Origin of the sequence: Carnobacterium sp. 17-4, from assembly GCF_000195575.1 — a bacterium.
Classification (GTDB): Bacteria; Bacillota; Bacilli; order Lactobacillales; family Carnobacteriaceae; genus Carnobacterium_B.
The window spans coordinates 1,881,271-2,342,643 of record NC_015391.1 but is presented as its reverse complement, the minus strand read 5'-3'; the positions used below and the strand labels follow the sequence as shown (position 1 = coordinate 2,342,643).

At 35.0% G+C, this 461,373-nt stretch carries 420 protein-coding genes, 5 pseudogenes and 1 riboswitch (2 of these 426 cut by a window edge); of the genes and pseudogenes, 314 read left to right on the top strand and 111 right to left on the bottom strand.

Annotated features, from left to right (window positions below; translation table 11 throughout):
* The 5 genes from CAR_RS11095 to CAR_RS11075 form a co-directional block, all read left to right on the top strand.
* Nucleotides 1-805: the 3' portion of a NupC/NupG family nucleoside CNT transporter gene (locus CAR_RS11095; RefSeq protein WP_013711830.1), read on the top strand. It extends 374 nt beyond the left edge of the window; 805 of the gene's 1,179 nt are visible here — the last part of the coding sequence; the start codon falls outside the window, past its left edge; its stop codon occupies nucleotides 803-805.
* A gap of 140 nt (nucleotides 806-945) precedes the next feature.
* Complete coding sequence (locus tag CAR_RS11090; RefSeq protein ID WP_013711829.1) at nucleotides 946-1,695, top strand: sulfite exporter TauE/SafE family protein; 750 nt, start codon at nucleotides 946-948, stop codon at nucleotides 1,693-1,695.
* A 125-nt stretch (nucleotides 1,696-1,820) separates the two neighbouring features.
* On the top strand, nucleotides 1,821-2,195 hold the full coding sequence (locus CAR_RS11085; protein WP_013711828.1) for a hypothetical protein: 375 nt from the start codon (nucleotides 1,821-1,823) through the stop codon (nucleotides 2,193-2,195).
* 53 nt (nucleotides 2,196-2,248) lie between these two features.
* A complete protein-coding gene (locus tag CAR_RS11080) occupies nucleotides 2,249-2,506 on the top strand; it encodes a hypothetical protein (RefSeq protein ID WP_013711827.1) in 258 nt (85 codons plus the stop codon).
* Between the two features lie 351 nt (nucleotides 2,507-2,857).
* Nucleotides 2,858-3,268, top strand: a complete 411-nt coding sequence (locus CAR_RS11075) for a cupin domain-containing protein (protein WP_013711826.1) — start codon at nucleotides 2,858-2,860, stop codon at nucleotides 3,266-3,268.
* A gap of 123 nt (nucleotides 3,269-3,391) precedes the next feature.
* Here the strand turns inward: CAR_RS11075 and CAR_RS11070 are convergent, their stop codons facing one another.
* The 4 genes from CAR_RS11070 to CAR_RS11055 form a co-directional block, all read right to left on the bottom strand.
* Nucleotides 3,392-3,676 carry a hypothetical protein gene (locus CAR_RS11070; RefSeq protein WP_013711825.1) on the bottom strand — a complete coding sequence of 95 codons (285 nt, stop codon included), beginning with the start codon at nucleotides 3,674-3,676 and terminating at the stop codon, nucleotides 3,392-3,394.
* A gap of 306 nt (nucleotides 3,677-3,982) precedes the next feature.
* A complete protein-coding gene (locus CAR_RS11065; RefSeq protein WP_013711824.1) occupies nucleotides 3,983-4,591 on the bottom strand; it encodes an alpha/beta hydrolase in 609 nt (202 codons plus the stop codon).
* A 38-nt stretch (nucleotides 4,592-4,629) separates the two neighbouring features.
* Nucleotides 4,630-5,622 (bottom strand): ring-cleaving dioxygenase, encoded by a 993-nt coding sequence (locus CAR_RS11060; protein WP_013711823.1) that lies wholly within the window; start codon nucleotides 5,620-5,622, stop codon nucleotides 4,630-4,632.
* A 42-nt stretch (nucleotides 5,623-5,664) separates the two neighbouring features.
* Nucleotides 5,665-6,600 (bottom strand): ring-cleaving dioxygenase, encoded by a 936-nt coding sequence (locus CAR_RS11055; protein ID WP_013711822.1) that lies wholly within the window; start codon nucleotides 6,598-6,600, stop codon nucleotides 5,665-5,667.
* 365 nt (nucleotides 6,601-6,965) lie between these two features.
* Here CAR_RS11055 and CAR_RS11050 point away from each other — a divergent pair, with 365 nt between their 5' ends.
* Nucleotides 6,966-7,616 carry an NADPH-dependent FMN reductase gene (locus CAR_RS11050; RefSeq protein WP_148229424.1) on the top strand — a complete coding sequence of 217 codons (651 nt, stop codon included), beginning with the start codon at nucleotides 6,966-6,968 and terminating at the stop codon, nucleotides 7,614-7,616.
* Nucleotides 7,617-8,357: 741 nt separating this feature from the next.
* Here CAR_RS11050 and CAR_RS12865 read toward each other — a convergent pair.
* Nucleotides 8,358-8,675, bottom strand: coding sequence for a hypothetical protein (locus CAR_RS12865; RefSeq protein WP_052303148.1), 318 nt, complete (start codon nucleotides 8,673-8,675; stop codon nucleotides 8,358-8,360).
* 567 nt (nucleotides 8,676-9,242) lie between these two features.
* Here CAR_RS12865 and CAR_RS11035 point away from each other — a divergent pair.
* The 3 genes from CAR_RS11035 to CAR_RS11020 all read left to right on the top strand — a co-directional run bounded on the left by CAR_RS11035 (nucleotide 9,243) and on the right by CAR_RS11020 (nucleotide 11,461).
* Nucleotides 9,243-10,019 carry a DUF2785 domain-containing protein gene (locus CAR_RS11035; RefSeq protein ID WP_013711817.1) on the top strand — a complete coding sequence of 259 codons (777 nt, stop codon included), beginning with the start codon at nucleotides 9,243-9,245 and terminating at the stop codon, nucleotides 10,017-10,019.
* A 324-nt stretch (nucleotides 10,020-10,343) separates the two neighbouring features.
* On the top strand, nucleotides 10,344-10,964 hold the full coding sequence (locus tag CAR_RS11025; protein WP_013711816.1) for a histidine phosphatase family protein: 621 nt from the start codon (nucleotides 10,344-10,346) through the stop codon (nucleotides 10,962-10,964).
* Nucleotides 10,965-11,002: 38 nt separating this feature from the next.
* Nucleotides 11,003-11,461: an NUDIX hydrolase gene (locus CAR_RS11020; protein WP_013711815.1), complete on the top strand. Its 459-nt coding sequence runs from the start codon at nucleotides 11,003-11,005 to the stop codon at nucleotides 11,459-11,461.
* 15 nt (nucleotides 11,462-11,476) lie between these two features.
* On the opposite strand, the gene CAR_RS11015 is transcribed toward CAR_RS11020, so the two are convergent.
* The gene (locus CAR_RS11015) at nucleotides 11,477-11,911 is read right to left on the bottom strand and encodes a GNAT family N-acetyltransferase (RefSeq protein WP_238526698.1); all 435 of its coding nucleotides are present in this window, start codon (nucleotides 11,909-11,911) and stop codon (nucleotides 11,477-11,479) included.
* A 120-nt stretch (nucleotides 11,912-12,031) separates the two neighbouring features.
* Between CAR_RS11015 and CAR_RS11010 the strand changes: the two genes are divergently transcribed.
* Both CAR_RS11010 and CAR_RS11005 read left to right on the top strand, forming a co-directional pair.
* On the top strand, nucleotides 12,032-12,646 hold the full coding sequence (locus tag CAR_RS11010; protein ID WP_013711813.1) for an HAD-IA family hydrolase: 615 nt from the start codon (nucleotides 12,032-12,034) through the stop codon (nucleotides 12,644-12,646).
* Nucleotides 12,647-12,761: 115 nt separating this feature from the next.
* Entirely contained in the window at nucleotides 12,762-13,646 is an 885-nt protein-coding gene (locus CAR_RS11005) for an SDR family oxidoreductase (protein WP_013711812.1), read from the top strand.
* Between the two features lie 97 nt (nucleotides 13,647-13,743).
* On the opposite strand, the gene CAR_RS11000 is transcribed toward CAR_RS11005, so the two are convergent.
* The 4 genes from CAR_RS11000 to CAR_RS10985 all read right to left on the bottom strand — a co-directional run bounded on the left by CAR_RS11000 (nucleotide 13,744) and on the right by CAR_RS10985 (nucleotide 18,718).
* Nucleotides 13,744-14,583 carry a hypothetical protein gene (locus CAR_RS11000; protein WP_013711811.1) on the bottom strand — a complete coding sequence of 280 codons (840 nt, stop codon included), beginning with the start codon at nucleotides 14,581-14,583 and terminating at the stop codon, nucleotides 13,744-13,746.
* 292 nt (nucleotides 14,584-14,875) lie between these two features.
* A complete protein-coding gene (locus tag CAR_RS10995) occupies nucleotides 14,876-15,757 on the bottom strand; it encodes a hypothetical protein (RefSeq protein ID WP_238526697.1) in 882 nt (293 codons plus the stop codon).
* Between the two features lie 346 nt (nucleotides 15,758-16,103).
* Nucleotides 16,104-17,633 (bottom strand): MFS transporter, encoded by a 1,530-nt coding sequence (locus tag CAR_RS10990; RefSeq protein WP_013711809.1) that lies wholly within the window; start codon nucleotides 17,631-17,633, stop codon nucleotides 16,104-16,106.
* 296 nt (nucleotides 17,634-17,929) lie between these two features.
* Nucleotides 17,930-18,718, bottom strand: a complete 789-nt coding sequence (locus tag CAR_RS10985; protein WP_013711808.1) for a helix-turn-helix domain-containing protein — start codon at nucleotides 18,716-18,718, stop codon at nucleotides 17,930-17,932.
* A gap of 516 nt (nucleotides 18,719-19,234) precedes the next feature.
* Between CAR_RS10985 and chvE the strand changes: the two genes are divergently transcribed.
* From chvE to CAR_RS10945, 8 genes are all read left to right on the top strand, one after another.
* The gene (gene chvE / locus CAR_RS10980) at nucleotides 19,235-20,317 is read left to right on the top strand and encodes a multiple monosaccharide ABC transporter substrate-binding protein (RefSeq protein ID WP_041556994.1); all 1,083 of its coding nucleotides are present in this window, start codon (nucleotides 19,235-19,237) and stop codon (nucleotides 20,315-20,317) included.
* A gap of 63 nt (nucleotides 20,318-20,380) precedes the next feature.
* Nucleotides 20,381-21,910: a multiple monosaccharide ABC transporter ATP-binding protein gene (mmsA, locus tag CAR_RS10975; RefSeq protein ID WP_013711806.1), complete on the top strand. Its 1,530-nt coding sequence runs from the start codon at nucleotides 20,381-20,383 to the stop codon at nucleotides 21,908-21,910.
* Nucleotides 21,911-23,128: a multiple monosaccharide ABC transporter permease gene (mmsB, locus tag CAR_RS10970; RefSeq protein ID WP_013711805.1), complete on the top strand. Its 1,218-nt coding sequence runs from the start codon at nucleotides 21,911-21,913 to the stop codon at nucleotides 23,126-23,128. It abuts the gene before it with no gap.
* A gap of 31 nt (nucleotides 23,129-23,159) precedes the next feature.
* Nucleotides 23,160-23,477 (top strand): PTS sugar transporter subunit IIB, encoded by a 318-nt coding sequence (locus CAR_RS10965; protein ID WP_013711804.1) that lies wholly within the window; start codon nucleotides 23,160-23,162, stop codon nucleotides 23,475-23,477.
* Nucleotides 23,478-23,739: 262 nt separating this feature from the next.
* The gene (locus tag CAR_RS10960) at nucleotides 23,740-24,831 is read left to right on the top strand and encodes a GntR family transcriptional regulator (protein WP_013711803.1); all 1,092 of its coding nucleotides are present in this window, start codon (nucleotides 23,740-23,742) and stop codon (nucleotides 24,829-24,831) included.
* A 112-nt stretch (nucleotides 24,832-24,943) separates the two neighbouring features.
* Complete coding sequence (locus CAR_RS10955; protein WP_013711802.1) at nucleotides 24,944-25,177, top strand: hypothetical protein; 234 nt, start codon at nucleotides 24,944-24,946, stop codon at nucleotides 25,175-25,177.
* Between the two features lie 16 nt (nucleotides 25,178-25,193).
* Nucleotides 25,194-25,373, top strand: a complete 180-nt coding sequence (locus tag CAR_RS10950) for a hypothetical protein (protein ID WP_041556643.1) — start codon at nucleotides 25,194-25,196, stop codon at nucleotides 25,371-25,373.
* A 263-nt stretch (nucleotides 25,374-25,636) separates the two neighbouring features.
* Nucleotides 25,637-26,116 carry a DUF5626 family protein gene (locus CAR_RS10945; RefSeq protein ID WP_013711800.1) on the top strand — a complete coding sequence of 160 codons (480 nt, stop codon included), beginning with the start codon at nucleotides 25,637-25,639 and terminating at the stop codon, nucleotides 26,114-26,116.
* A 17-nt stretch (nucleotides 26,117-26,133) separates the two neighbouring features.
* On the opposite strand, the gene CAR_RS10940 is transcribed toward CAR_RS10945, so the two are convergent.
* Entirely contained in the window at nucleotides 26,134-26,649 is a 516-nt protein-coding gene (locus CAR_RS10940; protein ID WP_041556641.1) for a helix-turn-helix domain-containing protein, read from the bottom strand.
* A 176-nt stretch (nucleotides 26,650-26,825) separates the two neighbouring features.
* Nucleotides 26,826-27,197, bottom strand: a complete 372-nt coding sequence (locus CAR_RS10935; RefSeq protein WP_013711798.1) for an iron chaperone — start codon at nucleotides 27,195-27,197, stop codon at nucleotides 26,826-26,828.
* 320 nt (nucleotides 27,198-27,517) lie between these two features.
* Between CAR_RS10935 and CAR_RS10930 the strand changes: the two genes are divergently transcribed.
* The 5 genes from CAR_RS10930 to CAR_RS10910 all read left to right on the top strand — a co-directional run bounded on the left by CAR_RS10930 (nucleotide 27,518) and on the right by CAR_RS10910 (nucleotide 32,457).
* Nucleotides 27,518-27,994 (top strand): DUF2975 domain-containing protein, encoded by a 477-nt coding sequence (locus CAR_RS10930; protein ID WP_013711797.1) that lies wholly within the window; start codon nucleotides 27,518-27,520, stop codon nucleotides 27,992-27,994.
* Between the two features lie 15 nt (nucleotides 27,995-28,009).
* On the top strand, nucleotides 28,010-28,222 hold the full coding sequence (locus tag CAR_RS10925; RefSeq protein WP_013711796.1) for a helix-turn-helix domain-containing protein: 213 nt from the start codon (nucleotides 28,010-28,012) through the stop codon (nucleotides 28,220-28,222).
* Between the two features lie 113 nt (nucleotides 28,223-28,335).
* Nucleotides 28,336-30,084 (top strand): sensor histidine kinase, encoded by a 1,749-nt coding sequence (locus CAR_RS10920; protein WP_013711795.1) that lies wholly within the window; start codon nucleotides 28,336-28,338, stop codon nucleotides 30,082-30,084.
* A gap of 2 nt (nucleotides 30,085-30,086) precedes the next feature.
* A complete protein-coding gene (locus tag CAR_RS10915) occupies nucleotides 30,087-30,812 on the top strand; it encodes a LytTR family transcriptional regulator DNA-binding domain-containing protein (RefSeq protein ID WP_041556639.1) in 726 nt (241 codons plus the stop codon).
* Between the two features lie 163 nt (nucleotides 30,813-30,975).
* A complete protein-coding gene (locus CAR_RS10910) occupies nucleotides 30,976-32,457 on the top strand; it encodes a carbon starvation CstA family protein (protein ID WP_013711793.1) in 1,482 nt (493 codons plus the stop codon).
* Nucleotides 32,458-32,573: 116 nt separating this feature from the next.
* Here the strand turns inward: CAR_RS10910 and CAR_RS13275 are convergent, their stop codons facing one another.
* Complete coding sequence (locus CAR_RS13275; protein ID WP_052303168.1) at nucleotides 32,574-32,909, bottom strand: DUF975 family protein; 336 nt, start codon at nucleotides 32,907-32,909, stop codon at nucleotides 32,574-32,576.
* Between the two features lie 848 nt (nucleotides 32,910-33,757).
* Between CAR_RS13275 and CAR_RS10900 the strand changes: the two genes are divergently transcribed.
* From CAR_RS10900 to CAR_RS10855, 10 genes are all read left to right on the top strand, one after another.
* Nucleotides 33,758-34,804, top strand: a complete 1,047-nt coding sequence (locus CAR_RS10900) for a PTS transporter subunit IIC (protein WP_013711791.1) — start codon at nucleotides 33,758-33,760, stop codon at nucleotides 34,802-34,804.
* 38 nt (nucleotides 34,805-34,842) lie between these two features.
* The gene (locus CAR_RS10895) at nucleotides 34,843-35,769 is read left to right on the top strand and encodes a 2-dehydropantoate 2-reductase (protein WP_013711790.1); all 927 of its coding nucleotides are present in this window, start codon (nucleotides 34,843-34,845) and stop codon (nucleotides 35,767-35,769) included.
* A 185-nt stretch (nucleotides 35,770-35,954) separates the two neighbouring features.
* Complete coding sequence (locus tag CAR_RS10890) at nucleotides 35,955-36,821, top strand: YtnP family quorum-quenching lactonase (RefSeq protein ID WP_013711789.1); 867 nt, start codon at nucleotides 35,955-35,957, stop codon at nucleotides 36,819-36,821.
* Between the two features lie 264 nt (nucleotides 36,822-37,085).
* Nucleotides 37,086-38,306: an acyl-CoA dehydrogenase FadE gene (gene fadE, locus CAR_RS10885; protein ID WP_013711788.1), complete on the top strand. Its 1,221-nt coding sequence runs from the start codon at nucleotides 37,086-37,088 to the stop codon at nucleotides 38,304-38,306.
* Between the two features lie 173 nt (nucleotides 38,307-38,479).
* The gene (locus tag CAR_RS10880) at nucleotides 38,480-39,370 is read left to right on the top strand and encodes a LysR family transcriptional regulator (RefSeq protein WP_013711787.1); all 891 of its coding nucleotides are present in this window, start codon (nucleotides 38,480-38,482) and stop codon (nucleotides 39,368-39,370) included.
* A 267-nt stretch (nucleotides 39,371-39,637) separates the two neighbouring features.
* On the top strand, nucleotides 39,638-40,816 hold the full coding sequence (locus tag CAR_RS10875; protein WP_013711786.1) for an acetyl-CoA C-acetyltransferase: 1,179 nt from the start codon (nucleotides 39,638-39,640) through the stop codon (nucleotides 40,814-40,816).
* 50 nt (nucleotides 40,817-40,866) lie between these two features.
* On the top strand, nucleotides 40,867-41,988 hold the full coding sequence (locus CAR_RS10870) for an acyl-CoA dehydrogenase family protein (protein ID WP_041556637.1): 1,122 nt from the start codon (nucleotides 40,867-40,869) through the stop codon (nucleotides 41,986-41,988).
* Nucleotides 41,989-42,031: 43 nt separating this feature from the next.
* Nucleotides 42,032-42,886: a 3-hydroxybutyryl-CoA dehydrogenase gene (locus tag CAR_RS10865; protein ID WP_013711784.1), complete on the top strand. Its 855-nt coding sequence runs from the start codon at nucleotides 42,032-42,034 to the stop codon at nucleotides 42,884-42,886.
* Nucleotides 42,887-42,901: 15 nt separating this feature from the next.
* The gene (locus CAR_RS10860) at nucleotides 42,902-43,687 is read left to right on the top strand and encodes an enoyl-CoA hydratase-related protein (protein ID WP_013711783.1); all 786 of its coding nucleotides are present in this window, start codon (nucleotides 42,902-42,904) and stop codon (nucleotides 43,685-43,687) included.
* Nucleotides 43,688-43,722: 35 nt separating this feature from the next.
* Nucleotides 43,723-45,060: an acetyl-CoA hydrolase/transferase family protein gene (locus tag CAR_RS10855; protein WP_052303147.1), complete on the top strand. Its 1,338-nt coding sequence runs from the start codon at nucleotides 43,723-43,725 to the stop codon at nucleotides 45,058-45,060.
* A 62-nt stretch (nucleotides 45,061-45,122) separates the two neighbouring features.
* Here the strand turns inward: CAR_RS10855 and CAR_RS10850 are convergent, their stop codons facing one another.
* The 7 genes from CAR_RS10850 to CAR_RS10820 form a co-directional block, all read right to left on the bottom strand.
* The gene (locus CAR_RS10850) at nucleotides 45,123-46,124 is read right to left on the bottom strand and encodes a LacI family DNA-binding transcriptional regulator (RefSeq protein WP_013711781.1); all 1,002 of its coding nucleotides are present in this window, start codon (nucleotides 46,122-46,124) and stop codon (nucleotides 45,123-45,125) included.
* A 35-nt stretch (nucleotides 46,125-46,159) separates the two neighbouring features.
* Complete coding sequence (locus tag CAR_RS10845; protein WP_041556635.1) at nucleotides 46,160-47,209, bottom strand: aldose epimerase family protein; 1,050 nt, start codon at nucleotides 47,207-47,209, stop codon at nucleotides 46,160-46,162.
* Nucleotides 47,193-48,713 carry a UDP-glucose--hexose-1-phosphate uridylyltransferase gene (gene galT, locus CAR_RS10840; RefSeq protein WP_013711779.1) on the bottom strand — a complete coding sequence of 507 codons (1,521 nt, stop codon included), beginning with the start codon at nucleotides 48,711-48,713 and terminating at the stop codon, nucleotides 47,193-47,195. The genes CAR_RS10845 and galT overlap by 17 nt, the downstream gene beginning before the upstream one ends.
* 15 nt (nucleotides 48,714-48,728) lie before the next feature.
* Nucleotides 48,729-49,727 (bottom strand): UDP-glucose 4-epimerase GalE, encoded by a 999-nt coding sequence (gene galE / locus CAR_RS10835; RefSeq protein WP_013711778.1) that lies wholly within the window; start codon nucleotides 49,725-49,727, stop codon nucleotides 48,729-48,731.
* Nucleotides 49,724-50,902, bottom strand: coding sequence for a galactokinase (locus CAR_RS10830; RefSeq protein ID WP_013711777.1), 1,179 nt, complete (start codon nucleotides 50,900-50,902; stop codon nucleotides 49,724-49,726). Before CAR_RS10830 ends, galE begins: the two co-directional genes overlap by 4 nt.
* Before the next feature lie 160 nt (nucleotides 50,903-51,062).
* Nucleotides 51,063-51,596, bottom strand: coding sequence for a 5' nucleotidase, NT5C type (locus CAR_RS10825; protein WP_013711776.1), 534 nt, complete (start codon nucleotides 51,594-51,596; stop codon nucleotides 51,063-51,065).
* A gap of 41 nt (nucleotides 51,597-51,637) precedes the next feature.
* The gene (locus tag CAR_RS10820) at nucleotides 51,638-52,351 is read right to left on the bottom strand and encodes a GntR family transcriptional regulator (protein WP_013711775.1); all 714 of its coding nucleotides are present in this window, start codon (nucleotides 52,349-52,351) and stop codon (nucleotides 51,638-51,640) included.
* 171 nt (nucleotides 52,352-52,522) lie between these two features.
* Between CAR_RS10820 and CAR_RS10815 the strand changes: the two genes are divergently transcribed.
* From CAR_RS10815 to lacC, 9 genes are read left to right on the top strand one after another with little or no spacing between them, the layout of a single operon-like run.
* Nucleotides 52,523-54,292, top strand: coding sequence for a glycoside hydrolase family 35 protein (locus CAR_RS10815; RefSeq protein ID WP_013711774.1), 1,770 nt, complete (start codon nucleotides 52,523-52,525; stop codon nucleotides 54,290-54,292).
* 19 nt (nucleotides 54,293-54,311) lie between these two features.
* A complete protein-coding gene (locus CAR_RS10810; protein WP_013711773.1) occupies nucleotides 54,312-54,797 on the top strand; it encodes a PTS system mannose/fructose/N-acetylgalactosamine-transporter subunit IIB in 486 nt (161 codons plus the stop codon).
* Nucleotides 54,798-54,822: 25 nt separating this feature from the next.
* Nucleotides 54,823-55,710: a PTS mannose/fructose/sorbose/N-acetylgalactosamine transporter subunit IIC gene (locus CAR_RS10805; RefSeq protein WP_013711772.1), complete on the top strand. Its 888-nt coding sequence runs from the start codon at nucleotides 54,823-54,825 to the stop codon at nucleotides 55,708-55,710.
* Entirely contained in the window at nucleotides 55,697-56,506 is an 810-nt protein-coding gene (locus tag CAR_RS10800) for a PTS system mannose/fructose/sorbose family transporter subunit IID (RefSeq protein WP_013711771.1), read from the top strand. The genes CAR_RS10805 and CAR_RS10800 overlap by 14 nt, the downstream gene beginning before the upstream one ends.
* Nucleotides 56,507-56,530: 24 nt before the next feature.
* Complete coding sequence (locus tag CAR_RS10795; RefSeq protein WP_041556633.1) at nucleotides 56,531-56,938, top strand: PTS sugar transporter subunit IIA; 408 nt, start codon at nucleotides 56,531-56,533, stop codon at nucleotides 56,936-56,938.
* A gap of 17 nt (nucleotides 56,939-56,955) precedes the next feature.
* On the top strand, nucleotides 56,956-58,137 hold the full coding sequence (locus CAR_RS10790; protein ID WP_013711769.1) for an SIS domain-containing protein: 1,182 nt from the start codon (nucleotides 56,956-56,958) through the stop codon (nucleotides 58,135-58,137).
* Nucleotides 58,138-58,157: 20 nt separating this feature from the next.
* A complete protein-coding gene (nagA, locus tag CAR_RS10785; RefSeq protein WP_041556631.1) occupies nucleotides 58,158-59,318 on the top strand; it encodes an N-acetylglucosamine-6-phosphate deacetylase in 1,161 nt (386 codons plus the stop codon).
* Nucleotides 59,319-59,330: 12 nt separating this feature from the next.
* Nucleotides 59,331-60,320, top strand: a complete 990-nt coding sequence (gene lacD / locus CAR_RS10780) for a tagatose-bisphosphate aldolase (RefSeq protein ID WP_013711767.1) — start codon at nucleotides 59,331-59,333, stop codon at nucleotides 60,318-60,320.
* 13 nt (nucleotides 60,321-60,333) lie between these two features.
* A complete protein-coding gene (lacC, locus tag CAR_RS10775; protein ID WP_041556629.1) occupies nucleotides 60,334-61,272 on the top strand; it encodes a tagatose-6-phosphate kinase in 939 nt (312 codons plus the stop codon).
* A gap of 137 nt (nucleotides 61,273-61,409) precedes the next feature.
* On the opposite strand, the gene CAR_RS10770 is transcribed toward lacC, so the two are convergent.
* The 5 genes from CAR_RS10770 to CAR_RS10750 form a co-directional block, all read right to left on the bottom strand.
* Nucleotides 61,410-62,036 (bottom strand): GAP family protein, encoded by a 627-nt coding sequence (locus CAR_RS10770; protein WP_013711765.1) that lies wholly within the window; start codon nucleotides 62,034-62,036, stop codon nucleotides 61,410-61,412.
* Between the two features lie 271 nt (nucleotides 62,037-62,307).
* A complete protein-coding gene (locus CAR_RS10765) occupies nucleotides 62,308-63,114 on the bottom strand; it encodes a TPM domain-containing protein (protein WP_013711764.1) in 807 nt (268 codons plus the stop codon).
* A 176-nt stretch (nucleotides 63,115-63,290) separates the two neighbouring features.
* Entirely contained in the window at nucleotides 63,291-64,547 is a 1,257-nt protein-coding gene (locus CAR_RS10760) for a metal ABC transporter solute-binding protein, Zn/Mn family (protein ID WP_013711763.1), read from the bottom strand.
* A gap of 107 nt (nucleotides 64,548-64,654) precedes the next feature.
* Nucleotides 64,655-65,623, bottom strand: a complete 969-nt coding sequence (locus CAR_RS10755; protein WP_013711762.1) for a ZinT family metal-binding protein — start codon at nucleotides 65,621-65,623, stop codon at nucleotides 64,655-64,657.
* Nucleotides 65,624-65,978: 355 nt separating this feature from the next.
* Nucleotides 65,979-66,833: a DegV family protein gene (locus CAR_RS10750; RefSeq protein ID WP_041556627.1), complete on the bottom strand. Its 855-nt coding sequence runs from the start codon at nucleotides 66,831-66,833 to the stop codon at nucleotides 65,979-65,981.
* Nucleotides 66,834-67,102: 269 nt separating this feature from the next.
* On the opposite strand from CAR_RS10750, the gene CAR_RS10745 reads away from it, so the two are divergent.
* From CAR_RS10745 to CAR_RS10715, 7 genes are all read left to right on the top strand, one after another.
* Nucleotides 67,103-68,926, top strand: coding sequence for a tellurite resistance TerB C-terminal domain-containing protein (locus tag CAR_RS10745; RefSeq protein ID WP_013711760.1), 1,824 nt, complete (start codon nucleotides 67,103-67,105; stop codon nucleotides 68,924-68,926).
* Nucleotides 68,919-70,247: an ATP-binding protein gene (locus CAR_RS10740; RefSeq protein WP_013711759.1), complete on the top strand. Its 1,329-nt coding sequence runs from the start codon at nucleotides 68,919-68,921 to the stop codon at nucleotides 70,245-70,247. Before CAR_RS10745 ends, CAR_RS10740 begins: the two co-directional genes overlap by 8 nt.
* Nucleotides 70,247-72,328: a DEAD/DEAH box helicase gene (locus tag CAR_RS10735; RefSeq protein ID WP_013711758.1), complete on the top strand. Its 2,082-nt coding sequence runs from the start codon at nucleotides 70,247-70,249 to the stop codon at nucleotides 72,326-72,328. Before CAR_RS10740 ends, CAR_RS10735 begins: the two co-directional genes overlap by 1 nt.
* A 467-nt stretch (nucleotides 72,329-72,795) precedes the next feature.
* Nucleotides 72,796-74,721 (top strand): BglG family transcription antiterminator, encoded by a 1,926-nt coding sequence (locus CAR_RS10730; protein WP_013711757.1) that lies wholly within the window; start codon nucleotides 72,796-72,798, stop codon nucleotides 74,719-74,721.
* Nucleotides 74,722-74,733: 12 nt separating this feature from the next.
* Nucleotides 74,734-75,018 (top strand): PTS sugar transporter subunit IIB, encoded by a 285-nt coding sequence (locus tag CAR_RS10725; RefSeq protein WP_013711756.1) that lies wholly within the window; start codon nucleotides 74,734-74,736, stop codon nucleotides 75,016-75,018.
* A gap of 10 nt (nucleotides 75,019-75,028) precedes the next feature.
* The gene (locus CAR_RS10720; RefSeq protein WP_013711755.1) at nucleotides 75,029-75,478 is read left to right on the top strand and encodes a PTS sugar transporter subunit IIA; all 450 of its coding nucleotides are present in this window, start codon (nucleotides 75,029-75,031) and stop codon (nucleotides 75,476-75,478) included.
* A gap of 3 nt (nucleotides 75,479-75,481) precedes the next feature.
* Nucleotides 75,482-76,816 carry a PTS galactitol transporter subunit IIC gene (locus CAR_RS10715; RefSeq protein WP_013711754.1) on the top strand — a complete coding sequence of 445 codons (1,335 nt, stop codon included), beginning with the start codon at nucleotides 75,482-75,484 and terminating at the stop codon, nucleotides 76,814-76,816.
* 297 nt (nucleotides 76,817-77,113) lie between these two features.
* Here CAR_RS10715 and CAR_RS10710 read toward each other — a convergent pair whose 3' ends face one another.
* The gene (locus tag CAR_RS10710; RefSeq protein ID WP_013711753.1) at nucleotides 77,114-77,818 is read right to left on the bottom strand and encodes a helix-turn-helix transcriptional regulator; all 705 of its coding nucleotides are present in this window, start codon (nucleotides 77,816-77,818) and stop codon (nucleotides 77,114-77,116) included.
* Nucleotides 77,819-78,014: 196 nt separating this feature from the next.
* Between CAR_RS10710 and CAR_RS10705 the strand changes: the two genes are divergently transcribed.
* From CAR_RS10705 to CAR_RS10690, 4 genes are all read left to right on the top strand, one after another.
* Nucleotides 78,015-78,374 carry a RidA family protein gene (locus CAR_RS10705; RefSeq protein WP_013711752.1) on the top strand — a complete coding sequence of 120 codons (360 nt, stop codon included), beginning with the start codon at nucleotides 78,015-78,017 and terminating at the stop codon, nucleotides 78,372-78,374.
* Between the two features lie 71 nt (nucleotides 78,375-78,445).
* Entirely contained in the window at nucleotides 78,446-79,513 is a 1,068-nt protein-coding gene (locus tag CAR_RS10700; protein ID WP_013711751.1) for a PTS sugar transporter subunit IIC, read from the top strand.
* A 57-nt stretch (nucleotides 79,514-79,570) separates the two neighbouring features.
* Entirely contained in the window at nucleotides 79,571-80,842 is a 1,272-nt protein-coding gene (gene serS / locus CAR_RS10695) for a serine--tRNA ligase (RefSeq protein ID WP_013711750.1), read from the top strand.
* 119 nt (nucleotides 80,843-80,961) lie between these two features.
* On the top strand, nucleotides 80,962-82,329 hold the full coding sequence (locus CAR_RS10690) for a D-serine ammonia-lyase (protein WP_041556625.1): 1,368 nt from the start codon (nucleotides 80,962-80,964) through the stop codon (nucleotides 82,327-82,329).
* An 807-nt stretch (nucleotides 82,330-83,136) separates the two neighbouring features.
* On the opposite strand, the gene CAR_RS10685 is transcribed toward CAR_RS10690, so the two are convergent.
* The gene (locus CAR_RS10685) at nucleotides 83,137-84,297 is read right to left on the bottom strand and encodes an ROK family protein (RefSeq protein WP_013711748.1); all 1,161 of its coding nucleotides are present in this window, start codon (nucleotides 84,295-84,297) and stop codon (nucleotides 83,137-83,139) included.
* An 805-nt stretch (nucleotides 84,298-85,102) separates the two neighbouring features.
* On the opposite strand from CAR_RS10685, the gene CAR_RS10680 reads away from it, so the two are divergent.
* The 24 genes from CAR_RS10680 to CAR_RS10560 all read left to right on the top strand — a co-directional run bounded on the left by CAR_RS10680 (nucleotide 85,103) and on the right by CAR_RS10560 (nucleotide 119,283).
* Nucleotides 85,103-86,416: an ABC transporter substrate-binding protein gene (locus CAR_RS10680; RefSeq protein WP_013711747.1), complete on the top strand. Its 1,314-nt coding sequence runs from the start codon at nucleotides 85,103-85,105 to the stop codon at nucleotides 86,414-86,416.
* A gap of 78 nt (nucleotides 86,417-86,494) precedes the next feature.
* Nucleotides 86,495-87,436 carry a carbohydrate ABC transporter permease gene (locus CAR_RS10675; RefSeq protein ID WP_013711746.1) on the top strand — a complete coding sequence of 314 codons (942 nt, stop codon included), beginning with the start codon at nucleotides 86,495-86,497 and terminating at the stop codon, nucleotides 87,434-87,436.
* Nucleotides 87,437-88,279, top strand: a complete 843-nt coding sequence (locus CAR_RS10670; RefSeq protein WP_013711745.1) for a carbohydrate ABC transporter permease — start codon at nucleotides 87,437-87,439, stop codon at nucleotides 88,277-88,279.
* Nucleotides 88,280-88,509: 230 nt separating this feature from the next.
* The gene (xylA, locus tag CAR_RS10665) at nucleotides 88,510-89,820 is read left to right on the top strand and encodes a xylose isomerase (protein WP_013711744.1); all 1,311 of its coding nucleotides are present in this window, start codon (nucleotides 88,510-88,512) and stop codon (nucleotides 89,818-89,820) included.
* A 27-nt stretch (nucleotides 89,821-89,847) separates the two neighbouring features.
* Complete coding sequence (locus CAR_RS10660) at nucleotides 89,848-91,467, top strand: glycoside hydrolase family 43 protein (protein WP_013711743.1); 1,620 nt, start codon at nucleotides 89,848-89,850, stop codon at nucleotides 91,465-91,467.
* A 180-nt stretch (nucleotides 91,468-91,647) separates the two neighbouring features.
* Nucleotides 91,648-93,126, top strand: coding sequence for a xylulokinase (xylB, locus tag CAR_RS10655; RefSeq protein ID WP_013711742.1), 1,479 nt, complete (start codon nucleotides 91,648-91,650; stop codon nucleotides 93,124-93,126).
* A 38-nt stretch (nucleotides 93,127-93,164) separates the two neighbouring features.
* Nucleotides 93,165-94,199 (top strand): aldose epimerase family protein, encoded by a 1,035-nt coding sequence (locus tag CAR_RS10650; protein ID WP_013711741.1) that lies wholly within the window; start codon nucleotides 93,165-93,167, stop codon nucleotides 94,197-94,199.
* Between the two features lie 1,302 nt (nucleotides 94,200-95,501).
* Complete coding sequence (xylA, locus tag CAR_RS10645) at nucleotides 95,502-96,812, top strand: xylose isomerase (protein WP_013711740.1); 1,311 nt, start codon at nucleotides 95,502-95,504, stop codon at nucleotides 96,810-96,812.
* A 338-nt stretch (nucleotides 96,813-97,150) separates the two neighbouring features.
* Nucleotides 97,151-99,508, top strand: a complete 2,358-nt coding sequence (locus CAR_RS10640; RefSeq protein ID WP_013711739.1) for a phosphoketolase family protein — start codon at nucleotides 97,151-97,153, stop codon at nucleotides 99,506-99,508.
* 929 nt (nucleotides 99,509-100,437) lie between these two features.
* Nucleotides 100,438-101,847: an MFS transporter gene (locus CAR_RS10630; protein ID WP_148229462.1), complete on the top strand. Its 1,410-nt coding sequence runs from the start codon at nucleotides 100,438-100,440 to the stop codon at nucleotides 101,845-101,847.
* Between the two features lie 143 nt (nucleotides 101,848-101,990).
* A complete protein-coding gene (locus CAR_RS10625) occupies nucleotides 101,991-102,839 on the top strand; it encodes an aldo/keto reductase (RefSeq protein ID WP_013711737.1) in 849 nt (282 codons plus the stop codon).
* Between the two features lie 39 nt (nucleotides 102,840-102,878).
* On the top strand, nucleotides 102,879-103,382 hold the full coding sequence (locus CAR_RS10620; RefSeq protein WP_013711736.1) for a cupin domain-containing protein: 504 nt from the start codon (nucleotides 102,879-102,881) through the stop codon (nucleotides 103,380-103,382).
* A gap of 65 nt (nucleotides 103,383-103,447) precedes the next feature.
* Nucleotides 103,448-103,861 carry an SRPBCC family protein gene (locus CAR_RS10615; RefSeq protein WP_013711735.1) on the top strand — a complete coding sequence of 138 codons (414 nt, stop codon included), beginning with the start codon at nucleotides 103,448-103,450 and terminating at the stop codon, nucleotides 103,859-103,861.
* A 226-nt stretch (nucleotides 103,862-104,087) separates the two neighbouring features.
* Nucleotides 104,088-104,996: an AraC family transcriptional regulator gene (locus CAR_RS10610; RefSeq protein ID WP_013711734.1), complete on the top strand. Its 909-nt coding sequence runs from the start codon at nucleotides 104,088-104,090 to the stop codon at nucleotides 104,994-104,996.
* A 3-nt stretch (nucleotides 104,997-104,999) separates the two neighbouring features.
* The gene (locus tag CAR_RS10605; RefSeq protein ID WP_013711733.1) at nucleotides 105,000-106,193 is read left to right on the top strand and encodes a Gfo/Idh/MocA family protein; all 1,194 of its coding nucleotides are present in this window, start codon (nucleotides 105,000-105,002) and stop codon (nucleotides 106,191-106,193) included.
* Nucleotides 106,194-106,221: 28 nt separating this feature from the next.
* Nucleotides 106,222-107,295, top strand: a complete 1,074-nt coding sequence (locus CAR_RS10600; protein WP_013711732.1) for a Gfo/Idh/MocA family protein — start codon at nucleotides 106,222-106,224, stop codon at nucleotides 107,293-107,295.
* A complete protein-coding gene (locus CAR_RS10595) occupies nucleotides 107,237-108,103 on the top strand; it encodes a sugar phosphate isomerase/epimerase family protein (RefSeq protein WP_041556621.1) in 867 nt (288 codons plus the stop codon). Before CAR_RS10600 ends, CAR_RS10595 begins: the two co-directional genes overlap by 59 nt.
* 77 nt (nucleotides 108,104-108,180) lie before the next feature.
* Nucleotides 108,181-109,263: a Gfo/Idh/MocA family protein gene (locus CAR_RS10590; RefSeq protein ID WP_013711730.1), complete on the top strand. Its 1,083-nt coding sequence runs from the start codon at nucleotides 108,181-108,183 to the stop codon at nucleotides 109,261-109,263.
* A 580-nt stretch (nucleotides 109,264-109,843) separates the two neighbouring features.
* Entirely contained in the window at nucleotides 109,844-110,629 is a 786-nt protein-coding gene (locus CAR_RS10585) for a hypothetical protein (protein ID WP_013711729.1), read from the top strand.
* A gap of 310 nt (nucleotides 110,630-110,939) precedes the next feature.
* Nucleotides 110,940-113,078 (top strand): type IA DNA topoisomerase, encoded by a 2,139-nt coding sequence (locus CAR_RS10580; RefSeq protein WP_041556619.1) that lies wholly within the window; start codon nucleotides 110,940-110,942, stop codon nucleotides 113,076-113,078.
* Nucleotides 113,079-113,656: 578 nt separating this feature from the next.
* A complete protein-coding gene (locus tag CAR_RS10575) occupies nucleotides 113,657-113,959 on the top strand; it encodes an ArsR/SmtB family transcription factor (protein WP_013711727.1) in 303 nt (100 codons plus the stop codon).
* Nucleotides 113,956-115,620, top strand: a complete 1,665-nt coding sequence (locus CAR_RS10570) for an FAD-dependent oxidoreductase (RefSeq protein ID WP_013711726.1) — start codon at nucleotides 113,956-113,958, stop codon at nucleotides 115,618-115,620. The genes CAR_RS10575 and CAR_RS10570 overlap by 4 nt, the downstream gene beginning before the upstream one ends.
* Before the next feature lie 118 nt (nucleotides 115,621-115,738).
* Nucleotides 115,739-117,493 carry an ABC transporter ATP-binding protein gene (locus CAR_RS10565; RefSeq protein WP_013711725.1) on the top strand — a complete coding sequence of 585 codons (1,755 nt, stop codon included), beginning with the start codon at nucleotides 115,739-115,741 and terminating at the stop codon, nucleotides 117,491-117,493.
* Nucleotides 117,493-119,283, top strand: coding sequence for an ABC transporter ATP-binding protein (locus CAR_RS10560; RefSeq protein WP_013711724.1), 1,791 nt, complete (start codon nucleotides 117,493-117,495; stop codon nucleotides 119,281-119,283). The genes CAR_RS10565 and CAR_RS10560 overlap by 1 nt, the downstream gene beginning before the upstream one ends.
* Nucleotides 119,284-119,453: 170 nt before the next feature.
* Here CAR_RS10560 and CAR_RS10555 read toward each other — a convergent pair whose 3' ends face one another.
* Both CAR_RS10555 and CAR_RS10550 read right to left on the bottom strand, forming a co-directional pair.
* Nucleotides 119,454-120,236, bottom strand: a complete 783-nt coding sequence (locus tag CAR_RS10555) for a YibE/F family protein (protein WP_041556617.1) — start codon at nucleotides 120,234-120,236, stop codon at nucleotides 119,454-119,456.
* Nucleotides 120,233-121,333 carry a YibE/F family protein gene (locus CAR_RS10550; RefSeq protein ID WP_238526696.1) on the bottom strand — a complete coding sequence of 367 codons (1,101 nt, stop codon included), beginning with the start codon at nucleotides 121,331-121,333 and terminating at the stop codon, nucleotides 120,233-120,235. Before CAR_RS10550 ends, CAR_RS10555 begins: the two co-directional genes overlap by 4 nt.
* Nucleotides 121,334-121,542: 209 nt before the next feature.
* Between CAR_RS10550 and CAR_RS10545 the strand changes: the two genes are divergently transcribed.
* The 3 genes from CAR_RS10545 to CAR_RS10535 all read left to right on the top strand — a co-directional run bounded on the left by CAR_RS10545 (nucleotide 121,543) and on the right by CAR_RS10535 (nucleotide 126,757).
* A complete protein-coding gene (locus CAR_RS10545; protein WP_041556615.1) occupies nucleotides 121,543-123,894 on the top strand; it encodes a helix-turn-helix domain-containing protein in 2,352 nt (783 codons plus the stop codon).
* 264 nt (nucleotides 123,895-124,158) lie between these two features.
* Nucleotides 124,159-125,358, top strand: coding sequence for an amidohydrolase (locus CAR_RS10540; RefSeq protein ID WP_202945015.1), 1,200 nt, complete (start codon nucleotides 124,159-124,161; stop codon nucleotides 125,356-125,358).
* 7 nt (nucleotides 125,359-125,365) lie between these two features.
* Complete coding sequence (locus CAR_RS10535; protein WP_013711719.1) at nucleotides 125,366-126,757, top strand: MFS transporter; 1,392 nt, start codon at nucleotides 125,366-125,368, stop codon at nucleotides 126,755-126,757.
* A 147-nt stretch (nucleotides 126,758-126,904) separates the two neighbouring features.
* Here CAR_RS10535 and CAR_RS10530 read toward each other — a convergent pair whose 3' ends face one another.
* Nucleotides 126,905-128,338 (bottom strand): MFS transporter, encoded by a 1,434-nt coding sequence (locus tag CAR_RS10530; protein WP_013711718.1) that lies wholly within the window; start codon nucleotides 128,336-128,338, stop codon nucleotides 126,905-126,907.
* Between the two features lie 425 nt (nucleotides 128,339-128,763).
* On the opposite strand from CAR_RS10530, the gene CAR_RS10525 reads away from it, so the two are divergent.
* Nucleotides 128,764-129,414: a sugar O-acetyltransferase gene (locus CAR_RS10525; RefSeq protein WP_013711717.1), complete on the top strand. Its 651-nt coding sequence runs from the start codon at nucleotides 128,764-128,766 to the stop codon at nucleotides 129,412-129,414.
* Nucleotides 129,411-129,794 (top strand): VOC family protein, encoded by a 384-nt coding sequence (locus CAR_RS10520; RefSeq protein WP_013711716.1) that lies wholly within the window; start codon nucleotides 129,411-129,413, stop codon nucleotides 129,792-129,794. The genes CAR_RS10525 and CAR_RS10520 overlap by 4 nt, the downstream gene beginning before the upstream one ends.
* A 116-nt stretch (nucleotides 129,795-129,910) precedes the next feature.
* On the opposite strand, the gene CAR_RS10515 is transcribed toward CAR_RS10520, so the two are convergent.
* Nucleotides 129,911-131,125, bottom strand: a complete 1,215-nt coding sequence (locus CAR_RS10515; RefSeq protein ID WP_013711715.1) for an AraC family transcriptional regulator — start codon at nucleotides 131,123-131,125, stop codon at nucleotides 129,911-129,913.
* Between the two features lie 139 nt (nucleotides 131,126-131,264).
* Between CAR_RS10515 and CAR_RS10510 the strand changes: the two genes are divergently transcribed.
* Nucleotides 131,265-132,986 (top strand): glycoside hydrolase family 3 protein, encoded by a 1,722-nt coding sequence (locus tag CAR_RS10510; protein WP_013711714.1) that lies wholly within the window; start codon nucleotides 131,265-131,267, stop codon nucleotides 132,984-132,986.
* 108 nt (nucleotides 132,987-133,094) lie between these two features.
* On the opposite strand, the gene CAR_RS10505 is transcribed toward CAR_RS10510, so the two are convergent.
* From CAR_RS10505 to CAR_RS10485, 5 genes are all read right to left on the bottom strand, one after another.
* Nucleotides 133,095-133,799 (bottom strand): Crp/Fnr family transcriptional regulator, encoded by a 705-nt coding sequence (locus tag CAR_RS10505; RefSeq protein WP_013711713.1) that lies wholly within the window; start codon nucleotides 133,797-133,799, stop codon nucleotides 133,095-133,097.
* Between the two features lie 90 nt (nucleotides 133,800-133,889).
* A complete protein-coding gene (locus CAR_RS10500; RefSeq protein ID WP_013711712.1) occupies nucleotides 133,890-135,794 on the bottom strand; it encodes a heavy metal translocating P-type ATPase in 1,905 nt (634 codons plus the stop codon).
* A 17-nt stretch (nucleotides 135,795-135,811) separates the two neighbouring features.
* A complete protein-coding gene (locus CAR_RS10495; RefSeq protein ID WP_013711711.1) occupies nucleotides 135,812-136,033 on the bottom strand; it encodes a heavy-metal-associated domain-containing protein in 222 nt (73 codons plus the stop codon).
* A gap of 210 nt (nucleotides 136,034-136,243) precedes the next feature.
* Complete coding sequence (locus tag CAR_RS10490) at nucleotides 136,244-136,465, bottom strand: heavy-metal-associated domain-containing protein (protein ID WP_013711710.1); 222 nt, start codon at nucleotides 136,463-136,465, stop codon at nucleotides 136,244-136,246.
* A 147-nt stretch (nucleotides 136,466-136,612) separates the two neighbouring features.
* Nucleotides 136,613-137,311, bottom strand: coding sequence for a Crp/Fnr family transcriptional regulator (locus CAR_RS10485; protein ID WP_013711709.1), 699 nt, complete (start codon nucleotides 137,309-137,311; stop codon nucleotides 136,613-136,615).
* Nucleotides 137,312-137,508: 197 nt separating this feature from the next.
* Here CAR_RS10485 and CAR_RS10480 point away from each other — a divergent pair, with 197 nt between their 5' ends.
* The 15 genes from CAR_RS10480 to CAR_RS10405 all read left to right on the top strand — a co-directional run bounded on the left by CAR_RS10480 (nucleotide 137,509) and on the right by CAR_RS10405 (nucleotide 152,501).
* Nucleotides 137,509-138,639 carry an acyl-CoA dehydrogenase family protein gene (locus CAR_RS10480; RefSeq protein ID WP_041556613.1) on the top strand — a complete coding sequence of 377 codons (1,131 nt, stop codon included), beginning with the start codon at nucleotides 137,509-137,511 and terminating at the stop codon, nucleotides 138,637-138,639.
* Between the two features lie 11 nt (nucleotides 138,640-138,650).
* On the top strand, nucleotides 138,651-139,439 hold the full coding sequence (locus CAR_RS10475; RefSeq protein WP_041556977.1) for an electron transfer flavoprotein subunit beta/FixA family protein: 789 nt from the start codon (nucleotides 138,651-138,653) through the stop codon (nucleotides 139,437-139,439).
* Between the two features lie 17 nt (nucleotides 139,440-139,456).
* The gene (locus CAR_RS10470; protein WP_013711706.1) at nucleotides 139,457-140,425 is read left to right on the top strand and encodes an electron transfer flavoprotein subunit alpha/FixB family protein; all 969 of its coding nucleotides are present in this window, start codon (nucleotides 139,457-139,459) and stop codon (nucleotides 140,423-140,425) included.
* Nucleotides 140,426-140,612: 187 nt separating this feature from the next.
* Entirely contained in the window at nucleotides 140,613-140,810 is a 198-nt protein-coding gene (locus tag CAR_RS10465) for a hypothetical protein (RefSeq protein WP_041556611.1), read from the top strand.
* A gap of 356 nt (nucleotides 140,811-141,166) precedes the next feature.
* On the top strand, nucleotides 141,167-141,589 hold the full coding sequence (locus tag CAR_RS10460; RefSeq protein WP_013711704.1) for a PH domain-containing protein: 423 nt from the start codon (nucleotides 141,167-141,169) through the stop codon (nucleotides 141,587-141,589).
* A 155-nt stretch (nucleotides 141,590-141,744) separates the two neighbouring features.
* On the top strand, nucleotides 141,745-142,635 hold the full coding sequence (locus CAR_RS10455; RefSeq protein ID WP_013711703.1) for an SDR family oxidoreductase: 891 nt from the start codon (nucleotides 141,745-141,747) through the stop codon (nucleotides 142,633-142,635).
* A 221-nt stretch (nucleotides 142,636-142,856) separates the two neighbouring features.
* Entirely contained in the window at nucleotides 142,857-143,510 is a 654-nt protein-coding gene (locus tag CAR_RS10450; protein ID WP_013711702.1) for a uridine kinase family protein, read from the top strand.
* A gap of 655 nt (nucleotides 143,511-144,165) precedes the next feature.
* The gene (locus CAR_RS10440; RefSeq protein WP_041556608.1) at nucleotides 144,166-144,873 is read left to right on the top strand and encodes a VIT1/CCC1 transporter family protein; all 708 of its coding nucleotides are present in this window, start codon (nucleotides 144,166-144,168) and stop codon (nucleotides 144,871-144,873) included.
* Nucleotides 144,874-145,198: 325 nt separating this feature from the next.
* On the top strand, nucleotides 145,199-146,032 hold the full coding sequence (locus tag CAR_RS10435) for an ABC transporter permease (protein WP_013711700.1): 834 nt from the start codon (nucleotides 145,199-145,201) through the stop codon (nucleotides 146,030-146,032).
* Nucleotides 146,025-146,804 carry an ABC transporter permease gene (locus CAR_RS10430; RefSeq protein WP_013711699.1) on the top strand — a complete coding sequence of 260 codons (780 nt, stop codon included), beginning with the start codon at nucleotides 146,025-146,027 and terminating at the stop codon, nucleotides 146,802-146,804. Before CAR_RS10435 ends, CAR_RS10430 begins: the two co-directional genes overlap by 8 nt.
* Before the next feature lie 112 nt (nucleotides 146,805-146,916).
* Nucleotides 146,917-147,957, top strand: a complete 1,041-nt coding sequence (locus tag CAR_RS10425; protein ID WP_013711698.1) for an ABC transporter ATP-binding protein — start codon at nucleotides 146,917-146,919, stop codon at nucleotides 147,955-147,957.
* Between the two features lie 29 nt (nucleotides 147,958-147,986).
* On the top strand, nucleotides 147,987-149,033 hold the full coding sequence (locus CAR_RS10420) for an ABC transporter substrate-binding protein (protein WP_041556606.1): 1,047 nt from the start codon (nucleotides 147,987-147,989) through the stop codon (nucleotides 149,031-149,033).
* Between the two features lie 79 nt (nucleotides 149,034-149,112).
* Nucleotides 149,113-150,819, top strand: a complete 1,707-nt coding sequence (locus CAR_RS10415; RefSeq protein ID WP_013711696.1) for an adenine deaminase C-terminal domain-containing protein — start codon at nucleotides 149,113-149,115, stop codon at nucleotides 150,817-150,819.
* The gene (locus tag CAR_RS10410; protein WP_013711695.1) at nucleotides 150,816-152,135 is read left to right on the top strand and encodes an amidohydrolase; all 1,320 of its coding nucleotides are present in this window, start codon (nucleotides 150,816-150,818) and stop codon (nucleotides 152,133-152,135) included. The genes CAR_RS10415 and CAR_RS10410 overlap by 4 nt, the downstream gene beginning before the upstream one ends.
* Before the next feature lie 84 nt (nucleotides 152,136-152,219).
* Nucleotides 152,220-152,501 (top strand): YkvA family protein, encoded by a 282-nt coding sequence (locus tag CAR_RS10405; RefSeq protein WP_052303146.1) that lies wholly within the window; start codon nucleotides 152,220-152,222, stop codon nucleotides 152,499-152,501.
* Nucleotides 152,502-152,872: 371 nt separating this feature from the next.
* On the opposite strand, the gene CAR_RS10400 is transcribed toward CAR_RS10405, so the two are convergent.
* A complete protein-coding gene (locus tag CAR_RS10400) occupies nucleotides 152,873-154,117 on the bottom strand; it encodes a helix-turn-helix domain-containing protein (RefSeq protein WP_041556604.1) in 1,245 nt (414 codons plus the stop codon).
* Between the two features lie 135 nt (nucleotides 154,118-154,252).
* Between CAR_RS10400 and uidA the strand changes: the two genes are divergently transcribed.
* The 3 genes from uidA (at nucleotide 154,253) to CAR_RS10385 (ending at nucleotide 159,454) form a co-directional block, all read left to right on the top strand.
* Nucleotides 154,253-156,067, top strand: coding sequence for a beta-glucuronidase (gene uidA / locus CAR_RS10395; protein ID WP_013711692.1), 1,815 nt, complete (start codon nucleotides 154,253-154,255; stop codon nucleotides 156,065-156,067).
* Between the two features lie 68 nt (nucleotides 156,068-156,135).
* On the top strand, nucleotides 156,136-157,095 hold the full coding sequence (locus CAR_RS10390; protein WP_013711691.1) for a sugar kinase: 960 nt from the start codon (nucleotides 156,136-156,138) through the stop codon (nucleotides 157,093-157,095).
* A gap of 598 nt (nucleotides 157,096-157,693) precedes the next feature.
* Nucleotides 157,694-159,454, top strand: a complete 1,761-nt coding sequence (locus tag CAR_RS10385; RefSeq protein WP_013711690.1) for a glycoside hydrolase family 3 protein — start codon at nucleotides 157,694-157,696, stop codon at nucleotides 159,452-159,454.
* Nucleotides 159,455-159,648: 194 nt separating this feature from the next.
* Here CAR_RS10385 and CAR_RS10380 read toward each other — a convergent pair whose 3' ends face one another.
* A complete protein-coding gene (locus CAR_RS10380) occupies nucleotides 159,649-160,413 on the bottom strand; it encodes an IclR family transcriptional regulator (RefSeq protein WP_013711689.1) in 765 nt (254 codons plus the stop codon).
* Nucleotides 160,414-160,773: 360 nt separating this feature from the next.
* On the opposite strand from CAR_RS10380, the gene CAR_RS10375 reads away from it, so the two are divergent.
* From CAR_RS10375 to CAR_RS10350, 6 genes are all read left to right on the top strand, one after another.
* Nucleotides 160,774-161,424, top strand: a complete 651-nt coding sequence (locus CAR_RS10375; RefSeq protein WP_013711688.1) for a bifunctional 2-keto-4-hydroxyglutarate aldolase/2-keto-3-deoxy-6-phosphogluconate aldolase — start codon at nucleotides 160,774-160,776, stop codon at nucleotides 161,422-161,424.
* A gap of 66 nt (nucleotides 161,425-161,490) precedes the next feature.
* A complete protein-coding gene (uxaC, locus tag CAR_RS10370; RefSeq protein WP_041556602.1) occupies nucleotides 161,491-162,903 on the top strand; it encodes a glucuronate isomerase in 1,413 nt (470 codons plus the stop codon).
* Between the two features lie 28 nt (nucleotides 162,904-162,931).
* Nucleotides 162,932-163,981: a mannonate dehydratase gene (uxuA, locus tag CAR_RS10365; RefSeq protein ID WP_013711686.1), complete on the top strand. Its 1,050-nt coding sequence runs from the start codon at nucleotides 162,932-162,934 to the stop codon at nucleotides 163,979-163,981.
* A 98-nt stretch (nucleotides 163,982-164,079) separates the two neighbouring features.
* Nucleotides 164,080-164,925, top strand: a complete 846-nt coding sequence (locus CAR_RS10360; RefSeq protein WP_013711685.1) for an SDR family oxidoreductase — start codon at nucleotides 164,080-164,082, stop codon at nucleotides 164,923-164,925.
* Nucleotides 164,926-165,038: 113 nt separating this feature from the next.
* Nucleotides 165,039-165,878, top strand: coding sequence for an HAD family hydrolase (locus CAR_RS10355; RefSeq protein WP_013711684.1), 840 nt, complete (start codon nucleotides 165,039-165,041; stop codon nucleotides 165,876-165,878).
* Nucleotides 165,879-166,275: 397 nt separating this feature from the next.
* Nucleotides 166,276-166,785 (top strand): hypothetical protein, encoded by a 510-nt coding sequence (locus tag CAR_RS10350; RefSeq protein WP_013711683.1) that lies wholly within the window; start codon nucleotides 166,276-166,278, stop codon nucleotides 166,783-166,785.
* Nucleotides 166,786-166,897: 112 nt separating this feature from the next.
* Here the strand turns inward: CAR_RS10350 and CAR_RS10345 are convergent, their stop codons facing one another.
* Nucleotides 166,898-167,551, bottom strand: coding sequence for a 2-keto-4-pentenoate hydratase (locus CAR_RS10345; RefSeq protein WP_202944997.1), 654 nt, complete (start codon nucleotides 167,549-167,551; stop codon nucleotides 166,898-166,900).
* A 338-nt stretch (nucleotides 167,552-167,889) separates the two neighbouring features.
* Nucleotides 167,890-168,855: a glycosyltransferase family 2 protein gene (locus tag CAR_RS10340; protein ID WP_013711681.1), complete on the bottom strand. Its 966-nt coding sequence runs from the start codon at nucleotides 168,853-168,855 to the stop codon at nucleotides 167,890-167,892.
* Nucleotides 168,856-169,082: 227 nt separating this feature from the next.
* Here CAR_RS10340 and CAR_RS10335 point away from each other — a divergent pair, with 227 nt between their 5' ends.
* Both CAR_RS10335 and CAR_RS10330 read left to right on the top strand, forming a co-directional pair.
* Nucleotides 169,083-169,634 (top strand): GNAT family N-acetyltransferase, encoded by a 552-nt coding sequence (locus CAR_RS10335; protein ID WP_013711680.1) that lies wholly within the window; start codon nucleotides 169,083-169,085, stop codon nucleotides 169,632-169,634.
* Between the two features lie 90 nt (nucleotides 169,635-169,724).
* Nucleotides 169,725-170,063 carry a thioredoxin family protein gene (locus tag CAR_RS10330; protein WP_013711679.1) on the top strand — a complete coding sequence of 113 codons (339 nt, stop codon included), beginning with the start codon at nucleotides 169,725-169,727 and terminating at the stop codon, nucleotides 170,061-170,063.
* 64 nt (nucleotides 170,064-170,127) lie between these two features.
* Here the strand turns inward: CAR_RS10330 and CAR_RS10325 are convergent, their stop codons facing one another.
* The 4 genes from CAR_RS10325 to CAR_RS10310 form a co-directional block, all read right to left on the bottom strand.
* Nucleotides 170,128-171,354: an NAD(P)/FAD-dependent oxidoreductase gene (locus CAR_RS10325; protein WP_013711678.1), complete on the bottom strand. Its 1,227-nt coding sequence runs from the start codon at nucleotides 171,352-171,354 to the stop codon at nucleotides 170,128-170,130.
* Nucleotides 171,355-171,377: 23 nt separating this feature from the next.
* A complete protein-coding gene (locus tag CAR_RS10320; protein WP_013711677.1) occupies nucleotides 171,378-172,175 on the bottom strand; it encodes an SDR family NAD(P)-dependent oxidoreductase in 798 nt (265 codons plus the stop codon).
* A gap of 189 nt (nucleotides 172,176-172,364) precedes the next feature.
* Entirely contained in the window at nucleotides 172,365-173,291 is a 927-nt protein-coding gene (locus CAR_RS10315; protein ID WP_013711676.1) for a YsnF/AvaK domain-containing protein, read from the bottom strand.
* Nucleotides 173,292-173,521: 230 nt separating this feature from the next.
* On the bottom strand, nucleotides 173,522-174,370 hold the full coding sequence (locus tag CAR_RS10310; protein WP_013711675.1) for a MurR/RpiR family transcriptional regulator: 849 nt from the start codon (nucleotides 174,368-174,370) through the stop codon (nucleotides 173,522-173,524).
* Between the two features lie 131 nt (nucleotides 174,371-174,501).
* Between CAR_RS10310 and gnd the strand changes: the two genes are divergently transcribed.
* The 5 genes from gnd (at nucleotide 174,502) to CAR_RS10285 (ending at nucleotide 180,872) form a co-directional block, all read left to right on the top strand.
* Complete coding sequence (gnd, locus tag CAR_RS10305) at nucleotides 174,502-175,398, top strand: phosphogluconate dehydrogenase (NAD(+)-dependent, decarboxylating) (protein WP_041556598.1); 897 nt, start codon at nucleotides 174,502-174,504, stop codon at nucleotides 175,396-175,398.
* A 194-nt stretch (nucleotides 175,399-175,592) separates the two neighbouring features.
* Nucleotides 175,593-177,059, top strand: a complete 1,467-nt coding sequence (locus tag CAR_RS10300) for a PTS mannitol transporter subunit IICB (RefSeq protein WP_013711673.1) — start codon at nucleotides 175,593-175,595, stop codon at nucleotides 177,057-177,059.
* Between the two features lie 50 nt (nucleotides 177,060-177,109).
* On the top strand, nucleotides 177,110-179,215 hold the full coding sequence (locus CAR_RS10295) for a BglG family transcription antiterminator (protein WP_013711672.1): 2,106 nt from the start codon (nucleotides 177,110-177,112) through the stop codon (nucleotides 179,213-179,215).
* A 20-nt stretch (nucleotides 179,216-179,235) separates the two neighbouring features.
* On the top strand, nucleotides 179,236-179,679 hold the full coding sequence (locus CAR_RS10290) for a PTS sugar transporter subunit IIA (RefSeq protein WP_013711671.1): 444 nt from the start codon (nucleotides 179,236-179,238) through the stop codon (nucleotides 179,677-179,679).
* A gap of 266 nt (nucleotides 179,680-179,945) precedes the next feature.
* On the top strand, nucleotides 179,946-180,872 hold the full coding sequence (locus CAR_RS10285; protein WP_013711670.1) for a metallophosphoesterase: 927 nt from the start codon (nucleotides 179,946-179,948) through the stop codon (nucleotides 180,870-180,872).
* 247 nt (nucleotides 180,873-181,119) lie between these two features.
* Here the strand turns inward: CAR_RS10285 and CAR_RS10280 are convergent, their stop codons facing one another.
* Nucleotides 181,120-182,007, bottom strand: coding sequence for a fructose bisphosphate aldolase (locus CAR_RS10280; protein ID WP_013711669.1), 888 nt, complete (start codon nucleotides 182,005-182,007; stop codon nucleotides 181,120-181,122).
* Between the two features lie 204 nt (nucleotides 182,008-182,211).
* Between CAR_RS10280 and CAR_RS10275 the strand changes: the two genes are divergently transcribed.
* The gene (locus CAR_RS10275; RefSeq protein ID WP_013711668.1) at nucleotides 182,212-183,648 is read left to right on the top strand and encodes an MDR family MFS transporter; all 1,437 of its coding nucleotides are present in this window, start codon (nucleotides 182,212-182,214) and stop codon (nucleotides 183,646-183,648) included.
* 277 nt (nucleotides 183,649-183,925) lie between these two features.
* Here CAR_RS10275 and CAR_RS10270 read toward each other — a convergent pair whose 3' ends face one another.
* The 5 genes from CAR_RS10270 to CAR_RS10250 all read right to left on the bottom strand — a co-directional run bounded on the left by CAR_RS10270 (nucleotide 183,926) and on the right by CAR_RS10250 (nucleotide 189,138).
* A complete protein-coding gene (locus CAR_RS10270) occupies nucleotides 183,926-185,503 on the bottom strand; it encodes a bifunctional metallophosphatase/5'-nucleotidase (RefSeq protein WP_013711667.1) in 1,578 nt (525 codons plus the stop codon).
* Between the two features lie 26 nt (nucleotides 185,504-185,529).
* A complete protein-coding gene (gene phnE / locus CAR_RS10265) occupies nucleotides 185,530-186,339 on the bottom strand; it encodes a phosphonate ABC transporter, permease protein PhnE (RefSeq protein WP_013711666.1) in 810 nt (269 codons plus the stop codon).
* Nucleotides 186,340-186,351: 12 nt separating this feature from the next.
* The gene (gene phnE, locus CAR_RS10260) at nucleotides 186,352-187,173 is read right to left on the bottom strand and encodes a phosphonate ABC transporter, permease protein PhnE (RefSeq protein ID WP_041556596.1); all 822 of its coding nucleotides are present in this window, start codon (nucleotides 187,171-187,173) and stop codon (nucleotides 186,352-186,354) included.
* 12 nt (nucleotides 187,174-187,185) lie between these two features.
* Nucleotides 187,186-187,971, bottom strand: a complete 786-nt coding sequence (gene phnC, locus CAR_RS10255; protein ID WP_013711664.1) for a phosphonate ABC transporter ATP-binding protein — start codon at nucleotides 187,969-187,971, stop codon at nucleotides 187,186-187,188.
* 108 nt (nucleotides 187,972-188,079) lie between these two features.
* The gene (locus tag CAR_RS10250; RefSeq protein WP_013711663.1) at nucleotides 188,080-189,138 is read right to left on the bottom strand and encodes a phosphate/phosphite/phosphonate ABC transporter substrate-binding protein; all 1,059 of its coding nucleotides are present in this window, start codon (nucleotides 189,136-189,138) and stop codon (nucleotides 188,080-188,082) included.
* 374 nt (nucleotides 189,139-189,512) lie between these two features.
* Between CAR_RS10250 and CAR_RS10245 the strand changes: the two genes are divergently transcribed.
* The 8 genes from CAR_RS10245 (at nucleotide 189,513) to CAR_RS10210 (ending at nucleotide 198,672) form a co-directional block, all read left to right on the top strand.
* On the top strand, nucleotides 189,513-191,585 hold the full coding sequence (locus CAR_RS10245; protein ID WP_013711662.1) for a copper-translocating P-type ATPase: 2,073 nt from the start codon (nucleotides 189,513-189,515) through the stop codon (nucleotides 191,583-191,585).
* Nucleotides 191,586-191,713: 128 nt separating this feature from the next.
* Complete coding sequence (locus CAR_RS10240) at nucleotides 191,714-192,328, top strand: YdhK family protein (RefSeq protein ID WP_041556594.1); 615 nt, start codon at nucleotides 191,714-191,716, stop codon at nucleotides 192,326-192,328.
* A 516-nt stretch (nucleotides 192,329-192,844) separates the two neighbouring features.
* Nucleotides 192,845-193,768 carry a 1-phosphofructokinase family hexose kinase gene (locus CAR_RS10235; protein ID WP_041556592.1) on the top strand — a complete coding sequence of 308 codons (924 nt, stop codon included), beginning with the start codon at nucleotides 192,845-192,847 and terminating at the stop codon, nucleotides 193,766-193,768.
* 415 nt (nucleotides 193,769-194,183) lie between these two features.
* On the top strand, nucleotides 194,184-195,446 hold the full coding sequence (locus CAR_RS10230; RefSeq protein ID WP_013711659.1) for a dicarboxylate/amino acid:cation symporter: 1,263 nt from the start codon (nucleotides 194,184-194,186) through the stop codon (nucleotides 195,444-195,446).
* 29 nt (nucleotides 195,447-195,475) lie between these two features.
* Nucleotides 195,476-196,396, top strand: a complete 921-nt coding sequence (locus CAR_RS10225; protein WP_202945014.1) for an ATP-grasp domain-containing protein — start codon at nucleotides 195,476-195,478, stop codon at nucleotides 196,394-196,396.
* Nucleotides 196,397-196,527: 131 nt separating this feature from the next.
* Nucleotides 196,528-197,145 carry a PepSY domain-containing protein gene (locus tag CAR_RS10220; protein WP_013711657.1) on the top strand — a complete coding sequence of 206 codons (618 nt, stop codon included), beginning with the start codon at nucleotides 196,528-196,530 and terminating at the stop codon, nucleotides 197,143-197,145.
* Between the two features lie 118 nt (nucleotides 197,146-197,263).
* Nucleotides 197,264-197,917, top strand: a complete 654-nt coding sequence (locus tag CAR_RS10215) for an ABC transporter ATP-binding protein (RefSeq protein WP_013711656.1) — start codon at nucleotides 197,264-197,266, stop codon at nucleotides 197,915-197,917.
* The gene (locus CAR_RS10210; RefSeq protein WP_013711655.1) at nucleotides 197,914-198,672 is read left to right on the top strand and encodes an ABC transporter permease; all 759 of its coding nucleotides are present in this window, start codon (nucleotides 197,914-197,916) and stop codon (nucleotides 198,670-198,672) included. The genes CAR_RS10215 and CAR_RS10210 overlap by 4 nt, the downstream gene beginning before the upstream one ends.
* A gap of 51 nt (nucleotides 198,673-198,723) precedes the next feature.
* Here the strand turns inward: CAR_RS10210 and CAR_RS10205 are convergent, their stop codons facing one another.
* The 4 genes from CAR_RS10205 to CAR_RS10190 all read right to left on the bottom strand — a co-directional run bounded on the left by CAR_RS10205 (nucleotide 198,724) and on the right by CAR_RS10190 (nucleotide 203,638).
* Nucleotides 198,724-200,115, bottom strand: coding sequence for a dihydrolipoyl dehydrogenase family protein (locus tag CAR_RS10205; RefSeq protein ID WP_013711654.1), 1,392 nt, complete (start codon nucleotides 200,113-200,115; stop codon nucleotides 198,724-198,726).
* On the bottom strand, nucleotides 200,112-200,546 hold the full coding sequence (locus CAR_RS10200) for an RrF2 family transcriptional regulator (protein WP_013711653.1): 435 nt from the start codon (nucleotides 200,544-200,546) through the stop codon (nucleotides 200,112-200,114). The genes CAR_RS10205 and CAR_RS10200 overlap by 4 nt, the downstream gene beginning before the upstream one ends.
* Before the next feature lie 447 nt (nucleotides 200,547-200,993).
* Nucleotides 200,994-201,839, bottom strand: a complete 846-nt coding sequence (locus CAR_RS10195) for a DegV family protein (RefSeq protein ID WP_013711652.1) — start codon at nucleotides 201,837-201,839, stop codon at nucleotides 200,994-200,996.
* 161 nt (nucleotides 201,840-202,000) lie between these two features.
* On the bottom strand, nucleotides 202,001-203,638 hold the full coding sequence (locus CAR_RS10190) for a peptide ABC transporter substrate-binding protein (protein ID WP_013711651.1): 1,638 nt from the start codon (nucleotides 203,636-203,638) through the stop codon (nucleotides 202,001-202,003).
* Between the two features lie 242 nt (nucleotides 203,639-203,880).
* Between CAR_RS10190 and CAR_RS10185 the strand changes: the two genes are divergently transcribed.
* The 7 genes from CAR_RS10185 to CAR_RS10155 all read left to right on the top strand — a co-directional run bounded on the left by CAR_RS10185 (nucleotide 203,881) and on the right by CAR_RS10155 (nucleotide 209,235).
* A complete protein-coding gene (locus CAR_RS10185) occupies nucleotides 203,881-204,384 on the top strand; it encodes a general stress protein (protein WP_013711650.1) in 504 nt (167 codons plus the stop codon).
* 97 nt (nucleotides 204,385-204,481) lie between these two features.
* The gene (locus CAR_RS10180; protein WP_013711649.1) at nucleotides 204,482-204,988 is read left to right on the top strand and encodes a cysteine hydrolase family protein; all 507 of its coding nucleotides are present in this window, start codon (nucleotides 204,482-204,484) and stop codon (nucleotides 204,986-204,988) included.
* A gap of 174 nt (nucleotides 204,989-205,162) precedes the next feature.
* The gene (locus CAR_RS10175) at nucleotides 205,163-205,504 is read left to right on the top strand and encodes a GNAT family N-acetyltransferase (RefSeq protein WP_041556590.1); all 342 of its coding nucleotides are present in this window, start codon (nucleotides 205,163-205,165) and stop codon (nucleotides 205,502-205,504) included.
* A 97-nt stretch (nucleotides 205,505-205,601) separates the two neighbouring features.
* A complete protein-coding gene (locus CAR_RS10170) occupies nucleotides 205,602-205,967 on the top strand; it encodes a DUF2512 family protein (RefSeq protein WP_013711647.1) in 366 nt (121 codons plus the stop codon).
* A 226-nt stretch (nucleotides 205,968-206,193) separates the two neighbouring features.
* A complete protein-coding gene (locus CAR_RS10165) occupies nucleotides 206,194-207,111 on the top strand; it encodes an alpha/beta hydrolase (RefSeq protein ID WP_041556589.1) in 918 nt (305 codons plus the stop codon).
* 37 nt (nucleotides 207,112-207,148) lie between these two features.
* The gene (locus CAR_RS10160; protein ID WP_013711645.1) at nucleotides 207,149-208,564 is read left to right on the top strand and encodes an alcohol acetyltransferase; all 1,416 of its coding nucleotides are present in this window, start codon (nucleotides 207,149-207,151) and stop codon (nucleotides 208,562-208,564) included.
* Nucleotides 208,565-208,569: 5 nt separating this feature from the next.
* Entirely contained in the window at nucleotides 208,570-209,235 is a 666-nt protein-coding gene (locus CAR_RS10155; RefSeq protein ID WP_013711644.1) for a DUF6320 domain-containing protein, read from the top strand.
* A gap of 307 nt (nucleotides 209,236-209,542) precedes the next feature.
* Here the strand turns inward: CAR_RS10155 and spxA are convergent, their stop codons facing one another.
* Nucleotides 209,543-209,947 (bottom strand): transcriptional regulator SpxA, encoded by a 405-nt coding sequence (gene spxA, locus CAR_RS10150; RefSeq protein WP_013711643.1) that lies wholly within the window; start codon nucleotides 209,945-209,947, stop codon nucleotides 209,543-209,545.
* Nucleotides 209,948-210,216: 269 nt separating this feature from the next.
* Here spxA and CAR_RS10145 point away from each other — a divergent pair, with 269 nt between their 5' ends.
* A complete protein-coding gene (locus CAR_RS10145) occupies nucleotides 210,217-210,864 on the top strand; it encodes an NAD(P)-dependent oxidoreductase (RefSeq protein WP_013711642.1) in 648 nt (215 codons plus the stop codon).
* A gap of 71 nt (nucleotides 210,865-210,935) precedes the next feature.
* Here the strand turns inward: CAR_RS10145 and CAR_RS10140 are convergent, their stop codons facing one another.
* The gene (locus CAR_RS10140) at nucleotides 210,936-211,799 is read right to left on the bottom strand and encodes a PPK2 family polyphosphate kinase (RefSeq protein WP_013711641.1); all 864 of its coding nucleotides are present in this window, start codon (nucleotides 211,797-211,799) and stop codon (nucleotides 210,936-210,938) included.
* Nucleotides 211,800-211,968: 169 nt separating this feature from the next.
* On the opposite strand from CAR_RS10140, the gene CAR_RS10135 reads away from it, so the two are divergent.
* Complete coding sequence (locus tag CAR_RS10135) at nucleotides 211,969-212,388, top strand: pyridoxamine 5'-phosphate oxidase family protein (protein WP_013711640.1); 420 nt, start codon at nucleotides 211,969-211,971, stop codon at nucleotides 212,386-212,388.
* A 53-nt stretch (nucleotides 212,389-212,441) separates the two neighbouring features.
* On the opposite strand, the gene helD is transcribed toward CAR_RS10135, so the two are convergent.
* Nucleotides 212,442-214,688 (bottom strand): RNA polymerase recycling motor HelD, encoded by a 2,247-nt coding sequence (gene helD / locus CAR_RS10130; RefSeq protein WP_148229422.1) that lies wholly within the window; start codon nucleotides 214,686-214,688, stop codon nucleotides 212,442-212,444.
* Between the two features lie 644 nt (nucleotides 214,689-215,332).
* Here helD and CAR_RS10125 point away from each other — a divergent pair.
* The 4 genes from CAR_RS10125 to pepF all read left to right on the top strand — a co-directional run bounded on the left by CAR_RS10125 (nucleotide 215,333) and on the right by pepF (nucleotide 221,508).
* Nucleotides 215,333-216,202, top strand: a complete 870-nt coding sequence (locus CAR_RS10125; protein WP_013711638.1) for a manganese catalase family protein — start codon at nucleotides 215,333-215,335, stop codon at nucleotides 216,200-216,202.
* Nucleotides 216,203-216,637: 435 nt separating this feature from the next.
* Complete coding sequence (locus CAR_RS10120; protein WP_013711637.1) at nucleotides 216,638-218,308, top strand: peptide ABC transporter substrate-binding protein; 1,671 nt, start codon at nucleotides 216,638-216,640, stop codon at nucleotides 218,306-218,308.
* Between the two features lie 11 nt (nucleotides 218,309-218,319).
* Nucleotides 218,320-219,549: a peptidase T gene (gene pepT, locus CAR_RS10115; protein ID WP_041556588.1), complete on the top strand. Its 1,230-nt coding sequence runs from the start codon at nucleotides 218,320-218,322 to the stop codon at nucleotides 219,547-219,549.
* 147 nt (nucleotides 219,550-219,696) lie between these two features.
* Nucleotides 219,697-221,508, top strand: a complete 1,812-nt coding sequence (pepF, locus tag CAR_RS10110; RefSeq protein ID WP_013711635.1) for an oligoendopeptidase F — start codon at nucleotides 219,697-219,699, stop codon at nucleotides 221,506-221,508.
* Between the two features lie 506 nt (nucleotides 221,509-222,014).
* Here pepF and CAR_RS10105 read toward each other — a convergent pair.
* The 5 genes from CAR_RS10105 to CAR_RS10080 form a co-directional block, all read right to left on the bottom strand.
* Nucleotides 222,015-222,293, bottom strand: a complete 279-nt coding sequence (locus CAR_RS10105; protein ID WP_013711634.1) for a hypothetical protein — start codon at nucleotides 222,291-222,293, stop codon at nucleotides 222,015-222,017.
* A 183-nt stretch (nucleotides 222,294-222,476) separates the two neighbouring features.
* Nucleotides 222,477-223,460, bottom strand: a complete 984-nt coding sequence (locus tag CAR_RS10100; RefSeq protein WP_013711633.1) for a permease prefix domain 1-containing protein — start codon at nucleotides 223,458-223,460, stop codon at nucleotides 222,477-222,479.
* Nucleotides 223,461-223,462: 2 nt separating this feature from the next.
* A complete protein-coding gene (locus tag CAR_RS10095; RefSeq protein ID WP_041556587.1) occupies nucleotides 223,463-223,792 on the bottom strand; it encodes a PadR family transcriptional regulator in 330 nt (109 codons plus the stop codon).
* A 624-nt stretch (nucleotides 223,793-224,416) separates the two neighbouring features.
* On the bottom strand, nucleotides 224,417-225,229 hold the full coding sequence (locus CAR_RS10085) for a hypothetical protein (protein WP_013711630.1): 813 nt from the start codon (nucleotides 225,227-225,229) through the stop codon (nucleotides 224,417-224,419).
* A complete protein-coding gene (locus CAR_RS10080) occupies nucleotides 225,216-225,539 on the bottom strand; it encodes a PadR family transcriptional regulator (protein ID WP_013711629.1) in 324 nt (107 codons plus the stop codon). The genes CAR_RS10085 and CAR_RS10080 overlap by 14 nt, the downstream gene beginning before the upstream one ends.
* Before the next feature lie 158 nt (nucleotides 225,540-225,697).
* Here CAR_RS10080 and CAR_RS10075 point away from each other — a divergent pair, with 158 nt between their 5' ends.
* Nucleotides 225,698-226,141: a DUF4275 family protein gene (locus tag CAR_RS10075; protein ID WP_337999051.1), complete on the top strand. Its 444-nt coding sequence runs from the start codon at nucleotides 225,698-225,700 to the stop codon at nucleotides 226,139-226,141.
* A 209-nt stretch (nucleotides 226,142-226,350) separates the two neighbouring features.
* Here CAR_RS10075 and CAR_RS13245 read toward each other — a convergent pair whose 3' ends face one another.
* Nucleotides 226,351-226,527: a hypothetical protein gene (locus tag CAR_RS13245; RefSeq protein WP_013711627.1), complete on the bottom strand. Its 177-nt coding sequence runs from the start codon at nucleotides 226,525-226,527 to the stop codon at nucleotides 226,351-226,353.
* A 222-nt stretch (nucleotides 226,528-226,749) separates the two neighbouring features.
* On the opposite strand from CAR_RS13245, the gene CAR_RS10070 reads away from it, so the two are divergent.
* From CAR_RS10070 to CAR_RS10060, 3 genes are all read left to right on the top strand, one after another.
* Nucleotides 226,750-227,169 carry an Hsp20/alpha crystallin family protein gene (locus CAR_RS10070; protein WP_013711626.1) on the top strand — a complete coding sequence of 140 codons (420 nt, stop codon included), beginning with the start codon at nucleotides 226,750-226,752 and terminating at the stop codon, nucleotides 227,167-227,169.
* 186 nt (nucleotides 227,170-227,355) lie between these two features.
* Nucleotides 227,356-228,477, top strand: coding sequence for an NADH-dependent flavin oxidoreductase (locus CAR_RS10065; protein ID WP_013711625.1), 1,122 nt, complete (start codon nucleotides 227,356-227,358; stop codon nucleotides 228,475-228,477).
* A 213-nt stretch (nucleotides 228,478-228,690) separates the two neighbouring features.
* The gene (locus tag CAR_RS10060) at nucleotides 228,691-230,097 is read left to right on the top strand and encodes a uracil-xanthine permease family protein (protein WP_013711624.1); all 1,407 of its coding nucleotides are present in this window, start codon (nucleotides 228,691-228,693) and stop codon (nucleotides 230,095-230,097) included.
* A gap of 87 nt (nucleotides 230,098-230,184) precedes the next feature.
* On the opposite strand, the pseudogene CAR_RS10055 reads toward CAR_RS10060, so the two are convergent.
* A pseudogene (locus tag CAR_RS10055) lies at nucleotides 230,185-230,976 on the bottom strand (nuclease-related domain-containing protein); the annotation flags it as partial.
* Nucleotides 230,977-231,208: 232 nt separating this feature from the next.
* Between CAR_RS10055 and CAR_RS13185 the strand changes: the two are divergent.
* From CAR_RS13185 to CAR_RS09810, 50 genes are all read left to right on the top strand, one after another.
* The gene (locus CAR_RS13185) at nucleotides 231,209-231,358 is read left to right on the top strand and encodes a hypothetical protein (RefSeq protein WP_013711622.1); all 150 of its coding nucleotides are present in this window, start codon (nucleotides 231,209-231,211) and stop codon (nucleotides 231,356-231,358) included.
* Between the two features lie 135 nt (nucleotides 231,359-231,493).
* Entirely contained in the window at nucleotides 231,494-232,405 is a 912-nt protein-coding gene (locus CAR_RS10050; protein ID WP_041556584.1) for an aldo/keto reductase, read from the top strand.
* Nucleotides 232,406-232,675: 270 nt separating this feature from the next.
* A complete protein-coding gene (locus CAR_RS10045; RefSeq protein ID WP_148229458.1) occupies nucleotides 232,676-234,736 on the top strand; it encodes a methyl-accepting chemotaxis protein in 2,061 nt (686 codons plus the stop codon).
* Nucleotides 234,737-234,827: 91 nt separating this feature from the next.
* Complete coding sequence (locus tag CAR_RS10040) at nucleotides 234,828-235,277, top strand: chemotaxis protein CheW (RefSeq protein ID WP_013711619.1); 450 nt, start codon at nucleotides 234,828-234,830, stop codon at nucleotides 235,275-235,277.
* 32 nt (nucleotides 235,278-235,309) lie between these two features.
* Nucleotides 235,310-235,792, top strand: coding sequence for a chemotaxis protein CheD (locus CAR_RS10035; protein ID WP_013711618.1), 483 nt, complete (start codon nucleotides 235,310-235,312; stop codon nucleotides 235,790-235,792).
* Nucleotides 235,793-235,816: 24 nt separating this feature from the next.
* Nucleotides 235,817-236,839: a protein-glutamate methylesterase/protein-glutamine glutaminase gene (locus CAR_RS10030; protein WP_013711617.1), complete on the top strand. Its 1,023-nt coding sequence runs from the start codon at nucleotides 235,817-235,819 to the stop codon at nucleotides 236,837-236,839.
* A complete protein-coding gene (locus CAR_RS10025) occupies nucleotides 236,839-237,609 on the top strand; it encodes a CheR family methyltransferase (RefSeq protein ID WP_013711616.1) in 771 nt (256 codons plus the stop codon). Before CAR_RS10030 ends, CAR_RS10025 begins: the two co-directional genes overlap by 1 nt.
* Before the next feature lie 38 nt (nucleotides 237,610-237,647).
* Nucleotides 237,648-239,702, top strand: coding sequence for a chemotaxis protein CheA (locus CAR_RS10020; RefSeq protein ID WP_041556582.1), 2,055 nt, complete (start codon nucleotides 237,648-237,650; stop codon nucleotides 239,700-239,702).
* The gene (locus CAR_RS10015) at nucleotides 239,692-240,288 is read left to right on the top strand and encodes a chemotaxis protein CheC (protein ID WP_238526695.1); all 597 of its coding nucleotides are present in this window, start codon (nucleotides 239,692-239,694) and stop codon (nucleotides 240,286-240,288) included. Before CAR_RS10020 ends, CAR_RS10015 begins: the two co-directional genes overlap by 11 nt.
* A 15-nt stretch (nucleotides 240,289-240,303) precedes the next feature.
* Nucleotides 240,304-240,666, top strand: a complete 363-nt coding sequence (locus CAR_RS10010) for a response regulator (protein ID WP_013711613.1) — start codon at nucleotides 240,304-240,306, stop codon at nucleotides 240,664-240,666.
* Between the two features lie 13 nt (nucleotides 240,667-240,679).
* Entirely contained in the window at nucleotides 240,680-241,081 is a 402-nt protein-coding gene (locus CAR_RS10005) for a chemotaxis protein CheW (protein ID WP_041556581.1), read from the top strand.
* 16 nt (nucleotides 241,082-241,097) lie between these two features.
* Complete coding sequence (gene fliM, locus CAR_RS10000; protein ID WP_013711611.1) at nucleotides 241,098-242,093, top strand: flagellar motor switch protein FliM; 996 nt, start codon at nucleotides 241,098-241,100, stop codon at nucleotides 242,091-242,093.
* The gene (fliY, locus tag CAR_RS09995; protein WP_013711610.1) at nucleotides 242,093-243,172 is read left to right on the top strand and encodes a flagellar motor switch phosphatase FliY; all 1,080 of its coding nucleotides are present in this window, start codon (nucleotides 242,093-242,095) and stop codon (nucleotides 243,170-243,172) included. Before fliM ends, fliY begins: the two co-directional genes overlap by 1 nt.
* Nucleotides 243,173-243,682: 510 nt before the next feature.
* Nucleotides 243,683-243,985: a flagellar biosynthesis anti-sigma factor FlgM gene (gene flgM / locus CAR_RS09990; protein WP_013711609.1), complete on the top strand. Its 303-nt coding sequence runs from the start codon at nucleotides 243,683-243,685 to the stop codon at nucleotides 243,983-243,985.
* The gene (locus CAR_RS09985) at nucleotides 243,985-244,353 is read left to right on the top strand and encodes a flagellar motor switch protein (RefSeq protein WP_013711608.1); all 369 of its coding nucleotides are present in this window, start codon (nucleotides 243,985-243,987) and stop codon (nucleotides 244,351-244,353) included. Before flgM ends, CAR_RS09985 begins: the two co-directional genes overlap by 1 nt.
* 12 nt (nucleotides 244,354-244,365) lie before the next feature.
* The gene (gene flgK / locus CAR_RS09980; RefSeq protein WP_013711607.1) at nucleotides 244,366-245,784 is read left to right on the top strand and encodes a flagellar hook-associated protein FlgK; all 1,419 of its coding nucleotides are present in this window, start codon (nucleotides 244,366-244,368) and stop codon (nucleotides 245,782-245,784) included.
* A 3-nt stretch (nucleotides 245,785-245,787) separates the two neighbouring features.
* The gene (flgL, locus tag CAR_RS09975) at nucleotides 245,788-246,708 is read left to right on the top strand and encodes a flagellar hook-associated protein FlgL (protein ID WP_041556580.1); all 921 of its coding nucleotides are present in this window, start codon (nucleotides 245,788-245,790) and stop codon (nucleotides 246,706-246,708) included.
* 808 nt (nucleotides 246,709-247,516) lie between these two features.
* The gene (locus CAR_RS09970) at nucleotides 247,517-248,677 is read left to right on the top strand and encodes a flagellin N-terminal helical domain-containing protein (protein ID WP_013711604.1); all 1,161 of its coding nucleotides are present in this window, start codon (nucleotides 247,517-247,519) and stop codon (nucleotides 248,675-248,677) included.
* Between the two features lie 99 nt (nucleotides 248,678-248,776).
* Nucleotides 248,777-249,148, top strand: a complete 372-nt coding sequence (locus tag CAR_RS09965; protein ID WP_238526694.1) for a flagellar protein FlaG — start codon at nucleotides 248,777-248,779, stop codon at nucleotides 249,146-249,148.
* A gap of 4 nt (nucleotides 249,149-249,152) precedes the next feature.
* Nucleotides 249,153-250,643 (top strand): flagellar filament capping protein FliD, encoded by a 1,491-nt coding sequence (gene fliD, locus CAR_RS09960; protein ID WP_013711602.1) that lies wholly within the window; start codon nucleotides 249,153-249,155, stop codon nucleotides 250,641-250,643.
* Nucleotides 250,644-250,905: 262 nt separating this feature from the next.
* A complete protein-coding gene (locus CAR_RS09955) occupies nucleotides 250,906-251,271 on the top strand; it encodes a flagellar cap protein (RefSeq protein ID WP_148229420.1) in 366 nt (121 codons plus the stop codon).
* A gap of 33 nt (nucleotides 251,272-251,304) precedes the next feature.
* On the top strand, nucleotides 251,305-251,670 hold the full coding sequence (gene fliS, locus CAR_RS09950; protein ID WP_148229419.1) for a flagellar export chaperone FliS: 366 nt from the start codon (nucleotides 251,305-251,307) through the stop codon (nucleotides 251,668-251,670).
* Nucleotides 251,671-252,092: 422 nt separating this feature from the next.
* Nucleotides 252,093-252,473: a flagellar basal body rod protein FlgB gene (gene flgB / locus CAR_RS09945; RefSeq protein WP_041556579.1), complete on the top strand. Its 381-nt coding sequence runs from the start codon at nucleotides 252,093-252,095 to the stop codon at nucleotides 252,471-252,473.
* Between the two features lie 28 nt (nucleotides 252,474-252,501).
* Entirely contained in the window at nucleotides 252,502-252,939 is a 438-nt protein-coding gene (gene flgC / locus CAR_RS09940) for a flagellar basal body rod protein FlgC (RefSeq protein WP_013711598.1), read from the top strand.
* A gap of 26 nt (nucleotides 252,940-252,965) precedes the next feature.
* Nucleotides 252,966-253,286, top strand: a complete 321-nt coding sequence (fliE, locus tag CAR_RS09935; RefSeq protein WP_013711597.1) for a flagellar hook-basal body complex protein FliE — start codon at nucleotides 252,966-252,968, stop codon at nucleotides 253,284-253,286.
* A 27-nt stretch (nucleotides 253,287-253,313) separates the two neighbouring features.
* Nucleotides 253,314-254,888 (top strand): flagellar basal-body MS-ring/collar protein FliF, encoded by a 1,575-nt coding sequence (gene fliF / locus CAR_RS09930; protein WP_013711596.1) that lies wholly within the window; start codon nucleotides 253,314-253,316, stop codon nucleotides 254,886-254,888.
* An 8-nt stretch (nucleotides 254,889-254,896) separates the two neighbouring features.
* The gene (fliG, locus tag CAR_RS09925; protein ID WP_013711595.1) at nucleotides 254,897-255,901 is read left to right on the top strand and encodes a flagellar motor switch protein FliG; all 1,005 of its coding nucleotides are present in this window, start codon (nucleotides 254,897-254,899) and stop codon (nucleotides 255,899-255,901) included.
* Entirely contained in the window at nucleotides 255,885-256,643 is a 759-nt protein-coding gene (locus CAR_RS09920; RefSeq protein WP_013711594.1) for a FliH/SctL family protein, read from the top strand. Before fliG ends, CAR_RS09920 begins: the two co-directional genes overlap by 17 nt.
* Before the next feature lie 2 nt (nucleotides 256,644-256,645).
* Nucleotides 256,646-257,977, top strand: a complete 1,332-nt coding sequence (fliI, locus tag CAR_RS09915) for a flagellar protein export ATPase FliI (protein WP_041556964.1) — start codon at nucleotides 256,646-256,648, stop codon at nucleotides 257,975-257,977.
* A gap of 11 nt (nucleotides 257,978-257,988) precedes the next feature.
* Complete coding sequence (gene fliJ / locus CAR_RS09910) at nucleotides 257,989-258,432, top strand: flagellar export protein FliJ (protein WP_238526693.1); 444 nt, start codon at nucleotides 257,989-257,991, stop codon at nucleotides 258,430-258,432.
* A 56-nt stretch (nucleotides 258,433-258,488) separates the two neighbouring features.
* A complete protein-coding gene (locus CAR_RS09905) occupies nucleotides 258,489-259,955 on the top strand; it encodes a flagellar hook-length control protein FliK (RefSeq protein ID WP_041556577.1) in 1,467 nt (488 codons plus the stop codon).
* A gap of 13 nt (nucleotides 259,956-259,968) precedes the next feature.
* Complete coding sequence (locus tag CAR_RS09900; RefSeq protein WP_013711590.1) at nucleotides 259,969-260,397, top strand: putative flagellar hook assembly protein; 429 nt, start codon at nucleotides 259,969-259,971, stop codon at nucleotides 260,395-260,397.
* Complete coding sequence (locus tag CAR_RS09895) at nucleotides 260,397-260,777, top strand: TIGR02530 family flagellar biosynthesis protein (RefSeq protein ID WP_013711589.1); 381 nt, start codon at nucleotides 260,397-260,399, stop codon at nucleotides 260,775-260,777. The genes CAR_RS09900 and CAR_RS09895 overlap by 1 nt, the downstream gene beginning before the upstream one ends.
* A gap of 73 nt (nucleotides 260,778-260,850) precedes the next feature.
* A complete protein-coding gene (locus CAR_RS09890) occupies nucleotides 260,851-261,720 on the top strand; it encodes a flagellar hook-basal body complex protein (protein WP_013711588.1) in 870 nt (289 codons plus the stop codon).
* Nucleotides 261,721-261,744: 24 nt separating this feature from the next.
* The gene (locus tag CAR_RS09885; protein WP_238526692.1) at nucleotides 261,745-262,011 is read left to right on the top strand and encodes a flagellar FlbD family protein; all 267 of its coding nucleotides are present in this window, start codon (nucleotides 261,745-261,747) and stop codon (nucleotides 262,009-262,011) included.
* The gene (locus CAR_RS09880; RefSeq protein ID WP_013711586.1) at nucleotides 262,008-262,817 is read left to right on the top strand and encodes a motility protein A; all 810 of its coding nucleotides are present in this window, start codon (nucleotides 262,008-262,010) and stop codon (nucleotides 262,815-262,817) included. The genes CAR_RS09885 and CAR_RS09880 overlap by 4 nt, the downstream gene beginning before the upstream one ends.
* Nucleotides 262,810-263,544 (top strand): flagellar motor protein MotB, encoded by a 735-nt coding sequence (locus CAR_RS09875; RefSeq protein ID WP_041556575.1) that lies wholly within the window; start codon nucleotides 262,810-262,812, stop codon nucleotides 263,542-263,544. Before CAR_RS09880 ends, CAR_RS09875 begins: the two co-directional genes overlap by 8 nt.
* 5 nt (nucleotides 263,545-263,549) lie before the next feature.
* Nucleotides 263,550-264,017: a flagellar basal body-associated FliL family protein gene (locus CAR_RS09870; protein ID WP_013711584.1), complete on the top strand. Its 468-nt coding sequence runs from the start codon at nucleotides 263,550-263,552 to the stop codon at nucleotides 264,015-264,017.
* Between the two features lie 24 nt (nucleotides 264,018-264,041).
* Nucleotides 264,042-264,434: a flagellar biosynthetic protein FliO gene (locus CAR_RS09865; RefSeq protein ID WP_041556574.1), complete on the top strand. Its 393-nt coding sequence runs from the start codon at nucleotides 264,042-264,044 to the stop codon at nucleotides 264,432-264,434.
* Nucleotides 264,431-265,201, top strand: coding sequence for a flagellar type III secretion system pore protein FliP (gene fliP / locus CAR_RS09860; RefSeq protein ID WP_041556572.1), 771 nt, complete (start codon nucleotides 264,431-264,433; stop codon nucleotides 265,199-265,201). The genes CAR_RS09865 and fliP overlap by 4 nt, the downstream gene beginning before the upstream one ends.
* Nucleotides 265,202-265,211: 10 nt before the next feature.
* Nucleotides 265,212-265,475 (top strand): flagellar biosynthesis protein FliQ, encoded by a 264-nt coding sequence (gene fliQ, locus CAR_RS09855; RefSeq protein ID WP_013711581.1) that lies wholly within the window; start codon nucleotides 265,212-265,214, stop codon nucleotides 265,473-265,475.
* 10 nt (nucleotides 265,476-265,485) lie between these two features.
* The gene (fliR, locus tag CAR_RS09850; protein WP_041556570.1) at nucleotides 265,486-266,238 is read left to right on the top strand and encodes a flagellar biosynthetic protein FliR; all 753 of its coding nucleotides are present in this window, start codon (nucleotides 265,486-265,488) and stop codon (nucleotides 266,236-266,238) included.
* Between the two features lie 20 nt (nucleotides 266,239-266,258).
* Nucleotides 266,259-267,326 carry a flagellar biosynthesis protein FlhB gene (flhB, locus tag CAR_RS09845; RefSeq protein ID WP_013711579.1) on the top strand — a complete coding sequence of 356 codons (1,068 nt, stop codon included), beginning with the start codon at nucleotides 266,259-266,261 and terminating at the stop codon, nucleotides 267,324-267,326.
* A 28-nt stretch (nucleotides 267,327-267,354) separates the two neighbouring features.
* Nucleotides 267,355-269,436: a flagellar biosynthesis protein FlhA gene (gene flhA / locus CAR_RS09840; RefSeq protein WP_013711578.1), complete on the top strand. Its 2,082-nt coding sequence runs from the start codon at nucleotides 267,355-267,357 to the stop codon at nucleotides 269,434-269,436.
* A 97-nt stretch (nucleotides 269,437-269,533) separates the two neighbouring features.
* Entirely contained in the window at nucleotides 269,534-270,250 is a 717-nt protein-coding gene (locus CAR_RS09835) for a sigma-70 family RNA polymerase sigma factor (protein WP_013711577.1), read from the top strand.
* Entirely contained in the window at nucleotides 270,243-271,001 is a 759-nt protein-coding gene (locus CAR_RS09830) for a flagellar hook-basal body complex protein (RefSeq protein ID WP_013711576.1), read from the top strand. Before CAR_RS09835 ends, CAR_RS09830 begins: the two co-directional genes overlap by 8 nt.
* 12 nt (nucleotides 271,002-271,013) lie before the next feature.
* The gene (locus tag CAR_RS09825) at nucleotides 271,014-271,769 is read left to right on the top strand and encodes a flagellar hook-basal body protein (RefSeq protein WP_041556568.1); all 756 of its coding nucleotides are present in this window, start codon (nucleotides 271,014-271,016) and stop codon (nucleotides 271,767-271,769) included.
* A gap of 117 nt (nucleotides 271,770-271,886) precedes the next feature.
* Complete coding sequence (gene ftsE, locus CAR_RS09820; RefSeq protein ID WP_013711574.1) at nucleotides 271,887-272,603, top strand: cell division ATP-binding protein FtsE; 717 nt, start codon at nucleotides 271,887-271,889, stop codon at nucleotides 272,601-272,603.
* 232 nt (nucleotides 272,604-272,835) lie between these two features.
* Nucleotides 272,836-274,605 carry a methyl-accepting chemotaxis protein gene (locus tag CAR_RS09815; RefSeq protein ID WP_013711573.1) on the top strand — a complete coding sequence of 590 codons (1,770 nt, stop codon included), beginning with the start codon at nucleotides 272,836-272,838 and terminating at the stop codon, nucleotides 274,603-274,605.
* A gap of 250 nt (nucleotides 274,606-274,855) precedes the next feature.
* Nucleotides 274,856-276,550 (top strand): methyl-accepting chemotaxis protein, encoded by a 1,695-nt coding sequence (locus CAR_RS09810; protein WP_013711572.1) that lies wholly within the window; start codon nucleotides 274,856-274,858, stop codon nucleotides 276,548-276,550.
* A 264-nt stretch (nucleotides 276,551-276,814) separates the two neighbouring features.
* On the opposite strand, the gene CAR_RS09805 is transcribed toward CAR_RS09810, so the two are convergent.
* A complete protein-coding gene (locus tag CAR_RS09805) occupies nucleotides 276,815-277,258 on the bottom strand; it encodes a YaiI/YqxD family protein (RefSeq protein ID WP_013711571.1) in 444 nt (147 codons plus the stop codon).
* Between the two features lie 119 nt (nucleotides 277,259-277,377).
* Here CAR_RS09805 and CAR_RS09800 point away from each other — a divergent pair, with 119 nt between their 5' ends.
* The 3 genes from CAR_RS09800 (at nucleotide 277,378) to CAR_RS09790 (ending at nucleotide 278,753) form a co-directional block, all read left to right on the top strand.
* A complete protein-coding gene (locus CAR_RS09800) occupies nucleotides 277,378-277,785 on the top strand; it encodes a secondary thiamine-phosphate synthase enzyme YjbQ (protein ID WP_041556959.1) in 408 nt (135 codons plus the stop codon).
* Between the two features lie 100 nt (nucleotides 277,786-277,885).
* Nucleotides 277,886-278,329: a MarR family winged helix-turn-helix transcriptional regulator gene (locus CAR_RS09795; protein ID WP_041556567.1), complete on the top strand. Its 444-nt coding sequence runs from the start codon at nucleotides 277,886-277,888 to the stop codon at nucleotides 278,327-278,329.
* Nucleotides 278,322-278,753, top strand: a complete 432-nt coding sequence (locus CAR_RS09790; RefSeq protein ID WP_013711568.1) for an organic hydroperoxide resistance protein — start codon at nucleotides 278,322-278,324, stop codon at nucleotides 278,751-278,753. The genes CAR_RS09795 and CAR_RS09790 overlap by 8 nt, the downstream gene beginning before the upstream one ends.
* 90 nt (nucleotides 278,754-278,843) lie before the next feature.
* Here the strand turns inward: CAR_RS09790 and CAR_RS09785 are convergent, their stop codons facing one another.
* A complete protein-coding gene (locus tag CAR_RS09785) occupies nucleotides 278,844-279,347 on the bottom strand; it encodes an arginine repressor (RefSeq protein ID WP_013711567.1) in 504 nt (167 codons plus the stop codon).
* A 242-nt stretch (nucleotides 279,348-279,589) separates the two neighbouring features.
* Between CAR_RS09785 and arcA the strand changes: the two genes are divergently transcribed.
* From arcA to CAR_RS09645, 28 genes and pseudogenes are all read left to right on the top strand, one after another.
* On the top strand, nucleotides 279,590-280,828 hold the full coding sequence (gene arcA / locus CAR_RS09780; protein WP_013711566.1) for an arginine deiminase: 1,239 nt from the start codon (nucleotides 279,590-279,592) through the stop codon (nucleotides 280,826-280,828).
* A 46-nt stretch (nucleotides 280,829-280,874) separates the two neighbouring features.
* Nucleotides 280,875-281,891, top strand: a complete 1,017-nt coding sequence (gene argF, locus CAR_RS09775; protein WP_013711565.1) for an ornithine carbamoyltransferase — start codon at nucleotides 280,875-280,877, stop codon at nucleotides 281,889-281,891.
* A gap of 134 nt (nucleotides 281,892-282,025) precedes the next feature.
* Complete coding sequence (gene arcD / locus CAR_RS09770; protein ID WP_013711564.1) at nucleotides 282,026-283,453, top strand: arginine-ornithine antiporter; 1,428 nt, start codon at nucleotides 282,026-282,028, stop codon at nucleotides 283,451-283,453.
* 15 nt (nucleotides 283,454-283,468) lie between these two features.
* Complete coding sequence (arcC, locus tag CAR_RS09765) at nucleotides 283,469-284,410, top strand: carbamate kinase (RefSeq protein ID WP_041556956.1); 942 nt, start codon at nucleotides 283,469-283,471, stop codon at nucleotides 284,408-284,410.
* A gap of 129 nt (nucleotides 284,411-284,539) precedes the next feature.
* The gene (locus CAR_RS09760) at nucleotides 284,540-285,262 is read left to right on the top strand and encodes a Crp/Fnr family transcriptional regulator (RefSeq protein ID WP_238526691.1); all 723 of its coding nucleotides are present in this window, start codon (nucleotides 284,540-284,542) and stop codon (nucleotides 285,260-285,262) included.
* Nucleotides 285,263-285,478: 216 nt separating this feature from the next.
* On the top strand, nucleotides 285,479-286,336 hold the full coding sequence (locus tag CAR_RS09755; RefSeq protein WP_013711561.1) for an ROK family protein: 858 nt from the start codon (nucleotides 285,479-285,481) through the stop codon (nucleotides 286,334-286,336).
* Nucleotides 286,337-286,369: 33 nt separating this feature from the next.
* Nucleotides 286,370-287,365 (top strand): LacI family DNA-binding transcriptional regulator, encoded by a 996-nt coding sequence (locus CAR_RS09750; RefSeq protein WP_013711560.1) that lies wholly within the window; start codon nucleotides 286,370-286,372, stop codon nucleotides 287,363-287,365.
* 195 nt (nucleotides 287,366-287,560) lie between these two features.
* A complete protein-coding gene (locus tag CAR_RS09745; protein WP_041556563.1) occupies nucleotides 287,561-288,550 on the top strand; it encodes a LacI family DNA-binding transcriptional regulator in 990 nt (329 codons plus the stop codon).
* A gap of 209 nt (nucleotides 288,551-288,759) precedes the next feature.
* Nucleotides 288,760-290,043: a sugar ABC transporter substrate-binding protein gene (locus CAR_RS09740; protein ID WP_013711558.1), complete on the top strand. Its 1,284-nt coding sequence runs from the start codon at nucleotides 288,760-288,762 to the stop codon at nucleotides 290,041-290,043.
* A gap of 96 nt (nucleotides 290,044-290,139) precedes the next feature.
* Nucleotides 290,140-291,405, top strand: a complete 1,266-nt coding sequence (locus CAR_RS09735) for a carbohydrate ABC transporter permease (protein ID WP_013711557.1) — start codon at nucleotides 290,140-290,142, stop codon at nucleotides 291,403-291,405.
* 2 nt (nucleotides 291,406-291,407) lie between these two features.
* Entirely contained in the window at nucleotides 291,408-292,256 is an 849-nt protein-coding gene (locus CAR_RS09730) for a sugar ABC transporter permease (protein ID WP_013711556.1), read from the top strand.
* Between the two features lie 73 nt (nucleotides 292,257-292,329).
* On the top strand, nucleotides 292,330-294,393 hold the full coding sequence (locus CAR_RS09725; RefSeq protein WP_013711555.1) for a beta-galactosidase: 2,064 nt from the start codon (nucleotides 292,330-292,332) through the stop codon (nucleotides 294,391-294,393).
* 194 nt (nucleotides 294,394-294,587) lie between these two features.
* A pseudogene (locus tag CAR_RS09720) lies at nucleotides 294,588-295,967 on the top strand (sucrose-specific PTS transporter subunit IIBC); the annotation flags it as partial.
* Nucleotides 295,968-295,995: 28 nt separating this feature from the next.
* On the top strand, nucleotides 295,996-297,417 hold the full coding sequence (locus CAR_RS09715) for a glycoside hydrolase family 32 protein (RefSeq protein ID WP_238526690.1): 1,422 nt from the start codon (nucleotides 295,996-295,998) through the stop codon (nucleotides 297,415-297,417).
* Between the two features lie 123 nt (nucleotides 297,418-297,540).
* Complete coding sequence (locus tag CAR_RS09710; RefSeq protein ID WP_013711552.1) at nucleotides 297,541-298,200, top strand: undecaprenyl diphosphate synthase family protein; 660 nt, start codon at nucleotides 297,541-297,543, stop codon at nucleotides 298,198-298,200.
* Nucleotides 298,201-298,404: 204 nt separating this feature from the next.
* Nucleotides 298,405-300,447: a BglG family transcription antiterminator gene (locus CAR_RS09705; RefSeq protein ID WP_041556559.1), complete on the top strand. Its 2,043-nt coding sequence runs from the start codon at nucleotides 298,405-298,407 to the stop codon at nucleotides 300,445-300,447.
* Nucleotides 300,447-300,728 carry a PTS sugar transporter subunit IIB gene (locus CAR_RS09700; RefSeq protein WP_013711550.1) on the top strand — a complete coding sequence of 94 codons (282 nt, stop codon included), beginning with the start codon at nucleotides 300,447-300,449 and terminating at the stop codon, nucleotides 300,726-300,728. The genes CAR_RS09705 and CAR_RS09700 overlap by 1 nt, the downstream gene beginning before the upstream one ends.
* A gap of 45 nt (nucleotides 300,729-300,773) precedes the next feature.
* The gene (locus tag CAR_RS09695; protein WP_013711549.1) at nucleotides 300,774-302,126 is read left to right on the top strand and encodes a PTS ascorbate transporter subunit IIC; all 1,353 of its coding nucleotides are present in this window, start codon (nucleotides 300,774-300,776) and stop codon (nucleotides 302,124-302,126) included.
* Between the two features lie 372 nt (nucleotides 302,127-302,498).
* The gene (locus tag CAR_RS09690) at nucleotides 302,499-303,293 is read left to right on the top strand and encodes a histidinol-phosphatase HisJ family protein (RefSeq protein ID WP_013711548.1); all 795 of its coding nucleotides are present in this window, start codon (nucleotides 302,499-302,501) and stop codon (nucleotides 303,291-303,293) included.
* Between the two features lie 163 nt (nucleotides 303,294-303,456).
* Nucleotides 303,457-304,851 (top strand): glycoside hydrolase family 1 protein, encoded by a 1,395-nt coding sequence (locus CAR_RS09685; RefSeq protein WP_337999050.1) that lies wholly within the window; start codon nucleotides 303,457-303,459, stop codon nucleotides 304,849-304,851.
* 217 nt (nucleotides 304,852-305,068) lie between these two features.
* Complete coding sequence (gene celB, locus CAR_RS09680; RefSeq protein WP_013711546.1) at nucleotides 305,069-306,349, top strand: PTS cellobiose transporter subunit IIC; 1,281 nt, start codon at nucleotides 305,069-305,071, stop codon at nucleotides 306,347-306,349.
* Between the two features lie 171 nt (nucleotides 306,350-306,520).
* On the top strand, nucleotides 306,521-307,237 hold the full coding sequence (locus CAR_RS09675; protein ID WP_013711545.1) for a GntR family transcriptional regulator: 717 nt from the start codon (nucleotides 306,521-306,523) through the stop codon (nucleotides 307,235-307,237).
* A gap of 79 nt (nucleotides 307,238-307,316) precedes the next feature.
* Nucleotides 307,317-309,971, top strand: a complete 2,655-nt coding sequence (locus CAR_RS09670; protein WP_052303165.1) for a sigma-54-dependent transcriptional regulator — start codon at nucleotides 307,317-307,319, stop codon at nucleotides 309,969-309,971.
* Nucleotides 309,972-310,128: 157 nt separating this feature from the next.
* Nucleotides 310,129-310,446, top strand: coding sequence for a PTS sugar transporter subunit IIB (locus tag CAR_RS09665; protein WP_013711543.1), 318 nt, complete (start codon nucleotides 310,129-310,131; stop codon nucleotides 310,444-310,446).
* A gap of 31 nt (nucleotides 310,447-310,477) precedes the next feature.
* Complete coding sequence (locus CAR_RS09660) at nucleotides 310,478-310,807, top strand: PTS lactose/cellobiose transporter subunit IIA (RefSeq protein WP_013711542.1); 330 nt, start codon at nucleotides 310,478-310,480, stop codon at nucleotides 310,805-310,807.
* A gap of 128 nt (nucleotides 310,808-310,935) precedes the next feature.
* Nucleotides 310,936-312,354, top strand: a complete 1,419-nt coding sequence (locus tag CAR_RS09655; RefSeq protein ID WP_041556557.1) for a glycoside hydrolase family 1 protein — start codon at nucleotides 310,936-310,938, stop codon at nucleotides 312,352-312,354.
* Between the two features lie 101 nt (nucleotides 312,355-312,455).
* Nucleotides 312,456-313,217 (top strand): sugar phosphate isomerase/epimerase family protein, encoded by a 762-nt coding sequence (locus tag CAR_RS09650; RefSeq protein ID WP_013711540.1) that lies wholly within the window; start codon nucleotides 312,456-312,458, stop codon nucleotides 313,215-313,217.
* Nucleotides 313,218-313,417: 200 nt separating this feature from the next.
* A complete protein-coding gene (locus CAR_RS09645) occupies nucleotides 313,418-314,590 on the top strand; it encodes a hydroxymethylglutaryl-CoA synthase (protein WP_013711539.1) in 1,173 nt (390 codons plus the stop codon).
* 333 nt (nucleotides 314,591-314,923) lie between these two features.
* On the opposite strand, the gene CAR_RS09640 is transcribed toward CAR_RS09645, so the two are convergent.
* Nucleotides 314,924-316,210 (bottom strand): hydroxymethylglutaryl-CoA reductase, degradative, encoded by a 1,287-nt coding sequence (locus CAR_RS09640; protein ID WP_013711538.1) that lies wholly within the window; start codon nucleotides 316,208-316,210, stop codon nucleotides 314,924-314,926.
* A 167-nt stretch (nucleotides 316,211-316,377) separates the two neighbouring features.
* Nucleotides 316,378-316,989, bottom strand: coding sequence for a 50S ribosomal protein L25 (locus tag CAR_RS09635; RefSeq protein WP_041556555.1), 612 nt, complete (start codon nucleotides 316,987-316,989; stop codon nucleotides 316,378-316,380).
* 318 nt (nucleotides 316,990-317,307) lie between these two features.
* Between CAR_RS09635 and CAR_RS09630 the strand changes: the two genes are divergently transcribed.
* The 8 genes and pseudogenes from CAR_RS09630 (at nucleotide 317,308) to CAR_RS09600 (ending at nucleotide 325,098) form a co-directional block, all read left to right on the top strand.
* A complete protein-coding gene (locus tag CAR_RS09630) occupies nucleotides 317,308-317,946 on the top strand; it encodes an SGNH/GDSL hydrolase family protein (RefSeq protein WP_013711536.1) in 639 nt (212 codons plus the stop codon).
* 29 nt (nucleotides 317,947-317,975) lie between these two features.
* On the top strand, nucleotides 317,976-318,746 hold the full coding sequence (locus tag CAR_RS09625; protein WP_013711535.1) for a MurR/RpiR family transcriptional regulator: 771 nt from the start codon (nucleotides 317,976-317,978) through the stop codon (nucleotides 318,744-318,746).
* 123 nt (nucleotides 318,747-318,869) lie between these two features.
* Nucleotides 318,870-320,174 (top strand): annotated as a pseudogene (locus CAR_RS09620) (PTS transporter subunit EIIC); the annotation flags it as partial.
* Nucleotides 320,157-320,474 (top strand): annotated as a pseudogene (locus tag CAR_RS13475) (glucose PTS transporter subunit EIIB); the annotation flags it as partial. The pseudogenes CAR_RS09620 and CAR_RS13475, both read left to right, overlap by 18 nt.
* A 34-nt stretch (nucleotides 320,475-320,508) precedes the next feature.
* Nucleotides 320,509-321,837, top strand: coding sequence for a 6-phospho-alpha-glucosidase (locus tag CAR_RS09615; RefSeq protein ID WP_013711533.1), 1,329 nt, complete (start codon nucleotides 320,509-320,511; stop codon nucleotides 321,835-321,837).
* Between the two features lie 245 nt (nucleotides 321,838-322,082).
* Nucleotides 322,083-323,633, top strand: a complete 1,551-nt coding sequence (locus CAR_RS09610; protein ID WP_013711531.1) for a gluconokinase — start codon at nucleotides 322,083-322,085, stop codon at nucleotides 323,631-323,633.
* Between the two features lie 260 nt (nucleotides 323,634-323,893).
* Complete coding sequence (locus CAR_RS09605; RefSeq protein ID WP_013711530.1) at nucleotides 323,894-324,658, top strand: threonine/serine ThrE exporter family protein; 765 nt, start codon at nucleotides 323,894-323,896, stop codon at nucleotides 324,656-324,658.
* Nucleotides 324,655-325,098, top strand: a complete 444-nt coding sequence (locus tag CAR_RS09600; RefSeq protein ID WP_013711529.1) for a threonine/serine exporter family protein — start codon at nucleotides 324,655-324,657, stop codon at nucleotides 325,096-325,098. The genes CAR_RS09605 and CAR_RS09600 overlap by 4 nt, the downstream gene beginning before the upstream one ends.
* Before the next feature lie 85 nt (nucleotides 325,099-325,183).
* Here the strand turns inward: CAR_RS09600 and CAR_RS09595 are convergent, their stop codons facing one another.
* Complete coding sequence (locus CAR_RS09595; protein WP_013711528.1) at nucleotides 325,184-326,011, bottom strand: aminotransferase class IV; 828 nt, start codon at nucleotides 326,009-326,011, stop codon at nucleotides 325,184-325,186.
* Between the two features lie 151 nt (nucleotides 326,012-326,162).
* Between CAR_RS09595 and CAR_RS09590 the strand changes: the two genes are divergently transcribed.
* The 23 genes from CAR_RS09590 (at nucleotide 326,163) to CAR_RS09480 (ending at nucleotide 350,068) form a co-directional block, all read left to right on the top strand.
* The gene (locus CAR_RS09590; protein WP_041556553.1) at nucleotides 326,163-326,795 is read left to right on the top strand and encodes an NUDIX hydrolase; all 633 of its coding nucleotides are present in this window, start codon (nucleotides 326,163-326,165) and stop codon (nucleotides 326,793-326,795) included.
* A 136-nt stretch (nucleotides 326,796-326,931) separates the two neighbouring features.
* Nucleotides 326,932-328,023 carry an ABC transporter permease gene (locus tag CAR_RS09585; RefSeq protein WP_013711526.1) on the top strand — a complete coding sequence of 364 codons (1,092 nt, stop codon included), beginning with the start codon at nucleotides 326,932-326,934 and terminating at the stop codon, nucleotides 328,021-328,023.
* 15 nt (nucleotides 328,024-328,038) lie between these two features.
* Nucleotides 328,039-328,719: an ABC transporter ATP-binding protein gene (locus CAR_RS09580; RefSeq protein ID WP_013711525.1), complete on the top strand. Its 681-nt coding sequence runs from the start codon at nucleotides 328,039-328,041 to the stop codon at nucleotides 328,717-328,719.
* 46 nt (nucleotides 328,720-328,765) lie between these two features.
* Complete coding sequence (locus CAR_RS09575; protein ID WP_013711524.1) at nucleotides 328,766-329,218, top strand: MarR family winged helix-turn-helix transcriptional regulator; 453 nt, start codon at nucleotides 328,766-328,768, stop codon at nucleotides 329,216-329,218.
* Nucleotides 329,219-329,271: 53 nt separating this feature from the next.
* Nucleotides 329,272-330,783, top strand: a complete 1,512-nt coding sequence (locus CAR_RS09570) for a phytoene desaturase family protein (RefSeq protein WP_013711523.1) — start codon at nucleotides 329,272-329,274, stop codon at nucleotides 330,781-330,783.
* A gap of 45 nt (nucleotides 330,784-330,828) precedes the next feature.
* Nucleotides 330,829-331,689 carry a phytoene/squalene synthase family protein gene (locus CAR_RS09565; RefSeq protein WP_041556551.1) on the top strand — a complete coding sequence of 287 codons (861 nt, stop codon included), beginning with the start codon at nucleotides 330,829-330,831 and terminating at the stop codon, nucleotides 331,687-331,689.
* Between the two features lie 92 nt (nucleotides 331,690-331,781).
* Nucleotides 331,782-333,287 carry a phytoene desaturase family protein gene (locus tag CAR_RS09560; protein ID WP_013711521.1) on the top strand — a complete coding sequence of 502 codons (1,506 nt, stop codon included), beginning with the start codon at nucleotides 331,782-331,784 and terminating at the stop codon, nucleotides 333,285-333,287.
* The gene (locus tag CAR_RS09555) at nucleotides 333,277-334,689 is read left to right on the top strand and encodes an aldehyde dehydrogenase family protein (RefSeq protein WP_013711520.1); all 1,413 of its coding nucleotides are present in this window, start codon (nucleotides 333,277-333,279) and stop codon (nucleotides 334,687-334,689) included. The genes CAR_RS09560 and CAR_RS09555 overlap by 11 nt, the downstream gene beginning before the upstream one ends.
* A gap of 11 nt (nucleotides 334,690-334,700) precedes the next feature.
* Nucleotides 334,701-335,810, top strand: a complete 1,110-nt coding sequence (locus tag CAR_RS09550; RefSeq protein ID WP_238526689.1) for a glycosyltransferase family A protein — start codon at nucleotides 334,701-334,703, stop codon at nucleotides 335,808-335,810.
* 4 nt (nucleotides 335,811-335,814) lie between these two features.
* Nucleotides 335,815-336,306, top strand: coding sequence for a glycosyl-4,4'-diaponeurosporenoate acyltransferase (locus tag CAR_RS09545; RefSeq protein ID WP_148229416.1), 492 nt, complete (start codon nucleotides 335,815-335,817; stop codon nucleotides 336,304-336,306).
* Between the two features lie 136 nt (nucleotides 336,307-336,442).
* The gene (locus CAR_RS09540) at nucleotides 336,443-337,249 is read left to right on the top strand and encodes a motility protein A (protein ID WP_013711517.1); all 807 of its coding nucleotides are present in this window, start codon (nucleotides 336,443-336,445) and stop codon (nucleotides 337,247-337,249) included.
* A complete protein-coding gene (locus CAR_RS09535; protein WP_013711516.1) occupies nucleotides 337,246-337,995 on the top strand; it encodes an OmpA/MotB family protein in 750 nt (249 codons plus the stop codon). Before CAR_RS09540 ends, CAR_RS09535 begins: the two co-directional genes overlap by 4 nt.
* Nucleotides 337,996-338,128: 133 nt before the next feature.
* Entirely contained in the window at nucleotides 338,129-338,575 is a 447-nt protein-coding gene (locus CAR_RS09530) for a CopY/TcrY family copper transport repressor (RefSeq protein ID WP_013711515.1), read from the top strand.
* A gap of 18 nt (nucleotides 338,576-338,593) precedes the next feature.
* Nucleotides 338,594-341,041, top strand: a complete 2,448-nt coding sequence (locus CAR_RS09525) for a heavy metal translocating P-type ATPase (protein ID WP_013711514.1) — start codon at nucleotides 338,594-338,596, stop codon at nucleotides 341,039-341,041.
* Nucleotides 341,042-341,090: 49 nt separating this feature from the next.
* The gene (locus CAR_RS09520) at nucleotides 341,091-341,300 is read left to right on the top strand and encodes a heavy-metal-associated domain-containing protein (RefSeq protein ID WP_013711513.1); all 210 of its coding nucleotides are present in this window, start codon (nucleotides 341,091-341,093) and stop codon (nucleotides 341,298-341,300) included.
* A gap of 307 nt (nucleotides 341,301-341,607) precedes the next feature.
* Entirely contained in the window at nucleotides 341,608-342,945 is a 1,338-nt protein-coding gene (locus tag CAR_RS09515) for an aminopeptidase C (RefSeq protein ID WP_041556546.1), read from the top strand.
* A 115-nt stretch (nucleotides 342,946-343,060) separates the two neighbouring features.
* Nucleotides 343,061-343,642 carry a TetR/AcrR family transcriptional regulator gene (locus tag CAR_RS09510; RefSeq protein WP_013711511.1) on the top strand — a complete coding sequence of 194 codons (582 nt, stop codon included), beginning with the start codon at nucleotides 343,061-343,063 and terminating at the stop codon, nucleotides 343,640-343,642.
* Between the two features lie 116 nt (nucleotides 343,643-343,758).
* A complete protein-coding gene (locus tag CAR_RS09505; protein ID WP_238526688.1) occupies nucleotides 343,759-344,835 on the top strand; it encodes an ABC transporter permease in 1,077 nt (358 codons plus the stop codon).
* Nucleotides 344,835-345,518 (top strand): ABC transporter ATP-binding protein, encoded by a 684-nt coding sequence (locus CAR_RS09500; RefSeq protein WP_013711509.1) that lies wholly within the window; start codon nucleotides 344,835-344,837, stop codon nucleotides 345,516-345,518. Before CAR_RS09505 ends, CAR_RS09500 begins: the two co-directional genes overlap by 1 nt.
* 236 nt (nucleotides 345,519-345,754) lie before the next feature.
* Nucleotides 345,755-346,954 carry a dicarboxylate/amino acid:cation symporter gene (locus CAR_RS09495; RefSeq protein WP_013711508.1) on the top strand — a complete coding sequence of 400 codons (1,200 nt, stop codon included), beginning with the start codon at nucleotides 345,755-345,757 and terminating at the stop codon, nucleotides 346,952-346,954.
* 175 nt (nucleotides 346,955-347,129) lie between these two features.
* The gene (locus tag CAR_RS09490) at nucleotides 347,130-348,806 is read left to right on the top strand and encodes a formate--tetrahydrofolate ligase (RefSeq protein WP_041556543.1); all 1,677 of its coding nucleotides are present in this window, start codon (nucleotides 347,130-347,132) and stop codon (nucleotides 348,804-348,806) included.
* Nucleotides 348,807-348,841: 35 nt separating this feature from the next.
* Complete coding sequence (locus CAR_RS09485) at nucleotides 348,842-349,474, top strand: cyclodeaminase/cyclohydrolase family protein (RefSeq protein ID WP_148229415.1); 633 nt, start codon at nucleotides 348,842-348,844, stop codon at nucleotides 349,472-349,474.
* A 30-nt stretch (nucleotides 349,475-349,504) separates the two neighbouring features.
* The gene (locus CAR_RS09480; protein ID WP_013711505.1) at nucleotides 349,505-350,068 is read left to right on the top strand and encodes a 5-formyltetrahydrofolate cyclo-ligase; all 564 of its coding nucleotides are present in this window, start codon (nucleotides 349,505-349,507) and stop codon (nucleotides 350,066-350,068) included.
* Between the two features lie 91 nt (nucleotides 350,069-350,159).
* Here CAR_RS09480 and CAR_RS09475 read toward each other — a convergent pair whose 3' ends face one another.
* Nucleotides 350,160-350,597, bottom strand: a complete 438-nt coding sequence (locus CAR_RS09475; RefSeq protein ID WP_013711504.1) for an acyl-CoA thioesterase — start codon at nucleotides 350,595-350,597, stop codon at nucleotides 350,160-350,162.
* A 202-nt stretch (nucleotides 350,598-350,799) separates the two neighbouring features.
* Between CAR_RS09475 and CAR_RS09470 the strand changes: the two genes are divergently transcribed.
* Both CAR_RS09470 and CAR_RS09465 read left to right on the top strand, forming a co-directional pair.
* Nucleotides 350,800-351,930: an exonuclease SbcCD subunit D gene (locus CAR_RS09470; RefSeq protein WP_013711503.1), complete on the top strand. Its 1,131-nt coding sequence runs from the start codon at nucleotides 350,800-350,802 to the stop codon at nucleotides 351,928-351,930.
* A gap of 1 nt (nucleotide 351,931) precedes the next feature.
* The gene (locus tag CAR_RS09465; protein ID WP_013711502.1) at nucleotides 351,932-354,991 is read left to right on the top strand and encodes an AAA family ATPase; all 3,060 of its coding nucleotides are present in this window, start codon (nucleotides 351,932-351,934) and stop codon (nucleotides 354,989-354,991) included.
* A gap of 60 nt (nucleotides 354,992-355,051) precedes the next feature.
* On the opposite strand, the gene CAR_RS09460 is transcribed toward CAR_RS09465, so the two are convergent.
* A complete protein-coding gene (locus tag CAR_RS09460) occupies nucleotides 355,052-355,609 on the bottom strand; it encodes a hypothetical protein (protein WP_041556541.1) in 558 nt (185 codons plus the stop codon).
* 352 nt (nucleotides 355,610-355,961) lie between these two features.
* On the opposite strand from CAR_RS09460, the gene CAR_RS09455 reads away from it, so the two are divergent.
* From CAR_RS09455 to CAR_RS09435, 5 genes are all read left to right on the top strand, one after another.
* The gene (locus CAR_RS09455; RefSeq protein WP_013711500.1) at nucleotides 355,962-356,828 is read left to right on the top strand and encodes a glycosyltransferase family 8 protein; all 867 of its coding nucleotides are present in this window, start codon (nucleotides 355,962-355,964) and stop codon (nucleotides 356,826-356,828) included.
* A gap of 111 nt (nucleotides 356,829-356,939) precedes the next feature.
* Nucleotides 356,940-357,788, top strand: a complete 849-nt coding sequence (locus CAR_RS09450) for a glycosyltransferase family 8 protein (protein WP_013711499.1) — start codon at nucleotides 356,940-356,942, stop codon at nucleotides 357,786-357,788.
* Between the two features lie 381 nt (nucleotides 357,789-358,169).
* Nucleotides 358,170-359,930, top strand: a complete 1,761-nt coding sequence (locus tag CAR_RS09445; protein ID WP_013711498.1) for an ABC transporter ATP-binding protein — start codon at nucleotides 358,170-358,172, stop codon at nucleotides 359,928-359,930.
* Nucleotides 359,917-361,698, top strand: coding sequence for an ABC transporter ATP-binding protein (locus CAR_RS09440; protein WP_013711497.1), 1,782 nt, complete (start codon nucleotides 359,917-359,919; stop codon nucleotides 361,696-361,698). Before CAR_RS09445 ends, CAR_RS09440 begins: the two co-directional genes overlap by 14 nt.
* A gap of 235 nt (nucleotides 361,699-361,933) precedes the next feature.
* Nucleotides 361,934-362,686 (top strand): acyl-[acyl-carrier-protein] thioesterase, encoded by a 753-nt coding sequence (locus tag CAR_RS09435; protein ID WP_013711496.1) that lies wholly within the window; start codon nucleotides 361,934-361,936, stop codon nucleotides 362,684-362,686.
* 46 nt (nucleotides 362,687-362,732) lie between these two features.
* Here the strand turns inward: CAR_RS09435 and CAR_RS09430 are convergent, their stop codons facing one another.
* Nucleotides 362,733-363,698, bottom strand: coding sequence for an asparaginase (locus tag CAR_RS09430; RefSeq protein ID WP_041556539.1), 966 nt, complete (start codon nucleotides 363,696-363,698; stop codon nucleotides 362,733-362,735).
* A gap of 213 nt (nucleotides 363,699-363,911) precedes the next feature.
* Here CAR_RS09430 and CAR_RS09425 point away from each other — a divergent pair, with 213 nt between their 5' ends.
* Nucleotides 363,912-365,363: a DEAD/DEAH box helicase gene (locus CAR_RS09425; protein WP_041556945.1), complete on the top strand. Its 1,452-nt coding sequence runs from the start codon at nucleotides 363,912-363,914 to the stop codon at nucleotides 365,361-365,363.
* Between the two features lie 175 nt (nucleotides 365,364-365,538).
* On the top strand, nucleotides 365,539-366,639 hold the full coding sequence (locus CAR_RS09420) for a diguanylate cyclase (RefSeq protein ID WP_041556538.1): 1,101 nt from the start codon (nucleotides 365,539-365,541) through the stop codon (nucleotides 366,637-366,639).
* A gap of 184 nt (nucleotides 366,640-366,823) precedes the next feature.
* Here CAR_RS09420 and CAR_RS09415 read toward each other — a convergent pair whose 3' ends face one another.
* A complete protein-coding gene (locus tag CAR_RS09415) occupies nucleotides 366,824-368,452 on the bottom strand; it encodes an ABC-F family ATP-binding cassette domain-containing protein (RefSeq protein ID WP_013711492.1) in 1,629 nt (542 codons plus the stop codon).
* A 253-nt stretch (nucleotides 368,453-368,705) separates the two neighbouring features.
* On the opposite strand from CAR_RS09415, the gene CAR_RS09410 reads away from it, so the two are divergent.
* Nucleotides 368,706-369,173, top strand: a complete 468-nt coding sequence (locus CAR_RS09410; RefSeq protein ID WP_013711491.1) for a Dps family protein — start codon at nucleotides 368,706-368,708, stop codon at nucleotides 369,171-369,173.
* Between the two features lie 49 nt (nucleotides 369,174-369,222).
* On the opposite strand, the gene CAR_RS09405 is transcribed toward CAR_RS09410, so the two are convergent.
* Nucleotides 369,223-370,266 (bottom strand): hypothetical protein, encoded by a 1,044-nt coding sequence (locus CAR_RS09405; RefSeq protein ID WP_148229414.1) that lies wholly within the window; start codon nucleotides 370,264-370,266, stop codon nucleotides 369,223-369,225.
* Nucleotides 370,267-370,417: 151 nt separating this feature from the next.
* Between CAR_RS09405 and CAR_RS09400 the strand changes: the two genes are divergently transcribed.
* The 4 genes from CAR_RS09400 to brnQ all read left to right on the top strand — a co-directional run bounded on the left by CAR_RS09400 (nucleotide 370,418) and on the right by brnQ (nucleotide 374,765).
* On the top strand, nucleotides 370,418-371,380 hold the full coding sequence (locus CAR_RS09400) for a phosphoglycerate dehydrogenase (protein WP_013711489.1): 963 nt from the start codon (nucleotides 370,418-370,420) through the stop codon (nucleotides 371,378-371,380).
* Between the two features lie 295 nt (nucleotides 371,381-371,675).
* A complete protein-coding gene (locus CAR_RS09395) occupies nucleotides 371,676-372,545 on the top strand; it encodes a transporter substrate-binding domain-containing protein (RefSeq protein ID WP_238526687.1) in 870 nt (289 codons plus the stop codon).
* Nucleotides 372,546-372,562: 17 nt separating this feature from the next.
* Complete coding sequence (locus tag CAR_RS09390; RefSeq protein WP_013711487.1) at nucleotides 372,563-373,243, top strand: amino acid ABC transporter permease; 681 nt, start codon at nucleotides 372,563-372,565, stop codon at nucleotides 373,241-373,243.
* A gap of 163 nt (nucleotides 373,244-373,406) precedes the next feature.
* The gene (gene brnQ / locus CAR_RS09385; protein WP_013711486.1) at nucleotides 373,407-374,765 is read left to right on the top strand and encodes a branched-chain amino acid transport system II carrier protein; all 1,359 of its coding nucleotides are present in this window, start codon (nucleotides 373,407-373,409) and stop codon (nucleotides 374,763-374,765) included.
* A gap of 80 nt (nucleotides 374,766-374,845) precedes the next feature.
* Here brnQ and CAR_RS09380 read toward each other — a convergent pair whose 3' ends face one another.
* Nucleotides 374,846-375,325, bottom strand: a complete 480-nt coding sequence (locus CAR_RS09380; RefSeq protein ID WP_013711485.1) for a nucleoside 2-deoxyribosyltransferase — start codon at nucleotides 375,323-375,325, stop codon at nucleotides 374,846-374,848.
* 150 nt (nucleotides 375,326-375,475) lie between these two features.
* Between CAR_RS09380 and CAR_RS09375 the strand changes: the two genes are divergently transcribed.
* From CAR_RS09375 to uvrC, 3 genes are all read left to right on the top strand, one after another.
* Nucleotides 375,476-376,654 carry a 3D domain-containing protein gene (locus CAR_RS09375; protein WP_013711484.1) on the top strand — a complete coding sequence of 393 codons (1,179 nt, stop codon included), beginning with the start codon at nucleotides 375,476-375,478 and terminating at the stop codon, nucleotides 376,652-376,654.
* A gap of 25 nt (nucleotides 376,655-376,679) precedes the next feature.
* Nucleotides 376,680-376,940 carry a hypothetical protein gene (locus CAR_RS09370; protein WP_041556535.1) on the top strand — a complete coding sequence of 87 codons (261 nt, stop codon included), beginning with the start codon at nucleotides 376,680-376,682 and terminating at the stop codon, nucleotides 376,938-376,940.
* A 124-nt stretch (nucleotides 376,941-377,064) separates the two neighbouring features.
* Entirely contained in the window at nucleotides 377,065-378,837 is a 1,773-nt protein-coding gene (gene uvrC / locus CAR_RS09365) for an excinuclease ABC subunit UvrC (protein ID WP_041556533.1), read from the top strand.
* 71 nt (nucleotides 378,838-378,908) lie between these two features.
* Here uvrC and CAR_RS09360 read toward each other — a convergent pair whose 3' ends face one another.
* Nucleotides 378,909-379,256 (bottom strand): iron-sulfur cluster biosynthesis family protein, encoded by a 348-nt coding sequence (locus tag CAR_RS09360; RefSeq protein ID WP_013711481.1) that lies wholly within the window; start codon nucleotides 379,254-379,256, stop codon nucleotides 378,909-378,911.
* Between the two features lie 89 nt (nucleotides 379,257-379,345).
* Entirely contained in the window at nucleotides 379,346-379,690 is a 345-nt protein-coding gene (locus CAR_RS09355; protein WP_013711480.1) for an iron-sulfur cluster biosynthesis family protein, read from the bottom strand.
* A 192-nt stretch (nucleotides 379,691-379,882) separates the two neighbouring features.
* Between CAR_RS09355 and CAR_RS09350 the strand changes: the two genes are divergently transcribed.
* Complete coding sequence (locus CAR_RS09350; protein ID WP_013711479.1) at nucleotides 379,883-380,353, top strand: Rrf2 family transcriptional regulator; 471 nt, start codon at nucleotides 379,883-379,885, stop codon at nucleotides 380,351-380,353.
* A gap of 35 nt (nucleotides 380,354-380,388) precedes the next feature.
* Nucleotides 380,389-383,211, top strand: a complete 2,823-nt coding sequence (locus tag CAR_RS09345; RefSeq protein ID WP_013711478.1) for a YhgE/Pip domain-containing protein — start codon at nucleotides 380,389-380,391, stop codon at nucleotides 383,209-383,211.
* A 51-nt stretch (nucleotides 383,212-383,262) separates the two neighbouring features.
* On the opposite strand, the gene CAR_RS09340 is transcribed toward CAR_RS09345, so the two are convergent.
* The gene (locus tag CAR_RS09340) at nucleotides 383,263-383,994 is read right to left on the bottom strand and encodes an amino acid ABC transporter ATP-binding protein (protein ID WP_013711477.1); all 732 of its coding nucleotides are present in this window, start codon (nucleotides 383,992-383,994) and stop codon (nucleotides 383,263-383,265) included.
* Nucleotides 383,987-385,441 carry an amino acid ABC transporter substrate-binding protein/permease gene (locus tag CAR_RS09335; RefSeq protein ID WP_041556531.1) on the bottom strand — a complete coding sequence of 485 codons (1,455 nt, stop codon included), beginning with the start codon at nucleotides 385,439-385,441 and terminating at the stop codon, nucleotides 383,987-383,989. Before CAR_RS09335 ends, CAR_RS09340 begins: the two co-directional genes overlap by 8 nt.
* A gap of 187 nt (nucleotides 385,442-385,628) precedes the next feature.
* Here CAR_RS09335 and CAR_RS09330 point away from each other — a divergent pair, with 187 nt between their 5' ends.
* Nucleotides 385,629-386,189 carry a GNAT family N-acetyltransferase gene (locus tag CAR_RS09330; protein ID WP_041556529.1) on the top strand — a complete coding sequence of 187 codons (561 nt, stop codon included), beginning with the start codon at nucleotides 385,629-385,631 and terminating at the stop codon, nucleotides 386,187-386,189.
* Nucleotides 386,190-386,240: 51 nt separating this feature from the next.
* Here the strand turns inward: CAR_RS09330 and CAR_RS09325 are convergent, their stop codons facing one another.
* The 3 genes from CAR_RS09325 to CAR_RS09315 all read right to left on the bottom strand — a co-directional run bounded on the left by CAR_RS09325 (nucleotide 386,241) and on the right by CAR_RS09315 (nucleotide 388,069).
* Nucleotides 386,241-386,759 carry an LURP-one-related/scramblase family protein gene (locus CAR_RS09325; RefSeq protein WP_013711474.1) on the bottom strand — a complete coding sequence of 173 codons (519 nt, stop codon included), beginning with the start codon at nucleotides 386,757-386,759 and terminating at the stop codon, nucleotides 386,241-386,243.
* 115 nt (nucleotides 386,760-386,874) lie between these two features.
* Nucleotides 386,875-387,039 (bottom strand): YvrJ family protein, encoded by a 165-nt coding sequence (locus CAR_RS09320; protein WP_238526686.1) that lies wholly within the window; start codon nucleotides 387,037-387,039, stop codon nucleotides 386,875-386,877.
* A gap of 121 nt (nucleotides 387,040-387,160) precedes the next feature.
* Nucleotides 387,161-388,069 (bottom strand): Cof-type HAD-IIB family hydrolase, encoded by a 909-nt coding sequence (locus CAR_RS09315; protein ID WP_041556527.1) that lies wholly within the window; start codon nucleotides 388,067-388,069, stop codon nucleotides 387,161-387,163.
* A 225-nt stretch (nucleotides 388,070-388,294) separates the two neighbouring features.
* On the opposite strand from CAR_RS09315, the gene CAR_RS09310 reads away from it, so the two are divergent.
* The 5 genes from CAR_RS09310 to CAR_RS09290 all read left to right on the top strand — a co-directional run bounded on the left by CAR_RS09310 (nucleotide 388,295) and on the right by CAR_RS09290 (nucleotide 391,965).
* On the top strand, nucleotides 388,295-388,978 hold the full coding sequence (locus CAR_RS09310; protein WP_013711471.1) for a uracil-DNA glycosylase: 684 nt from the start codon (nucleotides 388,295-388,297) through the stop codon (nucleotides 388,976-388,978).
* 100 nt (nucleotides 388,979-389,078) lie between these two features.
* Nucleotides 389,079-390,059 (top strand): phosphate acetyltransferase, encoded by a 981-nt coding sequence (pta, locus tag CAR_RS09305; RefSeq protein ID WP_041556526.1) that lies wholly within the window; start codon nucleotides 389,079-389,081, stop codon nucleotides 390,057-390,059.
* Between the two features lie 149 nt (nucleotides 390,060-390,208).
* Nucleotides 390,209-390,847 (top strand): NAD(P)-dependent oxidoreductase, encoded by a 639-nt coding sequence (locus CAR_RS09300; protein ID WP_013711469.1) that lies wholly within the window; start codon nucleotides 390,209-390,211, stop codon nucleotides 390,845-390,847.
* Nucleotides 390,848-390,964: 117 nt separating this feature from the next.
* The gene (gene tsaE / locus CAR_RS09295; protein WP_013711468.1) at nucleotides 390,965-391,444 is read left to right on the top strand and encodes a tRNA (adenosine(37)-N6)-threonylcarbamoyltransferase complex ATPase subunit type 1 TsaE; all 480 of its coding nucleotides are present in this window, start codon (nucleotides 390,965-390,967) and stop codon (nucleotides 391,442-391,444) included.
* Nucleotides 391,441-391,965: a GNAT family N-acetyltransferase gene (locus CAR_RS09290; RefSeq protein WP_013711467.1), complete on the top strand. Its 525-nt coding sequence runs from the start codon at nucleotides 391,441-391,443 to the stop codon at nucleotides 391,963-391,965. Before tsaE ends, CAR_RS09290 begins: the two co-directional genes overlap by 4 nt.
* Before the next feature lie 179 nt (nucleotides 391,966-392,144).
* Here the strand turns inward: CAR_RS09290 and CAR_RS09285 are convergent, their stop codons facing one another.
* From CAR_RS09285 to CAR_RS09265, 5 genes are all read right to left on the bottom strand, one after another.
* Nucleotides 392,145-392,876, bottom strand: coding sequence for an amino acid ABC transporter ATP-binding protein (locus tag CAR_RS09285; RefSeq protein WP_013711466.1), 732 nt, complete (start codon nucleotides 392,874-392,876; stop codon nucleotides 392,145-392,147).
* On the bottom strand, nucleotides 392,869-394,326 hold the full coding sequence (locus tag CAR_RS09280) for an amino acid ABC transporter substrate-binding protein/permease (protein ID WP_013711465.1): 1,458 nt from the start codon (nucleotides 394,324-394,326) through the stop codon (nucleotides 392,869-392,871). Before CAR_RS09280 ends, CAR_RS09285 begins: the two co-directional genes overlap by 8 nt.
* Before the next feature lie 185 nt (nucleotides 394,327-394,511).
* Entirely contained in the window at nucleotides 394,512-395,066 is a 555-nt protein-coding gene (locus CAR_RS09275) for a 3'-5' exonuclease (protein ID WP_337999042.1), read from the bottom strand.
* 134 nt (nucleotides 395,067-395,200) lie between these two features.
* Entirely contained in the window at nucleotides 395,201-397,837 is a 2,637-nt protein-coding gene (locus tag CAR_RS09270) for a cation-translocating P-type ATPase (RefSeq protein ID WP_013711463.1), read from the bottom strand.
* 518 nt (nucleotides 397,838-398,355) lie between these two features.
* On the bottom strand, nucleotides 398,356-399,117 hold the full coding sequence (locus tag CAR_RS09265; RefSeq protein WP_013711462.1) for an exodeoxyribonuclease III: 762 nt from the start codon (nucleotides 399,115-399,117) through the stop codon (nucleotides 398,356-398,358).
* Nucleotides 399,118-399,265: 148 nt separating this feature from the next.
* On the opposite strand from CAR_RS09265, the gene CAR_RS09260 reads away from it, so the two are divergent.
* The 11 genes from CAR_RS09260 (at nucleotide 399,266) to CAR_RS09210 (ending at nucleotide 411,042) form a co-directional block, all read left to right on the top strand.
* Nucleotides 399,266-400,177 carry a Gfo/Idh/MocA family protein gene (locus tag CAR_RS09260; protein WP_013711461.1) on the top strand — a complete coding sequence of 304 codons (912 nt, stop codon included), beginning with the start codon at nucleotides 399,266-399,268 and terminating at the stop codon, nucleotides 400,175-400,177.
* Nucleotides 400,178-400,287: 110 nt separating this feature from the next.
* Complete coding sequence (locus CAR_RS09255; RefSeq protein WP_013711460.1) at nucleotides 400,288-401,667, top strand: TrkH family potassium uptake protein; 1,380 nt, start codon at nucleotides 400,288-400,290, stop codon at nucleotides 401,665-401,667.
* Between the two features lie 11 nt (nucleotides 401,668-401,678).
* Nucleotides 401,679-402,350, top strand: coding sequence for a potassium channel family protein (locus CAR_RS09250; RefSeq protein ID WP_013711459.1), 672 nt, complete (start codon nucleotides 401,679-401,681; stop codon nucleotides 402,348-402,350).
* A 537-nt stretch (nucleotides 402,351-402,887) separates the two neighbouring features.
* Nucleotides 402,888-403,826, top strand: a complete 939-nt coding sequence (murB, locus tag CAR_RS09245; protein WP_013711458.1) for a UDP-N-acetylmuramate dehydrogenase — start codon at nucleotides 402,888-402,890, stop codon at nucleotides 403,824-403,826.
* A gap of 177 nt (nucleotides 403,827-404,003) precedes the next feature.
* Entirely contained in the window at nucleotides 404,004-404,546 is a 543-nt protein-coding gene (locus tag CAR_RS09240; RefSeq protein WP_013711457.1) for a helix-turn-helix domain-containing protein, read from the top strand.
* Between the two features lie 74 nt (nucleotides 404,547-404,620).
* Nucleotides 404,621-405,715, top strand: a complete 1,095-nt coding sequence (locus CAR_RS09235; protein WP_013711456.1) for an ABC transporter ATP-binding protein — start codon at nucleotides 404,621-404,623, stop codon at nucleotides 405,713-405,715.
* Nucleotides 405,716-405,725: 10 nt separating this feature from the next.
* Entirely contained in the window at nucleotides 405,726-406,541 is an 816-nt protein-coding gene (locus CAR_RS09230; RefSeq protein ID WP_013711455.1) for an ABC transporter permease, read from the top strand.
* Entirely contained in the window at nucleotides 406,538-407,371 is an 834-nt protein-coding gene (locus tag CAR_RS09225) for an ABC transporter permease (protein WP_013711454.1), read from the top strand. The genes CAR_RS09230 and CAR_RS09225 overlap by 4 nt, the downstream gene beginning before the upstream one ends.
* Entirely contained in the window at nucleotides 407,368-408,441 is a 1,074-nt protein-coding gene (locus CAR_RS09220) for an ABC transporter substrate-binding protein (protein ID WP_013711453.1), read from the top strand. The genes CAR_RS09225 and CAR_RS09220 overlap by 4 nt, the downstream gene beginning before the upstream one ends.
* A 482-nt stretch (nucleotides 408,442-408,923) precedes the next feature.
* Entirely contained in the window at nucleotides 408,924-409,595 is a 672-nt protein-coding gene (gene rpiA / locus CAR_RS09215) for a ribose-5-phosphate isomerase RpiA (RefSeq protein ID WP_013711452.1), read from the top strand.
* A gap of 145 nt (nucleotides 409,596-409,740) precedes the next feature.
* A complete protein-coding gene (locus CAR_RS09210) occupies nucleotides 409,741-411,042 on the top strand; it encodes a pyrimidine-nucleoside phosphorylase (RefSeq protein ID WP_041556524.1) in 1,302 nt (433 codons plus the stop codon).
* 46 nt (nucleotides 411,043-411,088) lie between these two features.
* Here CAR_RS09210 and CAR_RS09205 read toward each other — a convergent pair whose 3' ends face one another.
* The gene (locus tag CAR_RS09205; protein ID WP_013711450.1) at nucleotides 411,089-411,298 is read right to left on the bottom strand and encodes a hypothetical protein; all 210 of its coding nucleotides are present in this window, start codon (nucleotides 411,296-411,298) and stop codon (nucleotides 411,089-411,091) included.
* Nucleotides 411,299-411,477: 179 nt separating this feature from the next.
* Between CAR_RS09205 and CAR_RS09200 the strand changes: the two genes are divergently transcribed.
* The 3 genes from CAR_RS09200 (at nucleotide 411,478) to CAR_RS09190 (ending at nucleotide 413,403) form a co-directional block, all read left to right on the top strand.
* A complete protein-coding gene (locus CAR_RS09200) occupies nucleotides 411,478-412,197 on the top strand; it encodes an AzlC family ABC transporter permease (protein WP_013711449.1) in 720 nt (239 codons plus the stop codon).
* Nucleotides 412,190-412,513, top strand: a complete 324-nt coding sequence (locus CAR_RS09195; protein WP_013711448.1) for an AzlD domain-containing protein — start codon at nucleotides 412,190-412,192, stop codon at nucleotides 412,511-412,513. Before CAR_RS09200 ends, CAR_RS09195 begins: the two co-directional genes overlap by 8 nt.
* Nucleotides 412,514-412,617: 104 nt before the next feature.
* Complete coding sequence (locus CAR_RS09190; protein ID WP_013711447.1) at nucleotides 412,618-413,403, top strand: GNAT family N-acetyltransferase; 786 nt, start codon at nucleotides 412,618-412,620, stop codon at nucleotides 413,401-413,403.
* A 67-nt stretch (nucleotides 413,404-413,470) separates the two neighbouring features.
* On the opposite strand, the gene fni is transcribed toward CAR_RS09190, so the two are convergent.
* From fni to CAR_RS09160, 6 genes are read right to left on the bottom strand one after another with little or no spacing between them, the layout of a single operon-like run.
* A complete protein-coding gene (gene fni, locus CAR_RS09185) occupies nucleotides 413,471-414,541 on the bottom strand; it encodes a type 2 isopentenyl-diphosphate Delta-isomerase (protein WP_013711446.1) in 1,071 nt (356 codons plus the stop codon).
* Nucleotides 414,542-414,583: 42 nt separating this feature from the next.
* Nucleotides 414,584-415,660 carry a phosphomevalonate kinase gene (locus CAR_RS09180; protein WP_013711445.1) on the bottom strand — a complete coding sequence of 359 codons (1,077 nt, stop codon included), beginning with the start codon at nucleotides 415,658-415,660 and terminating at the stop codon, nucleotides 414,584-414,586.
* Between the two features lie 44 nt (nucleotides 415,661-415,704).
* On the bottom strand, nucleotides 415,705-416,691 hold the full coding sequence (gene mvaD / locus CAR_RS09175) for a diphosphomevalonate decarboxylase (protein WP_013711444.1): 987 nt from the start codon (nucleotides 416,689-416,691) through the stop codon (nucleotides 415,705-415,707).
* Nucleotides 416,684-417,628, bottom strand: coding sequence for a mevalonate kinase (mvk, locus tag CAR_RS09170; protein ID WP_013711443.1), 945 nt, complete (start codon nucleotides 417,626-417,628; stop codon nucleotides 416,684-416,686). The genes mvaD and mvk overlap by 8 nt, the downstream gene beginning before the upstream one ends.
* 52 nt (nucleotides 417,629-417,680) lie before the next feature.
* Nucleotides 417,681-419,039, bottom strand: a complete 1,359-nt coding sequence (locus CAR_RS09165; RefSeq protein ID WP_013711442.1) for a tripartite tricarboxylate transporter permease — start codon at nucleotides 419,037-419,039, stop codon at nucleotides 417,681-417,683.
* A gap of 27 nt (nucleotides 419,040-419,066) precedes the next feature.
* Nucleotides 419,067-419,312 carry a hypothetical protein gene (locus CAR_RS09160; protein WP_013711441.1) on the bottom strand — a complete coding sequence of 82 codons (246 nt, stop codon included), beginning with the start codon at nucleotides 419,310-419,312 and terminating at the stop codon, nucleotides 419,067-419,069.
* 217 nt (nucleotides 419,313-419,529) lie between these two features.
* Between CAR_RS09160 and coaA the strand changes: the two genes are divergently transcribed.
* Nucleotides 419,530-420,453 carry a type I pantothenate kinase gene (gene coaA / locus CAR_RS09155; protein WP_013711440.1) on the top strand — a complete coding sequence of 308 codons (924 nt, stop codon included), beginning with the start codon at nucleotides 419,530-419,532 and terminating at the stop codon, nucleotides 420,451-420,453.
* Between the two features lie 117 nt (nucleotides 420,454-420,570).
* Nucleotides 420,571-422,121 (top strand): glutamine-hydrolyzing GMP synthase, encoded by a 1,551-nt coding sequence (guaA, locus tag CAR_RS09150; protein ID WP_013711439.1) that lies wholly within the window; start codon nucleotides 420,571-420,573, stop codon nucleotides 422,119-422,121.
* Nucleotides 422,122-422,186: 65 nt separating this feature from the next.
* Here guaA and CAR_RS09145 read toward each other — a convergent pair whose 3' ends face one another.
* Nucleotides 422,187-423,191: a DarT ssDNA thymidine ADP-ribosyltransferase family protein gene (locus CAR_RS09145; protein WP_013711438.1), complete on the bottom strand. Its 1,005-nt coding sequence runs from the start codon at nucleotides 423,189-423,191 to the stop codon at nucleotides 422,187-422,189.
* Complete coding sequence (locus CAR_RS12860) at nucleotides 423,188-424,141, bottom strand: macro domain-containing protein (protein ID WP_052303144.1); 954 nt, start codon at nucleotides 424,139-424,141, stop codon at nucleotides 423,188-423,190. The genes CAR_RS09145 and CAR_RS12860 overlap by 4 nt, the downstream gene beginning before the upstream one ends.
* 545 nt (nucleotides 424,142-424,686) lie before the next feature.
* Here CAR_RS12860 and CAR_RS09135 point away from each other — a divergent pair.
* Both CAR_RS09135 and CAR_RS09130 read left to right on the top strand, forming a co-directional pair.
* Nucleotides 424,687-425,484 (top strand): nucleotidyltransferase domain-containing protein, encoded by a 798-nt coding sequence (locus CAR_RS09135; protein ID WP_013711436.1) that lies wholly within the window; start codon nucleotides 424,687-424,689, stop codon nucleotides 425,482-425,484.
* Nucleotides 425,485-425,914: 430 nt separating this feature from the next.
* Nucleotides 425,915-427,453, top strand: coding sequence for an ABC-F family ATP-binding cassette domain-containing protein (locus CAR_RS09130; protein ID WP_041556521.1), 1,539 nt, complete (start codon nucleotides 425,915-425,917; stop codon nucleotides 427,451-427,453).
* 114 nt (nucleotides 427,454-427,567) lie between these two features.
* Here CAR_RS09130 and CAR_RS09125 read toward each other — a convergent pair whose 3' ends face one another.
* From CAR_RS09125 to CAR_RS09110, 3 genes and pseudogenes are all read right to left on the bottom strand, one after another.
* Entirely contained in the window at nucleotides 427,568-427,888 is a 321-nt protein-coding gene (locus CAR_RS09125) for a DUF898 family protein (RefSeq protein ID WP_041556519.1), read from the bottom strand.
* Between the two features lie 299 nt (nucleotides 427,889-428,187).
* Nucleotides 428,188-429,024 (bottom strand): endonuclease/exonuclease/phosphatase family protein, encoded by an 837-nt coding sequence (locus CAR_RS09115; protein WP_013711432.1) that lies wholly within the window; start codon nucleotides 429,022-429,024, stop codon nucleotides 428,188-428,190.
* Between the two features lie 12 nt (nucleotides 429,025-429,036).
* Nucleotides 429,037-430,689 (bottom strand): annotated as a pseudogene (locus CAR_RS09110) (PTS transporter subunit IIBC); the annotation flags it as partial.
* Nucleotides 430,690-431,012: 323 nt separating this feature from the next.
* Here CAR_RS09110 and CAR_RS09105 point away from each other — a divergent pair.
* The 4 genes from CAR_RS09105 to CAR_RS09090 all read left to right on the top strand — a co-directional run bounded on the left by CAR_RS09105 (nucleotide 431,013) and on the right by CAR_RS09090 (nucleotide 436,076).
* The gene (locus CAR_RS09105; protein WP_013711430.1) at nucleotides 431,013-433,298 is read left to right on the top strand and encodes a glycoside hydrolase family 65 protein; all 2,286 of its coding nucleotides are present in this window, start codon (nucleotides 431,013-431,015) and stop codon (nucleotides 433,296-433,298) included.
* A 15-nt stretch (nucleotides 433,299-433,313) separates the two neighbouring features.
* Nucleotides 433,314-433,985: a beta-phosphoglucomutase gene (pgmB, locus tag CAR_RS09100; RefSeq protein ID WP_013711429.1), complete on the top strand. Its 672-nt coding sequence runs from the start codon at nucleotides 433,314-433,316 to the stop codon at nucleotides 433,983-433,985.
* The gene (locus CAR_RS09095; RefSeq protein ID WP_041556515.1) at nucleotides 433,972-434,973 is read left to right on the top strand and encodes an aldose epimerase family protein; all 1,002 of its coding nucleotides are present in this window, start codon (nucleotides 433,972-433,974) and stop codon (nucleotides 434,971-434,973) included. The genes pgmB and CAR_RS09095 overlap by 14 nt, the downstream gene beginning before the upstream one ends.
* A 77-nt stretch (nucleotides 434,974-435,050) precedes the next feature.
* A complete protein-coding gene (locus CAR_RS09090) occupies nucleotides 435,051-436,076 on the top strand; it encodes a LacI family DNA-binding transcriptional regulator (protein ID WP_013711427.1) in 1,026 nt (341 codons plus the stop codon).
* A 103-nt stretch (nucleotides 436,077-436,179) separates the two neighbouring features.
* Here CAR_RS09090 and CAR_RS09085 read toward each other — a convergent pair whose 3' ends face one another.
* Nucleotides 436,180-437,370: an NADH-dependent flavin oxidoreductase gene (locus CAR_RS09085; protein ID WP_013711426.1), complete on the bottom strand. Its 1,191-nt coding sequence runs from the start codon at nucleotides 437,368-437,370 to the stop codon at nucleotides 436,180-436,182.
* Between the two features lie 153 nt (nucleotides 437,371-437,523).
* Between CAR_RS09085 and CAR_RS09080 the strand changes: the two genes are divergently transcribed.
* Nucleotides 437,524-437,898: a winged helix-turn-helix transcriptional regulator gene (locus tag CAR_RS09080; protein ID WP_041556514.1), complete on the top strand. Its 375-nt coding sequence runs from the start codon at nucleotides 437,524-437,526 to the stop codon at nucleotides 437,896-437,898.
* A gap of 96 nt (nucleotides 437,899-437,994) precedes the next feature.
* Here the strand turns inward: CAR_RS09080 and CAR_RS13270 are convergent, their stop codons facing one another.
* Both CAR_RS13270 and ndk read right to left on the bottom strand, forming a co-directional pair.
* On the bottom strand, nucleotides 437,995-439,515 hold the full coding sequence (locus tag CAR_RS13270; RefSeq protein ID WP_013711424.1) for a GIY-YIG nuclease family protein: 1,521 nt from the start codon (nucleotides 439,513-439,515) through the stop codon (nucleotides 437,995-437,997).
* A gap of 166 nt (nucleotides 439,516-439,681) precedes the next feature.
* Nucleotides 439,682-440,083, bottom strand: coding sequence for a nucleoside-diphosphate kinase (ndk, locus tag CAR_RS09070; protein WP_013711423.1), 402 nt, complete (start codon nucleotides 440,081-440,083; stop codon nucleotides 439,682-439,684).
* 272 nt (nucleotides 440,084-440,355) lie between these two features.
* Between ndk and CAR_RS09065 the strand changes: the two genes are divergently transcribed.
* Nucleotides 440,356-440,808 (top strand): hypothetical protein, encoded by a 453-nt coding sequence (locus CAR_RS09065; RefSeq protein ID WP_013711422.1) that lies wholly within the window; start codon nucleotides 440,356-440,358, stop codon nucleotides 440,806-440,808.
* A gap of 50 nt (nucleotides 440,809-440,858) precedes the next feature.
* On the opposite strand, the gene gpmA is transcribed toward CAR_RS09065, so the two are convergent.
* Nucleotides 440,859-441,545, bottom strand: a complete 687-nt coding sequence (gene gpmA, locus CAR_RS09060) for a 2,3-diphosphoglycerate-dependent phosphoglycerate mutase (protein WP_041556512.1) — start codon at nucleotides 441,543-441,545, stop codon at nucleotides 440,859-440,861.
* 238 nt (nucleotides 441,546-441,783) lie between these two features.
* On the opposite strand from gpmA, the gene CAR_RS09055 reads away from it, so the two are divergent.
* The 4 genes from CAR_RS09055 to CAR_RS09040 all read left to right on the top strand — a co-directional run bounded on the left by CAR_RS09055 (nucleotide 441,784) and on the right by CAR_RS09040 (nucleotide 447,316).
* Entirely contained in the window at nucleotides 441,784-442,569 is a 786-nt protein-coding gene (locus tag CAR_RS09055; protein WP_013711420.1) for a glucose-1-dehydrogenase, read from the top strand.
* A gap of 619 nt (nucleotides 442,570-443,188) precedes the next feature.
* A complete protein-coding gene (locus CAR_RS09050) occupies nucleotides 443,189-444,169 on the top strand; it encodes a glycosyltransferase family 2 protein (RefSeq protein ID WP_013711419.1) in 981 nt (326 codons plus the stop codon).
* Nucleotides 444,144-444,560, top strand: a complete 417-nt coding sequence (locus tag CAR_RS09045; RefSeq protein WP_041556510.1) for a GtrA family protein — start codon at nucleotides 444,144-444,146, stop codon at nucleotides 444,558-444,560. Before CAR_RS09050 ends, CAR_RS09045 begins: the two co-directional genes overlap by 26 nt.
* Before the next feature lie 8 nt (nucleotides 444,561-444,568).
* Nucleotides 444,569-447,316: a YfhO family protein gene (locus tag CAR_RS09040; RefSeq protein ID WP_013711417.1), complete on the top strand. Its 2,748-nt coding sequence runs from the start codon at nucleotides 444,569-444,571 to the stop codon at nucleotides 447,314-447,316.
* Between the two features lie 54 nt (nucleotides 447,317-447,370).
* On the opposite strand, the gene CAR_RS09035 is transcribed toward CAR_RS09040, so the two are convergent.
* The 3 genes from CAR_RS09035 to CAR_RS09025 all read right to left on the bottom strand — a co-directional run bounded on the left by CAR_RS09035 (nucleotide 447,371) and on the right by CAR_RS09025 (nucleotide 449,392).
* Nucleotides 447,371-448,078 (bottom strand): MgtC/SapB family protein, encoded by a 708-nt coding sequence (locus tag CAR_RS09035; RefSeq protein ID WP_013711416.1) that lies wholly within the window; start codon nucleotides 448,076-448,078, stop codon nucleotides 447,371-447,373.
* Nucleotides 448,079-448,247: 169 nt separating this feature from the next.
* A complete protein-coding gene (locus CAR_RS09030; protein ID WP_013711415.1) occupies nucleotides 448,248-448,817 on the bottom strand; it encodes a chromate transporter in 570 nt (189 codons plus the stop codon).
* On the bottom strand, nucleotides 448,814-449,392 hold the full coding sequence (locus CAR_RS09025; protein ID WP_013711414.1) for a chromate transporter: 579 nt from the start codon (nucleotides 449,390-449,392) through the stop codon (nucleotides 448,814-448,816). Before CAR_RS09025 ends, CAR_RS09030 begins: the two co-directional genes overlap by 4 nt.
* 273 nt (nucleotides 449,393-449,665) lie before the next feature.
* On the opposite strand from CAR_RS09025, the gene CAR_RS09020 reads away from it, so the two are divergent.
* Together CAR_RS09020 and gorA are read left to right on the top strand one after the other, a co-directional pair.
* Entirely contained in the window at nucleotides 449,666-450,520 is an 855-nt protein-coding gene (locus tag CAR_RS09020; RefSeq protein ID WP_013711413.1) for a glycosyltransferase family 8 protein, read from the top strand.
* 62 nt (nucleotides 450,521-450,582) lie between these two features.
* Nucleotides 450,583-451,935 (top strand): glutathione-disulfide reductase, encoded by a 1,353-nt coding sequence (gene gorA / locus CAR_RS09015; protein ID WP_013711412.1) that lies wholly within the window; start codon nucleotides 450,583-450,585, stop codon nucleotides 451,933-451,935.
* A gap of 84 nt (nucleotides 451,936-452,019) precedes the next feature.
* Here gorA and CAR_RS09010 read toward each other — a convergent pair whose 3' ends face one another.
* Both CAR_RS09010 and CAR_RS09005 read right to left on the bottom strand, forming a co-directional pair.
* Complete coding sequence (locus tag CAR_RS09010) at nucleotides 452,020-452,247, bottom strand: hypothetical protein (RefSeq protein ID WP_013711411.1); 228 nt, start codon at nucleotides 452,245-452,247, stop codon at nucleotides 452,020-452,022.
* 141 nt (nucleotides 452,248-452,388) lie between these two features.
* On the bottom strand, nucleotides 452,389-452,616 hold the full coding sequence (locus CAR_RS09005; protein ID WP_013711410.1) for a hypothetical protein: 228 nt from the start codon (nucleotides 452,614-452,616) through the stop codon (nucleotides 452,389-452,391).
* 287 nt (nucleotides 452,617-452,903) lie between these two features.
* Nucleotides 452,904-453,004, top strand: a riboswitch (purine riboswitch).
* Between the two features lie 166 nt (nucleotides 453,005-453,170).
* Between CAR_RS09005 and CAR_RS09000 the strand changes: the two genes are divergently transcribed.
* Both CAR_RS09000 and CAR_RS08995 read left to right on the top strand, forming a co-directional pair.
* Nucleotides 453,171-454,634 carry an NCS2 family permease gene (locus CAR_RS09000; RefSeq protein WP_013711409.1) on the top strand — a complete coding sequence of 488 codons (1,464 nt, stop codon included), beginning with the start codon at nucleotides 453,171-453,173 and terminating at the stop codon, nucleotides 454,632-454,634.
* A gap of 193 nt (nucleotides 454,635-454,827) precedes the next feature.
* Nucleotides 454,828-455,304: an AI-2E family transporter gene (locus CAR_RS08995; RefSeq protein ID WP_148229452.1), complete on the top strand. Its 477-nt coding sequence runs from the start codon at nucleotides 454,828-454,830 to the stop codon at nucleotides 455,302-455,304.
* Nucleotides 455,305-455,489: 185 nt separating this feature from the next.
* Here CAR_RS08995 and CAR_RS08990 read toward each other — a convergent pair whose 3' ends face one another.
* Nucleotides 455,490-456,242, bottom strand: coding sequence for an NAD-dependent epimerase/dehydratase family protein (locus CAR_RS08990; RefSeq protein WP_013711407.1), 753 nt, complete (start codon nucleotides 456,240-456,242; stop codon nucleotides 455,490-455,492).
* 83 nt (nucleotides 456,243-456,325) lie between these two features.
* Nucleotides 456,326-456,523 carry a CsbD family protein gene (locus CAR_RS08985; protein ID WP_013711406.1) on the bottom strand — a complete coding sequence of 66 codons (198 nt, stop codon included), beginning with the start codon at nucleotides 456,521-456,523 and terminating at the stop codon, nucleotides 456,326-456,328.
* A gap of 256 nt (nucleotides 456,524-456,779) precedes the next feature.
* Between CAR_RS08985 and tsaB the strand changes: the two genes are divergently transcribed.
* From tsaB to tsaD, 4 genes are read left to right on the top strand one after another with little or no spacing between them, the layout of a single operon-like run.
* The gene (tsaB, locus tag CAR_RS08980; protein ID WP_013711405.1) at nucleotides 456,780-457,502 is read left to right on the top strand and encodes a tRNA (adenosine(37)-N6)-threonylcarbamoyltransferase complex dimerization subunit type 1 TsaB; all 723 of its coding nucleotides are present in this window, start codon (nucleotides 456,780-456,782) and stop codon (nucleotides 457,500-457,502) included.
* Nucleotides 457,486-458,064, top strand: coding sequence for a ribosomal protein S18-alanine N-acetyltransferase (rimI, locus tag CAR_RS08975; protein WP_052303143.1), 579 nt, complete (start codon nucleotides 457,486-457,488; stop codon nucleotides 458,062-458,064). Before tsaB ends, rimI (CAR_RS08975) begins: the two co-directional genes overlap by 17 nt.
* Before the next feature lie 11 nt (nucleotides 458,065-458,075).
* The gene (gene rimI / locus CAR_RS08970; RefSeq protein WP_013711403.1) at nucleotides 458,076-458,546 is read left to right on the top strand and encodes a ribosomal protein S18-alanine N-acetyltransferase; all 471 of its coding nucleotides are present in this window, start codon (nucleotides 458,076-458,078) and stop codon (nucleotides 458,544-458,546) included.
* A gap of 48 nt (nucleotides 458,547-458,594) precedes the next feature.
* On the top strand, nucleotides 458,595-459,614 hold the full coding sequence (gene tsaD / locus CAR_RS08965; RefSeq protein WP_013711402.1) for a tRNA (adenosine(37)-N6)-threonylcarbamoyltransferase complex transferase subunit TsaD: 1,020 nt from the start codon (nucleotides 458,595-458,597) through the stop codon (nucleotides 459,612-459,614).
* Nucleotides 459,615-459,690: 76 nt separating this feature from the next.
* Here the strand turns inward: tsaD and CAR_RS08960 are convergent, their stop codons facing one another.
* Nucleotides 459,691-461,373 carry the 3' portion of an ABC-F family ATP-binding cassette domain-containing protein gene (locus CAR_RS08960; protein WP_013711401.1) on the bottom strand. Its footprint extends 264 nt past the window's final position, so the window shows 1,683 of its 1,947 coding nt (coding positions 265-1,947); its start codon lies beyond the right edge, outside the window; the stop codon is at nucleotides 459,691-459,693.

The window sequence follows — 461,373 nt, the reverse complement described above, 5'->3', positions numbered from 1 at the left end:
GCTAGGTACAGAGAAAGCAGAGTCGTTTGTAGCGGTGGCAAATATGTTCCTAGGCCAAACAGAATCTCCTTTCTTAGTAGCCAAATACCTGCCAAATATGACGAAATCAGAGCTGATGACGGTTTTGGTTTCAGGAATGGGCTCAATGTCAGCTTCTATTTTAGTAGGGTATAATTTGCTAGGTATTCCTATGAAATGGTTACTGATCACAACTGCCTTGGTGCCATTTGGGTCAATGCTGGTTGCTAAAATTTTGACACCTGAAACAGAAGTCAGCCAAGTATCAGACGTAACCTTAGACCGTAAAGGATCTAATACGTCAATTTTTTCTGCGATGGCTGAAGGAATCAATAATGGTTTACAAATGGTTCTAGGTATCGGTGCTAGTTTGATTGCTGTGATCTCAATTGTAGCCTTATTAAATAGTATTTTAGGTCTAGTAGGAACGAGTTTTACAGAGGCTTTAGGTTATGTCTTTCTGCCGATTGGTTGGTTGATGGGGCTAAATGGTTCTGAAGCAATGATCGCCGGGCAAATTTTAGGTACAAAAATGTCTATTAATGAATTTGTCGCTTATGCCGATTTAGCGCCTATGATGGCTGAATTATCTGACAGAGCAGTAGCTATGTTATCCATTGCTGTAGGTAGTTTTGGAGCATTTGCTAGTATCGCGATTTGTGTAACAGGATTATCAGTATTTGCACCAACTAGAAAAAATGATCTATCTAAACTTGCTCTACGAGGAATGCTAGGCGGATTTATTGTTCCTATCCTATCTGCTATGTTTGTTGGATTATTTTTATAAGAACTCAGTATACTTTTTATATTGAACTAAAAAGTCATTAACTCTAAATAGTTAATGGCTTTTTTGCTTAATATAAAGGGTCAAAATTTAATTATGATACAATAAAGATTAACTATTTAATTGTAAAAGGAGTTTTTTTAATGTCTGTTTCTGTCATTATTTTAGTTATTTTAATCGTTTTTTTAGGTTCATTGACCCGTTCTACTTTTGGGTTCGGAGATTCAGTTATTTCTATGCCTTTATTAGCGTTACTTCCACTTCCTATTCATACAAGTGTTTCTCTTATTGGTTTAACGGGTTTGTCTGTGGGGCTCATGGCCATATTTTCTGCATGGAAGTATATTGATCGCCGTATTCTTATTCTTCTTTCAATTAGCACTTTTATCGGAATTCCTATTGGGCTTTATCTAGTCAAAAATATGCCTCAAGAAAGAGTAACACTAATTCTAGGAGTTTTTCTTCTTTTCTACGGTGTTTATTCACTGATAAAACAACGATTCCAACTGGAGTTACCTAAGAATTGGAAAGAAAGCAATTTTTTGCCATTGCCTTTTGGCCTTCTTTCAGGTGTTCTTGGAAGTGCCTATAACATGAACGGAATTCCTATTGTAATTTATGGAACCTTTCGAGATTGGGAAATGAAGACTTTTCAAAGTACTCTACAAAGTCATTTTATTATTTCAAGTCTTTTAATAGTTACTGGACAAGCGTTAGGGGGATTGTGGTCAAAAGAGTTATTTATCTTTTATATTGCTTCGATTCCAGCAATTTATCTAGCCCACAAAATTGGCAAGGGAATTCGACAACGACTTCCGGTTCATCGATTTGAAACTCTCTTATTCTTTTTCATTATTTTTTTAGGAATAATGCTCTTATTAAGCGTATCCTAAAAGAACAAATAACTTGACTGGGGAAAAATAGCGCTTTCGAAATAGACGTAATAACGTTATAATTGCTTCATAACTAAACAAATCATTTAACAACTTGATGTAGAGAATAAAAGGAGGATTTAAAAATGAGCGATCGTGATAAGCAAAATAAGTATAATCAACAGAGTAATATTTCAAATTCTTTATATGCTAGAGTAAATGTCGGTCAAGATGCCGATAAAAACTCACTAGATAGTGCTGAGCCTGTACACACAGGTGGAAGTATGAACAATGATGATGAAAGAGTAAGCGATAATAGTACATTTACTCATACTTTATTATTTTACGTTATTGGGCTATTAACGTCTGCTATCATTGGATTTGGTATTTTCAAGTTATTTCAAAATTATTTTTATGGTGAAGGATTAAACCAATCGTTACCATCATTTTTGCTGATTGCGGGTTCTCTTTTGATTGGTTTTATTATCTCAGGAGCAGCTCTTAAAAAAATAAAAGGTTAGTTAGTAATAGGGCTCTTTGGAAAAAAACAATAAACTGAATAGGAGATTACTTTATGAGGAAAATAGCATTGCTCATTTATGCCTCACTTATTTTTGTAGTAATCGGTTGTTCAGCGATGTCCAAAGATAAGGCCGAACAACTAGTTATAGAAGAGTACAGCAATCAGTTAGGTGAGGCTACGATTATTTCGACAGTAGAAATAGATAACGAGTACCTAATTGAATGGGAAAATAAGAATGATAAATATAGAGGTACAAGTAAGGTTTCAGCAGATGGAGAAATAACAATGATAGAAGCGGAAATTGAGTAAGTGTAAAAAAAAACTTCTTTTTCATAAAGAAAATTGCTTTATTAATTTATAAGAATAGTTATGTAAGGTATATACCGACTTAGTTTCATCTCTTATTGCGGTTTTTAAAACTAAAAAATAAGGTTTAATCATTTAGAATACATAAAAAGTAAAAGTTAAACGAGCAATGTTGCCAATGAAGAATGGCAATATTGCTCGTTTGTTAGTTGATAAAATGAAAGATGTGTTGACAGATTAGTTTTAAGAGTTTAAAGATGACTTTTTAATTTGGAAACGCTACAATAAATATGAAATCCTGTGTAAAATAAGTAGATAATTACTAGTAACTAGATTAAAAGGAGTGGATTAGCAATGGAATTTAGAGATCATGGCAAAAAGCCTTATATGTTTGACATTGAAGAGGCAACTATCCAAAATAATAATTTCCGTACCACGATTTGGACAGGTGAAAATCTACAACTGACGGTGATGTCCATTAAGGAAAATGAGGAAGCAGGATTAGAAGTTCATGAAGGCATTGATCAGTTCATACGTATTGTAGAAGGTCAGGGCGTATGTAAAATTGGTGAAACCAAAGATAATTTAAACTTTGAAAGAGCCATTACCAAGAATGATGCTGTAATGGTGCCTGAAAATATGTGGCACAACATCATCAATACAGGTGGCAAACCCTTAAAATTTTATACATTATACTCTACACCAGAACACAAAGAAGGAACAATTCATATTTCGCGCGAAGATGCACCACCACAGGTTGATTAAGAGTAGATAATTTTGATAAATATAAAGTGAAAAACAGATAAGGTGCTGCAAACAATTGCGCACCTATCTGTTTTTTATACTTTTAAAAGGAGTGTGGTTTAAGCTTTGACAATAATATTAATATTAGCCAATAAACCCTTTACTGGCTAACACTTTAGCGGCGTGTTTATCTGCCGGTACATAACCTTTTTCAAGTAAGTCATTGATGTACAATCTATTGTAGATGAAAGCAAAAATTAAGCTGGAGAAGTCCAATGAAAAGGCAGCGCAAACGAGTTGAATAAAGAACCATTTAAAATCTCCACGAAAGAGAGCAGGCATAAAAGCAAAAAATAAAGTTGTCCATGAAAAACCGACTTTTATGCGCTTCATTTGGCTAGTATGTGGATTAGTTAAAGATATTTTCATCAGTATCACGTTCCTTTCGTTTATTATAAAGTATAACATATGTCTAAAACGAACAGGACTAAACAGAACTCAGAGTGATTTTTTTTAATTGTTCAAAAAATAGAATGCTATATCCAATTTTGTCTTGTTTGCTTAATTTATCAAACCATTCCTTGGCTTGAGTTTAATAGTTTTTTTAAGTGTCTTATGGTCAATTTGTTATCTCATTGAACCAAGTTAGTAATTAAAAAATAATAAGCCTTAAACGAATAAATCATTCGTTTAAGGCTTATTTTGTTCAGATTAAGTTAGTTAAATCAGTATTTTTTAAGCGTAAGTTAGTTGGTACCATTTGGCTGCAGCAGTAACTTCGCTATACGTTAATTGATGTTGATTACTTTCCCAGTGAATTTCAACTTTTGCATGTGCTTTTTCCAGTGTAGCATACAATTCTTCTGACTCTTTTGAAGGGCAGATTGGATCGTTTGTTCCAGCACTGATAAAGACAGACTTACTTGATAAATCGGGTAAAGAAATGCCTCTTCTAGGGACCATCGGATGGTGGAAAATAGCTCCAGACAATGCATCACCATAATGAAAGAGAAGACTAGCAGCAATGTTTGCTCCATTTGAATACCCTATAGCTAAAATGTTTGTGCGGTCAAACTCATATTGACTAGCAGCTTCATCAAGAAATGCATTTAATTCTTTTGTACGGAAAATTAAATCTTCTTCATCAAAGATTCCTTCAGCAAGTCGGCGGAAAAAGCGTGGCATACCATTTTCCGAAACATTTCCTCGGACACTTAAAAGATTTGCATCTGGATCGATTTCTGTTGCAAGAGGAAGCAGGTCACGTTCAGTGCCTCCAGTTCCATGTAGCAGAAGCAAAGTCGGTTTCGTTTGATCTTTTCCTTTAATAAATAAATGTTTCATACTATTCCTCCTTCATTATTCTTTCCCTAATAGGTTGTTTAATCTAGATACTCTTTTTCAAATACTTTTGTGCTTCGTACAGTATCAATAGGACGTACCAATGATTCAATACGATTACGGTCATTTCTAAAAGCTGGTGGTAAAGCAAGTGTTTCACCTAAAATTTCAATGGATTCTTCATCATCAATAAATCCAGGTTCATCTGTAGCTAGTTCAAATAAAATACCAGGATAGATATTTGTATACGTTGATTCAAAATAGAAACGATCGACATATCCTGAATTTGGCAGCCCAAAACTTTGCATCCGTTCCGTCCAATAGTCAAGATTCTCACGATTTTTTGCACGGAAAGCAACATGGTGTACGCTGCCGTATCCTTGTCTTCCACGTGGCATACTCGTATTTGATTCAACAATGATTTGAGCGCCGTTACCACCAAATTCCCCAACTTCAAATTGGTGGTAATCCCCCTCGACTGCGATTTCCTTGAATAAAAGAACTTTTTCAAGAACTTGCTTCATATAGTCAAAATTTGAAACTCTAAAGAAAATAGGACCTAAACCAGTAATGGCAAATTCGTCAGGGACAGGACCTTTATGCCAAGGTTTTCCAGAAGCGACTCCAGTATCTTTTTCATCCGAGATTAATTGATATTGTTGTTCATCAAAATCTTCAAATGTTAAAGTTTTAACCCCAAACATTTCTTTGATTTCTCCATGATTAACAGCATATTTATTAAATCGCTTAAACCAATAATCTAGCGCTGCATCAGTTGGTACACGAAAAGAAGTTCTTGAAATGTCATCCGTTCCTTTTGATCCCTTTGGAACATTCGGAAAATCAAAGAAGGTCATATCCGTTCCTGGACTGCCACTTTCATCTGCGAAAAATAGGTGATAAGTGTGAATGTCATCTTGGTTGATTGTTTTTTTAACCAAGCGAAGACCTAAGACATTTGTATAAAAGTCATAAATTTTTTCAGCGCTACTTGTTATTGCGGTTACGTGGTGAATTCCTGCAAATTCGTTCATAGATTATTCCTCCAATTAGTTAATTTAGTTTTAAAATATCGTTTAATCCAATTCTCTGACTTCAATTGGAATCAGCTTAGGGGTTAATTTTTCTCGGGCACTTTCATACTGAGTTGGTAGCTTTAAGCTTTGTCCCATTGTCTCATAAGATTCATCATGTGCAAAACCAGGAGTATCGGTTGCTATTTCAAATAAAATATCGCCATATTCTCTAAAATAGATAGCGTTAAAATAGTTGCGGTCTTTTATTTCTGTTACACCGTACCCTTTGTTATAAACATAGTCTTGCCAATCAACGTGATCGGCTTCATCTTTTGCGCGCCACGCAATATGATGGACAGTCCCAACGCCCATTATCCCTTGAGCAAGTGCACTTTGTTTAACATCGATAATATTTCCAATTTCTCCATAAGCTCTCAATCGAATAAGATCGTCTTCTTCGGCAATTTTTTCCAAACCCATTGTTTCTTGAAGTGTTTCAATCGTTGAAATTGGATCAGTTGAATACAATATCGCTCCGCCAAACCCTTTTATTGCTACATCAGGTGTTACTTCTCCAAAAGTCCAATTATTAAGTTGACCATCTGCACGTTCAACTAATTCTAGTTGTAAACCATGGTAGTCTTCAAATTGTAAATAGGTTTCACTAAAACGACTTGTTTTTTCGTAACGGATTGCAAATTTGCTTAATCTATTCTCCCAATAAGATAAGGATCCAACTGGAATAGCGTAAGTGGTCACGCCAACTTGACCTCCCCCAATTTTTCCTTGTGCAGCTCCAGCCCAAGGGAAGAAAGTAATAATAGTCCCCGGCTTTCCACCGTCATCTCCAAAATATAAATGATACGTGCTTGGATCATCAAAATTGACAGTTTTTTTAATAAGTCGCAAACCTAAAATACCGGCATAGAAATCAATGTTTTCTTGAGGGTGCCCAACGATAGCTGTAATGTGGTGAATACCTGCTGTTTTCTTCATATCAATCGCTCCTTATAGGTTTAATAATTGAACTACAGATTTTAAATGTTATAAAGCTACATGTAATGATTAAATTTAACTACGAATTAATATATTACTAATTCGAGGTAATTGTAATACGATTACTGTATTTTGTCAAATAGAGCAAACCGATTTTGTTTTTTTACAGCCTTTTATAGTAGAAACCTTAATTTAGAGGCGTATAAAAAAGAAAATTCACTTATTTTTAGTAAAAATCTCTAATTAAGAATAAATAGACTTGTAATATTTTTTTATCTATGGCATACTAGTAAATGTACTTACGAAATGTAAGTGTTAATTGGTGGGTGACCTTCAATTAAATGATCTGTAATGGAGGAAACGCATTGACTAACAAATCGGTATTTACTCGAATGAGCGAAGTTTTATTTGGGAAGAATGAACAAACAACAAAAATAGAAGAAAAGAGGAATAAAATTATGAAAATCGGTATTATCTCAGGAAGCGTACGTGAAGGAAGAAACTCAGCAGCGGTAACAGAATGGATTCACGAATTTGCAGTAAACAGAAACGACGAAGGTGTCGAATATGAAATGGTTGCTTTAGCAGATTACGATTTACCATTATTGGGAGCTAAACTTCCTGAAGACCGCCAAGCAGCAGCAGGCGCAGCAATTCAAGCATGGTCTGAAAAAATGGCTTCATTTGATGGATATGTATTTATCACTCCAGAATACAACCATGCAGTAGGTGGGGCATTGAAAAATGCTTTAGATTTCTTGAAACCAGAAGTTGCTAATAAAGCAGCTGCATTAGTTGGATACGGTAGCCTAGGTGGCGCACGTGCTCACGAAAATATGCGTTCTATCTTAGGAGAATTAAGTGTTGCTACTGTGCACACGACAACAAACTTCTCGTTAATAGCAGATTTTGAAAACATGAGCGTTTTCAAACCAAATGACTACAATAAAGTTAATGCACAAGGCATGTTTGCTGACTTATTATTATGGACTAAAGCTCTTAACACAATTAGATAAGAAAAAAAAAAAGCCTATTCTCTACCAAATTTGGTAGAGAATAGGCTTTTTTGTGCTTAGTTATTAAAAGTTAGAACTGTAACTCACTTTTTTCAAAAGTTAAAACTTTATTTATCCATTTATTAAAGAAAAAGTTGCTTATATATAAGAAAAAAATCAAAAATAATCTCATATCAGAATTGAAGTGATGTAAATAAAACAAAATGATATTTGTACCTCCAACGACAAAAAATGTTTCTATCGTAAAAATAATCTTTAACTTTGTAAGAGTTTTAGAACTAAATTTTTCTAACTCGTAATCTTCTAAAGAAATACTAGTTAAAAACCATATAATTTTAGGGTTGTATTTTTTGAAATAAAAAAATACTAAGTTGATTAACCGTGCAATGAAGATTAATATAAGAGAAATTTGGATAATAAGATAAAACATGTAATGATGTCTCCTTTTTATTTAATAAACTGATCATAACAGTAGTCAATTGGGATTGACTTAAAAAAGAATACGAATAAACTATTCAACTAGTTTTAGCTTTTCTATAGTCCGTTTTTTATATGTTTTTCAGTAAAGGTCCTAAGGAATGAATAGCAATAGAGTGCTGTTCTACTTTTTGTTTTGCCCAAAAATCATCTCTTATGTAGCGAGGAATGATAAGTGCATGGAAATGAGTTCCTTCCATCATAGAATGACCATTATTTTTTATAGAGGTAACTCCTAAAACGTCAAAGTTAGGTTCAATGCTTTTAGTTTTGTATTTGTTGAACGTAGACAAGGAAGCTTACTATAGTTAGTACAATCAAAATAGCTAACGTAATCAAAGGTTGATTGCTTAAAGAAGTAACCTCTTGTTTTTCTGCTTTATAATGAGGATTGACTCTTTTTATATTATAGTCTGTATTTGTGCTCATGAAACTTCCACTAGGGAGATTAAATAAGAATAAAATAATATAAAAGATGCCCGATAATAAACTTATAGGAACATCCCAAATAATGTGTACTAGAAATGCTACAAAAATTGGAATTATACTTAGCAAAACTAAATTTATTACTTTTCTTTTCAACATAACGCCTCCATATAATTAGATTAAAGTTTAACAAAGACCTGTGAAGTAGTATTTGTATAGTAGCAGAACAATAGACTACTACTGTTTCGAAATGAATCAATTTGACAATGAAAAAGGAAGCGCTTGTCAACTCAACGTAGAATCTCATCTGAGTAGACACAATAAGTCTGAATTCGGTTAACTCAGAAATGTTTTTCATTTGAGTTGACGCAACAAGCCTTAGTTCGGTTAACTCAAAAGTGTTTTTCATTTGAGTAAACACAATAAGTCTTAATTCAATTAACTCAGAGTAACTTTCTATTTGAGTAGACATAACAAGCCTCAGTTCAACTAACGGAGACTAAAAATCCATTCTAACTGATTAAATCTAAGTAGTAATACCATAAGAATCTATTTAAACAACCTAGAAATTTAATTTTATTAAAAAATATTGTTCTTTTAACATAAGATTAATATACTAAAATAATTAGAATGTTATATTCTTAATTTAATTATGCTTTAATTCTAACTGATTTTATTTGTATTAGATATAAAAAGACAACGAATATTTTAAGGAGTAAAAAAATGCTAATTAAAAAATTGGAAGAAAAAAATTATAATAACAGCGAGTTGCTTTTAAAAGAGATGTTGCTAAATATAGGTAATACCAACCCATATTTTAGAGATAAATTAATTTATAATGCTTTTTTAGAAATGATTACTAAAGATTATTTAACGAAGGATCAATTAAAAAAATTATATAATCAATTACTATCTAATCAGTATTTATTGTATAAAATTGGATCTAAGAATAGTGACTCGGTTTATAAACGTTCATTTTCAGCACTTGTTCTAGGACTTTTAATAAATAAAGACAAAGAACAGCAGTTTCTTGAAAAATCTCAGATTTCTTTTTTATTAGATAGGACTTGTTTTTACCTTGTAAATGAACAGGACAAACGTGGCTTTACTGAAGATAAAGGTTGGGCACACTCGATTGCACATTGCGCTGATTTATTAGACGAGATCATTACTCACCCATTATTTGAACAAAGCATGTATGAAAAGACGGTAGAAGCACTAGTTTTCTGTGTAAATAGTCCTTTTGTTTATGAGGATGATGAAATAGAAAGACTTTCAACTCCTTCTGCTGTTTTGATTAATCGTTATGGATTCTCTCAGGAGTTTATCCATAGAGTAGAGAATTTGATTAATGTTTTTTTTACAAAGAAAACCTACAGTCATTTAGATACTCGAATAATTAGTAACGTTCGTAATTACTTAAGAGCTATATATTTTAAAGTTAATTTGGAAGAAAATAAACAACTATTGGAAGGATGCTTAAAGCGAATAAGTACATAATAAAATAGAGTTACATTTTTATCCTATACATTGAGTTTGAAATATTTAAAGGTGGGAATGTGTATGCAAACTGCTAAAAAAGTTGGTAAAAAGCTCGTAAAATATATTAAACAGAACGGGTACTATTTAATAGCATTAATTTATATTGTAACTGTTACGGCATATAGTTCTAGGTTGATTTTCAATTATGGTGAAGGGGAATTTTATCTGTTTTATATATTAGGTTATTTGGTACTCATTTTTCTTCTTAAACTATTTTCAAAAAAACCATGGAAGAAGAAAGCTAGAAAGTAAAAAAAGTTATAGAGTATAGGAGGAATAGAAGTGAGAGATATTTATTTTGTTCGGCATGCTGAGTCAGATATTAGAGTTCATGATGAGTTTTCAAGACCGTTAACTGAAAAAGGTATACAAGATAGTGCGTTAGTTACCAATTATTTGAAAGATAAGAATATTCAATGCATCTATTCTAGTCCGTATGTCAGAGCAGTTGATACAGTTAAAGATTTATCTGAAATGCTTGCTATTGATGTAACGTGCATTGATGACTTTAGGGAACGCGGTATTTCTAGTTGGATTGAGGACTTCAATACTTTTAGTCAGCGACAATGGAATGATTTTGACTATAGATTGTCTGATGGAGAATGTCTAAGAGAAGTTCAATTAAGAAATGTAAAGGCGTTAATGGAACTAGTACAGTTACATCCGGAAGCAAATTGTATCATTGGGAGTCATGGAACGGCTCTAAGTACAATTGTCAATCATTTTGATCCTCATTTTGGTTTCGAAGACTTTTCAAAAATAAAAGGGTTAATGCCTTGGATTGTAAAAATTACGTTCAAAAATCAGATTTCTATAAAAATAGAGTCAATTGATGTGTTTAAGAATAATGAGATCACAACTATCAGTTTGAGTGAATCTATTTTGACGGATAATTTTAAATGAGTTTGGACTCACAAAAAGTAGTATTAAGGAGATGCTGAATGGATTACATACCTTGGATTAGAAATTATATTGGCAATCAAGAGATCATCTTAAATTTTTCAGGTGGAATCATAACAAATCAAAAAAAAGAAATTTTGTTACAGTTAAGAAGCGATAAAAAATTGTGGGGCTTACCTGGTGGTGCTGTTGAAAAGGGCGAATCAGTTGAACAGACTGCAATCAGAGAAGTGCTAGAAGAGACAGCTTTGCATGTAGAAGTTGTAGCGTTGCTAGGTGTTTATTCCAATTATTTTGATACATATCCTAACGGTGATAAAGCTCAAACCATTACAACAATGTTTATTTTTAAACTAGTTGAAGGCAACCTTTCTCTCGAAAATAGTGAAACATTAGACTTAGGATTTTTTTCTAGAACCAATCTACCAGAAATAGCCAATCAACAGCACAGAGACGCAATAAAAGACTACTTTTCTGGAGATTTAGGTTTTTATCGTTAGTTCAAATAGACGCTACTAAATAATCTTCAGGAATCTTTTTTGATTTTTGTCACTACTATAGCCAATAGACTCGTAAAACTTATGAGCTTCGATTCTGGTTTCTCCAGAATTTAATCGTACGCCAATTAAATCACGTTCGCGAGCTACTTGTTCGATTCTTTGCATTAATTGTTTTCCAATCCCTCTTTGTTGATAGTTTTGATTAATTGCCAAAGCCAATACATTTAGCATAGGTTCAGAATAGAGAGTTTCATATAATTCGGCATGCACGTACCCTACAACTAACTCCTCCTCTTCAGCAACGTAAAAAATATGGCGGTTAGGGTTAATTAGTAACTTTTTCATCTGTTTTTTAGTAAGTTCTATGGAAATGTCATATCCTAGAGACTCCGCATTAATTAAGTTGATCGCTTCAACATCAGTTAGTTTCATGTTTCGAACTCGAATCATAATTGGCCTCTTTTCATAAAGAATGATAAGGTTATTTTATCATAATAATTGTAATCATAAGTACTCTCACTAAGATTTTTAAGGAAAACTAGAAAAGTTATTCATTGGGGGAAAAGGAAGATGTTTAAACACGTAATTTGGGATTTTGATGGGACTCTTTTTGATACTTATCCAGTAATGGCAAAGATTTTTAAAGATTTACTGGAGAAAGAAGGAATAGAAGAGCCTTTAGATGAAATTATGCAACACATGCAAGTATCTATGTCAGCTGCTGTAACATATTATGAAAAAAAGTATGCAGTAAGCAGTGATTTTATAAAGGACTATAAAATTCTACAAAAAACTAAGGGAATTGAAATTGCTAAACCATTTAATGATATTGAGGATATTTGTAAATATATCCATTCAACGGATAGAAAAAACTATTTGTATACTCATAGAGGGGCATCGGCAATAACGTTGTTGAAAAAACATGGTTTATCTGATTATTTTTCTGATTTTATTACTTTTGATCAAGGTTTTGAAAGAAAACCAAATCCTGATGCGCTTAATTATTTGATTAAGAAGCATGCTATACATCCTGATGAAGCACTAATGATTGGAGACAGAGAGATAGATCTATTAGCTGCAAAAAATGCTGAGATCAGCGCTTGTTATTTTAACGAGAGAAAAGAAAAAAATGAATATGCTGATTACACAATTGATCACTTTCAGCAATTGTATTCTATTCTTTAGGTTCTTTAACATAAGTTGTAAGGAATAATGCGTATTATTGGAAAACGTTTTCCTTGTACCGTTATACTTCTTAATGAGTTAACCAATCTATTAAATCTTTTAGGAGGAATAGTATATGGTACAAGAAACATATTTGATTACAGGTGCAGGAACAGGATTTGGAAAAGGTATTGCTTTTGGTCTGGCTGAACAGGGGGAAAAAGTTATCGCCGGAGTCGAAACAATGTCTGAAGTATCCGCATTGTTAAATGAAGCAGAAGAAAAAAAAATTGAGGTACAAGTTGAGAAGTTGGATGTAACCAATCCAGCAGACAGAGAAAGAGCGTGGACGTGGGATGTCGATGTCCTCTTGAATAACGCTGGAATTTCAGAAGGCGGATCGCTGGTAGATATACCAGAAGAACAATTACGCCGTCAATTTGAAGTAAATGTATTTGGACCAATGTTATTGACCCAAAAAATAGCTAAAGCAATGGCAAAGAAACAACGAGGGAAAATCATATTTATGTCTTCTGTTTCAGGGCTAATGGCAGACCCAATATCAGGCCCTTATGGCGGATCAAAATTCACATTAGAAGCCTTTGCCGAATCGCTAAGCAAAGAACTTCAAGAGTTTAATGTGCAAGTGGCAACTATCAATCCGGGACCATTCTTGACGGGATTCAATGATCGAGAATTTGAAGCATGGAGAGCTTGGAGAGACAATCCAGAAGAGCGTCTATTTGATTACGAGCAATTAGCATTTCCTTATGAACAATTTGATCCCGAAGAAGTTATCAAAGAGTCCATAAAAGTGTTGACTGGAGAAACGAATGACTATCGAAATGTTATTCCTAAAGCAATGGGATCTATGGTTCAAAAGAGACAAAAAGAACTATGGGATAAAAAGACAGATGAAAATCTAGGTGAAAGACATGAAATGGTCCAAAAATCAATAGATATTGAACCGGCTACAACACCAACAAAAGGGATTGTAAACAAGATAAAAGATAAATTGTAAGCTAAGCAAAAAAGAATTGCCCCTAGGTGGCAATTCTTTTTTTGCTTTTTATCATAATATGAATGATTCTTTGTTTGGTAAAGATAATGGTTTGAATTTATGATCGCTTCATCGAAACTACCATTTCTAAAGCTTCTAATGGGACTCGAGTAGTTTTCAGTTGGTAGATGATATTGTTGTCTTGCCAACGGATATCAACGTGAACTTCTTCTCCACCTTGCGGGTATTGTATATAAACGATACCTTGATCCTTAGGAGCTGGAAGATAATGGTCTTCCAAATAAGCTACTATTTTTTTGGCAATTCCAGGATTATTCATTTGATCTTCGCTGACAGAACGGATAGAAAACAACCAATTTCCTTCTTGCCAACTAAATTGCTGAGTCCCAGCAGCGCCTTCGCCATACCCGGTAATCCCATACCCCAAATCAGAGCTGCCTTCCTCGTGTGGTTCTACTGATTTTCCATTTAAGAAAGTACCCAATTCTTCACTTGCTAAAGCTGGATTTTCATAAACTGTTCCAGTGATTTCGGCTAATTCTCCTTGGACATCCGTATAACTAACGGTATAGTTATCTCCTTCATTAATTATTAAATCTGCTGTAACCGAAGAAGGTTCAGTGGTTGGAAAAGTTGTTGGTAATAAGACAAGCTCAGGAATCATTTCCAATTCAGAAGATAGATCAATAGGCTCGTTTGAAGGCATTCCTTGGCTTTCTTGATTAGTAGAAGAGCTGGTTGCTTCTTCGCTACTTGAACTGCTGCTTGTTTCAGAATTATCTGAGCTGCTTTCGCTGCTAGTAGTGTCCGTGCTGACTACCTTTGATTCATTGGTAGATGCTGACGTGTCAGTTGTATCATCATTGTTTGAACATCCTATCAATATCATTCCGCATAATCCCATTATTAAAAATTGAGGAATTGTCTTTTTTTTCATATAAAGTCCTCCTTTAGTTAGTTTAAGGATAACGCTTTCTATATTTAAGGTAAACTAACTTGCTCTATGAACACTGAAGATAGAACGATTATCTGTAAATCATTGTTTACTTACAGATACAACATATGTTATAAACAAGTATTCAAAATCCTATATATTGTGTTTAAAGTTGCGAATATGGAAAAGTAAAGTCTAATCAAACAAAATAATTAAAAATATAGATTCTAAAAAATACGCCCTTTAAAATAAATGACGTATTTTTAGAATCTTAATGGCTTGTTGTCGAGTTCTTTTAATATAAAATTTCGGACTCTGCGACTTGTTTTTGAATCTCTTCTTTGTTAGCTTCAAGTTTATGTTGTAGTTCTTTAATAGTTGTTCCGAGGTTTTCAAGCATTTCAACATTTCGTCCAATTTTGTCTTTGGTATCCCAATCAGAAAAAATATTATCAAAGAAAATATCGAAAGTTTTACCCATACCGCTAAATTTTTCATAGCTAAGGTAAGTATCTAAAGAAACATCTTTTAATTCCTTTGCATAACTTCCTAGGAGCTGTTCTAGTTGGTTCATTTTAGCTTCAGCTTTATCAATTTTATCGTATTTCATCATATCGACGATAAAACTACTGTCTGTAAACATATCCCAGGTTGAAAAAGAATCAGCTGAATCTAAGTCATCTAAAGCAATATCGATTCCATTCAAGACTCTTTCTCCGGCTGCAGATGCTTCCTCAAGTTCAATTAATTCTTGTTTAAGTTGAACACGTTTTAGTTCTTCATTACTAATTTTTTCACGAAAATCACTATCTTGTTGGTATAAAAGTTCTTTTAACTGATTGAGTTCAGCAGTAGTTTGGTTAATAATTGATTGAACACTAGCTAAATCTTCTCTGGATTCTAACATTAAAGCTAAGGACAAATCTAATTCCATTTTGGCTATCAGTTGATCTTGTATTTCTTTATCTAATCTTTTTTCGTAATTTCCAATTAACCGTTTTAAGAAAGTAGACAACGATTCAGTTTGTAATTTTTCGATATCTTCGCTTTCTTTATCAAATTTTGCTTTTGCAGATTCATATCGTATAGTATTTTCTTCAAATCTTATTTTTGAACTTTTCTTTTTTTTTAATAATGATTTTAATTTTGCTTGTAAGGCTTCATATTTTTCTATCATTAAATCCACTCCTATGTACATTTTATTTAAAAACGGTAAAAGCATCTTTCGAGTCTATTATGACTTAAGAGGATAAGAATCTCAATAAATAAAAAGTTCAATTTTAAATTTGGCGGATTTGAGTCATCACCAATTTTATTAGTAGTAGCATTAACGTTCTTACCACCTGACTATTTAAATAGTCTACCGACAATGGTTCGCTATCTCTTTGGTTCTTCAATTGCAATAGCTTCTTTAACGGCTATTATTTTGAACAAACTATTACCACAAGATTAATTGAGTAACGCTGAACAGCATTCTTGAAACGTAAAAAAAGGGAGGTGAATTTAATTCACCTCCCTTTTTATTATTCTTGTTTAAGAGTATCGGCTAATAACATGCTTCCTATAGGTTCAGTTGGATTTGGAGTATTAGGGATATCTGTATCTTCATCTTCTTTCAGTTTTGCGATTTTCAGTTGGACTTGTTCCATTGCTTTAGCATCAAGCTTATAAAACTTCATTAAGACTAATGAAATTGAAATTGCAAAGAATGGCAGTACAGCAAACAGTAAGAGTGATATTAAACGTAAATCAGGACTTAAAGCTGTTTCTTGTGAAGGGTACACTTCACTGAATCCGATTCCTGCCAATATCCAACCAATTACCATTGGAGCCAGAGAAGAAGCTACAGAGTCTGTTAGTGAGAAGATGGTACCAATAACACCAGCGACATAACGACCAGATTCACTTGTTTCGTAATCGCTTATGTCTGCGCCCATTGTCAGAACCAAAGAAGCAGGTGAGCGAGAGAAACCACGGGCAAGGGTGTAAATAGCAATGAATAGAACCGATTTCAAAGTTAAATTTCCAAAATTAACATCACCTGGTTGCATACTGAACAGCATAATGCCTAATGCTACGAAGAAACCAGCGGCTAATGATAAGTACATTACATACGCACCACGCAACCCTCTTTTACGAGCTAACGCAACAGCACCAAATGTGATCAACAAGTCTGGGATGATTGTAATCAATGCTACTTGCCCAGACAATCCGTAGTTTCCAAGTAAAATTCCGAATAAGATAATCATTGAAACTTGATCACTCATCAATTGGACAACAAACTTTACAAAAGCCGCGGCCATAGAAAGTATTTGCAATGGACGATTTCCTTTTAAAATATGTCCATAGTCTTTTAAGGTCGTTTCTTTTGTTTTTTCACCAAGACCAAAATATTTCTTTTGGTCTTTACCAGCAATCCCAATAGCAGCTAGGATACATAGAACTAACGATATGATCACAACTGTCACAGCCAATTCTTGGAAGAAACCAAGAGTAAAGCCGCGGTATTTAGGCGATAGGTAATTTGAAACAAATATTTGACCACCTGTAAACACTAGGATCATAAAGATACCATCAGAAATATTAAACATCGGTCTTTGTTTTGGATCGTTTGTTAATACGGATTGACCAGCCTTTGTAACAGAGGCTTGTAGAGAATAGCCAATCTTATGAACCAGCAATGCGATAATCAAAACAATTAAACGAGCTGATTCTGGCAATAAATGTGTTGTAAACAGAACTGCGAATGACAAGATTGTAATGAAGTTACCCAATAACATCAATGGACGATATTTACCAAACTTCGTCTCAGTCTTGTCAATAAACATCCCTAAAGCAGGGTCAATTACACCATCAAAGATACGAATATAACCTAATACTTGACTAATGAAAAGCGCTGCTAAACCTACTAAACCAGTAGAGTAATACGTTACAAATCCAAACGCGAATAGATAAATATTTGTTGAAGAATTATTTAAAGAGAAAAGAACAATCTGCCACCATTTAGCTGTATGGTACTGGTTCTTAGTTGGTAAAGTTGTTGATTCTGACATAATGATACCTCCATTTATAATAGTATGATTTTTAAACGATCAACCAATGTGTGTTTAAGAATATATTTCTCAAGTTTAGAGAGACAAAGACTAGTGTAATGACGTAGTATGGAATGATAGCGATTTCATAAAAGGGTATATTTTCCTAAAGCGATAGAAAAACATGGATTCCTTTCATCATATTTTTAAAAAATTCAATAAAAAATAAGTTTACGGAAGCGCTTTCTCTTCTTTCGTAAGCTTAGTATAGTTTCTTTTATTTTTTTAGGCATTAACTCTCTGTGCAATTATTTGAACTATATTTGCATTTTTGAATCCGCATAATTAGCAGGTGCTGTTCCGGTTAGTTTTTTAAATACCTTACTAAAATAAGAACTGCTGTTATACCCCAAACGTTCTGCAACTTCTCCGACACTCATTTCTTTTCCTTGTAGCAATAGCTTAGCAGCTTCAACTTTTTGCTGATTGACGTATTCGCTAATAGTATATCTTGTCTCTTTTTTAAATTTCCGAGCTAAATGAGAAGCGTTAACATGGAAAGTTTCAGATAAGATGGTAACATTTACCTCCACTGAAATATGATTGCCAATGTAAGCAACAACTTCTTTAATCAGTTGGGAATAGTGCAATGTTGAAAAGTTGGCAACTAAATCACAAAATTCATCAAACATTTTAGGGCTGACAATATACTCTAAATACTCTGGTGTTGGTGCTTGTTCAATTTGAAGGGCATATTTTTCAGAGACCAAATGTAAATAAATCGCAGGAACTCCACCTAAAGCAGCGCCAATTCTACATAGCGTATTCCGGATAATCATTCCATTTTTACGTGTGCGTAAAAAATCATTATGAATAATTGGGTTTGCGTAGTAATAAGGATGAGTTATTTCCGAATCTACATAGTTTTTTGCTTTATCCAACAATTTTTTGTTTCCGGTTTGGATGGCTTGAATCAACAGTGAATCTCTTTCCATTGATTTTTCTATATACTCCATAGAATTCCCTTTTTTTTGGATATTAACTGCTGATAAGATACGGTAAAGATTTGTTCCATTATCGTCTTCATTTAAAAAATCTCGTTCCATTGCTATCACCTCAAAATGATTTGTTTTTATTATAAGTATAGCGAAAACAACAATTAAAGACTATTTAGTACGGATAGTTTTAATAGTGAAAATAATACTTACTAAATGAACAAAGTGGTTGATGATCATTTAAGTTACACTATCTCATAATATTATAGAATGTTATAACAGTTTCAGTAAATATCTGTTTAATGTATTAACAAGTGAGCATATAAGATTCGAAAATATTTATACGTACAATATTATTAAAAATGTTTACATGTACGTATAAGTGAGTTATACTATTTTATGAAAGCGCTATTAAAATAAAAAGTAGGAGAATTTATAATGACAAAATAAGCAAAATTTATTGAATTAACATACTGTTTAATCATTATATTTTAAAATCCATATTTGAATTTTAAAAGGTGGTGGAGCAAATTAAATCTAATTAGAAAGGAATTAATTTTTTAATAGTTGGGAAATTTTAGTAGTAAACCATAAAATAAAAAATAGTGAGGAGAAACAATAATGACTATAAAGAATATGAAAAAAATAGTTTTAACTTTAGTAGGGCTTCTATCAGTTTTTCTATTAGCAGCATGTGGCAGTTCTGAAGCAGATGATTCAAAAGCGTACATCGGTATTTCTATGCCAACACAATCAGCAGAGCGATGGATTGATGATGGTAATAACATGGTTACAAAACTAGAAGAATTAGGCTACAAAACAGATTTGCAATATGCTGAAGATGTTGTAGGTAATCAAGTTTCCCAAATTGAGAATATGATTACAAAAGGTGTGGATGTTCTTGTAATCGCTTCCGTAGATGGTTCGGCTCTAACAGATGTATTACAAAAAGCAAAAGATGAAGGAATTGAAGTTATTGCATACGATAGATTACTGATGAATAGTGAAAATGTAGATTACTACGCAACATTTGATAACTTTGGAGTTGGAGTTATAGGTGCATCATATATTGAAGAGGCACTAGGGTTGAAAGATGGTGAAGGACCTTTTAATGTAGAACTATTTGGTGGATCTCCTGATGATAATAATGCTGTTATTAACTTTGATGGAGTAATGTCTGTGTTTAAACCTTATCTTGATAATGGTCAATTAGTTGTTCCAAGTGGACAAACTAAATTTAATCAAATCGCAACATTGCGTTGGGACGGTTCAACTGCACAGTCTCGCATGGATAACCTTTTAAGTGCTAACTATACTGACAAAACTTTGGATGCTGTTTTATCTCCATATGATCCTATTAGTTTAGGAATTATCTCATCATTAAAAGGTGTGGGTTATGGTTCTGATGAATTATCGTTACCAGTTATCACAGGGCAAGACGCTAATTTACCAGCAATCAAATCTATGGTAGCAGGTGAACAAAGCCAAACAATTTTTAAAGATACTAGAGAATTAGCATCTGTAACGATTGAAATGATAGAAGCCATTGTAAATGATGAAGAAGTAGAAGTTAATGACACAGAAACATATGATAACGGGACAAAAGTTGTTCCTACATTTATGGTAGAACCAGTTTCAGTTGATATTGAAAATTATCAAGAAGCCTTGATTGATAGTGACTACTATACAGAAGCAGAAATTAATGAGTAATAGATCACTTAAAATCTAAATTATTTTTTTTAAGAAACTCTAAGTAAGATTAGGAGGGATTATATGTCAGATATTATACTGGAAATGAAGAATATCACTAAAAACTTTTCTGGAGTTAAAGCCCTAGATAACGTTAATCTTAAAATAAAAAAAGGGGAAGTTCATGCTTTATGCGGAGAAAATGGAGCAGGAAAATCTACGCTCATGAAAATTCTTAGTGGTGTTTATCCTTCTGGAGATTACTCTGGAGATATTGTTTATAAAGGTGAAGTCTGCCAGTTTAAATCAATATCCGATAGTGAACAAAAAGGAATTGTGATCATTCATCAAGAATTGGCACTTATTCCTTTCTTATCAGTGAAAGAAAATATTTTTCTGGGAAATGAACAGTCAAAGAAAGGGATCATTGATTGGAACGTAACAGAAAAGAAAGCATCTAATTTATTAAATATAGTTGGGTTGACCGTTTCACCTAATGCTTTAGTTACACAGTTGGGAGTTGGGCAACAACAGCTAGTTGAAATAGCTAAGGCTTTCTCTAAGAATGTTCAGTTATTGATACTAGATGAACCTACAGCAGCTTTAAACGAAGACGATAGTGCAAATCTTTTGGAGCTTATCAAAGAGTTTAAGAAGCAAGGGATAACGTCAATTATAATTTCTCATAAATTAAATGAAATAACAGCTATTGCAGATAATGTAACTATTATCCGGGATGGAAAATCTATTGAAACTTTATCAAATGAGCAAATTGATGAAAATCGGATTATTAAAGGGATGGTTGGTAGAGATCTTACGAATAGATATCCTGATAGAGAACCTAGAATAGGAAATAAAATATTTGAAGTGAAAAATTGGAATGTCTATCATCCACTTGATAGAACGAGAAAAGTGAATAATAATCTTGATTTTCACATTAAATCTGGAGAAATTGTTGGTATTGCTGGATTGATGGGGGCAGGAAGAACAGAATTTGCTATGAGTGTTTTCGGGAAATCTTATGGTTCTAATATTAGTGGACAGATTATAAAAGATAATAAGGAAATTAAGATTAATAATGTATCCGATGCCATTAAAAACCGTATTGCTTATCTTTCCGAAGACAGAAAAAATTATGGATTGAACTTACTACAAGACATTAAAGAAAATGTTACGTTGGCAAGTTTATCTAAAATTTCGAATAAGGGCGTTATTGATAAAGAAAAAGAAATCATTGAAGCTGAGAAATACAGAGATAGTATGAGAATAAAAACGAAAGATATTTATCAAAATGTAGGAAGTTTAAGTGGAGGAAATCAGCAGAAAGTTGTACTAGGTAAGTGGTTGATGTCTGAGCCGGATGTTCTTTTTCTTGATGAACCTACTCGTGGGATTGATGTAGGTGCAAAATTCGAAATCTATTCTATTATTGAACAGATGGCTAAAGCCGGAAAAGCGATTTGCATTATTTCATCAGAATTACCTGAGATATTGGGAATGTGCGATCGAATTTATACAATGAATGAAGGTCGCTTTACAGGTGATATTCCTAAAGAAGGAGCTACACAAGAGGATTTAATGAAACTGATGACTGCAGAGGAGGCAATGATTTAAATGGAAGAGACAAGTGGAAAAAAAGTACTATCACCAGAAAGTAATAAAGAGAAAAAAACAGCAAAAGACATCGTGTTGGATATTCTTAGTAAATACAGTATGATTTTTATTTTGATCGCTATCTTAATTGCATTTCAAATTTTAACGGATGGTATCCTTTGGAAACCATTAAATATTACCAACTTGATATTGCAAAATAGCCATGTATTAGTTTTAGCTATAGGAATGTTACTAGTTATTTTATTAGGAGACGTAGATTTATCAGTAGGATCAGTAGTAGCGTTTGTTGGAGCTGCCTCTGCTGTTATGATGGTTCAATGGCAATGGCACCCGATGATGGCTATCTCAGTTTCTTTATTAGTTGGTGGATTAATAGGAGCTTGGAACGGATTTTGGGTCTCTTATATTGGGATTCCAGCCTTTATTGTTACACTTGCAGGTTTACTATCCTTTAGAGGACTAACGCAAGTTATCCTTGGAGGAACCACACTTGCACCTTTTCCGACATTTTTCACTAAATTGAGTTCTGGTTATATTCCTGATTTTATTGGTGGAGGTGAATTGCATGTAACTTCAATCTTGATAGGATTAATTTTATCCTTACTTGCAGTTTGGAACATGTGGAAAGCACGTAAAAGAAAGAAAGATAATTTGTTTGAAGTAGAATCTACTATATGGTTTATTACTAAAGTGGTAATTATGTTTGCTTCAATTATGTTGTTAACTACTGTACTTGCTTCATATAAAGGATACCCAGTTATATTAATTCTTTTAGCAGTTTTAATTATGATTTATGGTTTTTTAACCACAAAAACAACTCTTGGAAGACAGATTTATGCTATAGGAGGAAATCGAAAAGCTGCTGAATTATCAGGTGTTAAGACAAAGAAACTAACTTTTTGGATCTTTGTTAACATGGGAGTTCTTTCTGCACTAGCTGGTTTATTAGTTGCTTCTCGTTTAAATGCAGCTACTCCAAATGCTGGTAATGGTTTTGAATTGGATGCTATTGCAGCAGTATATATAGGAGGAGCATCAGCATCTGGAGGTATTGGTACAATTCTTGGAGCAGTTATAGGTGGATTAATTATGGGGATTTTGAATAATGGAATGTCCATTATGGGAATTGGAATTGACTGGCAACAAGCTATTAAAGGTTTAATATTATTATTAGCAGTTGCGTTTGATGTATACAGTAGAAAAAGAAAAGCAACTTAATAGGTAAATAAAGATTAGGAGTGAATGACTTTTGGAAAATAAAACAATACTTCTTATCTGTACAGCAGGTATAACCACAGGATTACTTGTAAAAAAAATTCAAAAGCTTATAGAAGATGAAGGTAAAGACTACCATATTTATTCTGCACCTGCGATTGTTGTAGAGAGCATTTTAAAAGAACAAAAAATTGATGCTTTATTAATGGGTCCCCAATCCCGATATGAAATATCAAGGTTAGAAGAATTGCTCAATTATAAAAAGGTGCCTTATAGACTAATTGATAATGAAGATTATGAGATATTGAATGCACAAGCTATTTATAATAAGTTAAAGACAATGATCCAATAAAGATAGTTAGAAATAAAAATTCGTCAAAGATACTTTTAATCATTAGAGGTATCTTTTAAATAACTAGAATAGGTAAGTCAACAGAAAAAGTTGACTGCCTATTTTTTTAATCTATGATTTCTCAATATTAGAATAGATTTTTGTTTCTTAATTGGAGTTCTATTTTTATAAATGACTAAAAAATTAAAATAGATGTAGTATTGTAACCATATAAGGCTTCCTGTACTATATATGTACGTACAAGCTCGAGGAGGAGGATATTATGGCAAGTGAACCAAAGTATATAATGATAAAAAATAAATTGAAGCAACATATTCTAGAGGGAGGGTATGCTGTAGATAGTAAAATACCTTCAGAGTCCGAATTAAAAGATATGTTTAGTGTCAGTAGGCATACTGTACGACAATCTATTTCAGACTTAGTAAACGAGGGATACTTAAAAACGGAACAGGGATCTGGAACATACGTAAGCAATCAATACCAATTAAAAACAAAAGATACATCACAAAAAATAATAGGTGTCATTACAACATACTTATCTGATTATATTTTCCCGTCTATTATTAGAGGGATAGAGGATGAACTAAGTAAAAAAGGATATGCTTTATTGTTATCTAGCACTCAAAATAATAGAGAATATGAAAAAAATAGTCTTGAAATGATGCTTGAAAGAAATATTGATGGTTTGATCGTTGAGCCTACAAAAAGTGCTGAATTAAGTCCTAACTTAAACTACTACTTACGTATGCAAGAGAGAGGAATTCCGTATGTGTTTATCAATGCTTCATATGGAGAACTGGAAGCACCCGTGATAAGTATGAATGACACGTTAGCAAGTGAAAAACTGACTTCTCATTTGCTGGAACTTGGACATACACGCATTTCTATGATAACAAAAACAGATGACTTACAAGGAAAAGATCGAATGAAAGGATTTATTAAAGCTCATAGTAAAAGTAACCAAACGATGGATAGCAGATTGATGATTACCTTTGACACTGAGAATATAAAGGAACTATCAGAAAAAATTGACCATCTATTACAACTTGAAAATTTCCCAACAGCTTTTGTTTGTTACAACGATCAAATAGCCATAAAAGTGATTGACCATATTTTAGATATTGGTAAGAAAATACCTCGAGATATTTCAATCGTTAGTCATGATAATTCATTTTTGAGTACGGCAACAGATACAAAGTTAACTTCTATTGATCATCCTAAAGAAAAATTAGGAAGAGATGCTGCAAATTGGATTATGCAGGCAATCGAAAAGAATTCATTTAACCAACAATCAATTATATATGAACCTGATTTGATAAAACGTACTTCTACAAGTAAGAACATAATCGAATGATACTTTTTAATCATAAGAAGGTTATATCCTAGAATGTCTAGTATAGAAAATTGTATACTGGTTTTTATTCTTTAAGATTTTAAGTGGTCACTATTATATAGGAGGTACATTTATGGAAATAAGAGAAGCCAATGTAGAAGATGCATTAGAACTCTTAGAGGTCATAAAAAATGTAGAAGAGTCTGGGAATATGTTATTTGAACCAGGAGAACGTACTATCTCTATTGATGGCGTTAAAGAGATGATTGGTAGACTGAATAAGCTTCCTAGTGGTGCATTATTAGTAGCTGTAGAAAACCAATGCTTATTAGGGGATATGATAGTTTTTAAATTATTATTTATCTAGTATGGGAGGGTTTTTTTTGGAATTTTCAGATTTTCTTTTTCAATTTTACGGAATAGTCATTATTGCATTTTGGCCGGTCATTTTTATATTTTTAATCTATACTGTATTAAAATTTATAAAATTAACTAAAGAGCGAAATAATTATTTAAGTGAAATTAGCCAAGAACTAAAAAAATACAATGAAAAACTATCCTAACTGAAAGAAACAGATTAGAATAGTGCATGTTACATATAAAAAGGAATTAAATAGTATATTACCAGATGGAGTTCTTCATCTGGTTTTTAGTCGATGTTATCAGTAATTTTAAGTTTTCAACTAAATGAAAAGGTGCAGAGTAATTATGGATAGTATATTTTTTTGTAAGTAGTATAAGAATGATTAATAAAAAAACGCTTACTTAACGCTGTCGTATCTGTTATATTATAGTTGTTATTAAAAAACTATCTGGAGGGATTTATTTGAAGAAATTAGTCTTTATTTTAGGTTGTTTTACTATTTTTTGTTTTGGTGCTAAAGAGGTACAGGCTGCAGAGACAATAGTTTTAACTGAGAACACTGTTATCTATGATTTAGAACAGGGTGGCTTACAGCAGTTTGAAGTTGAAAATGATTTAGGTGAGAGCTACATTATTATAGTTGAAAAAGAACCACAATTTTTATTAGCAGCGAGTAGTGTTAGTAATGGTACATACAAAATTACAAAAGAACGAACGTTACAATGGAAAGCAAGTTATAAAATTGATGTAAGCAACAATAAAATTACTCGAGCACACTCAGGTTCAGCAACTGCATATACTGGGAGCTTTAAAAGTTTACTTCTAAAAGTTGATAGTTCTACGCAAGCTACTTATTATTTAAAACGAACACTATTGGGTCTAGAATCTTCTATAAATTTAAGAGCTAAACTATCCGGAAGCAGTATTGCTGTTACGTATTAATTAAACCAGGTTTTTGTTTATTCGCCAAGGTATTCAACAGTGGTTGTTCCCCATCCTAAGTAGTCTCCAACAACACTGTAAATAGCAAATAGATTAACAAATAGACAACAAGCACACGCTAGGTAAACAAACTTATACAGTGTGTTTGTTTTTTTATTTCGTTTGATCACAACTGGAGCCACAAGAAGACCTAATGGAGGAATCAAACATCCAATAAAAGCAATAGTTAACAATAGTAGTCCTTCATCTTTTTCAACAAATCCACGTATAAAGTCTAATTTTTGGTGATTTTCTTCAATTTTAATTTCATTTTCATGTATTTTATTTTTAAGTTTTTGATTTTCTTTAAGCAAATCATCAATCGAAACTTCATAATACACACTTAATTTAACTAAATTATCTAAATCTGGATAACCATTCCCGGTTTCCCATTTTGAAATTGACTGTCTGGATATCTGTAAATGTTCAGCAACATCTCCTTGCGAAAATCCTTTGCTAACTCTGCTTTCTTTCAAGCGTTCTCCTAAGGCCATATGTCGTTCTCCTTCTTGATTATTTTCTTCTATCATACCGAAAATAACGGTTGTTGACTATCAACTAATGGTTGCTTTTAGCACCTATTGGTTTACATAGAGAATTAAAGAGATAAATATAGTTGTTATGAATGATTTAAAATAAATAAAAACCCATAGAAATTCTCTAAGGGTTTTTATTTACGCCAAAAAGTTGAGCAATCTGCTTTATCTGAAATGTTAAATTCGATTATTTTTTCAAGTAATGCGAAATCTATCGGACTGTTCCACTGGATACGAAAAATTTCCTTAGTGGGATTATAGCCAGCTTGTACAATTTTATTAGAAAATTGACGTATCCCTGCCTTTTCAGGAGCAACAGACATATGTTGTTTAGCTACACTAAATCCAATAATAAATGTTTCATGATCGGTAAACATAGGCTGATTCCATGCAATTCTTGGTTTCAAGTTTGGGAAAGTCTTAGCTACCCAGTTCAGTACTTCTTCTGTTCGATCTCGATGTTCAATATTATCAATTTTTGATAAATAATCTGAAAAATCTTCCATCTTATCCCTCCTAAAATAAATATCGTTTAGAATTGATATTTAATTGTAGTTATTAGCAATTATTATGTGAAAATAAATTAAGATTAATACCGCTTACCTAATCCTTATTTTAACTATATATTTTACAATCGAAAGAGTCAAATTTCTATTATGAGCCGCTGTTTACATAAAACTAGTAGTCATTTATAAAAAAAATTACTAGTTTGGCATATTAAAAAATTGTTTAACAATAAATACATCTTAAAATGATATTTATTTATTGTTAAACGATAAATAAGGTGCTAAAATAATAGTTATACTAAGTAAGGGAGGTTTTAGTCATGAAACGAGGTACAACATTATTTTTAAAAGCAGCGTTAATTTTAATCGGTCTTCCTGTTCTTGCCTTGAGTATAGTTGGATTTTTTTGGTTAATGAATAATCCGGCAAATCCAGATTATGATCAGTTACTCTATCCTATTGTAATTGGTATGTATGTATCTACCGTACCGTTTTTCATCGCTTTATATCAAGCTTTTAAACTGTTAAATCATATTGATAGGAACCAAGCGTTCTCTGAACTAGCAGTTAAAGCGATTAAAAATATCAAGTTTTGTGCTTTAATAATCTGTGGTTTATATGTGGTGATGCTGCCATTTGTTTTTGGGGTAGCACAAACGGATGATGCACCTGGGCTTGTTTTAGTTGGAATGGTTCCAGTCTTTGCATCGTTTGTTATCACAGTGTTTGCTGCTGTTCTTCAACGTCTTTTACAAGAAGCCATTGATATTAAAAAAGAAAATGATTTAATAGTCTGATCTGAGGTGAATAATATGGCAATTATAATTAATGTTGACGTGATGTTGGCTAAACGTAAAATGAGCGTAACAGAACTTTCAAGTAAGGTTGGTATTACGATGGCGAATCTTTCTATATTGAAAAATGGGAAAGCGAAAGCCATTCGATTTTCAACTTTAGAAGCAATCTGTAAAGCATTAGATTGCCAGCCAGGAGATATTTTAGAATATAAAAATGATGAACAATAAAATAAATAAAACACCAGAGCTTTGCATCAAGTGATGTAGTGCTCTATTTATTTGTGTGCATAACTAGTTTTTGTAAGGTAAACTAAAGGCATCAAACTATAGGAAGTGAAAAGATGTTCAACTTATTTATTTTAATGCTTGAACGTGGCGGATTAATTATTATTTTGGCATATATATTAATGAATATCCCTTATTTTAAAAACCTTTTAGGAAATCGAAGAAAACTAAGTACGATGGTTCAGCTGATTATAGTATTCGGAATATTTGCTATTATTTCTAACTTTACTGGGATAGAAATTCGTGGCAATCAAATTATGATTGATCAACCGTTTTCTGATTTATCACCTCATTCTTCTTTAGCGAATACCCGTGTATTAACGATTGGTGTTGCAGGTTTGATAGGAGGGCCGATTATAGGTGTGAGTGTGGGTATTGTTTCAGGTGCTATACGCTATCTCCAAGGCGGAATGGACGCTTATATCTATGTGATTTCTTCAATTTTAGTTGGCTTATTTTCCGGATTATATGGGTTGAAATCTATTCGAAAAAATACTTATCCAAAAGTTGGTGAGGGACTTGCCATTGGTGCAGCAATGGAAGCCCTTCAAATGGTCAGTATCATTTTTCTAAGTACACGATTTCAAGAGTCAATAGACCTAGTGCAGTTTATTATGTTGCCAATGATATTGACGAATAGTATTGGAACGGGAATTTTCTTATCGATTATTGACTCAACACTGAGGCAGGAAGAACAGACAAGAGCAGTCCAAACGCATGATGTTTTGCAATTGGCTAATGAAACAATGCCTTATTTTCGTTCTGGTATGAGTGAGGAATCTTGTACGCAAGCAGCAAAAATTATTCAAAAACTGATCAAAGTTTCAGCCGTTAGTATTACCAACAAAGACAGTATTTTGGCACATGTTGGTGCAGCCAGTGATCATCATTTTCCTTCGAAGAAAATAGTAACTAGCTTATCTAAAGAAGTTTTGCGAACTGGAGAAATCAAAGAAGCACATTCTTATCATGAAATTGGATGCGTTCATCCTGACTGTCCATTAGAAGCAGCAATCGTTATTCCGTTGAAATCAAAGAACAAAACGGTTGGAACGTTAAAGATGTACTTCACTGATGCCTCAAAACTTACCTTTGTTGAAAGACAATTAGCTGAAGGTCTGGCAACTATATTTTCCAGCCAAATTGAACTTGGAGAAATGGAATTGCAAAGCCAGCTCTTACAAGATGCAGAAATTAAATCGTTACAAGCTCAAGTAAATCCGCACTTTTTCTTTAATACCATCAATACCATTTCTGCACTGATTCGAGTGGATAGTGAGAAAGCTCGTGAAATGCTACTACAGCTCAGTACTTTTTTTAGATCTAATTTACAAGGTGCCAGAACGAATGTGATTCCTTTAGAAAAAGAACTCCTTCAAGTGGAGGCGTATATGAAATTGGAACAGGCACGTTTTCCAGATCGCTACCAAGTGGAAATGAATATAGAAAAAGGTCGGAAGAACATTTTATTACCTCCATTCGTGATTCAGATATTAGTAGAAAACGCCTTCAAACATGCATTTAAAAATCGGAAAGTGGGTAACCTAGTCCATGTGACGGTTAATAAAGTGGATCAAGATATCCTTATAAGTGTACAAGATAATGGATATGGAATAGATAGGGATAGACTTAAGAAATTAGGTAAAGTAAGTGTCCCCTCCGAACAAGGGACCGGTTCAGCTTTGGAAAATTTGAATAAACGGTTGATTAGTTTATTTGGTGATAGAGCTCAATTAAATATCAAATCTTCAGAACAAGGAACCATTGTAATGTGTAGAATACCTTATCAAGGAGTGGAGGGATAAAGATGCAGACACTAATAGTGGACGATGAACCTTTAGCTAGAGATGAATTAGCATATTTATTGGAACGCTGCGAAGGAATCACAACAATCATTGAAGCGGAATCTATTGAAGAAGCATTGGAGAAAATGCTGCAGTATGAAATTGATTTGATTTTCTTAGATATTCATTTGACTAGTGAAAGTGGATTAACGTTAGCAAATAAAATCAATCAATTAAAAAATCCTCCTATGATTATCTTTGCGACAGCTTATGATGAATATGCACTTAAAGCATTTGAGTTAAATGCAACGGACTATGTTTTAAAACCATTTGAATTGCCTCGAATTCAGTACGCTGTGCAAAAGGCCTGGGTTAGTTATCAAAAAGAACAAATTCATTTGCAAAAGAATAAGCCAGAATGTTTGAAGACGATTCCCATTCAAATGGATGAACGCATTTATATTGTTAAAATAGATGATATCATTGCAGTTGCTGTGGATAATGGCATCACAACTATTTATACAATTGAGAAAGATTACATTGCAAATGAACCTTTAAATGCCTATGAAGAAAAAGTAAAAGGACATGCCTTTTTGCGTGTGCATCGTTCTTATTTACTTAATGTGAAAGAAATTTTAGAAATACAACCGTGGTTTAACCACACCTTTCTTGTTACGATGAGTAATCAAGCTAAAATTCCTGTGAGCAGACATTATATGAAGCAATTTAAAGAAGAAGTTGGGTTGTAGTGCTCATTAATTGAATGAATTTGAGAACTGCAGGCGAGCATGTTAGCCTGCAGTTTTGCTATGTCAGCTTGAATTGAATCATAAGCCTCATTTTTTATAGTACAGTAGGGCTATTAAAAAAAGTGGTAACTTTTTATTTAATACTATAAGGAGGCAGAATAGCATGATTACATTGTTGGGTGGTATTGCGTTACTAATTTTAGGGTATTTTGTTTATGGAAAGTATATTGAAAAGAATTTTGGGATTGATCCAGATCGTACAACTCCTGCAGAAGCGTTAAGGGACGGATATGATTTTATTCCGATGTCTAAATCAAAAAATGCTATTATTCAATTATTAAATATTGCAGGAACGGGACCTATTTTTGGTCCTATAATGGGAGCGCTTTATGGACCAGTGGCTTATATTTGGATAATCGTGGGTTGTATTCTAGGAGGGGCAGTACATGACTATATGCTGGGTATGATTTCTTTACGAAATGACGGCGCCCATTTGCCAGAATTAGCCAGCAAATACTTAGGAAAACCAGTAAAACATGTCGTTAATATTTTTTCTATGCTGCTTTTGATGTTAGTAGGTACTGTTTTCGTTACTTCACCGGCTAACTTGATTGAAAGTATTACTCCCGATTGGTTAACATTAGGAGTAATTATTGGATTGATTTTTGTTTATTACCTAATCTCGACTATTTTGCCAATAGATAAAGCGATGGGAGCTGTTTACCCTTATTTTGGAGCAATTCTGATTATCAGTACACTAGCTATTGGATTAAGTTTAATTTTTGGTGGACATACTATTCCGAACTTAACACCAGGCACGATGCAAAATTTCAATCCAGAAGGTACACCAATTTTTCCTGCTTTGTTCTTTACCATTTCTTGTGGAGCTTTATCTGGTTTCCATGCTACACAAGCACCAATGGTTTCTAGAACATCTAAAAATGAAAAAGAAGGTCGCTTTACTTTTTATGGCATGATGATTGCTGAAGGTGTAATTGCGATGATATGGGCAGCAGCTTCTATGTCGTTATTTAACGGACAAACGCTCAGCCAAATGATCAATAATGGAACGCCTTCACTTGTAGTCAACCAAGTATCTTACATGCTACTAGGCAGTGTGTTTGGGACAGTTGCGATTATAGGAGTAATTGTGTTGCCGATTTCTTCAGGACTTTCTGCATTTAGAAGTTTACGGACAATAACAGCAGATTACTTGCATATTAAACAAGATACACTGAAAAAAGTATTGATGGTAACCATTCCTTTATATATTATTTCATTAATTCTAACGCAAGTTGATTTTAATATTTTATGGAGATATTTCAACTGGGCAAATCAAGTTACAGCAGTAATCTCTTTATTAGTCTCAACACGTTATTTGTATTTGAAAAATAAAAATTATTTTGTGACTCTTCTTCCCGGAATATTTATGCTCTATGCTTGTGTGGTTTATATATTTAGTGAACCAATTGGCTTGGGTATGGGTTTGAGCACATTAACGTATATCTTAAGTACAATCTTAACACTTGGTATAATAGCCCTTTATTGGGAAACAGGTAAAAAGCAAAAAAGAGATTTAGATCCATCAGATGAATTATTGAACGATCAATTGCCAATAGGAACATTTTCATCGCATAATCAATAAATAAAGTTAAAGGATAACAAAATGAAAAGAGCTAAACCTCCATTTTTAAGGAAATTTAGCTCTTTTTGATTCTAGTAACCATTACCAATGGATTTGTTAATAGTTTTGAATGGTGTCTATGCAATAGAAACTTTAACATTTGATAATAGTTTCATACGTTCATCATAAAATTTTGCGTAAGTGGTCCATTTGTAAGGCGTTAACCAGATATAAGGTATACCAAATGTAAATAATGCTAAAATATCCCAAAGAAGGAAAGATAGATCCATTATAAACCAATCCATCTTGAAGCCCTCCATTAATTCTTCACTTTTAGAAAGAGCTTCTTTATAACTTAGATCATCGTTGTCTATCAATATATAGGTAACAAGAGTGTAAGAGTAACTTTTATATATACCAGGTATGATTAAGAAAAGTGACCAAAATAAGATAGAAATTTCTCTTAGCCACATAGTTAAAATATAACGTTTACCGTGTGTTTTAAAAATTTCTATTATATCTTTTTGAAAAGAGAAAGGTTCGTTTCGATTAAATTTTAAAATCCCTATATCAATGAATGGGTGAAAAGAAGAAACAAGAATACCGATAAATAGTGAAACCAAAAAAAATTTAAGTAGACTTAAGTCGTCAATTTCTTGGAGTGCACTATGTATGTTAATTAGGATTGGAATACTGGTTATTAATACTATCACCAAAAAGTTTTGTTTCAAGGTTCCTCGTGCAAATTTTTTTATATATTTTCTGTCCAAATAAAGTTCCTCTTTTCTCTATTTTTAAAAACATGTTTTCCTTTTTTTAGTTTACCAAAACGCACAAATAAATAAAAAAACAGTTTTTATTTATTTGTGCGTTTTCTACGATCGACTTAAATGATAATGTTTTTTTATGTTTATATATACACTAAATAGAAAATAAGTATAACAGGTATAGGTTGGAATTCATGAAAAAATACTATATTGATAAAAAATGAGCAAATAAATTAATCTAAAATGTGGAAAATTAATTAACTCTGCCAATACGATTATAAACTAAATATATTAGCATTGGGTAATTATCATTATAAGTATATTATCCTATTAAAATAAAGGTTTATCAACACTGTTTTTAAAATAAAATAACATTTGAATTTATTTTAAAATAAATAGCATGTTTTTTAAAAGACAAAAAAGTAAAAATAAGCATTGAAATAATTTTTAGTTTGTGATAAATTTAACTAGTAAAGAATATTAGTGAATTATTTAACAATGTTATACATGTTGATTAATTATTCATATAGTAAACATAAGAAAGGTTGAGTTTAATGGAAGAAAGAGTAAAATATACTGGTAAAGATTATTTGAACAAAGTATTAGGAGGAACAGCATCTGGAATCGTTATTGGGCTAATTGCCAATGCGATATTGGGGTCCATCTTTAAAGCACTTATTCCTTATGGTTCTATATTTGTATTGTTATCAAGTGTAGTGACAATTATGCAATTTATTACACCAGCTATTATTGGAGTTCTCGTAGCCATGCAATTTAAAATGAATGGAATGGAAAGTGTAATTGTTGGTGCAGCAGCCTTCTTAGGATCAGGTGCTTATAAAGTTACCGAAGCTGGTGTTCAACTGGTTGGTATTGGAGACTTGATTAACGTTATGCTAGTTTCCGCTATAGCAGTTTTTGTTACGCGGTTGTTGCAAGGTCGCTTAGGTTCATTGACCTTGATTCTTATGCCAATTATCGTTGGTGCTGGTGTAGGAACGATTGGTCTGATCATATTGCCATATGTGGGCATCATTACTTCTTCAATTGGAGAACTGATCAATAGTTTTACAACTCTACAACCTTTATTGATGGTAATCTTAATTTCTGTAGCATTCTCAATTTTAATTATCTCACCAATTTCAACAGTAGCAATTGGAATTGCAATAGGTGTTGCTGGATTAGGAGCTGGGGCTGCTGCGGTAGGTGTGACAGCTTGTACAGCAATTTTAGTCATTGGTTCTTTGAGAATTAATCAATCTGGAACAACCTTGGCGATCTTACTTGGTGCTATGAAAATGATGATTCCTAATTTGATCAAATATCCAAAAATAATGATACCAGTAGTTATAAATGCAGTTATCTCAGGTATTGGAGTATATGTGTTAACGATTCATGGAACTCCGCAAACGGCTGGGTTTGGAATTGTAGGATTAGTTGGACCTATTCAAGCCTTTAACATGGGAACTGGTTTACTTAATGTTATGTTAGCTTACTTTGTAATACCTTTTGTTGGAGGATTTATTATCGATATGGTGTGTAGTAAATTCTTACACATCTATGAAGATGAGATCTTTAAATTTATCCCTGCTTCAAATTAATTAACTAATAGATAACGAAAAAATGGAGGAATAATAAAATGAAGATAGCAATTGCAGGTTCAGGAGCTTTAGGATGCGGATTTGGATACATGATGAAAAAAGATGGAAATGACGTTACATTAATCGATTTTTGGGATGACCATATTAATGCTATCAAAGAAAACGGTTTGTCCATTACAGTAAATGGAAAAGAAGATAATGTCATTATCCCAATAGGGAAGCCAGAAGAAATCAAAGATACATTTGATACAGTCTTTATTTTTACTAAATCAATGGGATTAAGACAGATGTTAGAAAAAATCAAACATATGCTGACAGAAGATACAAAAGTTGTGTGTTTGTTAAATGGACTAGGTCATGCGAAAACTATTTCAGAATATATTCCTCAAAAAAATATTATTATGGGAACAACCTTGTGGACTGGTGGAATAGATGCTCCAGGTAAAACTCACTTTATGGGAGAAGGTCCAGTTGAAGTTCAAAACAGTGATGAAAATGAAGAAGAAGGTACGCGTGAAGTTGTAAAAATGATGGCAGATTGTGGATTGAATGGAGTATACAGTCAAAATGTTAACTTTACAACTTGGAGAAAAGCTTGTGTGAATGGGACGATGAATGCTCTTTGTTCATTGTTAGATTGCAATATCAAAGAACTATTCGAAACTTCCCAAATTGACCAATTAAATAAAAAAATTGTCAGTGAATTTTCTCGTGTAGCCGAAACTGAAGGCGTTCATATAGATGTTGAAGAAACTGTGAATTATTTAAAAGGGACAGCTGAAAAAGTGGGCGAACATTATCCTTCTATGCACCAAGATTTAAAGAACAAGCGTCTAACTGAAATCGACTTCTTAAATGGAGAAGTTGCAAAACAAGCTGAAGCTAAAGGATTTGAAGCACCATATAGTCAATTGATTACTCAATTAATTCACGCAAAAGAAGATATCTTGGGAATCAAACGTTAAAAATATCTCTTAAAACAGGTTCGAAGTAAAAACTTTGAACCTGTTTTTTTGTTGAAAAAGTTCTTCTCATGAACATTTTTATTAAACAATGTGAATTCAAAAAAAATTTCTTTGAAATAACAAAAAAGTATGCGTATAATCAATTGAAATGATTGGAAACGTTTTTTTACATAAGGAGGATATCAATGGATACTTTGAAATTTCATGAAATGACATTAACATGGATGGATGGTGGAATCACTTCTATGGATGGAGGAGCGATGTTTGGTGTAGTGCCTAAACCATTATGGTCACGAAAATACCCGGTCAATGAAAATAATCAAATTGAGTTGCCAACGGATTCGATCTTAATCCAATATCAGAATAAGAATTACTTGATTGATGCTGGAGTAGGACATGGAAAGTTGTCAGACAAACAACGACGCAATTATGGGGTTGTGGAAGAGACAAAGATAGAAAAGAGCTTAGCAGAATTAGGAATGACAGTGGCTGATATCAACGTAGTATTGATGACACATTTACATTTTGACCATGCCGGCGGATTAACACATTCGGAAAATGAGGAGCTCGTTTCTACTTTTCCAAATGCAGATATTTACGTTAATGAGATTGAATGGGATGAGATGAGAAATCCAAATATTCGCTCCAAAAGCACGTATTGGAAAGAAAATTGGGAGCCAGTTCAAGATCAAATCATTACGTATCAGGAATCGCTTGAAGTAGTGTCAGGAATTGAGATGATCCACACTGGAGGACACAGTGAAGGCCATGCATTAATCAAACTAACACAAAATGGTGAAACATTATTGCATATGGCTGATATCATGCCAACACATGCACATCAAAATCCTTTATGGGTCTTGGCTTACGATGATTATCCAATGACGTCTATATTCAGTAAAGAAAAATGGATGAAAGAAGCTTATGAAAACCATTATAAATTTATTTTTTACCACGATGCGTATTATCGTATGATTGTATGGGATGAGACTGGAAAAAATGTAGTAGATTCATTGAAGCGAAGTAAACAAGCATATATTACCTTTAACTAAAACAATCAACACTATTTAAAAGCTGATTTTAAGAATCTGTTTTTAGGTAGTGTTTTTATTTTTGTCATTTATTTTAAAAAACATCAACAACATTTTGAAAAAAAGCAATAACTATAGGTTTGGAGAATGACGTTAAGTTCTTCTTATACCTTCTATAATTTATGGTAAGTAGACTAAAATTTGAAAATGGCCTAAATTAAGCATTGTAAGCGGTTGAAAAAATAAAACCTAATAAAAATTAAAAATAATTAAGGGGCGATTAAAATGATGAACACAAAGACAATGGAAAGACCAGTTGATTTAGCTACTTTTTACCCATCAGATCTTTATGAGTATTCAAGCGCATTAACAGATGGAGAATTAACAGTTTTAAAAGAATTACGTGAGGCTCTTGAAATAAATTTACGTCCTGTACTAAGCGAGTATTGGGAAAAAGCAGAATTTCCTTTTGAAGCTTTTGAAAAAATCGGAAAAGTAAGAATGATGGATAATCCATTGTTATTTGAAGGTCGTGAAAGTACACGTAAACCAAGCGAATTATACAATGTTTTTAGATATTTTGAGTTAGCTAAACTAGATGCTTCTATCGCAACATTCTACACGGTTCATGGCGGATTATTCTACGCAACTTTGTTACAAGGTGGAAATGATGAACAAATCGAACGTTGGGCTGAAAAAACAGCTTCTTATGAAATTCAAGGTTGCTTTGCTTTAACCGAACCGGAACACGGTTCAGACATTGCTGGCGGACTAGCAACTACTGCACGTAAAGAAGGCGATACTTGGATCATCAACGGAGAAAAACGTTGGATCGGTGGAGCTGGATCAGCGGACGAAATAGCTGTATTTGCTCGTGATGAAGCGGATGGAAAAGTTAAAGCCTTCATGGTTCCTGGTAAAGCTGAAGGGGTACATGTTCAAAAAATCGAAGGGAAAATTTCACTTCGTATGACACAAAACGGACATATTACATTAACGGATGTAAAAGTTGGAGAAGATCGTAGATTGCAAAATGTGAATTCATTTAAAGATGTAGCCGGTATTTTACGTATTACACGAGCAGATATCTCGCATTTGGCGACAGGATTGACAGCAGGGGCATTTGAAGCCGCTTTACGTTACGTCAAACAACGTGAACAATTTGGTAAAAATTTAGGTTCATTCCAATTGGTTCAAGAAAAATTGTCTATCATGCAAGCAAATGTAACTGCTAATTTAAGTTTCTCTGTACGCTTAGCTCAAATGCAAGAAGAGGGCAATTATCGTGAAGTAAATTCTTCAATGGCAAAAATGCATAATGCTTTACGCATGCGGGAGACTGTTGCATTGGCTCGCGAAGTAGTCGGCGGAAATGGGATTACACTGGAAACGGATGTTGCTCGATTCTTTGCAGATGCAGAAGCTATTTACTCATACGAAGGAACACATGAAATCAATGCTTTAATTGTTGGAAGATATTTGACAGGTGTAGGTGCTTTTGTTTAAACGTTATTAAAAACTCAGAAAACGGGATCAATAATCCTTGTTTTCTGAGTTTTTTTGTCTACTTTTGCATAAACATCTTTAACCATGGTATTCTATACATAGGTATAATTATTTCTTATGACATAAACTGGTCCCAAAAGGAATAATCAAAAGAAAAAGGGGAATAACAGGAATTGGATATTACACAATTGAATTATTTTATCAACATTGTTGAATGCGGTTGCAATTTATCGTTAGCTGCAAAAAAAATTCATATCTCGCAGTCAGCTTTAAGCCAAATGATCACTAATTTTGAAAAAGATGAAGAATTAAGTCTTTTTTATCGTAAAAATGGAAGATTAGAAGAAATGACGCCAAGTGGCATTAAGTTATACCGGTATGCTTTAGATATTTTGAAAATGCATGATGAAATGAAAAATATGATTCGTAAAGAATCATCCAAACAAAAAGGAACGATTCGTTTAGGTGTACCTTCTTTGATTTTACGTGTTTTCTTTTCCAACTTCTTCTCTAAATTCATCGTAGAAAACCCAGAAATTAAAATAGAGATTGTAGAAGATGGCTGTAATGAGTTGAGAAGGATGTTTTTGCAAAAAGATTTAGATTATGTCGTATTGATAGAACCAACGAATCTTGATCCGAAAGCTTATGAAGAACATGTGATTCAAATTGATGAATTAACAGCTTTTATGTCAGCAACTCATGATTTAAGCAAGAAGAATAAAATTAATTGGACAGAAATTGATGATTACCCAATTGCTACATTTAATGAATCATTTGTGACCAACGATTTAGTTAAACGAACATTTAAGGAACAAAATTCAAATGCAGAAATCATTTTTACTTCTTCTTCGTGGGATTTTTTAATTGAAACAACTCGTTACTCAGATACAATTGCTATCTTACCTTCACCTATTGGTCGCTATTTAAACAGCGAGGATTATGTGGAGAAATCATTTAAGAACCCGATTCCTTTTAATGTTCTATTGTGTCGTCCTATAAAAACTAATTATTCAGTTGTTGAAACAAAGTTACATGAATCTGTTTTAAGTTATTTTTACTGATTCATGAAATAAACATTGCAAATTAGTTTGAAATTGTGCAAAAAATTTCTTTACTCAAATACGAAAGACCCGATGTTTTTATCCGGTTCTTTCGTTTTTTTGTTTTTTTATGAACACCCTTTCACAAAGGTATTAACAAAACTTATTGAATCTGTAATATATACTTGTTAGACGTTTAGGCTCAATCCATTTATTATGATGATGTAAACGCTTCATATGAACTTGAAGACTTAATAAAAACATGGAAATTATTTGGAGGGAATTTTAATGACAGAAGCAGTAATCGTAACAGCATTAAGAACACCAGTTGGATCATTTGGAGGAGCTTTTAAAGATGTATCAGCCGTTGATCTAGGAGCTGCTGTTGTAAAAAGAGCAATTGACAGTATTGGATTAGATCCAGCAATAATTGATGAAATGATATTTGGAAACGTTTTAAGTGCAGGTTTAGGTCAAAATGTTGCTAGACAAGTAGCTATAAAAGCTGGGATCCCAAAACATGTTCCATCTTTTGCTATCAATAAAGTATGTGGATCGGGATTAAAAACGGTTGCTTTAGCAGCACAATCAATTCTTTCAGGAGACAATGAAATTGTTATTGCTGGTGGAACCGAAAGTATGAGTCAAGCACCATACGTATTGCCTGATGCACGATGGGGTAAACGAATGGGTAATGGTCAAATGATTGATACAATGTTGAAGGATGGTTTAACGGATGCCTTTACCGATATTCATATGGGCATAACAGCTGAAAATATTGTTGGAAAATATCAATTTACTCGTGAGCAACAAGACGAATTAGCGGTTCGCAGTCAAAATAATGCTGAGAAGGCTGTAACCTCTGGCCGATTCAAAGAAGAAATCGTTCCAATCGAAGTACCTCAACGCAGAGGAGAACCTAAAGTAGTCGATACAGATGAACACCCACGTTTTGGTACAACAAATGAATCAATGGCGAAATTAAAACCCGCTTTCAAAAAAGATGGTTCAGTAACTGCAGGAAATGCCTCAGGATTGAACGATGGTGCAGCAGTCTTGATCGTTATGAGCCGTGAAAAAGCAGATGAATTAGGATTGAAACCTCTAGCTACAATCAAGTCATATGCAAGTGCAGGTGTAGATCCAAAAATCATGGGATGTGGTCCAATTCCAGCTACTCAAAAAGCATTGAAAAAAGCTGGTTTAACAGTAGAAGATATAGATTTGATCGAAGCAAATGAAGCTTTTGCAGCACAAGCATTAAGTGTCATAACAGATTTAAAATTCAACACTGATATTGTTAACGTCAATGGTGGTGCTATTGCTTTAGGACATCCAGTCGGAGCTAGCGGTGCTCGTATCTTAGTCACTTTACTTCACGAAATGGAAAAACGCGATTCAAAACGTGGATTAGCAACGTTATGTATTGGCGGAGGACAAGGAATGTCACTAATCGTTGAACGTTAAGAAATAAAAAATGTATGGCTAGTAGAAAATTTAAAAAGGAGTATCCAAACATGATGAATGAAACAATGAACCATTTGATTAGTCGAGTAGCTGATTTTTCTAAAACAGTCATACGACCAAATGCTTCTGAATACGATAAAACAGAAGCATTTCCTGAAGAACAACTAAATCAATTAAGTGATATGGGCGTTTTAAGGATGCCGTTTGATCGATTGCATGGGGGACTTGGGGGATCATTTAAAGATTTGTTGGAAGTCATTCGGATCGTATCAAGAGATTGTGCGTCAACAGCTAGTATTTTACTGACTCAAACATCTATGAGCCTTTGGCCAATCTATCAGTATGGCACTGAACGACAAAAACAGATGCATCTGCCTGCTATGCTGAGTGGAGAAACCTTTGGTGCATTTGGACTAAATGAGTTAGGGATGGGCAATGATCTTGAAAATATGGAAACTCTTGCAGTTGAAAAAGAAAATCATTGGGAACTAAGTGGAGCTAAAGCATTTGTTTCAAATGCAGGAAAAGCAAACGCTTATTTAATAGGAAGTAAGACCATAGCTAAAGATGGAACAAGTGGATACGGTATCTTTATTATAACAGCTGAAATGCGTGGGCTTATTATAGGAAATAGAGAAGAAAAGATGGGCATACGTGCTCTTCCGGTGGCTTCACTTGAATTTGATCAGATATGTGTTTCAAAAGAAAATTTATTGGGTGGTAGCTGTAATGGAGAAGAGCAATGCCAATCTATCAGCGATCATATGCGACTGTCCATTGCCGCTCAAGCAATAGGAATCGCTGAAGGATCTTTTGAACGAGCGTTAAACTATGTTAGTCAAGATCGTAAGTTTGGGCAACGACTGATCGATCTACGCAACACACAATTTAAACTCGCTGAAATGTATACAGAATTACAAGCTGCGGCTGCACTGTTGGATCAAGTAGCGAAAAACGATCAACTTGATTCAATAATGGTCGCTATGGTTAAATTGAAAGCTGCAAATACTAGTATCGAAATGACTGAAATGGCCATTCAAGTAACTGGCGGTTACGGATACATGCGGAACAACGATATCGAACGTTACGTCAGAGATGCTAAGTTAACAGCCTTTTATGGTGGCAATTTAGAAACACAAAAAGATACAATTGCAAAAAAATGGATCAACTGATCACAAGGAAAAGGACTAGTTACTTATTTAGAGGAGTGAGATGATGGAAATCAAAAAAGTTATGGTGATCGGATCAGGACAAATGGGCAGTGGTATTGCGCAAGTTATGGCACAAGCTGGATATGATGTTATCTTGAACGATATAAAAGAAGAATTTGTGCAACGAGGATTCACTAAGATTGAAAAAGGATTAACTCGTGAAGTTGAAAAAGGGCGTAAAACAGAAGCCGAAAAAGAACGTATTTTAGCTCATTTTACACTTTCAACAGATATTCAAGATGCAAATGAAGCACAATTAGTCATTGAAGCAGCGACAGAAAATAAAAAAATCAAATTGTCTATTTTTAAAGAACTAGATGAAATTACAGATAAAGAAACGATTTTAGCAAGCAATACGTCTTCTCTTTCGATTACAGAAATTGCTGCAGCGACAAATCGTCCTGAAAAAGTTATTGGATTGCACTTCTTTAATCCGGTTCCTGTTATGAAATTAGTAGAGATCAATCGAGGTTTGGCAACAGATGATGAAACAACAGCCACTATTAAAGCGCTGAGCGAGAAAATCGGAAAAATTACGATTGATATTAAAGATTCGCCAGGGTTTGCCGTTAATCGTATTTTGATACCAATGATCAATGAAGCTATTTTTACGGTGCATGAAGGCATAGCAACACTTGAAGAAATCGACGAAGCAATGAAACTAGGTGCAAATCACCCAATGGGTCCAATTGCTTTAGCAGATTATATCGGATTGGATGTTTGTTTAGCTATTATGGAAGTTTTGTACACAGGATTTAATGATTCCAAATACCGTCCTTGTCCGTTGTTGAAAAAATATGTAGAAGCTGGCTGGCTAGGTAGAAAAACCGGTAAAGGGTTTTATGATTATGCTTCATAAGGAGAGGACAACGAAATGACAGAATATAATACACTTACTTTAGAAAAAGCAGAAGGAATCGCCACTTTAAAAATCAATCGACCTAAAATGTTAAACGCATTAAGTCAAGAAGTCTTAGAAGAAGTGTCTGTTGCACTTGATGAAGTGGAGAAAGATGGTGCGATTCGCGTGCTAATCGTGACCGGTTCAGGTACTAAAGCGTTTGTAGCAGGTGCGGATATCAAAGAAATGAAAGAAAAAAATGCAGTTGAGGGAACAATTTTTTCTTCCTTAGGGAATGCGGTTTTTTCAAAATTGGAACAATTACGTCAGCCTACTATCGCTGCCGTTAATGGATTTGCTTTAGGCGGAGGATGTGAACTTGCTTTAGCTTGCGACATTCGAATCGGCGCTGAAAATGCAAAATTTGGACAACCTGAAGTAGGGTTGGGAATCATCCCTGGATTTGGCGGAACCCAACGCTTGCCACGCCTTGTTGGAACTGGGAAAGCTAAAGAATTGATTTACACAGGAGCAAATGTCGCAGCCGAAGAAGCTTATCGAATTGGTTTACTGAATAAAGTAGTAGCAGTTGAAGACTTGCTAGAAGAAACAAAAGCGATGGCTGAAAAAATAATCAAAAATTCGCCATTAGGTGTAGAAGGCAGTAAAAAAACAATCAATCAAGGCATGCAAATGAGTATACAGCAAGGATTAGCATTGGAATCTGAAGTTTTTGGAGCTTTATTTGCTACTGAAGATCAAAAAGAGGGTATGACTGCTTATGTTGAAAAGCGTAATGCACAATTTGAAAATAAATAAAAGAAAATCATTCATCTGATTGGGGGATTTTAGACATGTTAAAATTATACGAGAAAATGTATGAAAAGAAAAAAACAACAGCACAAGAAGCGGTACAATTGGTCGAACCAGGTGATGGGATCATTTTCCCCATCATGCCAGGTGAACCTCCAGCATTATTGGAAGCGTTACCTAGCAATGGGACGTTAAAAGGAAATACTTTATACCGTATGCTGCCAAGCTTTCCGACAGTGGATATCTCGCCATCTAAGCTAAAACAAGTATCAATATTTTTATCAGGTATGGACAGAAAAGGGTTTAATCAAGGTAACATTGATTTACTGCCAAATCACTTTTCGGATATCCCGGCATTGCTAAAAAAACGTACGGATCGTCCAGTAATCATGGCGACAGTATCGTCAATGGATGAAGACGGTAACTTCTCTTTAGGAACAAGTCCTTCCTATGTTGCTTCATTGATTGAAGATGCAAAAACCATCATTCTTGAAGTCAACAAGAACATGCCACGTACATTTGGTGCCAAAAACACCATTCATATCAGTGAAGTCGCCGCATTAGTTGAACACGATTTTGAATTGCCAACTTTACCTAGCCCTAAATTAAGCGAAAAAGACTTGGCTATCGGCAAAATAATTGCTGAAACGGTGAAAGATGGAGATACGGTTCAAATTGGTTTTGGTTCAATGCCAAATGCTGTAATGGATTACTTGATGGATAAACGCAATTTAGGTGTTCATAGTGAAATGCTTCCAGATAAAATTGTGGAACTCTATGCAAAAGGCGTAGTCAACAATAAATATAAAACTACTTATCCAACAAAAACAGTTTCTACGTTCGCGATTGGCTCAAAACAATTATATGAATTTATGAATAACAACAGAGATATATTAATGTTGCCATGTGATATGACGAATGATATTCGTGAAATTGCTAAAATTGATAATTTAAAAGCCATCAATTCGACAGTTGAAGTTGACTTTTTAGGACAATGCAATTCAGAAACGGTGAAAGGTTCGTATTATTCATCTACAGGTGGGCAAGCTGACTTTACTAAAGGAGTTAGACTAGCTAAAAATGGTTGTGGAATCATCTGTTTGTATTCGACTGCTAAACATGACACTATCTCTACAATTGTACCTGAATTAGCTTTAGGATCAGCTGTATCAACTTCTAAAAATGATATCGATACAATTGTAACGGAGTATGGAAAAGCTGAATTAATTGGGAAAACTGTACAAGAAAGAGCAGAAGCCTTGATTGAAGTAGCACATCCTAATTTCCGTGAAGAATTGCGTCAAAGAGCAATTGAAAGACACTTCATTGTGGAAGAAGTGAATGTAAGAGAAGAAACGATGTCTCTTATGGAAGGCTAAGTATAATAGAGAAAGAACATTCTTAAGGTTCAATTTTGAACGCTAAGAATGTCCTTTTTTAATTATCGATTTAATTTAGTGCTTTCGCGTAGAATTAAATCTGTCGATAAGGTTACTTTTTTTGCGACCGTTCTTTCGGTAGTCAATTTATCTAACCATAGATCAAAACCGGTTTCGCCCATTAATTCGGTATAGACTTTTACTGTACTTAACGTGGGGTAGATGTATTTAGCTACGCTTATATCGTTGAATCCGATAAGGCTAACTCGTTCTGGAACTGAGATGCCTGCTTCTTGTAAAGCCCTCAAACAACCGATTGCCATGGAGTCATTCGAAATAAAAAAGGCATCTGGTAAATCGTCTTTTAAGGTTTCAATGGCTTTTTTCATCAGCTCTTGACCAGATGCGACATTAAAAGAACCTGTGAACACATGGTTTTCCTTGTATATTCCAGCTTGTTTCATGTAATTCTCAAAAATCGTCGTTCGTTTATCAATAATCGGTTTAGATCGATCGCCAAAATTTTCTTGTCCAGCGATCAAACCAATGTTTTTGTAATCGTTTGTACAAAAGTAATCCATAACAGAATTTACTGCTTGCTCAAAATCGATGACAACCGAATCTAATTTATGATGGAGTTGATCAAAATCAACAAAACAAATATTTTCTGTCCATGAAGTGAGTTTATTTACTTGAGAATCGCTAAATTTTCCAATCGCTATGATGCCTTCGATAGATGAATTCATTTCAAAATCTGTATTTTGAAAAATACGAACAATCTCATAGTTCATTTCTTCTGCTCTTTTTTCTACACCTAAACGGATAGACAAGTAATAGAGATCATCTAGCTCCTCTTTTTCTGTGTACCATTGAACGATGGCTAATTTGCCTTGTTTGTTTGCTTTTTTCTTTTGGTATTTTGTATATTCCAGCGCTTCAGCAACTTCAAACACTCGTTTTTTTGTTTCGTCGCCTACTGATAATGTCTCGTCATAATTGAGTACACGAGATACGGTTGCGCTTGAAACACCTGCTTGTTCGGCAATGTCTTTAATTGTTGCCATGTTCTCACCACTTTCTTTTCCATTCCATTTATTTATTATAGCATTGTATCAAAGTGGTAAGTTGTTTCAGCTTGAAAAATGTCAGTTGGTTGAAGGATGATATTTCCGAAATTTACTTGGTTGATCGCGTCCGGTAGTTGTTGAGTTTCTAAAGTGATACCTGCATAGTGTTCAATTAATGTTCCTTCTTTTGTATGTTTTCCATCTAATGAGTCCGTCGCATAAATGACAACGGCGTCTTGATCTGTAAACATCTGTACGCGTCTGCCACTAATTGGGTCATACAAAACAGCTTCCGGTTTTTGGGATTGGTGTTCAAGAATAAATGGATGATCATATCCAGATACTAATTTATTTTGAGGATGTGAACTCTCAAACCCTTTGTTTATTGTGTCTGCTGTTGTGAAATCGAACGGTGTTTTATTGACAGGCAACAAGTTTCCGGTCGGAATAGAATCCTCTCTGAGTTCAGCGAACAGATTACTCGTTAAGGTTAATTGATGCTGTTTGATTGTGTGCGTTGGGTTACCTGTTAAATTAAAGTAGACGTGATTAGTCGGATTAAACAAGGTGGCTTCATCAGTTGTGGCATGATAATTGACTTTCCAATCGTTTGATTCCGTCAATGTATACGTCACTTGTATTGCTAAGTTGCCAGGATACCCATTTTCATTGTTGAGACTCTTGTATGAGAAAATCAATTGAGCTTCATTTTCAGTGGAATTAGTTTTTACTGTCCAAATTTTTGTATCCAAACTATTTTCTCCGCCATGCAAATGATTGCCTTTTTCATTTGTTTCGAGTTGGTAGTTTTTTCCTTCCAATGTAAACTTACCTTTATCAATCCTTCCGGCAACTCTTCCAACTGTTGCACCATAAAAAGGGCGATGAGATACGTACTCATCTACCATATCATAGCCGAGTACGATGTTCTGTAAAAGGCCATTTTTATCAGGCACTCGAATAGCTGTTACTGCCGCGCCATAGGTCATAGCTGATAAGGAGACACCATGACGATTCGTCAAAGTATATTCCTGAATGATCTGTCCTGACAGTTCTCCAAAATCTTTAATTGAAATTTTCAATTTTTTCTCCTCCTTTTGAATGAGCAAAACTATTTATAAATCGTTTGAAAGCAGCTTTTCCTTCAGAATTCTGTTTATACACTCCGGCGTCTTCTAATACTCTCAGAAAAATAGATCCAACAGCATCTTCGATGATTTTTCCAACCGTTTCTTTTGTGATTTTTTTTGTTCTTTTTAATTCATTTGCCCATTTTTGATGAGAGATATCTAATTGATGAGGTTCATCTAATAAGAAATGTTCAACTTCAGCAAGTTCTTTTTTCAGTCTTGGTGGCAAGATAGCTAAGCCCATTACTTCGATCAGCCCGATATTTTCTTTTTTAATATGCTGAACATCAGGATGAGGATGAAAAATCCCTTCAGGATACTGTTGCGATGTACGATTATTGCGCAACACCAAATCTAATTCATATTTTCCTTCTTTATATCTTGCAATAGGCGTAATCGTATTATGGAGTTCTCCATTTGTTTGGGCTAAAATATCCGCTGCTTCATCTGAGTATAAACGCCATTGATCTAAAATAAGAGTGGCTGCTTCAACTAATTCAGTTTGATCAGAACTTCTTAGACGGATGACGGACATTGGCCATTTGACAATCCCGGCTTCTACAGAAGGATAATCTGTTAATGCAAAAGGAAAGTCTATACGTGCTTCTGCCATAGCAAAAGTGTGTCGGCCACCTTGGTAATGGTCATGAGATAGAATGGAACCTCCTACTATTGGCAAATCAGCATTGGACCCCACAAAGTAATTTGGAAATTGTTCAACTATACTCAAAAGTTTTGTGAAAGTAGCTTTTTCTAACTTCATAGGTTTATGTTCTTGTGATAAAAAAATACAGTGCTCTTCATAATAAGCGTAAGGGGAATACTGTAGACCCCAGTTCTCATTAATTAAAGGTAAACGGATGATGCGATGGTTACTTCTGGCAGGATGGTTTAGATGTCCTTCGTAACCTTCATTTTCCATACATAAAAGACAAGTAGGGTATCCAAAGGAGGCAGGAGCTGTTTTAGCTAAAGCAATCTGCTTAGGATCCTTTTCTGGTTTTGATAAATTGATCGTAATCTCTAAATCACCAAAAACAGTAGATTTGATAAATTTGATATTCTTCTCAATTGCCCTTGTCTTAATGTAATCATTTTCTTGACTGAGATGGTAAAAATAAGTTGTAGCAGCTTCAGGACTTCCTTGATAAAACTCCCAAAATGTTCGGTTTACTTCAGAAGGTAGGGGAGTAATAAGGTTCATTATCTTTGCGGATAGAATATCACTTTCAGCTTCATTATTTCCAATTATTTTTTCTTGAACAGCGTAATCGACTAAAGAGTCCATTGTTTCCAAACGATTTGGCAATGGCGTAGAAGCTTTTATTTCTGAATCTAAAGCTTGTTTTCCAAGCAAGGAGAGCAATTGATTTTGTTTAAGAAGAACATCTAACGGATGAATTTCTTGATTTTGATAACCGATTTGAATGAAATCGGTTATTGATTGATCGATCATATACATTCATCCTTTCTAATTGTGTATGTCTGCATAGCCATGAGGAGAGTTTGTATGCCAATTCCAAGCTGATGCTATGATATCATTTATATCTGTATATTGAGGCTTCCAGCCTAAAATAGTTTTTGCTTTCTCACTTGAAGCAATCAATGTGCTAGGGTCTCCAACTCGACGTGCAGCTACTATTGCAGGAATCTCTCTTTCAGTAACTTCACGTGCTGTGTTCAGTATTTCTTTTACCGAAAAACCGGTACTGCTGCCTAAATTAAATATATTGCTTTGTTTTTCTGACTTTAAATACTCCAATGCTAGAATATGCGCTTCTACTAAATCGACGACATGAACATAATCTCGGATACAAGTACCGTCTGGTGTAGCATAATCGTCTCCAAAAATAGTTAATTCTTCTCTTTGACCTAAAGCTGTTTGTAAAATAAGAGGTACCAAATGTGACTCAGGCGAATGATCTTCACCAATGCTGCCATCTAATTTTGCTCCAGCTACATTAAAGTACCGTAAAGCTACAAATTTCATATCGTAAGCTTTGTCACACCATTTCAATATCTTTTCCATCATCAACTTCGTTTCTCCATATGGACTTTCAGGATTTGTATCTGCAGTTTCCTTAATTGGGACTTCTTTTGGCTCACCGTAAGTAGCAGCTGAAGAAGAGAAGACAATTGATTTAACAGCGAATTTCTGCATGGTTTCTAAAGTTACTTGAGTACCATAAACATTATTATTAAAGTATTGTAGAGGTTGCTGCATTGATTCTCCTACTAAAGAATTCGCTGCAAAGTGAATAACTCCTTCAATCGATTCTTTTTCAAAAACAGATTCCATAAAGGATTTGTCACGAATGTCTCCTTGGTAAAATCGGGCTTTTTTATGAATCGCATCTCGGTGTCCAGTTTGTAAATTGTCGATTACTGCTACTTCATATTGTTGTTCAATTAATTGATCAACAGCATGGGAACCGATATAACCAGCTCCTCCTAATACTAAGACGGTCATACTGATTCCTCCTCAAGCAATTTAGGGCCATCACTAATTTGAGCGATATAAAACTCGCCAGGGTAGCCAATTTGACTTAAATATTGTTTTCCAACTTGGTCAATAAAATCATCTATCTTATCATTTTCAACGATTGCGATGGCACATCCGCCAAATCCTGCACCCGTCATTCGTGCACCTAAAATTCCTGGTTGATCCCAAGCAGCTTGAACTATTGCGTCCAATTCTGGTCCAGTCACTTCATAATCATCTCTCAAGGAAATATGTGATTCATTCATTAATTGGCCAAACTCTTCCAGATTTCCAGCCTTTAAAGCTACGGCTGCTTTGAGTGTCCTCTGGTTCTCAGTTACGGCATGTCGTGCTCTTTTTAGAATAGTTTCATTTGAAAGAATAGATTGATGCTCAGCAAATGTTTGTTCATCCAACGCACCTAATGAAGAAACAGTAAGAACTTTTTGCAATTCTGCTAATGCTTGATCGCATTCGCTGCGTCGTTCATTGTATTTAGAATCAGCTAACTCACGTCTTTTTTTAGTGTTCATGATAACAATTGAATGCTTTTCTAACACAACTGGAATCAATTCGTATTCTAAAGTATTGCAATCTAGTAAAATAGCTGTATCTTTTTCACCTTTACCTACTGCAAATTGATCCATAATACCTGAATTAACCCCGATAAACTCGTTTTCCACTCGTTGTCCAGTTTTAATCAACTCTAATCGATCAATGTCTAAATCAAATAGCGTTTGTACTATAAATCCTGTCAGTAATTCAATCGAAGCAGAAGAGGAAAGACCAGCTCCGTTTGGAATATTGCCGTAATAAAGGATATCCAATCCTTGGTTGATAGCATAACCTGACTCTTTTAAGAATTTAATCATTCCTTTAGGATAATTTGTCCATTTATCTGCTTGATTGTATTCTAAGCTATCTAAATCAATCGAAATAACTCCTAATTCAGAAAAGTTTTCAGAATAAAAATTAATAATCTGATCTTCTCTTTTTGAGGCTAAACCATATGTTCCTAAAGTAATTGCGCAAGGAAAAACATTGCCACCGTTGTAATCAGTGTGTTCTCCAATTAAGTTAATTCTTCCTGGAGAGAAAAACGCTTTCATATCTGTTTGTCCAAAAAGTTCGTTGAATCTTTTTTTCAGTTTAGTTAAATTCATTTTTTATTTCCTCCCTATTAATGTTTGGTTACCCTTAGTTTAAATAGTTTAGTAAATAAACGCAAGTAAAATTTAGTAAAAGTATTAAAAGAATAAAAATTATCGTTTTGAAATGTAATAAAAAAACTGCCACAGGGAAAAACTGAGACAGGTTTAAAAATTATTCAGAAAGTTGTTGGAAAAAATCTTTAACAGCTTTCCAATTCTCAACACGATTGAGGAAGTTTATCTTTTTATTGTGGTGTGCTGTAAAAAGTAATCCCGTTCCTGAAAAGTTGTTAAAGTGACCGATATTATCATCAATTAAGTAATCAGCATGTATGATGCTTTTATTGCCACAAAAAACAATATTTTCTTTTTGGATAGAAGGGAAGTGAGTTTGAAGCCAATAAAATTTATCATCAAAACTATTTGGAAAGTCCATAGCGGCAGTAGTAATGAAAATTTCATGCTCTTGCATTAAGTCGCTTATCACATGTTGAGCATTCTCAATTACAGGTAAATCTTTAAAGAAACCTTTAGTATTTCGTATATAACGCATAATCTTATCAGTCTCTGGGTAAAGCTCACTGACATACTGTCCATTTAAATCGCTAATGGTTAGCTCAGCTTCATAGAGCTCGTTGTATACCTTTAAATCATTGCTATAAAAATCTGCGATGACTTCATCCGTATCAATTGCAATTCTTGCCATAATTTTTAGCTGCCCCCTAATAGATATAGTTTTTCCATTTTTTAATATTGATCTTTAAATGAAGAGAGCTCTATTTTGTAATAGTTCCACTTTTTATAACTGACGACCACTTCTGCAACAGTTCCATCTTGTAAAACAGTTTTCTTTTCTTGTCTGATAGTAGGTTCGTTAGTTGTCATTTGTAATAATTCTGCAACCCAATCATCTGTTGGGAAGCAAATTTCGTTGGTTTCTTTTGATTCCTCATCGTACATGTAAATGTCAAAGTCGCTTTTAAAACGATTATAAATAGAATCATAATAGTTAAGACTAGGAATGTCCTTTTTAATAAATTGACTAGGAATATAAGAAAGATGCAATAAAAATGGGTCTTCATTAACTTTTCTTAATCGAACAATTTCAAAATAGTCTTCTTTTTTTCGTAGCTGTAATTCTTTTCTCTTCTCTTCATTATGTTGAATTTCTAAACTTAAAACCTCAACCGATTCTGGTTCACCAGCGTAAATTTCAATGTCTGAAAATTCTACAAGTTTCCGTTTACGGGAGCGAGAAACATATGTGCCTTTTCCTTGGAAACGTATGAGATAACCATCGTTAACTAATTCTTGAACTGCTCTAATAACAGTGATTGAACTAACATTATAAAGTTTAACTAATTCCGCTTCACTGTAAAAGCGATCGCCATGTTTAAACTCACCAACTTCAATTTTTTTGAGCAAATCATCTTTAATCTGTTGATACTTTGGGATTTTCATTCCATTCTCCTTTATATACCATTTGCTTAATATACTAACTTAAAAAAAGTGATTTTACCATTTATTTCTTTTTTAGTAAATATTTTCTATTTTTACTAAAATAAAGATTGACAGGCACTAACTTAGTATATTAATATATTAAGTGTAAACGCTTTACAAGGAGGTAGTCAAATGAATACATTTGAAATAAAAGAAGATTTTTTACTAAACGGTGAGCCATTCAAGATAACATCTGGTGCTGTTCACTATTTCCGAGTTCTTCCTGAGGACTGGTATCATTCATTATATAATTTAAAAGCTCTTGGCTTTAATACAGTCGAAACGTATATTCCTTGGAATGTACACGAGCCGAAAGAAGGAGAATATCAATTTTCTGGTCAGTGGGATATAAAAAAATTTGTCCAACTAGCAGAGGAGTTAGGTTTATTCGTTATTCTTCGCCCATCACCTTATATTTGTGCAGAATGGGAATTCGGTGGATTGCCAGCATGGCTACTAACGTATAAAGATATGCTTATACGTTCTTCTGATCCAGTATTTATTGAAAAAGTTTCTCGCTACTATAAAGAGCTTCTTAAACAAATTACGCCTCTTCAGGTGGATCATGGTGGTCCAGTCATTATGATGCAGTTAGAAAATGAATACGGTTCATATGGTGAAGATAAAGAATATTTGAGAACGCTTTATGAGTTGATGTTGAAACTAGGCGTAACCATTCCTATTTTTACTTCAGACGGAGCATGGAGAGCTACGCAAGAAGCCGGAACGATGACGGATCTAGATATTCTGACTACAGGAAATTTCGGTTCTCGTTCAAAAGAAAACTTTAAGGAATTAAAAGAATTTCATGAATCAAAAGGGAAAAAATGGCCTTTGATGTGTATGGAGTATTGGGATGGTTGGTTTAATCGGTGGAATGACCCAATTATAAAAAGAGATGCCCTAGAGTTAACTCAGGATGTAAAGGAAGCTTTAGAGATTGGTAGCTTAAATCTTTATATGTTCCATGGAGGAACGAACTTTGGCTTTATGAATGGTTGTTCAGCACGATTACGAAAAGATCTTCCGCAAGTCACGTCATATGATTATGACGCACCTTTAAATGAACAAGGTAATCCAACTGAAAAATATTTTGCTTTAAAAAATATGATGCAAGAAAGTTTTCCGGATATTGAACAACACCCTCCATTGGTGAAAGATAGTATGAGCATTACGAATATTCAGGTTGGTGGAAAGGTAAGTCTACTCTCTATTGTTGATCGGATCGCTAAAAAACAAGAATCTAGATATCCAAAAACAATGGAAGAACTAGGACAACAATATGGGTATACACTATATAGAAGTTATGTGAAAAAAGATAGTGATGAAGAATTTTATCGTGTAATAGATGGCAGCGACCGTCTTCATTTTTTCCTTAACGAAGAAAAAATAGCTACACAGTACCAAGAAGAGATTGGAGAAAAGATATACGCTTCACCTATCTCTGGTTCTAATCAGCTTGATGTACTAGTAGAAAATATGGGACGTGTCAATTATGGACACAAGCTATTGGCTGATACACAACAAAAAGGGATTCGAAGAGGGGTCATGTCTGATTTACACTTTATCACCAATTGGGAGCAATACAGCTTAGATTTTTCAGAACCGTTGTCTATTGACTTTGATAAGGAATGGAAAGAGAATTCTCCATCGTTTTACCAGTATAAAGTGACTATTGATGCACCAGAAGATACATTTATTAATATGGAGTTGTTTGGCAAAGGAATCGTTCTAGTAAATGGGTTTAACATTGGACGATTTTGGAATGTAGGGCCAACTCTATCACTATATGCTCCAATGTCTCTCTTTAGAAAGGGAGAAAACGAAATTATTGTTTTTGAAACAGAAGGAATCTGGTCAAAATCAATAAGTTTAGAAAAGGAACCAAAATTTAAAAAATAGACTAAGGAGGAAAATTAGTATGAGTATAACAGCTGTAAGAATAGATGGAAGGTTGATTCATGGACAAGTTGCAAATCTTTGGACCACAAAACTAGGTATCAGCAGAATTATGGTTGTAGATGATGGCGTAACAACTAATGCAATTGAAAAGAGCGGGTTGAAATTAGCCACTCCAGCAGGGGTGAAGCTAAGTATTTTATCAATAGAAAAAGCAGCTGCAAATATTCTAGCTGGAAAATATGACTCACAGCGATTACTAATCATCGCAAAAAAACCAGATAGATTATTAAAGCTAGTTGAATTGGGTGTACCTATAAAAAAAATCAATGTTGGAAATATGTCTCAATCTGAGGAATCAAAATCCATTACAAGATCTATTAACGTCCTAGAAGAAGACATTGAGAATTTTAAGAAACTCGATGAAAACGGTGTGGAATTGGTATCACAAATGGTGCCGAATGATCGCGAAGAAAAATTCATGGATTTACTAAAACAACACATTTAAAGAAGAGATAGAGGAGGAAAAAATAATGGCAGTTGCATGGTGGCAAATTATATTGTTAACGCTTTACGCAGGATATCAAATTTTAGATGAATTACAAGTTTATACTGGTCTTGCTCAACCGGTATTCGCTGGATTAGTAGCTGGTTTAATTATGGGAGATGTTACAACAGGACTTATTATTGGTGGGAGCATGCAATTAACAGTTTTAGGTATTGGTACATTTGGAGGGTCTTCAAAAATCGATGCTAACTCCGGTACGGTATTGGCGACAGCCTTTTCAGTAGGAATTGGTATGAACCCTGAACAGGCCATTGCAGCAATCGCAGTTCCAGTAGCTGGATTAATGATTCAAATGGATATCTTAGGAAGATTTGCAAATACATTCTTTGCACATCGTATTGATACAAAGATTGAAGAAATGGATTATAAAGGAATTGAACGCAACTATCTGATGGGCGCATTATCTTGGTCATTATCTAGAGCTATTCCAGTACTATTAGCGCTAAGTCTTGGCGGAAGCTTCGTCAATTCTATTGTTAGTGTCTTGAACAACCAATTATTATGGTTGGGTAATGGATTAGCTGTAGCCGGAGCTGTTCTACCTGCTGTTGGTTTCGCTATCTTATTAAGATACTTACCAGTTAAAAAACATTTACCTTACTTGATTTTAGGCTTTGTCATTACGGCGTTGTTAACGACTGTATTTGGAAATATTCAAGTACTTGGCGGATCTGTAGCTGGTGTAGTAGAAGGATTTGCGAATACATTTACAGGCATGCCAATGTTAGCTATCGCATTGATAGGATTTGCATTTGCCTTTAAAGAGTACAAAAGAACTACAGAAGCTCCGAAATTTCAACAAATGAATGGTTCAGTATCAGAGGAAGGAGAAATAGAAGATGACGAAATCTAATTATAAGTTAACCAAAAAAGACTTTAACCAAATCAATAGAAGAAGTTTGTTTGGATTTCAACTTGGTTGGAACTACGAACGTATGCAAGGATCAGGGTATTTATATACGATTTTACCTCAATTAAGGAAAATGTATGGTGATGGTACACCAGAATTGAAATCAATGATGAAAACACATTCTCAATTTTTCAATACAAGTAACTTTTTAAATACGATCGTTACAGGAATCGACATGGCGATTGAAGAAGAGGAAGGCATTGCTGGTCAAGAATCAATTGCTGGGCTAAAGGTTGGTTTAATGGGACCATTCGCGGCAATTGGAGATTCAATTTTCGGAGCTTTGCTGCCAACTATTTTTGGAGCATTAGCTGCTAACATGGCAGTAAATGGAAACCCTATCGGTGCATTAATCTGGATGTTGGTTAACTTCGCTGTAATGTTCTTCCGGTGGAAGCAACTAGAAATTGCTCATAAAGAAGGAGTCTCACTTGTTACAACGATGCAAAGCCGACTTACTGCTATCACAGATGCTGCTACATTATTAGGGGTATTCATGGTGGGGGCTTTAGTTGCAACTATGATCAATGTTCGCTTATCTTGGACACCTGTCATCGGTGACTTAGTTATTGACGTACAAAACAATGTGGATATGATTATGCCTCGTCTTTTGCCAGCAGTAATTGTTGGAGCTGTCTATTGGTTACTAGGCAAAAAGAATATCACATCTACTAAAGCTATTTTTATTGTATTAGTAGTATCTATCGCTTTGTCAGCACTAGGTGTTATTTCAAAATAAGAATTAAGTAAAGGAATGAATAGAATGAACAATTTGATACTGGTAAGCCATGGAGATTTCTGTAAAGAATTAAAAAAGAGTGCAGAAATGATTTTAGGCTCACAGGAAAATATTTTTACAGTATCTTTATTGCCACACGAAGGTGAAAAAGAATTTACTGAAAAATTTGATACAGTTGCTGATCTGCTAGATGAGAATTATATTGTATTCTCTGATTTGTTGGGCGGTACTCCCTGCAACATTGTTTCAAAAAAAATTATGAGTGGTTCTAAATTTAATTTATATACTGGTATGAACTTGCCAATGATTATCAGTTTCGTAAATGCGACGATGACTGGCAATACTCATACTATTTTAGAGGAAACCAAAGAAAGTATCGTTAAAGTAAATGATTTACTAGATGCAGATGATTTTGATGAAGAAGATGAATAGAATGGAGTGAAGTAAACATGCAACTATTTACTAAATCACGAGATGAATTAAAGGATCTTGGAGCGACGATCACTACTCAAGAAATTAGGCAACAGCCTGGGCTTTGGGAAGAGGCCTGGGACAATTATCAAAATCAAAAAGAAACAATAGACTCTTTCTTACAACAAATAAAAAAAGAGACATCTAGTAAAATACGTATAGTTTTTACTGGAGCTGGCACATCAGCTTATGTTGGTGACACCGTTTTACCATACTTAAATAATGCTGGTAACACAGATTCATTCATTTTTGAAAGTATTCCAACAACCGATATCGTTGCCTCTCCAAAGGATTATCTGCATGAAGAGGATTGGACGGTGTTAGTTTCATTTGCAAGGAGCGGAAACAGCCCTGAAAGTATTGCAGCAGTTGCTAATGCTAACCAAGTTGTGAGAAATATTCGACACATCACCATTACTTGTGCAGCAGATGGAGCTTTAGCAAAAGCTGCCTCTAAAGATGAAAAAAATCTTTTGCTATTGATGCCTGAACGGTCTAATGATCAGGGGTTCGCTATGACAGGAAGTTTTACTTGCATGACGTTAACTGCCTTACTGGTTTTTGACCAATCTTCTTTAGAAGAAAAAGCAAGTTATGTTAATACTGCCATTAAAATGGGTAACGAAGTAGTATCAAATGAAGATAAATTAGCTAATATAGTTGCAGCTGACTTTAATCGCATTGTTTACTTAGGATCTGGCAGCTTAGCAGGATTGACCCGTGAGGCTCAGTTAAAGGTATTAGAGTTAACAGCTGGCAAAATCAGTACTATGTTTGATTCATCTATGGGATTTCGTCATGGCCCTAAATCATTTGTAAATGAACAAACACTGGTTTTTGTCTTTGTAAACAATAATCCATACACACGTAAGTATGATTTAGATATTTTAGAAGAAGTATACCAAGACCAAATTGCACTACAAACAATTGCTATCGCACAGCCTGTAGAAGGACAAAATTTTTCTGGTACAACATTCGATTTTGACAAACAGCATACTTTATTACCAGAAGGGTATCTTGCTTTACCTTTTATCATGGCAGCGCAAACTGTGTCATTGCTTTCTTCTATTAAAGTTAAAAACACACCGGATACTCCTTCTAAATCTGGAACCGTTAATCGAGTAGTCAAAGGCGTAACGATACACGAATACAAGATATAAACAGAAAAAGGGATGAAAAAATGGGGAACTATTATATATATGCGAGCCGATTTTTCTTGCCGAGCGGAATAGAAAATGAAGGGTATTTATCAGTTAATGAGGGGAAATTTGGATCCTATATAAAGGAACTGCCTAATAAGAATGAAACAATCCTAGATTATTCAGGAAAATGGATTGCTCCTGGACTTGTGGATACACATATTCATGGATTCATGGGTCATGACGTGATGGATAATGACTTTGAAGGCATTAAAGCAATGTCAGAAGGCTTGTTAAGTTGCGGAGTGACATCCTTTTTACCTACTACTTTAACTTCAGATGTTGAAACATTAAATCAAGTGAGCCAGACAATTGGAGATCGCTATCAAGAAGTAAAAGGAGCTAAAATTCGGGGGATTTTCTTTGAGGGACCGTTCTTTACAGAAGAACACAAAGGGGCACAAAATCCTCGGTTCTTCCAAGATCCAAGTATAGAGATCTTTCATCATTGGCAAGAGTTATCACATGGATTAATAAAAAAAATAGCTATTGCTCCAGAAAGAGAAGGAGCTGTTGGCTTTACAGAAAAAATAGTCAAAGAAGGTGTGGCTGTTGCTCTTGCGCATAGTTCTGCAACATATGAACAAGCTGAAATGGCTGTTTCTTCTGGTGCTTCTATCTTTGTTCACACATACAATGGAATGAGTGGTATGAACCATAGAGAACCAGGAATGGTTGGAGCAGCAATGACGACAAAAGATACTATAGCTGAGTTGATTTGTGATGGGCATCATGTTCATCCAGCTGCGGCAGAAGTTTTAATAAAAGCTAAAACACCAGAACACATTGCATTGGTCACCGATTGTATGAGAGCTGGTGGGATGCCAGAAGGAGATTATACTCTAGGGGAATTTCCAGTTGAAGTAAAAGATGGAGCAGCTCGTTTAAAAGAAAACGGAAGTCTAGCTGGAAGTGTTCTAAGATTGATGGATGCTGTTAAAAATATTTGTGATTGGGATATTGCTACAATTGAAGAGACTATTCGAATGGCTTCTATTGTTCCAGCAAAAAGCTGTCATATCGATGATCTTTGTGGCAGTTTGCAGACTGGGCAGGATGCAGATTTCTTAGTATTGGATACTCAATTGAATTTGCATGAAACGTACTTAAACGGGGTATCAGTATATAAAAATGATAATTAAAGGATGAAGAGAATGCTGAAAATTTCAAAATCAAAAAAAGAAGCAATGGATCGTTTATCTACAAAAGAGGGATATATTGAAGCCTTGGCTATTGACCAACGAGGTGCTTTGAAAAAAATGATCACATCAGAAGGCCAAGAGCCAACGGATGAAAGTATTATTGAATTTAAAAAATTAGTATCTGAAGAGTTGACTCCGTATGCTTCTTCTATTTTATTGGATCCTGAATTCGGATTGGAAGCAGCAGCTGCACGTCATTCTGAAGCAGGTTTGTTGTTAGCGTATGAAAAAACGGGCTATGATGTTACAGTATCAGGACGGTTGCCTGACTTATTAGCAGATTGGTCTGTGAAAGGGTTAAAAGATAAAGGCGCTGACGCTATCAAATTCTTGCTTTATTATGACGTTGATGAAGATTCTAAAATAAATCATCAAAAACATGCTTTTGTAGAACGTTTGGGAAGTGAATGTTATGGAGAAGATATTCCTTTCTATTTAGAGCTACTATCTTATGACAAGGACATTCAAGACAATAATTCGAATGAATACGCTAAAGTAAAACCTCATAAGGTAAATGATATGATGAAAGAATTCTCTAAACCACAATATAAAGTTGATGTGTTAAAAGTTGAAGTACCCGTAAATATGAATGCTGTTGAAGGTTTTGGTGAAGAAATAGTTTATACCAAAGCTGCTGCTGCTGTGTATTTTAAAGAACAAAGCGAGTCTACTCATTTACCATTTATTTTCCTTAGTGCAGGTGTATCGGCTAATTTATTCCAAGACACTCTTTATTTTGCAAAAGAATCTGGGTCTACTTTTAATGGCGTTCTTTGTGGAAGGGCAACTTGGAAAAATGGTGTCCATCATTTTGTAGCAAATGGAGAAGAGGCAGCTAGAAAATGGCTTCAAACAGAAGGTAAAGAAAATATTGAAAGTTTGAATAAAGTAGTAGAGCGTACCGCTACTTCATGGCATGAAAAAGTAGAAGTTAGCGAATAAAGGGGGGACAAATTTGATACTGACGGTAACAATGAACCCTTCTATCGACATTTCGTATTCCATTAAAGAACTTAAACTAGATGACATTAACCGAGTCTCTCAAGTTTCAAAAACAGCAGGAGGGAAAGGTTTGAACGTTACCCGTGTTGTTCATGAGCTTGGTGGACCGGTTAAAGCTACTGGAATAGTAGGAGGACATCTTGGAAATCAACTCAAAGAACAGCTAGATTTAACTGATATTGAGCATGATTTCTATCCTATCTTACAAGAAACTAGAAATTCAATCGCTGTATTGCATGATGAGCACAACCAAACCGAAATACTTGAGTCTGGTCCAACGGTGAAAGAAGCTGAGGTTGAAGGATTCGTAGAGGTTTTTCAGCGGTTATTGAGTAAAACCAACTTGTTAACTATTTCTGGAAGTTTGGCAAAAGGATTGCCAACTGATTTCTATGTTCGGCTTATTATGTTGGCAGAAGAAAAAGGTATTGATACTTTGCTAGATACTTCTGGAGAGGCTTTGAAAGAAGTACTAAAAGGAAAGACAAAACCTAAATTGATTAAGCCAAACTTGACTGAACTCAGCGATTTATTACAGATGCAACTGGATAGCAAACAACCAGAAGTATTAAAGCAAGCTTTAAATCATTCACTGTTTGCAGGAGTTGAATGGATTGTTGTGACTCTAGGAGGCGATGGAGCCATCGTGAAACACAATGATTTGTTTTATCGTGCAACGATTCCAAAGATTGATGTCATTAATCCAGTTGGGTCTGGTGATGCAACGATTGCTGGATTAGCTTACGCCTTAAGTCGTTACGATTCTGATGAGAAAACAATAAAGACTGGAATGACAACGGGCATGTTAAATGCTTTAGAACCTGTTACTGGACACATTAATACAAAACATTTTCAAACACTCTATAGCCAAATAATTGTTGAACCATTTTAAAAAGATTGAAAAAAATTAAAATCAATTTGGTGAAAGTTGTTGTGCTAGACAGTTAAAGACAAAAGATGTCAAAAAAACTTTAATATAAAAAAATCCGTAGCCACTTAATGAAGGGTAACGGATTTTTTTGTATCCAATTATAAGCTGAAAAAGGCGTTTATTGCATATGTTATTAATAAAAAGGCAATAATGAAAAATAAAATGGGAAGTAGAAAAGCTGAAACCATTTGTAGCACAAAGTTCATACGTGTGTATATCTTTTCAAAGGTTGTTTGAAAACCTACAAACAGAAAATACAAGGCAAATAAAGGCCAAGAAAAAATAAGGTTATAGATTAGTAGTAGCAATAATAATTGACCAAGTGTCGGTTGAAATTGCTGAACAACTGTCAAATAGGCAATAAAAGGAGCAGCTGTTGAAAATTCAACGACCGTAGTTGTAAAACCAATACCTATCAAAGAAGCTGGAGTGATTTTTTTTTCAGAAAACTTCAATTCTAGTTCTTTTGACTCATTATCACTCTTATCCATAAGAAACTGTCTAGTTTTCCAATTGATTAAAAAAGAACGAATACTGTACCAAATAAGAATACTACCAGCAATAAAGGCTAAGACTGCAGTTGGAAATTTAAGCATCGTCCAATAGGTTGTCAAAAACTGTTCATTTAAAATGGATACACCGGTATAGAAAACGAAACTAGCTAAATAGTTTGTTAAAAACAACGTTACAATGTAATACCAAATGTGGTGTGTTTTTTTTAACAAACCTTGTAAAGTAAATTGTTGGGCAATAGCAAAAGGGTTGAAAGAATCTATAAAACTAGTAACAACGGTCAGACTAATAAGTGAAAAAATAATAATCTCCTCCTAAAAATAAAAAAAGATACACGCAACTTCTACTCCTGCAGGGCCTATCGGAGTAGAAAATACGTGTATCCTAGGTTTACTCGGCAGCAAACCAAACGTTATCAATTTAATTGCTATAGTAACAAAAATTTAGATGACCTGTCAATAGTACTAATAGATTTGAGTAATTTTAAAATTTCCGGCTAGAACCACCGCCGCCAGAACGACCACCGCCACCGGAACGTCTACTTGACTTTTTACTGCTTCCAGAACGAGTTCTATTTCTTCCAACTTTTGAACTCCCGCCACTACCAGGTGTGAAAATAACAAAACCGATACATACAATAATAATAAGCACGTTAAATGGTTTTAAACTCTTAAAAAAACGGATAGTGGAGGGAATAAAACCATTATCGCGTGGAGGAGTGATGGGTGTTTCCGTGACTACTGGAATGCTAGAAGTTTCAATTTCATAATGGTATTCATTGTTTATTTCGGTTGTAGTATCTCTAAAGATTTCTTGTAGACCAGCATCGAATAAATTGTTGCGTAAATAAGCTAGATTATCATCTAATATTATTCCAGTTTTCCCATCTGTTAAAGTACCTTCTAAACCATATCCCACTTCAAGCCGAATTTCTCGTTCCTCTGCTGCTAATAAAATCAAAACACCATTTTCATAGTCACTATTTCCAATTTTCCATTTTTCAAAAAGGTCGACACTATAGTTTTCAATTGTTTCTCCATCTAATGATTTGATAACTGCTACGATTATTTGAGGTTTCTCAATAGTTTGGTTGTATTGTTCATTTATCGTTAGAATAATTTCTTTTGTCTCTGGAGTCAAAATCCCAGCTTCATCATAATAATAAAAATCAGGCGAAACTTCTGGTAATTCAGCTGCAGCTGCTGGTTGAGCGTGTAAGAATAAGAGGGAAAATAAGGCAGTAAAAACAATCCGAATTATAGGGAACGGTTTATCATTAAAAGTATGCATAGTTTTATCGATTCTCCATTTCCTTAAAAAAAGGCTAGAATGTCTTTTAGAGTTTTAGTGTACCATATGTTAAATGTTTCTTAGAATTTAAGTATTAAAAAGAGAGAGAACTCCTTTGTGAAAAAAGGGGTTCTCTCTCTTAAAATAATAAACTATTACAATTATTCAATCACCAATCAATGAATGCTTAATTGTAAAGCCTCCAAATTCTTACGCATTAAACTTAGATAGTCCATTCCTTCGTCTTGCATTTCTTGAGAGACACTTTCAAGGTCATATAAAACTTCTATATCAGTATCTGTTTCTTGTCCTACTGTTTGTGCAATAGAAGAGTCTGCACCTTGTTGGTAATAAATAACTGGAACGTCATATTCCTTAACTAATTCACTGATTTCCGCAATACGTGAGGGGCTAGGTTCTACTTCAGTAGAAATGCCTCCCACAGCAATTTGTTCTAAGTTGTATCGCTGAGCAATATATCCGAATGCTTGATGTTGAACGACAAACACACGATTAGTTGCAGAAGACAAAGCTGTTTTATACTCTTCATCTAATTTTTGAAGTTCTAAAATAAATTTTTCAGCGTTTTCTTCATATATAGCTTTTCCCTCAGGGTCAGCTTGAATCAATGCCTCTTTGATTACAGTCACTTGGTCTTGAGCTAATACTGGATCTAGCCAGATGTGAGGATCTGAACCTTCATGATCATCGAGAACGATCTCAACAGGAGCTGATTCAGCGTATGGAGTACCAGCTTTGTCAGAAAAGACAACTTTGACGTCAAAACTTTCGCCAGTTGTTTCATACTCAAATGTTTCCTGTGTTTGATCTGAGATGGCCTTCCAGTCTGCGTTAGCTTCACGAATATACCACTGTAGTTTAGTTGAATCTTTCATCTCAGTTGAATCGGAAACAAGTTGAACAATATCTCCAGTATGGTAGTGACCAACTAGTCCATTAACTTCAACGGTAGTAGGCAGATCTCCATCCACATCCACTTCAAGGGACTCATCACTGTGATCACTGCTATCTGTATGCTCATGTTCATGCGTTTCAGTACTAATAAAATTATCAGCATCAGCTGTACGAACAGCAATAAGGTCTTCACTATCAAGTGAACTCATCAGGCTACCAACCCAAGGCTCCATTTCACCACTACTGTAAACAAACACATCTGCATCATTTATAGCAGCAACATCTCGAGCACTTGGTTCAAAACCGTGAGCATCAGTTCCAGGTTTTATGATCATAGAAACATCAGCGCGATCACCAGCTACTTCTTTTGTAAATTCATAAACTGGGTAAAAAGTGGTAACAACTGATAATTCTGAGCTATTCTTTGCTTCGCTGTTAGATCGCTCTAGTCCACATCCAAAAAGGATCACACCTGCAACTAAACTGAGCATACTTGAAACAAACCATTTTCTTTTCATATTTTCCTCCTGAATCCATCTGCTAAACGCATTTAACAAATGGATTGCTATCATTTATTTAAAATTTGTTTATGGATAGTACATTTAAAGACTGATTTCAAAATAGTTTAGTGAGCTAACATATCTTGAACAAGTCCAGTTGCATCTAAGTCAGCAGGATAATAAGTTGGCCAGTTATCCATTTCTTCTAAAACTGTGTCTCTGTCATCTCCCCAGAATAAATGATAATGGTGAGATTCTTCCGGGAAAATATTGTGGTCACTAAATTGAATGTATTCAGGCATTTCGTCTGAACCGTCAACTAATTTAAAGACAAAACGTACGCCTCTATTTCCTTTTTCGTAATTAAGTATTTCATAGCCATCATTTTCGTAAGTTCCCGAATAGTCTTTCTCATCATCATAAAAAGTAACTTGATTTCCCTCAATAACAACTTGATCAACAGTCGTTTCATATCCAATAGTGTAGTAGTCTTTGTATTCTGCAGCAGTCATAGCGTCACTTTCTTCCGCTTTATGTTCAAAGACCTCATCTAAATCACCAGACTGAAGGTAAGGAAAGACAGATTGCCATTCTCCTTCAAAATCGGATAGTTCACGATTTTCTACTTGATCATCTTCAAAATAGCCTGCATAGATTTGTTTGCTCGCTTCATCATGACCATGGTGGTCATCAATAACAATTTTAGCAGGTTCCGATTCAGCATAAGGCTCATCATTATCATCTACTAAGGCAGCTTTGATTTCTAACCCATCAGCAGTAGCTTCTCCAATAAAGTCTTTAGTTCTTTGACCAGAAACAACTTTCCACTCGCTTTCTTCGTTTTCTCTTGTATACCACTGCCACTGAGTTGTTTCAGTTTCTTTTTCTGGCAGAGCACTTAGTTCAACAGAATCACCTGTATGGTAATGATCTGCTAAACCATTGATTTCAATAATTTGATTTTCATAACTTTCAGTAGCTAGATCACTCATACTACTTTGTGACTCTTGGTCTGAAGCAACATTGTCTCCACATGCTACTAATAGAATACTAACAGCAACCAATCCTATGTACTGACTTAACTTTTTTTTCATTTATTTCGTCCTCCAATGTTTTTAAATCGTAATCATTACGTTTTAAAACTTAACATTTTTCTATACATATTGTCAACAAAATTATATAAACTTTTGTTTTAGTCTAAGAAAAATCGAAAGATTATTACTTATAATTACTGACAGGACGGGAAAGAAACGAGTTTTAATCCTTATATGAAATCCAAGGATTTATTTAGATAAATTAGAATTCAAAAAAAAGTTGGGAACTATTTCAAAAACATTTAATAATAAAAGCTTCTAAAAAACCTGCTATACCAAATCTGTAAGTGAACAGATTTAGCATAGCAGGTTTTTTTGATTAAATAATTTAATTTAAAAAGATTTTCTTTATGAGCTATTTCTTTTCGATTCCAATAATACCAAAAGCTCCAGGTCCACCATGGCTTGAAATAACAGCACCAGCTGAGAACCAAGAAGGGTCATTGTAACCTGCTTCTTGTAACAAAGATTTAGCAAGTTGTTTATGGTCTTCACTCAATCTTTTTGTCCCACCAATAATCAAAGTTTCTGGATCAATGTCATAGTTTTTAATGAAATCTTTAACGGTATTTTTCAAACAGCGATCAAATGATCCACGATATTTTTTCGAAGCCACTAAATAGCCGTCCTTAAGAATAATAGTAGGGTGAAGGTTCAAAAGAGAGGCACCAAGATAGGCTACATTTGAAACTCGTCCTCCAGCTTTCAGATAAAGTAATGACTGAGGCAAGAAAACAAAACGTGTACGTTCACGGACATCTTCCACAAAAGCAACAATCTCTTCAGCAGTGGTATTTGGATTATTTTCAATGAATTTTGCAGTTGCAACAATCACAGCAGTTAAGCCGCCAGAAACATTTTTACTATCAACGATATGGATATTTTTAAAATCTTCAGCTGCAATATTGCAAGAAGTATAAGACACTGTTGTGACTGCTGAGTAAGCAATATGGATAATGTGAGCTTCTGGAAAATTTGCAAAGATTTGCTCGAAAGCAAGACTGTTATCTTGTGGAGTAGTTCCCGCAGTTTTTGGTAAGGTACCTGTTTGATCATAAAAACGATAAACATCTTCAACGTCAAAACTTCCGTCATCAAAGGTCTCCGAACCCATAGTAACATGCATGGGAATAACATGAATATTGTAACGCTCGATAAGCTCTGGAGATATATCAGAACCGCTTTCGGTGGTGATTATAAATTTTGTCATAGTTGCCTCCTGTTTTAATTTCTAGTATACGTAGTTATGGTAATCATATCATAAGCAAAGAGGAAGTTATACTGATATTAAGCGTTTCTTTCGATTTTTGATAATTGTAATGGTCACATAAATTTTTGATCCATATTTTTCTATTAGGATACTGATATAAAGATATATATTCCTTAAACAATGGGATTTGAGTTCTTGAATCTACATGTCAGTAGACGTATACTTAGAGGATATTCTGCCTAGTAAATTGGAAAGGGGGAGTTCTAAAAATGTTTGAATTTCTAAACAATTTATTTCAAAAAAAGCAACTAACCGAACAACAAAAAATGTCCATAATCGAACTAGTAGATAATGAAGAATCCTTTATTAATCCAAGAGATGTTATTGTGAAAAAGAAACAGTTTAAAAAGGATGAAAAAAAAGCATGGGCAAGATATATTACGCCCTATATAAGAATGAATGATAATTTCACCCCTCAATTAGAACGAGAAATTGATGCATTATTTAATAGAATATGTGATGTTGTTGATGTGGAATTGAAAAAGAAACGTAAAAATATCAAACATGTGAAGTCTGAGCATTACTATTATCGGGAATCTGTTTTTGACGAAATTTATCGGCTATCCAAAGATGTAGTCTGTTCATATTACAGACAAGAGAGTAAAGCATCGGCTGATTTTATATCTTATCTAATAAAGACTATGCTATCTAAGGATATCTGTCACTTTCTTATGAAAGAAATCGATGAACACCGTCAAAGCCTTCCCTTTCCGGATGAAGAAACGAGAGAACAATTTAGATTAACCTCCTTTGGTACAAAAATTATCTGGTGGGATCCATCAGGAGAGTTACGAAATGAACAGATATTTAATAGTACTGAAATGAATTATTTCAATAAATTAATGAAAAGACCCACCAAGTTTACTGAACTACCAGCCCTTATGACCCTTTGTTTGCAGAAATACACAGAACTGTTACAAATTGTATTAGATGACTTAGAAGATGAAACAATTAGCTGGAAAATAAAGCCTAATAATTATTTCAGGCAATATTTCCAGTTGCCAATGGATGATTCTCGTCTTTGGAATGAAACCAATCGTCTATCAGCTGATATCTATCTCTTTACTGAAAACAGTATTCGCAAAGAAATCGAAGGGTTTCGTTTGTTAGCTGCTGAAGAGAGCCAACAAAGTCTGCAAAAGTATTTGCCAAAAGAAACCGTTCAGAAAATCCAAGAGAATCTGAACCAAAAGACTGATTTAGACTTTGATTACCCAACCATAATAAGTTTGAGAACGGTGTACAAGACTGCATGGAATGAAGCGGCTAATTTTATTATTGATCAACCAGTTGGAAAAGTTAGTATGTTTCTTGAAGATATAGCCAAAGATCCAGATTTGAAAAAAATAGCCACTAAGGTAATCAAAAATAGCACCGATTCGAATAAACACAGGGTAGTTATTTTCTTAATGGAAAAGAGGGAATTGCCATTAATAAAAGCACAACAAAAGCAACGTGATGACTTCATTCATTCAACCCGACAAGAAGAGTATCAAGAGTTGTTGATTGCCCAAGAGTTAGTTTACGAAAATCTACCAGCATTGTTGGATAAACTAGCGCAGCCGGCACGAAGAAAAATCAAGTTGGACAATGAATTGATCACCGCATCCAATTCAGCGCTGTATAATATCATTGATATGGTGGATGATTATTTGGGTGAGGAAGAAATAAATCCAGATAGAGTTCCAAACACTCTTGTTTACAAGGAGATATCGGTGGCAACAGAGCAGTTGGAATCTAACAATGCTGTGTCTGTCTCTATTTTAGAAGAGGCGAATGCGAATGAACAAGAAGTAAGCCAACCAACGGAGCAAATGGAATTCTTGAGCTACTTAGTGCGAAACAATGGAATATCTTTAGAAAAGTTTAAACAACAAGCTGCTAACAAAGGCAAGCTCTATCAAGCATATCTTAATGAATTAAATGAAATTTTATACGAAGTATTTGATGATCAAGTATTAACTATTTATCAACAGCAAATACTTATTGAGGATGATTTTATGGAAGAAATGAGGGAATGGATCGATGGTTGAAAAGAAACTGAGAAAGAAGGATGCCCAAGCAATTATTGACTCTTTAGAAGCTGGTGTTGTTCCCATTAGAGGAGTACAGCACGTACTAGTAGGGAGAAGCAATGAAGTCGAGGAAATTATCGCCACCTTACAAAAATTAGAAGACGGCAATAGTGATTTGCGTTTTTGGGTGGGGGATTTTGGATCTGGGAAAAGTTTCGTTTTGCGGACGATCGAATCGTTAGCACTTCAAAAGAATTTCGTGGTATCCACAATTGATTTAACTCCAACACGACGTTTTTACGATTCGTCTGGAAAAGCTCTAGCGCTTTATAATGAAGTCGTCAATAAAATAACGATCAAGAATAACCGTAATGGGAATGCAATTGAAACAATCGTACAACAATGGATTCAAGGACTACTCGAGCAGATTGCTGCAGAAAGTGAGCTTGCCGTTGCTACATTGCTAGAAAAATCTAATTGGAAATTAGTGGAAAACATCATTTTAAAGACAACGAACTCTTTTTACTCATCGGGATTATCCTATGAGTTTGGGCAAGCGCTGATGAAATATTTTGAAGGAGTTGCAGAAGACAATGTTTCTCTTCAAATTGAAGCTATTCGATGGATTCGTGGGGATATCACGACCAAAACAGAAGCTTCTAAAGAATTAGGGATCAAAAATATCATCAACGATTCAAATTATCTTATTGCATTAAAAAATCTAGCAGAATTATTTTTGAAAATTGGTTATAAAGGATTTGTCATCAATTTTGATGAATCAGTCAATTTGTACAAATTACCTCGATCGCTGACAAGGGAAAAAAATTATGAAATGATCCTCAATTTGTATAACGAAACAAAAACGAATGAAGCAAAAGGATTATTTATAAATTTTGGAGCAACGAAAAATACGGTGTATGATGAGCGAAGAGGCTTAGCAAGCTATGGCGCTTTGAAAACACGATTTGGCAATGAGCTGATGAAAAATAAAGCTTATATTAATGTAAATAGTACCGTTATCGATTTGAAGCCACTGACTCCTGAAGAAATTTTTATTCTTTTGAAAAAGCTGTTGGAAATATACAATGTCGCTAATCAAACTGCTTTAATTGTAAAGGATGGCGATATTGAAGAATACATGGAAGCACAGTTGAACCGCCCAGGTGCAGAGGCCTTCTTGACACCGCGTGCGGTAATTAAAGATTACATTGAAATTTTATCTCTACTACGCCAAAACCAGGAGTACTCCTTTACTCAAATTCTTACTGAACGCTTTGGAATAAAGACTTCCATGGTGGAGAAAGACACTGATGACCATGATGAAATAGAGGTTTACTGATGCAAGCTTTTGATAGTTTAAAAAGAGATATTCAACACTATATATACGATAAAGGCTGGTCAAAATTAACTAGAATACAAAGTGCATCTATCAAACAAATCGCTGATACAGATCATAATCTCATTTTGTCTGCGCCGACCGCTTCAGGAAAAACAGAAGCAGCTTTTATTCCGGCAGTAAATGGTGTGGAAGATTGGGATGCTGGACTTAAGATATTGTACATTTCACCATTAAAAGCCTTAATAAATGACCAATTTCAACGCATTAGTGAACTATGTCTATATTTAGATGTTCCAATTACCAGATGGCATGGTGAGGCATCCCAAGCACAAAAAAGAAAGGTTGTAAAAGATCCAAAAGGTATTCTACTGATTACACCCGAGTCTATTGAAGGTATGCTAGTGAACCGTCCTGGTGAAGCACAACAGTTATTTCAAGGGGTAGAATGGATTATCATTGATGAACTGCATAGTTTTCTGGGAACGGAACGTGGGATCCACCTTCAATCCCTGATACAGCGGATTAGTCTATTCATGCAGAATCCACGATTCATTGCAATGAGTGCGACCCTAAGCAAGATAGATTTTAGTTATGCAAAAGATTTCTTTGGAAGCAATCGCAACACAGATATTCTCGTAGACTCTGATAAAAATGATCTACTCGTTACAATAGACTATACAAGTGGCGAAGCAGGCCCATTTATTTCAAGAAAATCTTTAGCCGCTATCTATCAGTATTCCCAAAAAGAAACGATGTTGGTTTTTCCAAATTCGCGGAATAAAGTAGAAGAAATCACCCATAAATTGGAAAAAATGGCTACGAAAGAGAATTTTCCTATTCGATACTTTGCACATCACTCATCAGTGGATAAAGTCTTACGAGAAGAAGTTGAATTTTTTGCGAAAAACAACGAGCAGAATCTGTTTACGATTACTTGTACTTCGACGTTAGAATTGGGAATAGACATTGGAACAGTGGATAGCGTGGTACAGTATAACTCACCTCCATCCACATCCTCTCTCAGCCAACGTTTAGGGCGAAGTGGCCGTAGAACGCATCAGAGCATCTTACATATCGTGGAAGATGACCCTTGGGACATGCTTCAAACTTATTCGGCTTTGGATTTACTGGAAAGAAAAAAAATGGACGCTACGGAAATGATTGATGTGCCATACAATGCATTGGCACATCAGATTATGGCCATACTTTTCCAAAAAACAAGTGTGCGACTAGAGCAATTAAGGCAAATGAACAAATTTTTTCCAGTATGGACAGAGATTTCAGATGCCGATTTAGTTACCTTAATTGACTATATGGTAGAAAAAGAGTTCATCGAAATCATGGGTGAAGAAGCAATTGTGGGCTTAGAAGGGGAACGATTGCTACGCTTCAGAGATTTCTATGCCATGTTTCTGACAACCAGTGATTTTTCCGTTCATTACCAACATGAGCGTATCGGTAGTCTACCGTTTACACCTGACATTCAACTCGAAAGTAAAATTTTGTTGGCAGGTAGGGTATGGAATGTAAAAGATATAGACATTAAAGCAAAACGTATTATGGTCGAAAAGACAACAGAAGGAAAGGCCCCAAAATTTATCAGTGACGCAGGATTTGTTTCCAATGAAGTGCGGGAAAATATGGAAATGCTGTTAAAAAATAGAACATACGCAAGCTTAAACAATGAGAAAATCAACCAGGATTTTGAGTTTATGAAAAGTAAAATGGTCTATGATGACGGGAATTATTGGTACGAGGATAATCAAGCTAATATTGGTGTCGTAACCTTTAAAGGAACTCGTTTTAATATCGCATTATTACTTCTTATTAAAAGTGTTGCTGAGGAGGAAGGGGAATACCAATTGCAAGACAAGTATTCTTTGATCACAGGTCCGAATATGAAAAAGATGATGGAACGACTGAACAAGAATGAAGGTTCTCTGGATACGGTCGTGGCATACCTAGAGAAGAACGAGAAGACTATTGAAGAATTAATTGTCCACCAAAAATTTATGCAATTAGTACCTAAATCATTGAAAATAAAGTGGATTTTGAAAAACTTTTTTCTACGTGAGTTGTGAAAGGTCCTGAAATATAAAAGTCGTTTTATTATAGTGCTTATAGTATGATAATCAGTGTTTTACTTTAGTACTGGAAAAAATGAAAACTGTAAAGGATTCATAAAATAAGGTAGCAAGATGAAATCAATGATTCCGTCCGTGTGCAAAAGAAAATTCTTTTGTATGAGGCGGGGTTTTTATTTATTTTTAATTACTGAACAGAAGGTGAGGATTGAAAGCCTGAAGACAGCCTGAAGACAGCCTGAAGACAGCAAAATTGAGGCTTTGTCATAGCTCTATATAAGCAAATCCGTTCATTCTAGAAGAAATTATAGAAAATTAAAAAATTCTATTAATAATAATATCATTAGAGCTATAAATATGATGAAAAAAGGTCTTAATGTAGCAATGTCCGTTGACAAGAGACATTAAGAGTCTATGATAAATACTGAAAAACAATTAGAGTGTACTTATGAGGAGCGGAACCCATGGTGAATTTTTCGGATCGTCAAAAAAAAATATTGTCCCTATTATTAAAGAGTGATGAGTATATTAAAAGCGATTACATTGCAGGAGAGCTGGCAATTTCAAAAAAAACAGTGCAAAGAGAAATCAACACCATCAATATGCTGTTAACAAAATTGAAGGCAAATAAGATCGAGTCTTTAAGAGGAAGAGGCTATGCCATTCCTCATGAGTCAAAAAAAGCTATCCAGTTTGTTTTTAAAGACTATGAAGATAAAGACGCTTTGATTCCAAATATGCAACAGTCTCGAATTGAATGGATAATCAGAAAATTTGCTGTTTTGAGTATGGAAGAAAAAGGGTATACTCTAGAAAATTTTGCGGATGAATTATTTGTAAGTTTAACAACTTTGAAAAAGGATATGAATAGTGTAAAGGATGTTCTCCAAAGATATAACATCCAGCTATCCAAAATTTCAAATAAAGGATTGAAATTAAAAGGGGAAGAAAAGAACATTCGCCAATTGATTGTAGATTATTTAGTTCTTGAACAAAGTGAATTGCATTTAGACAAGATATTCAGCATATCATCTACAGATAAAGTTTCTGTCGAAGAAGTTGTAATCCGGAACATTAGGAAACATCGTATTCCGATAACGGATATAGGCTTTAGGAATCTAATTATACATGTCGAAATCGCCATTTCTAGGCTCAGATTAGATAATGGAAGTATTGATCAAAAGCCAAATATGATTGAGGAAGAATCTGACGAATACCGTTGTGCAAAGTCAATTTCTAAAGAAATAGAAACCAAAATTAATTTGCATATCCCTGAAAATGAAATAGTTAATATTTATTTGCATCTTTTGGGTCAAAAAAGAATGTTGATACGTGAGGATACACTAAGCAAGAGGATAAAGACTCCTGAAAGTGAACTATTAGAAAGGGTCCTGGTTGAAATCAATGAAATGTATCAATTAGATTTTAGACAGGATGACATCTTGAAAAATGGATTACTTTTGCATTTAGAAAGTGCATTGCATAGAATTCGACTAAATATGCCAATCAATAATGAATTAATTGAAGAAATAAAAAATAATTATCCATTTCCGATGCAATTAGCAAAACTTTTATCCAGCTCACTAGAAAAAACATTTAATATAAAAATTGATGTTAATGAAGTCGGTTTTTTAACTTTACATTTCTGCGGTGCTCTAGAAAGGGCAAATTCAATTCAAACAAATAAAGAAATACGGGCTGTAGTTGTTTGTACAACCGGATTAGGCACTTCTGTTTTGTTAAAAGCTAAACTTCAGTCAAAGCTTAATTCAAATATAAAAGTTGTCGGTGTGTATGCAATGTATCAATTAGATGATATAGAGTTTACAAATGTTGATATTATTATATCTACTGTGCCTTTGCCAAAAAAATATCTAATTCCAGACGTAGTTATTACACCAATTGTTAGTGATGATGATATTAAAAAAATTCAGGAATTTATAACTTATGGTTCTACTGAGTTTTCTATCTCTAGCTTATTTTATGAAGAACTATTTTTTTCGGAATTAAATTATGCGACAAAAAATGAGTGTTTATCTGTAATGGCTGAGAAAATTTATGACCTTGGTTTTATAGATGAAAAATGCAAAGAATCAATTTTTGCTAGAGAAAATATGGCGACTACTGAAATTGGCAATGGAGTATGTGTGCCGCATAATATGGATGGAAAAGTTTTTCGTTCTTCTATCTGTTTTGGAATTATAAAAGATCCAATATTATGGGAGTTCGGGAAAGTTCAATTGATTGTTATGATTATCGTGGATAAAAAGGCGATAAGAGAATACAAGGAATTATTTTTAGAAATATATGAAAAAGTTGATTATCAATATAAAGTTGATGAATTTATAAAACAAAAAAATTTCATTTACTTGAAAAAATTATTTAATTAGGAGGAAAAAATAATGAAAAAAATAATTGTAGCGTGTGGAGCAGGTATTGCCACTAGTACGGTAGCTTTGAGAAAATTAAAAGATGGTTTAGAAGCTAGAGGGAAAGCAGATTCTGTAAAATTTACACAAACTTCATTAGCTGAATTACCTTCAACTGTAAGCGGACATGATTTAATCGTAACGACAGCCCAAGGCGGAAATGGATATGGTGTGCCCGTTATTTCTGGCTTGGGCTTAATTACAGGAATAGGTATAGATAAAATAATTGATGACGTAATAAAAACGTTAGATTTGTAGGAGGAATTGTATGTTTTCAGAAGAATTGATATATCTAAATGAGAGTTATCATTCACAAAATGATCTGTTTAATCGAATTTCAAAAGATCTTTTTGAAAAGGGCTATGTTCATGATAGTTATCAAGAAGCACTGAAGCAAAGAGAAATAAAATACCCAACGGGATTACAAACAGAAGTATGTGGTATCGCAATACCACATACAGAAGCGATGCACATCAAAAAACAAGCTATTGCAGTGGTTAAATTAGATGAGACCATTCTGTTTAAAGAAATGGTCGGCGATGCCGATGTTTCGATTAAATTACTTTTTTTCCTATTAGTGAAGGAAAAAGAAAGCCAAGTTCAAGTGTTAAGTAATTTAATGAGTTTATTTTCAAACAATCAATTTATAAATGATTTATTGCAGTCTGAAAGTAAAATACAAATATTAGAAACTATAAATAATGAAATAAAGGAGTAAATTATGGGAATTTTGAATTATTTAGTTAACCTAGGTGCAGCAGTAATGATGCCAATCATTTTTACAGTTTTTGCATTAGTTCTAGGTGTTAAATTTGGGAAAGCATTAAAATCAGGTTTAATGGTCGGTATAGGTTTTACAGGATTAAATGTTATCATTTCTTTATTGACTGACAATTTAGGACCAGCAGCGGAACAAATGGTTCAAAACTTTGGGTTAAACTTACGAGTACTTGATGTAGGTTGGCCTGCAGCAAGTGCAATTGCGTTTGGTTCAGCAATAGGAGTACTAATAATTCCGGTTTGTATTGTTGTAAATTTACTTATGCTTTTCACTAAAACTACGAAAACGATAAACGTGGATATTTGGAACTATTGGCATTTTGCTTTTACAGGGTCAATGGTATATCTGATTACAGATGACATCATCGTCAGTCTAATTATGGCAGCGATTAATATGATTATCATTATGGTTATAGCAGATAGGACAGCACCAATGGTGGAGAGAGAATTAGGATTACCAGGAATATCAATTCCACATGCTTTCACAGGTTCATTTGCTCCAATCGCGTTTGTATTGAATGCCATTATGGATAAAATACCAGGAATAAACAAAATAAAATTGGATGAAAAAGAATTTCAAAAAAGATTTGGAATATTTGGAGATCCAGCAATTCTAGGAACATTAGTAGGAATCTTATTAGGGTTAGTGGCTGGATATGATGTTAAAAGTTCACTAAATCTTGCCATTGTTATGGCAGCTGTATTGGTTTTAACTCCAAAAATGGCAGCTGTATTAATGGAAGGGTTAATGCCAATTAGTGAAACCGTACAACAAAAAATCCAAGAAAAATTTAAAGGAAATAGTAAACTGTATATTGGCTTAGATTCAGCTGTTGGTGTAGGAAATCCCGTTACTCTAACTATTTCGCTTGTGATGGTTCCGATAACCATATTGCTAGCTTTCCTTATTCCAGGAAATGAATTTCTTCCATTTGCAAGTTTAGCTGGATTGCCTTTTATGTTTGTCTTAATTGCTCCATTATGTAGAGGAGATTTCTTTAGAACGTTGGTTGTTGGTATTATTATCGTTTCTGGAGGACTTTTAATAGGAACAAATATTGCTCCTATTTTTACAGAAGCTGCTTCTGCAGCAAACTTTTCTGTTCCAGAAGGATCAAGTTTAATTTCGAGCCTTGATTATGGTAGCTCTTGGTTACCATTTGTTATCGTAAAGATTTCCGAATATAAATGGATCGGTGTAGCTGTATCTTCTGTTGTTGCAATAGCATTAATGTATTGGAACAGAGTTCTAATCATAAAAGAAGACAAAGTCTAAGGAGTATAGAAATTAAAATGCAAATTGATAAACAAAAGCTCTACCTAAAATGTTGTGGATGAGCTAAACTAAGTTAAAAAATTAGAATCTAGATTAAGCAGCGTGAAGGATCTTTCTCACGTTGCTTTTTTTTATTTAAAATAAGTCATGAAAATTTCTTCATCCACACCAAAAAAATCAAACGGGCTAAGTTCTTTAAAGAACTTAGCCCGTTTGATTTTTTTGAGTAGATACTATTTTTAATACTAAACCAATGGCTCTAAGCTACTTAATAAGTGAAGATCTGTTGAGAGCATTTTAAACTTGATTTGTTTTTGTAACAATTTTTAGATAACGATAAACACTTGGTTCTGATACATTTAAAACTTCTGCTACCTGCGAAACAGCCCCTTTTAGTTGGAAGATACCTTTCTTCTCTAACTGTTCTACGATATGGATTTTTGCATCTTGATTCAATAAAAAGTTCTCATTAAAAACACCAGGACCAATCTCCTCAAAAATGATATCTTTTATATTGCTAGAAAGGACCTCTACGAATTCATCACCATTTTCTTGAGCGGTACTAGAGGATAGCTGATTTGGTTTAACTGTATTGTTCCGACTATCTGAGGCATCATTTTTTATATTTATGAGCTGGAGAATATCGTTAGCAATATCTTTGTATTTTGTATAATCTGTATTGATGCAAAGCATACCATCCAAATTGCCCTGATCATCCTTAATAAAAAAAGTAGAACCTTGAATGTGATTTACACCATTTGATTTTGCTTTATAATTCGTTACGTAATCACTTTTCAAGTATTCTTTTTTCTTCATAAGTTCTAAGGCAAAACCAGTAAGCGGAGAATTTTTTGTTCTTCCACTGATAGAGTTATTTGCAATTGCAGCAATATAAGAATAATCTTCTTCAATTAGATGAAACACGATTTCGTAATTAGTACCTAATGTCTTACCTAAAAAATAAACTAAATTCTCGTATTGATTAAATATCTCTTTTTTCATTTTACAAGTCCCCCTTTTTTCCCCACATATAATTATGTAAGTAAGTTACAAAGATTATAACACAATGATAAAAAATAAACATCTTAACTTTATATTTTAATAATGATTATAATTTATTTGAATGATAATAAAAAATTATTGACAGCGTTTTCTTTTAGAGTTATAGTAAGAATATAAATACGGGGAGGTGATGTATATGTACAATGTACCACAAGCTATTGGTCCTTATTCTCCATACCGAAAAGCAGGCACCCTTCTTTTTACATCGGGGCAATTGCCTATAGATCCTGAAACAAATGAACTAGAAGATACCTTTACAGATCAATGTAAGAGATCACTAATGAATATCCAGTCTATTTTAGAAAAAGAAAATTTAAAGATGGAAGATGTTATTAAAACAACGGTTCTATTGAAGGATTTATCTGATTTTGATGAAGTAAATAGATTATTTGAAGATTTTTTTGAAGAACCTTATCCAGCACGTACTGCTTTTGAAGTTTCGAAGCTTCCAAAGAATGCTATGATTGAAATTGAAGCTATTGCCTTTTTAAAATAATTCATAATAATACTTAAATAAAATGGTTACAGAAAAGTAGTTTTACCAAAAACGAAAGATGAGGGGATTTAATGGATATTTTAATTGGAACGGTTTTACTATTAGCGGTACTGTCTTTTTTCACGATATTCAATTACAAAGCGCCACACGGCTCGAAAGCAATGGGAGCGCTGGCTAATGCAGCTTGTGCAAGTTTTTTAGTGGAAGCTTTTCACTACGCCTTTTTTGGAAATGTACTGAATTTAAAATTTTTAGGAGAAGTAGGTGCTGCTAATGGAAGCCTAGGAGGTGTAGCAGCAGCGATATTAGTTCCTTTAGCTTTAGGCGTTTCTCCAGTATACGCTGTTTTGGTAGGGCTTTCTTTATCAGGTATGGGAATATTGCCTGGGTTTATCGCTGGATATCTAATTTCTTTTGTTATAAAGAAGATGGAAGAAAAGATACCGGGCGGTTTAGATTTAATCGTTATTATTGTTGTAGGTGCTCCTTTAGCTCGATTGATTGGGACAATAAGCTCTCCTCTCGTAGACGCTACCCTGCTTCAAATTGGTGAAATATTGACGTCCACTGCTAACGCTAGTCCGATAATGATGGGGATTATCTTAGGGGGGATTATCACAGTAGTCGCAACAGCGCCTTTAAGTTCGATGGCGTTAACAGCGATGTTAGGCTTAACTGGAGTTCCAATGGCTATCGGAGCATTAGCTGTCTTTGGATCATCTTTTATGAATTATGTTTTGTTTAGCAAAATGAAATTTGGAAGTAAAAAAGATACCATAGCTGTAGCTATAGAACCATTGACTCAAGCTGACATTATTTCTGCGAACCCTCTTCCCGTTTATGGAACGAACTTTATTGGAGGGGCAGCAAGCGGAATTATTGTGGCGCTTATGGGATTGGTAAACAACACTCCTGGGACAGCAACTCCGATTGCTGGTTTTGCAGTTATGTTCGCGTACAATCCAGCAGGGAAAGTACTGATCACGGCCTTAGGATGTATCATTGTCAGCGTGGCCAGCGGCTATCTTGGATCGTACATCTTTAGAAACACCAAAATCGTAACGGCTGATGAAGTTAGATCAGACGGTGGGTTGGCGAAAAAGAAAACGGTTGAAGTTGTATCTGACATTAAATTTTAAAGAAGTAAAAGGTATGTGCTAACGATAACAAATTGATAACCGTGAGGGGGGCAATTAATGCTTGATATTAGTAGAATCAGAACAAACGAAGATCATTATCACCAACGTATGATAGATAGAGGGATAGAAAAAAGGGTAATCAAGGAAATTATAAATTTAGATGAGGATCGAAGAACTAAACTAAAAGAAGTTGAATATTTGAGAAATGAAAAAAATATGGCTTACAAAAAAGTTCAGCAGTTGAAAAAAAATGGAGTCTATACTGATGAAGTGGACTACGATACAAAAGAAAAGAATAAAGAAATTAAAAAGTTACAAGAACAACTGACGAGTATCGAGGAAGAATTAAATGATATTCTCTTTACACTTCCGAATATAGCAGATGGAAGTGTTCCTATAGGAAACGATGAACAAGAAAACGAAGAAATACGCGTTAATGGTGAGAAAAAAAAATTTGAATTTGAGGTATTACCTCATTACGAACTGGGAGAGAATCTAGGTATACTCGATTTTGTAAGAGGGTCAAAAGTTGCAGGTAAACGTTTTGTATATTACAAAGGACTAGGAGCTAGATTGGAAAGAGCTGTTTATAACTTCATGCTAGATTTACACACTAGAAAGCATGGGTATACAGAAGTAATCCCACCTTACCTAGTGAAGGAATCGGCGATGTTTGGTACAGGACAGTTTCCTAAATTTAAGGAAGACGTTTTTAGTATAGAAAATGAAAATTTAGTGTTGATTCCAACTGCTGAGGTTCCGTTGACGAATTATTACGCTAATGAAATTATTGAATACGAAAAACTGCCTATTTATTTTACCGCATTAAGTCCTTCATTCCGTTCAGAAGCTGGAAGTGCTGGAAGAGATACACGCGGATTGATCCGGATGCACCAATTCCATAAAGTTGAAATGGTCAAATTTACCGACAAAGAATCTTCTTTTGATGAATTAGAAAAGATGACGCATGATGCTGAAGAAGTATTGCAACTATTAGAGATTCCATATAAGACTATTGTATTAAGTACAGGAGATATGGGGTTTTCTGCTACAAAAACGTATGATATAGAAGTGTGGTTTCCCTCACAAGATACTTATCGAGAAATATCTTCGTGTTCAAATTGTTTAGATTTCCAGGCACGAAGAGCTAAGATCCGGTATCGTGATTCAAAAGGAAAAATTGAATTTGTGCATACTCTAAACGGATCTGGATTAGCAGTAGGAAGAACGGTAGCTGCTATTTTAGAAAACTATCAACAGTTAGACGGTAGTATTCTTGTTCCAACTATACTCATTCCTTATATGGATGGTATTGAGGTCATTCATTGATCATCTGATTTTATATTTTAATAAAACAGATAAGTCAAAAAGATTTATAAGAAATAATAATCGGTCTAAAATTTGAAAATAATAAAAACACCACTAGAGTGATCTTAGGAGGAAATAATATGAATGAACAAGTGATTGCAGGGAAAACATTGGGAAATTGGAAAGAAGAAATTCCAGTCTTAAAAGATATAATGAACACGAAAAATGTTTTTTGGATTAATCGTTTCAAGAGTGATTTTGCAACGGCCTCAAAAAAAGTGGAACTTTCTAAAACCAATGTAGATGATGCTGAAGCACGTTTAGCCCGTTTTGCTTCATATATTGAAACCGCATTTCCAGAGACTGAAAAAACAAAAGGAATCATTGAATCAAAAATATCGGCAATTCCAGCAATTAAGGACGAATTGGAGAGTTATTATGATACAATTATTGAAGGAAAACTATTACTAAAACGTGATGACACGTTACCAATTGCAGGAACGATCAAGGCAAGAGGAGCAATCTATGAGGTATTAAAACATGCGGAGACATTGGCGTTAGAAAATGGATTGTTGAAGAGTATCGATGAAGACTATGTTATTTTCGCAAGTAGTGATTTTCGCGATTTCTTTGCTAAACATAAAATTATGGTAGGAACAACTGGGAATCTAGGAATTAGTGTAGGGATAATGGGAGCAAAACTAGGATTTGAAGTTACTGTTCACATGTCTGTAGAAGCAAAGCAATGGAAAAAAGATTTGCTTAGATCCCATGGTGTAACAGTTGTTGAACACAATACAAACTTTACAAAAGCAGTGGAGAATGGAAGAATGCTATCAGATCAAGATCCATCCTGTTATTTTGTAGATGATGAACATTCCGTGGATTTATTTTTAGGCTATACAGTAGCCGGAAGTCGACTTAAAAAGCAATTAGATCAACAAAAAATACAAGTTGATAAAGACCATCCATTATTTGTTTACTTGCCATGTGGTATTGGTGGCAGCCCAGGCGGCATCACATTCGGATTAAAACAAGTTTATGGGGACAATGTTCATTGTTTCTTTTCAGAGCCAGCACACATGCCTTCAATGATGCTAGGATTGATTACCAATGAGTATGACGAAGTATCGATAGATGATTTTGATATTGATGGTAAAACGGGAATGGATGGTTTAGCAGTTCCGAGAACATCAGGTTTTGTTTCGAAATTAATGAAAAACTTCTTTGACGGCGGGTTTACACTGCAAGAAAAAGAAGCGCAACATTTATTGACAGCCATGATTGATAAAGAGAAAATTTACTTAGAACCAGCAGCTTTAGCTGGTGTACCAGGAGTAGCTCGTTTATTCGGTACACTAGAAGGAAAACGTTATTTAGCAGAAAAAGGATTGACTGAAAAGATGAATCAAGCAACACATATTGCATGGGCTACTGGAGGAAGTATGGTTCCTAAAGAAGATATGGTAGAATTTTATCGACAAGGCTTAGAAAAAAGTAAAGTTTAAGCTGAATTGAGAAAGCATTAGAAGCAAGTAAACTGCATATAGCAGTAGCTGAAAAATTATTGCATTATAAAGTATTAAAATAAATAATTATGGTGAATTTAATAGATTACTAATCAAAAAAAGAGTGTGAAATGGGTTCTACGTTAAATCACGTTTGTGAATAATAAAAAACTTGTAATTTCAATTCTTTATATAGGTTTCATGAATTGCGTTAAGCAATCATGAAACCTATTTCTTTTTTTAAAAATTTTTCTTCCGTTTGTATTTTTAGTTTTATATTAAAATATAAAATGAATCGGTTTTTGTAGTTACTAAAGTTTCTGTAGCTAGAAGCAACACGACTAAGGGCTTTGATTTTATTATTAAGCCTTCGATTCTTTTTTATTATAGGGGTAGGTAACCTTATTTTTAATGCAAAATATCACAGGAATAAAGCCCGCATAACTTGCATTTATATCTATTGTGATAGTTTGGACATTTTATCCATTTAAATACTTAAACTCTTAAAAAGATAAGTGAGAAGGAAGTGAATAATAGAAAGGTTTATAGTTCTTTACTTCTTCGTTGATTACGCGATAGATATTTCTTAGGGTGTAAGTCAATAGCTCCTTGATAAATTTATATCTCCCCCTTGTATTGACCATATTCCACGTATTGATCTTTAAATAACCTATTTTCGTCATGAATATCTAACACATTTCGCATAGAACTTATTCTACAAAATGAAAAAGTGCATTTTTTTATCTAAAGCATATTAAAAAAAATTCTTACACAAAAGTACTTTTCTTTAACCAAGTTTAATAAGAATCATGATTCAACTCGGAAATCTAAGTATTCTACTTTTAAAAAATTTTTAATAGCTAAGGCTGTTGCACCAAAAAGTGAAGCTTTAATTCCAAGTCGAGACTCATAAAGTGGAGTGTTCTTATTGAATGAGGTTACTAGCCTATTATTAACGGTTGGTAAAATTCCAGGTATTTTTCTGGTTAAAGAGCTGTTTATATAAATGATTTCAGGGCCATAGGTAGCAATAAGGTTATTAATACCAATACTTAAGTTTTCAGTAAATTTATTGATAAGTGTTAAACTTTGCTCATCATTCTTCTCAAATGAACAGACTAGATCATCAATAGATAAAGAGGGATCATTTTTTAAAAATCGGAATTGATTCACTATCGATTTTTCTGAACAATATTGTTCAAAACAACCATGATTTCCACAAGGGCAATCTAAGCCATGGGGATAAAGAGTCATATGTCCAATTTCTCCGCTTCTTCCATTTAACCCACAATACAAAGAACCGTTCATAACAATACCAGCACCAATACCACTATGGATACTCACGCTCACAAGATTATTTTTTTTTGATGAAAAAGTACTCTCTGCAAGAGCAGTTAGGTTAGCTTCATTTTCCAGGTGAATAGGAATATCTATAATATTAGATAATTCTTTAAATAAATCGATTTTATCCAAGTTGTAATAAGGAGTAAATAAAATATTGTTCTCAAAAACAATTCCGTGTATGGCTATAGTAACGCCAATAATTTTATAAGGAAGCTCAGTTGCTAGGTTTGTGTATGATTCAATAATATCTTCAATGATTTCTACTACATTTTCTTTTGTAATTAAAGTACCTGTAGTTCTTTTTTCCTTTACAAGCTCCCCATTTAAGTAGGTCAACATAGACGCAATATAATCATACCCTAAGTCGATTCCTAAGGAAACTCCAGCATGCTTATTTAATTGTAGCATGATAGGTTTTCGTCCACCTGCTGAAGAGGCGTTTCCGATGCCAGTTTCATTGATTAATTGATCATTAATGAGTTTTTTTACAATTTCTGATATAGAAGCTTTATTTAACCCAGTACTTTTGGAAACTGCAGAACGTGAAATTTCTGAATTATTTATAATATTTGTTAAAACAATTGCTTCATTTTGTTCTCTGATTGTATATTTATCCGCAATCATTTAAATCAATCCTTTGTCTTTGTATTTTTTTTGTTAGTGAGATGATTAAAGAGTCTACGTTTTAATTTTTTGAAATTTATTTCTAATAGTATGTTTGACTAACAAACCAAATGATAGCACAAATTTCATAATAAGGAAAAAAGAATTTTTATATAGCTTATTGTATTTGAAAAATAAGAAAAGTGAAATTAAAGTAACACCTTACTGATAATTAGAAAATTTTGTTCAGCATACTAAATATTAGAAGGATATTTTAGTTATAAAACAAATTATGGTTTTTTATATCATTAAGATAAAGAAGAGAAAGACTAAATCAGTATGCTTAATTAGTTTGAGGTTATTTATCAAAAATAATAATGAAAGCGCTTGACAAAAAATGGAAAAGGACTTATTATTTAGCTATGAGTTAGTTTGGTCAACAAACCAACTAACGAAATATTATATTATAGAGGGGGAAAAGATGAGGAGATACTTATAACACCTAATGCTTCGTTTTTAACGATTTAAAATCCTATCTACAAAGTATTTTCAGTAAAACGTTAAGATTTTTAGTTTTATTGATTTCATAAGTATTTATCCATGCATAAAATTCTTTACATAGACAAAAATGATATACCTATAAAAAATATTCTAATTTAACAAGAAAAATACTGAATTAGAGTATGAAATAAATAGTGAAACGAAAAGGAGGATCTTTAATTTTTGTTTATGGTGAAAGGTAAACTCTTTATATACAGTTAAATTTTATCTAGTAATCTTTTAATTAAAAGGAATCCGATTTTTATACACTAATGGAGGTAAGAAGATGAAAAGAAGATGGGGTATTCTGTTAACAGCAAGTATGGTAACTCTTTTAGCAGCATGTGGAAATTCAAGTGAAGAATCAGCAAATGGAAAAGAAAATGGAAATGATAAAGAAAAGACAGTTGAGATTTGGTCATTTACAGATGAAATTTCAACAATGATAAATGATTATTATTTACCTAGCCATCCAGATTTAGATTACAAAATTAATGTAGTTACTACACCAACAGAGCAATTTGAAGCAAAACTGGACCCTATATTAGGATCTAAAGACGCTCCAGATGTTGTTTTGATGGAAGGAAACTTTGCGAAAAAATATGTTGAGTCTGGTATGTTGACTGACTTAAATCAATTTTCTAGTTTATCTGAAAATTTAGAAAATACTTATGATTATGTAAAAGAAGTAGGTACGAACAAAGATGGTGTTCAAGTTGCAAATGCTTGGCAGGCAGCACCAGGAGCATTTTTTTATCGTGATAGTTTTGCTAAGGAATATCTTGGTATAGAAACTCCTGAAGAAATGCAAGAAACAATCTCTACTTGGGATGGTTTTTATGAAACCGCTAAAAAAATAGATGAAGCTTCAAATGGTGAGTTAGATATGATATCTGGTATAGAAGATTTATCTTTTCCTTTCTACAGTACTAGAGAAAAAGGTTGGGTAGTAGATAACCAGCTTGAAATTGATAATAATATTACAGAACTATTGGAACTAGCAAAGAAAATGAATGAAGAAGGTTTAATGTTAGATGCTCCTCCTCAAAGTGAAGCCTATTTTTCAGGAATGTCTAATAACAAAGTTTTTGGTTACAGCTTACCTACATGGGGACTACATTTTTGGTTAAAACCTAATGCAGAGTCATCTGATGCTTCTAACTCTACTGAAGGTGATTGGAAAATGGCAAAAGGACCTGCTACTTACTTTAGAGGCGGTACATGGATGGGAGTTACAGAAACATCTGACACTAAGGAAGCAGCAGCAGATATAGTAGAATATTTAACTACTGATCCTGAATTTTTGAAACAGTGGGCCGAAGATACAGGAGATGTCGTATCAAATAGAACCGTAGTTGATGAAATAAAAGGAGGTTTTTCTGAGGAATTCTTAGGTGGCCAAAATCACTATGAACAATTTGCTGATCAAATTGATTCAATCGATGCTTCTATCGTTACAGAATATGATCAAACGTTAAATACTCTTTTCAATGATTCAGCTTTGATTCCTTACTCAAAAGGTGAAATAAAACTTGACCAAGCAATAGATGACTTTAAAAATGCAGCAAAAAATGCTTATCCAGATTTAGAGATTGATTAAGCTTTAAGACCTAAAATGAGGGATAGCATTGTTTTGAAATTGCTATCCCTTTTTTAAAAGAGTTAGGAGGATTCTATCGTGTTAAAAGAAGAAACTATTTTGAGTAAGGAGAAAACTAAAAGAAAAAGAAAGAGTTTAGAAAGTTATAACAATTATGCTTATATCTTTCTATTACCATTTTTTTTAGTTTTCTTATTTTTCAATTTGTATCCTACACTTTATACCATTTTACTTTCTTTTACGGATTTAGGTGGGTGGGATACAGAATTTAAACTAGTAGGTATTCAAAATTTCATTAATCTATTTAGTAATGCATTGTTTCTCAAGTCTCTAACGAACACGCTTGTTTTGTGGACGATGAACTTTATTCCACAGATCGTTTTGGCAATGATTTTAGCTTTTTGGTTTTCAAATAGAAGATTGAATTTGAAGGGAACTGGGTTTTTCAAAACAATATTCTATTTACCGAATATTATTACAGCCGCTTCTGTAGCGCTCATCTTCTATTCTTTGTTCAGTTACCCGGCTGGACCACTTAATATGTTGCTACTTAAATTTGGAGTATTAGATGCCCCATTTGATTTCTTTAGAAGCGTGATGGGGACCAGATTGATTGTTTCATTCATTCAATTTTGGATGTGGTATGGACAAACGACTATTGTTCTACTAGCAGGTATATTAAGCATTGACGAGTCGCTATTTGAAGCAGCTCGTATAGATGGAGCTAGTGATATGGCCGTTTTTAAAAATATTACTATGCCATTACTAAAACCTATTACACTTTATGTATTAATAACATCATTAATAGGAGGATTACAAATATTCGATATTCCTCTTCTATTAACGAATGGGGCTCCTAATAACAGTGTAGAAACGTTGATGACTTTTATTTATAAACAAGCTTTTCAAGGAAGCAGAAGTCTAAACATTGCTTCAGCTGGTTCAGTTGTTCTATTAGTTATTTCAATTGTTTTTAGTCTATGTATTTTTAGATCTTTTAAAGAAAAAAAGGTGAATTAAATGAAAAATGATAAGTTAATTGCTAAAAGACAAAGAATGTTGATATACATTTTCTTTGGAATATTAACCTTTCTTAGTATTATTCCTTTTTGGATCGTACTTGCAAATGGAACTAGGTCTTCGGAACAGATTCAACAAGGAATATCTTTATTTGCAGGAAGTAATTTAAAATATAACTGGGATGTACTAATGAATAAAGGTTTCGATATTTTTAGCGGATATACGAATAGTTTTATTATTGCAAGCCTTTCTACAATATTGACGTTGTATTTTTCTTCTTTAACAGCATATGGGTTAACTGCTTATAAATTTAAAGGGAAAACCTTTATGTTTTCAATGATTATGTTTTTGATACTCATTCCACCTCAAGTAAGTATGGTAGGATTTTATCAATTTATGAGTAAGTTAGGATTATTGAATAGTTATATTCCATTGATTCTTCCTGCTATTGCTGCTCCATCAACTGTATTTTTTATGAAACAATATTTAGAAACCGTTTATCAAAAAGAAATAGCAGATTCAGCAAGAATGGACGGGGCGGGAGAATTTAAAATTTTCCATACGATTATATTACCATTACTTAAACCAGGTCTAGCCACTATGGGAATCTTTAGTTTTGTATCTTCTTGGAATAACTTTTTAATGCCACTAGTATTGATTAATGAACAAGATAAATATACCTTGCCTATGTTGATGCAATTACTTAAAACAGATACCTATAGAACAGAGTACGGAAGCATGTATTTGGGCATATCATTGTCTATCGTTCCGTTACTGCTGATTTATCTACTCCTATCAAGATACATTATAGGCGGTGTTTCAGCGGGAGGAGTAAAAGGATAAAGGAGATAAGAGTTGTTTTATACTAAATCGCTTTGCTTGCGAGATTTTCTTAGTGAATGATTTTTGACCAAGAATAAGAATTGAGTTCATTTTAAAAACAGTGAAACAAATTAATGAAAACGTTGACAAAACAAAACTAAAACATTATGATTAGTTTAGTTAGTATGACGAACAAACAAACTAGCTAAAAGGATTTATTACTTAAACAAAAATTAGGAGGACTAACCATTATGACATACTTTCCATCAATCGATAAAATTAAATATGAGGGACCAGAATCAACAAATCCTTTCGCATTCCGTCATTACAATCCGGAAGAAATAGTACTAGGAAAAACTATGAAAGAACAATTGCGTTTCTCAGTAGCTTATTGGCATACATTTACAAATGATGGGTCGGATCCATTTGGTAAAGGCGTCAATCAAAGAGACTGGTTAACGGATGATCCAATGGAAACGGCAAAAAACAGAGTAGAAGCATCGTTTGAATTTTTTGAAAAATTAGGAGTTGAGTATTTCTGTTTCCATGATATGGATGTGGCTCCTTACGGAGAAACGCTAGAAGAATTTTTCACAAATTTAGATATAATCACAGATCTTATTCAAGAAAAAATGGACCAAACAGGAATTAAATTATTATGGAATACAGCTGACAGACATTCTAACCCTATATATGTTCATGGAGCTGCTTCAAGTTCTAATGCAGATGTTTATGCTGTATCAGCTGCACAAGTGAAAAAAGGGATTGATATCAGTAAAAAGTTAGGCGGAAAAAATTTCGTTTTCTGGGGCGGACGTGAAGGTTACGAAAATCTAATCAATACAAATATGAAATTAGAAGAAGAAAATATTGCTCGTCTTTACCATATGGCGATTGATTATTCGAACAAAATTGGTCATGAAGAGCTGATGTTCTTACTAGAACCTAAACCAAAAGAACCAATGAAACACCAATACGATTTTGATGCAGCAACAAGTATGGCATTCTTACAAAAATACGATTTAACTGATCGTTTCAAATTGAATTTAGAAGCAAACCATGCAACCTTGGCTGGTCATACATTTGAACACGAAATGAATGTAGCTCGTAACTACAACGCTTTAGGATCACTTGATGCGAACCAAGGAGATATGCTTTTAGGATGGGATACAGATGAATTCCCAACAGATGTTTATTCAGTAACCTTAGCTATGGTTGAATTTTTAGAAAACGGCGGAATTGAACCTGGAGGAATCAACTTTGACGCAAAAGTACGCCGAACATCATTTGAAATGGAAGATTTGTTCTTAGCACATATTGCAGGAATGGATACCTTTGCTAGAGGATTAAAAGCAGCTGCTAAAATAAAAGAAACGCGCTTCTTAGATGAATTAAAAGAAAAACGTTATGCAAGTTATGAAACAGGTATTGGTTCAGATATTCTATCTGGGAAAGCAGATTTAGAAACATTGACAACGTATGCTTTAGAACATAACGAAATCAAAAATGAATCATCTCATATTGAATACATCAAATCAAAATTAAATGATTACTTAATTTAAGAGACACTATCAAAGAGGAGGTAGGAAATGATTATAAAAAACCCTGTATTAAGAGGTTTTAATGCAGACCCGTCAATTATTAGAGTAGATGATACGTATTATATTGCAAACTCGACATTTGAATGGTTTCCTGGAGTTCAAATTCATGAATCAAAGGATTTAGTGAATTGGCAATTGATTACACACCCCTTGTCAACAACAACATTACTAGATATGAAAGGCAATAAAGATTCTGGTGGTATCTGGGCTCCTGACCTTTCATATGCGGATGGCAAGTTTTGGTTAGTGTATACGGATGTGAAAATAACAGAAGGGCCATTTAAAGATGGAACGAATTACTTAACAACTGCTGAAAATATCTATGGACCATGGAGCGATCCAATTAAATTAAATGGTGTGGGTTTTGATGCTTCATTATTTCATGACGATAACGGGAAAAAGTACCTTCTTCAAATGGAGTGGGATCACCGTGAATATCATCACGCTTTTAATGGAATCAAATTGACGGAGTATTCAGTTGAACAACAAAAACTTCTTCCTAAAACGGCAAAAATCATTTATCGAGGCACAGATGTTAAATTAGTTGAAGGGCCACATATTTATAAAATATTTGGATATTATTATCTGTTTGCTGCAGAGGGTGGAACTGTTTATACCCACCAAGAAGTTGTTGCTCGTTCAAAAGAACTTTATGGAGAGTACGAAACTCAACCTGGTGAAGCATTCTTAACGGCTTATGACTCTCCAAGAAACTATCTTCAAAAGTGTGGACATGGGGCTTTAGTTGAAACACCTAGTGGAGAATGGTATTTTGCCCATCTAACCGGACGACCTTGGCATCATGCTCTAGAATCAGCAACCGATCCTAGAGGATGGTGTACATTAGGTAGAGAAACAGCCATTCAAAAAGTAGAATGGGACGAAGAAAAGTGGCCAATGATTGTTGGTGGCAAACAAGGTGCAAAAGAAGTTGAAGCACCAAAAGATGCCATTGAAACGCTTTTTGAACTAAACTATCTTGAAAAAGATAATTTTGATGAGAAAGAATTGAACATTCATTTTAATACCTTAAGGGTCCCTTTTAATGACTATTTAGGATCCTTAACAGCTAATCCAGGACATCTTCGTTTGATAGGCCGTGGTTCTCTCACAAATGAGCACGAACAAGCCTTAGTAGCTCGTCGTTGGCAAGCTTTTGAGTTTGATGCAGAAACTGCAGTTAACTACCAACCGAAGACCCACCAACAAATGGCTGGATTAGTAAATTACTACAATACTCAACATTGGTCTATGATTCAAGTTACATGGAATGAAATTAATGGACGAGTGATTGAGGTCACGCAAAATAATCGTAGAATCTTTACAAGTTTTCTTAAAGAAGAAGCAATCAAAGTACCTGAAAATGTCGAATATGTTTATTTTAAAGTGAAAGTGCGCACGGATTATTATACGTATGCCTATTCCTTCAATGGGACAAATTGGATTGATATTCCAGTGAAACTAGATGCTAAGATTTTATCAGATGATTATGTAAATCAAACTTATGGAGGTTTCTTCACAGGAGCTTTTGTAGGAATGGCGAATATTGATTATTCTGGTTATGAATTAGAAGCTGACTTTGATTACTTTTCATATAAAGAAAAGTAATCAAAGAAGTTTAGAGTAATAACGACTTATAAGTAAGTAATAACATTAGGTTATATAATTGGTCTTTTACAGTAGCTTAAGATTAAGTATCTTACTCCTACTGTAAAAGACTTTTGTTTATTCTAAAGCTCGTTATTGTTATTAAAAAAACTGCTAACAGCAAAGTGAGGAGAAAAAAATATGTCATACGTATTAGGATTAGATTTAGGAACAGGTTCGTTAAAAGGACTACTGATGACAAAAGAAGGAACCATCATCACTACTCAATCTGCTGAATATCCCTTGATTACACCACAATCGGGATATAGCGAACAAGATCCAGTAGAATGGGTGAAAGCTGCTGAAAAAGTGATTCAAACTATCGTTAAAGAAATTCCGGATGCGGCTTCTGGTATTCAAGGAATCAGTTTTTCAGGTCAAATGCACAGTTTAGTTTTACTAAATAAAAAAAATGACGTGTTGAGAAATGCTATTTTATGGAACGATGTACGAACAACTGAACAGTGTCAGGAAATTACTGAAACACTAAAAGAAGACTTGATCAGTATCACAAAAAATCGTGCGTTAGAAGGATTTACATTACCCAAATTATTGTGGGTGAAAGAGAAGGAACCCGAAATCTGGCAACAAGTAGAACGTTTTTTACTGCCTAAAGATTACTTAGGATATTGGTTGACAGGAAATCAACAGATGGAGTATTCAGATGCTGCAGGTACGTTATTGTTGGATGTTGAACAGAAGTGTTGGAGCAGAAAAATAATGGATGCTTTCGATATTGAAGCACGCATCTGTCCACCCCTAGTTTATTCTACTGACTATATTGGAACAGTTCGGGAAGAATTACTTGAAATATTGGGTCTTCAAGGGCGAATTGAAGTATTTGCAGGAGGAGCCGATAATGCATGTGCTGCTGTAGGAGCGGGTATCGTTAAAGAAGGTGTTGCCTTAGCAAGTATTGGAACGTCAGGTGTATTTTTATCATATGAAGAGACAGGTGATAAGAACTACGAAGGTGATTTACATTACTTTAACCACGCTGCAAAGGATGCCTATTATTCAATGGGTGTTACATTAGCAGCGGGACATAGTCTGACCTGGTACAAAAATACTTTTGCAGAAAATGAAACGTACGATGAATTGCTAAAAAAAGTAGATGCTATTCCAGTGGGTTCGGACGGATTGTACTTTACTCCTTATATTGTTGGAGAACGTACTCCATATGTGGATAGTAAAGTTCGAGGAACTTTTATCGGAATTGATGCTAACCACACAAGGAATCACTTTACTCGAGCTGTATTAGAAGGAATTACTTATTCATTAAAAGATTCACAAGTTTTAATGGAGAAAAAGTCAGGTAAATCATTTAATAAAGTTGTATCTGTAGGTGGAGGAGCAAAGAATAGTGATTGGTTACAGATGCAAGCAGATATTTTTGATGCAACGATTGTAACGATGTCGACAGAGCAAGGACCAGCTATGGGAGCCTCTATGATAGCAGCCGTAGGAGTAGGCTGGTTCTCTGATTTGGAAAAATGTGCAGAAAAAGTTGTTTCTTATAAGAAAGAGATTTATCCAATACCAGAAAATGTAGAGAAATATAAAATTTTTTATAAAAAATATAATGAGATTTATCCAAGTACTAAAGATTTTTTCCGTTAAATATAAATTGTAATTAAACAAGTAAATGGTGGTGCGAGATGGATATAAAAATTCAGACAGTGAATAGTAAATGGAAACTATTCAGCCTTATCAATGATAAAGGAATGGAAGTACAATTTTTAAACTATGGTGGAATAATCACAAAAATTTTAGTTCCAGATAAGAATAGCAACATAGCAAATATTGTTTTAGGCTATCCAGACTACAAAGATTATGAGTCAGATCAAAATTTCTTTGGTGCAATAATTGGTCCCGTTGCAGGCAGGATTGAAGGAGCTGAATTTCCGCTTGATGAAGAAAAATTTAATTTGGAAAAGAATGATGGCAACCATCATTTACATGGTGGAACAGATTCATTCCATCGTATTGTATGGAAGTCTGAAAGTTTTAAAACAGATCATAGTGTAGGTGTGACTCTAAGCTATTTAAGAAAAGATGGAGAAAATGGTTATCCAGGAAATTTGGATGTATCGGTTACGTATACACTGACGAATAATAACCAATTTATAATTGATTATTGGGCAACTACAGATAAAAAAACTCCAGTAACGTTAACGAACCATTCCTATTTTAATTTATCAGGAAATCTAGATAGTACTATCCATAATCATCGATTATTCATAGATAGTTGCAAATTTCTTGAGCTTGATAAGGAACTAATCCCTACCGGTAAAATAAAGGATGCAATAAATACAAACTTTGATCTTAGAAATGGAAGACGAATTAGTGAGGGAATAACCTCTCAAACAGCGCAAAATAAAATTGTGGGTAACGGTTATGATCATTACTTTATATTCGATAATGATAAAAAAGAGAATGTTGTTGTTAAAGAAGAAATGAGCGGTAGAATTCTTAAGATTAAAACTAATCAACCTGGTATGGTTTTATATACAGGCCAGAATTTAATAGAGGGTCTTGAATTATCGGGAGGTACATCAAAAAAATATTCAGGAGTGTGTTTTGAGACACAATCATCGGCAGCATTGTTACATCATCGAGAGTTACCATCAATCATATTAGAGGCTGGCGAAACATATGAAAAACAAACATTATTTTCATTTGATATAGAATAATAAACAGGTATATATCCTTCAAGTTGAATCAAGCTTAAAAACAATTAGTGAGCGATATATGAATTTTGGCTTTACGTCAAATGGTGTGGATGAGTTAATTTTGGTTAAAATAAAAGCTGATTTAGTCAGCGTGAGATAAATAACTCACGCTGTTTTTTCGCTTTAAAATTAATTAAAATAGGGCATTTAAAGTTCTGGAAATACAGTTGTTTTTATTTTTCTATGCAAAAATAGGTGTGAATGAATTTCTTCATCCACACCAAAAATTATACAGTAATTCATTTGCAGCAGTCGAAGGAGAGCATTTTTTTGCAATCCTAAAGTTTGCCGAAAAAGCTTCTTGTAAAATGATATTTCCTAATTAACTAGATTCAATAGGTAACTAGAGCTTTAGTTACAAGTTGTAATCCGTAAAGTAGAGTACTTTTAATTGAATGAACTTACGGTTCTATTCTTTAACAATAACAAAATTTCCGGAATTTTTATGTTAAAGAACTTTTTATATAAATTACTTTGGGGGCAATATGTAGCAATAAAATCAGCAATACTCATACTTAGATTTTTAGTGAATTTATTAAGAAAGGGGTGGGAAAGGAGTGTTTAGGACCAAGTGTTTTAACGCACCTTATCTCTAATTTGGCTAAAGCCACAAGAGCTAGAGCAACTAATAAGCACAGCATGGCCACAGACCATCGAGCTAGAAGCACTGTAGGCTAAAAAACCTAAGCATATCATGTCTGTACATAGCTGAAGTAACTACAGGCATGACAAAGTGGAAGTTGGGTATGCTTTTGGGAGCACGTTTTAGAATAGTCATTTGGATATATGAAAGGGACAGGTAGGCTTTGTCGCAACCCTTATTACCGTTACTATCAAATAAATAAATAAATGAATTAAATCATCAAATGATAGAGAAAAATTACTTTTAATTAGCCAAAATTGAGTAACCATCGATTTTTACGCTTCTTTCATATAGGCCATAGTATAAAAATCTATTCATACTAATACCAGAATAAATACTGATATTAGTATTTACACTAACAAAGCCATCTTTTCTTGAAAAAGTACTTTCTGAAAGAGCTGTTCATCTTTTTGGAATAGAAGTAAGTTATAAATTATTATGTGTAGATAAGCTTCTGATATTCTTTTTTACAGAATATCGTCATATATTGGAAATGAAAGGGTTGACAACTTATATATATAAGATTATAGTTGAACCAATTAGTTAGTTAGTTAACAAAACAAACGAACTGGTTAGCGAGGTTAGAATTAGCTGAACAAAAATTAGGAGGTCAATTGATTATGACATATTTTCCAGCGATTAATAAAATTCAATACGAAGGACCAGAATCAACAAATCCTTTCGCATTCCGTTATTACAATCCGGAAGAAGTAGTACTAGGAAAAACTATGAAAGAACAATTGCGTTTCTCAGTAGCTTATTGGCATACATTTACAGATGATGGGTCAGATCCTTTTGGTAAAGGCGTCAATCAAAGAGATTGGTTAACGGATGACCCAATGGAAACGGCAAAAAACAGAGTAGAAGCATCGTTTGAATTTTTTGGAAAATTAGGAGTTGAGTATTTCTGTTTTCATGATATGGATGTTGCACCTTTTGGAGAATCACTAGAAGATTTTTTTGCTAACTTGGATACAATTACTAATCTTATTCAAGAAAAAATGGATCAAACAGGAATCAAATTGTTATGGAATACAGCTGACAGACATTCTAATCCAATTTATGTACATGGTGCTGCTTCAAGCTCTAATGCAGATGTTTACGCTGTGTCAGCTGCACAAGTGAAAAAAGGGATTGATATCAGTAAAAAGTTAGGCGGAAAAAATTTCGTTTTCTGGGGTGGACGTGAAGGTTACGAAAATCTAATCAATACAAATATGAAATTAGAAGAAGAAAATATTGCTCGTCTTTACCATATGGCAATTGATTATTCAAATAAAATTGGTCATGAAGAGCTAGTGTTCTTACTAGAACCTAAACCAAAAGAACCAATGAAACACCAATACGATTTTGATGCAGCAACAAGTATGGCATTCTTACAAAAATACGATTTAACTGATCGTTTCAAATTGAATTTAGAAGCAAACCATGCAACTTTGGCTGGTCATACATTTGAACACGAAATGAATGTAGCTCGTAACTACAACGCTTTAGGATCACTTGATGCGAACCAAGGAGATATGCTTTTAGGATGGGATACAGATGAATTCCCAACAGATGTTTATTCAGTAACCTTAGCTATGGTTGAATTTTTAGAAAACGGCGGAATTGAACCTGGAGGAATCAACTTTGACGCAAAAGTACGCCGAACATCATTTGAAATGGAAGATTTATTCTTAGCACATATTGCAGGAATGGATACTTTTGCTAGAGGATTAAAAGCAGCTGCTAAAATAAAAGAAACGCGCTTCTTAGATGAACTAAAAGAAAAACGTTATGCAAGTTATGAAACAGGTATTGGTTCAGATATTCTATCTGGGAAAGCAGATTTAGAAACATTGACAAGTTATGCATTAGAACATAATGACGTTAAAAATGAATCATCTCATATTGAGTATATTAAATCGAAATTAAATGACTACTTGGTTTAGTAAATGATAATAGAGAGGGGTAAGGTATTAGTATTACTAATCCGGTATTAAAAGGTTTTAATGCAGACCCTTCAATTGCTAGGGTAGACGATACGTATTTTATTGCAAACTTAACATTTGTTTGCTGAAGTAGAGATTTTAAATTAGTTTAAGGGCAAGATATTTATAAAACGTTTGGATACTATTATATTTTCGCTGTAGAATGGGGGACTTTTTACACGAATTAAGAAATTTTAATAATAAAGTCCTAAAAATGATAGACGTTGAATAGTTTTGATAATGCTTGTGAAATAAGTTCATCACTTTTATTTATATGACAAAAGATAGGAGAAATTAAAATGAAAAATTATGATTCTAAAGATTATTTGAAAAAAGTTGATGCTTTCTGGCGTGCAGCCAATTATCTCTCTGTTGGCCAATTATATCTAAGAGATAATCCTTTGCTGCAAAGGCCCCTCAAATCAACTGATGTGAAAGCGCATCCGATTGGACATTGGGGAACGATTTCTGGCCAAAACTTTATTTATGCTCACTTAAATCGCGTTATTAATAAATATGACTTGAACATGTTCTATATCGAAGGTCCTGGTCATGGCGGTCAAGTAATGATATCTAATGCTTACCTAGACGGTAGTTATACTGAGATTTATCCTGATATTACTGAAAATAAAGAAGGAATGAAAAAACTATTCAAACAATTTTCATCTCCTGGGGGAGTTGCTTCTCATGCTGCTCCAGAAACACCGGGTTCTATCCATGAAGGAGGCGAACTTGGTTACTCTCTATCACATGCAACGGGTGCTATTTTAGATAACCCTGATGTAATTGCTGCGACAGTTATTGGTGACGGAGAAGCTGAAACTGGTCCATTAGCAGCTGGTTGGTTCTCTAATAATTTTATTAATCCAGTCAATGATGGTGCTGTACTACCGATTCTTTACTTAAATGGTGGTAAAATTTCAAATCCAACGATTTTAGCACGTAAGAGTAATGAAGATTTAAAAAAATATTTTGAAGGTATGGGATGGAAACCTTATTTTGTTGAAGGTACTGATCCTGAAAAAGTTCATCCTGTCATGGCTAATACTTTAGATGTTGTAATTGAAGAAATCAGGTCAATCCAAAATGAAGCCCGTAAAGGTAAGGCCGAAGATGTGGAGATGCCTCATTGGCCAGTCATGATTATTCGTACACCAAAGGGATGGACTGGTCCAAAAGAATGGGACAATAAAAAAATTGAAGGAACATTTCGTGCCCATCAAGTGCCGATTCCTGTGGATGCTGAGCATATGGAATATGTCAATAAACTGGTTGATTGGTTGAAATCGTATCGTCCAGAAGAGTTATTTACTGAAAATGGTAAATTAATTGATGATTTAAAAGAACTTACACCAAAAGGAAATAAACGGATGGCAACAAATCCAATCACAAACGGAGGAATAAATGCTAAAGCCTTGATTATTCCTAATTGGAAACAGCATGCAATCGATACAACTATACCTGGTGCAGTAATAGCGCAAGATATGGATGTCTTTGGTGAACAAGCTCGCGATTTAATCGTAAAGAATCCTAATAATTTCCGTATTTTTGGTCCTGATGAAACTAAATCAAACCGTTTGGATAAAATCTTTGAAGTAACTAATCGTCAGTGGTTAGAATCTAAAGAGCTAACTGATGAATGGCAATCTTCAGCTGGCCGGGTTATCGATGGACAACTTTCTGAACATCAAGCTGAGGGATTTCTGGAAGGCTATGTATTAACAGGACGTCATGGCTTCTTTGCAAGCTATGAGTCATTCTTACGTGTAGTTGATTCAATGTTGACTCAACACTTTAAATGGTTACGTAAAGCAACAGACCAGAAATGGAGAAATAACTATCCATCGTTGAATGTAATTGCTACATCAACTGTGTTTCAACAAGACCACAATGGTTATACTCACCAAGATCCAGGTATATTAACACATTTAGCTGAGAAAAAACCTGAATTTATTCGTGAATATTTACCAGCTGATGCTAACAGTTTAATGGCAGTTATGGACAAAACCTTACAGGAAGAACAATTAATCAATTTGATTATTTCAAGTAAACATCCAAGACCACAATTCTATTCAGTTGAAGAAGCAGAAATATTAGTTAAAGATGGTCTTAAAATTATTGATTGGGCATCAACAGATAATGATAGTGAACCAGATTTAGTAATAGCAGCAGCTGGAACAGAACCTAATTTAGAAGCCTTAGCAGCGATGTCTATCTTGCACAAAGCTTTTCCTGAGTTAAAGATTCGTTTTATCAATATTGTAGATATTCTAAAATTACGTCATCCTGATATTGATTCTCGTGGGTTGACTGATGAAAAATTTGATAGTTACTTTACAAAAGAACAACCTATAATTTTTGCCTTCCATGGTTTTGAAGGTCTGATTCGTGATATTTTTTTCAATCGTCACAATCACAATCTACGTATTCATGGGTATCGTGAAAATGGCGATATCACAACACCATTTGATATGCGTGTTTTAAATGAAATGGATCGCTTCCACTTAGCAAAAGATGCAGCTAAGGCAGTTTATGGATTGAAAGCTAATAAATTTATGCAAGAAATGGAGAATACGGTGAATTTCCACCACCAATATATTCGCGAAAATGGTATAGATATACCTGAAGTTATAAATTGGAAATGGGAAAAAATCTAAAAAGTGATTTGAATGTGTTGTAACTATAACGACGTACTGTAATAAAGGTTAATCTTTAAGCGCTGCCTATCAAAGATATACAAATGAAGAAAAAGGTCATGCCAATATTTAAAGAGCGTAAAATAGAATAGTAAATGGACAAGTCTTCCCTTAATGGCATAGAATTGTCCATTTATTGTTATGTTAGTTGTTCTCATCATTATCAGAAAATATTCGAGGGTTTATTAACTTTATTCATGGATTTCGGCTATTCGCTTTCTATTTATTAAAACCTAAGAAGAGTCAACCAATAATAAATGGTTCGTTCTTCGATTTAAAAGAGAGGTAAACGTTGCTAAAATAATTGGAAGGGATTGCTTTTTCAAAAGGATTCTTGGTTTTTAATGAAAGAAAAGGCTGAAAAAATTATTTTTGTGTGATATGAAGAAAAAAAATAAAGAATGGATGCAGATATAGGCTAATGTTTTTAATGAAACTATCGTAACTATGACAACTGAACAAGAACTAGTAATGATAGCTGATGTAGAAGTATGTTGGTTTACTGACTTAGAAAAATGTGCATCAGAAGTTGTCTCTTATCTTATAAAGAAGCGATTCACTCTATACCGGAAAACTTTGGAAAGTACAAAGCTTATTATAAAAGTATCAGGAAATTTATCTGGCTACCAAATGTTTTTTCCATTAAATGTCATCTGAAGAATTATAGTTCTAAAATAATACTATTATTAGCTTAAGCTATATAAGGTTTAAAAATTAAAAAGCAACTACGTATCTCTCCTGTTGTAATGGTACCGCTCCCTTTCGCACTATAGGTAATAGTGCTGAATGAGTAGAGCAGTTAAATTAAACAGGAGAGATGTTTATATGTATTTAAGATAAACGTAGTTACTAAGTTAACAATAGAGCAAAACAAAAAGGGGACAATTATGATGGAAAATATTCAAAAAAATATTGATCGCATAGAATATACTGGAGCAGAAAGAGCAAGAGGTTTAACACCGAAATTAAAACTATCTGAGAAACTTATTTTTGGATTTGGAGATTTTGGTTCCAACTTTAGCTGGACATTTATTGCTTCCTTTATAACAATTTATATGACAGATACAGTTGGCGTTAGCGCTGGAATTATTGGTTCAATCCTCTTGTTTGCCCGTATTTTTGATGGAGTTTCAGATGTTTTTATGGGGACGATTATTGATAATACTAATACAAAAATGGGTAAAGCTAAACCATGGATTTTTTGGACTGCACCTATACTAGGTATATTATCAGTTTTGTTATTTAATGTTCCAGATATTGGTCAAACAGGTAAAGTTATCTATATATTTATTATCTATATATTAATTTCAGCAATTTTTTATACCGCAAATAACGTTGCTTACGCATCATTAATTTCATTTATGACAAATGATGAAAATGATCGAACATCATTAGGAAGCATTCGCTTTATTTTTGCAAATGCAGCAATGTTATTTATTAGTGCATTCACAACTGTTTTAGTAACTTCTTTTGGTGGTGGACAACAAGGTTGGTCATTTATAGCTATACTTTATGGATTGCTTTGTGCAATTCCATTAATGATTACTGGATTTTTTGTGAAGGAAAGAAATGTTGTTGAGAAGCAAACTGATAAACAAAAAATTCCTTTTATGACAACTATGAAAGCGTTATTATATAATAAATATTTCAATATCACTTTACTATTGTACTTTTTATGGTATTTAAGACAAACAGAGAATGCATCAAGAATTTATTATGCCTCTTATGTTTTTAAAGATGCAGATTTAATGGGTATTTTAAGTGCAGCAGCTTTGGTTCCAGTGATTATTGGATTATTATTTGCTCCATATATTATAGGGAAACTAGGACTACAAAGAAGCGTTATTTCTGGTTTGGTAATTTCATTAATTGGTTATATTATTATGGCTATTTTTTCTGAAAACCTTCTAGGATTTTTAGTAGGAGCAGTGATTAACGGATTTGGTCTAGCACCTTTACAAGCTGGCTTAACAACATTTGTTGCGGATATTGGAGATATAGTCTATTGGAAATCAGGCATTCCAGTTCAGGGTTCTGTTTTTAGTATCACTAGTGCAGGAATGAAAATAGGACAAGGTATAACAGCTGCTTTAGTAGGTTGGTCTTTACAATTTGGTGGGTATCTCGCGAATACTGCGGTTCAGCCGGATAGTTCTATATTTGCAATAAAAGCGGTAACGATTTACTTCCCATTAGTTATCGTTATTAGTCTTATTATTGTTGTTTTATTTCTGAATTATGAAAAAATAATGCCGAAAATCAGAAGTGATATAAGTAATGGACATGTTGGTAACAATTAATAGAACTAAACCATCAAATTAAAAGAGAAAGGCACACTTTAATTGTGCTGGTACTCTAATTATCGAGGACGTATTACATGATACTTTTTCTTTATTCCTTTATACTAAGTGGTGCAATGATTCATAGAAAGGATGAAAGTAAGATGACAAAAATTGAGAAATTCGAATTAAATGATGGAACAAGTTTACCGGTTATTGGATTTGGAACGGTAAATATCCAAGGAGCTACAGGTGTAAATAGTGTTCTCACAGCAATTGATGCGGGCTATCGACTTATCGATACTTCAACCAACTATATGAATGAAGGAATGGTAGGAGAAGCAATTCGACGTTCATCTGTTCCACGTGAAGAGTTAATGATCAATTCAAAACTACCAGGAAAAGCACATGAATACGATAAGGCAATCAAGATGATTCAAGAATCTTTATATCGTATCGGTATTGATTCCTTTGATAAATATTTGATTCACTGGCCATTGCCTAAACAAGATAAATATGAGGAAGCGTGGCAAGCATTAGTAGATGCACAAAAATTTGGTCTGATTAAAACAATAGGTGTATCAAACTTTCTACCAGAACATCTAGAGCGAATCATCGAAAAGACAGGGGTAACGCCTGCTACCAATCAAATTGAACGCCATCCATACTTTAATAACAATGATTTAGTTAAAGCAAACAAAGAACTAGGTATTTTAACAGAAGCATGGAGTCCATTTGGTCGTGAAATTAATGATGTACTGGAAAATGAAACAATTGTTGCGATTGCTAAAAAATATGATAAAGAACCAGCACAAATTATTCTACGTTGGAATTTACAAAATGGCGTTATGCCAATTGTAAAAGCTTCTTTTTTTAATCACCAAAAAGCTAATTTAGATGTGTTTGATTTTGAATTGTCAAAAGAAGATATTCAGAAAATTGATAGCTTAGATAAAGGTGAAGAGGGTAGAGTAGAAGGCCAACATCCAAATGAATACGAAGAGTTTGATTAAATAAGCTTTGGATTGGAGAAGTGAAAGGAAGAAAAACTTATGGTAAAGACTTTTTATCCCAAAGAAAATCAACCATTTCCTAACAATCCATTACCTGTTCTATACTATCCTAAAGTAGTAGCTAATTTATTAAATGAACCTGATCCAGCACAGAGTGTGCTGGATCTATTTGAAAAAAATGATTATACAAATGGATGGGTAAATGGTATTTTTTCTTATCATCATTTTCATTCCAATACTCATGAAGTATTGGCTTGTATTGCTGGTAAAGCAACTGTGCAACTTGGCGGTCCTGATACACAGCCCTATTCCTTTTCTGAAGGGGATGTTCTACTTCTCCCAGCAGGTGTAGCACACAAAAAAGTAGCTGCAAGTCAGGACTTTAAAATTGTTGGTGCGTATCCTGAAGGTCTGGAACCCGATATGCAAAAAGGTAAAGCAGCAAATTACGAAAGCATCAAACAAGCGATTACGTCTGTTCAACTTCCTAAGAAAGATCCAGTTGAAGGAGCAAATGGAGCAGTAGCGAACCATTGGGTATAATAGAATAATTTGAATCTTAACTTATTGAGTGGAATAGATGCTTATAAGAAAAGGAGCTGTAATAGATGAGTAAAGTTATTACTATTGAAACAACAATCAATCGTCCCATAGAAACGGTCTGGGAAACGTGGAATGAACCAAGGCACATTGTTCATTGGGGTTTTGCATCAGATGACTGGCATGTACCAGCTGCACAAAATGATTTAAGCGTAAACGGCACCTTTAATTATCGTATGGAAGCTAAAGATGGTAGTGAAGGTTTTGATTTTAGTGGAGTTTATACAGAAATAGTGCCAAATAAACGAATTGCCTATGTTTTAGGAGATGGAAGAAGAGTATCTATCGAATTTACTGAAACAGGAAATGCTACTAAAATAAATCAATCTTTTGAAGCTGAAAACGAATATCCACCAGAATATCAAAAAGAAGGTTGGCAAAGCATCTTAAATAATTTTAAAAACTATACTGAAACAGTTTAGAAATAAGCTGGAAAATATCTTGGTAAACTTAACTCTAAAATAAATTTAAACGCTCTTTAAAAGAGACACGATAAAAAGTGAACTCTTAGAAGAGTGTTTTTTTTTGAAGGGATTTTGCTTAACTAGTTGGAAATATGCTACACTAGAATATAAAGCAGTTTCAGTCAATGATTCGATAATAAGTGGACATGACTAGTTAATGAAATAGTTAGGGAGGAAACGTATAATGAAAGGGTATTCAAAAAAGTCGCGTAAAATGGATTATCAGTTATCTTTAGTAGCTTTTTCCCATGTAAAGGGACAAGTGGCAGAATTAGAGTTCCATTCTCACCAACAATATGAATTATATTTTTTTCATGGAGGAGAATGCAAATATTTGATTAACAATCAGATATACGATTTGAACCCTGGAGATATGCTGTTTTTAGATGGTTTAGATTTGCATAAAGCACACGTAACAGGTAATAAAGAGTTGTACGAAAGAAGCATGATTCATTTTTCACCAGAATGGATTTTACCTGTATTAAAAGAATTGGATGCGCTTTTTTTGTTTGATGCATTTAAACAATTGCGTCATGGGCTATTTCATACTCAGGTTACAGAAGAAAGCTGTGAAATTGAAGAACTGATCACTAAATTATCGCGGTTGTCTCAAACAACTGAAGTAAACATGGAAATAGCAGCAGAGGCAGAAGCGAAGATATTGTTGATCCAGTTACTTTTTAAGGTGCATCAATTAGATAAAACCACATTGGTGGAATTGAATGAAGTTAAGAATGGCAAATATTTGTATGCAGAAAAAATTGCGTCTTACCTGCAAAAGCATTTTAAAGAAATCATTTCGATAGAAGATATCTCAAAAGAGTTAAATTTAAGTTCTTCCTACATTTCACATACGTTTAAATATTCTACTGGTTATACAGTCATGCAGTATTTGATGGAGTATCGTTTGATACAAGCGAAATACCTGATTGAAGTTGTAGGGGAGAATAAAACGATCAAAGATATCTCAAGGGAATGTGGTTTCGAAAGTGATGCACACTTTAATCGTTTCTTCAAAAAGAAAATAGGAGCGACACCTAACGAATACAGAAAAAAACAATTAGATAAATATAGAAAAAAGATAGGAGAATGACAAATGGCTCACAAAGTTAAATTAGGAATAATTGGTTTCGGAACACAAGGATCGATGTATGCAAAATTTATTAAAGACGGTATGGTTCCAAATATGGAAATTGGTGCGATTTGTGACATTGATATGAGTAAAAAAGACGTTGCAAAAGTAGCTTATCCAGAGGTTCCTTTCTATGAAGATTACATTGAAATGATGGAAAGTGGAAAAATTGATGCAGTTATCACTGCCGTTCCCCATTACCTTCACCCAGAAATGGGAATTGCAGCTTTAAAGCATGACATCCATGCGTTAGTTGAAAAACCTGCAGGGGTTTATACAGCACAAGTTAAAGAATTAAATGACTACGCAGTAACAAAACCTGAGTTAACTTTTGGCATTATGTTTAATCAGCGCAATAATCCTTTATATAAAAAGTTAAAGGAAATTATGGATAATGGTGAAATAGGTAAAGTGCGACACACAAGCTGGATCATCACTACATGGTGGAGACCACAACCTTACTATGATCAAAGTGAATGGAGAGCAACTTGGGGCGGAGAAGGTGGCGGAGTTTTAGTCAATCAAGCACCTCATCAGCTAGACTTATGGCAATGGATTTGCGGAGTTCCTGAGTCTGTTTATTCAAAAGTGGCTTATGGATTTAAACGCAATATTGCAGTTGAAGATGAAGTGACAGCAGTTGTAGACTATGGAAATGGAGCAACAGGTGTATTTGTCACTGCAACTCACGATATTATTGGAACAGATCGTTTTGAAATTTTAGGCGATAAAGGAAAAATTGTTGTTGAAGATAGTTTGACAGCGACAGTAACTCGTCTAAAAAAAGAAGAAACAGAATTAAGTGAAAATATGGATATGGAAGACGTGGCTAAATTATTTATGGGTCAAATGAATGTTGAAGAGTTATACACAACAGAAACGATTAAATTTGACAGTCCTTGGGGCGAGCAACATTCAGGAGTCTTGGAAAACTTTGCAGCGAATATTTTGGATGGCACACCATTACTAGCGCCTGGTTCTGACGGAATCAAGGGAGTTCGGTTAGCGAATGCTATCCATTTATCAAGTTGGACAGGTGAAGAAGTTTCATTGGCTGATATGGATGAAGACTTGTATCTTGAAGAGTTAAATAAACGCATCAAAGAAGAGGGCAAGTTTGCTGAAATAAAATCGAATGTAAGCAATTCTATTGTCTAAAAGAATCAATGACAAGGAGAGAATATCTATGTTGAGGGTTGGTTTAATTGGATTAGGAGAAGTTTCAGCGATACACGTAAATGCTATTAATGCTAGTGAATATGGTGAATTAGTAGCGGTATGTGATGTTGATCCAGATAAAAAAAGTGAATGGATGGAATTTCCTTTCTTTAGTGATATGGAATCAATGTTGCAAAAGATGGAATTGGATGTGGTACACATTTGTCTACCTCATTATTTACATCAGCCGGCTACAGCTTTATGTGTAGAGTATGGGGCTCACGTGTACTTGGAGAAACCATTAGCTATCAATTATGAAGAGTCCCTAAAACAGTTAGAGCTAGCTGAAAGCACAGATCGGAAAATCTGCGTAAGTTTTCAAAATCGTTTTAATAGAAGTTTTATGAAGCTATTGGATATTCTTAAAAATGAGGATGTTGGAGAAATTACTTCGATAAAAGGTTTGGTCACATGGTTCCGACCAGAAAGTTATTATACATCTAAGCCATGGCGTGGACGTAAATTAGAAGCAGGCTATGGTTCAATTATTAATCAATCGATTCATACATTAGATTTGATTCAGCTAATTGGTGGTGAGCTAAAAAGCTGTAAGGCTTCACTATCTAATTTGACAGATTATGCTATTGAGGTAGAAGACACAGCTAGTGCTACATTCACTTTCAAATCAGGAGTGAAGGCATTCTTTCATGGGACCAATGCCTACACAGAAAATTCTTCAGTGGAACTACAAGTCATTACTGAAAAAGAAAAATTCACAATCAAAGACAGTCGCTTGTATTTTACGAATGAGGACGGACGAAAAGAAGTAATAGTAGAAGATGATCGTATTCCAGGTTCAAAATTTTACTATGGAATGGGTCATCGGATTTTGGTTGAACGTTTCTACAAGAGCATTAGTGAAAATACAGAAGACTATGTCCATGTGAGGGAAGCAATTCCTGCAATGGAAATGATTGAAATGATGGATCGCTCATCAAAAAACACTGGAAATGCACAACGAGTGAAAAGGGAGGAACTATTACATGACACAACAAGTGAAAATCGGGGCACAAGGGTACACACTGAAGAAGCAGTTCAGTGAATTAGGACCTTATGAAACATTAAAAAGAGTAAGCGAACTAGGGTACAATGCGGTGGAAATTTCTCAAGTGGATATGACCCCAGAAAATGTTGCAGAAATCAAACGTGCTTCTGAGGAATTCGGAATGGAAATTGCTTCTTTATCAGCAGGATTGAAACCAATGATGGAAGGACAAGAATCTTTGTCTACTCATTTGGATAAAATTATTGCAGATTGTAAAGCATTGAACGCAGATATCGTCCGTATTGGTATGCTGCCATTTGAAGCAATGGCGTCTTTAGACAAAGTATTGGAATTTTGTCATGAAGCGAACGCGGTAGCCGAAAAAATGAAAGAACAAGGAATCAAATTGTATTACCACAACCACCATATTGAATTTGTAAAATACGATGGGCGTTACTTGTTAGATATTATCCGTGATGAAGCACCATTATTAGGCTTTGAATTGGATGTTCATTGGGTACAACGTGGTGGACGTAATCCGGTAGAAGTCTTAAAAGAATACGCTGGAAAAGTGGATTTAGTTCACTTGAAAGATTACCGTGTGGTTCCAATTCCACAAGAAGCGGTAGATGAGATACTAAAAGGAAACGCCGGAGACTTCATGCATGCCTTCACGAACAATATCGAATTTGCTGAATTGGGGCAAGGGACATTAGACTTACCAGCGATTATCGAACAAAGCATTGTAAGTGGTGCACATTACTTATTGGTAGAGCAAGATGACCAATATGGACGCAATCCGTTTGAATGCTTGGCAGAATCTCGTGACTACTTGAAAGAAATAGGATATGCAGAATTGTTTTAACAAACTAACTAAGGAGACTAGGGATTGATTCCTAGCTCTCTTTTCTATTGAGTGATGAATGAAAGGAAGAGAACTAAATGGCTAGTAAAGACGGCATGAACTATGCTCCAAAAGGAAAAATCAATCGTGTAGTAAAAGAAGGCGAATTCAACTTTGCTACAGCAGCTTTAGATCACGGGCACATTAATGGAATGACCAATGGACTATTAGAAGCAGGCGCGACATTAAAGTGGGTATACGATCCAGACGCAGAAAAAGTAGCTGCCTATAAAGAACAATTCCCACAAGTTCAAGTTGCAGACTCACTAGAACAAATTTTAGAAGACCCAGAGATTCATTTAGTTACGGCAGCAGCCATTCCAAATAAACGAAGCGCACTAGGCAACCATGTCATGAGAGCTGGAAAAGATTACTTTACAGACAAGACAGCTTTTACCACAATGGAGCAACTAGAAGAAACAAAGCGCGTTGTAAAAGAAACCGGACAAAAATTTTGGGTGTACTTCAGTGAACGGCTTCATGTTGAAGGGGCTGTATTTGCAGGTCAATTGATTAAAGACGGAACGATTGGCGATGTCATTCAAGTAACTGGTTTTGGTCCACATCGATTAGATAAAGAAGTACGTCCAGATTGGTTTTTCAAAAAAGAACAATATGGTGGAATCTTATGCGACATTGGCAGCCATCAAATTGAACAATTCTTGTATTATACAGGAAATGAAGATGCGGAAGTGTTGCATAGTAAAGTAGCTAATTATGCGAATCAAGACACACCTGAATTAGAAGATTACGGTGATGCTACTTTACTTGGAGCAAATGGGGCTACCTTTACGTTTAAAGTCGATTGGTTTACTCCAGATGGCTTGAACACTTGGGGAGATGGCCGTGTATTTATTACTGGAACAAAAGGAACAATCGAAGTTCGTAAATATATCGATGTAGCTCGTGAAGAATCAGGAGATCATTTGTACCTAGTTACAGCAGATGGGGAAAAACATTATTCCTTAACGGGAGAAGTAGGCTTCCCGTTCTTTGGTGAAATGATCAAAGACTGTATAAATCGGACTGAGGTAGCTATGACACAAGAACATATTTTTAAAGCGCAAGAGTTGTGTTTAATCACGCAAGAAAAAGCAATGATTATCCCAACAAAAAACTAATTTAGCTCCATTTTTATACCAAACCAAAAGCTGCTTCAAAAAACCTTAATGAAGGAATTTTGATGCAGCTTTTGAATTGTATTCTATTTCATTCAAAGTAAAGCGTTAGTGAGTTGATTAAAAGGTTGTGATCGTAAATGCTACTTCTTTTTCTTCGCCTGCGTTTAGTAAAATAATACCTTCTTTTCTTCAAGCGTTCCTACTTCTCCTATAATATCTGGAAGTCCGTAAAACGGTTCAATACAGATAAAAGGTGCATCTATTTGTTCTTTAGTCCATAAACACAAGTAAGGGAATTCTGAAATATCTAACGTTACCCCATGCTTATTATTGGGTGAAGCTAAAGTGACAGTCTCAATTACAGTTTCAACATCATATTCTAATTTAAGTATACTATAGATAACGAATGAAAAGTTGCGGACAGGTTGATTCTACTATATAAATCTAATAATAAAGACTAGCTTAATAGTCTTTAATTGCAGATAAAGACAGAAATCATTATACTTTAGATTGGAAGCATAAAATAAAAGCGTAGTTTATGTGTTACATAATTTATATCATGGCTTGATAAGGAGAAAAAATGGATAAAAAAACAGGGAAATTATTGATTAAAATGGCAAAAAAGAAGAGTAAGTTTTATGAAGGTGTATTTGTAAATCCTATCTTTTGGGAAGTAAATGGAAAACGGTATTATATGGCTGGATTCACTGTAGGAAATACACCAAAAGCTACCGCTTATTTTACAACAGTTGGGGATGAAAAGAGAGAAGAGGCAGAAATTGCCCATTCTTATTTATCGCTTTTTTCAGATACGAGTAATAATATTTTCCGTGTTGGCGGTGAACATTTAAAAATAGATACCGCTTATTATACGAAACCGCTGGAAATCCCAGTAAATTCATCAGAGATTGCTGTAATTGAAGGACACGAATCATTCAAGCATCTATGGGAGGTGCAACAGAAATTCAACCAGCTGACGAATGACTATCACCGTTATCATGATGGATTGTTGCAAAGAGAACAGTTAAGACAAAAAGATATTGATCATAATATCGATATAGTCAATTGGGTCAATCTTTATCAATACGAAACATTGTCTATCTTGGTAGATCAAAATGATAGACTACGAGCATATTTTGATTATTTAGAGACCACAAAAGAATGGAGAAATTTATCACGTGACCAACGTACATTTGTTACCGGGATTACTAAAAATGTTGCTAAAATGCAAGAAAATCTTCGCTCTTTAAATCTTATTGAATCGAACGATCCAGAAAAAATGATTGCATTAAATTTAGAGAAAGCAAAAAGTGATCTTCGCATTGGGATTGAAAAACAAAAAGCATATATTCGCTATCCAAAATAGACAAAGAATTCGGGTGAATGGAACAGAAGGGTATACAGAAATATTCTAAATTTAAAGTACCTATATAATTCTTTACTTAATAAAAAAGCTTGATTTCTCAACAGACCAGTTTGAGAAATTAAGCTTTTTGAGGTATGAAAAATTATATTTAAAGTGAAAATTATTTTATTTTAGTAGCTCTATTTTTTATTTAGATACGTATTCTGAATTGTTTAATAGATTGACTTTTAAGGAAGAATCTTCCAAAATAAGGAAAGAAATAGACGTTTGGTACCGTTAAAATACAGCAGTAAGGGAGATGGATCAGTCAATGGGACATACAGTAATACTTGCAGAGAAACCTTCCCAAGCGCAGGCTTATGCTGAGTCTTTTGGAAAGTTTTCAAAAAAAGACGGGTATATTGTTTTAAATTCATCTAATGATGTGATTACTTGGGGATTTGGACACTTAGTCGAGTTGGCTTCTCCAGAGGAATACAAGGATGAATGGAAGAAATGGAACATGAAAGAGCTGCCTATTATTCCTGAAATATTTAAATTTAAAGTAGGACAGGGAAAAGCCAAGCAATTTAATGTCGTAAAAAAATTGTTACAAGAAGCTGATCAAATCATCATCGCTACCGATAGCGATCGCGAAGGAGAAAATATTGCGCGTTCGATTATCAATCAAGCTAAAGCGGGGAATAAAGAAATTAAGCGATTATGGATCAATTCACTTGAATCTGATGAAATCCAAAAAGGTTTTTCTGATTTAAGAGATGGAAGAGAATTTTATTCTTCATACATTGAAGCCCAAACACGGCAAATAAGTGATTGGTTGGTGGGCATTAATTTATCTCGTATGTATACTCTCTCTTTGCAAAAAAAAGGCATTAATGAAGGAGTATTCAGTGTCGGACGCGTTCAAACACCGACACTTTATATGATTTACACGCGCCAGAAACAGATTGAAAACTTTATTCCAGAACCCTTTTTCGAATTACATGCAACAGTAAAAGCTGAAAATGGGCTATTTAAAGCTAAGTACAGTAAGAAATTCTCAACAAAAAAAGAACTGCAAGAATTAATCCAAAAACACGGTTTACTGGCTAGCAATCCTGGTATGATTTCTTCTGTTGAAACTAAACGGATATCACAGCCTTCGCCATTTCTGTTTTCGTTAAGTGATTTGCAAAGTTTAGTAAACAAAAAATATAAAGTGAGCCCTTCTGATACGTTGAAACATGTACAGTCGCTTTATGAGGCTAAATTAGTAAGTTACCCCAGAAGTGATTGCAGATATATCACTGATTCAGAGTTTCGATATTTGTTAGAAAGAATAGAAGGGTATCAAGGTATATTAAACCACACCATTAAAGAGCCAAATACAAGCAAACGAAAACGCTATGTAGACGGTTCAAAGGTTCAAGAGCATTATGCTATTATTCCAACTAAAAAAGTACCTACACAAAAAGCATTAGAGAAGCTGCCATCTATTCAAAGAGAGATTTACTTTACTATTTTAAGGCGATCAATGGCTATGTTTGAGACAGACTATAAATATGATGAAACAACTGTCACTGTAGACATTAAAACTGTTCCGTTTATAAGCAAAGGAAAGGTGATATTGGATAAAGGTTGGCAGCGATTAGAATATGGTGCAAGCAAAAAGTCGAATAAAGAAACAACTAGTGAATTACCTTTAGTAAAAAAAGGGGAGTTAGTAGAAGCAGATCTAAATACTTCAGAAGGATTTACTTCGCCACCGAAAACGTACACAGAAGGTACGTTGATTACCGCAATGAAAACTTGCGGCAAAGAATTGGAAAATGAAGAAGAAAAAGAGATCTTAAAGGCAACAGAAGGTATTGGGACAGAAGCAACAAGAGCGAATGTTTTAGAAACCCTTAAAAAGCAGAACTATATAGAGATTCAAAAAAACAATGTGACGGTTACTCAAAAAGGGGAAATCTTGTGCCAAGCTGTCGAAAATACCCTCCTAAGCAGTCCTGAAATGACGGCTAAGTGGGAAACCTATCTAAAGAAAATTAAAAATGAAGACGGCACCCAACAAGCTTTCTTAGACAGCATTCAAAAATTTATTGCTCATACCTTAGATTCAAGTGCACAAGTTATTGAAAAGAGAGATTGGTCTACTCATACCAATAGTATCAACCATTTGTCGCAGAAGACAATTGGAAAGTGTCCAGTTTGTGGTCAGATGATGATCGACAAAGGAAAGTTTTATGGATGTAGTGGCTATAGCAATGGTTGCACCTTCACTTTGCCCAAAAGGTACGTAGGGAAAACACTTTCTGAAGCAACACTTAAAAAGTTACTAGATACGAGAGAAACGCAGTTATTAAAAGGATTTAAGAAAAAAACTGGACAAACGTTTTCAGCTGCCCTTATATTGACAGAAGACAACAAGTTATTGTTTAAACCTTATGAAAAAACAGAAAAGAAATGATAGTAAGGAAAAAGCAGTTCGTTTTGTTGCAACTAATGATTAAACAAATTGGATCGTAAAAATATCACTAAAGTTGGTTCTTCGTTAAATGATATAGATGACTCTTTTAGTAGATAAAATTTCTTCCTTAATGCGCCCGAACTCTTTTACCCTATAATCCACTCTATTTTTAAGTTCCGATTATGAGCTAGGCCTCGTCTAGTGGATAAAACGGATGATTTTTTGTATGAGATTATGAGATAAACTTCTTTTATCTCATAATCTAGTCGATTTTTAGGTTCAATTATGAGCTACAACTGCTTTAGCTCATAAACTCATCTTATTTTCGCACAGTTTTGTGAAGTAGAATCTGTATAAATCATACTAGATTCTTTTCTCTATCTAAAATTGTGTGGTAGCCTCTCTTATCTCATCCTAAACTGCTCAAAAATTTTATGGTGTTCATTCATCAATACAAAAAAGAACTTCATGTGCATAAGGAATGTTACACGAAGTTCTTTCTTTCAAAAAAAAATAGTTGCGTATAGATAGAAAGTCATCTATATTAAAAAGAGTAGAAAAAAGAAAGAGGTTTAACTATGGACTATGAATCTTATGCAAAAGTGATGAAAGCTTTGTCCGATCCTAAACGTGTACAAATAATAGATATGCTTTCTAATGGTGAGTTATGTGCTTGCGATATTCTGGAGCAATTTGATTTTACACAGCCTACGTTATCTCATCATATAAAAGTTCTTTTAAATGCAGGTTTAGTTACAGTAGAAAAAATTGGAACATGGCATCATTATTCATTAAATGAAAAGTGTATTAATCAACTAGTATCTGATACTAGTCAACTTACTTCTGCAACTACACAGCAAATAGGAGGAGAAAATTCATGAAAATTATTGTGATTGGATCCGTTGCTTCAGGTACATCTGTAGCAGCTAAAGCTAGAAGAAACACTGAGGAAGCTGAAATTGTCGTTTATGATCAAGGAAAAGACATTTCTTATTCTGTCTGTGGGATTCCTTATCAAATTGGTGGAGAAGTAGAAGAATTAAGTGCCTTAACTCCTAGAGATGCAGCATGGTTCAAAAAGAGATACAATGTCTCAGTTTTCACCGAGCATAAAGTGACAAAGATTGATCAGACCAACAAACAAGTAGAAGTGACAGATCTTGTTTCTGGAGAAAAGAAAAGTGATCACTATGATGTATTGGTTTTTGCAACAGGTGCTTCTCCATTCACTCCACCTCCATTTAACCAAAAGAAATATGACAATGTGTTCCAAGTTCGAAACATTCAAGACGCCCGAGATATTGGAGCCTATTCAGTTAAACAACCCAAAAAAGCATTGATTATTGGAGCTGGATTTATTGGTTTAGAAATGACGGAACAATTGATTCATAAAGGATTGGAAGTAACCGTTGTTCAATTAGAAGATCAAGTGATGCCCCCAATGGACGCGGACATGACTTTCCGTGTCGAGGAGCATATGCGCGAGAAAGGCGTGAATTTGATCCTTAGCGACACTGTGAAAACGATTGAAGGAGAAACATCAATCGAGAAAGTTATTACGACAAATGGCGTTACGATTGAACCAGATATCGTTATCCTATCTGCAGGTGTACGCCCTAATACAGAATTAGCTAAAGAAATGGGCGTAGAAATTGGAACTTCCAGAGCCATTGCGGTAAACAAAAAAATGCAAACCAATCTTCCAGATGTCTATGCGGTTGGGGATGTGGCAGAAAGCTTCTCCGTTATTACAGGCAAACCCATCTATCGTCCACTAGGCTCAACAGCTAATAAAATGGGTCGAATCGCTGGAGATGTGATTACTGGTGGCGATTTAGAGCATCGAGGAGTATTAGGGACAGGGATTTTTAGAATCTTTGATCTACACGTTGGTCAAACAGGATTAACCGAAAAAGAAGCAAAAAAAGAAGGTTATGATGTTGAAATTTTATATAATATCAAGCCAGACCATGCTGAGTATTTAGGTGGGAAAGAATTAACGATCAAAGCATTAGCAGATAAAAAAACCGGTCGCATTCTAGGTGCGCAAGCTATTGGTCAAGGTGGCGTCGACAAACGAATCGACGTAATCGCAACAGCTATCACCTTTAAAGCAAAAGCTGAAGATTTATTCCATTTAGATTTGGCTTACGCTCCCCCATTTGCGACAACGAAAGACCCTATTCTTTATACGGGCATGGCATTGGATAATGCCTTAAAACGTAATCCATTGATGACACCAGCTGATTTAGTGCAGCTTCAAGATACAGGTGAGACTCTGCAAATCGTCGATACACGTTCAAAAAAGGATTTTGAAAAAGCTCATGTTAAAGGAGCGATTCATATTCCTCTTGCTGAATTAAGAGAGAGAAGTACAGAGTTAGATCAAGCTTTAGTAACAATCACCTACTGCAATAAAGGAGTTACAGGTAATGCTGCTCAAAATGTATTGATTCATCATGGCTTTACAAAAGTGTACAACTTATCAGGTGGAAATAAAAATTATCAAAATTACCTCAAGATGATGAGACTAAAAAAATAATACCACAATCATAACTACTATTCGGGACAAATAGGAAGTTTCCTTTCTATTTGTTTTTTTTGTGGTGTGAAAAGTAATGATGTTAAAAAAATAGTAAGCAAAAGAAAGGAACTAAATAATGTTTAATACGTTAAAAAAATATGGCTGGTTTTTTAAATTGCGTTGGAAAAGCTATTCTTTTGGTGTTTCTGCGCTAATTATTTGTGCCATTTTACAAGTGATGAATCCTAAAATTATTGGGACTATCATTGACCATTTTATAGCAGGAACGTTAAGTTGGAAGATATTACTTTTTTGGGTGAGTTTGATCCTTATTTTTGCCTTAATTATGTATGCCTTACGTTATGGATGGAGAATGGCTTTATTTGGGAATTCAACATTAATTGAATCTATATTGCGCAATCGGTTGTTTTCATTTTTCACACGTATGGATTCAGAATTTTTCCACAAATACCGGACGGGTGATTTGATGGCACATGCCACAAATGACTTGGCAGCTATTCGATTTGTTGCAGCGGATGGTGTATTGACATTGACTGATGCCTTATCATTAGGTGGTGTAACACTCTTTTCAATGTTCTTTTTCATCGATTGGAAACTAACACTAGTGTCAGTTTTACCTTTACCTATTTTGATCATTGTTTCAACGTATTTAGGAAAAATGATCCATGCACGTTACCGTGGTGCACTACAAGCTTTTTCATCAATGAATGACCATGTTCAAGAAAGTGTAACAGGAATGAAGGTCTTAAAAACGTTGGGTGAAGAAAAAGAAGATTTGTCTGCTTTTAAAAAAGAAACGCAACATGTTGTCGATGAAAATCAACGTGTCTACAAATTAAAAGCAGCTTTAAATCCAAGTATAGAAATCGTCATGGGGCTAACTTATGTGATTGCTTTATTAGTTGGTGGAAATTATGTTCAAAGTGGACGGATATCGATTGGAGATTTAGTAGCTTTTATCAGTTACATCGGTATGATGCAGTGGCCGTTGCTCGCAGTAGGTGGACTAATCAATACCCTTGAAAGAGGAAGTGCAGCTTATGATAGAGTAGATGTTTTATTAGCTTATACCCCTTCTATTGTAGAAATGGAAAATCCTTATCGTCAAGCATTAGAGGGAGATATTATTTTTGATATCAAATCGTTTACTTATCCAGATGATGAGAAGCCTGTTTTAACCAATATTTCTTTTCACTTAGCAAAAGGAAATATGCTGGGAGTTGTCGGCAGAACGGGTGCTGGAAAGAGCGCACTCTATAAATTGTTGTTACGTGATTACGATCAATATGAAGGTATGATTTCATATAACGATATTAATATAAAGGACTATGCTTTAGAATCGCTAAAAAAAGGTATCGCCATCGTCCCGCAAGAAAATTTTCTGTTTTCAACAACCATTAGAGAAAATATCCGATTTGGGAATTCAAATTTAACGCAAGAAGAAGTTGAAAAATATGCAAAATTAGCGAATGTTCATGAAGATATTTTGCAGTTTCCACAGGGGTACGATACAGAAGTGGGTGAAAGAGGCGTTTCTTTATCTGGTGGACAAAAACAACGTATTGCTATTGCTCGCGCTTTAGCAGTAGAGCCAGATTGTCTGATTCTAGATGATTCTTTATCAGCTGTAGATGCTCATACAGAAGAAGCTATTTTAAATTCATTGAAAAAAGAGCGAAGCAACAAAACAACGATTATTTCTGCGCACCGCATCAGTTCAATCATGAACGCAGATGAAATCATCGTGATGGAAAAAGGAAGCATTAGTGAACGTGGTTCTCACGAGCAATTAATCGAAACAAAAGGTTGGTACCGTGATATGTATCAAAAACAACAGCTAGAGAAAAAATTAGATGGGGAGGGGTTATAATGGACAAACAAAAACAAACGGCTTTTTCTACTAAAGAATCTTGGCGTATTTTACTTAGTCTATTTCGCTTTGCAAAGCCCTATCAGTTCTTATTCCTCATTTCATTTGTATTCCTAGCCTTGGGTTCAGCTATCGCTGCATATTTACCCATTATTATTCAGCGCTACATTGATACGTATTTAGCAAATGGTACAGCAACAATCGAAATTACGGTACGTATAGTAATTTTTTACGGGATATTAACCATTCTTAAAGCCGTATTTGCTTATGTAAAAGACTTTCTCTTTAACACGGCTTCAGAAAGAACCGTGGGCAATATTCGAAATCAATTGTATGAAAAGGTTGTTTTACTTGGCATGCGCTATTTCGATCAGACCCCAGCGGGGACAGTTGTTTCCAGAGTGACAAATGATACAGAGACAATCAAAGAATTTTGGACTGTCTTTTTGACCATTGCTACTGGGGTATTCAATGTGTTGTCGATTACAATTGCTATGTTTGCACTGAACTGGAGAATGGCTTTAGTTTTTCTACTATTTACACCGGTTATTGTTTGGATCGCAGGGATTTATCGAAAGAAGAGCACACTTGTTTACAGTCGTATGCGAAAAGTACTAAGTCAGTTGAATGCCAATTTAAGTGAATCTATTAGTGGGATGAGTATTATTCAAAAATACAACCAAGAAGAGCGATTAGTAGATGATTTCAATACGATCAATGAAGAATATGTCGTTTCTCGTCGTTCTATGTATAGTATGAACGCATTATTATTGGCACCCGCAATCAATGTGATTGAATCGGTCGCTCTAGTAGCGGTGCTGCTTATTTTTGGGTATCAAGATTGGACTCAAGGGAACATCAATATAGGTTTGGTATATGCGTTTACAGCTTATTCACGATCATTTTTCCAACCAATCAGCCAAATGATGAACAGTTTAAGTTCGTTACAAGATGGAATTGTATCAGGACACAGGGTTCAAGAGTTGCTGAAAAGTGAAGAACTTGCTCCACAATCCAAGCCAGGTACCACGGATATGATCACAGAAGGCCATATTCGCGTAGATAACTTGAACTTCTCATACGATGGCAGTAAGCAAGTATTGCGTAATATCAGCTTTGAAGTGAAACCAGGAGAGACAGTTGCCTTAGTCGGTCAAACGGGATCAGGGAAAAGCTCTATTATTAATGTACTGATGCGGTTCTACGAGTATCACGAAGGAGAGATCACTATTGATGGTCACTCACTGAAGGACATGCCAATAGAAGGTCTTCGAACTAAAATGGGATTGGTTCTGCAGGATAGTTTCCTATTTTATGGGAATATCGCTGACAATATTCGAATGTACAATAATGACTACACAGAAGCTGAAGTTAAAAAAGCAGCTGAGTTTGTTTATGCAGATGAGTTTATATCTGAAATGGAACATGGTTACGCATCAAAGGTCATCGAACGTGGTGCAAGTTTATCTGCCGGAGAAAAGCAATTAATTAGTTTTGCTAGAACCATCCTACGTTCGCCGCGTATTCTAATTCTTGACGAAGCAACAGCTAATATTGATACTGAAACAGAAGAGAAAATTCAAAAAGGTTTGGCCAATATGCGCAAAGACCGAACATCTTTAATCATTGCTCACCGATTATCCACTGTAAAAGATGCAGACCAAATTTTAGTTTTGAGCAACGGAGAAATTGTGGAAAAAGGGACTCATGATGAATTGATCGACAAAAAAGGAACTTACTTTGATATGTATGAACTGCAAACGTATCAAGAAAAAACTGGTGAAATGTAACATTAGATTGAATAATTAAAAGAACGGGCTGAGATTTTTTATCTCAGCCCGTTCTTTGCATAGAGATTATTATTTAGGACGGGCTCAAATAGTAGAGTGAGACCAAAAAAACGTTATTTTCCTTTGAAAATGGCTCCAATTTGATACTAAAGCAAGTTTTTCTAATTTTATCAAACTTTCTCACTTACAGAAACTTCCTTTTTACGCTGCGTTAACATAAAGGCTGTAAGGCAAGCAGTAATCGGTATGATCAGAATTGCGCCTGTTCCAATACAGAATATGGAAATGACTTCTGAGCTAAACACTTTAGAATTGATCACTTCACCAAGCGAGTAAGATAAGTCTTTAAACCAAACGATTAAAGCTAAATAACCACCAATAAATGCGAAATATAAAGTGTTTGTGGTGGTGCCCAGAATATCTTTTCCAACATTCATACCGGATTTAAAAAGATTGTAGCGGTCCATGAATGGATTATGGATAAAAATCTCGTTCATTGCGGAAGAAATAGAAATAGAAGTATCTGTAATAGCTCCTATAGAACCCATTATGATAGTACAACTAGCAATTTCAAGAAAGTTTACCCCAACATAGAGATTGAAGAAAGAAAGTTCTTCTATCTCTTCTATACCAAATCCCTGTATCATAGATTTTTCAACAAATATAAAAATAAGCCCGACTAAAAAGAACAATGTCATCAGTGTTGCAATAAATGAAATAACGGATTTAAGATTTATAGTATTTATATAAAAGAGGTTGATGCAACTAATAAGGATACAAGCAATCATGGTTAGAAAAATTGGATTAAATGCTTCTCTCGTCATTAAGAGTATCGTCAAAAGAGTGATACCAAAGTTTAAAAAAAGAGCAATAAACGATCTTGTCCCTTTTTCGCCACTGATCAATTTCATTAGTACAAATAAAATAATCGATAGGCATACTAAGACATTCATTTATGTGGCCTCCTTTTTTGAATGAAATAAATCGCAGTATAGATACTTATTGGGATGGTCAGTACAATTCCAATACTTCCAACAAGCGCGCGGGTCAATTCCAAGGATAAATTCATCGCTAGTGTGTAGCCCAGCGTAGAACCGTTTTTTAAGTATAGAAGAATCATCGGTATGCTTCCACTGACGTATGCAAAAAACAAAACATTTGTCATAGTGCCCATAATATCTGCACCGATTTCCTTTCCAGAAGCTTTTAAGTTCTTTATTGGAATGGAATTGTTTTTATCGTACAACTCATAAAGAGAAGAGGTAATCGTAATCGCTATATCCATTACAGCACCCAAAGAACCAACTAGAATACTAGCTAAAAATATCTTTTGTGGAGATCTAGTTATAAAAGCCATCTCCTCATATCTAAGTCCCTTTTCAGCGGTTAACTGCATGACAATATAAGCAATAAGAAGAGCGGAAAATGTTCCCGTCAATGTGGCTAAGATAGCAGCATATGTTTTCTCGGTATTTCCACTAACTAAGAATAGAGAAGTAATCGTGAAAAAAACGACTAAACCACTGCATATAAGTAGTAAGTTAGCATTTTCTGAATTTGCGTAGACAGTTAATGCGAGTGACAATACTAAGACATTAATGATTAAACTGACTATTGAAAACCAACCGCTTTTCTTTCCAACCAGTAGTACCGTTAATATAAATAACCAAGCGGCTGCTAAAACATAGGTATCTCGTTTTGGACCATCAATGCTTCCTCTTAAATCACTACCTGAGTTCTTTTGGATTGAGACAAAGAGTTCGTCTCCTATTTCATACTCGTAATCATATGCTCCAGATAGAGAATAAGTGTTTTCTAATGTGATTAATTCACCCTTTTGTTCGCTATTTACTAGTTTCCCAACTAGAGTTTGATCAAACAAACGATCATTAGTAGTTGAATTGTTAGAGCTTTTTTGTTCGTTAAGGGTTACTGTTACGACTTCTGCTATGGGATCATCATATAAATAAAAATTATTTTGTACAAATAACATAGACAAGATGATACACAGCAAAATACTGCCGTATAAATAAAAAGCTTTTTTATTCAAATAGATACCTCCAGTATAAAGATGTTTCAAGCAAAATAAGCATGTTTATTGTAACATATATTGTTTTAATGACTATTCCAGCTAAAAAATTAAGTGAATTTGATTTCGCGTAGCATGACCCATATAATAGCAGTGTGATAAGAATAGTGGGAACAACAAATAAATGAGTGGATTATCCAGTAGAATGATTTGCCCAAAAGGAGTGTAATATGAAGCAGAAATTTATAACTGATTTTGAGATTATGATTCAAAGTATTCAATCTGTCTCGTCTCAACAATTTGCAGGTACAATACTTTTATTCGTAGTCGAAGGAAATTTTATGGTTTCTATGGATGGAAAAGATTACCACTTGCAAGAGAGCGATATTCTAATTATCAATCGAAATACCATCTATAATATTTCTGGAGATTCAAACAATGTTCTTGTTTCTCTTTCAATTACGAATCACTTTTTTAAAATGCAGTATGAGGCTTATTATCATTATATATTTGAATGCTTCTCTAAAAATATTGATACCGGTCGTGAGGAAGTTTTAGCACAATTGCGTCGATTATTAGCTAAAATAGTTATCTCTCATTTACAGAAAAGTGAAGATAGTTCCGTAAGTGTTCAAAGTGATCTTTATCAAATTTTATTGATGATGATTCGTTTTTTCAAAAAAAGTATTCCTTATCAAGAACAAATTGAACTCGAGGATGAGCGAATCACACGCATTCTAAACTATATAGAACACCACTATGGTGAACCTCTATCACTGACAGATATGGCAAATCAAGAATTTCTATCGTCTTCTTATTTTTCTCGTTATTTCAAACAATTTGTAGGCATTAATTTTTCGAAATACTTGACTAGTGTTCGACTTAAGCACAGTAAAGAAGATTTGATCCATTCTTCAGATTCGCTCTTTCAGATTGCATCTCGTAATGGATTCACTACCGCAAAACAATTTGCACTTGCTTTTAAAGCAGCTTACCAGCAGACGCCAGCTAATTATCGGAAAAAACATAAATCTGCTGCTCTTACAGAAGGAGATATTACTAGGAATAGTAGTGGAGAGTCTAGTGTTTTAGATTCTCCAGAAGTGCTGGTAAAATTGACAAAGTATTGTGATAAAGAAGTGAATCAGTCTCTTTTAGGGAATGATTTTACAAGTGAAAAGTTACTTGTTTCGCCAATGGAGCAAACAAAAAATACGCTTATGCATGAGAAACACATTATTTTTGTTGGTGAATTAAAAGATGTTTTAAATGAAAATATAAAGAAACAAATATTAATGACACACAGTTCAATGAAAATAGACTATATTGGTATTCGTAATTTAATAGGCGGGTCAACAATTCTGCCAGAAGTTAACACTGATGAAATGATTTCTACTACTTCAAGTTATGCCAATTCTGATCTGGCTTTACGGACAATTAAAGAGTTAGGATTCAGTGTATTTCTGCGCATTAATGTAAATGAAATACTTTATTTTAAAGATTATTTTTCTAGGTTAAAAGCATTTTTAAATCACACCATCCAAGTATTCGGGAAAGATTTTGTTAAACATTGGCATATTCTTTTTTATGTACCAAAAGAAACCAAGCTGGATCCTTTGATACTAGAAGACTTATATGAGACTTTGCACGGAATTTTAAAAAAGAAATCGTTGCATATTCAGTTGGGTGTTTTTTTACCTTTTGATGAAGAAAAGATGAAAACTGTATCCAGTCATGAGTGGGTGTTGAAAAAGACACACAGTATTGATTTTATCAGTTTTGATGCTAATCGGAATACGGATATTAATTTTGATGAAACAAGTGATCAAAATTTTATTAACTCACAAAATTACCACATAAATAAAACAAAAAAATTAAAGCAATTTCTTCAGAAGAATGGCATTAGAAAACCATTATTCCTTGATATGTGGAATACATTAACGGGAGATTCACGGTACATCAATGGCACATTTTTCCGTGCAGCTCTCATTTTTAATACTGTAATAGAATTAAGTCAAGAGGTACAAGGGTTAGGCTTTTGGATCAATAATGAAATTCATGAGCGCACTCATAATAGTACAGATCTAGTTTCAGATGGACTTGAACTTTTTCATTATTTTAATGGGAAACGCCCAGTTTATTACGCGATGTTTTTTAAAGAACGATTATATGGAACCATCTTATCAAAAGGTGAAAATCACCTGATGACAAAAAATGAAGATGGGTACCAAATAGCCATTTTTCACGAGCGGAATTTTAATCCTCGTTATTCAGTGGATGAATTATTTTTGAAACAGCACAGCAAAGAACTACAAGTGACCCTTGATAGTTTAGATCCTGGTGAGTATCAAGTTACTCGGTTTAAATTTGACCGTAAAAATGGTGCTCTCTATGACAACTTAAGAAAGATAAATAGTAAGCATGGCATTAATCAAGACGTGATGAAGTATATTATTTCTACCGCAACTCCAGATGTGGAAATAAAAGATGAAATCATTAATGGGAAATGGTCTTTTTATGCTTATATGGATATCAATTCCATTCATTTTATTGAGTTGAAAAAAATTGAATTAGATCTTTAAAAATTACAATAAAATGTTTTGAAAAATAAAATGCTCATTCTAGTTGATTATCAGCAGAATGGGCATTTATTTTTTTAAAAAGCAAAAAGATAAAAAAGAAGCACATTTCTTGACCTGGTATAGACCATTTAAAAAGAATGAAGGCAAAAAAGAATCCTTTTGGGTAAAGTTTTGACCTACTTTTTTTCTAAATCAGATCTAAAATAGAGTAGTAATGAACGAATGAGCAAATTCATTCGCTTCGAATATAAAATAGGAGGTTACATTATGAATGAATCAATAAAAAATAGTCTGTTTGAAAAAATGAACGAGAAACAAGATCGCATGATTGACATACGTCGTTATTTACATGAGAACCCTGAATTATCTTTTCAAGAAGAAAAAACGGCAGCTTATATTGCAGATTTTTATAAAGATAAAGATTGTGACGTACGTACAAATGTAGGAGGACGTGGAATAGTTGTAACAATTGATTCAGGTAACCCTGGAAAAACAATTGCGATTCGTGCGGATTTTGATGCCTTGCCGATTAAAGAAGAATCTGATGTTCCTTTTCAATCAAAAAATCCGGGAGTGATGCATGCTTGTGGACATGATGGTCATACGGCATACATGTTGATTTTAGCAGAATCTTTAATAGAAATAAAAGAACAATTAAACGGGAAAATCGTTGTGCTGCATCAACATGCTGAAGAAATGCCGCCAGGTGGCGCGATTCAAATGATTGAAGATCACGCATTAGATGGTGTTGACAATGTTTTTGGGATTCATGTGATGTCTCAAATGGAATCAGGTAAACTATTTTACCGTCCTGAAAATATCCAAACTGGACGTGCGAATTTCCATGTTAAAATCCAAGGTGTCGGTGGACATGGTTCTTCTCCACACAAAGCAAATGATGCAATCGTAGCAGCAAGTTATTTTGTAGTAGCCGTGCAATCTATCGTGAGTCGTCGTTTGAATCCATTTGATGTTGGTTCAATTACCATTGGGAATTTTGATGGACGTGGATCATTTAACGTCATTAAAGATTCTGTTCAATTAGATGGCGATGTCCGTTCAATGTCTGAAGAAGTGCGTACAATAGTTGAAAAAGAAATTCGTGCTAAATTAGATGGTATTGCAGCCATGTTTGATGTTACGTATGAGTTGCAATATGAAAATGATTATCCTGTCTTATATAATGACCCAGATCTAACAGAAGAAACGATCAGTCATTTGAAACAAACAACAATTCCTGAGTTAAAAGGAATTGAAATGTGTGATGCACAACCCCCTTCAGAAGACTTTGCGTATTATGCAAAGGAACGTCCAAGTATGTTCTTTTATGTTGGTGCTGCTCCTGAAGAAGGCGAAGCTTATCCGCATCATCATCCTAAATTTAAAATTAGTGAATCAAGTTTAATCGTTGCAGCAAAAGCTATGGGTTCAATTGTAGTGGACTATCTAGTAAAAGGAGAATAGAAAGAAAATGGAAACAAGTTATAAAGGTTCAAATAGATTGATAGTTGGGATTGTTTTTGGGGTAATTACGTTCTGGTTGTTTGCTCAAACCATGTTAAATATCGTACCTGCTGTACAGGCTGATTTAGGCATTTCGTCAAGTCTTTTAAATGTAGCAATCAGCTTAACAGCCCTGTTTTCTGGGATGTTTATGGTAGGATCAGGAGCGATGGCCGATAAATTCGGTCGTGTGAAACTGACAAAGATTGGATTGCTTTTAAGCATTATCGGATCTTTGTGTTTGGTATTTGCAAATGGACCAGTATTGTTGATCATTGGTCGTATAATTCAAGGTTTTTCAGCCGCGACGATCATGCCGGCAACATTATCTCTTATGAAAACTTATTTTGATGGAGCAGAACGTCAGCGTGCTCTCAGCTATTGGTCTATTGGGTCCTGGGGTGGTTCAGGAATTTGTTCATTGTTTGGTGGAATGGTAGCTACTTACTTAGGTTGGAGATGGATTTTTATCTTCTCAATTATCTTTGCTATTCTTGGCTATCTATTAATCAATGGCACACCCGAAAGTAAAGTTGCTACGAAAGATAGCAAAAAATTCGACTTTGGTGGATTGTTTAGTTTTGTGATCATGATGTTAACATTTAATCTATATATTACAAATGGTTCTTCTATTGGTTGGTTTAGCCCAGTAGCAATTGCATTTATCGTGATATTTATTGTTTCAACTTTGATTCTTATTAAAATTGAAACAACCAATACAAATAGCTTAATCGATTTTTCATTGTTCAAAAATAGAGCATACAGCGGTGCAACATTATCAAATTTCTTGTTGAATGCATCTGCGGGTACTATGTTCGTTGCAAATACGTATGTTCAAATGGGTAGAGGGTATTCATCATTCCAATCAGGGTTATTAACCATTGGCTATCTAGTATGTGTATTGTCATCTATTCGCTTAGGTGAAAAAGCCTTACAAAAACACGGCGCTCGTAAACCAATGTTATTGGGCACAAGTCTTGCTGGTGTTGGAATTCTACTAATGTCTTTAACCTTTATACCTGGAGCTATCTATTCTGTTTTTGTATTTATAGGCTACGCTTTGTATGGTCTAGGACTTGGATTTTACGCAACACCTTCTACAGATACGGCAATATCTGCAGCCCCTGCGAATAAAGTCGGTGTAGCATCTGGAGTATACAAAATGGCGAGTTCTTTAGGTGGAGCTATTGGAGTAGCTATCTCATCTAGTGTCTATTCAGTATTATCAGCTAATAGCTCTTTCGAAATAGCTGGTATGACTGGATTATTGGTTAATGTATTGTTTGTGGCAATTGCTGTGATTTCTGTAGTGATTACAGCTCCACGTGAATCAGAAAATGCTTTACCAAGTACAATTTAAATTTTTAGCATGAAGAAAAGATCTGGAGAAGCTCACTTAAACGTGATTCTGTAGGTCTTTTTTTTGTACAAAAGAAAAACACAAAAGTGAATCCAAAATGATAAGGATTACATTTGTGTTTTTGATTAAAGAAACTATTTTTTAAAATTAAAGAGTTGCTTTTTTACGTTTTTCAGCTAGGATAGCTGTATTTTCAAGAACTTGTTTTTTACCTAATGGATAGATGAAGAACAGGCTTAGAGCAACCAGTAAGTAGGCAATTGCTGGGATACCAGTAGACACATTGTAAACTTTATCTAATACGTCAGGAGTTTGAATGGAAGCCGCTGAAACGTATCCAATAGCTGTTAATGCAAATCCGCCTAATCCACCAGCCAAAGCTTGACCAAGCTTACGAGCAAAAGAGTAGACCGCATAAATGGTTCCATCTTCACGTTTTCCGGTGCGAATTTCTTGATAATCAATAATATCTGCAATAAATGCCCAAATGATAATGGAGAAATAATTCATGCCTAAGTTACCTAAGGTTGCAACAGCAAGGAATAACCATACATTTGTTGTTCCCATGAAGAATAAAACCGCATACATTAATGCAGAACAGATAAGTGCGACAGTACCAGATTCTTTTTTACCAAATCTAGATGCAATTGTATTTGAGAATGGTGCAAGCACAAGTACGCCTAAAGCTCCTGCAACACCAGCGATTGATAACGCTTTAAAATTTTGGAAGTAGTCAGCGTATAGATATGCATTCATTGTGCCTACCAGTAATTGTGCTAGCAATAAGAAAATGGCAGCTACAATAATTCCAACTAATGCACGATTTGTTGTTAATCCTTTGATAATGGCTTTTACTTGTATGCTAAAAGATTCTTTTGGTTGATCACTAGTGTCGGGTAATTGAACACGTTCGATTGTAAAGTGATAACAAATTTGATACAGAATAAAAGCAATCACTCCGAAAGCTATGGCTAAGATAGTGAAACGTTCCCCAATAACAACTTGCGCGCCATTTGAATCTGTTGTGTAAACAAAGATAGGAACAATAAATGAGATAAAGATACTTGCAATACTTGCACCAACACTACGGAAGATTGAAAGAGAAGCTCGGTGATCTGGGTTATCGCTAATAACAGAGGCCATTGATCCATAAGGAATATTTATTGCAGTATAACAAATACTGCCCCAAAAGATGTAAGTAACAAAAATATAAATAATTTTCATATTCATGGGCCAATCTTGAACAACATTTAAAAATAGCAAAATTCCAGAAAGTACAGCAAACGGTGCAATACGCTTGATCCAAACTCTGAATCGACCATTCTTGGAAGGTTTTAACGTATCAATTAAACGTCCCATACCAATATCTGTGAAAGCGTCTACAAATCGAGCTGTTAAGAATAACATACCGACTACCGCTCCGCTTATGCCTAAAACTTTTGTATAAAAGAGCATTAAGAAGGAACTAGAAAAGATAAAAAACATATCATTTCCGATATCTCCGCACATATAGGCAATTTTATCAAGGAGACCAAATTCTCTTACTTCTACTGGTACTTTTTCTTTGCTTGCTTCAATCATTTTATTACCACCCTTTATGTTAATAATGAAAGTATAATACAGAATCCTGTAAAAAGAAAGCGTTTTTTGAAAGCGAATTCCATTAATTGAAATAAAGTATCGTATTGTGATACTAAAGGCCGGGTTTTATGTATCTTTTAATCCTCAATTATTCATGCTAAGATAGTGGTAGACTTACTTTTACTTTATTTTTTAGAGAGGATTATTTTTTTGTTTCTAAATAAAGACGAAATAAGGAAATTACTATATTACATAGATAAAGGCTCACTGTATAGCGTGAAATGAAAGCGTATTTAAAATTGTGTTTTTTATTAGTAAAAATACAGTAGAGGAACTTAGTTGGAAGATGAAGCTCTAAAAATGATAACAACTAAAAGCAGTTTAATAAGGGATAAAATAAATTTTGAATATGAGGAGATAGAGAGATGTCTGAAAAAGAACGAATGCTAGCAGAGAGATTGTACCTTGCACAAGGAGAAGAATTAAAAGCAATGCGACAAAAAGGACAACAATTAATTCGATTATTTAATGGTACTACTGAAGAGGAGAAACCATATCGTACGCAACTGTTAATGGATATTTTTGGTGATGTAGCAGAGGGCATCTATATTGAGCCGACTTTACGGGTTGATTATGGGCAAAACATTACTATTGGTAAAAATTTTTATGCAAACTTTGATTGCGTTATGATAGATGTTGCTCCAATCAAGATTGGAGATAATGTTATGTTTGGGCCGCGAGTATGCTTGTATACAGCAGGTCATCCGATTGACCCAACTGTACGCAACAGTGGATTGGAATTTGGGACGTCGATTACTATTGGAAATAATGTTTGGATTGGTGGAAGTGCAGTGGTGAATCCCGGTGTGATAATTGGAGATAATGTCGTTATTGGATCTGGATCTGTTGTAACGAAAGACATTCCATCGAATACGATAGCCGTTGGAAACCCTTGTCGGGTTATTCGAGACATTACCCAAGAAGACAAAGAATTCTGGGAAGGTAAACAAGCTGCTTACTGGACAGAAATCGCGAATGAACAAAATACCATAATTAAGGAAGAGGTTTCTAAATGAAAATTGCACATGTAGCATTGTGGACCAAAGATATTGAACGAATGCGCCAATTTTATGAAACTTATTTTAAAGCTCAATCAGGAGAACGTTATGAAAACACTAATCGAGGTTTTGCCAGTTACTTTTTAACTTTTTCTGAATCAGAAGTTCGATTAGAATTGATGCAACAACCCACTATTACACATCAACCAGAAGAAACACCATTAGGTTGGGCACATCTGGCTATTAGTGTGGGTAGTGAAGAAGCAGTCAATGCTTTAACCACGACTATTTCAGATGATGGGCATACGGTTATTGGTCAACCTCGTTGGACAGGAGACGGGTACTACGAAAGTGTTGTGGCCGATCCTGAAGGGAATTGGATAGAAATTACGATTTAAAACATATAGGAAAACGAGCTGGTACTTTTTTGAACACCAGTTCAACGTAACTAATAAAAAACAAAAAAGAGGTCAGGTGGTAATCTGACCTCTTTTTTGTATGAAGCATTTTATGGTTAGAGTTTAAAATAATGTTTCGGTGTTACACCAGTTACTTTTTTAAAAATAGTACAAAAATAATTCAGATTTTCAAAACCAACCTTTAATGCGACTTCAGTGATAGATAGTTGATTTTGTTTGATCAACTCTTTTGAATGATTGATTCGAAGATCTTGGATATAATGGGTAAGTGTTTGTCCGGTTTCTATTTTAAATCTTTTTGAAAGATACGTAGCATTTATGTTTAATTTTTTGCTGATAGTAGAGAGTGAGATTTTTTCAAAATAATGGAGTTGAATATGGGTGACAGCTTCTTTTATAACGGGACTGTATTTTTGAGAACGATCTGTTTCAACTAGTTGACAGTATTCAGAAATCATAACGGTTTGTATTTTTTCGAGTTCTGAGATAGTAGTCAAGTTTTCAATTAAAATAGCAATCTTATTAGATAACAAATGAATATAAATTGGGCTGATTCCTACTTTTTCAACGGTTATGCGTAGTGACGTATTTAGTGAAAATCCAAGATTTTTATACGTTCGCAATGGATTTCCTGGTATTCTATAGGTTAAATCAATTTTAAAAAATTCTAAAAATCTTAATGCTTCATCACGGTCGCCTTTTTCGACAGCATGTAAAATTTGCTTTTCAATACGGTAGATTTTTTCAACTTCAGAATACGTATTTTCATTAACCGCTAAAGAATGTTGAATTAAGTTAAGGTCACCTATATCGGATGAAATCAGATTAGGTTGTAGAATTTTTTTTGGAATAAGATTGGTCAGTAAATAACTAATAGACTGCAAACGGTTCTGGTCAAGAATGATTATGCCTTCAAAGTATTGTTTTAAATTAAATAAAGAATCATCTGAAACTGAAAATTGAGACGTCAATTGTTCTAAATAGTTACGGTTTAAACTATCTGAAATGAAAGGTCCAATCACAATAGTTCCTTTATATAAATGGTCTTGCCACATACCTTTTCCTAAATAATGAAGTTGTAGTGTTTCATCTTTATAGTAGCAAACATCATTTTTTTCTTGCTGAATTAAAATATTTTCAATTGAAAATAATGATTGTTCAATGTATTCTTCTAAAAAATTAGGCATATAGGTGTTTGTTAACCGTTTTCTTTTTGTATGGGAGACATTAAAATATTCGGTATCAATTTGAATGATATTGTGTATTAATTGACAAATATCAGGTATGGAAAATTCCTTTTCTCGATTCATGTTGTTCTCCTTATAAAAAATAATTTAACACTAAGATATAATTATAGAGTAAAAACAAAAATATTGAAAGTATGTTGATAGCGGTTTCTATAAGATGAAAGGGTAAACAAAATAAAAATTGAATTGTTAGGAGATTGTTATGGGGAAATTAGTAGATTTAAAAGCAAAACCGTATAATTTAAACGAGGAACAAATCAAATGGGTAAATGATACTATCGGAACTATGACGGATGAAGAAAAAGTGGGACAATTATTTACAAACTTATTCTTCTTTGGAAAAGACCAATTCAGTGGTAACGATTTAACAAATAAAGATATTTTAGAAAAATACCACATTGGGGCTGCTCGTTACCAAGGTGGAACAGCTAAAGAAGTTCAAGAATTGATTAACTCTTTACAAAAAGACTCGAAAATTCCTTTATTAGTAGCTGCTAACTGTGATGCAGGTGGTAATGGTGCTGCTAAAGCTGGTACGTACATTGCTTCTGGAGCACAAGTAGAAGCTTCTGGGGATACAACTGTTGGATACAATGCCGGATACGTTTCTGGACGTGAAGAAGTTGCAATGGGAATCAATGTAAACTTTGACCCATGTGTGGACATTTTGCAAAACTGGAGAAACACGATTGTTAATACACGTGCTTACGGTACAAACGCTGACAATGTTATCAAATACACAAATGCTTACCTTGAAGGTTTAGATCAAAGTGAAGTGATCAAATGTATTAAACACTGGCCTGGTGACGGTACTGAAGAACGTGACCAACATTTAGTATTAGGTGTGAACGAATTATCCGTAGACGAATGGGAAGATTCATTTGGCCGCGTTTACCATAACCACATCGACAACGGTGTTGAAATGATTATGGCTGGACACATTGCTTTACCAGAATACCAAAAAGCTTTGAACCCTGAACTACAAGACAAAGATATTTTACCAGCAACATTAGCACCTGAATTAATCCAAGACTTATTGAAAACTAAGTTTGGTTTCAATGGTTTAGTTATTACAGATGCTACTCATATGTTAGGTATGACAGCTTCTATGCGTCGTGAAGAATACGTTCCTCTATCGATTGCTGCTGGATGTGACATGTTCTTATTCTTCAATGACATTGATGAAGACTTTGGTTTCATGCTAAAAGGCTACCAAAACGGAATCATCACTGAAGAACGTATGAAAGATGCTTTACAACGTATTTTAGGATTGAAAGCTAAACTAAACTTACACAAAAAACAAGCAGACGGTACTTTATTCCAAGACGAATCTGCTCTAGAAGTTGTTGGTTGTGAAGAGCATTTACAAATGCGTGCTGATGCAGCTGATAAAGGGATCACTTTAGTGAAAGATACTCAAAACAACTTACCAATCAGTCCAGAAACACATAAACGCATTCGTCTATACATGCTTGAAGGTGAAAAAGGCGGAATTTACGAAGCTGGATCTGACGTAGCTCAATCCATCATAGATGAATTGACTTCTCGTGGTTATGAAGTAACCTTAAATGACGGATCTACTCGTATCAAAGGTAAAACGGTAGAGTACCGTGAAAATGTTGACTTGGCATTAGAAGTTGCTGATATTATGGGTTACAGTGCACAAAACAACTACCGTATCCAATGGAGTACAGCAATGTCTAATGAAGTTCCTTGGTTTGTGTACGAAGTGCCGACTGTATTCGTATCATTAAACTTCACGACTCATTTACATGATGCAACAATGGTGAAAACATTTATCAATGCTTACAATGATAACGAAGAAATTATCAAACAAGTGATTGACAAGCTAGAAGGCAAATCAGAATTTAAAGGAACTCCAAACGAACTTGTTTGGGCAAACAAATGGCAAGCTAAGTTATAAGATAGAAATAAAGGAAAAAGGACATTACCTCATTTTAAAATGAGGTAATGTCCTTTTAAATTTTAGGTATAAATCTAATTTCTCGAATGAAATAAAAAAATCGATGAATTAAACTAATAACAAACCATCTAAATCGACTATTTGAATTTGTTTATGTGTCAATTGCTTGATATAACCTCGGTCTTCTAGCTCGTTAAATTTACGGCTGATCGTTTCAGGTGTGGTTCCTAAATAAGAAGCCAAGTCTTTTTTGCTCATGGGTAAAGTGAGTTCATCTGTTCCAACTGTTTCTTTATCGAGATAATCCACTAAAAATAAGGCAATACGTGTATCAACTTTTTCTGTTGCAAAGCGAGAAGACTGCTTCTCAGAAGCTTCAAGACGATGTGAAAATTCAGCCAAAATTCTTAAAGAGATGGAAGGATATTTCACTAAGAATTCTTGTAAATCTAAACGGTTAATCATACATATTTTTGTATCCACCATTGCTTCTGCATAAGCCTCATGTGTGGATTCAGAAAATAAGGCCATCTCTCCAGTAAAATCTCCGGGATTCAAAATCCGAACTAATTGTTCTTTCCCAGATTCCGATAATCTGTATATCCGAACTTTTCCTTTGTTAATAATATAAAGAGCATTAGACTCGTCTCCAGCATGATAAATAAGTTCATGTTTCTTATATGAAACTGAATGAGTGGTTGCCATGATTTCATCTAACTGTTCATCTTCTAAATGATTAAAAATCGGGACTAAGGAAACGCAAGCTTTATGTGATTCAACGGAATGATTATGGTGCATAGTGTCTTTATTCATTATAGTCCCTCCATTAACATAATTTTTAAGCCTATTCGATAATTCAAGTATAACAATCTTTGCTGCATTCTTCGAGTTAAGATTGTTTTTTTACACTTTTACCGCTGCTCCAGTTAGCTCAACTGATTTTGTAGGCTTAAGGTTAAATCGAATCAGACGCATAGCATTTAAGATAACCACTAGCACACTAGCTTCATGTATGAACATTCCAGATGCCAAATGAACATTTCCCATTAAGACGCCACCTAATAAAAGGGCTACGACACTAACTGCAATCAAGATATTCTGTTTCATATTACGGGTGGTTGCTTTAGCTAAAGAATAGGCATGAGAAAATTGCATCAACTGATCTGCCATTAAGACAACATCAGCTGTTTCCATTGAGATATCCGTTCCGCCTTTACCCATTGCTAGGCCAATATCAGCTGTTGCAATAGCGGGAGCATCATTGACGCCGTCTCCAGCCATAGCAACAATATGACCAGAACTTTTTAATTGTTTTACATAGTCTACTTTATTTTCTGGCAACAATTCAGCATGAAACTCATCCAACCCCAACTCAGTTGCTACAGCTTCAGCCGTGTGTTTGTTGTCGCCCGTCAACATGACAATTTTTTTTATTCCATTTTCTCTCATTTGTGTTAAAGCTATTTTGGCATCGTCGCGGATTTGATCAGCAATAGAGATGATACCAGATATTTTCCCATCAATTGCAATGAAAATGGCAGAGTTACCTGCTTTTTCGCGAACCACTGCGTACTGATCAACAGTAGCTTCTAGTGAGATATTTTCGGCCTTCATTAATTTTCGGTTTCCAGCAATTATGTTGTGGTTGTTTACGATAGCTTTGATTCCATTTCCTTTGATTGCTTCTCCATCCCTTAATTCTATAGTAGAAAGATCCAGCTTACGGGTTTGGGCTGCTTTCACAATCGTTTGTCCTAAATGGTGCTCAGAAATTGTTTCTGCTTTAGCCACGAGTTCCAATAAAGTATCTTGATTGATGTTGCTAAAGGTATGAATATCGGTAACTTCAGGTTTTCCTTTGGTCAAAGTACCTGTTTTATCAAAGACTATGGTATCTACTTTAGAGAATGTATCCATTATTTCTCCACCCTTTATCAGTACACCTTTTTTGGCGCCATTTCCGATACCAGCAACATTTGAAACAGGCGCTCCAATCACTAAAGCACCAGGACAGGCAATGACTAGGAAAGTGATGGCCAAATGAAGATCTCTGGTAAAGAGGTAGACAACGATTGATAAAATGACGACAGACGGCGTATAGATATTGGCAAATTTATCTAAAAATTTTTCTGCTTTTGATTTGGATTCTTGTGCTTCTTCGACAAGTTCAATGATTTTAGCAAAGGTCGTATCGTTTCCGACTCTTTGAGCAATCATTTCAATGTAACCATTGTCCAAGATTGTTCCACTGAAAACGAGATCATCAATTGCTTTTGATGCCGGAACAGATTCACCGGTGATAGCTGATTCATTAATTGAAGCCTTACCATAGACAATTTTACCGTCAACTGGAATTTTACCGCCTGGGTGAACGAGGACACGATTGCCTTCTTTAACATCTTCAACGGGAACGGTTTCTGTTTGGCCATCTGCACGCAATAAAGTTGCTTCTTGAGGAGCTAGGTCAACCAGTTCTCTTAATGATGAGCGTGTTTTTTCTAAAGTTCTCATTTCTAAGTAATCGCCGAATAAAAATAAAAAGGTTACAATAGAAGATTCCGTGTACTCACCAATATATAAGGCACCAAGAACGGCGATACTAACGAGCAGATCAATACTGAATGCTTTCATCCGCAAAGCTTGAAGGGCTTTAATGAAAATAGGTATACTGGCAATAATGGTTGCAATAATCAGGGCAATATCCTGTAGGTTTTTAGTTCCCATGAAACCTGAAATAAAGCCGATAGCGATTAAACTACCTGATAAAATAATGATGTGATTTTTATGATGATTGATATGAGTAATCATTTTTTTCCTCCTTATTTTTACGCAGTTATTTTTGAATAAATGGGATGACCTGTTTGTAGAATGGTTTCTTCAACTTTAGAGAGTGATAATTTTTTGCTGTCGAATGAGATAAGTATTTTTCCAAGTTGTGGAAAGACTTTGACAAAGTCGATTCCTTTTAATGTATTGACTTGATTGGCTATTTTTTGTGCACAACCGGCACATTCAAGTGGCTCAATTTGAAATAGGACTTTTGACATAAGGAACGCTCCTTTCGTTTGGTGGTTTCTTCATAAATTTATCTTACTTCATATCTAACAGTTAAAAATTGACTGTGATCAAGATTAATTGAGTTGTTTCATTCTATTCGCTCTCTTTTGTAGAAGTTGTCGCAAATGTAAAAAGTATTTTTATCAAAAAAAAATAATTCTACTTTTAAAAAGTAGAATTATTTATCATACTAGGTTTTATTAAGAGAGTATAGAAGATAAAACTGGATAACCTAGTTTTTGAATGGTTTCTTGAATCTTTCCAGCTTCGATTTTTGATTCATCGAATTGTGTTTTTACTTTACTGGAGTTGAACATCACCTTAACGGATTCAATTCCTTCCGTTTTAGTTAAAGTTGTTTCGATTTTTTTGATACAAGATGGACATGATAACGGTTCTAATTGATATATAGCCTTTTTCATAATTGCATTCCTCCTATCTGTTAATGACTTTAGTATAATGAGTAGAGGGGATTAAAAAATTGATCTTTATCAATCTTTTATAGGTATCAAAAAATAGAACCCTTCCTGATTATGAGGAGGATTCTATCTTTATACAATAGATACCAATTATGGGGAATCTAATAGTTTATACTTTCCATAGGACATTTCTTTAATGATTTTTTCTTTTTCTAATCGAGCTAATTCACGACTTAATGATTCGGAAGTGGTTCCTAGATAAGAAGCTAAATCCTTTTTAGCCATCTTTAGTTCAACAATGGGTTCTCTTTCAATAGAGTCAGCTAAACTAATCAAAAAGTGTAACAAACGGTCTCGTACTGTCTCAGTAGTAGCCCAAGTTGTTTGTTGCTCAGAAGTTCCCAATCTGTTAGCAATAGTCGCCAACATTTCAATAGACATAGTTGGGTATTGAAGGAGTAACTCACGAAACTCTATATGTGTGATAGCGCATATTGAACAATCTGTTAGCGCTTCCGCAAAAGCTTCATAAACTCCCTTCTTGAATAAAGCTAATTCACCAGTGAACTCACCTTTAGTTACCATTCGGATTAATTGTTCTTTTCCGGTATCTGATAATCGATAGACACGTATTTTGCCGCTTTGCAATACATAAAGAGAATCAGCAGTTTCACCAGGTCGGTAAATCGTTTCTCCTTTAGAGTAGTGTTTGTGATGGATCAATGAATGAATTTGTTCTTTTTGTTCGGTTGTTAGGGATTGAAATAAGGGGACGGTAGATATACAACACTGTGCTGTTTTTTCACAATGATAAGCATGGTGGTAAGATGTTGAATAAATTTTTTTCATCCTGTATTCTCCTCTATAATTCCTCACAATACTAGCCAAGTTTACCAGTTTTCTAGACTTTAGAAAAGAAAATGTTTTTTATAATTTTGCTTGTACTTGATTTAAATCAACTCTATCGAAAAAAAAATAGGCTATAGTTAATTTGTTAGACGATTTGAATTTATTCTTGTGCATATATGAACAAAGGAGTGTAAATGATGAGTATAAAATTGACCCAGCCGCAAGTGATGTTACACCAGATGGTAACAGATTTTGCTGATAGAGAAGTAAAACCATTGGATATGTTGATTGATAAACAAAGGGATTTTCCTAAGGAGTTATGGAATAATATTGTGAATACTGGATTTTTAGGGTTAACTTTACCAGAAGAATATGGTGGAGCAGGATTTGATGTTATTGCTAGTTCTCAAACCATCTATGATTTTGCTGTTCGAAATGCCAGTGTTGCCTTTACCTTAGAAGGACACTACAAAACAATTGACCAAGTATTGAAATATGCAACAACTGAGTTGAAAGAAAAATATCTACCGCAAGCAACTCATCGTATTTTTGGGTTTTCCTCAACAGAACCACAAGGTGGATCTAATGTAATGGGACATACAGCCAAAGCAGTTAAAGAGGGAGATAAGTGGATTTTAAATGGCAACAAAACCATGATTACAAATGGTGGATTAGCTGAAGTCTATTGTGTACTTTTAAAAACATCTCCAACAGAATTATCTTGTTTCCTTGTTGATGAAGATATGCCTGGCTTTAAACACGGTAAGCGTGAAGAGTTCATTGGGATGAATGGCACACCAGTAGGAGAAATTTTCTTGGAAAACGTTGTTGTCGGTGAAGAACACTTATTAGGAACTATAGGACAAGGTGTTGAAATTGGGGATAACGCTCACTATGACGCACGTATTTTAATGGGTGCGATTGCTGCAGGTATTACTCAACATGCCTTAACGATTGCGGTTGATTACGCAAAAAAACGTGAAGCAATCGATACTCCTATTATCCAATTACATTCTATTCAAACAAAAATTACAGAAATTGCCATTGCGAAAGAAAATACACAATTGCTTTACCAAGAAGCTGCTAAGTTAAAACTTGAGGGTAAATCTTATGCTAAAGTCGCTACTATGGCAAAATCATATGGTAGCCGTGCTTCGGTTATTGCTGCTGATCATGCCTTACAAGTGTTAGGTGGATATGGTTATAGTAGAGAGTATCCTGTGGAGCATTTAATCCGTGATGCTCGTGCATTACAAATTGCAGAAGGATCATTAGAAAAAATGATGATTGAAATAGCTAAAGAAGTTGTAAACGAGGGAGGGGAATGAGTTCAATGAGCTTGAAAATTGTAGTATGTATTAAACAAGTACCGGTTTCAAATAACTTGAAAATTGATCCAGTTACTAAAAATCTCATTCGCTCTGGGGAACCAGGCATGATGAATCCTTATGATAAGAATGCCATTGAAGCAGCTCTACGTTTGAAAGATGAGTGGGGTGGAGAAGTTATTCTATTATCTATGGGACCTCCAGATTTTGAGATGACGTTACGACAAGGTCTTGCTATGGGTTGTGATGATGCTGTACTTTTAAGTTCTCGTCAATTTGGTGGAGCAGACACTTTAGCAACTGGATATGTGCTCTCACAAGCTATCAAAGAATTAGGTGAGGTAGATTTAGTATTATTTGGTCGACAGTCAGTGGATGCAGATACCAGTCAAGTTGGTCCCATTGTATCTGAATTTTTAGATTGGCCACAAATTACATTTGTAAGTGAACTTCATAGCCATTCTAATAAAGCTATGACTGCAACCCGATTATTAGAGAATATGCAGCAAAAAATTGAATTCCAATTGCCAGCGGTGGTAACAGTGCGTAGTGAAATGAACGAACCACGCTATCCGACACCTCGTAATATTCAACAAAGTTACAAAAAAGACATTCGTATTTGGGATGAAAATAGTTTACCTGTTGATCCTGATAGAATTGGTTTGAAAGGTTCACCTACAGTCGTACGTAGTGTATGGGCACCCGAAAAAGAAGCGAAAGCCACAAAGGTTCTTAAAGGAACAGCTGATGAAGCAGTTCGTGAATTATTAATACAATTAAGAGCCACTAATTTACTCTAAGAGAGGTGAGGAAAAAAATGACTAGCCAAGAAATTTGGATATACGCAGAGAAACATATAGGAATTATTCAACCGGTTACGTACCAATTGATAACCAAAGCAAAAGAAATTGCTGGTGATAAAAAAGTTGTTGTAATCCTATTTGAAGCCACAGACAAAAATTTAGAAGAGAATATTAAAGAGTATGGTCCTGATGAAATTGTTGTAGTAAAGGATGATCGTTTGAAAGACGCCACTGATTCTGAGATTGCCAGTTTAATGGCAGAATTGGCAACTCGTCGCCAACCCAATAGCATCCTTTTTGGTGCAACAGTTGTTGGTCGCTCAATTGCACCACGTCTGCAGGCAAAACTTAATACAGGACTGACATCTGATTGTTTAAATTTAGCATTTGATAATGATTTGTTAGTTCAAACTAAACCGTCTTATGGGGATAATATTATGTGTGAGATCATTTGCCCAAACCATCGTCCGCAAATGGCTTCTGTACGACCAAATACTTTTGAAGCTACAAAAACAAACAGCGGATCAGTAATAGTGACCGAAGTGAACGATTTGGTCTTTAAAGAAGCCAAACGTGTGAAAATTATAGATGAAACTCCATTGCTATCTAAAAGTGATAGTATTGCCAATGCTGATCGAGTCATCGCGTTGGGACGAGGCGCTGTAGATGACAAGACAATTATTCTGGCAGAAGAGCTTGCTCGTAAACTAGGAGCAAAAATTGGAGTAACTCGTCCGTTGACAGACCATCCTAAGTTTAATGGAGAGGATCAAATTGGACAATCCGGCAATACTATTGCACCTAAATTGTTGATTAATCTAGGTATCCATGGAGCAGTTCAGTATACAACTGGAATTGAAAATGCAGAACTAGTGATTTCTATTGACAAAGATCCAGAAGCCCCTATTTTTAAACACTCTGACTATAGTTATATTGGAGATTCGGCTGATTTCTTAGAAGGATTCTTAAAAGTTGTTCAATAGGTCTATACTCTAGAGAAAAAGAATTCAAATAAAAAGAAATAATTTTATAAGAGCGAGAAGAGTAGCATCTAATTTTCAAGATGTTGCTTTTTTTTATGTTCAAGTATAAATCAAATTACTTGAAGTTTATGTCTGTTTTTCCTATCTTTAAGTTGTACTACAAATGGATGAAAGAGGAGATGTTAAGATGAGTCAAAAATTTGATGAACTGAAACAAAAACTCAAAAATGTGGACAAAGAAAAAGCAGGCCAATTGGTGAAAGATGTTAAACAAGCTCACGACGATGGCGATATTGATGAAAATGAGAAAAAAGAATTAATGAGTGAAGCTAAAAAATTGGCTGGAAGTGACGCTACTGGTGGCCTTGGTGGTTTAGGAAAATAATAATTGAAGTAGACCTATACCGATGAAGTGTATTTCGGTATAGGTCTTTTTAGTGGTCACTTTCTCTTTAGTGCTACTTCTTTTGTTATGCTGGTAGTATTGAAATTTTGGCTTTCTTTAGGTTTGTTTGTCTTAGTCCTAATTTTTATGGGGCCGTTTATTTTATTATTATGGGAACTTTTTTATACCTTTTTCTATAAGCTTTTAGTTCCAATGAATAAGATGCCTAATACTGTTCTAGTTACATAGTAGCTAAAATACGAATCTTTTTAATTTAGTAATATTTGGCAGGAAATAGGATATCATTTTCCTTTTCTGACTGATTTAGATAAGATGATAAAAAGGGGTTGTAGGTAATGAATGAAGCAATGAAAATAGAAAACATCGAAGCATATATGGAACAATTAGACGTTCCAGTAAATCAAAATTTTGTATACGGGTATACTGAACCAGGATTATTTTCTAGTTTTACATATGGAGCATTAGCATCTTTTGTAGATATGAAATTTTATTTGCTTTTTTTCTCTTCAGAGGAAATTAGTTTAGTTGGTTTGACGATGATGGGGCAATTTTCAGACCATCATGTTCGTATTCCTTATAAAGATATCGATTATCTTAAAGTGAAAAAAGGATTGATACAATATAAAATAATCATAAAAATTAAGGGAGAGAAAAAACTGACTTTCAAGTCAAATAAAGTTATAGCTGGTATAAAATGGCAAAAAAACAACTTAACTTTTCTCGACTCAGTTGACTGGTACAATAGCAAGCCAGAATAAAAAATAACTAATAGAGTAAGCACCCTATAGAAATGTATAAGTGTGTTTTTTCTTTTTTTAGCTAGTTGAAGTCAAATGAAGACATATGATTTGAAATTATAGGGTGAAAATTTTAAGATAACTTTAGTCATTACTAATGAAGAGGAGAGAGAGAAATGCAAAATAAAAAGTTAGAAAATCCATTAAATCAATTTTTTACTGAAGACTTTCCAAAGCAATATCAAGAACCTCCTGCATTACAAAGTAAAATGGACCCGCGTCCAGATTGCGGTGAAAAATCTTACAAAGGAAATGAACAACTAGTTGGACGAAAAGCTCTTGTAACAGGAGGAGACTCTGGTATAGGTCGTGCTGTAGCTATTGCTTACGCACGTGAAGGAGCCGATATTGTATTGAACTACCTTCCAGAAGAAGAATCAGATGCACAAGAAGTGAAGCAATTGATCGAACAAGCTGGTCGAAAAGCCATTCTTATCCCAGGTGATTTAAGTGATGAAACCTTTTGTAAACAACTTGTTGATCAAGCACACAAAGAACTTGGTGGATTAGATATACTAGCTTTAGTGGCTGGGAAACAACAGGCTGTTGAAGACATCTTAGAACTCACGACAGAACAGTTAAGACAAACATTTGAAATTAATGTGTTCTCTCTATTTTGGGTAATAAAAGCTGCATTGCCTTATTTACCAGAAGGTTCTTCCATTATCACAACATCCTCAGTGCAAGGATATAATCCAAGTGCTAATTTACTAGATTATGCTTCAACTAAATTTGCAATCAATGGATTTAGCCGAGGTCTAGCAAAACAACTAGCGCCAAAAGGCATTCGTGTTAATGTGGTAGCTCCTGGACCTATCTGGACACCGTTACAAATTTCTGGAGGTCAGCCGAGTGAAGCTATTCCAACCTTTGGGCAAGATACTCCGTTACAACGAGCAGGTCAACCGGTAGAACTTTCTGATATCTATGTTTTCTTAGCTTCTACAAAATCAAGCTACGTCACTGCACAAATTTACGGTGTAACCGGCGGTACCGAGCTAGCTTAAAAATAGTAATAAGATAAAAAGTAGTAGAATCTATTGATCTAGAGGATACTGCTTTTTTATTTTTTTGAATAGGCTAGTTTATTTAGAAAGTACATATTTTGTAAGGAGAGCGGTTTCATTAATGGTAAAATAAATTGACTATATCTTGATGCATTCTTACTTAATACTAGAATGATAAGGATGTATACTAAAGTATAAATGACAGATAAAAGGGTGATGGGATGAAAATACTATTTGATGAAGTCATAAATTGGATAAATAAGTCAGAAAAGCCAGTGATAATTGGTATATCAGGTCATGGTGCTGCAGGTAAAACAACTTTTTCTACTAAGCTGGCACAATTGATAGGACTAAATGAAGTATCGTATATCAATACAGATCCATATATTATTACGTCACAATTACGAAAAGACACCATGATTTCCTATCACTATCAACATAAAAGCTATCATTCAAAAATGACTGCTTGCCATCCAGATGCTCATCATACATCGTCTCTAGAAAGAGATATTCAAATGATCAAATCTGGATTAAAATTTTATACCATAGATACTGATTACAAAAAAAGTGAGTTGATATCTCCTAAAAAAGTCACGATCGTAGAAGGAATGAGCGTCGCATTTATTGATCCTAAGTTAATTGATCTGAAAATTTATTTTTACACAGATGATGAAACAGAGTTAGTAAGAAGAGTTGGAAGAGATATTTTAGAAAGAGGTACGGACATAGCTGCTTTACGTCAGTCTCATAAACAGAGACGAATTCAGTACGAATTGTTTATGCATCCATTCAGTCAGAACTTTGATATTATTATAAAAACTTCAAATGAAGAAGTATGCATAGAAAAAAATCTTTTTGTGAAGGAAATAGATTAATTATGATTAACCATTAAGCTCAGTGGCACAATTAATTGTCATTATTTTTTTGAATAAATAAAGATTGACTAGAGTTCTTAAATACAAAGGCTTTAGTTCATGCTTTATAAAAAAACCACTCTATTATTTAGTTGAACTTATTGAACAAAGTGTTTTTTCTGTAACTAAATAATAATAGAAGATATACCTTTAAATAAGTATTGCGTTAATAGGAGTTCGTTGTTAAAATATTCACATGTAGGTTGTGATTCTTAAGAAAGTGAAGGTGGATGATATGGAGAAATGGTTGAAAAATTATCGCGAATTATTTTTTTACATCCAGCTATTCTTGATGCTCTATTTTTTATTGTTCTCGACTAACTATACGAATATGGAGTTGGCTGGCTGGTTAATAATCAGCTGTATAGGTCTATTTATAGTGGCTTTTTCTGTTAGAGATTATTTAGTTAAGAAGAAAATGAAATATGTTTTATTAGGTATTTTTTTGTGCTCTATCAGTTCACTAGTTTTGATCATGGGTTTATGGATAATCGCAATGCTCACATTGAATATGGGAAATTAAAGTAATAGGTATCAAAAGTAATGTTCAACCGGTTTTTGTCAAAAAAGCTTTATGAATAGTCTTTTATCAGTCTACGTATAAGGAGTGATTGAAATGACTGATCCACGCAAAAACGTACAAACTAGCAATGGTAAATACATTAAAAGTATTGTTTACGGAGGATTGGATGGCATTGTCACAACTTTTGCTGTGGTAGCAGGAAGCGTTGGTGGAGAATTATCGCTTAAAGTTATTTTGATTCTAGGATTTTCCAATTTGTTGGCTGATGGGTTTTCGATGGCAGTCGGAGATTACCTTTCAACAAAATCTCAAAACGAGTATGAAAAAATGATACGGCAAAATGAACAATTAGAGATAGTGAACCATCATGAACAAGAAGTGAAACGAATGATGAATTCATTTGTAGACCAAGGGGTGGAGAAAGAGGACGCAGCCTTAATCGTAAAGACACTTGCAAAGTACGAAGAACCTTTTGTAAAACAAGTAAGGAAAGAAAAATATGGGACTGACTCAATAGAAGAAATGCCTTTAAAAAATGCTTTAGCCACTTTTTTGTCTTTTAGTCTCTTTGGTGTTGTTCCACTCTTAACATACGTATTTTCACTGGGTTTACCAATTTTAGTTCAAAATTCTTTTTTGATTGCTTCTATACTTACCGGAATTACATTATTCATTCTGGGGGCAGTAAAGTCTAAAATCAATCACTCAAACTGGTTGAAGTCTGGTATTGAGATGTTAGTAGTTGGAGGATTGGCTGCTATAGTTGCCTATGTTGTGGGTGTCGTTTTAGGAAATATTTGAAGTAGAAGAGCATCCATTTTTAAGAAACTAGAAAGTTCCATGAGCAGCGTAGAGTTGCTTATTTTTTTTGATTTTTTCTCATTTGATTTTAATTTTAACTAAGGGATAATCATGCCATAAATCCTAATTAGATAAATAAAACACAGTTAAACACGAACGATATATTTAAGTTATGTATATTAATTCGTTAAAATGATTGTTCAATCTCTTTTTTACGGTTATACTGATTTGTGTAGAAACATGAATGTTAAGAAATAACAGAAATGATACAAGAGTTCTTTTTATTGACTCTTGATCTTTTCGTTTGTTAGGGAGGATTTATCTTATGTCGAAAAAAATCCCGTATCTAATACTAGCACCGGGATTCATCTTACTTATTTTCTTTTTATTGATTCCATTAGTGTCAGTCATTTGGCCAACATTTTATAATGGATCATTCTCAATTGAGTCTTATACTTCTTTTTTTCAGGACTCATACAATGTCGGTATTTTTATCCGAACGATTCGTGTTTCACTTATTGTAACGTTCATTTGCATTATCCTTGGAGTTCCTACTGCTTACTTTATAGCTGGAACATCTCCAAAATGGAGAGGGTTATTAATGGCATTTACATTATTTCCGATGTTGACCAATTCTGTTATTCGAAGTTTTGCATGGATCAATTTACTAGGACAAAACGGTGTGATCAATAAATTAATGTCCAGTATTGGGCTTATTTCTGAGCCATTGCCCTTACTATATACTGAGTTTTCAATTATTATTGGATCAATTTACTTATTTTTACCCATTTTGATCATTACATTAGTAGGTGTAATGGAAAATATCAATCCAGAAATTATGGAAGCGGCAGAAACGCTTGGTGCAAGTCGCATTAAAGCGTTCATTAAAGTCGTTTTACCTTTGAGTATTCCTGGGATTATCGTAGGGAGTGTTCTAGTATTTACAGGTACGCTAACTGCTTATACAACTCCTCAATTACTAGGAGGCAATCGTAATATGATGTTGTCAACGTTTCTTTACCAAAACGCTATGACATTGGGAAATTGGGAAGACGCAAGCGTTATTGCATTGATCATGATCATTACCACTTTACTGGTTATGAAAGTTTTTAATTTAATTGCCAATAGAATCGACAAGCGAGGTGAACAAGATGCGTAAACAAAGAGGGTTGTCATTATTCGCCGGAGCTGTATTTGCATTCTTATTTATTCCCTTAGTTATTATAACGATAACAGCTTTTGGAGAAAATTCGACCATTCAATTTCCAATTACTGGATTTACATTTAAGTGGTTTACAGCTGTTTTTGAAAATCAATCTTTTATAGACAGCTTCTTGTTGAGTTTAAAAATTTCCTTACTTGCAACTTTATTGGCTTTGGTTGTTGGAATTCCTGCTGCGTATGCCTTAACTAGGCATGGAGTGAAAGGGAAAGATTGGATAAAAAATTTCTTTTTATCACCAACTATCATACCTGGTGTTGTAGTAGGGTATTCTCTATTTCAATTTATCGTTATCCGCCTCCAAGTACCACTATTCCACGGATTGTTGTTAGGGCATTTTTTAATCAGTTTGCCTTATATTATTCGTGTAGTGGGCTCGAGTTTAGAACAATTAGATTTTTCAATAGAAGAGGTGGCATGGACTTTAGGCAGCACTAAATTCAAAGCTTTTACGAGCATTGTATTGCCAAATATCTCTTCCAGTATATTTGCTTCTTTTATGTTGGCATTTATTAATTCGTTTAACAATATACCTGTTTCACAATTTTTATCTGGTCCTGGTATTTCGACTTTACCTACCACTTTAATGAATTACATTGAATACAATTATGATCCAGTCGTTTCTGCTTTGTCTGTACTTTTGATGCTGGGAACAATCATCTTGATGTTTTTAATTGAAAAAACCCTTGGACTAGCAAAAGTAGTCTAGTAAATTACTTGCACAAAAGACAAATAAATTAAGCAAAAAAACTAGATTCGCATTTAACTGCTCACTCTATGAGTCGTTTTGTTAAATACCATTAAGGAGGACATGTACTGTTATGTCATTTGTTGACTTAGAAAATATTCGTGTTAGTTATGATGGAAAAAATAATATATTAAAAGAACTCAATTTATCTATGGAAAAAGGGGAACTGATTTCGTTACTAGGACCATCAGGTTGTGGGAAAACAACGACTTTACGGGTCATTGCAGGCCTGATTGAGCCTAATGATGGAACCTTTACTGTAGGAGATACCAATTTGACAAAAGTTCCTGTCCACAAACGTAATTTTGGAATGGTTTTTCAAAGTTATGCGTTATTTCCACATTTAACTGTTAAAGAAAATATTGGTTTTGGGTTGAAGTTGAGGAAAGAAAAAAAAGAGGTCATTGAAACTAAAGTGCAGGCTATTTTAGAATCTACTGACTTATCAGATTATGCTGAACGTTATCCTAAGCAACTTTCTGGAGGGCAGCGTCAACGTGTAGCTCTTGCTAGGGCTTTAGTGATTGAACCTCAATTATTGTTACTAGACGAACCTTTGAGTAATTTGGATGCTAAATTGCGCATTAGTATGCGTATTGAGATTAAACGCATTCAACGCAGATTAGGTATAACGACGGTTTTTGTAACACATGATCAAGAAGAATGTTTTTCGATTTCAGATAAAGTAGCCGTTATGAACAACGGAGTAATTGAACAGTATGATTCTCCGGAAGAAATTTATAAAAATCCTAAAACCGAATTTGTAGCTCGCTTCATTGGATTTGAAAATTTCTTTGCTTTAACCAAACAAGATACACATACTTACACAACTTCGGATGGAACGTTAATTGAAACAATGCATCCAGCAGATAGACAACAAGCAACAGGAACGATTCGTCCAGATGATATTTTACTTTCTGCGAATGAACAAGTTGTACCGTCTAATAGTCTAGCTGGCACTATAAGAGTTCGTACGTTTTTAGGCAAGAGTTATCAATATGAAGTAGAAACAGCTATTGGAAAACTATTAGTTAATGATGTGCGAGTACCCGGTTACCAAGTAGGCGATGACGTTTTTGTCGTCATTCCAAAAGAAAAATTGATTTTAGTTTAACCAATTATAAAAAGGGGGAATTTTAAGTGATGAAAAAGAAAGTAATTTTGGCAAGTTTGACAGTGATGAGTGCAGCTGTTTTAATGGCGTGTGGTCAAGAAGCGAGTGGAGAGAACAAAGAATTAGTAATTTCTACCTTTGGATTAAGTGAAGATGTTATGCAAGAAGATATATTTGCACCATTTGAAGAAGAGTATGGGGTAGACATTGTAGTAGAGACAGGTACAAGTTCTGAACGGTACACTAAATTTGAAAATAATCCTAATTCGACTGTTGATATTATTGATTTGCCACAATCAAATTCCTCTCAAGGAGCGACAGAAGGGTTATTTGAAGAAATCGATACAGAAAAAATTCCGAATTTAGCTGAATTGATTGATAGTGCAAAAGTGTTGAGTGAGAACGGATCTGGAGCAGCGTATACAGTAAATAGCATTGGAATTATTTATGATGAAGAAGCTGCTGGAATGAAGATCGATGAGTTTTCTGATTTATGGGATCCATCACTTCAAGGGAAAATTTCTATTCCAGATATTACTACCACGTTTGGACCTTCGATGATGTACGTAGCTAGTGAGTACAAAGGGGTAGACATTACTACTGATAATGGAGAAGCAGCTTTTGAAGGACTGGAAGAACTTTCTCCTAATATCGTCAAAACGTATGCAAAGTCTTCTGATTTAGCTAATATGTTTCAATCGGGTGAAATTGTTGCAGCAGTTGTAGGCGATTTTGCAATTCCAATGATTTCAGAAGCTCATCCAACTGTTCAATACGTTGTTCCAGCTTCTGGAACGTATGCCAATTTTAATACTATAAACATTAATGCGAATTCCAAAAATAAAGAAATGGCGTATGACTTTGTAAATTGGAGACTCAGTGAAGAATTACAAACCATCACAGCTGCTTCATTAAATGAAGCTCCAACAAATAAAAAGGTTGAATTAACTGGAGAAGTTGCCGAAAACAAAACGTATGGCGATATCGCTGAGTTAACTAAACCAGTAGATTTTGAATTTGTGAATACCCAAATGGACGATTGGATCAAAACATGGAATAGAACGATGAATCAATAAAAAAACCAATAAAATAGTTGGAAAAATAACCTCTGCTCTATATAAGAGGTTATTTTTATAGTAGAAAGGTGAATGACAGATGAAAGTAGATAAGATCATTAAGAATGTACAAGTATTTAATAGCTTTTTAAAGAAATTTGAATGGAAAGATGTGGCCATTCTTAATGGGAAATTCTTTTTGATAGGAATAGAGGCAACGGTAGATTTAAAATCAGATGTTACTATTGATGCGAATGGTAACTACATGATACCTGGATTGATCGATATCCATATGCACATTGAAAGTTCCATGGTTCCTCCTTCGATATTTTCGAGAGCTGGGTTGACTCATGGAGTAACGACGATTGTTGCGGATGCTCATGAAATCGTTAACGTATTTGGCGTGGAAGGAATGGATGCCTTTATGAACGAAGAAACGGAAATGGATATTTTTTATGCGATTCCATCTTCTGTCCCTTCAACGATTCCAGCATTAGAAACGACAGGCGGATTCATAGGAGTAGAAGAAGTTCATCAATTATTAAACCACCCTAAAGTAATCGCTCTTGGAGAAGCTATGAATTTTGACGGTATTGTGAATGATCCAAATTCTTTAATTCGCCAAATTTTGCATACCATTCAAGAAAAGAAACCTTTTATGCCTATTGAAGGACATGTGCCGCTCGTCTCAGGATTGGATTTGGCTAAATTTATGTACCAAGGTATAACGGCAGATCACACTCAGCAAAGTCCAGAATCTATCTACGAGAAAATTAGCAACGGAATGTTTATTGAATTGCAACGCAAATCGTTAACTAAAGAAAACATGGAAGTAGTAGTGAACAATCAATTTTATGAATACTGTGCCATTGTGACGGATGATATTATGGCAGATGAATTGCTAAAGGGCCATTTAAATGCAAATGTTCAACTGGCTATTGAAGCAGGTATTCCGGTTGAAGAAGCGATATATATGAGCACATATACTCCAGCAAGAAGGATGGGATTTCAAGATCGAGGTGCGATAACTTCTGGTTTTAAAGCCGATTTTATTTTGTTGGAAGATCCTGCAACAATGGAAGCTTCAGCTGTTTACAAAGCTGGGAATTTGGTGCATAAAAAAGGGAATGAAATAGCGTATCCCGAAACTAAACCAGTTTTTCCGGCTTCCTTTTATTCATCCGTTCACTGTGAAAAAGCTAAATGGGATGACTTTAAAATTCAAGCTGAAGGACAGACTGCTGTTTGCAATGTGATTCGTATAGCTGAAGTAGGAACCTTTACTGAATGTGTTCAAAGAGAAATCCCAATAAAAAATGGTTATTTGGATTGGGAATCAAGTGGCCTAGCGTTAATTGTAGTAATGGAACGCTATGGGAAATCTGGGAATATAGCGTATGGTCTTGTCGAAAATGCACTGACAGAAAAAGGAGCCATAGGAACAACTTGGGCTCACGATCACCATAATCTAATGGTGATGGGAACTTCAATTGAAGATTTAGTAGTAGCGCAAAATAAATTAGTCGAAATACAAGGCGGTTACTTAACCGTTAAAAATGAGATAGTCGTAAGTTGCTGCCCACTTTTGATTGGCGGAATCATCAGTGATGAACCTATCCAAGTTATTGGACAAAAATTAAGTGAGGTACGACAAGGAATGATTGATTTGGGCTACCGCAATGCTAATGAAATTATGTCTTTTTCAACATTGTCTTTACCCGTTTCTCCAGCTATAAAAATTACGGATAAGGGACTGTTTGATGTGCGAAGTCAACGTCAGATTCCATTAGTGGAGGAGATTAGATGAAGACTTTGATTAAAAATAGCCATATCTTGACGATGGATGCCAAGCGTACTGAATATTCTGATGGTTACTTAATTATAGAAAACAATGAAATTTTGGAAGTAGGTTCATACGATCAGCTCTTACAATCAGAAAGTAACTTTGATGAAGTAGTCGATGCTCATCAAACGATTGCGATTCCTGGCATGGTGAATACCCACACTCATATTGGCATGATTCCTTTTCGATCGTTAGGTGATGATTGTCCTGATCGGTTGCGACGCTTTTTATTTCCATTAGAAAAAGCTTGTATGACGAAAGAATTAGCTTATCACAGTGGCAAATACGCAATTGCTGAAATGCAATTGGCTGGTATTACGACATTTGCAGATATGTATTATTTTGAAGACGCTCTAGCACAAGCTACTGATGAAATGAAATCTCGAGCCATTTTAGGGGAGACTGTTGTTGATTTTCCATCCTGTGATGCTCCAACACCTCATGGCGGCATTGAGTATGCTAAAAAATTCATTCCAAAATGGATCGACCATGAATTGATTACACCAGCGATTGCTCCTCATGCACCAAATACTAATGACCCAGAAGCATTAAAAGCAGCCGCTGAGCTAGCAGAAGAATACGGTATTCCAATGACCATGCATGTAGCAGAAATGGATTATGAAATGAACCATTTTAGAGAAAAGTATGATGCTACACCTGTAGAGTTTTTACAATCAATTGGCGTTCTTAGTCCACGTTTTATCGCTGCTCATTGTATTTATGTATCTAGTCAAGATCTCCAAATCTTAAAACAAGAAGGAGTCGGAGTTGCTCATTGTATTGGAGCGAACACGAAATCAGCTAAAGGAGTCGCTCCAATACAAGAAATGCTTGATCTAGCTATTCCAGTGGGCTTAGGAACAGATGGACCAAGCAGTGGCAATACATTAGACTTATTTACGCAAATGAAGCTCGTGGCTAATTTTCATAAAACTGCCTTACACGATAGAAAAGCTTTTCCTGCTAAAGAAATTGTAGCAATGGCCACTATTGAAGGAGCAAAGGTATTGAATATGTCCGATAAAATTGGTTCATTGGAATCTGGAAAAAAAGCCGATATCGTATTAATGGAAACAACTTCAGTCAACATGTTTCCAATTTTTGATCCTTATGCAGCGCTAGTTTATTCTGCAAACTCGTCAAATGTACGTGATGTCTTTATCAATGGGACAGCGGTAGTTCGGAACAAACAATTGGTGAATAATGAGTTATCTAATTTGCGTTCCAATCTAGCAGCTGAAATGACAGATTTTTCAAAAAAAGCCAAAGAGTTAGCCTGAAAAAAATCATGCTTTAGACCGATACATTTTAGACTGGCTATAGTTATACTAATTGTAGTCAAAAAAAATGGAGGTCATGTAAAAATGAAAATGAAGACAAAGCAAAATAAGACCCCAATGTCACAAGTGAAGTCTCTCATACTTTCTTTATTTAATACAAAAACAAGCGGGAGAAAGAAATTAATGGTAGCAGGGATCATCCTCTATATCATTAGTCCAATCGATTTTATCCCCGACTTTATTCCAGTAGTGGGATATGCAGATGACGTCATTCTTCCAATACTCTTACTCGTTGCCAATAAATTACTTTCAGATGATACCCAAACAAACACTGCTCAAATAAGAAAAGAAGCTGAGAAAGCTTAACTACTAATTGGATATAAAAAGAGAGCAGGCTGAGATAACGTTCTGCATCTCAACACGTGTAAACCTTACTTTTCTTTGGAAAAGTAAGGTTTTTTGTTTCACTTGTCCATGAAATCCCCTTTCATAGACAAGTGAGGGTCTTTTTCATTCTCACTCTTCCATGAAACGGTTCTTCATGGACAAGTGAAGTTCGTTTAGCACGCCACTCTTCCGTCAAAGGTCATTTCATGGAAGAGTGATACTACATAGCGAATGAAAAAGCTAGAAAAACAGTTAATCGAAAAAACTTATCCACATTTCCGGTGAAATAAACCATCAAAGTGTGGATAAGTTTCCTAACAGGAATTTGGTTCCCACAGTTTTTGGAGTTATTATTTAATCGGTTTCTTTGCATTGGCCATGAACTGTGAGGGAGTTAGACCTGTAACTTTTTTAAAGACCTTTCCAAAGTAGTTCGGATCATTAAAACCAACGAGTAAAGCAATCTCAGTAATCGTTAAATTCCCTTTTTCTAGGTAATGTTTGGCTTCTTCTATCTTTTTAGCATGAATAAACTGAGTAGGAGTCATGTTTGTTTCGCTTTTAAATTTACGCGATAAGTGAGCAGGATTGACATAGATATTTCTTGCAATTTCTTCTAAAGTTAAGGGATAATCAATGTACAAGAGAATATAATGAATCGCTTTTTTTATAACAGAACTGTACTCTGAATTTGAGTACTGCCAGATACTCTCACTGTATTCGGTTAAGAGGACGCGACTAATTTCATATAAGCTTGGTAAGTCCTTAGTACGTTCAATCATGAGGGCAAATTTTTCAGAAATACTATCCAAATAAATCGGGTGTACACCACCTTTTTCAGCAGCTTTGCGACTAAGTGTATTCAATGTAATCAAAAGGTTCTTATACACACGGACAGGATCAGAGCTGTTGCGACTTGAAAAATCGGTTAAGTCTAAATGCTCGTTCATAAGGTTGACGGCTAAAGCGCCATTTCCTTTAGAAATAGCCTCCATTAAAGTGTTTTCGAAATGGTACCGTGCTTCAATAACTTGCTGAATATTCTTTTGTTTGTAACGTACTTCGCGTTTAGTAGAAGTCGGTTGGATAGGTTCAGCGGAATGCATTTCCGGTATAATGTAAGAATGAGCGAATAAATTTATTAGAAGAGCATTTAATTGATGCAGTTCTTGAGTATGTACGACTACTAAAGAATCATAGAAATTTTGCAGTGTTTTACGAGTATGAAGAGGCAAATGATTTGTGAGGACTACGCGATCAATCACTTCTGAATTTGGTATAGTTGAAAGAAAAGGCCCTACTAAAATAGATCCTTGAAACGTTTTTTCTTTCCATAAACCAAGCGCAATGTATTCAAGTTCAAAGCTAGTAGTAAAAAAGTAACAGCAATTAGGCTTTTGTTTTTGCAATTTTTTTTCTACTTCTTGAAAAGAGGTGATCGTCGTCGAACGGATTTCATCAGGAAAGTTTTGTTGAGTCATTTGTACAAGAATATTTCCATCACTATCGATGTATTGGATGGCCAAATGTGATAAATCATAAAATGAGGAACAAAGCGTGTAAATTTCTTTTGAGTGTCTATTTTTGTTAGTCATAATCAGCCTCCTAACTGAATAGTACTAAGGTTTTAAAATGAATGCAATAATTTTACTTGTTTTGTTAAATATATACGAGATAAACCAAAATGAAAACGCTACAATGAAACTATTGAGAAAAAAGGAGAGTGTAATATGCTATATCCAATTACAACAGCTACTCGCACATTAACAGATTTAAGTGGAATCTGGAAATTTATGATTGATAAAGAACTAAAAGAGATAGATATTAAACAACCCTTGCCAACAAAAGAGGTTATGGCAGTGCCTGCGTCATTTAATGATCAAGGTGTCATTTCTGAAATTCGTGAACATAGTGGTTTTGTTTGGTACGAAACAGATCTGTCAATTGCAAAACCGGTGTTAAGTGAGCGTTTAGTAGTGCGGTTTGGTTCTGCAACTCATGAAGCGTGGGTTTACATCAATGGAGAATTCGTGGTGCATCACAAAGGTGGATTCATGCCATTTGAAAGTGAAATCAATGAATATGTAAAACTAGGGAAAAATCGTTTGACTGTTCGGATAAGCAACATGTTAGATTACACGACATTGCCAGTAGGAAACTATACGGAATCAATAGATGAAGACGGTCACATTGTTCGTAAAGTAGATGAAAACTTTGACTTCTTTAATTACGCTGGATTGCAACGTCCAGTCAAAGTGTATTCAACTCCTTGGGACTATATTCAAGATGTGACGATTGTTCCTGAAGTTGATATAGTCGCAAAAAGGGCAAAAGTAGCCTTCACTGTCAAGACGGTAGGCGAATTTGATGAAGTAAAAGTAACGGTATTAGATGAAGAAGGAAATGTTGCAGCAATGGCTTCTGGAAAAGAAGCTGAAACTACTATTGAACATGTACACTTATGGCAACCCATGAACAGCTATCTTTATACCGCAAAAGTAGACTGTATAACGGATGGAGAAGTGGTAGACACTTACGAGGAACCTTTTGGTATACGAACTGTTGAAACAAAAGAAGGCAAGTTTTTAATTAATGGTGAACCGTTCTACTTTAAAGGTTTCGGAAAACATGAGGACACTTATATCAATGGACGTGGGATCAATGAAGCCGCTAATGTTTTAGATTTGAACTTATTCAAGTATATGGGAGCAAATTCATTCCGTACATCTCACTATCCTTATTCAGAAGAAATGATGCGACTATGTGACCGTGAAGGAATTGTAGTCATTAATGAAACAACAGCCGTTGGATTACTTGAAGCCTTTAATTTTAATCTTGATGCAATGAGCGCAGATAAAGGGAAAGATAATAACACATGGTCAATAATGCAAACAAGAGAAGCACATGAACAAGTGATTCGTGAGCTGATTGCTCGTGATAAAAATCATGCCAGTGTTGTGATGTGGTCGATTGCGAATGAACCTGCAACCCACCAAAGTGGTTCTTATGAGTACTTTGAACCGTTGTTTGACCTGGCCAGAGAATTAGATCCGCAAAACCGTCCTTGCACATATGTAAATATTATGATGTCTACCCCAGAAGCAGATAAATGTGAAGCTTTGTGTGATGTTATCGCATTGAATCGTTATTATGGTTGGTATATTCAAGGTGGAGATTTAAAAACAGCAGAAGAAAGTACACGCGAAGAGTTATTAAAATGGCAAGAAATGTATCCTGATAAACCCATTATGTACACTGAATATGGTGCAGATACTATTCCAGGAATGCATGGAATTGAAAACCAATTGTTTACTGAAGAGTATCAAGTGGATTATTATGCCATGAATCATAAAGTCTTTGATGAAATCCCTAACTTTGTGGGCGAGCAATTATGGAATTTTGCTGATTTTGAAACGAAACAAGGGATAAACCGTGTTCAAGGAAATAAAAAAGGAATATTCAATCGTGCTCGTCAACCGAAAATGGTTGTTCGTTCATTAAAAGAACGTTGGGAATCTATCCCTGATTTTAACTACAAAAAATAAATACCATTGTCAGAGAGTTGAGGATAACTTGACTCTCTTTAAAAAAATTGATTAGGAAGTGTAAAGGAATGAAAAAAGATGTTGTTTTAATAGGAGAAGCAATGGGTTTATTTAGTGCAGATGAATCTGGCAAACTAGATGATGCTCTATACTTTTCTAAAAAAGTTGCTGGAGCAGAAGTGAATGTCAGCATTGGTTTATCTCGCTTAGGAATGGACGTGGAATTACTTACTCGTCTAGGACAAGATTATTTTGGCCGATATATTTTGAAATTTTTAGAATCTGAAGGAATTGGAACGGAATTCATATCATTTGATGAAGACAGCAACACAGGTTTTATGTTGAAAAGTAAAACAGATGAAGGAGATCCTGAAACGGCTTATTACCGAAAAGGCAGTGCTTTTTCTGAACTTTCTATAGAAGATTTAATTGGAGTAATTGATTTTACACAAGTTAAAGTGTTGCACATTACTGGAATTCCATCTGGAGTCAGTCGTTCCGTTAGAAGCGTCATTTATTACTTAATGAGTAAGGCAAAAGAAGCAGGCACATTTATTACATTCGATCCCAATTTGCGTCCCGCATTATGGGAAAGTGAAGAAATTATGAAAAAAGTGCTGAATGAGTTGGCAACCTATGCAGATGTCATTTTACCTGGAATTTCAGAAGCAAAAATACTAACGGGCTTAGATGATCCAGATGAAATAGCTGATTTTTATTTCGAAAAAGGTGTGAAATATATCGTACTTAAAATGGGCGCTTCAGGAGCTTATGTCAAGGGTGTTGGCAAGGAAAAGATTTTTGTTCCTGGTTTTAAAGTTGAAAAAGTAGTCGATACGGTAGGAGCGGGAGATGGTTTTGCGGTAGGGATCATTAGTGGTTATCTTGATGGATTAACTGTAGAAGAATCGGCTATTCGTGCAAACGCGATTGGATCCATTCAAGTCCAAAATCTAGGGGATAATGAAGGTTTGCCAAATAGAGAGACTTTACTAAATTATATAGCAGAAAATTCTTTAATCAGCTAAAATAAATCACTCTTCAAATCCGAATAAAAATTATTAAGGTGGATCAAAAGTTAAGCAATTAGCTAACTTTTAATCCACCTTTTTTAGGAATCATTAGGAGGCGAGAACGGTTGCTTTATGCCTAATTATTTAGTACGCTTGCCCTAAATAATTAGGCATAAGTACTTTAGAAGGAAGGGTTAAATGAAAAAAATTAAAGTATTATTTGTAGAATGTAACTAAGACAGCTAGATTCATTAGGCAATGACCTCATAGTTAGTGGATAGAGTCCATATTTGATGCATAACACGTATTTTAAATCTACAAATGTAAAAAAGGGTATGACAAACTGTTATTTTGATGATACAATAAAAACGCTTTATGAAATATGGTTTCATTATATGATACTAAGTTTTCGTGATTCTAAAATAAAGGAGTTGTATTCTACAAATAGTTGAATAGTGGCCTCAAGCAAGATATCTCTAAAAAATGACTATTAAAATTAATATTCGTTAAGTTTTTTATAGGTAAGTGAAAACGCTTTTTATTTATGCTGAATTTGTCATCCTTATTTACTGGATGGGAACAACTAAAAATACAATCAAAGGAGATTTTTATTATGAAAGTAAATTTACAAGAAAAACCGTATAACTTAGATGAATCTGGAATTAAATGGGTAAATGACACAATTAAGAATATGTCAGATGAAGAAAAAATTGGTCAATTATTTATCAATATGGGTTCAAGCCGTACTGAGGAATATTTAACGGGCGTTTTAAATGACTACCACATTGCTGGAGTTCGTTACAATCCAGGTAAAGCTGAAGAAGTTTATGAACAAAATAGAATCTTACAAGAAAATAGTAAAATTCCATTGTTGATCGCTGCAAATACTGAAGCAGGCGGAAATGGTGCTTGTACAGATGGAACATATGTTGGTGTAGAAGTTAAAATTGCTGCAACAAACGATTCTAAGTATGCGTACGAAATGGGACGTGTTTCTGGTGTTGAAGCTGCGGCTATTGGATGTAACTGGAGTTTCGCTCCAATCGTTGATATCAACCGTAACTGGCGTAACCCGATTATCTCAACTCGTACGTGGAGTGGAGACGTTGATCAAACAATCGAATTATCTCTTGCCTACATGAAAGGGATCCAAGAAAGTGGAATCGCTCCAGCAGCTAAACACTTCCCAGGAGACGGAATTGATGAACGTGACCAACATTTATCTTTTGCACCTAACCCTTATTCTGTAGAAGATTGGGATGCTACTTTTGGAAAAGTTTACGGATCATTATTTGATGCTGGACTTCCTTCTATTATGGCTGGACACATTTCTTTACCTTCTTATGTACGTCATTTCAAACCAGATGCAACTTTACAAGAAGCTACTCTTCCAGCTACGATCAACAAATATATTTTAACTGATTTATTAAGAGATAAAATGGGCTTTAATGGTCTTGTTGTTACTGATGCAAGTCACATGGTAGCATTAACAGGATCAATGAAACGTAAAGATATGCTACCTGCTTCAGTTGCTGCAGGTTCTGATTTGTTCTTATTCTTTAATGATCCAGATGAAGACTTCCAATGGATGATGGATGGATACAAGAATGGTGTCATCACTGAAGATCGTATGCAAGAAGCGTTGACTCGTATTTTAGGGACAAAAGCTGCTTTAGGTTTACACAAAAAAGCGAAAACAGAACTTTTACCTTCTAAAGAAGAAGCAATGGCTAAAATCGGTCTTCCAGAAAACGTTAAAATTGCTGAAGAAGTGGCAGAAAAGGCTATCACTTTGGTTAAAAATAATGAAGACATTTTCCCATTATCCCCACAATCTCATAAACGTGTTCTATTAGTAGACGTTAAAGGAACTCAAGGTGGATTTGGTGCTATGATCGGTGAAAACGCAAGACCGTCTGCTAAAATGAAAGAATTGCTGGAATCAGAAGGATTTGAAGTAACTATTTGGGAAGCTGCAGAAGAAAAAATCATGAAGATGCCCGAAGAAGAGCGACAAGCAGCATTAAGAAATGTATATGCTCAAAAACGTCCAATTGCTGAATTAACTGAAAACTATGATTTGATCCTTAACTTAGCTATCGTTAACCCAAATACAGATCAACGTATCCAATGGCCAGCTTCAAAAGGTACACCAGATATTCCTTTCTACGTACATGAAGTGCCAACAATTTTTGTTTCATTACAATCTCCATTCCATTTAGCTGACGTACCTCAAGTACAAACGTACATCAATGCTTATGACAGTAAAGAGTTTACAATGAAAGCTTTAGTTGACAAATTCTTAGGTCGTTCAGAATTCAAAGGTGTTTCACCGGTAGATGCATTTTGTGGATTTGAAGATACAAAATTCTAAGAAATTACAAAAATTTGCAAACTAGTTAACGAGTAAAAAAACCTTTATATAGGAAAAGACTGCTTGATTTAACAAAAGTCTTCCTATATAAAGGTATTTGTGGTGTTTTTACAAATGTCCAAAAATAAATCTAAAATAAACAAATAACCTCAATGGATTTTTAAAATCCATTGAGGTTATTTGTTTGGCAGTAATTAAAACTGACCTAATAAACGAGAAATTTTATTTGACGTTTCAATAATTTTTTCAATGTAAAAAGGTTTTTTTTCAGTGTCAGAAGCAGGAATAGAAATGCTTATGGCACCAGCTGAAAGGTCTTTATAGCTAGAAAATACAGCACCTATACAAACAACACCATATTCATTTTCTTGGTTGTCGATCGCGTATCCATTTTGACGAACCGTTTCAATTTCTTTCAAAAAGTCATCAAGAGAAGTGATAGTGTGCTCGGTGTAAGAGGTAATGTCGCTTTGATTCCACATCTCTCTAATTTCTGCATTAGATTTTGTTGCTAACATCGCTTTCCCAACAGCTGTGACATACATTGGAGCCTTTTGACCAATTTTTGAGCTTAAGCGATTTTCATTTCCACTGGGGTCGTGTTTATCAATATATAAAACTTCACCATTGTCTTCAACAACTAAATGAACGGTTTGATTTAGTTCTTGTGCTAATTGACGAATCATACTTTTAGCCACATTTAAAAAATCAATATTTTGGACACGGCGATTCCCAATTTGGAAGAGTTTTAAAGAAATCTTGTATTGTTTTGTTACAGGGTTTTTTTCAATATACCCATTTTCAAGAAGTGAATTAACAAGACGATGAGTCGTTGCTTTATGTAGATGGACTTTTTCACTAATTTCCATCAAACTAAGCATGTCATAATTTGAAAGCGTTTCAAGTATTAAAAGAGCACGATCAACCGATTGTACTCTATTGGGCGAGTTTGCAACCATTTTTATTACATCCTTTTTTTAGAGTATAGGTATTCTGATAGTTAAGTTTTATAATGTGATACGAGATATATAAGCTAGTATAGGATAGTTTAAAAAAAAGCACAAGCCTCTCAAAAAGAATAAAGTTAAGTTCAATTAGATAGAGTGAGAGCTTCAATGAAAATTCCAAGCTAGATTAAGTTACAGTAAAAATAAAGTGAGTATAATTTATATTAAGGATAGCATCTGCAAGGTTAAGGGAATCTTTTTTTATTAAACGCAGGGTTGTGTTGACTATGCTTCTTAAAAAAGTTATAATTAACCCGTATTATGAAATAAGGTATCGCATTATGAAACTATCGATTAAAAGGAGGATTTTAGTTGAGTATTAAAAGAGAAACATTAGCAAAACTAGAAGAAAATTTTTTATTCGCGGTCGTACGTGGAAAAACGGAAGACGATGGTTATGAAATTTCAAAAGCAACTTATGAAGGTGGAATAAAAAATATTGAAGTGACCTTCAGTACACCAAACGCAGATAAAGTTATTTCTCGTTTAGCAGCTGATTTTGCAGGAACAGATATGGTAATTGGTGCAGGAACAGTAATGGACGATATAACAGCAAGAATCGCTATACTAGCCGGCTCTAAGTTTATTGTCAGCCCGCATTTTGACCCAGCAATTTCAACTATATGTAACCGCTACACTATTCCTTATTTGCCAGGTTGTGGTTCTGTAACAGAAATCGCAAATGCAATGGCTACTGGAGTAGAAGTTGCTAAAGTATTCCCAGGTGGAATACTAGGTGCAGGCTTCATTAAAGATGTTCACGGTCCAATTCCTCATGTGGAATTAATGCCATCAGGTGGAGTAAACCTTGAAAACATGCATACTTGGGTAAACAATGGAGCATGGGGCGTTGGAGTAGGTAGTGCTTTAACAAAAGATGTAGCTACAAAAGGATATCAAGCCGTAACTGAAACAGCAAAAACTTTTGCTGACCGGTACAAAGAAATTCGTTCAGGTAACTAATTCTTCTAAATAGGTCTGTTTATCTTAAACGAATTAAGCAAGCTGATTATTGGAAGGGGTATAGTAATGTCATTTATTAATAGAGATTTTATGTTACAGAATGAAACAGCAAAACAGTTGTATCATGATTTTGCAGAATCATTACCAATATTTGATTACCATTGTCACTTAGATCCTCAACAAATTGCTGGAGATTATAAGTTTGCCGATGTAACTGAATTATGGTTAGCTGGAGATCACTATAAATGGCGCGCAATGCGTGCTCATGGGATTCCAGAAGGAAAAATTACTGGTAACGCCAGTTCAGAAGAAAAATTTCAAGCATGGGCACAAACGGTAGAATCTGTTGTAGGAAATCCTTTGTATCATTGGACTCACCTTGAACTGAAACGCTATTTTGGTGTTGATGAATTATTAAATTCAAAAAATTGGAAATTGATTTACGATCAAGCGAATCAAGCTATTAAAGAAAACGGATTAACAGCTAGAACATTGATCAACAACTCAAATGTTACCTTTATTGGAACAACTGATAATCCAACAGATTCTTTAGAGTTTCATGAGGTTATTCGTGAAGATGCAGATTTCACAGTTGAAGTTGCTCCTTCGTTTCGTCCGGATGAAGCTTTTGCAGTTGGAGAAGAAAAATTCTTGAATTTTGTTGATAAATTGCAAAAGGTTTCTTCTAAAGATGTAACAACTTACAAAGAATTGATTACAGAAATTGAGGCTCGTGTAGATTATTTCAACGAACGTGGGGCTATTATTTCAGACCATGGTCTAGGAAAACTACTCTACGCAGAATCGAGTGATGAAGAAATTGAAGCAATCTTCTTAAAAGGATTGGCTCAAAAAGAAGTATCAGCAGAAGAAAATGCCAAATATCAAACACGTTTATTATCTGATTTAGGAAAAATGTACCATGCAAGAGGATGGGTTATGCAGCTTCATTTTGGAGCAATCCGTAACAACAACTCTCGTATGTTTGACTTAGTAGGAGCAGACGCTGGTTTTGATTCAATCAATGATCAGACAAATGTTGCTTTTGCGTTAAACAACATTTTAAACGCACTGGATAAAGAAGATAAATTGCCTAAAACGATTGTCTACAACTTGAACCCAACATACAATGATGTGGTAGCAAGTACAGTTGCAAATTTCCAAACAAATAATGAAGGAATCAAAGGGAAAATTCAATTTGGTTCTGGTTGGTGGTTTAACGATACCGAACAAGGTATGTTGAGACAAATGGAAGCATTAGCAGATCATGGTTTATTGATGCATTTTGTTGGGATGTTAACAGACTCACGTAGTTTTGTTTCTTACCCACGTCACGAATATTTCCGTCGTATCCTATGTAACTTCATTGGAGAACGCGTTGAAAACGGAAAATTCCCTAATGATCAAGAACTATTGAAGAAACTGGTTGAAAATATTTGTTACAACAACGCTATGGAATACTTTAATAAAGTAAACTAAAAAACATATAAAGAGGAGTTCAATTACAATGAAAATGACATTTAGATGGTACGGTGAATCAGATCCGATTTCATTAGAATATATCCGCCAAATCCCGGGAATGAAAGGAATAGTTTCAGCTATTTATGATATCCCAGTTGGAGAAATATGGCCGTTAGAAAAAATCCAAGCATTAAAATCATCAATCGAAGCAAAAGGATTAGAACTTTCTGTTATTGAAAGTGTTCCTGTTCATGAAGACATCAAAACAGGAAAACCAACACGTGATAAATACATCGAAAACTATAAAACAACGTTGAAAAATTTAGGAGAAGCTGGAATTCCAGTAGTATGTTACAACTTCATGCCAGTTTTTGACTGGACTCGTTCTGACTTAGCTTATCCACTTCCAGATGGTTCAAATGCCTTGATCTTTGATGAAGAACAAGTAAACAAAATGGACCCTCGTACACTTTCTTTACCAGGTTGGGATGAAAGTTACACTGCTGAAGAAATGAACAACTTAATGGATGAATACAAATCAATTGATAATGAAAAACTTTGGGAAAACCTAGAGTACTTTATCAAAGGAATTATGCCAACAGCTGAAGCTGCAGGCGTTAAGATGGCCATTCACCCGGATGATCCTCCATACAGCATTTTTGGCTTACCTCGTATCATTACTGGACAAGCTGCATTAGATCGCTTCATTAAATTGTACGACAGCGAATACAATGGCGTTACTTTATGTGTAGGTTCATTTGCATCTGATCCTAAAAATGACGCAGTAGCTATCTTAGAAAGTATGTTAGAAAAAAATCGTGTTAACTTTGTTCACGCACGTAATGTTAAATTAATAGGTGGGAAATCATTCCAAGAATCTGCTCACTTATCTGAAATGGGTTCAATTGACATGTACCGTGTAGTTAAAGCATTAAGCGACCACGACTTTAAAGGTGCTATCCGTCCAGACCACGGACGTATGATCTGGGGCGAAACTGGTAAACCAGGATACGGTTTATTCGACCGTGCTTTAGGCGCAACTTATCTTAATGGTTTATATGAAGCGGCTCAAAAAGCCAAAGCTGACGCAAAATAAATAAAAACTATTCATGATAGTTTGGCCTTCTACCAAATAAGAGAAGGTCCAAGCTATTAGATAATAAAACCAACAGATATTAAGAGGAGGAAATTAAAATGACATCACCATTCACACATGACTTAACAGGTAAAGTAGCAGTAGTAACAGGAGCTGGTGGAGTATTGTGTTCTTTCTTTGCTAAAGAACTAGCTCGTGCGGGTGCAAAAGTAGCTTTATTAGATTTAAACGTTGAAGCAGCTCAAAAATACGCTGACGAAATCGTTGCAGCTGGTGGAGAAGCTAAAGGATACAAAGCAAACGTTTTAGAATTAGAAAGCTTGCAAGAAGCACATGACGCTGTTGTTGCAGACTTCGGTGTTGCAGATATTCTAGTTAACGGAGCTGGCGGAAATAGCCCTAAAGCATCTACAGAAAATGAATTCCACGAAATGGAAGGAATGGAAGGCGTTAAATCTTTCTTCGAACTAGACAAATCTGGAATCGAATTTGTTTTCAACTTAAACTACCTTGGAACATTGCTTCCAACTCAAGTATTTGCTAAAGATATGCTTGGAAAAGAAGGAGCAAACATCATCAATATTTCAAGTATGAATGCTTTCACTCCATTAACAAAAATTCCTGCATACTCAGGCGCTAAAGCAGCAATCAGCAACTTTACAGAATGGTTAGCAGTATACTTCTCACACGTGGGTATCCGTGTAAATGCTATTGCTCCTGGATTCTTAGTAAGTACACAAAACCAAGCATTGTTGTTCAATGAAGATGGAACTCCAAAGGATCGTACACACAAAATCCTTGCAAGTACACCAATGAACCGTTTTGGCGAACCTGAAGAATTGATCGGCGGATTATTATTCTTAGCTGACGAAAAAGCTTCAAGTTTCGTTAACGGAGTTGTATTACCAATTGATGGTGGATTCCATGCGTATTCAGGTGTATAATTAAAAACGTAAAACGTTTTCAAAGAAATGAGGATAGGGACACTAGAATATAACTATTCTTATGTCCCTTCCTTTCTGTAAAGATTTTAAATCATAAAAAGAGGGGTTTACTCATGGAAAAAAATATTTTTAAAAAGAAAAAACAATTTTTAATCTGTGTTGATTCAGATGGCTGTGCAATGGATACTATGAATATTAAACATGAAAAGTATTTTGGACCATTAGCAGCAGAAGTTTTCGGAATTAAAAATCGTGATGAATTCTTAGGAATTTGGAATCGTATTAATTTATATTCTACGACACGAGGCATCAACCGATTTAAAGGGTTGGTATTAGGATTGCAAGAGGCTGTTACAAACGGAGAAGAAGTAGGAGATATTTCTAATTTAGTTGAATGGATAGAAACTACTAAAGAACTATCAAACAATTCTTTAGAAAAAGAAATCGCTAAAAATCCAGCTGAAGATCTTAAAAAAGCTTTAAACTGGAGTCAAAAAGTAAATACTGGAATCGAGGAGCTAGCTGGTAAAGATGCACCATTCCCTAATGTATTAGAAGTTCTAAATGAATTACATGAAGTGGCAGATATTGCAATCGTAAGTTCTGCAAACAGTGAAGCTTTATACAGCGAATGGGAAAGACATCTTTTATTGCCACATGTTGATGTTGTATACGGTCAAGAAGCTGGAACAAAAGCTGCTTGTATTAGTGAATTAAAAGACTATGGCTATGCTGAAGATGAAATTTTAATGGTAGGAGACGCCCCTGGAGATTTAAATGCTGCTCTTAAAAACAATGTTTTGTATTACCCAATATTATTTGGCAAAGAAACGTTCTCTTGGAAACGTCTTTCTAAAGAAGCAGTGAAACACTTTACAGGAAAAACATATACGGGTGCATATCAAGAAGCTGTTATCACTGAATTTGATGACTTGTTAAAACAATATTCATAAGTAGTTTTTAATCAGGATGATAGGAAAGTAGTGTACTCATGGTAAATGGGATACACTACTTTTTTTAGTGTGAAAAAAGCACTTGTTATTTCTAGCAAACGCGGATATAATTGCAGTATTGTGCTAATTAGTACAGATGAACAAATAAATTATCCACACCCTTAAGTTTTTGGTGTGGTAAAGTGTCTTTTTGTTGCTATTGTCTATTCTTTTTCCAGTTTTTACCATTGTGGATAAAAGAGTACACAATTTTTTTGTTTAATTGCTATTAATGAGTACAGCAATTATCAGTGTGTGGCGTCATTTGTAAGTAAATTATGTGTTTTTTTAACTGCACAAAATTTTGTTTCATAATACGTTTTACCATCTGAAATAGAATCTATGGAGATGTTAAAAAATGGAAAACGAAACAAGATTGCCAAGAAATGGTAAAGAATTTTTACTATTTTTAGGTGTTATATCAATTATTTCAGTAAATATTATTGCCCCTATTATTATGGCTTTTGAATTTGGCGGGATGACTAAAGAAGTGTATATGATGGCTTTAAAAACAATGCCATTTATCTGGATTTGTGTAGTTCTATTGGAAGGACTGCTTGTTGGACCTTTGGTAGAAAAACTCGTTGGAAAATTCACTAAAAAAACAGATAGCTTTAATGCTCATATTTTATTCAATATCTTATTTAGTGTAACGATTCTTTCATTTTTACTAACAATAATTGGAACATGGATTGGGACAAGAACGATTAGTTTAGATCCAATTAGACATTTATTCTTAAATTGGCCAAGAAACTTTTTCATTGCGCTTTGGGTTGAAACATTGATTGCACAACCAATTGCACGTTTTGTAATGAAAAAATTCCACGAAAAACAAAGCAACGCTATCGTAAAAACCGAAAACTTATAATTTGTTGAATTTTAAAAAGACTTGTTAAAGGGAGTAAACACTTTAACAAGTCTTTTTTTATTTCTTCCATTATTAGCTATCTTTGGAGAAAGGTAGGCTAATCTTCACAGTTCTATTCAGAAATAGTTAAAGTTACTGTACCAAAATGGTCAAATTCTCCCTTATAGGTACCAGCAGCTAACACTTGAGGCATAACAAAAGTACCAGAAGAAATAAACATACCAGGTTGGAGTGAAAGACCTTGTGTACTCAATTTTTTTAGCAACCATTCTATTGCTTTTACAGGATGCCCCATAACAGTTCTTGATGAGTCTTGTGCAATGATTTGATTATTATGAATCAATCGACCTTGTATATTGTCTAAATCTTTATATGTAGCTTTTTTTGATGAACCATAACAAACATACCCGCCTACTGCTCCATCGATACAAACCTGTTCTTTGGACATTTTTGGAAACCAATCCTGGAAACGAGAATCTGGTACCTCTAGCCCTGGTGCTACTGTAGTCTTTTTAAGAATATCCTCAATTGAATCTTCAGAGGAGAGTTTTTCTTGAACAAGAAAGACTAGTTCCAATTCTATTAATGCATGGGCTGTATCTTTTGATAACGAAAGGGTGTTACGAACCCGATTACTTGTTAACTGCCCGTATAACGGTTCAGAGGCATCAAAAAGAGCTTGCGTTTCCGGACTTGTCATACTAATTTTATACCCTTGAAGTTTTTCACCATTGTGTTCTTTTGCTGCTGTAAACAAGTGTTGCATAGTGTAAGCTTCTTCTAAACTAATATTACTAGGGAATATTGCTTTGTCTAAAGAATCCACGTCTTGATAAGCAGGATAAAGGGTATGAGTTACGAATGTTGAGTGTACGATGACAATTCCTCCAATCTTTTTGTTATCTTTTTATAATCTAATTGCCATTATAACATGTGGAAATAACAAATGGTAATACAAACAAATACTTTATTCCTAACGGGTTCCTTTTTATAAAGCACGTAAAATTTTAAAATTATAATATAAAAGAAAAAGAGTAGCTCCTTTTCAGAAGTGACTCTTTTTTATTAAGGCTAAAGCACCTATTCATAGTATTTTAAACTTAATCATTCTGCCAACTTTTTCTTGTAGAACATATCCCAGTAAATTTTACCTAGTCCAATATTTCTACGGGTTATTAGATGGCATTTTCTTAAATCTTTGTCTTTGTGTTCATACAAACCATAGCGGTATAAATTTTGTTTAAGTTCATTTATTAGTGGGCTATTCGCATTCTCTAAGGTGATTAAGAGAAATAAAGAAGAAAGTGTTAATTTGATATAGTAATCTTTAAGTATGCGTGTATCGATTGAAGGGTCTTGTGTTAATAGATCAATGGCTTGTTCTATTGCAGTTAACCCAGTTAATTTCCCTTTTTTTTGTAACACACTTATTGGCAAATGACGACTAAGGTAATAGTGGTAATGAGGTGGTGGGCTGTAAATAATGGTTTGGCTTTTTAAGAAACATTGCATAGCGACTAGTAAATCTTCATAATAACTTATTTTTTCATCAAAACGGATAGTGGGATAGGAGTTGAATAAGTCTAATTTAAAGAGTTTATTACATAAAAAACCATAAGCCCTAGTTTGAGCTAGACAGAGTTGAAGGGCTTCATTTTTTGATAGAGTTCTTATTTCATCAGGACCAGGAACGAGATAGAGTTCTGAGATAGTATCTTCATAGTATCGGCAAGTAATCATGTCGGCATTAAATAGGCTATTCGTCGTAATGAGGTGTTCCAACATTTCTGCGTCAATCCAATCAACAGCATTAATAAAGCAAATATATTCTCCCGTAGCATGGGATAGCCCAATGTTCTTTGCCACAGAAAGATTGCTGTTCGGAAGGTGGATAACAGTGAATCTAGAATCGATTTTTGCGAATTTTTCACAAATTTCACCACTTTTATCAATTGAATCAATATCAATTAAAATGACTTGCAAATTATGATAAGTCTGATCTTTAATACTTTGTAAGCACTTAGTTAAAGATTTTTCAACATTACGAATGGGAACAACAATTGAAATCATAACGCTCCCTCCCAACTTTAGTAGTTTTGAATAGACGGATAAATTGGTAGTTTAAAAAATAACGCTAGCCATTTGTAAGGGTTCTCATTAAGTTTACGAATTTATGAACTATTGTCAACAATTAACAGTTAAATGAAATGTTAAGGCTTTATGAACAACAATAAATCCGTTAGGGTTGACTGACCGAATCTATCCTGCTAAATTAAAAGAGAAATGGGGTGGAGTGAATGGAAGAATATAGTTATGTACTAAGTTGTAACAATCACTTAGAAGGAACCCGTATCCTTTTGCGACCAGTTGTTTTGTCGGATGCGGAAGATATGTATGAATATGCTTCTGATGAAGAAACTGTTCGTTTTGTTTTTGAAAAGCATCAGAATTTAGAAGAAACGAGAAGAAATATTGCTAATTATTTTATGAAAGAACCGCTTGGGAAATACGCCATTATTTTGAAAGAAACTGAAAAGATGATTGGTACAATTGATTTCAGAGTAAAAAAAGAAAATTATAGCGCGGAGATTGGATACACATTAAATAAAAAATATTGGGGAAATGGGTACATTACAGAAGCAGGGAAAATGATTCTTGAGCTAGGATTTGAAAAATTGGGACTGGAACGAATTTTTGCTTACCATGATAGTGAAAATCCAGTATCTGGAAAAGTAATGGAACGCTTAGGTATGACTTATGAAGGAACGTTAAGGAAAAATAGAATTCACAAAAAACTATATGTAGATGATGTTCATTACTCTATTCTCAAACAAGACTACTTATCTTAATCAGTTTTCGTACTGTTTTTGGAGCTGTGAAACTAATTCTTATCAAAAATCTTATAATGGATAGTTAACTTATAGAAAGAAGATTAAAAAATGAATTCATTTACTCAAGCAACATCTATGGATCAAGTTGTCCAATTTATCAATGAAAATTCTCTTGCTTTTGTTTATATTTCAAGAGAAGATTGTGGAATCTGTCATGCTATTCAGCCACAAGTACAAAATATGTTAAAAGAATTTCCGGCTATTCGACCTATTCAAGTCAGTGCAGATACTATTCCTGAAGTAGCTAGCCAATTTACAGTATTTAGTGTTCCAGCATTATTGTTATTTAGTGAAGGGAAGGAAGTTATTCGTGAAGCACGATTCGTTGTAATGGATGAATTGCATAATAAGTTTCAGCAAGTTAGTGAAAATTTTACAAGTAGATAAAATAGCCTCGCTATCTAAGCAGAATTCAATCAGTTAGATAGTGAAGCTATTTTAATAACGGTTACTATTTATCTTGAATTAGTCCCTTTAATGATTGTGGATCAATAGGTGGATTGCTTAGGACTGCACGCACCTTATCTAAATCAGGCTCTACATTCCAAGTTAAAATGCCTACAGGAAGATCATCCTCTAAGTAATAAACTACTTTACCATTACCGACTTCATCAATTAGCGTAGTTAAGGAAGAGTCCAATGTGCCAATTGCTTTCCATGAAATAGAGAAAACCACAGAATAGAAGTAAGGTGTATAAGCATAAGAATCAGTTGAACCAGCCATTGCTTTACCGGCTACTTTACCAGATTCTCGGGCATGATCCACATGCTCGATACGAGTTCTACCCAAAATTCTATCCGGATAATAGGCAATATCACCAGCAGCCCAAATATCTGGATCAGTTGTACGCAATTGTTCATCAACGTATACACCATCTTCTACTTTAAGACCACTATTTTCAGCTAGTGAAACACGCGGTGATACACCTAATCCAATAACGATTGTATCGCCTTCAACAGTAGAACCATCATTAAGTTGAAGAATAAACTTTCCATCTTCTTTTGTATAAGAATCAGCACGTCTACCATTTAAAAGTTTCACACCGGCTTCGCGGAAAGAATTTTCATATTCTTTTGCTAGTTCGCTCGGAAATTGACTGCCTCCTAACACCTCATCAGGATAAATAAGCGTCACTTTCGTGTTGTTTTGAATCAAGCCAGCGGCTAGTTCTGATCCAATATATCCACCGCCTACAACTACAACATGTTGATTATTTCCTGAAAAATCACGTAGACGTCGATAATCAGACCATTCTCTAAATAAAATCACATGTTCATCCTCTGGGCCATCAATTTTTTTTGGCTCTCCGCCCGTAACGAGTAGTAATTTTTTATAACCAATTGATGTGCCATCTTTTAGTTGAACTCTATGCTGATCTCGCTCAATAGCGGAAACAGTGGTATTTAATCTTAGTGTTACATCTTTAGTTTCTTTTGCAGTATTAAGTGTAATTTGATCTTCAGCGAATGATGGATCAGTCCATAATTTTTTAGATAAAGCTGGTCTTGTATAAGGTTCATCGCTATCGGAAGAAAGCATTCCAATACTGCCAAATGCATCATGTTCTCGAATACCTCTAGCTGCCGTATCTGCAGCCATTCCTCCACCAATAATTAAATAATCGTAATAGTTAGCTGAAACTTTAGGATTTAATTTTTTTGTCGTGTAATTTTCCATGATTTATACCTCCACTTTGGTTGCTAAATTGTTGCTACAGAACCTGCATCTACACGGTAATTTGAGCCATTTACAAACGAAGCTTTATCCGAGCATAGAAAGGCAATAACTGCAGCGACTTCTTCTGTTTGACCACGACGCTTAAGTTCAAGATAAGGCCTCTTTTGGTCAAGGAAAGATTGAATAGCTTCATCTTTTGAGACCTTTAATTCTTCAGATCGTTTTTCCATCATCGCATCCGTCATCGGGGTTTCGATAAAAGCAGGTGAAACAGAATTGACTAATAGACCTTCACGGGCATATGTTCGTGAAAGTCCTTTTGATAGTGCAAGAATACCAGCTTTTGCACAACAATATGGAAGTTCATCATCATAAGGTTGGACCGCATCCTCAGAAGCAAGGAAGACGAGTCTTCCCCAACCGCCAGCTCTTAAGTCGGGCAGAAACTCATTTACCAAACGAACAGGGCCAAGTAGATCCACTTCTAGAGTTGTTGTCCAGCCTTCGTCGTCTAATTCGTGGAAAAGCCCCTGAGCGCCTGTGATGCCTGCAGACTGAACTAGAATATCAATCTTTCCAATTTTTGCAGCAATTTTTTGATGAAGTTTTTTTAACTCTTCTATATTTGTGATATCTGCGGGGTAAAAGAAAACTTGATTCGGATGTCCAATTCTTTCTGCAGCTATAGCTAATTTTTCTGGATCTTTATCAGTGAGGATGACTGATGCACCTTCTTCTAAAAGAATACGCGCAGTTTCCCAGCCAATGCCTGAGTCAGCGCCAGTGACTAATGCAATTTTTCCTGAAATACCCAAATCCATAACAGTTCCTCCTCATGTATGATAGTTTAAGATGTCTTATTTATTAGAATGGAACAAATAAGCTCTTTTTCTATTGAAAGTTTCATATTTATTCTCTATATAAACAGAGGTAGGTATCAAAAAAAGCACCAATAAGGAAATTCCTCTATTGATGCTTTCATTTCTTCAATCTAGAAAAATCACTTTATTTTATAGAGGTGTAGTGTCATCTTCATCTTCAACTCTAACATCTCCATGTGTTTGTACATCTAAATTCTCTTTACGAACAGTATCCGTAACTTCTTTGACGTCTTCTTTAGTATCTTTATTGATGGTTACTTCATCAGTAACAACGGAACGTTTGGTAACGTCAATCTGTTCCTCTGTCACTGGTATAACAATTGTTTTCTCGTCTAGTTCAAGTGACTCCTCTACAGGAGTACTATCCGTTACAGGATGTCTTTCAATAGTGACTTCTTCGTGTTTGACAGGTACATCAACGGTTTTTGTTTCTTCATCAACCGTTTTGTTAATGGTTACTTCGCCAGTTTGAACTTCTGTCGTATCAACATCTAAACGCTCTTCTTTAAGTTGAATTCTTTCATCATCTGTTAATGAAGGATCTTCTGTTGTAGCGTCCAATGTGGAATAATCTGTCGTGTCGATTGTGTCTAGTGTATCAGCAGTATCTATTGAATCAGAAGGCGGTACAGTATTAGAGGTTTCTGCTTTACCAGATGGTGTGCTGTTTTCAAAGTCTTGTGCACCGGGTTCAAGGCCAAAATCATCTACAAGAACAACAATAGACCCATTGCTAATCTCATCCTTGTACTCGATTAAGACAGCTTCATCCGCTTCATAACCTTCATCGGTTGAATCAATCGTTTGGTCATCAGTATCGTCATCAGAAGAAAAGAGATGTTTCACTTTATCTATGAAAGACTCATCTTCCTCTTCGTTTTTTTCTGAATGCTCGGTAGAAACTCCTACATCTAAATCATTAGGCAAAGTATCAGCAGTTTCCCTATTTGTGACAAGAGTGATTAAATTTCTGTCATAACCTTCACTCGCAACTTCATCAACAGCTATTCTTGCTTCTTCTATGGTGAGGTAACTTCCTTTTACAAATTTACTCATAATATTCTATTCCTCCCTAAGATTTGTTTTGTATGATTCACACTCATTATATAAAATAAAAACAACTGAAAGCAAAGGAAAGAACTTGGGAAAAGAAAACGTTTACTAGTGATTTTTATTCAAGCATGAGTCTTAAAAAATTAAATTTTGAGAGTATTTCAAATCCATAATTGTACCAATTCAAACGATTAAACTTGATAGGAGATTTACGTACAGGACTTAAGTAATTATCAGAGTTTGGTTTGAGAAATTACTTTGCGGACTTCCTCTAGGGAATGTGTTGCAAAATCGCCTGTTTTGAACATAATACTAACAAATAAAGCGTCTATTAAACTTAGTTGTGTGATACGAGAAGTTAAGGCCTCGGAACGATAGTCCGTTTCTTCAGCGGTTGATAATAACAAAGCATCTGCGAACTTCGCTAAAGGAGAAAGTGAATAACTTGTAATAATGATCGCTTTGGCTCTTTTTTCTTTAATAATTTCAGCCAACTGAATCGTGTCTTTTGTGATACCAGAATGGGAAATAATAATCGCACAATCGTTTTCGGTTAAACGAGAAGCTTGCATCATTTGGATATGAGTATCTTGTGTATAGGTAGAGTTTAGTGGGGTACGCAAAAATTTATGGTAAGCGTCCATTGCAATAATACTAGAGCCGCCAACGCCAAAGAAACCGACCGTTTTAGCAGCCGTTAAAAACTGGACAGCTTTGATGAGCTCTTGCTCGTCTAATAATTTTTTTGTGTCGTTTAAGGACTTGATATTGGAATCAAAAACTTTTTGTGCCATCAGTAATTCATTGTCTTCTTTAGAAATATTTTCGTGTATAGACAAAGAACTCGTTACTTTTTCTGAAGCTAAGGCAATTTTGAAATCTTGGAAACCGTTATAACCTAAGCGTTTACAAAATCGAAAAAAAGTAGCATCCGCAACTTGGATCGTATCTGAAATGTTGCTGATGGTTCCGTGCATTACTTCTTCAGGATGTAGAAGAATGAAATCTGCAATCATTTTTTCTTTGCTGCTTAAATCGCGATAGATTGATTTGATTTTTAAGTTAATATCTTGTGTTTTCATATTTCCACCTACTTAAAAGAGTTTAAATAAGTATAGCATAAAACCGCTAAGAAAAAATATTTTTTTAAATGGTTGCAAAAAGAAAAAATATTCCATATACTGAAACCATAAATACATAAGGAGTGGTGAAATTGGAAATTGGATTAGTTGGATTAGGAAAAATGGGTTACAATTTAGCCTTAAACTTACAAAAAAATGGCCATCATGTGGTAGGTTACGACAGTATAGAAGCAGTAAGAAAACAAGCTGATGCAAATGGAATCAAAACCGTGAAGGACTTAAAAGAATTGGTTGGTAGTCTTAATCAAACTAAAATTATATGGATTATGGTTCCAGCAGGAGATCCATTAGAGGCTGTTTTAAGTGAAGTGAATGAGTTATTGGAAGCAAATGATATCATCATTGACGGAGGAAATTCACACTACAAAGATTCCATCCGACATGCTAATGTATCTGCAACAAAAGGCATTCATTTCTTAGATATGGGAACATCAGGTGGTACGAGCGGTGCAAATGCAGGTACTTGTTTAATGGTTGGAGGCAATTCAGAAGCATTTGCAGTGATTGAACCCGTTTTAAAAGGTATTTGTGTAAAAGATGGGTATTTATATACTGGGAAATCTGGTAGTGGCCATTACTTGAAAATGGTTCACAACGGTATAGAATATGGCATGATGCAAGCGATGGCTGAAGGTTTTGAAGTTGTTGAAAAGAGTGAATTCGAATATGATTTGGCCGATGTATCAAAAGTATGGAATAACGGATCGGTCATTAGAAGCTGGCTAATGGAACTGGCAGAAAGTGCCTTTCAAAAAGATGCTCATCTTGATGAAATAAAAGGAATTATGCAATCTTCTGGTGAAGGAAAATGGACGGTAGAAGCAGCTTTGGATGCAAAAGTTCCAACACCTGTGATTGCACTCTCATTAATGATGCGATACCGTTCTTTAGAAGAAGATACTTTTACTGGGAAAGTAGTTGCAGCGCTTAGAAATGAATTTGGCGGTCATGAGGTTACGAAGAAATAAACGAAGCAAAAAAAAGTTGTTATTTCAGATTTTGAAATAATGACTCTTTTTGATTTAACAGACTACATACTATTTTTTTAAAACTTGTCAAAAGGAAATTGACAAGTTTGCATTCATTGTTCGTTGTAAGCGGAAACAAACGCTTGTAAGATAAACCTATCAAAGAAATAACGGAATTCAAGGAGGAAACCAATATGGAAGCTGTAAATAGTAAAGAAAGAATAAAAGATAAAACGACCATTAAAGTCGGGGCACAAAAAGTAGGGACTTTTTTAAGTAATATGGTTATCCCAAATATAGGGGCCTTTATAGCTTGGGGAATAGTTACAGCATTATTTATTCCTAAAGGGTATTTGCCAAATGAGAAACTTGCTGAATTAGTAACACCGATGATTACATACTTACTGCCATTGTTAATCGGATATTCTGGTGGGAAAATGATTTCAGGACACCGTGGTGGGGTAGTAGGAGCAGTAGCATCGATTGGTGTTATCGTTGGAACGGATGTGCCTATGTTTATCGGCGCAATGATTATGGGGCCATTCGGTGGCTGGGCAATTAAAAAGTTTGACGATATGTTTCAATCTAAGATAAGAGCTGGTTTTGAAATGCTGGTCAACAACTTCTCTAGTGGGATCATTGGCTTTATATTAGCTATTATAGGGTATTTAGGAATCGGACCCATCGTTTCAAACATAATGGCTTTTTTAGGAAATGGAATCGAATTCATGATCAATGCAAATTTATTGCCATTGGTTAATCTGTTTACTGAACCTGGTAAAGTCATCTTTTTAAACAATGCAATCAATCATGGGATTTTAGGACCACTTGGCGTTGAGCAAGCAGCTCAAACAGGAAAATCAATATTATTTATCTTATCTGGAAATCCTGGTCCTGGTTTTGGAGTCTTATTAGCGTACATGTTGTTTGGTAAAGGAACAGCTAAAGCTTCTGCACCTGGTGCTGCAATCATCCAGTTTATTGGAGGGATACATGAATTGTACTTTCCTTACGTGCTGATGAAGCCTTTAATGATTTTGGCAGTCATGGCCGGTGGAGTTGCGGGAACGTTAACATTCACACTATTTGATACAGGTTTAGTTGCTACTGCGTCTCCTGGCTCAATCATTTCAGTCATTGCGATGACGCCTAAAGGTGAATACTTGCAAATCTTAGCTGGTGTGTTAGCATCAATTGTTGCGTCCTTTGTTGTTGCGATGCTTATTTTAAAAGCAGACCGTTCTGAAAATGAAGACTTTGAAAGCAATGTTACTAAAATGCAAGGAATGAAAGCTGAATCAAAAGGTGTAGTTCTGAATACAGCTTCTGTTAACACCAAAACTGAATCTGAAAGTGTTGGACAAACGATTTCTTCAGCAAATGTTAAGCGAATTATTTTTGCTTGTGATGCAGGAATGGGTTCCAGTGCAATGGGAGCTTCGATTTTGAGAAATAAAGCAAAAAAAGCCGGGCTAGAAATACCGGTTACGAATTCAGCTATTAGTGATTTGGAAGATGAACAAGGAACGTTAATTATTACGCAGATAGAATTAAATGCTAGAGCGCAACAAAAAACACCAAGTGGAGTGCATGAAACAGTCGATAATTTTTTAAGTAGCCCTAAATACGATCAAGTTATCGAAAGTTTACTCCGTTCTTGATGATATAATAAAAGAGTAAGGAAAAAAGAGAGCAGGAACGAGGGAAAGAAATGTATTTTTCAATAAAAGAAAAGCAACTATTGGAATTGCTTTTACTGAATAAAACAGGAATTTCTTTAGAGGTCTTGGCTAGAGAACTGGAAGTGAGCAGTCGAACAATTTATCGTGAACTTGCCCTAGCTGAAGATACGCTATCTCTTTATCAGATTGCTCTTAATAAAAAAATAGGTACTGGTTTTTATTTAAGTGGTGAAATAGAAGAGTTAAATCGATTGAAAAAAGACTTACTAAGTACAGACCTGATCTTTGATTCAAAAGATCGCCAGAGTTATCTGATTTGTCAGTTGCTACTGGCAAAAGACAACGTTAAATTAATAGGCTTAGCACAAGACTTTAATGTTAGTCCGGGAACGATTAACAATGATTTAACCAAAATCACAGAAATTATTGAAGGATTCCAAATGACTTTACAACGAGGTAAAGGCAAAGCTGTTTCCATTAAAAGTGATGAAGAGTCTTTGCGACTAATCGTCAGCGGGATCATTACTAGCAAATTGAATGAATACGAATTTTTAAATATTTTTCAAAATGAGTATGATGAGGAGCACTTTGAAAGAGTACAGAAGACGAGAATGCCATTTTTATCTTTTCTAACTTATCGTTATTTTAAAATAGCCGTCCAGACTACATTTCGGATGAAACAACACTTTTTTGAAGATATATCAAATAGTGGCTTAATGCAATTTATCGTTATTTTGACCTTGATGATTATGCGTTTATCCGAAGACAACCAGTTGGAAAAAATTCATTTTGAAGAAAAAGAAGACACTACTCTCACTAATAACATAACGGAATATGTGATTAAAGATATTTTTCAAGAAACGGAGTTACAACTTTTAAAATCAGAACGAATTTTTTTAAAGAAGGCTGTAAATGGTGTGCGTTTTTTTCAAAAACAAGATTTGTTTTCGGCAGACTACAATATGGAACTAACTTATCAAATTAAAAATTTTATTCACCTAGTTGAAACAGAAGCTCATTGGGAATTTAGCAAAGATCATACGCTGTTTTCGGGTTTGTTGACACATCTGGAAGCTTTACTGAATCGCGCTTTTACACCAGTTCTCCAAGTAGAAGATAGCCTATACGCAACCATTCGTGAACGGTATCCAGAAATTTATAAAGGCATAATAGTAGGGCTAGCAGGTGTCTTTCCAGATAAACGTTTTTCAGAAAATGATTATATTTATCTAGTTATTCATTTTGCTTCTTCCTGGGAAAACTACAAAAAAATATACGGTTTAAAAGCAATGGTCATTTGTACTAGTGGAATTGGAACCTCAAGAATTTTAGAAAACCGATTGAACAAACATTTTTCTGAGTTGAAAGAAATAACGGTAGTTTCTCTTTCTGAGGTAAATGACTATAAATTAACGGACTTTGACTTTATCTTTTCAACTATTTTCTTACCACATTTTACGGTACGTTACCATTTGATCACGCCCATGCTTTTGAGTGAAGAATTAGTCAAGATCAAAGGATTAATCGATGAGTGCATTGATCAAAAAAAAGATTACACATTGTCTGATTCGATAAAAGAAATAAACAAACAAAATAGTGAAAAGATACCTACAGAAAAAACGTTAAAAGAAATTCATCATTTATCTAAAACCGCATTAGGTATCTTAAATTATTTCTCTATTGAGTCTATTAATGGGAATCAACCGATAGAAGAAAGCTTGCTATGGATTTGCCGTCAACTTCAAGATATAGGAGTTTTAACAGATGCTGAAAATGTCCAACAAAAGTTAATAGAACGAGCAAATGTTGCTCCGGTAGGCATACCCGGAACTCAAATGGGGCTTTTCCACGTGAGAAATACTCATGTTGTTTCTAGTTATTTTGGAATCTATGAATTAGAGCAAGAGGTACCCATCATAGGGATTGATAGGAAAGATATGGGTTTGAAAAGGATATTGATAATGGTCGCACCTTATCCGTTAAATGTAGTTGAACGGGATTTGTTAGGCTTGGTTAGTAGTATGGTAATCGAAAATGACAGTACCACAGCTTTATTTGACAAGGGCGAGGAAGAAGCGGTTCGAAAGAAGATTGAAAAGGAATTTAAAGCCTATGTATTAAGAAAGACTCATTAAAACTAGAGGAGTGAATAAAAATGGCAACATTAACCAAAGAATTGATTGAATTAGGAGCAACAGCTGAGACAAAAGAAGAGGGTATTCGTTTAGTAGGTAATTTATTGGTTGAAAGCGGAGCAGTAAATACAGATTATATCGAAAGTATGCTGGAAAGAGAAAAGACTGTTTCTACCTATATGGGAAATTTTATTGCGATTCCTCATGGTACTGATAGTTCAAAAAAAGATATCTACAAAACAGCCATTTCGGTAGCAACCTTCCCAAATGGAATTGATTTTAGTGAAACAAGCGATGAAAATAAAGTCTTTGTGTTATTTGGAATTGCAGGTAAAGGCGACGAACACTTAGACTTGTTATCGTCTATTGCTATTTTTTGTTCAGAAATTGAGAATGTGCAAAAATTGATTGATGCCAATACGACAGAAGAAGTGATTGAATTATTAGAAACTGCAAATGAATAAGGGTTAATAAAAAAGAATAGCGATATAAAACTTAATAATTAAGAAAATAAAAAGGAGCCGCTGAAGCAGCTCCTTTTTTCTATGGATATAAAAGAATAATAGACAGCTTTGATTATAGAAAAGCTCTAGAATAATTGAGTTGAATATTTTTTCGAATTTTGAAAGCAATTATTTTTTAACTTGGTTAAATAAAGGGTATACTGTTAATAAGAATAGTAATTCAGTTGCCTTATATAAGAACGTCAACTGTTTATGGGGTGGAATATATGTTTACAGGAAGACGGTTAACCGAAGCTTACAAAAATGCTAAAGTGGAAGAATTTGATGAGAATTCAAAATATATTTTCTTTAGTGATGTCCACCGAGGTAATGGGAACATATCAGACGAATTTACGCGAAACCGTAACATCTTTCTACACGCTTTAAAGTATTATTATAACCAAGGGTATACTTATATAGAAGCAGGAGATGGAGACGAATTACTAGAATATTCTGATTTTACTTATACAAAAAATGCTCATAGAGAAGTATTCGATATGATTAAAAAGTTTTTTGATAACGATCGATTGATAAAATTATATGGCAACCATGATATTGCTTTGAAAAATCAGAAATTTGTTGAACAAAATTACTACACTAATTACGATGAATACACGGAAGAATTTTTTGATTTTTTAAAAGGGTTACAGCCTATTGAAGCACTGGTGCTGAAATACAAAAAAACAGGGCAAGAAATTTTGACAGTACACGGACATCAAGGGGATGCACCGAATGATCAATTTGCATTTTTTACAATGTTGTCTTTAAAATTCTTCTGGCGCTTTCTCCATGGATTTGGAATTAAAAACCCTTCGAGTCCAGTAAAGAATGTAACCAAAAGACATAAAATCGAGAAAAATTTTGGGAAATGGATAAGAAAGAATAAAATAATGCTCATTTGTGGGCATACACATCGATTTAAATACCCAAAAAATAAAGATCTCCCTTATTTCAATACTGGTTGTTGTGTTTATCCAACGATCATTACAGGAATTGAAATAGCTGAAGGTAAAGTTCGATTAGTACGTTGGCAAACGAAAGTAAGTAAAAAAGGCGTATTGACTATAAAAAAAGATACCATGCGCGGGCCTGAGCCAATTGAGGAATTTGACATGCAGTTGGAAGGTTGGAATAAAAATAATAGTCCACTATAAATTCTTTAAGCTAAAAATTAAATCTAAAAAGTAAAAATAAATTTGCAAAAGAAATTCCGATTGAAGGAGCCACTCCAGAGGCGTTAAAAGCTTTTGATCTTAAAGTAAATAACCAGTAAGGCAAGAATTTTTTTGATTTTTTGTGTAAACAAGAGTATAGTGTACAAAGTAAAAACACAACGCGTAAGTCAGAGGGCTTTCCTCTGTTACGCGTTGTGTTTATTCTGTTGCTTCGCACCACTTATGATCAAGTGATAGAGGCGTTGTAAATTTGTTTGATGGATTCCTTTAATAAGGTATTATATTCTTCGTCTGACTGACTAGCACTTAACCCCTCAGATAAAGCTCTTGAAAAACTAGCGATCAATCCATGGTTGTGTGCTAAAGCTTCATCAGCTTTTTCACGTGTATAACCACCTGAAAGAGCTACTACTCGCACAACTCTAGGATGTTCAATCAATTCTTCGTAAAAATTATCAATTGTAGGAATAGAGAGTTTTAACATGACATTATCTGATTCGCTTAAGTTATCAAGTTGAGACAGAATCTCATTCTTTAAAAGAGCTTCAGACTTCTCTTTGTCTTTGCTGTTAATATCCACTTCTGGTTCAATGATGGGAATAAGACCTGCTGCAATGATTTGTTTGCCGACTTCGAATTGTTGGTCAACAACTTTTTTTATAGCTTCAGGATTGGCTTCTTTAATTAATGAACGCATTTTTGTTCCGAAAATATGGCGTGCATTGGCTCTCTGCAACAATTCATCTAAGTTAGGGTTAGGTTTCATTAACTGAACACCGTCAGTTTCTTCTGCTAAACCTTTATCGACTTTTAAGAAAGGAACTACGCCTTTCTTCTCCCATAAATAATCGGCTGTATAAAGGTCTTCTACTTTGCGATCCATTGTTTGCTCAAATAAAATAGCACCTAAGATTGAATCGGAATTAAAAGCTGGAGAAGTCATTAGACGAGTTCGCATGTCATGGACTAAATCAAACATTTCAGTTTCATTTGAATATGCGTCAGGTGCAATGCCATAAAGTTCTAAAGCTTTTGGAGTACTTCCACCACTTTGGTCCAATGCTGCAATAAATCCTTGTCCGTTTTTCATTCGTTCAAATTGTTCTTTTTGCATAATTTCAGCTCCTTAGATTAATTTTAAGAACGGTAAATAGGAAAGCTCAACCCACGTTATATGGGCATTGAACCTTTCACTATTTAGTATAGCACTACAGGATTTAAATTGAAAAAATAAGCCATTTTAGAGCACCTTTCCTTTAGTTATTTAGCTAGTAAAGAAAGGTATAGCTTATAAAAATTGAATAAAGGGGAAATAGTAATGATTCAAGAAGAAAATCAAAATATGTCGTTTGGACATGTGATATCTATTTTAGGAGTTATTTTGATGGGGTCGTTCGTGACTATATTAAATCAAACTCTTATGAGTACGGCTTTACCAAGTATTATGAAAGAATTTTCGATTACAGCTACACAAGGTCAGTGGTTAACAACTGCTTATATGTTGATCAATGGGATTATGGTACCTATTACAGCATATCTGGTAAATCGATTTACAACACGTCAATTGTATCTCTTTTCGATGATCGTTTTCTCAATCGGAACACTTGTTGCTGCTACTTCTAGCATTTATAGTGTATTGATTGTTGGAAGAATGATTCAAGCAATAGGAGCAGGAATTATTTTGCCGCTACAAATGATTGTTGTATTGTACCTTTTCCCAATTGAAAAAAGAGGTTCAGCAATGGGGTTGATTGGTTTAGCAATGAACTTCGCTCCAGCTATTGGACCAACATTTTCAGGTTGGGTAGTACAAAATTACCACTGGAACATGCTATTCTACTTTATCTTACCCTTTGCCATTTTAGATGTTGTAGTTGCCTTCTTCGTCTTGAAAAATGTTGGTGAAGTAGGTCGCCCTAAATTAGATTTAATCAGTGTCATCTATTCAACATTAGGTTTTGGCGGATTATTATTTGGTCTTAGTAACGCTTCTTCACACGAGTTTATGAGTATTAATGTAGCCTTACCTCTAGTTGTAGGGATTATGGCTTTAATTTTACTAGTTAATAGATGTAATCATTCAAAAGAACCATTATTAAACTTTGGTATTTTTAAATACAAAGGATACCGTTTAAACATCATTATTTCATTCGTATTAACGGCAGGAATGTATGGAGCTATAATTTTATTGCCAATTTACTTCCAAACAATACGCGGAATGACACCGATGGAATCAGGAATGATACTCTTACCGGGTTCACTTGTTATGGCTGTGATGAGTCCAATTACTGGTAGAATGTTTGATAAATATGGGTCTAAAAAATTAGCTGTGAGTGGATTGATGTTGGTAACAGTTGGAACATTTATTATTGGATTAATAGATATCAATACACCTATTTATGTTATTGTTTTACTACAAATGGTTCGTACATTAGGTTTTGCATTAACATTAATGCCAATTCAGACAGCAGCGTTCAATGCTGTACCATTAGAATTAGCTTCACATGCTGCAGCAATGTTTAATACTCAACGCCAATTAGCCGGATCAATGGGAACAGCGTTATTTGTTGTTGTGATGATGCTTGTTTCTCAAAATAAACTAGCAGAACAGGTCACAGGTCAACTAGCTGATTTAGCAGGTTTTCAAATGGTCTTTAAATTAGTAGGACTATTGTCATTAGTAGCATTCATTATGACATTGTTTATTAAGGAAAAACCCTATTTACCTAAAGGGAAACTAGTTGAGAATAATTAAATTCCTAGAAAAGTAGCTTGGCTTAAATGACAAGGATGTATGATTAGTCAAACGAAAACTTTTTGGTGCTTATTTAATTAATAAATCTACTTTATTAGTCCAATGAAAACTTGTTAGGATACTCATGTAATCAATAAACTTACTTTATTAGTCAAATAGAGCCTTATTCAGCGCTTGTTTAATCAATAAACCTAAAAAAATCCTTTTTATATTTAATACGCAGTTAGAAAAATGCAGAATATAAAAAAAGAGGCCGGGAGCTATTCCAGCCTCTTTTTTAATGAGTAAGCAATGTTGTTTTTGATTGGATAACTTGAAAGTTAGCAAATGTGCTAGGTTGAATAGGGGAGTATTTGTTGAAATATTCTGCAATAAGTTCGGTCATATCAACGGTTACTTCTCTAATGATTTTATCAGCGCTAAACATATCATAATTTCCACCGCCAACTGCACGATATTGATTGATAACAATTTCTAATCGATCGTCTTCTTGGATCAGTTTGCCATTGTAACTAAGGTGGCGTATGCGACTGCCAATTGGAAGTGAAACGTCAATGGTATAATCGATTCCAGCATACATATCGTAGTTGTATTGTTGAGCTTTAGGGTAGAGAAAAGCCGGACTGACTTCAAGCTGGCCGTTTGCTGATGGACTAAAGTAGCTGGCTGATTTTTCTAAAGCTCGTTTTAAGTCATTTCCTGTTACTTCTACGACTGCCAGCGTATTCGGATAAATGTAGTTCGTAACGATATCACGCATGGTTACAGTTGGTCCAAAACCTTTGCTATCATTTGTGAAAAGAGCTGTACCAGAAATGGTGGTTCCGGTTGCCTCCATTTGAACTTTATGAATAAAATCAATATAAGGATGACCGGTTAAACGAACTTGAAAAGGATCCTTGATCCACATGTCACCCTCTATGTCTCCTATTTTTTGATCTAACCAATCTTCGATTTCATTTTGAAAACCATTGTATTTTTCTGCCATATTGGAACTGGTTATAGTATTTTTAGCAGAAATAAGTTCAGCTTTCTTAGAAAGAATGGCGGATTTTCCATCTTCCTTTTCAATGGTTAAAGAAACTTTTCCAATGTTGTGTCCTTTGTCTCCAGGTTGCACGATAGCGACTGAAGAATTTACAGCGGCTATTTCACGGTGTTGATGTCCGGTTAGCAGAACATCGATTCCTGGAATTCTTTTTAAAAGTTCGAATCCTTCGTTTTCACCGGTTAAAGCTTCGGTAGGTTCACCAGTGGTTAAGTCTTTTTCAAAACCACCATGATAACTAACAATGACAATATCTGCCAATTCTTGTAATTTTGGGATGTATTCTTGGGCACATGTAACGGCTGACTGAAATGATAATCCAGTAATAGACGCAGGTTGTTCCCAATTTGGAATGTATTGAGTTGTCAGTCCAAGTACAGCTACAGTTAAGTCGTTAAACGTGAATAATTCATAAGGTTTACCAAATGCCGGCTGACCTTTATCGTTTAAAATATTGGCACATAAAATAGGGTGATCAAGTGTCGCTATAGCATCAGCCAAGTATTCTTTTCCATAATTAAATTCATGATTGCCTAATACTCCTGCATCAAATCCGATGTCATTAAGAATCGATGTATAACGTGCAGGATGTTTTGTTTGTTTGGCCGTGTAGTAAGTTAAAGGGGAGCCTTGTAAGAAATCCCCATTATCTATCACCAATACAAGATCCGTTTCTTTGGCTCTTATTTCTTTGATGATCGAGTTGATTTTCAATAATCCGAATGGCAAATCTTGATCTCTTTGTTTGTAATCGGTTGGGTAAATATACCCATGGATATCGCTTGTGGATAGAATAGTTAATTTCATAAAAAGACTCCTTTAAAATTCATTGGTTAACCTTTGACGAGGTTTGCTCTCATCTTGTTGGAGAAGAACTCCACTAGTAAAATCAAGACGATCAATCCAATCAGTATAGATCCTACTTCATTCCAGCGGTAAGAATTCATTGCGAATATCAATGGAGCACCTACACCACCAGCACCAACCAGTCCTAGTATCGTAGCGTCTCGTAAGTTCATATCAAAGCGGTAGATCGTAACCGATAAAAAGTTTGAAAAAAGCTGGGGAATGATCCCAAAGCGAATCTTTTCAAAAGTTGTACATCCCATTGAAGTCAATGATTCCAAAATACTGGTATCTAAGTCTTCAATAATATCTACATATAATTTTGAAACCATCCCAATCGAAGTGATAGACATCGTCAATACTCCGGCAAATGGACCTGGACCAGTAACGCGGATAAACATCAAGCCATATACTAAAGCAGGAACAGTTCGGATGGCGATAACGACTAAGCGAACCAGATAAGCTAGTGGAGCAGGCACGACGCTAGGAGCCATTAAGAAAGCAATCGGTATGGCTAAAATAGCTCCAAAAATGGTTCCTAAAAAGGCAATACAGATTGTTTCGAATAAAAGATAAAGGACACCACTAGTGGTAAATCCGAATAATAAGTTTAAATCTGGATTTAAAAGACCTTTGAAAATATTTGATGCGATTGTCAATCCACTATCGTTCAGGCTTAGTACTTCAATAGAAGAAACAGACCAAGTGAAAGCAATTAACAAAATGGCGATTATACTCATTAAGTATAAGCCTTTTTTAGGTTCTTGTTCAAATTGAGTTTCGATCATTTCCGACATGGGTTACACTCCTCATTGTAATTTCTTTCTAAAATGTTCACTGATGCGTTCAATAATAAAGACCGTTACAGCCAAAACAACTAAAATCATGCCAACGCTGGAATAATCACGCCAACCTAGTCTTTCGTTTAAAAGCAGCCCAAGACCTCCGGCACCGACATACCCTAATATAGAAGCGTAGCGGACATTTCCTTCAAAACAAAATAAAGACGTGGATAGATAAGTCGGTAAAATTTCTGGAATGATTGCGTATCGAAAAGATTGTAGTTTGGTTAACCCCATAGATTCTAATGCTTCAAATGAACCCATATCGATATTTTCGATTTGTTCGTATAGAAGTTTTCCAATATAGGATAAAGTGAACAAAAAAATTGCAATCGTTCCAGCCATCGTACCTAACCCAAAAACAAAAGTAGCAATCAATGCGGTAACTAAAGTAGGTAAAGTTCTCAGAACGCTGAGAATAAATTTGAAAAGACCGGCTGTGATCTTACTTTTGATAATATTTGAAGAAGCCAATAGTGCGAAAACAATAGCGACTAACGAGCCAAGAAAGGAACCGACTAAAGACATTTTAATAGTATCTAACAAAGGTTTCCAAATGTTCGGCAAGTAATCGATATTTGGTGGAATCATATCATTTAAAATGACAAAAAATTCTTGCCAACGATTTAGAAGAGTAGCGAAGCTGAACCCCGTTACATTTACAGAGATGACAAAACCGATTGCGATTAAAACGAGAATAAAAGGTGTTTTGGTTCTTTTTTCTTCAACTATTTTATTGTTGGCCAACATAATTTTTTTAGGTGGAAATAACTTGTCATAAATCATCATTTTCATGCACTCCTAAGATTGTGGTTGTAAAGTTGGGTTTACACTTAGTTCATCTTGAACTTGAACATGTCCGTAAATAAGATCTAAAATAGGCTGAGTAACGTCGCTTGCTTTACCATCATAGACAACTTGTCCTTTACGAATGCCGATTACGCGATCCGCATAATCTAAAGCCAACTCTACATGATGAATATTTAAAAGGATCGACATGTGGGTATCTTTATTGATTTTTTTGAAATCATCCATCACTTGTTTAGCGGTTACGGGGTCTAATGAAGCAACAGGTTCATCTGCTAAAATGATTTCTGGTGATTGAGCAAGTGTTCGTGCTAAAGCAACACGTTGTTGTTGTCCGCCAGAAAGTTGGTCTACACGCATGAAAGCTTTATCTAAAATTCCAACTTTATCTAAAGCGGTTAAAGCAGTAAGCTTAGTTTCTTTAGGGAAAATACCCAATACTTTTCTCCAAAAAGGCAGTTCAGGAACAGAAGACATTAAGACGTTATTTAAAACCGTTGTTCGTGTAACTAAATTAAAGGATTGAAAAATCATGCCCACTCTTCTGCGGTATTGTCGAATCTCTTTGCCTTTTAAGGCACTAACATCGATACCATTAACCATTAATTTGCCGCTATTAATATCATGCATGCGGTTGACACAACGAATAAGCGTAGATTTTCCAGCACCAGATAGCCCGATAATCGCTACAAATTCTCCTTGTTCAATTTTTAAGTTTACGTTGCTCAATGCGGTCACGCCATTTGGATATGTTTTGTTTACATCAATAAATTCTATCACGTAATCATTAGTCCTTTCCAAAAATAAAACTATGAAAAAGTAGATTAACTTACTTTTTTCACAGTTTCATTTGGTTTATTTTTAGTTAGTAAAGCCAGTTGAAACGATTTATTGTATGCCTAAATCTTGAACGATTTTTTGAGCAGCTCTTTCATCATCGTATTCTGCATCTTCAGTTACTTTGTACCCTTCGTGACTATAGACAGAAATAACTTCTTTTCCTGCATCAGTTTCAGCAATGTTAATAAATGCTTCTTGTAAAGCTGTTTTTAATTCGTCATCCATTTTGTCAGAGTTTTTGCTGACGCTGATTGTATCGTTGTAAATTCCTGGAGTAACACCAACAACAGCCGTTTCATCCCAAATGTTTTCTGTTCTACCGTATTCTGAAGTCCAAGTATCTTCGTAATCTCTTCTGCCATCAGCAAATGTAACCAAAAGGTCAACTTGTTCAGAAGCAAGACGAGCAAATGAGCTTCCATATGAATCAGCTTGAACTACTTTTTCTAAGTCCGTAATAGATTTTCCGAAATTCTCATCTAACCATAACGTTGGATAGATGTAGCCTGCAGAAGAAGATGAAGACATTACGCTCCATGAAGCACTATTCATGTCTTCAAATGTTAATTCTTCACCACTATTAATTTTAGCAGCTAACTCTTGGCCTTTTTCAGAAGGACCTGCAATAATCAGTGAACGATAAGAAGTCACTTGTTCGTCGATTGCTTCAGTTGGTGTATTTTTATTCCAGTCAGCTGGATCATCCGAATCATTACTTAATCCGGCTCTTGTAGAAGTTAAAATTACTTCAGCACCGTCATCGTATAATACATAAGTTCCACCAGGGATAAAGCCAACATCTAATGTACCCGCGGAAAGAGATTCACCTACAGCTTCATAGTTGGTTCCAACTGTGATATCAACCTCATCGATGTCATAACCTAAAGTTGACATTTCATCAATTAGTAAATCTTTTAAAGGCTCTGTTGCCGTAACGATTTCTTCAGGATCTCTCGAAGGAACAAAACCGATTGAAAGAGTATCAAGTTCGATTGCTCCATTTGTGTTCGTAGCTGCTGTTTCGCTGCTGGCAGCTTCGTTGCCACATCCGACTAATAACCCCGCTAATAATGCTGTCCCTATGTACTTACCGAATTTCTTATGCATGTAATTAAATCCTCCTGTAATTTTTTTATTTTTACAACATTTAACACAATAAAGATTGTATAATTCGTGTTATTAAAAAGATAACTTTTTTTAATTAGACATAAAAAAGGCGAAAACAATATTTCAACTGGAATTGCTTTTATACCAACTTTATATTTTTTTAAAATAATCTTTATCTAACGGGTTTAGTATAAAATATGAATGTTAATATAGAGTCGTTTTTATATGTTTTTTGTGTAAAAGTGTAGTAGAGTTTTGAAATTTTTATTATACGAGTGCTATTCTTGACAATTTTAGTCAATAGGTATAAAGTTGAGAAACAACAACGATTACAAATGTAAACGTAAAATGAAATTAAAAAAGGAGATACAGTTATGAGAAAAGATCAAGATCAAGCTAATCATCCGAATCATAGCGAAGTGGATCATGAGGGAATGGACCACAGCAAAATGGACCACAGCGAAATGGATCATACCAGTATGAACCACGCTGGTGGACATGCAGGGCATCACGCAATGATGATAAAAGATTTCAAAAAAAGATTTTGGGTTTCGTTGATTTTAGCAGTTCCCATTTCTATCTTGTCTCCAATGTTCCAAATGCTTTTTGGATATGAGATTAGCTTTTTAGGAGATGACCTCCTTTTGTTTATTCTCTCAACAATTCTTTTTTTCTACGGAGGAAAGCCTTTCTTAGTTGGAGCATGGAGCGAATTGAAATCACGCACCCCAGCCATGATGATGCTGATCTCACTAGCTATTATTACTTCGTATGTTTATAGTACTTTAACTACATTTTTTATCTCTGGCAGTGATTTTTTCTTTGAATTGGCTACGTTAATTGTCATTATGCTTCTTGGGCATTGGATCGAAATGAGATCAGTCATGGGGGCTTCAAAAGCCTTAGAAGCATTGATCAAATTAATGCCAAAAGAAGCACACAAAATTGATAAGTCGGGTAATATTATTGAAGTTACGGTAGAAGATTTAAAACCTGGTGATAAAATTCTTGTTAAGTCAGGTGAAAAAATCCCTCTAGATGGTAGTATTTATGAAGGGACATCTGATATAGACGAATCTATGTTGACTGGAGAATCTGTGCCAGTAGAAAAAGTTCCTGGCATGAATGTTATTGGTGCATCAGTTAATGGTGAAGGGGTATTGAAAATTGAAGTCAATAAGATTGGGAAGGATACGTATCTTTCTCAAGTTGTGCAATTAGTCCAAGACGCTGAAAAAACAAAATCCAAAGCTCAAGGATTTGCTGATATTGCTGCCAAATGGCTCTTCTATGTAGCTGTTGTTATTGGTTTACTAACGCTTATCTACTGGTCAGTCACTGGCGACTTTGATTTTGCTTTAGAACGGATGGTAACCGTGTTGATTATTGCTTGTCCACATGCATTAGGGCTGGCAGGCCCATTAGTCACTTCAAGATCGTCTTCGATTGCAGCTAGTAAAGGGTTATTGATTCGTAACCGTATTGCTTTCGAAGGAGCACATAAAATTGATAAAATCGTTTTTGATAAAACAGGTACGTTAACAGAAGGTAATTTTGGTGTAACAGATATTCAACCTGTAGATGCAGTGAGCGAAACTGAGTTGCTAACTTTAGCGTATTCAGTTGAAACACAATCAGATCACCCGATTGCTAAGGGAATCGTTAAAGAAGGAAAAGAACGCAAACTAGAAATTTATGATGTTAAAGACTATCGTAACCTCACAGGTAAAGGATTAACGGCTACTGTTAAAGATGCAGAAGTTTCAGTTGTTAGTCCGGGAACGATGAAAAACAATCATATATCATTTGATGAAAAAAACTATGAAGCATTGGCTCAACAAGGGAAAACGGTTGTATTTATTTTACGAAACAATAAACTGCAAGGAATAATTGCTTTAGCCGATATCATAAGAGAATCCTCTTATAAAGTTATCAAAGAGTTGAATGATCTAGGCATTGAAACTATTATGATGACAGGAGACAACAAACGAGTAGCTAATTATGTAGGTGATAAACTAGGACTCTCGCAAGTAATTGCTGAAGTTCTTCCTCATGAAAAGTCTAAGTATGTGTCCAAATTGAAAAAAGATGGTAAAAAAGTTGCTATGATTGGAGATGGTATTAACGACGCTCCAGCGTTAGCAGAATCGGATGTTGGAATTGCAATTGGAGCAGGGACAGATGTCGCTATTGAAACAGCCGATATTATTTTAGTGAATAGCAACCCAGTAGATGTGTTGACTATTATTAAATTATCTAAGGCTAGTTACAAAAAAACAATTGAAAACTTTGTATGGGCAGCGGGATATAATGTGATAGCCATTCCGTTGGCAGCAGGTATTTTAATCAATCAAAACATATTGATTACGCCAGCTATTGGAGCGGTAGTTATGTCTCTAAGTACCATTATTGTTGCAATAAATGCTCAGATGTTGAAAATCAATTAAATAGACTAATCAGCTGAATAATAGTGTTTTTGAAAAAAAATTGAAATAATTGTTACACTGTAACTAACAGGGGCAGGTTTATTGGTTAGTACTATCAAGATAGCTTGATACTTGAAAGGATGGTAATGATGAAAAGTAAAAAAATATATTTAGCGGTAGCAACTTTAGCAACATCTTTAACCTTAGCAGCATGTGGGACAGGAGATGAAGGAACCGACACCTCTTATTCAGAATCCAGCAGTTCAACCAGTATGAATATAGAAGACTCAAGTATGATGAATTCTGAATCACACATGGATATGGAAGGTATGATGCATGATGATTCTGGTGAGATACCAGATGGTCTTAAAGAAGCTGAAGATCCAACCTATGAAGTAGGGAGTACCGCTATTATTCAAGCTGACCATATGGAAGGCATGAAAGGGGCAGAAGCCACAATTGTGGGAGCATTTGACACTACGGTTTATGAAGTTTCCTATCAACCAACGACTGGTGCAGAAAGAGTTGAAAATCACAAATGGGTCACTCAAGAAGAAATTGAAGAAGCTGGAGACGAAGTTATTGCAAATGGTGTTGAAGTGACATTAGAAGCTGATCACATGGAAGGTATGGATGACGCGCCAGCAACTATTGAAGCTTCAAAAACAACAACTATCTATATGATTGATTACGAACCTACAACGGGCGGAGATACGCTTGAAAATCATAAATGGGTGACAGAAGATGAGCTTTCGACAGAATAAAAAAATATGGAGACAAGACTATTAAATCAGAAAGAGCTTTAAATCAAAGACTAAGAATCTTTGTTTAAAGTTCTTTTTTATTTCAGTTTTTTAATGGGAAATTTCCCAGGAAATGAAAAAAGTACCTATTAAGGAATGCCGATTTTTTTGAAGGTCAGAGGATTGAACTAAAAAAATGCCGATGGTATTATTTGTTTATGGAAGCGATTCTAAAAAGGATAAGGAGATGAAAAGAAAATGATGCAAAAAATACAGTGGTTTGGCGGTGCGATGTATACCCCAGTTTTATTATTTGCTTTCTCCGGTACCTAATTTGCCGTTACTATTAACAGTAATCAGTTGTATTTTAGCAGTAATATCGCTATTCGTGTGTTTTGCGTTTATCCGAATTACCTTAGCTTAAAAAATAGTTGAGTAAAGCCACTTTAAACAGTGGTTTTTTTTTGGATCATTTTAGTTAAATGGTATAATAAGTCATAAATGAATCTATCTGCTTCAAAAAGAGGAGGATATCCAATGATTTATACAATCACTTTAAACCCAACCATTGACCGTCTGTTGTATCTGGATGGAGAGATGACTAAGGAGAAGAACAATCGCCTAGAGAGCATTGCATATGATATAGGAGGCAAAGGGCATCATGGTTCTTTTGCTATGAGTAAATTGGGCGTGGAAAATCAAGCATTAGGTTTTTGTGGCACGACCAATAAAGGACAATTAGATAAAATTTTGGAACAAAAAAATATTAACCACGACTTTGTGGAAATCTATGGCAAACCAACAAGAGAAAGTTACGTCATCTTAGAAAAAGGAATCAGCGGTAGTATTCTGATTACTGAAAAGGGATACGATGTTTCTAGTTACGCTAAATCTTTATTATTTGATAAAATTGAAGAAAAAGTGGAAGCGGGAGATATCGTTTTAATAGCGGGTTCTATGCCTCCAGGTTTTGAAATTAAAGACTTAGAAAAATTAATGATGCTATTAAATAAAATTGGCTGTTTTATTGCTTGTGATCTTTCAGGGGAAGCTTTAAAAACAGTCGTGAAGTCTGGCGTGAATTTTATTAAGCCAAACCGATTTGAAATACAAGAACTATCCAAACAAGGTCAGACGCTGGTAGAAACGGTAAAAGAACTAACAAAAACAATTGACTATGTCATCGTGTCACAAGGCGGATCAGGTAGTCTATGTGGGCATGCAGATGAATTGTATCAAATCAAACCTCCTTCTGTAGTCGTTAAAAATGATACAGGTGCTGGCGATTGTTTTGTCGGATCATTTTTAGCTTCTTTAACGCAACAAAAGTCTTTTGTTGAATCTTTAACATTTGCTACAGCTTGTTCAGCCAGTAAAGTGCAATATAATGATAGTTCATCCTTTAGTGTCAAGGACGCTGAGAACTTACAAAAAAAAGTAGTAGTAGAAAAAATAGACTAATTAATAGCGTATTGTTCATTTTACGCAACTAAAATGAACAGTTGACAATAAAATTGGAGATTGTTACAATGAGTCTACTTTAACCGTGTGAGCGCTCACCATTAAAGAAAACTAAAAAAAATAAACTAAGAAGGAGGAAGCGAATATGAAAAAGATGATCTGTATGAACGTGTTGTGTTGTCCATGTTGTATGAACCACTCATGTTATCAGCAATCATCTTTTACTAGAGCTTCTTTCCTATTTAACTAACTAGGGTTAGCTCTATCAATAAGGACAAAACACAACTAAGCTGTTTTTGGCATACTTAGGGCGTTTTTTCGCTAATTGATAAGGTGATCCAACTGTGTGCATGAGTGTATATCGCTCATGCACTTTTTTTGTACTCTTTATTAAGCGATTGGAGGAAAATAGAACATGTCAGAAAATAGTAGAACGATGAAAAAGCCAAGCTTAATGTTGCAAGTCATTATTGGGGCTGCGGCAGGTATAATTGTAGGGTACTTCAGTAAAAATGCCGGGCTTCAGTTAGAAATACTCGGGACGATATTTATGAACTTGATTCAAATGATTATAGTACCACTTATTTTTCCAGTTATTATTTTGGCTATCGTTAATATTAGTGATTCTAAAAGTTTTGGAAAAGTGGCAGGTAAGTCTTTTGTTTATTTCTTTTCTGTAACAACTGGGCTAATTATACTGAGTATTTTAGCGGGGAAATGGACTGGAATTGGCAGTAACTTCCAAACTGGGAGCATTTCAACTGAGTCACTTGATGGGATAGCGAGCGGGATTGACTTTCAAAGCTTTTTCTTAAGCATCGTACCAAGCAATCTATTTCAAGCTTTCGCAGATGGCAATTTATTGCCGATTATCTTTTTTGGTATTTTTCTGGGACTATCTTTAGTATCCATAGGTGAAAAAGGAAGACCAGTTATTGTATTTTTTGAATCGTGGTCGCAGGCGATGTTTAAAATGGTAGATTATGCAATTTCTTTTGCTCCCATTGGTGTATTTGGATTTCTGGCATACGATATAGCTGCTTATGGTATTGGAAATTTACTTTCTTTAGGGCAATTCGTCTTGTTTACGTATCTTGCGTTCATGGTCGTAGTCTTACTCGTTTTTCCAATGATTGCTTGGTTTTTCCATGTACCTTACTTCGCATTACTTAAAGAAATTAGCGATCTGATTGTTCTTGTCTTTACGACAGGTAGTTCAAGCGTTGTTTTGCCATCTCTTATTGATCGCTTAAAAAAATTTGGCGTATCGCCGGCGGTTTCTTCTTTTGTAACACCGCTTGGTTACTCATTTAACTTAGATGGGGCATGTGTTTATATTAGCTTAGCGACGATGTTTATTGTTAACATGTATGATGTAACGCTAGGATTTGGTGAGATTGTCGCACTTGTTTTATTTTTAACTGTTATAACTAAAGGCATTGCAGCCGTTCCTTCGGGAGCAGTAGTAGTATTGTTAGCAGCAGCAACACAACTTGGCTTACCTGCTGAAGGAGTTGCACTGATGGTTTCAGTAGATTTCTTTATCAACATGGGCCGGTCAGCGGTTAACGTTGTTGGAAATGCATTAGCACCAGTTCTAATTGCTCAATCAGAAACTGCATTTGAGTATGAGAAAAACGGAGATTTCACTAAAGAAGCCTTTGAAGCTAAGAAATAACAAGGAAGACATAAAATGAATGAGGAGAGATTAAAATGAAAAAAATATATATTATTCATGAAAATAACGATTGGACAAGACATTTGACCGCACGCTTAGATGAAATCAATGCCCCTTATGAACTGTGGGATTTATCTGATGGATTGATTGATATCCAAGAAGAACCACCTGAAGGGATTTTCTATAATCGAATGAGTGCTTCTTCTCATACGCGTGGCCATCGATACGCGCCAGAATTAACGGATAATTTGTTGACTTGGCTGGAAAACCGCAATGCAGTTGTATTTAATGGGACGAAAGCCATTGAATTAGAAGTCAGTAAATTAAAACAACACTTAGCTTTGCAAAAATATGGGATTCAAACACCTGAGACATATGGGGCAGTTGGAAAAGAACATATCCTTAAAGCAGCTGAAAAGTTGAATAAATTTCCATTTATCATCAAGCACAATCGTGCAGGAAAAGGTTTGGGCGTTCGTTTATTGCAATCGATTGAAGAACTAAAAGTTTATGTATCTGGTTCGGAATTTGAAGATTCAATTGATGGCATCAGCTTAATTCAAGAATACATCAAGCCAGCCGACGGAACGATCGTCCGTTCAGAGTTTATTGGTGGGAAATTCTTTTATGCTGTAAAAGTTGATTCAAGCGATGGTTTTGAATTATGCCCAGCAGACAGCTGCCAAATTGGAGATGTGCCAGTAGTTAATAAATTTACAATTATTGATTCATTGCCAAGTGAACAACTTAAACAATATGAACACTTTCTTAAAGAACAAAAGATTGATGTTGCAGCTATTGAATTTATTTTTGACGCAGATGGAGTAGCTTATGCATACGATGTGAATACAAACACGAATTACAATGCTGATGCTGAAGAAGTTGCTGGAAAGTATGCGATGTTAGCATTAGCATACTTCTTGAAATCAGAATTGGAAAAAGTAAACTAATAACCTATAATTATCTAACGACTCAAGGCTTACTTGAAGCGACAACTGTGGCTTTGTTTTCAGTTCCAAAGAAGCAGATTGATAGGAATTTTCCGATTAAATTGTTATTATATCAGTAAGGAGATGATTATATGTTAGCTAAAGTAAAATTAGGTTTGATTAGTGGAAGTGCTCTTGCGCTATTAGCCGCTTGTGGAACGGAAACACCTAATGAAGAAACACCGACTTCGACACCAGAATCAGAATCATCTAGTTCGATGGAAAGTTCTGCTACGTCAGATTCAAGTTCTGTGTCATCAACAAATTTTGAAGGGAAGAGCTTTTCAGTAACCTATGAACAAGCAGTTGCTGATTTCCAAGAAGCTTACCCAGATGCAGCTATTTCTTCAGTGGATTTCGATAAAGATTTTGGCGAGTATACTTTTGAAATCAATGGTTTTGATGACACTCAAGAAATTGAGTGGGAAGTTAATGCTGAAACTGGAGAAGAAACAAAAAACAATACAGAAAAGAAAGACTCAGACTTTGACGATCAAGAATTGATGGTAGATGATGTAATGGCTATAGATGAATTGATTGCTAATTCTGAAGAAGAAGCCCCTAACGCTACTATGGTTTCTTGGAACCTAGAAGTTGATGATGATACAAAAACACCTGTCTTTACAGGAGAGTTTGAAGAAGGAAACAATGAAGTAGACGTACTTTTAAATGCTGAAACTGGTGAATTTTTATCTACAGATAACGATTAAATTAGATAAGCTGCCAACCTTTTCTTTTGGGTTAGGCAGTTTTTTGTTATCCTAGATTTAATGGACATATGCTTTTAGTAAATCGTTCATACATAACTATTATCCAGGAGGAAGATAAATGAATACACCGCTTTTAAAAATGAATCAATTAGGCTATGAAGCAGAGGGGAAAGTTATTTTAAAGGGTATTGATTTTTCTGTTGAAGAAGGAGAATTTGTGACGGTTACTGGTCCGTCTGGAAGTGGGAAAAGCACGCTCTTAAAGATTATTGCTTCTATGTTATCACAAACTTCTGGGGAGATTCTTTATCAGAATAAACGAGTTGAAGATTATGAGCCGACTAGTTATCGAAAGGAAGTGTCCTATTGTTTTCAAACGGCCACACTGTTTGACAAAACAGTAGAAGATAATTTAGCCTTTCCCTATGAAATTAGAAATCAAACCTTTGATAGGCAAAAGGCTTTATCCGCTTTAAACGAAGTCGGTTTAGGAGCCGAGTATCTAGCTAAAGCAGTGAACACCTTGTCAGGTGGAGAAAAACAAAGAGTCGCATTGATCCGCAATATATTGTTTTTACCTAAAGTAATTTTATTAGATGAAGTAACAAGCGCTTTGGATTCAGAAAATCAAGAAATTGTTCGCAAGTTGATTCATACACTCAATCAAGATCAAGGAGTGACCGTATTATGGGTGACACATAATCCAGTGGAAATTCAATTATCTAGTCGCATTATTCACCTTGTTAATGGTGAAATGGAGGAATCTAAATGAATCTAGCTATTAATAATACGTCGCTATTATTTGCCACAGCGTTAGTTGGAATAGCGCTTATGATTGTTTATAAAGAAAAATTGGGATTGGGGAAAGATATACTCCTTAGCGTTTTTCGAGCAGTTATTCAATTATTTGCAGTTGGTTATTTATTAGGCTACGTTTTCAAGTTAAACAATACTGTAGTAACATTAGCACTCGTTTTAGTCATTATTTTTAATGCTTCTTTTAATGCAGGGAAGAGGAGCAAAGGGTTATCACATGCATTTAAAATTTCATTTATTGCTATTTTTACTGCAACGAGTTTAACCTTACTCGTTTTAGTGATGTCAGGTTCGGTGTTATTTATACCTTCACAAGTGATTCCAATCTCAGGAATGATTGCCAGTAATTCTATGATTGCTATTGGCATCTGTTACCGAAATTTAAATGCAAAATTTACTGATCAACGACAACAAGTTTTAGAAAAATTAGCTTTAGGCGCAGATTTAAAGCAAGCATCTCGTTCAATTGTGCGTGACAGTATTCGTGCAGGCATGTCGCCAACAATTGATTCAGCAAAAACGATTGGGATTGTCAGTCTACCCGGAATGATGTCAGGATTGATGTTTGCTGGAGTGGATCCAACACATGCAATCAAATACCAAATTATGGTAACTTTCATGCTGTTATCTACTACAAGTATCGCATCCGTTAGTGCAAGTTATATGGCATATAAGGAATTTTATAACGAACGAAAACAATTAAAAAACTAACCACAAAAAGCTGGACTGCATATAGTCCAGCTTTTTGTAGTTAGTTTTAAGTTAAACCATTTCAAGTAAATCATTCATAGATTCACTCATTGTAGGGTGGGTGTAAATACCGTCTCGTAAACTCTTATATGAAATGTTTTCATTGATCGCTAATGCAATTAAGTTGATCATTTCGTGAGCTTCATAGCTGAAGAAGCTTGCGCCTAATATAAGGTCAGTCTCTGGGTCAACTAATATTTTCAAAAAGCCACTTGTTTCACGCAATACTTGAGCTTTAGGAACAGCAGCAACGGGCATCTTAGCAACTTTATAATTTTTACCAGCTTCAGTTGCTTCTTTTTCATTAAAGCCTACCCGTGCAAATGTTGGATCCACAAATGTTGCTGTAGGATAAACACGGCGCGTTTCTAAATTATAATTGGATTCTTCTCCTAGCAATTGAGGCAAGACAATACGGTAATCATCCAAAGAAATATAAGTGAACTGTGGTCCGCCCTTAACGTCACCCACTGCCCAAATGTGTTCAACAGAAGATTGCAAGTGCTTGTTGACCTTGATTTCTCCACGAGCGCCGAGCGCCACGCCAGCCTTTTCAATATTTAATTTACTTGTGTTAGGAATACGGCCAGTGGCAACTAAAATTTCATTTAATTCAGCAGATTTTTCTTCGCCGTTTTGTTCAAATGTTAAACGTACACCTTCATCCGTATCTTGAACACGTTTAGCTTGAGCGTTAAATTCAATAGTTACTCCTAATTCTTTTAATCTTTCCAAAACAGCTGCTGCATCATCCTTATCTTCACGCGGCAATAATGAGTCATCGAATTGATAAACGGTTACTTCAGAACCAAATTCAGCAAAATAAGAAGCGAATTCTAACCCAATTGGACCAGCTCCGATAATGCCTAGTTTTTGTGGCAGATCCGTTAACTCTAAAATTTCTTCACTTGTGTGGATGTGTTGACTGTTTTGATTGTTTTCAAACTCTGGAATAACAGCCGTAGATCCAGTTCCAATAATGATATTAGCAGCCGTAACTTTTAACGTCTCTGTACCTGTATCCACTAACAAAGTGTGGTCATCTTTGAAGTGAGCAAAACCGTCTAAGACAGTTACGTTCTCTAAATCAGCAATTTTATGGTAATTTTTTTTGTTTAATTTGGTCACTAATTCAGTTTTATAGTCCATGGCTTGTTTGAAAAACTGGTTGTTGATCTCAGCATTTCGTTCAATGCCAAATTCTGATAATTGATCAATAATTTTTGCACTGTGTGTCAACGATTTAGTCGGTAGACATCCCACATTAATACAAGTTCCACCATACATTTTAGTTGATTTTTCAATCACGGTAACGGCTTGTCCTTTTTTAGCTAAAGCACCCGCTAATGTTTTCCCTGCTTTACCAAAGCCAATAATGGCTACGTCTGTAGTGTATTCATTCATATTTTAGTGCTCCTCTCATTTTGTATTGCATATAATTTTACTTCCATATCTTTTAATGTAATTGTTGCTAGTTTTGCTACTGCATCTTTATTCAGCTCGACATAAAGATCATCCATAGCTTCTGACATACCAGACGAAATCATACATTGTTCATTGACATCACCTGAATGCCAAGTATTTTGGATGATAGGGATTTGTATCGCCTCATAAACATCTTTCAAAGTGATAGCTTCTAGATTATCGGTTAAAAAGTATCCGCCATGCACACCTTTTTTTGTTTGAACTAATCCTTTTATCCGGCATTTTGACAGAACTCTGCGAACACGAACTGGATTCGTACAAATGTTCTCAGCTAATGTTTCACTGGTAAAACTTGAATTATTATGACCTAAATAGACCAACCCATGTACTGCAATCGTAAATTCACTCAAAATTATTCACCTTCTTTATAAGTAACTTTGAAAGTTACTTTATCTAAATTAAGTATACACCTAAAAGATGAATGTAAAATTAATCGTTGCTTGATTAGTAAATAAAATGGTTTACGATGTGTCAGAACAAAATTTTAGTTACTGCATGGCTAATATGACAAGTTTATCAAAGAGTAAAATGATTTTTTGCAAACGTCAAAATAAAATAGTGATTTAATTTTTCAAAAAAAGAGGCTGGGACAAAAATCCCGGCCTCTTCTCTATATACGGATATCTATTCTAAAACGTGCTCCAAAAAGCAGGCCCGATGTCCACTTCACGAATAAGCGCAGTATGGTCGATGACTATACTGCGCTTATTCGTTCCAGAGATTCGGGCCTAAACGCTTTTTGTTCCACTCTCTTTTTGAAATTGGTTTGGAATTAAAGCTATTTATAAACTAATGAGTTATTTTTCTAATAAAAATTGGACCGAAATCGCTTCTAGACCTGCATGCGTCATCACGCTAGGACTAGCGTAAGAAACCATGGGTTCAACATGCGGAAAGGTTGTTTTTAATAGCTCTAAGATAGTAGTTGAATAGTCGCTCATACCAATATGAGTAAAACCGATAGCAATAACTTTTTTTGGTGCATCATGAAGGGTATGACAGATTTCCTTATAACGCTTCACAATTGACTTCGTTCCACGTCCTTTAGAATCTGAATGCAGTTTTCCATCCGTCATTTCTAACGTAGCTTTGATATTCATTAAAGAAGTTAATTTGCCCATCGTTTTACCAATTCGGCCACCTTTTATCATGTTCTCAAGGTTTGCAATGCTGATATAAAGGATGGTTCTAGATTTTATATCTTCTAAATGATCAAGAACTTCCTCTATTGATGAAGATTTTTCAGCAAATTCAGCTGCAGCAAGGACTTGAAAAGCCATCCCGCGCGCGCAAAATTTAGAATCGATAACGGTTACATCTCCATCAGCTAACTTGGCGGCTTGATGCGCTGATTGAACTGTTCCACTTAAGGTTTCAGTTACATGAATAGATAAAACTTCACTTCCGTCAGATGTTAGTTCATTGTAGGTCTCTAAAAATTTCCCAACAGGTGGCTGAGAAGATTTTGGCAATGTAGGCGATTGTTGCATCTTTTGTAAAAATTCTTCATTTGTTATTTCGATATCATCATGATAATCAACTCCATCAATTGTAGAAGATAAAGGTACGATCGTGATACCGTAACGAGCAGTTTCTTCGTCGGTTAATTCAACGGTTGAATCGGTTACAATTTTTAATTTCATTAATAAGCTCCTTAAATAAGTTATTGCTTTAGTATAAAGGAAAATACTTAAGAAAAGTATAAATTCTCGTTATACAGTGATTTTATGCAAAATTAGATAAGCAAAAACAACCCTGTTCTTTCTAAACAGGGTTGCTTTTGCTGGATTTCATTTAATTAGACTTATTTTATAGAATCAATAGATGCATATTTAAAACTTCGACTACCAAATACTGGACGATAGATATCTTTTACATAAGGCTTCTCAAGATAAGCTTCAGCTGTTTGGTAAACCGGAACATGAACATAATGTTCACCTAAAGCAACTTTTTCAATTTCGATCAGAGTGTTCCATCTTTCTAAGGCATCATCGTATTGTTGATTGCTTTGATCGATGAGTGCATCAATGTCTTCAAATGAATAATTTCCGCGATTAATATCTGTATCAAAACGTTCAACAAAATTAATAGGATCTGCAAAATCAGCTAACCAGTAAGAGGTTGCTATTTCGTAGTTGCCAGACTTAATATTGTCTAGTCTAGAGTTATCTGGCATTTGACGAATATCAATCGTTAAACCAGGTAAATTATTTTGCAATTCGCTTTGAAGAAATTCAGCTAATTTTTTACTGTCTTCAGAATCAGAAGTCGTCAATTCCAATGAAATACTCTCCGTACCTAATTCCTCTAAACCAGTTTGCCATGCTTCTTGAGCCGTTTCTACATTGTATTCCACGACATCTCCAGCGTCTTCGCGAAAATCAGCACCTGTCTCAGGATTTTTTGCTAAACCATTTGGAACATGGCCAAATGTTGGCTGAGAACCATTTAAGAGGACATTATCGGTAAAACCTTGACGATTGATGGCGTAAGTTAACGCCTTACGAATATTTTCATTCGCTAATTCAGGAACGGCATGATTCACTTCAATGTAGTTGATCCATGCTTTGCCATTCGTTTTGAAATCAGGATTTTCTGTATACTGAGCGACAAAATCACCAGATAAAGTGATAGAGTCTAGTTCGCCAGATTCATATAAATTAAGCCCTGTACCAACTTCTTTAACGACTTGAGTATTGATTTCATCTAATATAACAGTATCTTTATCCCAATAGTCATCATTTTTTAGATACTTCCAAGAATCACCTGAAGCAGCATCCCAATCAGCAAGTGTAAAAGGACCATTATAAATAGCATTTTCTGCAGTCAGACCATAGTTCTCGCCTTGTTCCATTACAAATGCTTCATTTTGTGGGAAATAAGAGGGAATCGTCAAAACATCAAGGAAATAAGGAACAGGTTTTTCCAATGTCACTTTTAATGTCTTATCATCAAGGGCTTCTACTCCTAGTTCATCAACAGATGTTTCACCGTTCAAAATACTTTCAGCATTGTTAATGATTCCAGAAAATAAGTAAGCATATCCAGAACCATTTTCAGGATCTACCATTCTTTTCCATGCAAAAACAAAATCATCAGCTGTAACTGGTGTTCCATTTGACCAATTAGCATCCTCACGAAGAGTGAAAGTATAGGTTAACCCGTCTCCAGATACTTCAGGCATGGTTGCTGCATTTCCAGGTACTAAATTTCCGTCTAAATCATAGGTGATCAAGCCTTCAAAAACATTGTTCATAGGTGTGAAATTGGTAGTAGATATCGTGGTATCCATCGTATCCATTTCGGAATCAGCAGCTAAATTTAGGATTTGCTGTTCTTCACCAGCATTTTCTGTATTTTCTTGTTCTGTATTTCCGCATGCACTTAACACTGCCAGGGAAGCAAGTGTTAAAAAACTAAGTTGTTTAACTGTTCTTTTCATATGACACACTCTTTTCCTTAAAAAGTATAGAGGAATATTTCTATACCAATTTGATTTTTTCTCTTTTATTGTATCATGTAAAGTCTTTTTTTGAGTAACAATTGCAACTAATTAATCATTGATCATTACAGCTGGATAAAAAGGGATAAGGTAAAGAATAAAGAAGCGTTATCTTTGGAAGCGTTTCTTTTGTTTGATATGATATAAGAAATATAAAAAAGACATGAAAGGTGTGAAAGTAAATGAAAAAAATTCAAGCAGCTTATCCTACAATTGAAGAAACAACTGCAAAAGTTGAACAATTGTTAAAAGAAGGCTACAGGTCAGATAATATTACCGTAGTGGCAAAAAAAGAAAAGATCGAAGCGATTAAAAGTCTAACTATAGCAGAGGTTGAATCGGTCACTACTGTAGAGGAATCAGCTTCTGTATGGGAAAAAGTAAAACAAGTTTTTTCAAATGAAGAGGACAGCCCACTTAAAAAGTATCACTTTAGTAAAAAACAAACAGAAGAATACACAAAGGCCATTAAAAATGGGGAATATGTAGTGATTATTGATGATGATACAGATCATGCGGATGAGAATAGAAAAAAACAGGCTATTCCTATTGCACCGACTGGAAATAATACGGCTTCAGGATTCGGATCAATTCCTATCATTCCAGGTGTTGGGGTGAACCCTGGAGCAGCAAAAGAGGATACAGAGAAGGATAATCTAGATGATCCCACTCTGCCACCAAGATAACTATACCCATGACTAGATGTTCAATTCTTTAAAATACCTAATGGAGTTACACAAATTGTGTGACTCTTTTGGTGTTCTATAAAAAGGAGGAAATCAAATGCTTTTTGTGATCGACATGCAAAATGATTTTGTAGATGAAGACAAAGGAATGCTTTCAGTTACAAATGCTGAAAAATTAGTACCAAAGATAATTAATAAAATACAAGAACAAGACGAAAAAGGGGAACCCGTTTATTACACGTTAAATCAACATGAATTAGAGGACGATGATCGATCCAATCAAGAAAAACAATGGGGTTTGGCATTATTTGGCCCGTTAAAAGAAGCCTTGAAAAAACATAAAGCCATTAAGAAAAAATTCCATTCTATTTCTCCTGAGGATGCAGCAGGATTAAGAAGCCAATATGAAGATGATCCAGATAGAGTCATTGAGTTTGTTGGTGTAGAAACGAATGTGTGTGTCTTATCAAATGCAATTATGCTGCATAATTCTTTTCCACTTGCGACTATAACAGTGTTTAAAGACTTATGTGCAGGTTCTACTGAGAAATTGCATAACGAAGCCTTAGACGTGTTGGAAAGTTTGAAAATCGAAATCCATTAATTGTAAAACGTTCAGTTAATGAGAGCAGAGCAACAAATGCAGCTTTCATTTAGAAGGAATTTATATAACGGTTAACTAGTAGTTCACTTTGTTGGGACACTGAACAGGTATGTGGTAATCTTTCCTAGTAACCAAAATAAGCGTGATTTACGTTGAAGGAGAGTAGGATATCTAGTGTTAGTTAAGTACAGGAACAGCCAAAATAAAATGGCTTTAGGTTTGCTATCACTGATGCTAAAAGAGCGTGAAGTACAACAACTCCAACAAATGATGCAACGCTATGAGCAGAACCCTGATATGGAAATGTATTTTTGGAAAGAAGAAGAGAAACACATTGGAATAATCGGTATTGAAGTCCAAGAAAAAGAATTTATTATTAAGCATGTGGCAGTTTTACCTACCTTTAGAGGAGAAGGTATTGGTAGGGCAATGATAAATGAGGTACAGAAATTGTATAGTGATCTTAAAATGACTACAACAGAAGAAACAGAATCTTTTGTTCAATCTCTGTATTAACTAGTGAGAAACGAAGTTATCTTTCTTAAACCAAGCAACACACTAGGTATTTATCTACTAATCGTCTTAGAAATAAAAAAATAAGGAGTGAAGGAAAATGAAACATGTAAAAGCTTTAGTAATAAAAGCTTTTATGATTTGGGCTATCTTATGGATAATATTGATGGGGATATATGATATTAGTTTTATGGATTCAACTATTGTTGGGGTTATCATTGTCGTTCTTCTTTATATTTTGGGAGACTTAGTTATCTTAAGGAAAATTGGGAACGTTGTGGCTACAATTGCAGACTCTGGAGCAGCAGCAGTCATTTTATGGATCTATCTTACTTCAATAGACTATACAACGGACTTATGGATGAAGGTGCTGATTCCTGCTATTTTAATTGGCGGAGGAGAATGGTTTTTCCATAAATGGTTATTAAAACAAGAAATTGTACCAGATGAAAGAAACATGAAATGAATTTTGCGATTTTATCGGAAGGTCTAGGACGAAAAATAGCCTAGATTTTCTTTTTATATAGTCAAATAAGTATTATAGCAGTCTTTGAATAGAAAAAAGTCGAATTTTCTTAATAGAACTTTGTATTCAGAAGGTATATATAGTTGAAAGGATAGTTTGGCTTGACAATCCTAATTGAATAACTCATGCTAAAATAAAAACAATCTGCAATGTGAAAGGAAAAACCATGAACCTATTCGTTCGATTGATATTAAAGGTCGTATCTTCGCCAAAAATCAATATGCAAGAAGATTATATCTGGGTAAGGAAAGCACAACAACTATTTTCAAAAAAACCTAAAAAAGACTATCGAATAATGGATAAGAAAATTTATTCAGAGGATCAATCACATGATATTCCAGTCCGCATATTTTACCCAAAGGAACCATTGAATGAAGATGTCCTAGTTTTTTTTCATGGAGGCGGTTGGGTAATAGGTGACATTGATACATATACGAGTGCTTGTATTAATATGGCTGATTTAACGGGAAGAGTCGTGTATTCCGTTGATTACCGTCTAGCGCCCGAATTTCCGTACCCATCAGGACTGGAAGATTGTTACCAAGTTGCAGAAACATTAATGGCTCAACTAGAATTAAGTGGTTTATTAGATGCATCACAAATTACATTGATTGGAGATTCAGCCGGAGGAAATTTGGTTGCAGCTGTTTCTTTATTATTGAGAGATAGAGGAAAAAAAACTCCGACTAAACAAATACTACTGTATCCCGTAACTTACTGGGACCATACCAAAAACTCGCCTTTTAAATCGATTCGTACGAATGGATATGAATATGGATTAACTTCAAAAAAAGTTCAGGAATACATGGAAATGTATGAACCTAATAAAGCTAACCGTAAAAATCCTTATATTGCACCGCTGATGGCAAAAGATTTAACTCACCAACCTAAAACCTTGATTATAACGGCTGAATTTGATCCTTTACGTGATGAAGGAGAGATGTATGGTATAGCTTTAAAGGAAGCTGGAAATGAGGTAGTCATCCAACGTATTGGAGGTGCTGTGCATGGATTTATTACTTATCCTAAAATTGCAGCCCCGGTGATAGCTACTTATCAAGCAATAAATGAATTTTTAAATTAATTTATTGAAGGTTTATTCAAATGAAAGGAGGAGAAAAATGAAAAGAACCAAAAGAAAAACATGGGTCCGCTTAGATAATGCGTCCAATATTTTTCTTGCAGCAATGACTGATTTTGATACAAAAGTTTTTCGTTTAAGTGCGACTATGGAAGATTCAATTGATCCAGAACTTTTGCAACAAGCTCTAGATAAGACGTTCGAATCTTATCTGCTGTACCATAGTGTACTGCGTAGAGGCGTATTTTGGTATTACTTAGAAGAAAGCAATCTTAAGCCACAAGTGATGTTAGACGAACAACCACCTTGTTCTCAATTGTATCACTATGATCGCAAAGAATTGTTATTTCGAGTAATCTATTATCAAAATCGAATTCATTTGGAAGTTTTTCATGCTTTATCAGATGGAACAGGAGCATTGTGGTTTTTTGAAGATTTACTGAGTGAATATGTTTTACTTCGGTATGCTCATCCATCTGCTGAACTAAATGAAGAAAATTCTCGTTCAATGCACCCTATCGAACAGATGGATACAGATAGTTTTGTTCAATATTTTCGCCATAAGGGCCAACGCAGTTACGCTGAAGCGACTCAATCTGCTATCCGAAAATTAACAGGAGCCAGCAAGACGGTTGGGAAATTTGCATTGCGTTATGGGAAAAAAGCTATTCAAAATCAAAATGAAACAGCACCCGAACAGAAAAATGCGAAGAAAAAGAAAGTTTATCAAGTGAAAGGCAAGAGAACCATTGATAACCGTACTCATGTTGTTGAGTTGGATATGCCAGTTCAACCTGTACTGGCATTAGCACATGAACAAGAGGCTTCACTTACTATTTATTTAACAGCATTATTTATTGAAGCAATTCGAAAAACAAATCCAGCTGTACAAAATGGAATGACGATAGCGGTATCGGTTCCAGTCAATTTAAGGCAATTTTATTATTCAAACTCTGCACGGAATTTTTTTAGCACTACGCGATTGGAATACACATATGATCCGTCAGAGGAAACAACTTTAGCTATTATTTGCAGAACGCTTAAAGAACAGCTTCAACAACAGCTTAGTCCAGACAGTTTAGAAAAACGATTGAACAACTTGATAGCCTATGAGTTTAATCCCTTCACGAGAGTAATTATCCGTCCTATTAAGGATGTTGTTTTAAAAGTGATCAATTATTTTAATAATCGAGGATTGACATTTGCGATGTCTAACTTAGGTAAGGTACATTTGCCTCAAGGTATTGATGAAAAAGTTCACCAATTTTATTTTCAAACATCTGCTGTCAGACCGCAGTTTTGTGTCATTAGTCACCACGAACATTTATCAATCTGCTTAAATTCACCATTTATTGAAACAACCATAACTAAACAATTTGTTAGAGATCTAACGGCTCTTGGAATACCAGTCACCATATCAGCCAACAAGATAAGTGAGATTAATAGTGAGGAGTGAAAAATATGAGTTATTGCCAACATTGTCAGGTAACAGTTAACGGCGATTGGTTAACTTGTCCACTTTGTCATCAGCCATTAGAAAAATCTTCAGACACTCCTGTACCAAATCCTTATCCAGATATCCCATTACGTTTTAACAAAGAACAAGTTATCCGGATATTGATGATTATTTCTCTTGCGACTATCAGTATTTCATTGATTATTGAATTGTTCTGGTTGCATTCAGCCAAGGGTCTAAACATCATTTCATTTGGTATTGTAAGCATGTGGTTGGTTTTATTGATCATTATTCGTAAGCGACGAAATATTGCTAAAAGCATTGTTTATTTGATTATTTCTTTATCCTTACTAAGTATTTATTGGGATTACGTAGGCGGTTGGTCAGCTTGGTCAACGACTCATGCGGTGCCAATGATTTGCATATTTGCACTTGTTGCTATGTATATTGCAGTCCGATTAGTGAAAATAGAAGTTGGAGATTACATTTTATATTTGCTATGTGCTGCCTTAATAGGTTTTATACCAGCCATATTTCTTTTTTTTAATTGGGTAACCACTCCTTTACCATCATGGCTATCTATTGGATTTAGTACAATAATGCTAGTTATAACGATTATTTTTTATCGAGTAGAGGTTTTGAAAGAATTGGAAAAAAGAATGATGATTTAAATAGTGCATTCTGGTAGTGGAATAAGTTTTTACAGAAAGATACTTCAAAAAGAACACTACTGGAGAAGCACCATATGGCGGAAAATTCATTTATAAAGATATGCCAGAAGTAATGGGTAAAAAAACTGTTTTAAATTAGCTCCGCTTAGCTTGCACAACACTATTGAGTTAGATAAATAAAAGTAATAAAAAACTAGATCATTGACGTTAGTTACAAGACGTCAATGATCTAGTTTTTTGTATATGTTTAAAATAGTCTTGTACAAGAATAAGTAAGGGGGCTTTTCTTGCTAAGTAAAAGTTTATTTTAAGATATATGAGAAAGTTGTTTTTGCATTTCTAATAAATCAATACGACGCACTTCTCTTGGTAAAAAACGACGGATATCATCATCGTTGAAACCAATTTGCAATCTTTTTTCGTCAATCAAGATAGGTCGGCGAATCAGACTTGGTTCTTCTTGAATCAATTCCAATACTTCAGATAAAGAAAATTCATCTATCGGCACATTTAAATTTTGGAAGGCTTGTGAACGGTATGAGATAATATCTTCTGTTCCATTTTCTGTCAGACGTAGAATTGCTTTCAGTTCTGAAATAGTTAAACTTTCGTTGAAAATATTTTTTTCAATAAAAGGTAGGTTATTTTCTTCTAACCATGATTTTGCTTTACGACATGAAGCTGAGCTAGGTGTTGTATATAACGTAATCATTTTTTCACTCTCCTGTTTATAATTAAACTAATTTATAAGTGCTTAACGAAACTGAAATTCGTTTACAAGTAGTATATTACTATGAATGTGTACGAAATGCAACACTATTTGTCACATGTTGTTCACAACTTCGTGACAAATAGACGTAATTTTTGTAAAGGCTGTAATGAAATTGTAAAAATAAAATCTGAGACGAGAAATTTTGATTAAAAAGCGCTGTATGTTAATCTGATAAAAAGAATGCAACAAAACTAAAGGGGGTCATTGAAATGAAAGTCGCCGTTATTGGAGCAACAGGAAGAGCAGGCAGCTTAATTGCTAAAGAAGCAAAAGATAGAGGCCATAAGGTAACGGCCATTGTAAGAAATGCGGAAAAAATGGCCGATAAAGATATAAGGGTAGTAGAAAAAGCTTTTTTTACACTAAACTCAGAAGATATAAAAAAATATGATGTGATTGTAAATGCTTTTGGCACAGGAATGGAACAAGAAGAAGCTGTCAAACATGTACAATTTGGTAAAATTTTAATCGAAGCCTTAAAAGAAGCACCTGATGCAAGATTGATTGTTGTAGGTGGAGCAGGCAGTTTGTATCTGAATGAAGATAAAACACTACGAGTAATGGATACGCCAGATTTACCGACATTTTTTCAGCCTACAGCGATTAACCAAGCAAAAAACTTGGAGGATCTAGAACAAGCTGCTGGTATAAAATGGACTTTCGTCAGTCCAGCACTAGATTTTGATGCGACAGGAAAACGAACGGGTACTTATCAAACTGGTACAGATCAAGTGATCGTTAATTCAAAAAATCAAAGTTATATTAGTTATGCTGATTTTGCTATTGCTATCGTAGATGAAATCGAACAAGCAACGCACATTAATGAACGCTTTACAGTAGTATCCGAATCTGAATAATAGAGAAATAAAAGGAACCTAATGGGCAGTCAGCTCAAAAGGTTCCTTTTATTTGTTACTGTCGTTATCGGTTAGTCATTTTCGAGCAACTCAATACTTTCATCAAGTTTTTGACGGTCTTCTCCAGAAATTTCTGGAAATTGAGGGTCAAGATTTTCGAGTACATTTATCATTACTTCGCTAATGATGTAGCGTGCGTACCAATCGTCATCAGCTGGTAAGATATACCATGGCGCATAATCTGTGGAAGTATTGTTCAACATATCTTCGAATACTTCTTGATAGGTATCCCAATGTTTTCTTTCTTCGATATCACTAAATGAAAATTCCCAGTTCTTTTTAGGATCTTTCATTCTTTCTAGTAGGCGACCCTTTTGTACATCTTTTGAAACATTGAAGAAGAATTTAATGACTGGAAACCCATTTTCTGTCATATATCGTTCAAAGTCGTTTAATTGACGGAAGCGAACTTTCCAAATGTCTTCATCGATCAAGTAATCGGGAAGGGGATCCTTATTCAATACATCGTGAATCCGTGGTGCGATAACTTCTTCATAGTAGGAACGATTTAAAATACTGATTTCTCCTCTTGAAGGTTTTCCTTCATGAATTCTCCAAAGGTAATCATGCTTAACTTCTGTTTCAGAGGGTTTTTTTACTGAAGTAGTCTTCAATCCTTGAGCAGTTAAATTAGAAAAAATAAAACTGATGGCTTCGTCTTTACCGCCAGCATCAATTGCTTGCAGAACGACCATAATGCCTTTTTCTTCTTCTGCATGAAGTTTCAAATGAAGATCTTGTAGTTTTTTTATACTTTCTGGAATCCGTTTATTTTTTAATTCTTCTTCACTGAAACGGTTATTGTCAGTTGTAGGATAATCTGCTAACTTAATGGGTGTTTGTTTTGAGGTGATGCGGTATTTTGAAATATCCATCCTAAGTTCCTCCTATTAAAGTATGATTCTTTATTTACTATCTTTCTGAGGTAAGTATGTCACATTTAGAAAATAGTGTAAAAGAATAGGCTTTAATGTAGATGAAATCGTATTCTTTGAATAAGGGCATGTGATATGACATAATAATTTAAAATGGAGGGATGCAATTATGGCTGATGAACGTGATAAAGCTTTAAAAATTATTGAAAAGAATAAAGTTGGAACAATGTCTACTGTCTCAGATGATAAACCAGTATCTCGTTACATGACTTTTTTTAATGAAGGATTTATTCTCCACACAATAACCGATAAACGGACACATAAAGTAGACGATTTAGAAAAGAATCCTCATGTATTTATTTTATTAGGGTATGACACAGGATTATTAAACAAAAACTATGTTGAGATAGCAGGTCAAGCTACGATTACTGAAGATCAATCACTGATTGAACACCTTTGGAGTCCGTATATGAATCTTATTTTTGATGGAAAAGATGATCCAAACATTGTAGTCTTAAAAATTCAACCCGATACAGTCACTCTAAGAGGTACAAAAGATACTGAAGTCATTTCAATTGATTTAAATTAAAAATTAAAAAAATGAGACCACCAAGCATTGTGCTTAGTGGTCTCATTTTTTATTTAGTTCAAATCAGCTAGGTGGTAATCAGCTGATTCAAGTCGATTAACTAATGGATCTTGAAGACTAGGAGCCATAACATATAACTCATGCATAGCTCGACTGCAAATGGTGTAAGCAGTAGATAAATTAGTAGTGGGAGAATGATTTGGGTAATGGAAAAGTGCAAAAGCAACATCAAATTCTAACCCTTTAGCTAATTGTACAGGGATGACAATAACTGAATGATGAGTGCTATCTGTATCTTTTAGTACTAAACTACTCTCAATCCCAGCAGTTGTTAACTCTTCATGGAAACGTTCAGCTTCGGCGTAATTTTTGCTGATAAAAGATGTACGCAAGCCATTTATTTGGCTACTAGAAACTTTTTCTTTTATATAATCCCAATAATGCTCGTTGTTAGCTGTTAAAATCAATTCTGGTTTTTTTCCTTCACGAAAAGGCGACTCAGCAGCAGCTTTTCCTTCTAAAAAGCGATTCGCGAATTGAGTGATCTCATTTGTAGAACGGTAACTCGTTAACAACTGATAGCGTTGAAAAGAGTTTCCAGTGAATATAGTATCTAAATCGTTAAAAGAGATTCTTTTCATCAAAATATTTTGATTTAAGTCACCACTCATAACAAAATTGGCCGTTGGATAAAAATCTTTCAGCATCTGCAATTGGAAAGGAGAGAAATCTTGTACTTCATCTAGGCAAATATACTTGAATTTAGTGGTACTGATGGGACCGTGCATCAATTGGAATAAGCTATAAAAAGCATCTATGTCTTCCAACACCATTTTTTTATGGGCCATGTTCGTTACAACTTGTTGGATGTGTTCTGACCACATCTCTTCATCAATTGAAAATTCGCTTAAAGAAAGCAATTTAGGTACTGCTTTTAAGAAGTGAATGTATTGATGTTGGTAACGAATAAAAGTTAATTTTTTAATTCTTTTAATAACTGGTGAGTAAGCCGCTTCAATAATTGAATCAATCAATGTTTCTTCAGCTTTTTGCTCATTTTTCGATTCACTTTCGTGCTGACGCAACTCACTGTCCGACATGGAAAGCATCGCATTTTCGACCCATTTAGCGGTTCGTTGTGTTCTTTTGAGGTGTTCTATTTTTTGTAACAATTGTGTTTGAAGAAGTCCTAATTTGCTGGCTAAAGTACCTTTGCTTTCAATACGATAAAAGAGTTCTTTGATCTCCTCTTTTGAAATAAGGATCTCACCTTGAAAAGATAGAGAAGCAAAACGCATGTAGTTCATCTTCAATTGATTTGTATATTGTTTTAAAGCCTCTGAAAACTGAAGACTTCCTTTTAGTAAAGTTACTTTAGATAATTCTTCATCCTGATTAGAAATAAGGGTAAAATTGGGGATTTTTTGATTCATGAATTCAGGGAAAGTGTAACTAGTAACGTTCATTTCGCCCAATTCTGGCAATACTTGTGAAATATACGTTTGGAAAATTTTATTGGGTGAGAACAAGATAATTTCAGATGCTTTTAATTGATTTCTGAAAGTATAAAGCAGATAAGCAATTTTTTGCATCAATACAACGGTCTTTCCAGATCCAGCAACACCTTCGATTAAAGTGATTTTAGCAGAAATATCTCGAACGATTTGATTTTGTTCTTTTTGAAGCGTTGAAATAACAGCTCCCATTTGATAAGAGGATCGGTCCTCTAAGGCTTCAAGTAAGTATGGATCGCCCATCACGTTATCTGTATCCAACATTTGAATGATTTTTGCTTTACGAATTAAAAATTGACGTTTCAACTCAATCAAAAGAGCTAATTGTTGTTCTCCAATTTTCAATGGAATCGTGTCGCCTACATTGCCTTCATAATAGAGCGAAGCAATAGGTGAACGCCAATCGACAACTAAATGATCGTACTCATCAAAGACAGAACTGATACCAATATAAATAGTTTCTTGGCCGAATTCGTCTTCATAATCAATTCGTCCAAAGTAAGGGTCGTCTACCATTTTTTCTAAAGCTACGACTCGATTTTGGTTTTTTAACAATGTTTTACTACGGATCATTAAATCTTGTTCAACTGCCCGTAATTCTCCAGCTGATTCCCACATGCTTTCACTTGAGCCTTGGTTGATCTTAATTTCACCGGATTCTTTTAAACGTTTTTTTTGTTCAGCACTGTCTTGTTCAACTGTTTTTTTTAATTGCTCCAATTCAAGTTGAATCTTTTCAACAACGGTATAGACACGTTGCTGTTCCATAGATTGGCTATCTTTCAATGAAAAAAACTCCTTTCAAAAACTGAAAAAATAAAGAATAATTTATTCAACTCATTTTTAACGCAACTAGCAGTATACCACCCAATAAGTTTGATTGCTATAAGCGGTTTTGATTCTGTTCTAAAGTATACGAAAGACTATACACTATTTAATGGAGACAGTCATTTATGTGAGCGTAAAAATAATTTTTGTCCAGAAATTTTTGAAAGACTAGTGATCTAATAGGTTTAGAAATTAAAAGAAAAACTTAGAAAGGATGACTAGAGTGATGAAAGAAAGGCGATTATGGAAAAGTGGATTAGTAACATCAGGATTAGAGTATCACTGTATGGAGTTAAATCACCATCATGGTCTTGTAAATGACCGTAGTTACAAGCATTGAATTTAGCAAGGATGAAAAATCGTGATTTTTTACTTGATATTTCTCCTTGCAAGCCGTTTAGTTCATGAAATCTTTTTAATATGAATCGTTATTTATCCAGCTAATCTTTTATGCTTTCAAGCAGCACTAAAATAGAATTATCAACTATTTATAAAAAAAGTAAGACTTGAGCAGTTTTTTTGTAAACGCTATATAAATGTGTTACGTTATTTGTGAACTTAACAGTTCATTACTAAAAAACTTTTTGGAAAGAGGGAAATTTATGTTCAAGCACACGAAAATTTTACAGTATAACGCTCTACCTGATAAACCAGATGCTTTAATGGCACGTCGGTTGCAAGAAAATCTTGGTGGGCACTGGGGTGAAATGACCGGAATGGCTGCATATTTATTCCAAGGTTGGAATACAAGTACTCCTGGAAACGAAAAGTACAAAGACTTGTTATTAGATACGGGAACAGAAGAGATTGGACACATTGAAATGCTCGCAACGATGATTGCTCATCTTCTGGATGATGCCCCTTTAAATATCCAAGAGAACGTTTATAACAGTGGAGATCCTGCCATTGCCGCAGTAATGGGAGGTATGAATCCACAACATGCTATTGTAAATGGTTTAGGTGCTAGTCTTCAAGATGCCAATGGCAATCCTTGGACAGCTGCATATATGGAGTCAAGTGGAAACTTGCTAGCTGATATGCGTTACAATATTACTCGTGAATCTATGGGACGACTGCAAGTTACTCGTCAATACCATATGACAGAGGATAAAGGAGTTCGCGATATGTTGAGCTTCTTAATGGCGCGTGAGACTCAACACCAACTGCAATTTATGCAAGCAGCGAAAGAATTGGAAGAGAAATATGGTGTAGTAGTTCCTCATGGCACAGCTGATTTACAACATTCGGAATTCAGCCATACACTTTACAATTTCTCTGAAGGTGACGAGTCTAGAGAAATTGTTGAAGGAAAGACTGCCAGAGATGGACAACCGTTCAAGTATGAAGAAGGAAAAGCCATGGCTGAAAAACCTTTTAGTAACCCAAGACCTACAGAATTGAGAAATACGGATGTTGACCAAATAATCAAAGATGGAAGAAAAATTATCGAAAATGATCCTGAGTTAAAATAATTAAATAGAATTTTTCAAGAGACTGGGAAACAGATGCTGACCCCCAAAAGTTAGAGTGAAATCTAAACTTTTTGGGGTCATTTTTATATTATTCATTTATATTAATTACAATTTATCAGAATTATACAAATAAATAAATTACCAATCAAAAGGACTCTATCGCTTAAAAGCCGTAGAATCTTTTTTTATACGATTTAGTTATATGGCTCATGAATTGTATTCTTTTCTGGATATTTTTAAGCTCCTCTATCCAACTTTTATTTACTTGAGACGTTTCTATATTGGGAGACTGAGGAATCATCCCCTGATAGTTACAATTTAATTTGATTAGCTAGCCCTGTTACAAATGATTATGAATAATAAATGATAAAAAGGTTAAAAATAAATGTGTATTGTGTTAAGATAAGCATACTTTAAATTTTTGGGGGTATAGTCATGAAAAGAAGGAAAATAGGCGTATTATCTGTAGCACTTACACTAACCACTGCACTAACTGCAGCTTGTGGAGGAGCTAATGGTGATGCAAAGTCAACGAGTTCAGGTGAATCAAGCAATGGGGAGAACCTTGCAGCAGATCAAAGTATCTCTGTGGGAGTATTAAATGAATTATCCACTGGCGATACATTGTTGGTATCGGATATCGGAACGAATACGGCAATGAATCAATACTTAGAAGGGCTCTATCGATTAGATGAAAATAACCAACCGATTCCAGCTCTTGCCGAAGAAACAATAGTATCGGAAGATGGTTTGACCTATACCTTTAAACTTAAAGAAGATGCCACATGGTCAAATGGAGAACCGGTTACGGCTCATGACTTTGTGTACGCTTGGAGACAAGCTGTCAATCCTGAAAAGGCTGCTCCATATTCTTATATGTTTACTTCTGTGGTAAATGCCGAAGAAATCATTAATGGAGAAATGACACCTGATGAACTAGGTGTAGAAGCGGTCGGAGACTATGAATTTAAGGTTCAGTTAAATGTACCGGTCTCTTATTTCTTAGGTGAAATGGCCTTTATGCCTTTCTTCCCTCAAAATCAAACATTTGTAGAAGAAATGGGTTCGGACTATGGGACAAGCAGCGACACAACACTTTCAAATGGGCCTTTTATTTTAACTGGATGGGATGGAACGAATCAAGCTTGGAGTTATGAAAAAAATGAAGATTACTGGGATGCAGAAAATATCACTTTAGAGAGCATCGATATTCAAGTGATCAAAGAGGTTTCAACAGCGCTGAATCTATTTGAGTCTGGTGGGTTAGACGATGCCATTCTTTCAGGTGAAATTGCTAAACAATATGTAGATCATGAAGCTTATGTAGTTGAACCAGAAGCTCGGACAAATTTTCTGCAATTTAATTACACTGATGTACCAATGCTTTCTAATGCAAAATTGAGAGAAGCTTTCTCTTTGGTACTAAACCGTGAAGAATTAGCAAATACGATCTTAGGAAATGGTTCACTTCCAGCAAAGGCACTTGTTCCACATGATTTTGTCACAAACCCTGTTACTGGAAATGATTTTGCAGACGATGCAGGAGATTTTTTGACCTATGATAAAGAAAAAGCCAAACAACTTTATGAAGAAGCAAAAGAAGAATTAGGGACAGCTACGATTGAAATTGCATTGGTTGCAGATGATGATGAAACAAGCAAGCTTGTAGGACAATATGTTCAGGGGGAACTACAAAATAACTTTGAAGGGTTAACCATTAATCTAACAAACGTACCGAAGAATAACCGAATTGAAAAAGGGCAATCTGGTGATTTTGATATGATTCTAGGCGGTTGGGGTGCCATTTTGCCAGATGCTATCAACTTGTTGGATATTATGAATAGCGAAACGACTTTCAACAATGGACCATATAAAAATGAAGAAGTCGATCAATTGTTAAATGATGCAGAAACAGTCAATGCGAATGATCCAGAAATCCGTTGGCAAAATATGTTGGATGCTCAAGGTCTTATGTTAGATGAAAAAGGGTTCATTCCTTTATACCATACAGCAGAAGTGCATTTGCGCAATCCAAAATTAAAAGGTGTTGAAGTTCATTCTGTAAGTTCACGTTATGATTACCGCAATGCTTATATTGAAGAATAGGAGAATAAAAAATGAATGAACGCTTACTCGAACGATTCGTCAAATATGCTAAAGTCAATACACGGTCTGATATGAATAGTCAGACCGTTCCAACCACCTATTCACAAGTTGAATTTGCTTTAAAATTAGCTGAAGAATTGCAAGAAATAGGATTGGAAGAAGTCGAATTTAACGAAAAAAATGGATTTGTAACAGCCACATTGTCGAGTAATTTGCCGCATGAAGTTCCAACTATTGGATTTATTGCTCATATCGATACGGCCGATTTTAATGCAGAAAATATTCAACCACAAGTCCACACGAATTATGATGGCCAAGATATTTTGCTTAATGAAAAATTAGGTATTGTCATGTCCACAACTGAATTCCCACAACTAGCGAATTATGTGGGGAAAACCGTGATCACAACAGATGGAACAACCTTATTGGGAGCAGATGATAAAGCGGGAATGGCTTCTATCGTTACAGCGTTGGAAGAATTTATCCAGCATCCAGAACTTCCGCATGGAAAAATACGGGTTGCTTTTGGACCAGATGAAGAAATTGGCCGAGGTGCATTGCTATTTGATGTCGCCCATTTTCAAGCTGATTTTGCTTACACATTAGATAGCGGAGTAGTTGGGAAATTCGAATACGAAACGTTTAATGCAGCTCAAGCAGAACTGACAATTAAAGGAACAAGCGTGCATCCTGGAACAGCTAAAGACAGTATGGTTAATGCGTTATTAGTTGCTGCTCAATTTGCCACAGCGTTGCCACAAGAAGAAGTACCTGAAAAAACAGAAGGGTATCAAGGGTTCTACATGCTTTCAAGTCAAGTGGGAACAATTGATGAAGTCAAAGCAACTTACATTATTCGGGATCATGATAAGATAACTTTTGAAAAACGGAAACAGCACTTCATATCATTGGTTGATCAGTTCAATGAAAAATTTGATCAACCACGTATTGACTTGAAGTTATACGATCAGTATTACAATATGCGCGATATTATTGAAAATGACTTATCTATAGTAGAGTTAGCTTTAGATGCCTATAAATCATTGGGCATTGAACCAGATGTAAAAGCTTTTAGAGGTGGGACAGATGGCAGTATTATTACCTATAAAGGATTGCCAACTCCAAATATCTTTACTGGAGCTGAAAATTTACACGGTAAGTATGAGTTTGTTTCGTTAGAAGGTATGGAGCAAGCTGCTCAAGTTGTCATTGAGATTGCTCGGATGAACGCAGAAAAGTAAAGGATACACAAAATCAGACTCAGCACTACTGGGTCTTTTTTGTCTAGGGTAAATAAATTTGGCAACCGATAAATGAGTAGTGTTATACTAGATGGGTAATTCTAATAAACGAAGTAAATAAAGTATTGGATAAAGGAGCGCGATAAAATGGCACAAGAAGAATTGAAAAATAGAGCAGATGTCTCTGAAGCATTAACCTGGGATCTTACGGGTTTATACCCAACGAAAGAAGCATTCGAAACAGCAGTAGCAGAACTGAAAGCAGCTGTTGCACAGTTCAGCACAACGTATGAAGGTAAATTAACAAATGCCCAAACTATCCGTGCGGCTTTAAAAGAATATGAATCTATTATGCAGACAGCTGACTGGACGAACCATTATGCCTTTTTGCCAGCCACAACTGATTTAACAAATCCCGCAAATACTGAGTTATCTCGTTCAATGGACAATGTGTTAGCAGAAGTAGGCGCACAGTTATCTTTTTTTGATTCAGAATTAAAAGCAGCAGATACAGCTGTTTTAGACCAAGTCGAAACAGAAGAGCCACAATTTGCTTCTTTTATCCGTCACATTAAAGAAGATAAATCGATTCAGCTGGACCCGAAAGTTGAAAAAGCACTAGCTCAACTTTCGCCTGTTCTTGGAGCGCCTGAAGCCATTTATGAGCAAGCTCGTTTGGCGGATATGGATTTTGGAACATTTAGTGTAGCAGGAAAAGATTACCCATTAAGTTTTGTTTTGTACGAAGATCATTATATGTACCATGCGGATACAGCTATTCGACGTGCTGCATTTGACCAGTTTTCAGCAGTCCTGAGTGATTATCAAAATGTTGTGGCAGCTGCTTATTACACACAAGTGCAAAAAGAAAAAACGATTGCTACGATGCGTGGTTTCGATTCTGTCATCGACTATCTTTTGTACGACCAAGAAGTCGATCGTGAATTATACAATCGTCAAATCGATCGCATTATGAATGATCTAGCTCCAGTTATGCAAAAATACATTACCCACGTTAAAGAAATTAATGGGCTGGACAAGATGACTTACGCCGACTTAAAAATTGATTTAGATGCTGATTATTCGTCAACGATTACAGTGGAACAGTCAAAAGAAGTTGTGGCAGATGCCTTGAGTGTCCTAGGAAAAGATTATGTTGACCGTGTTATGAAAGCTTATCCAGAACGCTGGGTAGACTTTGTTCAAAATAAAGGGAAATCAACTGGAGGATTCTGCACGTCTCCATATGGCAAACACCCTTATATCTTGATGTCATGGAATAATCAACTATCAGATGTGTACACGTTCATCCATGAAATAGGACATGCTGGACAAGGAATCCTTTCTGCTGAAAATAACAGTATTTTGGGGGCAGAACCGTCTCTTTATTTGATAGAAGCGCCATCGACATTCAATGAATTATTGTTGACTGAATCGTTACAACGCAAAAGCGAAGATCCGCGTGAAAAACGTTATGCTTTATCAAATATGATCTCAAACACTTACTTCCATAACTTTATCACTCATTTATTGGAAGCCGCTTATCAACGTGAAGTTTATCAATTGATCGATGAAGGGAAAAGTTTTGATGCAGCTAAATTAAGCGACATCAAACGCTCTGTATTGAACCAATTCTGGGGAGATGCTGTTGAGATCAATCAAGGGGCAGAATTAACCTGGATGCGTCAAAGCCATTACTACATGGGACTGTATTCATACACCTATTCTGCAGGGTTAACGATTGCAACTCAAGTATTCTTACGGATTAAAGAAGAAGGACAGCCAGCTGTAAAAGAGTGGTTAGAATTTTTAGCTCTTGGAGATCAGTATCGTCCAGCGCCAGCTGCTAAAATGGCAGGTGTAGACATCACTACTGATAAGCCTTTATCAGATACGATTCAATATTTAGATGAATCTGTGGATACGATTATTGCCTTGAGTAAAGAAATAACCATTTAAAGACAGCTAAGGGAAATGCTTAGCCTAAAACTCATTCTTAATTTTGATGATCTCTTCATCAGGATTAAGAATGAGTTTTTTTATCTATTTTGTTTGCAAATTGGTGCCACTCTACTGAGGAATGACCGTTAGCGGAAGAGTGGAGTAGAAAAAAGGTGTCACTTGTCCATGAAACGCCTCTTCATGGATGAGTGACACCAAAAAAGACCGTCACTTTTCCATCAAAGTAGGTTTCATGGAAGAGTGAAGCTAGAAAAGGAGCGTACTTGTCCATGAAAAGATAAACTAAATAAAAAAAGCCTTTGCTATTAACGCAAAGGCTTGAAAAGGGGGTATAACTATTTATTTATGGGGGTAAATAAATAGAAGAGAAAAGAAAAGGTTTAAAGGTTTGGTATGTCTATAGTATAACTATTGGATGTGAAAAAATAATGCTCTTTTCGTCTTATTTTATGATGACGAATGAAAGAAAATGTGAAGATTCTAGGAATATTGCTTCAGGTGATCTAAGCAATTAAAAGTGTATAGATTGTAAAAGCTATAAAAGCAATGATCAGAACATTAAGGATAAATAAAAGAATTGTATAAGCTTGGCTTCTAGATTTTGATGCCAATACTAATGATAGCGTGTTTAATAAGATTGCGACAATCAGCACGCCAAGAAAAATAGGAAAGCTAAACAATGAGAATTGATTTTGAATAAAAATAGAGACAATTGTTAAGATGAAAGAAATCAAAATTAAAAATGTTGGCCATTTGGTAGTGTTTTTTTTAGTGTTATACATAAGTTTGAACTCCAGTCTTTTTTTATGAAATATCGATAAACTTAAGTATACAAGTTGAGAATCCGCTTCACAATAGTTTCTTAGAAGAAGACTTATTTTTGTAAGAATAGTCATGAAGCAATTGGAATCATTATAGATAGAAAAAAAGACCACCACCCTGATCAGAGTAGAGGTCTTAGAACATTATTTTCTTCGTTTTGTCTTAATAAGGCTTTGGTATAAGGAAGAAAATGCGGCAAAGAGAATACCGGTAATTGGAAAAATGATCCAAGCTGTTCCCCAGGCATTATAGATAAAACCTAAAAGCAGATAAACGGCTGTGGCTATTGGAAATACGACTCCTGCAATGGTATCCGTCAGCTTACTGGCAATAACTTTTTCAGGCTGATAGTCTCCTAAGGAAAGGAGTTTTTCATAGGTGGAGTACAAAACACCGTAGAAGACAAACAAGAAAACACCAACGGATACAAAACCTAGAAGAAAGATAACGGACCAAGCATTATCGTCTCCGAGAAGAACAATTGCGAGCAATAAAGAGATAGGGGCTAAGATACATAGGATAACTCCAGCCGCGATTGCTTTTGCAAAACTAGGTTTGAACTCCTGCATTTCTCGGTCTAAGTGGATACGTGTAGAGGGATCAAGAATAACTACTATTTTATCAAGGTTGTATTGTTCTTCTTTTAAACCAAAGATAATAAAAATTCCAACAGCAATAGCGATGAAAATGAAAAGTGGAATAATTGATAAGAGATTTATGCCTTCCAAGTTTGCGGGAGTAGTAAAGGAAAAGAAATTGGCTACTTCATTAAATAAGAGCATCACAGCTGGAGCGAGAATACAAAGAGCAACTCCTGTCGCAATTCCCAGTCCAAATTTTGTTCGATGATGCATGAAATCCTCAACTTCAGCCTCTGATAAAAAGACAGAATCCTTGTCAACCTCTTCCGATTCCTTCTCTAAATTGTACTCTTCGATGACTTCATCGATATTGCCAAATTCAGAGAGAACAGTTCCAATCGCTTCATTTTCACTTTTACCTTCTGATTTTAACTGAAGGTATTTATCTTCCATATTGGTAAGCATATCTTCTTTAAGTTGCTGCATTTCGGGAGTGCGGGGCAATTGAACAAAAACTGATTCGACATAATTTTTAATTGTATCCATTTTTACGATTCCTCCTTAATAAATCTATCCATCACATTTTTTGTATCCAGCCATTCGCTTACTTTATCGTTATACGTTTGTTTACCTAACTCCGTAATTCGGTAGTAGGTTCGCGGTTTGCCATTGGTTTCGGTACTAGAATAAGATTGAATAAGAGCACTTTTTTCTAATCGGTTAAATGCAGAATAGAGAGTGGTTTCCTTCATGATATATTTTCCACCTGTTATTTCTTTAATTGTATTTGAAATTTGATAGCCGTAAGAGTCTTCTTTCATCAAAATAGACAATAGAATTAAACTATTAAATCCTCGCATGACATCACTTGATATCACATTATCACCCCGTTTATTACTTCATCTATCGTAGTAATTAAAGTATACTCCTTTTACTACGACAGGTAAAGTAATTTGGACGGAATGGGCAAATAAAAAAAGAGATAGCTTATAGAAAGCTAATCTCTTAAATAAATTAATTGCTTGATAGGTTTACTATTTTTTTAGAACGAAAGATATTTAAGATAACGGTTCCTGTATGAAAGAAAAAGATAATTGTCGAATACCCCATTAAAAAAAGAATTAAATTATCTGTTGGAATGTTTAACTCATCATACAAAATACCAGAGAAAAAAGAAGCGGAAATGACTGTTATAAAGGTAGTTAATGAAGGAATCCATAACAACAGTAAATTTTTTATTGAAGTTTCCTTTCCTTTATTTATCAAGAAGGAGGCAACCAATAACGCTGTTAAGGTAATACTTAAAAATATAAAAATATTTTGAAATGAAGACCAATATAAGTTATAAATAGGATGCATTGTCAAAATCCTTTCTTCCGTTAAAATTTTTATTTGTATTCTTTATTATGGTGTAAGCGTACACTATGACCTTTGTTATGCCTAGATAGAAGGTGATAAATTAATGAAAGTTTAAAACGTAGAATTTAAAACTAGATTGTTTATTAACTTAATTTTCTATTATTTAAGAAAATTAATAAGTATTGAAGAAAAAGTATGATGACTAGAATAATTGTTGTTCCGATTTTCCCTTCTTTTGTATTTAACAGATCTGAAAAAGTATCCAGTCTGATAAGAATTCCTAGGATAGCAGAAGTGACTAGGATTGGGATAAAAGACAACCAAAGTTTTTTATCCGTTTCTTTATAAAATAGATAGAGTAAAATTCCAGAGATAGAAATGATTATTAAAATTCCTAAATTGCCATTAAGATTTAATTTTATTGGGGTAGATACATAAGAACCAAGTGTAAAACCAAGTGCGACTCCTACACCAAGTAATACCAGAAAAAAAAGTTTAAAAAATTTATTTTTAAATCGATATAAGCTAATTCCTAAAACCCATAATCCAAAGAAAACAAAAAGAATCCAGTAGACTCCGCTCACTATAAATCGTCCTATATCTAATCCTTTGTCTGGAAAAATAAGTTCTGGCAAAATACAAATAATGCTATAGAATCCTAGTGAAGTCAAAAAGATTTTTAGGGTATCAAGTAAGTTAACTGGTAGTTGTTTAATAATTTCATCAGCAATCTTTTTAGGATTTCTACCAAAATAATGTTCTGCAGAAATACCTTGATTTTGTGCATCTAAAATATCTTGTAAGACTTCTAACAGCAACTCTTCACTCTTTTTTTCATCCCTAAATAATGACATCGCTCTAACATAAATAACTAAATTTCCATAGTATTCATTGTTTTCTTTTGTTAAGAATTCCTGTAAGGTGGCGTTTGACTTTACTAGTTCACTCGTTTTCATTTAATTCACTTCCTTTAATCAAATTATCAACACTATTTTTAAGATTATGCCATTGCATAATAAACTCATTTTTTTCAGCTGCTCCTGTATTAGTAAGGGAATAATATTTTCGTTGAGGACCTGTATCAGATGGCTTCATTGTTCCTTTAATCAATTTCTTTTTCTCAAGCGAGAGTAGAAGAGGGTAGATCGTCCCTTTAGGAATATCGTTAAAGCCAAAGTCTGTGAGCTTTTCACTCAATTTGTAACCATATAGTTCTTCTTGAGAAAGTAAGAGTAGAATGCTGCCTGATAAAATACCTTTCAGCATCTGGGAGTTTACTTTGCTATCCACGGAATTCCTCCTCTAGTATGTTTTACAAGTTAGTTATATCAAATGTGAGCTAGTTTGTAAAGCAAGATAGTTAATGATTTTTCTTATTTTAAAGGTTGCCAACTGTTATAGTAAGATAAAGGTGTTTTTTAAGGATATTAATTAACCTATTAAGGAGATTAGATATGGCAATCAAACAAGTAGATGGTTATGGTTCGTATTTTCGATCACAATTTAAAAAATTATTTGCTAGCGAACTATCAAAAAAAGAGCAAGAAGACATTTATTTAGATTATATGCTTTGGCATTTATGCAGTTATCAAAAAGCTGACTGTTTAAGTGGAAAAGCTGCAGTGGAACGTTTTGAAAAAATAAAAAAGAAGGATTTTACAATATTTTTTCAATTTTCTAATACAGTTTTTGTAGTCGAAAACGAAGTGGATTTTAACAGTGCAAAATTAAATCAAACAGTGGAGTTCTTTAATACTTTTGAAGTAAGCGATTGTTATGTAATGGATAGTTACGGAGAATGGTGTTTTATTACTACTCATGAACAAGACTATGGATTAGGACCATATTTTATAGAAAATAATCACTAACAATGGATTATGATTGGTAATGGATTTAAATATCTAGCTTACATATAAAAAAATACTAATTTTTTATAAATTTAATTGATTAATAAAATAGCCATATGTAATTGACTGCAAAAAAAGATGGATCAATCTTTAATAGACTAATCCATCTTGCTTATTCAAATCTAATAGAAGCAATGATTTTAATGTCGTTCTTCTGATGGTTAAATAGTTTATACTCTAGGTGGTAAGTTCCGTCCAAAGACAAAAGCTAAAGCTGCAACGACTATACCAACTATAATAAATAATGTTCCAATAATTGGATCTCCAGACTTAATAGGTCCAAAATAACCAAAAATGATGATAATGATACCAACGATTAATAAAATCTTCCCTAAAAGGTTAAACATAGCACATACCTCCATTACCGTATTTGTCTAGTTAGTATAACAAAAAAAGGTGAGGGGAAATACTAATATGAATGCGATGGCAATAAAAACAATGAACTAAGGGAGAAAAAAAAGACCAAAATAATGGTACTTCTTTGACGATTGTAGTGAATTTGACTATACTAAACGTGAGCAAGGTTAGAACTTGTTCAAAAGTCTAAAAAAAGAAAGAAGGAGAGATTTGTGAGTAATTTATTTCCAGTAGGACGTGATTTCATGAATTTTGGCAGAAACTTTTTCGAAGACCCTTTTGATCACTTGTTAGAAAGTACATCGAACTTTAATGTAGACATTCGTGAGGAAGAACAAGCTTATATTGTAGAGGCTGAGTTACCGGGTATGTCTAAAGATTCTATTCAGTTAAAGTATGAAGACAATGTACTGTCCATTGGCGCAACTCAGGAAGAAAGCAAAGATGAAAAAGATGATAAAGGCAATTACATTCGCAGAGAGCGTTCAACTAAATCCTTCAGCCGTCAATTTCTTTTAAAAAATGTCAAAGAAGAAGATATCGACGCATCGTTTGAAAATGGAGTTTTAACGGTTACTTTACCTAAAAAAAATTCAGACGAAACACCCCCTAAACATATTGAAATCCAATAAATAAGTGCTAATATACTAAGAGTAATTGAGAGTAAAATTCTCAATTACTCTTTTTTTACATATATAGGCGAATAGTTTTACAAATTGTAAGTAAAAACAATTGAAAAAAAGTGCCCGTTCTTTTACCATTAGAAGAATGATGCTAGTTGCTTCAAAATAAATTAATGAAAAAGTAGGAGAAAATCTATGAAACAAAAATACGATCCACTGTTTGAACCTTTTACATTTGCATCAGGAGTTAAAGTTGATAATCGCCTTTTTATGGCACCAATGACGACTAATTCTTCATTTGAAAATGGTATGGTCACAACTGATGAAAAAGATTATTATAAAAGACGTGTTGCTGGACTAGGTGCTGTTGTGACCTCGTGTGCTCAAGTCATGGAAAACGGACGCTTTGCTGGGTCATTAAGTGCAGCATCTGATAACCGGATCGACAGTCTCGCGGGATTAGCGAAGACAATTCAAGATGAAGGTCCAAAAGCTATTTTACAAATTTTTCATGTAGGACGACTTGGATCAAAACGAACGTTAAGAGGTGAACAGCCGGTTAGTGCAAGTGCTGTTCCGATTGATTTTGAAGGTGCCGAAGTTCCTAGAGCGTTAACCGATAAAGAAGTACGTGAATTAGTTGATGCTTTTGGACAAGCGACTAGAAGAGCCATTCAAGCTGGTTTTGATGGAATCGAATTGCATGGAGCAAATAATTATTTGATTCAACAATTTTTCTCTCCACACTCCAATCAAAGAGATGATCACTGGGGCGGATCGCTTGAAAAACGAATGAACTTCCCGTTAGCTGTTGTTCAAGCGGCAAAAGAAGCGATTCAAACCTATGCGGAGAAACCTTTTATTTTTGGCTACCGCATTTCTCCTGAAGAAATAAAAGAACCAGGAATTACGATAGAAGATACCTTGCAGTTAGTAACTAAGTTAAAAGAACAAGGATTGGATTACATTCATGTTTCAACAAATAAATGGACGCAAGGTTCGGTTCGTGATTTATATGAAACGACACCTGTAGTCCAACGGATCCAAGAACGTGTAGGGAAAGATTTTCCGGTTATTGGAGTCGGCTCAATTATAACGCCAGATGATGCTGTGGAAACAATGGCACTAGGTGTACCACTTGTGGCGATTGGTCGAGAGTTAGTTGTTGAACCGGATTGGATTCAAAAAGTTAAGTTAGGAAACGAAACCGCCATCCGTAAAAAAATCAAACCAGAATACCGCGAAGATCTCACTTTGCCCGATGCTATGTGGGAGTATATAGAAAGCAGACCAGGTTGGTTCCCAATCGTTGATTAAAAATTCCAAAAAATCGCCCAAAAGACCTTTCACTTTAAAGTGAAAGGTCTTTTTTTGTAAAACACGAACATTAACCACTAGATAAACATGAAATAATTCGCTTTTAGGTCTTTACATCATGTTGGTTTGAGGTTATACTACAAATGAATCATCAATAAGCGAAGTATAATTAGTTTGATAAAATAAATGTTCGTATTTAATAGGAGGGTTATTTTGGAAGAAAGAATGAAACAGCCAGCAGGAACAATTGTATTACCGAAAAGAGAAGGGAAGAAAGCAAAGGTTACGCCGAAACCTGAATCAAATCTGATTTATCAAGTAGACGATAAACCAGGATTTATCTTGATGACACTTTTAGGTTTTCAAAATATACTGACTGCTTTTGGTGGAATTGTTGCTGTTCCTTTAGTTATTTCCGGTATGGCAGGATTTGGGATTGCAGATACTTCTTATATGATCAGTGCAGCTTTATTGGGTTCCGGTGTTGTTTCAATCATTCAATCTAAAGGATTTGGACCAAAATGGTTTCGTGTAGGAGCTGGGCTTCCAACAATTATGGGAACCGATTTTGGATTTGTTGGTCCTGCCAATGCGGTCATCAACACGATGGGCGGAGGCATTGCTGGTTATTTCGGTGGAACCATGATGGGAGCCCTTTTAGAAATTATCTTGAGTTATTTTATCAAACCGCTAATGAAATTTTTCCCTCCTGTTGTTACAGGTACCGTTATTTCACTGATGGGATTAACGTTGATGCCTGTTGCATTTGACTGGGTGGCTGGTGGAGTTGGTGCAGCCAACTATGGGTCACCTCTTAATTTAGCAATTGCTACTATTGTATTTTTATTGATCGTTGTATTGAATCACTATGGCAGCGTCAAAATTGGACCTGCGGCTGTACTAATTGGTATTGTAGTTGGCTATATTATGTGTATTCCGCTTGGAATGGTAGATTTTAACCAAGTAGCTCAAGCCAATTGGTTTGCTATGCCACAACTGTTTAAATATGGTGTTAATTTTGATTTGAAATTTGCAATTCCATTTATTTCTGGTTACTTAGTAACGGTAATCGAAACTGTGGGTGTGATGCAAACAATTGGAGAAGTCACAGAAACGAAATTAACTGATGATGATATTGCAAATGGTGTACGTGCTGATGGTGTCGGTTCATTTATTGGACCCGCAATGGGATCAGGCCCAGTAGCTACTTTTAGTCAAAATGCTGGATTGATTCCTTTGACTCGCAATGCTTCTCGTTCTGTTGCGATTACTGCGGGTGTTCTTTTAATGGCAATGAGTTTCCTGCCAAAATTTGCAACATTGGTTTCTATTATGCCAATGGCTGTACTAGGTGGAGCAGGAGTATTGATGTTCGGAAATGTGGCAGCATCTGGTGTTAAGTCATTGTCACGTGTGAATTTTGACAACCGCAATTTAATTATCGTCGCTGCAGGTTTAGGCGTTGGACTTGGCGTAGCTTTTCGTCCTGAAGTCGTAGCTGGACTGCCTGGAATTCTTGGTGGATTGTTCTCATCTGGAATTTCAGCTGGAACGATCGTTACGCTAGTGTTAAATATTATTTTAAAAGAAACACCAACAATGGAACCGCAAGAAGCTTAATAGAAAAAACAAAATGTTCATCACTCTAGGTACAGGTGATGAATGTTTTTTTGTTGAAGTGGATTTCATTTTTTCCTAGAATGAAAGTTATTTATTACTATAATAGGTCATTTTACGTGATAAATGACTCTGATAATTTAATTTTAAAACCATTCGAATTCGTTTTCTGGAATAGTTTTTTCCACACCATTCGTAAATCTGGCTTGTTGTCATTAAATTATCAGGAAAGAGAAGTTTGAATTCTTTTATGCTCCGCTCAATTGCATTTGTGATAGTTTCTTGATGTTCGCATGCAGTACAAAGGTAATTTTGTCTAGTATCTGTATGACTAAGCGAAAAGCAAATAGGGCATAAAATACCGTTCTTCAGTTGCCCCAATTGATAGATAGGTAGATTATCGGGACGATAATTTTCATTGTGTACCTCTTTAAGTTTATGCGCTAGATTTAAATGTTCCTGTTTTATCGAGAAGGTTTGATTGAATAGAGCATTAAGATGTTTAGGCAATTGATAGGAAAACAAGAAACGTTCATTTGGCAGGATAGAGTAGAGAGTGAATTCCGGATTAATAAAGACAACAATTGGGTGTATGGGCAATCGGTATCCTAGACGAAGCAGCACATTTTGTAAATAGGTCACACTTCTGTCGAGTTGCCTTAAGGGGTTAAGAATTTGATAGCCTGATTCTATGAAAAAAGAATCTTCTTTATAAAAGTAGGAACCGGTATAATTTTTTACTTCATATAAATAAATAGAGTCATTTGCAATAAAGAGGGAATCAATTTGAAAAACGGTGTCTCTATAATTTAGAACGAGATCATTTAGTACAAGGCCTGATTGATTAAATTGACTCATATAGAAATCGAATTGCTTTTCACCAGCCCAACCTTTTACTTAATTCTCATATTTTAGTTGTTCTTCAACAGGTAAGGTCATGCGAAAATTTAAAGATTCCAATACACGATGAGTAATCGATTTTGTTCGTTCTTTTAGTATCATGATTTCCGTGCGCTCCTTAAATTTAATCGTTCTCTCTTAATATAAGAAAAAATTAGCGGAAATCACTTTTTATGTAAGATGTTTTTTGTTGTTTTGTGTAAATTGAGTCCTCATGGAAGAGTGGCAAGGAAAAGAAGCTTCAGTTGTCCATGAAACTGCATTTAATGGACAACTGAAGCAAGAAATGGGCTTCACTTATCCATTAACAGGTCTTTTATGGAAGAGTGAACCGAAAAAAGAACCTCACTTAGCCATTAAATGACATTTATTGGAAGAAAGAGTATTCTGAAGCCAGTAGTATGACTTGAGTGAAGAATGTTCTTTATTTTAGTAAAAAAATTGGAGTAATGGTATACTGAAAACGATTTCTCATAGAGAAGAAAGAAGGTTGATGGATATGAAAAGAATGTTTTTAGGGAAAAGTGAGTTAATGGTACCAAACATTGCATTAGGATGCATGTCAATGGGTAAACTATCACCTGACAAAGCTAGTAAAGTCATCAACAATGCATTAGACCTTGAAATTGATTTTTTTGATTTAGCAGATATCTATGGTGGAGGAAAAGCTGAAGAAATATTTGGTAAAGTAATCGAAATGGATCCCTCTATACGAGAAAAAATGTTAATACAATCTAAAGTAGGGATTCGAAAAGGCAGCTATGATTTTTCAAAAGAGCATTTGATTGAAAGTGTAGACGGTGTTCTTAAACGTTTGCAAACAGATTACTTGGATGTTTTGTTGTTACATCGTCCAGATGCATTAGTAGAACCTGAAATCGTAGCAGAAGTTTTTGACGAATTAGAAAAAAGCGGCAAAGTCCGCAACTTTGGAGTCAGCAATCACAATCCTTATCAAATTGAGTTATTGAAAAATTATGTTCAACAACCACTTGTTGCAAATCAATTGCAATTTAGTGTGATGCACACCGGAATGGTCGACGCGGGAATAAATGTCAATACGAAGTTTGATAGTGGAATCAATCGAGATGGTGGAGTGCTGGATTATAGCCGTTTGGAAGCTATGACTATACAAGCTTGGTCACCGATTAAAAGTGGTGGGGATATTTTTGTGGACAACAAGAACTATCCTGAAGTAAATGCTAAGTTGAAAGAAATTGGAGAACGTTATGGCTTATCTAATTCAGCTACCGCTATTGCTTGGATCTTGCGTCACCCAGCTAATATGCAGGCTGTTGTAGGGACTATGACCCCAGATAGATTAACGGATTATAGCAAAGCTTCCGAAGTGCGGATGACTCATGATGAATGGTATGAAATCTACCGCGCAGCTGGAAATAAACTGCCTTAAAAAGTTAACGTGATTTTTTCTTACAAATTGAATCGTAAAGGACCTCTTTGATTAAAAATCAAAAGAGGTTCTTTTTTTATTAATTGAATGAGATGTGACAATCGTGAGATTAAATAAAAAAAGGAACCTTAAATGCTTAAGAAAGAAGAAAAAATACCGATATACTATTTAGTAAACGTTTAAATAAAAGTAGTGTTGAGAACTTCGAATAAAACACGGGTAAAATGTAAAAAGTGTTCTAAGGAAGTTTTACATAAGGAGGAGCAATTGGTGAAGAATCTGCGCAAAAAGAAGAGCCCGAGAAAAAAAAGTATAAGAATTGTGATCATTCCTACGTTGATTGCTATGATCACGATACCCATTATCATTTTACTAGTCATGAATTATTACAGCACGCAAAATTTGTTGTCTCAACGTGTTGAGCAAAGTGAAAAAAATCTAGCAACGCAATTTACCACGCAATTAGATTGGATTGGTCAAGAATTAGAAAATACCATTAATTCTTTAGCAGAAAAGCCAGAGTTTCAAGAAGATGCTGAGGATGAGGATACACAGGTAGCCATTCAAGAAGAGTTGCAGTTTATTATGAATAACAGTATGTACATAGGAAATGCTTATTATGCTCCCGAAAATCAAGTCGTACTTGGAACGATGGAAGATCTATCGGACTTTGATGCAACCACAGCGCCATGGTATCAAAGAGCTGTTGATCGTAAAGGTGCAATGATTTGGAGTGAACCTTACCGTGATATAAAAACGGGATTAATGACGATGACCATTTCTAGAGCAATCATTGTCGATGACGTATTTTATGGTGTTTTAGCAATTGATTTAGATTTGACGCGAATGAACACTTATTTAACATCGATACGAAATGGAAATACTGGAAACTTTTTTGTGCTTTCCGAATCAGGTGACTATTTGATGTCTAATGATCCAAAGAAAATTGGAACAAACATCGGTAGTAGTGATTTGTTTAAAGAAGCAACAGAACAAACGGGCTATATTTACACTGATCAAGAGATTGGCAGTTATTACGCTAAAGTCAGTCGTCTAGGCATGACTGTTTATGGAGTAGTTGGCGAAGATGAGATGGCTAATGAAGTAGCTGCTACAAATAAAGCTGCTCTAATTGGTTTAGCGATTGGAATCATTATAGCTGTTCTAAGTGCATTACTTGCATCTAGATACGTTATGACGATTGCAGCAACATTAACTAAAGCCTTCCGCAGAGTAGAAGATGGTGATTTAACGACTGAAATTACTGGAAATGATTTACACATGTTGCCAGATAAAAAATACTTTAAAGCAATTAGAAAACAAAAAGAGATTAATGAAAACAGCGATGAAATTGGTCGAATTGCATTTGCATTTAATCAAATGATGGTTCAGTTTAGACAAATGGTTGGAGGCATCCAACAAAAAAGCAATCATTTGATGGATATGACCCAAACACTGAATGATATTTCTAAACAAACGACTTCAGCAACAGAAGAAGTGTCCGAAACCATCACGGGAATTGCTCAAGCTACAAGCATCCAAACTAAAGACACAGAAGATACAGTCGGGAAAATGGAAGAATTATCCAAAACTGTGGGTGAAATCGATCAAAATATTCAAAAAATGGGACAACATACAGATGATACAACGATTGCCAATGGGAAAAACAATCAAATGATGTCTGAGGTTCATGACAACTGGGAAACAACGATTGATACTATGGCTAAGTTAGCCAAGAGCATTCATGCTGTAAACAAAGATATTCAAAATGTTGAAAAAATTGTTAAAGTGATTGATGGAATAGCGGAGCAAACCAACTTATTGGCGTTAAATGCTTCAATTGAAGCGGCTCGTGCAGGTGAAAGTGGTAGAGGATTTGCGGTGGTTGCCAATGAAATCAGAAAGCTTGCTGAAAAAAGTGATGCATCCACAAAAAATATCGCAACTATTATCAAAGATATTCAAGAAAAATCAAGTGAAATGGTTAATAAAGTTGAACAATCACATGCAGAAAGCGAAGTACAAACAAAAACAATCGATGAAGCTATTGATTCATCAAATAAAGTAACCGACCAGATGGATAAACTGGTTGAAAGTATTTTAAATGTTGCTAGTTTAGGCTTCGTTATTTCAGCTAAAAAAGATGAAACATTGGTGGCAATTGAAAATATTGCGGCTTCAGCCGAAGAAAACTCTGCTGGGACGCAAGAAGTGTCCGCAAATGCAGAAGAAATTTTAGCAACAATGGAAGAATTCTCATCAAGCATCGCTAAACTAGAAACGATTGCAAATGAACTAAAAGAAGAAACGAACCAATTTAAATTACAGTAATGTAGAACGTAACAAATAGTTCAGTTAGCGTGCATACTTATGAAGAGTGTGCGTCAATCAATTAAAAGGAAATCTAGAGGAGTAGAGAATAATGGAAAAGTTTGTTATTTTTAGTAGTGGCGGTCAAAGCTTTGCCATTCCAATTGAAGTAACCGAAAAAATCATACATGTTGAAGGACTAATTAGAATTCCAGATACATCTAAGTATGTGTTAGGTGCGATAGATTATGATGAAACTGTTTTGCCAATCATTGATTTAAGAGAACGATTCTTTCAAAATAAAACAGAATTAACAGCTGACACTAAAGTGATTGTTGTGAATTGGCAAGAGAAAAAAATTGGATTGGTGGTAGATAAAGTAACCACTATTCGTTCTTTTGAAAATGCAGATCGTGAAATTTCAGAAAATGCTGATCAAGAAGCTGCAAGTTACGTCATGGCTTTTATTCGAACAGATGATGGCATTATCTTACAGCTAGACGTGGACAGTATTTTTAATGAACAAGGGGAAAAAGAACTGGTATCCTTAATGAATAGATAAAAATGGTTAGATTAGAGGAATGGTGAAAATGTATGGCAGATGAATTAAGGGTTGGGATCTCAGATTATAAAATAGCAGAGCAGCCTCAATCCTTGATAACAGTAGGATTAGGTTCATGTGTCGGGATTGCATTATACGATCCTAAAACAAAAATCGGCGGATTAAGCCATATTATGCTTCCAGACAGCACTGCTTTTAGAGAGGCCACTAAAATTGAGAAATTCGCTGATTTAGCTGTTCCCCATATGGTATCAGAAATAAATAAACGAACAAATAATAATCCGCTAGTCGCTAAGATAGCTGGTGGAGCAAGTATGTTTGAATTTTCTAAAGATCTTCCACATGGCAGTATTGGAGACCGAAATATTCTTGCTGTTGAGGAAGTATTGAAACAACTAGGGATTCCTCTATTGGCCAATCATACTGGGGGAAAGATGGGCAGAACAATGATTGTAGACTTGGCCACTTTTACCGTAACGATTCGAATGGTGAATAGAGAAATAATGGTATTGTAAAAAGGGATAGGGGAGAAACAAAGAGTGAATGTAAAAGTATTGGTTGTAGATGATTCTCCTTTTATGAGAAAGGTTATCACCGAAACAATAGCAAGTATTGAAGGACTTGAAGTTATCGGTACGGCAAGAAACGGCCGAGATGCACTAAAGGCAATTCCGCAGCTTCAACCAGATGTCATTACGTTAGACATTGAAATGCCGGGATTAAACGGGTTAGAAACCCTTGAAATTATTAAAAAAGAATACTCTACACCAGTTATTATGATGAGTTCATTTAGTGGAGAAGACAACACGATTGCCGCATTAGATCTAGGTGCAATGGATTTCATTGAAAAACCTCATGATATAAGGAACCAATCGGATGCATTTAAAAAGGAAGTAGCGGATAAGATAAAACCCTTATTTGAACAAAAGAAAACAGAAATACCAGTAGAAAAGTCGTTATTACAAAAAAGTGAATTAGAAAATAGAGTGCCTAAAAAAATTAAAGCCATTGTTATCGGTGCATCTACAGGTGGACCTAAAGCACTGTTTTCAATTATTCGATCGTTACCGGAAAACTTAACTTTTCCAATTTTTATCGTTCAACACATGCCCAAAGGTTTTACCACATCCTTTTCTAAACGGTTGGATAGGGAATCAGCTGCGACAGTGGTAGAAGCCGAAGATGGTATGGCCATAAAAGGCGGCGTTGTGTACGTGGCTCCAGGTGGATACCATATGCTAATTGAAAACAACTGCATTAAATTAAATGAAGCAGATAAAATACACGGCGTGAGGCCAGCTGTCGACTACTTGTTTGAAACTGCTGCTGAGACTTACGGTAGCGATTTAGCTAGTTTTATTTTAACGGGAATGGGTCAAGATGGTGCTCGCGGACTGGATAAAATCAAAAAATCTGGTGGATTTACTGTAGCGCAAAACCGAGAAACATCTATTGTCTATGGCATGCCAGGTAATGCGGTACAAAAAGGTGTCATTGATGAAATTGCAAGTTTAAAAGATATATCAGAATTGATTAATTGGATGATAAGGATGAGAAGCTAATGTTGAATTTCGAATTTTTCTATGCATGGACAAAAGAACATTTGAATATTAATCTAGATGGATACAAAGAAAAACAGCTTCAAAGACGTATTGGAACGATTATGAAAAATACTGGTGCTGCAACGTTAGAAGAATATGCTGTGAAGATACAAGCAGATCCAATCATTAAAAAGAATTTTTTGAACTACATTACCATTAATGTAACGGATTTTTTCCGTAACAGAGAAGTGTTTGATGAATTTGAAGAGTTAATGGTATCGTATCTTGAACCTCGCTTTGGTGCTTTAAAAGTTTGGAGTGCAGCGTGTTCTACCGGAGCAGAAGCTTATTCACTAGCAATGATCATGGATAAGCATCGCATCTCTCAAGCAGAAAAAATAACAGCAACAGATATTGATGAGACAATATTGGCAAAAGCTAAAAAAGGGATCTTCTCAAGCACAGAAATAAAAAATGTAGACGATGAGAATCGTAAACAATACTTTACTTCAGAAGAGAATGTCTTTTATTTGGCTGATCAAATCAAAAATAAAGTAGCGTTTAAAAAACACGATTTAATCGGTGATCGCTTTGGGAAAGAGTATCATGTAATTGTTTGCCGAAATGTGACCATTTATTTTAAAAACGAAGTCAAAGAAGAGTTGTACCAAAAATTTAGTGATGCTCTTGTACCGGGTGGTTTATTTTTCACAGGAGCAACAGAAACGATTTACAATCCAGAAAAATATGGCTTTGTTAAACGTGCGTCTTTCATTTATGAAAAAGTATAACCAATAAAGTACACGAACCAATGAAAGGGAGGGATACTATGGACGAAAACAGTAAATACCTCGATTTGTTTTTTGAAGAAACAGATGAACATTTACAAAGTTTGAATGAACAAGTACTCGAGTTAGAGAATAATCCGGAAGATTCCAGTATCGTGGACGTGATGTTTAGATCGGCTCATACGATCAAAGGAATGGCAGCAACCATGGGTTATGATACGATGGCTAAGCTAACACACAAAATGGAGAACGTGTTTGATTTGTTGAAGCAAAAAATCATTGCGGCTGATACGGTATCTATCGCCTTGATCTTTGACTGTCTAGATACATTATCAGATTTAGTGGAAGACTTAAGAGAAGGCAATGATGCAGAGCGCGATATTTCTAGTCTTGTTCAGCGTCTGGATCATGTATCTTCTGGAGAGAGCCAAGCAGTTGGTGCTACAGTTACTGAACAAGAAACAGGATCATTGCTTAATCTAGCTTTAGAAAAAGTTGAAGATTCAGATCTAATGATTATTGAAGCAGCCAAGGAAGACGGCTACAATGCGTATGTGTTGGCTATTCAAATCGATGAAGACAGCTCAATGAAAAATGCTCGCGTTTATCTTGTTATGAGTAAACTGGAACAGCATGGAGATGTTTTGTACTCTGAACCAGGTACGGAAGTTCTTGAGAATGATGATTTTGGAAATATCTTTAAACTAATATATGTCAGTCAATTGGATGAAGAAACTGTCCATAACCTAGCATTAGATAATAGTGAAATCGAAGAAGTTTTAATTCAAACGATTCAACAATCAGACGATTTAATGGTGAAATCGGCAGAAACAGTTCAACCTGAAAAAAAACCCGTTGAAGAACAAAAATTAGAATCTGTAGTTGAACCTCAATCAACAACCAAAGCACCAACTAAAGGAAAAGCGCAAAATCATGCGATGAATCAATCGATTCGAGTAGATATTGGAAAATTAGATTCCTTTATGAATTTAGTCTCTGAATTGGTTATTTACCGCACAAGATTAGAAGATCTAAGCGATCAGTTGCAAGTGTCTGAAATGAAAGAGCCGCTGGATCATGTGGCTAGAATCAGTTCAGAACTGCAAGAATTGGTTTTGAAAATCAGAATGCAGCCAGTCAGCACAGTGATGACTCGCTTCCCTCGAATGATCCGCGACTTAGGGAACGATTTAGGGAAAGAATTTAACTTAGTTATCGAAGGCGAAGATACTGAATTGGATCGTACGGTTGTTTCTGAATTGAGCGAACCATTAGTGCATCTCTTGCGGAATTCAGCTGATCATGGGGTAGAAATGCCAGAAGACCGTGTGAAGATAGGTAAAGATCCAAAAGGAACCATTAAGATTACGGCATATCAAGAAGGCAATCGAGTAGTACTAACATTGAGTGATGACGGAAAAGGTGTTAATCCAACGATCATTAAAGAAAGTGCTGAACGTAAAGGGATCTCAACAGAAGGTATGAGTGACAAAGACATTCAGCAATTGATTTTCCATCCAGGTTTTTCTACCGCAAAAGAAGTCACTAGTATTTCTGGTCGTGGAGTAGGAATGGATGCGGTCAAACAGAAAATTACTGAATTAGGTGGAACCGTTGAATTGGAAAGTGTGGTCAATCAAGGGACAACATTTAAAATCAACTTACCATTAACCTTGTCTATCATCCAATCCTTGCTTGTGACAGTTGGCCAAGATACATTTGCGATTCCTTTAGGGATCATCAAAACAATCGTTAAAGTAACTGAAGAAGACATTATTCGTGTACACAATCGAGAAGTCTATAAATATGAAGGACTTGCGGTTCCTGTTATTCGTCTGAACCAAGCACTGAATATGGAAACAAATGAAGAATCAAATCTGCATTTGGTCTTAGTGAAACATGGAGAAAGCTATAAAGCCTTAGCAGTAGATGATTTAGTCAGGCAACAAGAAATCGTCATCAAAAAACTAGGACAAGAACTAAAAATGTTGAAGAATTACTTAGGAGCGACTATTCTAGGGGATGGCAGCATCATCTTAATCTTAGATGTATCGGCTATTTGCAACGAAAGAATTGGTGAGTATAGTGAAGTCTAACTACTCAGCAATGGAACTAGATGTACTAAAAGAAGTGATCAATATTGGTGGCGGTCATGCAGCCACTAGTTTGTCTCAATTGATTGAAAAGCCAGTCCAAATGACTGTTCCGGTCATTGAAATGATGGAATATGCAGATGTTTATGAGAAAATCATGCCGGAAGAAACCGTGATAAAAGCCATCATCATCAAGATGATGGGAGATGCAGAAGGTGTCTTTCTTTTCACGGTCGATCAACAAGTCTCTGAGACTATTGTCGCAATGATGTTACCGGAAAATACACCATATTCAGAAGCAATGGCCAATTCAGCCTTGCAAGAATTGGTAAACATACTCGTTAATTCATTCTTGAATGCAGTAATGAAACTAATGGACGCTAACCTGATTACGTCTGTTCCAATCATTATTGAGGATATGTTTGGAGCAATTATGAGCAGTGTGTATTTAGAACAAAGCCAATATGATGATTCTATCATGATCATTAAAAATGAATTTTATTATTTAGGCGATCGATTAGAATCTTCATTGTATTTCGTCCCGAAACCAGGGATAATAGAAAAGATGTTAAAAGCACTAACAGTTTGAGAGGAGAAAAACAAAATGACAAAAAATGTAATGATCGTAGACGATGCAGCTTTTATGAGGATGAAACTGAAAGATATTTTAGAAAAAAATGGCTATAATGTAGTAGCAGAAGCACAAAATGGGATTGAAGCCGTTGAAAAATACAAAACTGAAAAACCAAACCTAGTAACAATGGATATTACGATGCCTGAAATGGACGGGGTAGATGCTTTAAAAGCAATCAAAGCTTTTGATCCAGCTGCTCGTGTTGTTATGTGTAGTGCAATGGGTCAACAAGGAATGGTTATGGATGCTATACGTTCTGGAGCAGTCGATTTTATCGTGAAACCATTCGATAGTGATCGTGTTATTAAAGCTTTAGACAAAGCAAGTTTGTAAAGGTGACAAAAATATGCAGATGATTATATTTACTTTAAACGAAAATTATTATGCCTTTTCATCTGAAAACGTTGAAGAGATAACAAATAAAATGCCTTGGACCCCAGTCCCTCAATCTCCATCTTGGGTTCAAGGGCTCGTTAATTTGCGAGGGAATGTTATAACATTGATAAATTTTTATAAATTACTTTCTCCCACTGATGAAACAAAAGAATTATGGTACAATAATATTATCATTGTGAAAAATGATGAGGAAAAAATAGCATTTATGGTGGATGATGTAGCTTGGGTCTTGGATATTGAGCCATCTGCTATTCAACAGTTGGACAATAAAACTGATGAATTAGTGTCTAGCGTAATTCAAGTAAAAGACCAAATAGTGAGTGTTATCAACATGGAGAAACTATTTTTATAAAAATGAGGGATAAATAGTGAAGCAAGTTTTATCACAACAAGAAATTGACTCGTTATTGCAAGCAGTAGAGAGTGGAGAAATTGACGCTAAGGGCTTGGATGAAAAAGAACAAGAAAATAAAGTTAAAAGTTATGACTTTAGACGTCCGGTTCGTTTATCAAAAGAATACATAAGTACATTAAATATGGTTTTTGAAGAGTTTGCTAAAATTTCTGGGAATATCTTGTCTACTCAAGTCCGAACAAATGTAGGTGTTCAACTAGCTTCAATTGAACAAGTAAGTTTTGATGAGTTCGTGCATTCGGTGCCTCGATTCACACTAATGGGATTGTTTCACTCTGTTCCTTTAGATGGAACGCAAATCATTGAAATCAGTCCGCAACTTTGTTTGCAACTGGTTGATTTGTTGTGCGGAAGTACAGAAATTCGTAGCAACATAGATGAACTGTCAAAAGAAAGTTTTACGGATATTGAAATGGCTATCTTAGAAGAGATATTAAATAATTTCATCAATGCTTTTGAGCTGGCTTGGCGTGATGTGGTAGAGGTTAAAGGGAAGTTAGATTCAACAGAAACCAATCCTCAGATGATGCAGACTATGTCACCAAATGAACCAGTAGTGTTGGTGACATTCACAGTTGAGTTGTACGGGGTTAAAACGTTTATCAATTTATGTGTTCCTTATATCTTTTTTGAAGGTATATTAGAAAAATTAAGCTTACGCAACTGGTTCCATTCTGAAAAAGAAACTGACCATACAGATAGTGGGAAAATTGAAAAAAGTCTGCATTCTGCACCAGTAAACATGGAAGTACTTTTAGGAGAAACAGTCATGACGTTGGAGAACTTTCTACAATTAGAATTGGGAGACATCATTCCTTTGGATGGTAAAACATCAGATCCGCTCATCCTGTCTGTGGAAAAACTTCCACGATATTTTGTTAAACCCGGATTACAAGGAAAAAACATGGCGGTTGAAGTATTACAGTATATTGGAGGAGAGACAGACTAATGAGCAGTGGAAAATTAACGCAAGAAGAAATTGATGCAATGATGAACGGCAATGCAAGCGCCCCTGAGCCAACAACAAATGACACCCTTGATCAAACACAAACAGATATTATTGGAGAAATTGGGAATATTTCAATGTCTCAAGCCGCTACAACCCTGTCTTCTATCTTAAGTCGTCGAGTAACAATCACGACTCCGGTTGTATCTTGTCTGAAATTCCAAGAAATTATTGACGCAAGTGTGACACCAAAAGTCGTAACCACGATTGAGTTTAAAAAAGGCTTGGCTGGCAGCAACTTATTGATGATGAACGAAAAAGATGCGATCATTATTGCTGATTTAATGATGGACGGAGATGGCAATGCTGAAGGTAAAGAATTTACTGAACTCGAATTGAGTGCTGTAGGAGAAGCCATGAATCAAATGATGGGTTCGGCTGCAACAGCGATGGCTACAATGTTGGAACGTATCGTTGATATTTTACCTCCCGAAGTTGAAGTATGGAAAAATCAAGAGCAAGTAAATTATGATAGAATCAGTGGAGATACAACGGTTTGTAAAATTGCTTTTCAAATGACTGTAGATGATTTGATTGAAAGTGAGATTATGCAAATTTTTACTCTTGAAACGGTTAGAAACATTTCAAACATAGTATTAGCAGATGAAGGAGAAGTCATCACAGACCGTGAATTGCCTAAAGCTGAAGAAATGACCGCTCCAATTGAAGCAGTTAGTCAAGCAACTAGCAATGCAGATGGTAAGATTGGTATTCAAAAACCTGAGTTTCAAGAACTGACGCATGCGGGAAGCTTGAAAACACCGCGTAATTTAGATTTGATTATGGATGTGCCTTTGCAATTTAGCGTTATGCTAGGTGAAAGTAAAAAAACAATCAAAGATATTTTATCATTAGGAACGGGTTCAGTTGTTGAATTAAACAAAATGACGGACGAGCCTTTAGAAATTTATGTAAATGGGAAATTGATTGCTGAAGGTGAAGTTGTTGTGATCAACGAAAGCTTCGGAATTCGTATCACCAACATCTTAAGCAAAGAACAACGAATCAAACATTTGAACTAATTATGTACGAAAATGGGAAAAGCCAGATGAAATGTTCTGGCTTTTTTGTTTTATCTTGAATATTGGAAAAGTAACCGCTAGTATAGAAGAGTCTAGTTTATAAACATATTTACATAGGAAAAATTTTCAGAAATAGTGTTGGTATTTCAAAAGAAATTTCTTCTGGAATGGACGGGTTTGCTTGTATAGAGCCATGGGAACGCCTGAAGCCTGGGTCTTCAGACTTTCAATCCTCAAACAAAGCATAATCGCTGAAGCGCTAACGCTTTGTAATTTGCATTGAATCCTTTACACGGCTACAAGCAACCCTATTCCGCCAGAAAATTCAAGTAAGTGATTCAATCAGGTTACCAACCCTAAAATAATAGATTAAAGGCTTAAGTATCTTAAAAAGCTGCCGATAGTAAAGGTGTAAGGCAAAAATTGCCGATAGATAAAAACTAACTTAATTCAAAAACTAAATCAACTAATCAAAAACTTGAGACCATGCACTAGAAAGGAGCACTACCAATGAAAATAGGAAATAATGGCTACAACCAATACGTTAATAATGTCCGTCAAAATCAAGAAAACACACATAGCAAAGGTTTATCTAAAACGAATGCAACTGTTAATGAAGAATCTGTAACAGTTGATATCTCGGATGCAGCTAAACAATTGGCAAAGGTGAAATCAACTGATACTGCAGCAATGTCGTCAAATGTAGAAGCAATTAAAAAAGCTGTATTGAATGGGACGTATGACGTATCACCTGAAAAAATTGCGAATGGCATGATGCAAGCAATGAACAACCAAAGGGAGTTTACTGAGTAATGAATAAAGAAACGACAGCATTTGAGACATTATTGAGATTTAAAGACGTTCTTTTAGATGAAAAAGAAGCACTAATTAAAAATGACAGTGCGAAAGTAAAAGCTCTTGTAGAGCAAAAACAACTATTCTTAGACAGTCTGCCGACACTAATAACAGAAGGTTTAACAAAAGCAGACCTTATTGAAGTGGTAGAAGACATTAAAAATTTACAGGAAACAAATTTAACCCTAGCAAAACAAGCTTTGCAGTACCAAGAAACAATGATGGAAGCTATTACTAAAGGGGTTAAAACAGGTGGGTCTACTTACTCCAAACAGGGAGACTATAGTAACTCGCAACAAGCTAATCTAATCGACCAATCCCTATAATGAGGTGAAAGAATGTCAGGTTTATTCGGAACATTAAATAACGCAACCAAAGGCTTAAATGTACAACAAGCGGCTTTACAAACAACCAGTCATAACATTTCCAATGCGAATACAGTAGGTTACTCTAGGCAAAAAGTAACTATGGTAGCTGACAATCCGTATACACTAGGAGGAATTGGCCAACTTGGTACAGGTGTCAGAATTTCTTCTATTGACCGTATCGTCGATCCATATGTGAATAAGCAATTAAGAAATGAAAACTCTTCTTTAGAAATGTATGGCAAAAAGTCTGATATATTAGGTCAATTGGAAGGAATATTTAACGAACCTTCTACAACTGGCTTAAACAATAACTTAAGCAAAGTTTTTTCTTCTTGGACTTACTTAGGATCTAACCCAGAACTTGCGACTGCTAAAACAATGGTAGCTCAAAACTCAGAAACGTTTACTGATACCTTGCACCATATGTCCAAGCAAATCGATAGTCTTCACGAAGGTACTGTTCAAGATATTGAAAAAAATGTCTTGGATTTTAACGCAAAAGTAGAGCAATTAGATTCGTTAAATAAACAAATTTTTAATATGACTTCTCAAGGTCAAGCTCCTAATGATTTATTGGACCAACAAGATAAAATCTTGAGCGAATTAACGGGAATTGCTGGAGTTGAAGCTAGCTACGATAAATTTAACCGCGTGAGTATCACTGTTGGCGGAGAATCCGTATTAACCGAGGATTCTATATCTAAAATGAGTGTTGCGCCAGATTCTGATGGACAACTAGTGGTAAATGAAACCAACATAGCTATTACTTCTGGAAATATTAAAGGTTCTCAAGAAGCTTTAACCGAAATTGACACTAAAAAACAAGAATTAAATGATATAGCTTTTACATTTGCAACGGCTATGAATGAAGTACATAGTGACGGTGGGGCAGGAATACCTTTCTTCACTTTAGGAGAAGGTGGAGATTACGCTGCATCAATTCAAGTTAATAAAGAGATATTAGATGATGTTTCTAAAATTAATGCCGGAAAAGATATTAATGATGTGGTAGGTGGAGACGGTACACGTGCTCAAGCGATTGCTGCATTACAAAATACTAAATTTGGTGATCCAGTTGATATCAAAGGAGATTACGATCCAGACACGATGACAATCAAAAATAAAGAAGGCGGCTCAACAGTTGCCGGTTCTTACAATGACAGTGTCACACAAATGGGAATCGTGAAGCAACAATCGGATAATATGGTAGATAGTCAAGGAAGTTTAGTCAGTCTTCTTGAGGCTCGCAGAGATTCAGTTTCAGGTGTTTCAATCAATGAAGAAGTAACCAATACAATCGCTTATCAAAGTGCCTTTGAAGCCAATTCTCGCATTATTTCAGTGGTCTCAGAAATGCTTGATACGTTAATCAACCGAACGGGGGTATAGAAAATGCGTGTAACTGATTCGTTAATGTCAAGAAGTTTTTTACGCAATCTTTCGGCTAATACAGAAAACGTCATGAAATACCAAAATCAATTGTCAACCTTAAAAGAAGTCAGTAAACCTTCTGATGATCCTTTAAAAGTTTCAAAAATTTTGGATCTAAATAATTCGATTATTCAAAATGATCAATACAAAAAAACGATCAATGATGCTATCCAATGGACCAATGTACAAGATTCTGCTTTAAGCAGTGCTACAAAATCCCTGCAACGCATTAAGACCTTGATTCAATATTCAGCTAATGGCACGTTGAGTTCTGAAGACCGCCAAGCTAATAAAGCTGAAATTGAATCTGAGATTCAAGGTGTCGTCGATGCATTTAACACCAACTTTGGTGGACGGTATGTTTTTGCTGGAAAGAACACGACAGAAAAACCATTTGAAGTAACTAGTGTAGATGGTGAAATTACTGGGATCACTTATAGCGGAACTGCTGAAGGCAATGGAAATCTTTCGCGTGAAATTGCACCAGGAGTTTCAGTTGAACTGAATACAGATGGTCGTAATTTTATGAATGCACAAAATGCGGATGGATCAGATGATTTGGGTACTTTCTTTTCTGAAGTATTAACCGCTTTAGATGAAGATGATACGGGAAAGTTATCCAGTTTATTAGACAGAGCGGATCAAGAAATTGAAAATGTGGTTTCTAATCGTTCAAAGACGGGATCTATTTTTAATCGTCTGAATGCAACGTTAGAACGTAATGATAGCGAGAAATTAAACTTGAAAACAATGTTATCTGAAAATCAAGACATCGATTTAGCTGAAAAATACATGCAATTTACCATGGAAAAGTCAGCATATCAAGCCTCTTTATCTATGGGAACACAAATATTGCAAACAAGCATACTGGACTATCTTTAAGATAGTCTTTTTTTTTGGGGAAAAATTTAAAATGATTAGTTATTATATCAAAATTGATCAAGAAATGATTATAGGATATTGTTTGCATATTTCTACTCAGATTTCTATAGGTAAATAATTAAAGAAAAGTGCAGTCTGAGAAATTATCGCTGTATTTCTTTCAGAGATAAATAAAAAAAATTAGTTATAGGGCTAACAATATGGCTATAACTAAATTTTATAAGGGGTAAAATACTAATAGTACTAAAACTATTCCTTTTTAAAGTTTAATCCAACATCCTTTAAAACTTCCAAGATATCCAGATACTTAGTATCACTATTCTTTTCGAAAGCATTAGATCCTCCAAATCCTATTACTTCAGTAAATGCTACACCAACACCAGCATTTATAACTCCTCCAAAACAGCCCAAACGCTGCAGTATTTTTGGGATTAACTTTTTTAAAAATTATTTTTAAAAGAAGTGCAGTAGTGCTTATATCATAAATTAAAATAGTTAATCAGGAAGAGATGAAAAAAATATCCGTAAACATAATCAGTGAAATGGAATGTATGGAACTATACGCACAGTAGTAAAAAAATAAATGTATTATTTATCTCATGTTTGATTCTAATAAAGTTATAAAAATGCTTAACTTCAATTTAACTCTGCCGATATAAGAAATATAAGGCGAATTTCTTTTGGAAATTATGAATGTTTAATAAAATAAAATAAAATAAAAAACATCCTTAATTGATAATGAAACGTGCCGATATAAGAGGTAGAAGGCAACACCTTCACAAAATAGACTTTAGGAGGAAACAAAATTATGAGAATTAATACAAATACAGCAGCAATGAATACTTACTCTCAATTAACATCAGCTAACGCTTCAAAAAGCAGCTCATTAGCTAAATTATCATCAGGACTACGCATCAACAAAGCTGGGGACGACGCAGCCGGATTAGCAATTTCAGAAAAAATGAAAAACCAAATCAGTGGAATGACTCAAGCTTCACGTAATGCACAAGATGGAATTTCATTGATCCAAACAGCTGAAGGTGCTTTAAGCGAAACTCACAGCATCTTAAACCGTATGCGTGATTTGACTGTTCAATCTAAAAATGGTACTAACACAGATGAAGATACAAGTGCTATCCAAAAAGAAATGGATTCTCTTTCATCAGAAATCGGACGTATTGCTAAAGATACTGAATTTAACTCAAAATCTTTATTAAATGGTGGTACAGAAGGTTCAAGTTTTACTTTCCAAATTGGAGCTAATGCTGGGCAAGAAGTTAGTCTAGACATTAAAGACATGACTACTACTGGACTAGGATTATCTGATAGTACGACAGTAGCTGCTAAAGCTGCAGTTGATTTAAACACAGCAACAAAAGCAGCAGACGCAGCAACAACAGCAAAAACAGCAACAGCAGCAAACGTAACAACCGCAGCTGCAGCATTGGCTGCAGATGATGGATTAGATGCTGACATTACAGCTGGTCTTATAGCAGCAGACGCAACTGCAACTGCTTTAGATACTAAAGCAGGAGAAGAAGTAACTAAAACAGGAGATGCTTTAACTGCTGCAACTGATTTTCAAACAGCAAATGCAGGAAATCTTGAATTGGTACATGTAAGCAAACTTAAAGTTGCTAACACGGTTGATTCTGAAGGTAATGTAGTAGGTGAGAAATTAACTGCTGCAGACTACGATAAAGTAATCGAAACAATCGATTCAGCTATCAAATCAGTTTCTGAAGAACGTGCAAACTTAGGTGCTACTCAAAACCGTTTAGACCACACAGTTTCTAACTTAGCTACAACAAAAGAAAACTTGTCAGAAGCTAACTCACGTATTACTGACGTTGATATGGCTGAAGAAATGATGAGCTTTACTAAATCAAATATTCTTTCTCAAGCTTCAACAGCAATGTTGGCTCAAGCAAACCAAATGCCTCAAGGCGTACTACAATTATTACAATAATAATTGTTTGAAAACTTTGAAGCACAATAAAAAGCCGGCATTGTGCCGGCTTTTTATTTATAGTAAACTATACGATGTCGAGAAATGGAGTTCTCAGATATGGATATTATACAAGCTGTCACAAAATCTCTTCAAATTCGTCCGTTTGAATCAAGTACAATTAATCAGTCTACTGTTCAAAAATATAGTTCAATAGAAAATAAAAGTAAATCAGAGACTAAAAATATTGATGGAATTACTGAAATTTCTCATGAAGAATTAGAAAAATCGATAGAAAAAGCCAATCAGTTTCTATTGGGGTTAAACATTCAGTTTGATTTTAAAATCCATGAAGGTACAGGTAGAACTGTTGTTAGATTGGTCGACAAACAAACAAAAGAAGTAGTAAAAGAAATTCCACCAGAAAAAATGCTCGATGTTATTGCGGGTATTTGGGACATGGCAGGGATAGTAGTAGATAGAAAGGAGTGAAAGTATGGCTAGCAGTATTAGTTTTTTAGGATCTTATTCAGGTATTGATTCAGCAACGATTGACTCAATGATTCAAGCAGAATCTGGTAAGCTTGTTCAATATACAAATAAACAAACAAGCATTACAGCAGAAAAAAATGCTTGGAAAGACATCAACACACGTTTAGATAGTTTATTTACTAAGTTAGGTGCTCTGGGTGAGGCTAAAACGTTTCTGTCAAAAATAGCAACATCAAGTGATGCGACTAAAGTAGCTATTACAGCAAATACAGATGCGGCAGCAAGCAATTATGCTGTTGAAGTAAAACAGTTAGCGACTTCAACCCAAGCAACATCAGGAGTAATCAGTTCAGCTGATGGTAAAACAATTAAAGATAGTCTTGGATTGAGTGGCACGTTTACAATTATAAATCAGGAAAATGCTGGTCCAGAAGTAGATGGTAAACCAACTACTGGTGGCTTTAAAATTGAAATCTTAAAAGAGGACAGCTTAAAAGATATCGTTGGCAAAATCAATGAGGTTTCAAAGGAATCCGGTATTCAAGCAAAAATCGTTGATAATCGAATTGTGATGACTGACAGCAAAATGGGTGCGCGTACGATAACCTTTGACGGTGATCTAACCGTTGAAGATGGATCCGATCCTGTTAAAGGCAGTATGGCCAAAGCATTAGGTTTTGAAGCAGGTAAAATCTATGATGGTGGAAAGCCAGCTATACTTACAGTAGACGGCATTGAAATGACACGTAACACCAACAACATTACAGATGCTATAGAAGGTTTAACAATTGATCTGAAAGGTGTAACCGAAGCTTCAAAACCTGTCACAATAGGTATTAAAGAAGATACGGATACGACAATTAAAGCGTTCCAATCCTTTGTGGATCAATATAATTCAACATTAGCATTTATTGACGATCAACTGGACGTAGGTGATCCTTCTGCGGAAGATAATAAAACTGGAGCACTAACAGGGGACAGTTCTTTAATGCGGTTACAATCTAGTTTACGTTCTTTGATGACCGGAGCCGTAAATACTGGAAATGCTACATACAATAACCTAGAGACAGTGGGTATTTCAGTAGACCGCTATGGTGCGGCAACTCTTGATACAGAAAAATTGAAAAAAGCTTTAGCAGATGACCCAACAGCAGTAAAAAAAATGTTATTCCAAACAACTACAACTGAAACACCGGGTGTGGATGAGAATGGCAAACCCACTACTATAACTACTGAAACTGAAGTAGGTATAGCTCAAAAAATGCGTGCATTGGTGGATACGTATATTTCAGAAAAAACTGGGATTATTGCGACGAAATCTGAAACCTATGATAAATCATTAGAAGACCTTTCTAGCAGTATTACAAAATTCAATGAGCGTTTAGTGAAGAAACGTGAAAATTATGTTGCCATGTTTACCCGCTTAGACACGGCTATGATGGAAGCAGAATCGCAACTAGCATACTTGCAAAGTCAATTTAGTACAACAAAATAGGTGGATTCATTCAATTACTTACCTGAAATTCCTGGAAGAATAGGCATTGCTTGTGCAATGTAAAGGATTCAATGCGAATGACAACGTGTTAGTACTTCAGTGATTAAGCGTTGTTTGAGCCTTGAAAGCTTTAAGACTATGGGCTTCAGATTTCAAGCAATCCCATGATTCTCTACAAGTAAACGCGTTCATTCCAGAAGGAATTTCATTTGAAATATCAACACCATTTGTTAAACAATCAATTAAGAGAGGAGTGCTCACTATGACAACCGATACTCAATGGGCTAAACTTCGAACGGATGTATTGGAAAACATTAAGACTTTGTTAGATTCATGGAATGGTAGTGCAGAAGAAGCTGTAACACTGATATCTGAAAATGAACGAAATATGGATCAATTAAAAAAAATTGAAGAACAATTACGTGAAGATGAGGCATTTCAATACACTTCAGTTGAAAAACAACTTCTTACTGTAATCATTCCGAAACACCAACAAATGATTGCCGCTATTCGTAGCGAAAAAATAAATTTGATGAATAAAATGAAACAAATCAATCAAAAAAACAAAGTTAGAGATAATTATGTGTCAATGCAACGTGCTTCGGTCTTTGTAGATAGAGGCATCTAGTAGCAATTAGCTTAAAGAACAGGAGGTAAAATGATGTACCAAAAAAATGGATCAGCAATCTATAAAGAAAATCAAATTTTAAATGCATCGCCCAAAAAATTGATTGTCCTTTTATATGAAGGTTGCATCAAAAATTTGAAATTAGCTGAAATACATATAACAGAAAAGAACATCGAAAAAACAAATCAAGTATTGATCAAAGCACAAGATATTCTAGCGGAATTAATGAATACACTAGATTTTGAAAAAGGTGGAGAGGTTGCAGAAAATCTGTATCGAATGTATGAGTATCTCACTAGTGAATTGGTCAAAGCGAATATATCGAAAAATATTGAAGATGTCCAACGCAGTCGCAAATTAATTGAGGAACTAAGGGATACTTGGATTGAAATTGAATGAAATGTAAAAATCAACATTTGTTGTTTTTTAGACACATTTCTAAAATAATTGAAATGTGTCTGTAAATTGGGTGAACCAGCTCTGCCTTACTTAAGAAAAGTGAGGTTTTTTTTGCATGAATTAGTGATTGAGAGCGTTTTTCTTTGATGTTCAAACTATATCAATGAATATTAGGAAAAACTCATTTATTGAAAAAAGACAATCTTGTGTTTTTATGAACGTAATGATTGTGTAAAGTCTATTGCTGAATAAAAAAAAAAAGGATATACTTTCTAAGTGTTGATATACATGAATAGTTACCCATAAATATTTACAATAAACGTATATTAATTAATAACGTGTGTATTTTATTGATAAAAAGTGATTAAGAACTAATGACTAATAGTGAGCAAGATGAGAAATTGAGTATGGAGGATAAGATGATGAGTGACCCTACTTTTAATTTAATGAAAAATGCATTAGATGCAGCGTCCATGAGACAAGAAATGATTTCAAGTAATATTGCGAATGTGAATACAGCAGACTACAAAGTAAATAAAGTAGAATTCGAAAGTATTTTAGAGAATGTTTCGAATGGTACAGCAATGAATAAAACGAACGATTTACATATAGGTTTTGGGAATTTAAATGAAGTGACACCGGTTGTATCAAAAAGAACCGACACTTCGGTGAAAGAGAATGGCAACAATGTTGATATTGATATTGAAATGGCAGAAGAAGCCAGCAACAGTATTTATTATAATTCACTTGTGACTCAATTAAACGCTAAGTACTCTATGTTGCGTAGTGTAATTACGAAGTAGTGACTAAAAAAATGAAGAAGGTGTAAAAATGTCCATTTTTGATTCCATGCAGATAAATGCGAGCGGATTAAGTTTAGAACGGTTGAAATTAGATACGATTTCAACAAATATTGCAAATGTGAATACCACGCGAACAGAGGACGGCGAAGGTCCTTATTTAAAAAAAGAAGTCGTATTTGAAGAAAGTTTCAAACAAGTCGAAACGTCTTTGGCTGGTCAAGGTACTGAAAAAAGTTTTGGAGTTAAGCCGACTGAAATTAGAGAGAATACAGAGGACATCGTGATGGAGTACAATCCAACACATCCTGATGCCAATGAAGAAGGCTACGTTCAAATGCCAAACGTGAATATGGCAGATGAAATGATTGATATGATGACGACATTGCGTACCTATGACGCTAATGTAACAGCTATGAATGCCAGCAAAGAAATGCTGACTAAAGCATTGCAAATTACCATTGGTTAATAAAATGAGTTTAGAGGAGAATTTAAATGAATGTAGATGCACTTTTTAATAACTTAGTAAGTGGGCCAACACAAACAGCTTTAACCGGTGGACTGAATGAACAACCAACCGAAGCGGCAAATGGTTTATCGTCATTTTCAGGCATGTTGGAAAACGCGATGAGTTCATTAAATGAACAACAAGTTACAGCGGATCAAGGTGTCCAAGACTTAATTACTGGTAACACAGATAATTTACATAATGTCATGATTCAAACATCTGAGGCGCAATTGTCGCTAGAATTAGCTTTACAATTAAGAAATAAAGGACTAGAAGCTTACAACGAAATAAAAAACATGCAATTTTAATGAGTTTTTGAGGGAGTTACGCTAATAATGGATGGAATGAAGAAAATCTGGACTGGCATCAAAGACGGTTGGAAGAATCTAGGCAAAAGCAAACAAATTGGGTTAGTTTTTGTACTTATATTTGTCGTTAGTATTGTTACGAGTCTGACCTATTACACACAAAAGGTAGAGTATGCCACACTATTCTCTGATCTGGAAGAAGCTGATGCAGGTACGATCGTTAATGATATAAAGACTAAGGGTATCAAGTATAAGTTAGAAGATGATGGGACAACAATTTTAATTGATCAAGCCCAAGTAGATACATATAGAATTGAATTGGCTGTAAATGATATGCTGCCAAAAAGTACAACAGGTTTTGAAATTTTTGATGAGACTAGCATGATGGCAACGGATGAAGACCGTAAAATCATGTACCAAAGAGCGGTCACAGGTGAGTTGGAACGTTCCATTTCTGCGCTCGACTCTATTGAACAAGCAAAAGTAATGTTATCGTTGCCGGAAGATAGTGTTTTTACAAGTGAAGAAAATCAATCACAAGCTTCTGCTTCTATTGTATTGACTCCAATAAGTGGGTCTCAAATCCCGATGTCTGCAGTTCAAGGGATTGCGTCATTGGTTTCTGGAGCAGTCGATAATCTACCGAAAGAAAACATCAAAATTGTGGATACAGCGGGTAATTTATTGAGTACTGCATTGGAAGATGAAGGAAATCTAAATGCGACCGATTTGGTCAGCAAATACCAAGCAATTACTAAAAGTTATGAACAAGAATTGGAACAAAAATTGCTCCAAACACTGGGGCCAATTTATGGAATGGATAAAATGACTGTTGCAGTAAATGCGAAGATGAATTTTGATTCAAATGAAAGCGAGATTATCAATTACGGTGATTCTTCTGTTCGGAGCGAAGCGGTTTCTGCAGGTGGTGGAACGATTGATGTTGAAGAAGGCGAAGGGTTCGAAAATAGTATTAACCAAATTCAAAGTGGTGAAGAAGGTGGAAACTCTACCTATAATCGTACGACGAATTATGAGCTGAATTCGGAAACAACCAATACTATTAAAGCACCCGGAGAAGTGGAAAAACTAAGTGCTTCGGTTATTTTTGACGGCAATTTAAATCCAGCTGATCAAGAATCTCTTGAAGCAATAGTGGCTACCACAATTGGTTCTGTTGAAGAACGTGACACCATTTCAATACAAGGGATTGATTTTGCAACTACTACTGATGCAACCGATACTACAGCACCTGAACAATTGAAGAGCAGTATTCGAGATACACTTGTGCGGTATTGGCCTTATCTTGTAGGGGGATTAGCCATTTTAGTTATTCTTATCGTATTGTTGCGTCTACTTCGTAAACGAAATGATGATGATGATGAGTTAGATTTCTTTGATGAGGAAGAACCAGAACCAATCATAGAACCCGTGCGTCCGGTTAGACCAACCGATGAAGAAAGAAAAGCAAAAGAACAAGCTGATTTGAAGAGACAACTAAATAAAAATATGTCTGAAAAAGAAAGTACAGTAAGAGATTACGCGAAAGAAAGTCCGGAAGGCGCAGCTGACTTGATTAAAATTTGGATGAAGGATGAGTAGGTGAAGATATGAAAGAAGTAGACGGGTTAAAAAAAGCGGCTATATTGCTGATATCTTTAGGCTCAGAAACAGCAGCCAAAATCATGAAAAATTTGCCTGACAGCTACATTCAAAAAGTGAGTTATGAAATAGCGAATATTGATTATGTAAACCCAGAAGAACGCGATGTAGTCATCAATGAATTCATTGAAATGTCTCAAGCAAGAGAGTATGTGATTGATGGAGGAATTGACTACGCTAAAAACTTATTGAATATGGCTATTGGGCCTCAACGTGCCAAAGAAGTGATCGATATGCTGAATCAAATTCAGCTGCGTGAGCGTCCATTCAACATTGCGCGAAAAGCAGATCCGCAACAACTGACAAATCTGTTGTTAAATGAACAACCACAAACGGTGGCCTTAATTTTATGCTACATGCAACCTGAAAAAGCAGCAATTATTTTGGCCGAGTTTCCGATTGAATTGCAATCAGAAATTGCTGAAAGAATTGGAACAATCACGAGTACTTCTCCGGCCATTATTGAGAAGATTGAAAAAGTGATTGAGAATAAATTTTCTAATTACATTGAAAATGATTTGGAAACAGTTGGTGGCGTTCGTACATTAGTAGAGATCTTGAATTCAGTGGGACGAAGCACAGAGAAAAATATCATTAGTGTATTGGAAGAAAAACAACCTGAATTGGCTGAAGAAATCAAAGCGAGTCTATTTACATTCGAAGATATCATTACACTTGAAAAAGGCGATGTTCAAAAAGTTCTTAGAGACGTTAAGAATGACGACTTGGCATTGGCACTTAAAGGCGTATCGGATGAAATCAAGAGCTTTATTTATACCAACCTTTCTACCCGTGCGGTTGAAACGCTTAAAGAGGACCTTCAATTCATGGGACCTATTCGCTTATCTGCAGTTGAGGAAGCTCAACAACGCATTGTAACGGTGATTCGTCGCTTAGATGAAAAAGGCGAGATCTACTTGAGAAGAGGCGAACAAGATGCCATTATCACATAAAATCATCAAACAAGGACAGTCTTTTACCCAAGACAGCCGATCTTTTATCCAAACGGAAATGACAGCGGCCAAGCGACCAGAAGAGGAAAGTTACTCTAAGGAAGAGCAGATAGTGGAACCGATTGAAGCTCTTCAAGCTAGAGCTTTACTAGATGAAACGCGTAAAAAGAAACAAGTTATTCTTTCTGAAGCAGAAAATGAAGCGAGTAAATTAAAAGAAGCAGCTGAAAAACAAGGCTTTGAAGAAGGCAAAACAAAAGGTTACGAAACGGGTTACACAACGGGCTATGCTATTGGTATGAAACAAGCCGATGAGGAAAGCCAACGGATGAGAGAAACTATCCGACATATGTTAAATGAAGCTCAAGAAGTAGTAGAAAGTTATTATCAAGCGAAAAAAAATGAATTCATTGAGTTAGCAGGACACATGGCTGAAACGATTGTCCATAAAAACATTGATGCTTCATCAGACCAAGTCATGGACTTGATCAAGCCGGTGCTTCACCGTTTGAAGCGAGAAGATCAATTTATTACTTTATTGGTTCGACCAGAACAAAAAGAATTAGTAAAAGAAAAAGTTAAAGAGTTTGAAAAAGAGAATCAAGATATTCGATTTGCAGTACTGTCGGATAACACCTTAGATAAAAATGGTTGTGTAGTGGAAAATGCTCATGCAATCGTTGATTTACAAGTGAGAAAGCAATTGGATGCCATGATAGATGAGATGAAGAATGTGGAGTGACGATAATGTTTGAGATTCCTTTTGAAACGTATCACAACCAATTGAATAAAAAGGACTACTACTTAAAGATGGGAAAAGTTAGTCAAGTGACTGGCCTGATTATTAAAGTAGAAGGATTAGATGCGTTTGTTGGTGAAGTGTGCGAAATCCACATCAAGTCATCTGGCAGAATTGCATTGAGCGAAGTCGTTGGATTCGTCGACGAAATGGTCTTGTTGATGCCTTTAGATGAATTAGAAGGCATTGGACCAGGTTGTTTAGTGAAACCGACTGGCAAAACACTTAAAGTCGAAATCAGTGAAAAACTGTTGGGCAATACATTGGACGGTTTAGGTCGACCGATGGATACTTCTTTAGAAGTCGATGGCGTGTTTTATGACGTAAATAGAAGTTCACCAAACCCATTTAAACGAAAAAAAATCAAAGATGTCATGCCAACCGGGATAAAAGCAATCGATGGAACGCTGACAGTCGGAGAAGGACAACGGGTCGGGATATTTGCGGGTAGTGGGGTCGGGAAAAGTACCTTACTGGGTATGATGGCTCGCTATATTGAAGCCGATGTGATTGTGATTGGTCTGATTGGAGAGCGTGGAAGAGAAGTTCTGGAATTTATCGAAAAAGATTTAGGCGAAGAAGGATACCGGAAATCGGTCGTGGTCTGTGCAACATCTGACATGCCGCCGCTTGTGCGGTTAAAAGGAGCTTCCGTAGCGACCACGATTGCTGAGTATTTTCGAGATCAAGGAAAAAAAGTTGTTTTGATGATGGACTCGGTTACACGTGTAGCGATGGCGCAACGTGAAATTGGGTTGGCAACTGGCGAGCCACCAACAACTAAGGGATACACGCCTTCTGTCTTTACGACATTGCCTAAGTTGTTAGAACGAAGTGGGATGTCTGAAAACGGCTCAATAACCGCCTTTTATACCGTGTTGGTTGAAGGGGATGACATGAATGAACCCATCGCCGATTCCGTACGTGGAATCCTAGACGGACATATTGTGTTATCGCGAAAAATTGCTTCAGAGAACCATTATCCGGCGATTGATATTCAAAATAGTATTAGCCGTTTGATGAAAGATATCACGACGGATAAACATTCGACAACAGCTGGAAAATTAAAAGAAAATATGTCTGTGTATTCAGATTCAAAAGATTTGATTGATGTAGGAGCTTATCGTAAGGGCAGCAACCCATCAGTCGATCGAGCGGTTCAGTTAAATACACCGATAAAAGACTTTTTAAAACAACGAGTGGATGAACGGTATGCATTTGATGAGGTTGTTGATCAATTAAAAGCGCTCTTTGAAGTACAGCAGTTCGTCAATTAAAGTGACTTGGGGTGAATGACATAGCAAACTACAAATTTTCAATGGAAAAAGTTCTCGACTGGCGATCAGATACTGAGGAAGAGAAAAAAAAGAATTTAGGTCAAGTTCAACAACACAAAGATCAACAAGAAAATATTTTGCAACGGTTGATAGGCGAAAACATAAAGATAAAAAATGACAGTTTATCGACTAGTCGAATCGATGTATTGCGTCGTCAACATTTATATAAAAATATGATTGATGAGAAGATCATTCATCAAAAGAACCTTATTACTAAAGCTGAAAAAGAGGTGGAAGTGGCTCGTGTTGAGTTAATGGAAGCCCATAGAGATCGAAAAGTCATGGAAAAGTTAAAAGAAAAAGAATACATATTTTTGATGGAAAAAGAGAAACACGAAGAACAAAAACAATTAGATGAGATGGCTACCTTAAGTTTCGGAAAAACCTATTATTAATAAACTTATTCATAAGTAAATGGACTTATCATTCATTGAAAGGAGGTGAAAAAGAAATGAACCCAACTCCTGTTGTAACTACAAGTACTGGTCCGCAGCAAATACCTAATCAAAAGCAAAAAATATTACCTAAAGAATTTGAAACTCAACTTGCAGGATACTTAAAAAAAGAGCAGTCAAGCAAGATACATAAAGAGGTTTCTGATTCCGAAGAAACGACTGATAAAGAAAGTAATGAAGAACCAACCGACGAAACACTTAACTTAAATTCACCGCTGTTTTACACGGGTCTGTTTAATTCAAAGCAAGAGCAACAACCAGCAGAAGCAAGCCTGAATGAGTCATCAAAAACTGAAGTAATCCAACTGCTGAAGAGTAGTGAGCCGACTTTTGACAAACAAGTGAATGTTGAAGCTGAAAAAATCTCTGCATTTGTTCAAAATGAGGATCCGGTAACGAATAGGCAACAAAATCTTATAGAAGAATCTTTTGTGGAACTTGAAACGAAAGAAGTTATTGAACCACAAATGATTTTAAAAGACCAAATGGTAATAAATGAAGAAGCAGTAAAAATGGAAAAAATTGCTGTTTCTAAACCAACTATAGCTATTGAACCCATCATTAAAGCAAATGGAGAAAATGTTGTAGAAGATGTGACTAACCTTTTAATGAAAGAATCTAGTCTGGTTGAAACAGAGCTAGTTCAGTCTCCTGTAAAAAAAGAAACTGTAATGGCTGACACTATTCTATCAACCGGCCGTTTTTTGACTGCGGAATGGAAAAATGGGCAAATAGTTAACCAATCAATTACTGAACCTGATATTTTAACGGTAAATCCATTAAATGAATCACTAACTGATAGCGGACAACAACCAGAAATAGATGTTAATGGAAGTAAATTAACAGTGTTAACTGAATCACTTTCAACCGAAGGAGTACTGAAAGATTCAGTTTCTCGTTTGAAGAATTCAGAAAGTTATGAAGTACTAACTAAAGTCAATGAAGTTGATACGCAAGGACAACCTGTTCAACAGCAACAAATCGTTGAAGCGGCATCTGTAAAACAATCGAGTGTGGTAGAAACTGTAAAACAAGTAGGAATTCAGCAAATAAGTGAAGTGGTTACACAACAAGTTGAAACGCTTTTAAGTGGTAAACAATCTATTGCACATGTGACATTAACGCCTGAACGGATGGGTGAAGTCAACATTACAGTAGAGTTGAAGGATAATGTGTTAATAACTAAAATTGTTGTGGACACTATGGAAACCAAGGAATTATTAGCGAACGGCATGCACCAGTTAACGGATAAGCTGGATCGCCAAAATATTCGACTAGGTGACCTAACCATTCAACTGAACGACAATGCATCATCTAATTTTACTTCCCAAGAAAGACAGGAAGAAGAGAAGAAGAGTGCTTTTGGACAGCAAAAAATAAATGTTACAGCTAACGAAAAAGAGACACAAAAATCTGAGGAAATAGTAGAAAATAATACGAAAAGACTCAGTATATTGGTGTGAGAGGAAGAAAATAATGGAGTTCTCAACAGACTATATGATGGGGTCAGTCAATAATACATCTACTAGAAAAACAGGCACTGAACTTTCAACAGAAGACTTTTTACAAATCATGGCAGCATCCATAAAAATGCCTTCCATGCCGGGTGAAGGTGGCAGCGGTGGCGGGGGTGGCGAAACCGATTATCTAGCTCAACTAGCTCAATTTAATACATTGGATCAGTTGACAACTGTTTCAGAAACGCTGAATCTGAATGTCTTAATGACACAACAACAGCAAGCTCTAAGTCTACTGAATAAAGAAGTCAAAGTTGCAGGTGCAGACTCAGGTTTTGTCAGCGGTACTGTTGATAAGGTTAAATTTGATCAAGGCTATGCGACGATCCAAGTGGATGGAAAAGACTACACCTTAAACGATATTTTAGAAGTTGGTGATCAGACGTAATGTCTTTTCGCATTGAAGATGCACCACACCAAATAGTAGAAAATAAAACTAATCCGATCAATCAAAAAATTGATCGAACGTTCCACTCATTCTTTAAGGAATCATTGCAGACGCAAACATCTTCTACAGAAATGAAAATTTCGCATCATGCACAAAAACGCATGGAAGAACGAGGCATACAACTAAATCAATCTGATTTAACAACTATTGAAGGTGCAGTAGAAGAGCTGAATCAAAAAGGGTCAAAGAATTCATTGATCGTATATAAAGATATGGCGTTAATTGCAAGTATTAATAATCGAACCATTATTACAGCTATGAATGCCAGTGAAATGGAAACTATAACCAACATTGACAGTGTAAAAAAAATCAACGGATAAATCAGCTGGACCTAAAAAGAAGCTGGTATCCCATGGACCGACTGAAGTGGGATAACCGAACGGAGGAAAAGAAATGTTAAAATCACTATACTCAGGTGTTACCGGAATGAAAAATATTCAAACAAAAATGGACGTTATCTCAAATAATATTGCCAATGTAAATACGACTGCCTTTAAAACAGGAAGAGTGCGTTTCGAAGATATGTTAAGCCAAACAAATGCATCTGCACAAGCAGGTATCAACGCTCAACAAGTTGGTTTAGGGGTTCAAGTTGGATCAATTGATACAGTTATGACAGGTGGATCTTTGCAATCTACTGGTAGAGCGCTAGACTTTGGGATTGAAAATGGCGACAGCTCATTTTTCACAGTAACAGATGGCACAAATACTTTTTATACTAGAGATGGTGGATTATATGCTGATCCCAGTGGTAATTTAGTTACCAGTAGCGGACTTCAAGTCCAAGGGTACTCACAAGGAGCTCCAGCTACAAACGATGCAGCTTTCGTACCGGGCAGCTTAGGAACAACAATGGAACCTATCAATATTCCTCAAACTATTCCAAATCCTGATGGAGGAGATGCACTTGAATTACAAAGTTACAGCGTAGACAATGATGGATTTATTGTAGGATCGTACAGTGGTGGAAAATCAATGGTCTTAGGTCGTGTGGGATTAACTTCTTTCTCTAACCCTGATGGATTACAAAAGAACGGTGGAAACCTGTACTCAGCCTCTGCTAACTCAGGAGACCCAGTAGCGGGTAATCCTGGAGATGCAGGTTATGGCAGTGTGCGTTCTGGTTTCTTAGAAATGTCTAACGTGGACTTAGCGAATGAGTTTACTGAAATGATCGTAACCAGCAGGTCTTACCAAGCGAACTCAAGAAGTATCACAACTTCTGATACGATGTTAGAAGAATTGATCAATCTGAAAAGATAATTAATGTATGAGTAGGAAGGTTTTTTGGAGAAACCAAAAAACCTTTCTATCTTGTTAAAGAAACCAAAAGCAGAACGGAGTCTAAATATGCTTGCTTTAACAGCTATTTCAGGAAAAGAATTTTATTTGAATTGTGATTTGATTTATCGAATAGACCATTCTTTTGACACTATTATTACCTTAACAGATGGTAAAACGTTGAGGGTTACCGAATCAGAAAAGGAAATAGTAGAAAAAGTCATTCAATATAAAAGAAGAATATATAATGGTTTATCAGAAGGAGAGTTATGAAAAAAAATATTGTACCAATAGTCGGTTTAATCTTAGGCATTGGATTAATTATTTGGTCGATTACTTCTAGTGGGAATATTGCCAGCTTCGTAGATGCGCCTTCTCTAGTGATAACGTTAGGTGGTTCATTTAGTGCAATTTTGATTAGTTTTCCATTGAAATCGATCAAGAAATTACCGTCTATTTTGAAAAAATTAGTACTTGATCCAAATCCTGATTATGCTAAATTGATTGAAACGTTTGCATCATTGTCTAGAAAAGCAAGAAGTCAAGGGATTTTAGCGATTGAAGAAGATATTGTGGAACAAGATAATGAATTGATGGTAACTGGTCTACAGATGGTTGTCGATGGGTTAGAACCAGAAACCGTCAGAGACATTATGGAGATCACATCGGAAAATATTGAAAAAAGACATAGTGTTGGTCAGGATATCTTTTTAAAATGGGGAGAAATGGCTCCAGCTTTCGGGATGATCGGTACACTGATTGGTTTAGTTATTATGTTGGGAGAATTAAACGATCCTAGTACAATCGGTGTAGGGATGGCTACTGCTTTGATAACCACTTTTTATGGCAGCTTCTTAGCTAATTTAATCTTCATTCCAATCGCAAGCAATTTACAAATGCAAACGAATGAAGAGATGAAATTCTGTGAAATGATTATAGAAGGTGTGTTATCTTTGCAAGCTGGAGAAAATCCGCGTGTAATTGAACAGAAATTAAAAAGCTATATGCCTTTTGAAAGTAAAGAAGATGCGACGAAAGCAGCAGAAAATCTTCAACAAGAGGAACAAAATTATGGCTAGAAGAAGGAAAAAAAAAGAAACTAGCAGCAGCTCTGGTGGAGGAGGTTGGATAACAACTTTTTCAGATCTAATGTCGTTATTGTTGACATTTTTTATCCTTCTCTATTCTATGTCAAGTGTAAGCTTAGAAAAATTTCAGGAAGCATCCAATTCGATTCAATCAGCTTTTAATGGTGGAGATTCCATAATCGAAGAGAGTATAAAAGATACTGAAACAGAACCAAGCGAAGATATTACAGCAGCCCCAAGTGAAGATTCCCTTGATCCAGAATTAATCAAGATGTATAACGAAGTTGTGGCATTTTTAGAAGCAAATGAGATGACAGCTCAAGCAAGTGTTGAATATGATCAAGATGGAATCTATGTCAATATTCAAGAATCTATTTTATTTGGAAGTGGAAGTGCCATTATAGCTGAATCAGGGGAAAGTACGCTAAATGGTTTAAGTGACTTGATTCAGCAGTTCGAAAATGATGTAGTAGTAGAAGGGTATACAGATGATGTTCCAATGAATAATTCTATATTCAGCAGTAACTGGGAATTATCTACGGGTAGAGCCTTATCGGTGTTGCGTTATTTAAGTGAAGAAAGAAGTGTTGACCCAACACGTCTTTCAGCAAAAGGTTACGGGGAATACCATCCTATTTCTCCAAATGATTCAGAAGAAAATAAAGAAAAAAATAGAAGAGTAAACATTGTACTTGTTTATGATCGGCAGGGGGAATAAAACAGATGGAATCTGAAAAAAATAAAACGACTAAAGAAAATAAAAAATGGATATGGATTGCTATTGTTTTCTTAGCAATAGCAATAGTGGGAGTCGTTAGTTTTGGTTTTACTTCTGGTAAAGCTCAGGCGATTATTTCAGATTTATCTAAAGAGGAAATTGTAGAAGTAACTCTTCCTTTAGACGAATTTTTGATCAATTTAGATTCTGGTACATCCGTTAAGAAAAACTTTTTGAAGATTGAACTTTCTCTACACAGTTCAAAAGAAGGTGCTGAGGAAAAACTAAGTGCGAATGTCGCTCAAATAAGAGATTCCGTTATTTCAGTTTTACGTAAAAAAACAGAAGACACCGTTTTTAAAGAGGAAGAAAATACGTTAGTGATCAAAAAAGAACTCATCGAAGCCATAAATAATAAACTAGATGAAGATATTGTAGATAATGTTTTTATCACGAACATTGTTACCCAATAAGAAGAAAGAGGGAGGAATAGAAAGTTGGAACTTGGACTAAGTTATGTGTTAAAAAGTGTTGTGGCTCTAATTGTGATCATACTTGCAGCGAATTACGGATTGAAATACTTAAATACATTTATGACTAAAAGAAATCAAGTGATTAAAGTGATTGAGAGAACTCCAATCAGTAAAAGTTCAGCACTTAGCATTGTAGAAATTGCGGACACGTACTACTTAATGAGTTTTACAGATACACGCAATGAAATATTAAGAGAACTGACTGCAGAAGAAAAAGAAAAAATTACAGCAAGTATAGACGAAACAAAATCAATTGTTCCAGTGAAGTCTAAGAAACTGCATTCGGAAAAAAAAGCCGTTCAAGCCTTTAAAACATTACAGTCTCAGTATCAATCTTTTTATGAAAAGAGGAAATAAAGTTGCAAAAGAAAAAGTTTTTAATTTTAACCTTTACCCTCTTTTTAATGAGTAGTTTACTCTTTCCGCAAGTCGTTACGGCTGCAGAAATAACAGATGGGTTAAGCGGACTGTCAGAGGCTCTAGGAAGTGAAACAGGAGAAACCTCCCAAGTGGTGCAATTGTTTCTTTTGACGACTGCCCTTAGTTTAGCCCCAACGTTTTTAGTATTGACGACTTGTTTTACACGCATCATTGTTGTACTTTCATTTGTCAGAAGTTCGCTAGGAACGCAACAAAATCCGCCTAATTTGGTGTTAATGGGAATCGCCTTATTTTTATCTTTGTTTATTATGCAGCCTGTTTATACTGACGTTATGAATGAAGCGATTACGCCTTACATAAATGAAGAAATATCTGGACAAGCAGCATTTGAATCAGCAGAGTTGCCCATAAAAGAGTTTATGTACAAGCAAACAAGAGATGAAGACATCCAATTATTCTTAGATATATCTGAGACGGCAAAACCAGCAGATGTGAAGGAACTTCCTTTAACAGTAGCTATTCCAGCATTTATTATTAGTGAACTACGGACGGCATTCAGTATTGGATTTTTAATTTTCATTCCGTTTTTAGTGATTGATATTGTAGTGGCCAGTATATTAATGTCGATGGGGATGTTTATGTTGTCTCCGGTCATGATTTCTTTGCCGTTTAAATTGTTATTATTTGTTTTAGTTGATGGATGGTACTTAGTGGTTGAATCGTTAGTCACAGGATTTCAGTAGAGGTGTAAAAATGACAACAGTAAAAGTTTTAGACATTATAAGAGAAGCCTTTATGGTTATGATAACTGTAGCTGGACCGACATTGATCATTGCGTTAGTCATAGGGTTGATTATTAGTATCATACAAGCAACAACACAACTTCAGGAACAAACATTAAGTTTTGTACCTAAAATCTTAGCTGTGATCGTCTCGTTGATCATTTTTGGAAATTTCATGCTGAATAGTCTAATTGGATTTACGCAGAAAATTTTTGAAATGATTGCGGCACTTTGAGAGGATAAAAATGACTATACAACTGCAAACAATCATTTTAATATTTATACGGATAACTTCTTTTATAGTGGTGAGCCCAGGGTTCTCCATTAAAGGTCTACCAAGTGTAGCTAAAATTGCCTTATCTATGGGGATTACGCTTGCAGCATATTCAGCAGTACCCGTGATGGGGCAAGAAGCAGGCACGTTTTTGTTCGCTATACTGATCTTAAAGGAAGTACTGCTTGGAATAGCCATTGGATTTATTACAAAACTCTTTTTTTCTGCAGTTGAAATTGCAGGGAACTTTGTAGACTTTCAAGTTGGGTTTTCAATGGGAGCTGTTTACGATCCAAGTATGGGGATAAACGTTTCCTATTATGGGAAAATTTATTATTGGTTGTCCATGTGTGTATTTTATTTGACCAATCTTCATCATGTTGTTATTAAAAGTTTGATTCAATCTTTTCAAACGATGCCAATATCTAGTACTAATATAGGTGATTTTGGTGTTGAAGGAATGATGAAGTTATTAGGTATTATTTTTGAGTTGGCGTTTAACTTATCCGCACCAATGGTAATTGTGGCTTTACTGACGGAAGTTATCTTAGGTTTAATTTCACGTTCAGTCCCACAAATCAATGTCTTGATTTTAGGAATGCCTTTAAAAATTGTAGCCAGTTTTGTGATCATGCTAATTTTACTCCCAACTTTAGTTGAAAACATTCATAAAACATTGCCGTTAATGGTTAAATACATGAATGAATTTATTCAGTCATTTTGAAAAATGTGAGGTGAAAATGAATGGCGGAAAAAGATGGGAAAACCGAAAAAGCCAGTCCCAAGAAATTACGGGACACTAGAAAAAAAGGTGAAATTCCTAAAAGTCCAGACTTAACATCCGCTGTTACCTTTATCGTATTCATCCTCACTGCAACTTTTTTAGGAAATTACATATTGAAATACAGTTTACTTTATTTACAGAATTACTTATCGGCAGAATTTACAGTAAATGGCTTAGAAAATAATCTAGCCGATATTGGTATGAAATCGATTGTGTTTGTTTTAATATTAGCTGGTCCATTTTTAGCCATTGCATTTGCAGCAGCATTTATAGCCAGTATTTTGCAGACTGGATTTCTGTTTTCTGCGGAGCCGATTAAATTCAAGTTAAGCAAAATAAATCCGATTAGCGGATTTAAAAATATGTTTAGTAAAAAAACATTGTTTACGATGATCAAAAATGTTGCCAAACTAACATTAGTCTTTTGGATGGCGTATAAAACACTTGAAACATCCGCATACTTGATCCTTAATTCCAGCAATGTAGGAACGGAGAAATTATTTTTCTTAATGTCCGACCTTGTATTAGAACTTGGAACCCAACTGGGTGTACTACTTCTTATATTAGGTTTGGTGGATTACATTTATCAAGTTTATGACTATCGGAAAAATTTAAAAATGTCTAAACAAGAGTTAAAAGATGAGTTTAAGGAATCTGAAGGCGATCCACAAATTAAGTCTCAAAGGAGACAGCGTTACCGTCAGTTGACAAAAGGCGCGTTACAAGATGTGGAGACTGCAACAGCCATCATAACGAACCCAACTCATTTGGCAATTGCGATTCGCTATGAGAAAGGCAAAGATGAAGTTCCAATCATTGTAGCTAAAGGGGCAGATTATCAAGCTGCCAAAATTAGAGAACGGGCCAAAGCATTTGATGTTCCAATAATTGAAAATAAACCAGTTGCTAGAGCCATGTACAAAACGGTCGAGATCGGCCAACCAGTGCCAGTTGACCTTTATCAAGCCATTGCTGAAATATTAGCATTGGTTTACCAAATGGAAGAAATAAACAAACACAAGATTTAATGCTTTTTAAGATGAGGAGTTCAAAAACATGTCTACTGCTTTTTGGGGAAAAATTGAAAAACTAACTAGTTCAATGGATGTCATTGTTGCATTTTTTGTAATGATGATTCTAGGAATGATTATTATTCCATTACCTGCTGGACTACTCGATTTTATGCTGATCATCAACCTAGCATTGTCGATTACGATATTATTGCTGACTCTGTTCACAAAAAATGTGTTAGAATTCTCAACTTTTCCGACATTATTATTGATTACGACCATGTTTCGTCTAGCCCTGAATATCTCTTCTACACGGTTGATTTTAACTGAAGGAGAAGCAGGAGCCGTAATTGAAACCTTTGCTAACGTTGTAACAGGAAGTAATTTCATTGTTGGAGCGGTAATCTTCATTATTATCGTTATTATTCAAATGATGGTTGTAACCAATGGAGCAAGTCGTGTTTCTGAAGTTTCTGCACGATTTACTTTAGATGCAATGCCAGGTAAACAAATGGCGATCGATGCAGATTTGAACTCTGGACTGATCAATGAAGATACGGCTAAAAAAAGACGTTCAGACTTGGAAAGAGAAACACAGTTTTTCGGAGCAATGGATGGAGCGAGTAAATTCGTAAAAGGAGATGCTATCGCTGGTCTAATTATTACGGTCATTAACCTTATTGGTGGAATCGCCCTTCATTCATTGCAAAATGATATGGCAATCATGGAAGCCTTGACAACCTTTGGTAAGTTAACTATTGGGGACGGATTAGTTAGTCAAATTCCGTCATTATTGATCTCAGTAGCATCTGGGATCTTAGTAACCCGTTCTGGAAGTATCAAAGGTTTTGGTAGTGCTATTGGGGAAGAGTTATTCCATTCACCAAAAGTAATGATGATGCTATCAGTGATTTTGCTATTATTCGCAATTATGCCAGGCTTTCCAACTATTCCATTTTTACTATTGGGATTAGTGGCCGGAGTGGCTGGATACTTATTGATGGAAAATGAAAAATCTAAGAAATCAAACCAACAAGCCAAAGAAATTCGGTCAAAAGCTGCACAGCGAACAAGCCAAGAAAAAAGTACCGATGAATCTGTGGCTTCATTTCAAGTGGATCCCATATCCATTGAAATTGGGTATGGTTTGATTCCAATAGCGGATGAAAATCAAGATAATAACTTGATGAGCCATATCACAACGATTCGTAAACAAAGTGCTCATGAATTAGGTATCTTATTAAGCCCCATTCGAATTAGAGATAATTTGCAATTGAAAGCCAATGATTATGTCATTAAAATCAAAGGAAACGTTGTGGCTCGTGGAGAACTGTACTTAGATAAATATATGATCGTGGATCCTGGTGAAACAGAATTTGACTTTGATGGTATTCCAACTAAAGAACCAGCTTTTGGTTTGGACGCTATGTGGGTAAACGAAAGTGATCGCGAAACGGCTGATTTAAGAGGGTATACAGTCGTAGATCCGATAACGGTTTTAGTTACTCACTTGAAAGAGACCATTTACAAATCAAGCTATGAATTATTAGGTAGACAAGAAGTGAAACAATTGCTTGAAGGCATTAAAGATAAGTATAGCGTAGTTATTGATGAACTGATTCCGGATATTCTTCGTTTAGGTGAAGTTCAAAAAGTCTTGCAAAACTTATTGAAAGAAAGTATTCCAATCAATGATTTAGTCACTATTTTAGAAACCTTAGCGGATTATGGAAACACAACAAAAGATATTGAAATGCTGACTGAACATGTACGTCAAGCTCTGAAACGGACAGTGGTTAAACCTTACTTAGACGAACAAAATGTTCTTCAAGTGGTAACGATACTGCCGGATACAGAAGAATTGATCACTAGAAGCATCCAGAAATCTGCTGCTGGTTCTATTCCAATCTTGCAGCCAGAGACGGTTACGCGGATTTTTGACAGCATCACATCCATTCATAATCAACTGTCAGCAAGAGGAATTCCACATGTTTTATTGGCTTCACCAAAAGTAAGGCCAGCTATGAAAAATTTAATCTCGTATAATTTCCCTGATTTAACGGTTGTGTCATTAAATGAGGTGCCAAATGACATACCGATTGAAACAGTCGGTATGATCGAAGGATAAGTACAAATAACATGGTAAGCAGAGTGAAGGAAGGACTGGAATGTTATGAGTTCCATTCATTCCAGTTCATTCCGTTTTCTAAGGTGGAGGGGTATAAATGTATTATGAAAATGATAGGGAAAAGGAAATCATTAAATACCTTCCCTTAGTAGAAAAAATCGTTAATCGAATAGACGTTAAACGAAGTGAGTATGACCGGGATGACTTATACAATATAGGGGTTATTGGTCTTATGGATGCACTGGAAAAATTCGATAAATCGAAAAAAGTTCCTTTTGAGGGATACGCGTATATTAGAATAAAAGGCTCGATCATTGATGAAATCAGAAAGACGGCTCCTGTATCTCGAACTAGAATGGGAAAGTTGAACGAGTATTATCGTGCGAAAGAAAAGCTGGAAGCAACGCTCATGCGTACCCCTACTGAAAAAGAAATTTGCGAAGAATTGAAGATTGATGAAAAAGCTCTAACAAAAATTCATGAAACAGTACATAATCTTGCATCTATATCACTAGAAAAAGTCATGTTTAGTGATGATGGAAATTCGATTGAGTTGATTGATTTCTTAGAAGATAAGCATGAAACGGGATCTGAAGACACCTTGTTAGATAAAGAACGTCAGCAGCTGCTAACAAAAAATGTGAGCAAATTAGATAAGAGAGAACAAACTATTTTAAATTTGTATTATGTTGAAGAGTTATCACTCAAAGAAATTGCGTATATTTTCGATATTTCGGTTCCTAGGGTTTCACAAATACACGGTAAAATGATTTTAAAATTAAAAGAATTAATGAGGAGAGAATACGATGATTAGAAGTTTAACAACACTCAATAATAATTTTAATATCTTACAAAAAAAACAAGAAAATATTAGTGCAAATGTAGCCAACATTAATACCTCAGGTTACAAATCGCAAGAAATTATTCAAAGTACACGCGCATCAGAAGTGATGTCCAACCATTTAGATGGCCCGTTTTTAAACCAACAGCAAGATATAGGGGACTTTACATTTGGCAATCAGATTGATGAAATCGCTCAAAATTTTAGTCAAGGCGGTTTAAAAGCAACTGCTTCTCCAACCGATATAGCGATTCAAGGAGACGGCTTTTTTACAGTTGAAGCGCCAAATGGTGGAAATTACTATACACGTAATGGGAACTTTGCTGTTAATGATACAGGAGAACTAGTTACCCAAGAAGGCTACCGTGTTCTTGGGACAACAGCAGGTGGACAGTCTTCTCCAATCCAAGTTAATGGAACAGAGTTTTCAATTGACAACAGAGGCAATATTTCAGGAACCGGAATGAGTTTGATGGTGACTGAATTTGAGGATACAGCTGGCTTAACCAGAACTGGAGATACATTGTTCACTGGACAAGGTGGTACGGTACAAATTGGTGGAACAGTTATGCAGCAGAGTTATCTAGAAGCATCCAATGTACAAACAGTCGATGAAATCACGAACTTAATGCAAGTTTCAAGAGAATTTGAAGCCAATCAAAAAGCACTCAGTGCCGCAGATGAAACGCTAAGAAAAGCGGTAAATGAAGTTGGGAAAGTTTAGGAGGATAAGAAATTGACTATACCTTTAAGCATCAGTAAAAGCGGTATGAACGCGATCCAAAATCAAATGGATGCTGTATCAAATGATATCGCCAATATTAATACAACTGGATACAAATCTAAAAATATCAGTTTTAATGAGTTGCTGCTGAATGATCTGAATGGTGAAGCAGATTACCTATCGGATACGGTTCAAGATGCTGGGATCAATAGAGGATCAAAAAGTGGTGTAACGTCTACGAATTTTACCCAAGGATCACTTATTTCAGATCCCAATGATTACCACTTAGCGATTGCTGGAGAAGGTTTCTTTGGAGTTATTGGAGAAAATGGTGAGCGTTATCTGACGCGTGATGGGGCATTCCATGTAAATGGAGATAAATCAATCACAAATGATAACGGCGATACATTAGAGATCCAAACAACTATACCAACCAATCAATGGCCTGAAGGAGACGTATCCATTGCTGAAAACGGCGAAGTAACGATTCACTCAGAAAATGGAAGTACCTTAGTTGGAACGATTCCTTTATTTCATCCAGCGCAAACAAATGCTCTGGAGCCTGTGGGAGAAAATAAATACAGCTATAATGGAGCGTTTGGAACAGGTGAAGGTTCGATTCAACAAAATTATTTAGAAGCATCAAATGTTGACTTAGCCTCTTCTATTACTGAAATGATGTTGGCGCAGCGTTCGTATTCCTTAAATCTTAAAGTAGCTCAGGGAACAGATGAAATGGCCTCTGTGATCAACCAATTTAAACAATAGAATTTGGTGAAACAACAGATTGAGATGGTAACTTTTGGCACATGCACTATCGGATTTGGTTTGACGGATATGAAGATGACGTCAGGGAAGTATTTTAGGTAAATCAGGTGATAAAACATGATTAGAATGAAAAATGTCGTAAAAAATTACTCTAAAGGTGTAAAAGCTCTTAGAGAGGTTAATCTGACCATTGAAGATGGAGAATTTGTCTATTTGGTTGGAGCAAGCGGCTCTGGAAAATCAACATTAGCAAAATTATTGTATAGAGAAGAAAAAGCGACTAAAGGGCAAATTGAAGTCTGCGGACAACTATTATCTAAAATCAAAGAAAAAGATGTCGCTAGACTTAGACGACAGATTGGTGTCGTTTTTCAAGATTTTAAATTATTGTTGGATCGAACTGTTTTTGAAAATATCGCTTATGCATTAGAAGTAATTGGAACTGAACCAGCTGCGATTGAACCGTTAGTGATGCAGGCATTGCGTTATGTTGAATTAGAAGACAAGGCGAATGATAAACCAACAGAACTATCTGGTGGGGAACAGCAACGGGTATCGATTGCACGAGCAATTGTGAATTCACCTAAGTTAATTATTGCAGATGAGCCGACTGGTAATTTAGATCCCAAAACGGCTATGGATATTATGCGGTTGTTTTACCGAATCAATCTACAAGGGACAACTATTTTAATGGTTACCCATAATCGTCGAATAGTAGATAAATTTCGTAATCGCGTAATAGAGATTGAACAAGGAAAAATTGTTTGGGATGAAAAGAAAGATGAAGATGTGATTCAGTACGATAGCTCACTAGGAGAATATGTGGCTATTTAAACCATGAAAAATAGTAGGATAGATTCTAAATTATAAAAAAGATGAGTTGAGGCATAGATTTAGTATGCGATACTCATCTTTTTTTGTGATTAAAAGTTTGTTGAAAAGAATCTTCATTTTAGTTAAAGTTCTTTAGAAATAGACCGATATAATAAGAGATATATGAAAAGTAATAAGAAAGAATCAGTTTATCAGTAAGTGAGCTAGAATTAGATTGAAAGGGTGAAAGTAGTTGGAAAATAACATAGAAGAAAAAGCCATCACCAAAGGCAAATGGAACATAAAAAATTGGGATTTATCAATATTTAAAAAAGGATTAAACTTTAAAAGTTTAAAAACTAAAATTCTCTTAGCTTTCATGACTATTATTGTATTAGTCATTATCTTAGCGACAATAACAGTTGTAACGATATCAAAAACAAATGAGAGTACGGAAGATATGGTTGATACAGAATTAGCCTTACTAATGGCTAATGATCAATTGACGATAAGTTTGTCACAAAGAATCGCAGCAGCACGAGGATACATATTATTTGGAGATGGCTTGTACAAAAATTTATTCAATCAATACACTGAAGAAAGTCATAAGTACCAAGAACAAGTTTTAGCTTTGTCAGATAAACCAGAAACTCAAGAAGTGATCGACAGAAGCACAGATTGGGAAGAAATGGTCGTGACAGAAGTCTTTGAACGCTATGATAATGGAGATACAACTGGAGCAGCAAGCTATTTGCGCTCTTCTGTAGAGCCCTACTCAAATGATTTAATTAAAGAATTTGAAAAATTGGCCAATCTACGTATGGATTCAATTAATGTACACTCAAAATCAGTAACTGATTTAGGAAAAAGGTCTCTATTTTTAACTTTCTTTATTAGCATTTTAGTTATTGTAGTAGGGATTGCAATTGCATTATTGACATCTAATTCGATTATTAAACCGATTAATAAAGTTGTTGAACGCATGAAGGTCATGGCTTATGGAGACCTGAGTTCTGAACCTCTTGAAGTAGCATCAGAAGATGAAACAGGACAGCTTTCTCTAGCAATTAATCAAATGCAAGTTATGCAAAAAGAAGTTATGGAAGGCATGAAGATGGCTTCTGAAATGTTAACGAATCATAGCAATGACCTCACACAGTCTGCCAATGAAGTGAAATCAGGATCTGAACAAGTGGCGACGACTATGCAAGAATTAGCAACTGGATCAGAATCGCAAGCAACAACTGCAAGCAACTTGGCTGTTGTAATGGATAACTTTACTAAGAAAGTACAGACGACCAATAAGAGCGGTGAGAAAATCAAAAATTCTTCTGTTGGTGTTTTATCTATGACTAATGAAGGCAAACAGTACATGGAAGATACGAGTCGCCAAATGGCTAAAATCGATGAAATCGTTTTGGATGCGGTATTTAAAATGGCTACTTTAGACAATCAAACGCAAGAAATCAACAACTTAGTCGTGATTATCCAAAAAATTGCCGATCAAACCAATTTGTTGGCTCTAAATGCAGCTATTGAAGCAGCACGTGCTGGCGAACACGGAAGAGGATTTGCAGTTGTGGCAGATGAAGTCCGTAAATTAGCAGAACAAGTAACTGTATCCATTGCTGATATTACGGGATTTGTTGAAAAAATTCAAACTGAATCTAAAAAAGTTACTGATTCTTTACAAAGTGGGTATACAGAAGTGGTAGAAGGAAGCAGCCAAATCAAACAGACTGGTGCTACTTTCAATAAAATTAATTCTTCTGTTACAAAAATGGCACAAGACATTAAAGATATCTCTACAAATTTAGAAAGTATTCAAGCAAATAGCGAACTTATGAATAGTTCAATCGAAGAGATTGCATCTGTCTCAGAAGAGTCTGCTGCTGGAATCGAAGAGACTTCAGCTGCATCACAAGAAATCACGAGTTCTATGGAGGAAGTTGCTGGGAATTCAGAACAATTAGCTGATTTGGCAAAAGGTTTAGCTGATATGGTGGATGAATTTAAACTCTAAACTAGTGACGAAATTTTTGAAATAATAGGATAATAAATAAAGAGGCTGGGAAATTTTTCCAGTCTCGTTGTATGAATCAGCAAACAGTTGCTTGAAGGAAAAGTAACTATAGGGCTGCCTGTTAATAACAAGGCATAGCATTAAAGGTACAAGATGAATTCTTTAAGAATAAAAAAGGGAGTTAGTGATTAATAGTTCCGCATAATGCAGCAACTCTAAATCAGCTAACAAATAAGAAGGAGCAAAAAAAATGAAAAAAAGGTTTCAGTTTAAAAGTATTCGAGCAAAAATTTTAGCAGGTTTTGCAGTTACAATCGTATTAATGCTTATATTGAGCTTTTACACAATCAACTCAATAAACAAAACAAACGATTCAGTAAAACAGATATTGGAACAAGAGATGGCGCTGTTAATTGTTGACGAAAAATTAGCAACGAATATGAACAAACGAACTAGTTTGATGAGAGGGTTCATGTTATATGAGGATGAATCATATAGACAAGAATTTGAAGATGAAACAGCTGTAAGTATTGCGTTAGAAAATCAGGCATTAGAATTAAGTGATTCTGAAAAATTAAATGACTTGATCAGTAAAAAAATCGAGTGGGGCATGCTGACTGATGAAGCTCTTGCAGCCTATGATAATGGGGATATGGAAAGTGTCCGTGAGATTATGGTAGGACAAGCCCAACCAATTGAGAAAGAGCTAGTTGCAGGATTCTCTGAATTAGCTGAGGAACGCGAAAAAGAAATTAACACTATTGGTCAAGAAGCCATTGAAAATGGGGAACGCGTGGCAATAATTGGTGTTATCATAATGATACTTGTTGCCGTTTTATCAGTAGTGGTAGCTTACTTTACAGCTAACAACATTGTAAAACCACTTAATGTAGTAATGCAAAGAATGCAGAGTATTTCTGCAGGAGATCTTAGTTCAGAACCCTTAGAAATAACTGAAAAAGATGAAACAGGTAAATTAAGTATCTCTATGAATAAAATGCAAAAAACGGTCAAAAGCGTTATGAAGGGTATTGCAAAAGCTTCAGAAGATTTAAGCAGTCATAGTGAAGAACTGAATCAATCAGCAAGTGAAGTGAAGTCAGGGTCTGAGCAAGTGGCAATCACGATGCAAGAGTTGGCGACAGGATCAGAAACACAAGCAACGACTGCCAGTAATTTAGCTGTAGTCATGGAAAACTTCACGAAAAAAGTACAAAGTACCAATAAGAATGGTGAAAAAATCAAAGATTCATCAATGGGTGTTTTATCTATGACAACTGAAGGAAAGAAATATATGGAAGATACTAGCCGTCAAATGGCTAAAATTGATGGAATCGTTCAAGATGCTGTTGCGAAAATGGCTACTTTAGACAATCAAACTCAAGAAATCAATAATTTAGTCGTGATTATCCAAAAAATTGCCGATCAAACTAATTTATTAGCTTTAAATGCAGCTATTGAAGCAGCAAGAGCTGGTGAACATGGAAGAGGATTTGCTGTTGTTGCAGATGAAGTCCGTAAATTAGCAGAACAAGTCGCAGTTTCCATTGCAGACATTACTGGATTTGTTGAAAAGATACAAACGGAGTCAAAACGAGTAAGTGATTCATTGCAAACGGGTTATGTTGAAGTAGAAGAAGGAACAAGTCAAATTGCTAAGACCGGCCAAACGTTTAATCAAATCAATGCTTCTGTTACTACTATGGTAGATGGAATCAAAGGGATTTCTGAAAACTTAGAAAGCATCAAAATTAACAGTGAAATCATGAATAGCTCCATTGAAGAAATTGCATCCGTTTCAGAAGAATCAGCTGCTGGAGTTGAGCAGACATCTGCAGCTTCACAACAAATTACGAGCTCTATGGAGGAAGTTGCAGGAAGTTCAGAACAACTTGCCAACCTAGCTGAAAACCTAACTGAAATGGTTAGTCACTTTAAACTATAAAAAGGTTAGAAATTAAGTTAAATAAAAGTTGGGTTCATACCAACTAAAGCTCTCACTTTTCCACGGAAGAGTGAGAGCTTTTTAGAGCTTCACTCATCCAAGAAGAGTCGTTTCTCAGACGAGTAAAGCTACTTTTAGGCTCCACTTTTCCATGAAATGCCCTTTCATGGAAGAGTGGAACCTTCATGTAAGCAAAAAATAAACGGTATAAAAAAAACATTCTTATTCTGATGAAGAGACCATCAAAATAGGAATGTTTTTTTATTATATAGTAGAAAGAAGTTCTTTAAATCGCTGTCTAAATTCTCTGCGGTTTTCATCCGTGAATGGTTTTGGGCCTTTTGTTCGTTTGCCGCTTTTTCGAACCATGGCACTTAAATAGCGAGATTGCAGCAATTGGTCGATATTTTCCGATGTGTACATATATCCTGTATGGTGAAGGACAAAACACCCTTTTCCTAATCCTAATGAAGCTAATCCGTAATCTTGTGTGATAAGGATATCGCCTTTTTCGATTAATTTTATGATCCGGTAATCTGCAGCTTCAGCTCCTGTATCAACGTATACGGTATTTACTCCCACAGGCTGCTCTTTGGTCGAGAAGTGCGAAATGCTGGTTACAAGTGTGACAGGAATATTTTTCGCTAAGGCTTCCTCAATAATAATATTTTTTACTGGACAGGCATCTGCATCGATATAAATATGCAAGATTTCACCGACTTTCTACTTATTTTTATTCTCTTAGTATATCAGTTTCTAACGTATATGTTTAGGATTACTTTAGAATACTGTATGATGGAGCCAAAGAGGAAATGGAGCTGAATAACATGACCAATAACCTTTATACATTTGAGCTTTCAACAGAAGGAAAACAATCGTTTATAAATATTGATGAGTATTTGCAACAAGCTTTATCTAGAAGTGGGATAAAGAATGGAATAATGTTAGTGTTTTGCCCACATACTACAGCAGCAATAACCATTAATGAAAATGCAGATCCAGATGTTAAAAAGGATTTGAGTTTAGGTTTAGACCAGACTTTTCCTAATAAGAAAGAATACGTTCATATGGAAGGAAACTCAGATGGACATATGAAATCATCCGTTCTAGGAGCAAGTGAAACCTTAATAATTTCTAAGGGATGTTTGATTTTAGGGACTTGGCAAAGTCTTTATTTTTGTGAATTTGACGGACCTAGGGAGCGGAATTTTATAGTGAAAATCATTGAAGGATAGAAAGCTAAAAAAATATTTATTATAATAGTTAAAAGTATTGTAGTTTAAAATTAAATGGTGTACAATTTAGTTGTGCACAACTTATTTAGGAGGAACAAGAATGGAAGGGAACAACTTTTTGTTAGAAGAACAGTTATGTTTTTCAACTTATGCTTTGTCAAAACAGTTTACGAAGCTTTATCGTCCGGTATTAGAACCCTATTCTCTTACGTATACTCAATATGTAACATTGCTTGTACTATGGGAAGAATCTGATCTGAGTGTTCAATCATTAGGAACAAGACTTGGACTGGATAGTGGAACATTAACACCGATGCTGAAGCGCATGGAGGCAAATGGATATATTACTCGAAATCGTCATCCGGAAGATGAAAGAAAAGTAATCATTGCCACTACTTCAAAAGCTGATGATTTAAAGGATGAGTTACTTGAGAAGGTTTCTGCCTGTCTGGCCCTGTTAAATATGAAGGAAAAAGAATATTTTGATCTATTAGAAAAAATAAATGAACTAACAAAAACTTTAGGAGGAATTAATCATGACTGAATCAAAATTAATGTACCAAACAACTGCAATCAATACTGGAGGACGTAACGGCGAAAGTCGTTTACCTGATGGTTCTTTTTCTGTGAAAGTATCTACTCCAAAACAAATGGGCGGACCTGGTCAAGGAAGCAACCCAGAACAATTATTTGCATTAGGTTACAGTGCATGTTTCAATTCAGCACTAGAAATTATGATCCAACAAGCTAAAATCCAAGCTAAATCAGAAGTAACAGCTGAAGTTTCTTTAAATTCAGACCCAACAGATAATGGTTTCAAACTATCTGTAGTACTTACTGTCGCTATTGAAGGACAAAGTCTTGAAACAACCCAAGAATTAGCAGAAAAAGCACATGCATTCTGCCCATATTCTAAAGCTGTTCAAAACAATATTGATGTTGAAGTAAAAGCGGTAGAATACAAATAAGAACTTAACAAAAAAACTAATCTGAAAAAAGTAAGGTGTAAAAACCCCTTTTGTTCAGGTTAGTTTTTTTTATTTTTATGTAAAATTTTTTTAAAATAAAGGCGCTAATTTTTTTTCTAAATCATCAGTAGATTGCTCAAGAATAATATCAGACAAACAAGCACATAATAACTGGGCTTCTTGTTCTGTATTTAAAACAATCAAACAAGTATCAAAGCTGGCAATTGTACCAGCAATTGCCGGTATCTTTAATTCATCCATTAGAGAAGCAATAATTTTTGGATGAGTAGGACTAACAAAAAGGATAACAAAAAAATGGACACATAGTGTGCTTACTGCGTAGTTATGTAATGATTTTTCTAGTCTGTAGTACAGACTTTTTTCGTGGAAAGCGTCGTGGAAAAATGTATATTTTGTTGTTCGGTCTAATTGTGTTACTTTGATTAAATTTAATTCTTTTATGTCTCTAGAAAGAGTTGCTTGAGTGGTTTGAATATTTTCTTTTTGCAGGTGATCCATTAATTCTTGCTGTGTAGCAATATTGTGATTGAGAATAAGTTTTTTTATCGTAAATAATCGATCTTTTCTCTTCATAATTTTTCTCCTTTCTAAAAAAAAAAATAGTTAATAAAAAATGTATAAAGAACATTCATATACAGTATAAAGATTCGTTACATAGTGAATATTCTATAAAAAGAATATATATGAAAAAGGAGAAAAATAGTGTGATGAAATCGACATTTTAAGTGCGAACTTTAAACTTTCATAAAAAAAAGGTAAACGGTATTATAGGTGTGTAATCAATAAGAAGCATCAAGAAGGGAAGGTTAAATGCAATGACAACACCTATTAATGTAATGTCTGAGATTGGAAAATTGAAGACGGTATTATTGAAAAGACCAGGAAAAGAAGTAGAAAATTTGACCCCTGAAATTATGGAACGCTTATTATTTGACGATATTCCTCATTTACCGGTTATCCAAAAAGAGCACGATGCATTTGCACAAGCATTAATTGATCGTGGAGTTGAAGTACTGTATTTGGAAAAACTAGCAGCAGAAGCAATCGATGCTGGCAAGGTGAAAGAAAAGTTTGTTGACCGGATTTTAGATGAATCAAATATTGAAACTGATGGTGTTAGAGAAGGATTAAAGAAATATCTGCTTAGCTTTGATACACAAGAAATGGTTGATGCTATCATGGCAGGTATCCGAAAAAAAGATGTCAGTATCGAAAGCCATCATTTAGCAGACGTATCAGGTGAAGAAGTTTACCCTTTCTTTATGGATCCAATGCCAAATCTTTATTTTACTCGTGATCCAGCTGCGGCAATTGGAAAAGGACTAACAATCAATCATATGGCTTTTGAAGCTCGTAACAGAGAGTCGCTATTTATTGAAGCAATCATGAAATATCACCCAAGATTTGCTAATCAAGGTGTCGAGGTATGGAGAGATCGTAATCATACGTCTCGAATTGAAGGCGGAGATGAACTTGTCTTAAACGATAAAGTACTAGCTATTGGTATCTCCCAACGAACTTCAGCTAAAGCTATTGAGCAACTAGCAATCGAATTGTTTGAACGCAGCTCGAATTTTGAAAAAGTATTGGCAATAAAAATTCCCAATGTCCGTGCAATGATGCATTTGGATACAGTGTTTACAATGGTTGATTATGATAAGTTCACCATTCATCCTGGCATCCAAAAAAATAATGGTGAAGTAGACACGTATATTTTAGAAAAAGGGGACGAACCTGGAACAGTGAAGATGACCCAGCGTTCAGATCTACAAGAAATTTTACGTGAGGCACTCGATGTACCAAAATTAACATTGATTCCATGCGGTGGCGGAGATGCCATTGCTGCTCCTCGCGAACAATGGAATGATGGCTCCAACACATTAGCTATCGCTCCTGGAGTAGTGGTCACTTATGATCGCAACTATGTTTCCAATTCATTGTTAAGAAGTCACGGAGTTGAAGTGATTGAGATAGCTTCCAGTGAATTATCCAGAGGCCGTGGTGGTCCACGATGCATGAGCATGCCTTTGATTCGGGAAGATTTACCAAAATAATAAAAAACATTTTAAAATCAGACATAAGCATATGGAGGAATAAGTAATGACAAAACAAGTATTTCAAGGACGCAGTTTGTTAGCTGAAAAAGATTTTACAAAAGACGAATTAATGTATTTGATTGACTTATCCGCACATTTAAAAGAGCTAAAAAAGAAAGGGATTCCACATCATTATTTAGAAGGGAAAAACATTGCCTTATTGTTTGAAAAAGCTTCTACACGTACACGAGCTGCTTTTACAACGGCTGCGATTGACTTAGGCGCACATCCAGAGTACCTTGGGAAAAATGATATCCAGTTAGGTAAGAAAGAATCTGTTGAAGATACAGCTCGAGTACTCGGAAGTATGTTTGATGGAATTGAATTTCGTGGATTCAAACAAAATACCGTAGAACAATTAGCAGAATTTTCGGGTGTTCCGGTATGGAATGGGTTGACGGATGAATGGCATCCAACGCAAATGATTGCCGATTTTTTGACGGTTAAAGAAAACTTTGGGCATCTTGAAGGACTTACGCTAGCTTATGTTGGGGATGGCCGTAACAATGTAGCAAACAGCCTGCTAGTAACAGGTGCAATTTTAGGTGTGAACATTCGAATCGTCTCACCTGAATCTTTATTCCCAGAAAAAGAATTAGTCGATATGGCTCAAACGTTTGCTGATCAATCTGGTAGTAAACTGATGATTACAAAAGATGTTGCAGAAGGCGTTAGAGGGGCAGATGTTTTATACACCGATGTTTGGGTATCTATGGGAGAAGAAGATAAGTTTGCAGAACGGATCGAGTTATTGACTCCTTATCAGTTAAATATGGATATGGTTCGTGCAACTGGCAAAGATGACATGATTATTCTACACTGCTTACCAGCCTTCCACGATACCAATACCGACTATGGAAGAGACGTAAAAGCAAAACACCATATTGATGCGATGGAAATTACAGATGAAGCATTCAGAAGCAAACATGCACGTCAATTTGAGCAAGCTGAAAACCGGATGCACTCTATCAAAGCTATTATGGCTGCAACACTAGGAAATTTATTCATTCCTAAAGTATAGGTCACAAAATAAATTGTATGAACCCACAAGTATGAGAAGTTGTAGTTCTCATACTTGTATTCATACGAGCAAACGAATACGACACTTTAGTTTAGGCTACACAGTAAAGTCATCAAAACTGAGGAGGAAAAATCGTGGAAGATAAAAAAGTAGGCTTGGTTCCTTTAATTGCCCTAGTTGTGGGCTCAATTATTGGTGGCGGAATTTTTAATCTAATGTCCGATATGGCTGTAGAAGCTTCTGTAGGTCCTGTAATCATTGGTTGGATTATAGCTGGCGTAGGAATGGGTTTCTTGGCATTTTGCTTTCAAAATTTATCTGCTAAGCGTCCGGATTTAGATGCTGGAATTTATAGTTATGCAAGAGAAGGATTCGGGAAATATATGGGATTCAACTCAGCATGGGGTTATTGGTTGTCAGCATTCTTAGGAAATGTTGCTTATGGAACATTATTATTCAGCTCAATTGGGTACTTTTTTCCTGTGTTTGGAGACGGTCAGAACTTAGCTTCGGTTATCGGGGCATCTGTCATGCTTTGGTTGGTTCACGCACTTATATTAAAAGGAGTCGAAACAGCTTCCTTTATCAATGCGATCGTTACAGCTGCGAAATTGATTCCGTTAGCCATCTTTTTTGTAGCCATGTTTGTAGCCTTTAAATTAGATGTTTTTACAGCTGATTTTTGGGGAACTATCTCCGGAAATTTTTCATTTAAAGAAGTGATGGATCAAGTTCAAGGTACGATGTTAGTTACGGTATGGGTATTTATTGGTATTGAGGGAGCAGTTGTCTTCTCAGGTCGAGCTAAGCATAAATCTGATGTTGGTAAAGCGACAATTATCGGTTTAGTAACCGTGATTGCCATTTATCTACTAACAACGATTTTATCAATGGCCGTTTTAACTAGACCTGAATTAGCCGACTTGCCTCAGCCTGCAATGGCTTATTTGTTAGAAAGTGTCGTCGGTAAGTGGGGTGCGGTATTGATCAATATTGGTGTGATCATTTCTGTATCGGGTGCTTGGCTTGCTTGGACTATGTTTGCAGCTGAATTGCCATTTCAAGCAGCGAAACAAGGTGCTTTCCCTAAATTTTTTATTAAAGAAAATAAAAATGGCGCACCTGTTAATTCGTTGTTATTTACAAATATACTGATTCAATTATTCTTATTTACCTTTTTAATTAGTTCAAGAGCTTACAATTTCGCTTTTTCATTGGCTTCATCAGCCATTTTAATTCCTTATGCATTTACAGCATTTTATCAATTAAAACTGTCATTGATGGAAACAAGTGACACAAAACGGCGTAATCAAAATATTTTTATTGGAATAGTAGCTAGTATTTATGCTATTTGGCTGATTTATGCAGGTGGAGTGGATTACTTACTGCTAACAATGTTGTTGTACGCACCAGGAATCATTATTTATGCTTGGGTACAAAGAGAAAATAAAGAAAAAATATTTACTAAGAGTGAATGGATTGCAGCAACAGTTATTGTCCTTCTGTTTATACTAGCAATCGTACAAATTGCAAATGGTTCAATTGATATTAGTAATATGTAGAGGAGTATGATAATGATGACAAAAAGAAAAATCGTTGTTGCTTTAGGTGGAAATGCGATATTGTCAAATAATGCAAGTGCTCAAGCACAACAACAAGCACTTGAAGAAACAGCAGAATATTTGGTGAAATTTATTGAGAATGGTGATGACTTGGTTATTTCACATGGCAACGGACCACAAGTAGGGAATTTATTGTTGCAACAGATTGCAGGAGCTACACCTAATAATCCAGCTATGCCGCTAGATACCTGTGTAGCTATGACTCAAGGAAGCATTGGGTACTGGATGCAAAATGCACTTGGTCGGGCCTTAGAGAAACGAAATATAGATAAACAAGTGGTCTCATTGATCACCCAGGTAATTGTTGATGAGGCAGACCCTGCATTTGAGCAGCCAAGTAAACCCATTGGACCATTCCTGTCTAAAGAAGAAGCTGAAGCAGAAATGAAACGATCTCAAGCCGTTTTTAAAGAAGACTCTGGAAGAGGTTGGCGCAAAGTAGTTCCTTCACCAAAACCAATCAGCATTAAAGAGCATATTGTGATCAATCAATTAGTAGAAAATGGTGTGATCCCAATAACGGTTGGTGGAGGCGGTATTCCAGTTGTAAAAAGGGATAATGAGCTAAGAGGTGTTGAAGCTGTAATTGATAAGGATTTTGCCTCTCAAAAACTAGCAGAATTGATACAAGCGGACTTACTGGTTGTGTTGACGGGCGTCGATAATATCTACATCAATTTTAATCAACCCAATCAAAAACAACTAAATGAAGTAACCATTACAGAAATGAAAGGCTATATTGCTGAGCATCAATTTGCTGCAGGAAGTATGTTGCCTAAAGTAGAGGCTGCAATTGCTTTTGTAGAAAATTCAAAAAACGGAAAAGCTATCGTCACATCTTTAGAAAATATCGAATACGTTTTAACAGAAGGAGCGGGAACAATTATTACAAAGTGATGTAAGCGTTATTAAAATGAACACATAATAAAGCAAAAAAAGCCTTTATTCAGAAGGCTTTTTTTGCTTTTGTGTTATAATTATATTGTGAATAAGTTATCTATCATTAAGTGTTTAAGGATGAACAGTATGAATAGGAGTGTTTTGATGACAACCATTCAAAAAAAGGTAATCAACTTATATGAACTACGGTATAAGCCTATTTTTTCAGAATTCACTGATCCAGAATTTAATCTTCTCCGAAAGAATATGTATCTACGCAAGTATAAAAAGGGGCAAGTATTATTTGATGAAGGAGACATCCGAGAAAAAATATTTTATTTAGTCAGTGGGTTGGTTAGACTTGAGAAATATGACGAAAGTGCTTTTTACACTTATACTGACTATGTGAAAAAAGAAACATTGTTCCCGTATGGTGGAATGTTTTCCGATGAAGCTTATCATTACTCTGCGTACGCTGTGACAGAGATAGAGCTGTATTATATTCCCACAACCCTTTTTGAAAGTATGATAGAAAAAAATCCTAAACAAATGATTTTCTTCTATCATAAATTATCTAAAATTCTTGAAAGCCATGAAAAAAGACTACAATATATGGTGGTCTCGAATGCTACAAATCGTATCATTAAAGCATTAAATTATTTAATGAAAGAGTTGGGAGACTATACAAATCCAACAATGGTCAACATACCTTATCCAATTACGATTAATGAAATAGCAAATATGAGCGGGTGTTCAAGAGAAACGGTAGGAAACACGATTAAAAAGCTAAAAGAAATGAAAAAGTTAGAATATGAGCACAAGTTGTTTGTATTTAAAGACCTGGTTTATTTTAACTCCTATACAGAATAAAGTAGGATCTATTAGGGCTATTTTAAACGGCGAATAGCCAGCAGCTATAAAGCTCTTAAAGAAGGAAACTACCTTGAAGAGCTTTTTTATTGAGCTTAATTTTACCACCTGTAAAGAGTAATTCCTCGTCTAGTACTCTTGAAAATTCTGTGGTAATATGATGGTTAAGAAAACCTTTTCTAAAATTATTACAGAGGATTATTAGGAGGAAAAAGTATGATGTATGGTGCAATTGAAGCAGGCGGAACAAAGTTTGTCTGTGCAGTGAGCGATAAACAATTAGAGATAAAAGAACGTGTAAGTATTCCTACTACTACACCAGAAGAAACCCTTAAACAAGTTTTTGACTTTTTTGATCAGTACACATTAACTGCTATTGGAATTGGATCTTTCGGACCAATTGATGTTAATGAAAAATCAGCTACATATGGATATGTAACATCGACTCCAAAAACCGCATGGAAGAATTTTGATTTCTTAGGAGCAGTTAAACAGAGATACGGTATTCCCGTTGCTTGGACGACAGATGTAAATGCAGCCGCTTACGGAGAACTTAAAAAAGGAAGCGCACAAGGAACGGAAAGTTGCCTTTACCTAACAGTTGGTACCGGAATCGGCGGCGGAGCTGTTGTTGACGGGAAATTACTAAGCGGTTTTGGACATCCTGAGATGGGGCATCTGTTGGTCAGCATGCACCCTGATGATGATTTTGAAGGAGTTTGTCCTTATCATGGAAATTGTTTAGAAGGTGTTGCTGCAGGCCCAGCTATTGAAAAACGCTATGGAAAAAAAGGGTATGAGTTAGCAGAAGATAAAAAAGTCTGGGAGATAGAAGCGTTCTATTTAGCACAAGCTCTAGTGAATTATACATTGATTCTTAGTCCGGAAAAAATCATTTTGGGCGGAGGCGTTATGAAACAAAATCAATTGCTCTCTTTGATCAAAGAACAATTTGCTCAATTGATGGCTGGTTACGTTGCGACACCTTCTTTAGATGAGTACATTGTAACTCCAGAACTTAAAGATAATGCAGGAATAATGGGTTGCTTATTGATGGCTATTGAAGAAAAATAATGAGTAAAGATCAAAGAAATGTAAGGTGATAAGATGGTGACCATAAAAGATATCGCTCATAAAGCAGGAGTAGCTAAAAGTACGGTTTCAAGGTATTTGAATGGCGGATCCGTTAGTAAAAAAACAAAAGCTAAGTTAGATCAAATTGTTAGTGAAACCGGCTATACACCGAATACTTTTGCGCAAAGTTTAAAAGCGAAAAAGACCAATATGATAGGTACCATCATTCCACGACTAGATTCCTTCGCAACAAATACGATATTGGCTAGCATCGATGAAGAACTAAGAAATAAACACTATCAATTAATTATTACAAATACAAATCAAAATGTTGAACATGAAGTTGAAAATATTTATACTCTGGCCAAACAAAAAGTAGATGGCATCATTTTATTGGCGACGGTTGTGACTCAAGCACATAGAAAAGCGATCGAAGACGTCAATATTCCGGTTTTGCTGTTGGGACAATCTGCAGAAGGATTAAATACGATTGTTCATCAAGAGTATGAAGCTGGGTTTAAGATGGGAAGTTATGCAACTGAATTAGGTCATAAAACCTTTTTGTACTTTACCGTTCTTGAAGAAGATGAGGCAGTAGGACAGTTGAGATCAAAAGGTGTTATAGATGCGTTGAACAGCTCTCCAGGTACAACTGTTGAAGTTGTCGAAACAAATTTTTCTTTTTCAAAAGCGTATGAAAAGGCGATGGGTGTATTGACAGAAACGATGGCTACGTACATTTTGTGTGCGACTGATAATATCGCGTTAGCCGTTATGAAAGCTGCGCACACATTAGGACTGAGTATTCCGACTGACTTCTCATTATCCGGCTTTGGCGGTTATGAAGTTACTTCCATCGTTACACCAACTATTACAACTGTGAAATATCCATATGAAAAATTGGGTTCAGTTTCAGTGGCGAACCTTATTGAATTAATTGAAGGCGAAGATAAAATAATTACTATCGAATTGCCAAATGAATTGATTGCTAGAGAATCAACTATTCAGTTAACTAGTAAAACTCCTTAATTTTTTTATTGAGGAGTTTTTCTTTTCGTTTTTGAATAGAAATAAAATGAAAAAAGTAATGCTATTATTTAGGATTCAAGTATATAGTAAAATAATTTACTAAAAACAACCATTTTCTATCATTTCGTTTAAAAAATCTAATTGTTAGGCTATACTGACAATAGATACAATTAATAGATCAGGAGTGTGAAAGAAATGGCGACTATAAAAGAAGTTGCACTGGAATCCGGTTATTCTATCGCCACTGTTTCGCGGGTATTAAATAATGACCCAAAATTATCTGTTGGGGATGAAACAAGAGAAAAAATATTTGAAGCAGCCGATAAATTAAATTACCGAAAAAAAATAGTGCAACCTCAAGTAAAGAATATTGCTTTTCTTTATTGGTTGACAGATAAAGAAGAACTTGAAGATGTTTATTTTAAGCAAATACGTTTAGAAATTGAAACATTAGCTAAAAAAAATAATATTGAACTTATAACTTATAAAATTACTGAAGGAATCAAAAGTATCCCAACTAACATTGAAGGATTTATAGCTATAGGTGGTTTTTCTTCTAAGGAATTAGCTCACTTAAGAAAATTGACATCGTGTGGAGTGTTTTTAGATACTGCCCCAGATCCTGATCACTATGATTCAGTCCGACCAGATCTTATACGTATAACCGAACGAGCAATTGATTTCTTCATTGATAAAGGTCATACAGAAATTGGATTTATAGGTGGAAGTTATCATAATCCTGATACAGATGAAGATGAAATGGATATTCGAGAACGGAAGTTTAGACGTTATTTAGAGAATAAAAATTTATTAAAGGAAGAATATATCTTTAGTAAACGTAGATTCTCTGTAGATTCAGGCTATGAACTAATGAATCAAGCAATCACTGAACTTGGAGATAACTTGCCTACTGCATTTTTTATTGCTGCTGATCCAATTGCTGTTGGTTGTCTGCAAGCTTTAAATGAAATCGGGATAGCTATTCCTGATCGTGTGAGTATGATCAGTATGAATAATATCAGTGTAACAAAATATATTTCGCCTCCATTAACTACGTATGCTATAGATACTCATGAAATGTGCAAAAATGCCATTGAGTTATTATTAGAACGAATTATAGAAAAACGTCGTATTGTAAAAACCGTTATTTTGGGCGCAAATTTAATTATTCGAAAAAGTACCTAATAGCAACTTGTAAGCCATTTATTCCCTTTAAAATAAAGGAATAAATGGCTGTTTTTTTGTCGGTAAAACGTTTTACTAAAATTAACTTGTAAAAATAGTAAAACATTTTATTTACTATTTTTACAAGTTGTGATATATTATTTTCAGAAAGCGGTTGCACTTTTTTGGACGTAAACTGCTTTAAAAAATGTGTGAGGGAGTGTTTAAGGATGGGAAAGTATAAAAGATTTGTTAGCTTAATTGGGGCTATTACATTGGGATTAACGTTAGCTGGTTGTGGGCCAAGCGAAAGTTCCGGTACTGAATCAGATACAACTAATAAAAAAAATAATAATGATTATGATTTACTTATTTGGGAAGATGTAGATAAGTCCGAAGGTATTGAAGAAGCTGTTGCAAAATTTGAAGAAGAAAATGATGTGACAATTGAAGTAGTTGAAAAAGCATATGCTTCTCAAAATGAAGATTTACGTTTAGATGGACCAGCAGGAACGGGTCCTGATGTTGTTACTATTCCAGGAGATCAAGTAGGAACTTTAGTAACTGAAGGATTATTAAAAGAGTTAGAAGTTGGAGAGGACATTCAATCTCTTTACACAGAATCAGCTATGCAATCACAAATTGTAGACGGCAAAGTATATGGATTACCTAAAGCAGTTGAAACGACTGTTCTTTATTATAATAAAGATATTATTGCTGAAGAAGACGTTCCAACGGATATAGATGGTTGGTTTGATTTGTCTAAAGAGTTAACAAAAGAGGATAATTATGGATTATTAGCTTTGTGGGATCAAATATATTATGCACAAAGTGTTTTAGGTGGTTACGGTAGTTATGTTTTTGGACAAGATGCTGATGGAAATTATGATGTTTCTGATATTGGTATCAACAATAAAGGCGCAATTGAAGGGGCAGAATATATCCAAAAATTCTATAGTGAAGGGTTATTTCCAACAGGTATAATCGGAGAGCAAGGAATTAGTGTTTTAGATTCTCTTTTCTCAGAAGGAAAAGCAGCGGCTGTTATTTCAGGACCTTGGAATTTAGGACCGTATAAAGATGCTGGAATTAACTATGGTGTTATGGCATTACCTAAACTTTCAAATGGTGAAAATATGAGTTCATTTATTGGAGTGAAGAGCTACAACGTTAGTTCATATTCTGAAAATGCAGAATTAGCACAAGAATTTGTAACATTCCTAGCAAATGAAGAAAATTCAAAAGTTCGCTATGAAAAAACTTTAGAGGTACCTGCTATACAGTCTTTAGCTACTGATCCTGCAGTATTAGAAAATGAAAGTTCACAAGCCGTGGCAGAACAATCTCAATACTCAGAATTAACACCAAATATTCCTGAAATGAATGAAGTTTGGACGCCGGTAGACTCAGCGCTACAAACAATCGCAACGGAAAAATCTACGCCTAAAGAAGCTTTAACACAAGCCGTTGAAACGATAAAAGGACAAATAGAAGCAAATCATAGTGGGAATTAACAAATAGATTAATAGTAAGAAAATGGGGCGAAAAAAATAAACTTTTCTAAATGTAAGAAGAGTTGTCCCATTTTTTTATTTTAATAATAAAAGAGGGTGAAAATATTGGAACACCGAAAAGTAGCTACAACGTTATCCATTATTCCAGGAATTGGTCAATTTTATAACAAACAGATTGTTAAAGGTTTGGTATTCTTGATTGGAGCAATTGCCTTTGGTATAGCTTTTTCAGATTTATTGAATATGGGATTTTGGGGATTATTTACATTAGGAACTGAAGTACCTCGAGATAACTCTATATTTCTTTTAGCGGAAGGTATTATTGCCATTATAGTAACCGTATTTGGCGTTGCATTGTACTACATAAATCTAAGAGATGCCTATACAAATGGAAAATTACGTGATGAAAACTTGCCATTAAATTCAATCAAAGAACAATACCATCAATTGATTGATCAAGGATATCCTTATGTTATCAGTGGACCAGCTTTATTCATCTTAATTTTCGCTGTTATATTTCCGATTTTATTTAGCTTTGCCTTAGCTTTTACAAATTACAATTTGTATAATTCACCACCGGCAAATTTAGTTCAATGGGTAGGATTAGACACGTTTAAAAATATTTTCACAGTTGATATTTGGCGTTCAACTTTTATAGACGTTCTAGGTTGGACAATTGTATGGACTGTTGTTGCTTCAACACTGCAAGTAGCATTAGGAATATTTATGGCTGTTCTAGTCAATCAAAAAGATTTACGCTTCAAAAAAATTATTCGAACTGTACTAGTGTTGCCATGGGCAGTACCTGGATTTGTAACAATTTTGATTTTTGCTGGAATGTTTAATGATAGTTTTGGAGCAATTAATACGACTATTCTAGCAGGTTTTGGACTTGATGCTATTCCTTGGATGACAAATGCGAACTGGACAAGAATTGCGCTATTAATGATGCAAGGTTGGCTAGGATTTCCATATATTTTTGTTGTGACTACAGGTGTACTTCAATCTATACCAGAAGATTTGTATGAAGCAGCTACGATTGATGGAGCTACATCTTTTGGTAAATTCAAACATATTACCTTGCCATTACTATTAACATCTATTGCTCCAATTATTATTACGCAATACACTTTTAATTTCAATAACTTCAATATCATCTATCTCTTTAATGGAGGTGGACCAGCAGTTCCAGGTTCAACTGCAGGAGGAACAGACATTTTAGTTTCGTGGATATATAAATTAACCATGCAATCTAGCCAATATTCTTTAGCTGCTGCACTAACAATTTTACTCTCTGTCTTCGTTATTACTATTGCGTTATGGCAGTTTAGACGGACTAGTTCGTTCAAGGGAGGCGAATAATAATGAGTAATGCAAAAAAACAAAAATTCACTCGTCTATTCTTTACGTATTTGATTTTAGCGATTGTAATGATAGCCATTATCTACCCATTACTTTGGACAGTTGGAGCAAGTTTTAATCCAGGAAATAGTCTAGTGAGTACAACCCTAATTCCAGAGAATCCAACTTTGCATCATTACAGAGAATTATTCGCGGGAAACAAAAATTTACCTTATGTTCAATGGTATATGAATTCAATGAAAATCAGTGTTTTTACTATGATACTTACGGTTATCAGTGTTTCATTTACAGGTTATGCTTTTTCAAGATTCCGGTTTAAAGGAAGGAAGAATGGGTTAACACTTTTTCTGTTATTACAAATGATTCCACAATTTTCAGCTTTGATAGCCCTTTATGTATTAGCTCAAATGTTAGGATTAATGAACAGTCATTGGTTGCTAATCGTTTTATATACAGGAGGACAAATACCAATGAACACTTATCTAATGAAAGGGTATATGGATTCCATACCAATTGATTTAGATGAAAGTGCCCGAATGGATGGCGCAGGTCCTACTAGGATATTTTTACAAATAATTATGCCACTGGCAAAACCAATGTTAGCAGTAGTTGCAATGAATGGATTTACCGGACCGTTGGGAGATTTTGTATTATCTTCAGTAATTTTGAGGAATACAGAATCCTATACTCTTCCAATTGGATTATTTAATTTAGTAAATGATGTACAAGGAGGAAGTTATACAACATTTGCCGCTGGAGCTATATTGATCAGTATCCCAGTAGCTATTATATTTGTCCTATTACAAAAAAACTTTGTTGCTGGTTTAACGGCGGGAGGAACAAAGGGATAACAGATATTTAAGAACAGTAAAGAAATTACACATACTAAAATTAGTTCTGTTAGTCAGAAAGGAGCGATATGTAATGAATGAACGAAAGAAAAAACAAGTAACTAAAGCAAATTTTTTACTGCATGGAGGGGACTATAATCCAGATCAATGGTTGGACTGTCCGGATATTTTAGCAGAAGATTTATCTTTAATGAAATTAGCAAATACAAATACGTATTCTATTGGGATATTTGCATGGAGTGCTTTGGAACCTGAAGAAGATAGTTATACGTTTGAATGGATGGATAAAATAATTGAAGATATTCATCAAAATGGGGGCAATATTATTTTAGCAACTCCAAGTGGCGCGCGCCCTGCTTGGATGTCAGAAAAATATCCTGAAGTATTGCGAGTAAATGAAAATCGTCAAAAACAACTTCAAGGAGCAAGACACAATCACTGTTTTAGTTCAAAAGTTTATAGAGAGAAAACACAAAAAATGAATCGAAAGCTGGCTGAACGGTATGGAGATCACCCAGCATTGATTATGTGGCATATATCGAATGAATATGGGGGGGAGTGTCATTGTGATCTCTGTCAAGAAGCATTTAGAGAGTGGCTTAAGAAAGAATACAACGCAGACTTAAAAGCATTAAATGATGCTTGGTGGGGGCCTTTTTGGAGCCACACATTTACTAGTTGGTCTCAAATACAATCCCCTTCCCCCATTGGAGAAAATGCAGTACATGGATTGAACCTAGATTGGCACCGATTTGTTACAGACCAAACAATAGATTTTTATGAAAATGAAATTGTTCCTATGAGAGAGCTGACACCTGAAATTCCGATAACAACAAACTTTATGGCAGACACTACTGATTTGATTCCCTTCCAAAGCTTGGATTATAGTAAGTTTGCTAAACATGTTGATGTTATTAGTTGGGATGCTTATCCCGCTTGGCACAATGACTGGGAAAGTACTGCTGAACTGGCATCAAAAGTCGCCTTTATTGATGATTTATACAGAAGTTTGAAACAACAGCCTTTTATTTTGATGGAATCTACCCCCAGTGGTGTAAACTGGCATCCAGTAAACAAAGCCAAAAGACCGGGAATGCATTTATTGTCTTCTATGCAAATGCTAGCTCATGGATCAGATAGCATTATGTATTTTCAATGGCGTAAATCAAGAGGATCTTCGGAAAAATTTCATGGAGCAGTTGTAGATCACGATAAAAGTCCAGAAAATAGAGTATTTAAAGATGTATCAGATGTGGGAGCAGTTCTCAAAAAACTAGACAATGTTGTAGGAAGTACACGTTCAGCGGAAGTTGCTTTTTTATATGATTGGGAAAGCAACTGGGCATTAGATCATGCACAAGGCTTTGGATTAGAAACAAAGCAATATCCACAAACAATCCAAAAACAATATCGCTCATTTTGGGAAAAAGATATTGCTGTTGATGTGATCACAAAAGAACAAGATTTTTCAGCTTATCGATTATTGGTAGTACCCATGCTGTATTTAATGAGTGAAGAAACCATCAACCAGTTAAAATCATTTGTCTCAAATGGAGGCGTCCTCGTTTCAGGCTACATGACTGGTTTGGTTGATGAACATGATTTAGCTTACCTAGGAGGTTGGCCTGAGCAATTACAGGAAATTTTTGGAATGAAACCTTTGGAAACTGATACACTTTATCCTAAAGATAAAAATGAAATTCAATATAAAGGGAAAAATTATCTTTTAAAAGAGTACGCTACTATAATAGAGGTTGAGGATGCAACGGTTATAGGCACTTATCAGGAAGATTTTTATGCTCATACTCCAGCTATTACGAAGCATGCTTATGGAAAAGGTGAATCATACTATATTGGTGGGCGATTAGAGCATAGTTTTTATGAAGACTTTTACGGACAACTAATAGAAGAGCTGAATTTGAAACCAAAATTATTCATTCAGCATGATAAAGGAGTATCCGTTCAAACTCGACAAACTGAAGAAGAAGATATTACGTTTGTAATGAATTTTTCAGAAGAAGAACAAAAAATTGTCCTAACAGAAACAGTAAAAGATAGTTTGAATGATACAATTTTATCTGGTGAGGTTATATTAGATCCCTATGGTTTCAAAGTGTTATCTAAAAAAATAAAGTGAAATATAAATTAAACCCAATCCTATCTTAGATACACGGAGATAGGATTGTTTTTTGATAAATATGTTACTATAAAAATTGGAATTAAAGCACTATCAATTATTTAAAAGTATAAAGTAATTTTGTAGACAAAGTAAATGAAATCGGTTAAACTAAAAACAGAAACCGGTTCCAAAAAAGAAAAGGAGGAAAAGTCATGTCGAATAATAAAGAAATAGCAAAAGAAGTTATTGCAGCAGTTGGTGGAAAAGAGAATATTCGTTCTGTAGCTCATTGTGCAACTAGATTAAGGATTATGGTGAACGATGAAAATAAAATAGATAAGAATGAAGTAGAAGGTATTGAGAAAGTAAAGGGTGCATTTTATAATTCAGGACAATTTCAAATCATTTTTGGAACCGGTACCGTTAATAAGATATATGAAGAAGTTATTGGCTTAGGTGTCAATGAAGGATCAACGGGTGAAATGAAACAGGAAGCAAAGAAACAAGGGAATGCCTTCCAACGTGTAATTCGTACATTTGGTGATGTGTTTGTTCCTATTATTCCCGTATTAGTTGCTACTGGGTTGTTTATGGGATTACGTGGATTATTGACGCAAGAACAGGTTTTAGCTGTCTTTGGAATGGTACCAACTGATATTAGCCCTAATTTTTTATTATATACTCAAGTGTTAACGGATACAGCTTTTGCTTTTTTACCAGCTTTAGTTGCTTGGTCTTCGTTTAAAGTATTTGGTGGGTCTCCAGTTATTGGGATCGTTTTAGGATTAATGTTAGTTAATCCATCTCTTCCAAATGCTTATGAAGTTGCAGGTGGAACAGCAGACCCCATCACAATGTTTGGATTTATTCCAGTCGTTGGTTATCAAGGAACAGTTTTACCGGCCTTTATTGCTGGTTTTGTAGGAGCAAAAGTAGAAAGATGGATCCGCAAACGGGTACCAGAAACGCTTGATCTTCTGCTTACCCCATTCACAACATTATTGATTATGAGTATTTTGTCATTGTTTATCATCGGACCAGTTTTCCACTCTTTGGAAGAGGTCGTATTAAATGCAACTATTTGGGTATTAGGATTGCCGTTTGGTTTAGCAGGGTTAGTTATAGGAGCAGTAAATCAACTGATTGTTGTAACAGGAATTCATCATCTCTTCAACTTCTTGGAGATTCAATTGCTAGCCAATACTGGTGTGAACCCATATAACGGAATTATTACAGCCAGTGTTGCAGCACAAGGTGGAGCTTCATTAGCTGTAGCTATGAAGACAAAATCTAAAAAATTAAAAGCATTAGCCTATCCTTCTACCTTATCTGCTTTCTTAGGTATTACTGAGCCAGCCGTATTTGGAGTGAATTTACGATATGTTAAACCGTTTGTCTTTGCATTAGTTGGTGGAGGAATCGGTGGTTTCTTCGGTGATCTAGTTGGATTGGAAGCAACGGGTATGTCGGTAACCGTTATTCCAGGAACATTACTTTACTTGAATGACCAAATCCTTCTCTATATTTTGACGAACGTTATCGCGATTGCTGTAGCATTTACACTAACTTATTTATTTGGTTACAGTGACAAAATGAAAGAAGAAATAGAAGGCTGAAAGGATGTATAGATCTATGGAACAAATCAATAAGCTGAAACAATATGAGTTGGGTTACCATATTCGACCACCTAAAGGATTGCTAAATGATCCAAACGGACTTGTTCAGTATAAAGGTGTTTATCATGTCTTCTATCAATGGAATCAAACGGATACGACACACCAGTCAAAAAGCTGGGGTCACATGACAACGAAAGATTTTATTCGTTGGGAAACTCATCAGCCTGCGCTAGAACCTGTTGATTGGTATGATCAAGACGGCTGTTACTCTGGAAGTGCCATCGTTTTTGAAGAAAAATTGTATTTATTCTACACTGGAAATGTTAGAGATGCGAACGGGGAACGCAAAAGTTATCAATGCTTAGCTGTTTCAGAAGATGGTATCCATTTTGAGAAAAAAGGACCGGTTTTAGAGCACCCAATAAAAGGCTACACCGCCCACGTTAGAGATCCAAAAGTTTGGCAAGGAAAAGACGGCAACTGGTGGATGGTCTTAGGAGCACAAAAAGAAGAAACTTTAACGGGTGATGCATTGATGTACCAGTCTACTAATTTAATCGACTGGACCTTAACTGGATCGTTGATGGATGAAACCCTCTCACTAGGGTATATGTGGGAATGCCCGGATGTCTTTAAATTAGATGACAAAGATGTATTTGCATTTTCTCCACAAGGTTTAAAAGCTGAGGGAGAAAAATACAATAATATCTATCAATCTGGCTATTTTACAGGGGAATTAGTTGATAACGGCAAATTTGTAAAGGATGAGCAACCTTTTAAAGAATTGGATTATGGTTTTGAATTTTATGCACCACAAACCTTTAGTGATGAAGTTGGACGCACGATTCTATATGGTTGGGTTGGTGTTATGGAGCCTGAAGTTGAAGCATCAGTACCTACTAGAAAGAATGGCTGGCTGCATGCATTGTCAATTCCACGAGAGGTGAAATATGAAAATGGAAAACTTATCCAATACCCCATTGCTGAAACAACTCATTTAAGAGAAAAAAATCCTGTAGTTATCAAAAGTACCCAAGATGAAAGGATTACGTTAGCTTCACTCCAACAAGATATTCTTATTGAATGGGGTTCAGCATCAACGGATTTTGTCATCCATTTAAGAAATGAAATTGAGATCAACTATCAAGCAGCAACTAAAAAATTAACTGTAGTACGAACAAATTGGCTGACCAATAATAAAGAAGAAAGAACAACTTTTTTAACAAATGATTTGATGGAATTGCGATTATTGATGGAAAGTTCAATGGTAGAGATGTTTTTGAATAAAGGAGAAGAAGCATTTACATTAAGATACTTTACAACCGAAACGAACCAGTCGTTTAGCTTTGAGCATCTAAATGAAAAAGTAGAAAAGACCATTACTAGCTATGCTCTTCGTTCATTTATAGTGAAGAATAGGAGTTAAATGCAAAAAACCATTCAAAATAAATTATTTTGAGTGGTTTTTTTGTAGAATAAAGTGATTTATTATTTATTTAGCACGAATTCAGTTACAATAATAGGATGATGAGTTAAAGGGGGAAATCAAATGGCAACATACAAATATCTGCCTAAACATATTGGTATTATTCCAGATGGCAATAGACGATGGGCTCAAGAAAATGGGTTTAAAAAGCAAGAAGGCTACAAATTTGGCATAGAACCTGGATTAGAACTGTACCATCTTTGTTTAGAATTAGGCATTGAAGAAATGACCTTTTATGGTTTTACTGTAGACAATACCAAACGACCAGCTGAACAAACAAAAGCCTTCCAAAAGGCTTGCGTAGATGCAGTCAATAAACTAAAAGACAGAGATGCAGATCTGCTGGTTGTTGGAAATACTAATTCCCCATTGTTTCCAAAAGAATTGCTCCCTTATACTAAACGGACTAAATTTGGAAAAGGGTTAATGAAAATCAACTTTTTAGTGAATTACGGCTGGAATTGGGATTTAAACTATGGTATAAAACAAAACGATTTTGATCCTAAACAAGATAGTACAAAAAATATTGCATCTTCAGATATCTCTAGAATGGATCTTATCATACGATGGGGTGGCAGAAGAAGATTAAGTGGATTCTTACCGATCCAATCAATCTACTCTGATTTTTATGTAGCTGAAGAAATGTGGCCAGATTACAATCTCAATCAAGTACATGCAGCATTGCAGTGGTATCAAGACCAAGATATTACATTAGGTGGATAAAAAGTCGAACAGAAAATTTAAGTTAGTGTAAATAAAATGAAGCAAACCTAATCTCCTGTTTTTAGGATTAGGTTTGCTTCATTTATGTAAAAATTCAAGTTGAGCACAGTAATTCAAGAAAACGATTACACAACTTGGGTTTAAATCTCATTGATATAGAATGGGTAGACTATTATAGTTGATTTATGAAGAGGAGGTACTCTTTTGTTTGATGAAAGAGCTTACAGGCTATTCGAAGAAATAACGTTACATGATAAGATAAGTAAATTTGAAGTTATGAGAGTACTAAATCTAACTGAAAGACAACTTCAATATGATTTAGATAAGGTCAATGATGCATTGCAAATGATGAGTTTACCTGTAATTAGAATAGAAAGTCAAAGTTTCTTTATAGATAATATATTAAAGAAACGAATCGAAATAGGATTGCCATTAAACATCAATGCAAAGCAATTCGTTATACCTGAAGATACTCGAAGCCTTTTGATTTACTTATACACCTATATTAGAAGTGAAGCACTATCAAATTACCACTATCAATTATTGTTAGGTGTAAGTAAAAACACTGCTTTAACAGATGTGAAAAAAGCAAAATTAAGCTGTGAAGAGTGGGATATCAGTCTAATTTATTCAAGAAAGGAGGGGTATCACTTAAAGGGGACTGAGAATAACAAATGGAAATACGCTTCATATTGTATTGATTACTTATTATCACAGCCCTTAGGAAAAGAACTGATTATTTTGATTATTAAAGCTTGGCGAAAAGAAGAAGAGCTTGTACTCGTTCAACAAGCAGTCGATAGATTAGTAAAAGAAAATCAATTAAAACTAGTTAAAAGTAGAAAAGCAGAAATGATCCTGCATATTCTCTTCGTTAAATTGAGAAATAAAACAGAAAACTTTCAATACTCTGAATTTGAAAAGCAATTATTACAAAGACAGTTATTATTTGAAAATGGAAAACAATTAGCGGCATCTTTGTTTAATGGGAAAATTGAAACTGTGGTGTATTTTTTTACTATTCAATTACTAATCACACAAGAAGAAATAAAGGATAAGGAAAACCCCTTTCTTGAGGAATTAGCAGAACAAATTATTGAAGAATTTGAAAAAAGTACTTTATTGCCTATGCACTACAAAAAACAACTAAAAATTAGTTTGTATAATCACCTTGTTCCAGCATTCTTTAGAATTACATTTGCCGTTCCATTGGTCAATCCTATGGTAACAAGAATTAAAACAGAATATGCTGATTTATTTGAATTTGTAAAAAGAGCCTTAGAGCCATTATCAGCTTTGACGGGAAAAATGATTAGTGAAACGGAAATAAGTTTTTTTACATTACACTTTGGTGGTTACCTAGAAAAAAACAAAGAAAAGGAACCAGAAAAAATAAATGCACTCGTTATCTGCTCAAATGGAGTTAGTACATCAATCATGCTTCGTTCACAATTGCAGGACATGTTTCCAAGTATTCAATTCTCTCGTGTTCATACCATTGAACAAATTTATCATATTCCAATCACTGATTATGATTTGATTTTTTCAACAGTAGAAGTGATTTCAATCAAACCAGTTTACCGAGTAAAACCCTTACTAACAGATATTGAAAAAAATCACCTAATTCAATCTATAGCTACTCAATTTCCAAGATTAAATTTAAAAAATATTTCAATTGATCAGTTAATGAAAATAGTCCATAAATATACAGAAGTAATAGATGAGGAAAAGTTATTATCAGAACTAATTACTCTCATTCATTCAAGAGAAATAGAAAAGGGGGCTTATAAGCCAATGCTTTCAGAATTATTAACTAAAGATATGATTCAATTTACAAATCAAGAAATGGATTGGAAAAATGCAATTACTAAGGCTGCTCAGCCTTTAGTTGACTCTAACAAAGTTCAATCAGGATATGTGGAAGCTATGATAAAAAATGTTGAGGAAATTGGAACTTACATTCATATAGGTAAAGGAATTGCAATCCCACATGCAAGACCTGAAGCGGGTGTGAACAGTTTAGGTATTTCATTTTTAAGAACGACTACTCCTGTATTGCTATTGGATAAAGAAGAGCATAAAATTGATATTTTTATTTGTTTAGCCGCTATTGATAATCAGGCTCATTTGAAAGCTTTAGCACAAATTACGAAACTTTTAAGCAATGATGTGACATTAAATGCTATTAAAGAATCAAAAACAGCAGAAGAGATTATTAGTATTATAAAAAAGGGAGAAGATGAATAATGAAAATTTTAGCAGTTTGTGGCCAAGGATTAGGAACAAGTTTTATGGTGGAAATGAACATTAATCAAGTATTAGGCGAATTAGGCGTTACAGATGTAGAGGTTTCACATTCTGACTTAAGTTCTGCACAACCAGGAGATGCAGATATCTTTTTCTTAGCTAAAGATATTGCTGAAGGTGGAGAACAGTTAGGAAATATTGTTATTTTGGACAGTATCATTGATATTGATGAATTAAGAGAAAAAGTAAAAAAAGCACTTGAAGAAAAAGGTGTGCTTTAAGAAGTTGTGCAAGAGAAATTAATAAATGAATAGGAGATAAAAAATATGAATACTCTAATTGATGTTTTAAGTGCACCTTCCATTTTAGTTGCTTTTATTGCGCTTGTAGGTCTCTTGGTTCAAAAGAAAAAAACGTCAGATGTTATAAAGGGCACAGTTAAAACATTTGTTGGGTTCTTAGTTATACAAGCAGGTGCAGGAATATTAGAAACGTCTTTGGCACCATTTGGTTTAATGTTCCAAGAAGCTTTTAATATTGCAGGAGTCGTTCCAAATAACGAAGCAATTGTCGCATTAGCATTAACTGAATATGGAACGAATACTGCTTTAATCATGTTTTTCGGGATGGTTGCTAATATCCTAATTGCACGATTTACTAGATTCAAATACATCTTTTTAACAGGACATCATACCCTATATATGGCTTGTATGTTAGCTGTAATAATGGCTGTAGCTGGATTTAATACAATTCCATTAATTATTGCGGGTTCTGTAGCATTAGGTATCATTATGACTTTATCGCCAGCTATCGTTCAACCATTTATGCGTGAATTAACAGGAAATGATAATGTAGCACTAGGACATTTTAGTGCAGTAGGTTATGCATTAAGTGGCTATGTTGGAAGAATTTTTAAAAAGGATAAAGAACATTCTACTGAGAATATCAATTTTCCAAAAGGGTTAGGGTTCTTACGTGATAGTACAGTAAGTATCGCGATTACGATGATCGTCATGTACTTTATCGTTGCTATCTTTGCTGGACCTGAATTTATTGAAGCAGAACTTAGTGGCGGAACAAATTTCTTAGTATTTTCACTAATACAAGCAGGTAACTTTGCAGCTGGAGTATTTGTAATCTTAGCTGGTGTTCGTTTAGTTCTAGCAGAAATTGTACCAGCATTTAAAGGGATTTCTACAAAATTAGTTCCAAATGCTAAACCAGCGCTTGATGTTCCTATTATTTTTACTTTTGCTCCCAATGCTGTATTGATTGGTTTCTTCTCTAGCTTTTTAGGAGGGATCGTTAGTTTAGCTATCATGTTGGCTGTAGGAAGTACAGTTATTTTACCAGGAGTAGTTCCTCATTTCTTTACAGGAGCTGCCGCTGGAGTATTCGGAAACACTACAGGCGGAATCAAAGGATCTATAGCAGGTTCATTTGTTAATGGCGTAATTGTTTCATTCTTACCATTGTTATTGATGCCTGTACTAGGAGATTTAGGTTTTGCAAGTACAACCTTCTCTGATGCAGATTTTGGTGTTAGTGGCTTATTCTTTGGAACACTAGCCAACTATGCAGGACCAATCGCTATCGTTGTGAGTCTGGTTGTTATTCTTGCATTAATGGCAATACCTTTTAAAAAGAAAACAGCTAAAGTAGAAACTAAACAAAGTTAATTCGAAAAAAAAAGAGAAAAGTAAATGGTTCTGTATTAAACTAGATAAGGTAATCCATTCAATCGGATTATCTTATTTTTTAGGTTCTATAATTTTTTAGTATTGATAATAGAAGAATAAATAAGCTTAGTTGAAATTTTTGGAGGAATAAGGATTGCTTGTAATCATGTTTGCATTCAATATTAATTAAAGAGCGTTAGCGCTTTAGCGATTACGTTTTTTTTGAGGCTTGAAATCCTTAAGACAACAGGCTTAAGGCGGTGCCATGGTTCTACACAAGCAATCCTGTCATTCCATAAGAAATTTTTTTTTGAACTACTAACACCATTTGGATAGTACAGTTGTTTAGAGTAGATTAAGGAGTGGAAGGTTATGTATCTTGCAGATTACCATCACCACACGGATAACTCATTTGATTCTCAAGCACAAATGAATGAAGTGTGTGAACAAGCTATAAAAATAGGATTAGATGAAATTTGTTTTACTGAGCATTTTTCCGTAAACCCTAAAGCCCCAACGTATGGTCATATGAATTTTAACCGCTATTTTTCTCAGCTAGAAGAGTGTCGTGAATTATTTGGGACGCAATTAGTAGTTAAAGCTGGAATTGAATTATGCGAACCACATTTGATGAAAGAAGAATACGAAGAGGCTTTAGCGTACTTAGAATTCGATTTTATTATGGGTTCAGTTCATAATATCAAAGAAGAAAAATTACGTACGTTTATGCTAAATAAAACGAAGGAAGAAATCTATCAACAGTATTTCGAAGAGGTTTATACAATGGTTGCTGACGCTGATATTGATGTGATTGCACATTTAGACCTAATTAAGCGTTATGCAGTAGAGTCAGTGGGCAATTATGATTTTATTACCTACAAACCTATTATCGAAAAAATAGTACGTAAAGCAATTGAACGTGGTATTGGGATTGAAATCAACACATCTGGATTAGCAAAAAAAGCATTAAATGAAACGTTACCTTCAATGGATGTTTTACGATTGTATCATTCATTAGGGGGAACGATTTTAACGATAGGCTCTGATTCACATTTCTCAGAAACAGTAGGGTCAAATCAAGAAACAGCTATTGAGATGGCAAAAGAAATTGGATTTGAAGGGATAACTGTCTTTAAAAAAAGAATTCCGAGTAAAATTTATTTCTAGTGGGTATAAAAAGAGAGAATAGCCTTAATGGGTATTCTCTTTTTTTTATTTTTAAAATATAGCGCTAACATCTTGTAATATTCCGTTTATAAATGTATACTTGTTTTATGCAAAAGACTAGACAATTAGTCTGGTTGTGAAGATAAAAAAAGGAGTGTTTAATATAATGAAGTATGAATTTCCAGAAGGGTTCTGGTGGGGATCTGCAGCTAGTGGACCGCAAACAGAAGGCGTTTTTGAAGGCGATAACAAAGGGGATAATATTTGGGATCATTGGTACCGTGAAGAACCAGAAAAATTCTTTAACCAAGTAGGACCAGAGAAAACTTCTTACTTTTATGAAAAATATAAAGAAGATATTCAACTTATGAAAGAAACAGGACATACAACATTTAGAACTTCTATTCAATGGAGCCGTTTAATTCCGAATGGCACAGGAGAAGTCAATCAAAAAGCTGTTGAATTTTATAATGATGTAATCAATGAATTGCTTGCAAACGATATTGAACCTTTTATTAACTTATACCACTTTGATATGCCTATGAAATTACAAGAAAAAGGCGGTTGGTTAAATAGAGAAACAGTGGATGCTTATGTAGAATTTGCTGAAAAATGTTTTGAGTTATTTGGTGATCGAGTTAAAAAATGGTTTACACATAATGAACCTATTGTACCGGTTGAAGGTGGATACTTATATCAATTCCATTATCCAAATGAAGTGAATATGAAAAAAGCTGTTCAAGTTGCTTATCATGAAGTGCTTTCAAGTGCTAAAGCGATTAAAGTTTATCATGAAATGAAATTAGATGGTGAAATTGGGATCATCCTAAACTTGACACCAAGTTATCCTAGAGATGAAACAAATCCTGAAGATGTAAAAGCAGCACAACTTGCAGATGCATTCTTTAATCGTTCATTTTTAGATCCTTCAGTTAAAGGGGAATTCCCAGCAGACTTAGTTGAATTATTAAAAGAAATTGATCATTTACCAGTGATTGAAGAAGGCGATTTAGAAATAATCAAAAATAATACGGTTGATTTGTTAGGTGTTAATTACTACCAACCTCGTCGAATCAAAGCGAAAGAATCCTCAGAAAAACTAGCTGATGGTCCTATGCCAGATGACTATTTTGACAATTACATCAAACCTGATCGTAAAATGAATCCATACCGCGGATGGGAGATTTACGAAAAAGGAGTCTATGATATTCTAACGAACTTAAGAGAAAACTATGGCAATATTCGTTGTTACATCTCTGAAAATGGAATGGGTGTAGAAGGAGAAGAAGCTTATATTAACCCTGATGGAAGTATAGAAGATGATTACCGTATTGAGTTTGTAAAAGATCATCTAACATATATGCATCAAGCGATTCAAGAAGGCAGCAATGTAAAAGGTTACCATATGTGGACATGTATGGATAACTGGTCATGGACAAATGCTTATAAAAACCGATATGGATTTATAGCCGTTGATATTGAAAATGAAGGGAAAAGAACGGTTAAGAAGAGTGGACGTTGGTTTAAAGACGTATCCGACGCTAACGGTTTTGACTAATCAACTTATTAAAAAGCATAATTCCCAAAAGGGAATTATGCTTTTTTTAATAAGTTTAGTTTTTTTAAATAAAAGACTAGACATATAAAAATTAAAATGATATTATTTATATGTAATCGATTTCAATTAATTGATAAAAACTAAAAAGAGGCCTCTTTTTAGTTAGAAATACTAAATAATACTTGATAGAGAATAAAAAGAGAAAAGAGGAATACTAGTGAATGGATTTATTGATATGCTTGGTGAAAAATTACTTCCTATTGCCGGAAAATTAGGCGAAAATCGTTACCTTAAAGTTTTACGTGACGCATTTATGCTTGCTTTTCCAATTACCATGTTTGGTTCGATTGTAGTTGTATTAAATAACTTGCCATTTTTCAGTGATGCTACAAAAGGTACTTTAGGGAACTTGTTCGGTAATGGACAAAATGCTACAATGTCGATTATGACCATTTTTGTTACATTTGGTATAGGTTATTATTTGAGCAAATCATATGATGTCGAAGGTATCTTCGGTGGAGCAGTTTCATTAGCTTCTTACTTGATTTTGACACCATTCTCAATGGTAACTGAATCAGGCGAAGCAGTAACTGGAGTGTTGTCTTTAGACCGTTTAGGTGCAAAAGGGATGTTCATCGGTATGATCGCAGCATTTGTTGCAGCTGAGATCTATACACGTGTTGTAAAAAAAGGTATTGTTATTAAAATGCCTGACGGTGTTCCACCGGCAGTTGCAAATTCATTTGCAGCCTTGTTACCTGCTATTATTACTTTAACAACTTTCTTGTTGCTTAATGCAGCAGTTATTGGTTTCTTCAATACAAACTTACATGATGTTGTTTATACAGCTATTCAACAGCCTTTAACAGCTCTTGGTAGTGGATTACCAGCTACATTGATTGCCGTATTCTTCGTGCAATTCTTATGGTTCTTTGGATTACATGGTCAAATTATTGTTAACTCAGTAATGGACCCAATCTGGAACACATTAGCTTTAGAAAACCTTGATGCTTATAAAGCTGGCGAAGCTTTACCACATATTGTAACTAAACCATTTATGGAAATTTACACTGTTGGTATGGGTGGATCTGGTAGTACATTAATTGTTGTATTATTGTTAGCCTTCATTATGAAGAGCAAACAAAATAAAGAAATCGGTCGCTTAGCTTTAGGACCTGCAATCTTTAACGTTAATGAACCATTGATCTTCGGAATGCCGTTAGTATTAAATGCTTCTATCTTTATTCCTTGGATTCTTGCTCCTTTAGTAACAACAGCATTCAACTACGCTATGATGTCTACAGGAATATTCCCAATTCCAACAGGAGTTACAGTACCGTGGACAATACCAGTTATTATTAATGGAATTATGGCTACAAGTTCAGTAATGGGTGGAGTACTTCAAGTTATCGATATGGCTCTTATCGGATTGATTTGGTTCCCATTCCTTAAATTAGTTGATAAAGTAAATCTAAATATTGTTTCTATGGCTGATTAATAATAGATAAAAGGCATAAAGCAAAGAATAAAGAAGAACTTGCCTCTTTAGGTAGGTTCTTTTTTACTATAGATTTTTAAGCGAAACAGTCTTTTTTTTATCAAAAGGCTAGTCTTATTATTTTAATTAAGCTATGATGATTGTGAGCGTGAGAACAAGGAGGTAACCACTATGGTAAAGTACGAAGCAATAGCAGATGAAATAAGAAATCGCATTACAAATGGCGAATATAAAGTGGAATCTCTTATCCCAGATCAAGTAACCCTATCAGAAGAATTTAAAGTTAGCAGAATGACAATAAAAAAAGCACTAGATATCTTGGCTATGGAAGGATTAATTTATCGTCAACGTGGTTCTGGAACATTTGTGATGAAAAATTCTCCTTTAAACGAAAAAAATTCTGCTGTTAATGAGTACGATGGTTTAACCAAACAAATGCAAGGACATAAGTTAGAAAGTAAAATAATTAAATTCACAGTTGAATTCCCAAATGAAGAAATCATGGAACATTTGATGATTGAAAAAAATATGCCGGTGTATAATCTAATTAGGTTAAGAATCCTTGATGATAAGCCTTATGTTCTAGAACACACTTACATGCCAACAGATTTGGCAGTCGGATTAACGGAAGACATCATTGAAGGTTCAATCTATAAATATCTTCACGATGAATTAAATATAAGTTTTAGTGGGGCATATCGTAAAATTCGTGCAGACAAGTCCTCTAAATACGATCAAGAATATTTAAATTGTGGTGTTCATGATCCTGTATTAGAAGTTGAACAAATCGTGTACTTAAAAGATGGTCGACCTTTTGAGCATTCACGAAGTCGCCATCGTTATGATACACGTAGTTTTACGTTTATAGATATGAATCAAAAATTTTAAAAGAATAGAACTCTCAAAGCAAGGGGGAGGAAAAGTGACAAATAACCGTAAAAAATTAGTATTAGATTATTTAAATGAAATGAATAAAGGTGTCACAGCCAAAGATATTGCCTTAGCTTTATCTTTGGACCGTGCAAATGTTAGTCGTTACTTAAATGAATTGTATAAAGAAAACCAAATAGAAAAAATAACTGGACGTCCAGTATTGTATCAATCAATAGCTATCAGCGAAAATGAGCAAGAAGAATACTATAAAATGAACGCTTTTTCTCGCTTAATAGGCTACGAAGCTTCTTTAAAAGAAATGGTGCAACAAGCAAAAGCGGCTATTTTGTATCCACCCAACGGGTTGCATACTATTATTTTTGGGCAAACAGGAACAGGAAAGTCGTTATTTGCAGAATGTATGTATCAATTTGCGATTGAATCGAGAGCATTGTCTAAAGATGCTCCTTTTGTAACGTATAACTGTGCAGACTATGCCCAAAATCCACAATTGCTTTTTGGGCATATTTTTGGTGTGAAAAAAGGGTCTTATACGGGTGCTACTCAGGATCGAACAGGTCTTATTCACCAAGCCGATAACGGTATTTTATTTTTAGATGAAATTCACCGATTGCCACCTGAAGGTCAAGAAATGTTGTTCACATTTATTGACAAAGGGATTTATCGTCCTCTAGGAGAAAGCAATGAAACGCATCACGCAAATGTATTGATTATTGGAGCAACAACAGAAAAATCTAATGTATTATTGTCAACGTTTACACGCAGAATCCCAATGGCTATAACCTTACCTGAGTTAATTGAACGCACAGTGGAAGAACGGTATGAGTTAATAGACAGTTTTTTGAAACAGGAAGCGCAACGCCTTAACCAAAAAATTACCATTGAAAGAGAAGCTCTATTAGCCTTTATGTTGTATCAACCAGAAGGAAATATTGGACAATTTCAACGAGATTTAAAACTAGTCTGTGCCAAAGCTTTCTTAAATGTTCGAATGGAAAACAAACAGTCTTTAAAAATTGATCAAAAAGACTTGCCACTACAAGTTCAAAAAGGGCTATTATCAATAAAAGAAATGCCCAAGCAAATGGAACGATTAATTCAGCTAGACCAAACAGAATTTACGTACATGCCAATAACGGACTCAACTGATCCCTTAGCTTATCAGCAGAAGGAAAAAGCGATTGTACCTTTGATAGAAAAAAATCTTTTGAAAAAGACAAATGAGAATCTTTTAGAAAATTATCACTTAGACGGATTAGGACATAAAGAACAAAAGACTTATTTTAATGAGTACGTCAAAACACTTTCGACAACGTCAGATGTACGCAAACACATCATTGATCCAGTATTAAAAGAATTGGTTGAACAAATGTATTCGCTTGCCAAAGAACGGCTGCATCGTTCATATTCTACTAAAATGGAATTTGCTTTTGCTCTACATTTGCAAAGTGCTCTGGAGCGAATAGAAGAAAATCAACGAATCGATTTTCCAAATTTGAATGAGATCCGAAAGAACTACTCGAAAGAATTTCAAGTAGCAATCGATCTTTCAGCTATGATTGAAGAAGCTTATTCTGTGGAAATTCCTTTTGAAGAAATTGGGTTTATCACGTTGTTTTTAACGAAACAAGAAGAGGTTGAAATGGCTCAAAAACAAGATGAAATGACAGCCATTATGGTTTTAATGCATGGAAAGACGACTGCAAGCAGCATGTTGGAAACCGTAAAAGAATTATTAGAAACGACAGTTGGCGTAGCCGTCAATATGCCATTGACTATGAAAGTTCAAGAAATGTACCAACTGGTTCGTCAAACGATTGAGGAAAATAAGGAAGTCTACCAACATGGATTACTGATTTTAACCGATATGGGTTCACTAAATACTTTTGGAAATATGTTAGCAGAAGACTTAGGCCTACGAATTAAAACACTTCCTATGGTGAGTACTTTAGTCGTTTTGGAAGCTGTAAGAATGGCTAGTATTGGCCGTACGTTAGAGGAAATTTACCAAAGTTGTCAAACGGTATTGAAAAGCAGCACAAAACAACTAACGTTAGTGGATGTAAAGAAAAAGAAAGCTATATTAGTTACCTGTTTTACGGGAGAAGGAGTAGCTAAAAAATTAGAACAGCGTATTCTTCCAGTAGTGGATTCTACAAAGGTGAAAATTATTCCTTTACAATTTTTGCACCGCGAAGCATTCAAGCAACGAATTGATCAGTTGATGGAAACGTATGATATTAAAGCTATAGTAGGGACTGTTGAATTCGACTATCAAAATATCCCCTTTTATAGCACATACGATATATTTAATGATGAAAAATTACTGCTGCTAAGCAATCAATTAGAAGAGGAGCTTCCCATAAACGAGATCATACAATCGTTGACGGGTACCTTGAAAAAAGTAGGGTCTATCCAACAACTGATGCGCTTTTTACAAAAACTAATCCAGCAAATGAAAAGTCAGCTGAATGTTATGATTCCAGCAGGCGTGGAAACGGGTATGCTGCTGCATTTGGCGTTTTTGATTGAAGGACTACAAACAGGTACGATTATTCGCGAATTTCATGGCTTAGAAGCATATGCTAAAAAAAATCGCATGACTATGGATGTAATTAAAGCGACTCTTATTCCATTAGAAAAACAATACCAAATGGCTATTCCAGAGGATGAGATTGCGTATATTGCACAAATGATTATTGAAAATCAAGTAAAAATGCATATTTAAAAATACACACTTCACTAGTGTGTATTTTTTTATTTGTAGTGTGTATGTTAAAACAAAGAAAGAAAAGGCTTTCTGAATGTGTTTACATTTAAAATTGTTGGCACGATACTTGCATTATAATAAGTGTAAAGCAAATAACTTAATGGAGTGATAAATAATGGCAGAAAAAACAATTATGTTAGTATGTTCAGCAGGTATGAGTACAAGTTTATTAGTAACTAAAATGCAAGCGGCTTCAAAAGCTCGCAATATGGATACAGAAATTTTTGCAGTATCAGCAGCAGAAGCAGATAAAAACCTTGCAAGCAAAAATATTGACGTTATGTTATTAGGGCCACAAGTTCGATTCATGAAAGGCCAATTCGAAAAGAAATTAGCTGGGAAAAATATTCCACTTGACATTATCAACATGCAAGATTACGGAAAAATGAACGGTGAAAATGTGTTGGATCATGCTATTAAATTAATGAATTAATCAGTAAGGATTATGAAAGGAAGTTTTTAAAGTGGGACAAGCAATAAATATAGAAACAATCATGGGGTTAATTATTCATGGAGGAAACGCTAAAAGCGATGCAATGGAAGCTATTCATGCTGCAAAAACAGATGATTTTACATTAGCAGCTGAAAAATTAGATGCAGCAGATAAATCTTTAGTTGAAGCTCACCATGCTCAAACGAGTTTATTGACACAAGAAGCATCTGGTGAAGAGCTAACGGTTTCTTTATTAGCTGTGCATAGCCAAGATCATTTGATGAATGCTATAACATTTAGAGATATGGCGTCTGAAGTTGTTGACGTATATAAAAAACTTGCAGGGGTATCAATAGACTAAATGTAAGTTCATAGCAAGTCATAAAAAGTCATAAGAATTTCATTTTATGGCTTTTTATTGTCTATCGAGTGAGCAAAGCTGACAGGCATAATGTTTAACTGAATCTATATATGAAGGAGAGTATAAAATTGAAAAAACAAATTCCAAAGGATTTTATTATTGGCGCTGGGTCATCCGCATGGCAAACAGAGGGATGGAAAGGCAAGAAAGAAGGGCAAGATTCATATCTGGATACATGGTATAAAAATGAAAGACATGTATGGCATGAAGGCTTCGGTCCAGGAGTTGCAACTAATTTTTATGAACGCTATCAAGACGATATTGATCTAATGAAAGAAATTGGGTTAACACATTTTCGAACTTCTATAAATTGGTCAAGATTTTTTACAAATTATGAAACTTTGGAAGTTGACGAAGACTATGCTTCATTTGTTGACCGCTATATAGATAGTTTGATTGAAGCTGGTGTAGTACCGATGTTGTGCCTTGAACATTATGAATTGCCAACTTATTTACAAGATAACTACGATGGCTGGAGTTCAAAAAAAGTTGTGGAACTATTTACACAGTACGCAGAAATTGTTTTTGACCGTTACGCAGACCGTGTAAAATATTGGTTTACATTTAATGAGCCCGTTGTTATCCAAACACGCACTTACTTAGATGCCATTCGTTATCCACATGAGCAAAATACAAAAAAATGGATGCAATGGAATTACCATAAAGTTTTGGCAACCGCAAAAGTTGTCGAAATGTATCATAGAAATAATTACGACGGCCAAATCGGTATTGTGTTGAACCCAGAGGTAACGTATCCAAGATCTTCTTCAGAAGCAGATAAAAAAGCGGCAGAGATGTACGATCTATTTTTCAATCGCATTTATTTAGATCCTTTGGTTAAGGGAACATATCCAGAAGAGTTGTTTCCGCTGTTAGAAAAGCATGGCATCCAATTTGAGTATACAAAAGAAGAATTGGCTATTATTGCACACAATACGGTAGACTTCTTAGGGATTAATTTATATTACCCGAATCGTGTGAAGGCACCAAGCTACCAATGGAATGAGCAAACACCTTTCCATCCAGCGTTCTACTATGACCATTTTGAATTGCCTGGACGAAAAATGAATAAATCTAGAGGATGGGAAATTTATCCTCAAATGATGTTTGATTTCGGTATGCGTATAAAAAATGAGTACGGAAATATTCCGTGGATGGTAACAGAAAATGGGATGGGTATTGAAGATGAAGAGCGGTTTATGGACAGCAATGGAGTTGTACAAGACGATTACCGCATCGAGTTTATTACAGAGCATTTGAATAGTTTGATTGAGGTAACTGAAGCTGGATCAAACTGTAAAGGGTATATGTTATGGGCTTTTACCGATTGTGTATCTCCTATGAACGCATTCAAGAATCGTTATGGGTTGGTCAGAATCGATTTAGATAATAACAGAGATCGCTCGTTAAAAAAATCGGCTTTTTGGTACCAAGACATCATTAAAAATAGTGTTTTTGAAGTTCCAGATAAAACAGAAATCAGATAAATAACGACTACTCAAACAGTTAATAAGAATAAGTAGAATAAAAATGGTAATCTAGTATTAATGGATTACCATTTTTTATTTTACTAAGGAGGAATTAAATAATGAGAGAAACAATCGTAGTAAATATGCTGGTTTTTGATGAGTTAGTTAAAGACGGAAAGAGACAATTGGATTTTTTTGAAGGCCTTTCTCAATTAGGGATTAAAAAAATAGAAATCAGAAGAGATTACATCAAAGAGCAAACTGAGTTTAGAGACCTTAATGAAGCGGCTAAAAAGTATGGATTTGAATTGTTGTACTCTGTTCCAGATTTGCTTTATGCAGAGCAAATGATGAAGGAAACCGATTTAAGGTTATATGCAAAAGAAGCCCATGAGTTAGGTTCTAAACATTTAAAATTTGGAGCTGGATACGCTAAAGACGTTTCAACTGAAGAGGTTACGATTTTAAATAATGTGTTAAAAGAATACGAGATAAGCCATTTTACGATTGAGAATGGTCAAGAAGATTATTCAAAAGCGGCTAAACTAAATCAACTATGTGCTCAACTAATTGAAAAAGGTGCAGCAGTTTCGATAACCTTTGACACTGGAAACTTCATATTTGTTCATGAGGATCCAGTTAAGAACGCAGAACTTTTAAAAAACCAGGTAACTTATGTTCATTTGAAAGACATCAAAGAAGATACATTGGAAATGACACTTCTAGGTGAAGGAGATATTTCTGTAGCGGAGGTTTTGAGTGAATTTCCAAATGACATTAATACAGCTATTGAGTACCCTTGCGGCAAGGACCCCTTAGCCGTATTGAAAGAAGAAATCACAAAATTAGTAACCATTAAAGAGGATATCGAAAGACCTTAAATTGGATTTAGATTTAATATTTGTTTACTTAGTGATTAGATTCTTAAGCTTCTCTTTAGATTAGAAGCAAACAGTTGTTTTTTAACTGTGAATAACTTATTATTTATTAGAATGCTTAGTAGAATAGGTTAATAGGCAGGTATACACGGAAGATAAGGCTGTATAAGAGAAGTCATTAAATAAAAAAGGGGTCCTTTCTTTTGAGAATTGGAATAGACAAAATTGGTTTTTATGCACCACATATGTACGTAGATATGAACAAATTGGCAGTAGCTAGAAATGTAGAGCCAGAAAAATTTACTATCGGGATCGGCCAAGAAAAAATGGCCATTGCTCCAATCACACAAGACCCGGTAACATTAGCAGCAAATGCAGCATTAATGATACTAGATGAGACGGATAGAGAAAAAATTGATTTTGTTATTTTTGGTACAGAATCAGGTATCGATAATTCGAAATCTGGAGCCGTGTATGTGCATCATTTGCTAGGATTAAATCCAAATGCACGTTCTATTGAAGTGAAACAAGCTTGTTATGGAGCTACTGCAGGAATCCAAATGGCAAAAGGGCATATCGCTTTAAATCCAGAAAGCAGAGTATTGGTATTGGGATCGGATATTGCGCGTTATGGATTGAACACTTCAGGGGAAGCTACTCAAGGAGCTGGTGCGGTAGCCATGGTTATCAGTGCCAATCCAAAAATCATGGCATTAGAAAATCAAAGTGCCTATTTAACAGCGGATATTATGGATTTTTGGCGTCCGGTTTATTCAGATACAGCTTTTGTTGACGGCAAATTTTCCAATGAACAGTACATTCACTTTTTCACAACGGTTTGGGAACAATACAAAGCCAAATCAGATTTAGCGTTAAACGATTTTGAAGCCATCTGTTTCCATTTACCTTATACTAAGATGGGTCTTAAAGCTTTAAGAACAGTAGTAGAAGAAGCAGATGAAGCTACTCAAGAAAAATTATTAGCTAATTATCAATTAAGTACAACCTACAATCGCAATGTTGGAAACATTTATACTGGGTCGCTATATTTAAGTTTGATTTCTTTACTTGAACAAAGTGAACAGTTGAAAGATGGTTCAAGAATTGGATTATATAGTTACGGTTCCGGTGCAGTAGGGGAGTTCTTTACAGGTATTTTGCAACCGAACTATCGCGAGTATCTACAAACAAAGAGTCATACTGAATTATTTGCTTCAAGAACAGAGATTTCGATTGAAGAGTATGAAGAAGTTTTCCAACAAACAATTCCAGTCGATGGATCCACTGCAACATTTGAGGTTACAACAGATCCAGCAACTATTTATTTGGCGGGTATGAAAGACAATATGCGTCAATACGTAAATAAAGCCAACTAAAATTATTGAGAAATGATCCCAATAAAAAAACTTATTTCCATCCCTGATGATAACGTTCATTAGAGATGAAAATGAGTTTTTTTGACTGTATTAATTGATGTGATGAGCCACTCTTCCATGAAACAGGCTTTGACGGAAGAGTTGAGCGTAAAAATAGCCTCACTTGTCAATGAAACACATCTTCATGGATAAGTGAGCTTCAAATGGAGAGTCACTATTCCATGAAAGTGATCTTCACGGAACAGTGAACTACTAAAAAAATCCAACTCTTCCGTGGAAAAGTTGGATTGAAGAATAGCACAATTTTCAGGCATCTTAGGTATTTCTGTTTAATTATGATTCGATCTCTTTGAGTAGTGCTTCTGCAGTAGCCAGATTCATATTTTTAGCTGTTTTTAACTGCTCAGCGACTTGTTCAATGTCTGCGCCGGTTGCTCCAGCACTGATAGCCAAAGAGCGAGCTTGTAGGCCCATATGACCTTTTTGAATACCTTCAGTTACTAGGGCTTTAAGAGCAGAAAAATTTTGAGCAAGACCCACGGAAACGATTATGGATTCTAACTCTTTTGCCGACGGATCGCCCAATAAGCGTTTACTGAACTGGGCAGCTGGGTGGATGGAAATCGATCCGCCAACCGAGCCAACAGGCAGAGGCAAAGTCAATTGCCCAATCAAATCGCCATTTTCAGCTTTTCTCCATGAAGAAAGAGCACGGTACTGGCCATTGCGTGAGGCATAAGCATGTGCACCAGCAGAAATAGCACGCCAATCATTACCGGATGCTAAAACCACAGCATCAATGCCATTCATAATACCTTTATTATGAGTAACTGCCCGGTAAGGATCCACATAAGCTAATTGACTAGCTTCAATCAAACGATCACGGACTTCTTCACCGGAATAACCATTTCTTTTCAAGAGGTCTACAGGTATTTGACAAAGCGCACTAGCCAGACATTCTGTCGCATAGTTAGAAAGGATACTCATTAAAGCTGATCCTCCTGTTAATTCTTCAAGATAAGTTGTAATGCCTTCCATCATAGTATTGATGATATTGGCGCCCATAGCTTCAAGTGTAGATACATGCAAATGAACCATTAAAAATTCAGGTGTGCCAGCTTCGTTGTCAGCTTCAATTACACGAATGAACAAATCTGTTGCACCGCCTCCGCGCTTAACGATAGAGGGATGAGCGGCATTAGCTTTTTTTAGAATATTATTTTTGTGTTGAGCTAAATTATTTTTGGCAAAAGTCAAATCAGGGACATCTTTTAAGGCAACTTGCCCAATCATAATGCGTTCTGAAATAGTGGTTTTAAAACCGCTCGCTTGAGCAATGATTTTTGCCCCGGCACTAGCGGCAGCAATGACAGATGGTTCTTCGATAGCCATCGGTACGACATAGTCCTTCCCGTCAACTAAAAAGTTCAAAGCGACCCCTAACGGCAGTTCATAATTAGCTAAATGGTTCTCAATCATATTATCGGCTAACTCATCCGATAAGAGTAGGCCGTTGGTTAGCAACAAGTCATCTGAAGTTAAACTACCTGCAGCAACAAGAGCATTCAGTCTCTCAGCATGATTCATTTTATAAAATTTATCTAAATAGGTTTTATCCATCTTAGTATTCTCCTTGTGATTATCTCTTATTCAAAGTTTACCATATTCTATTCTTATACTTGAAATTATTTTAGGATTAAGACAAATAAAAAACCTTCCATCTAAAGCTCGAAGAGCAATGGATGGAAGGTTTTTTATTTGTTCATTTATTAATTGATCAAGAATAATTATTTTGCTTCTTCTTCTTTTTCACCAATCAATTCAGGTTCAACAGCTTCAGCAGCCGTTTCAGGTTCTTCAGCTGATGGAGGTAATACACTCACAACAGATTGTTCAGCATCACTTAATACAGTGATTGCTTTGTCAACTTTAATATCTGAAACATATAGTGCGTCACCAATTTCTAATTTGCTAACGTCTACAGTAAATTCAGTTGGGATATTCGCTGGAAGAGTTTCGATTTCTAATTCGTTTAATGTTTGAGAAACAATGCCGCGTTTAACAGCATCAGCATTTAAAACATTAATCGGAACAGTAACCGTTAATTTTTCTCCTTTTTGAATAACTTGTAATTCAACGTCTAAAATTTGATTTACAAGAGTTGCATTTTGAATCTCTTTGATAATCACTTGATGAGTTTCACCATCTTGAACGGCAACATCAAAGATAGCATTTTTACCTAATGTCTTTAAAACGTTATCCAATTCTTTGCTGTCTAATAATACTGCAGTGCTTGTGATACCTTTTCCATTAACGACGGCTGTTACTTTTTTTTCTCTTCTTGCACGATTAGCCGCTGAAGATCCGACCTCTGTTCTTAAAGTAGCATTGACTTTCATATTATTTTCCCCTTTCAAACTATGGTGATGAGTGGTTTGAGTTAACCTAACTAGTTAAACTAGAAAAGCGTTTTTAAAACCCTTATCACTTATTGTAACAAAAAAAAGTGTAAAAAGCTATTTTAATGAATTTATAAACAAAAATAACAGATTGAATTTTCACATCTTTTTAATCTGGAAATTAAAATTTGAATTGCTGGTTTAAAAGAATAAAGGTAAACTGAAATTATAAAAATAGATAGTGAGTTAAGAATGTTGTGTAAGAAATTGGGTGCGTTTACAGGCAGCATGCTCAAACGAGAGGAATGAAACTTATTTATGATATTAAACCCTGAAGACCATATTCTATTCATCGGTGACAGCGTTACAGATGTTGGCCGTGAAAGAACAGATGCTGCAGATTTAGGACAAGGCTATCCTCTAATGATAGCAAATGCTTTAAAGGAACGTTATTCTGAATTAGAGCTGACTTTTTCTAATCGCGGAATTGGAGGGAATAAGCTGAACGACATGGCTGATCGTTGGGATGTGGATTGTCTTTCTTTAAATCCAACAGTTGTATCTATTTTGATTGGAATCAATGATACTTGGCATACGGTCGGAAAAGACCAGTTTGGTAGTCAAGAAAATTTGCAACAATTTGAGCAACAATACCGTACTTTGTTGAAATCACTAGTAGAGAAATCTGTACGTCGAATTATTTTAATGGAGCCTTTTGTTTTGCCTTATCCAGTCGATCGCGAAATGTGGCGCAGCGATTTAGATCCACGTATCCAAGTGGTTCGCAAACTTGCCAGGGAATTTCAAGCAGATCTAATTCCATTAGATGGCTTATTGAATGCTATAGGAATCAAACAAGGTTTTGCTTTTTTAACAGGAGAAGATGGTGTACATCCTACGAAAGAAGGTCATGAGATGATTGCGGAAATATGGCTTGATACAGTAAGAAATGGATGAAATGACCAGCTTGATAGGAGGGAAGACAAGTGAACGATATTAGTAAATTGATTCAAGGGAAAAGTCTATCCGAATTAGATATAAAAATATTGCATTATATTATTGAGAATATTGATGATGTATTAGAAAGAGGTGTACGTGGTATAGCTAAAGACAACTATACTTCTCCTTCAACTATTATTCGGTTATCAAAAAAAATGGGCTACACAGGTTTTATTGACTTGTATTACCAGCTGCTGCCAATGGTTAAGAAAACAGAAGAGCACCCAACAGACAATGATGAAGACTTTTTGCGTATTAGCCAGAAAGATTTTTTTAAAGAAAATAGCAAAGAAGACATCAACAAGTTCATTGAGCATGTTTTATATTTGAAACAAAAATACATTTTTATTTATGCAACGGGTTTTTCGGCAATAGCAGCAGAGTATTTATACAAAAAATTATTGGTTTTAGGTAAAAAAACTGTTATCGCAACTGGGACAGACTCAATAGGTGTATTTGAAAATAATTTAGAAGATATTGGTGCCTTTATTGTGATCTCAAAATCTGGGGAAACACAACAAGTGATTGATAAGTTACTGGTAGCAAAGGATCAAGGGATATTTACGATCACGTTTACAAAGGAGACAACCAATCGAGCAGCTGAGCTATCTGATTTGAACTTTAAAATTAATGACAATAATAAACTGGATGATCGCAATATGCTGCCAAATAGTTTTTTTCCTAGACTATTGATGTTAGTAGAATTTATTTTCAAAACTTATCTTGAGGAATTGCAAAAGAAAATGGTGAATGAGTGAAACGTGTTTCTAAAGTGCGGAACACGTTTTTTATGTACCCAAAAAGCTATGAAATAAACCGTTTTCAAGATAAACTAAATTTATTAAAAGAAACGAAACAATAAAAAGTTGGAGGCAAGAGGTATGAAAGAGAAATTAATGGATGGTATGCAGCGTTTTTCTAAAGCTATGTTTATTCCAGTATTAATTTTACCCATTGCAGGGATTTTAATTGCAATCGGTAATTTATTTACAAATGCAAAGCTAATTGAAACCGTTCCCTTTTTGAATAACCCAATTACCATGGGATTTGGAACGATTTTATCCGGTTCTTTAGTATCCATTTTAAATAATTTAGGTTTGATTTTTTGTATGGGTCTAGCAGTTGGTCTAGCGAATAAGAAAAAATCGGAAGCTGGATTTACAGCAGTTTTAGGTTACTTAGTCTTTATTAACGCAATGAATAAATTTATGGAAATCAGTGGATTATTATTCGAAGGAGAATCTTTACAAGGAACGGGACAAACGATGGTATTGGGTGTTCAAGTTTTAGATATGGGTGTTTTCCTTGGCATTATATTAGGAGTAGTAACAGCAATTGTACACAATAAATTTTGTGAGAAAGAATTTAATAATGCATTCCAGATTTATGGGGGTACTCGTTTTGTATTTATTCTATTGATCCCAGTAGTTGTATTATTAGCTATTGCATTCACTTATATTTGGCCATTTTTCCAAAGTGGTATAAACAGTTTAGGAACATTGATCAATCAAAGTGGGAATTTTGGGATATTCTTATATGGAATGTTAGAGCGATTGCTCATTCCAACCGGACTACATCACTTAGTTTATACACCTTTCTTATATACTTCACTAGGAGGTATTCAAGAAGTAGGCGGACAAATTTTCGAAGGTGCTAGAAATATATACTTCGCTGAGATTGCAGATCCTAGTGTCAGTATCTTATCACCAAGCGTGATTTGGGATGCACGTGGAATTTCTAAAATGTTCGGTTTAATTGGTGCTTGTCTAGCGATGTACCAAACAGCAAGTCCTGAAAATAAAAATAAGGCAAAAGCAATCTTAATTCCTGCAGTAGTGACATCATTTGTAGCAGGAGTAACAGAGCCCATTGAATTTTCATTTATGTTTGTAGCGCCGTTGTTGTTCGTTGTCCATGCAGTATTAAGTGGATTAAGTATGGTTGTATTGAACTTATTGAGCGTTCGAGCTATCGGACCAAATGGTTTTATTGATTTCCTATTGTACAATGTACCTTTGGGAATTGAGAAAACCGGATGGCCAATGTATATCTTAGTAGGACTCGTATTCTTCGCTATCTACTACTTTACTTTCCGTTTCTTGATTACAACATTCAAATATAAAACAATCGGTCGTGAAGATACCGGTCAAGAAACAAAACTTTATTCTAAGAATGAGTACAATGAAAGTAAAACTAAAAATGAAACTGCTAAAGAAGGAGTACCTCAAGAAGAAAAAGGTTTAGCAAGTACGATTGTTGCAGCTTTAGGTGGACCAGGAAATATCAATACGGTAACCAATTGTTACACGCGATTGAGGTTAACCTTGCATCAGCCAGATAAAGTTGATGAGTTAGCGTTAAAAAATGATACAGGAGCAAGCGGGGTCATCGTTAAAGACCACAATGTCCACGTTGTTTATGGCTTGCAAGTTAATAGCGTCAGAAAAGCTGTCGATCACTATTTAGGCAGAGAATCAGACGAGTAGATTAATTAGATAAAATGAAGGGAAGTCATTAAAAATGAAAAAATTTTCAATCGTAATTGCAGGAGGCGGAAGTACGTTTACGCCAGGAATTGTTATGATGTTATTGGATAATATGGATCGTTTCCCCATTAGAGAATTGAAATTATACGATAATGATGGTGAGAGACAAAGTATTTTAGGAGATGCATTAGAAATCCTCTTAAAAGAACAAGCTCCTCAAGTGAAGTTTTCACACACAACAGATCCCGAAACTGCCTTTACAGATGTGGATTTTGTTATGGCACATATTCGTGTTGGGAAATACGCCATGAGAGAACAAGATGAAAAAATTCCTTTGAAATATGGGATTGTTGGTCAAGAAACATGTGGACCAGGCGGAATCGCTTATGGAATGCGCAGTATTAGGGGAATGATGGAAATCATCGATTATATGGAAAAATATTCTCCTGATGCTTGGATGTTAAACTATTCAAATCCAGCTGCAATCGTAGCGGAAGCTTGCCGTGTGATGCGTCCGAACTCAAAAGTATTGAATATTTGCGATATGCCTGTTGGAACGTTGAGAAGAATGTCTCAAATCATCGGCAAAACACCAGACGAATTAGAAGTTCGATACTTTGGATTAAATCACTTTGGTTGGTGGACTAGTGTAAAAGACATAGCCACTGGTCATGAATATTTAGATGAAATCAAAGAATACGTTGCTGAGAATGGTTACTTGACTCAAGTAGAAGTGGATACGCAACACATGGACGAAAGTTGGCAAGCCACTCATAAAAAAGCAAAAGATCTATTGGCGATTGAACCGCGTTTCTTACCAAACACGTATTTGAAATACTATTTCTATCCAGATTATGAAGTAGCTCACTCGAATCCAGAATTTACTCGCGCAAATGAAGTCATGGCTGGACGTGAAAAAGAAGTATTTACAGCTGCTAAAGGAATTATTGAAAAAGGAACTGCTGAAAATAGCGGTTTCCACATTGACAGCCATGCTTCCTTTATCGTTGACTTAGCTCGTGCGATTGCCTTCAACACACATGAACGGATGTTACTGATTGTCGAAAATAATGGAGCCATCGCCAACTTTGATGATGACGCTATGGTAGAAGTTCCTTGTATTGTGGGCAGCGATGGTCCAGAACCATTAGCTCAAGGGAAAATTCCAAATTTTGAAAGAGCATTGATGCTGCAACAAGTTACAGCTGAAAAAATGGTTGTCGAAGCTTATATTGAAGGAAGTTACCAAAAACTATGGCAAGCATTAAGTCTATCAAAAATCGTTCCAAATGCAGAAGTGGCTAAAAATCTATTGGATGATTTAATTGTAGCAAACAAAGGTTTCTGGCCAGAATTAAACTAAAAAGAGTTTAACAAATAAAAGGCAAGAAAAGTGACCTGCATTCACCTTTCTTGCTTTTTTATTTGATGAAAAATTATCTGGAAATCCAGTATTTCAATATACTTGTTTTCTTTATAAAAAAGTTGACAAAATTGCTGCCAAACGACATGATTATAGATGAGGGAATTTTTATTTTGAAGAAAAATAGTCGCATGATTGCGCAATGAATTCGGACATATTCGGTTCAATGCAAGGGGGATTAGTGAATGTTAAAGCAACAACGGTATACAATTGGAGTAGATATTGGGACAACAAGCACAAAGGCCGTCTTATACCAAGAAGATCTTCAAGTAATAGATAGTACTTATGTAGGCTATTCTATTACTCAAACTGAAGTAGGTATGGCCGAACAAGATCCAAAAGTGATTTTTCAAGCTGTAATTTCAGTTATACGTACATTGATGGAAAAAGATAAAGGAATCAGTCATCTAGTTGATTTCATCTCTTTTTCAAGTGCCATGCACAGTGTTATTGCCGTAGATGAACAAGATGAATTGTTGACCAACTGCATTATTTGGGCGGATAATCGTCCAGCAGAACTAGTTGCTCACTTAAAAGAAACAACGAATTGGAAAGAATTATATAAAAAAACTGGGACTCCAGTTCATTCTATGAGCCCATTCAGCAAAGTTTTGTGGCTGAAAGAGTATCATCCTGCTATTTTAAAAAAAGCTAAGAAGATTATTGGGATTAAAGAATATGTTTTATTTCATTTGACTGGAGAATACAAAATTGATTACTCGATTGCTTCAGCAACAGGATTATTCAATATTCATGAACTATCATGGGATAAAGATATCCTGAAACTTGTTGGCATTGAGAGGTCACTTTTATCTGAACCTGTAGATGTTACATATAGATGGAATAAGATTCGAGAATGCTATGCTGAAGAAATGGCCATTAACTCTACAACGGACTTGGTCATCGGTGCAAGTGACGGTTGTTTATCGAACCTTGGTGTTGGGGCAATGGATCCTGGTGAAACGGCAATTACAATTGGTACTAGTGGAGCTATTCGAATGGTTACCAATCATATTGTATTGGATGCAGAAGGCAGAACCTTTTGTTACTATTTGTCGAAAGACCGTTGGGTTATCGGCGGGGCCGTAAATAATGGTGGAAATGTCATGTCATGGCTGACGTCAATCCTATACCCTGAAGGCAGCAAAATGATGGACAATGGTATCGAAACAAGGCTAGAACAGCTTAATAGATTTGCTGAAATGATACAACCTGGTGCAGAAGGTTTATTCTTTTTACCTTATTTAAATGGCGAACGTGCCCCTTTATGGGAGTCAGAAGCTACGGGTAGCTTTATCGGATTGGCTTCTAGACACACTACTGGGCATATGGTACGTGCGGCTATGGAAGGCGTACTCTTTAATCTTTACGATGTTTGGCAGATCATTCAAGAGGTTGGCGGTCCATCTAAAACAATAAATGTAACGGGTGGCTTTTTAAATTCGCCACTATGGAAACAAATGATAGCAGATATATTTGGAAGAACTATGCAGCAGCCAACTAGTTTTGAGAGCTCTTGTTTAGGTGCAGTCTTGATTGGTAAAGAAACTGAAGAAATGATTGAAACAGTAGCTAACTATGAGGAGAAAGAGCAAATAGAAGATACAGTTGAATCAAAAATCAGCATACAGTATAACGAACAAACGGTAACAGACTACCAAAAAATTATTCCTGTGTATCAAAAATTAGCAAAAGAGATGACAAAAGTTCGTGGAATGTTGAATGAAGCACACTAAATGATCAATAAAGAATAAAAAAAACTACTGACAAGGGCGTACAGTGACTCAACTAGGGAATTTTTTTACAGAGCAGAATTTTCTGTTCTGTTTTTTTATTATAAAACTAAAAAGGCTCTTATTAAAAAGAAGTAAGAATGAAATGAAAGGTTCAAATGGTTTCATAAACTATGCTATACTAAGTTGAAATTTACAAGTACAGAGAAAGCTGTAGTTTAAAGAATGCGGTTAGCCATTGTGGGAAAGGAAGAGACTATAGAATGGATTACAAAACACTAATGGATGTCGCCATACTAGCAGGGAAAATTATGCTAGAAAGTAACGCAGAAACGTATCGTGTAGAAGATACGATGAACCATATTTTAAAAATATCAAAATTTGAAACAACTGAAGCGTTTGCTATTGCTACTGGATTGGTCGCTACGCTTGATGACCCTAGCTTGGAAGATCCAATTACGATTGTGAATCGAATCAACGTGCGAGATACGAATTTAAATAACATTGCCAGTGTAAATACGATCTCGAGACAATTGACTAGTGATGAAATCACAATTTCAGAAGCTTATACAGCTTTGCAAAATATTGGGAAAGTACAATATAAGCCTATCCATAAAGATATTGCTACATCAGCTTTAGCTGCTTCATTTGCTTTACTTTTAGGTGGAGGCCTTTTTGAAATACTGGCTGCTGGAATAAATGGTGCTTTATTGGCACTGATCCTAAAAGGCGAAAAGAAGTTAGATATGGGCTCTTTTGTTCGGAATGTTTTATCTTCTGCGGTCATATCAGTGGGGGCTGGATTAATGCAGATGTTTATTTTCCCCACACTTATGATAAGTATCGTTATAACGGGTACGATAATGCCTTTAGTTCCAGGAACAGCTATTACAAATGCAATACGAGATACTTTACAAGGAGACTACATGTCTGGCGGTGCTAAAGCTTTAGAAGCCTTTGTTACGGCTCTATCAATTGCTTTAGGCGTTGCTATAGGGTTAGTACTTATTGGAGGTGTGCTATTTTGATCAGCCAAGTCATTGGTGCTTTTTTAGCAGTCGCTGCAGCAGCAATTAGCTTAGAATCGCCAAAGAAACATATTTTTGCAACAGCTATAGTAGGAGCTATCGGTTGGGGAGTTTATCTGGTTTGTCTTGAAACATTAGGATCTGTTATGTCAACATACATCTCAGGATTAGTGATTTCTACTCAATCGCATATTTTTTCGCGTATTTTTAAAGTTCCTGTAACCATTTTTTTCTTACCAGGTTTTTTTCCATTAGTGCCAGGTTCGGGAATGTACTTAACGGTTTATGAATTTATTCAAGGAAATACCGATTTGGCACAAGGCCATCTTCAAAATACCATCCAAATAGCTGGGATGATTGCTTTAGCTATTTTTACAATAGACACAGTATTTAAAGTAATAAAAAGAGCGCAATATTTAAAAGGAAAACGAACCACATAAATGAAAAAAATAGAAATCTTTTCCTAATAAACCTATTAGAGACAAAAAAGCCGAGATCTAAAATATGATCTCGGCTTTTTTGTGGTTACAAATGAGCCGGTTGATGTTCGATGATATACGATTCGACAAGATTAGCATATTCAGTCATCAACGTTTTGATGATCGGGTTGGTTGTAGAATGTAGAGGTATTTCCCCAATTGATTTGATGGGTAAAATGTTGTTTCCCGTGCCCGTTATAAAGGCTCCATCAATTTCAGGCAGTTTTGAAACAGCAATCGTTTCTTCTCTAACGTCAAAATTTAATTTGGTACATAATTCTAATGTTTTTTTTCGAACAATACCCAGCAAAACATTTTTAGCTGGAGAAGTGTATAATTTGTTGTTGTTTACAATAAATAAATTTGACCGGCTTCCTTCAGTCACATGATCTGTTTGATCAACAAGTAATACCTCATGAGCTTGTTGCTTTTTACGTTCAGCTAAAACAACTCGCTGGTAGTCTGTACGCAATGTTTTAACATTAGGATCAGTTCGTTCTAACTTTAATAATGTGGTATGCATACCATTGAGATAGTAGTCTTGTGGAGGATAAATAGACGTCGTGAAAAAAATTAATAATCCTTTTTTGGCATTTAAAATAATTTTGATGTTTTTATTAATAACATGATTTAATGATACCAAGTGGTAAATACGATTTGTTAAGACTGTATCGGAATCGTTTAAGTGTAGACCAGTAGCAGCTGCTGAAGCTCTAAAACGTTCTAAATGATCTTCTAGAAAAAGTGGGATACCTTGTTGAACACGAATAACTTCATAAATATTCTTTCCATCTAGCTCGTCAAATATAGTATTTTGTTCAGTTGGTATCTTTTGATTGTTTATAAAATAAAAGGTCTCTTCTACTTGTTCCATAATTAAACTCCCTTTTTTGTGAACGAATAAGTCGTTTGTTTTCTTCTATTGTAATGAACTTACTGCACGATTAGCAAGAATAAGATTAGTGTATGACCGCTTAATTCCTTATAATAAAGGTAAAAGTGTAGCAAATGAAGGAGGACTAATAATGTTAGATGAAATCAAAGGATTACTAGAAAACTATGAGGCAAAACCACTTACCAACCAGCAGCACTTTGCTGTGTTGGTCCCCTTAATAAAAATAAACGATGAGTTGCATCTTTTATATGAAGTACGCAGCAAGAACATTTCTCAACCAGGTGAAACCTCTTTTCCGGGTGGAAGAGTAGAAAGAGGAGAGACTTACGAAGAAGCTGCCATTCGCGAGACGATGGAAGAATTATCTCTTTCTAAGGATTCCATCCAAATCTTAGGAGAAATGGATTACATTGTTAACGAGCGTGTCATCATACGATCTTTCGTAGGGGAACTAAAAAATATAAAAGTAGAAGAAATTCAGTTTAATGAAGAAGTTGAAGAAGTGTATACAGTACCAGTGAGTTATTTTTTAACACATGATCCCGTTTATTATGTGGCTCATGTGAAGTTAGAACACGAGGAGGATTTTCCCTTTGATCGAATACCTGGTGGGAAAAAATACAACTGGAAGCAAGGGAAGCATGCAGTCCCTTTCTATACAATAAACGATCGTACATTATGGGGCTTTACAGCTAATTTTACGGATCGCTTTATTCAGCTGCTCAAAGAGCATAAAAATAAATTTTCTTCGGAAAATAAGTAAGATTAGTTTACAATAAATTTTATTCTGAGTATACTGTATCGTGTAAGATGTAAAATTTGTTTAATAAACTGAAAAAAACAAACCATTGCATTTATTATTCTAAAAAGAACGAGCTATTATAAAAGGGGGATATAACATGTTTTTAGCATGGAAAGAAATAAAGCATTCAAAAACTAGATTTGCATTGATTATTGGGGTTATGATCTTAGTGTCTTATTTGGTTTATTTTTTAACTGGATTAGCATATGGATTAGCTCAAGATAATCGTACAAGTGTAGATAAATGGGAAGCAGATTCAATTGTTCTAACCGATGAATCAAATACGAATATTAATATGTCCATGATGACATTTGAACAAGCAGAAGAAGTTACAGCAGAGGATACGGCCTTACTGGGATTAGCTCCTAGTGTGATACGAAAAGAAGGCGAAACAGGGGAATCATCAAAAGTAAATGTAACTTTTTTTGGTATTGAACCAGATAAATTTATTATGCCTGAAGTGATTGATGGTCGAGAATTTGAAAATGATGATGAAGTTGTGGCTGATATTAGTTTAAAAGAAGAAGACAATATTGAACTAGGCGATACGATTCAACTTGCTGGAAGCGATAAAGAAGTAGAAGTTGTTGGATTTACCGAAAACGCTAAATTCAATGTGGCTCCTGTTTTGTATACAACGATACCTTCTTACCAAGAAGTTCGCTTTGAAGAAGCTGATGATTCGGAAAATGGGCGAATCAGTGCAGTGGTTGTTCGAGATTCATCAGAATCATTACAAGATGTTGTCGCAGACTCTGATGACTTGGTGGCATATTCTATTGGAGATTATATCTTTAAGATACCAGGGTATAGCGCACAGGTTTTAACATTTGGATTAATGATTGGATTTTTAATTGTGATAGCAGCAGTTGTTATTGGAATTTTCATTTATGTATTGACCTTGCAAAAGACAAGCATGTTCGGCGTTATGAAAGCTCAAGGGATCTCTTCAGGTTATATTGCGAAGTCAGTTGTCGCACAAACCTTCTTGTTGTCCACTATTGGCGTGGGAATTGGATTGATTTTGACTATTATTACATCATTTGTCTTGCCAGCCACCGTTCCTTATAGTTCGAATGTTCTATTTATTGCTGGAATAACAGCTTTACTTATCATTGTAGCTGTACTAGGAGCGTTATTCTCAGTGCGTACAGTAGTTAAGATTGATCCATTAGAAGCAATCGGATAAAGGAGGAAATCAAAAATGAAATTAATAGAGTTGGATAATGTGAGCCGTTCATTTGGTGAAGGGCATAAACGAGTAGAAGCATTGAAGGATACAACTTTTTCTGTAGGAGAAGGAGAGTTTGTTGCGATTATTGGTCCAAGTGGTTCTGGTAAAAGTACACTCTTAACGATTATTGGAGGATTGCAAAAGCCTTCAAAAGGTACCGTTATGATTAATGAAAAGCCTTTTAGTGAAGTTGCTGAAAAAAAACGAGCTGCTTTACGCTTTGAAGAAATTGGATTTATTTTGCAAGCGTCAAATTTAGTTCCATTCTTAACGGTAAAAGACCAATTGAATCTGGTTAACAAAGTTGAAAAAACAAAAGTTGATAAGCAGAAACGAGACGATTTACTAGATGAGTTAGGTATCTTGGATTTGAAAGATAAGTACCCAAGTGATCTATCAGGTGGAGAACGCCAACGAGTTGCAATCGCTCGCGCACTGTATCATGAGCCGTCTGTTATTTTGGCAGATGAACCGACAGCAAGCTTGGATTCTGAAAAGGCCTTTGAGGTAGTAGAAATACTAGCACGCGAAACAAAAAACAAAAAGAAAGCAACTATTATGGTTACCCATGATGAACGATTGATCAGCCAATGTGATAAAGTGTATGTTATGAAAGATGGTATTTTGTCTTTAAGAGAATCAAACGAATAAGATTTGAAAGATGAAATAGGCACTTAGATTGGAAGGAGAGATTTAATTGGATGAAACCATGTTTGTTCGTTCTTTAGAAGACCAACTATGTTTTGAAGTATATAAAGCTTCTAATGGATTTTCAAGAATGTACGGAAGAGCATTAAAACCTTTTGGACTAACTTTTCCTCAATACCTTGTTTTGTTAGCATTGTGGGATGAAGATCATATATTTATAAAAAATATTAGTGACCGTATAGGTATGAGCATAGGAACACTTAACCCAATTCTTAATCGATTGTCAACACAAGGCTGGATTGAAAAAGTCGCATCTGATATAGACAAACGTGCCGTAATTGTCACATTAACCGAAAAAAGTCAGCAAGTAAAAAAAGCTATTTCAAAAGCCATTTTAAATGAGATTATGCATTGCAATATGACAGATATAAATAATGAAGCTTTTTTTAAAGGGTTGAAGTCTTTAAATAGTGAGTTTGAACGTTTAGAAGAAGATGAGTGATCTGAGACAAGTATAAAAAGTTTAACTGCATAAGATTAGAAAGGAGAGTTTTTTTGTCGAAAAAGATAGTAGTCATCGGAGCTGGCGTAGCCGGTCTAGCAAGTGCAATACGTTTGCAGCACGAAGGATATGAAGTAGAAATTTATGAAAAAGAAGCCATACCTGGCGGGAAAATGCATCAAATCAAAAAGGATGGTTATACTTTTGATTTAGGTCCTAGTATTGTTATGATGCCACAAATTTATAGAGAAGTTTTTGAATTAACTGGAAGAGATCCGGATGACTATATCCCAATGAAAAGACTGGATCCTATGTATACTGCCTATTTTGGAACAGAAGAAAAAGAAAAGTTTGATGTTTCATCTGATTTGGTCAAATTAATGGAGTCGCTAGAAGGAATCAGTGATGAAGATGCGAAAGGCTTTTTGAGTTATCTTCAAGATATTTATGGCCGTTTTATTGTAGCAAAAGACCATTTTTTACAACGTCCTTTCCGTAACGCATTGGACTTTTATAACCCATTTATGATTAAGCAGGCTTTGAAATTAAAAACGTTTGATAGCGCTAATCATTCCATTGGTAAATTTGTAAAAGATAAACGATTGCAGCAAATGCTTAGCTTCCAAACCTTATACATAGGAGTTTCGCCGGTTAATGGACCTTCTCTTTACACTATTATCCCTATGATTGAACTGCTTTACGGCGTTTGGTTCATTGAAGGTGGTATGTATACGATGGCCAAATCTATGGAACGCTTATTTTTAGAGTTGGGTGGAAAAGTTCATTACAATTCACCAGTAGAAAAAATCTTGATTGAAGACAAACAAGCGTATGGAATTTTATTACGCGATAAAGAGATTCTTGCGGATTATGTTGTCTGTAATGCTGATTTCCCATATGCTATAAAAAATTTGGTGCAAGACACAGCTGCTAAAGGGAAATACACAGATAAAAAAATCGATAGTATGAAGTATTCTTGTTCTTGCTTTATTATGTATTTAGGTATGGATCGTAAATACGAAGGCGTTGATCAGTTGCATAATTTTGTGTTTGCTGAAGATTTAGATAAAAATCTTGAAGATATTTTTGCTGGTAAGTTACTAGATAATCCTTCTTACTATTTATATATGGGTTCAAAAATGGATCAATCTATGGCTCCAGAAGGAAAAGATGGACTTTATCTATTAGTCCCTGTTTCTGATTTATCTATTGCGGATTATGAGTGGACTGAAGAAACAATCCAGCATTACCGAACAGAAGTTTTAAATTCGTTGAAACAACTCAAAGGTTTTGAAAACGTTGAGAATGAGATCGTATCAGAAACCTATATGACACCTATTGATTTCAAAGAAAAATTCAATGCATATAATGGTGCCTGTTTTGGACTGAGACCTAATTTATTACAAAGCAATCATTTTCGTCCACAGGCTAAAGCTAAAAATTGTGAAAATCTTTACTTTGCTGGAAGCAGTACCCACCCTGGAGCAGGAGTGCCGATCGTATTGATGTCTGCAAAAATAGCTACCGAAGAATTAATCTTAGATGATCGCGGAGTTAAGGCATAGTTCAATACTGTATGAAACTTAGTCAATACTATGGGAGGCCTGGATATGGAATTGAATGGACAAGAAACCATAAAACAAGATTATCAATACTGCGAAGAGATCATAAAAAAACATTCAAAAAGCTTTTATTATGCTTTTTCGCGTTTACCAAAAGCCAAAGCACAAGCTATATTTGCCATTTATGCTTTTTGTCGAAGGGCTGATGATAGTGTAGACTTGGTTGACACAAAAGAAGAACAACTTTTGGCAGTAGCGAATTTAGAAAAAGAATTATCTTTATTCGAACAAGGAAATCCTATTGATCACCCAATTTGGCGTTCGCTAACAGATGTTTTTGAACGTTACGATATGTCTATTGAGCCCTTTTATGATCAATTAATAGGCCAAAAAATGGATATAGATTTTGCAGAGCCAAAAGATCTATCGGAATTAGAAACTTACAGCTATTACGTTGCTGGATCAGTTGGATTAATGTTGTTACCTGTTTTGGCTTCAAAAACGCACCAAGACCTCACTCAACTAGCGATTAATTTAGGAATCGCTATGCAGTTGACAAATATCTTAAGAGATGTTGGCGAGGATTTCCAAAAAATTGATCGAATTTACTTACCAGTTTCTGAGTTGGCTGCTGAAAATTATACACGAACAGATATAGAACAAAAAATAATCAATGCTAATTTTATTCGTATTTGGGAAAAATTGGCTCAACGTGCAGAGTATTTGTATGATGATGTGCAAGAGGGATTTCGCTATTTTGATGAAGATAGTCGATTGCCTGTCAAACTTTCGTCAGCGATTTATCGCGGGTTGTTGAATGCTGTACGTAAGAATAATTATGATTGCTTTACTAAGCGTAATTATGTATCGCCATTAGAAATGCAGCGTATTTACCGATCAATAAAATAAGAATTTGTCCTTGACCAATAAGCTGTATAGCTTTAGTTTAGGACTTTTCTTGTCTATTCGTTAGAATAAACTACATGAGGAGTGGGTTAACTATGTCAACTCAAAAGAAAACAGTTATTGTTATAGGTGGAGGTTTAGGTGGTCTTTCAGCGGCTATTTCATTAGCGCAAAGTGGATACGCTGTATCGCTTTATGAAAAAAATCATCATCTTGGAGGCAAATTAAACCGGTTGGAGCAAGATGGATTTGGGTTTGATCTAGGCCCTTCAATTTTAACGATGCCACATGTATTCGAAAAGTTATTTACAGGAAGTAATCGCAAAATGGCTGAATATATATCGATTATTCAACTGGACCACCAGTGGAGATCTTTTTTTCCAGACAATTCGGTTATTGATTTGTACAGCGATTTAGAAAAAATGAACTATGAAAATAGTGAGTTAAGCGAAAAAGATATGAAGGAATATGCAGAATTTTTAGAGTATGCTAAAAAATTATACGATGCAACTGAAAAAGGGTATTTTGAAAAAGGGTTAGACAAAACAGGAGAAATTTTCCGTGAGCATGGCTTATTTGGTTCGATGAAAGACTTTGATTACTTTTCATCCATGTACGATGCTATTGAAAAAAGAATCAGTAATCAAAAAGTGCGCGATATGTTGGCCTATTTTATTAAATACGTTGGCTCTTCCCCGTACGATGCACCAGCTGTGCTAAATATGATGATTTATATGCAACATGCTCAGGGTGTATGGTATGTTCCAGGAGGTATGCATAAAATTGCTGAAGGATTAGTTAAACTAGCAACTGAGATAGGTGTAGAACTGCATACTGGTCTTGGTATTACATCCTTTATCAAGGACGAAAAAAACCAAATCAGTGCTGTAGAGCTTGCAGATGGCTCTTTAAGAAAAGCTGACTATTATATCTCTAATATGGAAGTTATTCCGGCTTATCAAAAATTACTAAATGAGGAACCTGCTTTTATTGAAAAATTAGAAAAACGTTTTGAACCTTCAAGTTCGGGATTGGTGATACATCTTGGAGTGGACAGAGAATATCCGCAACTTGCTCATCATAATTTCTTTTTCTCAGCTGATCCAGCCAATCATTTTGATACAGTCTTCAATCAGCATAAATTGCCTAAAGATCCGACTATTTATTTAGTAAATGTGAACAAAACAGATAAAGCTCAATCAAAACCAGGACATGAAAATATTAAAATTTTGCCTCATATTCCATATATTCAAGATGAACCATTCACTCATGAAGAGTATCTTTTACTTCGTGAACGTGTTTTGATTAAGTTAGAAAAAATGGGATTGACTGATTTACGGAAGCACATTGTGACAGAAGATCTATGGACACCAGATGATATTGAAAAAACTTATGGATCTCACAAAGGTTCCATTTACGGAACGGTTTCTAACCGTAAGAAAAATCACGGCTTTAAGCATGCTAAACATAGTGAACTGTATGACAACCTCTATTTTGTTGGTGGAACTGTAAACCCAGGTGGAGGTATGCCTATGGTTACAATGAGTGGGCAGCAGGTGAGAGATAAAATCGTTCAAAGGGATCAACAAGATGACAACTAAAGCTGGCGTTAGCGACAATAAGATAAACTGGTCCATTATTCAACAGCATCAAAAAACTCGCGTAGCGAATAGCAATCATCTAAATACAACTGAACGAAAACAACTTTTAGAGGTCTTGCGCTTGATGTTAATGGAAAATGAATCTGAATTGCTCACTGCTTTATATAAAGATCTAGGGAAAACACCAGAAGAAGCGTATACTTCTGAACTGGCAGTCTTGCTTCAAGAAATTGATTTTATGAAACGTCGCTTAAACAACTGGCAGAGACCTAAGCATAAACGTCATATTAAATTAGGTTCCATGAGCAAAACAACATTTGAACACCGTCCTTATGGTTCTATATTGGTTATTAGCCCATGGAACTACCCTTTACAATTAGCACTTATGCCGGTAATTGGAGCTCTTGCAGCAGGAAATAGCTGCTTTATTAAACCCTCTGAATTTGCTCCAGAGACAGCCAAGATTCTAGCTAAGTTAATAAGGGCTTACTTTTCGCCAGATGTTTTGATGGTTGTGAATGGAGACGACACAGTTGCTACTGAGTTATTAGAATTACCTTGGGATTTTATTTTTTTTACAGGGAGCAAAAAAGTAGGAACTATTGTGCATGGTGCAGCTGCTAAAAAGCAAATCCCTGTTGTATTGGAGTTAGGTGGTAAAAATCCCTGTATTGTTGATGAGACCAATTTAACGGAAGCTGTTGTGCAAAGGATTGTATGGGGGAAATTTTTAAATGCTGGTCAAAGTTGCATTGCTCCAGATACTGTTTATGTTCATCAAACAATTTATCCACAATTCCTTCAAATGGCAGTTGAACAAATCAAGCAGTTTTATGGTCTGCATCCGCTTGAAGAGGAAACGATTGGGCGAATGGCTCATGAAAAACAATTTGAAAAGATAGTCGATTTTTTAAAACAAGGAACTATTTATTACGGCGGAAAAGTTGACGCTACGCATAAAAGGGTAGAGCCAACGCTATTGACTGATATAACAGCGCGTAGTCCAATTCTTTACGAAGAAATATTTGGTCCAATCTTACCAGTCATCCCATATACTAATTTGTCAAAATTAGTAAACGAACTGAAACGAATGGATGATCCACTTGTCACATATATTTTTAGTAAAAATAAAAGAAGTATTGCGTACGTTAAAACTAAATTACGTTCAGGAGCTTTTAGTCTGAATCAAGTGATTTTACATGCAGTTAGTTCTGATAATTCATTTGGTGGAATAGGGGCTAGTGGATTTGGACGCTACCATGGCTCAGCCAGTCTAGACACATTCAGTTATGAACGAACAGTCTATACTTATCTTTTGCCATTTAATATCCAAAAACAATACCCGCCCTATCAATCTAATGATTTAAATCTGCTTCGTAAATGGAGACGTTGGTTATTTTAGGAGGAGCAATGATGCTGTTCATAATTATATTATTAAGCCTTATTTCAGTAATCAGTGGCTTTTTGATGCTTTGGAAAATTCCTTTGGTTGTTAAAGATGCTGATAATAATAACGTAAAAAAGAAAGTTTCGATTATTATCCCTGCGAGAAATGAAGAAACTCGTTTACCTGTGCTGTTGGCATCTTTAAATAATCAGTCATACAAACCGGTAGAAGTCATTGTTGTAGACGATGAGTCTTCTGATAGGACTATTGCTGTTGCTCAACAGCAGGGTGTTAAAGTTATTAAAAAGAAAAAAAGTGATGAATGGACAGGGAAATCCGCTGCTTGTTGGAGTGGGGCAAAGGAAGCAAAAGGTGATTGGTTGTTGTTCTTAGATGCAGATACGTTCTTTGAAGATAAAACTAGCTTGGAGCAGTTGTTAGCGACGTATCAATCTGTCGATTCAACTGGAATTCTCTCATTCCAACCCTTTCATAAGATAACAAAATTGTATGAAAATTTATCTGCTGTATTTAATATTATTTTAATGGCCGGTATGAATGTATTTACCCCGCTAGGTACTCAAATTGAGACGGCAGGTTCATTTGGACCTTGTATTTTATGTGATAAAGAAGAGTATTTTATTGTTGGAGGACATAAAGCTATCAAAGGAGCTATAATGGATGATCTTGCTCTAGGTGAGAAATTCAGGGAAAATAATTTTCCAGTTCGCTGTTATGGAGGACGCGGATTAATCCAGTTTCAAATGTACCCTGAAGGAATCAAGCAGTTGGTCGAAGGATGGACAAAAAGTTTTGGCACGGCTGCTCAGTCTACTCATCCCATAGTTACAGGTCTGATTTCACTTTGGATCAGTGGAGCATTTTTTACAATGGGTTCTTTAATAGTAGCTTTGCTGGCAAATGATACTAGTCTATGGATTATCGCTAGTTTAGTTTGTATAGCTTATGCCATACAATTTTATTGGCTTGCTCATCGTTTTGGCCAATTTAGTTTATGGATTTTGTTTGGTTATCCATTATTCTTTTTGTTTTTTATCGGTTTATTTGTATGGTCGCTCTTTTTAACAAAAGTACTCCACAGAGTTACTTGGAGTGGACGGAAATTGGAGGTGTAGGTCAGTGCAACTCTTAGAACTTCCCATGATATGGACTATCATTATTGACAGCATTGCATGGACAATTTTTCAAATAAGCATTTCTTTTTTTACGTTGTCTTTACCAGAAAGTTATTTTCGAAAGCAAACCTTTATTTACCCAGCAAGAAAGTGGGAAAATGAAGGACAATTTTGGCAGACACATTTTGATATAAAAAAATGGGCGAAAATTATTCCTGACGGTACACAAATATTAAAAAAAGGATTTTATAAAAAAAATCTACAGCAAAAAGAAGAAAATTATCTTGAAACATTCATACTTGAAACAAAACGAGCTGAACTTACCCATTGGCTTTCCATACTCCCTTCATTTCTATTTTTTTTATGGAATCCTGTATGGGTAGGATGGATCATGGTCATTTATGCGCTAGTATTTAATGTGCCAATTATCCTTTTGCAACGGTACAATCGTCCACGCCTTGAAAGAGTACTTAATCGCAAGAACGCAAGAAAATAAAAAATGCACTTATTCTAAGTTTAGTAGAATGAGCGCATTTTTTTTATTAGAGGAGACTTAAAAAAGTGATAAAAAAACCGATAATATACGTAGAGGTATATTAATTAATTTGTATTAAAAATTTGGAGGAATTACAGTGGGCGTATTTATTGCACTAGTTATTGGTTTTGGTTCCATGATCATTGGTTTTATGGGTGAAGGAGGACACGTAAGTGCACTAATCTCTTGGACCCCAGCAGTAATTGTTTTTGGCGGAACACTTGGAAGTGTATTGCTTGCGTTCCCTTTAGAGTATGTAAAAAACATTGGGAAAATAATAAAAGTGTCCTTCACAGCTAAATCAAAAGATTTGACGACAATTATCGTTTATTTCAGTACTTTAGCAACTAAAGTAAAAAGAGAAGGTGTACTAAGCATTGAATCAGAAGCAGCTGATAGTTCAGACGTTGACCCATTTATTAAAAAAGGAATTCAATTAGTTGTAGATGGAGAATCCTACGAAATGATACGAGACACATTAGAGTTAGAAATGGATGCTATTTCAGAAAGACATAAAACAGGAGCTGCAATTTTTAATTCGGCAGGAGGTACCGCACCAACAATGGGTATTGTAGGAACAGTACTGGGGCTAGTTCACGTATTAGGAGGCTTAGCTGATGCCGATATGTCTCAATTAGGAGCTAGCATATCATCTGCATTTTTAGCTACTCTTTATGGATTAGCAAGTGCGAACTTAGTTTTCCTTCCTATTGGAACACGGTTGAAAAAAATTGCCCAAAAAGAAGAAATGGAAAAGGAATTGATTTTAGAAGCTATTTTAATGATCCAACAAGGTGTTCGACCTAATCTAATAAATGAAAAATTAACCGGTTTTCTTAATGGTTCAGAAATCGTAGTAGATAGTAATAGTATACATGAAGGAAAGGCAGTTACTGAAGTATGAGTAGACGAAATAAGAAGCATGAAGAAGAACCAGAAAACCATGAGAGATGGTTGCTATCTTACGCAGATTTTATTACTCTTTTAATGATATTTTTTATCATTATGTACTCCATGAGTGAAATGGATAAATCAAAATACAATGAGCTGGCTTCAGTTTTTAGTATGGAAATGGGTGGAGGCGGAACTGGGATTCTTGAAGGAGAAAGCAAATCCGGTGACGGGGAAAATTCTAAGGGTTCTACAGAGCTGACAGAGGAAGAGCAACAAGAAGAAGTAAAAGAAACGATTGATGCTTACATTGATACTAGTGAGCTCAATGATAGTGTCACGACTTCTATCGAAGAAAGGGGACTGGTTTTAAGTTTTAATGATGCACTTTTTTTTGATAGTGGCAATGCAGAGATAAAAGCGGATCAACAAAATAAGTTCGTTGATATTGGGAAGTTATTAAACCAACCAGCATTAAAAGATAGTTTCATTCGTGTAGAAGGGTATACAGATTCTGTGCCCGTCTCAAATCCAAAGTATAAATCTAATTGGGACCTTTCAGTTTTAAGAGCGAGCAATGTAGCTCAAATTATTATAAATGATTCAGGAATCAACCCAAATCGGGTTTCGGTAGTAGGATATGGAGAATACCGACCAAAATCAGATAACAAAACAAATGAAGGTCGAGTTGAAAATAGAAGAGTGGATATATTAATATTAAATAGTGAATTTAATAACACAGAACAAGTAGCACAATAAAAAAGAAGCTCAGATGAGTTTCTTTTTTTTATGCATATAATTTTAATTCTAGTAGTTGACAATAAACGATTACAGTTGTAAACTAAGTGTATGGGAATGATTACAAGTGTAGTCGAAGAGGAGGAAACCCGATATGACGAATAAAATTCAACCAACTATCTCTGATGCTGAATGGGAAATCATGCGAGTAGTTTGGACAAATCATACGGTAACTAGTAAAGAAATTACCGAAATAGTAAAAGAAAAGATGAATTGGAAGCAAGCAACCATAAAAACATTGATTGGCCGTTTAGTTGAAAAAGGAATTTTAAAGACCGAAGCGATTGGAAACAAGTATTTGTATAGTCCAATTATTAGTGAAGAAGAAAGTTTTAAAAGTAAGACAACTAATTTTTTTGATCAGATTTGCAATCGAAAAGTTGGAACAACCATTGCTGAACTTATCCGTGAAGCTACATTGAGTCATGCAGATGTTCAGATGCTAGAAGAACTCGTACAACAAAAAAAAGAAGAAGCTGTTGACAGCGTTCCATGTGACTGTATACCTGGACAATGCGACTGCCAACATAGCCATTCATAAAAAAAGGAGTGAATCGAATTGACTGAGAAATCATTTACCATTGAAGGGATGAGTTGCGCATCATGTGCTCAGACTGTTGAAAAAGCGACTAAGAAATTACCTGGAGTCAAAGAAGCCAGTGTGAATTTGGCTACTGAAAAAATGCATATTCAATACGATGAATCGATTCTGACAGATAAAGATATCCAAGAAGCCGTAAATCAATCAGGATACAAAGCTGTAACTGATAAAAAACAGAAAACCTTTACCATTGAAGGGATGACCTGTGCATCATGTGCTCAAACGATTGAAAAAGCAACTGGAAAATTACCAGGAGTAGCAAATGTGAGTGTGAATTTAGCTACTGAAAAAATGAGTATCCAATATGATCCAGATCAATTAGGAGTAGCGGATATTACAAATGCCGTAAAAGAATCTGGTTATGAAGCTCATGAAGAAATTGAATCAGCCGATGCACTAGACATGGATCGTGAAAAAAAAGCACAACACATAAAAGAGATGTGGCAGCGATTTTGGATTTCAGCTATTTTTACGGTCCCTTTATTGTACATTTCAATGGGCCATATGTTAGGAATGCCACTACCTGAAGTGATTGATCCTATGATGAATGCGGGCACTTTTTCTTTTACTCAATTGATTTTGACTTTACCAGTTGTAATTCTTGGAAGAGAATTTTTTAAAGTCGGATTCAAAGCTTTATTCAAAGGTCATCCCAATATGGATTCGCTTGTTGCTTTAGGAACGAGTGCGGCCTTTGTATACAGCTTAGCTGCAACTATAGGCATATGGATGGGAAATGTTGGCTTAGCTATGGAGCTTTATTATGAATCTGCGGCAGTTATTTTGACGTTGATCACGCTTGGTAAATACTTTGAAGCTCTTTCAAAAGGGAAAACTTCTGAAGCAATTAAAAAACTAATGGGTCTTGCTCCAAAAAAAGCTAGGCTGATGCGAAATGGACAAGAGGTAGAAGTAGCAGTCGACGAAGTACAAGTAAATGATTTAATCATCGTGAAACCAGGTGAAAAAATGCCCGTCGATGGAGTAGTGGTCGAAGGAATGACGTCAGTTGATGAAGCTATGTTGACTGGAGAAAGTATACCCGTTGAAAAAACAACTGGCGATGCGATAATTGGAGCAAGTATCAATAAAAATGGAACAATTCAATACAAAGCTACAAAAGTTGGTAAAGATACAGCCTTATCTCAAATCATTAAGTTGGTTGAAGATGCACAAGGTTCAAAAGCTCCTATTGCGAAACTTGCCGATATTATTTCTGGATATTTTGTACCAATCGTTATCATACTAGCTATCCTATCAGGAGTAGCTTGGTATCTAGCTGGAGAATCAGGGGTATTTGCTCTGACAATCGCAATTTCGGTATTAGTTATTGCCTGCCCTTGTGCGCTAGGATTAGCGACACCTACCGCTATTATGGTCGGTACAGGAAAAGGAGCCGAATATGGCGTTTTAATTAAAAGTGGCGGAGCACTAGAAAAAACACATAAAATCGACACGATTATTTTTGATAAAACAGGCACACTAACTGAAGGAAAACCTGAAGTAACAGATATTGTAACTGTTAGTGAGTTATCTGAAGAGAAGTTATTGATTCTTGCAGCTTCTGCTGAAAAAGGCTCAGAACATCCACTTGGAGAAGCAATTGTTCACGGAGCAGAAAATAAGAAATTGCCTCTTCTTAAAACGCAAACATTCAATGCTTTGCCTGGACATGGAATTGAAGTAACAATAGAGAATCAATCTCTCTTATTAGGAAATAAAAAATTAATGGTCGACCGCGGTATCTCACTTGATGCAGTAGAGTCAATTTCCGATAAGTTAGCAAGCGAGGGTAAAACCCCAATGTATATTGCTAAAGATGGTCAAATGGCAGGAATAATTGCCGTTGCAGATACAGTAAAAGCGAATAGCTTGAATGCCATTGAAAAATTGCATAAGATGGGATTAGAGGTAGCAATGATTACTGGTGACAATAAACGGACTGCTGAAGCTATTGCCAAACAAGTAGGAATTGACCGTGTGTTAAGTGAAGTGTTACCGGAACAAAAAGCAAACGAAGTAAAAAAATTACAAGCCGAAGGAAAAATAGTCGCTATGGTAGGTGATGGTATCAATGATGCTCCTGCTTTAGCACAAGCTGATATTGGTATTGCCATTGGAACAGGTACAGATGTAGCTATGGAATCTGCAGACATTGTACTGATGAGAAGTGATTTAATGGATGTACCAACAGCTGTGGAATTGAGTAAAGCAACCATCAAAAATATCAAAGAAAACCTATTTTGGGCATTTGGGTACAATGTTTTAGGAATTCCTATTGCTATGGGACTGCTCCACATTTTTGGAGGACCATTGTTAAACCCGATGTTGGCTGGAGCAGCAATGAGTTTCAGTTCAGTATCCGTACTGATCAATGCACTGCGTTTAAAGAGATTCAAACCCTAATCTAAAAAAATAAAGTGAAACTATAATTATTGAAACGGAGTGATATGAAATGAAAAAAGAATTAACGATTGAAGGCATGAAATGCGAAGGTTGTGCAAGTACAGTAGTTGAAAAATTCCAATCAGTTGAAGGCATTGAACGTGTAGTTGTTAATTTAGAAACGAAACAAGCGATTGTCGAAAGTTCTAATGAAATTGATGAATCAATTTTTAACCAAGCACTAAGCGAAACAAATTATACTATAACTAGTAGTAACTAAAGACCCTGTAATGTTTAATATTGTCAGAATGAAACCTCGCTTTTCTATGGAAAAGTGAGGTTTTTTTGTTCACTTTTACGTGAAACTAAATTTGATGGACAAGTGAGACGCTTTTTTTGTTTCACTTGTCCGTTAAGAGCCCTCTAATGGAAGAGTGAAGGTAGTTTTCCGTTCCACTCTTCCATAAAGAGATGTTTCATGGAAGAGTGGAGCCCCTCCTAATCAGAAAAGTAGGAATAAATGAATCAACTTGCTAGATAAACCAAAGAAGAGTATCCTTTTAAGTAATAAATTAGGGGGAATGAAGATGGGAATCAATAACGAATTGTTAACAGAGTTTAAAGTACGGTTTGATGCAAACAATACAAATCAGGTGATTAAAGGCGCCATAGCAAAAGTTGGTATTGATGATGCTTCTTTAGATAATAATGTTTTAAGAAGGCATCCTTTTGAGTTCTCAAACGAAACCAAACGTGGTGCAATAACAAATCAACAATCCAGTGGCCGATGTTGGATGTTTGCAGCTTTAAATACTGCTCGTGTAGATACGATGGAGAAATTAAATATGGATAGTTTTGAGTTCTCACAAAATTATACGTTGTTTTGGGATAAACTTGAAAAAGCCAATTATTTCTTAGACAGCATTTTAGAAACACTAGACGAACCGCAAAATTCTAGAATTGTTTCTCATCTATTGATGGATCCAGTTCAAGATGGTGGACAATGGGATATGTTTTCGGGACTGCTAGAAAAATACGGCGCGGTTCCTAAATCTGTTATGCCAGAAACGTTTCATTCTTCTAATACAAGAAAATTAAACTCAGTACTAACCTCTAAACTCAGAGAATTTGCTTGTCAATTACGTGAAGCTTATCAAGCTGGATCTTCATTAAACGAATTAACAGAGAATAAAGAAACGATGCTGTATTTCATTTATACTGTGTTAGTCAAGGCATTGGGTGAAGTTCCTGAGTCATTTACTTACACTTATCGAAACAAAGAGGGTGAATACTGCCGTATCAATGAACTCACTCCACAAGACTTTTTTAAAGAATATGTCGGTTGGGATTTAACAAGTTTAGTCAGCTTGTTAAATGCACCAACTGAAGATAAACCTTTTGGAAGAGCTTATACTGTTAAGTATTTAGGAACCGTTAAAGAAGCAAAACCGATCCAATACATCAATGTCCCTATTCAAGTTTTAAAAGAAGCCGCTGTTGCTTCAATTAAAGACGCTCAGCCAGTCTGGTTTGGCTGCGATGTGGGCAAAATGTTGGTAAGAGATAGTGGGATTATGGATGAACATAGTTACAATTATGAATTGACACTAGGTGAGGGTAACGGATTAACAAAAGCGCAGCGCTTAGATTATGGCGATAGCTTATTGACTCATGCAATGGTATTTGTGGGAGTAGATTTGGACGAACAAGGTCAGCCTCTAACATGGAAAGTTGAAAACAGTTGGGGAGACAAATCAGGTAAAAAGGGAATATATTCCATGAGTGACAAATGGTTTGAGGAATTTAACTATCAAATTGCAGTAGATAAAAAATACATTCCTGAAAAATGGTTGAAAGCGTTAGAACAGCCTGTTATTGCATTAGAACCATGGGATCCAATGGGTGCTTTAGCTTTGGTAAAATAAAAATAAAGAGCAAGGTTTTGAAGAACAGAAACTTCAGACCCTTGTTTTTTGCTTTGTAGAGAAATAAAACATGCTATAATCTACAGTAGCAAAGAAAAAATAAGGAGTGATTTTGGTGGCAAGAGAAAAGAAATTTTCAACAGATGATATTTATTTGCAGACACATAATCTTTTGATAAAAGAAGGTTATGAAAAATTTTCATTTAGTTTGCTGGCCAAATCATTAAAAGTTTCAAGAGCGGCTATCTATAAATACTATACGAATAAAGATGAACTTATTAGTGATTACTTAGTAGGACAGATGAAACAAATGATGGAAGAGTTTCATCAAATAAACTTGTCTTTGGACTTTACAGACCAATTTGATCAATTATTCGAGTTGATTTTTAAGTATCGAGAAGTACATTTGATTTCAAATGCTCTTCCACATGACAAAATGGTCATCAGTACTGAAAAACAAAAGCAAAAAGAACTTATTTCTGGAGAGGTCCATGGACATTTCTTTAATTATATTCAACAATTTATTCAGACTGGTAAAACAAATGGTTATATAAAAAAAGAAATCCCCGATAGTTTAATTGTTGGTATTATTTTTCATAGTATTAATATACCTGATCATTCTAATTTAAGTTCCAAAGAAAGAGCTTATTTTATTAAGATGATCATTAAAAATGGTATTTTTGATATTCCAAAGTGACACAAGTGTAACTTTGTTGTATACTACTATTTGTAAAGATAAGTACTTAAAGAAATGGGGTAGGATAAATGTTTTTAGCACTGAAGGAACTAAAGCACTCCAAAGGAAGATTTATTATGATTGGGTTAATTATAGTATTTATTTCGTGGCTTGTGTTTGTATTATCTGGTCTTGGAACGGGATTATCTGATTTAGCAACTTCGACGTTAAAATATTCGGAAGCAGATTACGTTGTTTTTGAAAAGGAAACGGATTTTAGCTTTTCTAAGTCAATTCTTTCTGAAGATTTGGAGGAACAATTGCTAGACGAAAAAGGGGTTGAAGCTGTCGCTTCAATGGGAACGGTCTCGGCTTCAATACGTTCTGCTGCCAGTGATGAAGAGAATGCAACAAAAACGGATGTCCTTATAGCGGGTATTCAGCCCGGATCATTTATGGAGCCGTCTGTCAGTTCTGGAAAATCACTAATAAACAGCAATTTGAATGGTGTAATTGTGGATGAGTCGCTGAAAGAAGACGGTTTTTCATTAGGTGATACGCTAGCAATCAATGGATCTAATGAAGAAGTGGAGATTATCGGTTTTGTTCAAAATGAAACTTTAAATCATCAGCCGGTTATTTTTGCACAATTAGATAAATTTCGTGCTATTAAGTACGCTGCACCTGGTTCAGATAATGGTATAGAAAATCCAGTTAATGGAATTTTACTTCAAGGAACGAATGTAGACGTTGAAGCAATAAATGAAACAATTGATGGGATTGAAATAGGGACAAAAGATGAAGCTGTAAATGCAGTTCCTGGATATACAGCTGAAAACGGCACAATCATGATGATGCTTTGGTTTTTAATTATTATTTCAGCTTTTATTATTGGTGTGTTCTTTTATGTTTTAACCAATCAAAAAACGCAACAATTCGGTGTGCTAAAAGCCATTGGAGCAAGCAACGGATTTGTTATTAAAACAGTTATCTCACAAGTTTTCGTTTTATCAGCTGTCAGTATTTTAGTAGGAATTGGTTTGACATACCTTACTGCTGCAGTATTACCAGAGGGAATGCCGTTTAACTTGAAACTCCCTATGGTTATTATTTATAGTATCGTTTTACTAGCGATAAGTGTCTTAAGTTCGCTGTTTTCTGTAATCAAAATTTCAAAAATTGATCCGTTAACAGCATTAGGGAGGTTGGAATAATGACTGGTATTCAATTGAAAAATGTAACAAAACGTTATCAAGATAGTGAAAGTGAAACAATTGCTTTGAATCAAGTTTCAATGACTGTGGATAAAGGAGAATTTGTAGCTATTATTGGACCATCTGGTTCAGGAAAGAGTACCTTTTTAGCAATTGCAGGAGCTTTATTGAAGCCTTCTGAAGGAGAAGTATTTATTAAAGATAGAGCAATATCCTCTTTGAATGAAAAAGAGTTAGCACAAGTTCGTTTGGAACAAATTGGTTTTATACTGCAAACATCAAACTTGATTCCTTATTTGACTGTACTAGATCAATTATTGGTGGTCGTAAAAATGAAGGGTTCCATTACTGAAGATATGAAAAAAATAGCAAGAGAACTCTTAGCAGATTTAGGATTAGACAATAAATTCGGAAAATTTCCAGACAAGTTATCTGGCGGTGAAAGGCAGCGAGTGGCAATTGCGCGTTCTTTTATGAATGATCCAGATGTTATTTTAGCAGATGAACCCACAGCTAATCTAGATACTGCACGTGCTCATGAAGTTGTGCAATTGATTGCAAAAGAAGTGAAATCTCGGAATAAAGCCGCTATTATGGTTACCCATGATGAACGCATGTTGAAATACTGTGATCGTGTTTATCGTATTGAAGATGGTGTACTCAAAGAAGAGAAAACTGTATAAAACAGTAAACTAATCATTAATAAAATAGCCATTGGCTGGTATATATCGGTAGTATGCCGAGTTTATACCAGCTGTTTTTTTATACTTTAATAAGTAAGAGGACTAATTCTATTTTAAATGAAAATTTTTTTAATTAAAAAATGGTTAGAAATAAAAAAATATGTTAGGATAGTGAAGGAAGAATTTATCGATAAAAAGTAAATTCTTTTTTTGTTTATAAAAGGAGTGAATAAAAGATGAAAAGGATCAAATTAGGATTAGTAACAAAATTGCTAATAGCAATTATTTTAGGTATTATTTTTGGACAATTGGCTTTTTTGCCGGATTTCATTATTCAAATACCGGTTACAATTTCTGCTCTATTCAGTAGTTTATTAAGTTTTATTATCCCATTGATGATCATTGGTTTTGTGGTAGTGGGTATTGCGGATCTTACACAAGGGGCAGGAAAGCTTTTGGGAATCACCACATTGATTGCCTACTCTTCAACATTGATTGCTGGTTTTATCGCATATTTTATAGCTGTGAATGTTTTTCCATTATTTATTGATAGTGGATTAAGTGCTGAAGGTATTGGTGAAAAAGCCAGCCTTGCACCACTATTTTCGATTCCTATAGAGCCTATTATGGATGTTACTTCTGCCATTGTTTTTTCTTTTATGATTGGGATTTGTATCTCTTGGTTAAGAGGACAAGGCAAAGGAGATACTATGTATAACTTTTTTAGTGAATTTAGTTTGATTATCAGTAAAATACTTAATTCACTAATTATTCCGGGACTGCCAATTTTTATATTTGGTAATTTTGTAAATTTGAGTTATACAGGAAGTGTATTTTCGATCCTTTCAGTTTTTTGGAAAGTATTTGTAATTGTGATTAGCTTACAACTTATCCTTGTGTCACTCTTCTTTGTGATTGCAGGACTTTATACAAAGAAAAATCCATTAATATTAATTAAAAATCAAATTCCAGGTTATATAACAGCAATTGGAACACAGTCCTCGGCAGCAACTATTCCGGTGAATTTAGAAGTAGCTAAAAAGAATGGTGTATCGGCACAAATTCGTGAATTTGTCATCCCATTATGTGCTACGATTCATTTGTTGGGAAGTATTGTTACAGTTATTTCTTGTGTAACAGCTGTTTTATTAATGTACAATATGCCGGTGCAATTAGGCATGATGGCAGGATTTATTGCGATGTTGGGTATAGCTATGGTAGCAGCGCCTGGAGCACCCGGTGGAGCAATTATGAGTGCTTTACCTTTTATGACTATGGTTGGTATAGATCCTACTGGTGTATTGGGAAATCTCTTGATAACATTGTATTTAACGCAAGATAGTTTTGGAACTGCAGCAAATGTTTCAGGGGATAATGCTATTGCAGTTATCATAGATAAAATTTACTTTAAGCACATCTTAAAAAAGAATGAGTAAGGATATGGATAGGAAAAAAACGTCTAGCTTAACATAAGCTAAGCGTTTTTTCTTTTATTAAGAAATAAAAAGAAAAAATCTATGAATTGATTAAACAATTCTAGAAGGAAATCGTTAAGAAAAATGGTAATATAAGGATAAGATAATGAGTTTAGAACTAGCTGGAGGGATACATATGAAATTTAAAACAGATGTCACGATTGCACAAGAAACGACAATGAAACCAATAGTAGAAATTGCTAAGAAATTAGGAATCAATGATAATGCGATTGAACAGTATGGAAAGTATAAAGCTAAAATCAATGAACTAGAGTTAACGGATTTAGAGACTAAAAAAGATGGTAAGTTGATCCTTGTAACGGCTATTACGCCAACTCCAGCTGGAGAAGGCAAGACAACAACAGTAGTTGGATTAGGAGATGGGCTTCAAAAAATAGGCAAAAAAGCTGCAATAGCGCTTAGAGAACCGTCTTTAGGACCTGTTTTTGGCATGAAAGGAGGCGCAGCAGGAGGCGGATACGCTCAAGTAGTACCAATGGAAGATTTAAACTTGCATTTCACAGGGGATTTCCATGCCATCAGTGCAGCCAATAATTTATTAGCTGCTATGCTGGATAATCATATTCATCACGGAAATGCACTAGCGATTGATACACGAAATATTACATGGAAACGTGTGGTAGATATGAATGATCGCCAATTGCGGTTTATCGTGGATGGATTAAATGGTAAAACGAATGGTGTTCCACGCGAAGATGGATTTGATATTACAGTAGCTTCAGAAATTATGGCTATCTTATGTTTATCAATGAATATGGAAGAAATGAAAGGAAAGTTAAAAAGAATTATTGTAGGCTACAGTGTAGCTGGGCAACCGGTTACTGCAGGAGATTTGAAAGCACATGGAGCAATGGCAGCCTTATTAAAAGAAGCATTAAAACCGAATTTGGTTCAAACATTGGAACATACACCGGCGTTTATTCATGGAGGACCATTTGCCAATATCGCTCATGGATGTAACAGCATCAAAGCAACGAAATTAGCTTTAAAATATGCAGATTATGTTGTCACTGAAGCTGGATTTGGTGCTGATCTAGGTGCTGAAAAATTCATGGATATTAAATGCCGTTTATCAGGTTTGGAACCTTCTGCGGTTGTAGTCGTAGCAACGGTAAGAGCATTGAAAATGCATGGAGGAATGGCTAAAAAAGAATTAAAAGAAGAGAATGTGGTAGCTCTTGAAAAAGGATTGCCTAATTTAATGAAGCACATTGAAAATATGCAAACCGTTTTTGGTATGCCAACTGTTGTAGCCATCAATAAATTTCCAACGGATACCGCTGAAGAATTAGCATTAGTGAAAGAAAAGTGTGAAGAACTTGGGGTACATGTTGTTTTATCAGATGTTTGGGAAAATGGCGGTAATGGGGGACAAGATCTAGCTAGAGCAGTTGTTATTTTGGCGGAACAAAAAAGTACGTTAACGTATGCTTATGAGTTAGAGGATTCGTTGGTAGATAAAATGACTAAAGTGGTTCAAAAAGTATATGGGGGTGAAGGAATTGCATTAGCTCCTGGAGTAAAAAAAGAAATTACTCGTCTAGAAGCTCTTGGATTCGGGAACCTACCTATCTGTATGGCAAAGACACAATATTCTTTCTCAGATGATAAAAATAAACTAGGCCGACCGGAAGATTTTACAGTGACCATAAAAAAAGTAAAAGTTTCTGCTGGAGCGGGATTTATAGTTGTATTAACGGGTGATATTATGACGATGCCAGGATTGCCAAAAGTACCGGCAGCAGAGTCGATTGATGTGTTAGCGGATGGAAGAATCATTGGATTATTTTAATTTTCTTTAACTATTAAAGAAAGGAGATCATGACAATGAAAGAACAAACGATTGAACATTTTCTAACCGAACTTTCTGCAAAAAAATCCACACCTGGAGCAGGTGGTGCAGCGGCCTTAGTAGCTGCATTAGGTACTGCTTTAGGTAGTATGGTTGGGAATTTTACTATTGGAAAGAAAAAGTATCAAGCCGTTCAGACTGAAGTAGAAAAAATTGTTGAAGAGTTAGAACAAATCAAGCTGGAGCTAGAAGAGTTGATTCAAAAAGATGCAGATGCATTTTACCCTCTAGCACAAGCTTATAAGTTGCCTAAAGAAACGCCAACGGAGATCGCGTATAAAGAAAAGGTAATGGAAGAAGCTTTAGAGGGCGCTACAATTGTGCCAATTGATATTATGAAAAAGGCGTTAAGAGCGATTGAATTGCTTGAACGAGTAGCAGAAATAGGAAATACCATGCTAACAGCAGATGCTGGCACGGGAATTGTTTTTTGTAAAGCAGCTTTAGAAGGAGCAAGTTTAAGCGTCTATATCAACACGACAGAGATGCAAAATAAACAAAAAAGACAACTTTTAAATCAAGAAGCTGAACGATTAGTTGAAAAAGGGTCAACGATTGCCAGCAATGTTTATCAAATGATTAGCCAATCTTATAAAGTAGCAAAGTAATATAAGTACTCGGATAGGAAGAGAAAAATAATGACAGAAAAAATAGAAAAGCAAGGATTGCGGAAAAAAATGATTACTTTACTCAATAGCATTTCTGCTGAAGAAAAAACAGCAATTGAAATAAAACTAGAGGAGAATTTATTTAGGTCGAGCGAATGGAAGTCAGCCAAGCGAATAGGCGTTACTCTTTCCCAAGGATTTGAATGGAATACATTCGGAATCATCAAGAAAGCTTGGGAAGAAGGAAAAACGGTTTGTGCTCCAAAGTGCGTTCCAGAACATAAAGCAATGATTTTTTATGATTTCACGAGCATGGAACAGTTAGAAAAGGGCTTTTATAATCTGATTGAGCCGAAACCTGCACAAACAAAAAAGGTAGGTAAAACGGAGATTGATTTAGTATTGGTTCCAGGATTGATTTTTGATGAAAAAGGGTACCGAGTTGGTTTTGGTGGAGGGTATTATGACCGATTTTTGAAAGACTTCCCCAATCGTACGGTAGGACTTATTTACTCAAAACAAGTGACTTCAGCTCTTCCAATAGAACCATTTGATATACCAGTACAAAAAGTCATAACAGAAAAGTCCGAGTAAATAATAGTAAAAAGCCAAAGAGATTAAATAATAAATCTCTTTGGCTTTTTTGTTGTTAGCTATCCATACTAAGCATTTCTGACAACATATACTATTTTGATAAATCAACACCTAAGTAGGCATCGAATAAATCATATAGTTCCGGATGCTTTTTTTTCAAAGAAACAGGTCGATTTTCCTTGTCTAAGAAACAATGTTTGCTCTCCCCGGTCGTCCGCAATTTCCCGGTAGTTTTATCTAGAATTTGATAAGAGATCGTCAAACGAATACCGTTAAAGGCTTCAATCTTAGGTATGATATAAACACGGTCGTTGTAATGCACCATTGATTTGTAGAGGCATGCAATCTCTAGAACAGGAACAATGATTCCGAGTTTTTCCATTTGATCGTAACCAAAACCCATTTGATCTAATAGATTGGTTCTAGCTTCTTCAAACCAACGGATATAATTTGAATGATGAATAATTCCCATCTGATCCGTTTCATAATACTGAGCTAGATGTTCATATAAGTCGAAATTTTTTTTCATATCTGCGTTTCAGTCCTTACTACTGTTTACTAGTATGATAGCATAATTGACTCCTTTTATGCTCATCAAAAACAGAAGAAATAGTTAAGTTATATTAGCTGGTGTTCTCAGTGAAATATTCGTAGTATACTTCTTGATAGAAGAACCTTAAAAAAAGAGATAAGCTAAATTTTTACAGGAATGTTAACAAAGGAGAGTACCTATGCGATTATTACATACAGCAGACTGGCATATTGGGAAAATTGTCAATGAAATGTCGATGTTAGAAGATCAAGAATATTTTCTTGATCAATTAATTAAAAAATTAAAAACAATACAGGTTGACGCTTTAATTATGGCGGGAGATTTATATGACCGTGCGATGCCTTCAAAAGAAGCAGTAGCCTTAGCTAATAAAGTATTAACAAGACTGATTCAAGAAGTTGATCTTCCTATTTTGGTCATAGCAGGCAACCATGATAGCAATGAAAGAGTAGAATATGGAGCAGATCTTTTAGCAACCAACCAGCTCTATATTGAAGGAACGGTCAAAGAGGTGACAAGAAAAGTAACTCTTAAAGGAGTTAACTTTTATTTACTACCTTTTGCAGACTATGCTTATATTAGAGAGCTGCTGCAAGACGAGTCAATCAAAAGTCTAGAAGACGCTACAAGGGTTCAAATAGAAGCCATCAAAAAAGAAATGGATCCTTCAGAAATAAACGTTTTGATAGCACATGGATATGTCATTAATTTAACCAATGATACTTCTGAAACGACTGATTCAGAAAGACCGTTAAGTATTGGAACGGCCGAATACGTAAGCGTGGAGCTGTTTGAAGATTTTGATTATGTAGCGTTGGGTCATTTGCATAAGGCTCAAAAAGTAAAGCACGATCGTATTCGTTACAGCGGATCAATATTAAAATATTCGAAATCAGAAGCGGTGCATAAAAAACAAGTATCCCTAGTAACGTTAGAAAAAAATCATGTTGAGATTGAACCGATCTACATCGAATCTAAACGAGATATGCGTGTCCTCAAAGGTTTCTTTGCTACATTAATGGAACAACATTCAGACGATTATGTATTTTTTGAATTGCTGGATGAAAATTTTGTTATGGATGCAATGAATCAACTGCGTCGTCGTTATCCAAATGCTATGGGCTTGGAGTATGCGGCTCGAAAAGAACGTGAAGAAAACGCATCAACTATGCATCAGGAACACTTGAAAAAATTATCAGTCCAAGATATTTTTGATGATTTCTATGCACATTACAAAGAAAAAGATTTAACTGTTGAACACAAAAGTATCATTAACAACATTTTGCATGAAATGGAGAGAGGTGAGTAGCATGAGACCATTAAAATTAGTTATGAATGCTTTTGGGCCTTATAAAGAAAAAGTTGTGATTGATTTTACTCAATTTCACCAACAAACATTATTCTTAGTAAGTGGTCCTACTGGGGCAGGGAAAACCACGATATTCGATGCTATCGCTTACGCTCTATATGATGATGCAAGTGGAACAAGTCGTGGAAAAGATTCTTTTAAATCACAATTTGCTACTGATGAAGTGCTCTGTTTCGTAGAGTTAGAATTTGAAATAACGGGTAAAAAATATTTTATTAAAAGAAGCCCAGTACAAAAGGGACCAGGTAAAAATGGAAAGTTGAAAAATTGGTCTTCAGAAGTAGAATTTCATCATAACGGTACAGTTACAACTAAAATTAATGAAGCAAACAAAGAAATTCAGGAATTGCTTTCATTATCGTATGAACAATTCAAGCAGATTGTTATGCTTCCTCAAGGCGAATTTAAAAAAATGTTGGAATCTAACAGCGCGGATAAGGAAAAGATTTTTCGGAATATTTTCCAAACAGATATGATCAAAGAATTTCAATCGATCTTAAAAGAAAAGGCCAGCGATCTAAAACAAGAAATAAACCAAAGTGAGAGTACCTTACAACAATTTGTCGGAATGATACCTGAGCACTCTAATGATATCTTAAATGAAGCTGTTGCATATTTCGATATACCAACTATTATAAAAGAATTGGGTCATGTAGTTGAGAGTTATCAAAAAAATATTGTGGACATTGAAAAAGAACTCGCAACTTTAGATGGGAAATATCATAGCAATCAACGGAAAATAGATTTGTTAACTGTTGTAGATTCTTTAGAAAAAGAAAAGAACTTGTTGGACGACAGTAAAGAAATGATTGAAACCAAACGTGTAAATTTAGAGCTTGCTAAAAAAGCAGAAGATTGTTTGGAAGTAAAACGGCAATTAGAAAGAATCGTTAACGAAAAAGAGGGCATTGAAAAAGAACAATACGCAGAACAACTGAAGTTAGCTAAAACAGTAGATCAATTAGATGAAACAGAAAAAAATTATGTTGCTTTACAAACGGCTTATAATGAATTGCCAAATAGGCGAGAAGCTTTAAACAATTTGAAAGAACAAGAAAAGTTACTGAGTGAGCGATCAACTAAGTACGATGTGCAAGCTAACTTAGAGGAAGAAAATGAGCAACACTTACAGTCGGTTCAATTTCTAAAAATCCAAGTTGACACAGTGGAAGAACAACTAAAAGAACAAGAACTTGAACTGAAAGAAATCCAACAGGCAAAAATAAATATGTTGGAGAAACAGCGCGAAACAAGTAGTTTACAGCAAAGACAATACGAAACTAAAAAACAGCAAGAGTCTTTAAATGAGCTAAGTATGTTTTTAGAAAAACAAGCTGTTAAAGCTAGTGAATTTCAAGAAATAGAAAACCAATTTACTCAAATAGAAAGACAATACCAAGAACAACGGTTGGTTTATAATCGAAATATCGCTGGTGTTCTAGCTAATGAATTAGAAGAGAATAAAGCATGTCCTGTTTGCGGATCGCTTCATCATCCTTCTCCGGCACTTGTGGCATCAGACACGATTTCAAAAGAAATGCTGGAAGAGTTAGAAATACAAAAAAATGAAGCAGGTATGAAGTTTGATCGAATCTCTATTGAGTTACAAGGATTAAATAAAGCTATTCACTCTGGTGAAAAAAGCTTAGATATTCAAAAAAGCGACGTACAAGATGAACGAAATAAAATTGAGTGCCAAGTATCCAATGAAAATAAGCAACAACAGCAATTAATAGTAGAGTTAGCTGATTTGCAAAAGAGGATAAATACAGAAGGAAAAATTGAGAAGAATAAACAAGAAAAAGTACTTCAAATAAAAGAAAAAGAATCAACCATTCAAGAACTTCAATCTTCAGTTCAATACAATAAAAAGCGGATTGATGAATTGAAAATAGAAATTGATTTGTTAAATACAACTGTAACAGAAACGGATCTATCGGTTCTGCAAAAACAAATTGAAGAAAAAACAAATGAGATCACACATATTGAAAAAGACTACGTCGAAGCTCAAGAAAAGAAAGTTCAACTAGAAAGATTGTTGACCCAGTACCAGACAAGTACGAAATCTTTTGAAAAACAAGTGAAGGCATTACTTGAACGAGAGTCTGAGATGGGAGGGAAATTGAAGCAACAATTAGCAGTAAACCACTTAGAAGATACTTTCGAAAGCTATTTATTGAAACAAGAAACTAAGCAGCAATGGGGAGAAGAAATAGAATCGTTTGATAAGAAAAAATGGACGAATCAAGCGAATATCTTGGAACAAAAAAAGCTGCTTGAAAAAGAAGGCACCACTCAATCCTATGAAGTATATGCATTGGATAATCAAGAAATTGAACGTGAAAGCAGGACGTTGAAAGAACAACAGCATGAACAGATTGGAACGAACAAAACCGTACAATCTATTCTTTCTCAAATTCAACTGAACCATCATGCAAAAAAGGATCAACAAGAAGAATATCTAATGTACAAAGAGCTAGCTGAAATGGCTAATGGATCAAAAGAAACAGATTATATTTCATTCGAGCGGTATGTTTTGGGGATTTATTTTGAAGAAATCATTGAAGCAGCGAACACACGATTCACTCAAATGACTACTAATCGTTATTCGCTCATCCGTAATAAAGAAAAAACAAAAGGTGCAGGTCCTAAAGGATTGGATCTAGATGTATTTGATAATTACACTGGCATGAAAAGAAGTGTTAAAACCTTATCGGGTGGAGAAAGTTTTAAAGCATCTTTAGCACTAGCCTTAGGTTTAAGTGATGTGATTCAAAATCATAGTGGAGGAGTCAGTGTAGACACTTTATTCATTGATGAAGGTTTTGGTACACTAGATGTGGATTCATTGGACAGTGCAATTGAAACATTATTTGAATTAAATCAACGCGGTCGATTAGTAGGGATTATTTCCCATGTTGAAGAGTTGAAAACGAGAATACCAGTCCATATTGAAGTAACAAAATCTTCTAGAGGAAGTCACGCTACCATAAAAGTATAGAAAAAAAATCAAGACTTTTGTCTTGATTTTTTTTGTTTACTCATACTATTTTCTTTATATTTATGATAATAACAATTGCGGTTTAGTTTCTTCTTCAGAAACCGTTAAAAGATAGTCCATCAATGAACCCGAATAAAGCTGTTCAAATATAGAAAGGTGGCTTAAATCTTCGGGTGTAACAAAATGCGGCTCTTTTTCAAATGTATGTATACCACTTTCATTAAGAACGGATGCTACAAATTGTGAACAAAAGTAAGAATCAGGCCTATCAAAATCGATATTTAAAGCTAAAGTAACTAAACCAATTAAATTATAACGATAGATATCTTTAGTTTGATTGTAAAAAGATAGCAATTCAACTAGGTTTTTATATTGTTCTTCGGATACTTCACAGGCATAAATGGCACATTGGGCTCTTGAAAAATAATGACGAGATAAATCTTCTTCGACAAAACCACCCCAAAAAGGATTATGCGCATATTTACGACCAAAACTGTAAGGTTTTAATAAGGAAGGTTCCAAAGCAATCGAAGCATGATTATACGTTGCTTTTGTGTACAATTTAATGGCTCTTGAAAAAACAGTATTTGTATCGGTTAACATAAGATAAATTTTCACTATAAGACCTTCTTCTCTTTCACTTACTATCTTGATAAATTAGACAAGCTAATTTTTATAAATAAGGAATAATAGGTAATTTTTTTATTTTTGAGTTTAAATTTAGTATACATTAAAAAGAAATTTTTTCTATAGTACTAAAGAACTAAAAGTCAAAGAAAGCTAGTCATTAGAGGGTGTAAACGATTGTTAAATACGCTATTTTTTCTTTTTTTTAAAGTAAACGTTGTTATATCAAGGCGTATCGTTTGTAAAAAAAAGAATAAAGAGGTAGAATTTTGTATAGACAGAATTCAAATCTTAATTAAATACTCATGATTATTTAATAAAACGATAGAAAGGATGGTTGGAAATGGGAGAAAGAAAACTAATTCCGATTGTAAGTGCGGCAGATAATAATTATGCACCTTACCTAAGTGTCACTCTAAAAACAATTTTAGATAATCTTTCAAGTGATTACGATGTAGCATTTTACATTATTGATGATCACATAACTTCTGAGAGTAAAGAAAAATTAGAACAAATTATTTCCAATCATACTGCTACAATTAATTATTTAGAAGTGGATTCAGAATTGTATGCAGATGTAATGGAAAGCGACCATATCACACAAACAGCGTACTATAGAATATCGTTACCAGATTTGTTAGACGATAAACATTATAAAAAAGTATTATACATCGATAGCGATGTTTTAGTATTGGATGATATTTCAAAATTATATGAAACGGATATTGGAGATAAGGTGGTTGGTGCTGTAATCGATCCTGGACAAGCCTTAGTTCATCCTAGATTAGGAATTGAAACAGAGGATTATTATTTTAATTCTGGCTTGTTGTTAATGGATTTGGATAATTGGCGTAAGGCTAAAATTACTGAAAAAACATTGACGTTTCTTGAAGAACAAACAGATAAAATTATTTATCATGATCAAGATGCCTTGAATGGAACCCTTTATGAGAAGTGGTATGCACTTCATCCAAAATGGAATGCTCAAACTTCTTTAGTCTTTGAAAGGCATCAACCACCAAATGAGTACTATGCTAAAACGTATAAAGAAGCTGTTAATCAGCCATCCATTGTACATTTCACGGGACATGATAAACCATGGAATTCTGATGAATACCATCCTTATACTAAAAAGTATTTGGAAGAATTAAAAAAAACGCCTTTTTATGATGAAGTAACTAAAAAAGATGCTGTTAATCAAACTAAATAAGATAAATTAGAAAACTAGAAGAGTAGCTCTTCTAAAGATGGATACTTATCTGACGATATTAAGATACCTTAGTCAAGATAAGAATGAAGCAAAATTAAGGAGGAATTACCAATGGTTGAACAAAAAAGTATTTCAATTGTCTCATCGAGCAATGAAGCATTTGTGCCACACTTGGCAACACTCTTTCTTTCACTATTAACAACAAAACAAACACATACAACTTTCCACTTTTATGTGATTGATGATAATATTTCTCTTCGTTCAAAATTTTTATTGAATCGTACAGTAGGCGAATATAATGCTAGAATCAGTTATGTCACAATTGATCCTACCGAATTTTCAGGTGCAGTAGAAAGCGATCGGATTCCGCAAACGGCTTACTACCGTATTTCAATTCCAAATCTATTAAAAGAAACTAAACGTGCTATTTATATGGATTGCGATATGATTACGTTAGAAGATATTGAAGCACTTTGGGAAGTTGATTTAGGAGATCAACTATTAGGTGCAGTTGAAGATGCTGGTTTTCATAACCGTTTAGAAAAAATGGAAATTGAGAGCGAAACAGATCTTTACTTTAATTCAGGCCTTATGGTAATGAATTTAGAAAAGTGGCGTGAAGAAAAAATAACCGAACAAGTCTTAGCTTTCATTGAAAATAATCCTGAAAAATTAAAATTCCATGATCAAGATGCGTTGAATGCTATCCTACATGATAGATGGTTAGATCTGGATCCACGTTGGAATGCCCAAACGTATATGATGTTGCAGGAAAAAGAACACCCAACGATACAAGGGCAATTAAAATGGAATGAAGCAAGAGAAAATCCTGCTGTTATTCATTTCTGTGGGCATGCTAAACCTTGGAATGCAGATTCTGAGCATCCCTTTAGAGAGCATTATTTTGACATTCGCGAAAAAACTTTCTTCCCAATAGAAAAGGAAACCAAATTGCTTTAAAATAGACAAATGATTTTAATTATATGGTTAAAAGGGCTGGAATACTATTCCAGCCCTTTTACGTATTGGATGCAGCCAATGCAATTTTTTGAGTTCATTTGCGTTATTTAATAAAGGCCGTTTTACAGTAAATGAACAGTGAAAAAATAAAAAAATAGATTTACATAGTCGACACCAGTGAGCAGAATAAGTGTATTCATATTCCTAATCAAATATAATAGAAAGGAATGAATGAGTTATTAACTCGAAGCTCGAATAGTAAATAAAGAATACTAACTTAGTTATCGCTGATAGAAAAATTTCTTAGTTTTTATCACTAATTTATGAAAAGCAATAGTTGCTTATTAGTATATGAAAAGTGAGAGTAGGGGGCATTGTTGTATGAGCAGTATTAAATGGGTTTCGCAGTACATCAAATCAAATAAGGTAAAAGCACTAGTGGGAATTTTTATGGTGGTCATTGTCGCGGTATTAAATATTGTTTCACCATTGATTGGCGGAGAAATTGTCGATCGAGTCATTGTGGATGCGCAGAGCAATCTTCTTATCCCATTGTTAGCCTTAATGGTAGGTGCTACGGTGTTGCGAACGGTGTTAAGGTATGTGTATCAGATTATGTTCGAACAGATAGGACAAGACGCAATCTACCAAATGAGAGATGCGTTGTATAAAAAACTTCAAGAACTTGATTTTGCATTTTTCAATAACACACGCGTAGGAGATATCATGGCTCGGATGTCTGGGGACACTGATGCCATTCGTCATGCCATTTCATGGTTGTCGTATAATGTTTTGGATAATCTATTGTTGTTAGTATCAGCAATCATAGTAATGGGATTTATAGAATGGCGACTAATGCTAGCTTTATTAATTGTTACACCTTTTATAGGGATTCTAACGGTTTTACTATCAGGAAAAGCAAATGCTGTTTATTATGAAATTCGAGAAAGTTTTTCAAGATTAAATTCAATGGTTGAAGAAAATGTTAGTGGTAATAAAGTTATTAAAGCTTTTGCAAGAGAAGATTATGAAAAAGAAAAATTTGATAAATATAATGAGGATTATAAACAACGTAATATGGATTCTGCTAATGTAACAAGAACGTATTTACCGCCATTAGAAACACTTGCAGGATTCTTATCGGTCATTACGTTAGGATACGGTGGATTTTTAGTAATCAATGGGTCTATGAGTTTAGGTGATTTGGTTGCGTTTAATGGTTTCATATGGATGCTGAACTTGCCAATGCGTAATGTTGGTTGGTATGTGAATGATTTACAGAGATTTATTGCTTCTTCTTATAAAATCCGTGAAATGTTAGCTGCTAAGCCAATGATTCCTATTGAAGAAAAAGAATCTGCTAAGACTATTCAAGGTGTTGTTGAATTTCAAGATGTTTCATTTTCTTTTGCGGATGATCCTGAAACGCCTGTTTTGAGTCATATTTCGCTAAAAGCTAAGCCAGGTATGACTATTGGAATCTTAGGAGAGACAGGGTCCGGTAAATCAACTTTGGTTAATCTTATCTCGCGTTTCTTTGACCCTACTGAGGGGAAAGTATTAATCGATGGAATCGATGCAAAGAAATGGAACGTAAAAGAATTGAGGAGTCACATTGCGATTGTTATGCAAGATGTCTTTCTATTTTCCGATTCGATTCAAAAAAACATTTCATTTGGAACTCCTGGAGCAGATCTTGAGCGTGTTCAAAAAAGCGCACGAGTGGCAGATGCCGATCCATTTATCCAAAGTATGCCTGAACAGTATGATACGTATTTAGGAGAAAGAGGCAGTGGATTGTCAGGAGGACAACGGCAGCGGATATCGTTAGCAAGAGGTTTGATGAAAGATCCATCTATTTTAATTTTAGATGATACAACTTCTGCTGTAGATATGGAAACGGAAGTAAAAATCCAACAAGGATTAGGCGAGTTAATGAAGGAAAAAACAACCTTTATTATTGCTAATCGAATATCTTCTGTAAAATCTGCTGATGAGATTATCATCTTGTCTAAAGGGAAAATCATTGAAAGAGGAAACCATGCTTCTCTACTAGATAAAAAAGGGTATTACTATAGAATTTATCAGAAACAATTAGGGCAATCTGATGAAGAGGAGGTAGAGACAAATGGAGCAGACTGAAAGTTCAAATGAAGAAAAGAATAAACAAGCAGCAAGTACGAACCTCTTGAAAAGAGTTGGTAAATACCTTTCCCCGTATAAAAGTGGATTTTTAAAACTCTTTTTTGCGATTTTGGTTTCCAATATAGTTTTAGTTTTAGGACCTTACTTTACAAGTGTTGTTATTGATGAAACAATTCCCAATAAAAATACTACACAGTTGATGTGGATCATTATCCTGTTTTCACTGGCTCAGTTATTTGGTGGCTGGTCTTCAAGATACCGAATAAGAAATATCACTTTATTGGGACAAAATGTATTAAAGGATATGAGAACCGATGTCTTTGTTCATTTGCAAAAGCTGCCGTTTTCCTTCTTTGATAGCCGTCCTCATGGAAAAATTGTTACTCGTGTCGTCAATTACATTAATTCGCTAAGTGATTTATTGTCTAATGGTTTAATCAACGTCTTGTCTGACGTCATGAGTCTAGTTGTTACATTAGCCATAATGTTTACTATGGATGTTCGATTAACACTTTATAGTTTTATCTTACTACCAGTTTTGTTTGTTGTGACTTTAGTGATTCAAAAGAAACAACGAGAAGCATATGAAGAAGTCAGCAGTAAACAAGCAGGATTGAATGCCTATATTCACGAAAGTGTAGCTGGAATAAAGGTCACCCAATCGTTTACACGAGAAAATGTTAATAGAGATATTTTTTCAGAAGTGAGCGAAGATCAGCGATCATCTTGGATGCATGCAGTGAAAATTCAATTCTTACTTGCGCCGTTTATTCAAAACATTGCTACTCTAACAATTTCAATAATTTATTTTGTTGGGTTAAATGGACTTGGAATAGATGTATCTACCGGTATTTTGATTGCCTTTATCGGTTATGTTAATAACTTTTGGAATCCAATGATCAACATTGGTAATTTTTATAACAGCCTAGTAACAGGTATGGTTTACTTGGAACGTATTTTTGAATTGATGGACATTGAACCAGAAATTCAAGATGCACCGAATGCCTTTGAATTGCCTCCTATCCAAGGATATGTTGTGTTTAATGATGTAACATTCGGGTATAAAAAGGATCAACCAATTTTTGAAGATCTTTCGTTCCAAGTTCGTTCCGGAGAAACTATTGCGCTAGTCGGTCCGACAGGTGCAGGTAAATCGACTATTATTAATTTAATGACTCGTTTTTATGATGTAGATTCTGGAGAAATTTTGGTAGATGGAATTGATATTCGAAAAGTAACCTTAAATTCATTAAGAAATGAAATAGGTGTGATGCTCCAAGACACGTTCATCTTTTCTGGAACCATCATGGAGAATATTCGTTTTGGTAAGTTGGACGCTACTGAAGAAGAAATTATACATGCTGCAAAAATCGTTCGAGCGCATGACTTTATCATAGCCTTAAAAGATGGTTACCGTACTGTTGTTAAAGAACGCGGAAGCACATTATCTGCGGGACAAAGACAGTTGATTTCATTTGCTCGTACCTTGCTGGCTGATCCAAAAGTACTCATATTGGATGAAGCCACTTCCAGTATTGATACACAAACAGAAATGTTACTACAAGAAGGATTGGATCGCTTGCTGGAAGGCAGAACGGCATTTATTATTGCTCATAGGCTATCAACTATAAAAAATAGTTCACGTATTTTTTATATTGCAGATAAGAAAATTAGAGAATCGGGCAGCCATGATGAGTTGATGGCTGAAAAAGGATTGTATTACCAATTGTATTCAACCCAATCTGAATTGTTGAAAAAGATGTAATGAGGTAAAGGTAAAAGACTATCCACAAGTTAATTCTCTAATAGGATATCTCAAAGACCACTAATGTAGAAAGGAGAGACTAAGCTTTTCTTAGTCTCTTTTTTCTAGCTCAGAAATTCCATGTTTAAAATAATGTGTGAAGTAAAAATGGTAATGAATAGTCTTATTTTTCAGGTGTTTTTAATAAAAATGTGCTATCCTTAAATAAGAATTTTAATAGAAATGAGGATTTTGAATGAGCGGTAAAATATACGAAAAAGAGCATCAGATTAAATATTACGAGTGTGATACAACTCAAAAAATGACACTTTCTATGCTGTTAAATATTATGCTCCATGTATCTGGTGAGCAAAGCTATTTATTAGGAGTAGGGGACGAAGTTTTAGCTGAGAAAGGATTAGCATGGATCATTCTTCAATATGAAGTGAACGTTGAACGTATGCCTGCTTTTTATGAAACAATCAACATTACAACCCAAGCTACCTCATATAACAAATTATTTTGTTACCGGATATTTAATGTATACGATGCTGAGGGCAATTTATGTGTGACTGTTAATAGCACATTTGCTCTAATGAATGTGAAAGAACGCAAAATGGCACGTGTGCCAGATGAAATTGTAGCACCATACGAAACTGAATTCACTAAAAAATTGGTGCGCAGTCCAAAGCCGATAAAAGTTGATGAAGAAACAATGATCTCTAAAGAATACCGTGTAAGATACTTAGATATTGACAGCAATCGTCATGTGAACAACTCTAAATACATCGAGTGGGCTATAGATACATTAAATCTTGAGTTTCTTACAACACATGAAATAAAAAGTATGACAATTAAGTTTGAAAAGGAAGTACATTATGGACAATTGATCCACAGTGAAATGAGTGCAACAAAAAATACAGACAACGACATGATTACAGCCCATCGTATCGTGGCTGAAGGAGTTACAAATTGTGAAGCCAGTATTGTATGGAAAACAGTTGAGTAACTAAAAAAATAAAAAAACCGTTCAGCAAAACTGAACGTTTTTTTTATTAAAAGTACTCTTCAAGTGAGCGGGTTAAGGTACCTTGGCTTAAAACCACTTGTAATTTAATACGTGCTTTAGGACCAGATAATCCAGTTGCAAAAATAACGCCAGCTTCTTTTAACTGTTTACCTCCACCTTTGTAATCATAGACATCTTGCGCAATACCGTTAAATGAGCGTGACACAAGCACTACGGGAATATGATTGGCTATCAAACGATTTAGGGCAGATAAAGTAGCAGGTGGTAGGTTCCCAGCACCCAAAGCTTCAATCACGAGGCCATCAGTGGTAGGATGATTTATAGCATCAAATAACGTTCCATCCATTCCAGCGTAAACTTTCAGCAGAAAAATATTTTTATGGACAGTCTTGATTGAATAAATTTCTTCTTCAATTAATTTTTGAAAAAAGAGTACCTTATTTTTTGAAATCAATCCAATTGGACCAAACGTAGGTGTTTGGAAAGTAGCTACATTACTTGTGTGGGTTTTGGTCACATAGCGCGCAGTATGGATCTCATCATTCATCACGACTAAAACACCTTTTTCTTTAGCTTCTTGAGATAAAGCAACCCAGATAGCACTTTGGAAATTGTATAGTCCGTCTGAACCGACTTCGTTAATTGAACGCATAGCTCCGGTTACAACAATTGGGATCGTTGTTTTTAGTGTCAAATCCAAAAAATAGGCTGTTTCTTCCAAAGTGTCTGTTCCATGAGTAATGACAACTCCATCTGCTTCATTAGCAGCAATTGCTTGTTGGATTCGATTTTTTAATAAAAGCATTTTATCAGGTGTCATATGTGGAGAAGGCAAGTGGAAAAAATCCTCGACAATCATATTCGCCACATTATCAAACAAATGCCCACGTTTATTTAAAGGGTTTTCTGAGTTTGGAGAAACTTTTCCAGTTGTTTGATCCTCACTCATTGAGATGGTTCCGCCAGTATGCAATACAAGAATAGTCTTCACTATGATTCCTCCTATAAAAAAACTAATCATTTTCGTTAGTAGTATACCACGTTTTTTTATGTTCTTATATGAAACTCAATAGAGAAACAGTTATTAAAAGGTTCGATTCCGGACATTAATTAAGTAGTTTTACTAAATTATCTCTTTAAAAGACAGTAATTTTGTGAATATGCTGTTATACTAGGAGAAACTGAACAATTGAAAGAGGTTATTATGAATAAAAAGAAAACATTTGAAGAATTTGCAATTAGTGATGAGATTATTGCCGCATTGACAAGCTTACGTTACTTTCATCCCACTAAAGTTCAAGAAGAAGTAATTCCATTAGCATTAGAAGGAAAAGATGTTATTGTAGAATCTCAAACAGGAAGCGGAAAAACAGTTAGTTATGGAGTGCCGCTATGTGAAAAAGTCGATTGGGAAGAAAATAAACCCCAAGTGCTCGTTTTAGTTCCAACAAGAGAACTGGCTATTCAAGTTAAAGAAGACCTAATGAATGTTGGTCGCTTGAAAAGAGTAAAGGCTACTGCGGTCTATGGTAAAGCCTCATTCGATACTCAAAAATCTGAGTTAAAACAGAAAAGTCATATTGTTGTAGGTACACCTGGACGTGTATTAGATCACTTACAAAAAGGAACATTCAAAATAGAAAAAATCGAATGCTTAGTCTTAGATGAAGCTGATGAGATGTTAAATATGGGATTTGCGGACCAAGTAGAAGCAATCATTAACTTTTTACCTGCAGAACGTCAAACGCTACTTTTCTCAGCAACGATGCCAAAAGAAATTGAACGTATAGCAAGTTTTTACATGAAGCCAGATAAGCAATCCATTGTTATCGAGACAACGGAATTGTCAAAACCTAAAATTATTCAATCAAGTGTCAAGGTACAAGAAGACAAGAAAGAGCAACAACTGCTCGACTTATTAACTGTGGAAAACGCAGATTCATGTATGATTTTTTGCAATACACAAGAAGCTGTGAATAACTTATACACATTTTTAAATAAAGCAGGATTGCCAATTGATAAAATTCATGGTGGAATGGTTCAAGAGGATCGTTTTTCAGTTATGGATGATTTCAGACAAGGAAGATTTCGTTATTTAGTGGCAACGGATGTTGCTGCCAGAGGAATCGATATTGAAAATGTCACACACGTAGTCAACTTTGACGTACCAGTAGAAAAAGAAAGCTTTGTGCATCGTACTGGTCGTACGGGTAGAGCTGGAAAAACTGGAATGGCTTTGACACTGGTTACACCTAAAGAAGAAAAATGGTGGAATGAAGTGAAAGAGTATGCTGGGCAGACGGTTATTGAAGTCTCATTGCCAACTACACGATTAGTTCAAAGTCATAAATCTGCTTTCGAGAAAAAATTACAAGAACGTCCACCATTGAAACAAGTACGTTCAAAAGAATTGAATCGTGGCATTACTAAAGTGTATTTTAATGGCGGTAAAAAGAAAAAAATGCGTGCAGTCGATTTTGTTGGGACCATTGCTAAAATTCCTGGAATTAATGCTGATGATATTGGCATTATCACCATTCAAGAAAATGTCACGTATATTGATATATTGAATGGAAAAGGACCTTTAGTGATAGAAGAAATGCAAGATCGTACGATTAAAGGGAAAAAATTAAAAGTGCATAAAGCTAGAAAGTAAACCAAACCATTCCCAAACCCGATTAATATAAGTACCTTCGAGAGGTTATGCTGGAAATCAGTATACAAATCGAAGGTGTTTTTACATAGAAAAAAGAAAAGTTATCTGAAGCAGAATGAAAATTGTACATTATCCTACCTTGTTTATTATAACTAACTGATTGGAGGTGTTTGCTATGCTGACATCTATATTTTTAAGCATTATCGCGAATATATCGATTCTTAGTACAGCATCTTACATATTCGTTAAATTGATTCCAAGGAAAAAAACTTATACGCTAAACGTAAAACAACATCTGTTAATGATTGGAGTCTCTAGTCTAACTAGTTTTCTATTGATGCTTTTTTCAGTTGATTTGCCTAAAGGAGCTATAATAGATCTGAGACACATTGTTTTAATTTTATTAGTTTACTATGTTGGCCCCACAGTTGCTTTTCCCACAGCTATTTTCATTTCAGCACTGCGTTTGTCATTAGGAGTGAACCTAGTATCGCTTCGAATGGCAATGATGTATGTTGTGCTGGGATGTATATTGCCAATGGTGTGCAAGAAATTAGAAAAACAATTTAATAATAAATATACCGTTTTATTGATTCTCAATGCAATATGTGTTGCCTCTATTGCTTTGAATTCATATTTTTTATACGATAATTTCTTAGTATATTTCCTTATTTATAGTAGTTTTTTGGTGCTCTCCAGCTTGGTAGTGATTTTGGCAACGGCTTTTATTGAAGATTTACTAAAAAATCTTGCATTGTATTTAAATGAAAAAGAACACGCAAAAATGGATTTTTTAACTGGTCTATATAACATGAGAGCATTTAATAAAAAATGGCAAAGGATTCAAGCGGATAAAACAATTGAAACGACAGCATTAATGATGATCGATATTGATTACTTTAAATGGATAAATGATAACCATGGTCATGAAAATGGTAATTTCATTTTACGACAATTAGCAACGAGTTTGAAAATCGGAGCTCCGGATAATGAACTGGTTTACCGTGTCGGCGGTGAAGAGTTTTGTTTAATTTTAAATGATCTTCCTTATGTTGCACAAAAAGAAATAGCCGAAAATATCAGATCTAGTATAGCTGATAAAGAATTCGTATTAGAAAATGGAACTAGCATCCAGATAACGGTCTCGATTGGATTGGCAGCATCTGCTCAAAGTAAAGATATGAAAAAATTATTCAGGTTAGCAGATCGCTGTTTATATATGGCTAAAAATCAGGGCAGAAATAAAGTAATCGGTGAATTAATGGAGAATGAATAGTCAGCTAATTTGAATTTTTGAATAATAGAACTACACCCAAAAAGTTGAGTCCAACTTTTTGGGTGTAGTTCTATTATTAGAGAGATGAGTTAACTGAATAAAATCTAGTAAAACTAAAAAAATAGGCTTCCTTAACTCTAATCAATTGGAGTTAGGGAAGCCTATTGAGCATAATTTAGACTGATTAGTTAGTGTATAAAGCTGCAATTTGTTCTTTAACAGATTTATTATCTAAGAAATCATCATAAGTTGTTTCAGCACGATCGACAACTCCATTTGGAGAAATTTCGATAATACGATTTGCAATGGTTTGGATAAATTGGTGGTCATGTGAACCAAACAAGATTGAGCCTTTAAAAGCAATCAAACCATCATTTAAAGCTGTAATAGATTCTAAATCCAAATGATTTGTAGGGTCGTCCATTACTAAAACGTTTGATTTGCTTAACATCATTTTAGATAACATACAACGAACTTTTTCTCCACCGGAAAGAACAGATACTTCTTTTAGTACATCTTCACCAGAGAATAGCATACGGCCTAAGAAACTACGTAAGAACGTGTTATCATTTTCTTCAGCAGAAGCGAACTGGCGTAACCAATCAACAACTGTTAACTTTTCATTTAAAAATTCATCAGTAGTATCTTTTGGTAAATAAGATTGAGAAGTGGTAACTCCCCATTTGAATGTACCTGTATCAGGTTCCATTTCGCCCATCAATATTTTAAACAATACTGTAATAGCAATATCATTTTTACTTGTAAAGGCAACTTTATCGTCTTTATTCAATGTAAAAGTAATATTATCTAATATTTTTTTACCATCGATTGTTTTAGAAATGTTTTCAACACGAAGCAAGTCATTTCCGATATCACGATCAGGAGTAAACCCAACGAATGGGTAACGACGAGAAGAAGGTTGAATATCATCTAATGTGATTTTTTCTAACATTTTTTTACGAGACGTTGCTTGTTTTGATTTAGACGCATTTGCACTAAATCGAGCAATAAAGGCTTGTAATTCTTTAATTTGCTCTTCTTTTTTAGCATTAACGTTTCCTAATAATTTAGAAGCTAATTGACTAGATTCTAACCAGAAGTCGTAGTTTCCAACATATAACTTGATTTTACTAAAGTCAACGTCAGCCATGTGAGTACAAACTTTGTTTAAGAAGTGACGGTCATGTGAAACAACAATAACAGTATTAGGGAAATCAATTAAGAATTCTTCTAACCATTCAATTGATTGTTTGTCTAAACCATTGGTAGGCTCATCCAATAGAAGAACATCAGGTTTACCAAATAGAGCTTGTGCTAACAAGACTTTAACTTTAAAACCTTCTGTTAACTCGCTCATTTTTTTGTCAAGCATAGCTTCTGAAATACCTAGACCTTGCAACATAACAGCTGCTTGAGGTTCAGCTTCCCAGCCATCTAATTCAGCAAATTCGCCTTCTAGTTCAGCAGCTAAAATACCATCTGCATCAGTGAAGTCAGCTTTCATGTAAACAGCATCTTTTTCTTTCATTATTTCGTATAAACGTTTGTGTCCCATAATTACTGTTTCTAAAACAGTATAATCTTCAAAACCGTAGTGATTTTGACTTAAAGTAGTCAAACGTTCATCAGGACCCATAGAAACATTACCGGTTGAAGGTTGAATCTCACCAGCTAATATTTTTAAGAAAGTTGACTTACCTGCACCATTTGCACCAATTAGACCATAACAATTGCCAGGAATGAATTTTATATTTACGTCATCGAACAATTTTCTATCTGAAAATTGTAAACTTACATTAGTTACTGTAATCATTTAATTTATTTACCCCTATTCTTTTATATATCTTGACCATTTTAGCACAAATAATCATGAAATGCGATGATAGGGATTCTTTTCTTCGTAAATTGACCATAAACTATTCTAAATGATTAAAATAATCTATTTATTTAATGAATAACCATCGTTCAAATAATTTTAAAAACAAGGGTTAATGCTAGACTATATTTTTCAGGTAGAATACAATAAGTATAGGTTAGTAAATAAAATAAATAGGAGGAATAGAATAGTGAAAAAACAAACTGAAGTACAAGAATTGTTAAATGAATTGGTTGCAACATACGGGGTCTTTAACATTAAACTGTATCAACATCACTTCTACGTAAAAGGTGCTCATTTCTTTACATTACATGAAGAATTTGAAGAACTATATAGCGGAGTGACAGAGCAATTTGATGAATTGGCAGAGCGTTTGATTGCAGTAGGTGGAAAACCTTATGCGACTTTAGGAGAGTTTTTAGAACATTCTCTAGTTAAAGAAACTCCTTATGACGGAAAAGAAACCGCTGAAGAAATGGTAGTATCAACTGTTACAGACTATAGAATCATTGGTGATAAATTAGCAAAAGGAATTGTTCTCACTGGTGAAGCAGGGGACGATGCAACACAAGACTTGCTGATTGGATATAAAACGGGTGTAGATAAAACGGTTTGGATGTTGCAAGCTTATTTAGGTAAAGATCCACTTGATGCTTAAAGTTTAATTGAAAGAGTAAAAGAGTCCTTAGATTATCTAGGGGCTCTTTTTAACGATTAATTTCTGTGAACAGATATAAAATCAATGATCCATTTAGTAAAACATGCAGTTGGTTGCGGTAATGCCGTGTTCGGTTATAAATTCTAAATTTCTGGATCTCTTGTCTAGGGAGTTCTAATAAAACATCATTTTGTAAGATAACTTTAAAAATAGGTGAAGCCGGAACAACAAGTAAGAAATCAGGTGTGTTTGATGAGTTTTCAAGGATAGCTGGAAGTTTCTCTATCAAGCGAACGGACTTAGAACGATACAAACGATCTTTTTTTACTTTTTGCTGATCCATTTCATATGAAAATAAAAGTCCATCTTGCATGGAAGGCGGATTTAAAGATAAGGGTAGTAAATATTCTTGCACACTACTAGTTAAAGAGTCGCTTAACTGAGTAGTTATAGGCAAACTACTAATAACGTGCAATTGACCTTTTAGTTCATTAAATTGAGTTTTGTACGTTATCTCAGATTGACTTCGACCATATTGAATAAGATCATGATGATCCCATATCGCTTGAGAAGCGAAGTGCGAATTTAATTGATACACACGTGTGGCAACCTGACGTTCAAGTTGCTCATAATAATAGTAAGAAGAGAGTAAGTATTCAAAAAGACCAGCTTCTCCAGCAGCTAAAGCCATTCTTCCTGTAGGCGATAAGGAGATAGAATAAACTGGCTGTTCCCAAATACGTATTTTTTCAGCGTCTTTTCTTACTAAAGAATAACGATAAAAACCAGTGTAATCTGAATAATATAAGGTATGATTAAATAAAGCACTATCGTAAATTGATTCAGAAAAAGAAAGGGTTCTTTCTAAAAATGGGGCTAATTCATCTAATGTAACGCGTAATTGTTCAGTCGGTTGTGGTTCTAAGTAGATGGGTCGATCAATTAAAGTCAATTGTTGCATCCATTTGTTCCAATTGTAGATGTTCAGGTTCTTTTGATTGGTCCACAAATAAAACTTCCCACTGTACAGTTGAAAATCATGGAAGTCACCCTCAATAATTATTTTTGTCGTCAATAAATGTTCTTTATCCATCCAAGCACCCCGTTCTAAACCTCTATCTTTCATTCTATTGTACCATTTTAGACGCTTAATTTAACAGAAAATGAAAATAGATAAGGGAAATTCTTTGCTATCTTCTTTTGTAATGAGATAATAAAAGAAAAAATGAAAAGGTGATATTGAAATGACTAAAAAAAGTATTTTATTGATACAAGAAACAACAAAAGAACAACTTCAAACGCTAAAAGAACTAGCGCCAGAATATGAGTTGATCAAAGGATGGGGAACAGATGGGAAGGATGTCTCTTTAGAATCTGTTGAAATCATATATGGATGGACAGGACAATATTCACAAGAGTTACTAGAAAATAATAAAAGTCAGTTGAAGTGGGCCCAAGGAAAAGCAGCTGGTGTCGATTTTCTTGATTTAGAAAAACTAAAACAAAAAAATATCTTACTTACTAATGGAAGTGGGATACATAGTGTTCCGATTGCAGAATCGGTTTTTGGTATACTGTTGGCTTATGCTAGAGGAATTCAAAAGGCAGTTAAAGATCAACAAACCAAAACATGGGACCAAGTAGATAAATTGATGGAATTGCATGGGAAAACGATTATGGTCGTAGGGACCGGGAAAATCGGCGTGGAAGTTGGACGATTGGCAAAAGCATTTAACATGAAAACAATCGGTGTAAATCGCAGTGGAAGAGATGTTGAATATATGGATCAATTAATTAAGCAGCCGGAGTTAGTTGACCAAGTGAAACAAGCGGACATCGTCATAAATATCTTACCGCATACGGATCAAACGCATTACTTTTTTAATAAAGATATCTTCTCCCAAATGAAAGAAGGAACTCTTTTCGTCAATGTTGGAAGAGGACCAACGGTTAAAACAGATGATTTAATAGCAGCTCTTGATAATGGTCAGTTAGCTTTCGCTGGATTAGATGTTTTTGAAACAGAACCCTTACCAGAAGAGAGCACGCTGTGGGGTAGAGAAGATGTTTTGATTACTCCTCATATTACTGGAATCGCAGAACATTTCAAAAAACGTCTATTTGCTATCTTTGAAGAAAATCTAAAAGCTTACTTAGCTGAAGAAAAATTGCCTGTAAACTTGATTGACTACGATCAACAATACTAAATTCTATTAAAATAAATAGGGGAACACCTCGCTACAATTAGGAGGTGTTTTCTTATTGTTAAGAATTATTGATCGTTAAAATAGTATAACAGTTTTTTGAACTGTTTTATTATCTATAAAAACAAAATTGCATTTTAATTAACTTTGTATAATTCCGGTATAACAATGTTTTTATTTAAATCCAAAAAAAATATTAGAGAGATAAGTGGCTTTTTAAAGGTGAAATTGACTACACAGTTAAGCGCTGTTATTCTAATTGAGGCAATTAAAAAAAAGAACAAAAGGGGATAATAATGTGTTGAAAAAAATGGTGAGTTTTGGATTAATAACTTTTATAACAATGACTTTAGCAGCTTGTGGATCAAAAGAGCCGACTGCTGATTCTTCGACAACTAAACCAGAGACGATGTGGAGCGAAATTGAAGAAAGAGGGACATTAAACGTAGCCACCTCTGGAACGCTTTACCCAAGTTCTTTCCATCAATCGGAAACGGATGAATTAACAGGATATGAAGTAGAAGTTATCAATGAAGTTGCGAATCGATTAGATTTAGATGTAGAATTTACTGAAATGGGTGTAGACGGTATGTTGACTTCTGTTAATAGCGGTGTAATCGATATTGCTGCTATGGGAATAGACCGAGATGGAGAAAATGCTGACAAATATAATTATACGATTCCATATAAATACTCTTTTGGAGCCATGGTTGTACGTGAATCAGATAACTCCGGTATTGAAACGTTAGAAGATTTAAAAGATAAAAAAGCAGCTGGTGCAGCTACAACGAGCTACATGAAAGTTGCGAGACATTACGGGGCTGAAGAAGTCATTTATGATAATGCTACAAATGATCAATATCTTCAAGACGTAGCTAATGGTCGTACGGATGTCATATTAAACGACTATTATTCACAAAAAATGGCTGTAGCAGCTTTACCGGAAATCCCAGTAAAAGTTCATAACATTTTTTACGATCCTAGTGAAACCAATTATGCAATCAAAAAAGGAAATGACATCTTAACCGAAAAAATCAACACGGCATTAGAAGAAATGAAAACTGATGGAACTTTGACAGAATTGTCTAAACAATTCTATGACGGCGAGGATGTATCGGAACAAATTGACTATGATTTTCCTGAGATCGAATTAAAGGAAGGCGAATAGAAAGTAGGTGACAGAATATGTCTGAAATCCAATGGCACTATATTTTTGATCCTGCTTTGGCAATTGACAGCTTTGGTTATATTTTAAAAGGTTTAGGGTACACTTTAGGTATTTCAATGGTTAGTATGATTTTTGGTACGATACTTGGATTTTTATTGGCTATTATGCGGATGTCAACTAGTAAAATAGTAAGTATGATTGCGCGTACGTATATTTCGTTTATGAGAGGAACGCCAACTCTAGTCTTTTTATTTATTTTATATTTTGGCTTTCCTTTTATTGGGATCCAATTTAAAGCTGTAAATGCTGCTATCATTGGTTTTAGTCTGAGTTCTGCAGCATATAGTGCGGAAATCATTCGTTCTTCTTTGCATTCTGTTGATCATGGGCAATGGGAGGCTGCTTATGCTCTTGGGTTAAAATGGTCTTTTATTATGCGGAAAGTAATCATACCTCAAGCAATGAGGATCGCTATTCCACCAATGAGTAATGTTTTTCTTGACCTCATTAAAGGAACGTCCTTAGCAGCTATGATAACTGTTCCAGAAATTTTCCAGCAGGCCAAAATCGTTGGAGGACGAGAATTTGATTATATGACCATGTATATTTTAGTTGCTTTAATTTATTGGGCTATTTGTAGTGTGTTTACTATTTTTCAAAACTACTTAGAAAAGAGAACCTCTCTTTATATAGACTAAGAATAAAAGATGATCCTCGGTTGTCAGGCCTTTCTTCACGACAATCAAGGATCATTTTTTAGTGAGATTCAATCGTATTAAGGATTTTACTTGAAGGAGAGCGCCAAAAAAGCTATTATTTAAGTTACGTGTAACACAGATACGTTAGAAAGGACGGTTATTTATGAAAAAAGGATTAACATTGTCTTCCTATCTTTATATAGGATCCATGTTGTTCGGTTTGTTTTTTGGAGCTGGTAATTTAATATTTCCCGTTCACATGGGACAAGTGGCAGGTTCAAATGTAAGTTGGGCTACACTAGGGTTTCTAGTCACAGGTATAGGCTTGCCATTTTTAGGTGTAATTGCCATCGGGCTTTCCAAAAGTAATGGGTTATTTGATTTAGCTAGTCGCATTCATCCTTATTATGGCTATTTTATGACAGTAGCTTTATATTTAACAATTGGACCATTTTTTGCACTACCAAGGTTAAGTACGGTCTCTTATGAAATTGGGATAACACCGTATATCAGTGCAAACTATCAAACTTTAGGGTTAGCAATTTTTTCTATTTTATTTTATGGTGTCGCATTATTTCTCTCTTTAAAACCAACAAAAATTTTGATATATGTTGGTAAAATATTAAATCCGATCTTCTTGGTTTTTTTAGGTATTTTAATATTAACGGCATTTATTCGTCCAATGGGTGGGATAGCAGAAGCACCTATCACTGGTAACTATGTCAATCAACCTTTTGTTAGTGGGTTTCTTGAAGGGTATAATACAATGGATGCATTAGCTTCTCTTGCCTTTGGGATAGTCGTTGTTCAAACGATTAAAAATCTTGGGGTAACTAAACCAAGTGAGATAGCAAAAGACACGGTCAAATCTGGGCTGATCAGCATTATTTTAATGGGAATCATTTATGCTAGTTTAGCTTATTTAGGAACAATGAGTGTAGGACAATTCCCAGTTTCAGAAAATGGTGGAATTGCCTTAACACAAATCTCTCAATTTTATTTCGGTTCATTAGGTAGTGTGCTGCTAGCTGCGATTGTAACAGTGGCCTGTTTAAAAACAGCGATTGGTTTAATTACAGCTTGTGCGGAAACGTTTAAAGAAATGTTTCCTCGTTCGATCAGCTACAAAGCTTACGTTGTTGTATTTAGTGTTTTAACAACGCTAGTCGCTAATGTAGGTTTAACAAATATTATTGCTTACTCGTTACCGGTCTTAATGTTCTTATATCCATTAGCAATAACGCTGATTTTATTAGCTCTGTTGTCTCCATTATTTAAGGATAGACAAGTAGTCTATGTGACAACGACTTTATTTACTTTAGTGGTGAGTGTGGCAGATTTATTTAAAGCATTACCAAAAAGTGTTCAAAGCGTTAATGGAGTGCAAGAATTCTTAGCATTTTGCAATGAATATCTTCCATTATTCAGTATTGGAATGGGATGGATTCTTCCAGCTGCAATTGGTTTTGTAATTGGGTTATTCATCAGTTGGTTTACTGAACCAACAACTCGAGTTCTCTAAATATAGAAGACAGTTAAATAAAAGCACATAAAAGAGCAATGGAAACCGTCTGGTTTCCATTGCTCTTTTATTACGAAAAATTACAAATAATCATTGATTGCCGTAATAAAATCTTCTGAAGTGCTATAAATAGCTCCATTCATTTTTATAAGTCCAACTGTGTAAAGATTGACATAAGAGAATTGAGATTCTGCAACTTCTTGTAAAGCGGCTAATTTTTGAGGATTTTTAGCACCTTGTTGACGAGCATCGGTATAGAGACCAATAATTGGAATTCCGGCTTGATAAGCAACACCAATTTCTGTAGCAACTCCGACATCGATTGTGGAACCGTCTAAGACAGCTACCATTAATTGGCTAGCTAGCAGTGCCTCAGTATCATATTTAGCTATAGCGATCGAATCAGCATAAGTATTTTTATCATTTATTTCACCTTGTTCTTGAGGAACATAAACATCTATTTCTGAATAAGTTTCTCTAATACTAAGGACAAGCTTTTCATTGTAACTTTTTTCCATCTCAGAGAAGAGTGGACTAGCAAAATAGATTTTTTTAGACATTTTTCATCCTCCTAATACGATTATTACAATTTTAGCACACTAAAAAAAGGTTTTGTAACAAAAAGTAATCGTAAAGAAATATAACAGGTCGTTTTATTGGTTATAATCATTGAAGAGCTTAAAAGTAGAAGAGAAGGGTGTTGTCAATTTGTGAGAATAAAAAAACTAGTTTCTAGCCTTATGTTGGCTTTATTATTGGTTAATGTCATTCCGACCGTTGGTTTTGCAGCGACATTAGATGAAATTGAATCGCAACAGAATACAAAAGAAAAAGAGATGGCAGAAATTGATAGTCAAATTAATAAAGCATTAACTAAGGTAAATGAAAAAAATAGTGAGCTAGAAGAATTAACTACTCAAATTGAAGTTTTAAAAGAGACCGTTCAAGCAACAAGTGCAACAGTTTCAGAACAAGAAGAGGTTGTTAAAGAACGATTGGATCAAGCAAAAGAACGAATCTTATCGATGCAAACAACAGAAGTAAATCAAAACGTAGTAGTGTCATTATTTGAATCTGAAAGTGTTACAGACTTATTTAATCGTGCTTATGTTTTAGTTACTCTACAATCAGCAGGAAATGATCAATTGGAAGTAGCTGAAGATGAAAAACAAGAATTAGCAGACTTAAAAAAAGAATTAGAAAATGATTTAGCTTTATTGGAAAATCAAACAGTAGAAGCTAAGGAACAAAAAGTAGAACTAGATACACAAGTCGCAAGTCTTCAAGAAACAATGGATGAAAATCAAGTGATTTTAAATGAGTTAGATGAACAACGTGAATTAGAAGAATCAAGAATTGCCGCAGCAGAGGAAAAAGCAGCAGAAGAGACTAAGGCAAAAGAAGAACAAGCGGCAGCAGATAAAGCAGCTGCTGAAGCTGAGGCAACACTTGCAACAAAAACCGAAAAAGAATCAGCGGTAGTAAAAACAACTGCGACTGAACCATCAAACAATCAAACAGAAATCAAAAAAACAGAACCTACTGTTGAAACTAAAAAAGCAGCAACAACTAAACCTGCTGAAAGTACAGAAACGTCTTCAAAAGGAAAATCGATTGTTGTTTCTGCAACGGGCTATTCAACAAAACAAGCTAACTTAAGTACTCATACTGCAACAGGAATCAATCTAGAAAGCAATCCTATGGTTATAGCAGTAGACCCAAGAGTCATACCTTTAGGTTCTATGGTTGAAATACCAGGATATGGGATATTTATCGCCGGCGATACTGGTGGAGCAATAAAAGGAAGTAAAATCGATATTCATTTCCCAAGTGTTCAACAAGCCAATAATTTCGGTAGAAAAACAATTACAATCAATATTTTAAATTAAGAGTTTCTTAGAAAAGGTGATTCAAATGGCGGAACAAGTAGAGATTGATTTTTATTTAGATAGTGATGAAGAAGCTTTTTTAGAATCATGGGAAAACAAATATGGACAACTTGACGGGGATCAAATAGAAAAGTTGTATCAAGCAATGGCACAAGATGTTGAAGAGAAATATAAATCAGGTGAACATAAACTTGGAAAAAAATATGTATATCAAGATATTTTAGTAGGTTACTCAGATTACAGTGCATTTAATAACTGGTTTTTATTTAGTTCTACTAAAAAATAATAAGACAAAAACAACGACAGAGTATTAATTCTGTCGTTGTTTTAGTGTTTAATGGTAAACTAGTGAATAAGGATTACAGAAGTACGCTAAAAAAGTAATGAATAATATAAGGGGAATCATAGAAATGGTTAGTACACATATTAATAATAAACTGCTGTTGCTTCCTGATTTACCAGGATGCTATTTAATGAAGAATAAAGAAAATGAAATCATTTATATTGGCAAAGCCAAAAGTTTGAAAAAGAGGGTTCGATCTTATTTTAGAGGAACACATGAAGGCAAAACCCAATTGTTAGTTGAAGAAATTGTTGATTTTGAAACCATTATCACCTCAACTGATAAAGAGTGTTTATTGCTTGAAATTACCTTAATAAAAAAACACTTACCAAAATACAATATTAAATTAAAGCAAGGAACAAGTTATCCTTATTTAAAAATTACAAATGAAAAAGACCCACAACTTATTATTACGTCTGAAGTAAAAAGAGATGGAGGGCATTATTTCGGTCCTTATCCAAATGTATATGCAGCGAGTGAGACTCAACAGTTTATCCAAAAAGTTTATCCGTTGAGAAAATGCAACGGGTATCAAAAGAGAGCTTGTTTGTACTACCATCTTGGGCAATGTATTGGCCCTTGTGATCATGAGATTCCCAAAGAAGAGTATGATGCTCAAATCGACAAAATTAGACGGTTCTTGAACGGTGATGTAAAAGAAATAAAAAAAATATTGAAAAGTAAAATGATGAAAGCAGCTGAAGAACTGGCTTTTGAACGAGCAGCTGAATATCGCAATCAAATTCAATACATTGAAACAACTGTAGAAAGACAAAATATTATTACTAATGATTTTACGACTAGAGATGTTTTCAGCTATTACATGAATAAAGGCTGGATTTCCATTCAAGTATTCTTTATTCGACAAGCTACGTTAATTAAACGAGAAGCGACTATTTTTCCTTGCTACGATACACCTCAAGAAGAATTAGCCTCTTATATTGTTCAATTTTATCAAGAAGACAATCATCTACTTCCTAGAGAAGTATTGGTTCCAAACGGTGTAGATACAAAAACGTTATCGGAAGTATTGGAAATTCCAGTCAAAGTTCCCATCCAAGGACGTAAAAAGGATATGTTGGATCTAGCGACAAAAAATAGTGAAATATCGTTAAATGAAAAATTTCAATTGATTGAGATGGATGATCGCAAAACAATCGGGGCGATTAAAGAGCTGTCAGAAGCATTAAGTTTACCTTTAGTCAGCCGTATTGAAGCTTTTGATCACTCTAACATTCAAGGAACAAACCCAGTTTCAGCCATGGTTTCTTTTCTAGATGGAAAGCCAGATAAAAGTAATTATCGAAAATACAAAATAAAAAGTGTTTCTGGTAGTAATGAATTGGCAACAACTGAAGAAGTTATTCGTAGACGTTACACACGGCTTTTAAAAGAAGGCAGACCTTTACCTGATTTGATTTTAATGGATGGTGGAAAAATTCAAGTTAATGGAGCGATTAATATCTTGGAAAATGAACTTGGGTTATCCATTCCAGTAGCAGGTATGGTGAAGGATGATAAACATAGAACCTCTTCGCTTATTTTTGGTGAGGACCTTCAAAAAGTGACGCTTAAACCAACAAGTCAAGCATTTTACCTTGTTCAACGAATTCAAGATGAGGTTCACCGCTTTGCAATTACATTCCATCGTCAATTACGCGGGAAGAATAGTTTATCCTCTAAATTGGATCGTATCGAAGGTGTTGGACCAAAAACACGTACAAAAATACTAAAACATTTTAAATCGGTTAAAAATGTAAAAGAAGCCAGTGTGGAAGAAATTAATGGCCTTGGTATTCCGCTAAAAACTGCTGTGAGAATCAAAGAAGGTCTAGAATAAAAATAAAAAAGCTGAGACTAAGGAATCAAACCTTAGTCTCAGCTTTTTTATTTACCTAATATAATGAACGATTAAAATAGTTTATTATTATCGTTATCAAGAACCGTGACGTCATCGTTTATTAACCCAGCGTCACTTCTTAAAATTAAACTATTCTTTGATTTTTTGTAATCCAAAACAACATTTTCTGATAAGTCATTTAAACGTTCTTTTTGAACGGCTATTTTTCCAATCGTTGAATCGATGGTGTCATTCAACTCTTCACTAGGACTAGTAAGCAATTTTAGTGAGAAAGTGCCCACAATTCCACAAGCATATCCACCAGTGATGCGGTTATAGTATAAAGCTATTTGCCCCGAATGTTGTTCTTGAATCTTCTTCAAACGTTCTATTGCAGTATCCGTTAGTGTTAAAAACATATAAACCCTCCGATAAGCTAATTTACTTTTATATAGTAAGTGAATTGTAGACGTGAATGAAAAAAATGTCCACTCACATGATTTAAATCTTAAGAAATCGGTTCATTGGCATCGTTAATGATCAAGACATTGTCATTGATCAAACCACTGTCACTGCGAAAAATTAAGGCATGTTTAGAGGAATTGTAATCCAGTTTCATTTGGTCATCTAAAAAAGGAAGGCTCCATCCTTGAATAGGCAAGTTACCTAAAGAAGAGGCTAAAGTTGCATCTAACTCAGAATCGTTTTGCTGAGTGATTTTTAATAAGAAAATACCATTATTTCCACACGTACAGCCGATTCTAGATTCATAATAAAATACCAGTTGTCCCTTGTGATGAGAGCAAGTCTGTTTAATTTTTTGTTGAGCGAGTTCAGTTATGTCCAAAAACATGTCAGATCGACTCCTTTACATTTAGGATAGCTTGAACTGTTAAACTTGTCTAGTAAAATTCACTTTTTTATTTTAATATAATCAAAATTTAAGAAGAAAATAGTTGTAATTTTATAAAGAAAGAGTTATATTATTCGTCGTGGACATTTAAAGTCCACAATTGAACTGTAGAGAATAGAAAGAAGGGAAAGAATGAAGTTAACAAAAGGTTTGGAGCAAGCAATCTGCATATTAGCCATGCTTTCTACTCAAGATAATTATATTCCAATTACTTCGCATGTATTAAATAGTCGTTTAAAAGGAACATCTCATTCTTATATCAGAAAAATTATTCGAAAGTTAGTTGTTAGCGGATTAGCAACATCAATTCCTGGAAGCAATGGCGGTTTTATATTAGCCAAAAAACCTGAAAAGATAAACTTACTGGAAATTGTTGAAGCATTAGAAGGTAAGATTGTCACTTATCCAAACTCAGGAATGATTAACCAGGTTTTCTCAGATGTAGGCGAACCAGCTAGTAATGGAGAAAAAACCTTAGTAACGACTTTTGAAGAGGCAGATAAGCAATACACAAATTTTCTGAAGCGTCAGACGTTAGATCAGCTTATTTGGTCATCAATAGGAAAAAATGAAATGCCTGCTATTGACTGGAATAAAAAATAAAAAAGTCGTTACATTGAAAGGGATGTACAAGTAAAATGGACATGTTAAAAATGGAATGGAAGAAATTAGTCTCTAATAAAATGTTGCTGATTTCTTGTATGGTTATGTTATTTATACCTATTATGTATGCTGGATTCTTTTTGAAATCTAACTGGGATCCTTATGGCAATACAGATAAATTATCTGTGGCTGTAGTGAATTTAGATCACGCTGTTGATTATCAAGGAAAACAGCTTGATATCGGATCTGATGTTGTTGATAAACTCAAGAAGAATGATGCATTGGATTGGCACTTTGTGTCTCAAGAAGAAGCGCAAATGGGCTTAGAAAATCGTGAGTATTATATGGTAATGACATTACCAACAGATTTTTCAACAGATGCGGCTACATTGATGGAGACGAATCCAGAAAAAATGACAATCGACTATGAAACAAACGGGTCATTAAATTATATTGGAGAAGTCATTAGTAAATCTGCTGCAAAAGATGTTAAGGCAGAGGTATCTGCTAATGTAACAAAAGCTTATACCGAAGCAATTTTTGAACAATTAGGTACAATTGGAACAGGTTTTTCAGAAGCTGCTGAGGGAGCTGGAGAAATTGATGAGGGAACTGGGAAAGTAGCCGATGGAAGCCAAGAATTAACAAAAAATCTAGAAAAGCTATCTTCAAGTACGTTAACATTTGAAGAAGGAACCCAAACGCTGGAAGTTGGACTAAAAGAATACACAGCTGGAGTGGCTCAAGTAAACAATGGAGCAGACCAACTGAATAATGGAATCAATCAACTATCTTCAAAAGTAAAACCACTAGAAAATGGGGGGGCTCTTTTAGAGAATGGTTCAACAGAACTCACAAATGGACTGAAAACTTATACTGGTGGCGTTTCAAAACTTGCTGATGGAACAAAAGTCTTGAACGCAAATTCTTCAGCCTTACAAGCAGGAACAGTTGAAGTCAGTAATGGTGTTGATCAAGTTAAATCGGGTAGCGACCAATTGTTAACTGGTTTAAACCAACTTTCTTCAGAATTAGATAAAAGTTTATCAAATGAAAATGCTGAGCAGCTGAAATTTTTAATGGAAAACTTGTCCTCAATGAACGAAGGGATTCAAAAGTTAGATGCTGTTCTTGATGTGCAAGCGGAGAGTACTGACTTTAGCGGCATTCAAACGAACTTACAACAATCTGGTGTAAGCTTAAATGAAGTTGCTCAAGATATCGGGAAAACGGGAGAAGATTTAACTAAAGTAAAGGCTGAAGTTGATGTACTGGAAGGAACGATTAAAGCAGACAATGAAGCTACAATTTCAGCATTACGTGATACAACTGCTTTTGATAGTCTAACTACTGAACAACAAGCTGAATTGCTGGATGCAGTAGAGACAGCAACTGAACAAAAAAATACAGAACTAACTACTGTTAAAAATCAACTAGGTATTACAAGTGAAGATATAACTAATACAGCAATAGCTACAAATGAAACGGGTACTTCGTTAACCGATTTGCAGACAGAATTAGCTGCCGTTAGTGGGCTTACGGACCAATTAACTGAACTAAAAACGCAAGTAGATACATTGGCTCAAAGTTCAAACAAGCTATTGCCACCAACCAATCAAGCAATGAATGAGCTGATTACAGGTTTAACTGGTATTCAATCAGCCTTGGAACGACAAGGGACCAACTCAGATAAAGGAATCATTCAAGGGATGACTGAATTGAATCAAGGTTTAGCAGCCATTCAGAGTGGTTTGTCAGGAGAAAATGGTCTAGTAGACGGAGTAACAAACTATACAAATGGAGTGAACTCCTTACAAACTGGAGCAGATGAACTAAATGCAAATTCAACAGCATTAAATACGGGATCTGAACAATTAAACAGCGGTATAGGACAATTATCCTCTCAATTACCAAACCTTATTGCGGGAATCGATCAGTTGAGCAGTGGGGCAAATCAATTAGCCCAGGGAACGTCTCTTTTGAACGAAAATTCGGCTAGTTTAACTAATGGTGCAACAAGCTTAGCAGATGGCTCGACACAGCTTAGAGATGGTTCACAAGCACTGAGCAGTGGGTCTCAAACATTAGGCAACGGAATCAACTCGCTAAAAGATGGAACTAGTCAATTATCAACTAGTTTATTGGAAGGTTCCACAAAAGTTAATGAAGTAGATGCAACGGATAAAACAATGGATATGTTTGCAAATCCAATTGAATTAAAACAAAAAAAATATAGTGAAGTACCAAATTATGGTGCTGCATTAGCGCCTTATATTATGTCAATGGCACTGTATATTGGAGCAGTTGTCTTTACTACAATCTATCCTGTACGTAAGAGGGCACTTGAAGGTAGATCCGGTTTTGAGTGGTGGCTAAGCAAAGTTTCTGTAGCTATACTTATAGCAACCTTGATGGCTGTATTGGAATGTGGCATCTTACTAATGATCGGATTAGATGTTTTATTTATAGGGAAATTCTTCTTATTAGCTGTACTAACTTCCTTAGCATTTATGTCTATTGTATTAACTTTAGTAGTAGCACTAGATAATGTTGGGCGCTTTTTAGCAATGGTATTACTCGTCTTGCAATTAGGTGGCTCTGGTGGAACGTTCCCTATTCCATTGACGAATGGGTTCTTCCAGTCTATTCACTTATTATTGCCAATGACATACTCCGTTTATGGATTTAGGCAAGCAATCAGCAACGGTCTAGGAAATGACATTTATTGGCATGCTAACTTTGTGATGATTGGGATTATTCTTCTTTTCAATGGTTTATTGATTGTAACGATGCATATCTCACAAAAAAAGAGTCAAAAGAATGAAGAAAATAAATTAGATGAAACAATTAAAGCTTAAAATAAAAAAGATCTGCCACACGAGAATTTACTCGTAGGGCAGATCTTTTTTTTAAACTAAAACTTTTTCTAAAAAGTTCTTTGTTCGTTCATGTTGAGGATGGTTAAAGAGTTGTTCAGGTTTGCCTTCTTCAACAATGTATCCGCCATCCATGAAAATCACGCGATCGGCAACTTCTTTAGCGAAGCCCATTTCATGTGTTACGACTAACATAGTCATGCCTTGTTCAGCCAGCTTTTGCATGACTTCTAACACATCGCCAACCATTTCTGGATCAAGAGCACTTGTAGGTTCATCGAACAACATAATATCTGGATTCATTGCTAAAGCACGTGCAATAGCAACACGTTGCTTCTGTCCACCAGATAATGATTTAGGGTAATCATTCGCTTTTTCAGAAAGACCAACTGTTTCCAATAATTCTAGTGCACGTTTTTTAATAGCGTCAGTAGAATCCTTTTTGAGTTCTTTAGGTGCTAATGTAATATTTTCTATAACGGTTAGATGAGGGAATAAATTAAACTGTTGAAAAACCATTCCAATATTTTCCCGTACTTTATTGATGTCTTGTTTTGGATCAGTGAGATCAAAGTCATCAATAATCACTTTACCACCCGTAATTTCTTCCAAAGCATTCAGACAGCGGAGAAACGTACTTTTACCAGATCCAGAAGGTCCGATGATACAAACAACTTCTCCTTCTTGAACTTCAACATTCAAGTCCTTTAAAACTTCTAAGCTTCCAAAATTTTTCTTTAGATGTTCTACTTTTACTTTAGTCATTTGATGTTCTCCTTTCAATATAGTTTGAAAACTTCGTTAGGATCGTGATGATGATAATATACATCAGTCCAACAATCAACCACATATCTCCAGAAGAGTAGGTACGGGCAATAATGATTTTTCCGGTTTGAGTCAATTCAACGATACCGATAACGGATAGAATTGAGGTATCTTTAAGGGTAATGACAAATTGATTAATAAAAGATGGTATCATTATTTTAACAGCTTGTGGCAATACAACTTTGCGCATAGACGTATTGTAAGTAAGTCCTAAACTTCTTGAAGCTTCAAGTTGACCTGTATCTACTGCTTGGATACCACCACGAACCAATTCAGCAATATAGGCAGTTGTATTTAGGCTCAACGTGATTACACCAGCAATATAAGCAGGTATTTGAATACTCAAAAATTGAGGAATAGAGAAGTAGATGAAAAACGCTAATACGATTAAAGGTATACCACGTAGGATATCTACGTAAATTGTTGCTATCCAGTTCAATACTTTGTTAGGCGAAGCGTTAAATAATCCTAAGATAACACCAAAAATGGTAGCAATTGCAAAAGAGATAATGGTTAATAATAATGTTCTACCTAATCCTTTTAGTAATTCGCCGCCATTTTGTTGAATCAAACCAAAGAATCCAAGGTTTGCAGAATCATTTTTGGTAGATGTATCACCTAGGTAAGTATCCATTATTTCATCATAAGTTCCATTAGCACGAATATTAATTAGACCATTATTGAACATTTCCAATAACTCAGCATTTTGTCCCTTATTTACGGCAAAGCCATAATTGTCTCCAGGTTCAGGATCCATTGTTAGTTTTAGACCTAGTCCAGATTGAATAGCATAAGCCATTACAGGGTAATCTTCAAAAGCAGCATCTGAATTTCCTGTTAAGACATCTTCATACATATTTGCAGAATCTTCAAAAGTATTTAATTCAAAACCGAATTCATCTTGAATAGACTCAGCAAAAGCAGCACCAGTTGTCCCAACTTTAACAGCTACTGTTTTCCCTTCTAGATCCTCATAAGAAGTTATTTCATCATTTGATTCAGAAACGGCCATAACAACGCCGCTCTCAAAGTATGGATCAGAAAAATCAAAAGATTCTTGACGTTCAGGTGTAATGCTCATTCCAGCAATCATACCGTCTATTTGATTTGATTCTAAAGCTTGCAGTGCAGCACTAAATCCCAAAGGTCGTAATTCATAATTAAATCCTTGATCTTTGGCAATAGCATCTAACAAATCCACATCAATTCCTTTGTATTCCCCATCCACATCTTTGTATTCAAAGGGAGCAAAGGTAACATCCGTTCCAATAATATAAGTTTTGTTTGTTTCTTGGGCAGAAGCTGTACCAGGCAATAGTATAGTGAAAATGACTGTCAGTAGTAAAGCTGTCATAAGTGTAAAAAGTGATCGTTTTCGTAAATTCATAAATAAACCTCCTTGTCTAAGTTATTATTCTAATTTATGTTTAACTCGATTGCAACAATAATGTAATATTCTTGTGTGATATGTTCTGACATGCATGTGTTCTTTTGCATAGATTAAATAGTTGAATGGGTATCTCTAATTCGCTATGATAGAAATGGGAATTACTCTAAAGAAAGTAGGTAGGAAAATGATTCGAAAAGCTGAACTTTCAGATATAGATCAATTAGTAGAATGGGTATGGATTATTTTAGAAGACATGGAGCTGCCATTGCTAAAAGAAATAGATTCTATTAGCTTAAAAAATATGATGAAAAAAGCTATGGAAAATAAAAATTATCGTTATAGTTACAGTCGTGCATTTATCTGTGTCCGCGATGGAAAAAGAGCGGGAGTATGTTTTGGTTACAAAGGCGAGTTGGAAGCTGTAATTGATGAACCATTAAATGAAAAATTAAAAGAATACGGGATAGTGGAACCACTATTTAAAGATGCTGAAACAATTAAGGGAGAGTGGTACTTAGATTCTCTAGTGACGGATGAGAACTTTAGAGGGCAAGGGGTGGCAACAGAATTGATAGAGGCATTGCCTACTATTGCAATGGCAGAAAATGAACAGGTTATTGGATTGAATTGCGATCAACAAAATAAAAAGGCACAACAACTTTACCTTAAAATAGGCTTTAAAAAGTCTTGGGAATGTACTTTAGGTAATCATTTGTACGATCATATGCAATGGAATGTGAATTGAAAAAAGCATTGATCTGTAAAAATTAAATCAGATCAATGCTTTTTTCGTAAGTTAAAAAGATTGGAGAGCTCGACTAACTTTTCTTGGAGATGGTTTAGGCAAACGTGTTAGAGTGAGATTATCAACAATCAAAGCAATACACAAACAAATGGGGGCATGCTGGGCTTCTGGGACAGATAACCTATAATAGTCTCCAAAGGATGTATAAGCTTTATCCAATTCCATAATAAGTTGATCCTCGCAGCGTACAAAATAATGATGATTATAAAAGTCTCCAGTTACAACCCAATTTAATGGAGTAACTTTAAAATAAACCATCTTTAAAGTACGATGTTTCGCTATCGAGCCTATTTTTTTATTTTGCACATAAATATCAAATTTAGGAAATAAGGAGAGTACGGTTTGTTTGAATTCTACAAGCAAAGTTCCGTCCATAGCATATAAAGATATACTGTCGCCGACTCTGCCCCACTTACCTGAAATCAGATACACGTCTATGCCTTGTTCATTTTTTACGAGGATTTTTTCTTGTTTTGAAACGTATTCTTGTTTCATATACAAAAGTACCATATTGAACGCTCCTCTAATGATAAATTAAGCGGATGAATATTTGTATTAATTATACCAAAAAAAATCGCGAAACGGAATAAAAAAGAACCCACCGTTTTTCACGGCGGGTTCTTTTTTATTCCGCTGACTTAATGACTTGACTTAGTTCGTGCAGAGCTTTAACAACGTCATCAAGTTTGGTTTCCATGCGCTGGAGTAGAAAAAAGGCGATAAAGATAGGAAAACCAACATTACCGACCATTTCTATTACAGCAGAAAACCATTGTGTACTTGCATCCATATTAGACTCTCCCTTCATTCAGTAGGTGGGCGAAGTGAATATAAGCCTACTACTAATGACGAAAAAAGAAAGCAAACCGTTACGTTTCAATTACATCAATGAATATCTAAGGAAATCATCTTTATTCTACGTTTTCCATGATACTTGGAGCTTTAGCTGATTCCAAGTTGTTGTTTAAAGCCAATGTAATAGCATGTGCTACTCCATCGCTGTTATTACTGGTTGTGCGGTATTTTGCATATGTTTTAACTTCTTCCTCAGCATTTTCCATAGCAAAACTATAGCCAGCTACTTTTAACATGGAAACATCATTAAAGTTATCGCCAAGAGTCATGATATTTTCAAGTGGGATATTTAATTTTTTTGCAGCATCTTCAAGAGCGATCCCTTTTTGTGCGTTAATGTTATTGATTTCAATATTATTAACAAAAGAAGCTGTAACAGCAAGGGTTCCAGATTTTTCAAGGTCCTCAGTAAGTGGACCAAGGACCTTACGACCCTCATCACTAAAGGCAATGACTTTTAAAATTTCAATGGAATCATCATGTACAAGTTGTTCGTAATCCTCAACATAATTGATGTTCATAATTTCTAAACGGGCAGCTGCTAAAACAACAGCCATTTTGTAAGTCGTATCCGGGTTAGTTTCATATAACAAAGAAGCTACAGACTCAATACGCTTAGCTTTATTATCTGAATAAATTCCATTTGATGTCGTCATCTCACAATACAGATTTCTTTTCTTTATTTCAGAAACGATTTCATGAACAGTTTTCTTATCAATTCCAATATTTTGGATTACTTTACCTTCTTCGTTATATACTTGAGCTCCATTTAAAGTGATGAATGAACAGTTAATGCCCACTTCTTCAAGCAAAGGATGAGCTTCAGTAAAGCCGCGTCCTGTTGCAACCATAAAATGGATCCCTTGTTTCATAGCCGCTTTAATAGCATTGGCATTTGTTTCAGAAACTTTCATTTTTTCATTTAATAATGTTCCATCCATATCAGATACAATAAGCTCTATCATGTTTGGTTCCTCCCAAGATTCATTTGTCTTAATAAGTCTACCATTAATAGAGAGAAAATAAACGCATAATGCCCTTTTCTTCTTAAATTTATCAAAAAGAAACATGAAATTAATAAACAAAAAATAATGAACAGATGAAGAGTAGAGTTGTGTGAAGAGACTAATTCTTGTAGGATAGAAGTAAATTGAAAAAGAAACTTTAAACGTGACAAAGGAGGGACCATATTGACTGTACCCGTAAATAATAGTTGGCTGCCAATTCTACAAGAACAAACAAACACCCCATCTTACCATTTACTGAAAGAATTTCTTGTACAAGAATACCAAGAAACAATCGTTTATCCAGAGATGCATCACATTTGGCAAGCTTTTGAATGGACACCTTATAATGAAGTGAAAGTGGTTATTTTAGGACAAGATCCTTATCACGGACCAAAACAAGCTCATGGGTTAAGCTTTTCTGTGTTGCCAACCGTGAAAATTCCTCCCTCATTAGTTAATATCTATAAAGAGTTACAAAGTGATTTAGGAATCTCACCTGTAGATCATGGTTATTTAGAATCATGGGCTAAACAAGGTGTGCTATTACTAAATACCGTATTAACGGTGCGTAAAGGACAAGCTCATTCACATAAAGGAAAAGGATGGGAAACACTAACCGATGCTGTTATAAAGAAATTAAGTGACCGTAATCAGCCAATGGTATTTATTCTATGGGGCAACCCTTCGATAAAAAAGAGAGCATTGATTGATGAATCAAAACACGTTGTGTTGACCTCAGTTCATCCAAGTCCTTTATCCGCTTACCGTGGTTTTTTCGGATCGAAGCCATTTTCTAAAGCAAATGATGCATTGATCAAATTCGGTGAAGAGCCGATAAACTGGCAGTTGCCTGAATCTGTTCAATAAGGAATACTTATAGGTTTTGGGCTCAAAAGACTGTCATTTTCATGAAAATAAGAGTATGATAGGAATGTATATATAATCACAAATAGTGGAGGTTGTTAGTGTGGAACTAATTGAAAGTTTATCAGGAAAAATTAAAGGAAAAAAAGTACGTATTGTATTTCCGGAAGGATCTGAACCTCGTATTCTTGGTGCTGTAGTTCGTTTAGCATCTGAAGATTTAATTCAACCCGTATTAATTGGAAATCCTGAAGTTGTAAAAGAAGCTGCAAAAAATCGTGGTTTTAATGTAGAAAATATTGAAATTGTTGATCCAGCTAATTATGATAAATTAGATGAAATGGTTGCTTCTTTCGTAGAACGCCGTAAAGGAAAAGTTACTGAAGAAAAGGCTATTCAATTATTAAAAGATGAAAATTACTTTGGTACAATGTTAACATACATGGGACTAGTTGATGGTTTAGTAAGTGGAGCAATCCACTCAACTGGGGACACTGTTCGCCCTGCATTACAAATTATAAAAACTAAACCAGGCGTTAGCCGTACAAGTGGCGCATTTATCATGATGCGTGGCCGTGGACAGGAAAAATACTTGTTCTCAGATTGTGCAATCAACGTAAATCCAAATGCTCAAGAATTAGCTGAGATCGCTGTTGAAAGTGCTAAAACAGCAGAAATGTTTGGGATTGAACCAAAAGTTGCAATGCTAAGCTTTTCAACAAAAGGATCAGCTGTTGCTGAAGAAGCAACTAAAGTAGCTGAAGCTACTAAGATTGCTCAAGAACTTGCTCCACAATACGACATTGATGGCGAAATGCAATTTGATGCTGCGTTTGTAGCTTCTGTTGCTGAACAAAAAGCTCCAGATTCAAAAGTTGCTGGACAAGCAAGTGTATTTGTTTTCCCAGAACTACAATCAGGAAACATTGGCTACAAAATTGCACAACGTTTTGGTAATTTCGAAGCTATTGGACCAATTTTACAAGGGTTAAATAAACCAATTTCAGATTTATCCCGTGGTTGTAACGAAGAAGACGTCTATAAATTAGCAATCATTACTGCTAACCAAACTTTAATGGGTTAATAAAAACTAGAAGCTGACTCAATTGAGTCAGCTTTTTTTGTTTTATCATTTTTAGTGTTCTTTTTTGATAAAGAGAGAATAGTTGCTCAATTGGATGCTTTCTCATTATAATTAAATAAGAAGAATCAGTAGCATAAGGAGGAAATTATATGAAAATCGGAATTATCGGTGCAACAGGTAAATCAGGTTCAAAAATTTCAGCAGAGGCCTTGATTAGAGGACATGAAGTCATTCCTTTGGTTCGAAATGCTTCGAAGCTAATAGACAGTAAAGATAGCCGTTATATTGAAAAAGATTTATATGACTTAGATTTTGATGATATCAAAGAGTTAGATGTAGTGGTTGATGCATTTAATGCCCCACTAGGGAAAGAAGAATTGCATCAAACAAGTTTAGCTCATATTGTATCCTTAATCCAAGGACATGATGCGCCACGTTTAATCGTTGTCGGTGGAGCAGGTAGTTTATATATCGATGATACAAATACAACTCGTTTGATGGACACTGAAACTTTTCCTGAGGAAGCAAAAGCTACAGCACTTAATATGGCAAAGGCTTTTGAACTTTTAAACCAAACAGAAGATATCAACTGGACCTACCTAAGCCCATCTGCTTTTTTTAATCCTGATGGTGAAAGAACTGGAAATTATCAATTGGGTCAAGACATACTATTAACGAATAGTGAAGGCGAAAGTGAAGTAAGCTACGCTGACTTTGCTCTGGCACTCGTTGATGAGATTGAAAATCAACAATTTATTAATCAACGGATAACGGTATGTAGTGAATAAATTAACTAAATAAAAAATCAATTAAACAGGTAGCTGTTTAATTGATTTTTTATTTAGCTTTTTTTACATACTTGAATTACAATAAAAGGTAAGTAGAAACGGATAGAGGAGAATAACATGAAACAACTAAAAGCACGTAATGAAGAAGAAACGAAAGCAGTAGCTGCTGATTTAGCAAAATTCCTTGAACCAGGAGATGTCATTCTTTTAGAAGGAAATTTGGGAGCAGGTAAAACAACATTTACAAAAGGTTTAGCCGAAGGTCTTGGAATAAGCAAAGTGATTAAAAGCCCAACTTATACGATTATTAGAGAATATTTGGAGGGGAGACTTCCTTTATATCATATGGATGTTTATCGACTAGAAGAAACTGGTGGAATGGATTTAGGGTTAGAGGAATATTTTGAAGGAGACGGTGTTTCGATTATTGAATGGGCAACATTTATTCCAGAAGATTTACCCCAAGAATACTTGCAAATCAAACTTGTTCCTACTGGAGAAGACTTGATGGAACGCGAGTTGACTTTTGAACCTGTTGGAAAAAGGTACGAAGAATTGCTTCATTCATTTGAAGAAGGTCAGAGTGATAGCAAATGAATGATGCGATAAACATTCGAGAAGCTATCCCTAGCGATGCTGAGAAAGTATTGAAACACTTGCACAGAATTGCGAGTGAGACAGGATTTATGACAATGGGAGCTGAGGGGCCAAGTAAAAGTATAGAAGCAGAAAATAAAGAAATTGAAGCCATTCTAGAATCTGATGTAACAGTTTTATTAGTCGCTTTAGATAAAGAAGAAATCGTAGGAATTGCTGAAATTCATGGAAATGATAAACCTAAATTAAACCATATTGGAGACATCAGTATTTCAATTGCAAAAGAGTATTGGGGTTTGCGATTAGGCACCACGATGATGGAAAAATTGGTTGAATGGGCAAAGAGTCCATCAAGTAATTTAAAACGATTAGAACTAACCGTTCAAGCTCGTAATGAACGAGCACGTCGTCTCTATGAAAAAATGGGTTTTGAACTAGAAGCTATCATGCCAAGAGGGGTTAAAGATAATGGCGTTTATTTAGATGTTTGTCTGATGAGTATGATGGTTGGAGAAATTTAAAAAAGAGGCTGGGACAAAATCCAAGCCTCTTTAATATATACGAATATTTATTCTAAAACGTGCTCCAAAAAGCAGACCCGACGTCCACTTCACGAATAATGCTCGATGGTCGATGACCATACTGCGCGTATTCGTTCCAGTGATTCGGGTCTAAACGCTTTTTATACCACTCTCTTTTTTTAGATCAATACTTTCTCTAAAAAGTTTTTTGTCCGTTCATGTTGAGGATTGCCAAAAACGTCTTCTGGAGTTCCCTCTTCAACGATGTATCCACCATCCATGAAAATTACGCGGTCGGCTACTTCTTTAGCGAAGCCCATTTCATGAGTCACCACCAACATGGTCATACCTTGTTCAGCCAGCTTTTGCATGACTTCCAACACATCACCAACCATTTCCGGATCAAGAGCACTTGTTGGTTCATCAAACAACATAAGGTCTGGATTCATTGCTAATGCACGTGCAATAGCGACACGTTGCTTTTGTCCGCCAGATAATGATTTAGGGTAATCGTTCGCTTTCTCAGAAAGCCCCACCGTTTCCAACAGTTCCAATGCGTGTTTTTTAATATCTTCTGAGGAATCTTTTTTTAGTTCTTTAGGTGCTAATGTAATGTTTTCTAAAACCGTTAGATGAGGGAACAAATTAAATTGTTGAAAAACCATTCCAACATTTTCGCGTACTTTGTTGATGTCTTGCTTTGGATCAGTAAGATCGAAGTCATCGATAATGACTTTGCCGCCTGTAATTTCTTCCAAAGCATTCAGACAGCGTAAAAAAGTACTTTTACCAGAACCTGAAGGACCAATGATACAAACCACTTCTCCTTCTTGGACTTCAACGTTCAAGTCTTTTAAAACTTCTAAACTTCCAAAGTTTTTCTTTAAATGTTCCACTTTTACTTTAGTCATTTGACATTTTCCTTTCCAATACATTTGATAACTTGGTTAAAATAGTAATTAAAATAATATACATAATTCCAATAATCAACCACATATTTCCAGAAGAATAGGTACGTGCAATAATAATTTTTCCTGTTTGAGTTAATTCGACGATACCGATAACGGATAGAATTGAGGTGTCTTTAAGGGTAATGACAAATTGATTAATAAAAGATGGAATCATTATTTTGATTGCTTGTGGTAAGATAATTTTGCGCATAGAAGTTTGATAAGGTAAACCGAGACTTCTTGCGGCTTCTAACTGCCCTACAGCTACAGCTTGAATACCTCCACGAACCAATTCAGAGATATAAGCCGTCGTGTTAAGGCTTAAAGTAATTATACCTGCCACGTAAGCTGATAATTGGATATTTAAAAATTGAGGAATCGAGAAGTAAACGAAAAAGGCTAGAACAATCAATGGAATACCTCGCATAATCGTTACATAAATAGAAGAAATGCCAATCAAAAGTTTATTTGAAGTAGCACTAAATAATCCTAAAATAACTCCGGCAACTAATGCAATAGCAAAAGAGATAAGAGTCAATAATAATGTACGTCCAAGACCGGTCAATAATTCTTTGTAATTGTTTTGAATCAAGGCCAAGAAACCATTACTGCTTCCAGTAGCTTCTGAATCTTCGCCAGTATACTTAGTTGTGATTTCTTCATGAATCCCATTTTCTTTGATATTTGCTAATCCAGCATTAAATTTTTCTAGCAGTTCAGGATTTTGACCTTTATTAACGGCAAAACCATAGACATCGCCTGCTTCTGGATCAAGAGGGAATTGTAGTTGAAGACCTTGTTGAACAGCATAAGCCATAACAGGATAATCATCGAAGACTGCATCTGAATGGCCAGCAACTACATCTTCGTACATCGTAGCCGAGTCTTCAAATTGGTTAACGTCAATGTTAAACTCTTTTTTTAATTCCGCCACAAATGCTGCTCCGGTTGTTCCTACTTTAACAGCGACCGTTTTCCCATCTAAATCTTCATATGAGGTTATATCCTCATTATCTTTTGCTACAGCCATAACAGTACCAGCTTCAAAGTATGGGTCAGAAAAATCAAATGACTCTTTACGCTCATCTGTGATGCTCATAGTAGCAATCATTCCGTCAACTTGGTTACTTTCTAAAGCTTGTAAACCTGCGCTAAAAGCTAATGGTCGCAATTCATACGAGAATCCTTGATCTTGCGCAATAGCATCTAAAATTTCTACGTCAATACCGACATAATCCCCATCTGCATTTTTAAATTCAAATGGAGCATAGGTGACATCAGTGGTAATCATGTATGGATCACTTTCTGTTCCTTTTTCTGCTGAAACTGAAAGGGGTGTTGCTAAATTTATGAATAAACCTAACATAAGTATAAAGACAGCTCCTAGAAACTGTTTTTGTTTTTTAATCATGTAAACTCCTCCAAAGTATTTTTGCTATCATTTCAAAATATAGCTAATATATTAAAAATACGGGAATCGTTTGAGCAATTCAACTAATAGCACTTAATAGAATGCAAAAAAAACGACTTATTTAAAAAAATAAGTCGTTTTTTTTGTTGTAATAAAATGTTTAGAAAAATTAACTCTAATTGAAATTAGACATGTTTAACCAGTTTTTTTAAAGGATCTGTTCCAAAATGATCTTCTAAATACAGAAGAATAGCTGCACAAGCATTGCTGTCTTCAAGTGCATTATGATGGTTGTCTAACCGGATTCCTAAATGGTCACAAACGGTGTTCAATTTATGATTAGGAATTTCGGTAATTAATTTCCGACTCGATTGGACCGTACAAAGTGTTTGAAAGTGAGGTTGTTGCAATTGATAATAATCAAGACAACCTTGTAAAACACCACGATCAAATGGAAGATTGTGAGCAACAATCAGTTTGTTTTCTTTGAAGAAAGGTTTTATCTTTTCCCAAACTTCTGGAAAAGAAGGGGCAGTTTGAACATCATCTTCGGTAATGCCGTGAATTTGAACATTACGCCAAAAAAATTCAGTTTCAGGTTTAATTAAAGAGTAATAATGATCAACGATTTGACTATTTTTTACAACCGTCAGTGCGATTGAACAAGCGCTGTGGCGTTGATGGCTAGCTGTTTCGAAATCCAATGCAACAAAGTTCATGTTTTTTTCCTCCTCGAACAAGTATTCGGTTAATAGTATAAAGGATTTAAATGAAATTTGCTAGTGATAAATTTTAACAAAAAAGAAGAAAACCTTTTGTCTGCTGATTTATCAGCAGACAAAAGATTTTCTATTTCTTTATTCAGTTGTTTGTCTTAAGCTTCTTTTTTATGAGGGAGAAATTTAGCTAATTCCATTAGAATAACGGCAGCTAAAGCTAATCCTGCAGCAATTCCCCATTGTTCCCAACCAAAATTATCTGGAATATTAAAGATTGAACGAACACCTGGAAGAACTGTCACGCCATATAAAACAGAACAGAACAGAACTGCGTAAATAGCGTACATATTAGAGAAGAAACCTGCTCCAATAGAGGTTTGAGTATTTGAACGTGCAGGGAAAGTTTGTAAAGTACGAGCCAAGATAAGTGTAGTAAAGGCCATAGCAATACTCATTTCATTTGAATAACCTAATCCAATATATTGTGAGATAACTACTGCGATACCAATAAGCACACCACGATAAAGAACAGATCTTAAAGTATCACCTGCGAAGATGCCTTCGTTTGGATCTCTTGGTTTACGTTCCATAACATTTGGTTCGCCTTTTTCCATTCCTAAGGCAATAGCAGGAATAGAGTCATTAACTAAGTTGATGAACAATAACTGTAAGGCAGTGAATGGGTTAACCCAGTTCATTAGTAACGCAACAATGATTGCGATAATGGCACCAAGGTTACCAGCAAATAGGTAAGCAACAGCTTTTTTGATGTTATCAAATACATTACGACCAACTTCAACGGCACTAATGATTGAAACAAAGTTATCATCCGTCAATACCATTGCAGCTGCATCTTTAGCTACGTCTGTTCCGCTACCCATTGCGATTCCGATATCTGCTTGTTTCAGTGCAGGTGCATCGTTTACACCATCACCAGTCATAGCAGAGATCTTATCTTTATTTTGCCAAGCGCGAACGATTCTGATTTTGTTTTCTGGAGAAACACGAGCATAAACTGAAATTTTTTCTAGTTTAGCATTTAATTCGTCTTCACTTAAAGCGTCTAATTCTTGACCAGTCAAAGCAATGTCGTCTGGTTCTGAAATTCCGATATCACGAGCAATTGCACGTGCAGTTGTTTTGTGGTCACCAGTAATCATAACTGTTTTAATACCAGCTTTTTTAGCTTGTTCTACAGCGCCATAAACAGCTTCACGAGGTGGATCGATCATAGCAACTAAACCAACTAAAATCAAATCATTTTCGTCTTCAAAAGTAATGTTTTCTCCTTCTGAAACAGGTTTATAAGCAAAAGCCAATACGCGCAAAGCACGATCTGAAAAGACTTCATTTTGGTCAGCTAAAGATTTCAGGTTGTCCTCTGTTAAAGGAACAACTTTTCCGTCAATCAATATTTTTGAACTGCGGTTAAAGACTACATCTGGGCCACCTTTTGTTAACATAAGGTTTTCGCCGTCAATGACATGAACAGTAGACATTAGCTTACGATCTGAATCAAAAGGCAACTCAGCTAATCTAGGGTAAGCATTACGTAATTCATGGTAAGGTTTGTTCACTTTATTACTGAAAGCGATCATAGCAACTTCAGTTGGGTCACCAAGTTCTTGGCCTTGGTCATTGATGTTTGAATCATTTGCTAACACAGCAATTTGCATTAAACGAGCTTCATCAGTAGTCCATGTATCAGGAGTAGAATTGAAGTCTCCCGTTTGACCATTTGGTAAAAAGTAATCAACAATCGTCATTTTATTTTGTGTTAATGTACCTGTTTTATCTGTACAAATAACACTTGTTGAACCTAATGTTTCAACAGCTGGAAGCTTACGAATGATCGCATGTTTCTTAGCCATCTTGTTTGTTCCAGTAGAAAGAACGATAGTAACGATAGATTGTAATGCTTCAGGGATAGCAGCAACGGCTACCGCAACTGCGAACATAAATGCATTCAACAATTCAGTATTTACATCTGTTGCTCCGCCAAAGAAGATACGAGCGGCTTGGATAGCAAAGATAAGAATAGAAAGAATAAGGATACCAAATCCTAGTTTTTTACTAAAGTCGTCTAATTTTCTTTGCAATGGTGTTTGCTTAGCCACTGCGTTATCAATTAAGCTAGCAACTTGACCGATTTCAGTATTGTTACCTGTACCTGTAACAACCACAAGACCACGACCATACGTAACTAAAGTTCCGCTATGAACCATGTTTGAACGATCTCCAACAGGGACTTCTTTTTCAACAACATCGATATTTTTGTCTGCTGGAACAGATTCACCAGTTAGCATTCCTTCATTAATCTGAAGTGATCCTGCTTCTAGTAAACGTCCATCAGCTGGAACATAATCCCCAGCATCTAAGATAACAATATCTCCTACAACAAGTTCTTTTGCTGGAATAGTTACTTTAACGCCATTACGGATTACTTTCGATTCAGGAGCAGAGAGACTGGACAACGCATCAAGGGAACTTTCAGCTTTTTTAGTTTGAATAACACTGATAACAGAGTTGATCATTAGAACAGCAAAAATAATTAATGATTCAACTACTGAACCTAAAGCCATTTGGATAACGGCTACTATTAATAGCACAATAACCATTGCGTCTTTAAAAGTTGCTAAAAATAATTTGAGAACGGAATCTTTAGCTTTTTGCTTTAATTCATTTAAGCCATCGCGTTCCTGACGTGTTTTGACTTCTGCATCCTGCAAGCCTTTTGGTGAAGTCTGTAATTCTTTTAATATTGTTTCTTGGTCTTTTTGATAATTTTCCAAGTGATACACCCTTTCGTAAAAAAAATTAGCCAGTTTACTGACAGACAATCAAAAATATGATGAAATGTCTGTAGAAACGGTTGTTGACATGAAATAAAAAATAATACCATTATAATATCATTATAGTACAGTTGCCAAAAATAGTAGCATATTCACTATCATCAAACAAGGTTTATGTTGATTGGCAATGATCTTGTAAAAATAATCGAATCATTAGCTAAGCTTGTTTTTGTACGCTCAATATCCTCCTTTAATTGATGGTCAGTAAAATCGATAAAAAAAAGAGACTTATGCAGGATTGTCCTTATAGAGAACAATGTGCATAAGTCTCACTATTTAAGACAACACCAGAAGATCGTTGCAAATCTACTTGTTGGTGACGTTGCCACAGCTGTTGCTGCCAGTTACTCCCTTATGAAAAACTATCGATTTCATCTTAATTAGTATATAATTTTAAAAAAAAATTTGCAACAAAAAAATTCTTTTAATGAATAGAATTTATTTTAGCTAAAAATTATTTATATTGTTTCTTTTAGAATTAATTCTACGGGACAATGATCTGAACCAACTATATCATCTAAAATCCGCGCTTCTTGTAAATGATCTTGTAAGCGAGTAGAGACACAGAAATAATCAATTCGCCAGCCAGCATTCGTTTTACGGGCATTAAATCGATAATTCCACCACGTATATGCCCCTTCTAAATCAGGGTAGAAGTAGCGGAAAGTATCAATAAACCCAGCATCTAATAAAGCAGAGAATTTCATGCGTTCTTCTTTGCTAAAACCCGCACTTAATTGATTCGTTTTCCAGTTTTTTAAATCGATGTTCTCGTGAGCAACATTTAGATCACCGCAGAGAATGACTGGTTTTTCGGAATCCAATTTTTTTAAGTACAGTTGAAAGTCATCTTCCCATTGCATACGGTAGTCTAAACGTTTTAGTTCGCTTTTAGAATTAGGGGTATAACAAGTTACTACATAGTAATTAGGGTAGCTTAAAGTGATCACTCGTCCTTCTTGATCGTGTTCGGGTTTGCCAATGCCATAAGACACATCTAATGGTTTATGTTTAGTAAAGATAGCAGTTCCAGAATACCCTTTTTTTTCTGCATAATTCCAATAATCATAGTAACCCGGAAAATCCAGCTCAATTTGACCTTCTTGAAGTTTTGTTTCCTGTAGACAAAAGAAATCGGCATCTAATTCTTCAAAAATTTCAACAAACCCTTTTTTTACAATGGCTCTTAAACCATTGACATTCCATGAGATAAATTTCATCAATAAATTCCTCCTAAGGTAATATCTTATCTTTATTGTACAAAAGTAAAAAGATTAGTAAACTGTAGAGCATTTTAAAAGAGTAAATTCATTTGAAATATGATAGGATATGAGATGAAAATGAAAATTAGAAAAGAGGGAACGAATAATGAAAATAGGAATTATTGGTTTAGGAAATATTTCTCAAAAAGCTTATCTACCCGTAATGATGGCGTTAGATAATGAAATAGAATGGCACTTGTTCACACGTGATCAAGAAAAATTAGCTAAACTTGGTAAAAAATACCGGATATCAAATTTATATTCTTCTATAGATGAGTTACTAAGCAGCGGCATTGAAGCTGTATTTATACATACGGCCACCCATACTCATGAAGCTCTTATCAGAGAATGCATTGAAAAAGGCATCCATGTTTATGTAGACAAGCCGATTAGCGAAAATGTTGAAGAAGTAAAAGCGCTAATGGAGCTGGCAAAGGAAAAAGATATTTTATTGATTACAGGATTTAATCGTCGTTTTGCTCCTATGATTCAAAAAGTGAAAGAAGTTCCAAATAAGAATATGATTTTGATTCAAAAAACCAAACCTGAAAGCTCAGGTAGCGTAAAGTATGCTATTTATGATTTGTTCATCCATGTGGTTGATACTGCATTGTTTTTATTGGATGAGCCGATTACCCAAACGCACTTCACTGTAAAAGAAGAAGCCGGTAATTTAGTATCATGTGTTTTACATCTTACAACAGAACATACAGAGTGTATTGCGACAATGAATTACATTTCGGGAGCTAATGCTGAATCTGTAGAAATTCAGTCACCAACTGGAACTCATCGAGTAGTTAACTTAACGGATTATGAAATTGAAACCGCTAAACAAAAACAAGTGATTTCTTTTGGAGATTGGGATGAGACATTAGAAAAAAGAGGTTTTGCTCCATTAATTCGACTAGCAATAGACGGCTTCCAAAATAAAAAAAATCCTGTTAGCATGGATTCTTCTTTAGAAAGCCACCGTATCTGTCAACTGATTGTAGAAAGTTATGAACAAAGAGTGCACTAACAAAATGGACTCTAAAATCTTTTTTTCTTATAAGCAGAATAATGCTTTACTTTTGTATATATAAGAATATAATACATTTTTGTATGAGAAAAAAGAAAGAGGAGAATAGAATGTTTTCTAAAAAGCTTAGGAGTATCCCTCCTGCTGCTAAAATAGCAATCAGTTTTGCATTTGTAATATTTATAGGATCTCTTTTATTAACGTTGCCTATAAGCAATCTTGAAAGTTCAGAAACTACTTACTTTGATAATTTATTTACCACAGTATCGATGGTATGTGTAACAGGTCTCTTTATTTTGCCCGTTGCAACTTCGTATACCGTTTTTGGTCAAATTATATGTATCTTGCTTATGCAAATAGGTGGATTAGGTTTAATGACGATACTTGCAACCTTAATTACAAGAATGGGAAAGAAGATGCGGTATTCAAATACGATTGCGGTTAAAGAAGCACTCAACCGTGAGGAGTTAGGTGACTTTAAGACCTACTTAGGATCTATTCTTAAATACACATTTATAATCGAAGGAATTGGAATGTTGCTGTTAGCGATTAGATTCGTTCCCGACTTGGGTTTAGCGAGAGGGCTTTTTGTCTCACTATTTTTAGCAGTTTCTGGCTTTTGTAATGCAGGATTTGATAATTTAGGGGCTATTAGTCTTCTAGAATATGTTCATGATCCATTAGTGAACTTAGTGATAACCTCATTGATTATTCTAGGTGGTATTGGTTTCTCTGTATGGTTTGATGTTACTCAAAATATTCAATCTGTTATAAAGAATAAATGTAGAAGTGGATGGAAACGTACATATCGGATGTTGAAAATCCATACTCGTTTAGCCATTAACATGACTATAGCTTTGATTATCGTTGGAACACTTGTATTCCTGGTTGTTGAATGGAATAATCCAAATTCTATTGGTAATTTTACATTTGGAGAAAAAGTGTTAGCTTCTTTTTTCCAAACGGTCACGATGAGAACAGCAGGATTCGCTACATTGGATTATGAACTCGTTGAACCTTTTTCTTTGTTGTTTTTTGTGGGCACTATGTTTATTGGAGGTTCGCCAGGAGGAGCTGCTGGTGGAATCAAGACAACCACATTTGCATTAGTAGCCTTATTGATTATTAGTGAAATTAAAGGACAAAAACATGTCAATTATGCTCACCACACAATCCCGATTGAGGTTATTCGTCGCGCGATTGTTATTGTCGCAACGTTTGCTTTGTTTTTAATGGCAGGTGTAAGTATCTTAATGCTAGTAGAAGATCAGCCTTTCTTATACTTGTTATTTGAAGCTGTATCTGCTTTAGCAACAGTGGGTGTTAGTGTGAATTTAACACCAGAACTATCACAAATTAGTCATATCGTATTAATGATCTTGATGTTTGTCGGTAGAATCGGTCCGATAACTATTCTTTTAAGTTTAAGTCGGAAAAGTAAACTTACCAAAGATCAACAATATGCAAAAACATCAATTTTAATTGGTTAGGAGGAAAAAATATGGCTATAAAAACGATTGGTGTATTGGGACTCGGAATATTTGGGTCATCAATCGCTAAAGAATTAAATGAATTTGATTGCGATGTTATTGCAATAGACTTAGATATAGATAATGTTGAACGCGTAGAACCATATGTAGATCAAGCTTTGCAAGGAAATATTACAGATTTGAATTTTTTGAAAAGTATTGGTTTTGAAAATTGTGATGTAGCAGTTGTAGCAACAGGTACAAGCTTAGAAGCAAGTGTTTTAGCAGTTATGAATTGTAAAAAATTAGGTATCTCTTCTATTATTGCAAAAGCGAAAAATAAATCGTTTATGGAAGTACTTTATGAAATCGGAGCAACAAAAGTTATCCGTCCTGAAAAAGAAGCTGGAACTCGTGTAGCAAAAAATATCTTAAGAAGACACATTACGGATATTGTTGATTTAGATGAGGATTACGCAGTTATTGAATTTAAACCGCCAATTCGTTGGATTGGAAAAACTTTTGATGAACTAGACTTACGACAAAAATATGAAATTAATATTATCGGAGTTAGAAAAACAGCTCAAAAACGGATGGATGTCTCTTTTAGCCCAGACTATCGTATCGAAGAGGGAACTGTTCTTGTAGGAATAGCAGAATCAGAAGTATTTGAACGCTACGATTATCTAAACAAATTGAAGTAACCTGAGTTTTTAAATAGGATTGAGACACTTGTCTCAGTCCTATTTTTTTAGACGAATAATAGGTTGATAAATGATAGGGGGGTTACAAAATTTCTTCTGGAATGAACGGATTTGCTTGTGTAGAGTCATGGCATCGACTGAAGCTTATCATCTTCAGTCTTTCAAGCCTCAAAAAGAACGTAATCGCTAAAGAATTAACGCTCTTTAATTCGCATTGAATCCTTTACATGGCTACAAGCAATCCCTATTCCTCCAAATATTTTAAGTAAGTGATTGAATGAATTTACCAATACTAAAAACTATAGAAATGAAACATGTATTAATCTAGCTGCTTTGTATCAAACTCCATTTTTTAAAAACGAAAGTTATATTAAAAAATTACTAAATCTTTAGTTTAAAGCGAATCCAAGCTACAAAAAAGAAAGATTGCATGTTAAACTGGGGGTAATGATGGAACTTTTTTGAAATAAGATGTTTGTTAAATCCATTAAAAAGTAGAGCAATAGGCTCCACTCATACGAAAGGGTACTAAATATTATGTTAATCGAAGAATTTAAGAAAGACTTCCCAAATTTAATTATAAAAGAAAATGAGCCATTGTCACTTTACACCTACACTAAAACCGGTGGACCAGCAGATATTTTAGTTTTTCCAAAAACGACAGAAGAAGTTAAGGATGTTGTTAATTGGGTAAAAAAAGAAACATTACCCTTAACAGTTCTTGGTAATGCAAGCAATTTAATTGTTAAGGATGGCGGAATTCGCGGCGTTGTCATGATATTAACAGAAATGAAGCAGATAAAAATTGAAAAGAAAAAAATCATTGTTCAAAGCGGAGCCCGTTTAATTGATACCTCCTATGCAGCTTATGAAGCTGAGTTAACCGGATTAGAATTTGCATGTGGTATTCCTGGTAGCATTGGTGGAGCAGTTTATATGAATGCAGGAGCCTATGATGGCGAAGTGAGTGAAGTCATTGAATCCGTCACAGTATTGACGCGTGAAGGAGAATTAAAGACATTTAAGAATCAAGATTTGGAATTTAGTTACCGTCATAGTCGTATCCAAGAGATACAAGATATTGTCTTAGAAGTTGTTTTTCAATTAAAAAAAGGGCATTCAACTGATATAAAAGTTAGAATGGAAGAATTAACCTTTTTAAGAGAATCCAAACAACCTTTGGAGTATCCGTCATGTGGCAGTGTTTTTAAACGCCCGACCGGTTATTTTACTGGGAAATTGATTCAAGAAGCTGGCTTGCAAGGTAAAATATGGGGTGGAGCACAGATTTCAATGAAACATGCAGGCTTTATTGTGAACATCAATCAAGCAACTGCTACGGATTACATTGAATTGATAGGGCACATCCAACAAGTTATTTTTGAAAAAAATAAGATTCAACTTGTACCAGAAGTTCGAATTATTGGCGAAGAATTGTTAATAGTAAATACTTTCGAAACAAAAAATATTTTATAATAAAGGATCATCAAAAAAATCGTAACCCGTTTAAACGGATTACGATTTTTTTATTGCATTTTATCTGAAAAAACTTATAATATAGAAGGTTACGGTAAACATTAATGTTACTGACAGTAAACATTAGTGAGTTGTAGTTTACTCTTGGTAAACAAGCGAACTCAAAGGAGAGTTTTTATGGAAATTGGGAATCGAATTAAAAATTTAAGAATTCAAAAAAATCTAACACAAGAAGAGCTAGCAGAGCGCACTAATTTAAGTAAAGGATACATTTCTCAAGTTGAAAGAGATCTAAGTGTGCCTTCGATGGAAGTTTTTTTTGATATTTTAGAAGTTTTGGGATGCAGTCCAAAAGATTTTTTCGACGAAAAACAGGAAGAACAACGTGTGGTTTATACAAATGATGAGATGACCGTCTATGAAGATGATGAAAAAGGGTATGAGATAAAGTGGCTTGTTCCTGAATCGAATGAAAATGAAATGGAACCTGTTTTTCTTAAATTTGCTGAAAAAGGTCAATTTAAAGAATTTAGTCCTTCATTATCTGAGACATTTGGCTATGTATTAGAAGGCGAAATCTGTATTGAGATTGGATTAAAGAGGTATTTTGCTAAAAAAGGCGAATCTATTTATTTTCATGCTACTCAAAACCATCAACTGATTAATCAATTCAACGGTGAGAGTTTATTAGTGTTAGTAGTTACAGATTCTTATCTTTAGTAAATCCGTCCACTAAAGGTTTTTGGGAGAAAGCTGGTAAGAAAGTGAAAATCCATTATAAAGGAGAAAAATAAATGACAAATAGTGCAATTATTACATTTGAGAATGTAAAAAAACAATACGATGATGATGAACCCGTTTTAAAAAATATCAATTTTGAAATTGAACAGGGAAAATTTTATACATTGCTAGGACCATCTGGATGTGGAAAAACAACCATTTTAAATTTAATTGCTGGTTTTACGGAGACATCAGAAGGTACGATTACATTGGATGGAAAAAAAGTAAATGATGTTCCTGCTAATAAGCGTAAAGTAAATACAGTTTTTCAAGACTATGCTTTATTTCCACATATGAATGTTTTTGAAAATGTAGCTTTTGGCTTAAGAATCAAAAAATTAGATAAAAAAGTTATCAAAGATAAAGTAGAAGATGTGTTAAAAATGGTTCAGTTATCGGGATATGAAGACCGTGCAATCAGTGAAATGTCAGGTGGACAACGTCAACGTGTAGCCATTGCACGTGCCTTAGTAAATGAACCAGAAGTATTGTTATTAGATGAGCCTTTATCTGCACTTGATTTAAAATTGAGAACAGAAATGCAATATGAATTGCGTGAATTGCAACAACGTTTGGGCATCACATTTGTGTTTGTTACTCATGATCAAGAAGAAGCGTTAGCGATGAGCGATGAAATTTTTGTTATGAAAAATGGCGAAATTATTCAAAGTGGTACACCAGTAGATATTTACGATGAACCGATCAATCGTTATGTTGCAGATTTTATCGGAGAGAGCAATATTGTTAAAGGAACAATGGTCCAAGACTATGAGGTTTCTTTTGTCGGACATACATTTGAATGTGTAGATGCAGGGATGAAACCGAATGAAAAAGTTGAAATTGTTTTACGTCCAGAAGATCTAGCGTTAACAACGGTAGAAAAAGGAAAGTTAACGGTTAAAGTGGATACTCAATTGTTCCGCGGTGTGCATTATGAAATCATTGGTTATGACCGCGAAAACAACGAATGGATGGTACATTCGACTAAAAAAGCAGTCGTAGGAAATGAAGTAGGTTTGTATTTTGAACCAGAAGATATCCACGTCATGCGATTTAATGAAACAGAACAAGACTTTGATGCTCGTCTTGAAAGCTACGAAGAAGAATAGGAGGAGAATAATGACGAAAAAATCTAATGTGTTTTATTTTATACCATACACTTTTTGGTTGCTCTTATTTGTTGTTGCTCCTTTACTTTTAATTGTGTATCAATCATTTTTTACTGTTGATGGGCAATTTACATTAGGAAATTATCAAACGTATTTTCAATCAGGTACATATCTTAGAATGACTTTGAACTCATTTTGGTATGCATTTCTCATTACATTATTTACTTTGCTAATAAGTTACCCAACTGCGTATTTTTTGAGTAAAACAAAGCACAAACAATTGTGGCTGTTATTGATTATTCTACCAACTTGGATCAACTTGTTATTAAAAGCCTATGCGTTTATCGGCATCTTTAGTGCAAATGGGACAGTTAACGATTTCCTCTCTTTTGTCGGAATAGGAAGACAGCAAATATTATTTACTGATTTTAGTTTCCTAGTCGTTGCAACATATATCGAAATTCCATTTATGATTTTGCCTATATTCAATGCACTTGAAGAAATGAATCCTTCTTTTATTCGAGCAAGCCGTGATTTAGGCGCAAATAGTTTTGAAACGTTTAGAAGAGTAGTGTTTCCTTTAACTCTAAATGGTGTTAAAAGTGGCGTTCAAGCGGTCTTTATTCCCTCTTTATCCCTCTTCATGTTGACACGTTTAATCGGAGGAAACAGGGTTATTACTTTAGGGACAGCCATTGAGCAACATTTTTTAGTTACTCAAAACTGGGGTATGGGTTCAACGATTGGCGTTGTATTGATTATTGCAATGATCCTCATCATGCTCTTTACGGGAGAAAAGAAAAAGAAAGGGGCAGTTCGTAAATGAAAAAAAAGCGATTTAAATGGTCCAATCTCTACTTGGTTTTTGTCTTTATCGTTTTATATGCACCAATTGCCTTCTTAATCTTTTACTCGTTTAACGATGGCGGAACAATGAATAGTTTTACAGGTTTTACATTAGATAATTATGTCGCAGTATTTGCAGATACACGATTGATCGGTATCGTTTTAGACACACTCCTCATCGCATTGCTGTCTTCATTATTAGCAACAACTATTGGAACATTTGGAGCAATTGGAATTTACTTTTTGAAAAAAAGAAAAACAAGAAATGCTGTACTAAGCTTCAATAATATTTTGCTGGTTTCTCCTGACGTAATCATTGGGGCAAGTTTTTTGATTTTATTTACCTTTATCGGATTTCGTCTAGGGTTTACATCAGTATTATTGTCCCATGTTGCTTTTAGTATTCCGATTGTCGTGTTAATGGTGTTGCCAAAGTTACAAGAAATGAATGACACGATGATTAAAGCCGCACGCGATTTAGGCGCAAATACTTGGCAAGTACTGACAAAAGTAATTCTTCCTAGTATTACTCCGGGTATTTTAGCAGGTTATTTTATGGCATTTACTTACTCGCTAGATGATTTTGCGGTAACCTTCTTTGTTACAGGAAATGGGTTTACAACGTTAGCTGTTGAGATTTACTCAAGAGCTAGACAGGGAGTGAGTTTGGAAATAAATGCTTTAAGTGCTCTAATGTTTGTCTTTGCATTGATTCTAGTTGTTGGTTATTACTTTATCCAACAACACAATTTGACAAAAAAACAAAAGAACAAAAAACGACAACATGCTGAGGCGGTGGGCATGCGATGAAAAAATTACTATTCATGGTTTTAGCCATCCTAGTAGTTTGTGGAGGCTTGTACCTAGGTGCAGATCAACTAGAAAAGGCACAAGGAATTACAGGAGAAAATAGTTTGAATTTGTATAACTGGGGAGACTATATCGATCCAGAATTGATCACTAAATTTGAAGAGGAAACGGGTTATAGAGTAACCTATGAAACCTTCGATTCTAACGAAGCAATGTATACAAAAATAGAACAAGGTGGAACGAATTATGATTTAGCCGTTCCTAGTGAATACATGATTGAGAGAATGATCGATGAAAATTTATTGATTGAATTAGATCAGTCAAAAATTAAAGGACTCAATAATATTGATGCTCAATTTTTGGATCAACCCTTTGATCCAGATAATCAATACTCTATTCCTTATTTTTGGGGAACATTAGGAATCATCTACAATGATAAATTTGTGGATGAAGATGCCATTCAACATTGGGATGACTTATGGAATTCATCTTTAAAAAATAAAGTCATGTTGATTGATGGAGCGCGTGAAATTATCGGTTTAGCATTAGATAGTGAAGGACATTCTCTAAATTCAAAAGATGATGAACAACTAGCTGCTGCAGCTAAAAAATTAGATAGTTTGACGCCTAACGTAAAAGCTATTGTTGCGGACGAAATCAAAATGTATATGATTCAAGAAGAAGCTTCAGTAGCCGTTACTTTTTCTGGTGAGGCATCTGAAATGTTATGGGAAAACGAAAATCTCCATTACGTCATTCCAAGCGAAGGCTCAAATTTATGGTTTGACAATTTTGTCATTCCAAAGACAGCTAAAAACTTTGATGCAGCGTATGCATTTATCAACTTCATGTTAGAACCAGAAAATGCAGCGCAAAATGCCGAGTACGTAGGCTACTCAACGCCTAATAAAACAGCATTAGAACTCTTACCATCTGAAATAACAGAAGATGAACAATTTTACCCAAATGAAGAAACTATGAAAAACCTAGAAGTTTACGAAGACTTAGGTTCCGAATACATCGGCATCTACAATGACTACTTCCTAGAATTCAAAATGCACAGAAAATAAAAGGATGCGGAGTGTCTCGATTATCCTCGATAAGAAAACAGGAAAAATTCGTAGGGGGTTTTCCCCCGAAGAAGTTTTATCTTTTTCTCGAGAGGGTGAGACACGCAGCTCAACTAAAAGGATGCTGAACTTCCCGTTTAGACACACAGCAATTTTCAAGAACTGAAAGCAAGAGCATCCCGCGCATTGCGTCAATTCTTGAAAATAGCCCAGTGTCTGGGAAGTGAAGCTCAACTAAAGAATTAGTATACGGTTTAGAAAAAACCACAAAACCCACTGAAGGTGCAAACTCTTCAGTGGTTTTTGCTGTTTAGTGGACAAATAAAGCATGATTTCTCCAATTTGAATCTAAAATTAACTGTTTCATTAAATAATAATAAACGTCCTTTTTTATGTATTATTTTTAGCTGTTAATACTCTATAGAGTAGGCGTTATGCTATACTAATAATGAATAAAAGTACGTATCAGGAGGGTCAAAAGGATGAATTTAAAGCAATTAGTTGGAGAAAAGGCAGCAGAATATGTAACAGATGGTATGGTTGTTGGATTAGGAACTGGGTCAACGGCTTATTATATGGTTGAAGCTCTTGGAAAGCGCGTTAAAGAAGGACTATCGATTACTGGAGTAACGACTTCAACTCGTACAAAAGAACAAGCCGAACAGTTAGGTATTCCACTAAAAACAATTGATGAAGTTGAAAAAGTAGATGTAACGATTGATGGTGCTGACGAGATTGATGCTCATTATCAAGGGGTAAAAGGTGGAGGTGGAGCTCTTCTATTCGAAAAAATCGTTGCAGATTATTCAAAAAAAGTGATATGGATTGTTGATGAGAGTAAAATGGTTGAAACGTTGGGTGCATTTCCTTTACCAATCGAAGTATTGCCTTATGGCAGTCAGCAATTGATGCGTATATTTGATGAAAAAGGATTCCTGCCGTCGATGAGAAAAAGTGAGACTGGCGAAAACTATTTAACAGATGGCGGACATTATATCATTGATTTACATATGGCTAAGATAGAAGATCCTCAGTCATTAGCTTTATGGTTAGACGGGTTAACAGGCGTTATGGAACATGGGTTGTTTCTTGATCGTGTCAATACCATCATTGTAGGTCGTGAATCCGGGTTAGAAATTATTGAGGCACGCTAAAATAAAGGAACAATCCTTAAGAGAACTATGGCTAAAAGATTGGCGAACGATGAGGGTATTGTTAGAATGTGTAAGTAGTGAAAACGTTTTTTTGGAGATTGTGGTAAGATAAATGAATCAATTTAAATAAAGGGGTATCAGCTAAATGAGAATGGTCGATTTGATTACAAAAAAACAACATGGAAATACTTTAACAACTGAAGAGATCAATACCATGATCGAAGAATATACAGAAGGTAAAATTCCAGAGTACCAAATGAGTGCAATGTTGATGGCAATTTACTTTAAAGATATGGATGATCGCGAAAAAAGTGATCTAACGATGAGTATTGTTCATTCTGGCGAAGAAATTGATCTGTCAGCCATTAAAGGTGTGAAGGTAGACAAACATTCAACAGGTGGAGTAGGCGATACGACAACGCTTGTTTTAGCGCCTCTAGTAGCAAGCTTAGGCATTCCAATGGCTAAGATGAGTGGACGCGGTCTTGGTCACACAGGTGGGACAATTGATAAATTAGAAGCCATTCCAGGATTTAACGTAGAATTGACTCAAGAAAAATTTATTGAGTTAGTAAATGAAAATAAAGTAGCTGTAATTGGGCAATCTGGTAACTTAACACCAGCAGATAAAAAACTGTACGCTCTAAGAGATGTAACAAGCACAGTTGAATCTATTCCATTGATTGCAAGTTCGATTATGAGTAAAAAAATAGCAGCTGGAGCAGATGCTATCGTATTAGATGTGAAAACAGGTGCAGGAGCCTTCATGAAGACAACAGATGATGCTAGATTGTTAGCTCACGCTATGGTTCAAATCGGAAACCGCGTTGGACGTAATACGATGGCCGTTATTTCTGATATGAGTCAACCACTAGGTTTTGCAATTGGTAATGCTTTAGAAGTTAAAGAAGCAATCGACGCTTTAAACGGCAAAGGTCCTGCTGATTTAATGGACTTGTGCTTAACATTAGGAAGCCAAATGGTTCATTTAGCTGGCATAGGAAAAGATTTAGATGAAGCAAGAGCTTTATTAGAAGAGTCCATTAGAAATGGGAAAGCACTTGAAAAATTTAAAACATTTATTGCTTCTCAAGGCGGAGACACGAGCGTTATTGATAATCCAGAGTTATTGCCAAAATCAGATTACCAAATTGATGTTTTAGCAAATAGAGACGGATTCGTTTCAGAAATTATAGCAGATGAGTTGGGAATTGCGGCTATGATGCTAGGTGCTGGACGAGCTACCAAAGAAAGCGAAATTGATTTAGCAGTAGGTATTGTCTTGCATAAAAAAGTAGGCGATGCTGTTAAAAAAGGTGAAGCATTGTTGACGATTCATACAAATCAAGAAGAAGTTCCAGAAGTAGAACAAAAAATCTGGGAAGGTATCACAATAGCTGATTCAGCTACACCAATTCCCTTAATTCATGAAGTTATCTTAAGTTAATAGATGAAATTAAAAAGAGTGTTGAGATTTCTCAACACTCTTTTTGTCATTTTTTATGAGGGTCCGAAAATAAATAGTAAAGAACATAAAGGATAATACCAAAAATACCAACGATTAAGATGACACCCATTAAAGCGTGTAAGATAGCCCAAAAGCCTCCACTATAAACAGCATTTTTAAGTGCTGGTACAAAAAAGTACACTAAAAAATAACCAATACTTACAAAGAAAGATCCAATGACTATTCTTTTTAACATGTATACTGACTCCTTTCATATGTAATTCATTAGGTTTACATTATCAAAAGTGGGAAAGAGTTACAATCTAATTAAATAAAACCAACTTTTTCGTAGTGTCAATTAACTAGAAATTCTACTAAAAAAACGTAACAATGTGATATACTAGCTGTTACACGTTCGTTAGGAGGGATTGGAAAATGAAAAAACAAGATTGGATGGATGGATTAAAAGTGATTTATCCAGTCATGATCAGTTATGTGCCTTTGGGATTAGCTGGTGGTATGGTTTTATATGACGCGGGATTCAATGCAGTAACTATTTTAGCAATGAGTTTACTCGTTTTTGGAGGAGCAGCTCAATTTATGGCGGCTTCAATGGTAAGTATGGGAGCTTCGATTCCAGCAATTATTACAATGACATTCTTTTTAAATCTGCGACATTTATTGATGAGCTCCAGTATGTCTGGTTTTATCAAAAAACCGTCTCTACCATTCACTCTTTTTTTCAGTCACACTCTAGCGGATGAGTCATTTGCTATTAATTACAATCAATTTAAAAATCATGAATGGACTGCAAATAAAGCTTTATCGATTAATGTCTTAAATTACCTTACATGGTCTTTCAGCACGTTTATTGGTGCGCTTGTCGGTAGTGCTTGGGTTATTGATACGACAATCATAAACTATGTCTTAATCGCTATGTTTATCAGTTTACTGGTCAGTCAATTTGTGTCTAAACTGTACGTTTTTGTGGGTTTAACAGCCGGAGTATTAGCTGTTGTTTTTACGATTCTTTTACAACATACGATTGCACTAGTGATTGCGGCAATCTTAGCCTCTTTTATCGGCTATTTTGTTGATGAATACTTAATGAACAAAAAAGTAAGAATAGGAAATGAGGGGATAGATTATGACTAGTCAGCAACTGCAGCTGATCCTAGGTATGGCGATTGTCACCTATATCCCACGATTATTGCCTATGCTTGTTTTGAGCAATCGTTCCGTACCGGATAAAATTTCAAAATGGATGTCCTTTATTCCTGTATCCATATTTGCAGCTTTAATATTTTCGGATATTTTCTTTTGGGAAGGTCAATTTAATGTTGACCCAATAAATAATATAAAACTGATCCCTTCTGTTATTGTCTTTTTTGTGGCCTATAAAACAAAAAATCTTTTATGGTCTATGGTATTAGGAATCAGTGCAATTACTTTAATGGTGTATGTATTTTGAAAACGTAAGAATAAATGTTCAAATGAAGTGCAAAATCCGACAATTATTTTGCTGAAAAAGTATACTTAAGGGACTAAGGCCGTTATTGGAGAGGAAGAGCGAAAATGATTTATAAATGTGATGAAAGTAAACGTGAAGATGTATTGAACTTTCTCTATGAGGACCCGAGCGTAAATTTATTTGCTATTGGCGATATTGAAACATATGGAGTTGAGCATTTTGATGTAGATGTATGGGCTTATGTCAACAATAAGGATGACATTATTGGTGTCTTAGTGCGTTACAAGGAAAATCTTATGCCGATCCATGGGAAAGATTTTGAAGGATTTGATACTTTCTTACCTTTGATCCAAAGTTTGAGCCCTATGTATATCTCTGGTAGTGAGGAAGTCATTGCTCAATATGAAGAAGATTTTACGGATTATGAAAAAGAAGAAACCTGTTTGGCTGAGTGTAAAGAGTTGGAAATGGAAAGTCCGCTTCTTCAACAAGTCATTCCCTTAGACAAAGAAGATATTCAATCCTATATTGATTCTCTAAAAGAAACGGGTATGAAGCATGAACAAACAATTGAAGAAATTACAAATGACTTAGATTTAAACATGAATGGGATCCAAGTGATCAAAGATGAGAACGGTAAGATTATTTCATCTGGTAGAATTGCAATTGAAACAAAGCTTTCAGGCATGATACTAGCTGTTGGTACGATTGAAAGTTACCGTAAACAGGGGTACGCAACAGCTGTAGTGTCTGCTTTAGTGAATTATTGTAACATGAAGAATAAAACGGCTTGTTTATTTTATTCCGATCCGGATGTCGGACGATTGTATCAACACTTAGGCTTTAAGGATACACAAAAGTGGATCATGCTAAAAAATAAAGAAGCGTAAGAAAAATCATACAAATAAGGTCAGCCATTGAATTCAATGGCTGACCTTATTTGTATTGTTAGTAGAATCAATAGTGTTGTGAAGAGCGATTGGCAAAGATTGAAGCATCGATCTTGCGAAGTTCACACCAATCTTTTACTTCTCCAAGCAAGATAATATCAGCTTGACTTAGATCTTTGATTGATTTTTTCCCAAGAAGAGTCATAATCGATGCGATTTGATTCTTCCAGGTATTTACTTCTAGAATAGTAGCTTCTACACCATCTCTTAATGCCATATGCAAGAAGAGACCTGAAATGCCAACACCTTTCGCTCCCAGAGATAAGGCTTTAACGATGTCTAAGGGATTGCGTATGCCACCTGAGGCCAACAGTTCTATTTCATTGATAAAAGGCTGAGCTTCTACTAAAGAAATAACGGTTGATTGTCCCCAGTCTTCTAAATAATCAAACTTCTCAGTAGTCCGGCGATAGTTTTCAATTTGGGCAAAGTTTGTTCCACCTTGTCCACTAATATCAATAGTTTTTACACCAATTGAAGTCAATTGCTGGATAGTTTCTCGGCTCATTCCGAACCCGACTTCTTTAACGATGACAGGTACAGCTAAATGGTGAACAATGTTTTCTAATTCTGTTAACCAATTGGAAAAATCACGATCGCCTTCTGGCATAACAATTTCTTGAGGTGAGTTTACATGAATCTGAAGAGCATTAGCTTGAATTAAGTCCACAGCTTTCTTAGCATTTTCAAGTGTTTGACCTGTACCTAAGTTAGCAAAAACCATCCCATTTGGATTAACTTCTCTGACAATGGTGTAGCTGTCTTCAACAGAAGGATCTTTAAGAGCAGCACTAATTGAACCTGTTGCCATAGCGATTCCAGTTTCTCGAGCAATCAAAGCTAATTTTTCATTTACCTTTTTTGTCCAGGTGCTTCCACCGGTCATTGCATTAATGTAAAAAGGGGACGTCATTTCTAGACCTGCAAATGAAGTAGAGATAGATGCATCAGCTACGCTCATTTCAGGAAAAGAATGGTGAACAAAACGGAAAGAGTCAAAATCTGACTTGCGGGTCTCTTTAGCAAATTTTTCGGCTAATGAAACATGTTCATTTTTTCGGTTATTCGTAGGTTTCATAGTGTGATCCTCCAAAAGTTTTTATCCATAAGAAAAGGGGCATTACTGATCCGATTTTTTGAATACGTGTAATGGAAGATTTATAATTCCTTCTTTTTCCCAATTTGTAATCAGTGACAATAAGCCTTCTTTTCGATTGAAAATAACAATTCCACAATCGCCGCCGCCAGCACCTGATGATTTAGCAGCTCCTTTAAACTCTTCTGCCATCGCGCATAATTTGGTTAGAGCAGGTGTTTCGATCGTAACGGATGTATCTTGGCTCATCTGAAGCAGAAGTTGACGGTTTTTTCTTATTTGACGCTGAATCTCGGTTACATTTCTCTCTTGAAAAGCATGTATCATCGCGTTAACACAGTGTTTGCTTTCTTTTAAAAAGGTATCATATGCAATTGCATCTTGGCTACGTTTGTTGGTTACTTCATCCACTAAGTGAGAAGTAGAAGCCGGCGAACCAGTCCATCCAATAACTAAACGTAAGTCTTTTGGAGGAGTTAGTGGCGTAAACGATAAATGAGGCCATTTCATTTCGATCAATTCTTTTACTGTGCTGTGTTCTTTTTGTTCCAATACCCATTCAGGATCAAAAGTTGTAAAGGCTAACCATCCACCATAAACGCTGGCAGCAACATCCCCACATGAACCGTTACTTTTAACGGACAAATGAGCTAAAGCTGCTAATTTAAAGATGACGTTTTTGCTGTCTTCAATGCCGTAAAAACGACACAATGCTTGAACGGTAGCAACGGTAACAGCTGCACTCGAACCTAAACCGTATTTTTTACCTTGTGAGCTGTCTAACTCACTATCCACGGTTAAGTGATAAAAAGATAATTCTTTTCCTTGTTCCTTTGCGTATTCTTCGGTCAAACGGATAGCAGCTAAAATATAGTGAAAAGGGTTCTCACGTTTATCAAGTACTAAACGATCATTTTCACGTTTCCATAAAATAGGAAGATTTCCATATTGAAAAGAGGTGATGCTTCCTACGCGTTCCGATTGTTCAAGTGATACGGTAATAAATTGGTCTACAGCTACTAAGATAGCTGGATGACCTGGTTCAACAACGGCGTATTCTCCCGCGATATATAACTTACCAGGTGCAGAAGCTTCAATCATACTGTAATTCCTCCTAAGTAATGAATACTGTTTTTTTAATCTGTTTAGAGTGTAACTTCTTTTAAGTCACTTCCAGGACCAGAGATAATCAATTGTTCTTCATTAAAATAATTTAAAAAAGCTGTTTTTATTTTTTGGCTATCAGATAAACGGCAAAGCACTTTAACATTTGGGCCAGCATCCATTGTGAAGTAACAAGGAATACCTTGCTTACGTAATTGTCTTACGAGTTGCATAGCGACAACACTATCCGGTTCCCAATAAGAAATTGGCGGGTTGGCTCCTAGCATAGTTCCATGCATTTTCATGCCATTGCTTTCTGTGATCTCGCCAACTAGTTCAAAGTCTTGATCACGGATAGCTTTCTTGATATTCACAAGATCAACCGCAGTACTTTCGACCCATCCTGAATAAAAAGGAGACGTTGCAACGGTTTGTTTCATACCTTCACGACTAGAGAGTTCTTTTTGATTTTTATTTACTACCACAACGAGCATACCAATATCCCAAGCAGCATCGTCAATCTTGACAGCATAAGAATCTAACGAAGTGGTTCCTTTTTGCCATTCAACAAAACCACCATAAATACTGCGAGTTGCCGAACCAGAACCTTGTCTTGCAAAAATAGAAAGTTCTTGAGGAGAAAGGTTTAAGCCGGTTGCTAAATTAGCAGCTCCAGCTAAAGCAGCCATTCCAGAAGCAGAAGAAGCCAGACCGGCAGCTGTAGGAACATAATTGGTACTTTTAATGATTGCAGGAGTTTTTACATCAGCTGTTTCTCTAAACAAATTTAAAAAGCGGCTAACTTTCAGAGTAGCAGCTTCATCTTGAAGAGTATCATTTAAGTAAAATGTATCTTTTCCAATAGATTCATCAAAAGACACAGAAGTTTCAGTATAAAAAGCATCTAAAGTGAGAGAAAGACTACTGCTCGTAGGTAAAATAAGAGCATCATCGCGCTTTCCCCAGTATTTAATTAAGGCAATATTTGTATAGGCACGTACTTTTCTTGCATTGCTCAATTTATTCATCTCCTAATTGGTGCGTCCATGTATTTACAGCACCAGCATCTACTAAAGCATTTGAAATACGTGCAGCTGTATCTTTATCGGCTGCTAAAGCAATCATACAGCCTCCACGTCCGCCACCCGTAAGTTTTGCACCTAATGCTTCGTTAGTTCTTGCGGTACTCACTAAATGGTTCAATCGTTCGTTGCTTACACCTAAAGATGAAAGTGTTTCGTGAGCGTCATTCATGACTAACCCTAATGTTACAGGATTAGCGGATTCAATTGCAAATTTTGCTTGTCGTGCCAAGTCACCTAAGTGATGGATGGCATCCATTGTCGTTTCTGTATTCTCTTTATTTAATTGTGCAATACTAGCAACAGCATCTCTAGTCTGGCCTTTTAAACCTGTATCAGCCACGATTAAGTAGGCAGATAGAGACAAATTAAAAGGCACGAAAGGTTTTCCTTTTATATAATAAAGTGGATGTCTACCGCTCGTCATTGCAGCATCTAAGCCGCTCGGATTACCATGAGCAATTGTTTCTGAGATATTGGCTAAAGTTAAGAGTTTTTCATCTGTGAGAGGGACTGAAAAATAATTAAATACTGCACGAACTGTTGCGATGGCAACTGCAGCACTTGATCCCATTCCTCTCTCAACTGGAATTGTGCTTTCAATGGTCAATTTAAAATTCGTTAATTCTTGTTTCAATTCATTAACTGTTGATTCGACAACAGCTATCAGATTTTCTAAATGTTGAGGAGCTGAAGCTAAGTCTCCTTGATAATAGACACAGTCTAATTGGACAAGCCCTTCAATAGGCGTAATCGTCGCGTGGATGTGTGTTGCAGGAAAAGGAATGGCAATGGCCGGTTCTCCATAAACAACAGAGTGTTCACCCATTAGAATGATTTTCCCATTAGCTTTTCCTAGTGCTGGTTGATTCAGATTCAACATGTTGTAACTCCTTTATTTCGTAATATAGTAATCGAACTCAAATTAGGAACTACTAAATTTGAGCAAGTTTTTCGACTAACCATGGAGCAGCATATAGTGTCATAAACTGTATACCATAGTTCATACCCATTTTATTTAAGGTTCCACTTGCAATTCCAATTAAGAGAACGCCAAAGATGTTTATTAAACCAGCATCCATATAAGCTAACAATAAGATAAAGGATATGAAAAGACCTAAAATTGCTTCATGTGGAATTTTTAATAAAACGAATTGCGAAATTTTTCCAGCATATCGATTGATCACGATATAACTGATAAGTGCAGCAAGAATTGAACCAATTAAAATAGCAATGGTGAATTCGGTTGTACTCAATATGTGATGCAAGTTATGATCAACGGTAAAAACGGGAGGAGCATTAAATAAGGGACTTCCTGGCCCAATAGCAGTTGGAGATAAAGGAATACCTAAAGCTATCAAGGGAATAATAATACCTGAAAGATACGTTGATTGTGCTAAAGCACTCATTGTAATAATTGCAGTAGAAGCTTTTTCGACAGGATCCTGTTTTTTATTTGCAACTAATTCTCCAAATAAAATAATCAACCCAACTGGACTTAAGACAAAAAGAAAGTTTGAAAAAAGTGCAGATAGGGAAGCAGGTTTTAACTCACTTTTGGATAATACTTTGAAAGGATTTATTGTTTGATGAGCAGAAGTACTTTTAGGTAACGTAATTTTTTTATATTCATCGGTCAACATCTTCTCACGATTCACCTTATTTAACAGCGAAAGAAGTGAAATAATCAACGGTCCTATTGTAATGCCTAAAAAGAAAGATGTTGTAATATTTGTGTCTTTTGGCACAACACCAATTCCCCAATACAAATAGCGCAACCCTTGGAAAAGCATTGCCAAAGGAAGAATGCTTACTAACGATAAAATTTTGTTTTTTCCTATTAAAGAAAGGAAAATAGCACCAATAACAAATAAAAGTGAAGAATAAGGTTGAATGATTTCTGCAAAAGGTGTTAATAGATCAGCTAACACTAAAGCAATTGGGACAGATATTAACGTTCCAATCAAAGCTCCAGAAGCCATCTTTTTGATCGTAATCTCGGACATGCCTCGATTTTTTAAGTATAACGCATGTTCAATCATAGGGCTAGAAAGAACTCCTCCAGGGAGCCCAACCAAAGCTGTTGGCATTGAATTGGTTAAATTTAATGTCACGATTGCTGCGATAAAAAAAGTTAATACAATAATGGGTTGTACCCCAGATAAAATAATAGCTAACGTAACCGGCATTAATACAGATGTTTCATCAGTACCAGGGATGAAACCTATAAAAGTATATAAAACAATTGCTGCAAGAGCAGCTATGACCATTTGAACCAACAATAATATTTCCATAATTTTTGTTCTCTCCAATACTTGTTCTTAACTGTTCTCTTGTTTGTCTTCTATCGTAACGATTCTTTTTGGTTTAATAAAGAGAGTTGAAAGGACAAATCCAACTACTGCACCTGCTAGACCAAAAAAAAGTTGTTTCGTTTTGTCATCGCTTGGAGCCAAAAAATAAGCACCCATAGTAGACCCACTAGATAACAGGATGGAAATGATTAAGTCTCTTAATTCAACAACGTCTCCCCAAATTTCAAATTTTTCTTGTTTCCCTTTTTTCATTGCGATCTCCCTTAACTGTATCCTATTAGTAGGATGGATTGTAGTCGTATAATGCTATACCAAAATATATAGTACACTATATATAAGATAAATGGCTAGTTAAGTTTCTTTTAAGATGAATAGTTTATAGAGATATAGGAGAATAAAAACTATAAAACGAGCTATAATTTTGGTACAATAGTCCGGAAGTCTAGGAACTCGGGGGATCTATAATTATATGAAAGAGTCTGCTACATTTCATATCATTGAGCGTGAAGAATGGAAAAAATTAAACATTGATAGTATTGCTCCGTTATCGTCCAATGAATTAGAAGAATTAAAAGGGTTGAATGACCAAATTTCGATTAAAGACGTGGAAGAGATTTACATACCGATTGTTCACGTATTAGATGTGTATTTGAAAAATTATGAACAGCTACAAGCAAAAAAAAATAAATTTTTAAAGAGAGATACACTTCAAAAACCCTACATCATTGGAATTGCTGGAAGTGTAGCCGTTGGGAAAAGCACAACAGCTCGTTTACTCCAAATGATGCTTTCAAGAGTATACAAAGACAAATCTGTGGAAATGATTACCACTGACGGATTCTTATATCCTAATAAAATACTGTCAGAAAAAGGAATCATGAACCGCAAAGGATTTCCTGAAAGCTACAATATGCAGCAACTGATTTCATTCTTAGGAGATGTGAAAAACGGCAAATCATCCGTGGTCTCACCCGTTTACTCTCATGAATCGTATGATATCGTGGAAGGTGAAGAACACGTCTTAGAACAGCCAGATATACTCATTGTTGAAGGAATCAATGTCTTACAACTTCCGGCAAATCAACAAATTTATATTAGTGATTTTTTTGACTTTTCAATTTTTGTAGATGCTGAAGCGGATTTAATAGAGAAATGGTACTTAGAACGTTTTGGCCTATTATTAGATACGGCATTAAAAAAACCAGGGAACTATTATTATTCTTACGCCCAAGGCGACCGAGAAGAAGCGTTTGAAATGGCTCGTGGAGTATGGAAGACTGTGAACTTGAAAAATTTGAAAGAATACATTTCGCCTACTAAAAATAGAGCAGAATTGATTATTCATAAAACGGATCATCATTATATCGATCAGCTTTTATTAAAAAAGTATTAAAATAGAAAAGGGATACATCTACTGTGGTGTTGACCAATGTGAAAATAGTCGGTAGAATGAAAAAATACAATAAAAAATTAGATTTGAAAATAATAATTTGGGGTGGACTGTGTGGTAATGGTTACAGATTTAACAAATGTTGAAAAAATGATAGTACTAGATTTTGGAAGTCAATACAATCAATTGATTACACGTCGTATTCGTGAATTAGGTGTTTATTCTGAATTATTGTCTCATAAAGTGACTGCTGAAGAATTAAAAGGGATGAATGCTAAAGGGATCATTTTTTCTGGTGGTCCAATGAGTGTTTATGATGAAGGTTCTTTTTCTGTTGACCCTGAGATTTTCAATATGGGAATTCCTATCTTAGGAATTTGTTACGGAATGCAATTAATGACAACTGCTTTAGGCGGAAGAGTTGAAGGCAGCGAAAATAGAGAGTACGGTAAAGCAAGCATCAACATCAATGATCAACATGCTCCTTTATTTAACTCATTAGCAGAGACTGAAACAGTTTGGATGAGCCATGGAGATTTAGTTACTCAAGTTCCAGAGGGTTTTATTGTTTCAGCTACTAGTCCTCATTGTCCAATTGCTTCAATGTTTAACCCACAAAAGAATTTCCATGCAGTTCAATTTCATCCTGAAGTACGTCATTCAGAACACGGAAATGAAATGTTGAAAAACTTTACTTTTGATGTATGTGGCTGCGAAGGAAACTGGAGTATTGCTGATTTCATCGATTCTGAAATTGCAATCATTCGCGAAACAGTCGGTGACAAAAAAGTATTGCTTGGATTATCAGGCGGAGTAGACTCAAGTGTCGTTGGCGTATTGTTACAAAAAGCAATCGGCGACCAATTGACGTGTATCTTTGTGGATCACGGTCTATTGCGTAAAGGTGAAAGCGAACAAGTAATGGAAAGTTTAGTCGGTAAATTCGGCTTGAATATCATTCGTGTAGATGCGAAAGAACGTTTCATGGCTAAATTAGCTGGTGTGAGTGATCCAGAAACAAAACGTAAAATCATCGGAAATGAATTTGTTTATCTCTTTGATGATGAAGCAACAAAACTTGAAGGTGTTGATTTCTTAGCTCAAGGAACGCTTTACACTGACGTGATTGAAAGTGGAACAGATACTGCTCAAACAATTAAATCACATCACAATGTAGGCGGACTTCCTGACGACATGCAATTCAAATTAATCGAACCTTTGAATACCTTATTTAAAGATGAAGTTCGTGAATTAGGAATTCAATTGGGGATGCCTGAAAGCCTAATATGGCGTCAACCATTCCCCGGTCCTGGTCTAGGAATCCGTGTAATTGGTGAAATAACAGAAGAAAAACTAGAAATCGTTCGCGATAGTGACTTTATTTTAAGAGAAGAAATCGCTGCTGCCGGTCTTGACCGTGACATCTGGCAATATTTCACAGTTCTTCCTGGATTCCGCAGTGTCGGAGTAATGGGAGACGGACGTACGTATGACTACACAATTGGAATTCGTGCCGTAACTTCAATTGATGGTATGACAAGTGACTTTGCCCGCATCCCATGGGATATCTTGCAAAAAATCTCTGTCCGTATCGTAAATGAAGTGAAACACGTTAACCGTATCGTGTATGACATTACGAGCAAGCCACCAGCAACAATTGAGTGGGAATAAAAAAACTTAGAGCCCTTTAAGGGTTCTAAGTTTTTTTTCATTCCTAATAAATAAAAGCAGAACTGTTAATAAGGCAAATCTAGTTTTGCATCTATGTTAAAATTATTCCAATATACTATGTTTTGATTTAAGAGTATTTTTAGAGTGTAGTTTGCAATATCAGTAGGAAAACTAATTTCAAATTCAGGTACACATAGCCATGTACTGTTATCATATGTATAAGTTATGCTTGTAGCATTATCTATTAGAGCTACCTGAATGTGATAATTAGTAACTTGTTCCCCTCGATTTGTCTTAATAATGAATTTATTAGACATACCTATCACTTCTTCAATAAATGTCCAACGTCCAAAAAAAACAATCTTTTTACTATCAATTTGTATCAATTCATTATATTTCTTTTTGCTATCAGCACTTAGCATATACATTAGAGTTTCTTTTTCAGCAATACTTCTTACCATAATTTTTTTTAGAGTATTTAGAGACATTTCATTTGGAACAACTATTTCGGCCTGCCTATGTGATATAATTTCATTTCTTTGAGCACCTGAAAAAGATCGATCATGATATATTTTACTAAATGGAAAATTAGCCAGTTCAAGAGGTGTATTACATAAGTGATATTCTGAACTATGCGCTAAACTATGTTTACAAAAAAAAGAATTTTCAGATGTTAAGACTTGTTTTAGATCAAATAATAAAAATACAGGAAATGGGCAGTGTGCATTTAAAGTTGTTGTTGTTCTTAAATTTCTCAATCCTTCATTATGATATTGTGTAGGAGTTTTAGGTCTAAAGTAAAGTCTTACATAGTCTTTCACTAGAATATTAGTTTGGTTGATAACGTCTTGACTTGCATTATCATTTTGCATTAATTTTAACTCTTTAGATTTTGAACGAGAATATACTTTTCCAGTATTTAGGATTGAGATTATATTATCAATGTGACTGAAATGGTAACAGTATCTTGTCCAACTTTTTCTTATCATAGGATGTAATCCGGTAAATATATTTCCTTCGTATAGCTGGTCAGCAATGTAATCAAAAGTTAACGGGACTTCATTTGTCATATTAAACTACCTCCATCTGAAAAATTATCAGAAATAGGTAAGTTACTATTTCTAACTGTTAATCCATAAGTTTCGCTTCCGTTATTATTCAAAAGAAAAATATTTTCTAGGTAATCTAATAAATTTAATAATTTAAAAACTATTTGAGTATCATTATTATATGAAAATTCGACAGGAAGATCATAATCAAAAAGATACCCGTAATCTCTTAATTTTATCCATATGTCTAATAAATTATCTTCAGTAATTTTTATGGAATATCCATCATTTTTTAATTCAATATATTTTTCTAAACCATCATTCTCATAAAAAGTTTCATAATGTTCTGCGTCCTCAAATTCATTGTAAACATTAATATTCCAATGACCATCAAAATCTAATTTGTTATTATTATTTTTGACTTTAATAACTAAATCATCCCATAATTGTTTTATACTTAAATTTCTAGGACTATTATGCAACCATTGTAATGTTTGTTCAACATTCATATGCTCAACGTTATTATTTTTTGAATCATATATATGAATGAAAATATCTATAGGCAATGGTTTTAAGTACTTTTCCATTAAAGGTTTAACTTCTTTTTCCCAGTTTAAACCACCATTTCCGCAACCTAGTTGTGGAAATGAAATTGACGTGATTCCTTTTTCATCATAAGTCTCAACAAACTTTTTCAACCCATCTTCTATATAATTTATTTTAGAAGGTTGTCTCCAATGTTGCTTAGTAGGAAAATTAAGAATCCATTTATTTTGGGATTTATATAGCCACAATTTTCCAGTCTGTAATAACCCATTTTCACAGAATTCTCTATATTGATAATACATATCAGGGTATACGTCTTTAAAGCGTTTAGCTATACCTTTTCCCATAACTCCAACAGTGTTTACAGTATTTACGAGTACTTGAGCCTGACTTTGAAATATATCTTGTTTAACATATAATAGCAAATTTATCCCCCCTTTACTGCACTTAATTTAGTATAGATATAATAATATCGTAGAATGAAAGATAAAATATAAAAATAGTTAATAATTGAATTTTCAATAACTAGATAAATCACTTTTTAAAATTTATATATACGTATAGATAATAGACAAACAAGCATACTTATGATACCATAATTCGTTTTTGCATACTATGGTAACAAAGAGTATTATTAAGTTATATTATAGTATTGTAGATATATCTTTAATCAATAATTTTTTTTGCAATTACAATATATTTCTGTTATTAGATTTTATTTATATCTATATTTTATTTTTTCAGTTAAAAACTACACAATATTCTCCTTTTACTGAATTTACGTTACATATTCCTAATTATACTGACTCTCAAATTTTAAATATATGTAGACCTTAATAAAAATACATTTTAAACTTAGTATAGAAGTGAAAATATTTCTATAGTTATAAACTATCTCTATTCAATAAATTATTTTCTGCCTTTTGATGATATACTATAATTCTTATACAAAGTAAAGTGAGGTTAGGTCATGAATGAAGGGGAACTTGAGAAAAATAGACATGATCTTTTGAACGTATTGATACAAAAAGTTTCAAATTTTTCAGGAATAGAGGGTATCTTTCTTGGAGGATCAATAGCTACAAAAAATGAAGATCCTTTTTCTGATATCGATTTGAGAATTTTGCTTAGTGATTCATACTTGAACAAAGAATTCATTCAATTCTTTATTGATGATCTTAGTGAAATAATGTTTATTGAAACAAGAACAATTTCTTATGCAGTCATTCATTTTAACAACTTTATTAAGTTAGATATTTTTGTGTATAATAAATTAGATTTAATGCCTAGTGTCTGGTTGCAAAACATACTTATTATCTTTGATAAAGAAGGATTTTTAAACGAATTAAAAAATAAAGCTAAAGAATTAGTCTATCACATTACACAAAACGAATTTGATGAATTAATATCAAAGTATTTTGCCTTTTTTCATGAATTATATCGTCGAAAAGAACGTAAGGAGACCAATTACTGTGAATCATGTACAGTGATATTAAAGAATATTCTAATTGCTTTTTGGTATGTTGAACTAGGATATCAACCTAATTCATTGGGCGATTGGAGTAAGTATGAGGGAAATAGATCTAAATTAACAAAATTTCAATTAAAATATTTAGATAAATACACTCCAGTTTTAATTGAAGGGATTGAGAGTTTTATGAAATCTATTAATAATGAAACTTTGAAATCTATTGAACAGATCTCAAAGCACTATCATTTATCTTTTAATAAAAAACAGTTCATTATGATAACTTCAAAAGTTCTTTAAGGGGAAGGCTATAAGTATAATTTTTTACAAAATAATCTCTAAGAAACTAGTATTTCTTAGAGAATAATATTAGTGTATCTAAGATGGTATCAATAGAAGCAACTTAAGTACATTGATACTCATTCAAAGTGACGTAATTATTGTACAAAATACAAATCCTTGCTACAATGTACCTAACAAATCGAAAGGTTGTGCTTAAATGTACACTATCTAAAACAAATCGTAATTGAAGAAGAAATTTGTTTCTGCCAATAGGGTAGGTTTCTTTGCAACGGTTTTTTTAGATAAATCATTTAAACAACTTTTTGAATCGGCAATAGAGTTGCCATCTATAGGCATACTAGGATTCTCTCTGTTTAATTGAAATTGACCGACCGTCTGCAGAAACTTGCTGGCGGTCGTTTTTATTTATTAGATAGGAGGAATCAGTATGTTACAAGTGAGAAATTTGACCTTGCACCACTTAATGGATTTAAAAGAAATCATCAAGGACTTGAGTTTTACAGTCAATCCTGGAGAAAAGGTAGCCATTATTGGGGAAGAAGGAAATGGCAAGTCAACATTATTAAAATGGATTCTTGAAGATAAAAGTATCGAATCGTATATTCAAGCAGAAGGGGAATTGATCAACCAGTTCAGTCGCACCGTTTATTTGCCACAATCCTTACCGCAAGAATATATGGAGTATAGTGTTGATCAGTACTTTTTCAGCCAAGCTGATGCTATGGACATCGACTACCAAATGCTCTATCAATTAGTGGGGCAACTTGGATTTGATGCGAATCGGTTAACAAGTTCGCAAACAGTAGGCAGTTTATCTGGTGGCGAAAAAATCAAAGTTCAGCTACTAAAAGCACTCTCAACAGATCCTGATTTGCTATTGCTTGATGAGCCTTCTAACGACTTGGATCTTGATACAGTCAAATGGTTAGAGCACTTTATAAAATCTACACCACTAACGATTATTTTTATCTCGCATGACGAATCTCTGCTTTCAGCGACAGCGACCAAAGTCATTCAGATCGAGCTATTAAGGCATAAGACAGTACCCGTCTCGACTGTGTCCAAGTTATCGTATAAAGAATACATTGAACAAAAAGAAGCACGCTATGAACACCAATCTCAAGTTGCCAACAAGCAGCGGGAAGAACATTATAAGCAAATGGAGAAATACCGACAAGTTGAAAGCAGTGTGCACCATGCACAAGGAGCTATTTCAAGACAAGATCCGTCTGGAGCAAGGTTATTAAAAAAGAAAATGCATGCAGTAAAATCAATGGGCAAAAGGTTTGAACGTGAAAAGGAAGATTTTGAAGATATTCCACTAAAAGCAGATGCCATTTTAGTGAAATTCTCAAATACCAAACCCCTTCCTGCAAATAAAACGATTCTCCATTTGGAAGATAAGAGTGTGAAGGTAGGAGATAAAGTTTTAGCACACTCACTGAATCTGCTAGTGAAGTCTCCACAAAAAATAGGAATCATCGGGCAAAATGGAGTAGGTAAAAGCACACTGCTGAAGCAATTATGGGCAGAATTAAGTCAGCGTACAGATATTGTAGCTGGATATATGCCGCAGAATTATGCCGAGTATTTACGGATGGATGAAACGCCGGTTGAATTTCTGAGTGAAACTGGAGACAGTGAAGAACGCACTCAAGTGATGACTTACCTAGGAAGCATGCGTTTTACAACAGATGAAATGCATCATCCAATCCAATCATTATCCGGTGGACAACAAGCCAAATTGTTACTACTGAAAATTGATTTATCAGGACAGAATGTGTTGCTCTTAGATGAGCCGACACGAAATTTTTCGCCGCTTTCCCAGCCAGAACTTAGAAAATTATTTAAAAATTTTGAAGGATCGATTATTACTATCTCCCATGATCGGATGTTTTTAAAAGAAGTCTGCGACCATGTCTATGAAATGAAAAATGATGGATTTGTTAGGATTGAGATGGAGTAGTTTTTTATGATTTGAAAGAAGTCATATGAATTGATTCGTTTTGCTAGATTGATAATAGCAGACAAAAAAAGTCCTAAGAATATTGATTTAACAATATTCTTAGGACTTTTTTTCTTAGCTTACAAATGTTGTATTACGTGCTTTCCAATCTTCTAGTTTGATGGTTACCCAGAAACCATATATACCAAGCGTTATAATCGTAAGTAAAAGCCATTTGATCCAGTGGCTAAACAAACTAAAAGCCGAACCATTAAATCTCATCCGTTTACCTTCAATAACAGTATTATTTATTTTCCAACCATAAACCATACATAAAGCCCAGGGGTAACAAATCCCAAAAGTTATTGCTGTTATAATCGTACCCAAAATGCTCCATCCTATTAGACTTAAAAGACTACCATCAAAAAATGAGTTTCTACCTTTATGTACTTCCAATTTTAAATTCCTCCTTAAACTATGTATAAATAGCTTATCACATAAAATGAAGGTATTGACGTTTCCAGAAAATAAATTTTATTTATTTGGATGTTCAATTGATCCGTTTGATAAATTAAATGGAAAATTCTTGAGTAATTATTTTTTGATAGTGCTCATTGGGATAGTGGCAAGTTCTTTGGGTGATTCTTTTATCAGTAGGAAAATCAAATCATCTATCGAAAAAAAAGAAATCATTAAAAAAGCTCTCGATCCGCAATCTAAAAAAGATTGTGAGTCTAGAGCTTTTTTTGTTTAAATTAGACGATGGTTTGTTTCATTGCGGCTGCAAGTTTGATACTGACGCCATAATGGTCAGAAATAATTTGATTATTTTTGCCATTAAAAAAGACTTTTGAGGAATCAACTTCAAAGGGGTGATTCGTAAAAATGAAATCGATTCTTAATTTTTCATTATTTTCAGCCCAACCGTCAATATTTTTTTCGACGGTGTACCCTTTATCTCGTTTCTCTGCTAAGTGGAAGGTATCAAACCAGTCTCTTGTTACTAAGTCATAACCTTCGTTAGTCATTTGTGCGGGATTATTGAAATCACCCATTAAGTAAATAGGTTCGGCTAACATTTTGAAAACAGTTGAGCACACTGCCCATTGCTCTTTAAAAGAATCGTCTTTATCATCCCACCAACCTAAATGGAGGTTGAAGTACCAGCTATCTTCAATTAGAACACCTAATACAGGACGCGTTTTGTAATTATCAAACGCTCTGCTTTTAGAAGCATAAAAGGTTTTGATTTCCTTGATTGGATGAAGGCTCAAAAATGCTAAACCTTCATCATAAATATCATAGCCAACGTGAGCTGGCTGCCAAGTCCAAGTATACCGTAGCCCAGCTTGTTCCAATTTTTGCTGTACAAGGAAAGCAAAATTGTTTCGCTTGATTTGGACAGTGGGATCAGCGGCTTGATAAGCAAACTGATCTGATAGATCAAGAACTGCTTCATCGATGGGTTGGTTTATTTCTTGGAAAGCAATCACGTCAAATTGATGGGACAGAATGGTTTTGACCAGCGTATCCAATTTATCATAGGGCTGTTCTTCTAACCAGCTGTGAGTATTTAACGTTAATAATTTCAATTATTATTCTCCTAAAGCATCCAGAATATCTGATTTCAAGACGTCTGCTTTTGGACCATAGACAGCTTGGATACCGTTATTTTTTTTGATTAATCCTAAAGCACCTAGTTTTTTCCAGGCAGGCTCATCGCCGACGATTGCGGGATCTTTTACTGTAATCCGTAAACGAGTCATACAAGCATCAACTTCAGAAATATTCGCTGGACCTCCTAAAAGAGCGATGATGTTTTGAACTTGTGCGCTTGCTGCTGGAACAGCTTCTCCTGTTGAAACAGCAACAGAATCAGTGTCTTCAATAGAAGCTTCATCAATATAGTTGCCTAAACGACCTGGCGTTGCAATGTTGAAACGACCAATCAAGTAATAAGAAACAAAATAGGCAAGTCCAAAGAAAACGATGCTGCTAAGGACAAAGTTAATGACATCCCACATCAGACCAGCATTTACGGACATTGGAATCCGAGTTAGAAATTCTAAGTTTCCAAACGAATGAACGCGTAATGGAATAATATCAGCTAAAGCAAATGAAAATCCTTGAAGCACTGCATAAATAATATACAAGAAAGGTGCTGCAAACATAAACATAAATTCAAGCGGTTCGGTAACCCCTGTTAAGAAGACCGCAATAGCTGCTGTTAAAAAGATAGATTTATATTTTTTGCGTTTATCGACATCTGTTCGACGATACATAGCTAAAGCTACACCCAATAAGGTTCCTGTAGCTCCGATCATTTGACCAACTTTGAAACGAGCAGGAGTGATAGATGTTAATAAATCATTGTAAGCTGCCGTATCGCCGCTATTTTTCAAGTTCACTAAATCGCTTACCCAAGCTAACCACAATGGGTCTTGACCAAACACTTGAGCGCCTACATTTGCACCCGTTAAGATCGTATAAGTTCCACCAAGAGCTGTGTAGTTTACTGGGATGGTCAGCATATGATGCAATCCAAAAGGCAGTAAGAGACGCTCTAATGTTCCATAAACGAATGGCGCTAAAATAGGAGCCGTGTCTCCAGATGTTGCGAGCCATTGACCAAAGTTGTTGATTCCTGTTTGAATAATTGGCCAAAAAATTGCTAAGCCGATAGAAACGACCACAGACCACAAGATGACTACGAAAGGAACAAAACGTTTTCCATTAAAGAAGGAAAGAGCTTCTGGTAATTTCCGGTAGTTATAATATTTGTTGAAAACGATCGCTCCAACAAAACCTGAAATGATCCCAATGAAAACACCCATGTTTAACGCAGGGGCACCTAGGACAGATGTGAAGTATCCGTTGACTAAAATTTCTGAACCAAATAAAGTTTTGGTTGTAGCGCCTTCAGTAACCAACATGTCTGCTGATACACCGAAAATAGCACCGGTAGTAACATTCATTAAAATAAAGGCTAATAATGCGGCAAAGGCTCCACCAGCTCGTTCTTTAGCCCAAGACCCCCCGATAGCAGCGGCAAAAAGAATATGTAAATTTCCAATGACACCCCAACCTAAGCTTTCCATCACATTTCCTGTGACGGCTAGTAATTGCACATCGCCTCCAAACATGACGATCATTTTTCCGATACTAATCATTAAACCTGCAGCAGGCATAACAGCAATAACGACCATTAAAGCTTTTCCAAGTTTTTGCCAAAAATCAAATGAAAACATTTTTTTCATTTTTTGTTCATCTCCTCAAATAGTATAATCAATGCAAACGATTGCTTTGATATTGCTTTGATTATACCTACTAAAAATTTAACTTGCAAGCGATTTCTTGAAAAGTGAACGAAATTGAGATGTTGTTACCGGTAACAGAATATCTCATTAAAACGACATTCTATAAAGTTTTATCTATAGTACATTGTTGATAAATAGATATAGGATTTACTTTTAAATGAAATTGACAACGCAATCGTTTGCGTTTATGATTGCGGTGTAGCATTAAAAAGTTAGCTGTACACTTTAAGGTACATAAATAAATTAGTTTTAGGAGGAAGAAAATGGAAAATAAACGATTATTTGAATTAGATGAATGGAAAATCTCAACACAAATATTGGATAAGAAACAAAGACGACTGCAAGAAAGCTTGACCAGTATTGGAAATGGTTATATGGGAATGCGAGGGAATTTTGAAGAACGCTATTCAGGTGATCACCATCAAGGCAGCTACTTAGCGGGTGTATGGTATCCGGATAAAACACGTGTTGGCTGGTGGAAAAATGGTTATCCTGATTACTTTGGTAAAGTCATTAATTCGATGAACTTTATCCAATTGGATTTGTTTATAGATGGAGAGCCAGTAGATTTATATAGCGATACTATTCATGAATTTGAAATGGAGCTGGATATGCGGACTGGGATTTTATCACGCCGTTATATCGTTGAGAAGAACAAGAAGCAAGTACAGGTTGAAGTCGAACGATTTGTCAGTCTGGCCCAAAAAGAATTGTGTGCGATTCGAATGAATGTTACCAGTTTGAATGAAGCCGTTGAAATACGTTTTTTTCCAGGGCTAGACGGTAATGTGACAAATGAAGATTCGAACTACGAAGAAAAATTCTGGCTTCCAGTGATGGCAGCGAAAAATACATTGATTGTTGAAACAAAACCAAATGATTTTGGAATCGAACAGTTTACAGTAGCTGCAACGATGTTAAACCGCACTGTTGGCATTGAGAAAATCTGTGATACCGTATCAGATATGTGCGTCAATGAGGAGTTTGCTGGAAAACTAGCAGCAGGCGAACAAGCATCTATTGAAAAATTGGTTATTTTAACAACTTCGCGAGATAGTTCAAAGGAAGAAGTAGGAACACGTAGCCAAGCATTAAGTACAAACTTAACGTCTTTCTCTTTTGCAGAATTGAGAAACCAGCACGCTGAATTATGGGAAGAACGTTGGGCAAAAGCGGATGTGGTTATTGGAGGAGATAGCGCAGCACAACAAGGTATCCGTTACAATTTATTCCAACTATTCTCAACTTATTATGGTGAAGATGAGCGTTTAAATATTGGACCAAAAGGCTTTACGGGTGAAAAGTATGGTGGAGCAACATACTGGGATACAGAAGCGTACGCCGTTCCATTGTACTTAGCTTTGACTGATCAACGAGTGTCTAAAAATTTATTGACTTACCGACACAATCAATTGCCACAAGCTGAACACAATGCGCGCCAACAAGGGTTAAAAGGTGCACTTTATCCAATGGTAACGTTCACTGGGGTTGAATGTCACAATGAGTGGGAAATTACATTTGAGGAAATTCACCGCAATGGGGCGATGGCTTATGCTATTTACAATTATACGAATTATACCGGTGATGAAAGTTACTTGGTGGATAAAGGGCTAGATGTTTTGGTTGGAATAAGCCGTTTCTGGGCAGACCGTATCCACTATAATCAAGGAAAAGACCAATATATGATGCATGGTGTCACAGGGCCGAATGAGTATGAAAATAATGTCAATAACAATTGGTACACAAATACGATGGCGGTTTGGACATTAAACTATACATTGGCTGCTTTAGAAAAAGCACCAAACAAAAAAGATGCATTAAATCTAACGGAAGCTGAATTAAATGAATGGAAAGCCATTATTGAAAAAATGTACTATCCGTATGACTCTGAAAAAGGCGTATTCATCCAACACGATACCTTTATGGATAAGGAATTGCGTCCAGTTACGGATTTAGCTCCAAGTGAGTTGCCATTGAGTCAAAATTGGTCTTGGGACAAAATTTTACGGTCACCTTTTATCAAACAAGCCGATGTCCTACAAGGTATTTACTTCTTTAAAGAAGAGTTTTCTGAAGAAGAAAAACAACGGAATTTTGATTTCTATGAACCGATGACAGTTCATGAATCCAGTCTTTCACCAAGTATCCATGCGATTTTGGCGGCAGATTTACACCGAATGGATAAAGCGGTTGAATTGTACGGCCGAACAGCTCGATTGGATCTAGATAACTACAACAACGATACGGAAGATGGCCTGCATATTACATCGATGACCGGCAGCTGGTTAACGATTGTAGAAGGCTTTGCTGGTATGCGGACAGCAAATGAAACATTAGCTTTTGCGCCACTATTACCGACAAACTGGACTCATTATGAATTCCATATCAATTATCGAGGACGCTTATTGAAAATTACCGTAACTCAAACCGCTACAACGATTGAATTAGTGACCGGTGAACCGCTAGAAATGAAAGTCTACGAAGAGGTTATTTTATTAACCAATCAATACACTTGCGCAACAAATACTGCAACAGCAGTAATGAACTAGGAAGGTGGGGGAAAAATGAAAGCTGTATTATTTGATTTAGACGGTATCTTGACAGACACAGCCTATTACCATTATCAAGCATGGAAGAAGTTAGGTGCAGAATTAGGAATTGAAATAGATGAAGCATTCAACGAACAATTGAAAGGCATTAGCCGTACAGATTCTTTAGCTTTGATCTTAGCTAAAGGCGGCTTGGAAAACCAGTTTACAGCTGCGGAAAAAGAAGCTTTGGCAACTAAAAAAAATGAAGTCTACAAAAAAATGATCGAGCAAATGTCTGCTGACGATATCTTGCCTGGGATCAAAAGCTTATTGGTTGATCTAAAAGCAAAAGGTATTTTACTGGGACTGGCTTCAGCAAGCCAAAATGGACCAATCATTTTAGAAAAATTAGGTTTGAAAGAATTTTTTGATACAATCGTAGATCCAGCCAAATTATCGGCTGGAAAGCCCCATCCAGAAATTTTTGAAAATGGAGCTAAGCAATTGAATGTGTCCGTTCAAGAGTGTATCGGAATTGAAGATGCAGCAGCAGGAGTTCAATCCATTAATAGTGCTGGAATGGCAGCCGTAGCTGTTGGGGATGAAACAACATTGAAGGCGGCTGCCAAAGTCGTTCCCTCAACCAATGAGTTGACCATAGATTTGTTGACTGCTGTTTGGGCTGAGTCTGTTGAAGTTCACTAAACAACATTTCGGGTGGATAGCCGATCAAGAGATAACAGAATACCGGCTAACTACTACAAAAGGGGCTACTTTTAGGTGTTTAAATTACGGAGCGATCGTAACTGGTATTGAAGTGCCTGATCAAAACGGGAACTGTGAAAATGTTGTGTTGGGTTTTGATAGTCTTGAGGAGTACGTTAAGGATTCACCTTACTTTGGCGCGTTAGTTGGACGAGTAGCCGGACGAATTAAAAATGGCGCATGGGCAACACATAAATTAACGCAAAATGAAGGACCACACCATATCCATGGGGGACAGGTCAATTTCAGTCAAACTGTATGGGACGCTGAAGTAAATGAAGCTGCTGATTTTATTGATATTAGTTTTACCCATACGAGTCCAGCTGGAGACAATGGGTATCCAGGAAATTTAACAGTAAAAGTCATTTATCAATGGACTGAAAAGGCTGTTTGGAGTATGGAAATTCAAGCAGAAACCGATGCAACAACATTGTTTAATCCGACAAATCATACGTATTTCAACTTGAGCGGATCAGTTAAACGAACCATTTTAAACCATAAACTACAAATTGCTAGCGCTGTTTATGCTGAAGTTGGAGCTGATAAATGTCCAACGGGAAGACTATGCCCAGTTGATGGAACACCATATGATTTTCGAACGCCTATTTTCATGAGCGAAGCATTGGCAAAACAGCCTACTGGTTATGATACACCCTTTAAACTAACTACTGGAAACGTGTTGCTTAGTGAACCAGAAAGTGGTCGGCAAGTAGCGATTCATACGACTCGAGAAGCAGTCGTCGTTTTTTCGACAACAGGAATGGATGAAGAATATGTAGTGATGGGCAAAAAAATGTGCAGTCACCTAGGAATTGCTCTAGAAACTCAAGAGCTGCCAGATGCTGTTCATCATCCCCATTTTCAATCAATCATTCTAAAACCAGGAGAGCAGTACTTTTCACAAACAACCTATCATTTTTCTGCTTGACAGTCTTGCTAATCGCTAATTTCTAACTTATGATAAGAGAAAGACACAAAAACAATACAGGTTGAGGGAGTGAGCAGATGGCGATTACGATTAAAGATGTTGCAAAAAAAGCAGGTGTGGCAACCTCAACCGTTTCTCGAACGATTCAAGATCACTCCAGTATCAGCGAAAAAACGAAGAAAAAAGTTCGTTTGATAATGAAAGAACTTGGGTATCAACCTAATTTAGCAGCACGAGGCTTGGTGAACCAAAACACCCGGACGATTGGAGTTGTTTTGCCTGTATCGGACGGGAAGGTCTTTCAAAATCCTTTCTTCTTAGAAATGATTCGCGGCATCAGCAAGACCTGTAATGAGAAAAAGTACATGGTTGCGATTGCTTCAGGGACAACGGAAGAAGAATTGATGGAAAGTATTCGAATGATGGCAAAAGGCGGTCGAGCAGATGGTTTTATTGTCTTGTATTCTAAAAAAGAAGATCAAGTGATCGATTATTTGCATCAAGAGAAATTAAATTATGCCATTATTGGGAAACCCTATCAGCATGAAAATGAAATTTTGTATGTCGATAACGATAATCAATTAGCCGGAAAAGATGCAACAAATTATGTGATTGGATTAAATCATCAAAAGATTGCCTATATCTGCAACGATGTGGATGAAATGGTTACAGCTGAACGTCTATCGGGCTATCAACAGGCCCTATCAGCAGCAAGTATAGCCATTGAACCAACTTATATTATAGCAGAAGACTTTAATGGGACAGAGTATAAACAGCGATTGGCGGCATTATTTCTTGCTGAGGAACGTCCTACAGCAGTAGTCGCAAGTGATGATATAGTAGCCATGAGTCTGAGCAACTTGTTGAAAGATATTGGGTTGTCTGTGCCATATGATGTTTCAATTATTAGTTTCAATAATTCTATTTTTGCTGAAATGATCCAACCAGCATTAACTTCAATTGACGTCCACATCGACTACTTGAGCAGTCAGGTAGTGGAGAAATTGGTTGAATTTATTGAAGGCCGACAAACGATAGCCATGAAAGTTATCTTGCCGCATAAAATCATTGAACGAGATTCGTGTAAAAGTAGAACAGAATAGAACTAAAATTATCGGCAAAAAAGGACATTCTTCTCGAGAAGAATGTCCTTTTTTATTAAATGGAATTGGTTATTACTAAAGGACAGATAGAAATGAAACTGTCTTAAAGTTTTTTCTCGTAGCCTTCCATCGGAGCAAATTGATCTGAATACTCGTCGTTCACTGTAGCTGAATCTGTTGTAAAGTGCATGACAGAACTGAACGATTCGACTAGATACACTTGCATGACAGAAGGGATAGCTAATTCATCCATATCAAGTGGGCTAAGTTCTTTACGAATGCTGCTTTCATCATTGGAAGCAACTTTTTGTACCCATTGAGGTTCGCGAATCAATTCTCTTCCTACTGCAACCAGATTAGCCCCGTTAGCTAAAACGTCATCTGCGTCTTCAGGATTTTCTACTGAACCGACTCCGATTAAAGGGACGCTATTTTCTGTTACTTTAGCAAATTGGTTTAAGATTGGAGTAACATCATTTTTATCATTTAACGATGTACGTTTATAACTTGCAACTGATAAATGAAGATAATCTATTTTTTCTTTAATAGCATTTGCAAAATAAAGTGAATCAGCTAAACGAATTCCAGGAGTTTCAATTTCCTCTGGAGACATTCTGTAGCCTAAAATGAATGGAGTTTTTGCGTAACGTTTAATCACATCTGAAGCGTGATCAATGACTGCTAAAGGAAAAGTAAGTCTCTTATCTCTCGATCCGCCCCATTTATCGGTTCTTCTATTTGAATGTTCTGAGTAGAATTGTTGTAGAAGGTAAGTGTTAGCACCATGCAACTCAACGCCGTCAAAACCAGCAGCTATTGCTCTGCGGATGGCTTCTCCAAAATCAACAATAATTTGTTCAATTTCTTCGTTCGTCAATTCTTTTGGCAATTCAGAATCTGTTGGGTAAGGAGCAGCAATGGCACTTGCGCTTACAGGCTGATCGCCTTTTAAGATTCTTGAATAAGTTTTTCTACCAACATGAAAAATTTGCAGAACAGCTTTTGTGCCTTTTTGTTTAATAGCTGTAGCTAATTTTTCAAGACCTGGAATCATAGAGTCATCTGCAACGGACAATTCACCTTCAAAACCTTTACCATTATCACTCACATATGCGACTCCAGTAATGATCATTCCAGGGCCTCCAGCTCGTGCAGCATAGTAATTGATTTCATCTGTAGAGACCATACCATTATGAAAGCTTGTCATTGTTGTCATAGGTGCCATTACGACCTTGTTCTTCAATTGTTGTCCGTTTTTAAATTCAAAACCATCTAAAAAATTATATTTATTCATTCGTATTCCTCCAACTAGTTATTTGGGAAATGAATTCTTCCCATCAAATCTTATATATGTTAGTATACGTATTACAAATAGATAATATAAGTACGCACTTTAAAGTGCTATAGGTACCTAAAAGTGCCTAAAAGAGAGATAGGGGAAATTAGAATGGAAAAAATATATAATCTTGGTGTGGAAGCAACGCTCGAGGTGATTGGTGGAAAGTGGAAACCCATCATCTTATGCCAATTGGGTCATGGAGCATTACGAACAGGAGAAATGAGAAGAAGAATCCCTGCCATTACTCAAAAAATGTTGACACAACAATTAAGAGAACTTGAAGGTGATGGTATTATTGCTAGAGAAGTGTTTAATCAAGTGCCCCCTAAAGTGATTTATTCTTTAACAACAGAAGGAAAGTCATTAAGAGAAGTTTTGATTGCCATGTCTGTTTGGGGCGAAGACCGAATAAGTAAAGATCAAAAAAACGGTAAAAATGTCCAGATACTTAGTCCGGATTATACCGGATTTGTGGAAATGTAAGACCTATTCATAAAATTGTAATAATTAAAGAAGCAACCAAACTATTGAACGATGTTTGGTTGCTTCTTTTAAGTCAGTAGGAGAGATAATCAACTGTTAAATAAGGACTTCCGTTTTTAAATTTTCTTCCAATGCTAAGGACTGATTATATTCTTCAGCAAACATAGTGATATTAAAATCGGCAGTTGGATCAATTTCTTCTACTAATATTTCCAATGTAGCTATATCGGTCCTAAAAAATTCTTTTCTGAAATTCACTTTGTTTACTCTTTGGTTTGAAAGTCTCTTGTGCAATTCATTTTCTAAACCTACTGCATTATCGCTAAATATAAGAGCATGCACATCAAATCTGAAAGGAACAGAGGCGCTTCCAAGTTCATCTACGCGTTGTTGAGGCTCCATTCTTCTTGTCATTCCTATTTTAAAAGTATTATCTCCAAAAGAACCCATATTTGAAATTATATATACATAACCAGCCTTACCAAGAGCTAAACTAGCTATTTCTTCTTTTTTGTTTTCGATATTGTCTAGTTGTCCCTCTAATTCAAGTAAACGTTCATTTAATTGTTTTATTTTTATTTCGTCAGTTTCAAATAGAAGTATTTCTCTATTTCGTTCAATCTCTGTTTTAAATTTATTTTCTTCTTGTTCTAATTTTTTTCGTTCTGCCTCAAGAATTTTTCTTTCTTCAGCTTCTTGTTTCATTTGTTCTTTAATAGCTTTTTGTTCCTCTTTTTCTCTTTGTCTGTAAATATAATAACGGTACTCAATATCAACTAGCTCTAAATACAACGGTTCAATCTCAGAAATAAACTTTGTGATAGTTGGAAGTATCGCTTTATTTCCTTCAGCAGCAATAACTAGATACTTAGTCATTATGTCTTTAACGAACTGTTTTGTATCATCTAACTTTTCATATGAAAGCTTATATAAAAGTATTTGCATCTCAGATTGAAGACCAATAATCATTAGATTATAAATGGTTTTATTAGCCTTAGTTGTGTATCTTTTTTCATATGTCACTAATAGATTGTCTATTTCTTTCTTTGTAGCATTAGAAAGTTTTTTCAGTTCTTTAGAATTATCAGAATGTAAATGAAGTCGTATTATGGTACCAACAAGACTTTCATCATCCAATTCAGATTCTAGTTCATTTATAACTGAATTAACACCATCCATGTTAATAGTATGAGGAAATCTTTCTTCGAAATTTTTTAATCCCACCAACTGTGACTTAAACTTTCGAGCTTGATTCATATATCGAGTTATTTCTTTTTGTAATTTAGTATTTTCAATATGTAATACTTCGTTTTCACTCATACGCTGATCAATTGTTATTAATAATGATGATAATTCTTCATTGGCTTTATTTATTATATCTTTTGCTTCAATATCAGCTTCATTGATTATAACTTCTCTTTTTTTATGATTTTCTGCTTCGACCACACTTCTGAAATCTTGTATAAGTTTTTCTTTATTACTTAATAATTCTTGTTTTCCATTGATTTCTTCCTGAAGAGAGTTTTTTCGATAAACTAAATTTTCTATTTCTAATTCTTTAATACCAATATTCTTTTTGAGATGTGCATATTCTTTAAAGCGTTGAAAAAACCCCATTATTATTTATCCTCTTTTCTATATGTTTGAAGAGTTAGTCATTTTAAATGACTAACTCTTCTTTAGTATATAATAAAACAGATGTATTTATAATAAATAAAAGAGAAAATGAAGATAAATATGGTTATTAACCACAATAAAACTTTATCGAATATAATTTATTGTTTTAGCCAAACCAGATAGATTGTTCTCTAATAGCACTCTCTTTTGAGTCAGAAGCGTGAACAGTGTTTTCAGATAAACTAAGACCGTAAAGGGCACGAATAGTATTATCAGGGGATGTTTCAGGATCTGTGGTCCCATTCAATGCCCGGACTCGACTAATGGCATTTTCGCCTTCCAATACGAGAGCAACTATTGGACTTCTTGTAAGGTAAGTAACCAAGCGGTTAAAAAATGGTTTTCCATTATGTTCTGCATAATGTTTTTCTGCTAAATTTGTAGAGGCTTGGATGAATTTCATATCTAAAATTTTCAAATCATTTCTTTCATATTCTACTAAAATTCTTCCAATTAGGTTTCGTTCTACTGCATCTGGCTTGATCAATACGAGTGTCTTTTCTGTCATTTTTAAACATCCCCCTAGAAGTGTCTTTATTATGAGTTTAACATGTCCTGTTTCTTTAGTGTAGGAGAGTGTTCTTTAATGAGTAAATAAAGCGAGCGCTTGTAAAATAGGTAGCATAATCTAGCATTATGTGGTTAAAAATAGTGATAATTAGCTTATGATGATATAATTAATTCAATGTAGCGAAGCCATTTTTTAGGTACATTGAATTTAAAAAGGGTGTAATAGGTGTGTCCAATAGCCTGTTAAATAAAAACGATGGAGGAAATAATATGGGATTAATGTTGTCAGAAAAAGAGATATTAGCTAACTTAGAAGCTAACGGGTTATTGAGTTCAATGACAGAAAGCACAGCTGTGTGGGCGCAAATTATGCCTTCTACAGGATCTTTAGTGTTGTTTGGAGCATATGCACAGTTGGCAAAAGGATCTTATTTTATTTTATGTATGGAACAAGATAAAGTTATTTTGTTGCCCGTTCATAAAGTAACTGGGAAAATAAATGCAAAAAAGGAACCAATCATCATGCCTTTTGAAGAGTTAGACTCGGTCGAAGTGGGTAAAAATGCTTTATTACACAAGGTAACATTTACAGCAGGCGAACGAGTTATGCCTTTAAAAATAAATAAATTTGCTGCTGGAACGAAATGGCACAAAAACAATTTAGAAAAAGCATTAGCAGAAATAGAAAAATGCCAAACACTTGTGGTTCAACAGACTACATAGGACTAAAATGAAAAATCCATCCTTTCTTTAGCGAAGGGATGGATTTTTTTTTAGTCTAAATAATACTTTTTAGTAACAATTAATTCTTCATTTAGTTCGTAAACAAGCGGTTGGCCAGTCGGGATTTCAACAGCCATGATTTCATCGTCTGATATTTCTTCTAAGTATTTGATCAAAGCCCGGATGGAATTTCCATGAGCAGCAATCAATACGGTTTTATTGTCTAAGATAGCTGGAGCGATATGATCTTCCCAAAAAGGAATAACACGTTCCAGTGTGACCTTTAAACTTTCACCCATCGGGATAGTTCGCTTTTGAAGGTTAGCATAACGGCGATCGTTTAATGCAGAGTTTGGATCATCTGGCTTCAATAATGGTGGTAAAGTATCATATGAACGGCGCCAAATGAGAACTTGTTCTGAACCAAATTTTTCAGCTGTTGCTTGTTTGTTTAATCCTTGCAAAGCCCCATAATGACGTTCATTTAACCGCCATGATTTTGTTTCTGGAACCCATAATTGGTCCGATTCTTCTAAGACAATATGGCAAGTCTTAATGGCTCTTTTCAAAACAGATGTAAAAGCAAAATCAAAGTTGATGCCAGCATTTTTAATCTTTTGCCCAGCTTTGCGTGCTTCTTCATACCCTTGCTCGCTTAAATCAGCATCCATCCAGCCTGTAAATTGGTTTAATAAATTCCATTCGCTTAATCCATGTCGCACAAAAATAAGTTTCAATTTAAACACCGCCTTCTTCTATAATAGAATGTAAACTTCCTCTTTAGTTTACTCTTGTTTCCTATAAAAGCTAATCATATGATAACCGCTCATATTGCATAATGATAAAATTTTTCCCCTTTGTAAATAATGGAGGCGGGCAGTCGAGTCTTGAAAATAGACGCTCTTTTTTTAATGAGCTATAATTATTTTGAGTATGTAAAAGGTTTAGAGCAGTTAATTCAAATGGAGGGGTTAGATGTACACTGATTTAAAAGGGAAAGTAGCTGTCGTTACAGGTGGTTCAAAAGGAATTGGAAATGCAATTGCTAGACGGTTGTCAGAAGAAAAAATGAAAGTTATCATCAATTATCACAGCGATAAAGAAGGAGCCGAAGAAACGGTAGAAGAGCTCAAAAAAGTTGGCGGAGAAGCTGTGGCTATTGAAGCTGACGTCAGTAGTGAAGAAGGTGTAAAAGCCTTATTGGATGCAGCTATTTCTAATTTTGGTGATTTAGATCTGTGGGTTAATAATGCAGGTATGGAAAATAAAGTTTCCACCCATCAATTAACTTTAGAAGACTGGGAAAAAGTGATTAATGTTAATTTGACAGGGGTTTTTCTTGGCTCTAAAGCAGCCTTAAATCATTTCTTAGAAAACGATAAAAAAGGAAACATTATTAACTTGTCTTCTGTACATGAACGTATTCCTTGGCCAACATTCGCGCATTATTCTGCTAGTAAAGGTGGAGTAAAATTGTTCAACGAGACCATTGCACTAGAATATGCGCATAAAGGGATTCGCGTGAACAGCATTGCTCCAGGAGCGATCAATACACCGATCAATGCTGATAAATTTGAAAATGAAGAAGAAAAAGAAAAAACGTTAACTATGATTCCGATGAACTACATTGGAAAACCGGAAGAAGTTGCAGCAGCTGCAGCTTGGTTAGCTTCTAACGAATCAAGTTATGTAACAGGTACCACGCTGTTTGTTGACGGAGGGATGACATTGTATCCATCTTTTGAAAAAGGTGAAGGTTAAAAAATCAGAAAATGGATAAATGTTTAAAAGAGTCTTGAATGATGCAGTTTTTAACCCAGTAAATAGCCGTTTACTGGATTAGGAATAGCAGATGTTCAAGTCTTTTTTTTTATATCTTTTTTATATCCTTTCTGTTATTCTATAAAATGAATACCTTTACATTTCGGGATCAACCATGATTCTGTTAAAAAACACAGAATTAAAAGGGGAATATAATGAGAGTATTGAATGGCATTATTTCATTAACTAGTTCATTTTTTATGTTTATATTACTTTATACATTACGTTTAGGTGATTATTCAACCTATCATTCATCGTGGTATTTTTTTCCTTTCCTGCTACTGGGTATTTCGATTCGCTGTTTTTTTTAAACAGTATGTAGATGGGGAAAAATAACATTGAATTTTTTTGAAGCGTTAGGTTAAAAAATATAGGTTATTAAAAGCTTTAGAATAAAGCATTCTAAGGCTTTTTTTATGTGGATAATTAATGAATTTAAAAGAAATTTCTCATTTAAGGGGTGCAAAATTAGACGTCTATTTTAGTGTAAGATATACTAGTTAAGAAACGAACAGTTACAACTATAGGTTCGATGTACGACAATGAAAGGTTAGATTGAATGAAAACTATTACAATATTAATTCCTGCTTATAATGAAGAGGCAGTAATTGACAAAATGTATAAAAAATTAGATAGCGTCTGCGGAGGTTTATCTCAGTATGCATTTGAATTTTTATTTGTGAATGACGGCAGTACAGATAGAACGCTTGAGCAGATAAAAGCTTTTAAGGAAAAGGATTCACGTGTACAATACGTAGACTTATCCCGTAATTTTGGGAAAGAAACAGCTATGTTGGCAGGTTTTGATTATGCTAAAGGAGATGCCTTGATCATTATTGATGCCGATCTTCAACAACCTCCAGAAACATTTGCTGAAATGATCCATTGGTGGGAAGAAGGCTACGATGATGTGTATGCTGTGCGTAAAGAACGCGAAGGTGAAACGTGGTTAAAAAAATGGACTTCTGATATGTATTACCGTGTACTACAAAATGTTGCTAAAGTAAAAGTTTACCCTCAAGCAGGTGATTTTAGATTATTAGACAAAAAATGTGTAGCTGCATTGACTCAATTGAGAGAGCATGAACGTTATACAAAAGGGATGTATGGCTGGATAGGATTTAAAAAGAAAGAAATATCTTATATAGCAGAAGCTAGAGCAGCTGGAGAAACAAAATGGAAGTTGTCAGCTTTGATGAATCTGGCTTTAAATGGCATAACATCTTACAGTACAATGCCTTTAAGAATTTGGTCCATTATTGGATTCATTATTTCGATGTTTGCTTTTGTCTATTTGACGATTGAAATTATTCGAACGATGTTATTTGGAACGAGTGTTGCTGGTTACCCTTCTTTAATTGCTGGTATCTTATTTTTAGGTGGTATTCAGCTGATTTCACTTGGAATTATTGGGGAATACTTAGGTCGAGTTTTTGTCGAAACGAAGGAACGGCCGGTATACTTTATTCAAGAATATTCAGAAAAAGAAATGAAGAAAGAGATGGATGTAAGTGATGACAAAGATAAAGAGTCTCGTTAGTAGGTACGAAGAATTAATTGGTTATTTGATCTTTGGAGGATTAACAACGGTAGTAAATATCGTTGTTTTCTATTTATTTGATTCGGTTTTTGAAGTGCATTATTTATTTGCAAATGCAATTGCCATTGTTGTATCTATATTATTTGCTTTTTTTACCAATAAAAAATATGTCTTTAAATCTTCCACACCCACATTCCAATTATGGTTAAAAGAATTTAGCTTGTTTGTTTCTTTCCGTTTACTATCAGCTGTTTTTGATATGGGAAGTATGTGGTTGTTGGTTGACGGTCTGAATTTGAATGCTAATGTTGCAAAAATCATTACACAATTTATTGTTGTGGTATTGAACTATGCATTCAGTAAATTTTTTATCTTTAAGCAAGGAGAGTGATCCAGTTGATGAAAGACCTTGGCGAGAATTTATTTGAAGAAAAAAAAATCACTAAGCTGACATTTGCTCTCTTTACAGGTTTGTTTCTTTTTATGATTACAGCGATTTATAGCTATTTTATAGTGTTGCAAAAATCATTTATCTGGGAAGGTGATGGATTTTCGCAGCATTATTTAATCTTTAAGGATTATTTATCCCTGATAAAGACATACTTAGCAGACCCTTCAGCAGGTCTGCAATTTTGGGATTGGACAAATGGCATGGGTGCAGATGTATTAAGTGCTTATGGGTATTATGTAGTAGGTGACCCGTTTGTTTACCTGGGATTGTTATTTCCTGCAAGCATGACGGAGTTTGCCTATCATGTGCTAGTTTTGCTGCGTGTGTATGCCATAGGGATTGCTTTTTTATTTTATTGTCGAAGAATGCAACTAGCTAGTTCAGGTGCTTTAGTCGGTACATTGATGTACACCTTTACTTTTTATGTGGTATTAAATGTTACACGGCATCCTTTTTTCTTGATGCCGATGCTCTTTTTTCCGTTACTATGTATCGGAATAGAAAAGATTTTGCACAATGAATCAAATACATTATTCATTGTAGTTATTTTTCTAAGTGCATGTAGCAATTTTTATTTCTTTTATATGTTGAGTGTACTGATTTTTATTTATGCAGTTATCCGCTATTTTAATCTGTATGGTACAAAAAACAACAAATTACTATCAGCTTATGTTTGGAAAGCTGTCTATTCTTATTTAATAGGGCTATTACTGTCGAGTATTTTATTCGTCCCGATTGTAGGAGGATTCTTACAATCATCGAGAGAGCCGGGAAATTTTGCCAGTGGGCTGCTTGTGTACCCTGTTAAGTATTATTGGTCATTACTATTAAATCTATTTATTTCTGAACGTTACTTGTGGACGGTATTTGGCTACTCATCATTTGTGTTATTGATGGTGCCGATGCTTTGGATGCAACGCAAGAAGTTTAGTTTTATTTCAGCCACTTTAGGATTATTCGCAGTGATGTTGACACTGCCGGCATTTGGTTCCATTATGAATGGTTTCGCAGGCCCCTACAACCGTTGGACATTTGCTATTCCATTGTTTGTTTCATTAGGAGCTGCAATACTCTACAATAGTCGGTTCAACTTAAAGAAAAAAGAGGTTTTAGCTATGGGCTGTATGATCCTGCTTTATGGAGGAATAGTGTTTGTAGTTATTCAAGTAATCGGTTTTAGAGCAGCCTATATCACTCCTTTGATCTTTGCAAGTGTGATGTGGCTATTATTAGTGTTAGCAAATAAACAGCAAAATAAAAAAGTCTTAACAAAACGTTCTAAAGGATTTTATTCCGCTGCATTATTGCTGCTCATCATGGCGAATTTAAGCTACAATGCAATGGATTATTATTACTCATGGGGACAAAATACGATTGAGCTATCAGTAGATTATGGAACAATTGATGACGAATATTTAACAACGTTTGATCGATTAGAGCAACAACTTCCACAAGATACAGATATCTCTCGCATTGGAGTAACTAGCAAAAACAATCATATAAAGAATCAATTCATTATTTTAGAAGAAATGGGACTGAATTCTTATCTGTCGGTTTCAAATGGTTTTATCTCAAATTTTGCCCGCCAATTAGGATCAGGCCAATTTCAGCTTATCCAACCTTTACGAAATGGATTTGACGATCGACAAATTGCAAATAATTTTTTAGGAGTTCGATATATTTTAACAGAAAAAGAAAATGAAGCTTATCTTCCATATGGGTACGAAGTGGTGGAAAACCTCTCTGATAAAAGTTCAGATTTTATTGTAGCTGAAACAAAAAATTATTTTCCTTTTGCGTCTGCCAACTCGACATATCTAACTTATGAACTGTTTGAAAAAATGAATCCAATCGAGAAAGAGCAGTTCTTATCTTACGGAGTTGTGATTGACTCAGAAGAGGTAGAGACATCGGATTTGACATTGTTTGATCAGCCATTAAAGGTTGAAAGTGAAGGGTATCAATTGGTTTCGGAGAATAAAAGTAAAGCTAGCATTGAAGAAGATGGAATAACGATAAAAGAAGATAATGGAAAAGTAGAACTGCTGCTGGATGATCCAACAGTTTTGCAACAGGCTGAAGTGTATGTTTATTTAGAAGGATTGGATTTTACACCTAGTGTAAGTGATCCCCTAACAGGCACTCCTACTGCTTTTAGTACTCGGGTAACACTAGGGGAACGAAAAAAGACGATTCGTCAATCTGATGTATTGAGCTTTAGTTCTTACTTTAAACGGACGAATATGTTGTTCAACATGGGTTATCACGATGAAAATAACAAAGAAGAGACAATTTCTCTTCAATTTTCTAAAGCAGGAAACTATGCATTAGAAGATATTACCGTATTCATTGTTCCTTTAGATAAAGATTATCCAGGCAGGGTGACGGAGAAGAGAGATAATCAATTAAATATTAAAACGTTCACCAACAAAATGGTCAAAGGATCAATTACTATGACTGAACCATCGGTATTAGCTACTAGGATTCCGTTTACTCAAGGTTGGAAAGCAGAAGTCAACGGGAAGAAAGTTGAAACGATTCTTGTTAATGAAGGCTTTATTGGACTTCCATTGGAGTCAGGAACTTCAGAAGTAACGTTTACGTATCAACCACCATTTTTAATTCTGGGAGCTTTTCTTTCTTTAGCAGGAATCATCTTATTGGCATTAAACCATGTTTTTTGGAATAAACACTAAGAGCTAATAGAACAAAAAAAGAACAAAAGTGAGTATTTTTCACTTTTGTTCTTTTTAGTTTTCTCTTAACGTATGAATACGACGAATGTATTCAAAATCTGAGAGGTCTTCTACTACAGAAGCAATCGACTTGGTATCTGGTAAACTAAGTGTGTAGAGGTTAATGTAACTGTTTTTTTCAATACTATTAGTGTCCACACTGTAATCTAATCCGAGAACATTAATTCGCATACTAGCAAAATAACGAGTAAGAAATTCTTTTGTCTCTTCACGGTTCACATAATAAATTTCAATTCTCTTTGAACTTTGAACACGGAAGAGCTTTTTGATCACACGTAAAACAAGTAAAATAACTAAACAACCCATTAGAGCTAAAAAATAGCTTCCCATACCAACGGCTATACCTAAACCAGCGATCGTCCAAATAGAGGCAGCTGTTGTCAGTCCAGTAACACTTTTTTTAGTCACAATAATTGTACCGGCACCTAAGAATCCGATTCCGCTGATGATTTGAGCTGGCATTCGAGTCATATCTGTATTTAACACTTGAGCCAGCTCCGGTTGACTTAATCCCATCTCGACTGTGCTGTACGTAACTTGCAGTTGGACTAATGTAATAATACAGGCTCCAGCACATACCAAAATATGAGTTCGTAAACCAGCATCATGGCCTTTGATTTCCCGCTCATAGCCAATCACGCTTCCCAATGCAACAGCTAAGATCAAGCGGAGAAAGATTTCGCTGTATTCTAATTCAAACATTTAAACACCTGCTTTCTAGAGAAACTATGCAAAATGAAAGTGCTTCAATTGAACTCTTTTCTTTAGTATAAAGCAGCCAAAAAGATTCACAAATGATTTAACTTTAACAAGGCTATAATTTTTAGTATTAGTAAAGTAATCAAGCCCCATTAACTAAAAATACTTTAGACTAAAGTATCGTTACACCATATATCATCAGTCTCACTAGCCCAGCTGCCAACATAACAAAGATTGGTCCGATTTTTGTTTTCCGCAGTAAAATTAAGCCGATACCAAACAAAATCAAGGAGATCCAATCTAAATCAACCCATTCAACTGGAAGGGTTTCGCTGTTAAATAAAGCTGTCAATAGAATAGACAATCCAGCAGAAGCAATCAAAGCAACAACAGCTGGACGCAAGCCTTTAATAACTCCTTGGACTAAAGACAAGCCTTTGTATTTATAATATAGTACTGCTAAAAGCAGAACGATAATAACCGAAGGCGTGATACATCCTAACGTAGCTATCAATGAACCGGGGATTCCAGCTACTTTTGTCCCTACAAAAGTAGAAGCATTTAAAGCGATCGGACCAGGTGTCATTTGAGAAATCGTTAATATATCAATATATTCAGTACTAGACAACCAATTGTTTTGTTCGACTACTTGTTCTTGAATCAAAGGCAAGGCTGCATAACCGCCTCCAAAGCTTAAAGCTCCAACTTGGAAAAAGCTCCAAAATAATTGCAAATAAATCATTTATTTAGTCCTCCTTTAGTTAAATGTGACTCTCTATAGGTTGTATAAGCACCTATTGCACCACAAATAAATAAAATAACGACAATATTAATTGATGTAAAGGCAGCAGCTAAGAAAGCAAGGGTCATCACAAGGATGGGGAGGATCTTTTTATTTTTCGTAATTCCTTTGACCATGTCAATAACGACATTTACAATAACAGCAGCGACTCCAGCTTGCATACCAAACAATAGAGCATTTACAATAGCATTATCACGGAAAGCTAAATAAAAATAAGAAACAATCGTAATGATTACAAGTGGAGGTAAAGAAGTTCCCAATACTGATAAGAGAGCTCCTCGAATACCAGCCATGCGGTAACCAATGATAATCGAAGCGTTAACCGCGATTGGCCCTGGAGAAGATTGGGCAATAGCTACTAAATCAAGCATTTCTTCTTCCGTGATCCATTCTAACTCTTTTACAAAACGCTTTTGCATAAGCGGAACAATCACATATCCTCCACCAAAGGTAAAAGCACTCAATGTGAAGGTAGATAAAAACAATGTCCAATAAAATGATGCATCTTTTTTCATGAAATTCTCCTTTGTATTATAAAATCAATTCATTAATTTAAGTATACATTAAATCAAAGTAAAAAAAAAAATGTGTGATATGATATACAGTAATTATTTAATACATAGTAGATTTTTTTAAACTACTTTGATTGCAACTCAAGTTCATTTAATTCATAATTTAATGTAGATGCTAAGTTATTTGAAGAAAGAACGTTTGAAAGCAGCATAAGGTAGATAAAAATAGGCAACAGCTAAACTATAAAATAAGCATTAAGGTATAGGAGATATATTATGAATTTATTATTTACACTTAATGAAAACTATTTAGACCCACTCTTTACAGCTCTACACTCAATCTTTCGCTCAAATGATAAAGAAAAAATGACGATTTATTTAATGCATCAAAATATACCAAAAAATAGAATAAGTGAAGTAGATCAATTTGTAAAAGGGAATGGACATACATTCTTTCCAGTAGATTGTAAAAAACTTTTCTTAGAAGAAGTAGTTGTTAATCGCTACTATTCGATTGAAATGTATTATCGCTTACTTGCTCCATTTGTACTGCCGATAGAATTAGAGCGAATTTTATATCTTGATCCTGATATTATAAATTTACGTTCTTTTTCAAGCTTTTATAAGCAAGATTTTGAAGGGAAGTTATTTGTAGCGACAACACATGATTATGCTACAAAATGGATACAACCAATCAATAACATCCGCCTAGGGACTCTGTCATCTGAAGATTACTTCAACACGGGAGTTATTTTGATGAATCTCACTTTAATACGGAGCACTCGCAATCTTGAGGAAATAACTACAGCAATCAAGATTAATAAAAATTGGTTAGTTCTTCCTGATCAAGATATTTTCAACCATTTATATTGGAATGAGGTTAAAGAAGCTGATTGGCGAATTTATAACTTAGATGCGCGTTTTTATTCTCAATTAAAACGCGTTTTTCCACGTAAGTTTTCGATTGAGTGGGTAGAGGAAAAAGTCGTATTCATTCATTATTGTGGCAAACACAAACCTTGGATAGAAAGAGAAAGTTACCGACATGAACTAGGCGGTTACTATCATTATTTTGAGGATATCTTAAAACAAGAAAATGAGTTAAACTTAATGATAGAAGATAATGAATAAGAGATAGTTATTTTGAAAAGACTATAGTAAATTGAAAACAAAAAAGAAAGTAGGAATAATTAATGGTTAAAAAGTATGATTATATTGCAATTGGTGGAGGAAGCGGCGGTATTGCGTCAGCTAATCGTGCTGGAATGCATGGAGCGAAAGTGGCTTTGATTGAAGGTAACGCTATTGGTGGAACTTGTGTCAATGTAGGATGTGTTCCTAAAAAAGTTATGTGGCATGGCGCTCAAATAATGGAAGACATGGAACTATATGGAGAAGACTACGGTATTACAATTAAGGATCGTCAACTAAATTTCGGAAAATTAGTTAAAAATAGAGAGGGATACATCTCTCGATTGCATACTATTTATCAAAAGAACTTAAATAATAATAAAGTGGATTTGATCAACGGTTATGCAAAATTTGTCGATGCACATACTGTTGAAGTGAATGGGGAACATTACACAGCAGACCATTTCTTAATTGCTACTGGTGGTCGTCCAGCTTGGCCAGAAATTCCAGGAGCAGAATACGGGATGACCTCAGATGGGTTCTTTGAACTAACGGAACTACCTAAACGGGTAGCGGTTGTAGGAGCTGGGTATATTGCTGTTGAATTAGCAGGTGTTTTACATGGGTTAGGTTCGGATACGCATTTATTTGTTAGAAAGCATGCGCCGTTACGTAATTTTGATTCGATCATTATCGAAGGACTTGTTGAAACAATGGCTAGAGAAGGAGCAGCTTTACATATTCATGCTGTTCCTAAAGAAGTGAAAAAAAATGAAGATGGTTCTTTAACCATTCATTTTGAGGACGGTTCTTCACATACAACAGATGCTGTCATTTGGGCAATTGGACGTAAACCAAATACAAAAGATTTGAATCTCGCGGTAACGAATGTTGAATTAAACGATGGTGGGTATATTAAAGTAGATAAGTACCAAAATACAACGGCTAAAAATATTTACGCTATTGGAGACGTAGTCGGTCGTATAGAATTGACTCCAGTTGCTATTGCCGCAGGACGCCGGTTATCTGAGCGCTTATTCAATAATAAACCAAACGAGTTTTTGGATTATACGAATATCCCAACCGTTATCTTCAGCCACCCGGCAATCGGAACAATTGGAATGTCTGAAGAAGAAGCAAAGGAAACCTATGGCGAAGCAGATATTAAAGTGTATACATCTATTTTTACTTCTATGCACAGTTCTATAACAGCTAACAGACAAAAAACTTATATGAAATTAGTGTGCCAAGGTGAAAATGAAAAAGTAGTTGGTTTGCATGGGCTTGGAAGAGGCTTGGATGAAATGATTCAAGGATTTGCAGTAGCTATAAAAATGGGAGCTACAAAAGCGGATTTTGACAATACAGTAGCTATTCATCCAACTGGATCGGAAGAGTTTGTTACAATGAGGTAATCAGGATAAATTGAATACAGCAAAATAAGGTTGAGCAGAGATGCCTCAACCTTATTTGCTTATGCCACAGAGTTTTTTGTAGTTTTAATACCAAGAACCATCGGCGGTGTAGTGAAAAATTTTACCGTTTGTGAATGTGATAGACACAAAGTTTTGTTTAGAATTAACTTTGATCTCAGTGATGTTATCCATAGTATATTCTGGAGGGTTATGCAAGATATCCATGTGATGAGCATATACTAAACTGAGAGTTTCCATTTGTTCTTCATCTAAGTCGAAATAGCCTTTGATTTCATTAATTTTTGAGGCCATAACAAACCCTCCTATTGTTTATTACTAATTATACTATTAACTGTAAAAAAAATAAAAAGAACAGCTTGGAAATAATAGAAAGAGCACCAAAACAAATGAAACCACATCTGTTTTGGCGCTCTTTTGAATGACAAATTTACACTACTCGTAAGTCCATTCACCAGTGCTATTGTAATGAACAAGTTCGCCATTAACAAAGTGAACGTCTACGGTTTGGAGACCGTTGTTCCATGAAACTTCTTTAATATTTTCTAAATCATATTTAACAGGATCATCCAATGTATCCATGTGTTGGGCATAAACATTTGCTAACCAACTGATTTGATTTGAATCTAACTCGCTATAACCTTTGACTTGTGTGAAATCCATAATAAATTCCCCCTTGTTAGTTATAAAACTATTGTAACGCATTATAGGGGAAATAAAAAAGAGAACGCTTTATTTGAGGGTTTGAAATTAGGTGAGTTAGACAGTGGACTAACGCTAAAAATAAGAAAGCGGTTAAGAATTAGAAACAAATAAGAGGAAATGGAGCTTGATTTTTTAAATATTTCTTAATATAACTGAATTTTACGGGTAAAACACGAACGATTATCTAATTAATTTGATTGAATATTTATTATATGGTTGTTTTATAGTGAATCATCTTCTATAATTAAAATGCAATGTTTAGAACCGAATATAATTAAGCGATATGGGCTTTAAGTTTCTACCGGACACCGTAAATGTTCAGACTATTGGTTCTAAATAAACTCATTTAGGTTTATTTAGAGAGTCATTAGACACATTGGAAAAACTGCAATTATTTATAGTTATTTTTTTGTCCTTATATTTTACGATGCAGTTAGGTAGAAAACTAAAAACTCAGTAGGTTTAACTATTCAGGTTCACTTGTAATACAAATAAAGTGGGGAAATAGTAAAATGGAAAAGTTTTTTAAATTGAAAGAAAATGGCACTAAAGTAAGCACTGAAATCACGGCAGGTCTAACAACTTTCTTTGCAATGTCTTATATTATTTTTGTTAACCCAGCAATTTTATCTTTAACGGGTATGCCTACACAAGCTGTTTTCTTATCTACTATAATAGCTGCTGCTATTGGTACGTTAGTGATGGGATTATTTGCAAATGTACCTTATGCACAAGCTCCTGGAATGGGATTAAACGCATTCTTTACGTACACAGTTGTTTTTGCACTAGGTTTTTCATGGCAAGAAGCTCTAGCAATGGTGTTTATTTGTGGGATAGTAAATATCTTAATTACGGTAACAAAAGTACGTAAATTGATTATTCATTCAATTCCAGAAAGTCTGCAACATGCAATCAGTGCTGGAATCGGTGTTTTTGTTGCTTATATCGGAATTAAGAATGCAGGATTTCTTCAGTTTACTTCTGAACCTGGAAATATACAAACGGTTAATAATGCTCCTTTTGATGCAGCAGCTTCTTCTTACCCAGATGGCATTTCAAATGTTGTAACAGGTGGAGGAATTGTTCCTGCACTAGTTAATTTTACAAGTCCAGGATCATTACTAGCATTGATCGGTTTGATCATTACTGTGATTCTATTAGTTAAAAATGTTAAAGGTGCTATTTTGATAGGAATCATCCTTACAACAATTATTGGAATTCCAATGGGAGTTGTTGATTTATCTGTCGTATCTAATCCGGCTAATTCACTAGGAAATGCTTTCTCAGAATTAGGAACAACTTTTGGTGCAGCATTTGGTAATGAAGGAATGATTTCATTATTTACAGATGTAGCACGTTTACCTTTAGTTATTATGACGGTTTTTGCTTTCAGTTTATCGGATATATTTGATACTATCGGAACCTTTATTGGCACGGGTCGTAAAACAGGAATATTTAGTGCTGAAGACGAACTAGCATTAGACAGTAGTACTGGATTTAAAACAAAAATGGACAAAGCCTTATTTGCAGATGCAATTGCAACTTCTGCAGGAGCTATTTTTGGGACTTCAAATACAACAACTTATGTTGAAAGTGCTGCTGGTATTGGTGCTGGTGGAAGAACTGGTTTAACAAGTGTTGTGGTAGCTGTATTATTCTTATTAACAAGTTTATTCTCACCGCTAGTAGCACTGGTACCTACTCAAGCAACCTCTGCTTCTTTAATATTAGTAGGTGTAATGATGATGTCATCATTCTTAGAAATCAATTGGGAAAACTTGGAAGAAGCTATACCCGCATTTTTTGCTTCAATATTTATGGGATTATCTTATAGTATTTCATATGGTATTGCTGCTGGGTTCATTTTCTATGTTATTGTTAAAGTTGCTAAAGGAAAAACAAAAGACATTCATCCAGTATTATGGATCTCAACTGGACTGTTTGTTCTTAATTTCATAATTATGGCCTTTATCTAAAAAGAGAGAAAATATAAATAGCTTAACCTAAAAACGAGCACACAAACCTTAAATCACCTTAATAGATACAGGAGAGAAACTGTTATTGTTAAGGTGATTTTTTTGTGGATTTTAAAGATACTACTCAAGTTGGATTGCATCAACTTGTTCTTTTTGTACAATAGAAGAAATGAATGAGAAAAGAGGAATAAAAATGAATGATTTAAAAGAAATTTTATCTCAATCAGTAAAAGGGATCAAAGGGTATTTTAAAGCAGCATTGAAATTGTCTGCATTGACCTTTATCCTATTATGTATTGGGTTTGTTATCATTGGAATTGATCATTGGGGATTAAAAGCTTTAGGTATTGCTATTGTAGATATGGTTCCAATTTTAGGAAGTGGAATCATCATGATTCCGTGGGCATTGGTTTATTTCTTTATGGGAAATACCACAATGGCTTGGCAACTTGGCTTACTGTATATTGTTATCAACGTAATCCGCCAAGTTGCTGAACCGTTTGTTACAGGTAGAGAAATTGGTGTCAGACCTCTTTACACCTTTATTTCGACTATAGCTTGTATATTGCTATTTGGTCCATTTGGAGCTATATTAGGAGCGCTCATAGCCATAGTAATAAAAGCAGTTTACGAAGTGAAAATGGTCCGGAAAAGTTATCCAAGTAAATAGAAAAATAGAGAAGAGGCTGGGATAAAAATCCCAGCCTCTTCTCTATATACGAATGTTTATTCTAAAACGTGCTCCAAAAAGCAGACCCGACGTCCACTTCACGAATAATACTCGATGGTCGATGACCACACTGCGCGTATTCGTTCCAGTGCTTCGGGTCTAGACGCTTTTTATCCCACTCTTTTTTATTCATCTTTTGTAAAGTAACCGAGTAGTTTAAAACCGTTATCTTGTGGCTGGTAGCCAATATCAACACGAGCTTGATCAATATCTAGACGTGGGAAAGTGTTGTTTGAAATACCATTAACCAGTAAGAAAGGTTCTTTCAGTGTTGCAGTCAAACAGCAGTCTACAAGATGGCACATATCTTTGCCTGATAAGTAATTTGACATGGCATCTGGTGTAGCTAATGCAGGCAAGTCATCGCCCTTAAAATCTCCAATCCGAAGACCAACCGATTCTAGTCCGGTTGTAAAAGCGTAATGGCTGGCTAAACCTTCTAGGTAGACTTTAGATACCCCATACAAATCAGCAGGGCGGACGGGATCATTTGTAGCAACTTGTACATTTTGCGGATAAGCATCAACAGCATGGATAGAACTAGCAAAAATAATCCGTTTGATTGATTCACTTTTGGAAGCTTCTAAGTAAAGATTATGTGGGATTTTATAGTTTAAATCTAAAAGACTATCATAAAATTCTGCATCAGGGCTAGGATCTCCGGCTAATTGAATGACGTAATCTACTCCATTTAATAAGCCATTCCAGTTATCTAAAACCGATAAATCTAACTCTTTTTTAATGGTACCTTCGATAATTTCTTTATCTGACTCAGAAAAATCGATATCCACTAATATTAACTTATGTTTCTTTTTAAGATGAGCTGTTAAGACTTCTCCAATATTTCCAGTTGCTCCAGTAATTAATATGTTAGCCATAGTATGATCTCCTTAGAAAAATAAGTTAAGTTAAAAAGAGCACCACGTTAGCAGTACTCTTTAGGGGGAAACAAATTTTAATGTTACTTGTTGTTCTTATCATCTAAGTCGCTTTTTACTTTGCCGACCTTTTTGTGAAATTCGCCTTTGGTTTTTTGAGCTTTACCTTCAGCTTGTTTGCTATGGTCATTTGTAGCATCACCATAAGAATCTTTGGCTTCACCAACAACCTTATCTTTAATACCTTTAAGTTTATCCTTCATTCCGTTATCTTTTTCCATGTGTAATTCCTCCTATGAAACTAGATTTTTTGACACTGATACTAATATCTAACTAAAGTTTTAGATGTAAGCTTAAAACTTTTGGAGCTGAGATAATAAATATCCTTTACATAAAGAAGCATAACTTCTTGTAAATTAAAAATCAACTAATACGCTTTCAGATCAGTTTGGAAAATAAGGAATTTAAGTTTTTATAAGATATGTGCTAAAATAAAATTATAATAAATGGCCTAGTCATATAAAAGGGAGTCGTCTCATGAAAGTATTGGCAATAGACACTTCTAATCAAGCAATGAGTATTGCAGTGTTAGATGGAGAAAGAATTATAGGAGAGATTACGACAAATATTAAACGGAATCATAGTGAGCGTTTGATGCCTGCTATTGATGAGTTAATGAATGATGTTCAATGGAAACCTAGTGAATTAGATCGAATAGTAGTTGCTAAAGGTCCTGGTTCTTACACGGGTTTACGAATTGGTGTAACGATTGCTAAAACATTAGCGTGGACTTTGGGTGTTGAATTAGTTGGCATTTCTAGTTTGAAAACATTAGCTGGAAATTGTGAATCCTCAACACACTATCTTGTTCCTCTATTTGATGCACGTCGTAAAAATATTTATACCGGCTTATACCAATGGCAAAACGGAAATTTGGTTCAAGTTGAACCCGATACGCATATTTCAGCAGAATTATGGGCTGAGCATTTAAGTAGAAGAGAAGGCACGTTTGAATTAATTGGAGAAGACCGTTCTTTATATAAAGATATATTTGAACAGCATTTAACGAACCGGGTGTTTGAAGCGCCATTAAAAGATCATCTGCCAAAAGCTGGTGTTTTAGGTTTATTAGGGATAAAGGAAGAACCTGTAGATGCACACATGTTCATACCTGACTATTTGAAACTAGCAGAAGCGGAGGAAAATTGGCGTAAAGAGCATCCAGATCAACTGGAGGAAGCTTATGTTGAAAAAATTTAAGCAATGGTTTATTAATGAGGAATTTATGGTGCTTACTAATCAAATGGGTTCCAAAAAAAAGTTGGCGAAACGAGCACAACTTGAAAATAAGACCTTTCTGTTGGTTGACGGTTCTCTTTTGCAAGCTTCGATTGGATCAGAAGCTGATATTTACGATATTTTAAAAATAGAAACACTTTGTTACAATGGGAAAACACCGTGGAATAAAAAAGCATTAGAACATGAAATCAAAACAAATACTCGCTCTATTTACTTAATTGTTCGAAAATCTAAGCAAGCAATTGGCTTCATTGGGGCTTGGTTAGTAGACGAAGAAGCTCATGTAACAAATGTAGCTGTCATTCCAGGTCATCAAAAACAAGGAATTGCTACATTTTTGATTTCGGAATTGCAAACAATTTCCCAACACGAAGGCATGAAAAGAATGAGTTTAGAGGTTCGTGTTTCAAATGAAAATGCACAACGTTTGTACAGCAAACTTGGTTTTGAAAAAGGGAAGATAAAAAAAGCATACTATACCGGTGACCGAGAAGATGCACTGGAAATGAGTAAGCCGTTATGAGGAACTAAACAATGGATAATTATTTAAATGAAAAGACAGTTTTTTTATTTAATCAAAATGGGAATTTAACAGCATATGAATTATTTCAACTGGCTGAAGGTAGTTATCCTAATGGGAGCCCTTGGCCTGTTGAAGCGTATAAAAGTGAATTAGCAGGATTTCATAACAAATACGGAATAGCTTTTCAAAAAGGAGAGAAAGTTGGATTTATAGGGTATACTCAACTTTTTGATGAGGCAGAAATTACCACATTTGGAATTCTAAAGCCTTTTAAAAATCAAGGGATCGGCCAATCCTTTTTAAGCGCGTTTATCAAACAGTTGAAAACTGAAGAAATCAAAACAGTCTTTTTAGAAGTTCGAGAGCAGAATAAAGCTGCGATTGCTGTATATGAAAGAGCTGGTTTTGAAACAATTGCGCTGCGCAAAAATTATTACCATGACCCAGTTGATCATGCCTTGATCATGCAGCTGAAAATTTAAAAACAGAGACATAGGTTGAATAGATTCTAGTACAGAAAGAGTGAAAGCATGACTATAAAGAGAAATCTAATTTTAGCAATTGAATCAAGTTGCGATGAAACTAGTGTGGCAGTGGTTGAAGATGGGACGATTGTTCATTCAAATATTGTTGCTTCACAAATTAAAAGCCACATGCGTTTCGGTGGAGTAGTGCCTGAAATAGCCAGTCGACATCATGTTGAACAGATTACCCAATGCATTGAGGAAGCGATGACTGAAGCTGACGTTAGTTATGAGGACCTATCGGCAGTAGCTGTTACACAAGGACCGGGATTAGTTGGAGCACTTTTGATTGGGGTTAACGCTGCAAAGGCCGTGGCTTTTGCGCACCAATTACCGTTGATTGCTGTCAACCATATGGCAGGCCACATTTATGCCAATCGTTTGATTAAACCGCTTGTTTTTCCGCTCTTAGCATTAGTTGTTAGTGGGGGACATACTGAACTGGTTTATATGAAGGAAGATGGAGACTACACAATTATTGGCGAAACAAGAGATGATGCAGCAGGAGAAGCCTATGATAAAATCGGTCGAGTATTAGGATTATCTTATCCTGGTGGGAAAAAAATAGACGAGATGGCTCATCTTGGAGAAGACACTTATCATTTCCCAAGAGCTATGTTGAAAGAAGATAACTATGATTTTAGTTTTAGTGGATTAAAAAGTTCCTTTATCAATACTGTTCATAATGCCAATCAAAAAGGAGAACCACTTAATGACATAAATTTAGCTGCTAGTTTTCAAGCAAGTGTGATTGAAGTCTTAGTTTCAAAAACGCTAAGAGCTGCTAAAGAATTTAATATAAAGCAATTACTTTTAGCAGGAGGAGTAGCTGCAAATAAAGGGTTGCGTGATACGCTTACGAAAGTTGTGGCTGAAGAATTGCCGGATGTAGAATTGATCATTCCACCATTGTCGCTGTGCGGAGATAATGCAGCTATGATCGGAGCGGCAGCTTCAATTCAGTATCAAAAAGATCAATTTTCGGATTATGCGTTGAATGCTAAACCAGGATTAACATTTAACTAATAATGAGAACAAAAGATTTGGTTCAGTTTTCTAAACCAAAAAAAGGATGAGACAAAAGTCTCATCCTTTTTTTATTTTACTGTAATTCTTCTAATTGTAAGCTTTTTTCTTCCCATTCACTCACTAAACTATCTAGTTTTTCTTGAGCAATAGTAATTTCGGTGTTCAGTTCTTGTACACGTAAATGATCTCCAAATACTTCTGGATCAATTAATTGTGTTTCGCAGTTTGTAATAATCGTTTCAAGTTCATCCATTTCTGCTTCAATTGTTTCAATACGACGTGTCAACTGGCGAAGTATTTTTTGTTCTGCTTTGTTGATTTCACGATTTCCTTTGACTGTTGGAACAGATTCAACCTTGGACGTCTCAGCGGTCTTCGCTTCAGCCAGCAAACGCAACTCCTCTTGCTCAGCCTTTTTTGCAAGGTAATAGTCATAATCACCTAAATAAAGGGTGCTGCCATTTTCAGATAGTTCGATGATTGTAGTCGCAATTCGGTTGATAAAATAGCGGTCATGAGAAACGAATAATAAGGTTCCATCAAAATCAATTAACGCATTTTCTAAAACCTCTTTACTATCGATATCCAAATGGTTTGTTGGTTCATCTAACATTAGAAAATTATTTTTGTTCATTGCCAGCTTAGCTAAAGCCAGACGTGCTTTTTCTCCTCCACTTAGTGAAGAGACAGTTTTTTCTACATCAGCACCAGAAAATAAAAAACTGCCTAAAATGGAGCGAATATCTTTTTCAGAAGTAGTCGGATGTTCATCCCAAAGTTCAGCCAATACAGATTTCGTTGAATTCAAATCGGATTGTTCTTGGTCATAATAACCCAATAATACATTTGTTCCTAAGTGCTTTTCGCCTTGAATCAAAGGAAGTTGTCCAATTAATGATTTTAATAAAGTTGATTTCCCAATACCGTTGGGCCCCACTAAAGCAATAGAATCGTATTTTCGTACATCTAATTCGATAGGGCTGGATAAAATAGTATCATCATAGCCAATGGCACCATTAGCCAAGGTTAAGACAACATTTCCACTTTCTTTTTCTGATTTAAAAGAGAAACGAGCAGACTTTTCATCTCCTTGAGGTTTATCTATCCGGTCCATTTTTTCTAGTTGCTTACGCCGACTTTGTGCACGCTTAGTTGTTGAAGCACGAACTAAATTGCGACTGACAAAATCTTCAAGTTTTGCTATTTCACCTTGTTGTTTTTCAAATTCTTTCCATTCTTGTTCAAGTTGAGCAGCCTTTAAGTCCAAATATTTCGAATAATTTCCTTTGTAATGAGAGATTTTTTGGCGACTAATTTCATAAACTTCATTTACTACTTTATCTAGAAAGTAACGGTCATGAGAGACAATCAGTAGTGCTCCAGTATAAGACTGTAAATAACTTTCTAACCAACTTAACGTTTCGATGTCCAAATGGTTTGTCGGTTCATCAAGAATCAGTAGGTCTTTCTTTTCTAATAATAATTTGGCTAAAGCTAATCGAGTTTTTTGTCCACCAGAAAGCTGGCTGATGTGTTTGTTATAGTCGTCTTCGTAAAAACGAAATCCGTGCAAGACAGAACGAATCTCAGCTTGATAACTAAATCCATTTTCTTCACGAAAGCGATTTTGAATGTGATCATAGCGGTCTAAAGTTGACTTGTAGAGTTCTTCATTAGAAAGTAATGCAGGATCTCCGAGTTGTTGTTCAATTGTACGCATATCTTTTTCTAGTTGAATGACCGGTTCAAAGACTGT

Coding starts and splice junctions, on each gene's coding strand:
- CAR_RS11090 (WP_013711829.1), top strand. CDS start 946: ATGTCTGTTTCTGTCATTATTTTAGTTATTTTAATCGTTTTTTTAGGT.
- CAR_RS11085 (WP_013711828.1), top strand. CDS start 1,821: ATGAGCGATCGTGATAAGCAAAATAAGTATAATCAACAGAGTAATATT.
- CAR_RS11080 (WP_013711827.1), top strand. CDS start 2,249: ATGAGGAAAATAGCATTGCTCATTTATGCCTCACTTATTTTTGTAGTA.
- CAR_RS11075 (WP_013711826.1), top strand. CDS start 2,858: ATGGAATTTAGAGATCATGGCAAAAAGCCTTATATGTTTGACATTGAA.
- CAR_RS11070 (WP_013711825.1), bottom strand. CDS start 3,676: ATGAAAATATCTTTAACTAATCCACATACTAGCCAAATGAAGCGCATA.
- CAR_RS11065 (WP_013711824.1), bottom strand. CDS start 4,591: ATGAAACATTTATTTATTAAAGGAAAAGATCAAACGAAACCGACTTTG.
- CAR_RS11060 (WP_013711823.1), bottom strand. CDS start 5,622: ATGAACGAATTTGCAGGAATTCACCACGTAACCGCAATAACAAGTAGC.
- CAR_RS11055 (WP_013711822.1), bottom strand. CDS start 6,600: ATGAAGAAAACAGCAGGTATTCACCACATTACAGCTATCGTTGGGCAC.
- CAR_RS11035 (WP_013711817.1), top strand. CDS start 9,243: ATGCTAATTAAAAAATTGGAAGAAAAAAATTATAATAACAGCGAGTTG.
- CAR_RS11020 (WP_013711815.1), top strand. CDS start 11,003: ATGGATTACATACCTTGGATTAGAAATTATATTGGCAATCAAGAGATC.
- CAR_RS11015 (WP_238526698.1), bottom strand. CDS start 11,911: ATGATTCGAGTTCGAAACATGAAACTAACTGATGTTGAAGCGATCAAC.
- CAR_RS11010 (WP_013711813.1), top strand. CDS start 12,032: ATGTTTAAACACGTAATTTGGGATTTTGATGGGACTCTTTTTGATACT.
- CAR_RS11005 (WP_013711812.1), top strand. CDS start 12,762: ATGGTACAAGAAACATATTTGATTACAGGTGCAGGAACAGGATTTGGA.
- CAR_RS11000 (WP_013711811.1), bottom strand. CDS start 14,583: ATGAAAAAAAAGACAATTCCTCAATTTTTAATAATGGGATTATGCGGA.
- CAR_RS10995 (WP_238526697.1), bottom strand. CDS start 15,757: ATGATAGAAAAATATGAAGCCTTACAAGCAAAATTAAAATCATTATTA.
- CAR_RS10990 (WP_013711809.1), bottom strand. CDS start 17,633: ATGTCAGAATCAACAACTTTACCAACTAAGAACCAGTACCATACAGCT.
- CAR_RS10985 (WP_013711808.1), bottom strand. CDS start 18,718: ATGGAACGAGATTTTTTAAATGAAGACGATAATGGAACAAATCTTTAC.
- mmsA (WP_013711806.1), top strand. CDS start 20,381: ATGTCAGATATTATACTGGAAATGAAGAATATCACTAAAAACTTTTCT.
- mmsB (WP_013711805.1), top strand. CDS start 21,911: ATGGAAGAGACAAGTGGAAAAAAAGTACTATCACCAGAAAGTAATAAA.
- CAR_RS10960 (WP_013711803.1), top strand. CDS start 23,740: ATGGCAAGTGAACCAAAGTATATAATGATAAAAAATAAATTGAAGCAA.
- CAR_RS10955 (WP_013711802.1), top strand. CDS start 24,944: ATGGAAATAAGAGAAGCCAATGTAGAAGATGCATTAGAACTCTTAGAG.
- CAR_RS10940 (WP_041556641.1), bottom strand. CDS start 26,649: ATGGCCTTAGGAGAACGCTTGAAAGAAAGCAGAGTTAGCAAAGGATTT.
- CAR_RS10935 (WP_013711798.1), bottom strand. CDS start 27,197: ATGGAAGATTTTTCAGATTATTTATCAAAAATTGATAATATTGAACAT.
- CAR_RS10930 (WP_013711797.1), top strand. CDS start 27,518: ATGAAACGAGGTACAACATTATTTTTAAAAGCAGCGTTAATTTTAATC.
- CAR_RS10925 (WP_013711796.1), top strand. CDS start 28,010: ATGGCAATTATAATTAATGTTGACGTGATGTTGGCTAAACGTAAAATG.
- CAR_RS10920 (WP_013711795.1), top strand. CDS start 28,336: ATGTTCAACTTATTTATTTTAATGCTTGAACGTGGCGGATTAATTATT.
- CAR_RS10915 (WP_041556639.1), top strand. CDS start 30,087: ATGCAGACACTAATAGTGGACGATGAACCTTTAGCTAGAGATGAATTA.
- CAR_RS10910 (WP_013711793.1), top strand. CDS start 30,976: ATGATTACATTGTTGGGTGGTATTGCGTTACTAATTTTAGGGTATTTT.
- CAR_RS13275 (WP_052303168.1), bottom strand. CDS start 32,909: ATGTGGCTAAGAGAAATTTCTATCTTATTTTGGTCACTTTTCTTAATC.
- CAR_RS10900 (WP_013711791.1), top strand. CDS start 33,758: ATGGAAGAAAGAGTAAAATATACTGGTAAAGATTATTTGAACAAAGTA.
- CAR_RS10895 (WP_013711790.1), top strand. CDS start 34,843: ATGAAGATAGCAATTGCAGGTTCAGGAGCTTTAGGATGCGGATTTGGA.
- CAR_RS10890 (WP_013711789.1), top strand. CDS start 35,955: ATGGATACTTTGAAATTTCATGAAATGACATTAACATGGATGGATGGT.
- fadE (WP_013711788.1), top strand. CDS start 37,086: ATGATGAACACAAAGACAATGGAAAGACCAGTTGATTTAGCTACTTTT.
- CAR_RS10875 (WP_013711786.1), top strand. CDS start 39,638: ATGACAGAAGCAGTAATCGTAACAGCATTAAGAACACCAGTTGGATCA.
- CAR_RS10870 (WP_041556637.1), top strand. CDS start 40,867: ATGATGAATGAAACAATGAACCATTTGATTAGTCGAGTAGCTGATTTT.
- CAR_RS10865 (WP_013711784.1), top strand. CDS start 42,032: ATGGAAATCAAAAAAGTTATGGTGATCGGATCAGGACAAATGGGCAGT.
- CAR_RS10860 (WP_013711783.1), top strand. CDS start 42,902: ATGACAGAATATAATACACTTACTTTAGAAAAAGCAGAAGGAATCGCC.
- CAR_RS10855 (WP_052303147.1), top strand. CDS start 43,723: ATGTTAAAATTATACGAGAAAATGTATGAAAAGAAAAAAACAACAGCA.
- CAR_RS10850 (WP_013711781.1), bottom strand. CDS start 46,124: ATGGCAACAATTAAAGACATTGCCGAACAAGCAGGTGTTTCAAGCGCA.
- galT (WP_013711779.1), bottom strand. CDS start 48,713: ATGATCGATCAATCAATAACCGATTTCATTCAAATCGGTTATCAAAAT.
- galE (WP_013711778.1), bottom strand. CDS start 49,727: ATGACCGTCTTAGTATTAGGAGGAGCTGGTTATATCGGTTCCCATGCT.
- CAR_RS10830 (WP_013711777.1), bottom strand. CDS start 50,902: ATGAATTTAACTAAACTGAAAAAAAGATTCAACGAACTTTTTGGACAA.
- CAR_RS10825 (WP_013711776.1), bottom strand. CDS start 51,596: ATGGCAAGAATTGCAATTGATACGGATGAAGTCATCGCAGATTTTTAT.
- CAR_RS10820 (WP_013711775.1), bottom strand. CDS start 52,351: ATGAAAATCCCAAAGTATCAACAGATTAAAGATGATTTGCTCAAAAAA.
- CAR_RS10815 (WP_013711774.1), top strand. CDS start 52,523: ATGAATACATTTGAAATAAAAGAAGATTTTTTACTAAACGGTGAGCCA.
- CAR_RS10810 (WP_013711773.1), top strand. CDS start 54,312: ATGAGTATAACAGCTGTAAGAATAGATGGAAGGTTGATTCATGGACAA.
- CAR_RS10805 (WP_013711772.1), top strand. CDS start 54,823: ATGGCAGTTGCATGGTGGCAAATTATATTGTTAACGCTTTACGCAGGA.
- CAR_RS10800 (WP_013711771.1), top strand. CDS start 55,697: ATGACGAAATCTAATTATAAGTTAACCAAAAAAGACTTTAACCAAATC.
- CAR_RS10795 (WP_041556633.1), top strand. CDS start 56,531: ATGAACAATTTGATACTGGTAAGCCATGGAGATTTCTGTAAAGAATTA.
- CAR_RS10790 (WP_013711769.1), top strand. CDS start 56,956: ATGCAACTATTTACTAAATCACGAGATGAATTAAAGGATCTTGGAGCG.
- nagA (WP_041556631.1), top strand. CDS start 58,158: ATGGGGAACTATTATATATATGCGAGCCGATTTTTCTTGCCGAGCGGA.
- lacD (WP_013711767.1), top strand. CDS start 59,331: ATGCTGAAAATTTCAAAATCAAAAAAAGAAGCAATGGATCGTTTATCT.
- CAR_RS10765 (WP_013711764.1), bottom strand. CDS start 63,114: ATGCATACTTTTAATGATAAACCGTTCCCTATAATTCGGATTGTTTTT.
- CAR_RS10760 (WP_013711763.1), bottom strand. CDS start 64,547: ATGAAAAGAAAATGGTTTGTTTCAAGTATGCTCAGTTTAGTTGCAGGT.
- CAR_RS10755 (WP_013711762.1), bottom strand. CDS start 65,623: ATGAAAAAAAAGTTAAGTCAGTACATAGGATTGGTTGCTGTTAGTATT.
- CAR_RS10750 (WP_041556627.1), bottom strand. CDS start 66,833: ATGACAAAATTTATAATCACCACCGAAAGCGGTTCTGATATATCTCCA.
- CAR_RS10745 (WP_013711760.1), top strand. CDS start 67,103: ATGTTTGAATTTCTAAACAATTTATTTCAAAAAAAGCAACTAACCGAA.
- CAR_RS10740 (WP_013711759.1), top strand. CDS start 68,919: ATGGTTGAAAAGAAACTGAGAAAGAAGGATGCCCAAGCAATTATTGAC.
- CAR_RS10735 (WP_013711758.1), top strand. CDS start 70,247: ATGCAAGCTTTTGATAGTTTAAAAAGAGATATTCAACACTATATATAC.
- CAR_RS10730 (WP_013711757.1), top strand. CDS start 72,796: ATGGTGAATTTTTCGGATCGTCAAAAAAAAATATTGTCCCTATTATTA.
- CAR_RS10725 (WP_013711756.1), top strand. CDS start 74,734: ATGAAAAAAATAATTGTAGCGTGTGGAGCAGGTATTGCCACTAGTACG.
- CAR_RS10720 (WP_013711755.1), top strand. CDS start 75,029: ATGTTTTCAGAAGAATTGATATATCTAAATGAGAGTTATCATTCACAA.
- CAR_RS10715 (WP_013711754.1), top strand. CDS start 75,482: ATGGGAATTTTGAATTATTTAGTTAACCTAGGTGCAGCAGTAATGATG.
- CAR_RS10710 (WP_013711753.1), bottom strand. CDS start 77,818: ATGAAAAAAGAGATATTTAATCAATACGAGAATTTAGTTTATTTTTTA.
- CAR_RS10705 (WP_013711752.1), top strand. CDS start 78,015: ATGTACAATGTACCACAAGCTATTGGTCCTTATTCTCCATACCGAAAA.
- CAR_RS10700 (WP_013711751.1), top strand. CDS start 78,446: ATGGATATTTTAATTGGAACGGTTTTACTATTAGCGGTACTGTCTTTT.
- serS (WP_013711750.1), top strand. CDS start 79,571: ATGCTTGATATTAGTAGAATCAGAACAAACGAAGATCATTATCACCAA.
- CAR_RS10690 (WP_041556625.1), top strand. CDS start 80,962: ATGAATGAACAAGTGATTGCAGGGAAAACATTGGGAAATTGGAAAGAA.
- CAR_RS10685 (WP_013711748.1), bottom strand. CDS start 84,297: ATGATTGCGGATAAATATACAATCAGAGAACAAAATGAAGCAATTGTT.
- CAR_RS10680 (WP_013711747.1), top strand. CDS start 85,103: ATGAAAAGAAGATGGGGTATTCTGTTAACAGCAAGTATGGTAACTCTT.
- CAR_RS10670 (WP_013711745.1), top strand. CDS start 87,437: ATGAAAAATGATAAGTTAATTGCTAAAAGACAAAGAATGTTGATATAC.
- xylA (WP_013711744.1), top strand. CDS start 88,510: ATGACATACTTTCCATCAATCGATAAAATTAAATATGAGGGACCAGAA.
- CAR_RS10660 (WP_013711743.1), top strand. CDS start 89,848: ATGATTATAAAAAACCCTGTATTAAGAGGTTTTAATGCAGACCCGTCA.
- xylB (WP_013711742.1), top strand. CDS start 91,648: ATGTCATACGTATTAGGATTAGATTTAGGAACAGGTTCGTTAAAAGGA.
- CAR_RS10650 (WP_013711741.1), top strand. CDS start 93,165: ATGGATATAAAAATTCAGACAGTGAATAGTAAATGGAAACTATTCAGC.
- xylA (WP_013711740.1), top strand. CDS start 95,502: ATGACATATTTTCCAGCGATTAATAAAATTCAATACGAAGGACCAGAA.
- CAR_RS10640 (WP_013711739.1), top strand. CDS start 97,151: ATGAAAAATTATGATTCTAAAGATTATTTGAAAAAAGTTGATGCTTTC.
- CAR_RS10630 (WP_148229462.1), top strand. CDS start 100,438: ATGGAAAATATTCAAAAAAATATTGATCGCATAGAATATACTGGAGCA.
- CAR_RS10625 (WP_013711737.1), top strand. CDS start 101,991: ATGACAAAAATTGAGAAATTCGAATTAAATGATGGAACAAGTTTACCG.
- CAR_RS10620 (WP_013711736.1), top strand. CDS start 102,879: ATGGTAAAGACTTTTTATCCCAAAGAAAATCAACCATTTCCTAACAAT.
- CAR_RS10615 (WP_013711735.1), top strand. CDS start 103,448: ATGAGTAAAGTTATTACTATTGAAACAACAATCAATCGTCCCATAGAA.
- CAR_RS10610 (WP_013711734.1), top strand. CDS start 104,088: ATGAAAGGGTATTCAAAAAAGTCGCGTAAAATGGATTATCAGTTATCT.
- CAR_RS10605 (WP_013711733.1), top strand. CDS start 105,000: ATGGCTCACAAAGTTAAATTAGGAATAATTGGTTTCGGAACACAAGGA.
- CAR_RS10600 (WP_013711732.1), top strand. CDS start 106,222: ATGTTGAGGGTTGGTTTAATTGGATTAGGAGAAGTTTCAGCGATACAC.
- CAR_RS10595 (WP_041556621.1), top strand. CDS start 107,237: ATGACACAACAAGTGAAAATCGGGGCACAAGGGTACACACTGAAGAAG.
- CAR_RS10590 (WP_013711730.1), top strand. CDS start 108,181: ATGGCTAGTAAAGACGGCATGAACTATGCTCCAAAAGGAAAAATCAAT.
- CAR_RS10585 (WP_013711729.1), top strand. CDS start 109,844: ATGGATAAAAAAACAGGGAAATTATTGATTAAAATGGCAAAAAAGAAG.
- CAR_RS10580 (WP_041556619.1), top strand. CDS start 110,940: ATGGGACATACAGTAATACTTGCAGAGAAACCTTCCCAAGCGCAGGCT.
- CAR_RS10575 (WP_013711727.1), top strand. CDS start 113,657: ATGGACTATGAATCTTATGCAAAAGTGATGAAAGCTTTGTCCGATCCT.
- CAR_RS10570 (WP_013711726.1), top strand. CDS start 113,956: ATGAAAATTATTGTGATTGGATCCGTTGCTTCAGGTACATCTGTAGCA.
- CAR_RS10565 (WP_013711725.1), top strand. CDS start 115,739: ATGTTTAATACGTTAAAAAAATATGGCTGGTTTTTTAAATTGCGTTGG.
- CAR_RS10560 (WP_013711724.1), top strand. CDS start 117,493: ATGGACAAACAAAAACAAACGGCTTTTTCTACTAAAGAATCTTGGCGT.
- CAR_RS10555 (WP_041556617.1), bottom strand. CDS start 120,236: ATGAATGTCTTAGTATGCCTATCGATTATTTTATTTGTACTAATGAAA.
- CAR_RS10545 (WP_041556615.1), top strand. CDS start 121,543: ATGAAGCAGAAATTTATAACTGATTTTGAGATTATGATTCAAAGTATT.
- CAR_RS10535 (WP_013711719.1), top strand. CDS start 125,366: ATGGAAACAAGTTATAAAGGTTCAAATAGATTGATAGTTGGGATTGTT.
- CAR_RS10530 (WP_013711718.1), bottom strand. CDS start 128,338: ATGATTGAAGCAAGCAAAGAAAAAGTACCAGTAGAAGTAAGAGAATTT.
- CAR_RS10525 (WP_013711717.1), top strand. CDS start 128,764: ATGTCTGAAAAAGAACGAATGCTAGCAGAGAGATTGTACCTTGCACAA.
- CAR_RS10520 (WP_013711716.1), top strand. CDS start 129,411: ATGAAAATTGCACATGTAGCATTGTGGACCAAAGATATTGAACGAATG.
- CAR_RS10515 (WP_013711715.1), bottom strand. CDS start 131,125: ATGAATCGAGAAAAGGAATTTTCCATACCTGATATTTGTCAATTAATA.
- CAR_RS10510 (WP_013711714.1), top strand. CDS start 131,265: ATGGGGAAATTAGTAGATTTAAAAGCAAAACCGTATAATTTAAACGAG.
- CAR_RS10505 (WP_013711713.1), bottom strand. CDS start 133,799: ATGAATAAAGACACTATGCACCATAATCATTCCGTTGAATCACATAAA.
- CAR_RS10500 (WP_013711712.1), bottom strand. CDS start 135,794: ATGATTACTCATATCAATCATCATAAAAATCACATCATTATTTTATCA.
- CAR_RS10495 (WP_013711711.1), bottom strand. CDS start 136,033: ATGTCAAAAGTCCTATTTCAAATTGAGCCACTTGAATGTGCCGGTTGT.
- CAR_RS10490 (WP_013711710.1), bottom strand. CDS start 136,465: ATGAAAAAGGCTATATATCAATTAGAACCGTTATCATGTCCATCTTGT.
- CAR_RS10485 (WP_013711709.1), bottom strand. CDS start 137,311: ATGAAAAAAATTTATTCAACATCTTACCACCATGCTTATCATTGTGAA.
- CAR_RS10480 (WP_041556613.1), top strand. CDS start 137,509: ATGAGTATAAAATTGACCCAGCCGCAAGTGATGTTACACCAGATGGTA.
- CAR_RS10470 (WP_013711706.1), top strand. CDS start 139,457: ATGACTAGCCAAGAAATTTGGATATACGCAGAGAAACATATAGGAATT.
- CAR_RS10465 (WP_041556611.1), top strand. CDS start 140,613: ATGAGTCAAAAATTTGATGAACTGAAACAAAAACTCAAAAATGTGGAC.
- CAR_RS10460 (WP_013711704.1), top strand. CDS start 141,167: ATGAATGAAGCAATGAAAATAGAAAACATCGAAGCATATATGGAACAA.
- CAR_RS10455 (WP_013711703.1), top strand. CDS start 141,745: ATGCAAAATAAAAAGTTAGAAAATCCATTAAATCAATTTTTTACTGAA.
- CAR_RS10450 (WP_013711702.1), top strand. CDS start 142,857: ATGAAAATACTATTTGATGAAGTCATAAATTGGATAAATAAGTCAGAA.
- CAR_RS10440 (WP_041556608.1), top strand. CDS start 144,166: ATGACTGATCCACGCAAAAACGTACAAACTAGCAATGGTAAATACATT.
- CAR_RS10435 (WP_013711700.1), top strand. CDS start 145,199: ATGTCGAAAAAAATCCCGTATCTAATACTAGCACCGGGATTCATCTTA.
- CAR_RS10430 (WP_013711699.1), top strand. CDS start 146,025: ATGCGTAAACAAAGAGGGTTGTCATTATTCGCCGGAGCTGTATTTGCA.
- CAR_RS10425 (WP_013711698.1), top strand. CDS start 146,917: ATGTCATTTGTTGACTTAGAAAATATTCGTGTTAGTTATGATGGAAAA.
- CAR_RS10420 (WP_041556606.1), top strand. CDS start 147,987: ATGAAAAAGAAAGTAATTTTGGCAAGTTTGACAGTGATGAGTGCAGCT.
- CAR_RS10415 (WP_013711696.1), top strand. CDS start 149,113: ATGAAAGTAGATAAGATCATTAAGAATGTACAAGTATTTAATAGCTTT.
- CAR_RS10410 (WP_013711695.1), top strand. CDS start 150,816: ATGAAGACTTTGATTAAAAATAGCCATATCTTGACGATGGATGCCAAG.
- CAR_RS10405 (WP_052303146.1), top strand. CDS start 152,220: ATGAAAATGAAGACAAAGCAAAATAAGACCCCAATGTCACAAGTGAAG.
- CAR_RS10400 (WP_041556604.1), bottom strand. CDS start 154,117: ATGACTAACAAAAATAGACACTCAAAAGAAATTTACACGCTTTGTTCC.
- uidA (WP_013711692.1), top strand. CDS start 154,253: ATGCTATATCCAATTACAACAGCTACTCGCACATTAACAGATTTAAGT.
- CAR_RS10390 (WP_013711691.1), top strand. CDS start 156,136: ATGAAAAAAGATGTTGTTTTAATAGGAGAAGCAATGGGTTTATTTAGT.
- CAR_RS10385 (WP_013711690.1), top strand. CDS start 157,694: ATGAAAGTAAATTTACAAGAAAAACCGTATAACTTAGATGAATCTGGA.
- CAR_RS10380 (WP_013711689.1), bottom strand. CDS start 160,413: ATGGTTGCAAACTCGCCCAATAGAGTACAATCGGTTGATCGTGCTCTT.
- uxaC (WP_041556602.1), top strand. CDS start 161,491: ATGTCATTTATTAATAGAGATTTTATGTTACAGAATGAAACAGCAAAA.
- uxuA (WP_013711686.1), top strand. CDS start 162,932: ATGAAAATGACATTTAGATGGTACGGTGAATCAGATCCGATTTCATTA.
- CAR_RS10360 (WP_013711685.1), top strand. CDS start 164,080: ATGACATCACCATTCACACATGACTTAACAGGTAAAGTAGCAGTAGTA.
- CAR_RS10355 (WP_013711684.1), top strand. CDS start 165,039: ATGGAAAAAAATATTTTTAAAAAGAAAAAACAATTTTTAATCTGTGTT.
- CAR_RS10350 (WP_013711683.1), top strand. CDS start 166,276: ATGGAAAACGAAACAAGATTGCCAAGAAATGGTAAAGAATTTTTACTA.
- CAR_RS10345 (WP_202944997.1), bottom strand. CDS start 167,551: ATGCAACACTTGTTTACAGCAGCAAAAGAACACAATGGTGAAAAACTT.
- CAR_RS10340 (WP_013711681.1), bottom strand. CDS start 168,855: ATGATTTCAATTGTTGTTCCCATTCGTAATGTTGAAAAATCTTTAACT.
- CAR_RS10335 (WP_013711680.1), top strand. CDS start 169,083: ATGGAAGAATATAGTTATGTACTAAGTTGTAACAATCACTTAGAAGGA.
- CAR_RS10330 (WP_013711679.1), top strand. CDS start 169,725: ATGAATTCATTTACTCAAGCAACATCTATGGATCAAGTTGTCCAATTT.
- CAR_RS10325 (WP_013711678.1), bottom strand. CDS start 171,354: ATGGAAAATTACACGACAAAAAAATTAAATCCTAAAGTTTCAGCTAAC.
- CAR_RS10320 (WP_013711677.1), bottom strand. CDS start 172,175: ATGGATTTGGGTATTTCAGGAAAAATTGCATTAGTCACTGGCGCTGAC.
- CAR_RS10315 (WP_013711676.1), bottom strand. CDS start 173,291: ATGAGTAAATTTGTAAAAGGAAGTTACCTCACCATAGAAGAAGCAAGA.
- CAR_RS10310 (WP_013711675.1), bottom strand. CDS start 174,370: ATGAAAACACAAGATATTAACTTAAAAATCAAATCAATCTATCGCGAT.
- CAR_RS10300 (WP_013711673.1), top strand. CDS start 175,593: ATGGAAGCTGTAAATAGTAAAGAAAGAATAAAAGATAAAACGACCATT.
- CAR_RS10295 (WP_013711672.1), top strand. CDS start 177,110: ATGTATTTTTCAATAAAAGAAAAGCAACTATTGGAATTGCTTTTACTG.
- CAR_RS10290 (WP_013711671.1), top strand. CDS start 179,236: ATGGCAACATTAACCAAAGAATTGATTGAATTAGGAGCAACAGCTGAG.
- CAR_RS10285 (WP_013711670.1), top strand. CDS start 179,946: ATGTTTACAGGAAGACGGTTAACCGAAGCTTACAAAAATGCTAAAGTG.
- CAR_RS10280 (WP_013711669.1), bottom strand. CDS start 182,007: ATGCAAAAAGAACAATTTGAACGAATGAAAAACGGACAAGGATTTATT.
- CAR_RS10275 (WP_013711668.1), top strand. CDS start 182,212: ATGATTCAAGAAGAAAATCAAAATATGTCGTTTGGACATGTGATATCT.
- CAR_RS10270 (WP_013711667.1), bottom strand. CDS start 185,503: ATGAAATTAACTATTCTATCCACAAGCGATATCCATGGGTATATTTAC.
- phnE (WP_013711666.1), bottom strand. CDS start 186,339: ATGTCGGAAATGATCGAAACTCAATTTGAACAAGAACCTAAAAAAGGC.
- phnE (WP_041556596.1), bottom strand. CDS start 187,173: ATGATGATTTATGACAAGTTATTTCCACCTAAAAAAATTATGTTGGCC.
- CAR_RS10250 (WP_013711663.1), bottom strand. CDS start 189,138: ATGCATAAGAAATTCGGTAAGTACATAGGGACAGCATTATTAGCGGGG.
- CAR_RS10245 (WP_013711662.1), top strand. CDS start 189,513: ATGAGAAAAGATCAAGATCAAGCTAATCATCCGAATCATAGCGAAGTG.
- CAR_RS10240 (WP_041556594.1), top strand. CDS start 191,714: ATGAAAAGTAAAAAAATATATTTAGCGGTAGCAACTTTAGCAACATCT.
- CAR_RS10235 (WP_041556592.1), top strand. CDS start 192,845: ATGATTTATACAATCACTTTAAACCCAACCATTGACCGTCTGTTGTAT.
- CAR_RS10230 (WP_013711659.1), top strand. CDS start 194,184: ATGTCAGAAAATAGTAGAACGATGAAAAAGCCAAGCTTAATGTTGCAA.
- CAR_RS10220 (WP_013711657.1), top strand. CDS start 196,528: ATGTTAGCTAAAGTAAAATTAGGTTTGATTAGTGGAAGTGCTCTTGCG.
- CAR_RS10215 (WP_013711656.1), top strand. CDS start 197,264: ATGAATACACCGCTTTTAAAAATGAATCAATTAGGCTATGAAGCAGAG.
- CAR_RS10210 (WP_013711655.1), top strand. CDS start 197,914: ATGAATCTAGCTATTAATAATACGTCGCTATTATTTGCCACAGCGTTA.
- CAR_RS10205 (WP_013711654.1), bottom strand. CDS start 200,115: ATGAATGAATACACTACAGACGTAGCCATTATTGGCTTTGGTAAAGCA.
- CAR_RS10195 (WP_013711652.1), bottom strand. CDS start 201,839: ATGAAATTAAAAATTGTAACCGATTCAACCGTTGAATTAACCGACGAA.
- CAR_RS10190 (WP_013711651.1), bottom strand. CDS start 203,638: ATGAAAAGAACAGTTAAACAACTTAGTTTTTTAACACTTGCTTCCCTG.
- CAR_RS10185 (WP_013711650.1), top strand. CDS start 203,881: ATGAAAAAAATTCAAGCAGCTTATCCTACAATTGAAGAAACAACTGCA.
- CAR_RS10180 (WP_013711649.1), top strand. CDS start 204,482: ATGCTTTTTGTGATCGACATGCAAAATGATTTTGTAGATGAAGACAAA.
- CAR_RS10170 (WP_013711647.1), top strand. CDS start 205,602: ATGAAACATGTAAAAGCTTTAGTAATAAAAGCTTTTATGATTTGGGCT.
- CAR_RS10165 (WP_041556589.1), top strand. CDS start 206,194: ATGAACCTATTCGTTCGATTGATATTAAAGGTCGTATCTTCGCCAAAA.
- CAR_RS10160 (WP_013711645.1), top strand. CDS start 207,149: ATGAAAAGAACCAAAAGAAAAACATGGGTCCGCTTAGATAATGCGTCC.
- CAR_RS10155 (WP_013711644.1), top strand. CDS start 208,570: ATGAGTTATTGCCAACATTGTCAGGTAACAGTTAACGGCGATTGGTTA.
- spxA (WP_013711643.1), bottom strand. CDS start 209,947: ATGATTACGTTATATACAACACCTAGCTCAGCTTCATGTCGTAAAGCA.
- CAR_RS10145 (WP_013711642.1), top strand. CDS start 210,217: ATGAAAGTCGCCGTTATTGGAGCAACAGGAAGAGCAGGCAGCTTAATT.
- CAR_RS10140 (WP_013711641.1), bottom strand. CDS start 211,799: ATGGATATTTCAAAATACCGCATCACCTCAAAACAAACACCCATTAAG.
- CAR_RS10135 (WP_013711640.1), top strand. CDS start 211,969: ATGGCTGATGAACGTGATAAAGCTTTAAAAATTATTGAAAAGAATAAA.
- CAR_RS10125 (WP_013711638.1), top strand. CDS start 215,333: ATGTTCAAGCACACGAAAATTTTACAGTATAACGCTCTACCTGATAAA.
- CAR_RS10120 (WP_013711637.1), top strand. CDS start 216,638: ATGAAAAGAAGGAAAATAGGCGTATTATCTGTAGCACTTACACTAACC.
- pepT (WP_041556588.1), top strand. CDS start 218,320: ATGAATGAACGCTTACTCGAACGATTCGTCAAATATGCTAAAGTCAAT.
- pepF (WP_013711635.1), top strand. CDS start 219,697: ATGGCACAAGAAGAATTGAAAAATAGAGCAGATGTCTCTGAAGCATTA.
- CAR_RS10105 (WP_013711634.1), bottom strand. CDS start 222,293: ATGTATAACACTAAAAAAAACACTACCAAATGGCCAACATTTTTAATT.
- CAR_RS10100 (WP_013711633.1), bottom strand. CDS start 223,460: ATGGATACAATTAAAAATTATGTCGAATCAGTTTTTGTTCAATTGCCC.
- CAR_RS10085 (WP_013711630.1), bottom strand. CDS start 225,229: ATGAAAACGAGTGAACTAGTAAAGTCAAACGCCACCTTACAGGAATTC.
- CAR_RS10080 (WP_013711629.1), bottom strand. CDS start 225,539: ATGCTGAAAGGTATTTTATCAGGCAGCATTCTACTCTTACTTTCTCAA.
- CAR_RS13245 (WP_013711627.1), bottom strand. CDS start 226,527: ATGTTTAACCTTTTAGGGAAGATTTTATTAATCGTTGGTATCATTATC.
- CAR_RS10065 (WP_013711625.1), top strand. CDS start 227,356: ATGAAACAAAAATACGATCCACTGTTTGAACCTTTTACATTTGCATCA.
- CAR_RS13185 (WP_013711622.1), top strand. CDS start 231,209: ATGGAAGAGTGGCAAGGAAAAGAAGCTTCAGTTGTCCATGAAACTGCA.
- CAR_RS10050 (WP_041556584.1), top strand. CDS start 231,494: ATGAAAAGAATGTTTTTAGGGAAAAGTGAGTTAATGGTACCAAACATT.
- CAR_RS10040 (WP_013711619.1), top strand. CDS start 234,828: ATGGAAAAGTTTGTTATTTTTAGTAGTGGCGGTCAAAGCTTTGCCATT.
- CAR_RS10035 (WP_013711618.1), top strand. CDS start 235,310: ATGGCAGATGAATTAAGGGTTGGGATCTCAGATTATAAAATAGCAGAG.
- CAR_RS10025 (WP_013711616.1), top strand. CDS start 236,839: ATGTTGAATTTCGAATTTTTCTATGCATGGACAAAAGAACATTTGAAT.
- CAR_RS10020 (WP_041556582.1), top strand. CDS start 237,648: ATGGACGAAAACAGTAAATACCTCGATTTGTTTTTTGAAGAAACAGAT.
- CAR_RS10010 (WP_013711613.1), top strand. CDS start 240,304: ATGACAAAAAATGTAATGATCGTAGACGATGCAGCTTTTATGAGGATG.
- CAR_RS10005 (WP_041556581.1), top strand. CDS start 240,680: ATGCAGATGATTATATTTACTTTAAACGAAAATTATTATGCCTTTTCA.
- fliY (WP_013711610.1), top strand. CDS start 242,093: ATGAGCAGTGGAAAATTAACGCAAGAAGAAATTGATGCAATGATGAAC.
- flgM (WP_013711609.1), top strand. CDS start 243,683: ATGAAAATAGGAAATAATGGCTACAACCAATACGTTAATAATGTCCGT.
- CAR_RS09985 (WP_013711608.1), top strand. CDS start 243,985: ATGAATAAAGAAACGACAGCATTTGAGACATTATTGAGATTTAAAGAC.
- flgK (WP_013711607.1), top strand. CDS start 244,366: ATGTCAGGTTTATTCGGAACATTAAATAACGCAACCAAAGGCTTAAAT.
- flgL (WP_041556580.1), top strand. CDS start 245,788: ATGCGTGTAACTGATTCGTTAATGTCAAGAAGTTTTTTACGCAATCTT.
- CAR_RS09970 (WP_013711604.1), top strand. CDS start 247,517: ATGAGAATTAATACAAATACAGCAGCAATGAATACTTACTCTCAATTA.
- CAR_RS09965 (WP_238526694.1), top strand. CDS start 248,777: ATGGATATTATACAAGCTGTCACAAAATCTCTTCAAATTCGTCCGTTT.
- fliD (WP_013711602.1), top strand. CDS start 249,153: ATGGCTAGCAGTATTAGTTTTTTAGGATCTTATTCAGGTATTGATTCA.
- CAR_RS09955 (WP_148229420.1), top strand. CDS start 250,906: ATGACAACCGATACTCAATGGGCTAAACTTCGAACGGATGTATTGGAA.
- fliS (WP_148229419.1), top strand. CDS start 251,305: ATGTACCAAAAAAATGGATCAGCAATCTATAAAGAAAATCAAATTTTA.
- flgB (WP_041556579.1), top strand. CDS start 252,093: ATGAGTGACCCTACTTTTAATTTAATGAAAAATGCATTAGATGCAGCG.
- flgC (WP_013711598.1), top strand. CDS start 252,502: ATGTCCATTTTTGATTCCATGCAGATAAATGCGAGCGGATTAAGTTTA.
- fliE (WP_013711597.1), top strand. CDS start 252,966: ATGAATGTAGATGCACTTTTTAATAACTTAGTAAGTGGGCCAACACAA.
- fliF (WP_013711596.1), top strand. CDS start 253,314: ATGGATGGAATGAAGAAAATCTGGACTGGCATCAAAGACGGTTGGAAG.
- fliG (WP_013711595.1), top strand. CDS start 254,897: ATGAAAGAAGTAGACGGGTTAAAAAAAGCGGCTATATTGCTGATATCT.
- CAR_RS09920 (WP_013711594.1), top strand. CDS start 255,885: ATGCCATTATCACATAAAATCATCAAACAAGGACAGTCTTTTACCCAA.
- CAR_RS09905 (WP_041556577.1), top strand. CDS start 258,489: ATGAACCCAACTCCTGTTGTAACTACAAGTACTGGTCCGCAGCAAATA.
- CAR_RS09900 (WP_013711590.1), top strand. CDS start 259,969: ATGGAGTTCTCAACAGACTATATGATGGGGTCAGTCAATAATACATCT.
- CAR_RS09895 (WP_013711589.1), top strand. CDS start 260,397: ATGTCTTTTCGCATTGAAGATGCACCACACCAAATAGTAGAAAATAAA.
- CAR_RS09890 (WP_013711588.1), top strand. CDS start 260,851: ATGTTAAAATCACTATACTCAGGTGTTACCGGAATGAAAAATATTCAA.
- CAR_RS09880 (WP_013711586.1), top strand. CDS start 262,008: ATGAAAAAAAATATTGTACCAATAGTCGGTTTAATCTTAGGCATTGGA.
- CAR_RS09875 (WP_041556575.1), top strand. CDS start 262,810: ATGGCTAGAAGAAGGAAAAAAAAAGAAACTAGCAGCAGCTCTGGTGGA.
- CAR_RS09870 (WP_013711584.1), top strand. CDS start 263,550: ATGGAATCTGAAAAAAATAAAACGACTAAAGAAAATAAAAAATGGATA.
- fliQ (WP_013711581.1), top strand. CDS start 265,212: ATGACAACAGTAAAAGTTTTAGACATTATAAGAGAAGCCTTTATGGTT.
- fliR (WP_041556570.1), top strand. CDS start 265,486: ATGACTATACAACTGCAAACAATCATTTTAATATTTATACGGATAACT.
- flhB (WP_013711579.1), top strand. CDS start 266,259: ATGGCGGAAAAAGATGGGAAAACCGAAAAAGCCAGTCCCAAGAAATTA.
- flhA (WP_013711578.1), top strand. CDS start 267,355: ATGTCTACTGCTTTTTGGGGAAAAATTGAAAAACTAACTAGTTCAATG.
- CAR_RS09835 (WP_013711577.1), top strand. CDS start 269,534: ATGTATTATGAAAATGATAGGGAAAAGGAAATCATTAAATACCTTCCC.
- CAR_RS09830 (WP_013711576.1), top strand. CDS start 270,243: ATGATTAGAAGTTTAACAACACTCAATAATAATTTTAATATCTTACAA.
- ftsE (WP_013711574.1), top strand. CDS start 271,887: ATGATTAGAATGAAAAATGTCGTAAAAAATTACTCTAAAGGTGTAAAA.
- CAR_RS09810 (WP_013711572.1), top strand. CDS start 274,856: ATGAAAAAAAGGTTTCAGTTTAAAAGTATTCGAGCAAAAATTTTAGCA.
- CAR_RS09800 (WP_041556959.1), top strand. CDS start 277,378: ATGACCAATAACCTTTATACATTTGAGCTTTCAACAGAAGGAAAACAA.
- CAR_RS09795 (WP_041556567.1), top strand. CDS start 277,886: ATGGAAGGGAACAACTTTTTGTTAGAAGAACAGTTATGTTTTTCAACT.
- CAR_RS09790 (WP_013711568.1), top strand. CDS start 278,322: ATGACTGAATCAAAATTAATGTACCAAACAACTGCAATCAATACTGGA.
- CAR_RS09785 (WP_013711567.1), bottom strand. CDS start 279,347: ATGAAGAGAAAAGATCGATTATTTACGATAAAAAAACTTATTCTCAAT.
- arcA (WP_013711566.1), top strand. CDS start 279,590: ATGACAACACCTATTAATGTAATGTCTGAGATTGGAAAATTGAAGACG.
- argF (WP_013711565.1), top strand. CDS start 280,875: ATGACAAAACAAGTATTTCAAGGACGCAGTTTGTTAGCTGAAAAAGAT.
- arcC (WP_041556956.1), top strand. CDS start 283,469: ATGACAAAAAGAAAAATCGTTGTTGCTTTAGGTGGAAATGCGATATTG.
- CAR_RS09760 (WP_238526691.1), top strand. CDS start 284,540: ATGAATAGGAGTGTTTTGATGACAACCATTCAAAAAAAGGTAATCAAC.
- CAR_RS09755 (WP_013711561.1), top strand. CDS start 285,479: ATGATGTATGGTGCAATTGAAGCAGGCGGAACAAAGTTTGTCTGTGCA.
- CAR_RS09750 (WP_013711560.1), top strand. CDS start 286,370: ATGGTGACCATAAAAGATATCGCTCATAAAGCAGGAGTAGCTAAAAGT.
- CAR_RS09745 (WP_041556563.1), top strand. CDS start 287,561: ATGGCGACTATAAAAGAAGTTGCACTGGAATCCGGTTATTCTATCGCC.
- CAR_RS09740 (WP_013711558.1), top strand. CDS start 288,760: ATGGGAAAGTATAAAAGATTTGTTAGCTTAATTGGGGCTATTACATTG.
- CAR_RS09730 (WP_013711556.1), top strand. CDS start 291,408: ATGAGTAATGCAAAAAAACAAAAATTCACTCGTCTATTCTTTACGTAT.
- CAR_RS09725 (WP_013711555.1), top strand. CDS start 292,330: ATGAATGAACGAAAGAAAAAACAAGTAACTAAAGCAAATTTTTTACTG.
- CAR_RS09715 (WP_238526690.1), top strand. CDS start 295,996: ATGTATAGATCTATGGAACAAATCAATAAGCTGAAACAATATGAGTTG.
- CAR_RS09710 (WP_013711552.1), top strand. CDS start 297,541: ATGGCAACATACAAATATCTGCCTAAACATATTGGTATTATTCCAGAT.
- CAR_RS09700 (WP_013711550.1), top strand. CDS start 300,447: ATGAAAATTTTAGCAGTTTGTGGCCAAGGATTAGGAACAAGTTTTATG.
- CAR_RS09695 (WP_013711549.1), top strand. CDS start 300,774: ATGAATACTCTAATTGATGTTTTAAGTGCACCTTCCATTTTAGTTGCT.
- CAR_RS09690 (WP_013711548.1), top strand. CDS start 302,499: ATGTATCTTGCAGATTACCATCACCACACGGATAACTCATTTGATTCT.
- CAR_RS09675 (WP_013711545.1), top strand. CDS start 306,521: ATGGTAAAGTACGAAGCAATAGCAGATGAAATAAGAAATCGCATTACA.
- CAR_RS09670 (WP_052303165.1), top strand. CDS start 307,317: ATGAATAAAGGTGTCACAGCCAAAGATATTGCCTTAGCTTTATCTTTG.
- CAR_RS09665 (WP_013711543.1), top strand. CDS start 310,129: ATGGCAGAAAAAACAATTATGTTAGTATGTTCAGCAGGTATGAGTACA.
- CAR_RS09650 (WP_013711540.1), top strand. CDS start 312,456: ATGAGAGAAACAATCGTAGTAAATATGCTGGTTTTTGATGAGTTAGTT.
- CAR_RS09640 (WP_013711538.1), bottom strand. CDS start 316,210: ATGGATAAAACCTATTTAGATAAATTTTATAAAATGAATCATGCTGAG.
- CAR_RS09635 (WP_041556555.1), bottom strand. CDS start 316,989: ATGAAAGTCAATGCTACTTTAAGAACAGAGGTCGGATCTTCAGCGGCT.
- CAR_RS09630 (WP_013711536.1), top strand. CDS start 317,308: ATGATATTAAACCCTGAAGACCATATTCTATTCATCGGTGACAGCGTT.
- CAR_RS09615 (WP_013711533.1), top strand. CDS start 320,509: ATGAAAAAATTTTCAATCGTAATTGCAGGAGGCGGAAGTACGTTTACG.
- CAR_RS09610 (WP_013711531.1), top strand. CDS start 322,083: ATGTTAAAGCAACAACGGTATACAATTGGAGTAGATATTGGGACAACA.
- CAR_RS09605 (WP_013711530.1), top strand. CDS start 323,894: ATGGATTACAAAACACTAATGGATGTCGCCATACTAGCAGGGAAAATT.
- CAR_RS09595 (WP_013711528.1), bottom strand. CDS start 326,011: ATGGAACAAGTAGAAGAGACCTTTTATTTTATAAACAATCAAAAGATA.
- CAR_RS09590 (WP_041556553.1), top strand. CDS start 326,163: ATGTTAGATGAAATCAAAGGATTACTAGAAAACTATGAGGCAAAACCA.
- CAR_RS09585 (WP_013711526.1), top strand. CDS start 326,932: ATGTTTTTAGCATGGAAAGAAATAAAGCATTCAAAAACTAGATTTGCA.
- CAR_RS09580 (WP_013711525.1), top strand. CDS start 328,039: ATGAAATTAATAGAGTTGGATAATGTGAGCCGTTCATTTGGTGAAGGG.
- CAR_RS09565 (WP_041556551.1), top strand. CDS start 330,829: ATGGAATTGAATGGACAAGAAACCATAAAACAAGATTATCAATACTGC.
- CAR_RS09560 (WP_013711521.1), top strand. CDS start 331,782: ATGTCAACTCAAAAGAAAACAGTTATTGTTATAGGTGGAGGTTTAGGT.
- CAR_RS09555 (WP_013711520.1), top strand. CDS start 333,277: ATGACAACTAAAGCTGGCGTTAGCGACAATAAGATAAACTGGTCCATT.
- CAR_RS09550 (WP_238526689.1), top strand. CDS start 334,701: ATGCTGTTCATAATTATATTATTAAGCCTTATTTCAGTAATCAGTGGC.
- CAR_RS09535 (WP_013711516.1), top strand. CDS start 337,246: ATGAGTAGACGAAATAAGAAGCATGAAGAAGAACCAGAAAACCATGAG.
- CAR_RS09530 (WP_013711515.1), top strand. CDS start 338,129: ATGACGAATAAAATTCAACCAACTATCTCTGATGCTGAATGGGAAATC.
- CAR_RS09520 (WP_013711513.1), top strand. CDS start 341,091: ATGAAAAAAGAATTAACGATTGAAGGCATGAAATGCGAAGGTTGTGCA.
- CAR_RS09515 (WP_041556546.1), top strand. CDS start 341,608: ATGGGAATCAATAACGAATTGTTAACAGAGTTTAAAGTACGGTTTGAT.
- CAR_RS09505 (WP_238526688.1), top strand. CDS start 343,759: ATGATTGGGTTAATTATAGTATTTATTTCGTGGCTTGTGTTTGTATTA.
- CAR_RS09500 (WP_013711509.1), top strand. CDS start 344,835: ATGACTGGTATTCAATTGAAAAATGTAACAAAACGTTATCAAGATAGT.
- CAR_RS09495 (WP_013711508.1), top strand. CDS start 345,755: ATGAAAAGGATCAAATTAGGATTAGTAACAAAATTGCTAATAGCAATT.
- CAR_RS09490 (WP_041556543.1), top strand. CDS start 347,130: ATGAAATTTAAAACAGATGTCACGATTGCACAAGAAACGACAATGAAA.
- CAR_RS09485 (WP_148229415.1), top strand. CDS start 348,842: ATGAAAGAACAAACGATTGAACATTTTCTAACCGAACTTTCTGCAAAA.
- CAR_RS09480 (WP_013711505.1), top strand. CDS start 349,505: ATGACAGAAAAAATAGAAAAGCAAGGATTGCGGAAAAAAATGATTACT.
- CAR_RS09475 (WP_013711504.1), bottom strand. CDS start 350,597: ATGAAAAAAAATTTCGACTTATATGAACATCTAGCTCAGTATTATGAA.
- CAR_RS09470 (WP_013711503.1), top strand. CDS start 350,800: ATGCGATTATTACATACAGCAGACTGGCATATTGGGAAAATTGTCAAT.
- CAR_RS09465 (WP_013711502.1), top strand. CDS start 351,932: ATGAGACCATTAAAATTAGTTATGAATGCTTTTGGGCCTTATAAAGAA.
- CAR_RS09455 (WP_013711500.1), top strand. CDS start 355,962: ATGGGAGAAAGAAAACTAATTCCGATTGTAAGTGCGGCAGATAATAAT.
- CAR_RS09450 (WP_013711499.1), top strand. CDS start 356,940: ATGGTTGAACAAAAAAGTATTTCAATTGTCTCATCGAGCAATGAAGCA.
- CAR_RS09445 (WP_013711498.1), top strand. CDS start 358,170: ATGAGCAGTATTAAATGGGTTTCGCAGTACATCAAATCAAATAAGGTA.
- CAR_RS09440 (WP_013711497.1), top strand. CDS start 359,917: ATGGAGCAGACTGAAAGTTCAAATGAAGAAAAGAATAAACAAGCAGCA.
- CAR_RS09435 (WP_013711496.1), top strand. CDS start 361,934: ATGAGCGGTAAAATATACGAAAAAGAGCATCAGATTAAATATTACGAG.
- CAR_RS09425 (WP_041556945.1), top strand. CDS start 363,912: ATGAATAAAAAGAAAACATTTGAAGAATTTGCAATTAGTGATGAGATT.
- CAR_RS09420 (WP_041556538.1), top strand. CDS start 365,539: ATGCTGACATCTATATTTTTAAGCATTATCGCGAATATATCGATTCTT.
- CAR_RS09415 (WP_013711492.1), bottom strand. CDS start 368,452: ATGATTACAGTAACTAATGTAAGTTTACAATTTTCAGATAGAAAATTG.
- CAR_RS09405 (WP_148229414.1), bottom strand. CDS start 370,266: ATGGATAAAGAACATTTATTGACGACAAAAATAATTATTGAGGGTGAC.
- CAR_RS09400 (WP_013711489.1), top strand. CDS start 370,418: ATGACTAAAAAAAGTATTTTATTGATACAAGAAACAACAAAAGAACAA.
- CAR_RS09390 (WP_013711487.1), top strand. CDS start 372,563: ATGTCTGAAATCCAATGGCACTATATTTTTGATCCTGCTTTGGCAATT.
- brnQ (WP_013711486.1), top strand. CDS start 373,407: ATGAAAAAAGGATTAACATTGTCTTCCTATCTTTATATAGGATCCATG.
- CAR_RS09380 (WP_013711485.1), bottom strand. CDS start 375,325: ATGTCTAAAAAAATCTATTTTGCTAGTCCACTCTTCTCTGAGATGGAA.
- CAR_RS09370 (WP_041556535.1), top strand. CDS start 376,680: ATGGCGGAACAAGTAGAGATTGATTTTTATTTAGATAGTGATGAAGAA.
- uvrC (WP_041556533.1), top strand. CDS start 377,065: ATGGTTAGTACACATATTAATAATAAACTGCTGTTGCTTCCTGATTTA.
- CAR_RS09360 (WP_013711481.1), bottom strand. CDS start 379,256: ATGTTTTTAACACTAACGGATACTGCAATAGAACGTTTGAAGAAGATT.
- CAR_RS09355 (WP_013711480.1), bottom strand. CDS start 379,690: ATGTTTTTGGACATAACTGAACTCGCTCAACAAAAAATTAAACAGACT.
- CAR_RS09350 (WP_013711479.1), top strand. CDS start 379,883: ATGAAGTTAACAAAAGGTTTGGAGCAAGCAATCTGCATATTAGCCATG.
- CAR_RS09345 (WP_013711478.1), top strand. CDS start 380,389: ATGGACATGTTAAAAATGGAATGGAAGAAATTAGTCTCTAATAAAATG.
- CAR_RS09340 (WP_013711477.1), bottom strand. CDS start 383,994: ATGACTAAAGTAAAAGTAGAACATCTAAAGAAAAATTTTGGAAGCTTA.
- CAR_RS09335 (WP_041556531.1), bottom strand. CDS start 385,441: ATGAATTTACGAAAACGATCACTTTTTACACTTATGACAGCTTTACTA.
- CAR_RS09330 (WP_041556529.1), top strand. CDS start 385,629: ATGATTCGAAAAGCTGAACTTTCAGATATAGATCAATTAGTAGAATGG.
- CAR_RS09325 (WP_013711474.1), bottom strand. CDS start 386,759: ATGGTACTTTTGTATATGAAACAAGAATACGTTTCAAAACAAGAAAAA.
- CAR_RS09320 (WP_238526686.1), bottom strand. CDS start 387,039: ATGGATGCAAGTACACAATGGTTTTCTGCTGTAATAGAAATGGTCGGT.
- CAR_RS09315 (WP_041556527.1), bottom strand. CDS start 388,069: ATGATAGAGCTTATTGTATCTGATATGGATGGAACATTATTAAATGAA.
- CAR_RS09300 (WP_013711469.1), top strand. CDS start 390,209: ATGAAAATCGGAATTATCGGTGCAACAGGTAAATCAGGTTCAAAAATT.
- tsaE (WP_013711468.1), top strand. CDS start 390,965: ATGAAACAACTAAAAGCACGTAATGAAGAAGAAACGAAAGCAGTAGCT.
- CAR_RS09290 (WP_013711467.1), top strand. CDS start 391,441: ATGAATGATGCGATAAACATTCGAGAAGCTATCCCTAGCGATGCTGAG.
- CAR_RS09285 (WP_013711466.1), bottom strand. CDS start 392,876: ATGACTAAAGTAAAAGTGGAACATTTAAAGAAAAACTTTGGAAGTTTA.
- CAR_RS09280 (WP_013711465.1), bottom strand. CDS start 394,326: ATGATTAAAAAACAAAAACAGTTTCTAGGAGCTGTCTTTATACTTATG.
- CAR_RS09265 (WP_013711462.1), bottom strand. CDS start 399,117: ATGAAATTTATCTCATGGAATGTCAATGGTTTAAGAGCCATTGTAAAA.
- CAR_RS09260 (WP_013711461.1), top strand. CDS start 399,266: ATGAAAATAGGAATTATTGGTTTAGGAAATATTTCTCAAAAAGCTTAT.
- CAR_RS09255 (WP_013711460.1), top strand. CDS start 400,288: ATGTTTTCTAAAAAGCTTAGGAGTATCCCTCCTGCTGCTAAAATAGCA.
- CAR_RS09250 (WP_013711459.1), top strand. CDS start 401,679: ATGGCTATAAAAACGATTGGTGTATTGGGACTCGGAATATTTGGGTCA.
- murB (WP_013711458.1), top strand. CDS start 402,888: ATGTTAATCGAAGAATTTAAGAAAGACTTCCCAAATTTAATTATAAAA.
- CAR_RS09240 (WP_013711457.1), top strand. CDS start 404,004: ATGGAAATTGGGAATCGAATTAAAAATTTAAGAATTCAAAAAAATCTA.
- CAR_RS09235 (WP_013711456.1), top strand. CDS start 404,621: ATGACAAATAGTGCAATTATTACATTTGAGAATGTAAAAAAACAATAC.
- CAR_RS09230 (WP_013711455.1), top strand. CDS start 405,726: ATGACGAAAAAATCTAATGTGTTTTATTTTATACCATACACTTTTTGG.
- CAR_RS09225 (WP_013711454.1), top strand. CDS start 406,538: ATGAAAAAAAAGCGATTTAAATGGTCCAATCTCTACTTGGTTTTTGTC.
- CAR_RS09220 (WP_013711453.1), top strand. CDS start 407,368: ATGAAAAAATTACTATTCATGGTTTTAGCCATCCTAGTAGTTTGTGGA.
- rpiA (WP_013711452.1), top strand. CDS start 408,924: ATGAATTTAAAGCAATTAGTTGGAGAAAAGGCAGCAGAATATGTAACA.
- CAR_RS09210 (WP_041556524.1), top strand. CDS start 409,741: ATGAGAATGGTCGATTTGATTACAAAAAAACAACATGGAAATACTTTA.
- CAR_RS09205 (WP_013711450.1), bottom strand. CDS start 411,298: ATGTTAAAAAGAATAGTCATTGGATCTTTCTTTGTAAGTATTGGTTAT.
- CAR_RS09200 (WP_013711449.1), top strand. CDS start 411,478: ATGAAAAAACAAGATTGGATGGATGGATTAAAAGTGATTTATCCAGTC.
- CAR_RS09195 (WP_013711448.1), top strand. CDS start 412,190: ATGACTAGTCAGCAACTGCAGCTGATCCTAGGTATGGCGATTGTCACC.
- CAR_RS09190 (WP_013711447.1), top strand. CDS start 412,618: ATGATTTATAAATGTGATGAAAGTAAACGTGAAGATGTATTGAACTTT.
- fni (WP_013711446.1), bottom strand. CDS start 414,541: ATGAAACCTACGAATAACCGAAAAAATGAACATGTTTCATTAGCCGAA.
- CAR_RS09180 (WP_013711445.1), bottom strand. CDS start 415,660: ATGATTGAAGCTTCTGCACCTGGTAAGTTATATATCGCGGGAGAATAC.
- mvaD (WP_013711444.1), bottom strand. CDS start 416,691: ATGAATAAATTGAGCAATGCAAGAAAAGTACGTGCCTATACAAATATT.
- mvk (WP_013711443.1), bottom strand. CDS start 417,628: ATGTTGAATCTGAATCAACCAGCACTAGGAAAAGCTAATGGGAAAATC.
- CAR_RS09165 (WP_013711442.1), bottom strand. CDS start 419,039: ATGGAAATATTATTGTTGGTTCAAATGGTCATAGCTGCTCTTGCAGCA.
- CAR_RS09160 (WP_013711441.1), bottom strand. CDS start 419,312: ATGAAAAAAGGGAAACAAGAAAAATTTGAAATTTGGGGAGACGTTGTT.
- coaA (WP_013711440.1), top strand. CDS start 419,530: ATGAAAGAGTCTGCTACATTTCATATCATTGAGCGTGAAGAATGGAAA.
- guaA (WP_013711439.1), top strand. CDS start 420,571: ATGGTTACAGATTTAACAAATGTTGAAAAAATGATAGTACTAGATTTT.
- CAR_RS09145 (WP_013711438.1), bottom strand. CDS start 423,191: ATGACAAATGAAGTCCCGTTAACTTTTGATTACATTGCTGACCAGCTA.
- CAR_RS09135 (WP_013711436.1), top strand. CDS start 424,687: ATGAATGAAGGGGAACTTGAGAAAAATAGACATGATCTTTTGAACGTA.
- CAR_RS09130 (WP_041556521.1), top strand. CDS start 425,915: ATGTTACAAGTGAGAAATTTGACCTTGCACCACTTAATGGATTTAAAA.
- CAR_RS09105 (WP_013711430.1), top strand. CDS start 431,013: ATGGAAAATAAACGATTATTTGAATTAGATGAATGGAAAATCTCAACA.
- pgmB (WP_013711429.1), top strand. CDS start 433,314: ATGAAAGCTGTATTATTTGATTTAGACGGTATCTTGACAGACACAGCC.
- CAR_RS09090 (WP_013711427.1), top strand. CDS start 435,051: ATGGCGATTACGATTAAAGATGTTGCAAAAAAAGCAGGTGTGGCAACC.
- CAR_RS09085 (WP_013711426.1), bottom strand. CDS start 437,370: ATGAATAAATATAATTTTTTAGATGGTTTTGAATTTAAAAACGGACAA.
- CAR_RS09080 (WP_041556514.1), top strand. CDS start 437,524: ATGGAAAAAATATATAATCTTGGTGTGGAAGCAACGCTCGAGGTGATT.
- CAR_RS13270 (WP_013711424.1), bottom strand. CDS start 439,515: ATGGGGTTTTTTCAACGCTTTAAAGAATATGCACATCTCAAAAAGAAT.
- ndk (WP_013711423.1), bottom strand. CDS start 440,083: ATGACAGAAAAGACACTCGTATTGATCAAGCCAGATGCAGTAGAACGA.
- CAR_RS09065 (WP_013711422.1), top strand. CDS start 440,356: ATGGGATTAATGTTGTCAGAAAAAGAGATATTAGCTAACTTAGAAGCT.
- CAR_RS09055 (WP_013711420.1), top strand. CDS start 441,784: ATGTACACTGATTTAAAAGGGAAAGTAGCTGTCGTTACAGGTGGTTCA.
- CAR_RS09050 (WP_013711419.1), top strand. CDS start 443,189: ATGAAAACTATTACAATATTAATTCCTGCTTATAATGAAGAGGCAGTA.
- CAR_RS09045 (WP_041556510.1), top strand. CDS start 444,144: ATGACAAAGATAAAGAGTCTCGTTAGTAGGTACGAAGAATTAATTGGT.
- CAR_RS09040 (WP_013711417.1), top strand. CDS start 444,569: ATGAAAGACCTTGGCGAGAATTTATTTGAAGAAAAAAAAATCACTAAG.
- CAR_RS09035 (WP_013711416.1), bottom strand. CDS start 448,078: ATGTTTGAATTAGAATACAGCGAAATCTTTCTCCGCTTGATCTTAGCT.
- CAR_RS09030 (WP_013711415.1), bottom strand. CDS start 448,817: ATGATTTATTTGCAATTATTTTGGAGCTTTTTCCAAGTTGGAGCTTTA.
- CAR_RS09025 (WP_013711414.1), bottom strand. CDS start 449,392: ATGAAAAAAGATGCATCATTTTATTGGACATTGTTTTTATCTACCTTC.
- CAR_RS09020 (WP_013711413.1), top strand. CDS start 449,666: ATGAATTTATTATTTACACTTAATGAAAACTATTTAGACCCACTCTTT.
- gorA (WP_013711412.1), top strand. CDS start 450,583: ATGGTTAAAAAGTATGATTATATTGCAATTGGTGGAGGAAGCGGCGGT.
- CAR_RS09010 (WP_013711411.1), bottom strand. CDS start 452,247: ATGGCCTCAAAAATTAATGAAATCAAAGGCTATTTCGACTTAGATGAA.
- CAR_RS09005 (WP_013711410.1), bottom strand. CDS start 452,616: ATGGATTTCACACAAGTCAAAGGTTATAGCGAGTTAGATTCAAATCAA.
- CAR_RS09000 (WP_013711409.1), top strand. CDS start 453,171: ATGGAAAAGTTTTTTAAATTGAAAGAAAATGGCACTAAAGTAAGCACT.
- CAR_RS08995 (WP_148229452.1), top strand. CDS start 454,828: ATGAATGATTTAAAAGAAATTTTATCTCAATCAGTAAAAGGGATCAAA.
- CAR_RS08990 (WP_013711407.1), bottom strand. CDS start 456,242: ATGGCTAACATATTAATTACTGGAGCAACTGGAAATATTGGAGAAGTC.
- CAR_RS08985 (WP_013711406.1), bottom strand. CDS start 456,523: ATGGAAAAAGATAACGGAATGAAGGATAAACTTAAAGGTATTAAAGAT.
- tsaB (WP_013711405.1), top strand. CDS start 456,780: ATGAAAGTATTGGCAATAGACACTTCTAATCAAGCAATGAGTATTGCA.
- rimI (WP_052303143.1), top strand. CDS start 457,486: ATGTTGAAAAAATTTAAGCAATGGTTTATTAATGAGGAATTTATGGTG.
- rimI (WP_013711403.1), top strand. CDS start 458,076: ATGGATAATTATTTAAATGAAAAGACAGTTTTTTTATTTAATCAAAAT.
- tsaD (WP_013711402.1), top strand. CDS start 458,595: ATGACTATAAAGAGAAATCTAATTTTAGCAATTGAATCAAGTTGCGAT.